General features: G+C 52.1%; 422 protein-coding genes, 2 pseudogenes, 3 riboswitches and 1 other annotated feature (2 of these 428 running past the window's edge). Of the genes and pseudogenes, 84 read left to right on the top strand and 340 right to left on the bottom strand.

Features of this window, described 5'->3' with window-relative positions; all coding sequences use genetic code 11:
• From NSQ73_RS10705 to NSQ73_RS10670, 8 genes are all read right to left on the bottom strand, one after another.
• Positions 1-1,181, bottom strand: partial view of a vWA domain-containing protein gene (locus tag NSQ73_RS10705; protein ID WP_340986373.1) — the 5' portion only. The gene continues 151 nt to the left of window position 1, outside the view; only the first 1,181 of its 1,332 coding nucleotides appear in the window; it begins with the start codon at positions 1,179-1,181; its stop codon lies beyond the left edge, outside the window.
• A gap of 197 nt (positions 1,182-1,378) precedes the next feature.
• Positions 1,379-1,993 (bottom strand): 50S ribosomal protein L25, encoded by a 615-nt coding sequence (locus tag NSQ73_RS10700; RefSeq protein WP_042138514.1) that lies wholly within the window; start codon positions 1,991-1,993, stop codon positions 1,379-1,381.
• Between the two features lie 293 nt (positions 1,994-2,286).
• Complete coding sequence (locus tag NSQ73_RS10695; protein WP_042138515.1) at positions 2,287-3,252, bottom strand: ABC transporter ATP-binding protein; 966 nt, start codon at positions 3,250-3,252, stop codon at positions 2,287-2,289.
• Positions 3,245-4,228 (bottom strand): ABC transporter ATP-binding protein, encoded by a 984-nt coding sequence (locus NSQ73_RS10690; protein WP_340790183.1) that lies wholly within the window; start codon positions 4,226-4,228, stop codon positions 3,245-3,247. The genes NSQ73_RS10695 and NSQ73_RS10690 overlap by 8 nt, the downstream gene beginning before the upstream one ends.
• 12 nt (positions 4,229-4,240) lie before the next feature.
• Positions 4,241-5,164: an oligopeptide ABC transporter permease gene (gene opp4C, locus NSQ73_RS10685; RefSeq protein ID WP_340986372.1), complete on the bottom strand. Its 924-nt coding sequence runs from the start codon at positions 5,162-5,164 to the stop codon at positions 4,241-4,243.
• A gap of 15 nt (positions 5,165-5,179) precedes the next feature.
• A complete protein-coding gene (locus NSQ73_RS10680) occupies positions 5,180-6,133 on the bottom strand; it encodes an ABC transporter permease (protein WP_042138520.1) in 954 nt (317 codons plus the stop codon).
• Positions 6,134-6,191: 58 nt separating this feature from the next.
• Complete coding sequence (locus NSQ73_RS10675; RefSeq protein WP_340986370.1) at positions 6,192-7,961, bottom strand: ABC transporter substrate-binding protein; 1,770 nt, start codon at positions 7,959-7,961, stop codon at positions 6,192-6,194.
• Between the two features lie 240 nt (positions 7,962-8,201).
• Entirely contained in the window at positions 8,202-9,104 is a 903-nt protein-coding gene (locus NSQ73_RS10670; RefSeq protein ID WP_340986369.1) for an ArsR/SmtB family transcription factor, read from the bottom strand.
• Between the two features lie 211 nt (positions 9,105-9,315).
• Between NSQ73_RS10670 and NSQ73_RS10665 the strand changes: the two genes are divergently transcribed.
• The 3 genes from NSQ73_RS10665 (at position 9,316) to NSQ73_RS10655 (ending at position 11,758) form a co-directional block, all read left to right on the top strand.
• On the top strand, positions 9,316-9,591 hold the full coding sequence (locus NSQ73_RS10665) for a GNAT family N-acetyltransferase (protein WP_039309214.1): 276 nt from the start codon (positions 9,316-9,318) through the stop codon (positions 9,589-9,591).
• A 12-nt stretch (positions 9,592-9,603) separates the two neighbouring features.
• Positions 9,604-10,455 carry a GNAT family N-acetyltransferase gene (locus NSQ73_RS10660; protein ID WP_340986368.1) on the top strand — a complete coding sequence of 284 codons (852 nt, stop codon included), beginning with the start codon at positions 9,604-9,606 and terminating at the stop codon, positions 10,453-10,455.
• A 232-nt stretch (positions 10,456-10,687) separates the two neighbouring features.
• Positions 10,688-11,758 carry an SDR family oxidoreductase gene (locus tag NSQ73_RS10655; RefSeq protein WP_340986367.1) on the top strand — a complete coding sequence of 357 codons (1,071 nt, stop codon included), beginning with the start codon at positions 10,688-10,690 and terminating at the stop codon, positions 11,756-11,758.
• A gap of 44 nt (positions 11,759-11,802) precedes the next feature.
• Here the strand turns inward: NSQ73_RS10655 and NSQ73_RS10650 are convergent, their stop codons facing one another.
• The 5 genes from NSQ73_RS10650 to NSQ73_RS10630 all read right to left on the bottom strand — a co-directional run bounded on the left by NSQ73_RS10650 (position 11,803) and on the right by NSQ73_RS10630 (position 15,156).
• On the bottom strand, positions 11,803-12,171 hold the full coding sequence (locus NSQ73_RS10650) for a winged helix-turn-helix transcriptional regulator (protein WP_076243320.1): 369 nt from the start codon (positions 12,169-12,171) through the stop codon (positions 11,803-11,805).
• Between the two features lie 78 nt (positions 12,172-12,249).
• Positions 12,250-12,996 carry a hypothetical protein gene (locus tag NSQ73_RS10645; RefSeq protein ID WP_340986366.1) on the bottom strand — a complete coding sequence of 249 codons (747 nt, stop codon included), beginning with the start codon at positions 12,994-12,996 and terminating at the stop codon, positions 12,250-12,252.
• Positions 12,997-13,031: 35 nt separating this feature from the next.
• Positions 13,032-13,484 (bottom strand): flavodoxin, encoded by a 453-nt coding sequence (locus tag NSQ73_RS10640; protein WP_039309205.1) that lies wholly within the window; start codon positions 13,482-13,484, stop codon positions 13,032-13,034.
• Between the two features lie 296 nt (positions 13,485-13,780).
• Positions 13,781-14,146, bottom strand: a complete 366-nt coding sequence (locus NSQ73_RS10635; protein WP_340986365.1) for a VOC family protein — start codon at positions 14,144-14,146, stop codon at positions 13,781-13,783.
• A gap of 110 nt (positions 14,147-14,256) precedes the next feature.
• The gene (locus NSQ73_RS10630; protein ID WP_340986364.1) at positions 14,257-15,156 is read right to left on the bottom strand and encodes a helix-turn-helix domain-containing protein; all 900 of its coding nucleotides are present in this window, start codon (positions 15,154-15,156) and stop codon (positions 14,257-14,259) included.
• A 380-nt stretch (positions 15,157-15,536) separates the two neighbouring features.
• Here NSQ73_RS10630 and NSQ73_RS10625 point away from each other — a divergent pair, with 380 nt between their 5' ends.
• Both NSQ73_RS10625 and NSQ73_RS10620 read left to right on the top strand, forming a co-directional pair.
• A complete protein-coding gene (locus tag NSQ73_RS10625; protein ID WP_039309196.1) occupies positions 15,537-16,400 on the top strand; it encodes a class I SAM-dependent methyltransferase in 864 nt (287 codons plus the stop codon).
• A 3-nt stretch (positions 16,401-16,403) separates the two neighbouring features.
• A complete protein-coding gene (locus NSQ73_RS10620) occupies positions 16,404-17,150 on the top strand; it encodes an RluA family pseudouridine synthase (RefSeq protein WP_340986363.1) in 747 nt (248 codons plus the stop codon).
• Positions 17,151-17,205: 55 nt separating this feature from the next.
• On the opposite strand, the gene NSQ73_RS10615 is transcribed toward NSQ73_RS10620, so the two are convergent.
• From NSQ73_RS10615 to NSQ73_RS10525, 19 genes are all read right to left on the bottom strand, one after another.
• Entirely contained in the window at positions 17,206-17,643 is a 438-nt protein-coding gene (locus tag NSQ73_RS10615; RefSeq protein ID WP_039309191.1) for a MarR family winged helix-turn-helix transcriptional regulator, read from the bottom strand.
• A gap of 542 nt (positions 17,644-18,185) precedes the next feature.
• Entirely contained in the window at positions 18,186-20,627 is a 2,442-nt protein-coding gene (gyrA, locus tag NSQ73_RS10610; RefSeq protein ID WP_171716626.1) for a DNA gyrase subunit A, read from the bottom strand.
• A gap of 591 nt (positions 20,628-21,218) precedes the next feature.
• Positions 21,219-23,201, bottom strand: coding sequence for a DNA topoisomerase IV subunit B (gene parE / locus NSQ73_RS10605; RefSeq protein WP_042138544.1), 1,983 nt, complete (start codon positions 23,199-23,201; stop codon positions 21,219-21,221).
• Positions 23,202-23,273: 72 nt separating this feature from the next.
• Positions 23,274-24,263, bottom strand: coding sequence for an ABC transporter permease (locus NSQ73_RS10600; RefSeq protein ID WP_039307732.1), 990 nt, complete (start codon positions 24,261-24,263; stop codon positions 23,274-23,276).
• The gene (locus NSQ73_RS10595; RefSeq protein ID WP_231575171.1) at positions 24,256-25,236 is read right to left on the bottom strand and encodes an ABC transporter ATP-binding protein; all 981 of its coding nucleotides are present in this window, start codon (positions 25,234-25,236) and stop codon (positions 24,256-24,258) included. The genes NSQ73_RS10600 and NSQ73_RS10595 overlap by 8 nt, the downstream gene beginning before the upstream one ends.
• 71 nt (positions 25,237-25,307) lie before the next feature.
• Positions 25,308-26,237: a GDSL-type esterase/lipase family protein gene (locus NSQ73_RS10590; RefSeq protein WP_340986362.1), complete on the bottom strand. Its 930-nt coding sequence runs from the start codon at positions 26,235-26,237 to the stop codon at positions 25,308-25,310.
• 594 nt (positions 26,238-26,831) lie between these two features.
• A complete protein-coding gene (locus NSQ73_RS10585; RefSeq protein ID WP_340986361.1) occupies positions 26,832-27,632 on the bottom strand; it encodes a CAP domain-containing protein in 801 nt (266 codons plus the stop codon).
• Positions 27,633-27,973: 341 nt separating this feature from the next.
• A complete protein-coding gene (locus NSQ73_RS10580; RefSeq protein ID WP_340986360.1) occupies positions 27,974-29,938 on the bottom strand; it encodes a WG repeat-containing protein in 1,965 nt (654 codons plus the stop codon).
• A gap of 592 nt (positions 29,939-30,530) precedes the next feature.
• The gene (locus NSQ73_RS10575; protein WP_340986359.1) at positions 30,531-31,088 is read right to left on the bottom strand and encodes a hypothetical protein; all 558 of its coding nucleotides are present in this window, start codon (positions 31,086-31,088) and stop codon (positions 30,531-30,533) included.
• A gap of 836 nt (positions 31,089-31,924) precedes the next feature.
• Positions 31,925-32,932 (bottom strand): galactose/methyl galactoside ABC transporter permease MglC, encoded by a 1,008-nt coding sequence (gene mglC / locus NSQ73_RS10570; RefSeq protein WP_039307739.1) that lies wholly within the window; start codon positions 32,930-32,932, stop codon positions 31,925-31,927.
• Between the two features lie 52 nt (positions 32,933-32,984).
• A complete protein-coding gene (locus NSQ73_RS10565) occupies positions 32,985-34,496 on the bottom strand; it encodes a sugar ABC transporter ATP-binding protein (protein ID WP_042138554.1) in 1,512 nt (503 codons plus the stop codon).
• Between the two features lie 151 nt (positions 34,497-34,647).
• Positions 34,648-35,730: a galactose ABC transporter substrate-binding protein gene (locus tag NSQ73_RS10560; protein ID WP_099052481.1), complete on the bottom strand. Its 1,083-nt coding sequence runs from the start codon at positions 35,728-35,730 to the stop codon at positions 34,648-34,650.
• Between the two features lie 146 nt (positions 35,731-35,876).
• Positions 35,877-36,899, bottom strand: a complete 1,023-nt coding sequence (locus NSQ73_RS10555) for a substrate-binding domain-containing protein (protein ID WP_076243328.1) — start codon at positions 36,897-36,899, stop codon at positions 35,877-35,879.
• Positions 36,896-38,722 carry a sensor histidine kinase gene (locus tag NSQ73_RS10550; protein WP_340986358.1) on the bottom strand — a complete coding sequence of 609 codons (1,827 nt, stop codon included), beginning with the start codon at positions 38,720-38,722 and terminating at the stop codon, positions 36,896-36,898. The genes NSQ73_RS10555 and NSQ73_RS10550 overlap by 4 nt, the downstream gene beginning before the upstream one ends.
• A 3-nt stretch (positions 38,723-38,725) precedes the next feature.
• Entirely contained in the window at positions 38,726-40,375 is a 1,650-nt protein-coding gene (locus tag NSQ73_RS10545) for a response regulator (protein WP_340986357.1), read from the bottom strand.
• Positions 40,376-41,010: 635 nt separating this feature from the next.
• Complete coding sequence (locus tag NSQ73_RS10540; protein ID WP_042138559.1) at positions 41,011-41,475, bottom strand: GNAT family N-acetyltransferase; 465 nt, start codon at positions 41,473-41,475, stop codon at positions 41,011-41,013.
• Complete coding sequence (gene purT, locus NSQ73_RS10535) at positions 41,465-42,655, bottom strand: formate-dependent phosphoribosylglycinamide formyltransferase (protein WP_340989249.1); 1,191 nt, start codon at positions 42,653-42,655, stop codon at positions 41,465-41,467. Before purT ends, NSQ73_RS10540 begins: the two co-directional genes overlap by 11 nt.
• A 148-nt stretch (positions 42,656-42,803) precedes the next feature.
• Complete coding sequence (locus NSQ73_RS10530; protein ID WP_340986356.1) at positions 42,804-44,834, bottom strand: dynamin family protein; 2,031 nt, start codon at positions 44,832-44,834, stop codon at positions 42,804-42,806.
• A complete protein-coding gene (locus NSQ73_RS10525) occupies positions 44,831-46,456 on the bottom strand; it encodes a dynamin family protein (protein WP_340986355.1) in 1,626 nt (541 codons plus the stop codon). Before NSQ73_RS10525 ends, NSQ73_RS10530 begins: the two co-directional genes overlap by 4 nt.
• Positions 46,457-46,825: 369 nt before the next feature.
• Between NSQ73_RS10525 and NSQ73_RS10520 the strand changes: the two genes are divergently transcribed.
• Positions 46,826-47,176, top strand: a complete 351-nt coding sequence (locus tag NSQ73_RS10520; RefSeq protein ID WP_039308867.1) for a PadR family transcriptional regulator — start codon at positions 46,826-46,828, stop codon at positions 47,174-47,176.
• Positions 47,166-47,723 (top strand): DUF2812 domain-containing protein, encoded by a 558-nt coding sequence (locus tag NSQ73_RS10515; RefSeq protein ID WP_340986354.1) that lies wholly within the window; start codon positions 47,166-47,168, stop codon positions 47,721-47,723. Before NSQ73_RS10520 ends, NSQ73_RS10515 begins: the two co-directional genes overlap by 11 nt.
• A gap of 146 nt (positions 47,724-47,869) precedes the next feature.
• Here the strand turns inward: NSQ73_RS10515 and NSQ73_RS10510 are convergent, their stop codons facing one another.
• The 9 genes from NSQ73_RS10510 to NSQ73_RS10470 all read right to left on the bottom strand — a co-directional run bounded on the left by NSQ73_RS10510 (position 47,870) and on the right by NSQ73_RS10470 (position 58,710).
• Complete coding sequence (locus NSQ73_RS10510) at positions 47,870-48,136, bottom strand: hypothetical protein (protein ID WP_039308864.1); 267 nt, start codon at positions 48,134-48,136, stop codon at positions 47,870-47,872.
• Positions 48,137-48,138: 2 nt separating this feature from the next.
• On the bottom strand, positions 48,139-48,849 hold the full coding sequence (nth, locus tag NSQ73_RS10505; protein ID WP_042138565.1) for an endonuclease III: 711 nt from the start codon (positions 48,847-48,849) through the stop codon (positions 48,139-48,141).
• Positions 48,850-49,064: 215 nt separating this feature from the next.
• Positions 49,065-51,875, bottom strand: coding sequence for an S-layer homology domain-containing protein (locus NSQ73_RS10500; protein ID WP_340986353.1), 2,811 nt, complete (start codon positions 51,873-51,875; stop codon positions 49,065-49,067).
• Between the two features lie 22 nt (positions 51,876-51,897).
• Positions 51,898-52,554: a GerMN domain-containing protein gene (locus tag NSQ73_RS10495; protein WP_340986352.1), complete on the bottom strand. Its 657-nt coding sequence runs from the start codon at positions 52,552-52,554 to the stop codon at positions 51,898-51,900.
• Between the two features lie 108 nt (positions 52,555-52,662).
• Entirely contained in the window at positions 52,663-54,105 is a 1,443-nt protein-coding gene (locus NSQ73_RS10490) for an N-acetylmuramoyl-L-alanine amidase family protein (protein ID WP_042138568.1), read from the bottom strand.
• Positions 54,106-54,268: 163 nt separating this feature from the next.
• On the bottom strand, positions 54,269-55,843 hold the full coding sequence (locus NSQ73_RS10485) for an N-acetylmuramoyl-L-alanine amidase (protein WP_340986351.1): 1,575 nt from the start codon (positions 55,841-55,843) through the stop codon (positions 54,269-54,271).
• Between the two features lie 217 nt (positions 55,844-56,060).
• A complete protein-coding gene (gene leuD, locus NSQ73_RS10480; RefSeq protein WP_340986350.1) occupies positions 56,061-56,663 on the bottom strand; it encodes a 3-isopropylmalate dehydratase small subunit in 603 nt (200 codons plus the stop codon).
• 30 nt (positions 56,664-56,693) lie between these two features.
• Complete coding sequence (gene leuC / locus NSQ73_RS10475) at positions 56,694-58,118, bottom strand: 3-isopropylmalate dehydratase large subunit (RefSeq protein ID WP_340986348.1); 1,425 nt, start codon at positions 58,116-58,118, stop codon at positions 56,694-56,696.
• Between the two features lie 199 nt (positions 58,119-58,317).
• Entirely contained in the window at positions 58,318-58,710 is a 393-nt protein-coding gene (locus tag NSQ73_RS10470) for a hypothetical protein (protein ID WP_340986347.1), read from the bottom strand.
• 242 nt (positions 58,711-58,952) lie between these two features.
• On the opposite strand from NSQ73_RS10470, the gene NSQ73_RS10465 reads away from it, so the two are divergent.
• On the top strand, positions 58,953-59,864 hold the full coding sequence (locus tag NSQ73_RS10465) for a LysR family transcriptional regulator (RefSeq protein WP_340986346.1): 912 nt from the start codon (positions 58,953-58,955) through the stop codon (positions 59,862-59,864).
• A gap of 83 nt (positions 59,865-59,947) precedes the next feature.
• Here the strand turns inward: NSQ73_RS10465 and NSQ73_RS10460 are convergent, their stop codons facing one another.
• Positions 59,948-60,145, bottom strand: a complete 198-nt coding sequence (locus NSQ73_RS10460) for a hypothetical protein (protein ID WP_340986345.1) — start codon at positions 60,143-60,145, stop codon at positions 59,948-59,950.
• A gap of 440 nt (positions 60,146-60,585) precedes the next feature.
• Here NSQ73_RS10460 and proB point away from each other — a divergent pair, with 440 nt between their 5' ends.
• Genes proB through proC form a run of 3 tightly spaced genes read left to right on the top strand, consistent with a single transcriptional unit; the run spans position 60,586 to position 63,885 of the window.
• Positions 60,586-61,689: a glutamate 5-kinase gene (proB, locus tag NSQ73_RS10455; protein WP_340986344.1), complete on the top strand. Its 1,104-nt coding sequence runs from the start codon at positions 60,586-60,588 to the stop codon at positions 61,687-61,689.
• A gap of 28 nt (positions 61,690-61,717) precedes the next feature.
• Positions 61,718-62,965 (top strand): glutamate-5-semialdehyde dehydrogenase, encoded by a 1,248-nt coding sequence (locus NSQ73_RS10450; RefSeq protein WP_340986343.1) that lies wholly within the window; start codon positions 61,718-61,720, stop codon positions 62,963-62,965.
• A 53-nt stretch (positions 62,966-63,018) separates the two neighbouring features.
• Positions 63,019-63,885: a pyrroline-5-carboxylate reductase gene (gene proC, locus NSQ73_RS10445; protein ID WP_042138578.1), complete on the top strand. Its 867-nt coding sequence runs from the start codon at positions 63,019-63,021 to the stop codon at positions 63,883-63,885.
• 103 nt (positions 63,886-63,988) lie between these two features.
• On the opposite strand, the gene NSQ73_RS10440 is transcribed toward proC, so the two are convergent.
• The 24 genes from NSQ73_RS10440 to NSQ73_RS10325 form a co-directional block, all read right to left on the bottom strand.
• Complete coding sequence (locus tag NSQ73_RS10440) at positions 63,989-64,789, bottom strand: aminoglycoside N(3)-acetyltransferase (RefSeq protein ID WP_340986342.1); 801 nt, start codon at positions 64,787-64,789, stop codon at positions 63,989-63,991.
• 144 nt (positions 64,790-64,933) lie between these two features.
• Entirely contained in the window at positions 64,934-65,701 is a 768-nt protein-coding gene (locus NSQ73_RS10435; RefSeq protein ID WP_340986341.1) for a DnaD domain-containing protein, read from the bottom strand.
• Between the two features lie 23 nt (positions 65,702-65,724).
• Positions 65,725-67,020: an asparagine--tRNA ligase gene (gene asnS / locus NSQ73_RS10430; RefSeq protein ID WP_042138584.1), complete on the bottom strand. Its 1,296-nt coding sequence runs from the start codon at positions 67,018-67,020 to the stop codon at positions 65,725-65,727.
• A gap of 21 nt (positions 67,021-67,041) precedes the next feature.
• Entirely contained in the window at positions 67,042-68,250 is a 1,209-nt protein-coding gene (locus tag NSQ73_RS10425) for an acetate/propionate family kinase (RefSeq protein ID WP_039308826.1), read from the bottom strand.
• Positions 68,247-69,119 (bottom strand): 3-hydroxyacyl-CoA dehydrogenase family protein, encoded by an 873-nt coding sequence (locus NSQ73_RS10420; RefSeq protein ID WP_171716652.1) that lies wholly within the window; start codon positions 69,117-69,119, stop codon positions 68,247-68,249. The genes NSQ73_RS10425 and NSQ73_RS10420 overlap by 4 nt, the downstream gene beginning before the upstream one ends.
• A gap of 132 nt (positions 69,120-69,251) precedes the next feature.
• A complete protein-coding gene (locus NSQ73_RS10415; RefSeq protein ID WP_340986340.1) occupies positions 69,252-70,754 on the bottom strand; it encodes an AAA family ATPase in 1,503 nt (500 codons plus the stop codon).
• Positions 70,747-71,289 carry a hypothetical protein gene (locus NSQ73_RS10410; protein ID WP_246354206.1) on the bottom strand — a complete coding sequence of 181 codons (543 nt, stop codon included), beginning with the start codon at positions 71,287-71,289 and terminating at the stop codon, positions 70,747-70,749. The genes NSQ73_RS10415 and NSQ73_RS10410 overlap by 8 nt, the downstream gene beginning before the upstream one ends.
• 577 nt (positions 71,290-71,866) lie before the next feature.
• Positions 71,867-72,634 carry an aminoglycoside adenylyltransferase domain-containing protein gene (locus NSQ73_RS10405; RefSeq protein WP_340986338.1) on the bottom strand — a complete coding sequence of 256 codons (768 nt, stop codon included), beginning with the start codon at positions 72,632-72,634 and terminating at the stop codon, positions 71,867-71,869.
• 311 nt (positions 72,635-72,945) lie between these two features.
• Positions 72,946-73,467 (bottom strand): cell wall elongation regulator TseB-like domain-containing protein, encoded by a 522-nt coding sequence (locus NSQ73_RS10400; RefSeq protein WP_246354207.1) that lies wholly within the window; start codon positions 73,465-73,467, stop codon positions 72,946-72,948.
• Between the two features lie 26 nt (positions 73,468-73,493).
• Complete coding sequence (locus tag NSQ73_RS10395) at positions 73,494-74,795, bottom strand: amidohydrolase (protein WP_340986337.1); 1,302 nt, start codon at positions 74,793-74,795, stop codon at positions 73,494-73,496.
• Complete coding sequence (locus NSQ73_RS10390; RefSeq protein WP_039308806.1) at positions 74,782-75,435, bottom strand: redox-sensing transcriptional repressor Rex; 654 nt, start codon at positions 75,433-75,435, stop codon at positions 74,782-74,784. The genes NSQ73_RS10395 and NSQ73_RS10390 overlap by 14 nt, the downstream gene beginning before the upstream one ends.
• A gap of 219 nt (positions 75,436-75,654) precedes the next feature.
• A complete protein-coding gene (dinG, locus tag NSQ73_RS10385) occupies positions 75,655-78,513 on the bottom strand; it encodes an ATP-dependent DNA helicase DinG (RefSeq protein WP_340986336.1) in 2,859 nt (952 codons plus the stop codon).
• A 117-nt stretch (positions 78,514-78,630) separates the two neighbouring features.
• Positions 78,631-79,272 (bottom strand): hypothetical protein, encoded by a 642-nt coding sequence (locus NSQ73_RS10380; protein WP_171716658.1) that lies wholly within the window; start codon positions 79,270-79,272, stop codon positions 78,631-78,633.
• A gap of 114 nt (positions 79,273-79,386) precedes the next feature.
• Positions 79,387-79,770, bottom strand: coding sequence for an aspartate 1-decarboxylase (gene panD, locus NSQ73_RS10375; RefSeq protein ID WP_039308797.1), 384 nt, complete (start codon positions 79,768-79,770; stop codon positions 79,387-79,389).
• The gene (gene panC / locus NSQ73_RS10370; RefSeq protein ID WP_340986335.1) at positions 79,763-80,653 is read right to left on the bottom strand and encodes a pantoate--beta-alanine ligase; all 891 of its coding nucleotides are present in this window, start codon (positions 80,651-80,653) and stop codon (positions 79,763-79,765) included. The genes panD and panC overlap by 8 nt, the downstream gene beginning before the upstream one ends.
• A 1-nt stretch (position 80,654) precedes the next feature.
• The gene (gene panB, locus NSQ73_RS10365; RefSeq protein ID WP_171716661.1) at positions 80,655-81,521 is read right to left on the bottom strand and encodes a 3-methyl-2-oxobutanoate hydroxymethyltransferase; all 867 of its coding nucleotides are present in this window, start codon (positions 81,519-81,521) and stop codon (positions 80,655-80,657) included.
• A gap of 319 nt (positions 81,522-81,840) precedes the next feature.
• Positions 81,841-82,641 carry a biotin--[acetyl-CoA-carboxylase] ligase gene (locus tag NSQ73_RS10360; RefSeq protein ID WP_076243336.1) on the bottom strand — a complete coding sequence of 267 codons (801 nt, stop codon included), beginning with the start codon at positions 82,639-82,641 and terminating at the stop codon, positions 81,841-81,843.
• Entirely contained in the window at positions 82,631-84,103 is a 1,473-nt protein-coding gene (locus NSQ73_RS10355; protein ID WP_340986334.1) for a CCA tRNA nucleotidyltransferase, read from the bottom strand. The genes NSQ73_RS10360 and NSQ73_RS10355 overlap by 11 nt, the downstream gene beginning before the upstream one ends.
• A gap of 10 nt (positions 84,104-84,113) precedes the next feature.
• Positions 84,114-85,271, bottom strand: coding sequence for an N-acetyl-alpha-D-glucosaminyl L-malate synthase BshA (gene bshA / locus NSQ73_RS10350; RefSeq protein ID WP_340986333.1), 1,158 nt, complete (start codon positions 85,269-85,271; stop codon positions 84,114-84,116).
• 92 nt (positions 85,272-85,363) lie between these two features.
• Positions 85,364-86,068, bottom strand: a complete 705-nt coding sequence (gene bshB1, locus NSQ73_RS10345; protein ID WP_042138603.1) for a bacillithiol biosynthesis deacetylase BshB1 — start codon at positions 86,066-86,068, stop codon at positions 85,364-85,366.
• Positions 86,068-86,490: a methylglyoxal synthase gene (mgsA, locus tag NSQ73_RS10340; RefSeq protein ID WP_039309895.1), complete on the bottom strand. Its 423-nt coding sequence runs from the start codon at positions 86,488-86,490 to the stop codon at positions 86,068-86,070. The genes bshB1 and mgsA overlap by 1 nt, the downstream gene beginning before the upstream one ends.
• 15 nt (positions 86,491-86,505) lie before the next feature.
• A complete protein-coding gene (gene dapB / locus NSQ73_RS10335; RefSeq protein ID WP_042138605.1) occupies positions 86,506-87,309 on the bottom strand; it encodes a 4-hydroxy-tetrahydrodipicolinate reductase in 804 nt (267 codons plus the stop codon).
• A gap of 33 nt (positions 87,310-87,342) precedes the next feature.
• The gene (locus NSQ73_RS10330) at positions 87,343-87,864 is read right to left on the bottom strand and encodes a tetratricopeptide repeat protein (RefSeq protein ID WP_042138606.1); all 522 of its coding nucleotides are present in this window, start codon (positions 87,862-87,864) and stop codon (positions 87,343-87,345) included.
• 59 nt (positions 87,865-87,923) lie between these two features.
• Positions 87,924-88,253 carry a nucleotide pyrophosphohydrolase gene (locus tag NSQ73_RS10325; protein WP_039309889.1) on the bottom strand — a complete coding sequence of 110 codons (330 nt, stop codon included), beginning with the start codon at positions 88,251-88,253 and terminating at the stop codon, positions 87,924-87,926.
• Positions 88,254-88,420: 167 nt separating this feature from the next.
• On the opposite strand from NSQ73_RS10325, the gene NSQ73_RS10320 reads away from it, so the two are divergent.
• Entirely contained in the window at positions 88,421-89,293 is an 873-nt protein-coding gene (locus tag NSQ73_RS10320; RefSeq protein ID WP_042138607.1) for a YitT family protein, read from the top strand.
• A gap of 398 nt (positions 89,294-89,691) precedes the next feature.
• On the opposite strand, the gene NSQ73_RS10315 is transcribed toward NSQ73_RS10320, so the two are convergent.
• From NSQ73_RS10315 to NSQ73_RS10055, 54 genes and pseudogenes are all read right to left on the bottom strand, one after another.
• Complete coding sequence (locus tag NSQ73_RS10315; protein WP_340986332.1) at positions 89,692-90,597, bottom strand: sporulation protein YpjB; 906 nt, start codon at positions 90,595-90,597, stop codon at positions 89,692-89,694.
• A gap of 55 nt (positions 90,598-90,652) precedes the next feature.
• The gene (locus tag NSQ73_RS10310; protein WP_340986331.1) at positions 90,653-91,300 is read right to left on the bottom strand and encodes a DUF1405 domain-containing protein; all 648 of its coding nucleotides are present in this window, start codon (positions 91,298-91,300) and stop codon (positions 90,653-90,655) included.
• Positions 91,301-91,489: 189 nt separating this feature from the next.
• Entirely contained in the window at positions 91,490-92,365 is an 876-nt protein-coding gene (locus NSQ73_RS10305; protein WP_042138609.1) for a menaquinol-cytochrome c reductase cytochrome b/c subunit, read from the bottom strand.
• A 98-nt stretch (positions 92,366-92,463) separates the two neighbouring features.
• A complete protein-coding gene (gene qcrB, locus NSQ73_RS10300) occupies positions 92,464-93,135 on the bottom strand; it encodes a menaquinol-cytochrome c reductase cytochrome b subunit (protein ID WP_020427667.1) in 672 nt (223 codons plus the stop codon).
• Between the two features lie 5 nt (positions 93,136-93,140).
• On the bottom strand, positions 93,141-93,695 hold the full coding sequence (locus NSQ73_RS10295) for a ubiquinol-cytochrome c reductase iron-sulfur subunit (RefSeq protein WP_039309880.1): 555 nt from the start codon (positions 93,693-93,695) through the stop codon (positions 93,141-93,143).
• A 221-nt stretch (positions 93,696-93,916) separates the two neighbouring features.
• Positions 93,917-94,342, bottom strand: a complete 426-nt coding sequence (locus NSQ73_RS10290; RefSeq protein WP_340986330.1) for a DUF2487 family protein — start codon at positions 94,340-94,342, stop codon at positions 93,917-93,919.
• Between the two features lie 80 nt (positions 94,343-94,422).
• Positions 94,423-94,602: an IDEAL domain-containing protein gene (locus tag NSQ73_RS10285; RefSeq protein ID WP_039309877.1), complete on the bottom strand. Its 180-nt coding sequence runs from the start codon at positions 94,600-94,602 to the stop codon at positions 94,423-94,425.
• An 18-nt stretch (positions 94,603-94,620) separates the two neighbouring features.
• Positions 94,621-95,127 (bottom strand): gamma carbonic anhydrase family protein, encoded by a 507-nt coding sequence (locus NSQ73_RS10280; protein ID WP_171716670.1) that lies wholly within the window; start codon positions 95,125-95,127, stop codon positions 94,621-94,623.
• A gap of 11 nt (positions 95,128-95,138) precedes the next feature.
• Positions 95,139-96,227 carry a hypothetical protein gene (locus NSQ73_RS10275; RefSeq protein WP_340986328.1) on the bottom strand — a complete coding sequence of 363 codons (1,089 nt, stop codon included), beginning with the start codon at positions 96,225-96,227 and terminating at the stop codon, positions 95,139-95,141.
• Positions 96,228-96,317: 90 nt separating this feature from the next.
• On the bottom strand, positions 96,318-96,905 hold the full coding sequence (locus tag NSQ73_RS10270) for a histidine phosphatase family protein (RefSeq protein ID WP_171716671.1): 588 nt from the start codon (positions 96,903-96,905) through the stop codon (positions 96,318-96,320).
• A 157-nt stretch (positions 96,906-97,062) separates the two neighbouring features.
• Positions 97,063-97,506, bottom strand: coding sequence for a hypothetical protein (locus tag NSQ73_RS10265; protein ID WP_052416585.1), 444 nt, complete (start codon positions 97,504-97,506; stop codon positions 97,063-97,065).
• Between the two features lie 51 nt (positions 97,507-97,557).
• A pseudogene (locus NSQ73_RS34945) lies at positions 97,558-97,653 on the bottom strand (anti-sigma factor family protein); the annotation flags it as partial.
• Positions 97,654-97,658: 5 nt separating this feature from the next.
• A complete protein-coding gene (locus NSQ73_RS10260) occupies positions 97,659-98,246 on the bottom strand; it encodes an RNA polymerase sigma factor (protein ID WP_039309865.1) in 588 nt (195 codons plus the stop codon).
• 982 nt (positions 98,247-99,228) lie between these two features.
• The gene (locus NSQ73_RS10255; RefSeq protein ID WP_039301851.1) at positions 99,229-100,323 is read right to left on the bottom strand and encodes a prephenate dehydrogenase; all 1,095 of its coding nucleotides are present in this window, start codon (positions 100,321-100,323) and stop codon (positions 99,229-99,231) included.
• 57 nt (positions 100,324-100,380) lie between these two features.
• A complete protein-coding gene (gene hisC, locus NSQ73_RS10250; RefSeq protein ID WP_039301848.1) occupies positions 100,381-101,478 on the bottom strand; it encodes a histidinol-phosphate transaminase in 1,098 nt (365 codons plus the stop codon).
• 56 nt (positions 101,479-101,534) lie between these two features.
• Complete coding sequence (gene trpA, locus NSQ73_RS10245; protein ID WP_039301845.1) at positions 101,535-102,356, bottom strand: tryptophan synthase subunit alpha; 822 nt, start codon at positions 102,354-102,356, stop codon at positions 101,535-101,537.
• Positions 102,356-103,552 carry a tryptophan synthase subunit beta gene (gene trpB / locus NSQ73_RS10240; RefSeq protein WP_039301842.1) on the bottom strand — a complete coding sequence of 399 codons (1,197 nt, stop codon included), beginning with the start codon at positions 103,550-103,552 and terminating at the stop codon, positions 102,356-102,358. Before trpB ends, trpA begins: the two co-directional genes overlap by 1 nt.
• On the bottom strand, positions 103,549-104,229 hold the full coding sequence (locus NSQ73_RS10235; RefSeq protein WP_042138617.1) for a phosphoribosylanthranilate isomerase: 681 nt from the start codon (positions 104,227-104,229) through the stop codon (positions 103,549-103,551). Before NSQ73_RS10235 ends, trpB begins: the two co-directional genes overlap by 4 nt.
• The gene (gene trpC / locus NSQ73_RS10230; RefSeq protein ID WP_340986327.1) at positions 104,222-105,052 is read right to left on the bottom strand and encodes an indole-3-glycerol phosphate synthase TrpC; all 831 of its coding nucleotides are present in this window, start codon (positions 105,050-105,052) and stop codon (positions 104,222-104,224) included. The genes NSQ73_RS10235 and trpC overlap by 8 nt, the downstream gene beginning before the upstream one ends.
• Entirely contained in the window at positions 105,042-106,082 is a 1,041-nt protein-coding gene (gene trpD, locus NSQ73_RS10225) for an anthranilate phosphoribosyltransferase (protein WP_340986326.1), read from the bottom strand. Before trpD ends, trpC begins: the two co-directional genes overlap by 11 nt.
• A gap of 133 nt (positions 106,083-106,215) precedes the next feature.
• On the bottom strand, positions 106,216-107,772 hold the full coding sequence (gene trpE, locus NSQ73_RS10220) for an anthranilate synthase component I (RefSeq protein WP_340986325.1): 1,557 nt from the start codon (positions 107,770-107,772) through the stop codon (positions 106,216-106,218).
• Positions 107,773-108,123: 351 nt separating this feature from the next.
• Complete coding sequence (gene aroH / locus NSQ73_RS10215) at positions 108,124-108,495, bottom strand: chorismate mutase (protein WP_042138621.1); 372 nt, start codon at positions 108,493-108,495, stop codon at positions 108,124-108,126.
• On the bottom strand, positions 108,489-109,592 hold the full coding sequence (gene aroB / locus NSQ73_RS10210; RefSeq protein ID WP_076243344.1) for a 3-dehydroquinate synthase: 1,104 nt from the start codon (positions 109,590-109,592) through the stop codon (positions 108,489-108,491). The genes aroH and aroB overlap by 7 nt, the downstream gene beginning before the upstream one ends.
• 1 nt (position 109,593) lies before the next feature.
• Positions 109,594-110,763 carry a chorismate synthase gene (aroC, locus tag NSQ73_RS10205; protein ID WP_039301829.1) on the bottom strand — a complete coding sequence of 390 codons (1,170 nt, stop codon included), beginning with the start codon at positions 110,761-110,763 and terminating at the stop codon, positions 109,594-109,596.
• Between the two features lie 186 nt (positions 110,764-110,949).
• The gene (locus NSQ73_RS10200) at positions 110,950-111,126 is read right to left on the bottom strand and encodes a hypothetical protein (protein ID WP_340986323.1); all 177 of its coding nucleotides are present in this window, start codon (positions 111,124-111,126) and stop codon (positions 110,950-110,952) included.
• Positions 111,127-111,233: 107 nt separating this feature from the next.
• On the bottom strand, positions 111,234-112,037 hold the full coding sequence (locus NSQ73_RS10195; protein ID WP_042237635.1) for a CheR family methyltransferase: 804 nt from the start codon (positions 112,035-112,037) through the stop codon (positions 111,234-111,236).
• Between the two features lie 27 nt (positions 112,038-112,064).
• Positions 112,065-112,508: a nucleoside-diphosphate kinase gene (ndk, locus tag NSQ73_RS10190; RefSeq protein WP_340986322.1), complete on the bottom strand. Its 444-nt coding sequence runs from the start codon at positions 112,506-112,508 to the stop codon at positions 112,065-112,067.
• Between the two features lie 137 nt (positions 112,509-112,645).
• Entirely contained in the window at positions 112,646-113,614 is a 969-nt protein-coding gene (locus NSQ73_RS10185) for a polyprenyl synthetase family protein (RefSeq protein WP_039301818.1), read from the bottom strand.
• Complete coding sequence (locus NSQ73_RS10180) at positions 113,611-114,471, bottom strand: menaquinone biosynthetic enzyme MqnA/MqnD family protein (RefSeq protein ID WP_340986321.1); 861 nt, start codon at positions 114,469-114,471, stop codon at positions 113,611-113,613. Before NSQ73_RS10180 ends, NSQ73_RS10185 begins: the two co-directional genes overlap by 4 nt.
• 3 nt (positions 114,472-114,474) lie before the next feature.
• Positions 114,475-115,077, bottom strand: a complete 603-nt coding sequence (locus tag NSQ73_RS10175; RefSeq protein WP_039301816.1) for a UbiX family flavin prenyltransferase — start codon at positions 115,075-115,077, stop codon at positions 114,475-114,477.
• Complete coding sequence (locus tag NSQ73_RS10170) at positions 115,074-115,949, bottom strand: UbiA-like polyprenyltransferase (RefSeq protein ID WP_039301813.1); 876 nt, start codon at positions 115,947-115,949, stop codon at positions 115,074-115,076. The genes NSQ73_RS10175 and NSQ73_RS10170 overlap by 4 nt, the downstream gene beginning before the upstream one ends.
• Positions 115,942-116,670 carry a demethylmenaquinone methyltransferase gene (locus NSQ73_RS10165; RefSeq protein WP_445669665.1) on the bottom strand — a complete coding sequence of 243 codons (729 nt, stop codon included), beginning with the start codon at positions 116,668-116,670 and terminating at the stop codon, positions 115,942-115,944. The genes NSQ73_RS10170 and NSQ73_RS10165 overlap by 8 nt, the downstream gene beginning before the upstream one ends.
• Before the next feature lie 27 nt (positions 116,671-116,697).
• Positions 116,698-117,567 (bottom strand): heptaprenyl diphosphate synthase component 1, encoded by an 870-nt coding sequence (locus tag NSQ73_RS10160; RefSeq protein WP_039301811.1) that lies wholly within the window; start codon positions 117,565-117,567, stop codon positions 116,698-116,700.
• Positions 117,568-117,680: 113 nt separating this feature from the next.
• Positions 117,681-118,220, bottom strand: coding sequence for a hypothetical protein (locus NSQ73_RS10155; protein ID WP_039301809.1), 540 nt, complete (start codon positions 118,218-118,220; stop codon positions 117,681-117,683).
• 107 nt (positions 118,221-118,327) lie between these two features.
• Positions 118,328-118,576, bottom strand: a complete 249-nt coding sequence (gene mtrB, locus NSQ73_RS10150) for a trp RNA-binding attenuation protein MtrB (protein WP_042138627.1) — start codon at positions 118,574-118,576, stop codon at positions 118,328-118,330.
• Positions 118,577-118,686: 110 nt separating this feature from the next.
• Positions 118,687-118,959, bottom strand: a complete 273-nt coding sequence (locus NSQ73_RS10145) for an HU family DNA-binding protein (protein WP_019909963.1) — start codon at positions 118,957-118,959, stop codon at positions 118,687-118,689.
• Between the two features lie 365 nt (positions 118,960-119,324).
• Positions 119,325-120,803, bottom strand: coding sequence for a stage IV sporulation protein A (gene spoIVA, locus NSQ73_RS10140; protein WP_039301803.1), 1,479 nt, complete (start codon positions 120,801-120,803; stop codon positions 119,325-119,327).
• Positions 120,804-121,558: 755 nt separating this feature from the next.
• Positions 121,559-122,311: a hypothetical protein gene (locus NSQ73_RS10135; RefSeq protein ID WP_340986319.1), complete on the bottom strand. Its 753-nt coding sequence runs from the start codon at positions 122,309-122,311 to the stop codon at positions 121,559-121,561.
• A 51-nt stretch (positions 122,312-122,362) separates the two neighbouring features.
• Complete coding sequence (locus NSQ73_RS10130) at positions 122,363-122,731, bottom strand: 2Fe-2S iron-sulfur cluster-binding protein (protein WP_340986318.1); 369 nt, start codon at positions 122,729-122,731, stop codon at positions 122,363-122,365.
• Positions 122,732-122,757: 26 nt separating this feature from the next.
• Positions 122,758-123,375, bottom strand: coding sequence for a hypothetical protein (locus NSQ73_RS10125; RefSeq protein ID WP_340986317.1), 618 nt, complete (start codon positions 123,373-123,375; stop codon positions 122,758-122,760).
• A gap of 80 nt (positions 123,376-123,455) precedes the next feature.
• Entirely contained in the window at positions 123,456-123,635 is a 180-nt protein-coding gene (locus tag NSQ73_RS10120) for a DUF2768 family protein (protein ID WP_039301791.1), read from the bottom strand.
• Between the two features lie 191 nt (positions 123,636-123,826).
• Positions 123,827-124,102, bottom strand: a complete 276-nt coding sequence (locus NSQ73_RS10115) for a stage VI sporulation protein F (RefSeq protein ID WP_039301788.1) — start codon at positions 124,100-124,102, stop codon at positions 123,827-123,829.
• 66 nt (positions 124,103-124,168) lie between these two features.
• Positions 124,169-125,209, bottom strand: a complete 1,041-nt coding sequence (locus NSQ73_RS10110; protein WP_039301785.1) for an NAD(P)H-dependent glycerol-3-phosphate dehydrogenase — start codon at positions 125,207-125,209, stop codon at positions 124,169-124,171.
• Positions 125,202-125,819 (bottom strand): glycerol-3-phosphate 1-O-acyltransferase PlsY, encoded by a 618-nt coding sequence (gene plsY, locus NSQ73_RS10105; protein WP_039301782.1) that lies wholly within the window; start codon positions 125,817-125,819, stop codon positions 125,202-125,204. The genes NSQ73_RS10110 and plsY overlap by 8 nt, the downstream gene beginning before the upstream one ends.
• A 12-nt stretch (positions 125,820-125,831) precedes the next feature.
• On the bottom strand, positions 125,832-127,157 hold the full coding sequence (gene der, locus NSQ73_RS10100) for a ribosome biogenesis GTPase Der (protein ID WP_042138631.1): 1,326 nt from the start codon (positions 127,155-127,157) through the stop codon (positions 125,832-125,834).
• Between the two features lie 173 nt (positions 127,158-127,330).
• Entirely contained in the window at positions 127,331-128,644 is a 1,314-nt protein-coding gene (rpsA, locus tag NSQ73_RS10095; RefSeq protein WP_081970066.1) for a 30S ribosomal protein S1, read from the bottom strand.
• 156 nt (positions 128,645-128,800) lie between these two features.
• On the bottom strand, positions 128,801-129,388 hold the full coding sequence (locus tag NSQ73_RS10090) for a lysophospholipid acyltransferase family protein (RefSeq protein WP_340986315.1): 588 nt from the start codon (positions 129,386-129,388) through the stop codon (positions 128,801-128,803).
• Positions 129,385-130,095 (bottom strand): (d)CMP kinase, encoded by a 711-nt coding sequence (cmk, locus tag NSQ73_RS10085; protein WP_042138633.1) that lies wholly within the window; start codon positions 130,093-130,095, stop codon positions 129,385-129,387. Before cmk ends, NSQ73_RS10090 begins: the two co-directional genes overlap by 4 nt.
• A 213-nt stretch (positions 130,096-130,308) precedes the next feature.
• Complete coding sequence (locus NSQ73_RS10080; RefSeq protein WP_171716691.1) at positions 130,309-130,962, bottom strand: flagellar brake protein; 654 nt, start codon at positions 130,960-130,962, stop codon at positions 130,309-130,311.
• A 186-nt stretch (positions 130,963-131,148) separates the two neighbouring features.
• Entirely contained in the window at positions 131,149-132,507 is a 1,359-nt protein-coding gene (gene ypeB, locus NSQ73_RS10075) for a germination protein YpeB (protein ID WP_340986314.1), read from the bottom strand.
• Positions 132,508-132,658: 151 nt separating this feature from the next.
• On the bottom strand, positions 132,659-132,805 hold the full coding sequence (locus NSQ73_RS10070) for a hypothetical protein (RefSeq protein WP_171716693.1): 147 nt from the start codon (positions 132,803-132,805) through the stop codon (positions 132,659-132,661).
• A 76-nt stretch (positions 132,806-132,881) separates the two neighbouring features.
• Positions 132,882-133,577 carry a glutamic-type intramembrane protease PrsW gene (gene prsW / locus NSQ73_RS10065; RefSeq protein ID WP_039301765.1) on the bottom strand — a complete coding sequence of 232 codons (696 nt, stop codon included), beginning with the start codon at positions 133,575-133,577 and terminating at the stop codon, positions 132,882-132,884.
• Between the two features lie 150 nt (positions 133,578-133,727).
• Positions 133,728-134,342 (bottom strand): genetic competence negative regulator, encoded by a 615-nt coding sequence (locus tag NSQ73_RS10060; protein WP_039301763.1) that lies wholly within the window; start codon positions 134,340-134,342, stop codon positions 133,728-133,730.
• 286 nt (positions 134,343-134,628) lie between these two features.
• A complete protein-coding gene (locus NSQ73_RS10055) occupies positions 134,629-135,000 on the bottom strand; it encodes a hypothetical protein (protein ID WP_039301760.1) in 372 nt (123 codons plus the stop codon).
• An 85-nt stretch (positions 135,001-135,085) separates the two neighbouring features.
• Here NSQ73_RS10055 and NSQ73_RS10050 point away from each other — a divergent pair, with 85 nt between their 5' ends.
• Positions 135,086-136,012, top strand: coding sequence for a polysaccharide deacetylase family protein (locus tag NSQ73_RS10050; RefSeq protein ID WP_340986313.1), 927 nt, complete (start codon positions 135,086-135,088; stop codon positions 136,010-136,012).
• 737 nt (positions 136,013-136,749) lie between these two features.
• Here the strand turns inward: NSQ73_RS10050 and NSQ73_RS10045 are convergent.
• The 3 genes from NSQ73_RS10045 to NSQ73_RS10035 are packed head-to-tail and all read right to left on the bottom strand — an operon-like array spanning position 136,750 to position 138,544.
• A complete protein-coding gene (locus tag NSQ73_RS10045; protein WP_039301757.1) occupies positions 136,750-137,580 on the bottom strand; it encodes a metallophosphoesterase in 831 nt (276 codons plus the stop codon).
• Positions 137,577-137,954 (bottom strand): hypothetical protein, encoded by a 378-nt coding sequence (locus tag NSQ73_RS10040; RefSeq protein WP_340986310.1) that lies wholly within the window; start codon positions 137,952-137,954, stop codon positions 137,577-137,579. Before NSQ73_RS10040 ends, NSQ73_RS10045 begins: the two co-directional genes overlap by 4 nt.
• Complete coding sequence (locus NSQ73_RS10035; protein ID WP_039301751.1) at positions 137,951-138,544, bottom strand: CPBP family intramembrane glutamic endopeptidase; 594 nt, start codon at positions 138,542-138,544, stop codon at positions 137,951-137,953. The genes NSQ73_RS10040 and NSQ73_RS10035 overlap by 4 nt, the downstream gene beginning before the upstream one ends.
• A gap of 65 nt (positions 138,545-138,609) precedes the next feature.
• Here NSQ73_RS10035 and NSQ73_RS10030 point away from each other — a divergent pair, with 65 nt between their 5' ends.
• Both NSQ73_RS10030 and serA read left to right on the top strand, forming a co-directional pair.
• Positions 138,610-139,515 (top strand): hypothetical protein, encoded by a 906-nt coding sequence (locus NSQ73_RS10030; protein WP_039301748.1) that lies wholly within the window; start codon positions 138,610-138,612, stop codon positions 139,513-139,515.
• 113 nt (positions 139,516-139,628) lie between these two features.
• Positions 139,629-139,855: a binding site (T-box leader), on the top strand.
• Positions 139,856-140,094: 239 nt separating this feature from the next.
• Positions 140,095-141,687: a phosphoglycerate dehydrogenase gene (gene serA / locus NSQ73_RS10025; protein WP_039301745.1), complete on the top strand. Its 1,593-nt coding sequence runs from the start codon at positions 140,095-140,097 to the stop codon at positions 141,685-141,687.
• A gap of 128 nt (positions 141,688-141,815) precedes the next feature.
• Here serA and NSQ73_RS10020 read toward each other — a convergent pair whose 3' ends face one another.
• Positions 141,816-142,661, bottom strand: coding sequence for an SDR family NAD(P)-dependent oxidoreductase (locus NSQ73_RS10020; RefSeq protein WP_340986309.1), 846 nt, complete (start codon positions 142,659-142,661; stop codon positions 141,816-141,818).
• Positions 142,662-142,877: 216 nt separating this feature from the next.
• Between NSQ73_RS10020 and NSQ73_RS10015 the strand changes: the two genes are divergently transcribed.
• From NSQ73_RS10015 to NSQ73_RS09990, 6 genes are all read left to right on the top strand, one after another.
• Positions 142,878-143,837, top strand: coding sequence for a helix-turn-helix transcriptional regulator (locus NSQ73_RS10015; protein ID WP_340986307.1), 960 nt, complete (start codon positions 142,878-142,880; stop codon positions 143,835-143,837).
• A 123-nt stretch (positions 143,838-143,960) separates the two neighbouring features.
• On the top strand, positions 143,961-145,211 hold the full coding sequence (locus NSQ73_RS10010) for a methyl-accepting chemotaxis protein (RefSeq protein WP_340986306.1): 1,251 nt from the start codon (positions 143,961-143,963) through the stop codon (positions 145,209-145,211).
• A gap of 504 nt (positions 145,212-145,715) precedes the next feature.
• A riboswitch (cyclic di-GMP riboswitch) is annotated at positions 145,716-145,812 on the top strand.
• A gap of 118 nt (positions 145,813-145,930) precedes the next feature.
• Positions 145,931-147,574, top strand: coding sequence for a thiamine pyrophosphate-binding protein (locus NSQ73_RS10005; RefSeq protein ID WP_083705451.1), 1,644 nt, complete (start codon positions 145,931-145,933; stop codon positions 147,572-147,574).
• Positions 147,575-147,625: 51 nt separating this feature from the next.
• Positions 147,626-147,988, top strand: coding sequence for a carboxymuconolactone decarboxylase family protein (locus NSQ73_RS10000; RefSeq protein ID WP_042141354.1), 363 nt, complete (start codon positions 147,626-147,628; stop codon positions 147,986-147,988).
• 200 nt (positions 147,989-148,188) lie between these two features.
• Complete coding sequence (locus NSQ73_RS09995) at positions 148,189-148,539, top strand: hypothetical protein (protein WP_042215586.1); 351 nt, start codon at positions 148,189-148,191, stop codon at positions 148,537-148,539.
• Positions 148,540-148,641: 102 nt separating this feature from the next.
• Positions 148,642-149,634 carry a 3-oxoacyl-[acyl-carrier-protein] synthase III C-terminal domain-containing protein gene (locus tag NSQ73_RS09990; RefSeq protein ID WP_340986303.1) on the top strand — a complete coding sequence of 331 codons (993 nt, stop codon included), beginning with the start codon at positions 148,642-148,644 and terminating at the stop codon, positions 149,632-149,634.
• Positions 149,635-149,830: 196 nt separating this feature from the next.
• Here NSQ73_RS09990 and glpK read toward each other — a convergent pair whose 3' ends face one another.
• The 21 genes from glpK to NSQ73_RS09885 all read right to left on the bottom strand — a co-directional run bounded on the left by glpK (position 149,831) and on the right by NSQ73_RS09885 (position 174,441).
• A complete protein-coding gene (gene glpK, locus NSQ73_RS09985; protein WP_340986301.1) occupies positions 149,831-151,324 on the bottom strand; it encodes a glycerol kinase GlpK in 1,494 nt (497 codons plus the stop codon).
• Positions 151,325-151,445: 121 nt separating this feature from the next.
• Positions 151,446-152,885, bottom strand: a complete 1,440-nt coding sequence (locus tag NSQ73_RS09980; protein WP_340986300.1) for a HAMP domain-containing sensor histidine kinase — start codon at positions 152,883-152,885, stop codon at positions 151,446-151,448.
• Positions 152,886-153,602 (bottom strand): response regulator transcription factor, encoded by a 717-nt coding sequence (locus tag NSQ73_RS09975; protein ID WP_039301726.1) that lies wholly within the window; start codon positions 153,600-153,602, stop codon positions 152,886-152,888.
• 76 nt (positions 153,603-153,678) lie between these two features.
• Positions 153,679-154,941: a cytochrome c biogenesis protein CcsA gene (gene ccsA / locus NSQ73_RS09970; protein ID WP_042138646.1), complete on the bottom strand. Its 1,263-nt coding sequence runs from the start codon at positions 154,939-154,941 to the stop codon at positions 153,679-153,681.
• Positions 154,938-156,626, bottom strand: coding sequence for a cytochrome c biogenesis protein ResB (resB, locus tag NSQ73_RS09965; protein ID WP_340986298.1), 1,689 nt, complete (start codon positions 156,624-156,626; stop codon positions 154,938-154,940). The genes ccsA and resB overlap by 4 nt, the downstream gene beginning before the upstream one ends.
• Positions 156,623-157,147, bottom strand: a complete 525-nt coding sequence (resA, locus tag NSQ73_RS09960) for a thiol-disulfide oxidoreductase ResA (protein ID WP_042138648.1) — start codon at positions 157,145-157,147, stop codon at positions 156,623-156,625. The genes resB and resA overlap by 4 nt, the downstream gene beginning before the upstream one ends.
• Before the next feature lie 112 nt (positions 157,148-157,259).
• The gene (locus NSQ73_RS09955) at positions 157,260-158,018 is read right to left on the bottom strand and encodes a pseudouridine synthase (RefSeq protein ID WP_039301714.1); all 759 of its coding nucleotides are present in this window, start codon (positions 158,016-158,018) and stop codon (positions 157,260-157,262) included.
• A 20-nt stretch (positions 158,019-158,038) separates the two neighbouring features.
• Positions 158,039-158,383, bottom strand: a complete 345-nt coding sequence (locus NSQ73_RS09950) for an N-acetylmuramoyl-L-alanine amidase (protein WP_039301711.1) — start codon at positions 158,381-158,383, stop codon at positions 158,039-158,041.
• A gap of 1,345 nt (positions 158,384-159,728) precedes the next feature.
• Positions 159,729-160,217: a spore maturation protein gene (locus NSQ73_RS09945; protein ID WP_042141358.1), complete on the bottom strand. Its 489-nt coding sequence runs from the start codon at positions 160,215-160,217 to the stop codon at positions 159,729-159,731.
• Positions 160,218-160,269: 52 nt separating this feature from the next.
• The gene (locus tag NSQ73_RS09940) at positions 160,270-160,941 is read right to left on the bottom strand and encodes a nucleoside recognition domain-containing protein (RefSeq protein ID WP_039301699.1); all 672 of its coding nucleotides are present in this window, start codon (positions 160,939-160,941) and stop codon (positions 160,270-160,272) included.
• A gap of 735 nt (positions 160,942-161,676) precedes the next feature.
• Positions 161,677-162,915: a D-alanyl-D-alanine carboxypeptidase family protein gene (locus NSQ73_RS09935; protein ID WP_340986295.1), complete on the bottom strand. Its 1,239-nt coding sequence runs from the start codon at positions 162,913-162,915 to the stop codon at positions 161,677-161,679.
• A 176-nt stretch (positions 162,916-163,091) separates the two neighbouring features.
• Positions 163,092-163,580 carry a GerW family sporulation protein gene (ytfJ, locus tag NSQ73_RS09930; protein WP_336102626.1) on the bottom strand — a complete coding sequence of 163 codons (489 nt, stop codon included), beginning with the start codon at positions 163,578-163,580 and terminating at the stop codon, positions 163,092-163,094.
• Positions 163,581-163,662: 82 nt separating this feature from the next.
• Positions 163,663-164,358: a DUF2953 domain-containing protein gene (locus tag NSQ73_RS09925; RefSeq protein ID WP_340986294.1), complete on the bottom strand. Its 696-nt coding sequence runs from the start codon at positions 164,356-164,358 to the stop codon at positions 163,663-163,665.
• Positions 164,359-164,540: 182 nt separating this feature from the next.
• Positions 164,541-165,143: an SMC-Scp complex subunit ScpB gene (scpB, locus tag NSQ73_RS09920; protein WP_039301691.1), complete on the bottom strand. Its 603-nt coding sequence runs from the start codon at positions 165,141-165,143 to the stop codon at positions 164,541-164,543.
• Positions 165,112-165,903, bottom strand: a complete 792-nt coding sequence (locus NSQ73_RS09915; protein WP_042138653.1) for a segregation and condensation protein A — start codon at positions 165,901-165,903, stop codon at positions 165,112-165,114. Before NSQ73_RS09915 ends, scpB begins: the two co-directional genes overlap by 32 nt.
• A 236-nt stretch (positions 165,904-166,139) precedes the next feature.
• Positions 166,140-166,607, bottom strand: coding sequence for a 6,7-dimethyl-8-ribityllumazine synthase (gene ribH / locus NSQ73_RS09910; RefSeq protein ID WP_036727378.1), 468 nt, complete (start codon positions 166,605-166,607; stop codon positions 166,140-166,142).
• Between the two features lie 42 nt (positions 166,608-166,649).
• Positions 166,650-167,903: a bifunctional 3,4-dihydroxy-2-butanone-4-phosphate synthase/GTP cyclohydrolase II gene (locus NSQ73_RS09905; protein ID WP_042237698.1), complete on the bottom strand. Its 1,254-nt coding sequence runs from the start codon at positions 167,901-167,903 to the stop codon at positions 166,650-166,652.
• A 60-nt stretch (positions 167,904-167,963) separates the two neighbouring features.
• The gene (gene ribE / locus NSQ73_RS09900; protein ID WP_171716710.1) at positions 167,964-168,632 is read right to left on the bottom strand and encodes a riboflavin synthase; all 669 of its coding nucleotides are present in this window, start codon (positions 168,630-168,632) and stop codon (positions 167,964-167,966) included.
• 125 nt (positions 168,633-168,757) lie between these two features.
• Positions 168,758-169,858 (bottom strand): bifunctional diaminohydroxyphosphoribosylaminopyrimidine deaminase/5-amino-6-(5-phosphoribosylamino)uracil reductase RibD, encoded by a 1,101-nt coding sequence (gene ribD, locus NSQ73_RS09895; protein ID WP_340986293.1) that lies wholly within the window; start codon positions 169,856-169,858, stop codon positions 168,758-168,760.
• 223 nt (positions 169,859-170,081) lie between these two features.
• Positions 170,082-170,254, bottom strand: a riboswitch (FMN riboswitch).
• Between the two features lie 106 nt (positions 170,255-170,360).
• The gene (gene mscL / locus NSQ73_RS09890; protein ID WP_042141359.1) at positions 170,361-170,762 is read right to left on the bottom strand and encodes a large conductance mechanosensitive channel protein MscL; all 402 of its coding nucleotides are present in this window, start codon (positions 170,760-170,762) and stop codon (positions 170,361-170,363) included.
• Between the two features lie 178 nt (positions 170,763-170,940).
• Positions 170,941-174,441 carry a collagen binding domain-containing protein gene (locus NSQ73_RS09885; RefSeq protein WP_340986292.1) on the bottom strand — a complete coding sequence of 1,167 codons (3,501 nt, stop codon included), beginning with the start codon at positions 174,439-174,441 and terminating at the stop codon, positions 170,941-170,943.
• 275 nt (positions 174,442-174,716) lie between these two features.
• On the opposite strand from NSQ73_RS09885, the gene NSQ73_RS09880 reads away from it, so the two are divergent.
• On the top strand, positions 174,717-175,478 hold the full coding sequence (locus NSQ73_RS09880; RefSeq protein ID WP_340944280.1) for a YwaF family protein: 762 nt from the start codon (positions 174,717-174,719) through the stop codon (positions 175,476-175,478).
• Positions 175,479-175,839: 361 nt separating this feature from the next.
• Here NSQ73_RS09880 and NSQ73_RS09875 read toward each other — a convergent pair whose 3' ends face one another.
• The 5 genes and pseudogenes from NSQ73_RS09875 to NSQ73_RS09855 form a co-directional block, all read right to left on the bottom strand.
• A complete protein-coding gene (locus NSQ73_RS09875) occupies positions 175,840-176,271 on the bottom strand; it encodes a peptidylprolyl isomerase (protein ID WP_039301672.1) in 432 nt (143 codons plus the stop codon).
• Between the two features lie 140 nt (positions 176,272-176,411).
• On the bottom strand, positions 176,412-177,746 hold the full coding sequence (gene lysA / locus NSQ73_RS09870) for a diaminopimelate decarboxylase (protein WP_042138658.1): 1,335 nt from the start codon (positions 177,744-177,746) through the stop codon (positions 176,412-176,414).
• A 193-nt stretch (positions 177,747-177,939) separates the two neighbouring features.
• A pseudogene (locus NSQ73_RS34940) lies at positions 177,940-179,550 on the bottom strand (spore germination protein); the annotation flags it as partial.
• 1,298 nt (positions 179,551-180,848) lie between these two features.
• A complete protein-coding gene (locus tag NSQ73_RS09860) occupies positions 180,849-181,274 on the bottom strand; it encodes a stage V sporulation protein AB (RefSeq protein WP_039301666.1) in 426 nt (141 codons plus the stop codon).
• 2 nt (positions 181,275-181,276) lie between these two features.
• Positions 181,277-181,936, bottom strand: a complete 660-nt coding sequence (locus tag NSQ73_RS09855) for a stage V sporulation protein AA (RefSeq protein WP_076243365.1) — start codon at positions 181,934-181,936, stop codon at positions 181,277-181,279.
• Positions 181,937-182,122: 186 nt separating this feature from the next.
• Between NSQ73_RS09855 and NSQ73_RS09850 the strand changes: the two genes are divergently transcribed.
• Complete coding sequence (locus NSQ73_RS09850) at positions 182,123-183,298, top strand: hypothetical protein (protein ID WP_340986289.1); 1,176 nt, start codon at positions 182,123-182,125, stop codon at positions 183,296-183,298.
• Positions 183,299-183,502: 204 nt separating this feature from the next.
• On the opposite strand, the gene NSQ73_RS09845 is transcribed toward NSQ73_RS09850, so the two are convergent.
• Positions 183,503-184,474 carry a DMT family transporter gene (locus NSQ73_RS09845; RefSeq protein WP_340989248.1) on the bottom strand — a complete coding sequence of 324 codons (972 nt, stop codon included), beginning with the start codon at positions 184,472-184,474 and terminating at the stop codon, positions 183,503-183,505.
• A 129-nt stretch (positions 184,475-184,603) separates the two neighbouring features.
• Positions 184,604-184,752: riboswitch (FMN riboswitch) on the bottom strand.
• Between the two features lie 227 nt (positions 184,753-184,979).
• Between NSQ73_RS09845 and NSQ73_RS09840 the strand changes: the two genes are divergently transcribed.
• Positions 184,980-186,158 carry a PstS family phosphate ABC transporter substrate-binding protein gene (locus NSQ73_RS09840; protein ID WP_340986288.1) on the top strand — a complete coding sequence of 393 codons (1,179 nt, stop codon included), beginning with the start codon at positions 184,980-184,982 and terminating at the stop codon, positions 186,156-186,158.
• A gap of 428 nt (positions 186,159-186,586) precedes the next feature.
• On the opposite strand, the gene NSQ73_RS09835 is transcribed toward NSQ73_RS09840, so the two are convergent.
• From NSQ73_RS09835 to NSQ73_RS09810, 6 genes are all read right to left on the bottom strand, one after another.
• Positions 186,587-188,065 carry a carboxylesterase/lipase family protein gene (locus tag NSQ73_RS09835; RefSeq protein WP_340986287.1) on the bottom strand — a complete coding sequence of 493 codons (1,479 nt, stop codon included), beginning with the start codon at positions 188,063-188,065 and terminating at the stop codon, positions 186,587-186,589.
• A 19-nt stretch (positions 188,066-188,084) separates the two neighbouring features.
• Complete coding sequence (locus NSQ73_RS09830) at positions 188,085-189,242, bottom strand: AI-2E family transporter (RefSeq protein ID WP_039301649.1); 1,158 nt, start codon at positions 189,240-189,242, stop codon at positions 188,085-188,087.
• Between the two features lie 115 nt (positions 189,243-189,357).
• Positions 189,358-189,513: a hypothetical protein gene (locus NSQ73_RS09825; protein ID WP_340986286.1), complete on the bottom strand. Its 156-nt coding sequence runs from the start codon at positions 189,511-189,513 to the stop codon at positions 189,358-189,360.
• 117 nt (positions 189,514-189,630) lie between these two features.
• Positions 189,631-190,362, bottom strand: coding sequence for an SDR family NAD(P)-dependent oxidoreductase (locus NSQ73_RS09820; RefSeq protein WP_340986285.1), 732 nt, complete (start codon positions 190,360-190,362; stop codon positions 189,631-189,633).
• Between the two features lie 44 nt (positions 190,363-190,406).
• Positions 190,407-191,216: a GNAT family N-acetyltransferase gene (locus tag NSQ73_RS09815; RefSeq protein WP_340986284.1), complete on the bottom strand. Its 810-nt coding sequence runs from the start codon at positions 191,214-191,216 to the stop codon at positions 190,407-190,409.
• 113 nt (positions 191,217-191,329) lie between these two features.
• A complete protein-coding gene (locus NSQ73_RS09810; RefSeq protein WP_039301636.1) occupies positions 191,330-191,689 on the bottom strand; it encodes a (2Fe-2S) ferredoxin domain-containing protein in 360 nt (119 codons plus the stop codon).
• A gap of 146 nt (positions 191,690-191,835) precedes the next feature.
• On the opposite strand from NSQ73_RS09810, the gene NSQ73_RS09805 reads away from it, so the two are divergent.
• The 3 genes from NSQ73_RS09805 to NSQ73_RS09795 all read left to right on the top strand — a co-directional run bounded on the left by NSQ73_RS09805 (position 191,836) and on the right by NSQ73_RS09795 (position 194,907).
• Positions 191,836-193,425 (top strand): helix-turn-helix domain-containing protein, encoded by a 1,590-nt coding sequence (locus tag NSQ73_RS09805; protein ID WP_340986283.1) that lies wholly within the window; start codon positions 191,836-191,838, stop codon positions 193,423-193,425.
• Between the two features lie 102 nt (positions 193,426-193,527).
• Positions 193,528-194,544, top strand: a complete 1,017-nt coding sequence (locus NSQ73_RS09800; protein ID WP_340986282.1) for an ABC transporter substrate-binding protein — start codon at positions 193,528-193,530, stop codon at positions 194,542-194,544.
• A 147-nt stretch (positions 194,545-194,691) separates the two neighbouring features.
• Positions 194,692-194,907 (top strand): hypothetical protein, encoded by a 216-nt coding sequence (locus NSQ73_RS09795; protein WP_076243372.1) that lies wholly within the window; start codon positions 194,692-194,694, stop codon positions 194,905-194,907.
• Between the two features lie 13 nt (positions 194,908-194,920).
• Here NSQ73_RS09795 and NSQ73_RS09790 read toward each other — a convergent pair whose 3' ends face one another.
• From NSQ73_RS09790 to NSQ73_RS09745, 10 genes are all read right to left on the bottom strand, one after another.
• Positions 194,921-196,018, bottom strand: coding sequence for a GerAB/ArcD/ProY family transporter (locus NSQ73_RS09790; RefSeq protein WP_340986280.1), 1,098 nt, complete (start codon positions 196,016-196,018; stop codon positions 194,921-194,923).
• A 35-nt stretch (positions 196,019-196,053) separates the two neighbouring features.
• The gene (locus NSQ73_RS09785) at positions 196,054-197,259 is read right to left on the bottom strand and encodes a Ger(x)C family spore germination protein (RefSeq protein WP_042138672.1); all 1,206 of its coding nucleotides are present in this window, start codon (positions 197,257-197,259) and stop codon (positions 196,054-196,056) included.
• On the bottom strand, positions 197,249-198,832 hold the full coding sequence (locus NSQ73_RS09780) for a spore germination protein (RefSeq protein ID WP_340986278.1): 1,584 nt from the start codon (positions 198,830-198,832) through the stop codon (positions 197,249-197,251). Before NSQ73_RS09780 ends, NSQ73_RS09785 begins: the two co-directional genes overlap by 11 nt.
• A gap of 167 nt (positions 198,833-198,999) precedes the next feature.
• Complete coding sequence (locus NSQ73_RS09775) at positions 199,000-200,040, bottom strand: NAD(P)/FAD-dependent oxidoreductase (protein WP_042138673.1); 1,041 nt, start codon at positions 200,038-200,040, stop codon at positions 199,000-199,002.
• Positions 200,041-200,067: 27 nt separating this feature from the next.
• Positions 200,068-201,102 carry a FecCD family ABC transporter permease gene (locus NSQ73_RS09770; protein ID WP_042138674.1) on the bottom strand — a complete coding sequence of 345 codons (1,035 nt, stop codon included), beginning with the start codon at positions 201,100-201,102 and terminating at the stop codon, positions 200,068-200,070.
• A 2-nt stretch (positions 201,103-201,104) separates the two neighbouring features.
• Positions 201,105-202,163, bottom strand: coding sequence for a FecCD family ABC transporter permease (locus NSQ73_RS09765; RefSeq protein WP_340986277.1), 1,059 nt, complete (start codon positions 202,161-202,163; stop codon positions 201,105-201,107).
• A 252-nt stretch (positions 202,164-202,415) separates the two neighbouring features.
• A complete protein-coding gene (locus NSQ73_RS09760) occupies positions 202,416-202,727 on the bottom strand; it encodes a hypothetical protein (RefSeq protein ID WP_039300260.1) in 312 nt (103 codons plus the stop codon).
• A 123-nt stretch (positions 202,728-202,850) separates the two neighbouring features.
• Positions 202,851-203,072 carry a hypothetical protein gene (locus NSQ73_RS09755; protein WP_039300264.1) on the bottom strand — a complete coding sequence of 74 codons (222 nt, stop codon included), beginning with the start codon at positions 203,070-203,072 and terminating at the stop codon, positions 202,851-202,853.
• A gap of 152 nt (positions 203,073-203,224) precedes the next feature.
• The gene (locus NSQ73_RS09750; protein ID WP_340986276.1) at positions 203,225-204,919 is read right to left on the bottom strand and encodes an oleate hydratase; all 1,695 of its coding nucleotides are present in this window, start codon (positions 204,917-204,919) and stop codon (positions 203,225-203,227) included.
• A 136-nt stretch (positions 204,920-205,055) separates the two neighbouring features.
• On the bottom strand, positions 205,056-205,670 hold the full coding sequence (locus NSQ73_RS09745; protein ID WP_340986275.1) for a TetR-like C-terminal domain-containing protein: 615 nt from the start codon (positions 205,668-205,670) through the stop codon (positions 205,056-205,058).
• Between the two features lie 153 nt (positions 205,671-205,823).
• Here NSQ73_RS09745 and NSQ73_RS09740 point away from each other — a divergent pair, with 153 nt between their 5' ends.
• Positions 205,824-206,759: an aldo/keto reductase gene (locus NSQ73_RS09740; protein WP_340986274.1), complete on the top strand. Its 936-nt coding sequence runs from the start codon at positions 205,824-205,826 to the stop codon at positions 206,757-206,759.
• Positions 206,760-206,771: 12 nt separating this feature from the next.
• Here the strand turns inward: NSQ73_RS09740 and NSQ73_RS09735 are convergent, their stop codons facing one another.
• Together NSQ73_RS09735 and NSQ73_RS09730 are read right to left on the bottom strand one after the other, a co-directional pair.
• On the bottom strand, positions 206,772-207,500 hold the full coding sequence (locus NSQ73_RS09735; RefSeq protein WP_340986273.1) for a metallophosphoesterase family protein: 729 nt from the start codon (positions 207,498-207,500) through the stop codon (positions 206,772-206,774).
• A 202-nt stretch (positions 207,501-207,702) separates the two neighbouring features.
• On the bottom strand, positions 207,703-209,283 hold the full coding sequence (locus tag NSQ73_RS09730; protein ID WP_336103074.1) for a sigma-70 family RNA polymerase sigma factor: 1,581 nt from the start codon (positions 209,281-209,283) through the stop codon (positions 207,703-207,705).
• 309 nt (positions 209,284-209,592) lie between these two features.
• Here NSQ73_RS09730 and NSQ73_RS09725 point away from each other — a divergent pair, with 309 nt between their 5' ends.
• Complete coding sequence (locus NSQ73_RS09725) at positions 209,593-211,770, top strand: YDG domain-containing protein (RefSeq protein ID WP_340986272.1); 2,178 nt, start codon at positions 209,593-209,595, stop codon at positions 211,768-211,770.
• A 331-nt stretch (positions 211,771-212,101) separates the two neighbouring features.
• Here the strand turns inward: NSQ73_RS09725 and NSQ73_RS09720 are convergent, their stop codons facing one another.
• The 18 genes from NSQ73_RS09720 to NSQ73_RS09635 all read right to left on the bottom strand — a co-directional run bounded on the left by NSQ73_RS09720 (position 212,102) and on the right by NSQ73_RS09635 (position 232,205).
• On the bottom strand, positions 212,102-212,653 hold the full coding sequence (locus NSQ73_RS09720) for an RNA 2'-phosphotransferase (RefSeq protein ID WP_340986271.1): 552 nt from the start codon (positions 212,651-212,653) through the stop codon (positions 212,102-212,104).
• A gap of 634 nt (positions 212,654-213,287) precedes the next feature.
• Positions 213,288-214,043: an RNA polymerase sporulation sigma factor SigF gene (gene sigF, locus NSQ73_RS09715; protein WP_039300284.1), complete on the bottom strand. Its 756-nt coding sequence runs from the start codon at positions 214,041-214,043 to the stop codon at positions 213,288-213,290.
• 11 nt (positions 214,044-214,054) lie between these two features.
• Positions 214,055-214,510, bottom strand: a complete 456-nt coding sequence (spoIIAB, locus tag NSQ73_RS09710) for an anti-sigma F factor (protein ID WP_039300287.1) — start codon at positions 214,508-214,510, stop codon at positions 214,055-214,057.
• Positions 214,507-214,860: an anti-sigma F factor antagonist gene (gene spoIIAA / locus NSQ73_RS09705; protein WP_036727462.1), complete on the bottom strand. Its 354-nt coding sequence runs from the start codon at positions 214,858-214,860 to the stop codon at positions 214,507-214,509. The genes spoIIAB and spoIIAA overlap by 4 nt, the downstream gene beginning before the upstream one ends.
• Positions 214,861-215,045: 185 nt before the next feature.
• Positions 215,046-216,278, bottom strand: coding sequence for a D-alanyl-D-alanine carboxypeptidase family protein (locus tag NSQ73_RS09700; RefSeq protein ID WP_144026039.1), 1,233 nt, complete (start codon positions 216,276-216,278; stop codon positions 215,046-215,048).
• 140 nt (positions 216,279-216,418) lie between these two features.
• Positions 216,419-216,844 (bottom strand): hypothetical protein, encoded by a 426-nt coding sequence (locus NSQ73_RS09695; protein WP_052770050.1) that lies wholly within the window; start codon positions 216,842-216,844, stop codon positions 216,419-216,421.
• 99 nt (positions 216,845-216,943) lie between these two features.
• The gene (locus NSQ73_RS09690) at positions 216,944-217,969 is read right to left on the bottom strand and encodes an acyltransferase family protein (protein ID WP_340944234.1); all 1,026 of its coding nucleotides are present in this window, start codon (positions 217,967-217,969) and stop codon (positions 216,944-216,946) included.
• A gap of 273 nt (positions 217,970-218,242) precedes the next feature.
• The gene (locus NSQ73_RS09685; protein WP_340986270.1) at positions 218,243-219,205 is read right to left on the bottom strand and encodes an ABC transporter ATP-binding protein; all 963 of its coding nucleotides are present in this window, start codon (positions 219,203-219,205) and stop codon (positions 218,243-218,245) included.
• Positions 219,202-220,179, bottom strand: a complete 978-nt coding sequence (locus tag NSQ73_RS09680) for an ABC transporter ATP-binding protein (RefSeq protein WP_042215690.1) — start codon at positions 220,177-220,179, stop codon at positions 219,202-219,204. Before NSQ73_RS09680 ends, NSQ73_RS09685 begins: the two co-directional genes overlap by 4 nt.
• Positions 220,180-220,393: 214 nt before the next feature.
• Positions 220,394-221,677 carry a M20 family metallopeptidase gene (locus NSQ73_RS09675; protein ID WP_039300304.1) on the bottom strand — a complete coding sequence of 428 codons (1,284 nt, stop codon included), beginning with the start codon at positions 221,675-221,677 and terminating at the stop codon, positions 220,394-220,396.
• A gap of 120 nt (positions 221,678-221,797) precedes the next feature.
• The gene (locus NSQ73_RS09670) at positions 221,798-223,402 is read right to left on the bottom strand and encodes an ABC transporter substrate-binding protein (RefSeq protein WP_340986269.1); all 1,605 of its coding nucleotides are present in this window, start codon (positions 223,400-223,402) and stop codon (positions 221,798-221,800) included.
• Positions 223,403-223,548: 146 nt separating this feature from the next.
• The gene (locus NSQ73_RS09665) at positions 223,549-224,448 is read right to left on the bottom strand and encodes an ABC transporter permease (RefSeq protein WP_039300310.1); all 900 of its coding nucleotides are present in this window, start codon (positions 224,446-224,448) and stop codon (positions 223,549-223,551) included.
• Positions 224,449-224,478: 30 nt separating this feature from the next.
• The gene (locus NSQ73_RS09660; protein WP_171716738.1) at positions 224,479-225,489 is read right to left on the bottom strand and encodes an ABC transporter permease; all 1,011 of its coding nucleotides are present in this window, start codon (positions 225,487-225,489) and stop codon (positions 224,479-224,481) included.
• 254 nt (positions 225,490-225,743) lie between these two features.
• On the bottom strand, positions 225,744-227,270 hold the full coding sequence (locus NSQ73_RS09655; RefSeq protein WP_340989247.1) for a PucR family transcriptional regulator: 1,527 nt from the start codon (positions 227,268-227,270) through the stop codon (positions 225,744-225,746).
• A 1,476-nt stretch (positions 227,271-228,746) separates the two neighbouring features.
• The gene (locus NSQ73_RS09650; protein WP_340986268.1) at positions 228,747-229,400 is read right to left on the bottom strand and encodes an aspartate/glutamate racemase family protein; all 654 of its coding nucleotides are present in this window, start codon (positions 229,398-229,400) and stop codon (positions 228,747-228,749) included.
• A gap of 111 nt (positions 229,401-229,511) precedes the next feature.
• Positions 229,512-230,456 (bottom strand): aminopeptidase, encoded by a 945-nt coding sequence (locus NSQ73_RS09645; protein WP_340986267.1) that lies wholly within the window; start codon positions 230,454-230,456, stop codon positions 229,512-229,514.
• Between the two features lie 16 nt (positions 230,457-230,472).
• Complete coding sequence (locus tag NSQ73_RS09640) at positions 230,473-231,144, bottom strand: AroM family protein (protein ID WP_171716741.1); 672 nt, start codon at positions 231,142-231,144, stop codon at positions 230,473-230,475.
• Positions 231,145-231,254: 110 nt separating this feature from the next.
• Positions 231,255-232,205, bottom strand: coding sequence for a DUF1177 domain-containing protein (locus NSQ73_RS09635; RefSeq protein WP_042138693.1), 951 nt, complete (start codon positions 232,203-232,205; stop codon positions 231,255-231,257).
• Between the two features lie 295 nt (positions 232,206-232,500).
• Between NSQ73_RS09635 and NSQ73_RS09630 the strand changes: the two genes are divergently transcribed.
• On the top strand, positions 232,501-233,547 hold the full coding sequence (locus NSQ73_RS09630; protein ID WP_340986266.1) for a serine hydrolase domain-containing protein: 1,047 nt from the start codon (positions 232,501-232,503) through the stop codon (positions 233,545-233,547).
• Between the two features lie 395 nt (positions 233,548-233,942).
• Here NSQ73_RS09630 and NSQ73_RS09625 read toward each other — a convergent pair whose 3' ends face one another.
• The 10 genes from NSQ73_RS09625 to NSQ73_RS09580 form a co-directional block, all read right to left on the bottom strand.
• A complete protein-coding gene (locus tag NSQ73_RS09625) occupies positions 233,943-235,274 on the bottom strand; it encodes a pyrimidine-nucleoside phosphorylase (RefSeq protein ID WP_171716743.1) in 1,332 nt (443 codons plus the stop codon).
• Positions 235,274-236,137 (bottom strand): purine-nucleoside phosphorylase, encoded by an 864-nt coding sequence (locus NSQ73_RS09620; RefSeq protein WP_340986264.1) that lies wholly within the window; start codon positions 236,135-236,137, stop codon positions 235,274-235,276. The genes NSQ73_RS09625 and NSQ73_RS09620 overlap by 1 nt, the downstream gene beginning before the upstream one ends.
• A 51-nt stretch (positions 236,138-236,188) precedes the next feature.
• Complete coding sequence (locus NSQ73_RS09615) at positions 236,189-237,013, bottom strand: purine-nucleoside phosphorylase (protein WP_076245560.1); 825 nt, start codon at positions 237,011-237,013, stop codon at positions 236,189-236,191.
• Positions 237,014-237,256: 243 nt separating this feature from the next.
• Positions 237,257-238,435 (bottom strand): phosphopentomutase, encoded by a 1,179-nt coding sequence (deoB, locus tag NSQ73_RS09610; protein WP_340986263.1) that lies wholly within the window; start codon positions 238,433-238,435, stop codon positions 237,257-237,259.
• 199 nt (positions 238,436-238,634) lie between these two features.
• Positions 238,635-239,528, bottom strand: coding sequence for a site-specific tyrosine recombinase XerD (gene xerD / locus NSQ73_RS09605; RefSeq protein WP_340986262.1), 894 nt, complete (start codon positions 239,526-239,528; stop codon positions 238,635-238,637).
• 145 nt (positions 239,529-239,673) lie between these two features.
• Positions 239,674-239,907, bottom strand: a complete 234-nt coding sequence (locus NSQ73_RS09600; protein ID WP_039300347.1) for a DUF4227 family protein — start codon at positions 239,905-239,907, stop codon at positions 239,674-239,676.
• 193 nt (positions 239,908-240,100) lie between these two features.
• Positions 240,101-240,568 (bottom strand): ferric iron uptake transcriptional regulator, encoded by a 468-nt coding sequence (gene fur / locus NSQ73_RS09595; protein WP_039300350.1) that lies wholly within the window; start codon positions 240,566-240,568, stop codon positions 240,101-240,103.
• Between the two features lie 195 nt (positions 240,569-240,763).
• Positions 240,764-241,399, bottom strand: coding sequence for a stage II sporulation protein M (gene spoIIM / locus NSQ73_RS09590; RefSeq protein ID WP_042138701.1), 636 nt, complete (start codon positions 241,397-241,399; stop codon positions 240,764-240,766).
• Positions 241,400-241,470: 71 nt separating this feature from the next.
• Entirely contained in the window at positions 241,471-242,667 is a 1,197-nt protein-coding gene (locus NSQ73_RS09585) for an endonuclease Q family protein (RefSeq protein ID WP_340986261.1), read from the bottom strand.
• Positions 242,658-243,230 (bottom strand): NUDIX hydrolase, encoded by a 573-nt coding sequence (locus tag NSQ73_RS09580; RefSeq protein ID WP_340986260.1) that lies wholly within the window; start codon positions 243,228-243,230, stop codon positions 242,658-242,660. Before NSQ73_RS09580 ends, NSQ73_RS09585 begins: the two co-directional genes overlap by 10 nt.
• Before the next feature lie 77 nt (positions 243,231-243,307).
• Between NSQ73_RS09580 and NSQ73_RS09575 the strand changes: the two genes are divergently transcribed.
• A complete protein-coding gene (locus NSQ73_RS09575) occupies positions 243,308-243,481 on the top strand; it encodes a hypothetical protein (protein ID WP_340986259.1) in 174 nt (57 codons plus the stop codon).
• 154 nt (positions 243,482-243,635) lie between these two features.
• Here NSQ73_RS09575 and NSQ73_RS09570 read toward each other — a convergent pair whose 3' ends face one another.
• Positions 243,636-244,763, bottom strand: a complete 1,128-nt coding sequence (locus tag NSQ73_RS09570; protein WP_340986257.1) for a M20/M25/M40 family metallo-hydrolase — start codon at positions 244,761-244,763, stop codon at positions 243,636-243,638.
• 97 nt (positions 244,764-244,860) lie between these two features.
• Between NSQ73_RS09570 and prli42 the strand changes: the two genes are divergently transcribed.
• Positions 244,861-244,962: a stressosome-associated protein Prli42 gene (gene prli42, locus NSQ73_RS09565; RefSeq protein WP_099052488.1), complete on the top strand. Its 102-nt coding sequence runs from the start codon at positions 244,861-244,863 to the stop codon at positions 244,960-244,962.
• 73 nt (positions 244,963-245,035) lie between these two features.
• Here prli42 and lipB read toward each other — a convergent pair whose 3' ends face one another.
• The 5 genes from lipB to lpdA form a co-directional block, all read right to left on the bottom strand.
• Entirely contained in the window at positions 245,036-245,737 is a 702-nt protein-coding gene (gene lipB / locus NSQ73_RS09560; protein ID WP_340989246.1) for a lipoyl(octanoyl) transferase LipB, read from the bottom strand.
• Positions 245,738-245,813: 76 nt separating this feature from the next.
• Positions 245,814-247,238: a dihydrolipoamide acetyltransferase family protein gene (locus NSQ73_RS09555; protein WP_340986256.1), complete on the bottom strand. Its 1,425-nt coding sequence runs from the start codon at positions 247,236-247,238 to the stop codon at positions 245,814-245,816.
• A gap of 380 nt (positions 247,239-247,618) precedes the next feature.
• Positions 247,619-248,605, bottom strand: a complete 987-nt coding sequence (locus NSQ73_RS09550; protein ID WP_039300367.1) for an alpha-ketoacid dehydrogenase subunit beta — start codon at positions 248,603-248,605, stop codon at positions 247,619-247,621.
• A 3-nt stretch (positions 248,606-248,608) separates the two neighbouring features.
• Positions 248,609-249,640 (bottom strand): thiamine pyrophosphate-dependent dehydrogenase E1 component subunit alpha, encoded by a 1,032-nt coding sequence (locus tag NSQ73_RS09545; RefSeq protein ID WP_039300370.1) that lies wholly within the window; start codon positions 249,638-249,640, stop codon positions 248,609-248,611.
• A gap of 269 nt (positions 249,641-249,909) precedes the next feature.
• Positions 249,910-251,331, bottom strand: coding sequence for a dihydrolipoyl dehydrogenase (gene lpdA / locus NSQ73_RS09540; protein ID WP_340986255.1), 1,422 nt, complete (start codon positions 251,329-251,331; stop codon positions 249,910-249,912).
• 167 nt (positions 251,332-251,498) lie between these two features.
• On the opposite strand from lpdA, the gene NSQ73_RS09535 reads away from it, so the two are divergent.
• Entirely contained in the window at positions 251,499-251,804 is a 306-nt protein-coding gene (locus NSQ73_RS09535) for a DUF2627 domain-containing protein (RefSeq protein ID WP_042138708.1), read from the top strand.
• Between the two features lie 538 nt (positions 251,805-252,342).
• Here NSQ73_RS09535 and NSQ73_RS09530 read toward each other — a convergent pair.
• The 3 genes from NSQ73_RS09530 to NSQ73_RS09520 are packed head-to-tail and all read right to left on the bottom strand — an operon-like array spanning position 252,343 to position 256,177.
• On the bottom strand, positions 252,343-254,190 hold the full coding sequence (locus tag NSQ73_RS09530) for an ABC transporter ATP-binding protein (protein WP_340986254.1): 1,848 nt from the start codon (positions 254,188-254,190) through the stop codon (positions 252,343-252,345).
• Positions 254,171-255,949, bottom strand: a complete 1,779-nt coding sequence (locus tag NSQ73_RS09525; protein ID WP_340986253.1) for an ABC transporter ATP-binding protein — start codon at positions 255,947-255,949, stop codon at positions 254,171-254,173. The genes NSQ73_RS09530 and NSQ73_RS09525 overlap by 20 nt, the downstream gene beginning before the upstream one ends.
• Before the next feature lie 18 nt (positions 255,950-255,967).
• Entirely contained in the window at positions 255,968-256,177 is a 210-nt protein-coding gene (locus NSQ73_RS09520; protein ID WP_340986252.1) for a hypothetical protein, read from the bottom strand.
• A 181-nt stretch (positions 256,178-256,358) separates the two neighbouring features.
• Here NSQ73_RS09520 and NSQ73_RS09515 point away from each other — a divergent pair, with 181 nt between their 5' ends.
• A complete protein-coding gene (locus NSQ73_RS09515; protein ID WP_340986251.1) occupies positions 256,359-256,928 on the top strand; it encodes a thymidine kinase in 570 nt (189 codons plus the stop codon).
• Positions 256,929-257,417: 489 nt separating this feature from the next.
• Here NSQ73_RS09515 and NSQ73_RS09510 read toward each other — a convergent pair whose 3' ends face one another.
• On the bottom strand, positions 257,418-257,936 hold the full coding sequence (locus NSQ73_RS09510) for a DinB family protein (RefSeq protein ID WP_340986250.1): 519 nt from the start codon (positions 257,934-257,936) through the stop codon (positions 257,418-257,420).
• 130 nt (positions 257,937-258,066) lie between these two features.
• Between NSQ73_RS09510 and NSQ73_RS09505 the strand changes: the two genes are divergently transcribed.
• From NSQ73_RS09505 to NSQ73_RS09480, 5 genes are all read left to right on the top strand, one after another.
• Positions 258,067-258,738: a hypothetical protein gene (locus NSQ73_RS09505; protein WP_042138714.1), complete on the top strand. Its 672-nt coding sequence runs from the start codon at positions 258,067-258,069 to the stop codon at positions 258,736-258,738.
• Positions 258,719-259,237, top strand: coding sequence for an accessory gene regulator ArgB-like protein (locus NSQ73_RS09500; RefSeq protein ID WP_197074261.1), 519 nt, complete (start codon positions 258,719-258,721; stop codon positions 259,235-259,237). Before NSQ73_RS09505 ends, NSQ73_RS09500 begins: the two co-directional genes overlap by 20 nt.
• A 143-nt stretch (positions 259,238-259,380) precedes the next feature.
• Positions 259,381-259,719 carry a LytTR family DNA-binding domain-containing protein gene (locus NSQ73_RS09490; RefSeq protein ID WP_042138715.1) on the top strand — a complete coding sequence of 113 codons (339 nt, stop codon included), beginning with the start codon at positions 259,381-259,383 and terminating at the stop codon, positions 259,717-259,719.
• 263 nt (positions 259,720-259,982) lie between these two features.
• The gene (gene sda, locus NSQ73_RS09485) at positions 259,983-260,162 is read left to right on the top strand and encodes a sporulation histidine kinase inhibitor Sda (protein WP_039300400.1); all 180 of its coding nucleotides are present in this window, start codon (positions 259,983-259,985) and stop codon (positions 260,160-260,162) included.
• 251 nt (positions 260,163-260,413) lie between these two features.
• The gene (locus tag NSQ73_RS09480) at positions 260,414-262,981 is read left to right on the top strand and encodes a bifunctional 2',3'-cyclic-nucleotide 2'-phosphodiesterase/3'-nucleotidase (RefSeq protein ID WP_445669664.1); all 2,568 of its coding nucleotides are present in this window, start codon (positions 260,414-260,416) and stop codon (positions 262,979-262,981) included.
• A 108-nt stretch (positions 262,982-263,089) separates the two neighbouring features.
• On the opposite strand, the gene NSQ73_RS09475 is transcribed toward NSQ73_RS09480, so the two are convergent.
• Both NSQ73_RS09475 and NSQ73_RS09470 read right to left on the bottom strand, forming a co-directional pair.
• Positions 263,090-263,398, bottom strand: a complete 309-nt coding sequence (locus tag NSQ73_RS09475) for a hypothetical protein (RefSeq protein WP_039300408.1) — start codon at positions 263,396-263,398, stop codon at positions 263,090-263,092.
• Between the two features lie 119 nt (positions 263,399-263,517).
• Positions 263,518-264,177, bottom strand: a complete 660-nt coding sequence (locus NSQ73_RS09470; protein WP_171716762.1) for a helix-turn-helix domain-containing protein — start codon at positions 264,175-264,177, stop codon at positions 263,518-263,520.
• Positions 264,178-264,446: 269 nt separating this feature from the next.
• Between NSQ73_RS09470 and NSQ73_RS09465 the strand changes: the two genes are divergently transcribed.
• Together NSQ73_RS09465 and NSQ73_RS09460 are read left to right on the top strand one after the other, a co-directional pair.
• Positions 264,447-264,818: a hypothetical protein gene (locus NSQ73_RS09465; RefSeq protein ID WP_171716763.1), complete on the top strand. Its 372-nt coding sequence runs from the start codon at positions 264,447-264,449 to the stop codon at positions 264,816-264,818.
• A 161-nt stretch (positions 264,819-264,979) separates the two neighbouring features.
• Positions 264,980-265,804, top strand: a complete 825-nt coding sequence (locus NSQ73_RS09460; protein WP_340986248.1) for a FlxA-like family protein — start codon at positions 264,980-264,982, stop codon at positions 265,802-265,804.
• Between the two features lie 162 nt (positions 265,805-265,966).
• Here NSQ73_RS09460 and spo0A read toward each other — a convergent pair whose 3' ends face one another.
• The 26 genes from spo0A to NSQ73_RS09330 form a co-directional block, all read right to left on the bottom strand.
• Complete coding sequence (spo0A, locus tag NSQ73_RS09455; protein ID WP_042138725.1) at positions 265,967-266,785, bottom strand: sporulation transcription factor Spo0A; 819 nt, start codon at positions 266,783-266,785, stop codon at positions 265,967-265,969.
• A gap of 171 nt (positions 266,786-266,956) precedes the next feature.
• Positions 266,957-268,066 carry a SpoIVB peptidase gene (spoIVB, locus tag NSQ73_RS09450; protein WP_256703938.1) on the bottom strand — a complete coding sequence of 370 codons (1,110 nt, stop codon included), beginning with the start codon at positions 268,064-268,066 and terminating at the stop codon, positions 266,957-266,959.
• 138 nt (positions 268,067-268,204) lie between these two features.
• Positions 268,205-269,932: a DNA repair protein RecN gene (gene recN, locus NSQ73_RS09445; RefSeq protein WP_171716766.1), complete on the bottom strand. Its 1,728-nt coding sequence runs from the start codon at positions 269,930-269,932 to the stop codon at positions 268,205-268,207.
• Positions 269,933-269,988: 56 nt separating this feature from the next.
• Positions 269,989-270,438, bottom strand: a complete 450-nt coding sequence (gene ahrC / locus NSQ73_RS09440; RefSeq protein ID WP_039300423.1) for a transcriptional regulator AhrC/ArgR — start codon at positions 270,436-270,438, stop codon at positions 269,989-269,991.
• 28 nt (positions 270,439-270,466) lie between these two features.
• Positions 270,467-270,937, bottom strand: coding sequence for a hypothetical protein (locus NSQ73_RS09435; protein WP_052421957.1), 471 nt, complete (start codon positions 270,935-270,937; stop codon positions 270,467-270,469).
• A 220-nt stretch (positions 270,938-271,157) separates the two neighbouring features.
• Positions 271,158-272,057 carry a TlyA family RNA methyltransferase gene (locus NSQ73_RS09430; RefSeq protein ID WP_340986247.1) on the bottom strand — a complete coding sequence of 300 codons (900 nt, stop codon included), beginning with the start codon at positions 272,055-272,057 and terminating at the stop codon, positions 271,158-271,160.
• Between the two features lie 41 nt (positions 272,058-272,098).
• Complete coding sequence (gene dxs, locus NSQ73_RS09425) at positions 272,099-274,012, bottom strand: 1-deoxy-D-xylulose-5-phosphate synthase (protein WP_340986246.1); 1,914 nt, start codon at positions 274,010-274,012, stop codon at positions 272,099-272,101.
• Positions 274,013-274,106: 94 nt separating this feature from the next.
• Positions 274,107-275,054 (bottom strand): polyprenyl synthetase family protein, encoded by a 948-nt coding sequence (locus NSQ73_RS09420; RefSeq protein ID WP_340986245.1) that lies wholly within the window; start codon positions 275,052-275,054, stop codon positions 274,107-274,109.
• Complete coding sequence (gene xseB / locus NSQ73_RS09415; RefSeq protein ID WP_039300434.1) at positions 275,041-275,298, bottom strand: exodeoxyribonuclease VII small subunit; 258 nt, start codon at positions 275,296-275,298, stop codon at positions 275,041-275,043. The genes NSQ73_RS09420 and xseB overlap by 14 nt, the downstream gene beginning before the upstream one ends.
• A gap of 4 nt (positions 275,299-275,302) precedes the next feature.
• On the bottom strand, positions 275,303-276,655 hold the full coding sequence (xseA, locus tag NSQ73_RS09410) for an exodeoxyribonuclease VII large subunit (protein ID WP_340986244.1): 1,353 nt from the start codon (positions 276,653-276,655) through the stop codon (positions 275,303-275,305).
• 9 nt (positions 276,656-276,664) lie between these two features.
• Positions 276,665-277,522: a bifunctional methylenetetrahydrofolate dehydrogenase/methenyltetrahydrofolate cyclohydrolase FolD gene (gene folD, locus NSQ73_RS09405; RefSeq protein WP_076245597.1), complete on the bottom strand. Its 858-nt coding sequence runs from the start codon at positions 277,520-277,522 to the stop codon at positions 276,665-276,667.
• Between the two features lie 31 nt (positions 277,523-277,553).
• Positions 277,554-278,003, bottom strand: coding sequence for a transcription antitermination factor NusB (nusB, locus tag NSQ73_RS09400; protein WP_042138733.1), 450 nt, complete (start codon positions 278,001-278,003; stop codon positions 277,554-277,556).
• A gap of 143 nt (positions 278,004-278,146) precedes the next feature.
• Complete coding sequence (locus NSQ73_RS09395) at positions 278,147-278,380, bottom strand: DUF2273 domain-containing protein (RefSeq protein ID WP_042138734.1); 234 nt, start codon at positions 278,378-278,380, stop codon at positions 278,147-278,149.
• Positions 278,381-278,395: 15 nt separating this feature from the next.
• Positions 278,396-278,935, bottom strand: coding sequence for an alkaline shock response membrane anchor protein AmaP (gene amaP / locus NSQ73_RS09390; RefSeq protein ID WP_039295507.1), 540 nt, complete (start codon positions 278,933-278,935; stop codon positions 278,396-278,398).
• 72 nt (positions 278,936-279,007) lie between these two features.
• Complete coding sequence (locus NSQ73_RS09385; protein ID WP_039295505.1) at positions 279,008-279,424, bottom strand: Asp23/Gls24 family envelope stress response protein; 417 nt, start codon at positions 279,422-279,424, stop codon at positions 279,008-279,010.
• A 119-nt stretch (positions 279,425-279,543) separates the two neighbouring features.
• Positions 279,544-280,887: an acetyl-CoA carboxylase biotin carboxylase subunit gene (accC, locus tag NSQ73_RS09380; RefSeq protein ID WP_039295502.1), complete on the bottom strand. Its 1,344-nt coding sequence runs from the start codon at positions 280,885-280,887 to the stop codon at positions 279,544-279,546.
• 56 nt (positions 280,888-280,943) lie between these two features.
• On the bottom strand, positions 280,944-281,453 hold the full coding sequence (accB, locus tag NSQ73_RS09375) for an acetyl-CoA carboxylase biotin carboxyl carrier protein (protein ID WP_340986243.1): 510 nt from the start codon (positions 281,451-281,453) through the stop codon (positions 280,944-280,946).
• Between the two features lie 271 nt (positions 281,454-281,724).
• Entirely contained in the window at positions 281,725-282,615 is an 891-nt protein-coding gene (locus tag NSQ73_RS09370) for a SpoIIIAH-like family protein (RefSeq protein ID WP_340986241.1), read from the bottom strand.
• 78 nt (positions 282,616-282,693) lie between these two features.
• Complete coding sequence (spoIIIAG, locus tag NSQ73_RS09365) at positions 282,694-283,332, bottom strand: stage III sporulation protein AG (RefSeq protein ID WP_039295496.1); 639 nt, start codon at positions 283,330-283,332, stop codon at positions 282,694-282,696.
• Between the two features lie 54 nt (positions 283,333-283,386).
• Entirely contained in the window at positions 283,387-284,190 is an 804-nt protein-coding gene (locus tag NSQ73_RS09360; RefSeq protein ID WP_340986240.1) for a stage III sporulation protein AF, read from the bottom strand.
• Positions 284,191-284,263: 73 nt separating this feature from the next.
• The gene (spoIIIAE, locus tag NSQ73_RS09355; protein ID WP_340986238.1) at positions 284,264-285,529 is read right to left on the bottom strand and encodes a stage III sporulation protein AE; all 1,266 of its coding nucleotides are present in this window, start codon (positions 285,527-285,529) and stop codon (positions 284,264-284,266) included.
• 46 nt (positions 285,530-285,575) lie between these two features.
• Positions 285,576-285,965, bottom strand: a complete 390-nt coding sequence (gene spoIIIAD / locus NSQ73_RS09350) for a stage III sporulation protein AD (protein WP_039295491.1) — start codon at positions 285,963-285,965, stop codon at positions 285,576-285,578.
• A gap of 9 nt (positions 285,966-285,974) precedes the next feature.
• The gene (spoIIIAC, locus tag NSQ73_RS09345; RefSeq protein ID WP_020426549.1) at positions 285,975-286,178 is read right to left on the bottom strand and encodes a stage III sporulation protein AC; all 204 of its coding nucleotides are present in this window, start codon (positions 286,176-286,178) and stop codon (positions 285,975-285,977) included.
• A 13-nt stretch (positions 286,179-286,191) separates the two neighbouring features.
• Entirely contained in the window at positions 286,192-286,710 is a 519-nt protein-coding gene (spoIIIAB, locus tag NSQ73_RS09340) for a stage III sporulation protein SpoIIIAB (protein ID WP_340986237.1), read from the bottom strand.
• Positions 286,703-287,704, bottom strand: a complete 1,002-nt coding sequence (spoIIIAA, locus tag NSQ73_RS09335; protein ID WP_042138737.1) for a stage III sporulation protein AA — start codon at positions 287,702-287,704, stop codon at positions 286,703-286,705. Before spoIIIAA ends, spoIIIAB begins: the two co-directional genes overlap by 8 nt.
• A gap of 82 nt (positions 287,705-287,786) precedes the next feature.
• Complete coding sequence (locus NSQ73_RS09330; protein WP_042138738.1) at positions 287,787-288,050, bottom strand: YqhV family protein; 264 nt, start codon at positions 288,048-288,050, stop codon at positions 287,787-287,789.
• A 341-nt stretch (positions 288,051-288,391) separates the two neighbouring features.
• On the opposite strand from NSQ73_RS09330, the gene NSQ73_RS09325 reads away from it, so the two are divergent.
• Positions 288,392-289,258: a YitT family protein gene (locus NSQ73_RS09325; protein ID WP_076245612.1), complete on the top strand. Its 867-nt coding sequence runs from the start codon at positions 288,392-288,394 to the stop codon at positions 289,256-289,258.
• 609 nt (positions 289,259-289,867) lie between these two features.
• Here the strand turns inward: NSQ73_RS09325 and NSQ73_RS09320 are convergent.
• The 4 genes from NSQ73_RS09320 to NSQ73_RS09305 all read right to left on the bottom strand — a co-directional run bounded on the left by NSQ73_RS09320 (position 289,868) and on the right by NSQ73_RS09305 (position 293,611).
• The gene (locus NSQ73_RS09320) at positions 289,868-291,121 is read right to left on the bottom strand and encodes an aspartate kinase (RefSeq protein ID WP_340986236.1); all 1,254 of its coding nucleotides are present in this window, start codon (positions 291,119-291,121) and stop codon (positions 289,868-289,870) included.
• Positions 291,122-291,370: 249 nt separating this feature from the next.
• Positions 291,371-291,928 (bottom strand): elongation factor P, encoded by a 558-nt coding sequence (efp, locus tag NSQ73_RS09315; protein WP_039295482.1) that lies wholly within the window; start codon positions 291,926-291,928, stop codon positions 291,371-291,373.
• Between the two features lie 45 nt (positions 291,929-291,973).
• Complete coding sequence (locus NSQ73_RS09310) at positions 291,974-293,044, bottom strand: M24 family metallopeptidase (RefSeq protein WP_042138741.1); 1,071 nt, start codon at positions 293,042-293,044, stop codon at positions 291,974-291,976.
• A gap of 75 nt (positions 293,045-293,119) precedes the next feature.
• Complete coding sequence (locus tag NSQ73_RS09305) at positions 293,120-293,611, bottom strand: YqhR family membrane protein (protein WP_340986235.1); 492 nt, start codon at positions 293,609-293,611, stop codon at positions 293,120-293,122.
• A 207-nt stretch (positions 293,612-293,818) separates the two neighbouring features.
• Here NSQ73_RS09305 and NSQ73_RS09300 point away from each other — a divergent pair, with 207 nt between their 5' ends.
• Entirely contained in the window at positions 293,819-294,772 is a 954-nt protein-coding gene (locus tag NSQ73_RS09300) for a DUF1385 domain-containing protein (protein WP_445669663.1), read from the top strand.
• A gap of 7 nt (positions 294,773-294,779) precedes the next feature.
• Positions 294,780-295,121: a hypothetical protein gene (locus NSQ73_RS09295; protein WP_039295475.1), complete on the top strand. Its 342-nt coding sequence runs from the start codon at positions 294,780-294,782 to the stop codon at positions 295,119-295,121.
• A 100-nt stretch (positions 295,122-295,221) separates the two neighbouring features.
• Here NSQ73_RS09295 and NSQ73_RS09290 read toward each other — a convergent pair whose 3' ends face one another.
• From NSQ73_RS09290 to mntR, 3 genes are all read right to left on the bottom strand, one after another.
• The gene (locus tag NSQ73_RS09290; protein WP_340986233.1) at positions 295,222-296,181 is read right to left on the bottom strand and encodes a patatin-like phospholipase family protein; all 960 of its coding nucleotides are present in this window, start codon (positions 296,179-296,181) and stop codon (positions 295,222-295,224) included.
• A 68-nt stretch (positions 296,182-296,249) separates the two neighbouring features.
• Positions 296,250-297,926: a family 10 glycosylhydrolase gene (locus tag NSQ73_RS09285; protein ID WP_340986232.1), complete on the bottom strand. Its 1,677-nt coding sequence runs from the start codon at positions 297,924-297,926 to the stop codon at positions 296,250-296,252.
• Positions 297,927-298,101: 175 nt separating this feature from the next.
• Positions 298,102-298,527, bottom strand: coding sequence for a transcriptional regulator MntR (mntR, locus tag NSQ73_RS09280; protein ID WP_039295471.1), 426 nt, complete (start codon positions 298,525-298,527; stop codon positions 298,102-298,104).
• Between the two features lie 192 nt (positions 298,528-298,719).
• Here mntR and splB point away from each other — a divergent pair, with 192 nt between their 5' ends.
• Positions 298,720-299,796: a spore photoproduct lyase gene (gene splB, locus NSQ73_RS09275; RefSeq protein ID WP_171716778.1), complete on the top strand. Its 1,077-nt coding sequence runs from the start codon at positions 298,720-298,722 to the stop codon at positions 299,794-299,796.
• Between the two features lie 9 nt (positions 299,797-299,805).
• On the opposite strand, the gene NSQ73_RS09270 is transcribed toward splB, so the two are convergent.
• From NSQ73_RS09270 to NSQ73_RS09135, 28 genes are all read right to left on the bottom strand, one after another.
• On the bottom strand, positions 299,806-300,519 hold the full coding sequence (locus NSQ73_RS09270) for a cytochrome c biogenesis protein CcdA (protein ID WP_171716779.1): 714 nt from the start codon (positions 300,517-300,519) through the stop codon (positions 299,806-299,808).
• A gap of 87 nt (positions 300,520-300,606) precedes the next feature.
• On the bottom strand, positions 300,607-301,410 hold the full coding sequence (locus tag NSQ73_RS09265) for a metal ABC transporter permease (RefSeq protein WP_042138749.1): 804 nt from the start codon (positions 301,408-301,410) through the stop codon (positions 300,607-300,609).
• Between the two features lie 39 nt (positions 301,411-301,449).
• Entirely contained in the window at positions 301,450-301,638 is a 189-nt protein-coding gene (locus tag NSQ73_RS09260; RefSeq protein ID WP_340986231.1) for a hypothetical protein, read from the bottom strand.
• Between the two features lie 573 nt (positions 301,639-302,211).
• Positions 302,212-302,961: a metal ABC transporter ATP-binding protein gene (locus tag NSQ73_RS09255; protein WP_042138751.1), complete on the bottom strand. Its 750-nt coding sequence runs from the start codon at positions 302,959-302,961 to the stop codon at positions 302,212-302,214.
• Between the two features lie 34 nt (positions 302,962-302,995).
• Positions 302,996-303,964 (bottom strand): metal ABC transporter solute-binding protein, Zn/Mn family, encoded by a 969-nt coding sequence (locus NSQ73_RS09250; RefSeq protein WP_340986230.1) that lies wholly within the window; start codon positions 303,962-303,964, stop codon positions 302,996-302,998.
• 224 nt (positions 303,965-304,188) lie between these two features.
• A complete protein-coding gene (metG, locus tag NSQ73_RS09245; RefSeq protein ID WP_340986229.1) occupies positions 304,189-306,222 on the bottom strand; it encodes a methionine--tRNA ligase in 2,034 nt (677 codons plus the stop codon).
• Between the two features lie 455 nt (positions 306,223-306,677).
• Entirely contained in the window at positions 306,678-306,941 is a 264-nt protein-coding gene (gene yidD / locus NSQ73_RS09240) for a membrane protein insertion efficiency factor YidD (RefSeq protein WP_340986228.1), read from the bottom strand.
• A 2-nt stretch (positions 306,942-306,943) separates the two neighbouring features.
• Entirely contained in the window at positions 306,944-307,405 is a 462-nt protein-coding gene (locus tag NSQ73_RS09235; RefSeq protein ID WP_340986227.1) for a Fur family transcriptional regulator, read from the bottom strand.
• Between the two features lie 232 nt (positions 307,406-307,637).
• Positions 307,638-309,950 (bottom strand): copper amine oxidase N-terminal domain-containing protein, encoded by a 2,313-nt coding sequence (locus NSQ73_RS09230; protein WP_340986226.1) that lies wholly within the window; start codon positions 309,948-309,950, stop codon positions 307,638-307,640.
• Between the two features lie 344 nt (positions 309,951-310,294).
• The gene (locus NSQ73_RS09225) at positions 310,295-311,086 is read right to left on the bottom strand and encodes a response regulator transcription factor (protein WP_076245640.1); all 792 of its coding nucleotides are present in this window, start codon (positions 311,084-311,086) and stop codon (positions 310,295-310,297) included.
• A complete protein-coding gene (locus NSQ73_RS09220; protein ID WP_340986225.1) occupies positions 311,064-312,917 on the bottom strand; it encodes a cache domain-containing sensor histidine kinase in 1,854 nt (617 codons plus the stop codon). Before NSQ73_RS09220 ends, NSQ73_RS09225 begins: the two co-directional genes overlap by 23 nt.
• 27 nt (positions 312,918-312,944) lie before the next feature.
• Positions 312,945-313,772 carry a carbohydrate ABC transporter permease gene (locus tag NSQ73_RS09215; protein ID WP_039295446.1) on the bottom strand — a complete coding sequence of 276 codons (828 nt, stop codon included), beginning with the start codon at positions 313,770-313,772 and terminating at the stop codon, positions 312,945-312,947.
• Positions 313,772-314,656, bottom strand: coding sequence for a carbohydrate ABC transporter permease (locus NSQ73_RS09210; RefSeq protein WP_039295444.1), 885 nt, complete (start codon positions 314,654-314,656; stop codon positions 313,772-313,774). The genes NSQ73_RS09215 and NSQ73_RS09210 overlap by 1 nt, the downstream gene beginning before the upstream one ends.
• 171 nt (positions 314,657-314,827) lie before the next feature.
• A complete protein-coding gene (locus NSQ73_RS09205) occupies positions 314,828-316,231 on the bottom strand; it encodes an ABC transporter substrate-binding protein (protein ID WP_042138759.1) in 1,404 nt (467 codons plus the stop codon).
• Positions 316,232-316,604: 373 nt separating this feature from the next.
• A complete protein-coding gene (gene pflA / locus NSQ73_RS09200; protein ID WP_039295441.1) occupies positions 316,605-317,342 on the bottom strand; it encodes a pyruvate formate-lyase-activating protein in 738 nt (245 codons plus the stop codon).
• 120 nt (positions 317,343-317,462) lie between these two features.
• A complete protein-coding gene (gene pflB, locus NSQ73_RS09195; protein WP_039295439.1) occupies positions 317,463-319,724 on the bottom strand; it encodes a formate C-acetyltransferase in 2,262 nt (753 codons plus the stop codon).
• A 259-nt stretch (positions 319,725-319,983) separates the two neighbouring features.
• Entirely contained in the window at positions 319,984-322,605 is a 2,622-nt protein-coding gene (gene adhE / locus NSQ73_RS09190) for a bifunctional acetaldehyde-CoA/alcohol dehydrogenase (RefSeq protein ID WP_340986224.1), read from the bottom strand.
• 443 nt (positions 322,606-323,048) lie between these two features.
• Positions 323,049-324,515, bottom strand: a complete 1,467-nt coding sequence (locus NSQ73_RS09185; protein WP_340986223.1) for an ABC transporter substrate-binding protein — start codon at positions 324,513-324,515, stop codon at positions 323,049-323,051.
• A 133-nt stretch (positions 324,516-324,648) separates the two neighbouring features.
• Entirely contained in the window at positions 324,649-325,521 is an 873-nt protein-coding gene (locus NSQ73_RS09180) for a carbohydrate ABC transporter permease (RefSeq protein ID WP_042138763.1), read from the bottom strand.
• Between the two features lies 1 nt (position 325,522).
• On the bottom strand, positions 325,523-326,446 hold the full coding sequence (locus tag NSQ73_RS09175) for a carbohydrate ABC transporter permease (RefSeq protein WP_340986221.1): 924 nt from the start codon (positions 326,444-326,446) through the stop codon (positions 325,523-325,525).
• Between the two features lie 116 nt (positions 326,447-326,562).
• Positions 326,563-327,891, bottom strand: a complete 1,329-nt coding sequence (locus tag NSQ73_RS09170) for a response regulator (protein WP_340986220.1) — start codon at positions 327,889-327,891, stop codon at positions 326,563-326,565.
• A gap of 13 nt (positions 327,892-327,904) precedes the next feature.
• On the bottom strand, positions 327,905-329,698 hold the full coding sequence (locus NSQ73_RS09165; protein WP_340986219.1) for a cache domain-containing sensor histidine kinase: 1,794 nt from the start codon (positions 329,696-329,698) through the stop codon (positions 327,905-327,907).
• A 163-nt stretch (positions 329,699-329,861) separates the two neighbouring features.
• On the bottom strand, positions 329,862-330,824 hold the full coding sequence (locus NSQ73_RS09160; protein WP_340986218.1) for an alpha/beta hydrolase: 963 nt from the start codon (positions 330,822-330,824) through the stop codon (positions 329,862-329,864).
• Positions 330,825-330,842: 18 nt separating this feature from the next.
• On the bottom strand, positions 330,843-331,352 hold the full coding sequence (locus tag NSQ73_RS09155) for a GNAT family N-acetyltransferase (protein ID WP_340986217.1): 510 nt from the start codon (positions 331,350-331,352) through the stop codon (positions 330,843-330,845).
• A 40-nt stretch (positions 331,353-331,392) separates the two neighbouring features.
• The gene (locus tag NSQ73_RS09150) at positions 331,393-332,193 is read right to left on the bottom strand and encodes an alpha/beta hydrolase (RefSeq protein ID WP_340989244.1); all 801 of its coding nucleotides are present in this window, start codon (positions 332,191-332,193) and stop codon (positions 331,393-331,395) included.
• A gap of 79 nt (positions 332,194-332,272) precedes the next feature.
• Positions 332,273-332,902 (bottom strand): beta-phosphoglucomutase, encoded by a 630-nt coding sequence (gene pgmB / locus NSQ73_RS09145; protein WP_340986216.1) that lies wholly within the window; start codon positions 332,900-332,902, stop codon positions 332,273-332,275.
• A 254-nt stretch (positions 332,903-333,156) separates the two neighbouring features.
• Positions 333,157-335,493, bottom strand: a complete 2,337-nt coding sequence (locus NSQ73_RS09140; protein WP_340986215.1) for a glycosyl hydrolase family 65 protein — start codon at positions 335,491-335,493, stop codon at positions 333,157-333,159.
• A complete protein-coding gene (locus NSQ73_RS09135; protein ID WP_340986214.1) occupies positions 335,493-337,796 on the bottom strand; it encodes a glycoside hydrolase family 65 protein in 2,304 nt (767 codons plus the stop codon). Before NSQ73_RS09135 ends, NSQ73_RS09140 begins: the two co-directional genes overlap by 1 nt.
• Positions 337,797-338,251: 455 nt before the next feature.
• Between NSQ73_RS09135 and NSQ73_RS09130 the strand changes: the two genes are divergently transcribed.
• Positions 338,252-338,971: a Crp/Fnr family transcriptional regulator gene (locus NSQ73_RS09130; RefSeq protein WP_216626496.1), complete on the top strand. Its 720-nt coding sequence runs from the start codon at positions 338,252-338,254 to the stop codon at positions 338,969-338,971.
• Between the two features lie 134 nt (positions 338,972-339,105).
• On the opposite strand, the gene NSQ73_RS09125 is transcribed toward NSQ73_RS09130, so the two are convergent.
• From NSQ73_RS09125 to ric, 6 genes are all read right to left on the bottom strand, one after another.
• Entirely contained in the window at positions 339,106-339,588 is a 483-nt protein-coding gene (locus NSQ73_RS09125; protein WP_340986213.1) for an NUDIX hydrolase, read from the bottom strand.
• A 103-nt stretch (positions 339,589-339,691) separates the two neighbouring features.
• Positions 339,692-340,510 carry a formate/nitrite transporter family protein gene (locus NSQ73_RS09120; RefSeq protein ID WP_039295420.1) on the bottom strand — a complete coding sequence of 273 codons (819 nt, stop codon included), beginning with the start codon at positions 340,508-340,510 and terminating at the stop codon, positions 339,692-339,694.
• Between the two features lie 24 nt (positions 340,511-340,534).
• The gene (gene nirD, locus NSQ73_RS09115; protein ID WP_042237941.1) at positions 340,535-340,876 is read right to left on the bottom strand and encodes a nitrite reductase small subunit NirD; all 342 of its coding nucleotides are present in this window, start codon (positions 340,874-340,876) and stop codon (positions 340,535-340,537) included.
• 24 nt (positions 340,877-340,900) lie between these two features.
• Positions 340,901-343,327 (bottom strand): nitrite reductase large subunit NirB, encoded by a 2,427-nt coding sequence (gene nirB, locus NSQ73_RS09110; protein WP_340986212.1) that lies wholly within the window; start codon positions 343,325-343,327, stop codon positions 340,901-340,903.
• A 203-nt stretch (positions 343,328-343,530) separates the two neighbouring features.
• Positions 343,531-344,232, bottom strand: coding sequence for a hypothetical protein (locus tag NSQ73_RS09105; protein ID WP_171716804.1), 702 nt, complete (start codon positions 344,230-344,232; stop codon positions 343,531-343,533).
• A 143-nt stretch (positions 344,233-344,375) separates the two neighbouring features.
• Complete coding sequence (gene ric, locus NSQ73_RS09100; protein ID WP_171716842.1) at positions 344,376-345,071, bottom strand: iron-sulfur cluster repair di-iron protein; 696 nt, start codon at positions 345,069-345,071, stop codon at positions 344,376-344,378.
• 233 nt (positions 345,072-345,304) lie between these two features.
• Between ric and NSQ73_RS09095 the strand changes: the two genes are divergently transcribed.
• Positions 345,305-345,520 (top strand): helix-turn-helix transcriptional regulator, encoded by a 216-nt coding sequence (locus NSQ73_RS09095; RefSeq protein WP_042237945.1) that lies wholly within the window; start codon positions 345,305-345,307, stop codon positions 345,518-345,520.
• Positions 345,507-345,950 carry a hypothetical protein gene (locus NSQ73_RS09090; RefSeq protein ID WP_340986211.1) on the top strand — a complete coding sequence of 148 codons (444 nt, stop codon included), beginning with the start codon at positions 345,507-345,509 and terminating at the stop codon, positions 345,948-345,950. Before NSQ73_RS09095 ends, NSQ73_RS09090 begins: the two co-directional genes overlap by 14 nt.
• Positions 345,951-346,109: 159 nt before the next feature.
• Here NSQ73_RS09090 and NSQ73_RS09085 read toward each other — a convergent pair whose 3' ends face one another.
• The 4 genes from NSQ73_RS09085 to NSQ73_RS09070 form a co-directional block, all read right to left on the bottom strand.
• A complete protein-coding gene (locus tag NSQ73_RS09085; protein ID WP_340986210.1) occupies positions 346,110-346,832 on the bottom strand; it encodes a hypothetical protein in 723 nt (240 codons plus the stop codon).
• Positions 346,833-347,184: 352 nt separating this feature from the next.
• Positions 347,185-347,502 (bottom strand): winged helix-turn-helix transcriptional regulator, encoded by a 318-nt coding sequence (locus NSQ73_RS09080; RefSeq protein WP_340986209.1) that lies wholly within the window; start codon positions 347,500-347,502, stop codon positions 347,185-347,187.
• A 126-nt stretch (positions 347,503-347,628) separates the two neighbouring features.
• Positions 347,629-347,958 (bottom strand): hypothetical protein, encoded by a 330-nt coding sequence (locus tag NSQ73_RS09075; RefSeq protein ID WP_042138776.1) that lies wholly within the window; start codon positions 347,956-347,958, stop codon positions 347,629-347,631.
• A gap of 32 nt (positions 347,959-347,990) precedes the next feature.
• Positions 347,991-348,926, bottom strand: coding sequence for a Gfo/Idh/MocA family protein (locus NSQ73_RS09070; RefSeq protein WP_340986208.1), 936 nt, complete (start codon positions 348,924-348,926; stop codon positions 347,991-347,993).
• A 147-nt stretch (positions 348,927-349,073) separates the two neighbouring features.
• Here NSQ73_RS09070 and NSQ73_RS09065 point away from each other — a divergent pair, with 147 nt between their 5' ends.
• Together NSQ73_RS09065 and msrA are read left to right on the top strand one after the other, a co-directional pair.
• Positions 349,074-349,682, top strand: coding sequence for a TVP38/TMEM64 family protein (locus NSQ73_RS09065; protein ID WP_340986207.1), 609 nt, complete (start codon positions 349,074-349,076; stop codon positions 349,680-349,682).
• Positions 349,683-349,773: 91 nt separating this feature from the next.
• Positions 349,774-350,760: a peptide-methionine (S)-S-oxide reductase MsrA gene (msrA, locus tag NSQ73_RS09060; RefSeq protein ID WP_340986206.1), complete on the top strand. Its 987-nt coding sequence runs from the start codon at positions 349,774-349,776 to the stop codon at positions 350,758-350,760.
• Positions 350,761-350,869: 109 nt separating this feature from the next.
• Here msrA and NSQ73_RS09055 read toward each other — a convergent pair whose 3' ends face one another.
• Both NSQ73_RS09055 and NSQ73_RS09050 read right to left on the bottom strand, forming a co-directional pair.
• On the bottom strand, positions 350,870-351,277 hold the full coding sequence (locus NSQ73_RS09055) for a GNAT family N-acetyltransferase (protein ID WP_340986205.1): 408 nt from the start codon (positions 351,275-351,277) through the stop codon (positions 350,870-350,872).
• A gap of 50 nt (positions 351,278-351,327) precedes the next feature.
• Positions 351,328-352,473: a DUF4349 domain-containing protein gene (locus tag NSQ73_RS09050; protein ID WP_340986203.1), complete on the bottom strand. Its 1,146-nt coding sequence runs from the start codon at positions 352,471-352,473 to the stop codon at positions 351,328-351,330.
• 372 nt (positions 352,474-352,845) lie between these two features.
• On the opposite strand from NSQ73_RS09050, the gene NSQ73_RS09045 reads away from it, so the two are divergent.
• Positions 352,846-352,998, top strand: a complete 153-nt coding sequence (locus tag NSQ73_RS09045; protein ID WP_076245672.1) for a DUF1540 domain-containing protein — start codon at positions 352,846-352,848, stop codon at positions 352,996-352,998.
• Positions 352,999-353,185: 187 nt separating this feature from the next.
• Here the strand turns inward: NSQ73_RS09045 and metE are convergent, their stop codons facing one another.
• The 5 genes from metE to NSQ73_RS09020 form a co-directional block, all read right to left on the bottom strand.
• Complete coding sequence (gene metE, locus NSQ73_RS09040) at positions 353,186-355,486, bottom strand: 5-methyltetrahydropteroyltriglutamate--homocysteine S-methyltransferase (RefSeq protein WP_340986202.1); 2,301 nt, start codon at positions 355,484-355,486, stop codon at positions 353,186-353,188.
• Positions 355,487-355,739: 253 nt separating this feature from the next.
• Positions 355,740-356,600 carry an undecaprenyl-diphosphate phosphatase gene (locus NSQ73_RS09035; RefSeq protein ID WP_340986201.1) on the bottom strand — a complete coding sequence of 287 codons (861 nt, stop codon included), beginning with the start codon at positions 356,598-356,600 and terminating at the stop codon, positions 355,740-355,742.
• 27 nt (positions 356,601-356,627) lie between these two features.
• Entirely contained in the window at positions 356,628-357,251 is a 624-nt protein-coding gene (locus NSQ73_RS09030) for a DedA family protein (RefSeq protein ID WP_039295402.1), read from the bottom strand.
• 15 nt (positions 357,252-357,266) lie between these two features.
• Positions 357,267-359,216, bottom strand: coding sequence for an ABC transporter permease (locus tag NSQ73_RS09025; protein ID WP_340986200.1), 1,950 nt, complete (start codon positions 359,214-359,216; stop codon positions 357,267-357,269).
• Positions 359,191-359,961: an ABC transporter ATP-binding protein gene (locus tag NSQ73_RS09020; RefSeq protein WP_171716814.1), complete on the bottom strand. Its 771-nt coding sequence runs from the start codon at positions 359,959-359,961 to the stop codon at positions 359,191-359,193. The genes NSQ73_RS09025 and NSQ73_RS09020 overlap by 26 nt, the downstream gene beginning before the upstream one ends.
• A 247-nt stretch (positions 359,962-360,208) precedes the next feature.
• On the opposite strand from NSQ73_RS09020, the gene NSQ73_RS09015 reads away from it, so the two are divergent.
• The 3 genes from NSQ73_RS09015 to NSQ73_RS09005 all read left to right on the top strand — a co-directional run bounded on the left by NSQ73_RS09015 (position 360,209) and on the right by NSQ73_RS09005 (position 362,180).
• Positions 360,209-361,246 (top strand): NADH:flavin oxidoreductase/NADH oxidase, encoded by a 1,038-nt coding sequence (locus NSQ73_RS09015; RefSeq protein WP_340986199.1) that lies wholly within the window; start codon positions 360,209-360,211, stop codon positions 361,244-361,246.
• A 95-nt stretch (positions 361,247-361,341) separates the two neighbouring features.
• Positions 361,342-361,776 (top strand): MarR family winged helix-turn-helix transcriptional regulator, encoded by a 435-nt coding sequence (locus NSQ73_RS09010; protein WP_340986198.1) that lies wholly within the window; start codon positions 361,342-361,344, stop codon positions 361,774-361,776.
• Between the two features lie 128 nt (positions 361,777-361,904).
• The gene (locus NSQ73_RS09005) at positions 361,905-362,180 is read left to right on the top strand and encodes a PQ-loop domain-containing transporter (RefSeq protein WP_039295394.1); all 276 of its coding nucleotides are present in this window, start codon (positions 361,905-361,907) and stop codon (positions 362,178-362,180) included.
• Between the two features lie 23 nt (positions 362,181-362,203).
• Here NSQ73_RS09005 and NSQ73_RS09000 read toward each other — a convergent pair whose 3' ends face one another.
• Positions 362,204-363,178, bottom strand: coding sequence for a sensor histidine kinase (locus NSQ73_RS09000; RefSeq protein WP_340986197.1), 975 nt, complete (start codon positions 363,176-363,178; stop codon positions 362,204-362,206).
• A 1-nt stretch (position 363,179) separates the two neighbouring features.
• Positions 363,180-363,878 carry a response regulator transcription factor gene (locus tag NSQ73_RS08995; protein WP_039295391.1) on the bottom strand — a complete coding sequence of 233 codons (699 nt, stop codon included), beginning with the start codon at positions 363,876-363,878 and terminating at the stop codon, positions 363,180-363,182.
• 171 nt (positions 363,879-364,049) lie between these two features.
• Here NSQ73_RS08995 and NSQ73_RS08990 point away from each other — a divergent pair, with 171 nt between their 5' ends.
• Complete coding sequence (locus NSQ73_RS08990; RefSeq protein ID WP_340986196.1) at positions 364,050-364,784, top strand: class I SAM-dependent methyltransferase; 735 nt, start codon at positions 364,050-364,052, stop codon at positions 364,782-364,784.
• 418 nt (positions 364,785-365,202) lie between these two features.
• A complete protein-coding gene (locus NSQ73_RS08985; protein ID WP_340986195.1) occupies positions 365,203-365,343 on the top strand; it encodes a hypothetical protein in 141 nt (46 codons plus the stop codon).
• Positions 365,344-365,379: 36 nt separating this feature from the next.
• On the opposite strand, the gene NSQ73_RS08980 is transcribed toward NSQ73_RS08985, so the two are convergent.
• The 7 genes from NSQ73_RS08980 to NSQ73_RS08950 all read right to left on the bottom strand — a co-directional run bounded on the left by NSQ73_RS08980 (position 365,380) and on the right by NSQ73_RS08950 (position 373,360).
• Positions 365,380-366,177: a TIGR00266 family protein gene (locus NSQ73_RS08980; protein ID WP_039295387.1), complete on the bottom strand. Its 798-nt coding sequence runs from the start codon at positions 366,175-366,177 to the stop codon at positions 365,380-365,382.
• Between the two features lie 432 nt (positions 366,178-366,609).
• A complete protein-coding gene (locus tag NSQ73_RS08975) occupies positions 366,610-367,296 on the bottom strand; it encodes a YitT family protein (protein ID WP_340986194.1) in 687 nt (228 codons plus the stop codon).
• A gap of 316 nt (positions 367,297-367,612) precedes the next feature.
• Positions 367,613-368,113 carry a Crp/Fnr family transcriptional regulator gene (locus NSQ73_RS08970; RefSeq protein ID WP_042138790.1) on the bottom strand — a complete coding sequence of 167 codons (501 nt, stop codon included), beginning with the start codon at positions 368,111-368,113 and terminating at the stop codon, positions 367,613-367,615.
• 214 nt (positions 368,114-368,327) lie between these two features.
• On the bottom strand, positions 368,328-369,449 hold the full coding sequence (gene tnpB / locus NSQ73_RS08965) for an IS200/IS605 family element RNA-guided endonuclease TnpB (RefSeq protein WP_340986193.1): 1,122 nt from the start codon (positions 369,447-369,449) through the stop codon (positions 368,328-368,330).
• 203 nt (positions 369,450-369,652) lie between these two features.
• Positions 369,653-371,602, bottom strand: coding sequence for a PTS fructose transporter subunit IIABC (locus NSQ73_RS08960; RefSeq protein WP_340986192.1), 1,950 nt, complete (start codon positions 371,600-371,602; stop codon positions 369,653-369,655).
• A gap of 44 nt (positions 371,603-371,646) precedes the next feature.
• The gene (gene pfkB, locus NSQ73_RS08955; RefSeq protein WP_340989241.1) at positions 371,647-372,558 is read right to left on the bottom strand and encodes a 1-phosphofructokinase; all 912 of its coding nucleotides are present in this window, start codon (positions 372,556-372,558) and stop codon (positions 371,647-371,649) included.
• Positions 372,559-372,598: 40 nt separating this feature from the next.
• Entirely contained in the window at positions 372,599-373,360 is a 762-nt protein-coding gene (locus NSQ73_RS08950) for a DeoR/GlpR family DNA-binding transcription regulator (protein ID WP_171716821.1), read from the bottom strand.
• Between the two features lie 400 nt (positions 373,361-373,760).
• Here NSQ73_RS08950 and NSQ73_RS08945 point away from each other — a divergent pair, with 400 nt between their 5' ends.
• On the top strand, positions 373,761-374,060 hold the full coding sequence (locus NSQ73_RS08945; RefSeq protein WP_171716573.1) for a hypothetical protein: 300 nt from the start codon (positions 373,761-373,763) through the stop codon (positions 374,058-374,060).
• 13 nt (positions 374,061-374,073) lie between these two features.
• On the opposite strand, the gene NSQ73_RS08940 is transcribed toward NSQ73_RS08945, so the two are convergent.
• The gene (locus NSQ73_RS08940) at positions 374,074-374,547 is read right to left on the bottom strand and encodes a general stress protein (protein WP_340986191.1); all 474 of its coding nucleotides are present in this window, start codon (positions 374,545-374,547) and stop codon (positions 374,074-374,076) included.
• Between the two features lie 210 nt (positions 374,548-374,757).
• Between NSQ73_RS08940 and NSQ73_RS08935 the strand changes: the two genes are divergently transcribed.
• Positions 374,758-375,897, top strand: coding sequence for an AI-2E family transporter (locus tag NSQ73_RS08935; RefSeq protein ID WP_076245694.1), 1,140 nt, complete (start codon positions 374,758-374,760; stop codon positions 375,895-375,897).
• 725 nt (positions 375,898-376,622) lie between these two features.
• On the opposite strand, the gene NSQ73_RS08930 is transcribed toward NSQ73_RS08935, so the two are convergent.
• From NSQ73_RS08930 to NSQ73_RS08915, 4 genes are all read right to left on the bottom strand, one after another.
• A complete protein-coding gene (locus tag NSQ73_RS08930; protein ID WP_039295375.1) occupies positions 376,623-377,027 on the bottom strand; it encodes a hypothetical protein in 405 nt (134 codons plus the stop codon).
• Between the two features lie 31 nt (positions 377,028-377,058).
• Positions 377,059-377,727 carry a uracil-DNA glycosylase gene (ung, locus tag NSQ73_RS08925; protein WP_039295373.1) on the bottom strand — a complete coding sequence of 223 codons (669 nt, stop codon included), beginning with the start codon at positions 377,725-377,727 and terminating at the stop codon, positions 377,059-377,061.
• A 70-nt stretch (positions 377,728-377,797) separates the two neighbouring features.
• Positions 377,798-378,463 (bottom strand): ribonuclease H, encoded by a 666-nt coding sequence (rnhA, locus tag NSQ73_RS08920; RefSeq protein WP_039295371.1) that lies wholly within the window; start codon positions 378,461-378,463, stop codon positions 377,798-377,800.
• A 157-nt stretch (positions 378,464-378,620) separates the two neighbouring features.
• On the bottom strand, positions 378,621-379,196 hold the full coding sequence (locus NSQ73_RS08915; protein ID WP_076245702.1) for a TetR/AcrR family transcriptional regulator: 576 nt from the start codon (positions 379,194-379,196) through the stop codon (positions 378,621-378,623).
• Positions 379,197-379,359: 163 nt separating this feature from the next.
• Here NSQ73_RS08915 and NSQ73_RS08910 point away from each other — a divergent pair, with 163 nt between their 5' ends.
• The 3 genes from NSQ73_RS08910 to NSQ73_RS08900 all read left to right on the top strand — a co-directional run bounded on the left by NSQ73_RS08910 (position 379,360) and on the right by NSQ73_RS08900 (position 382,355).
• Positions 379,360-379,920, top strand: coding sequence for a hypothetical protein (locus NSQ73_RS08910; RefSeq protein ID WP_042138799.1), 561 nt, complete (start codon positions 379,360-379,362; stop codon positions 379,918-379,920).
• 89 nt (positions 379,921-380,009) lie between these two features.
• Complete coding sequence (locus tag NSQ73_RS08905) at positions 380,010-381,368, top strand: metallophosphoesterase (RefSeq protein ID WP_340986190.1); 1,359 nt, start codon at positions 380,010-380,012, stop codon at positions 381,366-381,368.
• A gap of 84 nt (positions 381,369-381,452) precedes the next feature.
• Positions 381,453-382,355, top strand: a complete 903-nt coding sequence (locus NSQ73_RS08900) for a manganese catalase family protein (protein ID WP_340986189.1) — start codon at positions 381,453-381,455, stop codon at positions 382,353-382,355.
• Positions 382,356-382,536: 181 nt separating this feature from the next.
• Here NSQ73_RS08900 and NSQ73_RS08895 read toward each other — a convergent pair whose 3' ends face one another.
• The 4 genes from NSQ73_RS08895 to NSQ73_RS08880 all read right to left on the bottom strand — a co-directional run bounded on the left by NSQ73_RS08895 (position 382,537) and on the right by NSQ73_RS08880 (position 385,147).
• Complete coding sequence (locus NSQ73_RS08895; RefSeq protein ID WP_042138801.1) at positions 382,537-382,818, bottom strand: Dabb family protein; 282 nt, start codon at positions 382,816-382,818, stop codon at positions 382,537-382,539.
• Positions 382,815-383,942, bottom strand: a complete 1,128-nt coding sequence (locus tag NSQ73_RS08890; RefSeq protein ID WP_340986188.1) for a hypothetical protein — start codon at positions 383,940-383,942, stop codon at positions 382,815-382,817. Before NSQ73_RS08890 ends, NSQ73_RS08895 begins: the two co-directional genes overlap by 4 nt.
• A gap of 126 nt (positions 383,943-384,068) precedes the next feature.
• Positions 384,069-384,581 carry a GNAT family N-acetyltransferase gene (locus NSQ73_RS08885; protein WP_340986187.1) on the bottom strand — a complete coding sequence of 171 codons (513 nt, stop codon included), beginning with the start codon at positions 384,579-384,581 and terminating at the stop codon, positions 384,069-384,071.
• Positions 384,582-384,616: 35 nt separating this feature from the next.
• Positions 384,617-385,147 (bottom strand): hypothetical protein, encoded by a 531-nt coding sequence (locus tag NSQ73_RS08880; protein ID WP_340986186.1) that lies wholly within the window; start codon positions 385,145-385,147, stop codon positions 384,617-384,619.
• Between the two features lie 257 nt (positions 385,148-385,404).
• Here NSQ73_RS08880 and NSQ73_RS08875 point away from each other — a divergent pair, with 257 nt between their 5' ends.
• Entirely contained in the window at positions 385,405-385,632 is a 228-nt protein-coding gene (locus NSQ73_RS08875) for a hypothetical protein (protein WP_052421961.1), read from the top strand.
• Positions 385,633-385,790: 158 nt separating this feature from the next.
• Here NSQ73_RS08875 and NSQ73_RS08870 read toward each other — a convergent pair whose 3' ends face one another.
• On the bottom strand, positions 385,791-386,771 hold the full coding sequence (locus NSQ73_RS08870; protein WP_340986185.1) for a pectinesterase family protein: 981 nt from the start codon (positions 386,769-386,771) through the stop codon (positions 385,791-385,793).
• A gap of 186 nt (positions 386,772-386,957) precedes the next feature.
• On the opposite strand from NSQ73_RS08870, the gene NSQ73_RS08865 reads away from it, so the two are divergent.
• The 6 genes from NSQ73_RS08865 (at position 386,958) to NSQ73_RS08840 (ending at position 394,172) form a co-directional block, all read left to right on the top strand.
• Positions 386,958-387,953 carry a LacI family DNA-binding transcriptional regulator gene (locus NSQ73_RS08865; protein WP_340986184.1) on the top strand — a complete coding sequence of 332 codons (996 nt, stop codon included), beginning with the start codon at positions 386,958-386,960 and terminating at the stop codon, positions 387,951-387,953.
• A 177-nt stretch (positions 387,954-388,130) separates the two neighbouring features.
• Positions 388,131-389,543 carry a tagaturonate reductase gene (locus tag NSQ73_RS08860; RefSeq protein ID WP_340986183.1) on the top strand — a complete coding sequence of 471 codons (1,413 nt, stop codon included), beginning with the start codon at positions 388,131-388,133 and terminating at the stop codon, positions 389,541-389,543.
• A gap of 33 nt (positions 389,544-389,576) precedes the next feature.
• Complete coding sequence (locus NSQ73_RS08855) at positions 389,577-391,064, top strand: UxaA family hydrolase (RefSeq protein WP_042138808.1); 1,488 nt, start codon at positions 389,577-389,579, stop codon at positions 391,062-391,064.
• 36 nt (positions 391,065-391,100) lie between these two features.
• Positions 391,101-392,522 carry a glucuronate isomerase gene (gene uxaC / locus NSQ73_RS08850; protein ID WP_340986182.1) on the top strand — a complete coding sequence of 474 codons (1,422 nt, stop codon included), beginning with the start codon at positions 391,101-391,103 and terminating at the stop codon, positions 392,520-392,522.
• A gap of 16 nt (positions 392,523-392,538) precedes the next feature.
• A complete protein-coding gene (locus NSQ73_RS08845) occupies positions 392,539-393,225 on the top strand; it encodes a rhamnogalacturonan acetylesterase (protein WP_340986181.1) in 687 nt (228 codons plus the stop codon).
• A 104-nt stretch (positions 393,226-393,329) separates the two neighbouring features.
• The gene (locus tag NSQ73_RS08840; protein WP_340986180.1) at positions 393,330-394,172 is read left to right on the top strand and encodes a sugar phosphate isomerase/epimerase family protein; all 843 of its coding nucleotides are present in this window, start codon (positions 393,330-393,332) and stop codon (positions 394,170-394,172) included.
• 518 nt (positions 394,173-394,690) lie between these two features.
• On the opposite strand, the gene fucU is transcribed toward NSQ73_RS08840, so the two are convergent.
• From fucU to NSQ73_RS08820, 4 genes are read right to left on the bottom strand one after another with little or no spacing between them, the layout of a single operon-like run.
• Positions 394,691-395,131, bottom strand: coding sequence for an L-fucose mutarotase (gene fucU, locus NSQ73_RS08835; protein WP_340986179.1), 441 nt, complete (start codon positions 395,129-395,131; stop codon positions 394,691-394,693).
• Positions 395,132-395,173: 42 nt separating this feature from the next.
• On the bottom strand, positions 395,174-395,827 hold the full coding sequence (locus NSQ73_RS08830) for a class II aldolase/adducin family protein (protein WP_340986178.1): 654 nt from the start codon (positions 395,825-395,827) through the stop codon (positions 395,174-395,176).
• Positions 395,824-397,311 carry a rhamnulokinase gene (locus NSQ73_RS08825; protein ID WP_340986177.1) on the bottom strand — a complete coding sequence of 496 codons (1,488 nt, stop codon included), beginning with the start codon at positions 397,309-397,311 and terminating at the stop codon, positions 395,824-395,826. The genes NSQ73_RS08830 and NSQ73_RS08825 overlap by 4 nt, the downstream gene beginning before the upstream one ends.
• A 29-nt stretch (positions 397,312-397,340) precedes the next feature.
• Positions 397,341-399,107, bottom strand: a complete 1,767-nt coding sequence (locus NSQ73_RS08820; RefSeq protein ID WP_340986176.1) for an L-fucose isomerase — start codon at positions 399,105-399,107, stop codon at positions 397,341-397,343.
• 333 nt (positions 399,108-399,440) lie between these two features.
• On the opposite strand from NSQ73_RS08820, the gene NSQ73_RS08815 reads away from it, so the two are divergent.
• Entirely contained in the window at positions 399,441-400,211 is a 771-nt protein-coding gene (locus NSQ73_RS08815; RefSeq protein WP_039295325.1) for a DeoR/GlpR family DNA-binding transcription regulator, read from the top strand.
• A gap of 166 nt (positions 400,212-400,377) precedes the next feature.
• Here the strand turns inward: NSQ73_RS08815 and NSQ73_RS08810 are convergent, their stop codons facing one another.
• Positions 400,378-401,229 (bottom strand): MBL fold metallo-hydrolase, encoded by an 852-nt coding sequence (locus NSQ73_RS08810; protein WP_340986175.1) that lies wholly within the window; start codon positions 401,227-401,229, stop codon positions 400,378-400,380.
• Between the two features lie 302 nt (positions 401,230-401,531).
• Here NSQ73_RS08810 and NSQ73_RS08805 point away from each other — a divergent pair, with 302 nt between their 5' ends.
• On the top strand, positions 401,532-401,873 hold the full coding sequence (locus NSQ73_RS08805) for an antibiotic biosynthesis monooxygenase family protein (RefSeq protein WP_340986174.1): 342 nt from the start codon (positions 401,532-401,534) through the stop codon (positions 401,871-401,873).
• A gap of 554 nt (positions 401,874-402,427) precedes the next feature.
• Positions 402,428-404,365: an NAD(+) synthase gene (locus tag NSQ73_RS08800; RefSeq protein WP_340986173.1), complete on the top strand. Its 1,938-nt coding sequence runs from the start codon at positions 402,428-402,430 to the stop codon at positions 404,363-404,365.
• A 199-nt stretch (positions 404,366-404,564) separates the two neighbouring features.
• Here NSQ73_RS08800 and NSQ73_RS08795 read toward each other — a convergent pair whose 3' ends face one another.
• The 3 genes from NSQ73_RS08795 to NSQ73_RS08785 form a co-directional block, all read right to left on the bottom strand.
• Positions 404,565-404,993 (bottom strand): GreA/GreB family elongation factor, encoded by a 429-nt coding sequence (locus NSQ73_RS08795; RefSeq protein ID WP_171718175.1) that lies wholly within the window; start codon positions 404,991-404,993, stop codon positions 404,565-404,567.
• 168 nt (positions 404,994-405,161) lie between these two features.
• A complete protein-coding gene (locus tag NSQ73_RS08790) occupies positions 405,162-406,067 on the bottom strand; it encodes an SAM-dependent methyltransferase (RefSeq protein WP_340986172.1) in 906 nt (301 codons plus the stop codon).
• Positions 406,068-406,144: 77 nt separating this feature from the next.
• On the bottom strand, positions 406,145-406,546 hold the full coding sequence (locus NSQ73_RS08785) for an RrF2 family transcriptional regulator (protein ID WP_039295309.1): 402 nt from the start codon (positions 406,544-406,546) through the stop codon (positions 406,145-406,147).
• A 349-nt stretch (positions 406,547-406,895) separates the two neighbouring features.
• Between NSQ73_RS08785 and NSQ73_RS08780 the strand changes: the two genes are divergently transcribed.
• The gene (locus tag NSQ73_RS08780) at positions 406,896-408,275 is read left to right on the top strand and encodes a GntP family permease (RefSeq protein WP_039295304.1); all 1,380 of its coding nucleotides are present in this window, start codon (positions 406,896-406,898) and stop codon (positions 408,273-408,275) included.
• Positions 408,276-408,301: 26 nt separating this feature from the next.
• On the top strand, positions 408,302-409,087 hold the full coding sequence (locus NSQ73_RS08775; protein WP_171718173.1) for a 3-hydroxybutyrate dehydrogenase: 786 nt from the start codon (positions 408,302-408,304) through the stop codon (positions 409,085-409,087).
• A gap of 79 nt (positions 409,088-409,166) precedes the next feature.
• Here the strand turns inward: NSQ73_RS08775 and NSQ73_RS08770 are convergent, their stop codons facing one another.
• The gene (locus NSQ73_RS08770) at positions 409,167-409,523 is read right to left on the bottom strand and encodes a hypothetical protein (protein WP_340986171.1); all 357 of its coding nucleotides are present in this window, start codon (positions 409,521-409,523) and stop codon (positions 409,167-409,169) included.
• 337 nt (positions 409,524-409,860) lie between these two features.
• On the opposite strand from NSQ73_RS08770, the gene NSQ73_RS08765 reads away from it, so the two are divergent.
• From NSQ73_RS08765 to NSQ73_RS08755, 3 genes are read left to right on the top strand one after another with little or no spacing between them, the layout of a single operon-like run.
• Positions 409,861-410,256, top strand: a complete 396-nt coding sequence (locus NSQ73_RS08765) for a GntR family transcriptional regulator (RefSeq protein WP_042138822.1) — start codon at positions 409,861-409,863, stop codon at positions 410,254-410,256.
• 2 nt (positions 410,257-410,258) lie between these two features.
• Positions 410,259-411,344 (top strand): DUF5808 domain-containing protein, encoded by a 1,086-nt coding sequence (locus NSQ73_RS08760; RefSeq protein WP_340986170.1) that lies wholly within the window; start codon positions 410,259-410,261, stop codon positions 411,342-411,344.
• Between the two features lie 30 nt (positions 411,345-411,374).
• The gene (locus NSQ73_RS08755) at positions 411,375-413,552 is read left to right on the top strand and encodes a serine hydrolase domain-containing protein (RefSeq protein ID WP_340986169.1); all 2,178 of its coding nucleotides are present in this window, start codon (positions 411,375-411,377) and stop codon (positions 413,550-413,552) included.
• Positions 413,553-414,328: 776 nt separating this feature from the next.
• On the opposite strand, the gene NSQ73_RS08750 is transcribed toward NSQ73_RS08755, so the two are convergent.
• Genes NSQ73_RS08750 through atoD form a run of 3 tightly spaced genes read right to left on the bottom strand, consistent with a single transcriptional unit; the run spans position 414,329 to position 416,848 of the window.
• Entirely contained in the window at positions 414,329-415,519 is a 1,191-nt protein-coding gene (locus tag NSQ73_RS08750) for an acetyl-CoA C-acetyltransferase (protein WP_445669486.1), read from the bottom strand.
• The gene (locus NSQ73_RS08745; RefSeq protein WP_340986168.1) at positions 415,516-416,187 is read right to left on the bottom strand and encodes a 3-oxoacid CoA-transferase subunit B; all 672 of its coding nucleotides are present in this window, start codon (positions 416,185-416,187) and stop codon (positions 415,516-415,518) included. Before NSQ73_RS08745 ends, NSQ73_RS08750 begins: the two co-directional genes overlap by 4 nt.
• 1 nt (position 416,188) lies before the next feature.
• A complete protein-coding gene (gene atoD, locus NSQ73_RS08740; protein ID WP_340986167.1) occupies positions 416,189-416,848 on the bottom strand; it encodes an acetate CoA-transferase subunit alpha in 660 nt (219 codons plus the stop codon).
• Between the two features lie 158 nt (positions 416,849-417,006).
• Between atoD and NSQ73_RS08735 the strand changes: the two genes are divergently transcribed.
• Positions 417,007-417,888, top strand: coding sequence for a LysR family transcriptional regulator (locus tag NSQ73_RS08735; RefSeq protein ID WP_340989238.1), 882 nt, complete (start codon positions 417,007-417,009; stop codon positions 417,886-417,888).
• A gap of 548 nt (positions 417,889-418,436) precedes the next feature.
• Here NSQ73_RS08735 and NSQ73_RS08730 read toward each other — a convergent pair.
• On the bottom strand, positions 418,437-421,097 hold the full coding sequence (locus tag NSQ73_RS08730; protein WP_340986166.1) for a glycoside hydrolase family 78 protein: 2,661 nt from the start codon (positions 421,095-421,097) through the stop codon (positions 418,437-418,439).
• A 150-nt stretch (positions 421,098-421,247) separates the two neighbouring features.
• Here NSQ73_RS08730 and NSQ73_RS08725 point away from each other — a divergent pair, with 150 nt between their 5' ends.
• A complete protein-coding gene (locus NSQ73_RS08725) occupies positions 421,248-422,171 on the top strand; it encodes an AraC family transcriptional regulator (protein ID WP_340986165.1) in 924 nt (307 codons plus the stop codon).
• 105 nt (positions 422,172-422,276) lie between these two features.
• Positions 422,277-424,016 carry an ABC-F family ATP-binding cassette domain-containing protein gene (locus NSQ73_RS08720; RefSeq protein ID WP_340986164.1) on the top strand — a complete coding sequence of 580 codons (1,740 nt, stop codon included), beginning with the start codon at positions 422,277-422,279 and terminating at the stop codon, positions 424,014-424,016.
• A 114-nt stretch (positions 424,017-424,130) separates the two neighbouring features.
• On the opposite strand, the gene NSQ73_RS08715 is transcribed toward NSQ73_RS08720, so the two are convergent.
• The 14 genes from NSQ73_RS08715 to NSQ73_RS08650 form a co-directional block, all read right to left on the bottom strand.
• Positions 424,131-427,316 (bottom strand): alpha-mannosidase, encoded by a 3,186-nt coding sequence (locus tag NSQ73_RS08715; RefSeq protein WP_340989237.1) that lies wholly within the window; start codon positions 427,314-427,316, stop codon positions 424,131-424,133.
• Positions 427,317-427,426: 110 nt separating this feature from the next.
• Positions 427,427-428,464, bottom strand: a complete 1,038-nt coding sequence (locus NSQ73_RS08710; protein WP_039301346.1) for a LacI family DNA-binding transcriptional regulator — start codon at positions 428,462-428,464, stop codon at positions 427,427-427,429.
• 139 nt (positions 428,465-428,603) lie between these two features.
• A complete protein-coding gene (locus NSQ73_RS08705; protein WP_340986163.1) occupies positions 428,604-430,139 on the bottom strand; it encodes a response regulator in 1,536 nt (511 codons plus the stop codon).
• Entirely contained in the window at positions 430,117-431,871 is a 1,755-nt protein-coding gene (locus NSQ73_RS08700) for a sensor histidine kinase (RefSeq protein ID WP_340986162.1), read from the bottom strand. Before NSQ73_RS08700 ends, NSQ73_RS08705 begins: the two co-directional genes overlap by 23 nt.
• A gap of 80 nt (positions 431,872-431,951) precedes the next feature.
• Entirely contained in the window at positions 431,952-433,496 is a 1,545-nt protein-coding gene (locus NSQ73_RS08695) for an extracellular solute-binding protein (protein WP_340986161.1), read from the bottom strand.
• Positions 433,497-433,575: 79 nt separating this feature from the next.
• Positions 433,576-434,436: a carbohydrate ABC transporter permease gene (locus NSQ73_RS08690; RefSeq protein ID WP_340986160.1), complete on the bottom strand. Its 861-nt coding sequence runs from the start codon at positions 434,434-434,436 to the stop codon at positions 433,576-433,578.
• Positions 434,430-435,308: an ABC transporter permease gene (locus tag NSQ73_RS08685; protein ID WP_083442607.1), complete on the bottom strand. Its 879-nt coding sequence runs from the start codon at positions 435,306-435,308 to the stop codon at positions 434,430-434,432. The genes NSQ73_RS08690 and NSQ73_RS08685 overlap by 7 nt, the downstream gene beginning before the upstream one ends.
• A gap of 1,057 nt (positions 435,309-436,365) precedes the next feature.
• Positions 436,366-438,195, bottom strand: coding sequence for a glycoside hydrolase family 5 protein (locus tag NSQ73_RS08680; protein ID WP_340986159.1), 1,830 nt, complete (start codon positions 438,193-438,195; stop codon positions 436,366-436,368).
• 15 nt (positions 438,196-438,210) lie between these two features.
• Positions 438,211-439,083 carry a carbohydrate ABC transporter permease gene (locus NSQ73_RS08675; RefSeq protein WP_340986158.1) on the bottom strand — a complete coding sequence of 291 codons (873 nt, stop codon included), beginning with the start codon at positions 439,081-439,083 and terminating at the stop codon, positions 438,211-438,213.
• Positions 439,080-439,967, bottom strand: coding sequence for a carbohydrate ABC transporter permease (locus NSQ73_RS08670; RefSeq protein ID WP_039301333.1), 888 nt, complete (start codon positions 439,965-439,967; stop codon positions 439,080-439,082). Before NSQ73_RS08670 ends, NSQ73_RS08675 begins: the two co-directional genes overlap by 4 nt.
• Positions 439,968-439,999: 32 nt before the next feature.
• Complete coding sequence (locus NSQ73_RS08665) at positions 440,000-441,322, bottom strand: ABC transporter substrate-binding protein (RefSeq protein WP_076245772.1); 1,323 nt, start codon at positions 441,320-441,322, stop codon at positions 440,000-440,002.
• Between the two features lie 132 nt (positions 441,323-441,454).
• A complete protein-coding gene (locus NSQ73_RS08660) occupies positions 441,455-442,528 on the bottom strand; it encodes a response regulator transcription factor (RefSeq protein WP_340986156.1) in 1,074 nt (357 codons plus the stop codon).
• Positions 442,506-444,299: a sensor histidine kinase gene (locus NSQ73_RS08655; protein ID WP_340986154.1), complete on the bottom strand. Its 1,794-nt coding sequence runs from the start codon at positions 444,297-444,299 to the stop codon at positions 442,506-442,508. The genes NSQ73_RS08660 and NSQ73_RS08655 overlap by 23 nt, the downstream gene beginning before the upstream one ends.
• 215 nt (positions 444,300-444,514) lie before the next feature.
• The gene (locus NSQ73_RS08650; protein WP_171718155.1) at positions 444,515-445,027 is read right to left on the bottom strand and encodes a hypothetical protein; all 513 of its coding nucleotides are present in this window, start codon (positions 445,025-445,027) and stop codon (positions 444,515-444,517) included.
• A gap of 227 nt (positions 445,028-445,254) precedes the next feature.
• On the opposite strand from NSQ73_RS08650, the gene NSQ73_RS08645 reads away from it, so the two are divergent.
• The gene (locus NSQ73_RS08645; protein ID WP_340986153.1) at positions 445,255-446,727 is read left to right on the top strand and encodes an alpha/beta hydrolase family protein; all 1,473 of its coding nucleotides are present in this window, start codon (positions 445,255-445,257) and stop codon (positions 446,725-446,727) included.
• 672 nt (positions 446,728-447,399) lie between these two features.
• On the opposite strand, the gene NSQ73_RS08640 is transcribed toward NSQ73_RS08645, so the two are convergent.
• Genes NSQ73_RS08640 through NSQ73_RS08630 form a run of 3 tightly spaced genes read right to left on the bottom strand, consistent with a single transcriptional unit; the run spans position 447,400 to position 451,729 of the window.
• Positions 447,400-449,829, bottom strand: a complete 2,430-nt coding sequence (locus NSQ73_RS08640) for a glycoside hydrolase family 31 protein (protein ID WP_340986152.1) — start codon at positions 449,827-449,829, stop codon at positions 447,400-447,402.
• 36 nt (positions 449,830-449,865) lie between these two features.
• On the bottom strand, positions 449,866-450,789 hold the full coding sequence (locus tag NSQ73_RS08635) for a carbohydrate ABC transporter permease (protein WP_042138840.1): 924 nt from the start codon (positions 450,787-450,789) through the stop codon (positions 449,866-449,868).
• Positions 450,790-450,805: 16 nt separating this feature from the next.
• Entirely contained in the window at positions 450,806-451,729 is a 924-nt protein-coding gene (locus NSQ73_RS08630; RefSeq protein WP_042138841.1) for an ABC transporter permease, read from the bottom strand.
• A 262-nt stretch (positions 451,730-451,991) separates the two neighbouring features.
• Between NSQ73_RS08630 and NSQ73_RS08625 the strand changes: the two genes are divergently transcribed.
• Positions 451,992-452,462: a hypothetical protein gene (locus NSQ73_RS08625; RefSeq protein WP_340986151.1), complete on the top strand. Its 471-nt coding sequence runs from the start codon at positions 451,992-451,994 to the stop codon at positions 452,460-452,462.
• Here NSQ73_RS08625 and NSQ73_RS08620 read toward each other — a convergent pair.
• The 3 genes from NSQ73_RS08620 to NSQ73_RS08610 are packed head-to-tail and all read right to left on the bottom strand — an operon-like array spanning position 452,449 to position 456,033.
• On the bottom strand, positions 452,449-453,732 hold the full coding sequence (locus NSQ73_RS08620) for an alpha-amylase family glycosyl hydrolase (protein ID WP_340986150.1): 1,284 nt from the start codon (positions 453,730-453,732) through the stop codon (positions 452,449-452,451). The two genes, NSQ73_RS08625 and NSQ73_RS08620, sit on opposite strands and share 14 nt — an antisense overlap.
• Before the next feature lie 17 nt (positions 453,733-453,749).
• Positions 453,750-454,376: a LacI family DNA-binding transcriptional regulator gene (locus NSQ73_RS08615; protein WP_340986149.1), complete on the bottom strand. Its 627-nt coding sequence runs from the start codon at positions 454,374-454,376 to the stop codon at positions 453,750-453,752.
• A gap of 49 nt (positions 454,377-454,425) precedes the next feature.
• The gene (locus NSQ73_RS08610; RefSeq protein WP_340986148.1) at positions 454,426-456,033 is read right to left on the bottom strand and encodes an extracellular solute-binding protein; all 1,608 of its coding nucleotides are present in this window, start codon (positions 456,031-456,033) and stop codon (positions 454,426-454,428) included.
• A 318-nt stretch (positions 456,034-456,351) separates the two neighbouring features.
• Here NSQ73_RS08610 and NSQ73_RS08605 point away from each other — a divergent pair, with 318 nt between their 5' ends.
• From NSQ73_RS08605 to NSQ73_RS08595, 3 genes are all read left to right on the top strand, one after another.
• A complete protein-coding gene (locus NSQ73_RS08605) occupies positions 456,352-458,088 on the top strand; it encodes a sensor histidine kinase (protein WP_340986147.1) in 1,737 nt (578 codons plus the stop codon).
• Positions 458,088-459,698, top strand: a complete 1,611-nt coding sequence (locus NSQ73_RS08600) for a response regulator (RefSeq protein ID WP_340986146.1) — start codon at positions 458,088-458,090, stop codon at positions 459,696-459,698. The genes NSQ73_RS08605 and NSQ73_RS08600 overlap by 1 nt, the downstream gene beginning before the upstream one ends.
• Before the next feature lie 560 nt (positions 459,699-460,258).
• Entirely contained in the window at positions 460,259-461,275 is a 1,017-nt protein-coding gene (locus NSQ73_RS08595) for an ABC transporter substrate-binding protein (protein ID WP_340986145.1), read from the top strand.
• A gap of 97 nt (positions 461,276-461,372) precedes the next feature.
• Here NSQ73_RS08595 and NSQ73_RS08590 read toward each other — a convergent pair whose 3' ends face one another.
• Position 461,373, bottom strand: partial view of an ABC transporter permease subunit gene (locus tag NSQ73_RS08590; protein WP_340986144.1) — a 1-nt sliver only. 1,238 nt of this gene lie beyond the right edge of the window; only 1 of the gene's 1,239 nt is visible here; its start codon lies off the right edge, out of view — the gene reads right to left on this strand; only part of the stop codon is in view: it crosses the right edge, with 1 base visible at position 461,373.

Here is a 461,373-nt window from a genome sequence, read left to right as displayed (position 1 = left end):
TCGAGTTCACGCAGTACACCATAGTCTGCATTGCCGAGCCCGACAAATTGCCAGAAGATGTTATGCTTCGAGCTTTGGATCAGCAGCTTCGAGATCTTCGGTGTCTCATAAATCCCGCCGTCACTGAAGAATACAATGTAAGCAGGCAGAGCGCCCGGCTCTTCCTTCGTGTACTTCTTGATAATATCAGCCATAACCACCGGCTCATTATTACCGATGCCCAGCCCGCCGAACATCTTCGGCCCCGGGTATGTTCTCTTCACATAATCCTCGTACCCGTGCTCATCTACACTCGGCATCCGCTTGCTCTTGGTCGCGAAGAACCATACATCCAGCCTGCCGTCGTCATCCATGCTGGCTGCCACGGCCAGAATCCGCTCAAATGCCCGCTGAACAACGCCCCTCGAATACAGCCCGGACATGGAACCTGATGCATCGAACACAACGGCCACCCTTGCCTTCTCCTGCTCCAGATTCTTCTTGCGCAGCGAGATTCCGACCTTCTGCTTCAGCAGGTCAATCTTCGTTAAGTTCAGCGGGGGCCGGGAAGCCGTCTCCTGCGCCATACTTCCCTGGGTTCCGCTATATGTAGCAGCAGCTTCCGTGTGACCCTGCATCACTTCAGCCTCCGTCTTGCTGCTGTTCTCCGGCTCTTCGTCCTCCACCTCGACTCCGTGCGCTTCAGCCAGCGGCTTCAGACCGCCGTGAAACCCCCGGCCGACGGCTCTAAGCTTGAAGCCTTCGCCGTGACGGTATAACTCTGCCAGCACCAGCGAGGTCTCGGCATTGCTCTGATTTATTTCATACACCAGCTCCGTGTTGGCCGCAGCCGCACTGATTCTGCAGCCCCTGACATCAGCAAAAGTCCCCGGCCCGTCCAGCGTGGCAGCGAAAACGCATTTGGCAACCGCAGATTGCCGCAGCGCATGCAGGTCAATGGCAAACTCGCCGCTGTACTTGTCGATGGCATTGAACTCTACAATCCGCTTGGGATCGGCGGGCTGGTTGTAGAAGATGAAATAATCATCGGAAGTAACCTTGCCGTTCTCCCCGACCATGAAACAGCTGATATCCAGCTCCGCCGGTGAACTGCTGCAGGAAATCTTCACCGTCGCCTGCGGCGAGGCTTCATCCAGCTTGGCATTGGAGCCGGTGACCAGCTTAACGATATTCAGATTCATGAATGCACTCTCCCTTACTTTCACAATGTATAATAGATGATTGCAGGATTCCGCTATTTAGTAAAAAGGAGCAGACAACTCCCTGATGAGGATATGTCTGCTCCCGGTTGATCAAGCTTATGATCCGCATATCAGCCGGTCTAAACGGGCTGTGGTGCGGCTTGTCCAATGAACTGGACTATAAAATACATAATAAGTTACTCTTCTGTCTTGCCTTCGTCAGCTGCTTCTGCCGCTGCTGGTTCAGCAGCATCTGTATCAGCAGGCTCTTCAAGAACAAGCGGAGGTGAGATCCGCACGATCAGCGTATCTTCAGGGGTAAGGATCTCCCAGCCATCATGCTTCGGCAGATCGGAGACCAGCAATTGATCACCGATGTCGAGTCCGCTGATATCCACCTCGAAGGAAGCGGTCAGCTTGTCCGGCAAGGTACGGATATCCAGCTCATAGAGCTCTACCTGCTGGACGCCGCCGCTCTTGACACCGACAGGATCGCCGGTGAAGTGGAATGCAACCTTGGTGTCGAGTTCTGCCTTCATATCAATCTGCTGCAAATCTACATGGAGCAAAGAACGTGACAGCGGCTGGCGCTGTACTTCCTGAATGACCGCATTTTTGGAGCCTGAACCGGGGAATTCCACTTTCAGGATCGCCCGCGGGTTTTTGCCGAGAATCTCATTGAGTGTTTTGGCTTCTGCTGTAAAGGACTGGGTATCTGAACCTGCACCGTAGACGACGACCGGTACAAGGCCTTTGCTGCGCTGGGAAGAGGTAGAGCCGGATCTTTCTGTCAAGCGTACTGTGGTATTCATGATATTCCTCCTAAAGGTTTTTTAGCGGTGCATACTTTCAGGGGCAGCTTCTGATGCTGAACAAAGCTGGCCCTGCAAGCATCCGCCAAGTGGTGTCAGCATAGCTGCAAGTGATGGTTCTTCGTACAAAACTGGCTTATTGCTCAGGTAATAAAAAACAAGACCAATTAGATGTCTTAAGTCTAATCAGTCTCTTATTAACCATATTTGCCTGCTGTGGAATCAGTATAGCACTGGGAAGTAGGCAAGTCAAAATAGGTTGATATTCAATTTAAATCCATATTTAATATTTATTATACTAAATGACAGGCTACAAAATGTCCTGCGCCAGCGTCCCGGAACAGCGGAATCTCCGCCTTGCAGACCTCTACGGCAAAAGGGCAGCGCGTATGAAATTTGCAGCCTGAAGGCGGATTCGCCGGGCTTGGAATATCGCCTTTCAGCACGATCCGCTCCCGCTTCAGCCGGGGGACCGGCACGGGTACGGCAGACAGCAGCGCCTTCGTATAGGGATGCAGCGGATGCTGGAACAGCTCGTCCCTGGAGGCGGTCTCCACCATCGATCCCAGATACATCACGCCGATCCTGGAGCATAAATGCTCCACTACGCTAAGATCATGGGAAATGAACAGATAGGCAAGGCCTTTGCTCTGCTGCAGCTTGCTGAACAGATTGATAATCTGCGCCTGAATAGACACATCAAGCGCCGACACCGGCTCATCCGCAATAATCAGATCCGGGTTCAGGATCAGCGCCCGGGCAATGCCGATCCGCTGGCGCTGTCCGCCGGAGAATTCATGCGGGAAGCGGTCGATATGATAAGAAGATAAGCCGCAGGCCTCCATGGCCTCCAGCACCAGATCCCGCACCTCCCCCCTCGTGCATAATCCATGGTCCAGCAGCGCTTCGCCTATCGCATCGCCAACCCTCACTCTCGGATTAAGCGCACTGTAAGGGTCCTGGAAGATCAGCTGCATTTGCGGCCGGATCAGGCGCATGTCCGCAGCGGACAGGCTGTGGATATCCACTCCCTTGAACTTTACCTCACCGTCCGTTTTATCCGTCAGCCGCAGCACTGTCCGTCCCACCGTGCTTTTGCCGCTGCCGGATTCGCCGACAAGGCCGAAGGTCTCGCCTGGCTGAAGCGTAATGCTGATGTCGTCCACAGCCTTCACATGCCCCACTGTGCGGCCCAGCAGCCCTTGTTTTACCGGGAAGTACTTCTTCAGAGATTTAACTTCCAGCAGCGCTTCAGACATACACTTCCGCCTCCTCATACAGCCAGCAGGCTACCTTCTGCCCGCTTCCGGTTTCCTGCAGCTGCGGCTGGCGGGTGCGGCAGACGTCCATGCAATGTCCGCACCGGTCATGGAAGTAGCATGAAGGCTCAAGCGCAAGCGGACTGGGCACCTGGCCGGGAATGGAATAGAGCTCCTCCAGGCGCTGGCCCATGACGGGCTTGGACTTCAGCAGCCCCCGCGTATACGGATGCTTGGGATTCCGGAACAGCTCTACCACACCGCCCTCCTCAACGATCTGGCCGGAGTACATGACAATGACATAATCGGCCATCTCGGCCACTACGCCAAGATCATGGGTAATCAGCAGGATTGACATGCCCGAGTGCTCCTTGAACCCGCGCAGCAGATCAAGGATTTGCGCCTGAATCGTCACATCCAGCGCGGTCGTCGGCTCGTCCGCAATCAGCAGCTTGGGCCCGCAGGAGATTGCGATTGCAATCATAATCCGCTGCAGCATGCCTCCGCTCAGCTCGTGGGGATAGCTGCCCATAATCTGTTCCGGACGGGATATCCCCACCTGGGTGATCAGTTCAATGGCCCGGGCCCGGGCTTGCTTCTTGTTCATTCTGAGATGAACCAGGAGCGGCTCCATAATCTGCTCGCCAATTCTCATGACCGGATTCAGTGACGACATCGGCTCCTGAAAGATCATGGCGATCTCGTTGCCGCGGATGCTGCGCAGTGTATTTTTGTCGAGCCTTAGTAAATCTTCTCCCCGGAAATCAATGCTTCCCCCGGCAACCTTACCGCCCGGCTCCTCCACCAGCCCCATAATCGACATGGCGGTGACACTTTTGCCGCAGCCGGATTCACCGACAATGCAGACCGTCTCGCCTTCGCGGATACTGAAGCTTACCTCATCAACCGCGCTCACCTTTCCGTCCTCTGTGAAGAACACGGTGCTTAGACGGTCTATATTCATTAAAGGCTCCATCATTATGGCCACCTACCTCTTCTGTTTAGGATCAAGCACGTCTCTGAGGCCGTCACCAAAGATATTAATTGCGATAACCGTTGCAAAAATCGACAATCCCGGCGGAATCCACAGCCATGGGCGGTCCTGGAAATCGAGGATATTATTCGCCGCATCAATCATGTTGCCCCAGGTCGGCGTAGGCGGCATAACCCCCAGACCGAAGAAGCTGAGCACCGATTCACTGAGAATCGCTCCGCCGATATTCAGCGTTGCCATGACGATCAGCAGCGGAACAATATTCGGCAGCAGATGGCCAAAAAGCTTTCTGCGGTCGCGCAGACCCAGCACCACGGCGGCCTGCATGAATTCGCGTTCCCGCAGGCTGAGCATCTGTCCCCGTACCATCCGCGCCAGCCCCGGCCAGTTCACCATGCTCAGCATGAGCATGACGATGTACATCCGGTAATCCGTCGGAATCTTCCATTCCGAGAGCAGCGCACCGAAGATGAACAGCAGCGGAAGGCCGGGAATAGTCATCAGCAGATCGGCAATCCGCATAATGATCTGGTCCAGCAGACCGCCGTAATATCCGGCAACCGCACCGAGCAGCGCTCCCAGGAACACAGACAGCACCATTGAAGCCAGACCCACCGTAAGAGAGATACGCCCGGCTTGCATGACCCGGGTTAAGATATCCCGTCCCAGCGCGTCTGTCCCCAGCCAATGCTGCAGATTCGGGGCCTTGTTCATCATCGCCATATTGATTTTGTTATCCGTATACGGCGAGAAGAACGGTCCGATGAAACATAACACAAACATAAATAAGACCACCGCGAAGCCCGCCACCGCCAGCTTGTTGTGCAGAAGCCTCCGCAGGGATTGCCGGAACAGGGAAGATTTCCGCAGGTTGACCCTTGGGGCGGTTATTTCACTTACTCTGCTGTCAGCTGCCATAAGATCCTCCCCCTCCTATAACCGGACACGCGGATCAGCCACCCGGTACAGAATATCCGAGAGCAGTGTTCCGATTACGGTCAGAATAGCCAGAAACATCGTGAAGCCCATCAGCAGCGGGTAATCCCTAAGCCCGAAGGACTTCATATACAATTGGCCGATACCGGGCCAGTTAAAGATTTGCTCGATAATAATCGAACCCCCGAACAGCGCGGGCAGCTCGAAGCCGACCAGGGTAATGGCAGGCAGCAGGGCGTTGCGCAGTGCATGGGTGAACAGCACCTTCCGCTCCTTCAGCCCTTTGGCTCTGGCTGTGCGGATATAGTCCTGCTTGAGAACATCGATCATATTGCTGCGGAAATAACGGGTTAATGAGCCCAGACCCAGCAGCGTCATGACGATGACCGGCAGGGTCATATGATGCACCACTTCTTTGAAGTAGGCGAACCCGGTGGCATTGCTGCCCGTAGTCATCATTCCCCCCGGCGGCAGCCATTTCAGGTCAACGGCCAGAATCTTGATCAGGAACAGGCCGATGAAGAACGACGGGAGCGACATCGCCGCGAAGATCGCAATCATTACCAGCGTGTCGAACCAGGAGTATTGCTTGTAGGCAGAAATGACACCGATGATCACAGCGATCAGCCAGGTGAGGAACGTAGAGACAGCGGCCAGCAAAAAAGAATTCCAGATATAATCACCGAACAGCTGAAGCACCGGCTTCTGCTGGGCAAGTGAATATCCGAAATCCCCGTGAAAAGCATTGTTCATCCAAGTCCCGTAACGTTCCAGCACCGGCTTGTTCAGGCCGTAAATCTCCCGCAGCTCCGCTTTGCGCTCTGCAGTCAGCTTAATATTTCCGGTAATGAAATCACCCGGGGTAAGTGCATACAGGCAGAAGATCAGCAGCGATGCGGCAAACAGGATGATCAGCATATACAGCATTCTTTTGGTCAGATAAGTGCTCATGATCGGCTCCTTAGGATTCATCCCCTGCCCATGACGAAGGCAGGGGATGAACAATTCTTTATTTCAGAGTCCAGTTTGGCAGGCTGCCGGCAAGACCGATGAACGGGCTGACCGAAAGATTCTGGATGCGGCCGTTATAGGCATATACTGTTTTCTTGTAGTTGGTGAAAATAATCGGCAGTTCATCGTTGAACAGCTGATACAGCTCTTTATAGACTGCTTTGCGCTGTTCAATATCTGTAGTTGCCAGCGCTTTGTTGTACAGCTCCACGAATTTCGGATTCTCATAATCGGTGATTTCGCCGTCGAAGAACTGCATGAAGCCGTCCGCCGGATCAGTCAGCATACTGGTGGAGTAAGACACGAGATCATAATCCCCGCTCTCTGTCTTGGAGACCAGCGAGTTGAAGTCAGCGAAGATTTCCGGCTGGAAGTCGATGCCGAGCGCAGCGAAGTTCTCTTTGGCCACCGCGATGAAAATATCCGAGTTCTTGCTCTTGCTCGCCAGATAATGAATGCTCAGCGGCTTCCCGTCCTTCTCGCGGATACCGCCTGCCCCTACGGTCCAGCCTGCCTCATCCAGCAGCTTGTTCGCTTGGTCCGGATCATATTTATAAGGGTTGATCCCTTCTTCTGTATAGGACCAGGAGATCGGCGAAGCCGGAATGTTGGCCACAGCACCCGCGCCTTCAGCAGCATCTACATAGATGCTCTGCCGGTCCAGTCCATAGGCAATCGCCTGTCTGACCCGCTTATCCTTCAGCTGCTCATGCTTCAGGTTGACCTGCATGTAGCCGTAAGTGCTCGGGGTATAAGGAAGAATGTTTACATAACCCAGTTCCTTCAGCTTCCCGATATTTTCTTCCGTAGCCGGGAAGGACGCGTAGTCCACCTCACCCGTCTCAAGGAACTGCCAGGCATCGCCGGTCGTTGTTTTATAGATAAAGTGCTCTGTCTTCGGTTTGCCTTTGAAGTAGTTCTCATTGGCTACAAGACGGACCTCTTGTCCGGGAATGAATTTCTCCAGCTTATAAGGGCCGTCGCCCAGCGGCTTCTCATGCAGCTTCTTGATGTACTCCAGCTGGCCGAACTTATAGTCCTTGCCATAGTAAGCCTTCGACAGCACATTGGAGCCGAGAGTCACCAGCGCCGTAGCATTAGGCTGTTCCAGCGTAACCGATATTGTCTGCGGATCAATGACTTTAATGCCTTCTATAGTCTGGGCAGTTCCCGCTTTGTAGGCTTCGCCGCCCTTCACCTTCAGCGATGGAAGTGATGAGCCTCCGTCATAGGCTTTGTCGTACTGAATCGTCCAGGTGAACGCCACATCATCCGCAGTGAGCGGTGAGCCGTCGCTGAACTTCAGGTCTTTGTGCAGGTGGAACGTATATGTAAGCTGATCCGCCGATACCTCCCAGCTCTCGGCAAGCTCCGGGTTTGGCACACCCTTGTCATCTACCGTCACGAGAGACGCATAGAGCAGTGAAGATACATTGCCGTCATAGCCGCTCTCCTGGAAATAAGGGGTGAACGCCCCGCTCGGATCGGTAAGACCAACGATGATCGTATCGGTGCGCTTCTGGGCGACTGCGGGCAGCTTCGTAAGATCGGTTGCTGTAAAAGGCTCGCTGAGCGCACCGGCAGGTACAACCGCCGGGGATGCCGGTGCTTCCGTACCGCCAGCCGCTGCACCCGGATCAGCTGTTGCTGCCGTGTTTGCCGGGGTGTCCGTGGATGCTGCATCCGTGTTGCCGTTCTCCGAGCACGCGGACAGCAGCAGTGAACCGGCGATTAACAATGAGGATAATAAAAGCGTACTTTTTCTCATGACATCATCTCTTTTCTCTCCATTTTATAAATGCTAACAATTCCTACCCACTAAGTATGATTAAAGACCGATAGTTCACATTATAGAAAGTAAAAGTTGTTCTGTAAAGAGAGAACTTGAAATTAATTCTTCCCGAACAGAATAAAATTGGATGATCGCAGCAAAAAAGCCAAAATCTTCTCCATAACAGAAGTAGACTTTGGCTTTGGTGCGGTACAGGAATATTAGGCAACGCTATATTTACTTCAAATAAGCAAACAGCTGCTCATTCATCTGCTGAATGCCCTCAAGCCGCAGACTGTAAGAGGTGACGTTCTCCCCTTCGATATACGCATTCAGCAGACCGGCGCTCCGGAGACTGGAGATGTGATCATGGACAATGCCCTTGGACAGGCCGGCCTGTCTGGCAATTTCCGTGAACGATTTGCGTTCTCCGCCCAGTGACTTCAAGATCTTCAGCCGGCTCTTCTCGCCCAGACTGCGGAGCGTCCGGTGCATGGACGGCGAGATTTCCTCTTCAGCAATTTGAATTTTCCCGGCATAGTGACATATCGTCAGCGGACCAAAATTATAGATAATATTGATCGGCTGAAAGTGAAACTGCGGGATCAGCACAAGCCTGCGCAGACCGTCACCCGGCATGAAATAGAATCCGTTTGTAGTCTTATTCACAAAATCGGCTACCGGGCTGCCGGCCAGCGCCTGTCTCCGTTCCTCCGCATGCTGCTGCAGCTTCTTAATGATATCCGGACTACAGCTGCTGAAGTATTGCCGGTTCCACTCCGACAGCAGGAAGACCATGCGGCTGCGGTACTGCTCCATTTGTACCGGGAATACACTGACATAACCTGCGAGAGCCTCGTACATCTCTCCTACGGACAGGCCTTCCAGCCACTCCAGCACACGCTCCACGCTGTCTTTGTCCGGACACAGATAGATCAGCAGATTAAGCAGCTTCCAGTCATTGTCGAGATCTGTCTCCTCCAGTGCTTCCAGCAGTTCGGGACTTAAGCCGCGTGATACTTCTGCCGCCCAGGGTGTACCCAGATCTATCTTTTTACTACCCTTCTTGCATATAAACGTATGTATACTGCTGATTAATTCATATACCGGCTGAAAATGAACCTCAACCTCGTAATCCATGGCTATTCCTCCTGATGCAACTTCTATTCGTTACAGCGTTAGTGCCTTAATCTTAGGGCATCGGGAAGCCAATGTGCAAGTCATTCCGCTTTTACTGACCTTGTATGGAATACGCATGTTATATTGCTGGCATTCCTGCCATGCCTTTTCTCGCTTTTTGCCGGGCAGGGTAGTAAAATATAGGCAATACACCGGAATGGAGTGAAGAAACATGGAACAGATTGCTAAGGGAGAAGGACGTTTCTATATAGCTGGTGACGGTAAGGACCTTGCCGAGATTACATACAGAACGGAAGAGGCTACAGGTAACCTCGTGATTGATCATACCTATGTCTCCGAAGAGCTGCGCGGTCAGGGTGCCGGGGAGAAGCTTGTGCGGGCGGTCGTTGACCTGGCCCGGGAAGAGAAAGTTAAAATTGTGCCTGAGTGCCCGTATGCGGCCCATCAATTCGAGAAGCACACGGAGTACCGGGATCTGCTGACATAGGGGGAAGATAGATTGACTACGGCTGATACACTGAAAGAAATTGAAGAACTGCAGCAGCGCTGCGAGCAATACGAAGGCATCACACTCAAACTGAATTGGGACATGCTGCGGCTCCCGGCGGGAACAGGTGGAGTGGAATGGCTGGTGACCTATGAAGAGGAGCTGCTGGTCGGCTTCATCGGGTTATACAATATCGGCGGAGACATGGAAGTCTGCGGCATGGTACGGCCGGGATACCGCCGCCGGGGCATCTTCAGCTCGCTCTGGCAACGGGCGCAGACCCTCATCTCACGCAGTAAGATTAAGACTCTGCTGTTGAATACGCCCGCGGCCTCAGCCTCAGGTACTGCCTATCTGAAGACACTGCAGCTGGAATTCAGCCACGCGGAATTTCAGATGAAATGGGATGGCGCAGCCAAGAATCGGGGGGCCTCTGAAGCAAGTTCAGCCGCAGGTAACGTTATGTTACGGCCTGCACGTGCCGACGAGACTCCGGTATTAATCGCCTTCGACTGCGACGGATTCAACATGACGGAGGAAGACGCCGCCGAAACGTACACGCAGCTTGAGCTCGAAGGCTCCCAGGAGCATATCATTATTGAAATGAACGGACAGCCTGCCGGCAAAATGCGGCTGTGGTCCGAAGACAACGAGACCTGGATCTATGGTCTTACCGTAGACAAGAATCTGCGCGGCCTCGGCATCGGCCGGAGTGCCCTGATGCAGACTATTGAACGGGAACAGCGGAATTACAACGGTGTGAACCTTGAAGTTGCCTTGGATAATCCCAATGCGCTGAAGCTCTACGAGAGCTGCGGGTTCGTTATTCTGAACCAGCAGGATTACTACCGTGCTGCGCTCTGAACCTTAAGGCCAGCCTAGCCGGCCGGTTCAACAACAGATACTAATTGCAGTTAACAGACCATGAAGCATTCTTTCCTCCGGGCCGGATCAGCCCTCAGGCAAGGATGCTTTTTGTTGTTTTTTGATGTCCTTATGTTACCTCAAGGTACCTATATGACCTCAAAGTGCGTACTGTTCAGCACTCCTGAGGCAATACATAATGATGGCATACTATGGCGAAGGAGAGCTGCACATGAACCCTATGGATTCAGACTTACGTAAAACAGCACTTGTAATCGGCGCGAACGGCGTCATCTGGCGCAACCTGATCGATCATCTGGCTGTGCTTCCCGATTGGGATATCATCGGCGTGTCGCGCCGCGGAGGGCTGGACACCAGCCGTGTGCGTTATATAGCTGCGGATTTACTCGACCCGTCGGAGAGCCGGCGGAAGCTTGGCGGCCTGGCGGAGGTGACGCATATTTTCTATGCCGCTTATCAGGACCGGCCTACCTGGGCAGAGCTGGTCCCTCCTAATCTGGCTATGCTTGTTCACGCGGTTGAGGCGGTCGAACCTGCTGCGCAACAGCTCCGGCACATCAGCCTCATGCAGGGATATAAGGTATATGGCGCGCATCTTGGCCCGTTCAAAACACCGGCACGCGAAACCGACGCCAATCATATGCCGCCTGAATTCAATATTGCGCAGCAGGATTATCTGGAAGAGAAGCAGTCTGGAAAAAGATGGACCTGGTCGGCACTGCGGCCTTCCGTCGTCTGCGGATATGCTCTCGGCAATCCCATGAACCTGGCGATGGTAATCGCCATTTATGCCTCCATGTCGAAGGAGCTGGGAATTCCGCTGCGCTTCCCCGGCAAGCCGGGCGCCTATCACAGCCTGCTTGAGATGACAGATGCCGGTCTGCTGGCCAGAGCAACGGTGTGGGCAGCAACGGAACCGCGCTGTGCCAATCAGGCCTTCAATATTACCAACGGCGATCTGTTCCGCTGGAACGAGCTATGGCCCAAGATTGCCTCCAGCTTCGATCTGGACACGGCGCCCCCGCTCCCGATGTCCCTCTCAATGGCCATGCAGGACAAAGAGCCGCTCTGGAACCGGATGGTCGAGAAATACGGACTGGAGCCGAACAGCTATGCTAGTGTCTCCTCGTGGGCCTTCGGTGATTTCGTATTCTCCTGGGACTATGACTTCTTCGCCGACAGCACCAAATCCCGCCGCGCAGGGTTCCTTGAGTTTATGGATACGGAAGCCATGTTTATGGACATCTTCGCGGATCTCCGCCACCGACGGATCATTCCCTGATCCGCGCAGAACAGCCGGTCTCTGAAATTCAGAGACCGGCTGTTCTATTCTTCCTTCTGCGGTTGGGAGAGTACAACTGCCGTATCCCCGTACACCCTATAGACATGGGCATCGCCCCATCTGCACATCAGATGCAGAATCTCCTTGAGGCTCCAGCCGTAGTCGGTCAGCTCATACTCCACTCTGGGAGGCACCACATTATACGAGGTTCTTGTGATCACCCCGTCCGCTTCCAGCTCCCGCAATTGCTGCGTCAGCACCTTTTGTGTAATGAACGGCATCTGGCTGATGAACTCCCCGTTGCGCTTCTTCCCAAAGGTGAGCAAGAACAAAATGACCGGCTTCCACTTGCCCCCAATCACTTCGAGTGTTGCTTCCACTCCGGTGTTGTAGGTTCTAATTCCTTCAGACATAAGCCAAGGACACCTCCTGTGGCTTAACCATATCTTCTTTGAACGCCCCCTGCAAGGATTACGCTGAAGTTCTCCTGTCTACATCAGGCCGTATCCGCGAAGGATAGGCTCATCCCGGTCGTTCCTGCGGCTGCCATATTTCATGCAGCCTTCCGCATGCTCTTCCCGTTCCAGGAACACAGACAGCAGGCGCACATAGTCGAGCGACTCCTGAAGCGGGATACCTGCTCCGTCAAAGATATGCCGCCGTCCATCCAGAAGCGAATAGATTCCGATTGTCTCTGCCGGTTTCCCATAGGCCTGATGACAGAAGACGCTGGCCATATGCAGAAAGCCGGTGATGACATCTTCATTCCCGCTCACCATGAATTTCTGGATATTCAGACAACGCTCTTCCTGCCCCGAGCTCCAGGCGAGCTGAAAAATCATCGCCAGTTCAATTTCAAGCTCCGGCACAGGAACATGCCACTGTTCATACAGCATCACCGGAATCTCACCGGTGTGATTGCCGGCAACAATCCGCATCAGCTCATCGGCAACCGCTTGCTTGATATCCCAATAATGCATCAGGGAAGGAAAAGCATGACCCTTCGGCGGCCAGCGGCGCTCCAGCAGAAATTGCACAGGCGTCTCCCGGCGCACCTCAGGCTGCAGAGTGTAGAAGTCATTAAGCGTATGTCCGACCGCGTACTGGACCTGCTGTCTCCAGCGGGGAACTCCCGTGGCCGGAGCTCCGCTGCCGTTCATCTCCGCTCCGCCCAGCATGATATGCTCCATCCGGAAATCATTCAGCCGGCTGTAGCGGACAGTCCCTGCATCCTGCATCTTTCCTGCGAAGCATCCTGCCCCGGCGCCCATCCTTAAGAAACCGCCGCGCAGGTCTCAATGAACTGGCGTCCGAAGCTGCGGCAGGCGTCTTTCTCTGCTGCGTTCGGCCCGTACTCAATCTTCAGGCTGGCCTGTACGATCTCGGCACCGCGTTCCTTCAGCTTCTCTTCAATCTGATCAACCGCTCCGCAGTAGATTTCATAACCGGTATCTCCGCTTCCGAAGGCGGCAGCCTTGCAGGAGCTGAGGTCGAGCTCATCCATCTCTTCATAGAAGTCAAGGAATTCATCCGGCAGCTCGCCGTCCCCCCATGTATACGCACCCAGCAGCACAGCCTCGTAAGCCTTTATCTCATCCGCATTGCAGTCAGTGACCGATTTCAGTACGGCCTCTCCGCCTGCCTGGCGTATTCCTTCCACAATCAGTTCAGCGATTTCCTCCGTATTGCCTGTCAGGCTGGCATATGCCACTAGCACCTTAGCCATCACTCTGTCCTCCCAAGGTAAATATGAAATGTATTCTGTATAGTCCATCTCAAAAGGCAACCATGTTTTGCTAATCTCATTCTATTTGATAATGATTATCATTGTCAATATTTTAAAAGCTGGCCGCTCCGGGAAATTAGGCATACTTGTCCCCGATAACAGAAGCAGCGGCAATGCCGGACTTGAACTGCTGTCCGGCATTGCCGCTGATCTTTATCCATATTTTCAGATGAAATGCATAAAAGAATGCCTAACCTATTCTCCTTTGCCGTCCGAACAAATTTCGATAAAAGTGATTAATATCCGCCTTCCAGCAGGGTAATGCCGTTGCCGTCCGGATCACGGAAATTCATTTCTTTCCCGCCGTATTCCATCGTCACCGGAGGCTGACAATCCAGTCCTTTCCCCTTCAGCTGCTCATAAGTTTCGTCCAGGCTGCTGCAGGAGAATACCAGATTAACGACTCCTGTCGTGTGCTTGCCCCATTTGCTCTCGTTCCAGATAATCAGCCCCGGCTGGCTGCGGTCGAAACCAATCTTCGCGCCGTCATACTGTCCAAAGCCTTCAAAAGGAATCGGGACTCCCAGTACCTCGGAATAGAAGGCCGCGAGCGCCGCCGGGTCCTTGCTGTACAGATTGATGCCGTCAAAACTTGTAATCATAATTTAAATCTCCTTCCGCTCAGTAGCTCTAATATGATCCGGCTGTAGTTAGCCTGTCTGACCTCATTGTACTTCTGTCCTGCCAGGCCTGTATTGCAAAAAAACGACATTCAGCTCCGCGCATAGCTCAGCGCATCCAGCGGTGTTCTGCCGGCAAATTTCCGGAAATTGTTGATGAAATGGGACTGATGGCTGTAGCCGTAGGCAAAGACAATATCCTGCAGCCCGCCTCTGTGCAGCGGTGTCCGGTACAGCTCCAGCCAGACATTCTGGAAGCGGACAAGATCTGCCACTTTTTTGGGCGGAAGTCCGATATGCTGGCGGAACAGGCGTTCAAGCTGGCGGCTGCTGAAGCCTGAGCTAAGCTCAAGCTCCCTTACGCTCACCACCCCGCGGGACTTAAGCATCCTGTGGACAGCGTTCATCATCCCGTCACTGCTGCGGCCGGCAATCTCCAGCCTCCGCAGCAGGAATAATTCTGCGAGGGCAATGCGTTCAGACATCGTGCGCGTTCCCCGCAGCTTATCCCCCAGCTCCATACGGAACGAACGGAAGTATTGCTCCACCGGAACGTGGACATTCAGTACATCCTGCAGCTGCTCATCTGCAAACAGATGAACCGCCCAGAAATGAAAACGGATAGCGAAACGCTGTCTCCCCGCAGGCTGCCGGGCTTGTCCCGCCTCAAACGGGGTGTCATTTATGCCGCAAAATATTCCGTCAGCCTCCCCTGTACGCTCATCCCATTCCCATATGATATCCATACAACTGTCCGGTATGATCGTTTCCGTCCGCTTACTGAAAGTACTTTCACATTCACTTTCACTTATAACCGCTCCGTTATGCCCTTCTGCAATTTCAACGGATTGCGCTTCCTGCTGCTCACCCGGCGGCGGTACAGTCCCCCAGAAACAGCGGATGTACGGCTGCAGCAGCCTGCCGGGCAGATACTCGCCGCCCCCGGCCGGGTTCGCGGTGATCGGGTAATACAGCTCCGAGAGGTTGAACATAGCATCCGGCCTCACCTTCGTAATGCTTATATTACAGAGGACGGAATTAGCCGTTCATCTGCGCCTAAGCTCATATATTTTATAACCGACTGTAGTAACTTCATTTATGGGTCTAACTCCAGCACCACCCTCGCGTAATCTGATCATACACAATTAGTGCAAGATCTGCCAGCAGCACTACCGTCCAGATTACCCTGACATTTGCTTTTCGCCATTTTCATGGAACATTCTGCCGCCTAAGATTTTTTACAATATTATACATAGATGAACTCTTGGCTAAAATGAGAAATAGTCGCAGCTTTGCAACCTTTATGTTTGTAGCAGCGTGCTTATATGTTGTACAATAAAGGCTAAATGACTTTTTGAAGGATGGATTAATAATGTATATAGCAAGTGACTGGAAGGACTATGAAGTGATTGATACCGGAGGCGGAGAGAAGCTTGAACGCTGGGGCGATATTATGCTGCGCCGCCCGGACCCGCAGATCATCTGGCCGCTGGCCAGCGAGAGTGCCAAATGGCGTGATGTGCACGGACACTATCACCGCAGTTCCGCCGGGGGCGGACAATGGGAAATGAAGAAAAGCATTCCGGATGACTGGAAAATCAGCTACGGCAAGCTGAAGTTCCATCTCCGTCCAACGAACTTTAAGCACACGGGTCTCTTCCCTGAGCAGGCAGCCAACTGGCGCTGGATGATGGACAAGATCGCTGCGGCTAACCGCCCGATTTCCGTGCTTAACCTGTTCGCATATACCGGCGGAGCAACCGTTGCAGCGGCTAGTGCCGGAGCTTCCGTAGTACATGTCGATGCCGCTAAGGGCATGGTTCAGTGGGCCAAGGAGAATGTAGCCTTGTCCGGGCTTGCCGACAAGCCGGTCCGCTACATTACAGATGATGTGTTCAAGTTCGTGCAGCGTGAACAGCGCCGCGGCAGCAAATATGATGCAATTATTATGGACCCGCCTTCCTACGGAAGAGGCCCGGGCGGTGAAATGTGGAAGCTCGAAGCCAGTCTCTATCCGTTCCTGGAGAGCTGCATGGAGATTATGAGCGACCGGCCTTTGTTCATGCTGATTAACTCCTACACAACGGGCATTTCGCCTACCGTACTGCGCAATATGCTGTCAATGACCATGGGCAAGCGCTACGGCGGCAAGCTTACCTCCGGTGAGATCGGACTGCCGATTACATCCTCCGGCATGAATCTGCCTTGCGGAATTCTGGGCCGCTGGGAGGCGTAAGCCATGACTGCGCAGAACAACGGAACAACCGGGAAGTCCGGCGGCGGACAGTCCCGGTTCGAGATTTTATATGAGGACAACCATCTGCTCGGCATCGTGAAGCCTGTTAACATTCCGGTGCAGGAGGATGCTACAGGCGATGCGGATCTGCTGACCCTGCTGAAGGAAGATGTGAAGGAACGTTACGCCAAGCCGGGGAATGTCTTCATGGGCCTCGTTCACAGGCTGGACCGGCCTGTAGGCGGCGCGATGATCTTCGCCAAGACCTCGAAGGCAGCCTCACGGCTGTCTGAGAGCGTCCGCACCCACGCCTTCCACAAGGTGTACCTGACCGTCGTTCATGGCAAACCCCCTGCATCCCAGGGACGGCTGATTAATACGCTGCTGAAGGATGAGCGGAGCAACACGGTCAGTATTGTCCGCAAAGGAACACCGGGCGGCAAGGAAGCGATTCTCGATTATACGGTACTCGGCAGCGCTGAGGGCTACACCCTGCTCAAGATCGATCTGCTTACCGGACGCTCCCACCAGATCCGCGTACAGCTGAGCGGCATCGGCTGCCCGCTGTACGGAGATCAGAAGTATGGTGCCGCAGTGAACAGACCCGGACAGCAGATTGCGCTGTGGTCAGCACTGGTCGGGTTCCCGCATCCGGTGACCAAAGAGGAAGTTGAATTAATCTCCCTGCCTCCTCAGACCCATCCCTGGAATCTGTGGACCCCGCAGAACCAAAAGCAGGCTATCCGGTAACGGACAGCCTGCTTTTGTGTGTATGCATATATATGAGGTCAACACTGGACATCTATTAAGGAGTCGAACCTTCCGGAGCCGGAGCGGGAGCTACCGCCATCTTCCCCATCAGATAGAGCAGCAGCTGCTGGTTATGTGATGAAATGGGATCGAGCGCTTCGGCAAAAAAATCACTGCGGATCTTCAGTCCGCGCGAGGTCTCGTTCTTGCCTGTCTCGGTGATGCTCACCCAGACGATCCGCCTGTCGGAGGCATCTCGTTCACGGATAATGAGATTATGCTTCTCCATCCGGTCAAGCAGCATAGTTACAGCCGCCGGGCTGGTGGCCAGATGCGGAGCCAAATCAGAAGGTTTCATCGCGTCACGTTCCTGCAGCAATTCCAGTACGGTAAGCTGGGCATCGGTCAGTGTAGGGGCAAGCTTGCTATCCATATGTAGCTTATAGTCCTTTAATATCTTATGCCAGATTTTACTGAATTCAGTGGAGTGCACACTTATTCCTTCCTTTCCCTGCGGATCTCTATCCGGTATACCTAAACATTTTCGCGAAAAAAATTCCATTTCCTGCAAAAAAAAAATAAAATCACGGCCGCTAGTGAATTTGAGATATGTAGTTACAGATTTCTTCATGAACCCGCTGTTTGTGGTGGAGATGGAGTGACTGCTGGTTTAACGAAAACTCCGCACAAATCCTGCATGAAATACAACATTCCCCTTATGATTTCGGCCTTAAATCTAGAATTGTTGTATAAAAGGCAGCCTTCCCCATCTATAAAGAACCTTAGCGGGGGTTATTCTTGTATTTCATACAACAACCTATGCATACACTGGTATCCATGAATCAAAGTTGTAATACCTGCAACATTAGGCATTCTATACACTACTTGACGTGACTCGGAGCGAACCGTGTAATTCTCCGCTGCCTGACCATACTTGTAAATCCCGCTAATACAAATAAATGGCGTTCGGAGCTCTGTAGACCAGAGCAGCCGAACGCCGTTTGAATTATTTAATATTCTAAGCTTCTGCCCCGGCTATTTAACTGCGGGGTACAGGCTGATGATCTCATCCTTCTTCTCGACAGCAACCAGCTGCTTGCCGATGGAACGGCGCTCACCAAGCGGTGCCGATTCGGAGGAGAAGGCATGAACCGCACCGCTCTGGGTGATGGCGGTCAGCTCCAGCGGCTCCTTGCAGTAGAAGGCCCCCACAAGCCTGCTGCCATTCGGGCGAACCCGTTTGCCTTCTTTGAACTCGAATGTCGGCATCCCTTTGCCTCCGCGGCTCTGGGAAGGGTAATCCAGCAGCAGAGAGCGTTTGGCGTAGCCAATCTCGGTAACCGCAAGAATCTCCCCTTCGTCCTCACTGACCCAGAAGCTGGAGACGACCTCGTCGCCTTCTCGCAGCTGAATCCCTCTTACCCCTGTGGCCACACGGCCCATAGGGTTGACTTCACTCTCCCGGAAGCGGATGCTCATCCCTTCACGGGTCACAAGCACGATGTCCTTGTCTCCGCTGCTCAGCGCCACTGTAATGATCTCATCACCGTCAGCTACCTTACAGGCGGCAACGGCTCCGGAACGGCTTGTAGAGTACTCCTTGAGCTCTGTACGCTTCACCTGTCCCTTACGGGTGACAAAGACCAGACTTGCCAGCGGGTCCTCCAGGTTGCCGACCGGCAGCACACTGACAATGCCATCGCCCTTGGCGAGACCGATCACGTTCACGATCGCCGTACCAGGCTCCTTCCATTTGAATTCCGGTATCTGATGAACCGGAAGCAGGAAGTATTGGCCCTTGCGGGTGAACACAAGCAGGCTGTCCCGGGTATTCAGGTCCAGCAGCCTGACGATATGGTCGCCGTCCTTGACACCCGATGAGTGGCGCTCTCCGCCTGAACGGGTGAAGGATGGCATGCCTGTCCGCTTGATATAGCCACCCTCTGAAATGGCGACCAGCACATCCTCCGCATTCACGAGAACCTCCATGCTGACCTTCAATTCCTCCACTTCACCCTGAATCAGCGAACGGCGGTCGATCCCGTATTTATCACGGATCTCCAGCAGCTCTTTGCGGATGACGGCAACCAGCTTCTTGTCACTGTCCAGAATGCCCTGCAGGACAGCAATCTTGGCATGCATCTCATCAAGCTCCTTCTGGAGCGAATGAATCTCCAGATTGGTTAACCGGTACAGCTGCAAGGTAAGGATGGAATCGGCCTGGCGTTCGCTGAAGCCGAACATCCACACGAGATTATTCTGGGCATCCTGGCGGTTCTTCGACGCCTTGATTGCGGCGATCACTTCATCCAGAATGTTCAGAGCCTTAACCAGCCCTTCCAGAACATGGGCCCGATCCTCTGCCCGCTCCAGATCAAACTGGGTGCGGTGGGTAACCACTTCACGCTGATGGGCGATATAGGCTTCAAGGATCGACTTCAGGCCGAGCTGCTGAGGAGCCTTGTTAACGATGGCCACCATGTTGAAGTTGTAGGTGATCTGCAGATCGGTTTTTTTGAGCAGGTAGGCCAGAATACCATTCGCATCGGCTTCCTTCTTCAGCTCCACCACTATCCGCAGACCTTCACGGCCGCTCTCGTCGCGGACTTCGGCGATGCCTTCGATCTTCTTCTCCAGGCGGATATTCTCCATGGAGGTCACGAGCCGCGACTTCACAATCTGGAAGGGAACCTCGGTAATAACGATCTGCTGCTTGCCGCCGCGCAGGTTCTCAATCTCCGTCTTCGAGCGCAGATAGATGCGGCCTTTACCTGTACGGTACGCGTCCATAATGCCGTCGCCGCCCATAATCGTTCCGCCTGTAGGGAAGTCGGGACCTTTGATGAAGGTCATGATGTCCTCCAGCGCGATGTCCGGCTTCTGCATGACAGCGATACAGGCATCGATGACTTCACGCAGGTTATGCGGCGGAATTTCCGTAGCGAACCCGGCAGAGATCCCGCTTGTCCCGTTGACAAGCAGATTCGGATAACGGGATGGAACCACGACCGGCTCCTTTGCCGTATTATCGAAATTGTCCTTGAAAAGCACGGTGCGTTTCTCAATATCACGCATCATCTCCAAAGCGATTGGAGACAGGCGCGCTTCTGTATAACGCATTGCTGCTGCAGGGTCATCATCCATCGAACCCCAGTTGCCGTGTCCGTCGACAAGCACATGTCCCAACTTCCAGGGCTGAGCCATCCGGACCATCCCGTCGTAGATTGAGGAATCTCCATGGGGATGGTAGTTACCCATGACGTCACCGACTGTTTTGGCCGACTTGCGGTATGGCTTATCCGGCGTGTTGCCTGAGTCGTACATCGCATACAGAATCCGGCGCTGCACGGGCTTCAGCCCGTCGCGGACGTCCGGAATCGCCCGGTCCTGAATGATATATTTGGAATACCGGCCAAATCGGTCACCAACGACCTCTTCCAGAAAAGCCGGCAAAAATTGCTCTGATAAACTGCTCATTCACTTTTCACCTTCTGTTCCTCAATCTGTCCACGTTTGTAATGATTGATGATCTGACTGCTGCGCGCCTGAGATTGGGATTCCCTCAAAACGAAATCGTAATTTGGATAGAAGATATGAACATAACTGCGGTGAGTTTTGGACTTTCGGACGCTGTTGTCCCCCAGATTTCTTGATCCTTACCGCTTTTATATAAATTAAACTTGTAATTTTTCTATAGGGATTACCGTGACTCCAGAGAATGTTTGGCCCTCCGGCCGCTGTTGTCTGCAGATTTCTTGAATTTAACCCGCTGTTCGCGGTGGAAATCCGCAGACAAAGGCGGACGCTGACGCTCCTACAGTTCCAAAATTCTCCTCCGCCACTTTTCCCTTTTTAGTATATTTTCAAGTTCAATCTATATAGCGGTGAAAATCCGGAAACAAAGGCGGACGCTGCACTCCTATAGTTCCAAAATCCCCTCCGTCACTTTCCCCTCTATCAGTTTAACAATTCCTAGTTCGGCAATCCGCGAATATCCCATTCGCTGCGCTTAAAGCAATCATCAAAAAATTAAAAACAGCGGAAGTAATCGTCACTTCCCGCTAACCTCTACTCTACTATTTCTGTAAAGTCGACGTTCTCGACAATCCAGCGCTTACGCGGATCAACCTTGTCGCCCATTAGTGTTGAGACACGGCGTTCCGCCTTGGCGGCATCCTCGATCTGCACCTGCAGCAGCGTGCGCGAATCCGGATTCATCGTTGTTTCCCACAGCTGATCAGGATTCATCTCACCGAGTCCCTTGTACCGCTGCAGCTCGAAATTCTTGCCGAATTCCTTCAGGTAATTCTGCAGCTCCTCATCGCTCCAGGCGTAGCGGACTGTTTCCAGCTTACCCGATTTACGCGTCAGCTTATACAGCGGCGGCTGGGCAATGAAGACCTTGCCGGCATCGATCAGAGGCTTCATATAGCGGTAGAAGAAGGTCAGCAGCAGCACCTGAATATGCGCACCATCCGTATCGGCATCGGTCATAATGATAATTTTGGAATAATTGCTGTCTTCCACGGCAAAATCAGGACCAATGCCCGCACCAATCGCCGATATAATCGCCTTGTATTCATCGTTCTTCAAGATATCCAGAAGCTTGGCCTTCTCCGGGTTCATAGGCTTCCCCTTCAGAGGAAGAATGGCCTGAATCTTCGAATCACGGCCCTGCTTGGCTGAGCCTCCGGCGGAGTCACCTTCTACAATGAAGATTTCGGTACGCGTGACATCCTTGGACTGTGCAGGCGACAGCTTGCCGCCAAGATTCGAGCTCTCGCTGCGTTTCTTGCCGCTGCGGATTTCATCGCGGGCTTTGCGGGCCGCTTCGCGCGCCTTGGACGCCTGAATCGATTTCTTGAGCAGGCTCTGCGCGACCTGGGGATTCTCCTCGAGGAAGCGCGCCATTTTCTCCGAGACAATAAAGTCCACGGCACTGCGGGCAGAAGCACTACCCAGCTGATCCTTCGTCTGTCCGACAAATTCCACATCCGACATCTTAATGCTGATGACCGCCATCATTCCCTCACGGAGATCATTACCCTCAAGATTCTTATCCTTCTCCTTAAGCAGCTGCGTCCGCCGGGCGTAGTCATTCAGCACACGGGTATAAGCTGTCTTGAAGCCGGTCTCATGCGTCCCGCCGCTGCGCGTAGGAATCGAGTTGACGAAAGAAGCAATGGTCTCCGTGTACCCCGCATTGTATTGCAGCGCAATTTCCACTTCAATCTCATCCTTCTCGGAGCTGAAATGAACCACATCATGCAAGACATCCTTGCCCTCATTGAGGAACTGTACAAACTGGCTCGCGCCGCCCTCATAAAAGAACTCATCCTGCCGTCCGCTCCGCTCATCGCTGAGGTTGATCCGCAGGCCCGAGTTCAGGAAGGCGATCTCCTGCACCCGTTCCGCGAGTGTGTCGTAATTCAGTGAAATGCCAGTCGGGAAGACGCGAATATCCGGCTTGAAGGTGATCTTCGAACCGGTCTTATTCGTATTCCCCAGTACCTCAAGGCCAGTCACAGGCTCGCCGACATGTTCTTTCCCGCTTTTGTCGACCCAATATTCGAAGCGTTGCCGGTGGATCTTGCCTTCACGGTAAATCTCCACTTCCAGCCACTCGGACAAAGCATTGGTTACTGATGCCCCTACGCCATGCAGACCGCCCGATTTCTTGTAGCCGGAGCCTCCGAATTTACCACCCGCATGCAGAATGGTGAAAACAACCTGCGGAGTCGGCACTCCCGTCTTGTGCATTCCGGTCGGAATTCCCCGTCCGTTGTCAATTACGGTGACCGATCCGTCCTTGCGGAGTGTAATATCAATCTTCGAGCAAAACTTGGCCAAATGCTCATCTACGGCATTGTCCACTATTTCCCATACTAAATGGTGCAGTCCCGAGGAACTCGTACTGCCAATATACATGCCGGGCCGTTTGCGGACCGCAACCAGACCTTCGAGCACCTGAATGTCGTCAGCATCGTATCCAGTCCGGCCCACTTCGGCGTTCTTAGAGACTTTTGCAAACATATCGATCTGTTCGAGCATTCATGCTCCTCCTTCTTGTGTCTTACTATCTCTATAAAATGCAAACAAACGTTTTCGTTCACTTTGTACATTCTAATTCAAAATATCCCGTTTCGTAAAGACGGCGAATGAAATGATTACTGCAGCCAGTCCCCAAATCGCCAATACCGCCATCGAAAATGCCAGTGTCATGCCCTCAATCGGTGCGGGAGTACCTGCTAAATACCCGGTAAGCTCCATATTAACCATAAATAAATATTTGGCCGCAGTCCAGGCAGAAGCCATATTCGTCAGGATCGTGCCTGCAATCAGCGCCGCCATCATCACCACTATACTGGCTGCCGTACTGCGTACCAGAACCGACACCATGAAAGCCAGCAGAGCAACAACTACGCTGACGAACCAGATCAAACCGCCCTGCATCAGCAGGTATTTCCATTGCGGCACAGCGTGAACCGTGGTCATATCGACCGTATCCCCGCTCAGCTGGAAGCCTGTGAACACCGGAACATTGAATCCTTTGTATCCAAAGGCCAGCCCCGACACCAGATAGCTGATGATAAAAGCAGACAGGACGATTAAGGAGACAAACATCATGAGGGCCGTCATTTTACTGAACAGCACCTTCCAGCGTTTGACCGGACGCGTCAGCAGCATCTTGATCGTTCCTGTCGTTCTCTCCCCGGAGACCAGATCCGAGGCCACCGCCATAATCAGCAGCGGAATGAACAGGGACACGGAATTGTCCAGAAACTCACGGGTAAAGGTAACGCCGCTCGGCTCGTTCGGGTTCACATCGTGATCCAGATAATACTGCAGCTGCTGGACAAAAATCCGCCGGTACGACTTCCATTCTTCCGGAATCCGGTCGCTGCCGAGGGAGTTCTGATTATCGGTGATCTGCTGCTGGACCTCCAGCCTCCAGTCAGAGTTAAACTTATCCCGGCTGCGTTCCGCTATACGCATCTGTGCATAGGTAAACATAGGCACAAGCACAAGCAGAATGAGCAGGATGACATAAAACCGTTTCTTTTTTATGATTTTGAGGCACTCATTGCGGATGAGCGGCAGCAGGTTAGTCAATAGTTTCACCTTCCGTTAGCTTCAAGAATAGCTGTTCCAGTGTAGGGTTGATTTTATGCACAGCCCGGACCTCAACCTCTCTAGTAACCAGTACGGCGACAATTTCCGGGATTAAATCCTCCTCCATAACCGTGATCAGGGAATTCACTCCCATGCCTGCGATAATGGAGTCGTCCAGTGTTACCTCATCCAGCTCCAGCAGATGGATATCCGGCCGGCCGTTTAATAGTTCTCTAGCCCGATTCAGCGGCTCCAGCTCCCACAGGACGTATGGAGAATTGCGGGCAACCAGCTCGTCCACACCGCCTACGGCGAGTACCCGCCCTTTACTGATGATCGCCACACGGTCGCACAGCAGCTGAATCTCGCTCAGCAGATGGCTGGAGACGAACACGGCAAGCCCTTCATCCGCCAGCTTGCGGATGAATTCGCGCAGCTCCTTGATGCCCTTCGGGTCCAGACCGTTCGTCGGCTCATCCAGAATCAGCAGCCGTGGCCGGCCCAAAAGTGCCTGGGCAATGCCCAGCCGCTGGCGCATCCCCAGTGAATACGTGCTTACCTTGTCATGAATACGCTGATCCAGCCGTACAATATCCACTACCTCGGCAATTCTCGCCTTGTCCACACCGGGCTGCATGCGGGCGAAATGCTGCAGGTTCTCCCAGCCTGTCAGATACGTATACACCTCGGGATTTTCGACGATGGAGCCGACGTATTGCAATGCTTTTTCCGGGTCACGGTTCACATTGTAGCCGCAGACGGTAATTGTTCCTTCACTTGGCCGGATCAGGTCAACCAGCATGCGGATTGTTGTGGTTTTGCCGGCCCCATTGGGACCGAGGAAGCCGAAAATCTCGCCTTTCCGGACGTCAAACGTAACATCATCTATGATCCATTTGCGGCCGATTTTTTTGCGGACCCCTTGTACGGACAGGACTACCTCGCCGGAGGCTTCGTGCATTTGTTTAGCCATCTCTATACAACTCCTTGCTGCGGTCATTTCTGTTCAGAATGTTCTCTGCCCTGCTCCATTCCTGTCCCAGGTTAATGTACAGCCTGTACAATCCGCTCACTCATCCGCTGATAACCGTCCCCGTTCGGGTGGAAGTGGTCATTCGAGAGATACTTGTCCAGATGCCGGTTGAACAAATCGAAGGTCGGAACGAGCGTCATATTGCTGTGGGTGTTGATGATATCCATCGCTGCATTGTTCCAGGCGGTTACAGCCTGATTGCCCGGAACCAGCAGGTCCGCGATATCTCCGAAGGGATTATACAATCCCACGTAATAAATCTGTGCCTGCGGATTAATCCCGGCAATGGTGTCAAGAATACTGCCCAGCCGTTTGGATGCATCAGGCAGAGCTGCGAGCAGAGACTCGGGGGTCAATTCATCGGTGGAGGCTGTAGGCACGGGTGCTGAACCTTCTACCGTGTTATTCGCAGCGGATTCAGTCCCCAGCGGTGCTATTCCGTCCGCAGGATTCTCCGTATCTGCTGACGATGCTGCCTCTCCGCTGCTGCTGCCTGTCCCCAGAATATCCGAGCCGCGGAACAGGTCATTGCCGCCTATAGAGATCAGGATTACATTCGCCTGGCGCAGCGCGTACTGCACACCCTCCTCCTGAAGCTTGCTCTGCAGTCCGGCTGTGGTTAAGCCGTTAATGCCCATGTTGCCGAGCAGCTCCGCCTTGCCTCCGTCCGCTGATAACGCCTCCAGCGTACGCTTCACAAACCCCTGTCCGGAATTGTCGCCCGTCCCTTTGGCCAGGGAATCCCCCAGCGCCAGAATCTTCAATTCATCTGTTGCCGCGGCTGTCGGTGCAGCTGTTTCCTGCGGGAGAGAAGAGAGGAGTGTCTCCCCCTTGGGGTTGATAATATCGCTTACCGCATACACAAACCCTGTAATTAAAAGTAAAGTTGCCAGGATGGATACCAGGCTCACTGCCCTCCAGGTCCATTTGGAATCGTTCAATGCTATCCCTCCGTATGCCGATCTATTCTCCATTATTCCACATTTTACAAACTTCTTAACTATGTAGATAAACATAATTCTTCTTTGCTTAATTTGCAAATAAAGCGAGGGTTTTGGTGAAAGGCGCGGCTGCGGTGATTTTGGACTTCCGGCCGCTGTTTTCCCCAGATTTTTTGATCAGTACCGCTCTTCGCGGTGATAGTCTGGTGACAAAGGCGGTCGCTCCCGCTCCTACAGTTCCATAATCCCCTCCGCCGCTTCCACCTAAACGGTGTGGAGCAGCCAGGGCGGCACTATAGCGCTGCTCTAATCATGCGCAACCGCAAACCTACATAGTGCAAAACTGCGAAACTACAGTGCAGAACTTCGAAACTGCAAATTGATTTATCTTCGTCTGACAAAAACCTTCATTTCCCGATCCAGAACAAAAAAGAGAATGCCGGATTGAGGTACTGAGGGGCACCCACTCTTAGAAGCAAGTGGAAAAACAACAACTATTATTGGTGTTTCTCGTAGACTATCTTCATTTACTAAACCTCAAAAAAGCCCCCCGGCAATGCCGGAGGACGAGTGAAGCTTAAGAGCTGCGTTATATTATTTGCCGATGAATTCCTGAACCCAGTAATTATTGTCGAAGCCTACGCCGATGTAGTTGAAATTCGTGCTCAGAATGTTAGCCTTATGGCCCGGGCTGTTCATCCAGGCAGTCATAACTTCCTGCGGCGTTTTCTGGCCCATCGCGATATTCTCTCCGGCTGCCTGATAAGTAATGCCGAACGCGGACATCATATCAAAAGGCGATCCATAGGTTGGCGAAGTATGGGAGAAATAGTTGTTCGTACGCATATCAGTAGCCTTAGCCGCTGCCACTTTGTTCAGGCTGTCCAGTGCGGAGACAGGAGCCAGTCCTGCTGCTGCGCGTTCTTTGTTCACCAGGGCTACCACCTGCTGAATGTAGCTTGAAGCGCTGTCTGCGACAGCTGGAGCTGCAGTTGCTGCTGGGGTAGCTACCGGCTTAGCTGTGGCCACAGGGGCAGCCGTCGGTGATGGTGTAACAACAGGCTTAGCCGTTGCTACTGGCGCAGCTGTGGCTACTGGTCTAGCTGTCGCTACCGGTACTGCGGTAGCCACCGGCTTAGCTGTTGCTGCCGGAACTGTTGCTACAGGATTCTTATAAATAACGGTCTTGGATACGGTGAACGTATTCCCGTCAAATACAAATGACTTCGAATTGTACTGTGTGAAATATTCCATGAATTTTGCGAAATTCGTATCTGAAGCGGTTGCCGTAGTGGCTCCAGCTGCTGCGCTTGCCTGTAATGGAAGTGAAATGCTAAGTGCCATAACAGCGGCTACACTTCCACCTATCATTGCTCTTAAAGTCTTGCTTTTCATTCTGCCATCTCCTTATTCTTGTTGTAGAATTACCTGGCTGCCGAGAGTTGCGGACATCAATTGTTACAAAGTTGTAATTTGTTCCTCAGTCATTGTAACATAAAAAATCAGGCTGTGCGCTTCTAAATTATGACATTTTTCTTCACGGCTGAGGCTTGTCCGCTTCTGTTCAAAAAGTGGAAACGGCTTTGCCGTCCTGTAATAAGGACGGTACCGTTTCAACGAGATATAGAAGGATAATTCATAACGCGAAGCATATATATTCTTATATTTAAGAAACCGTCCTCTTCAGAACGGTCGCATGTTCTTACAGTTAATATCGGCATTCACCGGCCCCCCGCTTAATGAAAGGACTGCCAGAAATCCCCTTCTGTCGAGATCAGGCCCATAATTTCGGCATACGGAATCCGGAATGTAGGAAAGCCCGCAGCATACGGAGCAATTTCATAAGGGGCAAAATAGAGATACAGCGCTTCGCCATCCACATAAAAGGGCTGGTCAGCCGTAATGCCTTTGTACGTATCCGGAAAAACATAAGAATACTGCGGATCATTCGCAATCTGTTTTCCGACAATATCACTGAGTTTCTGCACATATTTGCTGCCAGGCTTAAACAGATCACTCAGCGTGTAAAATTTGCCGGTGCGCAAATTGATATGCTCATAAATCATAGTCGGCATTCCATGCGCCGCTCCAAACGGAAAGCGGTATCCGCTGAGCTCCAGTACCAGCAGGTTCTTGCGGAAGAAGGATACGGCAAAATCCCCCGTATAGCTAAAATCCTGCCCCGCTCCCCCAGTCCCCGCACCTTCTGCGAGTGAGAGACTGCGCAGCTTATCATTGACCGATTTGGATATCTCAGCGACAGCAATCCCTTCTACTACCGGATAGTAGACCAGATAATCCCTGTTCGGTTTATATTTCTTCTCCAGCACGGAGTACGGCGGTCTGAGCGGAATGACCCCATTTTGCCGCCATACCTGCTTGCCTCTGCGGTCATAGTAGGCAGTACGCTGGTCAACATCCGCACGGATCAGGTTGCCGCTGAAGGATAGAGATCCTGAGCCGGCAATGACCGGCGGCTGGGCAGCTTTTTTACCGCTTTTATCAATAAAATATGTGTCCTTGGCATCATACACCGACGCAAGCCCGTTCTGATAATTGTTCACCCCGAGCAGCGGATGGGTGCTGAGAATTCTGCCTGTAAGCGCATCGGCAATCACATAACGTGAACCCCGGTACGGCTGATCGGCATAAAGCGGAGTTCCCAGCGCAACCCGGTTCTCACCCAGCTGCTGGACTTCATAGTAAGTCGCCGGAATAATGGCTTTGCCCTGCTTGTCAATCAGACCGTATGCATTACCGTAATCCTCAGCTGTGTTGATCACCGCCCGTCCTTCCGAGAAAGGTAAGGCTGCCGTAAACTGCGGCTGGATGGCAATGCTGCCGTCTGTATGGAGGTAACCGTATTTCCCGTTCTCCGTAGCCTGAAAAGCAAGCAGACCTTCCCCCGGATACCCCACGAATGGATATTTATACGTATGCAGCACCGTTCCCTGGGGATCAATCAGCGCGTACTCCCCCTCAGCGACTTTGACCAGAGCCGTTCCATCATTGAAATCCCCCGCATCCAGATACACCGCTGGCAGCACCTCTTTGCCTTGGGCATCCAAATATCCGTAGTATGAGTTCCCCCCGGTTGTATTCTGCTTGGAGAACAGCGCGCGGCCTTCATGCAGCGAATTCAGATAGTCATACCGCGCGGACGTGACCTCTTTGCCTTTCTCATCAATAAAAGTATAGCCCTTGGCATCCGAAACCACAGCCCGCCCTTCGGCAAACGGAGCAATAAAGGAATATAGCGGTTTGACCTTCTCCCGCCCGGAGCTGTCAATGAGGCCGCTGTAATTCTTGCGCTGCACTACCGCCAGGCCATTCTCCTGGAAATCCTCCGCATAGTCGTATCTGGGCTCGATCACAGTCCGTCCGTCGTTATTAATGTAGCCCCACAGTGTTCCGTCTTTAAGCTTAAAAGGAGCCGGATGCAGCAGCTCTGCCCGCAGCCCGCTGGCATCTACCTCCGGAAGCACGATAAGCGCCTCCAGCGGCTTTTTGGAGTAGTCTACGCGGTATAATCCCGCCTCTGCCGGGATCGTCACGAACAGATCATCATCCGCACGGATGAAATCCTCCTCCTGCTGCGGAATAACCTCATTCCAGCCGATTCCGTCCCACCGCCATACCTCCGTCTGAATCAGACCATTGTCATTCTCTTTTCCCAGCTCGTTCAGCTTAATCCTCAGCATTCAGTCGCTCTCCCTTACAAAGGCATTTGCCTATAGAATATGAGAGTGAGGGGGAAAGGGTGTTTATGTGCCCAGAGCTGCCGATACGCCTGAGTATGAGCGTCAGCGTCAGCGTGGAATGCGTTAGGAGCGTGGAATGCGTTGAGAGCGTGGAATGCGTTAGGAGCGTGGAATGCGTTAGGAGCGTGGAATGCGTTAGGAGCGTGGAATGCGTTAGGAGCATGAGGGCTTAAAGCAAATTTAGGAAAGGTGCGGCCGTAACTGCGGTGAATGTTTGGACTTCCGGCCGCTGTTGTCTCCAGATTTCTTGATTTTAACCGCTATAACGCGGTGGAAATCCGGAGACAAAGGCGGACGCTCCCGCTCCTCCAGTTCAAACTTCCCCTCCGTTACTCTCCACCTTTTCTTCAGCAAAACCAAGGGCTTAGGCACAAACTACATCAAAGGCACAAACTGCAGCCCTAAGAGCAGCACAAAAACACCCTTTCAGAGGGTGTTAGCAGGATGTTCAAGGGCTGCTTCGCCTGCCCTATCACTGGTGAAATATGGTATAGTAGCTGCGCTTGCTGGCTGTTTCGTTGAAAATTTCCAACTAACTTTTATTTTGGTCCCTGATCCAGTTCCAAAATGCTTTGCCGCAATGCAAAGGAACAGAAATAGTATCGTCTGAAATAAATTGCCTCCGCTTTTCCAAAAAACAATTCTTAGTTTGCTTCTTCTGTATTTCATTCAAAAAATCTAAAGTCTGTTTTAATTGCATGTCATAAACATCGACATTTAGCTTCTCACATAATAATTTGCAAAGTCCAATTGTTTTCTCATAGGTTTCAATAGGATTGCTAACAGCAAATCTGATTGAAATCTCTTCGACCTGCTCCGCTAATTCACCACAGTTCATCTCTATTTCTATAATGCAATTACCATCATCAAGAGTGTAATAGCACCTAGTACTTTGGTAACGATGTAAATCTATGGGTGTATATGTGCCGACATTCGGAATGGAGGAAATAATTTCCGCGGTTTCAAGGAATGAATTGCCTACAACAAATCCGCCAACGATGTCTAATATATTATCCCCGTATTCATCTGGTGCCACAATCGCCTGATTTCTTTTATCAAACATCAGAAAATTATAAGATTCCTGACCCATGCGCTTCACCCTGTTCCACGATTTATCCTAAGTTAATGCCTAAATTTAAGATTTTTAAATGAGTAACCCGCTCGTTGTTATTAAAAATCTTGCACTAAATACAACATTCTCATCATTATACCGTCTCTAATCCACGATTGTTGTATAGAATGCAGCAATTCGCCTTCTCCAAGGTAAAATGCAAGAAAATTATTGTATTTCGTACAACAATCCGCCCGAACACTTATATATTTAAGCCTGCGAGTTGTACTACGTACAACATTTATACAACTGGTTACTTTTGGGGTTTGCTGCTCACTTAAGGGTGGAAATTTTGGGCATGGTTTTGGAGCAACGTTGCGACAAAATCAACAAGCCCCAAGCAAAAGGCGTTTGCGAAATACCGCAAACGCTTAATTTGCACCACCCCCACCTGGGTGAGATGATAGGAGTAACGAAGGTAAAGTTTGGAACTGGAGGAGCGGCAGCACCCGAAGAGTCCTTGCATTCAATCGAAATGTAAGATGAACTATGAACTGTTAAGCTGATAAAAAGGGAAAGTAACGGAGGGGATTTTGGAACTGTAGGAGCGATAGCGTCCGCCTGAAAGCTTTCCGAAGGAAAGCTCGCTTCGGAAGCATACGCTGGTTTGGATTTCTACCGCAGACAGTGGATCAAAATCAGGAAATCCAAACCTAACAGCGGCCGGAAGTCCAAAACTCACCGCAGTTACGGTTTTACCTTTTACCCAAGCCTGGCAGTTCATCTTACATAGAGCATTGAACGCGAAAACTCCGGGTGCATCCAGCACCCGGAAGTCCAAACATTCGCAGTTACGGCTAATCACCGAACCACAATTATTTCTTCGAAGAATATTTACGCATATCGAACGATACAGCGGCGATGATGATGAGGCCTTTGATGATCAGCTGGTAGTAAGGGCTGATGCCGATGAAGGTCAGACCGTAGTTGATCAGGGTGAAGATGATAACACCGACCAGAACACCTGGAACTGTACCGATACCGCCGGTAGTGGATACGCCGCCGACTACGCAAGCCGCGATGGCGTCAAGCTCGTACATGTTACCATAGTTGTTGGTAGCGCCGCCTGTTCTTGCAGCTTCAAGCACACCCGCCAGACCGTAAAGGGCACCAGCGATAGCGTAGATGTAGATCAGGTTCTTGGACACGTTGATACCGGAAACCTTGGCAGCCTGCATGTTGCCGCCGATAGCGTACATGTTTTTGCCCAGCTTAGTTTTGTTAAAGAGTACCCACACGACGGCCGCGACCGCCAGGGCTATGAGAACGATGTAAGGTATTGAATATTGGCCGCTGCCGATAAAGCCGGAGCCGATTTTGGTGAAGTCAGGACGCAGACCGCCGATAGGCTGCGATTGGTTAGGGTCCATATCGAAGTACAGGGAGTTCAAACCGTACACGATGAGCATGGTGCCCAGAGTTGCGATAAATGGCGGAACGTTAAGCTTGGAGACAATGACCCCGTTGATGAGACCGCAGAGCAGACCGGCAACAATGGCGATCAGGATCGGCAGCCATACTTGCACTTGCGGCAGATCAGGGAAGAAGCGGCGTGAGTAATCCGGTATCTGCAGCATCGAAGCGGAGATAACGGCTGTGAAACCAACCACGCGGCCTGCCGACAAGTCGGTACCGGCTGTGATGAGGATAAAGGCAACCCCAAGCGCGATGATAACGCGTGTAGACGACTGAATCAGTACGTCACGCAGGGTGTTGATGGACATGAAGCTTGGTTCATATATGATGATCCCCATAATCAGCAGTACCAGCACGATGTAAATTGCGTTTTGAGTCACAAAGGACTGAGCTTTTTTAACGTTCATTAGTAGTGATCCCCCTTAAAATTACGCGAGCATATTCTCCTATCCGTACTCCTTAATGCTGTGCAGCGAGACGCATAACTTCGGTTTCCGTAGCTTGCTCGCCTTCTAGTATTCCTGTAAGCCGTCCTTCCGACATGACCATTACGCGGTCAGACATCCCCAGCAGCTCAGGCATTTCCGAAGAAATCATGATAATGCTCTTCCCCTGCTTGGCCAGGTCGGCAATGATGGTATAGATTTCAAATTTGGCACCAACGTCAATTCCGCGTGTCGGCTCATCCAGCAGCAGGACTTCAGGCTCTGTAAGCAGCCATCTGGCCAGCAGCACCTTCTGCTGATTACCGCCGGAGAGATTCATAATCTGCGTTTTGGTGGTTGGTGTCTTGGTGCGCAGCTTCTCAATCATTTTATCGACTTCAGCTTTCTTCTTTCTGCCGTTCAGCAGGAAGTAAGGCGTCTTATAATGGTCAAGGTTGGCAATTGCGCCATTCTCATGAACGGACAGTACCGGGAAGATACCGGTTACACGGCGTTCCTCGGTTAACAGCGCCAGGCCATGTTTCTTGGCATCCTGCGGCGAATTGATCTTCACCTTTTTGCCTTCAATTGAGATGGAGCCGGATTTGATTGCACGAAGGCCAAACAATGCTTCAATAACTTCCGTTCTCTGCGCACCGACCAGACCGCCGACACCGAGAATTTCACCGCGTCTCAGCTCAAAGGATACATCCTTAAAGGATCTTGGCTCCGGTGAGGTCAAGCCTTCCACCTTCATATAGACTTCGCCTGGAACATTCGTGCGCTCAGGGAAGCGGTTAGTAAGGTCACGGCCGACCATTTTGGAGATAATCAGGTCCGTGGTAAGCTCGGCCGACGGCCAGGTACCGATCTTTTTGCCGTCACGCATGATGGTTACTTCATCGGAAATCTCCAGAATTTCTTCCATCTTGTGAGATATATAGATAATAGCTACGCCTCTTTTTTGCAGATCCCGGATAATCCGGAACAAATGCTCAACTTCTACGCTGGTTAAGGAAGAGGTTGGTTCATCCATGACAATGACGCGTGAATGAAAAGAGACAGCCTTCGCGATTTCAATGGATTGGACCTTGGATACGGACAGCTTGCCCACCAAAGTTTCGGGATTCAGATCGATATCCAGATCTTTAAATAAATTTTCCGTGTCCGTGAACATTTTTTTGTGGTCAATAAACTGAATCGGCCCGATGCCCTTGGTCGGAAAACGTCCTAGCCAGATGTTCTCCATGACACTGCGGAAAGGTACCGGGTGCAGCTCCTGGTGAATCATCGAAATTCCGTGCTTAAGTGCATCGTTGGAGTTAGAGATGGTGGCCTTTTGGCCATCCAGGAAGATCTCACCGGCATCCGGTGAATAGATCCCAAAGAGACATTTCATCAGTGTCGACTTGCCTGCACCGTTCTCGCCCATAAGTGCATGAACCGAACCCGGTCTAACCTTTATGCTGACTCCGTCCAGCGCCTTAACGCCGGGAAATTCTTTAGTAATGCCGTTCATTTCCAGCAAAAACTCAGCATTTGCCATGTTGTTACGCCCCCTACGCTTTTTTTCTTTTTCCATGAGAGGCACAGCGGTTCCATCCTGTTCCCTACCCGAAAGGAATTCCGGAGAGCGGGTGACCGCCCTCCGGGATTTTTGTTTATGAAGCTTATCTGTATCTGGAGCAATCTAACTATTATTGAGCGTCAGCTACGTTGTCTTTAGTGATCTTTTTGTAGGAGATCCATACGTATTGGTTGTCAGTGATGTCGAAGCCTACGTTTTCTTTGGTAGGTGTTTCGCCTTTAGCCAGCAGGGAAGCCAGGACGATTGCCGCTTTACCCTGGTTGTTGGCATCGTTCAGCACTGTACCGAGCATAGTTCCGTCTTGCAGCGCTTGAACCGCTGGAGCAGTTGCATCAACACCTACTACCGGCATGTATTTGTCGCCAGTGAAGTATCCTTGGGCTTTCAGAGCTTCGATTGCACCGAGTGCCATGTCATCGTTGTTGGCAAGAACGGCTTCAATCTTGTCGCCGTGGGAGCCGAGGAAGGCTGCCATTTTTTCCTGACCTTTTACGCGATCCCACATTGCAGTATCTTCAGCCAATTTCTCAACCTTGATGCCTGCATCTTCGATAGCCTGGATGGAGTAAGTGGTACGCAGCTCAGCATCCTGGTGTCCAGGTTCGCCTTTGAGCATAACGTACTGCAGCACGCCGTCGCCGTTCTTGTCAGCTTCAGGGTGAGCCTTCCAGTAGTCAACGATCAGCTGGCCGGACATCGTGCCGGACTCTTCAGCTTTGGCGCCTACATAGTAAACTTTATCCCATTTCTTCATATCTTCAGGAAGCGGTTCGCGGTTCAGGAAGACAACCGGAATGTCTGCTGTTTTTGCTTTGTCGATGATAACGCCTGCAGCTGTGCGGTCAACCGGGTTGATCAGCATGCCGTCATATTTTTTGGTGACGAACAAATCCACCTTATCATTTTGTGTAGGCTGGGAATTCTGGCTGTCTACGATATCTACAGTAGCGATGCCTTTGGCTGCAGTATCGATGGCGTTACGGACACCCGTCATGAAAGTATCATCAAATTTGTAGATCGCTACGCCAACCTTTGGAGTTTCAGCAGCGGAACCGGAGTTTGCAGTTGCAGCAGCGTTGCCTGTGTTAGCTTTGTTACCAGTGTCAGCAGCGTTGTTGTTGTTGCCGCCGCAGCCTGCGAGAGCAGCACCCAGCAATGCACTAGCAAGTAAAACGGAAGTGATTTTTTTCATAATCAATTGACCTCCTGAGGATATTTCTTTTTGTTATCCCGGTGTGTCCCGGGTACATCCTTATTATGCCCTACATGAAAACGGTTGCGAATATAAAATACTACTCATTTTCATGAAAATTCTAATGTTTAAAATCTGATTTTCTCCTATCTGACAAACGGGAACAGCAGCTTCTGGTTCTCGGGCCACAGCATATTCTCCAGATCGATCAGCTTGGTGCCTGTGTCCACCCGCTCCGGAATAGTCACACCTTCAAGCGCTTCTACGGCGTATTTCACGGCTAAATACCCGTTGCTGAAAGGGTTCTGGATCACGGTCGCCTGCACCGTGCCATCCTGCAGCGATTCCATCATGGAGGGGGAACTGTCAAACGCAACCATCTTTATGTTGTCCAATCTTAAGCTTTGTATGACTTTGGCTGCTCCCTGGGAAGCAATTTCATTCAACGTGGCAATCCCGCGCAGGTTAGGATGCTTCTCCAGCATCTCCCGGGTCAGGGTTTCGGCCTCCACCGTGCTTGATGAAGTGTAGGAAATCTGCACCACTTTGACATTCGGATAACGGGCTGCGTAATTGAGGAATCCTTTCTCGCGCTCATCCGCATCCCTGGCCCCGTAATCAATGCTGCCGCTGGAGTCCGGCGCAACATTCAAAGAGGAATTGGTGAAATTGATAATTCCAATCTCGCCATATCCCTGCAAAAGCTGGATCAGCCGCTCCGCAGACTTCTGTCCGGCTTCATAACCGTTCGAGCCCACATAGGCCTGTACTCTGGCCGATCCGACTTCCGCATCGACTGAGATCACCGGGATTTTGTAATATGCAGCCTGGTCTACGACCTGGGCCAGTCCCATATAGCTGCTGGCAGCGAGAATAATAACATCCGCTTTCTCCTTAATGGAGTCCTCCACCATCCCCACCTGCTCATCGATATCACTCTCCGAATCCGGCGCTTTGAACGTCAGCTTGACATTGAATTCCTTCGCTGCTGCTTCCGCACCCAGCTTCACTGTATTCCAGTAATCCCCCTTGTTCATCTTGACAATCAGGTGGATATTACGTGTCTTGCTCGTATTGATATAAGCAGGCGACGAATTAAAGCAGGAGGACACGGAGATCCAGAGCACCCCGCACAGCAGTAAGGTCAGCCAAAAACGTATGCTTCTCACCGGTTTGTCTCCTCCTTCTGCTCATCCATGTCTTCTCCGGCCAGCCGGGCCGGGAACACAATGGTTACGATAGTACCTTCTTCAATTTCACTCTGAAAGGTTAGTCCATATTCGCGGCCATAATATAACCTGATCCGTTCATGAACATTCCGTACGCCGACTCCTGAGCCGCTTCCGCTTTTGACGCCTCCGCTCAGAATCACGTTCATCGTTTCTACGGACATCCCGAGGCCGTTGTCACTGACCCTGATAATAATGAGCCCATCCTGAAGCTCAGCGCTGATCGAGATCAGCCCTTCATCCGGCATCATTTCGATCCCATGGTAGAGCGCATTCTCTACAATAGGCTGCAGGATCAGCTTAACCGTCTGGTACTGCAATACTTCATCCTGGGCCGTGATCTCATAACGGAACTTATTTTTGAAACGGAAGCTCTGAATCACCAGGTAATGGCGGATATGATCCAGCTCCTCCTGGATAGTAATAATATTCTTGCCCTTGCTCAGACTGATGCGGAAAAATTTCGAAAGCGACTGAATCATCGTGACGACCTCATCTGTTTTGCCGCGCTCTGCCAGCCGGATGACCGAGTTCAGTGTGTTGTATAGAAAATGAGGGTTGATCTGCGACTGCAGGACTTCAAGCTCGCCCTTGCGCTTCGTCTCCTGCTCATAGATGATCTGATCCATCAGCTGCCGGATACGCTGGAGCATCATATTGAAGCGTTTGGACAGCTGTTCCACCTCATAGGCGCCGCTGACATTGATCGGGGTATTGAGATCTCCCTCGCCCACCTGCTTGACCGTGCGCTCCAGCTTGCGGATCGGACTGGCAATCAGCCAGGACAGGAACACAGATACGGCAATCACACACACCAGGACAACTGCGAGGAACCAGGACAGAAATTGGTTCAGGTCGCGTTTGGTCGTGACAATCTCATCGTAGTAAGCGACCCCAACGATCTTCCAGCCGGTCTGGGTCAGGGTGCGCACGGTAATAAACCGCTTCTCTCCGGTGGACTCATCCAGATAGCTGCGGAAGGCATATTCCAGCACCGGCTCCACATTCTCATATTTGAGGCCGGCATAGATCAGCTGCTGCTGCGGATGGTAGACGATATTCCCCAGCGGATCGAGAATGTAAGCGTATCCTCTTTTACCGAGCTTCACTTGCCGGCTCAGCTCATCAATCGTCCTGAAATTGAAATCCAGCAGCAGGACACCGGTTTTCAGCTCGCCCTTCTCCCTGTACTGAATCATTTTGCTGATCGATACGACCCAGGTATACCGTCCCTTGAATAAATTCTGAATATGCGGGGCTGAGTAGGATATCTCCGAGGTCCGCTTGGCCGTGGTGAACCAGCTCTGGCTCTCCAGCTGAGTGTTCAGGCGCATACTTTGACCAGGCGTACCTACTACATATTTGCCCTGCGGTGTAAAAACAGCCATGGATACCAGGTCCTCACGGCTGCTCATCAGTGTGTCCATGCGTTCATAGAGCAGCGGAGAGTCAATGGATTGACTCGTGGTGATCTGCTTCTCCGCCGTCTCAAAAATGCTGCCCATCCCCTTAACATACAGCTCCAGATTATAATTCACCTGCTCGATAATCTGCTGCATGTTGAGATTCGCATTCTCCTCCGCCGTGTTGGCAAACTTGCCGTAGAGCATAATGCTGACGATCACTGCAACGGCTACCGTCACCGCTGTGAAGGTCAGGGTAATAATGAGCTGGATGCTCCGCAGCTTGGAAGACAGGCGGATTTTGCCTCTCTTGCGGGGCTGCGGGCGAAGCGGAAAGAAAGTACCCTTCGGCTTGGTCATGAGTTATCCTCCCCGCGAGCTGTTCTTATACTCTTTGGGTGACTGTCCGTATTTCTTGCGGAAGCAGAAGCTGAAATAATTCGGATCGGCAAAACCAATCCGCTCGGCGATTTCAAATGCCTTAAGCTCGGTCGAGCGCAGCATTTCCTTCGCCGCCTCCAGGCGGATCTGCAGCAGATAGCTGACAAAGGTCATCTTCATTTCTTTCTTGAAAATACTGCTGAAATAGCCTGTGCTGATATGCAGATGCTGGCATACCTTACCGATGGAAATGTCGGACTCTTCATAATGGGCCCGGATATAATCCTTGGCCTGGTCAATCAGCTGCTTATAGCTCGACTGCCGCTCGGAGGCGATGGTATCCATCAGCCGGCTGCACACCGTGATAATCCACTGCTTGGCTTCCCCCATATTATTGAACTTATTAAGCTCGGTCAGCGATGAAATGCCGGAGCCGATAAAGTCATTCGTTTCACTGCCGGATTCCTTGGCCACCCGCAGAATCGATGTAATGATTTCCAGAAGGAAAATCTGATAATCCTGTGTCGAGACCTGCGCCGTATCCAGGCCCCCGAACAGCTCGTCCACCACTTCCCGCAGCTCCTGGACTGTACCCAGCTTGATCGTGCGGATCAGCGACTGCTGGGTCAGCTCATCATAGGCTAACATCTGGCTGGATCTCGACTCCACATCCTCAATCCAGATCACGCGGTTGTTGCCGAGAATCAGCCGGTAATCCAGTGCCTGCAGTGCATCTCCGAAGGAATTGAACAGCATGGACGGCATCCGGCATACCGTTCCTGCACCAGCAGTCACTGTAAGCTTCAGGAAACGCTGTACATTCTGGCGGATTTCTTCAAGGATAGCGAAGGTTCTGCCTGTGATTTCGCTCTCATCGGTTTCCTGGCTGACAGAGAGCAGCACCACATCATCGCGGTGGATGAACACCTTGCCGAAGCTGTGCTTCTGGCAGATCTCCTCGGCAATGTTCAGCACGGCAAAGAGCTGCAGATTACGGTCACCGGTGTCACGCAGGGATACCGGCCCCGCCTCAGGCACGCCGGAGCTTCTGTCCGGGCGGATATAATCAATACTAATAACAGAGGATTGGAATAACTCCCCGCTCAGATTGATGCCGTATTCTGCGCTTTTCTCGGCAATTTCCGCGGAGCGCAGACGGCGCGACACCAGGGAGGACAGGAACTGCTCACGCAGCACCGGCAGGCTCTTGCGATAATGCTCGCTGAGCACGAATACATTTTCCTTCTCGGCAATCTCGGTCTCAATCGCTGCTCTAACCTTCATCAGGACATCAATCAGCTCCTGGGAAGAGAAAGGCTTAAGGATATATTCATCAATCTGCAGCTTAATCGCCTTCTGGGCATATTCGAATTCATCATAGCCGGTCAGAATGATTATCTTCGTGTTAGGGTGACGGCTGCGGATCCATTCCGCCAGCTGCAGTCCGTTCATGAACGGCATCTGGATATCGGTAACCACCACATCCGGCAGCAGCCGGTCTATCGCATCCGCGGCTTCACGGCCGTTCTCCGCCTGTTCCACCACTTCGAATCCGTATTTCTCCCAGTCGATCTGGGCGATAATTCCTTCTCTTACATCTTCCTCGTCTTCGGCGAGAATTAATTTATACATGCTTCATCCCTCTTCGGATATGGTTTGGAGTTTTACAGCATTATAATAGCTGATTCAGTAAGCTCAATCTATGTTTAAATAATGAAAGCTGTAGCAGCGGATCAAGTCAAATACGGGGAGCAATTCACTATATAGGCTGAATGCATTTATTGCAAGTAAATATTATGTACATACATAGTGCAAATCCATTACAGAATGAAATTCCCCGGACCGCCTGACGCCGCTACATTCCCTGAATCACACTCTTATAGGTGAGGTACGGTCCATCCCGCTTCATGATCAATAAGTGGAATTTGGACACTTAATTTCATCATATAATCTGTCATCACCATTGTAAGTGGAAAAACAACACTTAATCCCTTAATTCGAGCGCCAAATGACGAATGGTGGATGAATAAATGTATTTTTTCCAACTACTGTTCAAGAAACGTCTGTTTCGGCAAATTTAAATGCTCTTTTTCCACTAATTACTTGAGGAAACGGCTTTGTCACCATGAATCATGAATAAGGATGATACCGTTTCAGCAGGGAATAGATAGATATGTTATCGTGTGAGACTTATAAAGTCTGTATTCCGGCATAAAAAAAACCATCCCGCTTACGCCGGGATGGGGATGTTCGGTTACGTATAGGAATTATAGCAATGCTTTGTTAAAGCGGTAGCCTGCTGTCTTTTCGAATCCGATATGGCGGTAAAAAGCATGCGCCGGTGCACGTTCGACGCGGTTGCCGCTTCGCAGGAACAGCTGGCAGCAGCCTTGATGGCGTGCCCATTCTTCCGCTGCGGATACGAGTCTTTTGCCAAGGCCCTGTCCTCTAAGTTCCTCTGATACGATCAGCGCGGTAATTTCCGTAATACAATCTGCATGTTTGTAATAGGACTTCACCTGCCGGAGTCCGATCATTCCCACAACTTCGTTATTGAGTTCTGCGACCATTGTGCAGTGGAGCGGATCATGCTCCATGCCTTCCATTCTCTCTTTCATCACGCTAAGCGTCGTCGGATAGCCGAATTCCCGCAGAAGGGCTGTAACTCTCTCCAGATCATTCATGCCACATTTGCGAATTTGCAGTACCTGCTCCTGAGTACTACTGTTCATCCTCGTATACCTCCACTTTTAGCATAGACGCCGCCTGCTTGGCCGTCGTCCGCGCGATTTCCACATCTTCCGCTGAACTGAGTGTTACTGCCATCCGCCGTCCAGGGCGGATCTCCGGTTTGCCGAATACACGGACTTGCGTTCGGGCAAAGGTTAGTGCCTTATCTATCCCGGTTACCGCAAAAGCTTGTCCAGTTCCTTCGGCCTTCAGGGTAGCTGAAGCACCCGGTGTCAACAAACGTACCGATTCCAGCGGAAATCCAAGAATGGCTCTGACATGCAGAGCAAATTCCGACAAATCCTGCGTAATCATTGTAACCATACCTGTGTCATGCGGTCTGGGTGATACTTCGCTGAACAGTACCCCGTCCGTGGTCAGAAACAGCTCCACTCCAAAAATCCCATATCCGCCAAGCTCATCCGTAACGGCCCGGGCCATCGACTGTGCTTCGGCAAGCAGCGCTTCACTCATCTGATGCGGCTGCCAGGACTCCACATAATCGCCATCCTTCTGGATGTGGCCAATCGGCGGACAAAATACGGTTCCGCTAACCGAGCGGACGGTAAGTAATGTAATCTCACTCTCGAAAGTGACAAAAGCCTCTACAATGACGCGTGTACCTTTGGCACGTGCTCCTTCCAGAGCCGTATTCCAGCATTCTGCGGCATCCTCAGGTGTCCTGCAAATACTCTGTCCCTTGCCGGAAGAGCTCATAATCGGCTTGATCACACACGGTGTTCCAAGCTCACCTACGGCCTGGCGAAGTTCGTCCAGACTGTCAGCGAACCGGTATCCGGCGGTCGGCAGACCCAGCTCTTCAGCCGCTAGGCGGCGGATGCCTTCCCGGTCCATCGTCAGTCTAGCGCTACGTGCGGTCGGGACCACGAGGAAACCTTCTTCCTCCAGTTCCACCAGCGCTCCGGTAGCAATAGCTTCGATCTCGGGGACAATCAAATCCGGTTTCTCTGAACGGATCAATTGCTTCAGTGCCTCTGCATCCAGCATATCCAGTACATAAGAGCGGTGGGCTACACCCATCGCCGGTGCAGCTTCATAACGATCCACAGCTACGGTCTCTACGCCAAGGCGCTGAGCTTCGATAATGACTTCCTTACCCAGTTCACCGCTGCCGAGCAGCAGCAGCTTCTTGCTCCGGGCTGAAAAAGGAGCTCCCCACATTGTCGACTCCAACCTCTTTTCGCAAATTTGACTGCCGACTTCTCTATTTCTGTAAATTGTCGCAGTTTCATTGTAAATTTTCAGGCTTCTTTATTTTCATCCATCAACCAGCAGATTGCAAGCGTTCTTCGACATTTTCCTACAAACTTCACAGATGACTGTCCACCATATTGACGAAAGATTGCTCCATGAGCGATAATTCGCCGGCAATTTGGCCCCAGTGCTGCGCTGAATCACCCCCTTTCAGGAGTTCCGACATGGCCGCTTCCTGCTCGGCCAGACCTTCACGCAGCTGCTCTGCGGCAAGGGAAAGTGCCGCCGCTGCCGCACCGGTATAGAAAGACAGCAGCCGTTCTTCCTGGCTTACTGCCGCAGCAGCAATAGCTTCTTTGAACCAGTGCTCGGCAGCTGTACGGATGTCTGCCCGTCCAGGGCCTTCAAAGAAATGACGCGGTGATCTGAAGCGGCTCCAGAGTGCTGCCCAATCCAGCGGGGCAAGGGAGCAATCGAGCTTAGCCGGCGCAGGCCAGCGCTCGTCTGGATTCTCCAGAAGCTGAAGCTCCTGACCCGGGATGGAAAGCTCTGCGGCTGCAGCCGCAGCCGCCTGAGTTACCAGCCTGCGCCCTGCCGCCTCCAGCCGCAGGGTGGTCGCCCACAGTTCCTGCTCCAGTTCACGCAGGATACTGCGCTCCAGCTCCCGGCCGCAGGCGATGAAGATATCTTTCAGGTGACCGCCCTCTTCCCGGAGGATAGAGGGATGGAACGATTCCTGAAAGGAACGGCCGAAGGAGAAGGACAGGCGCTGCCGGACATGATAGAGAAGCTCCTCACCCTCGCGGCGCAGATCCCGGATGGGCCGCTCTTCCCGCTCAAGCTGTGCCAGCCGGAGGCCTGCGTCATCCCGGCGCTTCCGGAACCGCCGGAGCCCTTCTTCCCGCTGGTCCGCTGCCATAAGCGCCATATGCTGCCATTCCTCCGCGCGGAGCCGGACCGAGCTAAGGCTATCCCTCGCCGCCGCCAGTGACAGGCGCGGCAGCTCCTCACCCGCAAATTCAGACAGCGCTTCTTCAAAGCTATTGAATCCGGAAGCCTCGTAGGACTCCCGTACCCCGCGCGACTTGCCCTCCAGCGCGAGCAGACTGGACAAGGCATAGATCCGCGGGGAGGTCAGGCCGCCGGCACGCAGATTCTGCGTCACATGCTGCTTCACTTCTTCCAGCTCTGCCTCGTCTGAAGCGAGGTCGGACGCATTGATGATGAAGAACATTTTATCCAGGGCAAAGCTGTCCTTGATTCTTCCCAGCTGGGCCAGGAGACTGCGGTCGGCTTTGGAGAAGGCATGATTATAGTAGGTCACGAAGCAGATCGCATCCGCATTCTTCATGTAGCCAAAGGTTACACCGGTATGCCGGGCATGTAAGGAATCCGCTCCGGGGGTGTCAACCAATACGATGCCGCTCCGTGTCAGAGGGCTGTCATAATAAAGGTCAGTACTCTGCACGAAGCAGGCCCGTTTCTCATCGGCTACCAGGCTGCGGTATTCCTGCAGGCTGACCGTACGCTCTGTTCCGAGCAGCGGGCCGGATTCCTCCCAGCCCGCTGCCGCTGCGCGCAAGAACCCGGCATGCGGCAGCGAGGACGGATGAAGCCCGCTGGTCTGCAGGCGGGCCACCGTTGCAGTCCAGGTTGTGTGCTGCGGCGGTGCCAGCTGCAGCACACTGAAGGAATGGAGGATATCATCCCAGAAATCCTCCGCTGACTTCATGGTCACGGCCGCAGTCGCGTGGGCGAATCCGCCCTCCGGGGCCAGAATGCGGCCGACGGCAGCCGTGGCGGGATGCGGAGACACGGGCAGCACCTCTTCACCCAGCAGGGCGTTGGCGAAGGAGGATTTGCCAGCGCTGAACGCTCCGAACAGCGCCATCGTGAAGCGGCCGCCGGCGAGGTCCTCCGCCCGCGCCGCCAGGCTGCGCGCAGCCGAGGCCATGGCCGGCTCGCGGCGCAGCAGCCCGGCCGCAGCGTGCAGCGCCGCTGCGGCCTGCGTCAGCCGGCGGCGCCCGCCCGCCGGCTGTGCCGTACCCGCCGCCCACGTTGCGGCGGCGGGGTGTGAAGCCGCTGCGCTGCGCGGCGGCTTCACGGGGCTGGCGGCGCTAGGCGCGCCAGCCGTAAGGGCCCTCACCTCCGGCAGGACGCCGGGGGTGAGGGTACGGCGCGGCGGCAGCAGCGCCGCGAGTTCGTCCGCGCGGGCGGCAGCCGCGCGGTCCAGGGCGGCCAGCGCGGCGTGCGCGTGCGCCTGCCGCAGCAGGGCCGCTTCGCGGCGCGCGAGCTCCGCGCGCCGCTCGTCCAGCAGCGGCGGCAGCTGGGCCAGCAGCTGCTCGCCGAAGGCCAGGCCGCGCGGCGGAACTGTGCCTTGATCTCTGCCGCAAGCGCGCGGCAGAAATTAAGCAGCGCCTCGCCCGACGACCCGGTTCCCGGCTTGACCTGATCCGCCAGCCACTGCTGGCTCACCGCCGGGAACACCTGCTTCAGCAGCGGCTCTGCCCCTTCCTGCCACAGCCCTGCGCCTTCAGCCCAGTCACGCACAAGCTGGAGTATATGCCACTCCAGCTGGGCAGTGATCTCCCTCTGCTGAAGCCCGTGCCAGTGGAGAAGCCGCGTTGCCTGCTCCTTCTCCCGCTTCGCCGCGGTGAACAATAACCCGCGCCGAAAACCCGGGCTGCTGCTCTCGATATAGGCTCCAGCAGCATCCCTTACATCGGCTGGCATCAGATTGCTGTTGCCAAGCAGGGCATCCAGCTTACTCCGCAGCTCCAGCCGCATCTGCTCCGGCAGCTGCACGAGCAGCTCCTCAGCCTGCGAAATTGCCCGGATCTCTGCCTCCACTGCTTCCTTACCGGCACCCCCGGCCGCTTCCAGTAACTGAGAGCGCTCCTCCTGCTGCTCCTCGCGGTAAGCTGCAAGCACCGCAGCCGCCGTATGGTGCATGGAACGGGACAGACTGTAGCCGAGCAGTTCTCCGCGCTGCTCCAGCAGAGCTGCAATTACCGCGAGCAGATCATCCCATTGGTTCAGAGGATGATCCTTAACTTTGAGTGAAGTGAACAACAGACCAGCGGAATGAATTCCCCATTCACGGAAAGCGCTTTCTACTTGCTGCCGGTATTCCACTATGGAGATTTCCAGTTCTCTGTGCTTGTCGATCTGATTGATGATAAGGTACAGCGGCTTGCCCCAGTCGCTGAGACTTTTGGCAAACGCCAGATTATTCTCCGACTGCACATGGTTGTAATCCATGACGTAGAACACGGCATCAGCCAAATGCAGCGCCGAGTGGGTCGCTGCCTGATGCCCCTCATCGGTTGAATCCACCCCGGGAGTATCCATTAGAACGCCGTGCTTCCCCAGCAGCGGGACTTCCTCCCAGACCTCAATCGCTGAATATTCAGCGCCCTGGCGGCAGTACTCCTGCAGCCGGTCTGGTGTAGTCTCTATTGCCGGTGCAGAACTCCCAGGTGCCTCCGGCTCTGCATGAAGCACTACCCGCGGAGCCCCGCTGCGGATCGATACGATATTGGCGCTGGTCGGAACCGGACCTGAAGGCAGCACTGCTTTTCCGCATAGGCCATTGATCATACTAGATTTACCCGCGGAGAAATGTCCGCAGAAGGCAAGGGTCAGCTCCCCCGCCTGCTCTTTGAGCATCAGATCTGCTGCTATCTGCGCACTATTCTGTTCGCCCCAGCTCTCCAGCTGCTGCTTCAGCAGCATAAGCGTTGATGTACCGGATATTACTTCTCTCATCCTGCTCCGTTCTGCTCCCACGACAACCCCACTTTCTGCAATCTACAACATGTGCATCCAATTATATTTATAGAGAAGAATTTATAGGCTTCGGGCTTCCACTTATGAGAAGCTATAACATTAGTATGTTTATCTGATCAGCAAGAATAGAATAATTACATTTTATCATCAGATTGTCACAAATCAACTAGCCGCTTTTACAAAATCAGCTATAATCCTTCACGAAAAACAAGACTTCGCTGGACTAATCCCCCCCTTGACAGATGATTCCAGATTTATTACTATATCCATATCGGATATATCATAAGTGGATATAACCAAATTGGATATATAACTAAGGATCTTCTATTATCGGACAGGAGGTGTGTAATGACCAAGAATAACCCATTGCAAATGGAGCAATTATCCGACTCAGCTTATTATATTCTGCTCGCGTTGCTCACTCCGAAGCACGGTTATGCAATCATGAAGTACATCGAAGAGCTAACCGAAGGCGAGGTCAGGATGGGACCCGCTACACTCTATACACTAATTAAGAAACTGCAGAAATCCGGCTATATTCTATTGAACGAGGATGAGGATGAGCGGCGCAAGACCTATCAGATTACTTCAAGCGGAACGGCTCTGGTGGAGGCTGAGATTGAACGGAGACTGCGCATGTCGAGGCACGGGAACATAGCACAGCTAAATGCTAAGGAGGCGTTGACTCATGAAAACTAATAAGCAGACACGGTACATTCCGTCTAAAGGACTGGCTTTTGCCGAGCAGAATGAAATGAATAAATTAAGCAGGTTGTCGGAGAAAGGCTGGCTGCTGGAGCGGTTCTCCCTGTTTGGTTCTGGCTTCATTGTCCGCAGAGGTCCAGCGCATAAGCAAATTTATTGTCTGGACATCCAGCATGTGCCGCAGAAGGACGAGAATGAGTACCGTGAAATGTTCGCTGACAGCGGCTGGGGTTATGTGTGTTCCGCCGGGGATATGCATATCTTCGTTGCTGAACCAGGAACCGTTCCCATTCATACAGACCGCTCAACACTCTATGAGAAATACCGCAAAATCACCCGTACCAGCAAAATTTTCACTATTGTAGTCATGCTGCTGACGTTCATCACTTGTGTGCTGCTATATCTTTCCCGGCAGGTGTGGGACCATCAGCTGCTTCAAAACATCTCGCATGTTTCCCTGCTGCTGTGTGCCGTGTTCTTCCTGCCTTCCCTTATGGTTTACATTGCCTATTCTCTAAGGCTTAGAGCGTTCTCAGATTAGCCAACCACGCATATAACACCTCACACTCTAAGGCCTTATCTTCGATGATTACTCAGGAATTTGCCAGGCCCCCAAGCATATATATTCTTATCGTTTGACGCAAAGAGCCGGCCCAAGGGCCGGCTCTTTGTACATATGAATTGCTATTAAGCTGTTTCCAGGACTGGAAGCAGGATTTCGAACACTTTACCGTGCTGCAGAATGGTAAGGCCGCGGGCTTTGTCCTTCATAACAACCACTTCAGGCTTCACGGACATACGTTCCAGGTAGAACTCAGGCACATCGCCGGAATGGCTGATTGTGATGCCCTCTACTTCCTGCTCTTCATTTTCTTCCATAGGGCTGTCCACCACACGGTCAAAAATATCGGAGAACGCTTCAAAATTATCGGTGTATACAGAAATGCACTTCATCTCTATCCCATCCTCTTCTTCATCTCTAAATCTTTGTTTGATTTCGTATGAACCTTATCTTTCCTGATTACAGCGGTTTTCATACGTTTTTTGCCTTCCCGGCATACATCCAGCAGCGGGCAGACCTGACATTGCGGATTCTGCGACTTACAGTGATAACGCCCGAAAAAGATCAGCCGGTGGTGCGTTAACGTCCATTCGTCACGCGGCACCGCCTTCATCAGCTTTTTCTCCACTTCCAGCACCGAATCTTTCCAGCCCGCAAGCGCGAGCCGTTTGGCTACCCGTTCCACATGAGTATCCACGGCAATGGCCGGTACGCCGAAAGCGTTGGATATGACCACATTCGCAGTCTTGCGGCCGACACCCGGTAAGGTTACCAGCAAATCATGGGCCTGAGGCACTTCTCCGCCATACTGCTCAATCAGAATGGAGCAGAGGTTCTGAATATGCTTGGCCTTGTTGCGAAATAAGCCAATCCGCCGGATATCCCGCTCGAGCTCTTCAAGCGGCACTGAAATGTAGTCGATTGGAGCTTTGTACTTCTGAAACAGGTCCTCGGTCACCTTGTTCACCGTTGCGTCCGTACATTGGGCCGAGAGCAGCACCGCTATGGTTAGCTCAAAAGCGTTACTATGGTTCAGCTCACAATGCGCATCAGGGAACATGCCTCCGATGGTATCCAGGATGTGGCGGACTTCTGCAACTTTCATAGCGTCCCCTCCACGGAGTACTTACACCCGAAGTTGATCACTCGGGCATAACTTCTCTAAATAAAAAGAAATATAAGCAAAGAATACATTATATCGTATACTTCCATAGCGTTCAAGTGAACACAGCGCTGTCCTTATATTTCAAAAAAAACGTCTTGATTCAGGGCAAAAGCCTGAATCAAGACGGTGTTTCACACGGAAAATCACCAAAACGATTATTGTTTCACTATTTCCACGATCTTGTCGTTGTTGAAATACATTATAATATTATCATTTTCTTTGAGAGATTGCACGGGTAAAGTCGTGTCACCTTGATGAATATATGCGTTTGGCGCAAGCACAAACTTATAATTTTCATTCAGAGTAGCGCGTTTGGTCATGACTTCATTGGTCGCAGTCTCATAACGCGAGAAGGTACGGCTAAGCTGACTGAATACCGAAATTATGATTACCCCGCTGGCATCCTTACGCGCTAATACCCGGTCCGCTGTAGTAAGGCCGCTCAGATCAGTAGTGGTTACACCATCCCGGGTAATTCTCACCCCTGCGCTGGCGGTGAAATTCTGAGACACTCCGGAATAATCCTTCACGGTCAAGGTTTTTGCTGCAGCGTCCACTGCTGAGATTTGTCCGGAATACTGCTTAACCGACTGCAGCGATAATGCTGTAGTCCCGTCAAAGTTAATGTTCACATAATCGCCAGTCTTTATCTCACTAAGAGTAATTGTCTGGCCGGCTTCATTGCTAAGTGGAACGGCCGCTACGTAAATATCGCTGGTTCCACTGCCTGTTTTGACAGTGACTTTGTTGGTATTGGCATTCACTCCCGCAACCTCAAGCTGTGCAGATGAAGCTACCCGCAGGACCGAAATTACCTCTTGATTGCCGGTGAGTATTGCAGTTACTGGTACATTCACCGAAACATCTGCCATAGTCGCACCGGTTTTGCCAAATATATCTACGGCAAGCGGATATCCCATGGTCATCAGCTGGCCATTACTCATTTTGAAAACAATGGTCCTAGCCGAAGCATTAATCGCAGTCAGTGTACCGGAATATTTGGTTGATAGCTCAACAGACAGTGCCCGCTCATTAATGGCAGTCACATCTACTTTCCGGTTTTCGGCAAGTCTTGCACCCATACTGGTAATGGAAGTTGTCGGAACGCCATCATAAACCATTTTAGTACTTGTATCCAGCTTTATTACATGTGCTTTACCATCATTATCAGTGAAGGTAAGGAATTGTGTCTTCGCATTGAAATCAACCACCGTTGCTCCGGTAAACTGATTGATTTGCCGGCTGACCACCTCAATTTGGGTCACCTGATCACTGCTGTTAAGCGTAAGCTGAACATTGTCTCCGCCAGTTTTATCAGAGATAAGATCACCCATCACAGGATTAGCCACATTCGGAATTACAATTACCGGTTTGCTGGCCAGAAGTTTAACTTCACGGCTTCCATCCGTCTTTTGATAGACAATAGTAGAATTCGTCAGCTCATAGATAAAGCCTTTAACAGTACGCTCTACACCTGAAGTAACTTCCACAGAACGGATCACGTTATCCTTGATTGTGTAGGAGGCAGCAGCACCTGCCTTCAAATCAGCCGGTAGAAGAATGGAATTCTGGGAGCTGAATAGGGAAACTCCATCTTCCCACTTGAAGCTTTCCGTTGTTCCGTCTGTATTCTTGAAGGTAATGCTCTTGGAAGCTGCATCTACATTTTGAATCGTTCCGGTTGCAGTCTTATTGACTACCCCAGAGGTCACCTGAACCTTCACCACTTTATGTGAACCACTGTACGTTTCACGGGTCAATCTTATTTTGCTGCCCGCAGTAATTGATGAAGGCTGGATCACTGCCCCATTCACATCGGTGAATACAGTTTCGGCATCATAGTCATATTGATCGTAACCCAGAGCTGAATCCACCCAGACGATACCCGAAGAGATCTTGGTAAACGTCCCCTCCGCCTGATCAAGTTGTTGCGTAGGGTCAGTCAGTTCTACATATGCTGCGTTATAGGTTGCTCCGATAACAGTCACCTTGGTGTAGGGCTGTATCTCGTTCAGAGAGATGCGGGTCTCCGAGGTACTTGTGAAATACGCAGTGTTCGCATTCAGCGTGAAGTCCGTAGTGCTGCCGTTACTAAATAGTGTCAGCTTGCCGTCTTTCAGTGAACTTACCGTTCCTTTGAACGTATTATCGTAGTCAAGCGTGTTGTGTGCCTCAGCACGGCTGAAGAAGGTGGCTAGCTGGGCGCGGGTAACTGCTCCCTGCGGGTCGAAGCGGTTGCCGTCCAGTCCGTTGGCCAGGCCCAAATCAACTGCGGTGTTAATATAGCCGCGCTTATTCGCAGATACCTTGGAATCGTCGGCAAAACCGGTCGGTTCACCCGCTGCCGCTGCTGCAGATGCACTCTTACCCAGTGACCGGACCAGTAATTCTGCGACCCACTCGCGGCTGGCCTTGCGCTCTCCCCAGGAGGTCTTCAGGTTATCTGCAGCCATTTCTACCGTCTTATCCAGCAGTCCCTGCTGAAAAGCCAGCACAACATAAGGCTTGTAATAGTTAGTTACAATGAAATCAGCAGGAAGAACTACATCTGTGCTTGTGTTCACGTTACCCTGCAGCTTCATAAAGCGCAGCGCCATCAGAACAGCTTCTTGCTGGGTAACGGAGTCACCCGGACGGAATAAACCGTTATTCCCTACAACGATGCCTTGGCTTGCCAGCTTGTAGATATGTTTCTCGGCCCAGAAGGCTGTTTTGACATCACTGAATATCCCTGCAGCTGTTGCTGCTGACTGGGGAGTTACGGCAGCTGCCGGCGTTCCGGTTGATGTGGTTTCGGCAAAAGCCGCTCCCGTGCCGCCAAGCACCATAGTGCCGGCCAGAACGGCGGACACCGCTTTAGCAGAATAAGATTGAACCTTACGCTTTAATTTTTTGTGACCGGACAATTCGATATTCCCCTCTCTATGGCTCATCTGAATTTCTATGTTGCCTACTTCGTCAGCCATTGGCCTATTTCCTGCGCAATGCTTACAATCCGTTGTTCTCACGCGTTATTGGATGCACGAGATCCACATGCCCCATCAGGCTCTCCACTTGTTCTCCGTCTACCAGCACATCGATATTCTTCACTTCTTCAAACTGGAAGAAGGTCTGGGACAATGCGCTGATTGCCAGGGCCTCACCGCCTGCACCAAGCTGTGCCTCATCCGGCTTATGAATATCCAGGACAATCTGTCCATTCGTGAATTCCAGTGATTTCAGCTCGATTTTGCTCCACAGCGGAATCTGGTCGGCATTCTTGCTGCTCTGGAGAGCCTTAAAGGCCTCTGTATATTTGTCTTTGGCATCTGTGAAGCTGACAGAGACGTCGGCCGCCACCAGATCTGTCTGCTGCGGATCTGTATAATAGACCTTGATAGTCTGGCTCTGCTTCTCTGGCGCTGCCGGCTGTTCAGTAGCTACAGGAGCTTCCGTGGCTGCAGGCTCCGGCGTACTTGTAGCCTGAGGTGCACTAGTGCTATTAGCGCTGCTGTCGTTCCCTGCGTTTCCTTCAGCTCCGCTCGATACGGAGGATGAATCCTGTCCTGCTGCATCTGCCGGTGAGGCGGTTGGTTTGTCACCGCATCCCGAAATTACTGCGAGCAGTAATACTGCTATACCTGCATATGTCAATTTCTTGTTCATCACTAAATAACCCCCTCCATATGAATACGGGCAGGACAGGGCCGCAAAGTCCTTTGACCCCAATCTATGGCCGAAAGCCGACTTTGCGGCCCTGGCTGCCGCCCGCTGTTATTGAACCCCGAGATATTCCTTAATCCCGCTGACCATTGATGCAGCAACTTTGTTCTGAAGTGATTCCGTGAACAGAAGTGCCTCATCATTCTTGTTGCTGAGGTAGCCAACTTCAAGCAGTACCGCAGGCATCGTTGTCTCGCGTATAACGTGGAAGTTGCCGTAACGTACGCCCCGGTCACTAAGTCCGGTAGCCTGTACAAGATACTTGTGCATCACCTTTGCCAGAGCCTTGCTGGCTTCGCGCTGATAGTAGGTCTCCGTTCCGCTTGCTGCGGACGAGCCGCTGCTGTTGGCATGGACAGAGATGAATAAATCGGCTTTGAGGTTGTTGGCAATTGCCGCCCTGTCCTTCAGTTCAAGGAAGGTATCATCGCTGCGGGTCAGAACCACGTCAATTTTGTTCTCCTGCTTCAGCAGCTCCGCCGCCTTCAGAATAACAGCCAGATTGAAATTCTTCTCGTATTTACCGGTAACCCCAACGGCCCCGGAATCCTTGGCGCCATGCCCGGCATCGAGCACCACCAGTTTACGCCCGCTGTTGCCGGGCTGTGTAGAAGTATCTCCAGTGCTCTGCGCATTCAAGTCAATGACAATCAGCTTGGAGACATCGCCCGAAACTTCAACGCTATAATTTCTCGAGGTAGTAAGGTCAATTACAAAACGTACAGTGTACGGGGCGGTACTATACAGCGAGTAACGCACACCGGTTACATCCGGATAATCCGTAACCGTAAGCATACCGTTCAGGTTGGGATCCAGCTGTTGTCCTGTACCGAATACATCCGAGAAAGTGGCATTCGGCAGGTCAATTATAATCCGGTCCGGTCCGCTCACTTTGGAAACCTTCGGCTGGGTGTTGCCCTCAAGTGCAATGCTTAGCCTGTTCTCGTTGAAGCTGATTCCGTTAATCATGCTCAGGCCGCTTGCCGCATCATCCGGCGGTACTACAACGGTTCCCCCGTCTCCGTTACTTCCACCTGTTTCCGTGTTAGTATCCGGGATTTCCGGGGTAATAAGATCTACAATCTTCTTCGTATTGTCCCATTTGACTGTAAGGCCAAACTGCTCTCCGATGAATCTGATCGGCACGAGAGTTGTACCGTTCCGCAGAAGCGGTGACGTGGTCAAGACCACGGTCTTGCCGTCTACGGAGGCTGCAGTCTGATTCACGATCAGCTGCATAGTCTTACCTTGCTGTTCAATCGTAACGGTCTTGCTTGTCTGATTCCAGTCTACCTTGTATCCAAGGTTCTCAGCGATCATTCTTAGCGGCACCATAATGGAGTTGTTTACATTTTCCACCGGAACATCCTGCCCTGCGGTCAGTTCCTGTCCATCCAGGAAAATCTTGTTGGTAGCCGCAGCAGCTTGTCCATGCCCCGGCAGAATCACAACAAAGAACAACAGCAGCAACAGCATACAAGCAAATTTCTTCATTCTTCACCTCTAAGACTCTAGTATTCCGCCCCCAAACGAGCGTTCTTGGTGCTATCCTACTGACAACCTTCGACATAGTTTAGACGCCTGATGAACTTAAAAGTTGCGAATAAATACCATTAAAAATCAGGACTGTTCACACGCAGCTCCCTTTCCGCGTTACTTAAAGCCCAAGATATTCCTTAATTCCCGCCACAATTTCCCGTGCCAGATTATTCTGCATCTGCTCGCTGTACATAGCCGCTTCATTTCCCGGATTCGTCAGATAACCTGCCTCCAGCAGAACGGCTGGCATGCTTGTCTCTCTGGTGACATGCAGACTCTTCGATCTGACGCCGTTATCTTTGAACCCTGTACCGGCTACCAGATGCTTTTGCATGATTTGGGCAAGCGGAAGACTTTCGCTGCGGCTGTAATAGGTTTCACTGCCATTGACTTTGTCACGGTTCGGATACCCTACATCCAACGAATTCCCATGCAGTGAAACAAACAGCGTAGCCTTTGCGGCTTCAGCAATTCTTACACGGTCCTGCAGACCGAGAGTAACATCAGACGTTCGTGTGTATACAACATCTGCCCAGCCCTCTTGTGTCAGAATCGCTCCAACTTTGAGGATAACTGCAAGATTGAAGTCTTTTTCCGCTTTGCCTGTGAGACTGATTGCTCCCGGCTGTGTACCTCCATGACCTGCATCAAGGGCTACGATAGGCTTGCCGGTCAGTCCTGTATTCACCGGAGTTCCAGCTCCGCTATTCACCGTGTTGAGATCTACCGTCACCAGCCCTGTGCTGTCATCCGTACTCAGCTGGTAATTCTGGCTGCCTGCGGTTTGGATTACGAACCGGACCGTAGAAGGACTGGTGCTGAACAGTGCATAGCGTATTTCAGATACCAGCGGGTAGCCGCTTACGTCCAGCCTTCCCTGCGGACTGCCGCTGGCAGATACCCCCGGAAAGCTGCCGCTGAAATCAGAGGCAAACGCTGCTCCCTGAAAATCAACTACAATCCGGTCTGGTCCGGTAATCTTGGTCACCGTAGGCTTGGCACCTCCGGCAACCGCTACAATAAGACGGTTCTCGCTGAATACAGCCCCCTTCACTGTCGGGGACGTAACTGCAGGAGTCGGAGAGGCCGTAATACTGCCCTCGACCTCTTCAGTATTCTCTGTATTGGTCTGAGGCTGCTGTGTCGGAGCAGGGGATTGCACTGCCGCCACAGGGCCTGCAGAGGCTGCAGGTGCCACGGTAGCTGAAGGCAGCGGATCTGCAGATACAGGGGATTCAAGCGGAATTCCGCCGCTTAAGTAGACTGTCTTGTCGGAATTATCCCAGCCGACACTGAGTCCGAACTGTTCACTCACGAAACGGATAGGAACCAGTACAGTACCGCCATTCTGCTTGGGTGCGGCATTCAGCAGCAGACTTACGCCATCGGCTTCAGCCGTCTTGCTTCCTACTGCGAGCTGTACCGTCTTGCCGTCCTGCTGGACGGTTACTTTGCGGGTGGTCTGCTCCCAGAGCACTTCAAAACCAAGGTTCTCCACCACCACCCGGATCGGAATCATAACGCTTCCATTCACGTTCTCAAGGATGACCCCTTTGGGCAGCGCAAGTTCCTTACTGTCCATCACAATCCTTCCCTGGCTGCTTGCGGCAGCAGCAGCTTCATGGCCGGCGAATGACAGTAACAAGAGCGGCAGCAGCAGTAGGAATAACATCCGTTGTCCGGCTTTCTTCATCCTTTCCTCTCCCTTTTGTCAATTGATAGAACCATAGATAAGATTAAGACGACAGAAATCCCCAAAAGTTGCCTTCACAGGCAATGAATATATCGATTATAGCAAAAAAACTTCTATTTCCGACACCCGGAAATAGAAGTTTTGTGTAAAATTTGTAAAGTTTACGAATTTCTTCGCCAGATGTTCACTCTCTTCCCAGTAAGCATCCCGGCATTGCTTAGCCGAAAAGCTTGGCCGCATGACGTTCTTCGTACGCGGCAATCTCATCTGCGTGCTGAAGCGTCAGACCGATATCATCCAATCCCTGCAGCAGAAACTGGCGGCGGTGCTCATCCAGCTCAAACGTGATGGCAAGGCCATAATCGTCACTCAGCTTGTTGTTCTCAAGATCCACTGTAAGGGTGTAGCCTTCATGTTCAGCCGTGCGGCTGAACAGATCATCTACCTGGGTTTCGGAGAGCTTGATCGGCAGAATTCCGTTCTTGAAGCAGTTGTTATAGAAAATGTCGGCATAGGACGGGGCAATTACCACTCTGAACCCGTAATCCATGATGGCCCAAGGCGCATGCTCCCGGGAGGAACCGCAGCCGAAGTTCGCACGCGAGATCAGCACGGATGCTCCCTGATAGCGCGGCTTGTTCATCTCAAACGCTGCATTATCATTTCCTGCTTCATCAAAACGCCATTCGTAAAAAAGAAATTGTCCAAACCCGGTACGCTCGATCCGTTTCAGGAATTGCTTCGGAATGATTGCATCCGTATCTACATTAACCCGGTCTACCGGGGCTACGATACCTGTTAATTTCTTAAATTCTTCCATTTGCTGTGTCCTCCTGCTCTCTCAATTATTCTATGAGTTGACGGCTTCCGTCTTGTAATTCCAGTCGCGGACATCGGTGAACCGTCCTTTAATTGCAGCCGCAGCCGCCATGGCAGGAGAGACCAGATGCGTGCGTCCGCCGCGTCCCTGGCGTCCTTCAAAGTTACGGTTGGAGGTCGATGCGCAGCGTTGTCCAGGCTGCAGAACATCCGGATTCATGGCCAGGCACATACTGCAGCCTGCTTCACGCCATTCAAAACCGGCTTCAGTGAAGACCTTGTCCAGACCTTCCTTCTCAGCCTGCAGCTTAACGCGTCCGGAGCCCGGTACAACAATTGCCGTCACCTTATCGGATACCTTATGGCCTTTGGCTACTTGAGCCGCAGCCCGCAAATCCTCAATCCGGCCGTTGGTGCAGGAGCCGATAAAGACATAATCAATACCGATTTCAGAGATAGGCGTACCTGGCGCCAGATCCATATATTCAAGCGCTTTTTCAGCGGCTTTACGTTCGTTTTCAGTGGTGAAGTCTGCAGGATTCGGCACCCTTGAGTTGATGTCCGTACCCATTCCCGGGCTGGTACCCCAGGTAACCTGCGGAATCAGCGTTTCTACATCGAATTCTACGACAGTGTCATACTGTGCGCCTTCATCGCTTACAAGACCCTTCCAGATCTCTACAGCAGCGTCATAAGCTTCACCTTGCGGCACATATTGACGTCCTCGCAGATAGTTGAACGTAGTCTCGTCCGGTGCAATCAGGCCGGCTCTAGCTCCGCCTTCAATCGACATATTGCAGACTGTCATGCGTTCTTCCATCGACAGTTCACGGATTGCTTCGCCTGTATATTCGATAACATAACCAGTCGCAAAATCGGTACCGTATTTGGCGATGACGCCGAGAATCATATCCTTGGCGGTTACTCCCGGATTACGGTTACCCGTGAAGCGCACTTCCATCGTCTTAGCTTTGGATTGCTGCAGACACTGGGTTGCAAGCACATGTTCAACTTCGCTGGTGCCGATCCCGAAGGCAAGCGCACCGAACGCTCCGTGTGTGGAGGTGTGGCTGTCCCCGCAGACAATGGTCTTGCCGGGATGTGTCAGACCAATTTCCGGCCCCATAACGTGTACAACGCCCTGGTCAATATCATTGAGATCGAACAGTCTGACACCGAAATCACGGCAGTTCTGTGAAAGGGTATCTATCTGCTGCTTGGAGATCGGATCTGTAATATTGTAGCGGTCCTTGGTAGGCACGTTATGATCCATAGTCGCGAAAGTAAGTCCCGGACGGCGGACCGGACGGCCGCTCAAGCGCAATCCTTCAAAGGCCTGCGGAGAAGTAACCTCATGAACCAGATGCAGATCGATATAAATGATACTTGGCTTGTCTTCCTCTTGATGAATAACGTGATTATCCCAAATCTTTTCAAACATTGTCTTGTTGCCCATGAATTTCACCTCATATAGTAGAATCGTTCCATTTGGAAGAGAGCGTGGAGTCTCTCTTGAATGTTCTAAATATAACATCAGTACGTTTATAATTCCAAGATATGATTTCTATAGCACTTATAGGTTCAGCCTATGATCCACTCCTTGAGTAAACATAACCTAGCGCCGAGACCTTGCCCATGTAAGCTTCTGCTGTTCCTTATTGATACGTACCCGCAATGATTCCACGCTGAACGTCTATTTCCAGCTTAATCTCATTAAAAACATCTTCCAGTGTACTGCACGGAAGCAGTGTGTTCTGCCTGATATGACTGAGTACGACAGCCGTGCTCCGCTCGAAATTGTGATAATGTTCGCTTTTGACATTGATGAGCACCTGGCTGCAGAGAGCGGTTAATTGCAGGTAATCCGCCAGCACATGCTTCTGCATGTAGGCCTGATGAGGCTGTGGCTTAGACCAGAACCCGGTCTCCCCGTATAGATAGTCATGATTCTCATCCAATGGCTCGATGGCCGAATTATTATGAATGAAATACCCCAGCTGTTCTTCGAGCTCGTCAAATGATTGTATTAATCTTGCCAGAACGCCCATAATACACCCCCATTTATTCGAAGAACGTATGCCTAGAGCATGCATAAGGGCTCCTGAAGAATAATTTAAGTATATACTTATGTTCAAAATAAAGATATTTAATATGCAAATTATGTAAGATTATCAACCTGCTGAAGTACACCACTCTTTCCGCTGTCAAACATCCACCTATACTAAATCGGATATCTATAGGTTATACTTATAGACGGATTATCCATTCTTTATATTAAAGGAGCCTGTCCGTGGAACTCAGACAACTGCAATACACACTTCAGATCGCTGCAGAAAGAAACTTCTCACGTGCAGCAGACAAGCTGCATATCGCCCAGCCCTCACTGAGCCAGCAGCTCTCCAAACTGGAAAAAGAGCTGGGTGTTCTTCTCTTCCAGCGTAATACCAGCTCCGTTGAGCTGACCTATGCCGGGGAGAAATTCGTTGAGCAGGCCCAGGCGATCATTGATGCCGTGGAGCTGCTGCGCCAGGAAATGTCCGATATCTCCCAGCTGCGGACCGGACGGGTCGTGGTTGGCAGCATGCCGATCACCGGGGCGCATCTGCTGCCGCATGTACTGCCGGTATTCAAAAGCAAATATGCCGAGGTTGAAATCACTCTGCTGGAGGACTCCTCTATGAATCTGGAGAAGCTGACCGCCAGCGGCCAGACGGATCTAAGCCTGCTCTCCCTGCCGCTGGAGATTCCGACTCTGGCCTATGAGGTGCTTGGCGAGGAACGGATTGATCTGGCGGTCCCGCCTGAGCATCCGTTGGCAGCGCGTAGTGCTCTGGGTATCCGCACCTCACTGCATGAGCTTAAGAATGAACCGTTTATCGTGCTCAAAGAAGGTCAAGGCTTCCGTAAAATGACCGTTGAACTCTGCCGTGAAGCCGGTTTTGAGCCGCAGATTGTTTTTGAAAGCAATAATATGGAGACCGTTCAGTCGCTTGTAGCCACCGGGATGGGTGTAACGCTGGTGCCCCATTTCATCGCACGTGCTCCGCGGAGTGAATTCGTACCTGTCTACCTGCCTTTGGCTGATCCGGTTCCCAGCCGTACCCTGGTGGTCGCTTACCGGCGCGGACGCTACTTATCCCGGGCCGCCGAAGCTTTCATTGAAACCTTCAAAGCAACGGTTGCCGGACTGGCGGACGAATAAACAGCAGAAAAATGCAAATGCCCATCCGGCTCCTGTCTTGAAGCCGGATGGGCATTTGCTGTATTTTCCCGGAAAACAATTATTTATTTGCGCAAATTATGCTGCGTGATCAGACGGTTCTGATCATCCGGCAGACGGGCTGTACTCTCATCAACCGGTCCCTTAGTACGGGAATCTCCGGCTTTTTCCTCGACAAACTCTCTGATCGCCTTGTTTTGAATTTCGGCGGCTTCTTTGGCATTTTGATTCTGTTCCTGCTGGACTTTAGTGCTCTTACTCAAATCAATCCACCTCCTGGTAACAGATTATAAATACTTTACCCGTCCCCCTGAAGGTCAAACATTAAATTCGCTTCCCTCCATCCCAAAAAATTCGCCGGACGGCTCTTTGCAAACCCTGCTTTCCCATGGTATTCTAAATGACAAATAGTGAAACGTGCAGACGGGACCAGTAAGAATTGACTATGATTCGCGTGCAGAGAGTAAATTCCGGAAGGCTGGGAGAATTTACCGCGGATGTCCATTCCGAATCCTACCCCCGAGCGGCCTGCCCTGCAGGACGGATACTCCCGTTACGAGAATGAAGTCGGATGAACCCTCATCAATGAAGGTGGTACCGCGGAAGTTAACCAAGCTTTCGTCCTTTGCTAAGTCTAAGGATGGGGGCTTTTTGTCATTTTCGGGCTGACAGCGATTGAAATTTGAGAGGAAAGTGAAAGACAATGACGACAAGAATCGTGGTCAAAATCGGCAGCAGCTCACTGAGCGGCCCTGAGGGCGGATTGAACCGGTCTGCGGTCGCCTTCTTCGCCGCCGAGATTGCCGCACTCCGCAAGCAAGGCTGTGAAGTCCTGCTGGTTACCTCAGGAGCGGTGGCGGCAGGATTCCGTGCTATCGGCTACCCGTCCCGCCCCAAGCTGCTGCACGAGAAGCAGGCCGCAGCAGCGGTAGGACAGGTTATGCTCATGCAGGCTTACCAGGAGGCCTTTGCCCGGCACGGTATTCCTACCGCACAGATCCTTCTGACCCGCACGGACTTCTGCAGCCGCCGCGCCATGAACAACGCCATGATGACTGTGGAGGAGCTGCTCCGGCTGGGCGCTGTACCCGTGTTCAACGAGAATGACACTGTATCGGTGGACGAATTGAAATTCGGTGATAATGATACCCTGTCGGCGCTGGTCGCCAATCTTCTGAAGGCCTCGCGGCTACTGGTCCTGACGGATATGGACGGCGTCTACAGCGGGGACCCGCGTAAGCATCCGGATGCGGTCCGGTATCAGCATATAGAAGAGATTACACCGGAAATCTATGCTATCGCAGGCGGCGCAGGCTCAAGCGTAGGTACTGGCGGCATGCGTTCGAAGATCGATGCTGCCAAGATTGCCACACGGGGAGGCGTTCCTGTCTTTGTAGGCAGAGTTACCGAGCCTGGTGATCTTTCACGGGCAGCTGAAGGTACTGGCAAAGGCACATATTTTGCCACGACCCTCTCCTCCCTGCCTGTCAAGAAACAATGGCTTGGATTCATGTCCACCCCGCTGGGCTCCCTTTATGTTGACGACGGCGCGGTAGAAGCTTTGCTCCATGGAGGGCATAGCCTGCTGCCGGTCGGGGTCAGACGAATCGAGGGCAGCTTCCATTCCGGAGATGTTGTAGAAGTACTTGGCCCGGATGCCAAACTGCTTGGACGGGGCATCGTCAATTATGATGATACCCAGCTCCGCAGCATCCAGGGCCTTCCCAGCCGCGAAGTTGTCCCAAGGCTCGGTGAAGTGCACCGGCTCGAGGTTATCCACCGCGACGAATGGATTACACTGCGTTAAGCCAACAAAACTTTTAGGGGGAATCGTCATGAGTGAAGTGGTAAACAAAACGACGCTGGCCAAAGCGACCACAGGGGTACTCGCCAGCTTGACTACCGGCCAGAAGAATGAAGCTCTGCTTGTCATGGCCGCAGCCTTGCGCGCCGAAGCGGATTACCTTATTGCCGCCAACGCCGAGGACTTGGAGCGCGGGCGGCTAAACGGCACTCCGGAGTCTATGCTCGACCGGCTGGCACTGGATGCAGGCCGGATTGACAGCATAGCTGAGGGCTTGCAGCAAATTGCCGTGCTGCCTGATCCGATTGGTGACAATCTGGAAAACATCGAACGCCCGAACGGCCTGTTTATTGAGAAGGTCCGCGTTCCGCTTGGCGTTATCGGCATTATCTATGAAGCCCGTCCGAACGTAACCGTTGATGCTGCCGGCCTGTGTCTCAAAACCGGCAATGCCGTGGTCCTGCGCGGCGGCTCATCCGCCCTGTCCTCGAACCGTGCGATTGCAGAGGTTCTGCACCGCGCACTGGCGGGTACAGCAGTGCCGCCTGATGCCCTGCAGCTGATCGAAGATCCGGACCGTTCCTCTGTCGATGAAATGCTGAAGCTGAACGGCCTGCTGGATGTCATCATTCCGCGCGGCGGAAGCTCACTAATACAGAATGTGGTACTTAATGCCACTGTACCGGTAATTGAAACAGGTGCAGGCATATGCCATACTTATCTGGATGCAAGTGCCGAACCCGGTATGGCTCAGCGGATCAGTCTGAATGCGAAGGCGCAGCGGCCTTCTGTCTGCAACTCCATGGAGACTTTGCTTGTCCACCGTGATTTCGCAGCCAGTCATCTGCCGGCTTTGGCAGAGGCCTTCCGCGGTGTCCATGTGGAATTGCGCGGGTGTCCGGCTACAATCGCTCTTGTACCTTGGGCTCTGCCGGTTACTCCGCAGGATTTCGCCACGGAATACAATGACTATATTCTCAATGTCAAAATCGTGGACACTCTGGAAGCGGCTCTCGGGCATATCGCCGAGTTCAGTACCAAACATTCCGAGTGCATTGTGACAGAGGATGCCGATAATGCTGCCCGCTTCCTGCAGGAAGTGGATGCCGCCGCAGTTTATCATAATGCCTCCACCCGGTTCACTGACGGGTTCGAATTCGGCTTTGGTGCCGAAATCGGGATCAGCACCCAGAAGCTGCACGCCCGCGGCCCGATGGGGCTGCCTGCGCTGACTTCAAGTAAGTATATTATCCATGGCTCCGGCCAGATTAGGGGATAATCAAGTATCCATGCTTCATATGTTAACATAACTTTTTAGGGGGACTACCAGCCATGTGTCAGCAACCATCCATACCACTTATTAATCATAATATCGTTTTTTATGGCGCAGGCTCGATGGCTGAGGCAATTGTGCGCGGAATGATCGCCCGGAACGTAGTGGAATCCGGCAAAATCATCATGCTAAACCGCAGCAGCAGCGAACGTCTGGCCGAGCTGCGCAGCCGTTATGGCGTTCTGGGCTACAATGATCCCGAACAAAAAACAGATGCTCTGCGTACAGCACCTGTTATTGTGCTTGCGATGAAACCAAAGGATGCCGCAGAAGCATTACGTAATCTGGGTCCGCTGCTGTCGCCGGATCAACTCGTAATTTCCGTGATTGCCGGACTGACAATCCGTACTATGCAGGGTCTGCTGGGTACACAACAGCCTGTAGTCCGCTCGATGCCTAACACCTCCAGCTCCATCGGCCTGGGTGCAACCGGCATAGCTTTCTCCAAGGAGGTTGACGAACCGGGCCGCCGCACAGCCCTTAATATCTTCGAAGCTGTCGGGTTAACGGCCGTTATAGATGAGGAGCGGATGGAAACCTTAACAGGAATTTCCGGCAGCGGACCGGCTTATATCTACTACATGATGGAGGCCATGATTGCCGCCGGCATCCGCGGCGGACTGCCGGTTGAACAGAGCCGCGAGCTTACGGTTCAGACCGTGCTGGGAGCTGCCCGGATGGTGCAGCAGACGGGTGAAGAACCTGCCGCGCTCCGCAAGAAGGTCACCTCACCGAACGGCTCTACCCAAGCCGCGATTGAAGTGCTGGAACGCGGAGATTTCTTCGAAACGGTCATCGCTGCCGTTAACCGCTGTGCCGAACGTTCCCGTGAAATGGGATCGGCTTTGGAGAAAGAGCTGCAATAATTTCTTGGAATTTTTTCATATTACATTAACCCTGTCTCCACATATCAGCCCGCAGACCGCTTCCCCGAAGCAGCTGCGGGCTATTTGTTTGTCTGCCTTCCCCCTACCTATGCTGCTCCATCCAAACCGTTGCCCAATCCACCAATGACCTGAGTTCCATTAATCTTACCTCTGCATTTCCGGCCCGGTGAATCTGCAGATTCACCGCCTGCTCATACTCCTGCCCCAATGAGACAAAATCACTGTCATCCACTGCCTGTGTCGGGTAAGTTACCCGCTTGCGGACACCATTCACCAGAACAGCACTGCTCTCATTAACCATCTGCTTCCCCGTATAGTCAGCACGGGTCTCGGCCAGATGCAGCGATGTATTCTTGTCATAGCCTACGCCAATCAGAAGAATATGCCCGTTCAGCTGATACAATTTGTCCAGAGGTGAACCGGCGCCAAAGATATTGCTCAGATCATGGTCTTTCACCAGGTACTCCGCATGTTTGCCGAGCGCAGCAAAAGAACGGGCCGGATGATCCGATCTGATGGCTCCCGGCCATTTCCGGAACATTTCTGCCACTACTCCCATCCCGATCGCCGGAGTAACTTCCTTATCGTACGCAGGCCAGTGCTTACGAATGAGCGGCCACCACTCCGCAGGCTCCTCCCAGTGCACACCGGTCTGGGGATCGAGATTCTTCCAGGTCTGCGAAGGCATCATCAGGGTGCCGTTCACACCGACAAGCTCCAGCAGCGCACGAATTAACGTCTCCGCCCCGCCAATCACGAAACCCAGTCGGCTAAGGGATACATGTACTATCAAGCTCTGTCCTTCCTTGATCCCGCAAGCCCTTAATTGTTCCACCAGCTCTTCCTTCGTAAGAATCTGCCTAAGTTCTTTACGTTCGGTCATACGCACACTCCTTTTTTTGAACTCAATATATATATACAAAAAAGACAACCCCGCAGTAAGCTGCGGGGTTGTCTCCGGTGTATCCTGGAAAGCAGTGCCCTTGAATTCAATTCATTCTATGACAGGCATCGTAACGTTATAATATCATCTTCCGCCGCTGCGGAACTTCTGGGAATAGGCTTTGACATCCTGAGCGTTCTTCACCCGGTTGCGGGCCCATTCCAGCAGAATACGGTCAATATAGCGGAAATGAACTTTCCCGGCGAAGACTGATTCCTTCAGTGCAAGCAGAATCAGCTCTTCGGGATACCGGTCCTCATCGACCCAGCCGGAAATGGATTCACATTCCATCGGAGACAGCGGACGGCCGAATTCCTTCTCAAAAATACTGAACAGGCTGCGGCTCTCCTCGGTTTCCGTGCCTCCCGGTGCGGCCGGCCGGCCATAACCGCCCTCCGGAGCAGGTGATCCGGAATAATGGGCGGCAGCCCGGGAACCCGGCTCACTCTCAGCACGGCTGCGCTTCTCCTGCGAATGCTCTTGCGAGACTTCGGCCAGATAAGCACCGAGCTTGCCATACAGTCCGGAGAAGTTGTAGCGCTCATAATGGATATCGCGCAGCTCGTCGTTGTCTCCGTCGATGCTGATGAATCCTTCCTTCATGAGCTTCTGCAGCTCTCCGGCAATAACCGAGATACTGCGTCCGGTTACGGCCTGCAGCTCCTCAAGCGAAGGGAAATCAATTCCCTCCACTTGCCGGAACGAGAGCAGATGAATCAGCAGCATTGCCTCACTGCCAGTCAGATTCAGCTTCCGGTAATATTTCAAGAGTGCATAAGGAATGACGGCCATTCCGTTCTCCAGGCCGAAGGCTACGCCTTCGCCCCAGGTATTCCATCCTTTTCCGTCCATACTTAAGCCCCCTTTGCCCATCCTTACGGGTAAAGACGGTACAGCGTACGAGGGAAGGCAATCGTTTCACGCACATGGTCCAGACCGCAAATCCAGGCCACGGTACGCTCCAGCCCCAGACCGAAGCCGGAGTGAGGAACAGAACCGTAAGTGCGAAGATCCATGTACCATTTGTAGGTATCCATCGAAAGATTATGTTCCTTGAAACGGGCTTCCAGCAGCGCCGGATCGTCGATACGCTGTGATCCGCCGATAATCTCTCCATACCCTTCAGGAGCGATCATATCCGCGCACAGCACCACTTCCGGACGCTCAGGATGCGGCTTCATGTAGAAGGCTTTGAATGAAGCCGGATAGTGGGTAATGAAGACCGGCTTGTCGCTCATTTCGGCAATAGCCGTTTCATGAGGTGCACCGAAATCATCGCCCCAGGCGATTTCATAGCCTTTTTCATTCAGGAACTTGATTGCATCGTCGTAGGAAATACGCGGGAACGGTGCTTTGATGTTCTCCAGCTTCGAGACATCGCGGCCAACCGCCTCCAGCTCGGCACGGCAGTTCGTAAGTACGGACTGCACCACAAAGCTGATGAAATCTTCCTGCACACGCAAGCTTTCTTCATGATCCGTGAACGCCATTTCCGGTTCAATCATCCAGAACTCAATTAAGTGGCGGCGGGTTTTGGATTTCTCCGCACGGAAGGTAGGTCCGAAGGAATATACGCGCCCAAGAGCCATTGCTGCGGCTTCCATGTACAGCTGTCCGCTCTGGGTCAGGTACGCATCCTCTTCGAAATACTTCGTATGGAACAGGTTGGTCGTGCCTTCAGCTGACGTTGGAGTCAGAATTGGCGGGTCAACCTTCGTGAATCCACTCTCATTGAAGAATTGCTGAACCGCACGGATAATCTCCGCACGGATCACCATTACTGCCCGCTGCTTGGAAGAACGCAGCCAGAGATGACGGTGGTCCATCAGGAAGTCAACACCATGCTCCTTGGGCGTAATCGGATAATTCTCAGTAAGATGCAATACCTCTATACCTGTAACCGTCATTTCATAACCTGACTGGCTGCGGGGCTCTTCACGGATAATTCCGGTAACATAAAGCGAGCTTTCCTGGGTAAGGCTCTTGGCATCATCCCAGACCTGCTCAGGCACTTCCGATTTCACCACAACGCCCTGGATATAGCCTGTACCATCCCGAAGCTGCAGGAACTGAATTTTACCGCTGGAGCGCTTGTTGTTAACCCAACATCCGATAACAACACTCTCTCCAACATGCTCATTCACATTCTTGATTACACTCTTGTTAGCCATGCCTAAGATCTCTCCTCTAATTTAGCCGTTAATTCCTTGCACAATACTGTAAGTATCACGTGCAATGACAAGCTCTTCGTTTGTCGGAACCACAAGCACCTGAACCTTGGAACCAGCCGTAGAGATGCGGCGCGGATCGCCGGAGCGGACCTTATTAGCTTCTGCATCCAGTTCGATTCCGAGGAACGTAAGATTGTTCAGTACTTTTTCACGCAGCAGGGAAGCATTCTCGCCCACACCGGCAGTAAACACGATTACATCTACGCCGTTCATGGCAGCTGCGTAAGAACCGATGTATTTACGCAAACGGTACTCATACATTTCAAAAGCAAGCGTAGAATTAGCCTCGCCTTTCTCCGCACCGTCAATAATATCACGCATGTCACTGCTAACGCCAGAAATAGCCAGCAGTCCGCTGTGCTTGTTCAGCATGGAGTTCACTTCACCGACAGACAGCTCTTCCTTGTTCATCACATAAGGAACAATTGCCGGGTCAAGGTCACCGCTGCGTGTACCCATCATCAGGCCTTCCAGCGGAGTCATACCCATGGAAGTATCCACCGACACGCCGCCATCAACTGCAGTCACGCTGGCTCCGTTACCGATGTGGCAAGTGATAATCTTCAGTTCGCCCAGCGGACGGTCCAGATAATCTGCAGCAGCTTTGCTGACGAAATCATGGGAGGTACCATGCGCGCCGTAGCGGCGGACTTTGTATTTGTTGTACAGCACTCTCGGAATGGCATACATATAAGCCTTCTCAGGCATCGTCTGGTGGAAGGCAGTATCGAAAACAACTACCTGAGGCACACCTGGCATATTAATTTCAGTCGCTGTAATCCCCATCATAGCAGCCGGGTTATGCAGTGGCGCAAGGTCAAACAGCTGGCGGATCTTCGTCTTCGCATCTGCATCTACAAGTGCGGAAGCCTTGAAGAATTCTCCCCCGTGTACTACGCGGTGCCCAACGGCATTGATCTCGTCGGTGGAAGCAATTACGCCATGTTCCTTGTCAGTCAGACAAGCAAGCACTTTGCGGATTGCCGTGTTGTGTTCAAGAATTTCGCTTACTTCAGTTACTTCCTGTTTGCCGGTTGGCTTATGGTTCAGAATGGAGGAATCCATCCCGATACGTTCTACCAGACCTTTGGCCAGTACAGATTCGTCTGTCATATTATACAGCTGGTATTTCAATGAAGAACTGCCGGAGTTAATAACTAAGATATTCATACACGGTCACCATCCTTGTCATACTTGAAGAAGCCTTCGCCCGATTTCGCACCCAGTTGTCCTGCACGTACCATCTTCTTAAGAATCGTGGAAGGACGGTACTTGAGTTCGCCGTATTCACGGAACATGTTCTCAAGTGCAGCAAGAACGGAATCCAGACCGAAACGGTCTGCCATTTCAAGCGGTCCGTTCTGGAATTGGTAGCCAATGCGCATAGCGTCATCAATATCTTCAGGAGAAGCGACACCTTCCTGCAGCACATGCATAGCCTCGTTAATGAACAGGCAAATGAGGCGTGAGGTTACAAATCCCGGGGATTCATAGATCATTACGCCTTTTTTCTCAACGATCTCATCAACAAAGGTTTTGGTATCTTCAAAAGTGCTTTCGGAAGTTTTCAGTCCGCGCACGATTTCAACCAGATCAACCTTCGCTACAGGATGTATGAAGTGCATGCCGATTACGCGTTCCGGATACATTGTCGAGCTTGCAAGCTCAGTCAAGCTTAAAGTTGACGTGTTGCTGGCAAGGATAATGTGGCTCGGACACACCTGATCGAGCTGATTGAATACCTTCTGCTTCGCTTCCAGATCTTCAACGATGGTCTCAATTACCATATCGCAGGAGCTCAGTTCAGCAAAATGTGTCACTTTTTGGATACGGCTAAGAATCAGTTTCTTCTCCGCCTGGGTAATGGCCCATTTCTCCAGCTGTTTGTCGAGACTGGTCTCGATCATTTCGTAGGAGTAATTCAATCTGTCTGCAGTTTTCTCCACCAGCATTACATCCAGGCCCTTGGCTGCCAGCATTTCAGCAATCCCTTGTCCCATTGTGCCACCGCCGATGACACCGATCTTTTTAAAATTCATTTAAAAGTCTCCATCCTTTCAGGTATCTATACTTTTGTATTGTACCTTGTCTGTCGAAAAAAATATGTAGCCCGACATATAATGATATCTTAGCATGTCTGAAAAGTAAAAAAAAATAACCGGCATAAAGAATTATGCCGGTAAAAGGACACTGTCACGAAATTGACAACGAAATTGCTCTCCGGAGAGAACTTCTTCCTTCATTAAAATGTCAAGAGAGTAATCAAATACATTTCTTTGCTTATTGAGCAGGTCATTCGTGCGTACCATCAGCTCATCCAGTATTTTACTATTTTCTTTCATCAGCTCTTCAGTGGTTACCATTTGCAGATTCGCAATCCCAAGGGAGGTAAGTCCTGATTTCATCATTGTTTCGACAATATTCAGCGCCTGGTCAAAGTCTCCGCGTGAACCGGTACTGCGTCCGCCGTAATACATCTCTTCGGCAACTGCTCCGCCCAGGGCAATCATGATCTGATTCTCCAGATAATCCTTCGTGTACAGATACTGCTCGGTCTGCGGATTATGTCTTACATATCCGAGAGCTTGTCCGCGCGGAGTCAGGGTAACCTGGCTAACGCTTCCCGGACGCAGCAGTTCAGCCATAATAGCATGTCCCAGCTCATGAATCGCTACCCGCTGTTTCTCCTCATGATTCGTTTCCCGGTCGGTCTTCTCACCCATCATCACTTTGTCAATCGCCATCGACAGGTGGCGCTGCTCTACCTGGGTCAGTTTCTCACGCATCATGTAAATCGCTGCTTCGTTCATCACGCTTTCCAGCTGTGCACCCGAGAAGCCATAAGCTTCCTCGGCGATTTTATCCAAGCTTACCGTTTCATGCAGCGGTTTGTTCTTGGCATGCAGATCGAGAATCGATCTGCGGCCTTTCTTGTCCGGCATGTCCACCTGGATGTGGCGGTCGAACCGGCCCGGACGAAGCAGTGCGGAGTCCAGCATTTCCTTGCGGTTCGTTGCTGCTACCAGCAGAATGCGCGGGGCTTCATTGTTATAGATCCCGTCCATCTCGGTCAGCAGCTGATTAAGCGTCTGGTCGTATTCACGCTGCTGCCCGCCTTCACGCTTGCCGCCGATGACATCAATCTCATCAATAAATATAATGGCGCTTTGCTTATTTTCCTTAAGCGCACGGGTACGGGCATCCTTGAACAAATCACGGACACGCCCGGCACCGACTCCCACATACATTTCCACGAACTCACTGCCTGATGCCGCTACAAAAACTGAGTTGGTATAATGAGCCGCAGCCTTGGCCATCAGCGTCTTACCGGTTCCCGGAGGCCCTGTCAGCAGAATCCCCTTCAGCGGGCGAATCCCGAATTTGCTGATTTCTTCATGCCGGATCAGAAAGTCCAGTGCTTCCCGCAGTTCCTGCTTAGCGTTGTCCTGGCCGCCGATTTCTTCAAAAGTCAGCTTGGACGGCCCATTCTTCTTGCGTTTCTTATCTGCGCCTGCATTTACCGTCAGACCGCCGCGTGCGTGGGCAATAAACAGGAGGGCAGCGACCATGCCGAATGCAATAATGACAGGGAAAATGTTAATCCCGACAAAAACCATAAAAATCAGCATGACCGGAACAAATCCGGCCAGGACCTCTTTCCAATACTTAGGCATTGTTCCACACTCCCATCGTAGCCGCCGCACGCGGCAGAATGATGAACTTACTCTCCGTACCGTTGCTCAGACTCACATACACATTGTTGTCATCAATTTCCGTTGTTGCTATAACCCCGCTGTACTTGCTGTCTTGCGTCTTCAGACCATCCAGCTTGGCAGGAATTAATGTATACTTCCGGCTCTCCATCGCCTCTGCAACAGAGAACATGGCTTTATCCCAATATTCATCCAGCAAAGCGCTGGAGTTCTGTTCGACATCCAATTTGAGCGTGCGGCCGTTGATAGCTGAGCTGCCCTCTTTGGATACATACTGCACGAGTTCACGTAATTTCGTGCCCGGCTGCAAATCAAGTTTCAAAGTAACCTCATTGCGTTTAATACTAATATGGGAATCCTTCACTCCCTCATAGGATGATACAAGTTTTTGCAGCGGCTCCTGCACAGCGAACTGGCGGTACGAATACCAGCCCCCGAATAACAATGCAGCGGACAGCAGAGACGTTAGCAGTACAGGCATAAGACGCAGTTTCAAGAAACGTCCTCCTCTCAAAAATGACCAAACATAAGTCTATAATAATGACCAAACTAGCGTGTCTAGCGCCCTTCCGAGACTGACATGCTCTTAAGCATGTCCTGATACAAGTAGTAGTATATCACAGGTGTATATACGATTTTACATAAAAGTGTGAATATATTTAAAATTTTTGATACTAATTTCTGGATGTTTCAGCAGATTATCTTTCTTATCGGCAATAAATGTGTACAGAATTAGCTTTACCGGCAAGGATAACGAAAAAGAGCGCCCTGTAGGCATATAAATGTCTACGGCGCTCTCTTTTGTATGACAAGGACACAGGAAGTCGCATTAATTCCTCCAGGTCCAAAGCTGAAGCTGGTTTGCCTCTTTATTAAGGTCGATGCTTCAACATAATCTGCCTTTTGCTGATCTGCCGCTGTCGCGGACTCAGATTCCGTTGATTGTGCAGATCAGGCGGATTTGCGGGCCAAGCGGACTCAGGTTCCGTTAATTGACCGATTACATCCCAATTTGGGCTCAAATGAACAAGATAACGGAATCTCAGTCCGCTTTACTCATTGTTAGTTCGAATTTACACTTTAGCTTGGTGCTGTCTGATTTCGCCGGCCATATATTCTGCAAAATCAATTAATAACTCCGGGTCGTAACTGCTGTCACTCTCCACACCGCTATATTCTTCAAGGCAGTGCTTCAGCAGCCCGTGATAGCTGGACGGCAAATGCTGCAGCCCCCACTCCCCGCCTTCCTTTTTGGAAGACACAACTTCTTCCCGCACAAAATACAGCACACGGCACAAATTCAGTGTGTAGTACACTGGAGAATCTATGATTTGCTGAGCAGCATCTCCGATATCACCAAGGATAGAATCGAGGTAGTATTGGCGGTCTACCGGCAGAAACGCTTCGCGGATAGGCTCGCCGTACAGAATAAATCCCCGCTGATAGACTACGGCAAATTGAGCCGCAAGATCCCTGTCCTCATAACCGCCGCACAGATAATGCTCATCATTTCTGTACCGGTCCAGATGAAAGTCCGAGAAGTGAAACTCAAAGGGCGTCGGATGCACAAAGTTCTTCAAATATTTCTTCAATACAATAGTTAGCTCAACCCCGCGCCGGTTCGGCAGACTGTCGTGATAAGCTATCACTTTCTTGGCCAGTTTCCGGCTGACCTCTACAGGCAGCTTGTCGTGTACGACAATCAGCAGATCAATATCACTTCGATCCGGATGAAAACAGCCCATGGCCAGCGAACCGTGCAGATAAATTCCGGACAAATTTGCCCCCAGCTCCTCCTTGAACAACGTTACCGCCTGATCTAAATAGGCTAGAATTTCCAAAGTTATGATCCTCCTGAATATCAATTATGTATGAAGCAGATGCCGGGAATGAATACTTCCGATATGACATTCCGGTATGTATCATCGTATATACTGATTGATGCTATCCAGCTGTCATGCCATCGAAATGGATTCATCTATTCCTCCCCTATTATTAAGCCATAGCTCCAAGTAGGCCACAAGTCCAAGAATATTTAATGATTGTTCTCTCCCTTGAAGAACCTTTTAAATTACGGCTTATATTAATATAAAAAGCGGGAGAACAGTTCAACTGTCCCCCCGCTCCTGCTGTAGACCATTCTTGCTGCCGCTTACCGGTTGGGCAGGCTGTACCCTTCACCGATGGCACTGCCGTCTGTGAAGCGATAGAAGCTGTAATAGAACCTGCCGTCCTTTTTGTAGAACAGCTGCCAGGCATATTCTCCGTTATACACTCCCGGCAGCAGCCGCTTAATCGTAATACCCGGAAGCTGGGCAGCTATAATATCACGGATTTGCGCCTCAGAAGTCCCTTTGCTGAGCTCCTCTGCGTATAAATCGTTGTCGCCTCCGGCTGGCTGGCCGTCCTTGGTAAAGCGGACCCAAACCATCAGCTCGGTTCCTGCATCATTTTTTCCGGTAAGCACCCAGTAAATCGCATTTTCATCCCAGACGGATTTCTGTGCTTTGGATACCTCAGTTAAGCCGGCGCGCGCTCTGGCAATCTCTTTGGCTTCACTCCGCTCGTTCCACTGATCCTTCATAATGTAGGCATAAAACTGGCTTAGTCCGAACAGAAGGAGCAGAACCAGGGAAATCCCCAGCGGAAGCCATTTTCTCCTCTTCTTCAACATGCAGCTTCCTTTCCATATAACCTGTATTACCGTTTAAGCAGCCCCTCGAACGTTTCCTGCGCTTTGCGGCGGATGGCTTCTTCATCTAGTGTCAGACATTGTCTGTGCTTCACAATCTGTTTGCCGTTCACCCAGACATGCTCCACATCCTTGGCACTGGCTGAATATACCGCATGGGACAAAAGATCGGTATGCGGCAGCAAATGCGGCTGATCAATATCAATCGCAATGAAGTCGGCCTTCATCCCTGCTGCAAGCCGGCCTACCTGGTTCAGGAAAATAGACTGTGCACCATATTCGGTCGCCATCAGCAGCGCCTCTGGAGCCGGTACTGCTGTTGGATCACCGCTTACGCCTTTGTGAATCAACGCGGCCAGACGCATCTCTTCGAACATATCCAGGTTGTTGTTGCTTGCTGCACCGTCCGTACCCAGGGAGACCTTAACGCCTGCTCTGAGCAGCTCAGGAACACGGGCTACTCCGCTGGCCAGCTTCAGATTGCTGCCGGGATTGTGGGATACGCCAACATTGTGGCGGGCCAAAATCTCAATCTCTTCATCATTCAGATGAACACCGTGGGCGATCAGGGACGGCCGGGTGAACATTCCCAGCTTCTCCAGATGAGCGACCGGACGCAGGCCGTAATCGGCCACATTCTGCTCCACCTCATGACGCGTTTCGGACATATGCGTGTGCATCGGCAGATCAAGATCATGAGCCGCCTGGACAAACTTCATGAAGAACTCCGGAGGACAGGTGTAAGGCGCATGCGGCGAGAGCATTGCAGTAATTCTGCCGTCAGCCTTGCCATGCCAGTTCCGGGCAAAAGCAATCGCTTCCGCCAGTTTATGATTCTGCACCTCTTCAGGGCACAGGCCAATAACACCGCGCATAAGTACTGCACGGATGCCTGACTGCTCGGTAACCTCAGCAACCCGGTCCATATGGTCATACATATCGAGGAAGGTCGTAGTGCCGCCCTTCAGCATCTCAAGAACGGACAAAGAGGTTCCCCAGTACACATCATCACCGGTGAATTTCTCTTCCATCGGCCACATTTTTTCCTGCAGCCAAGCCTGCAGTACCATATCATCGCCGTAGCCGCGCAGCAGTGACATCGCCGCATGGCCGTGGGTGTTGACGAGACCCGGCATGAACAGCAGCCGGCTGCCGTCAATAACCTCGGCATCCTCTTCAATTACAGGCTTATCTTCACCTATGTAAGTAATCAGATCATTTTCGATGGTCATAAAACCGCTCAGCACCGGCTTATCACTGCCAGGTACCAGAAAACGGCCGTCTTTAATAATGGTTTTATTGCTGCTCATCTTCAGCTTCGTCCTTTCCGTCATGCAAATAATAAGCCAGACTCTGCAAATCCGTAGTGAAATCGGCGGCATGAATCCGGATATTGGCCGGAGTCTTAAGAATTACAGGGGCAAAATTCAGGATCGCCTCAATGCCCGAATCTACCAGAATGTCAGCAACGTTCTGTGCTTCACTGTCCGGAACTGTAATAATCCCGATGCGGATGCCCTGTGCACGGATGGTATCCCCCAACTCACTCATCGGCTGAACAGTCAGCGAGTTGATCTGCTGGCCTACCTTAGGCTCATAAGCATCAAATACAGCTGTAATCTTCATCGTATCCTTCAAGTAGGCATTGTAATTCGACAAGGCGTGGCCGAGATTACCTGCACCTACCAGAGCTACATTAATCTGCTGGTCCAGCTTCAGAATATGCCGGATCTTCTCAATCAGATAAGAGACATCATACCCAATGCCCTTTCTGCCGAAATCACCAAAATAAGCCAGGTCCTTGCGGATCTGGGCTGGGTTGAGATCGAGCTTCTGTCCCAGCTCCTGAGAAGAAACTGTTGAGATTTCACGTTTTTGGAGATCGTTCAGGAAACGCAGGTACACTGGGAGTCTGCGAACGACGGCCTCCGATATTTTATCCGATTTCATGTTTTCTCCTCCTTAAAGTTTTGATAGCATATGCTGCTTGATTCAACTTCGCAAAACTCGCTTCGTAAGCATTCACTTAGGTTTGATAGCATATGCTGCTTGATAAGCCGGTTATAGGAACCGTGCTCCGGGTACTACTGCCCGTTTGGGCAGCAGCAGTGGAGCACGGGACTTCAGAACAATAATTACTTATACATAATATCAACCGGAGACGGATTATTAAACCCCGCCTTCTTCAAGCCATTCTGCAATCCGCGGAACGATCTGATCCGTCAGCATATGCTCCATCTTGGGGCCGGGCAGCGAATACAGGAAATACTTCCCATAATAAGATTCGATTACCCTGGTATCATATACAATAACGATTCCGCGGTCCTGCGCGGTGCGGACCAGCCGCCCGAAGCCTTGCTTGAAGCGGATTACGGCCTGCGGGACGGACAGCTTCATGAACGGATTCTTCTTCTGTGCCTGGAGCAGCTCCGACTTCGCTTCAGCCAGCGGATGATTAGGCGGCTGGAACGGAAGTCTGACAATGGCCAGACAGGTCAAAGCTTCCCCGGGAATGTCTACACCTTCCCAGAAGCTGCTCGTACCCAGTAAGACAGACGCTGTACTGTCCTGGAACCGCCGGATCAGCTTGCTCCGGCTGCCGCCTTCTACGCCTTGTCCAAGCACCGCGATATCCTGCGAAGCCAGGGCCTCCTTCAGCGGATCATAGACCTGGCGCAGCATCTTGTAGGAGGTGAAGAGCACCAGCATCCGCCCGCGGGTAGCCACGGCAGTTTCTGCCAGAGAATGGACCAGTGTATCCACAAAGCGGGCATCCCCTATGCTTCCCTTGACACTCGGGAAATCACGGGGAATGACAAGCAGTGCCTGCTCACGGTATTTGAACGGCGACGGAAGCAGGGCTGTCATCAGACGGCCCTGCTCTGCAGCCTCACCAAGACCGAGATTATCTATCATGAACTGGAATGACTTATCCACAGACAAGGTGGCCGAGGTCAGGATGATACTCTTCTTCTTGTCGAAGAACAGCTCCCTGAGCTGGGTGCTCACATCCACCGGAACGGCATACATCTGCAGCGATTTGCCGCGGTAATTGCCGCTCCCCTCCAGCCAGTAGACGATATTCTCGTCATTCAGTCCCATAAAGAAACGGATCTGCTCCCGGATGGAGGCCAGGTCCTTGAACAACCCGCCGATATCCGTCACAAGACTGTCCGAAGAAGACTGGCTGTCGGTATCACGCATCTCACTAAGCATTTTATCACCCTTGCGGATGATATCGCTCAAGCTGAGGTGGAGTGTATTCTCCAGAGCGGCCAGCTCCTCCCACTCTTTGGGCTTCTTGCCCGGCTGCAGGCGTGCGACCAGCTGGCCGGCTTCACCGGCTCCGGCATCGCTGCGTTCAGGCAGCAAGCCGAAGAGCTTGTCGCTGAGCGTATCCCAGGACTCCTTGACGGTAAGCAGATCCGGATAGATCCGGTCGATAACACCGCTCCATTCCGAAGCCTGCTCACTGCCGGACGATTGCAGGGTCTGGCGCAGGGCAGGCAGCTGTCCGCTCCGGCTGTCCTTGTACAGACGGGTGAGTGTATGCGCCACGGTGAAGTATTTCATCTGCATTCCGAGATGTTTGCCGGCAATGTCCTCCAGATGATGCGCCTCATCAATGATGAGATGCTCGTAAGCCGGAAGCAGCTGATGCCCGGCCTTAACATCTGCGAATAACTTGGAGTGATTGGTCACCACCACATCAGAAATCCCGGCTTCATGCTTGGCCCGGTGATAATAACATTTCCGGAACCACGGGCATGAGCGCCCCAGACAAGAGTCGGTATCACTGGCTACGGTCTCCCAGAAATCACCGCCGCGCCCGCTTAAGTTCAGCTCTTCATCATCGCCGGTCTCCGTCTGGGTCAGCCAGACCATCATCTGTGCGGCCGTAAGCGCTTCTTCCCTGGGACTTGTGAAGTCCCTTTTATTAATTCTATGTTCAAACTTGCGGAGACACAAATAGTGACCTCTTCCCTTAAAGATCGCTGCCTTGAATGGGAAGGGCACAACACTCGTCAAAAGAGGGATGTCGCGCTCACGCAGCTGATCCTGAAGGTTGATCGTATGCGTGCTGACCATGACCTTCTGATTACTGCGGACACTGTGATAAATGGCCGGAAGCAGGTAGCCCAGCGATTTGCCGGTGCCGGTTCCTGCTTCAATCAGCAGATGCTTATCCTGATCAAGCGCCGTCATGACCTCCTGGATCATCAGTTCCTGGGCTTCACGGCTCTCATACTGCGGCAGGGTATCCTTCAGGCGCTTGGTTACCTCTTCCATATACTCCCCGAAGGTAATATTCTGCAGCGGGTTGTCAGATCCTTCCTCCCGCGGCGGAGGCAGCTCTGCCCAGTCGCCTACAGCAAGGGCCAGCTGACGGTAGAAGGTCAGGTCTCCTTCCGGCTGGAAGGTCTCCATTTCGCGCTCACGCAGCAGACCGTCGAAATACCAGGCCAGGTCACTGTCTTCATCGGCGAACAGCTCATTGAGCCGCTGGATGGTCAGGAGAGGCAGGCTGTCCAGCTCCTCCAGACATTTCAGCAGCACAAGAGCAGTTGCGAGGGCATCACTGTCCGCTTGATGGGGACGCTCATGCGTAAGGCCAAAATGGCTGCTCACGGACCCAAGCTGATAGGTAGTCAGCGAGGGAAAGCATATTTTGAGAAAATCGATAGTATCCAGAATCCGGCCCTGAAACGGCAAATAACCGCAGCGGTCCAGCGCATTCTGCAAGAAATGAAAATCAAACGCCACATTATGTCCAACCAGCACAACATCATCGAGCAGCGGCACCAGTTCCATCATCATCTCATCAAGTTCCGGCGCGTCCTGCACATCACTGTCTGTAATTCCGGTCAAGCCCGTAATAAAAGGAGGAATGGGTGCTCCGGGCTTGACATAGGAACCATACACCCGGGAGATGGACCTGTCTTCCTCTATAATGGCAAGGCCAACCTGGATGATCTCTCCCACAGATTGGGTTCCCGTAGTTTCAAAATCAAGCACGGCAAATTTCATTATAAGTTCTATTCCCTTTCACTTGAGACTCTTTATCAGCATAACAGAAGTTACGAAAAAAGGCGATGCACACCCCTGGTGAAGCAGGGCCACATCGCTTGAACGGATGAAAATTAATTATAAAAGCGAGACCAGCTGTTGTCCGAACTGAAGCTTCCCGCCCCGCTTGCGGCAAACCTCCAGATTAACATTCGGCTCAGGAAGAGCGGGATCATGCAGCAGAGAAAGACTGAACAGCTCACTTGCTTCATTAAAGCGTTCCTGAGAAGCTCTGATGCAGCCAAGCGCATTATAAATCATCGCCTTCAGCTTCGTTTCACGGATGAGGCCGAGCATATGATTCAGATGCCCCCATGCCGTCTCCCCTTCACCCTCCTGCAGATAAGCCATAGCCAGATACAGCCGGGCAGCCAGACTGTCCGGGTGCCGGGCAGTGACTTCCTTGAACTGTTCGATACATTTGCGGTACATAAGCAGCTTATAATACCCCTGTCCCCTGACAAAAGCATCCATAGCAAGCTCTGGCGCTTCCTCCTCAGGGATTTCCTGCTCCGGCTGCGGCTGAAAATCTGCCTGATCGCGGAACTGGCTAAGCTTCTCGGCAAAGGCCAGCCATTCATCCATTACATCATCGCTGATCCTGTGGAGCATATTATATTTGGATAAAAGGTCGTTGCGGCGGGCACCCTCCGCAGTAGGATAGTCAGCACTGATCTCCTGCAGCATCTTGTTCATCTCAGCAAATAAATGTTGAAACACCGGACATCCCACCCTTACTGATAATGAATTCAGCTTAAGCTTGCCTGACTTCATTTTTCACAAGTAGGGGTGTCTTCATCCCTGCCATTGATTACATGGCTCAAACAGCGGGATTTAGGCAATCGTCGCGTGAATCTCATGATCCGCCAGCTTCACCGGCTGATTGTCGGCATCTACAAATACAACAGTCGGCTTATGGTCCGCCAGTTCTTCGGATGACAGCATCGCGTAGGAAATGATGATAACGGTATCCCCCGGCTGCACGAGGCGTGCAGCTGCACCGTTCAGACAAATAACGCCGCTGCCGCGCGGGCCGGGGATCACGTAGGTTTCCAGCCTGGAGCCGTTATTGTTATCCACGATCTGCACCTTCTCGTTCTCCAGCAAATCCGCGGCTTCCATCAGATTCTCATCTATGGTAATGCTGCCGACATAATTCAAATTGGCTTCGGTGACGGTAGCACGGTGAATCTTGGATTTCATCATATGTCTAAACAAGAGCGTGAGCCTCCTTGGGAATAAATACATTATTGTCGATCAGGCGGGTTCTGCCGAATTTCACGGCAAGTGCCATAATGACCTCTCCGCCGGCTGCACTCAGCTTACTGCCGCCTTCCAGGCTCTCCAGATCCGGGAAAGTCAGGATTTCTGCGTAATCAATAACCGCAAGCGGGGATTCAGCAATAACTGAAACCAGCAGCCCCCGGGCCTCATCCACCGTTCTCACCTTGCCGTCCTCCAGTGCCTGGCGGACTTCGCGCAGGGAACGGGACAACACCAGTGCCTGTCTGCGCTCTTCAGCGCTCAGATAGACATTGCGTGAGCTGAGGGCCAGTCCGTCTTCTTCCCGCACGATCGGGCAAGCGATAATTTCAACATTCATATTCAGGTCCGCCACCATCCGGCGGAGAACAGCTACCTGCTGGGCATCCTTCAATCCGAAGAAGGCATAATCCGGCTGTACAATATTGAACAGCTTGCTGACCACCGTAGTCACTCCGTCAAAATGGCCCGGACGCGAAGCTCCGCAGAGCTGTGTTGTAAGGGAAGACACCGAAACTCCCGTGCGGATCGGCTGGGGATACATTTCCTCGACACCAGGGATAAACACAATATCCGCACCCTCGCGTTCAGCAAGCGCCAGATCACGCTGCTCATCGCGGGGATAGGAAGCGAAATCCTCATTAGGGCCAAACTGCAGCGGATTGACAAATATACTCATCACCACTGTGCCGCTCTTCTCACCTGCTGCGCGCAGCAGGCTGGCATGGCCTTCATGCAGATAACCCATGGTAGGTACAAAACCGACCGGCCCATGGCCGCCTTGACGCATATATTCCAGCGCTTCACGCATCTGTGCAATTGTTCTGATTACTCTCATCTTATTTCGCTCCTTTGCCGGCACCGCCGTATAGGGATTCCAGTACCGTTTCATCCGCGTTAAACACATGTTCCTCCGCCGGGAAGGAGCGGTCTTTCACTTCCCGCACATAGCTGCTGATGCCTTCACGGATCAGACTGCCGACATCGGCGTAGGTTTTGACAAACCGTTTCTCCCGGTAAGGGGAGGCATAGCGCAGCACATCATGGAACACCAGCACCTGACCGTCACAATAGCGGCCCGCGCCAATGCCGATGGTCGGAATACTGATTGCCTTGGAGATGGCTGCGGCCACTTCTTCCGTCACCAGCTCAAGCACGATGCCGAAGGCTCCGGCAGCTTCAAGCCCCTTCGCTTCATCGATCAGCCGCTGTGCATCCTTGGCATCCTTGCCCTGAATCCGGTAGCCGCCGATCATATTCACCGATTGCGGAGTCAAGCCGATATGTCCGAGAACAGGCACGCCGGCGGCAACTACAGCAGAGACCGCATTGCAGATTTCAAGGCCGCCTTCCATTTTGACTGCATGGGCCTGGCCTTCCTGCATCAGCCTGCGCACCCCGCGCAAGGTCTCATCCACACTTCCGTGATAGGTCATAAAAGGCATATCCGCGATGATAAATGTATTCTGTGCCCCGCGCTTCACCGAACGGGTATGGTAGACCATATCGTCTATGGTAACCGGCAGGGTGGTATCGTAACCAAGCACAACATTCCCGAGCGAGTCGCCTACCAGAATCAGGTCGACACCTGCCTCCTCGGCGAGCAGGGCTGAGGGATAGTCATACGCGGTCAGCATGCTCAGCGGCACACCTTCCGTTTTCATTTTTTTCATTTTGATAATATTCAGCGGATGTTTCTCTGCCATTAGCTCTCATTCCCCTTTTCCATAAAATACGCGTTACCGCGCAAACAAAAAAACCTTTTAGCATGGTCCGCTAAAAAGGTCCGAAGGGCAAAAAAGAGTCACTCGCGATCGTCCCTTCTGTCTCGGTCCTTACGGCTCAGAGCAGAATCCAACGTAACCGTTACATACAGTTATGAAGGTAAATCCGGTAAAACAACTCTATAAAAGTTCAGTTGCTTAAGTACAGCTCGCCATAGCGATGCCGCCTCTGAAGCTATTATAACAAAATCTGCAGACAATTACACCTAAAAATATGACATAAGGCGGCATGTCTTGACGCTCAGATCATTTCGATTTCCCCTGACAGCACGCTGGTAATCTCACCGGCGCTATTGCGCAGCCGCAGTCCTCCGTTGTCATCCAGACCTACTGCAGTGGCTTCGGTGCGGCCTAGCGGCGTGTTCACACACACCTGGCGGCCCAGCGTTACCGACATCGATTCCCAGAGCTCCCGAATAGGCCGGAAGCCCTGCTCTATGTATTGAAGATACAGATATTCGAGCTCAGCCAGCACCGCTTCCGCAAGCCCGGTACGGTCAACGGGAATGCCGCCCCCTTCAATCAGCAGGGAGGTTCCCACCTCCTGCAGTTCAGCCGGGTAATCTTCACGGGTCAGATTAACGGCAATGCCGATTCCGGCTATACAGTAATGAAGGCCGCCTTCCCTAAGGGAGGATTCAAGCAGAATGCCGCAAATTTTGCGTCCGCCGGCCAGCAGATCATTAGGCCACTTGATGCCGGCGGGAACACCGGTAACCTCACGGATCGCCGTGCAGACAGCTACACCTGCCAGCAGAGTCAGCTGCGGGGTCAGGGACAGCGGGAGATTCGGACGCAGCACCAGGCTCATCCAGATTCCCTTGCCGCGCGGGGAATGCCACTTGCGGCCCATTCTGCCCCGGCCGCCGGTCTGCTCCTCGGCCATAATCGCGGTGCCTTCAGGGGCACCGTTCTCGGCCAGCTTCTTGGCTTCCTCTTGTGTAGACGCCACCGAATCCATCCGTACGATTTCGCCAGGCCAGCTTGAAACGAAGTCCTCCCGCTTCATACGGCCGGACGGCAGCGTATCATCACTCTTCATCTCTATCCATCCTTTGTGCTTCCTGCAGCAATAATTGTTTGTCATTTGCAATGCCGCCGGCTGCGGCAGCCAGCAGCAGCTTGTTCAGCAGCACGCCAAGCCATGGCCCGGGCCGCTTCTGCAGCAATTCTGCCAGCTCGTTGCCCGTCACCGCCAGCTCCGCAAGACTGCGGAGCGGCATAGCTGCGGTCCAGAAGCGCAGGAGCCGGGCTTGGACCGTGGCGTAAACGGGCTGCTGCCCGGCGGCGGGGCTGAGGACTGGCGGCACAGTGGCGGCAGGACCGAGGGCAGGCGGCGCTGTGGCGGCAGGACCGAGGGCAGGCGGCACGGTGGCGGCAGGACGGAGGGCAGGCGGCGCTGTAGCCGCGCCCGCTGAACCCTGCGCCAGATCCGGCGCAGGGACAGGCCCCGCGGCGGCATCCTCCGCCGCCGCAAGCAGCGTCAGCCACCCTTCGGCGGCTGACTGGCCGTGGGCCAGCACGGCGGCGATCCACCGCCGCCGCAGGCCCTCCGTGGCGCCTGGAGCATCCGGCGCCACCGAAGACAGCGCCGCGTCCCAGGCTTCGCGGACGCGCAGTACGGCGACGACGCTGCTGCGCGTCGCCCCCGGGAACGTCCATGCCCGCAGGAGCTCATCCGCCGCAGCGGCGGACGATCCCAGGGCATGCAGCAGGAGCGCCCACCGCAGGCGGGCGTCCTGCAGGTTCCCCAGACCGGCTGTACGGGCGGCGGCTGCCGCCAGGTCATAGCCGGTCCAGGGGAACGGCGCCTTACCGCGCGGCAGCAGGCCGCTGCGCAGCAGGAGGGCCAGCCCGCGCTGCGGATGCGGGCCCTCTACGATGCGCTCGACCTCCGCGCGCACCCGCTCCACAGCAATATGCGCCAGCTTATCCCGCTGGCGCATCAGGCCGCGCCACGTATTCTTGGCGATGGCGAAATCCAGCACGGAGGCGAAGCGCACACAGCGCAGCATCCGCAGCGCATCCTCGCCGAAGCGTTCCTCCGCCTGGCCCACACAGCGGATACGGCGGAGCTGAAGATCCCGCTCACCGCCAAAGGGATCAATCAGCACACCATTAAGCCCGGAGCACATGGCGTTGATCGTGAAATCGCGGCGGCGGAGGTCCTCCTTCACATCGCTCACAAAAAAGACGTGCTCCGGACGGCGGTGATCGGCATAGCCGCTCTCCGTCCGGTACGTCGTAACTTCAAAGCTATAACCATTCTGCAGCACAGTAACCGTGCCATGAGCCAGCCCGGTAGGAACACAGCGCGGAAACAGGGCCATAACCTCCTCCGGCAGTGCAGAGGTGGTAATGTCCATGTCATGCACCGGTCTGCCCAGCAGTTCATCGCGCAGGCAGCCGCCCACGAAATAAGCTTCATGCCCTCCCGCCAGCAGACCGGTAATAACGGTGCCGGCGGCTTCCGCCATGCCGGATGATGCCATTGTCCATTCCATGCCTTACTCCTTACCCCCGGATAGGATCCAGTCCGAGTACCTTGCGTCCAAGCACGCGGTAATATATATCTTCGTATTGATTCGTAATCATATCTCTGCTGAAATCATGACAGGCCCGTTCCAGACAGGCGCGTCTGAAGCTCTCTGCCATCGCGTCGTCCGAGAGCAGCTGAACCGCATAATCAGCCATAGTCTGAGTATCGCCTACCGGCGCGAGGAATCCGGTTTTGCCATGCTGAATCAGCTCTGGAATCCCGCCGGTCTGGGACCCGATGGTCGGAACGCCGCAAGCCATCGCCTCCAGGGCAACGAGCCCGAAGCTCTCCTTCTCCGAAGGGAGCAGCAGCAGATCAGCCAGTGAAATCACCTGGGCAATTTCATCCTGCTTACCCAGAAACCGCACTTTGTCCTCCAGGCCCATCTCGCTGATTTTGGCCTGAATCTTCGGCAGATCAGGCCCTTCCCCCACCAGAAGCAGACGTGAAGGCAGATGTTCATTCACCTTCGCGAATACATCCACCACATCACTTACCCTTTTAACCGGACGGAAGTTGCTGATATGCATCAGGATTTTTTCATCCGGAGCAGCGTAGTCACCGCGCAGGTCCGTTACATCGCGTGGATAATACACCCGTTTGTCCACGAAATTATAGGTCAGATCAATTTCCCGTGTAATATCAAGCGCCTTACGTGTTTCCTTGATGAGATCCTGGGAGACGGCAGTCACCGCATCACTCTCATTAATGCCCAGTCGGATCAGATCCTTCAGGGATTCATCCTGGCCCAGTACAGTAATATCTGTGCCATGCAGGGTCGTAACCACTTTAATGTCGTTGCCAAGGATCTGCTTGGCCAGAAAAGCACAGACCGCATGCGGCACCGCATAATGGACGTGGAACAAGTCCAGCTTCTGCATCTTGGCTACCTGGGCCATCTTGGTCGCCAGTGCCAGATCATAAGGCGGATAACGGAACACATAATAATCGTTAACCTCTACCTCATGATAAAATATATTTTTTTGAAACGTTCCCAGCCGGAACGGGATGCTGTGTGTAATAAAGTGGACCTCGTGGCCCTTCTCGGCCAAAAGCTTGCCCAGTTCAGTCGCCACTACGCCCGAGCCGCCAAGAGACGGATAACAAGTGATGCCTATCTTCAGCCGGTCCATAGCTCCGCCCCTTCATTTTACATAAATCTATTACTTCAAGTAATGACATGAATTTATTATAGTTGTTTTTCGGGCTTTTTCAAATCTGCGCCTTATTTACCGGCAGCACCGAAGTAATCCACCGTATGCGGCACCTTGCCGGCGAACCCTTCTGCATAAGGAATGAGCCTCCGCTGTCCGAGCAGCATATCTCTCGAACGGACGCGCTCGATATACCCTTCTGTTAAAGGAGTCTTCACAGCATCCTCACCAGGGAGTATGCCAAATTGCGACCGGTAGCAGGATAACGCCTGCTCTTTGAGCGGATATTGTTCCGTTACATCGACAATCAGATCGGTACGGCCCAGATCGTTAATGAAATAGAAATATAATTGCGGTTCAGGGATAGAAGGCATGTCCGGCATATACTTACGCAGCTTGGCGTTAAATACGGCCTCTTCCACCAGCTTGCTGCACGCGATATGATCCGGGTGCCTGTCCTCCCAATAAGGGGCGAACACGATGGAAGGGGCATAGCGGCGGATTTCCGCAGTTACTGCCGCCAGATGGTGCTCTGTCATATAGAGCCCCCGGTCAGGAAGTCCCAGATTCGTACGTACCGCAGCCCCCAACATGTCTGCAGCCTGCTGAGCCTCAAGTTTGCGAAGCTCCACCGTTCCGTTCGAAGACATTTCCGCCTGTGTCAGATCACACATCCCCACTTTGAAGCCGGCAGCAGTGTGCTTGGCGATGGTTCCCGCCATGCCGATCTCCGCATCATCGGCATGAGCGCCGAATACCAGAATGTCGAGTTTCATTATTCATCTACACCCGGTTTGTATTTATGTACCAGCTCGCGCCAGCCGAAATCTCCGCGGTCGATTGCCTTTACCAGAATTTCAGCTGTGGCAATATTGGTAGCCACCGGGATTCCATATACATCACACAGACGGAGCAGTGCCGTGATATCCGGTTCATGCGGCTGTGCCATAAGCGGATCGCGCAGGAAAATAATCAAATCAAGCTCATCCGTTGCCACCATGGAGCCAATCTGCTGATCTCCGCCCAGCGGGCCGGACATATAGCGGTGAATGACGAGTTTGGTTGCTTCCATGATCCGTTGTCCTGTCGTTCCGGTGGAATATAATTGATGCCCTTCAAAAACATGCTCATAGGCGGTTACGAAATTCACCATCTCATCTTTTTTGCGGTCATGTGCGATAAATGCGATTTTTAACATGTTGCTCTCCCCCGTCTATTCTATAAAATGCTCAAATCCGTAAATCAAACCGGTATACCCCATCACCTTCTGGATTCCCATCTTGACTCCCGGCATATACCCGGCACGCTCGTATGAATCATGGCGGATCTTAAGCGACTGTCCAAACCCGCCGAACACCACTTCCTCCTGGGCAAAAACGCCGGGAAGACGTACGCTATGAATCCGGAACCCGTTGTAGTAACCGCCGCGCGATCCCTCAATAATCTCTTCTTCCCCAGGGTGTCCCTGGCGAAGCTCCTGCCGTGCCTCAGAGATCATCTCTGCCGTCTTAATGGCTGTTCCTGATGGCGCATCCAGCTTCTGGTCCCCATGATACTCGATTATCTCCAGGTGCGGGAAATATTTGGCAGCCTGGGCCGCGAATTTCATTAGAAGAATGGCTCCGATGGAGAAGTTCGGTGCAATGAGTCCGCCGATCTCCTGATCCTGGCATTGCTTGTCCAGCTCGGCGATCTGTTCAGGCGTAAATCCGGTAGTCCCGATCACCGGACGAACGCCATATTTGATGGCCAGGGCAGTATTGCTGTAGGCTGACTGCGGAATGGTAAAGTCCACCAGCACATCTGCAGCAGCTCCTGCAAGAGCTGCCTCCAGGTCCGAAGTAACCCGAACACCACTATCCTCAAGGCCAACCATCCGGCCGGCATCGCTGTCGCCCGCAGAGCGGTCGACAGCGGCTGCCAGCTCCAGTTCATCATCCTGCAGCACCAGCTTCACAACTTCTTTGCCCATTCTTCCTCCGGCTCCGGAGACAATAACCCTGATCTTGTCGCTCAAATTAATTCCTCCCCGCTTTCCCTGGCTCTGATATTATTGTATATATTTTTGCAGCGATTTCTGCAGATCCTTCATCAGCTGACGCAGACCGGTATCATCCGGGTGCAGCGACATCACTTCTTTCAGTACAGCTATCGCCTGCAGATGCTCGTTCATCCGGCTGTGTGCAATAGCCAGCCATACATAAGCATCCCCATATAAGGGGTCCAGCGATACCGCTTCTTTCAGCAAGGTAACCGGATGGTATGGATTCACCGGCACCGCCGCCTCATCCTCCAGCAGCCGTTTTGCTTCCTGTACGAGCTGCAGTGCCTGCAAATGCTGAAGGTGCAGATCATATTCCGGTTTGGAACCATCCAGTTTGCGTGCGGCTACAGCGTGTTCAAGCGCCTTCTCCAGCATTCCGCTGCGGGCATAGGTGATGGAGCAGCGGTACCTTACCTCAGCATCATCCGGACTTGCCGCAATGGCCGCTTCGAACAGAGTGATGGCCTCGGCGAAGTCACTGCGCAGAATAGAGCGGTATGCCGCTTTTACATAGTCGTTATGATTCATATCCTCACCATCCTCACGGCTAAATCCCGTTCGTTTGGTACAGCATATGTAGTAAAGGCCTAATCGGTGTTTTTGAGCGTCCAGCGCCCGGCATCGCGGGTATTGAACTTGTGCATAACCTTGTTATGGGCTTCAGTAAGGTCTATGCCCAGTGAATTGGCGAAACAAACGGTAATGAAGAGAATGTCGCCCAGCTCCAGCTCGATCGAGTTATCGGCTTCATCCGCTTTTTTCGGTTTCTCGCCAAACTGATGGTTTACCTCCCGGGCCAGCTCTCCGACTTCCTCGGACATCCGGGCCAGCATGGACAGCGGGCTGAAATAGCCTTCTTTAAACTGTGAGATATACTGATCAACCTCACGCTGAATGTCACTAAGACTTTTATCCATAAATTGTTGTTTCACCCCCCGTATGTTCTTGCCTTCTGTTTGCCCCTATGTTATCGTAAAGACGTTTTGAAGACAAATCTTTTTTGAAAGTCTTTGTGGATTTGCGGCTGTATCCGTGAGAATAACTACCTATAAACTGCCCATTAGAGGCATACGCGAGGGATTATATGAAATCGTCAATTAAATTCAGCACCATCAGCAAAACCATTGCCCCCATCATGCTGGGAGCTGCAATCTATGCCTTCGGACTTCTGTACTTCATTGTACCCAATCAGCTGATGGAAGGCGGAGTCACCGGGATTACCATCCTGCTCAACTACGCCTTTAGCATACCGATCTTTTTGACCACACTGCTGCTGAATCTCCCGCTCTTCCTGCTTGGCTGGAAGGTGCTGGGGGCGAATCAGATCGTCTACACAGGTGTTGGTATCGGCGCCCTGTCCTTTTTCCTCTGGCTGTTCGAACGAATGATTAATGCAGGCTGGATTGTAACGTTCAGTACAGAGCATGATTTTATTCTTGCTTCATTATATGCCGGGGTAACACTGGGGCTGGGGCTGGGGATCGTCTTCCGTTTCGGAGGCACCACCGGCGGGGTAGATATTGTAGCGCGGATTCTCGGACGCAAGTTCGGCTGGAGTATGGGACAGATTATTCTGGCAGTCGATGTGATCATTATTGGCGCTTCCCTGCTCTATATCCCCCGTGAAAAAATATTGTACACCCTGGTCGCCGTCTTCATTGCTTCACGTGTCATTGATTTCATTCAAGAGGGGGCTTATGCCGCCAAAGCGTTCACCATCATCAGTGATGATGCTCCGCAGATTGCCGAGCTGATTACCGCAGAGATGGAACGCGGCGTCACATTGATCCCGGCGATCGGAGCCTATTCCAAACAGGCCAAACACATGGTGTACTGCGTTGTTTCCAGACAGGAAATCCGCCGGCTCAGCCTGCTGGTCAAGTCTGTTGACCCTAAGGCCTTCGTCATTATCAGCGACGTTCATGATGTGCACGGTGAGGGCTTCCGGGAGACCTGATTAGCTGAGGGGAAGCTGTTAACATGAAATCCTGTACATAGTACAACATTCCCCTTATAATCTTGGCCATAATCCGAAATTGTTGTATAAAAGGCAACAATCCGCCTTCTCCAGGCGGATTAGCAGTGGAATTCTTGTATTCCATACAACAATCTTCCCGAATACACTGGTATATTGATATTCAAGTTGTAATATGTACAACATTTTTGTTTACACTGTGCAAACCTGAGGAATTCAGGTTCCGTCAGCAACATTGTACTTACTTCGTTAGTTACAGCTTCAAATGTACTCAAAAAGCTCCCTTCATCCGCCTCAGCGGGAAGGGAGCTTTTGTGAGTATTGAGGATTCATACACCTGAGGGGAAGAACACCAGCTTCAGCGAACGCCACCCTCCCGGCTATACAGCCTTCCAATCCCCGTTCTGGCCCCGGTACTTGCGGTAAGCGGCGTAGGCAAGCACGGTAAGGATGAACGCGCCTGCCAGCAGCCCCCAGGCCCCGTACTGCTGCGGGGCGAGCGGCAGCGACAAGGCCGGCTCATCGCGCTCTTTGCCGAACATGACCCGGGCTGCATCCTGCCCGTAAGACACAATCTCCAGCAGCCGGGCCCGTTCCACCGGCTGCGCGGAGGTGGCGATCCCCTGGGCATACGAGATCCAGGAATCAAACGTATTGACAGCCTCGGGCGGCCGGGAGATGATCACCGCAGGCCGGATATTATCGTACCGGCTCTGCAGTCTGGCCAGAGCGGCCTTCCAGCTCTTCAGATCATTAACGGCAGCGCCTTGCTCCATATTATTCAGATCCTCGCGGACCAGCTTGTAATACTGTAGCCACATAGGCTGTCGGGGGTGATTCAGACTGTTCGCGGCGAGCCGGAGCCTGGCTGCGGCAGCTTCCCGCCGCTGGGGAGAAGCCTCTACAGCAGCCACTGCAGACTTCATGTCCATAATCACTGTAGAGAGCGCATGGATTCCCTCTACCGATGTCAACCCTTCGAAGGAAGAAGAGATAAAAATCTGCGAGATTTCCTCACTCTCCTGCCTAGCCTTGACCACATCGCCTTCAAGCACATAAGCATATAGGGCTTCGGCTGCCTGCTCCAGCCGCTGCGCCCCGCTTCTGCCGGTGAGGGCAGCGGGATCACTGACGGTGAATCCCGTTGCCTCTATGTATGCTTCAGTTCCAGAATTGGCACCAGCCGCTGCTGCTTCCGCTCCGGCCAGAACCCTACCTCCATTCATGCCAGCCAGCAGCCAGCACAACACAATCCCTGACAGTATGAACCTTCTCCTGCGCGGCATGAGACATCCCTCCCACCTTAATGTATGGCGGAAGGACAAGAGTTAGAACAGCCTGTCAGTGCCTCTCAGCAGGTTTGCCCGGAAGTGCAGGACGCCTTGTCCTGCCGCCGAATAACCACGCGGCAGCTGTGCTGAACAAGGTAAGGCCCATGGTGAAATACTGTACGGCACTGACATCATCATCCAGCACTGATGGCAGCCACGGAAATACGCCTTCAGAATAATCCACCATATCATTCGCGAAAGTCCATAACAGCGCAACGGGCAGCATTCTGCGGAAGGAGAAGTAGCGGGCATAGATCAGTGCTTCAACCGCCATTCCGGTATGAGAAATCATCAGCATCCAGTCTTTCCAGTTGACCGCATCGCCCTGATAACCGCCGGCCACAATCATGCTGACCGCCCAGATGCCGTATTTCACCGATGTGACTACGGCCAGCGCCTCGATCAGTTGACGAACCAAGGTTCCCGTAAGCCCCTTCGGCGGGTAGAGCAGCAGCAATAATGCAATTGTAAAGAACAGGCTGGCCGTAGGACTGTCCGGAACAAAGGGCAAGAGCCAGACAGGATAATTCTCAGCCGTGAACGCCAGCTGATTGCCATACCACATGTATCCGTAAACCGTACCCAGAAGATTCACGATGAACAACAGCCAGATGATCCTTCTGTCCCTGAATAATCTGTCAAACCAATGAACCGGCATATAGACAACTTCCTCCCGACTGTAGCAGCTTCAATGCTAAAACAAGTAGATACGGCCCTGCTGTCCTTTATAGGACGGACTCCGTATCAGCGAGGAATATAAGGATAAAGTATACCGTAAAACATATACTTTCTTATATTCAAGCAAAAACCTGACCGCATGCACGATCAGGTTTGCGTTAATTTTATTTTACTGTTCGCTTTTTTGTTTGGCAAGCCAGCCGGCCAGATCATCAATATCCTGCTCGGACAGCCCTGCTCCCATAGCGGTCTCGTACATCGGAGGCATTTGTCCCTTGCCTTCTTTAATAATAGTAAGAATCGCTGCCTTATCATGCTTATCCCCGACCCCGCGCAGTGAAGGCGGCCCTCCGGTTCCCTTCATATCTACCGCATGGCAGGATACACAGCTGGCTTGCTTATAGAGTGCCATCGCCGGATCATCCTTGTCCACAATGGCAATGTCCTTCGTTTGGACGACAGTTGTGGTAGGCAAGCCAGCCGCCCTGTTCTCGGCCGCTTTCTCCTCACGCTGCACATCCTCCGGAATCTGTCCCGTCTCCGCCATTTCATGCTTGTATTCCGTCCAGGCGGTATTGGTCAGGTACACAATGGCCGCCAGGGACAGGAACATAAGTGAGGAAGCAATCGGTCTTCGGTAGAACCGGCGCTCACGGCCCGTATCCAGAAAAGGGGCCAGAAGCAGTGATCCAAACGCCACACCGGTCACGCCAAGCGTTCCCAGCACGATATAATCTCCCGATGCATAGGGCAGCTTGAGATACTGATAGAGAAACAGAAAGTACCAGTCCGGGATAGGAATTACCGTCGCTGTGGCATTCGCGGGAAATCCGAGCGGAGCCGGCTCCGATATCGTCAGAACCAGAATACCCACCAGCACCACTACGCCAACCATCCATTCCTTAAGCAGAAAGTTAGGTATAAAAGCTTCAGACTTGCCCGGATAGGCCGAATAGTCAGGCGGAGTAATGAACCCGTTGCCCCTGCGGACCCGGGAATCCCCTACGAATACCACCTTCTCTTTGGAGTCGTCTTTATGCGCCATGACCGTTCCTCCTAAAAGTTTTGTGAGCCTCTGCTTCTCGAACCGCTTCGTACAAACCCCGCTTCGGAAGCATACTCTTAAGTTTTGGTGAGCCTCAATTACAATGGGCCGGAAATTCCTTGTCTACGGATCATAATGAAGTGTCCGACCAGCAGTATAAGCAGGACCGCCGGGAGGAAGAATACATGGAGGGCGAAGAAGCGGGTCAGCGTCTCGGCGCCAACAATCGTACCGCCCTGCATCAGTTCCTTCAGCACCGGCCCCATAACCGGAACAGAGTTCGCGATCTCCAGGGTAACCTTGGTTGCGAAGTACGCCTTGTTATCCCAAGGGAGCAGGTAGCCGGTTAATCCCAACCCCAGCATAACGAAGAAGATCAGCATCCCGACGACCCAGTTCATCTCGCGCGGAGCTTTATAGGAGCCGGTGAAGAACACGCGCATCGTATGAAGAAACATCATGACAATGACCAGACTCGCTCCCCAGTGATGCATCCCCCGGACAATCTGGCCGAAGGCGACTTTGGTCTGAAGGTACTCCACACTGGCATAGGCATTTATGATATCGGGTACATAATACATCGTCAGAAACATGCCTGACAGAATCTGAATGACGGTTATGAAAAAAGTAAGTCCGCCGAAGCAATAGACAAAGGCTGAGAAGTGATGGGCAGGATTGACATGCTCGGGAACCTCGTGGTCGGCAACATCTCTCCAGATCGGCGTAATATCCAGACGTTCGTCAATCCAGTTATAGACATTTTTAAACATTGGATTCACGCCTCCTTCTTAGCTTCAGTATTTGGAACGATGTCGCCCAGATACACCCAGCCGCCGTCAATCTTGGTGGTGTACTGGTCGAGCGGCTTCGGGGCTACCGCCAGATTCTTGCCCAGTTTCGTATAACGCGCTCCGTGGCAAGGACAGTGGTATTCATCCGGGAAAGCCTTATCATTGTTCCAGCCTACCGTACAGCCAAGGTGCTTGCAGACCGGTGAAAGCGCATAAATTTGTCCGCTCTCATCTTTACGGATCCACGCCGTCAGCATTGCTGTACTGGCATACCATCCGTCCTGCTGCGGCAGTTCAAAGGTGAACTCCTGGGGCACATCGGTAATCTTGGACGTTTCCGCTACCTTGATAAAGTCTCCTTCGCCTTTTTTATGTAATATCGGGTCTACGGCAAAACGAATCATCGGCAGAATGGCTCCGGCTCCCATAAAAGCGGTGGCACCGCCTAGTGTATAGGCCAAAAACTGTCTACGCGATATATCCTTCCGTTGGGGCTGTTCTTGCGGAAGCGGTTCCTGTTCTTCATTAAGGCTGCTCATACTGTGTGTAACCCCCTTTTCAAAATTTGAGAAGGCACCTGCAGAGTCCGTTCAAAGACAATTCTGGTAATTAATTCGTTTTCAATGAAAAAAATCACATGACATATAAGTTCACCCTAATCATAGCTTAGGCTCCAAAACCCGTCAAGAATATTGTCTAAATTGTGACAGGCATTTGTGGCTGATTTCAGAATAATTGTTGATTTTTCGTCACATTTAACTCATTTTCCATTTAACCATAATCTCTGGATTTCATCCCGTATATGGGAGCTCACCGGAGTATCGGAATCCCTCTTCATTTCAGGCTGGCAAAGGAGTAAATCGCTTTCATAAACCTCTTCTGTTAAAAGCACTTCATTTGCGGATGACACGATAACATACTGGAAACCAATGGATTTGACTTTTTGGCAAAGGGCATTAAGTAAAGCTATACTTTCTGCTCCTGCATACTGTACCGCCGGATAAGTCACCACACGCCCTTGAAAAGGCTTCTCGACTAACTCGAGGAAATCACGCTGACGCTCCAGCGCTGCAATGGTCTCGGGAGGTGTCTCCGTCCCTTGAAGTCCTGTATACGGAATAACACAGGTATCATAGAACTGTCCATCCGCTTCCCAGGTCTTATGGTCAAAATCACTGAATTTCATCGGCTGGCCCCCTTCTTGCCGCTCATGCAGCATTTAGAATATCATAATTGTAAAAAAAGAAATGCGCCAGGCGCATTTCCCTATGCCAAACTTTTCAGTTCTTCAGTCAGATTCCGGAAAGCCGCCTCATCTCCGGCAGCCAGCGCCGTGTCAATCTTCCGGTACAAGATGTCGGTACGACGCTTTCTTAACGCTTCATCCCAAACCATTTCTGCAGCAAGCCCCAGCATCACTTCATAAGTAGCCTTCATTTTGTCCATTCGATACACCTCCGCTGTTTAAGAGTTTCCGTATTCCAATGCCTTCTTCACATAGCTTTCACTGGTGCGTGCCATCCTCAGCAGATCCTGTTCGGTCAACTCACGGATCACTTTGGCCGGGGTGCCTAAGGAGAGCGTGTACGGCGGAATGATTTTGTTTTCGGTTACAATGGAGCCGGCTCCTATTAAAGCATATTCACCAATCTCTGCTCCGTTCAATACAATTGCTCCCATTCCGATTAATGTGCCTTTGCCTATCCGGCAGCCGTGGATAATCGCGGAATGGCCAACCGATATATCATCACCCAGAATTAGCGGTACACCCTCAGCCACATGACCCACTGTACCATCTTGAATATTGCAGCGCTCTCCGATTATCACCGGAGCCAAATCTCCTCTAAGCACGGCATTGAACCAGATACTGGATTGTTTCCCCATCCTTACATCGCCAACGAGCTTAGCACCTTCCGCCACATAGACTGATTCATCAAGCTGCGGTATGTAACTCCCATAAGCAATCCGCATCTCTCTCCCCCTTACTTGAGCAGCAGCTTCGGTACGGCCGCTTCACTTCCCCAGGGCGTCATCATGACCACCGGTCCTTCGGCACCTTCTCCGAGTCTGATCATACCCAGATGCAGCATCATCCGCAGAATACGCTGTTCGAGTATGGCACCGGCATCATCATAATAGAACGGCTTAATCAGCCAGCCCAGCCCTTCGGATAACGAAGCCACTGTAACCCATCTGCCTGCACTAAGACTGATCCAATAGACTAGCGACGGCAGGTTTGGAATTGCGCCTTTATACAGTCTTAACCAAAAGGAGAATAACTGCATCAGCTTTTCCGATTTCCCTTCCTCCAGGAATTGTTCCCCTATGGCTGTGAGCTTCAGTCGGTAGCCCTCCTCCGAGATCCAGCGGCGGTGGCGGGCATAATCATACAGCAGGGCAAATCTCGGCGGATAATGCTCACAGGCCCTGCCGTAGCCGAATCTCCACCCGCCTTTGCCCAGCAGGGGCTCAGCAATTTGCAAGGCATTCATCACTCCCTGCTGATTGCGTTTATACAGCGCCCCCTCCTGGCCAAGTTCAGGCTCGTTATCCTTCACATAGCGCAGGAAGAGCAGCAGATCACCCGCCAGCAGATCGCCCTCGCCCCGGTACATTGCCGGTTCAGGACTGGGAGTAATCCCTTCCTTCAGGTGCTCCCCCATCCTGTCGCGGAAGCGGTTCTTCAGATCCAGCGGGACCTGAAACAGATACCTGCTCTGCTGCGATGCACCGGTAAAGAGCCAGCCGCCGTTTTTGAACCTACTGACCATATCGCGGTAGCTGCCGCTTTTACCGGAGGGTGTGTCAAAACATGCCTGCCTTGCGGCGGCAAGAAGATCTTCCAGACTGAAATGGCTGCGCTCATCAAATAGCAAAGTGTTCAGGAACCGCAGTTCCTCCGGGGTACATCCCCGGATATGAGACTCCATAAACTCACGGCTGCCCAAGGTAATTAGAATACTCTGAATCAAATCATGTTTGGAATTCCGTTTGCACTCACATTCATAGCGTCCCGCAATGGCGGTAAGCTGACCAATGTCTGCGTAAGTGAGCATATCCGCCAGATTCATCTTTTATCGCCTCACCGTTTTACTACCATTATGGGAAATATAGCCCTTTTTATTCCTTATTACGCAAAAAAAATAACCCGAAGGGTCGGGTTAACGCTGATTCTGCAAGATATGACGGGTACAGTTGTACAATAACGGATTCCATTCCTGCTCGTTTTTCTCCAAAATCGTCAGGGAGAGGTTGCCGAGCCGTTCCGAATACTTGTCTTTGTATAGCGCGGTATACAGCTGTGCAAGAAACCCTCCATGGGAGATGACCAGTACATTCTGATCCGGATAACGGGCTGAGAGATCCTCAAGAAAAGCAAGCCCGCGGACCTGAAGCGCCGCATCGCTCTCCTGCCCCAGTGTTAACTGATTCCAGTCCTTGCCCCATTTAGCTTCGCGGGCTGCAGCCGTCATGCCTTCTACCTGGCCATAAGCGCGCTCGCGGATACGATGATCCGGTTCCAGCAAAGGAATTCCCAGCTTGGCGGCAACGATCTTTCCTGTCTCAGCTGCGCGGGAAAGACTGCTCGTAATGCAGTAGTCCCAGTGGTAGGGCTCCTGCAGAAGCCGGTCACCCAGCATCTCAGCCTGCCTGCGGCCTTCATCGTTAAGCGGAATGTCACTTTGTCCCTGAATCTTACCTTCCGCGTTCCAATCCGTCAGCCCGTGGCGTATTAAGCCGATCAGCATTGCCTATCACCTTTCCCTTCCATTTATGTTTGCTTAATAATGTAACACGAATGAAAACAAATGTCTTCTTTTTTAACAAAATTACAGGTCTATTTCTCACTTGGAGCTTATATCCGGATACGAAAAAGCCCTCTTCACGATTTAAGTAAAGGGGCTTTCATTGTCTGCGGTAACGGTTCAGGCGTACCAGCAGGAATATAGACAACCCGACGCCAAGCGTCGACAACACCATCCAGTATTGCGGGTGGGAAGGGCCCATATTGGCTACAAGCGGTTCAATAATACCGCCTTCTGACTCGACCGGATAAGAAGATGACCAATCCAATGTCAGACCTGCCACACCTGTTTCTACAATCCCGCTCTGGGCCGCAGTAGTATTCGAGGGTGTTTTGAACATGGTGAAATATAAAAAGCTGGAGATAAACACTGCCAGAAAACAGGCAATCCATAGGCTCAGCCTGCGCCGGAAAACAGCAGAGCTGCCCGCAGATTTACCGTCCCCGGGCATAAGCCATGGACTTTCCAGATAGATCCGCTCCATAACCTTAAGGTTAATCGCTTCTGCGCGTTCATCACTGACTTCAAACCTTGAGTCCTGCATAAGCTCACTTGTCTCCTGCCACAACGCCCATTCGGCACTGCAATAGGAACAAGTCGCGATATGTTTCTCCAGTCTAATCCGTCTGGGATCCGTGGGGGGAGCGTCCCACAAGAGCGGAATGGAATCCTGCGCTTCCCTGCAATTCATTGGCCTTACACCCTCTCAGCCTGCTCATCGAATTCAGGCTCATAGAAATAGGATTCGAGCTGGAGCTTCACACTGCTCCTGGCGCGGAACAATAGTGATTTCACGGAGCTGACACTCTGATCCAGAATCACTGCAATTTCCTGATAATCCATCTGATCATATTCACGCAGAATGAGCGCAGAACGCTGCTTCTCCGGGAGATTGTTAATCGCTTCACGGACCAGATTCATCCGTTCTTTACGTAATGCCGCCTGTTCCGGGGCAACGTCAAGCGGTGCCACAGGAGTATAACCGCTCTCTTCAAGCGATACATTTCCGGCACGGTTCTTGCGCAGCTCACTTAGCACCGTATTACGGGCAATAGTGTACAGCCAAGTAGAAAAAGAGGCATCCACTTCACGGAACGAATGAAGACTCCGGAAAGCCTTGTAGAAGGTCTCAGAACAGAGGTCTTCGGCAATCAGCTCCATATGGGAATTCTTAAGCATATGATACACGAAAGCCAATATCTTCCGCTGGTACCGTCGCATCAATTCCGAGTATAATTCTGTATCTCCTTGCTTGATAAGCTGGATCAACTGGGAATCCGTCATGGTGAGTTCGGCCCTCCTCGCCCTTGCACGATTAATCCCGTCCGGTCCGTATCTACTTATACCGGTCAGGTAAGAAAAAGTTGCGGCATTGCTACAAAATTGTACGAATAAATGAAATACTTCCTATGTATATTCAACCAGCCGTTAATTAAGGCATACTGTATGTAAATACAGAAAGAAATTCGCATCTTTACAAATTTCTAATACTGTTCAGATAGGCATATGGCTCCCTATACTTGGAAGAAATCTATAAACATACTTAACCCAGTATAGCATACATTCTAACAGCATGACATTAATAGACTTTTAGATTCAGCGGGAAGTCGAATATTGAAAGCGGTATTATTTATGTTTGATAAAGGGGTTGACAGAATGTAACCGTATACATATAATAAAAGTACAGTATGGTTTCTCTCCACTCCTATCCAAACACTGCACGGTTCCAATACATTGTGAACTGTAACCGCTTATTATGTAAGCGGTCTTTTTTTTGTCCATTTTTACGAACAATTGGGTATTTTACAGGCTGATGGCTGCCCCTGTATTATTCTCCCTTAACCTAATCATCCGAAGCGCAGTCCGTGACGACACAGATAGGCTCCGCGAAATCTTCCGCTCTGCATCGTTGAACGTTGAGAGTTACCGCAACCTTCATAACCTGCCTGCAGTGAGGAGGACTGAGAATCCGTTATTTGTGTAAATTCGGCGAAATTGCCGGTTAATCAGACTCAGAATCGCTTAATTGACCTGGAATGCCCTCTTTCAGGTTCCATAGAACAAGATAACGGAATCTCAGTCGTTTCAGGATAATTGGATCTGGGGAGAGGCGGCTGGCCTGACAGTTTGATAGCAAGTGGAAGCGGCTACGCCGTCCTTTAAAGGACGGTGTGTTTCAGCGAGAAATAGATGGACTAGTAAGCATGCGCAGCAAATAAATTCTTACATTAAGAAAATAGCCGGGGCATCATGCCCCGGCTCTTCGCTATACATATACCGTATAATCATTCTGCTGCAATACAACCTTGGCCCGCTCCATATCATGCTCCTGGCGGAACGACAGGCGCATGATCCCGGGAACATCCTCCCGGCTCTCAATAATCTGCACGTTGCTAAGGTTGATGCCCTGGTCGCCAAGCTCTGTAGTGATGCGTCCGATAATCCCGGGATGATCGGGAACATCAATATGAAGGTCGAACAACGGGACAATCATTCCCTTCCGGCGCTCTGGCAGCTGGCTGCGGAATTCATTCGCCTCATGGAAGGCCGACTCGATCCCTGCACCATCCCCCTGCTCCAGCAGATGAATGAATGAAGAAACCTCGTCATTCCAGTCTTTGAGCAGACGCAGCATAACCGAGCGGTTATTCAGCAGGATATCGCGCCAGATGATCGGATCACTTGAGGCAATCCGCGTAATATCCCGGAAGCCGCCGGCCGCAAGTGTGCTGTACAAAGAGTCTGAATCATGGTAAGCATGAATCTGATTGACCAGCGCCACCGCAATTATATGCGGCAGGTGGCTGATCGCTCCGACAATCTCATCATGGCGCTCCGGGTCAAGCCGGACAATATGCGCTCTGGTATGTAGAAGCAAGGATTCCAGTGCATGATAAGCTTCCTCCGGAACTCCGGGCGGAGGCGTCAGCACGTAATAGGCATTCTCGAACAGCAAGGAGGAGGCTGCCTCTACACCCGAGCGTTCCGAGCCGGCCATCGGATGGCCGCCGATGAAATGCACACCGGGAAGGTCAAGGGAAACTGCGCAGGCGGCTATGCTGGCCTTGGTGCTGCCGACGTCGGTGATAATACAGCCCGGCTTCAGCGGCAGGCGGCTTAGCTGCTGAAGATAATCCTCTATCATGCCAACAGGCACACACAGAAAAATATAATCGGCGCCAAGCGCCGCTTCTTCAAGCGATAGGGTAGCCTCGTCGACTACACCTCTGCTGACATATTTGATTGCTGATTCAGGACGGTGGGCATGCCCTACTACGGTCAGGCCCTCCTTGCCTTTGAAGCAAAGGGCCAGTGAGCCGCCGATCAGACCGACACCGAAAATTGCTATTTTTGTCGTCATGTTCTTAGAACTACCTGCCTTCTGTGATATCGTCAATCCTGCTTCTTCTGATATAGGTTATGCGCGTACTCCCTGTTCTTCAAGCGCCTTCTCCAAAGCAGCGATGAAGGCCGTATTCTGCTCGGCAGAGCCGACAGTAACCCGGATGTAGGTCGGGTAGCGGTGGTGGCCTGCTCTCACGATAATACCTTGCCGCAGCAAGGCATCGAAGACCTCAAAGGCCGGCTTGCGCACATCCACCATGATGAAATTGCCGTGTGCCGGGAAGGACTCAAGGCCTAGGCGCTGGAATTCAACCTGCAGCTGGACAATACCCGCACTGTTAAGCGACCGGCACTGCTGGACATATTGCTGATCAGCCAATGCAGCCAGCGCCCCTACCTGGGCTAAGCGGGTGGTATTGAACGGTTCCCGCACTTTATTGATCAAGGAGATAATCTGCGGGCTGGCCACGCCGTAACCGATGCGGAGTGCTGCAAGACCGTAGATCTTGGAGAACGTGCGGAGTACAACGAGATTGGGGTAAGTATCCAGCAGCTTAATCCCGTCAGAGTAACTCAGATCGGTCACGTATTCGAAATATGCCTCATCCAGTATAACCATAACTCCGGCCGGTACTGCATCCAGGAAAGTAATCAGGGCATCCTCCGGCACAATGGTTCCGGTCGGATTGTTCGGATTGCAGATCCAGATTGCCTTGGTACGGTCCGTAATCTTCGCCAGCATGGCATCCAGATCATGGGTACCATTCTTCAAGGGCACTTCAATAGATACAGCACCCTCTATATCTGCGTTACTCTTATAGACGGAGAAGGTCTGGTCCGCCATTATGGTCTCGTCACCGGGCAGGAAAAAAGCACGTGCGATCAGAGCAATAATCTCGTCAGACCCGCAGCCAAAAATAATGTTGTCACTTGCTACTCCCAGATGCTCTGCCAATGCTGCAGTCAGCTCGGCAGCGGAACCGTCCGGGTATAAATACAGATTATCCAGTTCCGCTACAATAGCGGCTTTTGCGCTTGGTGCTGCCCCGTAAGGGTTCTCGTTGGATGCCAGCTTAATAACATCACTTAAGCCCAGCTCCTTCTTGACTTCTTCGATCGGTTTCCCCGGCTTGTAGACAGGGAGGTCGACGATATTAGGTTTCGGGTTCATGGCCCATCCTCGCTCTCTAGAAGTAATTGGCTAGTATCAGGTCAGTATGCAGACCGTTATGGTCTTAATTGTGCCACAAATTCACGAATTTGCAACAGTCCTGCACTTCTTGTCTCCGGCTGGGCCAGCAGAGGAATGACATCCTCTACCTTGCGGACAATGGCACTGCCGACGACTACACCATCGCAAATCTTCGCAAACCGGGACACCTGTTCTCCAGTGGAAATCCCGAATCCTACAGCGATCGGCAGGTCTGTAGAGCGGCGGACGGACTGAATGAAGTCATCCACCCCGGTATGAAAGGTAGAACGTTCTCCGGTTACACCAAGCGAAGATACGCAGTAAACGAACCCGCTGGCGCCGGAAACAATCCGTGCAATCCGCTCACTGGAAGTCGGGGCTACCAGCGGAATCAGATTCACTCCGGCTGCACGGCTGCGCTCACGCATGTCCTCCGACTCTTCAACAGGCAGATCGGGAATAATCAGCCCGCTGATTTCATGGGCATCCAGCTCAGCGAAGAAGGTATCCAGTCCCATCTGCATCACCGGATTATAGTAGGTGAACAAGATGAAGGGCAACTGGCTGCCGGCCTGACGTGCCTTAAGGGCTGTCTCCATGCAGGTGCGGAGATGAATGTTGCTGCGCAGGGCTCTGGAGGAAGCCCGCTGAATGACCGGACCGTCGGCTAACGGGTCGGAATAGGGAACTCCGAGCTCGAGAATGTCCGCACCGGCCGCCTCCAGCTCAGCGATAATATCCAGCGTAGTCTCAAGATCGGGATCGCCTACGGTAAGAAAAGGAATCAGGGCTGCCCGGCCCTCTGCCCGCAGCTTTTTGAAGGTCAAATCCATCCGGTTTGTAGTTTCGGTAGTCATTATTTCCCCGCCCCTTCCGTATAGGCCATGATCGATTCCACGTCTTTGTCGCCGCGTCCGGACAGGCAGATGACTACAATATCATCCTTGGTCAGTGTCTTGCCGAGCTTAACCACATGGGCAATCGCATGGGCAGATTCCAGGGCAGGGATGATGCCTTCCGTCTGACAGAGCAGCTTCAGCGCATCCAGCGCCTCGTCATCCGTAACCGGCACATACTGTGCGCGGTGAATATCCTTCAGATAGGAGTGTTCGGGTCCGACACCGGGATAATCCAGTCCGGCCGATATGGAATGCGCTTCAGTCACCTGTCCGTGCTCATCCTGCAGCAGGTAGCTGAGCGATCCCTGGAAGACGCCATGACTCCCCTTACTCATGGTTGCTGCATGGAACGGAGTATCAATTCCCTTGCCGGCAGCTTCAACACCAATCATGCCAACCTGCTCATCCTCCATAAAAGGATAGAACATGCCGATGGCATTACTGCCTCCGCCTACCGCGGCAACCAGCAGATCCGGCAAGCGTCCTTCAGCCTCCAGAATCTGGCGGCGGGTCTCATCCCCGATAATCCGCTGGAAATTACGGACCATCATTGGATAGGGATGCGGGCCTACCGCAGAACCAAGAATATAGAAGGTATCCTCAACGTTGCTCACCCAGTAGCGCAGTGCCTCATTACCGGCGTCCTTCAGGGTTCTTGACCCGGAGGTTACAGGAATTACCTCTGCACCAAGCAGCTTCATACGGAAGACGTTCAGTGCCTGGCGGCGGGTATCCTCTTCGCCCATGAATACCTTGCATTCCATACCGAGCAGGGCTGCAACTGTAGCGGTAGCCACGCCGTGCTGCCCGGCTCCCGTTTCGGCAATCACCTTGGTTTTACCCATCATTTTGGCCAGAATGCCTTGTCCGATAGCGTTGTTGATCTTGTGCGCACCTGTATGATTCAGGTCCTCACGCTTCAGATAGATCTTGGCTTCGCCCAGATGCTTGCTTAGCCGCTCCGCATAATACAGCGGGGTCTCGCGTCCGGAATACTGCTTAAGCAGGTAATCTATTTCCTCCTGAAAAGCCGGGTCTGCCGAGAATTTACGGTAGGCCTCCTCCAGCTCAATCAGTGCATTCATCAAGGTTTCAGGAACGAAGCGGCCTCCAAAAGAACCAAAACGTCCGTTCTTGTCCGGTACTTGTATCATGATTGCTTCACCCTTTCCACGAAAGCTGTCATTTTTGCGATATCCTTAAGGCCGTTACTCTCCACTCCGCTGGATACATCCACGCCATATGGAGCGTAGCCGTCCAGCAGCTCATTCACGTTGTCCGGATTCAGTCCTCCGGCTATAAATAAAGGCAGCGCATAGTCCGCAGCCGCTTGCTGGTAGAGCGGAATCTGTTCCCAGTCAAACGTACGTCCGGAGCCTCCGCTGCCCTGCGGATCATAGGTATCCAGGAGCAGCGCATCGATTGTGCCGGCGTAGCTCTCCAGGAGAGCACGAATGTCTATTCCTGCTTCAGGGTCATGGCCTGCTACAGAAAGTGCCTTCCATACTTGAATCTGCGGAAAAGCCTGCTTGACCCCGCTGCAGAACAGCGGGCTCTCTTGCCCATGCAGCTGCACGACGTCCAGCGGTACTGTTCTGAGCAGCTCTGTCAGCTCTGTAAGCTGCGGATCGACGAAGACTCCCGCAACGCGGGGTGCTGTCCCAGTCTCCCACTCCTTCAGCTCTGCAACAAGCTCGGCAGCAGCTTCAGCAGTCACTCTGCGGCGGCTCGGGGCAAATACCAATCCGATATAATCCAGAGGCAAACTCTTCATAGATTTTAGCACTTCAACGTCCTGAAGTCCACAGATTTTTACGAGTGTATCAGCCATGCAGCGCACGGTCCTTCCCTGCAGGAAGCGGTCCGAGCAGCTGATGGACAGCCTGCTCTACATCCGGCTGGCGCATCAGATATTCTCCTACCAGCACGCCGGTAGCCCGGGTCTTGCTTAAGAATGCGATGTCCTCCGGACCGGTAATCCCGCTCTCACTAATGACCGGCAGTCCCTCCGGAAGCAGTGCCGCAAGCTCGGCTGTGGCAGAAAGCGCGGTCTCAAAGGTCTTCAGATTCCGGTTGTTGATGCCAAGCAGCACGCCGGGATGAACAGCCTTGCCGGTGGCCAGCACCATTTCCAGTTCAGCACGGTCATGCACTTCAATCAGGATATCCAGGCCAAGCCCTGCAGCGGTATCGGTGAATGCGCTCAGCTGTTCAGATGTCAGAATAGCGGCAATGAGCAAAATAGCATCTGCTCCAAGCAGGCGCGCTTCGTAGATCTGCTTCTCATCAATGATGAAGTCTTTGCGCAGCAGAGGAAGCTCCACCGCTTCTCTTACCTGCTGCAGATACGATCCGCTGCCCTGAAAATATTCCCGGTCCGTAAGCACAGACAGGCAGTCCGCGCCTCCTGCTGCATAGCCTTTAGCAATCGCAACCGGATCAAAATCGGCACGGATCAGGCCTTTGGAAGGCGAAGCCTTCTTCACCTCGGCGATCAGCCCCATGTCCCGGTTCCGCCGCCCGGTCAGCGCAGCGCGGAACCCTCTCGTTGCAGGCAGAGCAGCGATAGCCCGTTCAGCCTCTTCCAATGAAAATGTCTCATTTAACGCCTCTACCTCTTTCACTTTGGTGGCAACAATCCGGTCAAGATACATAATCAAGCTCCTTCGTCATGGCTTTTAACTGTTCCAGCTTGCGCAGTGCTGCTCCTGAATCCACTACCTCTCTTGCCCGGTCTACGCCTTCCCGCAGTGTATCTGCAAGACCGGCAACATAGATGCATGCCCCTGCATTCGCTAATACGATATCACGGTATGGATTGATTTGTCCTTCCAGCACTGTAGTGATAATTGCCGCATTCTCGGCCGCATCACCTCCGAGCACATCCTCCAGCGGATGCTGGCTCAGCCCGAGCTCCTGCGGTGTAACCTCGTAGGTTGTGACCACACCATTTCTCAGCTCGGAGACCTGGGTCGGCGCCGAGATGCTGATTTCATCCAGACCGTCCAGACTGCTGACAATCATTGCCCGCTTGGAGCCCAGCTCGCCCAGTACTTTGGCCACAGTCACCGTTTTGTTGCGGTCATAGATGCCCATGAGCTGCCGGTCAGCTCCTGCCGGATTCGTCAGCGGGCCAAGCATATTGAATACAGTACGCACACCCAGCTCACGGCGGGGAGCAGCAGCATGCTTCATTGACGGATGGTAGATTTGTGCGAACAGGAAGCAGATCCCTATGCTGTCCAGACATTGCCGGGCCTGCTCCGCATTCAGATGAATATTGACGCCGAGAGCCTCCAGTACATCGGCGCTGCCCGCTCTGCCGGAAGCCGAACGGTTGCCGTGCTTCGCAACTCTTACAGAGGCGGCTGAGGAGATGATTGCCGAGGCGGTGGAGATATTAAATTTATGGATACCGGAGCCTCCGGTGCCGCAGGTATCGAGCAGCTGGCTACGTTCCGTAAGTACCGGAGTTCCGAAACCGCGCATCGCTTCCGCGAACCCGGTGATTTCCTCTACCGTTTCACCCTTGATACGCAGCGCCGTGAGCAGTGCACCGATCTGCGCGTGTGTTGCCGCCCCCTCCATAATGGTCCCCATTACCTCCCGTGCCTGGGTGCGGGTAAGATCCTTTCCTTCGATTAATCCGGCAATTCCTGATTGTATTAACTGGCTTGCTTCCATATTGATTCCCTCCTAAGAGTTTTGTAGGCGGACTTCCTGAATCAGCTTCTTACAAACCGGCTCCGGAAGCATACGCCAAAAATAGTATGGAGCATTCTCTGCTCGTCTTAGCTCATCTCTGCTTATCCCCCGCTCACGGGGTATATTCGTACATATAGTCCTGGTTGATAACCTGCTTCTCCTTCACCTCCGCGGGGAACATGGCTTCGGCCATCCGGATCGCCTTCAGCATGCCCTTGGCCTTGTTGAGAGTCTCTTCATATTCCTTCTCCGGAACCGAGTCCCAGACAATTCCCGCTCCAGCCTGCACATAAGCCCGGCCTTTGCGGAAAATAATTGTGCGAATGGTTATACAGGAATCCATATTCCCGGAGAAGCCGAGATAACCGATGGCGCCGGCATAAGCGCCGCGTGCTTCCTTTTCCAGTTCGGCAATGATCTCCATCGCCCGCAGCTTCGGTGCCCCCGATACAGTCCCTGCCGGGAGGCAGGAGAGAAAGGCATCGAAGAAATCTTTATCGTCGGCCAGCGTCCCGGACACGTTCGAGACGATATGCATCACATGCGAGTATTTCTCGATCTCCATGAACGAATCGCATTTCACCGTGCCGAACTTCGACACACGGCCCAGGTCATTACGGCCCAAATCCACGAGCATCAGATGCTCTGCACGTTCCTTCTCATCCTCCAGCAGTTCAGCGGCGAGCTGGCGGTCCTGCGCCTCGGTCTCTCCGCGCGGCCGGGTTCCGGCAATCGGGCGGGTCTCAACCCGTCCGCTGCTATCCACCTTAACCAGCGCTTCCGGTGAAGTGCCTACGATGATCTCTTCGTCCATTTTCAGATAATACATATAAGGTGAAGGGTTCAGCGTCCGCAGCATCCGGTACACATGCAGTGGAGACACCTCGGTTTCTATATGCAGCCGCTGGGACAGCACCACCTGGAAGATATCACCGGCGCGGATGTACTCTTTGGCCTGCTCCACGTTGCTGATGTATTGTTCCTTGGTCAGGTTGGAGTGAATCTCACCCAGCTCAATGTCCTGCGGGATGCTGCGGCGGTTGACGTTCTCCTTCGGTCCTTCCTTTTGCAGCTCTTCAGCCATGTTCTCCAGGCGGCGGCTTAGTTCCTCGTAACCTGCGCGAATCTCGGAATCGGTATCGCCATCCTTGATGTGCAGATTGCCTACCAGCAGAATCTGCTGCTTCACATGATCGAAGACGATGATGCGGTCACAGAACATGAAGCGGATATCATCCATATTCAGGTCATCCACGGCATGCGCGGACAGCTTCTCGTAATACTGCAGCAGATCATAGCCGAAGAATCCGATAGCACCGCCCGTAAACGGCGGCATCCCGTCCAGCTTGGGACTGCGGTAGGAGCGCAGCAGCGCCTTAAGCTCCTCGACAGGTTTGCCGGGCAGCTGTTTTTTTTCACCGCCCATTTCAACGTGGATCAGGCCTTTTTTGCCTGAAATCATCAGGAACGGATCACTGCCGATAAAGGAATAACGTGCCCATTGACTGCCGCCCTCTACACTCTCCAGCAGGAATGCACGATCCTGCTCGGCAAAACGCTGGAACAAGCGGATGGGTGTTTCCATATCAGCCAGCAGCCTCTTCACTACCGGGATCAGATTATACTTCCGCGACAGCGACACTACTTCTTCAATGCTCGGATTCGTCACTTGGCTAACCTCCTGGGATTCTATAGGTAATGTCCGAAATACAGAAAAACCTCTACCGGAGTAGAGGTTTGTGTTAGCAAGTATGTGAATAAGCGCCTGGGACCGGCAAAAACCAAATCGAGTACAGATCATCCCTCAGAGGATACACTTATAGCGTATGGGCAGCTGCTGCACAAACTCTATACGGGTATGCCAAAAAAGAATGCTGATAATCAATGGTCTGCTCTTCAAAAAAAGGTCCTGCACTCTGCTCAACTATACTCATCTAAACTAAACTATACTCTGCTTCACTCGGCTAACTACACTATACATGATGACGGCGGTTAATGACAACCCCGCATATGTAATTTATTACTTGCCCTGTGAGAGATCCGGACGAAGCCGCTGGGCTTCATTCAGATACACATGGCGGATGTCCCGCTGTGATTTATCCGTATTAACCTGAACCATCAGGCGGATGCACTGCGGCAGGCTGCCTTTGACCGGAATCTCCACCGAACACATCAGCGGCACCATTTCCCAGCCTTCAATCTCACGGATGGCACGCGCCGGAAAAGTGGCGTCCAGGTCTGCGGTCATCGTGATCCAGACACTGCAGATATCCTCGGCGATAACATCGTTGCGCTCAACAATTTCCCTCAGCAGCACAACAGTCTCGCGTAAAATTTCGGTTTCCTCATTCTTCGTTACGGTTGTTGCACCGCGTATCCCCCGGTTCACCATGGGCTTTCCTCCTTCTTGAGCTGGGCGATAACCCCGCGCACATCACTTGCCTGCACATCGCCCACAATACTGACAGCGCCGATGTCGTCCGGCACGATAAAGGTCATTCTGCCTTCCTTGAACTTCTTGTCATGCATCATGGCTTCCATCAGCTCATCCTCACCGTAGTCCGCCGGAAGTCTGACCGGCAGAGACAACGCGGTGAGCATAGATACCGTATCTTCATAGATCGCTCTGTCCCGGCCCAGCTTCGCGGCCAGCAGGGCTGATCCGGCCATTCCAATAGCAATAGCCTCACCATGAAGAAATACACCGTAGCCGCCTACTGCTTCAATAGCATGTCCAATGGTATGTCCCAGGTTCAGAATCGCACGCTGCCCCTGCTCCGTCTCATCATTGCAAACAACGTCAGCCTTGATCGCACAGCCGCGTTCCAGCGCGTACCCCAGAGCCTCCGGGTCCAGGGCAAGCAGCTCTCCGGCATGCTCACGGCACCAGTACGCGAACTCCTTGTCAAGGATCAGACCATGCTTCACAACCTCAGCCAGTCCCGAAGCAACCTGGCGTGGAGGAAGTGTAGCAAGGGTGTCCAGATCGTACAGCACCATGGACGGCTGGTAGAAGGCGCCAAGCATATTCTTGGCCAGCGGATGGTTGACCGCAACCTTGCCGCCTACACTGCTGTCGTGGGCGAGAATCGTGGTGGGAATCTGCATGAATCCGATTCCCCGCATATAAGAGGCGGCGACGAATCCGGCCAGATCCCCTACAACCCCCCCGCCAAGCGCCAGCACTGCAGAGCTGCGGTCCAGCCCGCCCTGAATGGCTGTCGTAATGACCTCTTCATAGACGGCCAGAGATTTGGAAGCTTCACCAGCCTGAATCACATGGCTGACCACCGTATATCCGCTGCCGCGCAGGGATGCCTCTACCTGATCCAGATAACGCGGAGCCACTTCACTGTCCGTGACAACCAGCAGCGGACTGCGCTGCGGGAAACCGGCTTCTATGCAGCGTTCACCAATATTCTGCAGCAGTCCGCTGCCGATATAAATAGGATAAGAGCGTTCGCCCAGAGCTACCGTAATGCTGCGCATCTTAATAGCTCTCCAGCTGCGCCAGGTAATTATTATAGTTAGCTTGGATCTCTTCCATTGAATCGCCGCCGAATTTATCCAGGAAAGCCTTGGCAATCTCCCAGGCCACCACATTCTCCAGTACAACACAGGCTGCCGGAACCGCACAGGCATCCGAACGCTCCACCTGGGCAGTGAATGGTTCTTTAGTATCGATATCCACACTTTGCAGCGGCTTGTACAGGGTCGGAATCGGCTTCATCACTCCACGGACCACCACCGGCATCCCGTTGGTCATACCGCCTTCAAATCCGCCCAGCCGGTTGCTCGCCCGGTAGTATCCCTGTGAGGCTTCATACATAATCTCGTCATGAACCTGAGAACCGCGCAGCTTGCCGGCCTCGAAGCCGATGCCGATCTCCACGCCTTTGAAGGCATTAATAGACATAACGGCTCCGGCAATGGCTCCGTCCAGCTTGCGGTCAGACTGCACATGACTGCCAAGGCCGACCGGCAGACCCTCGACAATACATTCCACAATCCCGCCGATGGAGTCGCCTTCTTCCTTGATCTTGTCTATGTAAGCCTCCATCTTCTGTTCCGTCTCTTTGTCGACGACTCTCACAGAGGACTCTTCGGTCTGCACGATCAGCTCATCTACCGTGAGCTGGTTGGCAGGTGCTTCGATTTCACCGATGCGGATCACTTGTCCGGCAATCTTCACCCCGAATGCCGCCAGCAGCTGGCGGGCTACTGCGCCTACTGCAACCCGGGCAGCCGTTTCACGGGCGCTGGAGCGCTCAAGTACATTGCGCAGATCCGTAAGGTTATACTTCAAGCCGCCGTTCAGGTCGGCATGTCCGGGACGCGGACGGTTGACCCGGCGCTTCTCCTCATCACTGCCTGGAATCGGCTCGATGTTCATAATGTTCTTCCAGTGCGTCCAGTCCTTGTTCTCCACCACCAGGGCTACAGGGGCACCCGTTGTGGAACCGTGGCGCACGCCGCCTACAATCTCGGCGGTATCCTTCTCAATCTGCATCCGGCGTCCGCGGCCGTAGCCCTTCTGTCTCCGGTGCAGCTGGAAATTAAGCTCTTCGAAATCAAGTGTCAAATTGCTGGGCAATCCCTCAATAATGGCTGTAAGCTGGGGGCCGTGCGTTTCCCCCGCTGTTAAATAGCGTAAACTCATGCTGCGTTCCCCCTTCACACTTTTAGACTGTAAACCGCTAAAATGTTAAATGTCTTTGCTTATTATAGTATAGGCCATCGGCTTTGACAAGAAAGTGCTCACCTTAAAGAGCCACTCTATTCCTAAACAAGAACAGCGCCGCTCCTGCTCTTTCGAGCAGAAACGGCGCTGCTGTGCATCCCCGCCCTAAGAGCCTGTCTCCAGCTGCCGGTCACCCGGTGCGGGAGGCAGGCTGCCGGCTCTGCCCTCCTCCGCTGCAAGCAGGCTCTGCAGCTGCAGCTCCTCAATCCCGAGAACCTGTCCGCATTCGCGGACTGTGAGGAAGCCGCGTCGATACGCGGCTATAACCTTGCTTTTGTCCATCTAATATAACGACCTTTCACTTGGCATACGTTTTCTACTCTTCAGTATCACTGAAAAGAAGTTAAAGTATACCTGGTGACAGGCCCTGCGGATAAAGCAGTAGCTGCCTACTTCTTGCGGTAGAAGAAGGTTTCTGTAGATTCGAAGCCATACTGCGCAGGCGTGAAAATCTGTTCCGTGCTGCCCACGAACAGATAGCCGCCGGGACGCAGGCTGGCCGAGAATTTGTGATACAGCTTATTCTTGGCTTCTTCTGTGAAATAGATCATTACATTCCGGCAGATGATCAGGTCGAAGCCTTCATCAAACTTATCGAGCAGCAGATTCTGCTTGCGGAAATCGATACTTTTCTTCAGCCCGTCACTGACCTTGAACACGGGTCCTTCCGGAGTGAAATACCGGTCAGCCACATCTTTAGGAACATCCTTTAAGGAACGCTCCAGATATAACCCCTGCTTCGCTTTGGCCAACGCCCCGTCATCAATATCCGTTGCCAGAATACCGGTCTGGGCCAGAATATTCTTGTCTGACAGGATCATCGCCAGTGTATACGGTTCTTCTCCGGTAGAGCAGGCGGCACTCCACAGCTTCAGTCTGCGGCCGGAACGCTGAAGATCAGGCAGAATAACATCCCTTAATACTTCCCAGCGGTTGGGATTACGCCAGAATTCGGAGACATTAATGGTCATCCGGTCGAGAAATTCATAGAATAAAGCCTTGTCCTTCATCATTGCTGCATAAAAATCACTAAAAGAATTGTAACCGTTCTTCATGCGGAGCGTCGTAAGACGCCGCTTCATCTGCGCTTCCTTGTACTGTGCGAGATCAATTCCGGTGCTCTGTTTGACATTATGAATAAATCCGGTGTAATCCGGGTCTGGGGTTAATGCGGGTTCTTCACGTTCTGCCATAAATATTCTCCTGTCTTCCGCCGGACCTTACATCCAGACTGAGATGTCTTTGTTATACTGGGCCAGTTCAGACGGAGCAAAGAAATTGGCAATTTCACGTGCTGCGCTTTCCGGCGAGTCTGATCCGTGGATCAAATTAAGCGGGGTGTGGCTGGCATAGTCACCGCGGATCGTTCCCGGCAATGCCTCGCTTACTTTGGTTTTGCCGATCAGCAGACGCGACAGCGCTACGACATCATCGCCTTCCCATACCATGGCAAACACAGGACCGGAGGTGATAAAGCCTACCAGTTCCGGGAAGAAATCTTTACCTTCATGCTCTGCGTAGTGCTTCTTGGCTTGTGCTTCTGTAATGGTAATCAGCTTCGCCGCAACCAGCTTGAATCCCTTATCCTCCAGGCGGGCGACAATACGCCCGATCAATCCGCGTTGTACACCGTCCGGTTTGATCATCAGATACGTTTGCTCCATAGAGTCACTCTCCATTTCCCCAATTCTTAATGAATGCTAGGTTTGTCTATACGGGATTGCATAATCAGGTTGTTCATTTTCTGATATTATCAGAAACCTCGTCATCTGTGAACGCTTAATCTGCGGAAGCTGCCAGATTAATAAGCGCGTCCTGTGACAAAAAAGGCGATGTCGCGCAGATTACGTTTGGTCCGGTTGCCCGGGAGCTGCTCCAGCGCCTCAAGCGCCTTGGCGATGTAGCGGGAAGCCAGCTCCTCCGCACGGGCAATTCCGTCCCCGGAAAGGATCAGGTCGATTGCACGGCCAACCCCGCCATTCCCCCCGCGGATCAGTTCCAGCTCTTCCATCAGTCCTTCGCGCAGCCGTGAGTCCTGCAGGCTATAAATCACCGGCAATGTAATGTTGCCCTGGCGCATATCGCTGCCCGGCGGTTTGCCGATTTGCTTCTCCGTTCCGGAAAGATCGAGCAGATCATCACGGATCTGAAACGCCATCCCCACGTTGTATCCGTAATTATAGAGCAGCCTTGCTGTCTCCGGCTCTGCTTCTGCAGCCAGGGCGCCGAGCTGACAGCTGACGGCTATCAGCAGTGCTGTCTTGCGGCGGATTCTCCGCAGGTAATGACGCACGCTCTGCCCGCTGTTGAAGAAATCACGAATCTGCTCCATCTCTCCGATCGACATCTCCACCATAGCTTTGGAGAGAATCTGATGAATCCGGGGATTCTTCAGCTCCGAAGTCATGACCAGTGCCTTGGCATAGATATAGTCGCCGGTATACATGGCGATCTTGTCGCCCCACTTCGCCTTGACGGTGGGCTCTCCACGCCGGAGTTCAGCATCGTCGATAACATCATCGTGGACAAGTGAAGCGCTATGTATCAGCTCCAGCGGAATCGCTACACGCTTCAGCTTGTCGAGGTCATACTGTCCGAATTTGCCGCCCATGAGGACAAATACCGGACGAAGGCGCTTGCCTCCCGCCTTGAGCAGGTGCAGCGAGGTTTCTGTCAGCAGGTCATCATCACCCTGGACACTGCGGTACAGTTCCTTTTCAATCTGATCCATATCTTTGTTCAGCAAGCCGAATATTTGCATTCGCTTCATTCTTTCACCCGTGTCAGCAGATTGTGGCTCCAAAGCTCCATCTTCACTTCCTGCGGCAGCAGGCCCATTTCATAGGCATAGCGGAAATAGAGGTTCAGACCTTCCTGCTGCCTTTCCCCAAAGTCGTAACATAAATTACGGAAGTAATCGTTCCAATAGGATGCCGTACCTCCGATGGTGCAGCGGGCTTCATGTGTAATTGGCGCCAGATCACGCAGGCCTCGTCTTTTGCTGACGGCAAAGGCTTCCGCTATCTCGGCAATCGCTTCCGGATTACGCAAAGCAGCCCTGCGGTTAACTGCCCAGACGGCAAAAGTCATGCTGAGTCCGGTCCATTCCTTCCATAGCTCACCCAGATCCGTTACGTAATATCCCTGATCCTGCCAGGATGCCCGGATGGCATGATCCCCGATCAGCAGACAGGCATCTGCCTGATCCATCATTTCGTTCAGATCAGGAGGGACACTGATGTATTCAGGGGTGGCACCTATAGCTTTGTCCATCAGAATTTTCAGCAGATTGACAGAAGTGGCCGATGTATTCGTTACGGCGATCCTGCCGCTGCCGATAGACTGCACCGGCATTCTTGAGAAGAGCAGGATCGATTTGACCGGCCCGTCAGCACTGACGGACAGATCCGGAAGCAGCAGAAGCCGGTCGCTGGCCGCTGCGTACGCGAAGGAGGATAATGCGCCTACATGTATGCTCCCGTCGGCCATGCCTTGATTGAGAATGGCGGGTACTTCACTCACCATCTCTGCCGGGAAGCTGAGAGAAGAAGGATGGAAATTATGAAATACCGGCCATGAGTTGGTGTAACTGATTTTACCGATAACGGTGTGCTCTGGATGTGTCATCCTTCATTCCCCCCATCTGCGAAATAAAGTATGTTCAATATTAAAGCTGTCCAGCACTTTGCCTACCATGAAATTAATCAGATCATCGACTGTTGCGGGTCCAAAATAAAACGCCGGCATCGCCGGGATAAGCTTGACTCCCATCCGGGACAGCTTCAGCATATTCTCCAGGTGAATCGCGTGCAGCGGTGTCTCCCGGGGAACAAGCACCAAGGGGCGCCCTTCCTTCAGCATGACATCTGCAGCCCGCGTCATCAGATTGTCAGAACTGCCCTGCGCTACAGCAGACAGTGTTCCCATCGAGCAAGGCATAATGATCATCCCTTCCGTCCGGAAGGAGCCGCTGGCAATCGAAGCACCAATATCAGCGATAGGGTGATACAGAAGAGAACCGGGATAGCTGCTGAACCGCCCGTCCAGAAACCCTTCCCGGTCTGAGGCCGTGAAGCCTAATTCTTCTTTGAATACGCGCCAGCCAGCATTGCTAACCACCAGATGTACCGTGTAACCGAGCGAGAGCAGGGTTTCTGTCAGCCGGATGCCGTAGATCCCTCCGCTCGCGCCGGTAATGCCAACCACGAAATTTTTAGGCTTAAGCTCGGTCATTTGTAGAACTGCACCACCAGGTCAATCAGAGTAAAGGAAAAGACTACAATACTAAGCACCCCGTTCATTGTGAAAAACGCCGTCTGCAGTTTACTGAGGTCGCTCGGGGATACTATATAATGCTCATAAAATAAAATAATGTAGGCAATCAGCATACCTGCCACATACCACCAGCTCAATTCGGTAATAAAGAGCAGCGATACAAATCCGATTCCCGTAAGCAGATGAAACACCTTGGCAATAAGAAGCGCACGGGCAACTCCGAAGCGGACAGGAATAGAGTAAAGACCTTCCTTAAGATCGAATTCCACATCCTGGCAGGAATAAATAATATCAAAACCCGCTGTCCAGAAGACGATAGTGAAATAGAATACCATGGAGGTCCAGTCTACAGTGCCCGTAACGGCAACCCAGCCTCCGAGCGGCGCAAGCGCGATCGTAAGACCGAGAATCAGGTGGCAAGCCCAGGTGAAGCGTTTCGTGAACGAATAGAACACCAGCAGGAAAACAGCAATCGGGAGCAGCTTCGCTGACAGCGGATTCAGCTTAAAAGCAGCCCAGAACAGCAAAAAGAACGAGAAGGCGATAAATAGCGATACTTCTCCAACCTTCAGCAGTCCTGCAGGAATCGCTCTCCCGGCTGTCCGGGGATTCTTCGCATCGCTGATCCGGTCGATCAGCCGGTTAAGCCCCATAGCCGCGCTGCGTGCACCGAACATGGCAATCACAACCCAGCCGATCTGGCTCCAGGAAGGCAGTTCACCAAACATTACGACCGATCCGAGCAAAGCGCCCATAAAAGCAAAGGGTAATGCAAAAACCGTATGTTCAAATTTAATCATTTGTAGAAAGATGCCGATTTTCTTAAACATTGCTGTTCTCCTTGAGCCCAATATGTAATGCCGCGATGCCGCCGGTCAAGGGGAAGGATTCCACTTTTTGCAAGCCGGTTTCACGGAAGATCACTGCCAGCTGCTCTCTGTCCGGGAACAGGGCGAGTGACTCGGGAAGCCACTTATATTGCTCATACCGCTTGGCAAAAAGCTTGCCGAGCAACGGAAGCACACGCTGGAAATAGAAAAAATAAATCCCCTTGAACGGCTGCTTCATCGGCTTCGAAAGCTCCAGGCATACCACCATACCGCCCGGCTTCACCACACGCTTCATTTCGTTCAGCACTTGAACGGGATCAGGCACATTGCGGAGTCCGAAGCCAATCGTCGCATAATCGAAGGAATTATCACCGAAGGGCAGCTCCATCGCATTGCCCTGAATCAGGGATATCCGGTCCTGGAGTCCGCGCCCCTCTACCTTGCGCTTGCCGACCTCCAGCATGCCTGCACTGAAATCCAGTCCCATGACACAGCCGGTCTCACTGGCCTCAGCCAGGGCGATGCTCCAGTCGCAGGTCCCGCAGCACAGATCCACTGCCGAATCCCCGCGCTTCATGTTCATCTTGCGCATTGTAAACTTGCGCCACGCTTTGTGGCGGCGGAAGCTTAAGATATCATTCATCAAATCGTATTTGCCGGCAATGCTCTCAAATACGGAATGTACGAATTGTTCTTTCGGCTTGATGCCTTGGTCACCCATAACGGAAGTTTTATCTACAGTCATCCTCTAACCCTCCACGGCAGCTTGTCCGGAAATTTTCATTTGCAGAAGAAGGCGGTCCAGCGCAGCACTCAGCTCACTGATCAGTTCCTCGTCCTTGATACTCTGCAGCAAGCCCTGAATGGACTCAAGCGATGCATGCAGCTTGTCTGTCAGCAGGGCATCACATTTGCTTCTTAGCTTAAGCTTCTTCCAGTCCCTGCTATCCAGCTCCTGCTGTCCCAGCAGCTGGCGCTCTTCTTCCGTCGCCGACTCCAGCACCTTCCAGTAGCAGTAGCCTTCCAGAGCACTTACTGGGTCTGCGCCGCGGCGCAGCTCCTGCGTTACGGTTTCGCACTGGCTGAACTCCACCAGCAGCTTCTCCCAGCTATCCCGGAGCGGCTCCTCAATCATCGGTGTAAAAGAAAGAAACAGCCTCATATTGAGCTGTACCGTGTGCTTCAAATATTGTTCGGCTGTGAAAAGCAGCCCTTTCATCTTGCCGTAAAGATTAGCCTTCATCACATTAAAATCAGCGATAGCCGTACTTAGAATACCCACCATCTCAATTTGTTCGTGTTTGGCGAGCAGGTGATAGAACCAGCTGCTGAAGTAATCGCCGGCCAGCACCTTAAGCTGGCGGGAACGCATCATATCACCGCCGGGCTCATCATGATAACGGTCGATGCTCTCATGTGTGTCCAGCCCGAGCTGCACAAGCCCGGTCACCAGAGTGAACAGCTCTCCACTCTGGAATCCGGCACTCCGGCCGTGACCCAGAAAAATATATAACAAATGACCCCGCCCGTCTGAGAACGGCGGCAATTCCGTATGCCGCTGAATCATGTCGTAGTCGGTGTAGGGTTTAGCCAGTTGCGGTATGCGGTACGGTTTCATTTCAGCCTCCGAAGCCATTGACGTTTGACTATATCTTTGTTCACAATCTTGTCTATTATATCACATGTTTTTTGGTCACGCACGGTCGTGCATTCTAGTTTCTTTTACCCACTTCAGGGATAAATGAACTGTTTTTTCCACAGCTCGCTTTCACTAATGCGGAAGCCGTTCTTCAGCGAATCGGGCAGCGGGGAATTGCCGGCATTCTGCAGCTCATCCTGCAGCCGGGGAGACCATTCCTCCCGGCGGATGTCACCAGCCAGCAGCAGGCGGCGGGTATCCAGCCATTTATCCTCAGCCACCACTCGGAGCAGCAGCTGATTGACATTACCGGTCTCCTGAAAGGCAAAAGCAATCGCCAGCGCCATGTTCTGATACAGCTCCTGCGGTTCATGGTCATTGCCGGTCACCTTAAGATCCAGAGTTAACACCTGGTCCTTCCAGCCTGCCTTGTCTATAACCAGGCTAAATGGGATCTCCCCGAGCCTATCTACCAGATTGTCATCACCCAGAACAGTGCTGTCCCGGCTTATAGTCTCCACCGTACCATAGGCGCCCTGGGGGACTGCCCCGAGACTGGCGAGCTGAGGCAGCAGCATGGTAGATGCCGCGGTCAGCAGCAAGACAGTTCCAATCAGCCAGCTACGGTTCATGACAAGCCCCCTTACTCAGAATTTCCGCTGCGCAGCAGGATTATACTGAACCGCAGACAGCCCTATATCTAGTTATATTTTGAAAAAAAGCAGGCTATGCCTGCTTCTCAGCTTTCACTCTCTAATTGTCCGTGTTTGCTCCAGATTTCAGCTTTGCCGCGGATTTTCATTGCTGAGGTATGATCTGTGAATTGGGCAATGAGGACTTCGCCTTTATCGAGCTTCTCCGTATGGTGAAAGCGGGTATCCAGGCCCCTTGTCAGTCCGATGACCTGAACTCCGTTCTCTTTGGCTTTGATTACGATATAATCGCTGCCTGATGGTGCAGGATTCACTTCATTGTGCTTCTCAGTCATTTGTGATCCTCCTTAAAGTATGGTAAGCCTAAGCTTCTAAAAAACAAATGCCGCCTTGGAGGGCGGCATAGTTGTTATTCAAAGACTATGGGATAGATATGTAGAAATCTCTATTTGATTCCGTCTTTCAGCGCTTTACCGGGTTTGAATGCCGGTACCTTGCTCGAAGGAATTTCGATTTCTTCACCAGTCTGCGGGTTACGGCCTTTACGTGCGGAACGTTCGCGCACTTCAAAGTTTCCGAATCCAACCAGCTGTACTTTATCTCCGCTTTGCAGTGCACCTGTGATAGCTTCGAAAACGGCATCTACCGCTTTAGTAGCATCTTTCTTGGGAAGTTCAGTTGCTTCTGTAACTACGTTGATCAAATCTGATTTGTTCATGTTTTCTCACCTCCCTGGGCAAATTTCCGGTATCATACACTGTTTCCGTTTCAACGCAAAATATACGTGATAATCCCGTTTATTACTGGATACTGGCGCCTCTCTTCTTGAAGCGCAACAAACTTATAGTAATACAGCCCACCCATAATTTCAAGGCGTTACTCAAAAAAGGAGCAGAAAGTAGCATGTTTCCACATGTTTTCGGAGTTTCGTGCAGTCTATTACTACCATTTATTCCGTAAAATCGGAGTCTTCCCTGGGAGATTCCCCCTTTTGCCCGCCGGTAGGCTATCCTCGAAATCTTAAAAATCAGCAGCAAAAAAGAGCGGAAATTCTTCCGCTCTTATCGCTAGGCCTGCTTACATTTAGAGAATTATGGCAATCAGTCCGCCTGAACCTTCGTTAATAATCCGGCCCAGCGTTTCCTGCAGCTTATAGCGGGCATTATCCGGCATCATGGCAATCTTGCCCTGGATGCCCTCACGGACGATGGAATGCAGGGAACGGCCGAAGATATCCGATTCCCAGATCTTGATCGGGTCATTCTCAAAGTCCTGCATCAGGTAACGCACCAGCTCTTCACTCTGCTTCTCTGTGCCGATAATCGGCGAGAATTCAGATTCGACATCGACCCGGATCATATGGATCGAAGGTGCTGTAGCCTTCAGCCGGACCCCGAAGCGGGAGCCCTGACGGATCAGCTCAGGCTCATCCAGAGCCATCTCAGCCAGGGATGGGGCTGCGATACCATAACCTGTAGTTTTGACCATCTCCAGAGCTTCCGAGAAGCGGTCATACTCACGTTTGGCATGGGAGAAGTCCTGCATCAGCTGGAGCAGATGGTCTTTGCCGCGGATCTCCACGCCGACCACCTCCATGAGAACCTGGTCATATAGCTCTTCAGGAGCGTATAGATCGATCTCCGCTACCCCCTGGCCCATGTTCATGCCGCTGAGGCCAGCCCTGTCGATGAAATCATATTCTGTAAACTGGGAGACGAGCCGGTCCACATCCCGCAGGCGGCGGATATCCTTCACCGTATCGCGGACAGAATTCTCATAGCTGCTGCGCAGCCAGTGATTCTCGCCCAGCACCATAACCCAGCTTGGCAGATTGACATTAACTTCATGTACCGGGAATTCATACAGCACTTCACGGAGTACCCCGGTCACATCATCTTCCGTCATATTGGCGGCGCTGAGTGTCATTACCGGAATATCATATTTGAGTGCGAGCTCGTTGCGCAGCTGCTGTGCTTCCTCACTGCGCGGCCGGGTGGAGTTGATTACAAGCACAAACGGCTTGCCAACCTCCTTCAGCTCAGCGATGACGCGCTCTTCGGAATCCACATACGAGTTCCGGGGAATTTCAGCAATCGTACCGTCGGTTGTCACTACCACACCGAGTGTGGAATGCTCCTGAATCACTTTGCGTGTGCCGATCTCAGCCGCTTCCTGGAACGGAATCGGTTCCTCAAACCACGGTGTTGAGATCATACGCGGACCATTTTCATCCTCGTAGCCTTTGGCACCTTCTACCGCATAACCCACACAATCGACCAGTCGGACATTGACTTCCAGACCCTCCGCCACCTTGATCTGCACCGCGTTATTCGGTACAAATTTGGGCTCAGTGGTCATAATTGTTTTGCCCGCCGCACTTTGCGGCAGTTCATCCACTGCTCTTACCCGGTCCGCTTCACTTGTGATGTTCGGAAGAACAATCGTTTCCATGAACCGTTTGATGAATGTCGATTTCCCCGTGCGAACCGCGCCGACGACGCCGAGATAAATGTCTCCGCCGGTACGCTCGGCAATGTCCTTGAAAATATCCACTTTTTCCAAAAGAGATCCCCTCCTCATATTACTCCGAAGAAAAAATGCCTGAAGAGCATCGACTTCGCGTTCCGCCGGCAAACTGACCCTTGCAGGACAACCACCGGACTAAGCTTTGCCCGCCCGAAGCCTAGCTACTGCCTGAGGCGGAACATGTTGCCCCGCGCTAAACTCCGAATGCTCGGACATGCATTTGGACTAGTATCATCATATGTATCCAGAACGGATTTATGACCCTCGTCCGTGCATTTTGCAGTTGAAATTTTGTATGCCCGCTCTAGCACGCCAATGCGTCACGACGCCCGGAAGTCTTCTCATCAATCCTATGAAGCCGGGTTTTCGCCTAGAACCACTATATCGTTTGACTCAGGTATTTTGTTTTGAGTGCACGCTCTAACTGTATTTTGTGCAACTAAAGCGGTCGATTAGCATGCCGCTAGAGCTTTAATTGTATTTTCTACATCTAAAAATCCCCATAACACGAAAAGAGGGCTTTCCGCTAATTTTAGTTGTACAGAATACAGTTAATCTGAAAAATCCGTTTTTTCACCGTCTTTTAACTGCACGAAATACAACTAAACGCCGTGTACTCCAAACTATTTACGCCTTGATCCACCAGGTTGCCGCTGCGGACTGCCAAAATAATCAGGAAATCCGTGGACAGCTGCCGGGGGAGCGAATCTAACAGCAGTGCTTACACTGAATAAATTCTGTACAAATACAAAAAAGCACCGGAATTATAATCCGGTGCTGATTTAAAGCTTCTATTCCAGCGGAGCCTGCGGAACCGGCTGGCCGTCAACCCACAAATAAGGCAATGACTTAACGGGTACGTAATACGACGCCTGTTCCAGCTCCAGACGCAAGTCACGGTCCGCCTCAGGCGCCCCGCCATTCTTATCTATAGCTGAGCTGATATCCGCACCGTAATCGGCATATACCGTACCATCCTTGTCCATAAGGAACTGCAGGGGCTGGCCGGAATACACACTGTTCAGCTTAATAGACGCTGTTCCCGCCTTCTTGGCATCAATTGCAGAGAGGCCCGGATACACTTCTTCTTCCGCCGGCAGTTCTCCACCATGTGCGGACTTGTAGAGGTTAACCTTGCGCTGGACATCGTTAACCTTCTGCACGGTCACCAGGTCCATCAGCTTCACCTGAGGATCACTTTCTTCGTCCAGAATCAGAAAATACGCGCTGCCGCCCTTCTCAAAAGCCGCTGCCGGTATTTCATCCAGGTACCCTGCCTGCTGCAGCTTATTCAGATCGACCACGAATTTCTCATATCTTGGCGTTGCTTCATCGCTGGTCTTAATCGGAAGCAGGCCCTCCTGCTCCTGATAGTCATCTACCGCTGCCTGCACCCGCTTCACACTCTCGCGGTACCCGTTGCCCGGCTGCCGCTGCTCAGAATCCCCGGGATACATGCAGCCGCCAAGTGACCATAGCAGCAGGGCAACCCAAGGCAGCAGGGCTGCTCTTCTTAGCGATTGCCGGCGTTTCACCTGATACATCGAGTTGATAAATACGCCCCCTTTCTCTGGTTATCTGCTAAGCCTTCCCAGTCACCATAAGTCCTCTGCTTCTCCACGGCGCGCAGCTTCCAGTCTGCGGCGTACTGCCGCCTTAAGCGGGTCCTCGGGAATATGCACGTTCACATCCTCCCAGACAACGGCCTGGCAGGCCAGACGGACGCCTTGATCCAGCAGGCTGCCCAGCTTGCGTCTCTCGGCCTCTGAAGGAGGTCTCAGTGCTGCTGACTCTCCGGGATCTACTGACACTTTGCACATCAGGCATCCGGCTTTACCGCCGCAGCGGGTGGGCAGAACGATTCCGGCTCTGTGTACAGCCTCAAGCAGCGATACTCCATGCGGCACGGAGACACGCCGGGTGTCGGGCAGGAAAGTAACATTTATTTTTTTATGAGGTGCCATGATGTTGTTCCTTCCTTGGTTTAATCTTAAATCTCTATGGATGTGGATATCTCCAGCAATGCCTCCAGCTTCGCCTGCAGGTGATCTTCCAGATGGTTCTCTTGAATAAGCTGATACAGCAGCGGGAGATGGGCGGCCTTATCCTGTTTGATCAGCCCCGCGATTGCCTGGCAGCGCGCGTCCCTGCCCCGCAGCAGATTAAATATCAGTTCATGAACCACCGGCATTAGACGCACAAGGCCAATCCCTTCGTAATTGCGTACCGGGGCATACTGTTGCAGCATGCCGGCATCCACTGAATATTGCCATTCGCCGCTGCCCATTCTGAACCCGCCCACCAGTTCAACCTTGGCCTCCCCCATGAAATAGAGAGCGCGCAGTGAATAACAGCTTCCGCTGAAATCCTCTTCCGGCGGACTGACTGCATACCGGAGCAGGGATTGATGAAGCTGCCAGGTATCCTTCAGGTCGCAATAGACATCAATATCTCGCGGCGGGACAGCCAGTTGGGCCCCGTGCAGCAGCAGCCCGCAGCTCCCTCCCAGAAGCCATACAGGGGACTTGCCCAGCCCGTAGAATTCTAATTCTTCTACTATGCTGCCCAGTGCTGTCTCTAGTGCATAGGGGATTCCTGAACCGGTCATAGATCAACACACGCTCCATTCCTGTAAAATCATCAATCGATTCTGTCAGAAATACGTCTGTCTGAGTGTATTGTAAATGCTTACATAATTGAAGCGGCTCCGCCTAATATCCCGATCAGCATAATCACAAATGCAAGTACGGATAGTACGCCTCTAAGCCAGCCCTTGGTCCTGCTGCGTGCAAATGTAATCAAAAAAACGGATAAACCCATAATCAGTACCGCAATCAGAGACAGCCACATTTTCGTCATCGGATCCATAGTCCATGCGCCCCCATTTCACTATACCCGGATTGCGACTATTATAGCGTGAAACCTTAGATTTTATAAGTCTTTATATTAAAAAAAGAGCAAAAACCTCGGAATCTGGCTAGATTCCCGGGTTTTTGCCCTACACAAGCAGACAAGCAATTCGCCAGCCCTGGAGGGTTGGCTCCTTTATGCATGATATGCTATTTTTTCAGCAGCATTTTCATTAAAGACTCCATCGAGCCGGAACCTGCGCCGCCTTTTTTAACGGCATTGATGATTTCCTGCACGGTAGCTTCACTGACTGGCACTTTGGCCATTGCTGACACCTGCTTAATTAACTGGCGGAGCTGGGCTTCATTCTGCGTGGTGCCCGGCTTGACCGTCCCGGCCAGCTTCTTGATGGCACCTTCCGTAATGTTCTTGCCCGCCTTCTTGTTAATGGCGTTCAAAGCATCCTTGGAAAAATCTCTGCTCACTATTCATCCCTCCTCCGTCAATCCCCAATACAACATATGAGGCTCTCCGGCAAAAGGTGAACGCGATCAGGAATGCCATTGCTCCCAGGTTTCCTGTGAAATGGCTTCCATCTCTGTCTTGCGGTCACGGCCCATCAAGGCTTCCACCGCATTACGCGGTGTTCTTCCCTTGAACAGCACATGATATATCTGGTCCGTAATCGGCATCTGCACGCCTAATTTAAGCGATATCGCATAAGCAGCTTCCGTTGTCCGGATACCTTCCACTACCATGCCCATGGACTCCAGCACCTCTGCCAGCGGCTTGCCCTGGCCCAGCATGGAACCGGCACGCCAGTTGCGGCTGTGCTGGCTGGTCGCCGTCACGACAAGGTCACCGAGTCCGGCAAGACCGGAGAAGGTCAGCGGGTTCGCCCCAAGCTCTACGCCAACACGGGAAATCTCGGCCAAGCCGCGGGTAAGAAGCGCTGCTTTGGCATTGTCCCCGAAGCCCAGCCCGTCCGATAGCCCTGCACCCAGCGCGATAATATTCTTCAGTGCGCCAGCCAGCTCTACACCGACCTGATCGCGGTTGGTATATACCCGGAAGTCATTGTTAATGAACAGTCCTTGCGCTGCAGCGGCACGGCTATCGTCAGGTGAAGCCACCACAACGGTAGTCGGACAGAGCCGTACTACTTCCTCCGCGTGACTCGGGCCGGAGAGGACGACGACCTGACTTTCATTGCAGCCGAGCTCTTCTGAGATCACTGTCGACATACGCTTCATACTCTCCGTCTCAAAGCCCTTCGTTGCATGAATACAGAGCATATCTTCCTTCCAGAAGGGCTTCAGGCTATGCGCAACCTGGCGCATTCCGGAAGAAGGCGCAACAATAACTACTGCCTTCGAACCGGAAACAGCCGTCTCCATGTCCGTAGTGGCAATAATGTTCGCAGGAAGAGTGATTCCCGGCAGAAAATGATGATTCGTATGGGCTTCATTAATCTCGGCAGCTTGTTCGGGCTTTCGCGTCCACAGATAAACCTCCGAGTGGTTAGCCGCCAGCACAGTGGCCAGCGCAGTTCCCCAACTGCCCGCGACCAGCACGGTTACTTTATCAGACAACGCGATTCGCCTCCTTAACTTTGGAGCCGATTTTGTTCTCCCGGCCCTGTGAAATCTTAAGTATATTGCTGCGGTGACGCCAGAACGCAAACAGAGCGATAATCAGGCTGCCCCACAGCTCAGGCGTTGTGAACCCGGTAAACAGCAGGAATACCGGTGTCAATGCCACGAAGATCAGAGAACCCAGCGACACATACCGGGTCAGAACGATTGCCAGAATAGCAATCAATCCCGCAATCAGTGCAGGCCAGAATACAAGCGTAGCCATTACGCCAATTGTCGTTGCAATACCTTTCCCTCCGCGAAAGTGAAAATAGAGCGGCCAATTATGCCCGATGATAGCAGCGATACCACAGCCCACTGCAATCCAGGTTCCCCAGCCGCCGGCCCATGTTCCAAGCCAGACTGCGGCAATTCCCTTCAGTACGTCCAGAAACAGCACCAGTATGGCCGGTCCCTTCCCCATCACACGCAGTGTATTGGTTGCCCCCGCATTGCCGCTTCCATATTGGCGGATGTCGATGCCTTTAAGCAGCCGGGCGAGCAATACACTGAAGCTGATAGAGCCAAGCAAATAGCTTACAACGATAACCAGAAGTTCAAACGCCACTACTCTTCTCCCCTAACCTTCGTTTTCGGATTTGCGCCGTGTAAAGAGACGGATCGGTGTGCCTTCGAAATTGAATGCCGCGCGCAGCTTATTCTCCAGATAACGCTCATAGGAGAAGTGCATCAGCGAAGGATCGTTGACGAATACCACAATTGTCGGCGGCTTCGTAGCAACCTGGGTTACATAATTGATGCGCAGACGGCGTCCTTTGTCTGTCGGCGGAGGATTGATCGCTACTGCATCGGATACCACATCGTTCACCAGATGCGTGGTAATCCGGAGTGCATGCTGCTGTGCGACATGCTGCACGACCGGCAGCAGCTTCTGCAGCCGCTGTTTGGTAAGCGCAGACAGGAACACCACTGGCGCATAGCTCATAAACAGGAAGTGATCACGGATATTGCGTTCGAAATTCTGCATTGTCTTGTCGTCTTTCTCAATGGCATCCCATTTGTTGACGACAAAGATAGAGGCTTTGCCCGCATCATGGGCATAACCGGCAATATGCTTGTCCTGATCGATAATGCCTTCTTCACCGTTGATTACGACCAGTACAACATCAGCACGCTCAATAGCCTTCATGGCTCTCATCACGCTGTATTTTTCCGTGTTTTCATAGACCTTGCCGCGTTTACGCATGCCCGCAGTATCAATGAGCACATAACGCTGGCCATCCCGTTCAAACGGTGTATCGATCGCGTCGCGTGTAGTACCCGCAACATCGCTGACAATTACGCGTTCTTCGCCAAGAATAGCATTCACCAGCGAGGATTTACCTACATTCGGACGGCCGATCAAAGCTACACGAATGACATCATCGTCATATTCCTCATCGGTTTTATCAGGCAGCCGTTCAACAACCGCATCCAGCAGATCTCCGATTCCGGTTCCGTGGCTTCCTGAAATCCCGATCGGGTCGCCAATTCCAAGGCTGTAAAATTCATAAATATCCTCGGTGCGCTTCATGTTATCCACTTTATTAATAGCCAGAACGATCGGCTTGCCGGAACGGAAAAGAATCTGCGCTACTTCTTCATCCGAACTCGTAAGTCCGCTCTTCGCCTCGCACATAAAGACGATGACATCCGCTTCTTCGATCGCCAGCTCCGCCTGAACGCGGATCGACTTCAGAATGGCGTCTTCACCGTCAATTTCAATCCCCCCGGTATCAATCACACTGAAGGATTTACCGTTCCAATCTGAAACTCCGTATATCCGGTCACGTGTAATCCCCGGTTTATCTTCTACGATGGCCAGTCTATCGCCGATCAGCCTGTTAAAAATCGTCGATTTACCGACGTTAGGCCTGCCAACGATGGCCACAACGGGTCTTGCCATATTCATTCCTCCTGTCTTCCTTACGTTACTCATCATAGCAAAAAACAATACAATTGGCTAACAGTCTTACAACTGTTCCGCCGCTCCATACTTGCCTGTAAAACACAATCGGCGAACCCTCTTATCGAGGGCTCGCCGATTACTTTACCCGTTATGATGAAATAACAAAGGGATTAGTTGTTACCCTTGAATTTGTCCAGCTTATCGCCGAAACGTTCAGCCAGTGTGAAGCTGAGGCCTTCATTGCTGAGCGATACGTTAGGATTGTTCAGCACTTCTTTTGGCGCTCTGTCTCTGCTGTTGCTGCGTTCAGGTCTAGCCGTAGGAGCCGGAGCTTCTTCGGTTTCCTTGATGCTGAGACTTACGCGCTTCTCGGATGGATTGAAGTCAAGCACTTTCACTTGTACTTCCTGTCCTTCTTTGAGCACTTCATGCGGAGTACCGATGTGCTTGTGGGAGATCTGGGAAATGTGCACAAGGCCTTCAACGCCTGGAAGCAGTTCAACGAACGCGCCGAAGTTTACAAGGCGTTTAACTTCGCCTGTAACTACATCGCCGATGTTGATCTGACCAGCTGCGGAATCCCAAGGACCCGGAGCAGCGGCTTTGATGCTGAGGCTGATTTTTCCTTTTTCAGGATCAACCTTAAGTACTTTTACGCGAACCTTATCACCTTCGGATACTACATCGGATGGCTTCTCCACGTGGTTCCAGGCGATCTCGGATACGTGAACCAGACCGTCAACGCCGCCAACATCCACAAATGCGCCGAATTGGGTCAGACGTTGTACAGTACCTTCGATGATTTGTCCTTCGGACAGCTCGGACATGATCTTCTGCTTGTTAGCTTCGAATTCTTCTTCCAGAACTTCTTTGGCGGAAAGAATAACCTTGCTGTTCTCACGGTCAAGTTCTTTCACTTTCACACGCAATGTGCGGCCTTTGTAGTCGCTGAAATCTTCAACGAAGTGACGCTCAACCATGGAAGCCGGAATGAATCCGCGCGCGCCAACGTCAGCCACGAGGCCGCCTTTGACAACGTCAGCCACAGTAACTTCGAACGATTCCTGGGAAGCGAAGTATTTCTCAAGATCTTCCCATGATTTTTCGCTGTCGATTGCACGTTTGGAAAGAACCAGGCTTTCCTTGTTGTCGTTGATGCTGACAACCTTGCATTCCACTTCTTGTCCGACTTCTACCGCTGCTGCGGCATTGTCCAGTTGTACGGAAGACAATTCGCGAATAGGAATGACGCCGTCGTATTTATATCCAATGCTTACATAAGCTTGGTTATCTTCGATTTTGACGATCGTTCCTTTCACGGTATCGCCTTTTTTCAAAGAAATGATTTCCAGGCCTTCTTGGCTTGTCACTTCTTCTTCGGTACCCGTAACAGCTTCTGCGGATTCCACAGCTTCTGTTGCTTCCACGGTTTCGTTGTTCTCAACGTTATCCGCAGCTTCTTGATTTTTGATTTCTTCAGACATGTGATTACCCTCCTCGATTCAAAACCCCATTTATTTAAACCCGCGTATAGCAGAGTTCAAAACAATCATCAATTGCACTTTGTACGTTAGTATGTTCCAAAAAATAGCGGTTATGCTATTAATCATCTGCGATTCGCAGATGCAGAGCGCCCGGGCTTAACGCGTACTGGGCTTGCCTGTTTGGATCATCTCTTGGATACGCCCCATAATAACATCGGTTACCGCTTCCAGAGATTCACTTCCTGCTCCTTCAAACGAACTGAGATCTATGGGAGCCCCGTAAACAACAGTCATCCGGCGAAAGGGCTTGTAAGATCCGATAATAGCCGCAGGTACAACGGCTGCGCCGCTGCGAAGGGCAAAACTTGCTGCGCCTTTCTTAGCTGCACCGGAGTCAGAGTTGCGCGTGCCTTCCGGAAAGATGCCCATAACATTTCCGCTGCGAAGCGTATTAAGGGCCGTTTTTATGGATTCTTTGCTTACGCCGCCACGTTTGACAGGAAAAGCTCCCAGTTGCTTAATGAGCCAGCCTAATACAGGAACAGTAAAGAGCTCCGCCTTGGCCATGTATTTCACCTGTCGTTTCAGCTTAATCCCAATCGTCATCGGATCGAGCAGGCTGATGTGATTTGCGCAGAGCAGGACTCCGCCCTCCTTTGGCACATTTTCTCTTCCCACAATCTTAAGCGGGAACAGTATGGCATAAATAAAGCGAAGCAATCCACAGCAAATTGCATAAATCATAGATGATTTCTCTCCCCGTCAACATAAGTTCTGCAGTGGGAGACGATGGCTTCCACGGCCTGACCGATATCCATATGGGTCGTATCCAGAAGAACAGCGTCTTCGGCACGGCGCAGCGGTGAAATCTCACGGCCCTCGTCAAGACGGTCCCGCGCTGCAATATCATGTTCAAGCTGCTGGAGAGTCACTGTTTCCGTATCCTTCAGTTCCTTGTAACGACGGAGAGCACGCTCCTCCACACTTGCCGTCATGAAAATCTTCACTTCGGCATCCGGCAGTACGGTTGTACCGATATCCCGGCCATCCATTACGACTCCCTTGCGGAGTGCCATCTGGCGCTGCAGCTGGCTGAGTCTGGATCTTACACCCTCGATCTTCGAATACTGCGACACTTGGCCGCTGACCTGAAGACTCCGGATATGCGGGGTCATGTCTTCCCCATTAATCAACACTTTCTGCACGTCTTTCTCCGGAAGAAGGTCAATATTCATGTCCTGGATCCTCTGATGCACCAGTTCATGCTCCTCCGCAGATATGCCTTCACGAATCATATACCAGGTGATTGCCCGGTACATCGCACCCGTGTCTACATAAATGTAAGACAGCTCCCGTGCTACCAATCGGGCTACAGTACTCTTGCCTGCCCCGGCAGGTCCGTCGATGGCGACGTTAATTCTGTCGTAAGTATGTGTCCCCTGCCTGTCCAACGGGGCATTCCTCCTCAAACACTCTTCCGCAGGAAATATGCCTATCGACATATCTCTCTAGGGACTTGCTGATATTATCAAGAAAAAAGCAGGCATTGCCTGCGACTTATAAAATTATACCACAGTTTATACCTCAGTGCAAAATGACTCGGAGGTTTTTGAGGAGAAAAAAGCTTATATTGATGCCTTTTGGGGAATCCCCGCACAGTCCTGTCACCGGTTACGGAAATCAAATTGGCGTTCAAAACAGTAACGGATTATTTTTTGGCGTTCCGAATCGGAAATGGACGAAAACTTCAGCATGACCAGATTACGTCCGGTTTCGAGCTTCTTGATCCGTACAATTTCGCCTTCGAAATTAACATGCTCCGTGCTGCCGTTACGGTACGCTACCAGCAGCCAGCAGCCTAGCTTATCTCCAACCTTCAAAGTAATTTTGGCATCGCTTAAGAATGAGGTCCCCCCACCGCCAATATCCTCAGTCCGCACCAGAAAGCGGCTGCCCAAGGAATCTTTAACAGCAAGCTCCAGCTCGGCATTCACGCGGAAAAAGCTGCGGCGCTGGATTTTGAAGATGGATTCCACAGCAGGCTTGCGGAGGCGCACCATCCGGATGACCTCTTCCTTGAAGCCAATTACATGGGTGTTGAAATAATTTTTAATGCCGCCTTCTGTAAGAAAATAAACAGACAGCTCATCTCCGACAAACAGTTTTTTCAGCCGCCCGTTACTCTCCTGCATGGGGATTTCTATCAGAAAGGTATCTTCCTCCATGTCAGCAATTCTTGCCCGGTATTCGACCTCTGACTCCGCTGCATCGCTGGAAGCAACCTGCAGGTATAAATATTCGTTGATTTTGGGATACAAACCTGTCACCGCCGCTTGAGTTAGTAATTAATGCTAACCCGATTATAGCATGGCCTTTCATGCCCGGTCAGAAATATTATTTGGGCTAAGTGGTTAAATACCGTTATACGGCCAGCAAAAAAGGCGCTTTCCGGTTTTGGAAAGCGCCTTTTCTTAAGGTTAAGCTTACTCTGCCTGAATCTCGGCTTATTTGTCCTGTGCTCCGGAAGAGGTACGGATCTGCTCTACAGATTCCTCATTCCCGTCTGCGGCATTCAGATAGATCCGGAACTGGGAGCCGTTGATTTTGCCTCCGAATTCATACGTCAGCAGTTCTTCAGCATCTTCATTCTCAATCCAGGCCAGCCTGTTATACAGCTCCTTAAACTCCGGGTTCAGCCTGGTTCTGACTTCGGCCAGGGACAGCTCCGGCTTTGGAATCACGCGCTTCTCCTTATGCTCATGCACATAATCACTGGCCTGGAATCCGGTGGCTTCCCCCGTATCCAGTCCGACCCGTACCGTCATCTTCTCCGGATAGATCAGAACACCGTCCTGGCTGGTAACAAAGGTTAAGTTGCCCAGGTTATCATACCTGTCTGCACTGACTGCGGTCATGCCGGGATAACCCTTCTTCCCCAGAAACTTACCCGCCTTCTCCACGGCCTGCTTCATGGACACCTTGGCCGGACCCACTTCACGGTTGTCATTGTAGGAGATCAGCAGTCCGCCTTCTGCCGTGAAATCCATGGTGACCGGCTCTTTGTGGTCTGCCGAGGTAATAGTTGCTGTGTAGGATGCCCATTCGGTCCCCTTACCGTTCTCCTGGATCTTCACTTTTGCATTCCCGCCCAACCCGGCAAATTTCAGCGCCTTGGCTTTGACTTGCTCTGCTGTGACGGGCTTGCCGCCCAGCTTCTTGACAGAACGCTTATCATATATACTTGCTACCGAAGGGCCATAGTCCAGCTCAGGATAGGCAGCAACCCGCTTGTCGACTGTTTTGAACCCGTCGATGATCGTGTTGTCTTCCGCTTCCTCCTCTGTAGCCAGTGCCGTTTCTACGTCCATCCAACGCAGCCTGTTACTGATGACTTTGTTCTGGACATCCTGCAGATCCTTGGAGATCTCTGCCGAATTCGCATAAAGTGTCTTCAAGTTAGCCATTTCACCTTCGGTCAGCGGTTTCTTGGTGAAATCCCGTACAGCTGCCTTATAGGAGAAATTGGAGATCTTCGAGAGGAATTCCTCTGTCTCACTGAACGGCAGCAGCGTAAGCGGCAGCTGGTTGATCTCGTTCTGCGCCTCGCTCGTAATCCGCCATACATTCACCAGACCCTTGCGGTGCATTCCATTGGAAGTGGTGTTGACCGCCAGCGTGTTACCCAGCTCTCCATGAAGCCGCTCCACATGGTAGGACAGATCATGGAACGCACGCTGATATTGGTTCTCCGCTTTAATCAGAATCGAATTCTTCTCCTGGTTCTCCTGATACCCCCAGACCAGTGCTCCAAGCAGCAAGAGTGCGGTCAGCGGGAACATTATGGCGCTTAATCTTTTGTACATAGGCCCGTCAAACTCCTTTCAGTAGCTTATTGCCGTTAGTTTGACAATAACTGAGAAGTCTTATGCACCCATGCGGAAACAGTTGCGCCGTTCTTTAAAGGACGGGGCGTTTCAGGGAGAAATAGAAATTCTTCTATTCTATTAACAGCAGTCAGGCGCGCTCTTCAATATCGAAGCCGCTGACACTGCTGCACAAGCATTGCTTGAAGCCGGTCTGAATGACTCCCTGCTCCTTGTTTCCTCTTAATATGTAGGTTTCGCCGCACTGTTTGCAGACAATCCGAACTTTTACACGCAAAAAAAGACACCCCTCTCCTCTCTGGAATTCCTTGCCTTACGGAACTGCCCTGTAGGATTAAGTGTGTCCATCTCTATTATAGGTTAACCTCTTCCTCCCGCTTCAAAAAACGAAACGGGGAGCGGCTGTTGGCCCGCGCCACCTTGCCCATCCCTCCGTACCATAAAACAGCCATCAGGGGCACGATGAACCAGATCCAATAATTAGCCGTAGTTGTCAGTATGAAATCATAAATCCCGTGCCAGAGCCATGGCAGCAGCAGGGAAATAAGCAGAATCCCTCTGGTCTTGACTCCTTTTGAAAACTTGGCCCTCCCCATATGATACCCCATAATCACGCCAAACATGGCATGGCCGGATACCGGGAGCAGCGCCCTCATGACCATTGAACCGATTGAAGCATTGCTGTACCAGGCATACATTACATTCTCTATCGTTGCGAAGCCGAGCGAAATCGCCACGGCGTATAGTATTCCATCATAGGGCTCGTCAAATTCGGTATGATTGTAAATCATATGGTACAGCACAAACCACTTCAGACCTTCCTCCACGCCGGAGGAGATCAGAAACGAATCTACATAAGGGCCGCCGTCCAGACCAAGCACAAGACCTCTCTGGATAATCATCACCGGCAGAACTATAATCAGGCCGAGCAGGAACACCTTCAGCACCATATGGAGCGGCTCCTGATCATACTTGTCTTTCAGATAGAAAAAAGTCAGCAGCGCAAGTCCCGGTGCCACTGCTGACGAAATGACCGATAACAAAAGCACCGAATAGCCTCCCCCGCGCCTAAAAACTAGTATCTTTCTGAATTTCAATCCAGGGCTGAACTACTGCCCGTCCTTAAATACGATCGTCTCCCGTCAGCAAAACCTCAGGGAAGGGCAGTTAAGCCGATGCTTCCTTGCCCTTCTCCGTCTTTATTCCTGGCGTTTAAAATGAGTGCATAAGGTCTCGATTGCATTCTCCGCCATCACTGTCTTGCCGTATTCAGCCAGAACAGCCTGAGTAACCGGAGATGAATCTCCAAACTCTGCAAGCACGCCTACAAGACCCGATAATGCCGCTTCTTCGAATTCCTTCGGATCAAAGTAGAGATACCATTTATCATTATAAGAATACAGCTGTCCTTGAGAAGTAATATTGCCGATGAGCACATGGGCCGCTTCAACCAGAACCTCAAAATCGCGGAATGCATACACAATGGAGTCGCTTTGTTCAAGAGTAACTTCCATCTCGTAAATCTCTTCAGGCAATTCATCTTCCCCGGGACCACCGTACGAATGGTGATCATATTTCCCCCGGGTCACAATAACGACCATGCCTTGCGCGGGCAATGCGAACACTTCCACGGCAAGCGGACCCGTAGCGTCAAAACCAAGTTCACTGTACGCCTGATCCATCATTTCCGTAAAGAGGTCGTGCACCTTGGGAACTTCCTGCCACATGTCTTCCTTCTGGATGCCCCGCTCGCTCAGGTCGTCAAAAGTGAGGAAAATCCGTATCTTATCTTGACTTAATCGCTCTATTCTCATGACAGGATCCTCCTTTTGCAAGCTCATTTAGTATTAATGTATGATGAGTCCCGAGTAATGAGCCAAAAATGGTTACTATGTATGTATGTTATCATTTTGACGCTACAAATGCACGTAAATAAATATAGAAAAGGCCCAATTAACTGCCCAATATCTGCAAAGCCCGGCTTCACCGCCTTTTCGTTGTATGCACATGCATGTATCCGAAACCTCTTCGCGGGCAGAAAAAAGAATCATTCTGGCGACTTTGGTGTCCCCAAAATGATTCTGCAGCGGCCTATTCCGGTTACAATCCCGGTATGGCTGTATGTGTATCCTTGAGAATCTGTTCTACTTCATGTTTCACATCGGGATTGCTGCGGATGAAGTCTTTGAGCATATTCAGGTTGGATTCTTTGGACTTCACCGGTGAATCCTCCTTCTTGTGTTCGCTGCTGCCGGAAGCATGGGAGCCGTTATCATGGCTGCTGCCCTCAGCGGTACTTCCGAAGCCGGTCATAGCCATTCCCATAATTTTGTCCTTGGCTTTCTCACCGGCACTTTCTGAAGAACCGCCCGTGTGAAGCAGTGAAGACATCATGGCGCTGCGTTTTTTGGACATAATCATACTGGCGGCCGCACCCATCAGCACTCCGCATAGAAATGACGAAGTATTCATATCTCTAACCTCCTTGTATGGTAAAATCATGCTTAGTGTTCGCGGAAAGATTCCGGCTCATACAGCCAAACAACAAGAAAGCGAGATGAAAAAAGTGGGTAAAGCAACAACACTGCTGCTCCTGGCTGCTTTTCTGCTGTCAGCTTGCAGCAACAACGACGTGAATACAGGCAACACCGCTGCGGGGAACGCATCACAGCCTCCGGCTACAGTACAGCCTGCCACTGACCAGCCTGCCTCTGCTCCGGCTCAGACGGACTCTCCTGCCGGTGAATCCCCCGCCGCGCAGACAACGCCTGCCGCAACAGCGGATGCGGCAGTTACAGCAACCGCTCAGCCAACCGGGGCAGCAGCTTCAGAGGAAATACCGCTGCTGTACCATATGAACAAAAACTACGACATCATCCCGAACGATGCCGCAACCAACAAAAAGGTCGTCCTGCTGACCTTCGATGACGGGCCCAAGGATGCGGAACTAATCAATCCGCTGATGGATACGCTGGACAAGCACAAGGCTAAAGCCATTTTCTTCGTCAACGGGTACCGGGTGAAGGAGCATCCTGAGCTGCTTGAGCTGATTCATAACCGCGGCGGCATTATCGGGAATCACAGCTGGGATCACATTGTGCTGAAGGATAAATCCGAGGCGGAAGTAAAGAAACAGATTGAAGATGTGCAGAATATTGTCAAGGAGGTCACCGGTGAGACTCCCGTGTTCTTCCGCCCGCCGCACGGTGCTGGCGGTGACGTCGGCAAAAAAATCGCCGCTGACAACGGACTGCTCTATATGACCTGGTCTGTCGGCTCGCTGGACTGGGAGATGAAGGAAAAGGACACGAATAAAACGGAAAAGCTGATCACAAATGTTACCAGCCAGCTGCATTCCGGCAGCAATATTCTGATGCATGAGCTCCCGTGGACCGTGGAAGCGCTGGATACACTGCTGACTACGCTTGAGGGCAAAGGCTACAGCTTTGTCGATCCGCGCAGCATTGAACTGAAAATGCGTTAAGTCTATCTGAAAACCGCAAAACAGCAAGAGGCTGTCTCATAAGTAGATTTTCAACTAAAGAAACAGCCCATATTTATTCAAAAGCCAGTAAAAAGACAGCAAGGCCGTGATTCTCCTGTTATTGGAGAATCACGGCCTTGCGTTTTTGATCCACCGTGGCTTGCTTTAGCATAGGATCGGCAAGCGAAAGCCAACCGACCCCAAGCGTCACTTTTTCCATGTGCGAAGCAGAACGCACCGGAAGCCCCAATTATACTTCAGTTGTCCAAATACACTACCACTCCCCCATTTCCTGCATACTTGGTGCAGCGTTGCCCCAAACAAAGGTGTAGCAATTGGCATTCGCCTCGCCAGAAACCGAAGCACGGCGTTATATACCGCTTTGAGGACATTCCTCATCCATCCGCTCAGAGCGGAAGCAATTAATTAAGCGTTCGAAAGTCGGGTCGCTGCCGAGCGGTTTCTTTTAATGTGTGTTTTTTAAGATTGAAGATTCGTTTTTCGCTTAAACAGTGGAGAGGACGGACTGATTGTGGAAAAGCGGTAGCGGTCGCCTTGGTCTCCGGATTTTCACCGCCAAGGGGAATGAAAAAAATCTGGAGAGCACAGCGATTGGAACAACGGTCCGTTCGCGGAGCGTCCAATCAAGTGCAAAACGTTGATCTTACTCAAAAAAAGGAGACTTCTCAGAAGCCATTACATGGCTTTTGAGGCAGTCTCTTAATTGTTTATAAGTGTTAATTCTGCCTGCAGCGGAGTGTAAGTACATGCATCTCGGCCGGGCTGCCCCAGCGCAGCGGTAAGTGCGCAGTACCGAAGCCACGGCTGATCAGCAGCTTCAGCGGGTGAGCGGCAGTCCCGTACCCGGGAATTTCGTACATGCCGGCATTATAGTGACGGTAGAATTCATCACCATGCCTGCTTCCGATAAAGGGAAGCACCACTTGTCCTCCATGTGTGTGTCCAGCCAATATCAGATCAGCGGGCACCTCCTGCTGCTGGGACAGCCACAGCGGATCATGCACCAGGATGATCCGCAGGAGCTCTGTATCTGCGGCAGCCACGGGCGGCAGTGCTGCATAAGCCTTCTTGCCGCCTTTTCTCGGGAAATCCATGCCGGTGAGTATTACCCTTGACCCGGACCGTTCAATAGTCACATTCTCATCCAGCAGCAGTCTGGCTCCGCTGCCGCGGATGATATTATCGACAAGCGAGATATTCGCCCGGTAATCATGATTGCCATGAACTGCGTAGACAGGCGCCAGAGATGCTGTAAGCGTCATATTATCCAGCAGGCGCTCCGCCGGACTGCCCTTTTCCGTCAGATCGCCGCCCAGGAAGACTGCATCCACCTTCCCGCGGAGCGGTGCCAGCATGGCAGCCGGAAGACGGCGGCGGTGAATATCGGTAATGAACAAAATACGGAAGCCGTCAAAAGCAGCCGGCAGTCTGTCCAGCACTATTTCCTCGGCAATAATGCGTTTTTTGAAGGCTGCGGCAACCATGACTATACCCGCAGTCCCCGCCGCTCCAGCACAAGCGCTCAAGAGAATCAGCAGCCACATCATTGCCATAGCTCATGCAGCGGAGGTGCTCCTTTTATTCCCCAGAACAATAGAAAAGCGAGCAGCATTACAAATATGACGATCAGCGAGTTAATAAACATTTTGCTGAAACGGATTCGTTCTGACGGATAACTCTGCGCCCGGGAGGGAGTTGCCTCTCCTTCCTGCTGCTCCACTTCACGCTTCGGTTTCCTGGAAGTCTGCTTCTCAGCATGTCGGACCTTTCTCGATAAAGTTCCTGGAGCAGGGACTGGAGCCTCCAGCTGTTCGGCAGCTGATTCGGAAGAACCATTTCCATTATTTTCTTTGACAGGAGACTGTCCTCCGCCCTTATACTGTTTCTGGCGGGACCTTACCCGGCTTAGTTCTTCGCTCATGATGCCCTCCTGTAACGAATCACCATTCCTGAGAACAAATCTATGAGGAAGTGGCACAGGATCGGTGCCCATAGACTGCCGGAATGGATATAGATGTAGCCGAGACCGTAGCTGCTGAGAAATACCCAGCCGGTTGGAATCCAGTGGCGCAGATAACGCACATGAATAACAGCGAAGAGAATGCTCGTCCAGTATGGCCCCAGTGAATGCTGTATGGCACCACGGAACAATAGCTCTTCGCATACTGCGACAATCGCCGCAATGACAATAATATGCCACAAAGGACGGTTGCCGAACAGCAGTTCATTAATCCCTCCGTCATCCATGCTGTCCTCAGGTACAATATGGGTCAGCAGGAAATCAACAACCAGCATAACAGCAGCAAGTCCAAGGCCCCAAAACACAAAATGTGCATTCTCCGGAAAATTTAATATGTGAATAGGATTTCTTTTCTGTAATAATATCCATATCAAACCGATAAATAGAGTAAGGCCCTGAGTAATATACAGATTAATTAACAGCAGCTTGTCCGTTAACTGCTGAGGATCAGCCTTTTTGATTTTGATTTCACCCAATTTGAATTTTTTCATCGTAACCTGCCTGTTCTTTAATATTTTTACATAAGATAATTTCCCTATACGAAGGAGCACTAATTATGAACAGCCGTACCTCCCGCACTCAAATGTTGTACACACTAGGTTTTATATTGTTTCTAATATCCGCATTCGCCTCATTTTTTACGGGAGTAAAGGTTGGAGCAGACAAAACGGAGGCCAAATATGCACAGCTGGCCGGGCATGAAGTTACGGAGGAATTCTCCGGCTCCTACCAGCAGCAGGATCTTGTTACGTTCTATCATAACGTATTTTTGCCCTATCGGGAATTCAAGCGCAACTGGAACGATCAGGTGGACAGCCTTGCACGCAGCACAGATGCACGGCAGAACGCGGCAACGTTGAAGAACCTCAGCATTCTGGCGGACAAGCAGTATGACAAGGTCACGCAGGATTCCCTCTTCACCAATTCGCCGCTGCTGTATGAGTCACAGCTTAACGTCCTTAAGAGCCTGACTCTCTTCTCACAGGCTTCAGGGAAGGTCACTGCCGGATCTTCAGGAGCCGAAGCCGCCAAGCTGTTGAGAAGTGATAATTTCACCGCCAGCGCTGTGAAATTCGGACTGACGGCCCAGAAGAACTTCTATGATTCTATGCTGAAGTGGGGGGCCAAGGCCAACTCTGCTATACCCGATGCATCCGGGGAACTGAAGACACTGACTTTCATTCAGTGGAAAAAGATGCCTTTGCTCCTCAAGAATGCTTCTATCGCAAACATAATGCTGAACCGCGGAATTTATGCCGGCTATGACCCGCAGGATATTACAGCCAAGATCGACGATATGATCTATTCCGGAACCGCCAGTTCCCTGAAGCTTGGGGATATCCAGTCGTCGGTCAGCCTGCTCATTTCTACCGGTGCTGTGCAGGAGCAGGACTTCATTAAATGGCGGGAGCAATATTACGGCAAGGAAACGATGCCTCAGCTCCCTTTCTTCTATGAGTAGGACCAGTTATTGCATCATAACGAAAAACAGGGCTCACTTCAAGGCGGCCCGCCGCAGAAGAAGCCTATTGACACACTTGGCATCACCATGTTACATTATGAAAAATTAATCAAGCAAAACCGATGATGGAACAAAGATTACTGATGTCTTCAGAGAGCCGGTGGATGGTGCAAACCGGTGGCAGACGGAAATCTTTAGCGCTCCTGAGATATTGTATTGAACCTTGAGTAGATACAATCGGATCACCTCCGTTACCAGTGTGGCCTATTCAGGCCAATGAGGCTGCTTCTTAACCGTTGCAGTGAATTAGGGTGGTACCACGAGAACTCTCGTCCCTTACTACGGCAGTAGTATGGGGTAGGGAGTTTTTTTTGTACCCGGATTCTCTAAATCTGCCTACCCGCCCATACGCTGCCTGAATCAGCACTTCTGCATGCCTTTTCTTTTATGCGACAACGCGTTGCCCCGTTGTTCCGACAAATTTCATTCTTTTGTATGAATCTGGTACTGCGGATTACCCCACCAGGGAATCCTTGGCATATATAATAGGCTTTCCAATTTGAAGGAGGACAAGAGACCATGTTTAAAGTATTAGTATCGGATCCGATCAGTGATTTGGGCATTCAGCAATTGATGGACGCAAGCGATGTGACTGTGGACAAAAAAACAGGACTTAGTGAAGACGAGCTTATTGCAATCATCGGCGAATACGACGGCTTACTCGTTCGCAGCCAGACAACCGTGACTGAGAAAATTATCGCAGCCGGTACTAATCTTAAAGTGATTGGCCGTGCCGGGGTCGGTGTGGACAATATTAAGCTGGAGGCAGCTACACAACGCGGTGTAGTGGTCATTAATGCTCCGGACGGAAATACGATTACCACCTGTGAGCATGCCTTTGCCATGATGATGGCTCTGGCCCGTCACATTCCTCAAGCCTATGCCAAGACCATTTCCGGCGTATGGGACAAAAAGACTTTCCTCGGCGTAGAGCTGCGCGGCAAAACGCTGGGTGTGCTCGGCATGGGACGGATCGGCAGCGAAGTGGCCAAACGGGCCAAGGCTTTTGGAATGGATATTCTGGCCTACGATCCCTTCCTGACTGCAGACCGTGCGGAGAAACTGGAAGTAAAGCTGGCTTCGGTAGATGACATCGTCCGGGGAGCAGACTTTATTACTGTTCACACACCGCTGACACCGGAAACCCGCCACATGATCTCCCGTCCGCAATTTGAAGTCATGAAAAAAGGAATGCGCATCATCAACTGTGCCCGCGGCGGTGTAATTGATGAGATGGCGCTGGTTGAAGCTATCGACAGCGGTATTGTTGCCGGTGCAGCCTTTGACGTCTTTGAGAAAGAGCCGCCGGAAGCGGATCACCCGTTCCTCTCGCATCCGAAGATTATCGTGACTCCGCATTTGGGTGCTTCGACCGTTGAAGCCCAGGAGAATGTTGCGATCGATGTATCGGAGCAAGTGCTGCATATTCTGCGCAACGAACCGTTCATTAACGCCGTGAACATCCCTCCGGTTGCTCCTAGTGTAATGAACAAGCTGCAGCCTTACTTCACCCTCGGCGAGAAGCTCGGCAGCTTTGTGACTCAAATTACAGATGGAGCGATCCGCGAAATTCATGTGGAATATGCCGGTGACCTCTCCGATGTCGATACACAGCCGCTGACCCGCTATATTGTCAAAGGCGTGCTCTCCCGCCATTTTGCCGGGGATGTTAACATCGTCAACTCCATGCACCTGGCAAAGACGCGTGATGTTAACGTAGTAGTGACCAAGGCTTCCAAGACCAAGGGCTTCACTAACCTTATTACTGTTACACTCAAGGCTGAGCATGACGAAGAACGCCTGGTTGCCGGAACCCTGCTGCAAGGCTATGGCGAACGGATTGTGCAGGTTAACAAGTTCCCGGTAGATATCGCTCCGGAAGGTCATCAGATCGTCATTTCCCATAACGATAAGCCGGGTATCATCGGACTCGTCGGTACACTGCTCGGCCAGAACGACGTCAACATCGCCTCCATGCAGGTTGGCCGTAAAATTGTCGGCGGAGCTGCGATTATGCTGCTGACTGCTGACAAGGCTGTTCCGCAGGATGTACTGGTCAAGCTCGCCGGATTGCCGGAGATCAATACTGCGGAAGAGATCACTCTTTTGTAGCTGAAGAACGCGGGCTTATATTCTTGGAATACCTGAGTTCAATATAAGCGCACCAAAAAACACTCTTGAGGAATGACGGCCCGTGCCGGCATTTCAAAAGAGTGTTTTTGCATTTTCCGGCTTACGGGTTATTCTGGAATGTTAAATACGGGGACCCGCCGCCCGTCTGTGTCTGTATACCCATATTTCTCCGCCAGACTCCCCACCTGCTGGGGTCTGCCTGTCAGCTGCATCACCCCAGGATCAGCAGCGAGCGCTGCGGCAGCCCGTCCGATGTACGCCGTAGACTCACTGGCCTGCAGCTCCTCTACCTCCTGCCAGTGCTCTTCATCCGTCTTCATGCTCTCCAGCACCAGTTCTGTACGCATCCAGCCAGGTGATAAGGGAATCACAGCGATCCCATCCGCAGCCAGTTCAAGGGACAATCCGTAGGCCATGCGAACAAGCGCATTTTTGGACAGATCATAATAGAAGTTCCCTACATATTTATACTGGTCCCAGAAGGTGGTATGAATGATCAGCTTCCCAGTGCCAGTGCCTTCTCTGCGCATCAGCGGAATAGCATAGTAGTTAGTCATGAGCTGCGCCCTGACTCCGGCATTAAACATATGGTCCCAATGAGCGGCCGGGAGCTCCCAGAAGGGCTTGTTCTCAATCGGAAGATTATTGCCTCCCCAGACATTATTGACCAGAATATCAAGCTTGCCCTGCTCCACGGCAATCTGCCGGATCACTGCTTCCGTCTCCGCGTCATTGGTGTGGTCGCAGCGGATATATGATCCTTCTCCGCCGAAGCTGTGAATCTCACGCAGTACACCGGCAAGTGTCCGTTCGCCCCCTTCAGCCATTGAACCTGCGTTTCTTCCCGTAAAATACACAAACGCACCTGCCCGGGCCAGCTCCAGGGCAATGCCTCTGCCCGCTCCCCTGCTCCCGCCTGTAACTAATGCAACTTTCCCTTGCAAATCTGTCATTATATCCGCTCCTCTCAGCTTTCATCAGATGATCATGAAGTTATCTAAAAGCTATCTTGCACCAACCGGCTCTCCTTATTAATATTAACTCTTATATATGACATCAACTGACATATATATATGATAAACTTAAAATATGTTCTGCTTAAGCGGAAACGGCTTTGCCGTTCTTGAATAATCGGGAAAAATTTCATTATAACCAGGAGGCCTTTATCCATGAGAGCAGACCGACTATTATCTATTATGCTGCTGCTGCAAAGCCGCGGTAAAATAAGCTCCCGCGAGCTGGCACAAACGCTGGAGGTTTCCGAACGGACCATCTTCCGGGATATGGAGTCACTGAGCATCTCCGGCATTCCCGTGCTGGCAGAACGCGGCCGTGAGGGAGGCTGGAGGCTGGCCGAGGGTTACCGGACCTCCCTGACAGGTATGAACCCCAAAGAGATTGGTGCGCTGCTGCTGCCTGCAGACCCGGCAATTCTGCAGGCGCTTGGGATTCAGGAGGAGTTCTCTTCCGCTGTCCGTAAGCTGCAGGCCGCTGGTGCAAGACAGCCCGCTGCCGCCTTCAGCCTTCTTAATGAGCGTATTCATATTGATGGCGCGGGCTGGCATCCGTCAGGCGAAACCTATCCCAGTCTAACTGCATTACAGGAGGCTATATGGGAAGACCGTAAAGTGAAAATCTGTTACATGCGCGGGGAGGAGAGATCAGAGCGGCTAATTTCACCCTTTGGACTCGTAGCCAAACGTGGTGTCTGGTACACCGTGGCCGAAACAGGCGGTGAAATGCGGACCTACCGGGTATCCAGAATAAGTAGTGCTGAAGTCACGGATGAATATTTTAGCAGACCTCAGGATTTCAATCTGGCACATTACTGGGAAGCTTCTACCATGGCATTCAAATCTGCATTGCCCCGCTACCCTGCCAAGCTGCTGGTGAAGGACAATATAATGAAGGTTCTCAAACAAGAACGTTATGTTTCCGTACTATTCCAGGAGCCTTCACCTTCACCCGGCTGGCACTCCGTCGAAGCCGAATTTAATACGCCGGAGTCTGCCTGCCGGATCATCTTATCCCTAAGCCCGGGCATTAGAGTTACCGCTCCGGCGGAGCTTGCAGACAATGTTGCGGCCACTCTGCGGGAAGGGGCTGCATTATATGAAGACAATGTGTAAACGTACTCTTTTGGAGCAGCCCGGGAAGAAGTTTTATGTCAGTTCTTACAATAGACCGATTACGCTTTAATCCCCTATAATATTACAATGCACAATATTTATTTCTAGGGGGAACTATAGTCTATGGACTGGATGAACAAGCTGCCTTTAAAACAAAGAATCGTTGCCGGATGTTACCTGGTTGCCGCTTTATTCGCTGTCCCTGTGTTAATTACGCTCATTGCAATGGGAAAGTTGATAATCGGTATTATTCTGATTGCGGTATTGGCTGCACTGACCTACCCGCTTGCGCGCTTCATTGAGAGAACGCTTACATCTTCATTTGAGGATATCTCCAATGTGACGCATACAATCGCCAAAGGCGACTTCACCAGCCGTGCAGACGAGAACGGATCAATGGGCGACATCAGCCGCTCCTTCAACACTATGATCGATAAATTGAAGAAGATCCTAACCGACGCTTCACAGCTTACCCGCCAGGTTATGGATGCCAGCCGGGGTATTGAGGACAAGAACCAGAACCTGAAGATTGTAATGGCACAGGTAGCCTCCTCTTCCAACGAACTTGCCCTGGGTGCGAATGAAATCTCGGTGGATATTGCCGATATGACGGAATCGATCAAAGATATCGAAACCAAAGTCTCCAATTATACGAACTCTACCAAGGAAATGAATAAACGCTCCGCCCATACACTGGAGCTGGTTGAAAAGGGACGTCAGTCCGTGGACACTCAAGCCGAAGGCATGCGGAAGAATATCCAGGCTACACAAAAAGTAGCAGATACGATCGAAGCGCTCTCACAGAATGCCCGCGGCATTACCATGATCACCAAGACCATCACGGAAATTGCCGAACAAACCAATCTTTTGTCGCTTAACGCCTCAATTGAAGCTGCACGTGCAGGTGAGCACGGACGCGGTTTCGCAGTTGTAGCACAGGAGGTCCGCAAGCTTGCCGAAGAATCAACCGCCTCCACCAAGGAAGTGTTCGGGCTGGTACGCAGCATCGAGGCCGATATCAAGCAGGCTATCGATAACATCGCTATTAATGAAGAGGTTGTTCAGGTGCAGAACGAGATGATAACGGAGACAGCACATATTTTCGCGCAGATCGTACATAGCGTGCAATACATAACCGAGCAGATCTCCTCCTTCTCCGCAGAGAGTGATCTGATGCTGGAGAGTGCGCTCAAGATCTCCGGGGCGATCGAGAATATCTCGGCCATTACCCAGGAGACGGCAGCAGGTACCGAGGAGGTATCTGCGGCGATGAACGAACAAATTCATGCCCTGCAGTCCGTAGCGGAAGAGACCGAGAAGATGACACAATCTGTCTTCCAGCTGCAAAAAACAATCCATATTTTCAAATTCTAGCAGCAGCCCCAAGAGACCATTTCCGCAGAGCAGTCTGCGGGAACGGTCTCTTTTTGGCATGGAAAAAGCAGATTGTAATGTAATATTCACAAAGTGTTAAAATAGTGCATAACCCTAAAATAACGTCTTTGCACTTCTTTACTGCTAATTCTTTATTACTAATAAACTAACATTATTTTAAATTTTAATCACCTATTTCTTAAGACCTATTTCTAGGTTCTCCCAGCCTATAATTCTAATACATCTGCATAGTTTCAGGAGGTTCCTACGATGTTATGAGGCTTATGACTTATGCAGATTAAATTCTGCTCTTTTTCTGCATTTGCATTATAAGACTTTGGTCTTCCAGACGCATCCATTTTCAAAAGTTTGAATATCTAATATTTCATCTCCTATTACATCTGAATATTCGCCAAATTTCGCGTTTTGCTGCAAACGGCTTATTGACAAAAGGCGAGCGAGGAATATATTGTAAAGGAAAATTATCCTTCGCTGTATTGATAACAACATATGAGGCAAAATTCACCGAAAGGGAATGACGCAAAGCCATGGATCTACAGTCTCACTTATCCGGTGAGATCATGACAGCCAGGTTGCTGAAAAACTATGAACGTCCGGGAATCCGCGTTCAGTTATGGTGATTCGTGCAACAGGCCTGTGCTCCTATTTCGAGTACAGGTTTTCTATTGCTAGCATACAATCAAAAAACAACTTGTGGGGTGGATGTTCTGAAGACAGTTGCAGATTATATGGCGGAAGCATTACGCGATCTTGGGGTAACACATTCTTTTGGTATTATTGGCAAGTCCATTTGTCCTATAGCTCTCAAACTTGTTGACTATGGCATTGAGTTTATTCCCGGCCGGCATGAGTCCAGCTCCGGCTTCGCAGCAGGCGGCTATGCACTGAAAACAGGCAGTCTCGGGGTTGCCTTCGGCACCTCCGGTCCAGGCGGAACGAACCTGCTAACCGCAGCAGCACACGCCAAAGCCAACAATCTCCCGGTGCTCTTCATTACCGGTCATCAGTCTATTAAAGAGCTGGGGATTCCCCAGTGTCAGGATTCCACATCCTATCTCGCCGATTTGGCGGACATGTTCAGACCAGCCACTCTTTTCAGTAAGCTGGTAGAACGCGGCGACCATTTCAGTACGATTTTCAATCATGCCCTGTCTATCGCCCTTGGTGACAAGAAAGGACCTGTTCATTTATGTATTCCGTTTGATGTTCAGACCGAGCGCCTTGAAGAATGCCGGATTGTCCTTCCGCAGCGGGAAAGGCTCGTCAGCTACGCCAACTACGAACGGGTCATTTCAGCGATCAATGCTTCCAGCAGGCCTCTGATCATTGCCGGTAAAGGGGTTAACCGCTCCGGTGCGCACAAGGAACTGGTACAGTTGGCCGAGACCTTCAACATACCTGTAGTGACCTCCCCCGGCGGTAAAGGAGCCATTGCTGCGGATCACCCGCTCTATCACGGTCCTGTGGGCGTTGGCGGATGTACGCACGGTGATGAGATGTTGAACAACAGTGATCTGTTTATCGTGCTTGGTTCGCGTCTGAGCGATATGACCATATGCAATCTTAAGAAGGAGAATCATCCGGATCAGCTGATCCAGTTTGATGTTGATCCAACCTTTGTCGGTAAAATATTGACTTCCGATACCATTTCCGTCGGCGGCGATTTGCGTGACAACCTGGAGCTGTATCTCGGCAAGATTGATCCGTCCACCATAACCAGACGTGAAATAGAGATCTCCAATCACTATACTGAAGAGCTGCCTGTGCTGTCCAAGCTCTCGCTGGCTTCGGTAATGAGCACGATGAGCGATTTGATACCATATAACAGCAGCGTGTTTGTTGATGACGGCAGCCACGGCTTCAATGCGGTCAAATGGTTCAACGTGAAGAAACCGGGGAGCTTTGTATTTGATGCCTATTTCGCCTGCATGGGGAATTCAATCGGCATGGCCATCGGTGCCAAGGCGGCTGCGCCGGAAGAGACGGTCTTCTGCATTACCGGTGACGGCTGTTTCATGATGCTCGGAACTGAAATTAACACAGCGGTTTGCAAGAATATTCCGGTTATTTTCATCGTTGTGAACAATATGCAGCTGGATATGGCCCTTAAGGGAATGGAAAAAACAACCGGACGTATCGATGGAACCATCTTTGAAGTCCCTATGGATGCAGTTAAGTTTGCTGAGTCCCTGGGAGCCACCGGCTTCCGCGCAGAGACGCAAGAGGAGTTTGCCTTTGCAATCAGCCAAGCAGTTGAACTTAACCGCGTAGCCGTTATTGAGCTGTTGACCGACCGTGACGAAATGCCTCCTACGGCCCACCGTACACTGGATCTCAACTAGGCTGTATGTTACAGATTCCCCAACTTACTATCAGGAGGCAAACAAGTGAATATGAACGTAGACAGCGGACTGGACCATTTCACCAATCTTTCCGGGGACTATGGTGCCAAAGCCCTAGCTCCTATTAAAGAGCATTTTCCTGAATTAGCCGAGTATATCATGGGCAATGCATACGGTGATATTTTTCAGCGGACGACCATCGGTTCAGACTGGAAAGAAATTGCTGTCATCTCTTCTTTGATCACCATGGGACAATTTGAACAGTTGGGTGTTCACTATGTAATGGCGCTCCGCGTGGGGATGACCGTTGATCAGATCAAAGGTATCCTGCTTCATCTGACACCTTGTATCGGCGCACCCAGAGTGATCTCGGCGTTCAATGTTCTGCTGGAGACGCTGGAAGATATTCGTTAATTAACAACATAATATTACATCATTCGACTTTTGTATTGCGTATTAAAGAAAGTTCTGGTTATAATGAAGGCAAAATATCCCAAAACCAAGTTCACTTTGTCGAATATAGTCGCAGGAACGTAGTTTTTCGGGATATCAACATGATGAATCATCAGGTCACTCTGAATAGTCATGCAATTAAAATTACGGGAGAGATGAACATGGGACAATTTATTTTGAAGACGGACACTGCGAAGAAAGTAATTAACATCGAGCTGGAAGGAACCTTCTCGAACGAGGACGGTCTTAAATCGATACAAGCCTATCAGCAGACCATCAATCCGATCAACCCGTCCGAATATGCACTGGATATCGATTGCCGCAAGCTGAATGTAACCGCTCCTGATGTTGTGCCGTTGCTCGAAGGCTGCTTCATTATGTTCAAGGCAGACGGCTTCCAAAAAGTGAGCCTTACCCTTGAGAATAACCCTATTCTCAAAATGCAGCTGGCACGTCTGGGCCGCAAAGCAGGACTCGAAAACCTGGAAATCACGTCTACGGTACAAGCTTAGGATAACTTATTTTTAAACCATTATTAGCGGTTTGAAACGCAAGATTCGCTCACGAAACTAAGTGTATGCTTACGGGCTACCCAAACTTTTAGGAGGTTTACTATGGCAGGGATTCGCATTAAGGACATTGATATCTATCATCCAAGCAAAAGCATCGGCAATGACTTCTTCATTCAGCACTTCGATGAGAAGGGAATTGATATCCGTGGCCTGCTGGCTGCTCTTGGCCGTGAAAACCGCTACAGTATCGACAGCAAGGATGAGAACTCCCTGACGATGGCTTTTGAAGCCGCAAGCAATGTACTGGACAAGACCGGCCTGACCGGCGCAGACATTGACCTGATCGCTTATGCAAGCCAGACTCCTGAATATATTTTCCCAACGAACTCATTGATGATTCACCGCCTGATTAATGGTGCATCGCATACGATCTGTATCGACAGTAATGCCAACTGTGCAGGAATGACCGCTTCGGTTGAACAGGTCAGCCGTCAAATGATGGCGAACCCGAGAATCCGCCGTGCGCTTGTCATCGGTTCTGACTACGTTGCCCCGCATGCGGACAAGAATGACCCGGTATATTACGCCAACTTCGGCGATGCAGCTGCCGCGCTCATTCTGGAGCGTGACGAGAATTCGGTAGGCTTCATTGATTCAATCTATCAGACCGATACCTGCGTGTACGGCAACTCGCTGTTCCCGGCGGAAGGTTTAGCCAATCTCGGACGTACGGGTGTGGCTGCCGGAGAATTCAATGTGAAGTTCATCCCGTTCGATGATTCCATCTGTGTGGATGCTGCTTCAGAATCAATTAACACCCTGCTCAGCAATAACGGAATCGCACCTGAATCCATCAAGGCCGCCTGCTTCTCGCAGTTGTCACTTCCGAATATCAAGGCCGTTGCCGGCAAAACCGGAATTGACGCTGATGCAGCCGTCTACATCGGGGATGAATTCGGCTACACCTCCACCAGCAGCCCGTTTATTGCCCTGCACAAAGCAGTGACTACCGGACAGCTGGAACGCGGAGACAAGGTCCTGTTCTGGACAGTAGGCGCCGGATGGCAGAATGTCGCTTTTGTAATGGAGTATTAGTCCTAGCTGTTGAACTTATAGTTTCTTGTTGATATCCAAACAGCCCGCAGCAGAATTCCTGCCAGCGGGCTGTTTCTTTATGTATACGTCAGGGCCCGACTCTCCCCAGGCAGAACCTGCAGCGTTCATCCTGCCTGAGGTGAATCTATCCGATTCATCCGGTAAGCGCAGTCTGCCATATCAGCAGCTGTTCTTGTTACCTCTGTCCTTCATGCTTCTCCCAGCCCATAGTCCGAGACACCGCGTCCTGCCAGGCATTGTAACGGCGTTCACGCTCTTCCGTCTCCATCTGCGGTGAGAATACCTTCTCGGCCTTATTGAAGCTCTCCAGCTGCTCCCGGGTCCATATGCCGGAGGTGAGTCCTGCCAGTAGCGCAGCGCCGAGCGCTGTGGTCTCCGCATACGTAGTACGGGTTACGTCTCTCCCAAGAATGTCCGCCTGGAACTGCATCAGCAGATTATTGCGCACGGCGCCTCCATCCACTCTCAGGCCACTGAGCGGCATGCCTGCGTCTTTTTCCATCGCCCCGATGACATCGCGGGATTGAAAGGCCAGCGACTCCAGCGTTGCGCGGACCAGATGTGCGGCGGTCGTTCCCCGGGTCAGTCCAAAAACGGCGCCTCTGGCATACATATCCCAGTAGGGTGCACCAAGGCCGGTAAAGGCCGGCACGACCACAACCCCCTCACTGTCCTCCACCTCACTCGCCTTCTCTTCCGAGTCCGCCGGAGCTACAATCAGCCCAAGGCCCTCCTGCAGCCATTGTACCGCTGCTCCAGCCACAAACACACTGCCCTCAAGGGCATAATAGAGTTCGTCTCCCATACCCCAGGCTACCGTGGTCAACAGGCCATGACTCGAAGTCACTGCCTCAGTGCCTGTGTTCATCAGAATGAAACAGCCGGTGCCGTAGGTGTTCTTGGCGCTGCCTGCCTCCAGGCAGGTATGACCGAACAATGCCGCCTGCTGGTCCCCAAGCACAGAACGGATGGGAATATCTGCACCGAACCACTGCTTGTCTGCAGCCCCGAAGTCCCCGCCTGACATCCTTACTTCAGGCAGAATAGAGGGCGGAATGCGCAGCGCCTCAATCAGGCCGTCATCCCATTTGCGCTCATGCAGATTGTAGAGCATGGTCCGTGAAGCATTGGTAACATCCGTAGCATGCACAGCGCCTCCTGTAAGCTTCCAGATCAGCCAGCTGTCAATGGTTCCGGCCAGCAGCTCTCCCCGGTCCGCCCGCTCTCTGGCCCCCGGCACATGGTCCAGAATCCAGGCCAGCTTCGTTGCCGAGAAATACGCATCGATGACAAGACCCGTCTTCTCAGCGATCTCTCCGGCCATTCCCTGCGCCTTAAGCACCTCACACTGCTCTGCAGTCCGGCGGTCCTGCCAGACGATCGCCGGATAGACCGGCGTTCCGGTAGCCTTGTCCCAGATCAGTGCAGTCTCGCGCTGATTGGTAATGCCGATGGCCGTAATACTATCAGCAGGGGCGGAGCTTGCCGCGATAGCGTCTCTGGCCGCAGCAAGCTGACTCTCCCAGATTTGCTCCGGATCATGCTCTACCCAGCCCGGCCGGGGAAAGGATTGTCTAATCTCATATTGCCCTTGCGCGATCATTCCCGCCTCCTCATCAAAGAGGATCGCGCGTGAACTGGTGGTACCTTGGTCCAAGGATAAGATCATTATGCACAGCCTCCTGCAAGCCTCAGCTTCTATGATATGTTCCACGTTGAACAAGATTAATGTGGTGGTTTCAACAAAAAGCACCTCTGCTGTCAGAGGCGCTGTCATGCATTGTCCGGATTTACTGTTTTTCGACAGGAAGCCGCAGGGTAAAAGCGGTGCCTTCTCCAAGCTTGCTGGAGGCGTGGATACTCCCATGATGCGACTCGACGATGTTCTTCACAATCGCTAGTCCCAGACCGGTTCCTCCCGATTCTCCCCTTACGCGTGCTTTGTCGGCTTTGTAAAAGCGCTCGAAGATATACGGCAGATCCTCAGGCGTAATGCCTACCCCTTGGTCCCGGATCTCAATCTCCAGAACCCTCCGGCCTTCCAGCACGGTGGAATCCGCCCGAATGGATATCATTTTATCGGCCGGAGTGTGGCGGAAGGCATTGTCGAGCAGATTGGTGAGCACCTGCTCCAGCTTATCTTCATCGGCAGCCTTAAGGAGCAATTCGGTATCCGGTTTCTTCAGCTCAAGAATGATATCCCGCTCCTTGGCTCTGACCGAGAACTTGCGGTACACCCGTTCCAGCAGTTCCCCAGCATCCACTTGCGCCTTCAGCATATCCGTATGCCCCGCTTCCATGCGGGCCAGATCGAGCAGATCCTTCACCAGCCGGCCCATACGGAGCGATTCATCGTGGATCACCTGGACCAGTTCGCTGCTCTCCTCCGGGGAGGAAGCCATTCCATCCAGCAGCGCCTCGCTGTAGCCTTGCATCATCGAGAGTGGTGTACGGATCTCATGCGAGACATTGGCGACGAAATCGCGGCGCATTTTCTCCAGCCGCACTTCCTCCGTCACATCGCGCAGCACCGCCACCGCACCGCGGAGATTATCTTCGGAGTATAAGGGTGCCATATGCACAGACCATACACCCTGCCGGACATGGATATTGGAGCGTTGATCGCCTCCTACGCTGAGTGTACTGAAGAACAGCGGCCGCAGCGGCGGAGGCACATCACGGGCAGGTCCAGCCTGCGGATACAGCCCGCCATCCTCTTCCTGCTCCCAGGTAAGGTCACTCCAGGTTTCCAGCAGCGTCTGGCCATGCGGATTGGTGAGGATAATCCGCCCCTCAATATCGAAGGTGATCACGGCATCGCTCATACTGCGCAAGACGCTGGACAAATGCCCTTTTTCATTATTCAGACTGCGTATATTCTCTTCCAGCTCTTCTGCCATGTGATTGAAGGATGTCGCCAATTGGCCGATCTCATCGCTGGTAACCAGCGTCAGTCTCGTCCCGTATTCGCCGCGGCGGATATCATTGGCTGCCTCAATCACCTGCTGCATCGGCTGGGTAATCTTCGTAAACAGGAATAAGGCAAAGAATGTCGTTAAGGAAAACCCGATCATACAGGTATACATAAATAAACGCTTGATCGCCCCGGAATTGGCGAAATTACTGTCGATGTAGGGTAACAGAAACAGCCCCAGCGTAATGAGCACGACAGCAACCAGACAGATGATCGTGATCCACAGCTTACCGACAAGACTTCTCCAGAAGTTCACTTATTTAGGCACCTCAAGCTTATAGCCGACTCCCCATACGGTAGTGATCATAGCCGCCGATTCCGGGGACACCTTATTCAGTTTCTCGCGAAGACGCTTGACATGGGTATCCACGGTACGCAGATCTCCGAAGAACTCGTAATTCCACACATCCTTGAGCAGTTCCTCACGAGAGAACACCTTATCCGGTGAGATCGCCAAATAATGCAGCAGCTCATATTCCTTAGGGGTCAGACTTACCTCCTGGCCGCCGGCGGTTACGCGGTGTGCATCATGCTCAATAATAAGAAACGGAAACACGATATTGTTGCTTGAATTGCTCTCTTTGGACAAAAAAGCAGTTGCGGAAGAACGGCGCATTATCGCCTTCACCCGGTATATCACTTCACGCGGGCTAAACGGCTTAACGACATAGTCATCTGCGCCCATTTCAAACCCTTGAACCCGGTTAATCTCTTCACCCTTGGCAGTAAGCATCAGGACCGGTGTAGATTTGACTCCTCTGAGTCTGGTCAGCACTTCAATCCCGTCGATGCCCGGCAGCATAACATCCAGCAATATCAGACCGTAGTCATTGGCTGTAGCTTTGCGCAGAGCAATTTCCCCATCTTCTGCCTCGTCAATTTCATAACCTTCTTTTTCAAGATACATTTTGAGCAGGCGGCGGATGCGTTCTTCATCATCCACCACCAGAATTCTATTCAAGTGCTCTGCCATTTACACAACAACCCCTTCATCAAATACAGTAGAACGTTACCCTAAAATCTTGTGCGTGCCAGAGAATATAGTCTACTCAGTCTGTCCCCGCATAAGAGTGAAGTCCGGCGATCACAAGATTAACGCCAACCAGGGTAAACATTACGATCAGAAAGCCGAGTACAGCGAGCCAAGCGGACTTGCGTCCCTGCCATCCGCGGGCCAGCCGCAAATGGAGATAAGCACTGTAGAACAACCAGGTGACGAGTGCCCACACTTCCTTAGGGTCCCATCCCCAGAACCTGCCCCAGGCCACTTGAGCCCATATCATTGCAAAAATCAAAGCCCCCAGTGTAAAGATCGGGAAACCGATGGCGATCGCCCTGTACGTTATTTCATCAAGGTCATTCTCATCAATTCCGTCGAGTACCGGATGAATCGCCTTACCCAGCGGTTTGCGGACAGCCAGGCGGAGAATTCCATATAGAATCAGCCCGGACAGCAGTGACCAGATAACGGTATTGAACTTGCGCCCGGCATTGACACCATTCATCCAGGATGGAGCTTCGAAGAGCGGTTCTTTTATGCCAAGAAACGACTGGAAGCTCTCAATTTCGCTATGGTAAGGTGCCACAATCGGCGGCATTTTATAACTCACTTTCTCTATTGTACTATCTCCCTGCCCGGGGCTGTCAATCGTAACGTTAGTGCGGACAAAAACAGATTCATAGCCGGCACCGCGGAAGGCAAATACAGATCCAAGAAAACCAATTATAACAATGATTGAGAACAGAGTAAATTCGACAAGTCTCTGCTGCTTGCGGTCACTGCGTTCCTTGCTGCTGAAATCGACCGTCCGCAGGAGATACATCAGCCCGGCGGCAAAGCCTACAGCGAAGAACGATTCCCCCAGTGCTGCCAGCGTAACATGAATGTTCAGGTAGATGGATTTCAGCGAGGGGATCAGCGGCTGTACTTCCTGCGGAAATACCGCTGCATACGCCATCACAATAATCGAGATCGGAACCGCGAAGACACCGAGAATAATTTTGCGGTAAATCGCGAAGATCACCGTAAATGCAACCATTACCATCATCGATAAAAAAGTCATGAACTCATACATGTTACTTACCGGAATATGACCCGATCCCATCCAGCGTGTAATGAAGTATGCCAGATGGCACAGCAGCCCGAGCGAGGAGGCGATAAAAGCAATTCTCCCCCAGCGTGCGGTATGCTCCTCCGGCTTCCTGCCGGACCATCTGCGCCCCATAATGGCGATGGTGAACAACATGAATGCTCCGCTGTATAAAAAGAATGCGGCAATAAAGACGTCACTGCTGAAATCGAGCAAGCTCATGCCAGGCCTCCTCCGTTGTCCAATGATTTTTCATCGACTGTCATGTCTATCTTCTGGAGAATAGAAACGATCTCGCGGCGGAAGCCGAACCAGTTCTTGTTCGTATGGCCTCCCAGCACCAGTTCCCCGCCGTCGACGGTCAACCAGATGCGTCTATGCTGCCAGTAGAAGCCGAGGATCAGCCCCAGCATGATAATACCCGCGCCAACCCAGACAAATGGCATTGCCCGGTCGACCCGCACATTGAGATAAGTGGTGGATTCCGAGAAGTCAACGTCACTCATGCTGCCGACCTCAAGCTCCAGAAACCGCCCGCTGCCGCCAAGCTTGTCGTTGATGGCTGACTGCTGGAATTGCTCCTTGTCAATCTGCTTCGGAAAATAGAAATACTGCTGCCCCCCCGCCGGAAGCTCTGGCCCTTTAATAAGGAAGAGGAATGCAGGGGCATTCGGATAAGGCGATTTGGACACCGGCTGGCCTTCATCGCTCAGTCCGAAATCCATATATTTCTCTTTCAGCTCCAGCGTATATGGACCTGCCTGGAAGCTGCGCTGCGGATTCTTCATATCCAGTTCAAACTTGCCGTAAATCTCGCCAGTGGACGAATTCGTCAGCCCGGGCTGCACAGAACGCAGCACAGGAGTCAGGTCATAATCAAACTGATACGCTTTCAATCCTTGGTAGCTGAGCGGTGAATTCACCTGAATGTCATGCCGGGCCACTTCCGTAAGCTGAGGCTCCTTAGACGGGTCCGTGCAATCGGCAGTACATTCATAGAGAACCGCCCGGGTCTCGTAGAGCTTGGGAAGCACCTTGATTCCGCGGAACTCCTCAGGCATCTCTTCTTCCGTGTAGAATTCTACGGTGAACTTCTCATTCTTAAGATAGAGGCTGGTGTCCGGTATTTTGACGGTCTCCCCTTGCGGAAAAGCTAGATGCTGGTCCATATTCAGCCCCGGAAGTCCTCTCGCCAGCACGGCGAGCAAAAAAATAATCAGGCCGATATGTATTACATAAGGTCCCCAGCGGCTGAAACGGTGTTTCTCGGCCAATAAAGCGCCGCCCTCCGTCCGGACGCGGTAACCTTTCTTCCTGAGCGGCTGGACGATGCGCGCCACCCACACCTCCGGCTCCTCTTCCACTTGCGTGACGAGCGTCAGCTTCTGACGGGTCAGAAACTGGCGGTGCTTGCGGATCTTTTGCCGGGTTAATGCCTTGTACAGCGGAAGCACACGGTCCAGGCTGCAGATGACCAGAGAAGCTCCGATCATTACGAGCAGCGTCACAAACCACCAGGATTCATAGGTATGCGAAAGGCCGAGTCTATAATATATATTCCCGGCTGTTCCGTACGTTTCTTGATAATATGTTGAAGCGTCAATATTCAGAAAAGTGCTCTCTTGCGGAAAAATGGTACCCAGCATAGCGCCCAGCAGTGTCAGCACAATCAGATAGATGGCGATTTTGACCGAGGAAAAAAAGTTCCAGACCCTGTCGATCACTCCGGGACCTACACGCTGTGAACGGCGCGCTACCCCATCGTAACGCATCTCCAGATTCTCGGAAGAGTTCCATTCCTTCTCATCCAGCGGCTTGCCGCAGGCTTCGCAGAGAACAGTGCCCACAGGATTCTGGTGACCGCATTCACACTTGGTATTGCTGATTAGCGGCAAGTGCTCCTTCATTCTCCCACCAGCTTCCCGATTTGCTCGTCAAGCGAGCTCAAATCCAGCTGGCCGATATGAATGCTGTCTACCTTGCCCTTCGTATTAATGAAGAAGGTGGTAGGCAGCGGGGAAACCCCGTAACTACGGACGGCATCACGCCCCGTATCCATCACAACCGGGAAATCAATATCCACGAGCTTCACGAAATTGTCCACTGTCATCTGATCCTCGCCTACATTAACGCCTACGACCACTACGCCCTGGTCTTTCCACTTCTCCCACTGTGCCTGAAGGGCAGGCATCTCCTTCACACAAGGGGCGCACCAGGAGCCCCAGAAGTTAAGCACAACCGACTTCCCTTTGTACTCCTCCAGCGTATGGGTCACGCCGTCCAGCCCAAGCAGTTCAAAGTCCGGCGCTCTCCCGCCTTCCGTGGGTTTGCCATCCCCTCCGAACACGGAGGAACCGATTGCATAACCCCCGAGCAGAAGGATTAGAAATAGTATCACGATTTGTATTGGCTTTCTGGCTTTGCCCATACGAGGGTGCCCCCTTCTGTGACGCAACTCATTACTTTAGTTGTTAGGTGTGAACATCCTATGAACATTATAACGAATATTGTCACAGTTTTAGGAGGGGGAATTGTGAACTTTATGTGTCTTTGCGTGTCGTATTCTCTCTTAGCGCCCCGGCCTTGGCTATTTGCTGCAGATGATTGATTTCATCCTTAGTCAAATGACGGTAGGAACCGCGTTTGAGATTTTGGAGCAGGATATCTCCGAACGAAATCCGTTTCAGGCGGATCACCGGATGGGCAATTGCCTCAAACATCCGCCGTACCTGACGGTTGCGGCCTTCATGAATGGTAATGCTGATGACCGTTTCTTTATTCGCTTCATCGACGTCTTTGTATTCAACTTCCGCCGGAGCCGTCATGCCGTCTTCCAGCTTAATTCCGGCCTTCAGCTTGTCCAGCGCCGTGCCGTGCGGCACACCCTTGACCGTCGCCAGATACGTCTTCGGCACATGATGCTTCGGATGCGTGAGCAGATTGGCAAACTCACCGTCATTCGTCAGCAGCAGCAGCCCCTCCGTATCATAATCCAGACGGCCTACAGGGTATACGCGCTCTGTAATGCCTTTCAGGTAATCGGTTACCACCTTGCGGCCCTTGTCATCGGATGCGCTTGTAATTACACCCTTGGGCTTGTTGAACATGATGTAGATTTTGTTCTCGCCCCGGATCAGTCTACCGGAGACCTTAATAATATCTGTTGCGGGGTCCACCTTCGTGCCAAGCGTAGTTACGAGTTCCCCGTTGACTTCCACTTTACCGGCCAAAATCATTTCTTCACATTTGCGTCTGGACGCAACACCTGCTTGCGCCAAAATTTTCTGTAATCTTTCCATTTTCGACTACTCACCTCAGGTTAATGATAACCATCGGAGGGATAAATCACAAGATCATTCCATGGAAAAAATGCTCCCGGACAAGTTTTGCTATGCGGTTCAACGAGTAATGGCGCAATTTGATAGCGCCCTGCCAGCTCCAAAATGAGTTTACCTGCCGCAAATAGCTGCTGCTGCCGTTCCGGTAAGCCGGGAAGCTCATCCGCCTCACCGTAGTTGCCCTCCAGGCAGATATGAATATGTTCGGGATCTGTCAGCAGCGGCGCAGCGTAGATCCCCCCTTCCAGCCCGACCCAGAAGTCAAACCCCTTGCCGTTAATGGACGGACAGCGGGAATGATGAAGAATAAAGCCTTTGTATTCCATCCCTTGCCCTCCTCCCTCCGTATTGCTGAAATAGCATATGAAGTGGGGAGGTGCGGGGTGATGACCGGTTGTTAAAATCTTTGGGGCTCGTGGCGTGGTGTGCTGGAGCAGACGCAGGACGCGAGGGCAGCGCGGGGAACGTGAGGGCAGACGCTAGACGCGAGGGCAACAGCGGGCGAGGGCTAATCGTAACTCCGGGGAATGTTTGGACTTCCGGCCGCTGTTAAAGTTGGATTTCCTTGATTCTACTGCCATACAGCAGTTGAAATCCAGCTTTAAAGGCGGTCGCTGACGCTCCTCCAGTTCCAAACTTCCTCTCCGTTACTCCGCCAGCGCCAAGCCACCCTGAACAGATTAAAACAAATAGTCCTCACCCCTGTGTGGTAGGTGAGGACTGTAGTGGCAAGCGGTGGCTGCGGTACCCGTACCATTATCTCGCAGTCTAAATCCTGCACGAAATACAACATTTCCTTCGAGATATCGGCATTAATCGAAGATTGTTGTATAAAAGGCATCATTTCCCCTCCTTTTTAGGAGAAAAACGAAAAAATTCTTGTACTACATACAACAATCCTCCCGCACAGCGGCTTTTCACCGGATGCGAGTTGTAATCCATACAACATTTTACATGTATCCGGTGGTCAGCGGTGGTTCGGGTGCTAATTGGAGTAGTCTTAAGTTGCAGGCAAGGATCAGGACGAGGCGGTCCAAATTCCACGCTGTCTCAAAAACATCTGTCCCGAAATGGAGCAGATACAGTAAAAGGGGTATGTAACAGGCCAATAGAAAAATAATAAGTTCCACTTTGCTACATGCTCCCTTTAACTTATCAATGTACAGCAGTGCCCATTCACTAAAATATCCTATCGTCCGGCTCTTCCAGCGGAACAGCTCGGTCTAATAAAAGTGCCGCACCGACAACAATCAGATTCATGAATGAAATGAACATGCTGTTTAAGCCAAGTCCGAAATCATCCAGACCATTACCGGTAATGTTAGCTGCGTAATTAAACATAATCAGATCATATATGTATAAGCATCCCATGAAGGCTGTATAAGCATCCCATGAAGGCAGCCAGAATCTTCCTTCGGGCAAAATGCGCTAAGAGTCCAGAGAACACGATGACCCCAAGCACTGCATTGTATTGCAGGACGCCACTTCCTGCGTGTTCCCGGCCTACATTCAGCACCAGGAAATCAATCAGGAGAAGCAGGATAACCCCCCACATAAAATCAGCAGTTTGCGAGCCAGATCTTTCCGGTCCTGCTCCCGCTTCCACTCTTCCCGTATAACGTCAGCCGCATGCCGGATCAAATGAACGAAAACAAATTCATCCCCCCTCTCTTACCCGAATACCAGCAGACAAACCGCAATAGCAGCGATAAAGCCGACGACATCCGAGAACAAGCCCACCTTAAGGGCATAACGGCCGTTGCGGATCCCTACAGCGCCGAAATAAACAGTCAGCACATATAAGGTTGTATCCGTGCTGCCCTGTATAGTAGAAGCAATCATGCCTATCAATGAGTCCGGGCCGTGGACCCGGATCAGATCTGTAGTATAGGCAAGTGATCCAGTGCCCGTCAGAGGGCGCAGGAGACCGAGCGGGAGCACTTCAGCAGGAATCCCAAGGCTTTGCACAAGAGGGCTTACAAAGCCCATCAGGAAGTCCAGCGCACCCGAAGCGCGGAAGACACTGATCGCCACCAGCATGCCGACCAGATGGGGGATAATCGCAATAGCTGTGCCGAATCCGTCTTTCGCACCCTCCACGAAAGATTCGTAGACCGGAACCTTGCGGGAGAAAGCATACAGCGGAATAAAGGTGACCATTACCGGAATTGCCCAGGCGGATATTAGACTGATTAACTGGAACACGGAAGGCTCACCCTTTCACTGAAGAATGCGGGAGCGTAGCACTCCCTTTCGCTGCAGCGGTGCCGGACCTTATCGCAGGCGGCGGTCCGGGCGGCCTGCGCAGCAGTGTCAGGCGGCGGCACAGCCTGTCCGCAGCAATGGCGGCAAGAGTAGCCACCGCCGTCGCCGCCAGCGTGGTGCCGACGATTGCCGCCGGGTCAGCCGATCCGTAATTCAGCCGGATCGCAATCAGGGTTGCCGGAATCAGCGTGATACTGGCAGTGTTCAGTGCAAGCAGGGTACACATGGCTGGCGTTGCAGTTTCCTTATCCGGGTTGAGTGTCTGCAGCTCCTGCATTGCCTTAATGCCCATGGGTGTAGCGGCATTTCCGAGTCCCAGCAGGTTAGCGCTCATATTGGAGAGGATGTAACCGATCGCTGGATGGCCTTTGGGCACATCAGGAAACAGAAACGATACTACCGGTCCCAATACTCTGGAGATCTTTTTCAGCAGGTCTGCATCCTCCGCAATCCGCATAATCCCCAGCCAGAACACCAGCACACTGATCAGCCCGAAGCTTACGGTGACCCCGCTTTTGGCACCGTCAAACACGGCAGCTGTGAATTCGTTCATCCGTCCGTTTACCGCCGCAAATACAAACCCGATCAGGATCATCCCCAGCCAGATACCATTTAACATGCTTATCCCCTCCTCCAGCTCTAATTCTTCTTACCCGCCTAGCCCTCTGCATGACCTACTTTGAAATGCTGATTAAAGTATATCTGTACAAATGCTACTGTCTGAGTATGACTTCTTACTTAACGATATATTTTGCGGATGTAGTAGTGGGATTTATGTTACTTATTCTCCGGATTTCAGCTGCTTTATGGTTTTTAGATGGTTTTTTGCTGCTTAATTCCACCCATACCCTAGTGATCTTCCAATTTAAATGAAATTAAGTGTTGTTTATCAAACTGCTACGTCTTCGAATATTCAGCTTTCCGCATTAACAGATGCCTTTTCTCCACCTAACGCCCCTCACGGCATGAGCAAGATACGATAAGAAGGTCTGACTACGGAGCTAGGTGAATGCTAGGTGAGCGCTACTTGAGTACTTGTTGAGTGCTTGTCGAGTGCTAAGTGAGCGCCAATTGAGCATTAGTTTAGCGTCAGCTTTAAAGTAGTGAAACTTATTGGTAAAATCGCTTGCGGAGGGTTTGCAGTGACCATACTACGGTATATGCTGGAGGCTTAATTGCACTTTGTACAACTAAAACGTCTGATTCTCAACCCACTATCCGTTTAGTTGTATTTCGTGCAATTAAACTGCCAGGTGTAGATGATTTCCAGCGATTCGGGCAAATTTAGTTGTACAGAATACAGTTAAAAGTTGTAAGCCTACCTTTTCGCTGTTTTTAATTGCACATTGTACAACTATCTCTGATCTTCACCGCTCTGGAACAAAGCACGCAGCGCACTGCCGAATGCCTGCAGCCAGTTGTCCGCCGGATAAGCCGTACCTCCTGCAGGACTGTATTTCTTCTGATAGGGTGATGTTTCCGGCGGCAGCTGGCTTGGCGTATACACCGGAACCCGGCCGATTTCCTTGCCGCCCAGCTGCATTATAATTACACCCTTCAGCCCGAAGCTGCTGGTGTTGGTGCTGGTCTTAGTGCCGGCACTGGCACGCGCCTCTGTTCCTGCGGTACTCTTCTCTTCGCTTAGTACCAGCTTGGTAACAAGCCTTGACTCTTCCCCTTGTCCGAGCGGATAGGCGAAATCCTTGCCGGTCACCAGGGTGTAGCCGCTGACGGTTTCTCCGCGTTCTACTAATGTCTTGAGCGGATAGTGGTTGAAGCCGAAATCCAGCAGCGCCGAATGGTCATTCCAGTCATTGCCGTCATTCAGCGTAACAGCGACAAGCTGCTGGCCGTTTCGGGTAGCGGAGCTGACCAGGCAGCGGAGTGCTTTTTTGGTATACCCCGTCTTCACACCGTCCGCCCCTTCGTAGAGGCGCAGCATTTTATTTTTATTGCTCCACTTGTAATCCCATTTCTCATACGGATTGTCCGCCGTCTTCTCTTTGGTAGCTACAATCTCCTTGAACACAGGGTTATGCATCGCGTAAGCAGTCAATACAGCCAGATCATTTGCGCTGGAGTAGTGTCCTTCGGCATCGAGCCCGTGCGGATTGGCAAAATGCGTATGGGTTAAGTTAAGCGCCTCCGCCTTGGCATTCATCAGATAGACGAAGCCCTGCTCTGAGCCTCCGACATGCTCGGCAATCGCGGTGGCCGCATCATTACCCGAACGCAGCATTAATCCGTACAGCATATCCTCCAGCGTCATTTCTTCGCCCTGCTTCAGATACAGCGAAGAACCTTCCTTGGCAAAAGCATTTTTGCCGACCTTGACCTTTGAGGTCAAGTCACCGTTCTCTATCGCTACAAGTGCTGTCATTATTTTGGTCAAGCTGGCAATCAGCATCGGCTCATCCCCGCGGCTGCTGTATAGAAGTCTTCCCGACTCCACATCAATCAGCGCCGCCGCTCTGGCATGAGTGGATAAGGAACTATTCTCAGCACGGATAGAAGACAGCGGCACCAGTGCAAGCAGCAGTAAACACAATATTAAGGAAATCAACGATTTTCGGGTTAATGTCTTCATGTTCATCCTCCGGCTTCTTATCAGGTCTAGGGCAGCGGTTCTTCCGTCTTGCCTGGTTGTACAAGTGTATGCGGTACGGGGGACTGGTATGTCCCATCCGCTTCTGTCCGTCAAAAAAGGGATATCACCTTTGAAAGGCGATACCCCTGCTTATTCTTATCCTGCCGCCTTCTGCCGGTGTGTTAATGTGCTGATGTATGCGTAGCCGGCTCGGTTTTCACTACGGTTTTGGTCACCGTAGCACCTGCTGCGTCTGCTCCCACCGGAATACCGTTCGGCTGGAACATATTCTGGATTTTATCGATCAGGTTAGGTGTGGCATCAATAATTTTCTCGAACAGATGGGTTTGATTGTCAAGCGGCACAATATGTACCCCATCCCTGCCCACTACCAGAAAAGCGATTGGCCGTATGGATACACCGCCCCCGCTACCGCCCCCGAAGGGAAGCATTTTGACTCCGGTTCCGCTGCCGTTTACACCCGGAGCATCGTCTTCCACCCGGAAGTCACTGCCGCCTGCGGCAAAACCGAACGCTACCTTACTGATCGGCAGAATAATACTGCCATCTGGTGTTTCTACTGGATCTCCGACAATGGTATTTACATCCACCATGCCTTTGATATTTTCCATAGCCGTCTGCATGAGACCTTGAATAGGATGATCTGACATTGTTTTTCTCCTCCTCGTGTGTATATAAGTGTACCTGCAGTCTTATCTTGCCCACTATGGAAGGGAGTATGTAGTCTTTTTATTACTGGGCCCGGCTGAGCAGTTTCTTCCATCTTCCAAGGCCGCCTTCCACCTTCGATACACGCCGCAATAATAACAGTCCCGCATAAAAAGCATAGCCTGCAGAAAGCTTGCCTGTGCAGACCGCTTCCGTTGAGAAACAGGGCTCGTCCCGGAACACCGGGGCAACGAACATCCGCGGATTCCGCTGCAGTCTGACGAAACGCGACATCCAGCCGATCATGGTCCATTTCATGCCCCATAAAGCGCCAGCCGCGGTTGCCGTATCTGCCGCATCGCCCAGCGAGAAATCCGTGGACCAGTCCAGCTTGGTAATCCGGACATGCGATAATGTGCCAACCAGCCATTTTTTGAGACCGCGGGTTGCCTTGAGTGCAGTACGGATGTTCTTTAACCATTCCGTCACGGATTCCCGGTCGATTTTTTCTTCTTTGTCGCTGTCCATTTTCACCGGGGCGATTCCGCTTTTTTCGAGCTTAACCTTAATGCCTTGTTCAAGGCTGTCAAAAACCAGCGCAGGCAGCTCATAATGGAATTTGACCAGCCCGTATACAGCTTTAATATCAAATTCAATACGGTCATCCTTTCCCAGCCTGCATAGACGGAAATGAAAATGAATCGATGAAGCCAGAACCAGCAGGCACAGCAGAATAACCAGCAGCAGCAGGGATAAGGGTATTACAAGCCATAACGTCACAATCGTAACCTCCAAGCAGCCTCAGGTAATGTGAATAGTGGAGCCTCTGGTTTAGTATGGCAAATCCTGCTGGATAAAATTCGGCATTTCAGCAAACATCTCCAAAAGATTCTGCGCCAAAAAAAATGCCGCTGTCCCGGCGGGGACAACGGCATTGCTGGAACAGCGCGTATCCGCTGCGTTTATTCTGTCTCTACCTCTTCAAAGGTCATCTGGCTGTCCAGCTTGCTGAACAGCAGCTGCGTCTCTTCTTCCAGGCCCTCTGAGGTGTCGAAGCTCGACGGCTCCGGAAGCTCCTTCAGGCTGGCCAGGCCAAAGCTGTCCAGGAAGGACTTGGTCGTTCCGTACAGGATCGGACGGCCAACTGCCTCTGCCCGGCCCACCTCATGAATCAGATCCTTATTCCCCAGCGTATGAATGGCCCGTTCGGACTTCACCCCGCGGATTTCTTCGATCTCCACTCTTGTAATAGGCTGGCGGTAAGCCACAATAGCAAGTGTCTCCAGCGCTGCCTGGGACAGGGATGATCTGGAAGGGGAATACGCCAGACGCTCGAAATATTGCGCATGCTCCGGCAGTGTCGCCAGACGGTAATTCCCGGCGATCTGCACTACCTGCAGGCCCCGGCCCTGCGAGCTGTAATCGTCTTTCAAATCCTCCAGCGCCCGTGTAGCCAGATCGGGCCGCTGTTCGGTAATCTCGGCAATCTGGCGTACAGATAAACCTTCATCCCCTGAGAGAAACAGCAGGCCTTCAATAATTGATTTCAGCGTGTTGTAGTCCACTGACTTCCTCTCCTCCTCTCCACTCCATCACAATATCGTCAAATAATTTCTCCTGGTAGCAGAAAATCGCCTTCATCTTCATCAGCTCCAGAATGGCCAGGAAGGTCACTACAATCTCATGCCGGGCCATCTCATCATGCAAAAGCGACGAAAAGCGCAGTCTGCCGCCCATCCCCTTACGCTGCAGTGCTTCCGATACATCACGAATCCGGTCTTTCACCGAAATCTCATCACGGGTAATCCGCTGATAAGAGGATCTCCGGGCCGCCTTGCTCAGCGCCTTACGGAACGCGGCAATCAAATCAGCGGTGTGCAGTCCCTTCAGCGTATTATCGGTCTGCGTAGGAACAAAGGGGCCCAGATCCTCGGGCTCCTTCGTGAAAATCAGGCTGCGCTCACTCTCCATATCCAGCAGCTGCACAGCAATACTCTTGAATTTGCGGTATTCAATCAGCCGCTGTACCAGCTCCGCCCGCGGATCATAACCGTCGTCCTCGTAATAATCGAAATCCTCGATTTCGATCACCGGCGGCTTCGGCAGCAGCAGCTTGCTCTTGATCGACAGGAGGGTAGCAGCCATAACCAGAAATTCGCTGGTGATATCCAGCTCAAGCTCCTGCATCCCCTGCAGGTATTCCATGTACTGCTCGGTGATCTCGCTGACCGGAATGTCCTGGATGTCGATTTCCGCTTTGTCAATCAAATGCAAGAGCAGATCGAGCGGACCTTCGAACGTCTCCAGCTTGTACAATACAGTCACGCGGTTTCCTCCAGCCCAAAAAAAGTAAAGTGCAGCGCCGCACGGACGCTACACAAGTAGAAAGATCCTTGAGACTGCGGCGAAATAAAGTACCGCTAATTTGATGACAAAACTCCCAAACCCATGGAGACTTGTCATCAAAAGCGGATACTAATTTCCTCGCAGCTCCTTATGTTCATGCTTTCTTCTCATACATATAAATAAGCACGACTTACGCTGATTCGTCAAGAGGGGTGTTATTTAAACAGCTTGTTCAGGTTCGCCATTTCGATCGCAGCAGTTGCCGCATCCCAGCCTTTATTGCCCGCTTTGGTTCCGGAACGCTCAATGGCCTGTTCGATATTCTCGGTCGTCACCACGCCGAAGATCGTCGGAACGCCTGTCTTGAGATTAATGGCTGCAACGCCCTTGGCAACTTCATTGCACACATAATCATAGTGTGTTGTAGATCCGCGAATAACCGTACCTAGTGTGATTACTGCATCATACTTGCCGCTTTCGGCCATTTTTTGCGCGATCAGAGGAATTTCGAATACTCCCGGTACCCAGGCAACATCCACTTCATCGTCAGCTACGCCATGGCGTTTGAAGGCATCGAGTGCTCCGGAGAGCAGCTTGCTTGTAATAAATTCGTTGAAACGTCCTACGACAACCCCGTATTTCAATCCTTCAGATACTAAATGTCCTTCAAAATAATTCGGCATTATGCTCATCAACCCTTCATGTATAAGTTAGTGATTCTATAATTAAATTTTGGAATCCTCGTTTTGTTCGATCTTGTCAAAAGTCAGCAGATGGCCAAGCTTGGCCTGCTTCGTATGAAGATACTTAGTGTTGTCCTTGTTCTCCGGCATCTGGATGGCTACACGCTCCACCACTTCAAGGCCATAGCCTTCCAGCCCTTTGATCTTGCGCGGATTGTTGGTCAGCAGTCTGATCTGGCGGACGCCCAGATCCTTGAGAATCTGTGCACCGATGCCGTAATCACGCAGATCCGCCGCGAAGCCCAGCTTCAGGTTGGCATCTACCGTATCCAGTCCTTCTTCCTGCAGCTTGTAAGCACGCAGCTTGTTGATCAGTCCAATCCCCCGGCCTTCCTGGCGCATATAGAGCAGCACCCCTCGGCCTGCTTCTTCAATCTGGCGCAGCGCCGCTTCAAACTGCGGGCCGCAGTCGCAGCGGTGGGAATGGAATACATCGCCGGTCAGACATTCGGAATGCACACGCACCAGCACCGGCTCATCACCGGAGATATCCCCTTTTACCAGAGCAACATGCTCTTTGTCATCCACTTCATTCGTGTAGGCAATCGTCTGGAAATCACCGAAATCAGTCGGCAGATTCACCGCAACCTCGCGCGTAACCAGATGCTCCTTCTCATTACGGTAGTGAATGAGGTCTTTAATGCTGATCAGCTTGAGATCATGTTTCTTCGCGATCTCAATCAGGTCAGGCAGGCGGGCCATCGTGCCGTCAACCTTCACCACTTCGCAGATGACGCTCGCCGGATAGGCGCCGCACATGCGGGCCAGATCTACAGCGGCTTCCGTATGGCCTGAACGCCGCAATACCCCGCCCTTCTTCGCGATCAGCGGGAACATGTGGCCCGGTCTGCGGAAGTCAGAAGGCTTCGCATTCGGGTCCAGCATCGCCTTGATGGTCATGGATCTTTCCCCGGCGGAAATACCGGTAGTCGTATCCTTGTGGTCAATCGATACGGTAAAAGCGGTGCCGTGGTTATCGGTATTCTGGGCCACCATCGGCTGCAGATCCAGTTCCTCTGCACGTTCCGCGGTAATCGGCACGCAGACCAGTCCGCGTCCCTCGGTAATCATGAAGTTAATAACTTCAGGGGTTGCCCGTTCGGCAAGGGCGATGAAGTCCCCTTCATTCTCGCGGTCCTCATCATCAACAACGATGATCACCTTCCCGCGCATCAAATCATAAATCGCATCCTCAATCGGGTCCAGGACGCTGTCCTTCTTGTCTTGCTCGCTCATGTTACTGTCCTCCTGATGGCTGTACGCTGCCTTACCGGCTGCCGTATGCCTAATCTTTAATTATACAAACCCGTTGGCCGCCAGAAAATCGTGGCTGATCTTCGAGCTCTTCTTATCTTCTTCATCGCCGGAACGTGAACCATAATGCAGCAGATGATCCACATACTTGCCCAGCACATCACATTCGATATTGATACTGTCACCCGGCCGTTTATGGGCCAGCACCGTTTCTCCAAGGGTGTGGGGAATGATAGAGACAGTGAACGTGGACGACTCTGTATCCACTACGGTGAGGCTGATGCCGTCAATCGTAATGGAGCCTTTGGGGATGATGTATTTAAACAGCGATTTGCGGTCCGGCGCGATTTCGAATACCACCGCATTCTGATCGCGCTTCACGCTGCGGATCTCGCCGGTTCCATCCACATGACCCTGAACAATATGCCCGCCGAACCGTCCGCCGGCTGCCATCGCGCGCTCCAGGTTCATTTTGCCCCCGGTCCGTAGGTTTTTGAGATTGCTGTTGCGGTAGGTCTGAGGCATCACATCAACCGTGAAATATTGGTCGCCTATGGATGTGGCTGTAAGGCAGACCCCATTGACGGAGACGCTGTCGCCAATCTTCAGATCCCCCATAATGAGGGAGGCGCCGATATTCAGCACCATCATCTCCCCTCCGCTGGTGACACTGCGGAGGATACCCACCTCTTCAATCAGGCCGGTGAACATACTATCCCTCCTTCATAACTATATAAGACGCACTTAAAATTTGAGCTTGAAGCATAGTCGTCACGGCGGTGAGCATTTGGACTTCCGCCGCTGCCCGCCACCCGATTTCTTGTTCTTATCCGTTGTTAGCGCGCCGGGGTACCGCTGATACAGACATTATCCCCGAGCACTTCCACTTCCAATCCTTCGAGCGTAATGGCATCCCGCATCAGTTCCACACCCGGAAAGTCGAAGGTACCTGCCGCAGCGGCGCCGCCTCCGACAATCTTCGGAGCGAAGAAGAGAACCACGCGGTCAACCAGTCCCTGCTCCAGCATCGCACCGTTCAGCGTACCGCCGCCTTCGAGCAGGATCGAACCAATCTCCATTCCGCCCAATGCTGTCATCGCGGCCTGCAGATCGACACGCGGTCCGCTGCCTGCGGCCACAACCTGAACACCCGCAGCGAGCAGTGATGCCTTCCGCGCCGGATCACCCGCTTCAGTAGTAACGACCACCGTAGGTGCCAGTCCGTCAGTGACAACGGCGCTCTCCAGAGGCAGCCTCAGTGTAGAGTCGATGATAATCCTGATTGGATTGAGCCCGGGCACATTCAGCCTGGTCGTCAGCGAAGGGTTATCGGCAATCACCGTATTCACCCCGACCATGATTCCCTGATGGCGATGGCGCAGGGTATGTACTAGCTCCCGGGATTCAGCATTTGATATCCATTTGCTGTCCCCTGTACGGGTGGCAATTTTGCCGTCCAAGGTGCTGGCGCTCTTCAGCGTAATGAAAGGCTGCTTCGTCAGAATGTACTTGATAAACTTCTCATTCAGCCGGATAGCGCGGCTCCGAAGCAGGCCTACCTCAACCTCAACGCCCTGCTCGCGCAGCATTTCAACCCCGCGCCCTGCAACCTGCGGATTAGGATCTTCACAGGCAACGACAACCCTTGCGACCCCTTCATCAATTAGGCGCTGGCTGCAGGGAGGCGTGATGCCATAATGGCTGCAGGGCTCCAGCGTAACATACGCTGTGCTTCCCTGTGCCTTGCCAGCAGCCATATTAAGCGCATGAACCTCGGCATGCCCGGTGCCGCGCTGCAGATGCGTGCCGATCCCGATCATGGCACCATCCTTCACAACAACACATCCGACCACGGGATTGATTCCGGTCTGTCCTTGAGCCCTTTCCGCCATGTCCAGCGCCAGAGACATATAAAACTCATCATTCATCTTATCCATGTGACTTCCCTCCAATCAGCCGGCTATATTCATAATGTGCACAGTTTAAACAGAAAAACCCGTCTCAATCTCCAGGAGGAGTTCAAGACGGGATATACGAGAGGTATCAGCAGCTCAAAAAATAGGTGCGTAAATAAACGCCGGACTTATGGCATTGTGAAAATTCGCACGTAATGTTCGAAAATACTGCAGCACGGCCGCCTATATAAGCACAGCACGTCAATCTCTCCTTCTTCCATCCAGACTATACTGTCGGTCCCGGAATTGCACCAGGTCCACCGTCCGTATCACCAGCATACGGATCGGGTAGCGGACTGAGCAGCAGAACTGGCCAGAAACAGCCAATCTAACAGCATCACCGCCGGTAGGGAATTACACCCTGCCCTGAAGGATTGATATATTCAGTTGAATAATAAGTTTTGCCTACAACAAAATTATCACTTACGTGCGGGAAATGCAAGTGTGTTTCGGAAATTTACTTTATTTATGTAACTTAGTTCCCTTAATTCCCTGACTCCCGCTGCTTGTCCGCTCTCAGCAAATCACGAATTTCGATCAGCAGCGCAACCTCCGGTGCCGGAGCAGGGGGCTCGACAACTTCGACTTTAACAGTTTCCTTGCGTCTGAATCTGCTGGTCAGCTTCACTACCAGAAAGATAGAGAATGAAATAATGAAGAAGTCCAGTACGGACTGTAAGAACAGGCCGTAATTCACGGCGGCTTCTCCGCTGCCCAGATGAAGCTCCTTCAGATTGGTATCTCCACTTATTAAGCCGATAAGCGGCATTATGATGTCACTAACCAAAGAAGTAACAATTTTGCCGAAAGCCGCCCCGATTACAACCGCCACTGCCAGATCAAGCACATTTCCCTTCATGGCGAAGCTTTTGAATTCCTTCCACATGGACATTGCTGCATCCCTCCGAAACTTTGAATTTTAGTAATTATAGCATTTCCGCCGCAGATGACCAATCTATTCTAAGCCTTTCTTAAGTCACGGCAAAAAGAGCAGGCAGCTATTTTCTGCCGCCTGCTCTTGGTGAAGGCTGATCCTATGATCAGCTGTCCTGTTTAATTACCGTTTATTCCTGATTCCGGTTCCGTCTGTACACCCGGTGTAATACGAACCCGATCAGGATCAAACCGAGTCCTGCCATATAGATCGGCAGCGGGCTGTTCTCTCCAGTCTGCGGCAGTGTCCCGCCGGAGTCTGTTGCCGTGACCGTCCCTTGCGGGATGTCTTCATCTTCAATATCAACACCGCCGAGCGGAATGTCCTCATCAACCGACACTTCCGGTGCCGGCGTGACTGGTGCAGGTGTAACCACGGCTACCGGCGCAGATGGCTGCGCTGTTGCAGGTAAGCCTGGACCTGCCGGGATTTCCAGATCATCGATAATGATCCCCGGAACCACCGTGCCCGCTGGTGTGGGTACCGGCGTAATATCAGGTGTGACTGGCGGTGCTGTAGGGTTAGGCGTCGCCTCCGGTCCATTCGTTGCCGTTGGAGCAGCCGTTGGCCCAGCTGTCTCTACAGGCGGTACCGTTGGAAGCGGTGTGGCTGTCGGCGCTTCTGTCGGCGCTATGGTGGCCGTCGGTATTGGCGTTGGTGTGGCTGTCGGCTGCTCCGCAGGAGTATTCGCTAAGGTCAGATTCACTGCTGCGGATGAACCGATAGTCACCGCATGCTCACTTGTATCCAACACATAACCTGCCGGTGCTGCAGTTTCAATCAGTACATAGCTGCCCAGCCAGATATTGTTGAATACTGCATTGCCCGCTGCATCCGTAGTCCGTGTATTCACAAGCACACGATCGCTGCCATTCAGGCGGTACAAGTCAAAGGTGGCACCGGCAAGTGCTTTGGTGCTGTCACCTGCATCAATTTTGTGGACATTCAGCGTTCCTCTGACCCCGCTGCCCGTTCCCGAGCCGCTGGATACGCCGACTATAATTTCTTTGCTGGTCTCCTTGGTGACCAGTACGACATTATTACCGCTGAAGTTAACGGTGTTGACCAGCTTATCCCCCGTATTCGCTACGATCAGTGATTGATATTCAAGCACATATGCGGAATGGATATCCTGGAGGAAGCTAAGCACAAATGTCTGCTTACCCTCTGCATCAGCACTGATATTCAAGGTGTAGTCCGTATCCTTTACAAGCTTAGGTCCGCTCTTCGTTACATCACCATTCACGGCTGTAACTGTCCGGTACAGATGGAACGTGTCCGGCAGCAGAATCTGATTGGTACTTGGCACATCTGTAATAACGGCATCCTTCACATGGGACTGTGTCCGGTTAATAGCGATCGTCCACTGCAGCTTATCACCGTTCTGAACGCCGTCTTTGAATACATATTCGTCGCCATGCGGAATATCCACCGAGGCCTTCAGAGCTTTGGAGACCTTCTTGGTGCCATCCAGCAGATTAGCTGTGTTAGCAACTGTGGTACCAATCAACTGCCCTGCAAGGCTTGTTTTGAATACAACATAGTAAGGCGAATTGATCGCATTGTCAAAATCCACCTGAAGCTCATTCCCGCTTCCGACAGTGTAGCTATAGGAGCTGGCGGCAAGTTCGGTGCCGAAGGTGTGAGCCCCTCCAGGAGCAATATTCATCCGGTACACTTTCAGTGAACCCGGCACCAGTGACTGTCCCGCGTTCAGTATGTCTGTTACCCGGGGATCAGCAATAGCCTTACTGTTGTAATTGACGCCCACTGTCCAGGTAATCTCTTTGGCAGACGCATCATATGCCCCGGATTTGAAGCCGTTGTTCTTCACCTCAGGACCCGGAATGAACTGCCCTCTGGCTTCTGTCCATTGGGCGTTATTCGCGCTGTCCTTCCAGTCAATCCGCGCTACGTTAATGAAATTATCTGTAGTACCTGTAAGCCAGTCATTACTGAATTCAGTCTGATAACTAATTGTGTATGTGCCGCTGATCGGTGAATTGAATTTCACCTTGAAGCCTTCGTTAGGCTGTGCCGGTGAACCGGCAATCAGTGTATACGCTGAAGCATTAAGCACGGTGCCGGCTTCATTGCGTACGACCAGTGAACCCGCGATAAACTTCTGGCCGCCGTACGGGAAACTATCCGTAACCACTACCTGGCTCATCGGATAATTATCGCCGTTCAGCGTAATCTTCCAATCCGTTACATGGGTGGCGTAGTTGACTCCTGACAAATTCTTATAAATGATGGCCGGCCGGATAAGCTGTGTAGCCTTATCGCTATAGGTACTGTCTGAGACAGTGTTGGTAATAGTGGTATCGCTGAATACGCGGTCTACTGCTTTGGTCTTATATTCGATCAGATATGCAGAGGTCACAGCATCTGCAAACTCCAGTTTGAATCCGGCGTTTGTGCCTTCAACAACCGGCGTTACTGTATAGTCTGCACCTGCGGTTAGAGCCGTCCCTTTCGTAGCTCCTCCTGCAGAATCCAGCGTCACCGGATAAATCCGCAGCGAGTCTGCAACCAGCTGCTGGGATTGATTGAATACATCTGTCAACACCGCATTCTCTGCAGAGATCGTGCGTTTATTGTAGTTGTATTCAATAGCCCAGGTGATGGTCTGCTTCCCCCACTCATAGCTGGCTGCCTTCTTCTTGATGCTTCCTCCGCGTTCAATAACGACTGTAGCCGAGCTGCTTACCGGATCACGTCCATCACCGGTGAAGGTAGCGGTATTCGTGAAGCTGGTCAGACTGTCGCTGACTACCTGTGTTGTATAGGCAATGCGGTACGCACCTGTGATTACAGGGTCTGTGAAGCGGAGAACAAGTTCACCGCCGGAAACGTCAGCGGTATATTGGCTGCTGTCTACAAGCTGGCCTTGAGTCACTGTACCGTCAAGCAGAACATTCAGCTGGTACACTGCAAGGGTTACCGTGCTGTCCAGCGACAATCCCGCAGGAACAGGGTCTGTCACCACCGCATTGCTGACCGGTTCCAGCTTCTTATTGACATCCACCGTCCAGAAGATATGATCAGCATTGAAGCCGCTGGACACACCTTTTTTCTCAATCGTCGAACCCACGGATGGCTTAAATGCCACGCTAATGGTCTGTATTCCGCCGTTTACGGGGAATAGAATCTGCTGAACCGTACTGCCGCTTATCACCTGTTTATCGAATTTGGTATTAATCCGCAGGGTTCCTTGTACGTTGTCATGACTCTCAATGTAGTCGTTGAAGGTCATGACTATGTGATGTGTCGACTGGCTCACTGTGAACGTCCCGACATCTCCATCGTCGGACACAAGACCGCCCTGGATATCATTGAACAGCTCGAATTGTTCAGGAAGCTGGAAGGTGAAGCTATCTCCCTGAGTATATCCGTGCCCGTTGGGAAGCGACCAGGTATAATCCAGCGTAACAGTAGAGTCCACATCATATACACTACCTGTTACGGTCTGTCCGTCCGGCCCATACACAGCCATTGATACACTGGTAATAATGTCTCTGTCCTGCTCGATTCCCTCCGCTTTAACCTGCTGGGTGAACCCCAGTCCGTAGGCATACTGCACAAACAGCATGATTATTACAATTGCCAGACTTGTTCTTTTTTTCACCATTTCCCAGAAGCCCCCGTTCTTAAGTTTGATATGAAACGAGCATGCAGAAAAGATGGCTGCCGAACGCACCGGTAAAAACACTCCGCCTGATGGGTCGTTATGTATACGGGCATATGCGTCCATCTTATGTAAATAAACCGATACTCCTGTCTTTTCTGTCTAGCCCGAACGATATATACTTATATCACCTAAGAGTAGATCTTTAGAATCAGTTATATTCAAATTATGAACTTTTATTTTCTTTTATTTATTTCTGGATTCAAGGAGAGAGCACAGTGAACCTTAATCTTTTTTGGGACCGCCATCGTAATCATGATTTCTCAATGTTCTCAACCCCGCATCTCATTGCCCTGTCTATCGTCGTCCTATGCTGTCTGCTGCTCTACTTATCACGTTTCGCCCTGCGTACACATTCCGGTCTGAGGCGCAGTGTCCGCCTGCTGCTGGCGCTGCTGCTGATCGCCTGCGAGGGCGGGCTGCATGTCTGGTATGTCTCCCAGGATATCTGGAGCCGCAGTTCCTCCCTGCCGCTTGAACTATGCGGTATTACCCTGCTCTTGTCGGTAATCATGCTTCTTACACGCAGCAGGCTGCTGTATTCTTTTCTCTACTTTGCCGGGATCGGCGGTGCATTCATCGCCCTGCTTACGCCTAATCTGGTCTACCCGTTTCCGCATTTCCGCTTCCTGCTGTTCTTCATTGCCCACGGGTCGATTATTCTGGCATCCCTGTACATGACCTGGATTGAAGGCTACAAGCCTGCCTGGCGCTCGCTGTTCTTCACCATGCTCTGCCTGAATGTTATCGCCGCATGTGTCTATGCCGCCGATATGCTGCTGGATTCCAACTATATGTTTCTGGCTCACAAGCCCAGCACGTTCTCCGTACTTGATTATTTCGGCCCTTATCCGTATTATCTGCTCGTCGAAGAGGCCTTTGCCTTTGTCATCTTCCTGCTGATGTTCCTGATCTTCTTCAAGCTGCCGGAGCTGTATGCCTCCCGGCGCGGCCGCAGAGGCTGGACCAGTATGAGGTAAAGACTAATATGGGCAAAAAAAGAGGCTGTCCCAAAAGCCATGATATGGCTGCTTGGGACAGCTCTTTATTTTGGAGTAGGATTAACGTGAGCACTTGGGTGGACGTTCCGTCCTCTCCGCTGTTTAAGCGGGAATTGTATCAATCTTTTAAAAATCAAAAAGAAACCTCTCTTTGACAAAATGGAAGTGCGACCATCCATTGTTAATCAAGGTGAAGTTTCTTTTGTACATTCAGTAGACCATGATGGACCCAGTCTGTGTACTTTCCGGGGTCTCTACAACATATAACTCTTTCATAAAAAAGAGGCTGCCCCTCAGAAGAAATTCTTCTTGTGAGACAGCCCTTTTGACGATGCTTGTATTATACTTCTACTACTTCAACGGTAGCCATTTTGTCGCGGCCTTTGAAAGCATCGACTTGGTCCATACCTTCAACCACTTTACCGAATACAGTGTGTACTCCGTCAAGGTGAGGCTGTGGAGCATAAGCGATGTAGAACTGGCTTCCGCCTGTGTTCTTACCCGCATGGGCCATAGCCAGGGAGCCGCGCTCATGCTTGTTCGGGTTAATTTCGCAGTTGATGGTATAACCAGGGCCGCCGGAGCCTGTTCCGTTAGGACAGCCGCCTTGAGCTACGAAACCTGGAATTACACGGTGGAACAACAGTCCGTTGTAGAATCCGTCTTTAGCCAGTTTCTCAAAGTTTGCTACAGTATTAGGCGCATCCTGTTCGAACAAGTCGATCAGCACGACACCGCCGTTTTCGAGTGTAATTTTCGCTTGCTTAGCCATATGTAAATGACCCCTTTCGAAATGACAAATATAGAACACTTTTATTAGTTTACTATGAAACGGGGCACAAAGCAAAGCAAGCGGGAACGATCCCCGCCTGCCCTGTTTGACTGCCCCGCTGCCTGCACAGCGGTTAAGGTTTATTTCGTAACGGTCTGTTTGGCAATACGTGCCGGCACAATATCATTAGCGACGATATCCTGATGCGATTCACGGCGGACCACCAGATCGCTCTGGCCGTTCTGTACGAAGACTACCGCCGGACGGCGGATACGGTTATAGTTGCTGGCCATGGAGTAATTGTAGGCGCCTGTGCAGGCAACAGCGAGCAGATCGCCGCTCTCAACCTTCGGCAGCTCTACATCCCAGATCAGCATATCCCCGCTCTCGCAGCATTTGCCGGCGATGGATACGGTCTCTTCGTTAGGCTCAGTCGCGCGGCTTGCGAGCACGGCTTCGTACTTGGATTCATACAGCGCCGGACGCGGATTGTCCGTCATTCCGCCGTCAACGGCAACATATTTGCGCACACCCGGAATTTCTTTGCTTGTTCCTACGGTGTACAAGGTCGTACCGGCATCGCCTACGATACTGCGGCCCGGCTCAACCCAGATCTGCGGCAGCCCATCGCCGATACCGGCGAAATGCGTCTTCACTGCATCCGTAATAGCTGCAACATACTCGGAAACCTGCAGTGGAGTATCTCCATCCACATAACGGATACCGAATCCGCCGCCAAGATTGACGACCGGGAAGCTGATGGCCAGCTCTTCCTTCACTTTGCGGGTGAACTCGGCGATCCGCTCAACTGCAAGCTGGAAGCCCTCTGTCTCAAAAATCTGCGAGCCGATATGGGAATGAACGCCAAGCAGGTTCAGATTGGCTTTGCCGTCTGCCTGTCTTACCGCTTCCTGCGCGGAGCCGTTGCCGATATCGAAGCCGAATTTGGAATCCGTCTGTCCGGTCGATGCGTAGGCATGGTGGGCATGCGCTTCTACGCCCGGAGTAACCCGGAGCAGAATATTAACCGTTACTTCCTTGCGGGCAGCAATCGCCTGCAGCAGGCTGAGTTCAACCAGGTTATCGACTACAAAGCAGCCGATGCCTGCATCGATCGCCATTTCAATCTCATCCGGAGTCTTGTTATTACCGTGGAAGTGAATGCGTTCTGCCGGGAAGCCGGCTTGCAGCGCGGTATACAGCTCACCATCGGAAACAACATCCAGCGAGAGTCCTTCCTCATCCGCCAACCGGCACATGGCCATCGTTGAGAAAGCCTTACTGGCGTAAGCAACCTGGAAACCGAGTCCGGAAGCTGTAAAAGCGTCCATGTACTCGCGGCAGCGGCGCCGGACCAATTGCTCGTCCACTATATATAGCGGGGTACCATACTCCGCTTTCAATTCTGTCACATCACATCCGCCGATTTCCAAATGCCCTGCATCGTTAATTCGGCTCGTCCCGTGTAAAAACATTGCGCAGTCCTCCAATTTCTGTGGAATATCTGTTCCACCCTGTCTAGTATATGTTACAGAACCCCGCAGCGTTCCTTAAAGTGTGGCCTCAGGAGAGGAATTCCACTTTATTGCGGGGCTGTTTAGTGTATTCAGTATAGCAGACAGAGGGAACTCCATAGAATGGACTAATTTGCAGTTGATTTGTATTTTCCTACGATTTGTGTTCCTTCTCCTGCTTAGGCGGCATCCGGGTATTATCCCGTGTTTTGTTGAAGGAAGGCCTTGTTTTGGAGCTGAGTACCGGCTGGCGCAGGAGGATTTCACCCATTGCTTTTGCATTAAACGGTATAAACGGCCACAAATACGAAGAATTGTAGGAACGGTGTGTAGTCAAGAGCACCACCAGCAGCGTTGTCCCGATCATGAAGCCGGGAATCTGGAATGCGGCCACCGCCAGCAGAAGCGCAAGCCTGACAATCCGGTTGGCCAGCCCCAGCTCATAGCTCGGCGTTGCGAACATCCCGATGGAGGCCACTGCCATGTAGAGCACCACCTCGTTGACAAAAAGACCGGTCTGCACGGCGATGTCACCTACCAGTATCGCAGCAATCAGACCCATCGCCGAGCCGAGCGGTGTCGGGGTATGGACGGCGGCCATCCGCAGAAGATCCACCCCTAATTCAACGATTAGGAATTGGGCGATAAGCGGGATTTTCGCCGTCTTTTGCGGACCGATAAATTCCAGCATCGGCGGTTTCAGCTCCGGATGAAGGACCAGCAGCATCCACAGCGGCAGCAGGAACATTGAGGCAAAGATCCCGATGAAGCGCACCCAGCGCAGATAGCTTCCCATAAAAGGCGTCTGGCGGTTCTCTTCCGCATGCTGGCAGAGATCAAAGAACGTCGTCGGCAGAACCATGACACTCGGCGAGGTATCCACGAAGACCACCACTCTGCCCTCCAGCAGATGGGAGGCCACAATATCCGGCCGCTCCGAGTACCGCACCAGCGGATACGGGTTCCATCCGCCGCCGACAATGGCCTCCTCGAGCTGTTTGTCAGCAAGGGGAATCCCGTCGATATCAACGCTTTTCAGCTTATCGGTAACGGCCTGCACCTGAGTCTTGTCGACGATATCGTCAATATAGGCTACGCAGACATCGGTCCGGGTCCGGCGTCCGATCTGATGCATCTCGTATTTCAGCCCCGGGTCGCGTATCCGTCTTCTGACCAGAGCCACGTTGCTCAGCAGCGTCTCTGTGAAGCCGTCGCGCGCTCCGCGGACGACCCGTTCAATCGAAGGCTCATCCGGGCTGCGCGAAGGATACGAACGGGTATCCATGATAATAACCTGGCTCTCGCCCTCGATGAAGAACACGCTCATGCCTGACAAGACCTTATTGATGCTCTCGCTGAGCAGCTCGCCCTTCTCTACCTGGACATGGGGAATATATTCGCTCATGAAGCTGGCGAACACATCGGTAGATATATTGTCCGGGGTCAGATAGGTGAGGCGCTTCAGAATCTCGTCAATAATGGTATCCTTGGCGAACCCGCTGATGCAGAGCAGCGCAACGCGCCGGCCCCCAAAGGACATTTCCCTGAAGACGATATCAAAGGATGAACCCAGGCCCATGACTTCGGTCAGCGTTTTTTTGGTATCCTCCAGGTTGGTCGATACCTTATCATTGCCTTGCCAGTACTTAATAGACTCCTCCAGAGAGTCAGAACGTTCATTGTCGCGTTTCTGCTGCTGCAGATCTTTGGGCTTGCCGGCGGAGTCCGCCCCTTGACTGGACTTGGCTTTCTTAGCCTTGCTGCCGGACTGATCCCCGGCCTTCTGAGGGGCTCCAGATTTGTCTGTGTCATTACTTGAGGAACCCCCGCTCTGTGCCTGCCTGGACGATCCCTCTTCACCCTTATCCGCTCCAGAAGCGTTCTGCTCATCTTCCTCAGGTTCTTCATCATCTCCGAATAATCTGGCAAAAAATCCTTTGTGGCTCTTCTCCGGTGTCTCCGCACCCAGTTCGTCTGATGTCTCCGTATCCTGTGACTGGCTGCCCGAAGCCGGAGCTGGCGGGTTGTCTTCGCCGGATGCTGAAGCTGCGCCTGCACCATCGTCTGCTGCGGGTCCCTCGGCTTCCTGCTTGTCCTCATCGCCGCCACTTGCTCCCTGGGCGGTAGTCTTCTCTGTATCCGGGCTGCCTTGATCAGGTTTGGCCGGGCCCTCCTGATCCGGTGTACCTGCTCCATCGGAAGCCTGTAAATCGTGGTCCCCGTAACCGGTTGCTCCGGAATCCACTCCGATATCCGCACCGGGATCCGCTCCGCTATCCTCACCAGATTCCGCTCCGTTTGCAGCTTTATCTCCTTGTCCAGCTGAGGCGGAATCTCCCTGCGGCTGGCCAAGCTCGTCCGCAGCTTCAGCATCCTGATTCTGTCCGTCACCGGAGTCTGCTCCGGCTCCCTGTCCCGGTCCGGCATCATCTCCAAACAAGCTGCTCAAAAATCCTTTGACGCCACCCCCGGACTCCTGGCTATCCGAATCGTCTCCGGCTGCGCTGCTGTCCTTCGGGGTGCTGCCGGAAGCTTCGTTATCTGCTGCACCTCCTGTTTCATGGCTGTCCGCCGCTGTGCTGCCTGCAGCCGCGCTATCCGCTGCGTCTCCGGCTTCACGGCCTTCCGCTGCCTTGCTACCGGCAGGCTCGGCCTCAGAGGGCCTGCCTTCTGCGCCCGGACCCGCATCCATGCCGGAACGGATTTCCGCACCGCCCTCTATCGGCCGGGTAACAGCTCCCAGCTCACCTGAAACCTCCGCCTCCTGCGGTTGTCCCCCGTCTGCATCAGCCTGATGTACAGCTTGTCCTTCTTGCTGCGGCTGGGCTCTATCAGCCCCATTCTTCTGTGCAGCCTGCGCATCACCCTGCGATTGACCTTTGTCAGCACCATCCCGCTGTGCAGCTAACCCTTCATCCTGCCGTTGGCCCCCGTCTGCAACACTTTGCTGTGCAGCCTGTCCTTCATGCTGCGGCGGCTTTTGCTGCTCCGGCTTGCCATGCTTTTTATCGTCTTCCACCTGATCACCGCTGTGAATATACCTAACCACCCCGTAGCCTCCTTTTACTGTCGGTATACAAACCAGTCGAACAATGAACCTGCCACTTTACCGCATACCATAGCCATCAGCAGCCCGAACAACATATGTGTCATATGCAGTCTTTTGGCCAGAATCGGCAGTACGTTTAGTACCTCCGTCAGCGCAGCGGCCAGCATACCGATGAATACTCCGTCGAACAGTCCGACCCCCAGCTCTATCAGCGGGCCTGCGGTTATTTTCCAGTTCCAGAAATCACTCATCGTGCCCAGCAGCGAACCCCCGACCATGGCCCCTTCATACCAGTGCACTTTATCGTAGGAGGAGGTCAGCTGCGCCAGCCGGGGTACCATATCAAGCACTATAAAAAGAGCGATTACCCCGCCGCCGACAGCAATTCCTCCGGCAATGCCGAGCAGCAGGTTAAGTCCGAGCGATATTTGTGCAGTCATGCTCACTCCCCCCTGCGTCCCGATGTATCATCTCCGCGGCGTTTCATTTTGCTGTATTCCTCGTTGACGACATAGTGGTCGATATTTTTCTGATACAGGAACATCTCCACTTCGAGCGGTGTCGGCTCCTCGTTCCATTTCTTTTTGAACAAATGGTTGAAAAAAATCACCATCCCCAGCCCGATGCCCAGCGAATAGGCGATCTGGAATACATACGGATGCTCATCCCTGCGGCCGGTCAGCATCTCGACAATCCGGATCTGCACCTCCTGCATGCTGACATCGGCATGGAAATTCATGATCGTCAGCGCCGAGCCGAAGAACAACAGCAGCCATACCAGCACAAACAAAGCTATGGAAGGTTTGTTTGCCGTTGCCGGGCCTTCAATCTGCACAATCGTCCGCCCTTCGCCAATCGGCTGGATATCCGCATGCGGAAGCAGCTCATGAATCCGGGGAATCACCGTCAGCAGATCAATCAGAATCAGATTGCCGTCACTTTGCTCCGGCTGCAGCAGCAGCAGTGAATACAGCGGCTCCCGCCACTCCGGCTCGGTGATCAGAAAAGCTACATCGCGCAGCATCACACCTTTGCCTTTGGGCACGGTTACCCGGTTTTTGAGCTGTATATAAATGGCGGGAGCCGGGTGAGGATTGTCCATTGGCGGTGCCTCCTAAGGTTGTAGTGTGAAGCAGCTGAAGATGCAAGAATAACGGTAGTATGGGAGAAAAGGTTTATTTTTACTCTTTAACCCTGTAATTCATATTTATTGAGCCGGGCATCCGAAACCTTTCGTTACTACGGCCGTCTATATTAACAGTTATTTACATAGAGGGGATGAAAGGTTATGAAAAGAGTGCTGCATCAATCATTACATCTGGCTATAAGCGCATCTATTTTACTGGCATTCGCTGCTCCGCTTACAGCACATGCCGCAGAAGAAATTAATTATTATGATTCGTATATCAGCAAAACCAGCGGCGTCCAGCTCTATTCGGCGGGCCAAGTGGACGGAAACCAGTTTGTCGATGCCGTCATTGCCAGACAACCGGACGGAACCTACGCCAAATGGCAGGAGCATTTTCATTATTTCCGGAATTATGGCGGTGATGACCTGAAGTTAACGGGAACTGATGATCCGGAGCAAAGTTATGTGTACGATACCCGGAGTCAATCCATTCTGCGCAAAACCGCTTATACTCTGTCTCCGGACGGGCTTTGGGGATATCTGGAGCGCTCACGTTACCTCTTGATGCCAAATTCTCCGATGGGCAGCGGGTATGTCGGCAAATACCATGACTATTATCTTAAAAACATGAAGACAGGTGCCGTCTCGGTATATTATTCCACTCAGAGATACTACAGCGCCTATTGGCTGAACCAGCACACGCTGCTGGAGAGCGGGTACAATGAAGCTGCTAAACAGAATGTGATCAGTACTTATGATCCGTCCACCGGGGAACGGCATGAACTGCTGAAGGGCAGCATGTACAACCGGAACCTTAGTAAGGGAATCATCTATTATGTAAAAAACGAGCCGCAGCGCCTGCCCTGGGTCTATGACCTGAAGAGCGGAACGTCACGGCTGATCACTGACTACAGCGAACTCGAAACACTGTTTCCCGCTTCCCCCTCCTCCAGACCGGAAACAGCGCTGCCGCAGGATACAGTGCTGAAAGACCTGCCGGTCATCGAGATTCCTGTCTCCATGACATACGAATACAGTGTCAGTCTGGACGGACAGAACGCCGATGTATCTACCGTATTCTCCAGGGAGGGACAAGACTGGATTCCGGTGAAGCCGCTCGCTGCCGCGCTCGGGTGGAGCATTGAATCTGAGGACCGGGGCCACTTAAACGATCCCTCTGCCGGTTACAGCTTTGAGATCACAAGCGCCAGCAAGAGTGTAAAGCTTACCCCTGCGAACAGCTTCAATTCCGGAAACAGGCTGTACATCTCACAGGCGCAGCTGAAGCAGCTGGGTTATAACACCATCGTAATAACCCCATACCTGCAGCAGTAATAACGGCAGCAGGACGAGCCCCTCTCCGGATGCCGGACAGGGGGAGCCGGCCAAACGGACTAAGTCCGGTTCACTCGCACATTTGAGTCATCAGCCCTACAAAAAACAAAGAGGATGTCCCGGGCCATTGCGGCTCGCGGGAACATCCTCTTTTGGTGATACCGTAACCCTGGGGTCGTCCCCTCAGGCTGCGGCTATCCGTTGTTAATTCTGTTTGATAAGCTCAGCCTGATGTCCCTGACGGCTCTGCTGGCTCGAAATAAAGAACAGCGCCGTCCAGATCAGCGCAAAGCCGATAATTTGCGGCAGAGTCACAAGCTGGTGATATACAATCCAGTTAATCAGAATCCCTGTCATCGGAAAGCTGAGTTCAGCCAGCGTGGCTACAGAAGCCTTAGTTGTGTTCAGGCCCTTGTAATAGAGCAGCATGCTGAGCAATCCGGGCAGCAGAGCCTGCAGCAGGAGATTAATGGCAACAGCGGCCGAACCGCTGATTCCGCCGGTAATCTGCCACGGAGCTCCCTCCATGCTGGTGATCACGAATAAAAGCGGCAAAGCCAGAATAAAGCGCAGGGAAGTTACCGTTTCATATTTCATGGAACCCAGCAGATAGCGGCCCATGACAGTCGACCCGCCCCATAATGCGGCGGCGCCCAGCGCCATTAGACTGCCTACACCCATGAAGCTGTTCACATGGCCGAATGGAATCGTCCAGCCAAAGGTAAGCAGGTAAGTGCCTAATAGTGCAACAATGATAAGCGGTGCGAAATTCTTAGGCAGGCGTTCTTTAAGGATAGCAGCGGCGAGACCAATGGCGAAGAGCGGCTGCAGCTTTTGCAGCAGCAATACAGCATTGAAATCTCCGCTGGACAATGCTTTGGTGAACAGGATTGTAGCTATGGCCGAACCTCCCCATGACACAACCAGCAGGGCCCCGGCTTGACGAAGGCGGATCCCCTTCAGTTCTGCGCGCTGGCGCCACATTACAGGTGCAGCAACCAGGAAGAGCACAACATGCTCCAGCAGGACAATCTGTGAAGAGGTCAGGGATTTCAGCAGGATAATACGGAACAGCGGGTCAACACCCCATAGGGCTGCCCCCAGAACTACCAGCCAGAATCCGCTGCGCAGCGGTGCGGTACGGACTCCTTGAGATGAAGCAGATACATTACTCATCATTCATTCTCCTTGTCGATACAAACCCTCGATAAGAGACCAAAAGCCCCCGCGTCACCTGTAAACAGGGCAAACACCGGGGGCCATTATCAATAAAGACATCAGGGAATACACCCGCTGCCTTTACCTTATGATCCTCTCCCATCCGGACTTTACCGTCGGCTCTGGATTGTCACCAGATCAGTCGCTTTCCCTAGTAAAAGAGTAACGAGTCGCGGGCTTAGCTCACTTGGAACATCACCGCCGGTCAGGAATTTCACCTTACCCCGAGAATCTTGTATTCTGTTATTTTTTTCACAATCTCAGGATAACTCCGTTTCATGAATTCGTCTAGCCTTTTTATGAAAATATACGCATTTTTTTCATCGTACGATCATTTTTATGAGAAAATGCATCATTTCGTAATTACACGAACTGCATAGTTTGGCAGAAACGGAGCCTTGTTATAGAATAAGATACGAATACACTTTTTATCCATATTATAGTAACCCTAACGGAGGACGCTGTGAAAAGATCATTTGAAACCAAGCTCTTATTCTCTATCCTTGCCTTGGCCGTCATCACAATCATAGGCTTCATTGCTTATATCATGGCTACATTTACCGTAGGTATGCTGTTCTATGCACCGCTCGTCCTCGCCGCTTCGGCCGGGCTTGCAGTATTCGCTGTAATCTCTATCTTTGAACTCTTCAGCAAACGGTTCCGCCTGACCGCGCTCGCGGCTTTTGCCGGAATCTGCCTGCTGAGCGTAGCAGGTCATGAGATCAGGCAGGCTTATGTGAACAGTCTTGCCGAAGTAAGGGAGCAGGAGGTCAATCTGTTCCAGTACGCACCTTTTGAAGTAAATACCAAAGCCGCCAGTCTGGATCAAAAGGCAGCCTATCATATTCAGGAACAAATGCCCCGGCTGGACGGCGCAACTGCGCTTTACCCGTTGTATTCCGCCTTTGCCCAAGCCGTGTATCCGCCTGATACGTATAATCACAGCATTTACGAGGTCGGTAATGATCTCGTGTTATGTACCACCACCACCGAAGCCTACAAACGGCTGATTAAAGGAGATGCGGATATCATCTTTGCTGCGGCCCCCTCTCTTGCCCAGACCAAGCAGGCGAAGCTGGCAGGCCGTGAGCTGAAGCTTACCCCTATAGGACGTGAAGCATTCGTCTTCTTTGTCAACAAGCGCAACCCGGTTAACGGACTGACCACTGAGCAAGTGAAGGATATCTACTCCGGCACACTGACGAATTGGAAGCAGGTCGGCGGCAAGAAGGCGTCCATCCGGGCGTTTCAACGGGACGAGAACAGCGGCAGCCAGACCATGCTTGAGAAAATCATGGAGGACCGGACGCTGATGAGCCCCCCGAAGGAGAATGTTGCAGACGTCATGAGCGGGATTATCAGCCTGACCGCCAGCTACCGCAATTACAATAATGCACTCGGCTTCAGCTTCCTGTTCTACGCCTCGGAGATGAACGCCAGCGATGAGATTAAGCTGCTGGAGATCGGGGGCGTACCTCCCGCCAAGGAGAGCATCCGCAGCGGGGCGTACCCCTTCGCAGCAGAGTTCTACGCGGTAACTGCGGGAAGCACCAACCCCAATATTGAGCCATTTCTGGAGTGGATTCTGTCCCCGGAGGGACAGGAGCTGGTCGAGAAGACGGGTTATACCCCGGTGAACTAACTTTTGCGGGCTGCACATTCCTTATTCGGTGGCTTGCGGTGAGACTCAACCTAAAAAGCAGCAGTCCTCTTGCCGGGGAACCAGACTCTCCGGTAAGGGCTGCTGCTCTTTTCATGATCAATAAAGTACTTATCTTTGCCGTAGTTGGGCCAATTCTGCGGAATGAGGGGCACTTCTGCTCCTCATTCCCTCTTCCCGCCCATTTTCGGCGAATTCAGGGGCACTTCTGCCCTTCATTCCCGTTTCTTGCCCACTTTCGGCGAATTCAGGGGCACTTCTGCCCCTCATTTCCGCTTCCTGCCCACTATCGGCGGATTCAGGGGCACTTCTGCTCCTCATTCCCTCTTCCCGCCCACTTGCGGCGAATTCAGGGGCACTCCTGCTCCTCATTCCGGTATGTCGCGTCTTCTTGAAATCAAGAGCCGCGTTCACCCTGCGTAATGCTCAAAAATCCGTCTGCGCTTCTCTCCGTCCGGATCGTTCACTACACGCGAGACCTGATCGAACAGCAGCGTAGCACGCTGCTCCGGTGTGTACTGCGGCCATGCGAGTTCCGGTGCAGACGGATCACCGTAGTGAGCAAAGGCGGTCCAGGCTCTCTGCATCGCTTCGGCCACACCTGCCATCTCAGGCGTAACTGTCAGGCCGTATTGCTTCAGCAGCGGCAGGTTGTTGAACACGTAGAGAATTTCCGCTCCGTGTATGGCCTTCTCCAGCAGCGGATGGCCGGTGACGGTCCAGTCGAACCGGTACATCCAGACCGGAGCGTGATCCAGCTGCTTCTCCGCGAACGAAATGGAGCTGGCCCAGAAGAACAGATCGGTCAGCACTTCAGCTTGCCCTTCCCAGGTTTTGCTGTAATCGGAGGTCAGCTCTGAGAGGTCTTCGATGCCCATCAGCAGCTCCAGCGACTTGAGTGAGCGGTCGAAGCTTTCGCCTGCCTGCCCTTCACGGAAGAACAGATTGCCTTCATGGAGATTCGTCCCGATCAGCAGCGGGATGCCGCTTGCCGCTCCTTCGCGTACCGCCTGCGCAGGTTCTACCGGCAAGGTCAGCGGCTCAATAACCGGCTGGAAATACATGCTCAGCGAATTCCCGGACAGCTTGTACGCCATCCGTCCGGCCGCTTCCATGATCTGCTGCGCGGGCAGTGTATGCAGCAGCTGCGTGTCACCGCCGGGCTGTAGACCGAGCTCTGCCAGGAAGGCTGCCGCAATCTGTTCCCCCTGCTGACCGCTCAGGCTCTGCCCCGCACCGCTCTCCATAATTGCACGCGAGAACAGCCCCTTGGCCGCCGGCATCGCCAGCAGCGCGGCAATACTCATGCTGCCTGCTGATTCCCCAAACACTGTAACATTCCCGGGATCACCGCCAAATGCGGCGATATTCTCCCGCACCCATTCCAGCGCGGCAATCTGGTCCAGCAGTCCAAGATTGGAGCCAAGCCCCGCGCCCAGCGGGGACAGATGCATGAATCCTAGCGGACCGAGCCGGTAATTCACCGTAACAAGCACAACCCGGCCGCTTGCCGCCATGTTGGCACCGTCAAACATCGGCTGGCTGCCGGCACCGGTAACAAAGGTGCCCCCATGAATCCAGACCATGACCGGCAGGGCATCCTCCTGCGCTGCTGCAGGTGACCAGACATTCAGGTACAGGCAATCTTCAGAGTACACCGGATTGCTGCCGCCAAAGCGCGTACCGCTGGTACTTACCGGCTGAAGGCTGACCGGGCCGAATTCCTTCGCCTCCCTTACAGCATTCCAGGGTTCCGGCGGCTGCGGTGCACGAAAGCGCAGCTCTCCGACAGGAGGGGCAGCAAACGGGATTCCGCGCCAGACATTCACTCCGCCGCTCTGTTCTCCCTGCACCTGCCCATAGGCTGTAGTCACTAATTGTCCTGTCATTACACTCATCCTTTTCGCTTTATTCCTCAGCTTTTTCTTCAATCACTTTATAGAGTCCGGAGCGGAAACGGAACCACTGGAAGATATGGGTAACCACTACTTTGAGTACGGCATAACCCGGTACCGCGAGAATGATGCCCAGTACCCCGAACATTTTACCGGCAAAAATAATTACAAAAATAATCGTGATCGGATGAATCTTCAGCGTTTTACCCATGATCTGCGGAGAGATAAACTTCCCTTCGATCAGCTGGACGGCAGTCCAGACAATCACCATCTTGAGCAGCATAAACGGCGAGGTTACCATGGCTACCACCAATGCAGGCGTAATCGCGATCGCTGGTCCCAGATAAGGGACTACCGCAGTACAAGCGGCAACGATAGCAAGTACCAGGGAATACTCCAGCCCGATGATCAGATAACCAATATAGAGCAATGCACCGATACAGCAGCTGACAATAATCTGCCCGCGGATGTAGGATGCCACCTGACTGTTCATTTCCTGCATGACCATCCGGGACTGCGGCTGCAGTGCAGTAGGAATGAACCGCATCAGGTAGTCGGGCAGTCTTTTGCCATCGCGCAGCAGATAGAACAGAATGAACGGCGTAGTCACCACTGCCAGGACAATCTCTGTCAAAGTGCCTACAAAGCTGCCTACGCCACTGGCGGCATTATTGATGAACGAGGTGCCCCAGGTAGTCACCTTGCCGGTGATATCACTGAGATCCGTACCCACACTTTCCTGAATCTTTCCGAAAAATTCACTGCCCGTCAGATGTAGGAATTCCTCCTGAATCTGCGCGCTGTATATCGGGAAATTGTCGATCAGCCCCATCAGCTGGGTACGGATAATCGGAATAACCATCAGCAGGATCAGTGTAATAATTCCGGCTATTACGAGGTACATCGTAACAATTCCGTAAGCGCGCTTCACCTTGCTTCTCCGCTCCAGGCGGTCAACCAGCGGATTCAGCAGGTAATAAGCAACTCCCGAGAGAAGCAGCGGCGCTGCCACTGTATGCAGAAGCACTGACAACGGTTTGAATATAAACGGAATCTTGGAGAATACGAGCACGGTAACACCAATCAGTAACGCAATTAAAAGCCCCACGACAAACTTGTTATTCAGAAAAAACTTTTTGAATTTATCCGGCCAGACCTGACGTCTATCCATATACTGCCGCCCCCCTGCTGCAACACTTACGATATAAGTGTGATTAATTGCACTTTGTATTAGCATAGTCAACACGGAGGCTGCAAGTCAAATTTTCTGCCCCGCCAAAAAAGCTCTAGTGCAGTGAAGACTGCAGGCCGACCAGCAGACATTCCACCAAAGCCAGGGAGTTCAGCGAAACCGTCTCAACATTGCTCTCAAAAGCTTCTACGCTATCCTCATCCGCATGATCTGAAATGGAGCGGATTACAACAAAGGGAATGCGGTTCACACTCTGTCAGGATCGCTGCAGGCAGGTCGTGATGCACCACCTGAGCCGACAGATAATATCCCTGCAATTCAGGCTGTCATCCAGCCCTCCCGCAGCTCCGGTAAGAAGGCCAGCGGCTCAGCGCAAATAACAGCCATTATTAATATCAAACGTCGCCCCGGTGTATGCTCTCGCTTTGCGGCTTAGCATAAACACCACCGTATCCGCAATATCCTCTGCCAGCAGCGGTTCCAGGATTAGTTGATGCTCCTGATATTCCTGCTGCCTCCAGGCCGGGATATGCCCCATCATCGGAGTGCTGGTCATCGTCGGGGCAACAGCATTCACCCGGATATGAGGGGCAAAGTTCATGGCGCAGCTTTTGGTCAAGCCGAGAACAGCTGCCTTGGTCAAGCCATACACAGCATCTGAGCTGCCTTCCTGACCGGAGACGGAGGCCATGTTGACGATGACGCCTGTCTGCTTCCTGTCCAACAGCAGGCGCCCGAAGCCCTGCGAGAAATAGACATATCCCTTGATATTGATATCCATTACCCTACTTATATCTTCGGGGGTATACTCCAGCAGACTGCGCCCCAGATATATGCCTGCATTATTGACCAGACCGTTAACCTCAGCATGTTCTTGCTGTATGTATGCGAAGAATTGCTCCACCTCGCTGTATTTGCTCACATCCACCCGGAAGGAGCAGAGCTTATCCGAACCCGCCTCGGCCTTCAGTTCCTCAAGCCCCCGGCCATCCAGATCACAGGCAATCACTTCAGCACCTTCCTGCAGACTAAGCATTACGATAGCCTTACCGATTCCCGAAGCGGCCCCGGTCACAATTATTTTCATTCCCTGCAGCATTCTTAGACACTCCCTCACCTGTATTCTCCACCGGAAGAACCGGCTTACTGAAACCGCAAATCAACAATACTGCCGGTCCGCTCAAAACCGATCGACTGATAGACCTTGTTGGAATCCGGGTTTGCAGCATCGGCATAGAGCATAGGAGTAATGCCCTTGCCCAGCAGCTCAGCACACAGCTCTGCTACAGCAGCACTGGCATAGCCCTGCTTACGGCAGTCCTGCGGAGTGAACACTTCATTAATCCGGGCATGTCTGGAGGACAGATGGGCCAGATTCGCCATGGACACGGGCCTATCCTGTACCATCCACAGGCGGAGCTTGCCCGATTCCGTAATATCTCTTGCGTAGCCGAGGAAATTCTCAGATGCATTCTCGGTGCCGAACGCATCCTTCACAAAGCCGGCCAAATAGTCTGCAATGACCGGGATATAGCCAGCATCTGCCTGCAGCAGCTTACCGCTGACATTAGCGGGCTTCTTCACCTGCGGGCAATGATAGGCTTCCATGATCATATGGTCATGATACAGCTTGCCTGTATTCTCACAATAAGCCTCTGCAAACAGCCTGCCTGTCTCCTTAGTCCCGTTAACCCCTGACAATCCGTGGCCCTTCAGCCGCTCCACAAGCTGGCGAACCAGGGCTCTGCGCTGATCTGCACCTACCTCCGGTGCAATCCATAACCAGGGGTTATGCCCCTCCGTGTGCGCAAAGATCAGATGATCCTCGGCTGTCTTGATCCGGAGCGATTCCGGGTTTCCGGTGATAAGGTGAAGGAGATTATATTCCACCTCTTCCTGTAAGAACGCTTCGCTGTGCAGCACACGGTCATCCGGCTCGAAATCCACAAACATCCCGCTTCCCCCTTACTCTATCTTTTCTATCCATCATAATCCTCCGTCTGACAAAAATAAACAATCCTCCACCGAAAATTTTCCAGTGGAGGACTGCATTGTTCTTTCATATTTTATTTCTTCTTTTTACCCTTTGCCCCTTTTTCAATTGCGGCTTTCAGTCCTTCATCATAAGTGTAGAGAACATTCTCTTCCAGCCGTTCACCCTTCAGCACCTTGCGTACCAGGCTTTTGGCTGATTTGGGGGTGATATCCCTGTACCATACGCCTTCCGGATATGAGATGACTACACACGCATCCGAACATCTTCCGTTGCAGCGGGTTACTGTAGTATGAATCAGGCTATCTGCCCCTTGCTTCCCGATTTCATCCTCTATCGCGTCAGCGACCTCTTCCCCCTTATGCTTCTTGCAGTCGCTTCCGTTACAGATCAGCAGATGGCTGACCGTCCCTTGCAGATTCCAGGTCGTCATGGAATTCCCGCCCCCTCTAGTACAACAATACCCTGTTTGTCTGTCTCCCTAAACTCTACTTACCAATCAGAGGATCGTCAATAGGGGGAAAGACTGTTATACTGTATTGAGAATGATTATCACCCAAGAAAAGAGTGACTCTGAACATGCATAAACCACCTACCGGCAGTTCATTGCCTTATCCTCATAGTTTTTATGTCCCGGTGCGGATTGCTGCACTGGACAAAGCCGCTTCTAACCGGGGAAATTCCAGCCCGCCCTTCTCTTCCCTGCTGATTATAGTTACCGGAGGCAGCGCAACGATGGAGTGGGATGGAGCGCTTACCCGTGTGTCCAGCGGCAGTACCTTGTGCTGTGACAGCTCCGCACACATCATCCTGCAGCACAGCCATAACCTGCAGGGGGTGTGGATCGAATATATCACACTCTCCGGCACCAGCCATCCTTCCAGCCCGCTGAACAACGGTGTACCGCTCCGCAGCTGTGCGCCCCGTATTTGCGCGGTGGCGTCGCGGCTGCTGGGCAGCTGGAGCCAGCCGGAAGAGCATCAGCCTTTTGCAGTGCAGCAGCTGTTCACAGAACTGCTCACTGAGCTGTATCACAGCGCTGCTGAGAATACGGAGCCGGTGCTTCATTGGCTGGACCGTGTATTGCAATATATAGAATCCCATTATAATGAGGACTTAACGAGAGGGCAGGCGGCAGAGCTTGCCGGAGTTACCCCGGAGCACTTCTCCCGCGCTTTCCGCAAATCCACCGGTCAGACCTTTAATGAATATGTAACACTGCTGCGCATCCGCAAAGCCCAGCAGCGCATTCTGACAGGAGCCCCGAATCTGAGCACGCTGGCACTTGAAGTCGGTTATGGTGAAGGCACCTATTTAAGCCGCAAGTTCAAACAGGTCGTGGGCCTTTCTCCTGCAGCCTATCACAGCAAGAATAAATCCGTTGTATCGCTGAACTTCAATCACACGGCCAGCCTGCAGGCGCTTGAGGTTGTTCCCCGGCTCGGAGTATATTCGGCTTGGATGGAGAGGCTGCAGCCTATTCCGTCCAAGCATAAGCTGCTAAATGAAGGAAGCAGCTCCACAGGTCTATATGAACGCTTGTCTTCTGCCCGGCCGGATGTGATTATCAGCTACTCCCTGCCTGACAAGAATAAGCAGCTGATGTCGTTAGCTCCGGTTATTGAAATCCCCTTTATGCAAATGGACTGGCGGGAACAATTCCGGCTGATTGCAGAGGTCACCGGCCGCAGACCACAGGCGGAAGCCTGGCTGAATGTCTATGACGAACAATGCCACGCGGCCAACCAACAGCTCAACCGCCGGATCGGTCCCCGGGGAACCGCAGTCGTCTGGGAGATTGGCAGGGACGCTGCATACTGCTTCAGCAGCAGCTATGGCCACGGATCTCAGATTCTGTATAATGATCTGGGCTTCCGGCCCCCAAGCAGCCTTGTAAGCGAGGGACTCCTCCGCCAAGGTTATCTGGAGGTTGCCTTCAGTGACGTCGCCGGCTACCCCGCGGATCATATATTTATTACCTGCAGCGCCGGAACGGCCGAGATGCGGGAGCCGCTCCGTTCCTTTCTTCATCGTGCAGTACAGCAGAATCAGGCGTCCGCTTCCGGCAGCAGAATCTATTTCCTGAATCAGCCTGCCATGTTCTACGGATTTGATCCGCTCTCTTCCGAAGCCCAGCTCAGGGTGCTCCTGCAGGCGCTGACATCATAAATTTACATAGCCGGACATCACATTCAGCCATAGTGTAAACAGGACAAAATCTGTAAAGTGTTATTGAGAATGATAATCGTTCTACATAAGGAGGCATACATCTTGAAAAAACCGTATTCAAGCCCTAATTCCCGGAAACAATGGATCATCTTCCCGTTGCTGCTGGCACTGACGCTTCTTGCCTCAGCTTGTGGAAACAACACATCCAATAATAGCACCGGTTCTGCTGCTGCTAATGCTACAGAAGCTCCTGCTTCGTCCCCGCAGCCGGAGACTCCTGCCGCAACCGCAGCTCCCGCCTTCAAAACAGTAACAACTGTAAATGGAGATATTGAAGTGCCGACAGCACCGCAGCGGATTGTTGCCGAAGAGTATCTGGGCAGCCTGATTGCTCTGAATACAATCCCCGTGGGTGCTCCCGGACTGACGCTGGAGAATATGTATTTCAAAGAATCACTTACCGGAGTCACCGATACCGGCACTTACGGAAAGATGTCACCGGAGAATATTATCGCCCTGAACCCGGACCTCATCATCTCCGGCAATGCCGACAGCTATGAAACACTGAGCCAGATTGCCCCTACCGTCATTGTGCCGTACGGTGATCTGAAGGATGCCCACGCGGAGCTGACTTATTTCGGCAAGCTGCTGGACAAAGAGCAGGAAGCTACAGACTGGCTGGCAGATTATGATAAGCGTATCGCCGCAGCCAAGGCCCGTGTGGATGCAGCGATTCCCGCTGAGGCCACCTTCAGCATCCTGGAGCATGCCGACAAGTCCACCTGGGTATATGGGGACAACTTCGGACGGGGCGGACAGCCGGTCTATCAGGCACTGGGACGGAAGCCGCCAACCGAAGTGGCTGCTGAAATAATGGAGAAGCAGTGGGCAGAATTATCCGCCGAGACACTGGGCAAATATGCTGGTGATTTTCTCGTTGTGACCGATAATACACAGACTGTAGAAGACTTCCAGGCAGATCCGATCTGGGGCAGCCTGCCTGCTGTCAAGAACGGACACATCTATGTATGGAAAGAAGAACGTTCCTGGTATTATGATCCGATCGCCGTTCTGGCACAGACAGAAGAGCTTGCGGACTGGCTGACTTCGGGGCAATAAATGAATGTTCCTGAAGCTGTCTGGGCAGCCTTAACCGGCTCCCGGCAGCTTTTTTTGCTGATTACTCCTTCCATAAATGGAGATAATACCTGTAGCCCGCCTGCCGGAACCGGCAAATCAGCTTGCGGAGCCTAAGGAGCATCGCCCATGAAAATTCTCGCTATTTATGTCCTGTTAGCCGTCATCACCTTGCTAATGCTCACACTGGTTGATGTCTTATCAGGAATCAGCGTGAGTGCATCGTTGCATTCTCTTTCGGTAATCTTTGCCACAACCACACTGCAGGAAACGATCTGTGTGGTGATCTTCCTGGCACTCCCTTTAATCCAGGTTGTCGCCGGCGCCCTCAAACGCAGCCGCTAATCTCCAGCGAAACTTAACGGTATAGGCCGAATCTGCGCCGGATACGGTGAACAAGAAACAGCAGAACAGGAATATACGCACAGAATACCGGCAGGATATTCTCCAGAAAAACCTTCCCTTCACTCATATGCACCGGATAATTCTCTGCACTGACGAAAGAGCTGAACAGCATGACCACCGCCGCCGGAATCACCAGTTTTTGGGAATCGCGGACCTTGAAGAGATCGGCAGTTATGGCCACAGCAGCATAGCAATAAACAGTCATCTTGAAGAACACCCCGATAATGAGTGTAAGCATAACAAGTGCATCCAGACGCTGGATGAAGTTGGCTACATTCACGAGTGTGATGGTGGTAAACATCGGAAAGGTTGTCCGGCTGTAGAGGTTCTCTCCGAGCACTCCCATCTCAATGGCATGGGTGAAGCTAAGCAGACAGGCGCTTAAGGTGATGGCCACGATGCCGGTTTTCTTAATCTTCCTTGATTTGTTAAAGTGCGGAAGTATAGTCGTGAAGCACACGACCTCCCCGAACGGAAAAATCCAAATGTTAGGGTAGGCAGAGCCCAGAGCCTCCCAGAGATCATTGATATGAATTGGAAACAGGTTCTTAAGCTCCACCAGTCCGGCAGCAATGACAATAAAAATACAAATCAATCCCATGACGATTATGATCCAGAAGAAAATCTCCGCCGTTCTGGCGAATACCTCGATTCCCTTACTCAGGATGTACATTACCGCAATAATCATGATGGAATCAATAATAAGAATCGGAGTTTTGTCGTATGAAGCTGAAATTAACAGATCCCCCGCTTCACGCAGATTTCTGGAGCCGTTATAGAGCAGCACCGGGAGAAACAGCAGGCCTACTACCCAGCCTATCCAGGGGCCGAGAATCTTACGGGCATAACCGCTGATGATCAGATCCGGGAACTGCTGATACAGATGTGTAAACACCAGATAAAGCAGAATGCCCCCTGGGAGCGCCATCAGGATGGAGAGCCAGACCGCATGCCCGCTCTCCAGGCCCACGGGTACAACCAGCGCCGTTCCAAGCTCAAACAGCACAATCAAGGCAAAAAGCTGACTGGGGCCGATCGCTTCTTTTCTCATAAACCTATTCACCTTATTTCTGCATTAAAAGCTGATTATTCGGGAGCAGGGTGATACGGCTTCAGGCTCATCCCGGTACTGCGGATGTACGCCTCCACATGGAGATCCAGCTTCCCTTGAGCGAAGATATGACCCCAATTCTTATCTAGTGAAGCCCAGCCTTGGGGATCGCTGCGCTTCAGTTCATTACCGAAGTTAAAAATATCGCTCTCCATCTGCTGTGCCATCTGCAAGGCCTGCTTCACTTCGTTACCGGTCTGCTTCTGCAGCTCCTGTTCAAGCTTCACAATTTCTTCCCTCTTGCTGAGGTCAACGAACCCATCCGTTTCATTCACAATTCCTTCTTCACTTATACTTACATGAAAGACCGGCAGGCCGTCCTGAATATCAATCTTCACCTTCGTTCTTGAATACACAATATTGACGGCAATTGACTCTTTCTTATCCGCAGAATCAATATTGATTATAGTTTCTTCTATCCGGTTAAGCAGCCACTCCGTACCCCGTGCTTCCGAATCCTTCATCCAGTAGATCAGTTTGCCCTCTCTAAAAGCACCAAGTCCATGCATAACAGTCCCAGCATGTGACACGGTTTGTTCCAGATTGGATTTCTTCATGCCTTCAGAAGCATTCCCTTGAATAGACACTCCATTAATCGTCAGATCCCCTTCGCCCGTTATGCCGTTAATAATATCAAATACGTCGATCGTCCGGTTCTCTCCCCATACTCTCGAGGTATTCTGCGTCTTTTTGACCAGTCCCAAAGAAGGCAGACTTTCTATTGCAGTTAATATCTTCAGAACAGATGCTGCATCGTTGTTGCGGGCAACAAGCACTGCCGAATTGAGTCTGAGCTCATGCGACCGCTCAAAGATGTCAAATACATCGTTAATTCCGCTCCGGGCCAGGGACTCTCCCAGGACAACAAGCTGGGTGTGGGCAAAAAAAAGCTGGCGCGTTGCCCGCTTGGAGGCCTTGCGCAAAGCACCGAAAATTGTACGGTCGGTAGCAGAAACAATCACAATGGAAGGCTCTCCCGCGCTTGCTCCAAAACCTGTAGCCGTTGAGGATGGATTGACCAGCTGAAATGTCACCTTGAATTCATTGGTTTCCGGTACCAGATCTATACCGATGCCGCTGACGATAGCCAGGTCATTTAATTCTCTGCTGTTCCAGCAGCCGCTCAGCATCAGCACAATGACTCCCATAGAAATCACGCGCATAACGCCTTTAATGTTCATAGGAGTTCCTCTTTGCAGTTTTTTTGCCGGGGGCTGTGGAGCTGTTGCCTTTGTTCAGCAGCCGTTTGCGGATCTTCATAAAAGTCAGAGGAGAGCGGAGAAAGGTGTCCTTCTGATTCTCCGGCACAAACGGACCCATAGGCGACATATACGGCACTCCAAGTGAACGCAGGCTGCACATATGTGCAATTAGCATGATGGTAAAGATGGCGATCCCATACAGCCCCATAAAGGCAGCGATGACCATAATGACAAACCGCAGCATCCGGATGGAGAGTGCCATATTGAAGGCCGGAGTGGCGAAGCTGGAGATACCTGTAAGCGACACAACAATAACCATGGCCGGAGAAACAATACCCGCTTGAACCGCTGCAGTCCCTAACACCAGACCTCCGATAATAGAAACCGTCTGACCGATCGGAGACGGCATACGTACACCTGCTTCGCGGATGATCTCAAAGGTAACCTCCATCATGACGGCTTCCACGAAAGCAGGGAAAGGTACCCCCTCCCGCTGCGAGGCCAAATTGATCAGCAGCGGTGTCGGAATCATCTCCTGGTGGAAGTTAAGCGCCGCCACAAAGATTGCAGGCCCATATAAAGAGATAAGCAGGCACAGGAACCGCAGCAGCCGGATCAGTGTTGAGATATCATAACGCTGATAGTAATCCTCCACGGTATGAAAGAACATAAAGAAGGTAGTCGGGGCAATCAGTACAAACGGTGTGCCGTCCACAAAGATGGCAATCCGTCCGTCCAGCAGGTTTCCCGCCACACTATCCGGCCGTTCCGTATTATAGAGTGTCGGAAATGGAGAATACTTGTTATCTTCAATAATCTGCTCAATGTAGCCTGATTCCAGAATTGAATCCACCTTGATCTCCTGAAGCTTTTTTTTGAATACCTTGATCGTCTCTTCATCTGCAATCCCATGGATATACATTATGGTGATATCGGTGTGGGTCACATCGCCAAGCTTCATCGTTTCGGTCCAGAGATCGGGATTCTTGATGATTTTGCGGACCAGGGCGATATTGGTACTAATGGTCTCCGTGAAGCTTTCTTTCGAGCCGCGGATCGCCACTTGAGTTGAAGCCTCGGATACCGCTCTAACCTCGCCGCCGCAGGTGCTCCCGCTCACCGCTTCACCGAGTCCGTCAACCAGAATAATCGTGTCCCCCGACAGCAGCGCTTCAAGCAATCCATTGATATCTTGAACCAGCTTCTCTTTGCCGATGCTTAGCGCATTGTCTTTAATATAGGAATACACTTCGGCTGTTGTTGCTGCTAGTAGTACATCGTCATTCAAAGATTCGAAGGACATCACATGGGAAATGAAATGGTCAACCATTTCTCTGTCCGTAATACCAATCATATATACCGCAGCTACCCGGGCCGTCCGATTAATGAGTTCATAAGTACGTATGATAAGATCCGGGCTGTTCCCCAGCCTGGCTTTAATTTGAGTAATATTCTCTTCCAGATCAGGAGAGATAGGCGGATTGTGGGGTTTCCCGCCAGCGCTGTCCACTGTTTGTGCGGCTTGGCCGGATTTTTTGGTTGTCTTATCCATAAACAGCACCTCCTGCACTTACTATTCGCCCGCTATCCTTTTTTTATGCAGCTTATGGAATGTGTGAGGAACGCGGGGCTAAGCTGCGCCAGAGCAAAGCTTACTCAAAAAAAGGCTGCTCCCCGCACGGAATCTCCCGTGTAAGGAACAGCCTATATGTGTTTAGACTAGTGATCATCCACTACGCCAAGCGCCTTGTTCTTCTCCTTAAACCGGTCGTTATGCGAGGAGACATAAGCCACCTTATCCGCTTCAGGGTCCATGTACAGCTTCGCGCTGTTGAGGGCAAGCACCGCATCCGTGAACGTTCCGGCAATCAGTCTTACCTTACTGTCATAATCTACGAAATCTCCCGCAGCAAAGATACCCGGCAGATTCGTTTCGAGCTTGCCGCTGACCTTGGCCCACCATTCCCCCATGTCCAGTCCCCAATCCTTCAACGGACCGAAATCACTCTTGAGGCCGTGGTTGACAATAACGGCATCCACTTCAAGCTGCTCACTTTCACCGGATTCGATATGGCTGATCGTAACCTGGTCAATCTGCTCGCCATTGCTGCTGTGCAGCTGGTTAACCGCATAGGGTACACGTACATTCACAGAGGAATCTTTCATGCGGACGATATTCTTCTCATGGCCGCCGAACCGCTCCCGGCGGTGCACGATGGTCACACTGGCGGCAATCCCCTCCAGTTCATTCGCCCAATCTACGGCGGAGTCTCCGCCGCCCGAGATCAGAACCCGCTTGCCGCGGAAGGGCTCCAGCTCCTGCACCGTATAATGCAGGTTCGTCACTTCATAGCGGTCTGCGCCTTCAATCTCCAGTTTCGCCATCTGCAGAATACCGTAACCGATGGTGAGAATAACGGTCCGCGTCCAGTGCTGCTCACCGGTCGCCGAGGTCAGGATATAAGTCCCGTCCTCCTGGCGCGCCTGATGCACAATCTGCTGCCCGAACACAATGGTCGGATCGAAGGTCCGCGCCTGCTCTGCCAGCTGGTCTATTAACTTACGGCAAAGCGTCGGTGTAACACCTCCGACATCCCAGATCATTTTCTCGGGATAGATCAGCATCCGTCCGCCCAGCTCTTCCTTCGCTTCAATCAGCTTCGTCTTCAAATCTCTCATTCCGCTATAAAAAGCCGTATACATACCTGCGGGGCCACCGCCAATTATCGTTACATCATATAATTCCATGGATTCGTTCATTTGTTTCCCTCCAGCTTCTAGGTGTATTTAAGATTTGGTCCGGGCCAGCAAATACAGAAAGTAAGGAGCGCCGATAACGGCAACAACGATACCGGTAGGTATCTCAGACGGCTGCAGAATCCGGCGGCCGATCGTATCGGCAGTGATGACGAGCAGCGCGCCGAGCAGCGCTGAAGCGGGAAGCATCAGCTGATGCTTCGGTCCCACGAGCCTTCTGGCCAGATGCGGGCCGACCAGTCCGACGAAGCCAATCCCGCCGCTTACCGCTACGCTTGAAGCGGCAAGTCCGACCGCCGCTGCCAACAGGCGGAACTGCTCCCTGGTGACATGGGCACCCAGACCGGTAGCCGTCTGCTCGCCCAGATTAAGCACATTCATGACCCTTGCCTTATAGATGACGTAGGGCAGGAGGATCACAATCCAGGGAAGCAGGGACAATACAAATTTCCAGCTGGTGCCCCAGATGCTGCCCGCAAGCCACGTGGCTACGAATTGATATTTGTCCGGATCGAGGCGAAGCGTCAGCACAATCATCGCTGCACTCATCCCTGCCGCAACTGCGACACCGGTGAGCAGCAGACGGATCGGCGCAATTCCCTGATGCCGCTTATAGGCCAGGCTGTAGATCAGTGCGGCAGTAAATGCCGCCCCGACAAACGCAACTACCGGCAGCAGGTAGACAGGTGCCGCAGAGGTCGTCGGATAGAAGGACACCATCAGCATGACCATCAGTCCGGCTCCGGCATTAATGCCGAGGATCCCCGGGTCGGCCAAGTCATTGCGGAAGACCCCCTGCATCACCGCTCCGGAAACTGCCAGTGCAGCTCCAATCAGGATGGAAATTACAATACGCGGCAAGCGGAATTGGAACAGAATCAATTCCTGCTTGTCCGTCCCCTTGCCGAACAGCGTATTCAGCAGCTCAAGCGGAGTTAAACGTATGTATCCTGTATTCACACTTATAATGAACATGATAATAATCAGTACAGCCAGCACACTAAGTACAGTCAGACCATGCTTACGCCTTGTTTCTTCGAAGGAAACCACTCTGGTTCTCTGCATCTTTACAGCTCCCTTCTTTCTTTGCGGGCCAGGTACAGGAAGAATGGAACCCCGATCAGCGCTATAATTGCTCCTACTGGCGTTTCATGCGGCGGGTTGATCATCCGGGCAGTCAGATCCGCCCCTACCACGAGCAATGCACCCAGCACGGCGGAGCAGGGAATAATCCATCTGTAATCCACACCTACAAGATAACGTGTCAGATGGGGAATAATCAGCCCGACAAACCCTACCGCTCCTACTACAGCCACCGAAGCGCCAGCCAGAACCAGGACGACTAAGGCCCCGGCCAATTTGACCAGACCGGTCCGCTGTCCCAGTCCTCTGGCGATATCTTCCCCCAGACTGAGCATCGTAATGGAACGGGACAGGATAATCGCCCCGATGAGTGCCGCAATCACCCAGGGATACATGACCTGAAGCTGGAACCATTTCGTTCCGGCCAAGCCGCCTGCATACCAGAAGGCGAGGTCTTGTCCGATTTTGAAATACAGCGCCACGCCTTCACTGAGTGCCGAGAGCAACGCACTGAAGGCGGCTCCGGCCAGTACCAGCCGGGCCGGGGTAAGTCCGCCTTTGGCCAGTGAACCGATGCCATAGACGATACCGGCGCCGGCTCCGGCCCCGATGAAGGAATATAGAATAAGATACATAAACGATAAATTCGGAAAAAAAGCAAAGCAGATGGCCAGCGCAAAACCCGCCCCCGAGTTAATGCCCATTAGTCCAGAATCCGCAAGCGGATTGCGGGTCATTCCCTGCATGATCGCTCCCGCCACTGCGAAGCTGGCTCCGACCATCACGCCGCCGAGAACCCGCGGAAGCCTGAGCTCGCGGATAATCTGATGCTCTGTAATATCCGGATTGAAGTGAAAAACTGCTGTCCACACGACAGAAAGCTTAATATCTGCTGCCCCAAACGATACTGAAACAGCGATGCCCAGCGCCAGCGCAATCAAACCGCCAATAAGGATCAGCGTTGCCGCCCAAGGGCGCGAACGTAGTTTGAGCGGTTCTGCTCTCTGATCAAGCCCATTCCTGGACACTGCCTGTTGATTCATGACTGTCACCCGTTTTCTATGAAATTGATTCTCATTATCATTGTAATATTGTAAATGAATTTGTCACTGTTTGGCAATGGACAAATATAAACCTGTACATAGAAAGTCTCTAATCATCCATTTCGCGCAGAATATCCGGTATGAAAAAAGACAACCTGTATCCCGATTACATCCCGCAGGGGATGTATCTGGAGAGTCAGGTTGCCTTGTTCCATTGCTGCTGAATAGGCGGAAATGTCCGGGGCTTTCGCACTATACATTCTGAAGCGTACCGCCGAATAGTCTGCGGATATATCCCTGCAGCTTGCCGATATGCGGCACGAAGGTGCTTTTGTCATACACATAATTAGACTGGCTGACCAGCTGTGAATAGATCAGAAACAGAATAGCTGCGAGCTCGCGGTCAATCTGCTTCTCATGCTCAATCAGCAGATACGTTTCATCCAGCGCCTCGTATAACTGAAGCAGGGCAGCTTCATTAATGATTTTGCGGCGCAGCGGTACAATAATATCCGTGGCAATAGCGTCAATCCGCAGAATTAAGGCTGCCAGTCTCTCGTTCACGCGGTTCCCCTCCTGCTGTGACTGAATGGTTAAAGCGCTTGCTTAATACCATCCTATGTCAGCCGGACCTTGAGCATGCCTTGAGCGGCCGGAACACATGCTGCTTATGCTATGTAATTCTTCTTACCTTGTGTATTCCTCATACTCATCTTTCTGGTTATGCCTCGAATACATGTACTCATCGTTCTTCAGCTTGTACATCTGCCCCATCCCGCCAAATATGAACAGCAGTACTACAAGCAGTGTGTAGGCATAAGTGAATTGATTGAAGTAGAAGCAAAGCACAACTGCCGCTATAATCAGCAGCAGCAGTCCGAGGCCTATACGGCTTAAGATTTTTCTCATCAGGGGTTCCTCCGCAGAAATTTTAGTCTTACTGTACCATGTTCTGCGGGAGGAATATGTCGAAAGCTGGCACTATACAAACAGAGGATGTCCCGGGCAGCCGCTTCCCGGCTCCGGTACATCCCCTGATATATGTTATACTTCTTAACCTTTTATAGTAATTTGGAGATCACCGTTCCGGCCAGCAGCTGTCCGAGCGTCTTATCCAGCGGCAGCGGCTTGTTGCCGAGGCAGGTTCTGAGTGCGGTCAGCAGCACCCGGACATCATATTTACTCGGATGGACAGGGATCACCTCTTTTTCCAGCGCCAAAAGATTGTACACTGCCATCATCGCGGAGCGGACCGAATATTCCACGGTAAAGACACAGTCGTCCGGAACTTCGGCAAACTGGCCAAGGAAGGCCAGATTGGTGCTGCCCTGCGGAACCACCTGCGGGCGGTCTCCTGCGACACGCGGCATGAACTGTGAAGTAATATAAGGCATCATACAAGGAATAACATTGGTCGTATGCTCCAGAATCTCCGGAATGCGGTTCTTCAGACCGATATGGTACATCAGCTCCTCCAGAAGCTCGCGTCCGCTGCAGTCACTCATTTTCTTCTTGATATAATCGCCTTCGGCATCCGGGAATAATCCGTAGGCCCAGAGCACCTTCACATTCTCCGGCTGGTTAATGAAATGCGGCTGCTTCGGTGCGGTCCAGGACATCATCCAGCTGGAGTCTTTGATGGTCACAACGCCGCCCATACCGGGAGCATCCCCGGTCAGCTCAAGCAGATACGGGAATACAATATCGTCATCGGTAAAGGTCATCGTAAACGACAGCCACTTGGACTTGTCGATGTCCCCGCAGAACACTTCCGGGTGGCCGAAATCCGGAGATTTCGCGGCAAGCTTCTCCCAGAGGCTCCAGCAGCCGCGCTCCGTAACAGAGCGGTTCAGAACCGCCGGATGGTCCAGATCGCCCAGGGTCGAGTTCTCTGTCATCGAGCCATTGGTGACCATAACCAGATCTCCGCGTGCTGTTGAGAGGGTCTTTGGCTCTCCGTTCACGAGCAGCTGGATAGCGGTTACTGTTTTCTCTCCGCCTGTGAAATCAAGCTCCAGATCTGTTACCTGATGGCCTTTGTCAAAACTGACCCCCTGGCTTTCCAGCCATTTCATCAGAGGAAGAATCAGTGAATCGAACTGGTTATATTCGGTATGCAGGATTCCCTTCAGCTGGTTCATCCCGGAGATCAGGTGCATAAAGCGCTCCATGTAACGCTTCACTTCAACTACACTATGCCAATTCTCGAAGGCGAACATCGAGCGCCAGAAATACCAGAAATTCGTCTCCAGGAAGGTCGGGTCAAAAAACTGCTCAATCGTCACCGCTCCGAGTCTTTCTTCGGTCGCCAGGGTCAGCTTGCCCAATTGCAGCGCATGCGCAGTGGAGAGTCCCAGCGTTGAGAAATCGGCGGGCTGCCCTTCCTTTTCTACCAGACGGCAGTGGGATTCGATCGGTTCTGCCAGATTCAGCTCACGGAATTCATCCAGCACCGTCCGGTCCGGATTGGTTAATGAGGGAATGAAGCCGAACAGCTCCATGAAGCATTCAAAGTGCTCTTCGATCTCGCGTCCGCCGCGGGCGCTGTAGCCGTCCTTCGCATTCCCCGCCCCGTCCATCGAGCCTCCATAGACCGCTGATTGCTCAAGGATATGAATATTCCGTCCCGGCATATGGCCGTCACGGATCAGGAAAGCGGCTGCCGACAACGAGCCGATCCCCCCTCCTACGAGATAAGCCTTACGTGAAGCGATGCCTTCCTGTACCAGCGGATGAATTCTTTGATATGTACCCATTATGTCCTCTTCCTTCCATGATCAGGGGATAAGTGCCTGCTAACTGCCTTCACTATACCCACCGTGAACATTGAATTCTATGGACAGCTTGGCGCAACTGTACAGGGATTACACATCTGCCGCAGATTGTGTCATTTCACTGGGCCGGATGGGCGGCGGCAGCCTGATAGTGTTCCAGGCCCCGGGCGATGCTTCCTTCCATAATCCGGGCTACCTTCTCCACCATTTCGGCCGGGTCGGTATTTGCCCCTGCTTTGAGCCAATGGATCACCTGTTCCAGGATAGCCAGTGTGTAGAAATCGGCAATGTCCTGTCTAGCCTGGCTTCTCCCCTGTACCGGAATCTGCTCTTGTCCTTCACGGGCCCGCTCCTGCCCGTCCAGTTCTTCCACCACCCTAATCATGACGCCATAAATAACTCCGTACAGAAACTGCTCCAGATGCTCGCGTCCAAGCGAATGAAAGGTGTTCAGACAGATGGTTTTGTTGCTCACGGTGTACCGCAGGACACTTAGGAATCCCTGCTTCCAGCCGGCACAGCAGCGGTAGGGTTCCAGATCTTCAATTACCTCTGACCTGTAGACCCAGCCGAGCAGCTCGTAGATATCCTGAAAATGATTATAAAACGTATGCCGGGTCACGCCGCAATCCGCTGTAAGCTGCTGGATCGTAATCTTGTTCAGCGGCCTTGCGAGCATGAGTTTTTTGAGTGACCGGGCTAAAGCGTTCTTGGTTAAAAGTGAATTGGACATTACTTCCCCCCTTACTGCAGTAGAAACTTAACCTGATTTCTGGATTTACTGCATTGCTTAATAGGCTTCAAGGTTCTACAATACGGTGTATATGTTCCAATTATAACCAATTAAGAGCAGGTTTTCATAATAACCTTACGGGAGTGGATAGGATTGAATACAAGAAGGTACGGCAATACGGGAAAGACTGTGTCGGAGGTTGGCTTCGGTGCCTGGCAGCTGGGGAATAAGAAGGATTGGGAGGCTATGGAGGATCGTGCAGCGGTCTCTCTGGTGCATGAAGCGCTGGAGCGCGGGATGAATTTCTTCGATACCGCCCCGGGTTACGGGCACGGTGCCAGTGAAACCCTGCTCGGGACCGCCTTATCCGGCAGACGCTCCAGCGCTGTGATCAACACCAAATTCGGCCACGGGGCGGATGGCAGCACCTGCTTTGATGCGGACCACATCCGTGCCTCCGTCGAAGGCAGCTTACAGCGTCTGCAGACGGATTATGTGGATTCCGTACTGATTCATAATCCGCCTTTTGAGCTGCTGGACGGGAAATACGGCCACTACCACGAACTGGACAAGCTAAAAGCCGAAGGAAAGATTCTCTCTTACGGGGTTTCGGTCGATTCCGTGCCGGAAATGCTGGAGGTCATCCGCCATACGGATGTCGGCGTTATGGAGGTGATGTTCAATATCTTTTACCAGGAAACGGCGGAAGCTTTCGAACTGGCCCGTGAGAAAAACATAGCGATCATCGTCAAGGTCCCTCTGGACTCCGGCTGGCTCTCCGGCAAATATGACACCAGCAGCACCTTCGAAGGGGTAAGAAGCCGCTGGTCGCCGGAAGTGATCGCGAAACGCGCCGCCCTGGTGGAGCGCATCCGGTTCATAACGGACGAAGAGACGACCATGACAATGGCTGCCCTGCGCTTCATCCTTGCCCACCCGGAGGTCACCACCGTGATTCCCGGAGTACGCAGCAGCGCACAGCTGGCCGAGAATATATCCGCAAGCCGCGAGGGGATGCCGGCGGAGCATGTGGTGAGGCTCAAGGAGCTGTGGGACAAGGAGATCCGGGATCAGCAGCTGGGCTGGTAATCGGGGCTGCAGTTATTCCTTTTCGCCAAGCCGGACTGAGTAGGTCTTATACCCGTCTTCATTAATCTCCAGACAGTTCAGCTGCTCTCCATATACACAGCCGCCGTCAATGCCAATCTTGTCTCCATGCGGGCTGAACCAGATTCCTGCCCCGTCCTGCAAATCTACCGTGGAGGTATGTCCGAATACAACCGTCTTCGCGGTAGAGGTTACCGGATGATTATAGAACGGCTCGCGGATCCAGATGAAATCATACTCCCGCTGGCTTGTCCAGTCGGCAAGGGAAGGATCTATTCCTGCGTGGACGAATAAATGCGTGTCCGTTTCATAATAGAAAGGCAGCGTACCCAGGAAATCCAGATGCTCCTGATACTCGCGGCGCATATATTCCTTCATTTCCGCATAATCCTTCCAGCCTGAATCCGGGCGCAGCAGGACCGAATCGCGGCCTCCGCAATAACTCAGCAGGGTATGAAATCCCCCATTGGTAATCCAGTGTGTATCGCGCTTGTCATCTTCACCCGCCAGCGCATCACACGCCATCTGATCATGATTGCCCCGCAGCACGACAACACCGTGCTCTTCCGCAAGACGTTTCACCTGCTCAACCACTGCCCTGCTGTCCGGCCCCCGGTCCACATAATCACCAAGCAGAATTAACTGGTCTTCGGAGGGGATATAGTTGGCTCTGCGGAGCAGCAGGTTGAATTCCTCCACGCATCCATGAATGTCACTAATCACTAAAGTTCTGATACTCGTTCCCTCCTCCTCTTCTTAAGATACCTTACACTCAGAATATTAATTATACTTACAAAAATGGATTTCCGCACGGACCGGCTGCTGAAAACAGGTTGTAAGCGGTTACCAATACAGCGGCCTGCAGAAAAAAGAGGCTATCCCGTTCAGCCGGGAAACCTCTTCATCCAATACTATTCGCTCTGTGTTACGTTCTGACCTGCACCGGTAATTCAGCAGCGCTGTCCCAGCGCCAAGGCACCTCATGTCCCTGCAGATGCAGCCCGCCGTACCATTCATCTACACCTTGCATGCTCACTCTATCCGCTGTTCCGGCCAATACCCGCTCCCCCAGCTCTGACAGAATAACTGTACGCTTCAGGAATTCCGGTACTTCTCTGTAATCTGTAATTTCTGCCGTACCCTCAATAATAAGGAGAGGATGCTCTCCAGCCGTCAGCGTGCGAAGAACCTTCCAGTATTCCACATCTCCCATTCCCAGCCGGTGCAGTGCATCTGTAACTTGACGGAACAGCTTCAGAGGCGTATCTGCCCCGCCAGCCGCAGCCTCAAGCGTTGTCTGTTCGACAATACCAAGACCGTTATAAACGGAAGGCAGACGCGAGAGATGAAGCTTGAAGGCGTCATAGGCAAAAGAAAACGCGGATTTGGACAGCTCGGGCTTACTCTCCTCCAGGAGCTGTGCCAGCTGCCGGGGATCTGGAGATGCATATGCCTGCCATAGCCTGCTCCCAAGCTGCAGCTCCTCCGTGCCGATATTCTGCCAGGTTCCGGACAAGGTCTGAAGCTGTTCTGCCGTAAGCTGGCCCAGGCCATGGAACAGCTCAATTCCGGGAAATCCCCCGATGCAGAGCAGACTCAGCTTCGTGCTGCCCAGCTTCCGGTTGCTGAACCAGTGCAGCAGGTAGGCCAGCATACTCTGGTCGAACAGATCATGCTCAAACCACAGGACCACTTCATCATAACGGTGGAATCCGCTGAGCATGCGTTCCTGCTCCTCACAGCCCTTCATATATTCTTCTGCCGGAATTCCCAGTGTGGCCTGAAGAACCTCTGCCCGCAGCTGCCGTTTCTCCTGTGCCGCCGGATCCATGAATATCGGACCCGCCGTGTAGATTTCTCTCCATACCAGCACATCCCCTTGGACAATCCCCTGCTTCAGCTTATCTCCAACGAAATCACCGTTCACAATATGCAGCATACGCTGTCCTCCCTCTTGTAACAGATTAAATGCGGCCGCAAGATCTGCCACAGGAAAAGCCCCCTTCAGCTTGCGTCTGCCGTCATACAGCCTTTTCTTCAGCGTTCCGGCCGGAATGCCCAAATAAACGGAAATCTCCTGAAGCGAATAGCCATAGAAGTAGAACAGCTGCAGCGGTAACCGCAGCCTGGCGGACAATTCTGCCACCGAGCTATGCAGCACCTGTGTCCATTCTCTGCGTTCGGCAATTTCCTCAACACCCGGAGAAGACACGGCGACATGCTCTGCTGCCTCTAGAGGCAGCAGTGTTTGGCGCCTGCGCCGCAGCAGCCGGTGGCACTGCCTGACCACAATGGTTCTGAACCAGCCCGGAAACGCCGCCGGCTCCTGCAGACTCCCAAGGTTCATATACGCCTCGATGAGGGCCTCCTGTACCGCGTCTTCCGCCAGCTGAACATCTCCCAGCATATTGTAAGATACTACGTAAGCCATCCCCCGGACATGCTCTGTCAGCTGCCTGAAAGCTCCGGCGTCCCCCTTCTGTGCTTCTTCAATCCACTGCAGCATACGCCTGCGAACCTCATTTCTGTATTTTCATCTGTTCTAAGGATAAGTGCCATTCCGCGCGGAAAAGGTTACAAAATATTGTTCATGATCCGGGTTAGCCTATCTATGCTACACGAATATATTTTATTGACCAGTGTCAGGTTTATATTTCGATAAATTAAATTTATACAAATTAATTTTATTCTAATTAATTTTTAACAATGTGTGATACTATTATTTCATTTAGCAAATCTTGGAGGCCGGGAGGATATTCAAGCGATAACACTCGCCTATTCATCGGAGACAATACAAATTTCAGGAGGCATAACATTGACCCCTAAACCCGGCAGGCTTCTTCTCTCCACACTAATGATAGTTACCGCACTTTATTCTTCTTCGGCTGGAACAGCTTTTGGCGCGGCAGTACCTTCATTAACAGGCATCACAGGCCACTGGGCTCAGAACGAAGTGACGGACTGGGTTGAAAAAGGGTTCATTCAGGGATACACCGACGGCAGCTTCAAGCCGGATAACAGTCTGAAAAGAACCGAATTCATGGCGCTGATTAATCGAGCGTTTGGCTTCACTGAAACGGTGGCTGTCTCTTATACGGATCTGTCTTCAAGCAACTGGGCCTACGCTGAGGTTGCCAAAGCAGTCAAAGCAGGATATATCACCGGGTATTCAGATGGCACCATCGGTACAGGCAAGACCATCAGCAGACAGGAAGCCGCAGTGATCATCAACCGGTTATTGAAGCTGGATGCAGCCCGGACCAGCGCTCTTTTCAGCGATTCCAAGGATATTGCCGCCTGGGCTCTCGGCTCGGTTAATGCAGTAGCCTCTGCAGGAATCATGAAAGGGTATTCCGAAGATAACAGCTTCAAGCCCGGCAGGGATATTACACGCGCGGAAGCAGTAGTGTCCTTAACACGGACCAAGGCCATTGAGGCTGCTCCGGCCAATACACCGGATAATACCGGCACGGTCACCCCTTCGGCAACTGCCTCACCGGCAGCCAGTCCAACCGCTTCACCGACTGCTACACCTTCACCTGTCCGGAACCCCGATATTCCTTCTGTTCCAACGGCCACACCTGAACCTGTCTCCACACCTACAGCAGCGCCAGAACCGGAAGCTACAGCAACACCAGAACCTACAGCGACTCCGGCTGCGACTCCCGATCCGGCAGATACGACAGCCCCGATCCTAACAGGTGTAACTCTTGGAGCGGTTACTGTAGGAGAGAATGTATACGGGACAAGTAACGAAGCGGGTTATTTGTATCTGGTTCCTTCCTCTGTAGCAGTGACCCCTGCGGGTCTGGAAGATTCCGTCCAAGCTGCGCACGGGACAAAGCTGGCGGTAAGCGCCTCTGTCTACTCCCCGCTGAACACGCAGGGTCTGCCTGCAGATCATTATGTTGTGTATGCTGTAGATGGCGCCGGCAATATTTCGGTTCCTTCGAGCCTTATTGAGGTTAAAGCCATTGAGTTGACCCTGGATGCTCCGGCCTCACTGACGGAATCCAAAACCTATGATGGCACCGCCACAGCAGCAGTAACAGCAAGTCCGCTGATCGGCGTGCTGGGCGGTGATGTAGTGGAAGTGCATGCCTCCGCTTCTTACAGCAGCGCGGCGCTTGGGGTTAACAAGACTATAACTGTTGTCTATACCATAAGCGGAGCCCAGGCAGCCAGCTATATTGCTCCAGCCCCATACACCGTCCATACGGGAATTATCTCGCTGAATCAATTGACTCTCGGTGCCCCGGAACTGACATTGGCGAAGTTCAAGGACGGAACAACCACAGCAGCTGTGACCCCTGGTCAGCTCATTGGAGTAATCCCCGGGGAAGATGTCAGTGTGATCGCTGTTGCCAATTATGATACCTCTGCAGTAGGTACGAACAAAACCATAACTGTAGTCTATACACTCAGCGGACCAGATGCCGGAAATTATATTGCACCTGCGAACTACGTCGTGAACACAGGTGAAATTGACCGGGATCAGATCACACGCTCCAGAGTCTATGATGGAACTACTGCGGCGGTAGTGGTTGCTGGTGCTGTGACCGGAATCGAACCTGGTGATATCGTCACAGTAGAAGGTATTGGTGAATACAGCGATGTCAACGTGGGTACGAATAAAATCATAACTATTTCGTACATTTTGACAGGTCCAGACGCTGGCAATTATCTCCCGCCTGTTAGCTACACCATAAGCACGGGGATTATCACCGCCTTGCAGTTAGACATTACCCCGCCAGCCATCACGGAGTCCAAGCTCTATGACGGAACGCTATCAGCGCAAGTCACTCCAGGCACTCTGATTGGAGTCCTTCCGGGAGATGATGTAACGGTCAGCGCAACGGCTGCCTATAGCGACGCTACTGTGGGCAGCGGCAAAATCATCACCGTAGTCTACACTCTATCTGGGGACGATGCCGCGAACTATTTTGCACCAGAGAATTATATGATTTCCACAGGTGTGATTGTAGCGCCTTAGGCAGAGATATTATGAACACTTGTTAAAAGATAAAAGCGTCCCGCGAGCCGTGAACAGGCTGGTTGGGGCGCTTTTTGATGTTGGGAGTAGTAAATCGCTTGCCCGATGGTTTGCAGTGACCCAATTACGGTATATGCCTGGGAGTTGGGAGTATGGTATATGCTTACTTAATTGCACTCTGTACAACTAAATTGTCTGATTTACAACCGATTCTTCGTTTAGTTGTATTTCGTACAATTAAACTGCCTGTGTAGATTGCTTATCACCTATTCGGGCAGATTTAGTTGTACAGATTACAGTTATTTGATGCAAGTATCCCTTTTCGCTGTTTTTAATTGTACATTCTACAACTATCGATGAATTCAGGCGGAATGTAGTCCGCTAACCAGATATTATGATTGCCGTGATAAAACTTGATTCCTTCGTTAGCTGCCTTCCCGGCGTCGATTGTTAAGATCACAGGATTGGAATCTTTCCGGCCTCCAACCAGCTTTGCTGTTTCGGTATCCACCGAGAAATGAACATACTGTCTCTTCATTGGTTTAAGCCCATCCGCCAGAATCGTCTCCACCCATTGCCTGGCTGTCCCATGGTACAGAACGGGGGGTGGGGTTTCATTCTGCTTAATTATCTTTTGAGGCACAGAGTGACCATATAGCGCCCTTATCCTGCCCTCCACAATCTCATGCCGCTGTTTAGCCGATACCTCTATCATCTTAGCCAGATCATCTGCAGTTACTGAATTCCATTGTTGCTCAAGGTGCAATGCATTTAATAGCTGCTCCATCTCTACAAAGCCCTCGTCATCTAATTCCAGTTCATACTCCCAAGGCGCGTGACGCAGTGCATATGAAACCTCTTTGCTGAGCTTCGAATAATCCATATCAAACCTCCTTACCAAAACGCCTCATAGGCGTCAAAGTAACATATATGATTATGAGTTTATCATATGTAACGCTGCCAACATAATAATACGCATGGCCATATGTGATCCTTCATCCGGCGAGGAGGACTGAAATTCCGCTATTTCAGCTAATCAGGCAGATTTGCGGAGCACGCGGACTCAGAATCCGTTATGTCTGCTGTAAGCAAGTAGCTCTAGCCAACATTTTGGGCGGTGGAGGCAGAAGTTAGCTGATATTGATGACGGGGGCGGCTTAATAGAGAGATGGCTGTGACATCAGCGGAACAGGGACAGTTACATTAGCCGTGGCAGTGACTGTTGTGGCAGCCGTGACATCAGCGGCGAGAATGACTGGCGGTGGCGGTGGAGCAAAGGCGAACGTAGCGGTGGTGGTGCTACAATGGCAACATAAGCGGCGGCGGTTCCTTTGTCTTGGTCAGTCCTGTCCGCAGCAAAAAGCCGCCCCTCCCGAGGCGGCCGTCCTGCACCCGTCACTGTACATCCTCATACCTGATTCATGCTCAACTGTACTGCCAGTCCGGCCATCCTGGCGGTTAACGCCAACGGCGGGACTGTTTGACTGCTGCATCGCTGCTGAACCCTTGATTCCGGCCTACTGCGCGATCTGCTCGCGGATGTTCGCGAGAATCTTCTTCTCCAGCCTCGACACCTGAACCTGCGAAATGCCGAGGCGGCTGGCGACTTCGGACTGGGTCTGGTCGCGGTAGTAGCGCAGGTAGACAATCAGGCGCTCGCGCTCGGTTAAGGCGCCGATGGCCTCATTCAAGGCAAGCTTGTCGAACCAGCGCTCCTGCGACTCGTCGGCGATCTGGTCGATCAGAGTGATCGGATCGCCGTCGTTCTCGAAGACCGTCTCATGGATCGAAGTCGGCGGCTTGTTGGCTTCCTGGGCGAAGACGATTTCTTCGGGCGTCACGCCCAGCGCCTCCGCCACTTCGCCGATGGTCGGCAGGCGGTCGAGCGTTTTGGACATTTCATCCTTCATCTTACGCACCTTATTGGCCATTTCCTTGAGTGAACGGCTGACCTTGAGTGTGCCGTCATCGCGGAGGAACCGCTGGATCTCGCCGATAATCATCGGCACCGCATAGGTGGAGAACTTGACCTCATAGCTGAGGTCGAATTTATCAACGGACTTCAGAAGTCCGATACAGCCGATCTGGAATAAATCATCCGGTTCATATCCACGGTTCATAAACCGCTGCACCACCGACCAGACGAGGCGGATATTGCAATTGACCAGCGTGTCGCGGGCCGTATTATCCCCGGCTTGACTGAGCGCGATTAGACGTTTGACCTCCGCATCGTCCAAATAGGTCGGCGGAGCTTTTTTTGACTCTGCATCCATGGCTCCAACCCCTAATTGTATAAAGCTTTTTTCGAGACGATGGTTTTCTTCATTGAAATGGATGTGCCGCGTCCCGGTTCACTGGTAACTTCGAATTCATCCATGAAATTCTCCATAATGGTAAAACCCATGCCCGACCGCTCCAGCTCCGGCTTGGAGGTATACAGCGGCTGCTGGGCCAGCTCCAAATCCTCAATGCCTCTACCCTGATCTTCAATCGTCAAATGCACAGTCTCAACATCAATGGAAGCGGAGATGCTGACCACTCCGGCAGGATCACTGTCGTACCCGTGGATAATGCAGTTGGTGACCGCCTCCGACACAACCGTCTTCAGGTCATTCAGCTCCTCCATGGTCGGATCGAGCCTGGAGACAAAAGCCGCCACTACCACACGTGCGAATGATTCATTCTCCGACAGTGCGGCAAACTGGACGCTCATGAAGTTACGAGCTTCACTATTTGTCATAACGCAACCTCCAAATCCGAGAGTGCAGCGCTCTCGTCGTCATATAGGGGCATGATCTTGAACAGGCCCGACATTTCCAGCAGGCGCTTCACGGGTGCGGTGGCATCGCAGACTGCCATCTTGCCGCCCTTGCTGCGGATCAGCTTGTACCTTCCCAGAATGACTCCGAGGCCTGAGCTATCCATGAACTGCAGCTCTTTCAGGCTGAGAATCAGATGCTCTACCTGGCCCCGCATAATCGCTTCATCCATATCCATACGTACATAATCGGCTGCGTGATGATCCAGTTCGCCAGACAAACGGACGATCAGTACACCCCGGTGATGCTCCATCTCCACATGAGAATTCATCCTTGCCACTCTCCTCTTCGTTGCTTGGACAACCGCCCTGTACTACTTTCTTTCCCCTACAAGGACAAGGTTTTCTACACCGCAATTGAGGATTCCTGCCTCACGACAAAACTAGAAGAAAACCCCTAAGAACTTACATAAAGCATGGGACTAATCTACAAAATACAAGAAATTAATCGCTAGCTCTAATCAATCGTAAAAAGCGACCCCGTTGTACGCTTGAACAGCTTCCACCAGCCTGCCTTGGCTACAGCTTCGCCTGCTTTCAGCTCATATTCCTTCAGCACGTCAGTCCCCTGGTATACGACCAGCTTGCCGACAGTCTGATCTGCGGCCACAGGAGCCTTCAAGTGTTCTTCCAGCACCAGCTCATGCCGGATACCCTCCTGGGTAATTCCTTTTTTGAGTAATACACTGTAAGTTTCCTTCGCCGTCAGCGGCAGCTCTCTCTTCACGCCCTTCTCAATCTTCACTGTGCCGATGGGGTCCCCCGCCTTGTGAATCGTATGCAGCTTATATTGGGAAAAGAGGTAATCGAACATCGCCGACACTTCGCTGTTGCGTGTTTTGGTGTTCGGCTCACCCAGTACAACCGCGACAGCGCGCAGTCCGTCTCTGGCCGCGGTTGCGGACAGGCAGAACTTCGCTTCAGCCGTATACCCCGTCTTCAGGCCGTCAGCGCCTGTATAGAAACGCACCAGCTTGTTCGTATTGACCAGCCAGAACGGCTTGGCCGAATCCTTGCGCAGGTAATCCTGATAGGAGCCGGTGTACTTAATAATCCGCTCATGCTTCAGCAACTCCTGGCTGATTACGGCGATGTCATGCGCGGATGAATAATGATTCGCAGCCGGCAGTCCATTGCAGTTGGCAAAGTGGGTATCTTTCAGGCCCAAGGCTTCAGCTTTCTGGTTCATCAGATCGACAAAAGCGCTCTCCGAGCCGGCGATTTTCTCCGCCATAGCTACAGAAGCGTCATTGCCGGAAGCCATCGCGATGCCCTTCAGCATTTCATCCACCGTCATTTCCTCACCCGGCTCCAGAAAAATCTGTGAACCGCCCATCGATGCAGCATACTCACTGGTCCGAACTTTGTCGGTCAGCTGCAGCCTGCCTTCATCCAGCGCCTCCACGGTCAGCAGCATGGTCATTATTTTGGTAATACTGGCCGGCGGCAGCTTGTCATGGCTGTTCTTCTCGTAGATGATCGTGCCTGTACTGGCATCCATGAGAATGGCAGAGCGCGCCCCCGGTGCGAGGTCAGCGGCCGCAGTACTTCCGGTATTGCCGGTATTGGCAGTACCTTTGGCTTTTTCTTCGGCAAAAGCGCCGGAAGCCCCTCCCAGAACCGAAACAGCGATGCACAGCGCAAGCGTTACATAACGAATTTTTCTCACAATGGTTCCCCTCCTGAACATTAACCTTCATTTCACAGGTACTGTGTTCCAGTTTCGTCAAAAAGGCAGGAAATTATTCCATTTTAGGTACAAAAAAAGAAGCTTCCCCCGGTATCCTCGCAGATACTTGAGAGAAGCGCCTCTTAATTGTCTATGAATCGTTAGCCTCCGATGGCCATTGCGCTGAAAATAACAGGTCCAACCACAACAGCCGTAGAGTTGGCATCCTGATTCTCAACAATCAGCTGATAGTTCTGGACACCAGCCGGGACGTTAATATCTACCATATGCAGCGAGATAATGCCGTCATCATTGAAGAAATCCTCGTACTCTGCCCGTGCATAAAAGATTTCGAAGCCTGCACGCCAGATGCGCACCAGGATATTCGGGGTATCCAGCGTAACATTTACGCCGATCGTTGCTTTGAGCTCTACTTTGTTCGGGAAATGGGCCGGAACTGCGGGATCAATATATACCGACGTTCCGGCAATCTGCACACCGGCCGGAGAGATGGGGACCGGAATGGCGACCCCGTTCGTAATCGGCGTAACTACGGATGCATTATAGTCCAAAAGCGTTTTGACCATGCTGTATCACTCCTTTTCATGTTCTATTAAAGTATATGAACATTATGAAAAAGAGCTTGTGCACTTCTATTAATACCATTGCCTATTTATCCGGCAGATTCACCCGTTACTAGAGACAGATGCTGCCTTGCCTGTCCGCTTAGCCGGAGGAACGCCTGCTTTTCCCAGATAGAATCTCGATAATACCGGGTAGCGCACAGCCCACTTGGCGGCAAGCAGCGGCACAATGACCCCAATCAAAGTGAAGGGTACCAGCCCGTAATCCGCACCAAGCAGATATTTAAGGCTGTAATTCAAAGGCAGATGCAAATACATAATGGTAATGGTATTCCGTCCAAGGCTGCCCATCCAGCCCAGCGGAAGCAGTCTTGCAAGCTGGTAGACCGCCGCGCAGATCGTCAAAGAAATCAGCAGCGGAACCGCCAGATCCAGCAGCAGCGACTCATACTCTTTGTATTTCATATTCAGACTGTAATGAATGACGCCAGTCCGTTCCAGCAGCAGCACAAGTGCAGACAAAGGCAGCAGTACCAGCAAGGCCGAATAGCGGCTGATTAGCGCAGGTATGGCTTGTTTGCCATAGAACCCGATCGCATAATACGTAACAGCAAGCAGTGCAACATCGATGTTCCAGGGAAGATTGAAGTTCTTAAGCGCGGTCAGGGAGATCAAATGGGAGACCAGGTAGGCGGAGGTGATCAGAAGAAATTGGGTTCGGCGGGAATATCTGACGATGTATCCAAAGAGCAATTGCGTAAACAGCAGGCAGGTGATGAACCAGAACACCCCGTAAGGACCGGTCAGCGACAGCCCCCCGTAGAGCAGCCTCGCTATATTTTCGGCAAACCCTCTAATATTGAAGCTGAACAGCAGCAGTACCCCTGCAATCAGGAGGCCGTAGGCAAAATAGGGAGTCATCAGCCCCTTGGTCCGTCTCGCAGCCCAGCCCCGATAACGCCCGGGATCGACCGGTTTAAACACCAGCCCGCTAAGCAGGAAGAACAACGGCATCCGGAACCAGGACAGATAATGATTCGCTGCCGCATCACCGGAATGGCCCATGACTACAAAAATAATACTGAAGCCCTTGGCCGCATCAATCCATAATTCACGTCTTTTTTCCACTTTTCCCTTCCATCTCCTCCCATTTCAGTTGTTATTTAATTATAATTATAGGTTGGTTCATGATTTATTTCAATTTTAAATGAAGAATTTCAGTGATATTTCTGAAAAGAACAGCACTTAACAACGGATGAACAACGCATAAAATAAGGCGCTGCTCCTAGATAACACCCGAATCTGTTTCGGCTTGCAATACTAGGGCTAAAGTCTGACACACACCCGCGCACAGCAAGGGCCACCCGCTGCCGGATGGCCCTTGACTTTACTTTATATGCATTAATACAAATGGCACGAGACCTGATGGCCCGAGTCCAGCTCACGCAGGTCCGGAGCCTCACTCTTGCAGCGGTCCATGGCGTAAGGACAACGCGGATGGAAGGCGCAGCCGCTCGGGGGTGTCTCCGGATTCGGAACGTCACCGGTCAGGACAATCCGCTGCTTCTTCACTCCCGGACTCGGCACCGGGACTGCCGACATCAGCGCCTGCGTATACGGATGCAGCGCCTTCGCGAACAGTGACTTGGTCGGTGCCAGCTCAACGATCCGTCCGAGGTACATCACTGCCACACGGTCACTGATAAATTTCACAACGGACAGGTCATGGGAAATGAACATATAGGTAAGGCCGTATTGCTCCTGCAGATCCTGCATCAGATTCAGCACCTGGGCCTGGATGGAGACATCCAGTGCAGATACCGGCTCGTCACAGACAATGAACTTCGGATTCAGTGCAAGCGCCCGGGCAATCCCGATCCGCTGCCGCTGGCCGCCGGAGAATTCATGGGGAAAGCGGTGGGCTTGATAGGGGGACAAGCCCACCACCTCCATCAGCTGCTCTACCCGGCTTTTGAGCTCACTGGCCGGAGCGGACTCGTGTGTACGGAGCGGCTCCTCCAGTATACGCTGGACGGTCCAGCGCGGGTCGAGTGAAGCATAAGGGTCCTGGAACACCATTTGCATATCGGTACGGAACCTGCGCAGCTGTTCGGTATTCAGAGCGCGCACATCGGTGCCGTTAAACATAATCTCGCCTTCCGTCGGCTCAATCAGCCGCAGGATTGCCCGGCCGGTGGTCGATTTGCCGCAGCCGGATTCACCGACCACCGCAAGCGTCTCCCCCTGCCGGACGGATAACGTAATGCCGTCTACTGCTTTTACAGCGCCGACCTGCTTGGAGAAGAAGCCTTTGCGGATCGGATAATGCTTCTTCAGGTTGCGGACTTCAAGGATTGTGCTCATATGACTCCCTCCTGCTGCAGGATACAGCGGCATGTGTGGCCCGGCTGCACCTCAAGCAGCTCCGGAAGCTTCTCGCTACATCGCTCTACAGCCACCGGACAGCGCGGTGCGAACCGGCACCCGGACGGCAGATTAGCCGGATTCGGCACCTGGCCCGGGATGGAGCTCAGCCGGTCCTCATCACCCGCAAGCTGAGGCAGAGAAGCCAGCAGCCCCCGGGTATACGGATGCAGCGGATTGCTGTACAAGGTAGCAACATCCGTCTCCTCCACGATCTGCCCGGCATACATAATGACGACCCGGTCACACATCTCAGCGACTACGCCGAGATCATGCGTGATCATCAGAATGGACATGCCCTCCTTCTCCTGCAGCTCGCGCATCAGATCAAGAATCTGTGCCTGGATGGTTACGTCCAGTGCCGTTGTAGGCTCATCGGCGATCAGCAGCTGGGGATTGCAGACCATCGCCATTGCGATCATCACCCGCTGGCGCATGCCTCCGGAGAGCTGATGGGCATACTGCTGCGCGATCTTTTCCGGCCGGGGAATCCCAACCTTGCGCAGCATCTCTACCGCCCGCTCCGCCGCTTCCTTCTTGCTCAGCTTCAGATGGTAGCGCGCAGATTCTGAAATCTGGCGGCCGATCTTAAATACCGGATTCAGCGAGGTCATCGGCTCCTGAAAAATCATCGCAATCCGGTTGCCCCGGATGCCCCGCACCTCCTTCATCGACATCTCCAGCATATCCTTGCCTTCAAACCTGATGTGGCCGGAGGCGATCCGGCTAATCCGCTTGGGCAGAAGCTGCATAATTGACAGTGAAGTGATGCTTTTGCCGCAGCCGGATTCGCCGACAATCCCCAGTGTCTCCCCTTTGCGCACTGACAGACTGATGCCGTCCACCGCGCGGATCGTGCCTGCCGCTGTCTGAAATTCGGTGCATAGCCCTGATACTTCCAGCAGTTCTGTCATGATTGCCCCTCCTCTAACTTAAGATTTGAACTTGAAGCATAGTCGTCACTGCGGTGAACATTTGGACTTCCGGCCGCTGTTGTCCCCAGATTTCTTTATCCAATCCGCTGTTCGCGGTGGAAATCCGGTGACAAAGGCGGTCGCTATCGCTCCTACAGTTCCAAATTTCCCCTCCGTTTCTTTTCGCTTTTCGTTGATCTCTTTAGTGTGTAAATCAGTTCTCTGTATCTTCCACGCCCAGATATTTAAGTGCCGTCAGGGCATATACTTTCGCGCATTGAATGATCTGCCAGACCGGTGCCTTCTCGTTAAAGTTATGAATCGTTGACAGCTCGGCCGGGCCGTATTGCAGTACAGGAATGTTATGCGTCCGGAAATGGCGGGCATCACTGGATGCCCATTGCAGCACCCCGTAAGCTTCTTCTCCGCTGACTTCACAGATGCTCTCTACCAGATCGCTAACCACCGGCTCCTCATTCGAGGTCCAGTTGGCATTGCCCTGGAAGCCGAAGCCCTTCACCTCAGACTCAATGCCTGCCTCCAGCAGCAGGGAACGAGCACGGTCAAGCACATCGCGGTAGTCTACGCCGAACGGTACACGGGAATCGACCTGGATCGTGCAGCGGTCCGCCACCACGTTAACCTTGGTTCCGCCCTGGATCGTTCCGATATTCACCGTCACATGATCGAATACCTGATAGGCGATCGAGCCGTCCTGTTCGCGCTCCTTCACATAATCCTGCGAGATGCGGATAATCTCCTTCACTTCATCGGGAATATCGACTTTGATATCCCACAGACGCTGCAGGGCCTCGATGCCCTTGGCCGCTTTGACAATCGCGCTGTCGCCGACGACCGGCGACAGGCTGCCGTGGCCCGGCGTGCCTTCGACGGTGAATTCGAACCAGCAGCTGCCCTTTTGCCCGATCGTCGGGTTCAGCGGGCCTGACGGCTCGGCGATAACTGCTGCCGTTCCGCTGATCAAGCCGCGTTCCAGCACCCAAGGCACACCCAGATGGCCGCCGGTTTCTTCATCCGGCACGATCAGGAGGGACAGGTCGCCTTTGAGCGGAACGCCTAGCTTCGACAGCAGCGCTGTCACATAGATCAGCCCGGCCAGGCCTGCCTTCATATCGGAAGCCCCTCTGCCCAGCAGATAGCCGTCAACGATATCGCCGCAGAACGGATCGAAATCCCAGCGCGTGCGGTCTCCGGCAGGCACGACATCCGTATGTCCGCAGAAGATCAGGTTTTTGCCGGACGGCTGTTCAGCCCCTGTACCCAGTGTAGATACCAGATTCAGCATCGTATCGGTTGCCGGATGGATACTTGTATCAATGCCGGCCTGCTTCAAATAATCAATGATAAAAGCGCTGATCTCGCGCGAATCTCCCGGCGGATTCTCCGAGGGGAAGCGGATGAGCTGTGAGCACAGCTCCAGCAGCTGATCCTGCTCTGCATCAATCGCCTCCAGCACTTTGCTTTTCCAGTCAGTCATGGTTGAAGTTCTCCTTTGCATTCCCCGCTGCCTTCCCTGCGGCTGGCGTGGGGCTTTATGAATTTGATAAAAAGAGGGACAAAGCCAATGGCCCGTCCGCTCTCTTTTAGCCAAACCTGCTTATTCTGTAATCGATAGCGGATAGAAACGGATAACTTCATCCGGATAGAAGGCGTAGCCGCTGATCTTGTTGCTCATGCCGACAATACGGTTGTACTCGTACAGATAAGCCCAAGGCGCTTCGGTCGTAATGATTTCCTGTGCCTGCTCATAGAGTGCCGTCCGTTTTGCAGTGTCTGTCTCCAAGTTCGCCTCATCCCACAGCTTGTCTACTTCAGCATTCGAATAGTTGATGTAGTTGGAAGAGCCTTTGCCGTACAGCAGGAAGCCGAGGTGATAGCCTGGATCATTGACGAATGATGTCCATTTGGAGATGTAAGAGGTGAGATTATTGGTCTTCTGCTGCTCCAGGAACTGGGCGCGGGCCAGCTTGTTGATGTTCATGGTTACACCGATTTTGGCCAGCTCCGCCTGAATCAGGACCGCATCATCCTCCCAGTCATCGAACCCGGAACCAAGCGTGAAGTCAAAGGTGAATCCGTCCGGATAGCCGGCCTCTGTCAGCAGCTCTTTAGCTTTATCCAGGTTGTGCTCGTATACGTAGCCTGCATCGGTGAAGCCCGGCGTGTTGCTCGCCACAGAGCTCTTCATCTGCTTGGCCTGGCCGTACATTACCCCGCTCAGCAGCTCATCATAAGGAATCGCATAGTTGATCGCCTGACGGACTTTTACATTGTCAAAAGGTTTCACCTTGTTGTTCATTGCGAAGAACAGAATCCGGTTGCTCGCATTGGAGGCGACGGTCAGATCTGTGTTGCTCTGCAGGGAGGCAACATCCTTCGGAGGAATCTCAATCGCCATATCTACATCACCCTTATCCAGCAGCAGTACGCGGTTAGAGGCTTCTTTGGTGAATTTCAGGGTTACTTTGCTGAGGTTAGGCGCACCCTCCCAGTAGCTCTCATTAGCGGTGAAGACAGCTTCGGTCGCCGGGTCCCACTTCTCAAGCGTGAACGGGCCGGAACCGGCAGCATTCGTTTTGAGGTAGTCTGCGCCCTGCGCTTCTACAGTCTTTTGGTCCACGATAGAGAAGGTGTACATAGCAAGAATCTGCAGGAAATTATGATTGGCATTAGTCAGTGTAACTTCAACGGTGGAAGCGTCTTTGACCGCAACGGACTTGATATTCGCCATTCCATAGAGGAAGCTGCCGGAGCTTGATTTAGCCACACGGTCAAAAGAGTACGCAACCGACTCGGCATCCACCGGATTGCCGCTCTGGAAGCTCACGCCGGATTTCAGCTTGAAGGTGTACACCGTGTTGTCGGCGTTCACTTCCCAGCTCTCTGCCAGCATGGGCTGAATGTCTTCGGTGTTGGCGATGCTTGCGCCATTTTCGGTTTTGATGCCGTAGGTGACCAGCTGATCATAAGCGGCAAGCACGAGTGTATCGGAGGTCAGATCGTTAGCTTCTGCAGGGTCGAGCGTAGTGCCGCCCTCGGAATAAGCAACCGTCAGATTTGACTTGGCAGCAGGAGCAGCCGTCCCTGTAGTTCCTGAAGCTGCTGTAGTAGCAGCAGGTGTCTGCGGATTGGCGCTGCTGGCGCATCCGGCAAGCATGACTGAAAAAGCGACGAGTGTGGACAATAGTTTAACTCTTTTCATCAGTAGTTCCTCCCTTTTCTATATCCTGCCTGCACTGGTAATACTGGTGCTGCTTGTGATCATCCTGCCGCAACCGCTCCGGCAAGCTGTGATCTATATTTACCGGGATACTGCGGAGCTTCGGGGGAGTGATCCCCCGCTCCGCCTTATTTACCCGAGCGCAACCGCGGATCAAGAACGTCCCGGAAACCGTCTCCGAGCAGGTTAAAGCCTAAGATGGAAGTGGCAATGGACAACCCTGGAAAAGTAACCAGCCACCATTGCCCGGAAATGATGTATTCCCGGCCTTCTGAAATCATCGCTCCCCATTCGGCAATCGGGGGTCTGACGCCAAGTCCGAGAAAGCTGAGACTGGATGCGGTCAGGATCGCGAAGCCCATCCCGAGCGTAGCCTGAACCATCAAGGGAGCCAGGGCGTTCGGCAGGATGTGGCGGTACAGGATGACTGTATTCTTCACGCCGATCGCCCGGCTTGCTTCTATATACTCCTTCTCGCGGAGCGATACGGTCTGCCCGAACATCAGCCGGGCAAATTCCGGGATGCCGACAATCCCGACGGCGATCATCGCACTGCTGAGACCTGCACCAATCGAAGCGGCAATCGCCATTGACAGGACCAGTGACGGGAAGGACAATAGTACATCCATCAGCCGCATGATGATGGTGCCGGTACGGCCGCCATAGTAAGCGGCAATTCCTCCGAGCGGCACACCGATGACAAAGGAAATCGAGACGGCGATCAGGCCGGTCCAGATACTGATCCGCGCACCGTACAGTACCCGGCTGAGGATATCACGCCCGAAGTTGTCGGTTCCGAACCAGTGGCTGCCCGAAGGTGCCTGGAGTTTGTTCGCCATATCCGTTACATAAGGATCATGCGGTGCAAGCCAGGGTGCAATAATGGCTACCACGGTCCAGATCAGAATAAAGGTTAACCCCAGGGCAGCCAGACGGTTATGCAGCAGCAGGGACAACAACGTTTTGGGTTTTGCCGCCGCAGCGGGTTTGGCCGGACTGCCCTGTGCTGAATGTGCTGCAGTGCTCACAAGCAATCTCCTCCTCTCACACAAGCTGTTCTATTCATAGCGGATTCTCGGGTCAATGAAGCCATAGATCAGGTCTACCGCCAGGTTAATTCCGCAGTAGAGCACGGCGCTGACCAGAGTAAAGGCTTGAATCGGCGCATAATCCGCAGCCAGAATGGAGTCAGTGACATAGCCGCCGATTCCCGGCCAGGAGAAGATCGTTTCCGTAATGACCGCTCCGCCCATCAAAAAGCCGAATTGCAGACCGAGAACGGTCAAGGTTGGTATTAGTGCATTGACGAGCGCATGCTTGTAGATGACGGCTGATTCCCGCAGCCCTTTGGCCCGGGCGGTGCGGACGAAGTCCTGATCCACGACCTCCAGCATGCTGGAACGGGTCATCCGGGCGATGATCGCCATCGTGCCGGTACTGAGGCAGATAGCCGGGAGCAGCAGATGCGAGAGGCTGCTTTTGAGTGCAGCGGTATCGCCTGAGAGGATGCTGTCCAGAACATACAGCCCGGTGATATGCACCGGCGGATTCAAGTCTCCGCTGATCCGTCCCATCGGTGCCGGAGCCCAGCCGAGGATGGAATAAAAGACGTAAATGAACATCAGGCCCAGCCAGAAGATCGGCACGCATGCACCTATCAGCGAGAACACCCGTGAAATGTGATCCAGAAACGATTCTTTGCGGGTAGCTGCGACAATCCCGACGGGAATGGCCACCAGGACCGCGATCAGAATGCTGGCCAGGGTCAGCTCAATGGTGGCCGGGAACCGCGAAGCTAAATCGCTGGCTACCGTATGTCCGGTGTGATACGCGTAGCCGATATTGCCTTGCAGCAATTGGCCGATGTAAGTGAAGAACTGGATATACAGCGGCTTGTCGAGCCCCATATCCTGACGGATCTTGTCCACAATCTCCTCCGGAGCCTGCTCTCCGGCCAGCATGATCGCCGGGTCACCCGGCAGCACTCTTGAGAGAATGAAGGTGATGACGATAATACCTAGCAAGGCTGGAATCATCTGCACAAGTCTTTTTAATGTGTAAGCAAACAATGAATCAACCCCCTTACGGCTTCTGTGCCATCCATGCTGTGACATTCTTGTTGACGGAAACGCGCTTCCCATGTCAGGTACTGTGCGGTTTCTTTGTCCTCTTTAGTAGTTGTGCTAATTCTACATAGAATTTGACCACCACTCTACGTCCCGTTCAGCTAAAAAAAAGCACAACCGTTTGTCGATTGTGCACTATCAACACCTCTATATGTAACCTTTCCTAACATGCAATTCCATAAAAGTTCCAGTCCCGCCTATTTTTCCTGCAGGTAGTAGTAAATCAGGCACAAATGGCAGACGAACTGCTCGCGCGGATCGTTCAAATCGAAGCCGGTAATATCGCGGATTCGCTCCAGCCGGTATTTGACCGAGTTGCGATGAATGTACAGGCTGTTCGCCGTCTCAATCAGGCTGCCCCGGCACTCCAGATAATGATAGAACGTCAGCATCATATTACTGTCATGCTCCTGGTCGTATTGCAGCAGCTTGCCCAGCTTACGCCCGAACAGCCGCTCGAAGCCCGGACCGCCAAGGCCCTCCAGCAAGTGGTATACCTCCATCTCTTCATAGCGGGTGACACCGCCTGTACCTTGTCCGAGCCTTCTGGAGATAGACAAGGCTTTGCGCGCTTCGTTGTAGCTGGTGTGGATGTCCCACAGGTATTCCGAGGTGCCAATTCCGCTTCTGTAGCTGCTGAGGCCTTCACTTTTGTCCTTCAGCCAGCCCTCCAGCGTCTTCTCCCAGGGCTCCTGTGCATCTCCCCCCGGCGTGAATTTACGGCCCTCCTGCGTGGGCAGGAACAGCACAGCCCGGCTGGAACGGTACTCTACGTGAGGGGTAACTCCGCGTTTCTTCGCTTCCCGCTCCAGCAGCCGGTTCACCGTTTCCTCACTCGGCGCTGTCTCCCCTTCGATTACAGCAACCTCCCACTTATGCTCTGGATTCATCCCGAGCTGGCGTGCCCGCCGCTCCACTTCATGCCGCGAAGGCAGTGGCGGAGTCAGCAGCTCATCAATGAAGTTGCCGCGCAGCCGGAACTCGGTATCCTCGGCAACCTTGCGGCGCATCAGCTCCAGGGCAAAGACAAGCCGGGCCTGCTCGATGCCCACTTCCTCCATATCGTCCAGCTGCTCCTTGTCCACCAGCAGTCTGGCGACGGTCCGCCGGTCCACGTGAATATTCCAGTTCAGCGGCGACTCTCTCTGTGACCAGTCGAAATCAGCCGGCGAAGACACAATAGTCTTCCGGTCGGTGTCAACAAGGGCAACCGGCGCTTTCAGAAAATCAGCGACATTATCGCTGACCGCCTGAATGCCGCTGTTCTCCAGCACCATTGTTGTCAGCGTGCGGTAGACCTCCTCCGCACGGCGCAGCAGCATCGCCTGGCGTCCGAGCAGCAGCTCCATCACCGGCTGGGTGATATCCGTATACGGAATCTCCGGCGGGATCTCCACAATCGGCAGACCGCAGGCATTGCTGGCCTCGATCGCCCCTTGGGGGATTTCCTTCAGGAAGCGGGCCGGCTTAATCGCCAGCGCCGCTGCACCCAGATTGTCGAGCGTATAGATCAGCTCCGTCAGCAGTGAAGGATCATGGCGGATGGAATACGCCGTAGTCAGCAGCATGACGCCTTCACTGATCCAGCCCTTCAGATCCGGAACCTCCATAATATCTACGAACCGGACCACCCGGTCCAGCCCCTGCTGGCCGCTAATAACCTTCGCTTTCCCAAGAACAGAGAGCTCCATCAGCTCCCTTAGAGTAATTCCTCGTGTATTCAACATTCTGCCTCCCTCTACTGTCTTCAGTATTTCATGATTTTTCCTGAAATATGCCACCCGTATGCACCCGTAGCCACTCGTATGCCACCAGCTTACATTCGCATTCCCGATAGTTTATCAGACATTCCCGCCCAGCCACAGGAAAAATATATAAAATTGAAGATATTTTTTCGGATTTATACGAAGGTGTGGGAGGGAAAGCACTGGTTAACAAGGTGATCCGATGACTGTGAATAGGACGCGAGTAGTACGCAAGTAATATGCAAATAAGACACAAGTAGGACGCAACATATCCTATTGAACAAAGTAACTTATCTGACGGCTACGCCCGCCTCTATGAGGGGTACGCGTGAAGCTGGTGAGAAATGGCCGCTATTAGACGGGTGGGGCATTAGTGCTACTCGTTCCGTGCTGGAGGCCACTTCTGGTGAAATGAGAGGGAGGTATACCTTGATTTGGTGCTGCTGGCGATATCAGAGGGATTCGTACCTTTGATTTGGTGCTAACGGGCTCCTTCGGACGAAACCAAGAGCACTTTTGCCCCTCATTTCCACTTCTAGCCTCCTTAGGCTGAAATCAAGGGCACTTTTGCCCCTCATTTCCACTTCTAGCCTCCTCAGGCTGAAATCAAGGGCACTTTTGCCCCTCATTTCCACGTCTAGCCTCCTTCGGCTGAAATCAAGGGCACTTTTACCCCTCATTTCCACTTCTTTCCATCGGGGCGGAACAGAGGGATTTATACCTTTAATTTGGTGCTGTGACCCACTTTCGATGGAATTAGAGGGATTTATACCTTTAATTTGGTGCTGTGAGCCACTTTCGATGGATTTAGAGGGATTTATACCTTTAATTTGGTGATGTGAGCCACTTTCAGCGGATTTAGAGGGATTTATACCTTTAATTTGGACTCTGGTGCTGTGAGCCACTTAAAATGTTTGCTACTATACTTTCTGTCTAGTGCCCGAATGTCCATTTCAGTATGTACTTAAAAATCTGCGCACTCTCCTGCTTCTCATCTCTTCACCTTTCCACTCACCTCCACCTCCATACTCTTCATTGCCCACTATCCATACTCAATTTTCATTTTCCAATTCTCAATTTCCACTTCTCATTCCCTCCTTTCTCATTCCCTCACTTTCTCATTTCCTACTTCCTCACCTTCTCACTCCCTCACTTCCGTACTGCCTTACTTCCTCACTCCTTACTCACTTACTCACTTACTCACTTACTCACTTACTCACTTACTCACTTACTCACTTACTCACTTACTCACTTACTCACTTACTCCCTTACTCCCTCACTGCCTTACTCCCCACTCCCCACTCCCCGCAGCAGCTCAGAAACACCCTGCTATAGCAGCCAGCCAAATCAGCTACACAAAAAAACGTTCCCCGGACCTACATCCGGAAGAACGCTTAACTATATTTCCTGAATTACTATACTTCGTACTTCCAAGAGCAGATTTGCACTGCGCAATCAGCGCCGCACCCCCCCAGGGAAGGAAGCCGCCGCAGCAACCGCAGCGCCAAGCGCAAGGATCGGATCAAACGCACGGATGCCGAGCTGTTGTTCCAGTTCCGCCGCCAGCCCGATGGTGGCAAACCCGGTGCAGGCGAGGACTATGGCCTCCGCACCGCGCTCCACCAGCCGGGCTGCTCCGGCAAGTGCGCCTGCCCGTCCGGCAGGCGTACCCAAATCAAGTGTGGTCGTTACCCCATCTGGCCGGTCCATGCCGAGGTAAGCATCGCCGAGAATGCTGCGGATCAGCGGCGGCACTTCGGTCAGAATCGTCAGCACGCCGATCTTATCGCTGTATGCCAGCGACATATGGGCTGCACACGAGCCTGCGCCCAGAACCGGTACGTTCACTGCCATCCTTGCCTCCAGCAGCGCCGGATCTGCGGCACAGCTGATGCCGATGGCCGTACAGCCCTGCTGCTCCAGTTCCCGGGCCAGGCTGATAATCTTCGGCACTGACTCCGCTTCGGTCTCGTCATTGTATACGCCCTGAGGCTGATCCGGAATGCAGCGGCTGATTACCGGCAGGCCATACCGGTGTTCAATCAATTCTCCGTGCAAATGAATTGCAGACTCCTCTTGCAGTGTAATTACACGTATAATTCCAAGCATCCTTATCTCCCCCTGGTCAGCCATTGTTGGGCGTTCTGAATATCCTCACCATATACTTTTGCTTCATCCCGTACCGCGATAACCCTGACAACAACACAGCATCCGCGCAGCCTAGAGCAGTTCTCCTGCACGCATAATCAGCTTATCATCAATATATACTTCCGGCTTCATAACTACAGCATCAATATGAACGCCAGCCGCTACAACCCCGCCGAACGTATTATTGCTGCCAAAAGCGACATGGATGGTCCTGTAGACCTTCTCATCCTCCAGCACCACACCTGTAATTCTGGCCTTGTTGTTTGTACCAATGCCGAACTCGCCCAGGAGCCTGCCGTCACCGGCACCTAGCATATCCAGAAGCCTGTCACCGCTCTCGCCTTCTGCACTAATTAATCGGCCCTGCTCCACTGTCAGCACCATCGGGCTGTTCAGCGCGCCAATACCTGCAATCGAACCGTCCACCTTAATCTGGCCGGTGGCTGTACCTTCCATCGGCGCAATATAAGCCTCGCCCGAAGGAAGGTTACCCGATTCGCCCGGATTCAGATATAATCCGGTGCTCAGCACGCCATCCCGGCCCTCAATCGAAAAGCTCAGACTCAGACCATCCTTCTCCACACGAACCTGGCTTCCCTCAGACAGCAGCGCAGCTACCTGCTCCGTTAATGTCTTCACCTGCGCATAGTCCGCAGTGATCGCGCCATGGCTGAACATGTCATCTGTCATGCCCGGCATGGTCGCCACCCGCGTTCCCGCTGCGGCTGCCTGCTTGCGCGCCGCCGTATGTGTCATCGAATGTGTCGTAATGCATACTGCTACATCCGCTTTGGCCATAGCTTCGGCAATCGGAGCCGGCGGCTCCTCGCCGGATTTGCTCCTTGCCTGCATAATCAATAGCATCGATTCCGCCCCGAGCCGCTTCCCTGCTTCATAGACGGATTCGGCAAGCTCCCGCTTATCGTCATCGGCCACTACAGCCAGCAATTCACCGCTGCCAAGCCCCAGACAGTCCTTAAGGACATTCATGCTGATCAATATTCGTTGCTCACTCATTATACTTTCCTCCCGGTTACACCATTTCTGCTACCAGCTTGCCCATGAGGGCATTGGACAGCACGGCAGGCACTCCTGCGGAGGCCGCCCACTGTCTATGCTGCTCCACATATCCCATGCAGTCAAGCACAATCACATCCGCCAGGTCCCTCAGACGCTCAGCAGCCGCTCGGAAATCCGCTTCCGTACCGGTATACGGAGAAGCAGCTGCAAACGGCAGCCTCGCTCCGGCTCCCGCGAATTTCTCATTCATGCTCTCTTCCTGCTCGGGCAGGGGACCTATAAGCCCCAGCCTGCGTCCGTCAAGCATCGCCATTACGACCGGAGGGATAATCCGGTCCGGTTCAATCAGATGGGCCTTGGCCGTATGAAGTCCCGGAAAAACACCGGTACAGGCCAGCAGAATCGTCTCAATTCCAGCAGCTTCCATAGCATCAACCTTCCCCTGCAGAACTGACTTTATCCGTTCACGGGAGATCACCGCAGCTGATCCGTCCGCCATACGGGTTGTAAGCACATACTCCCCAGGACCAGGACTATAGAATTCGCGTACCTGATCAGCAGTGAACCCGTCAAGCACCCCGGACTGAACCAGTCCGGCCTTACCTTCCAGATACTTCTCAATAATCGGCGCAACATCGTTCCTGGGAGCTTGTCCGATCGTGATTAACCCTATATTTTTACTCATCTTACTCCCTCCCGCTTCTCCATACGGATTGAAATCATGGCAACTCATGCCTGTATACATTGAGCAGGCGCTGAACCTTGCTCAGCGCCTGCCATTATTCCGTTCTATTCCTAGTGAGAGGTTACAGCCGGTTTACCCAGCGTCTGCAGCACTTTCATCGAACCGTACAGCTCGGTAATCTGTGCGAATTCAGCTTCGTTGTAGAAGGAGCATATGCCTTGAGTGAACTCTTTGGCTGTCTCAATGGCAAAACGCACCGCCTGGGCGATATCAATCTCATGGCTTGCCCCTGTACCGCAGCCGGGCACCATGGACTGGGCAGTAATCGCCAACCCTACAACGGGAGCCGAAGTCGCTACTGCGGGCTGCAGGATGGAATTGATATGATATAGTCCGTTACCGTAAGGAGTAATGTCCTGCGTAGTTACCGGAAAAGTTACCGGATACTGTCCTGTCGTCATTTCCTTGATCCGCAGCAGATCCTCACTGACCCGCAGAATGTACCCTTCTTTGACCGTAGGTGAGATTGCAATGCCTTTGTGATTCACCACACGGTTGCCCTTAGTCGTATCAATAGAAATAATCGCTTCCATCTCCGGCAATACCTCATGCTCATTCATCTGCAGGATATCCACCGGGGAATCCATGAAATCAACGGGTTCATGCGGCAGTGTCGGAGCATCCGGGCAAATATGAGTCGTAACCAGGACGTCACCCTGCAGCACATCCCCTTTGGTTTGCATGTTTGCCAGCTTCAGTGCCGCAGCGATTGCCGCCACCGCTCCGTCTGCATCAGAGACAATGCCGATCCGGCTGGGGCGCGCCCCTATGCCGCCAAGTCTGCCGACAATTCCGAAGGTTGGCGCGCTTCCGCCTCCAAGCTTGCCTTGACTGCCCGGAATGGTGATTTTGACGAATTCCGTACTGCCCTTTTCACCTTCCACTTTCTGAACCTCAACCTTAACCGCAGGATATGCTGCGAATAACTGCCTGACCTGCTCACCATTAACATAAGCGCTGTCCAGTGCGTTCAAAACTGTAATCGTCTGATGAAGTGCCATTATAATTCCTCCCCGGATGCATGCTCATGATTGTGATGTTTGAATTCATACTATCTTAAAATTCGAAACGTCCACAATGTACCGCCCTGCCAAAACTAAGTTGTTTTTCTTGTCCTTTGCACATAAACCTTACGCGCAAGGTACACTCTTCGGCCTTTCAGCAGCATCCGGCATCCATTAAACCCCTAAATTCCCCGCTCCATATCATACAGAAATATAAATAAAGGTTAATTATTCCATATTGGCGAATTACAAGAAGGTTACACATCATCAAGTTATGGAAGAGGGTTACTACATGAAGCAGGAACAGACTGAGCATCAAAAAGAGCTCCAACATATCATCGATCAGGAGGTTCTGCTGTCCGGATTTTCGGGGACGGTACTGGTTACGCAACACGATCAGACCCTCGCAGCGGCTGCTTGCGGACAAGCCAACGTAGCGGAGGAACGGATCAATCAGCTTAACACCCGCTTCGGGATTGCTTCCGGCAGCAAACTGTTCACAGCAGTAGCCATCTGCCAGCTGGCCGAGCAGGGGAAGCTTTCTTTTGACGGCAAGGTGCTGGAGGTCTTACATGAGCAGAAGTTCCCCTTGTTCAGCCCCGAGATCACGGTTCATCAGCTGCTGACGCATAGCTCGGGCATTCCGGATTATTTCGATGAGGAGGTTATGGACGACTTCGCAGCACTGTGGAAGGACATACCGATGTATACGCTCAGGCGACCGGGTGATTTCTTGCCACTATTTGCAGCCCTGCCGATGAAATTCACTCCCGGCGCTCGTTTCCACTATAATAATGCGGGTTATATCATGCTTGGCCTGATTGTCGAAGCGGTCAGCGGAATGAATTTCACGGATTATGTGGAGCAGCATATTTTCCAGCCTTGCGGGATGAAGGATTCCGGTTACTTCGCCATGGATACCCTGCCGGCCAATACAGCTCTCGGTTATATCGACAGTGAGACCGGAGAGAATATCAGCAACATCTACTCCATTCCGGTAGTGGGCGGCGGCGACGGAGGTGCTTTTGTCACGGCAGCTGATATGCAGAAGCTGTGGACATGCCTGCTCGGGCACAAGCTGCTGCAGCCAGAGACAACTGCCCTGCTGCTCACACCGCATATTCATGAGGATGAGGATACTTACTATGGCTATGGAGTATGGATTACGATCCGAAACGGCGGAGTGTTAAAATACCATCTCATGGGCTCCGATCCCGGGGTCTCCTTTCGCTCAGCAGTCTATCCGGCAAGCGGCGTAACCTTCACCGCTCTCTGCAACCGCAGTAGGGGGGCTTACCGGATGATGCAGGTGGCTGAGAAGAACCTGCTGCTGGATTAGCTGCGCGCTCAAGCAGGAGCCCCGTTCTTCCACGGGCTACGGGCTACGGGTTACGGGTTACGGGTTACGGGTTACGGGTTACGGGTTACGGGTTACGGGTTACGGGTTACGGGTTACGGGTTACGGGTTACGGAATAAGTGAATTCCGTACACTTATTTCCATCGTGTGGACCGCATACCAAAAAATAAATGGATAAACGTCACCTAAATTTGCTGATTCCGCCGCCAAGTCGGTGAATCGGAAACTAAAACCCAAATATCAGCGATTCAAGGATAATTAAATGCCCTTTTTCCACTTGTCTTACGGGGGCGGTCCTGAACAATCCAAAAAAGCCGTACAATCAGCTAATTGCTGATGTACGGCTTTTGGATTGTTTGAGTAACCGGAATCCGCTTTAGTACCGAGTTACGCCATCCTTAGTCACCAGTGCAAATACCAGCGGCTGCGGCGGAACCGGCTGCGCGGAGATGCGGTAAGCTTCCAGCACCTTGGCTTCGGCTTCCTGCACTTTGCTCTCGCTGGCATCATTCACATGCAGCACAGCAAGCGTATCGCCTGCGGCTACGGCATCGCCGACCTTAATCGCCAGCTGAATGCCAACGGCCAAATCGATGACGGATTCCTTCGTTTCGCGTCCGGCGCCGAGTAGCATCGCCGCTACGCCGATCTCTTCGGCCTGAATGCTCTCCACATACCCTGCGGTCGCAGCTTTCACTTCGATGAACTTGCGCGCTGTCGGCAAAGTATCCGGCGACTCAATCTGCGTGGCATCGCCGCCTTGGGCAGACACCATCTGCTTGAACTTGTCCAGCGCACTGCCGTCATTGATGTGGGACAGCAGAATGGAGCGCGCTTCTTGTTCGTCCTTCGCCTTGCCGCCGAGCACCAGCATCTGGCTGCCCAGAATGAGGCAGACCTCCTGCAAATCCTTCGGCCCGTGGCCGTTCAGGGTCTCAATGCCTTCTTTGATCTCCAGCGCATTGCCGATACCGAAGCCCAGCGGCTGGTCCATGTCGCTGATCACAGCGACCGTGTTGCGGCCAAGATGTGTGCCTATATCCACCATCGCCTGTGCGAGTGCAATGGAATCATCCAGCGTCTTCATGAATGCGCCGCTGCCGGTCTTCACATCAAGCACGATAGCATCCGCACCTGCGGCGATCTTCTTGCTCATTACGGAGCTGGCAATCAGCGGAATAGATTCAACGGTTGCAGTCACGTCACGCAGTGCGTACAATTTCTTGTCCGCAGGCGTAATGTTGCCGGACTGGCCGATGACAGCTGCGCCGATCTCCCCTACCTGGGTGAAAAAGCGCTCCCGGTCCATCTCCACGGAGAATCCGGTGATCGACTCCAGCTTGTCGAGCGTACCGCCGGTGTGGCCGAGGCCGCGTCCGGACATTTTGGCCACCGGAACTCCAGCTGCAGCTACAAGCGGGGCCAAGACAACGGTAGTCTTATCGCCCACTCCGCCGGTAGAATGCTTGTCCACCTTGATGCCGGCAATCGGACTGAGATCCACCTGGTCACCGGACATCGCCATTTCCAGGGTCAGATCGCCGGTTTCCCGTGCGTTCATTCCCCGGAAATAGACAGCCATCGCCCAGGCGGAAATCTGGTAATCAGGAATTTCACCTTTGCTGTAGCCTTGAATCAGAAAAGCTATTTCTTCACGGCTGAGCTCGCCGCCGTCTCGTTTTTTCTGGATAAGGTCAACTGCACGCATTATACCTGTACCTCACGGACAAAGGAGCGCACAAGGCCGATAAATTTCGGTTTGGTCAGGTTAGCTACTTTTACCACCTGCTCATGGGTTAGCGGCTCCAGCTCGTCCCCGATCGCCATATCGGTGATACAGGTAATGCCGAGCACACGCAGCTTGCTGTGGCTGGCTACGATCACTTCGGGCACAGTGGACATTCCAACGGCATCGCCGCCGAGATAGGCCAGCATTTTGAGTTCAGCCGGAGTTTCATAGGTAGGGCCGCTGATGCCGGCATATACGCCTTCCTGCAGCACTAGCGCTTCACCGTCGGCACCCTTAACTTCACCGGCCAGCTTCTTCGCCAGCGCGATATATTCAGGGTCATACGCACGGGACATATCCGGGAAACGTACACCCAGCTCCGGATCATTCGGTCCGATCAGCGGGTTGTCGCCGGTCATGTTCAGGTGGTCGGTAATCAGCATGAGGTCACCGGCTTTGAACGCTCTGTTCATTCCGCCGCCTGCATTGGTAATCACGAGTATGCCTACGCCAAGCTTAGCCATTACGTATACCGGCAGCACCACTTTGCGCATTTCATAACCTTCATAGTAGTGGAAACGGCCCTGCATGATCATAACATCCTTACCTTCCAGCTTACCGATCACGAACCGTCCGGCATGACCTTCTACCGTGGAACGCGGGAAATGCGGAATTTCTTCATAAGGCAGATATACCGCATCTTCGATCTGATCGCCCAGATCCCCGAGGCCGGAGCCCAGAATAAGTCCGATAGCCGGTGTGTAAGAACCGAATTTGGATTGAATATATTCAGCAGCTTCTTTTACCTGAGTGCCGTATGGGACTGTTGATGGTGTTGTCATAGGTTGATCCTCCCGGATATGAATTGTCTTGTAAATACCTTGAAGCAGGAACTACATCTTCGGAATAAAAGCCAGCACCAGCTTCAGGAATTGCTCGCGCACACGTTCCGCTGTCTCCATCACTTCTGCATGGTTCAGCGGCTGTTCCAGAATTCCGGCAGCCATGTTGGTGATGCAGGAAATACCAAGCACTTCAATACCGGCATGACGGGCCACAATCGTCTCAGATACTGTGGACATCCCTACTGCATCTGCCCCTTGGCGGCGCAGCATAACGATCTCAGCAGGAGTCTCGTAGTTGGGTCCGAGCAGGCCGGCGTATACGCCTTCCTTGAACTCGAAGTTCAGCGCTGCTGCAGCTTCTTTGGCGGCTGCGATCAGGCGGGGGCTGTAAGCCGAAGACATATCCGGGAAACGTACGCCCAGCGCATTATCATTCGGTCCGGTCAGCGGATTGCGGCCTGTCAGGTTCAGGTGGTCAGTAATCAGCATCAGATCACCCGGTGTGAAATCGGTGTTGACCCCGCCGGCAGCGTTAGTTACCAGCAGGCTGGTTACGCCCAGCTCTTTCATTACGCGCACCGGGAATGCCGTAGTTTCTGGTCCGTACCCTTCGTACATGTGGAAGCGGCCTTTCATCATGACCACGCGGCGGCCTTCGATCATGCCGATCAGCAGTTCACCTTCATGTCCTTCAACAGTGGATACAGGGAAATGGGGAATTTCATTATAAGGAATGACTACTTCATCTGTGATGAGATCGGCCAGAACACCGAGGCCGGAGCCGAGGATCAACCCGATCTCGGGGGCAACGGTACATTTGTCTTTGATATATACTGCTGCTTCTTGAATATTGCTTTGGGTAACTGCGGTCATGGTTGGTTCCTCCTTGAGGTGGGTGGGATGAACTTTAGTCATCGACGTAAAGCTGGGCCGTCACTACGGTGATATTTGGACTTCCGGCCGCTGTTGTCTACAGATTTCTTCAATTTTGACCCGCTTAGCGGTTGAAATCCGTAGACAAAGGCGGTCGCTATCGCTCCTACAGTTCCAAATTTCCCCTTCGATTCTTCTCGCTTTTAGTTATATCCTTCAGTTCATCTTGATTTATTATTTATATTAAATTAATTCAGACAAAAAGCTCGTCCCGTACTGCGGTGCCTTCGCTCCGAAATTATCTGCGATGGTAGCAGCAACGTCAGAGAAGGTCTGGCGGATGCCCAGGCTGCCCGGAGTCTTGAATCGTGGGCTGTAGATCAGGAGCGGCACATATTCACGGGTATGATCCGTTCCGGCATGGATCGGGTCATTGCCGTGGTCAGCCGAGATGATCAGCAGATCATCTTCTTCCAGGGTGGAGAGCAGCTCAGGCAGCGCCTGATCGAATACCTCCAGCGCCCGGCCGTAGCCTTCCGGATCACGGCGGTGGCCGTACAGGGAGTCGAAGTCTACGAGATTAGTGAACAGGAATCCGTTGAACGGCTTGCGCAGCTCATCAATGGTAATTTGGATACCATGCTCATTGCTCTTCGTAGGGTACGTAGCCGTAACCCCTTCGCCGGTGAAGATATCATTGATTTTACCTACCGCAATCACGTCTTTGCCGATATCCTCCAGAGCGTTCATAACGGTCGGCTCCGGCGGCTTCACCGCGTAGTCATGACGGTTCGGGGTACGCACGAAATTCCCCGGTTCGCCGATATAAGGACGGGCGATGACACGCCCTACGGAGAATTCGGGAGCCATCGTCAGCTCGCGGGCGATCCGGCAGGCGCTGTACAGCTCTTCCAGAGGAATGATATCTTCATGCGCGGCAAGCTGGAATACGCTGTCTGCCGAAGTATACACAATCCATGCGCCGGTCTTCATCTGCTCTTCGCCGTATTCTACGAGAATCTCCGTGCCGGAAGCCGGTTTGTTGCCAATCACCTTACGTCCGGTTGCCGCTTCGAACTTCTCAATCAGCTCTGCGGGGAATCCGTCAAAATAAGTATTAAATGGAACCTCAATCTTCAGGCCCATCAGCTCCCAGTGGCCGGTCATCGTATCCTTGCCTACTGAAACCTCCTGCATTTTGCCGTAATAGCCTGTCGGGGCAGCTACCGGTTCAAGCGGCGGCAGCGGAGCAATATTCGCCAGTCCCAGCTGCTGCAGATTAGGAAGCTTAAGACCCGGAACCCGCTCCAGAATATGGCCCAGCGTATGGGAGCCTGTATCTCCAAAATTAGCGGCATCCGGCGCTTCACCGATACCTACACTATCCAGAACAATAAATCCGATGCGTTTAAATGAGGACATTGCCGTCTTCACTCCTTCGTAGTTTGCATAATCGTAAGGTCTGCTCAAAACAGGAAGAAACTCCGGGAGAACCTCTCCCGGGAGCTATCCTTTCAGTATGATTCCATCATAACTTTCTTACTCACAAAAAGCATCTTTTCGGGCCAATCCATCCCATCACCCGTTCTATCCACGGTTACACCATACCTCTGAATACAGGCTACCTCGCCCGGGGATGGTGATTCTCATAGACTTCCTTCATATTCTTGCGGGCGATTCCGCTATAAATCTGAGTGGTCGAAATATCGGAATGGCCCAGCATCTGCTGCACAGAGCGCAGGTCTGCCCCGCCTTCCAGCAGATGAGCGGCGAAGGAATGCCGCAGGGTATGCGGTGTGATGTCCTGCTGGATGTCGGCTTCACGCGCATGTTTCTTGATTATTTTCCAAAAGCCCTGACGGGTCAGCCTCCCGCCCAGACTGTTCAGGAACAGCGCCGGTTCCTCCAGGTTCACCCGGAGCAGCTTGTCCCGCATCCCGGAGACATAACGGGCCACACAGTCCGCAGCAATCGTACCAATCGGCACCACTCTTTCCTTGCCGGAGGCCCCGCTGCAGCGTGCGAACTTCAGCCCGGTGTTCACGTCCTCCACATTCAGCGAGATTAGCTCCGTAACACGGATACCCGTAGCATAGAGCAGCTCAAGCATCGCCTTATCGCGCATCCCCTGGGCAGAAGATTCATCAGGGACGGCCAGCAGGCGTTCAATTTCTTCAATACTAAGAATCATCGGCGGTTTCTTGCTCGGTTTAATCGTTTCCATATCCAGTGTCGGGTCTTGCCCGATCAGCCGTTCTTTCAGCAAAAAATGAAAATAGGCGCGCAGCGATACCGTATTCCGGTTGACTGTTGCCGTTGCCTTGCCCGCTCCGCGCAGAGCGCCGAGGTAGAGCATAATATGTGATCTTCTGATTTCTTCCATCGCAGCCGTGCCGCGCTCTTCGGTAAACTCCAGAAACTGCGAAATATCCCGTCCATAGGATTCCAGCGTACTAGGAGACAATCCTTTGTCCCCGGACAAATACTGCATAAACGGCTGCAAGTGTGACTTCATCTATTCACGCTCCTGTCATACTCAGGCTGCTTCATGCCGCTCTGCAGCGGTTGGGGTCCGGCAGCAGTCAGAACGCGGGGCGTCCCTTACATGCTCTAGATTCATTCGACAGGCTTCTAGCTTTTTCCTGCAACCGGCGGAGCGCTCACTCCCCGTACCAATAGTAGAACCGCAGGCGCTGACCTGCACTCAGCCCTTCATCGCTTTGCTTCACATCATGAAATGCCCGGATGGCTGTGCCCTCCGGAATATCATAGTTCTGAGCGGGGCTGATCCAGGCACTGACCCAGCTTAGGACATAATACAGCACACAGCTGATCGCAACGAGCAAGGTCATGAAATACAGCCGGCGTACGGTTTTGGGAATGGAGACAATCATCTTAGGCAACCTCCTAAAAGTAATGTAAGCTTCCGCTACAATATTCCACTTCGCAGAACTCGTCCTTCACTTTATGCGCCGGAGGGTGGTGTTATGTATTTAAATCATTTAAAAAGCCCCCTCCGGCCATTCAGCCGGGGAGAGCTTGTGCGGTAATTCCTCATCTGTATAAGAGTTCATGCTCTATATAAGCTTATTCGGGAGTATTGCCGTCTGTAGGATTCTTATCCTTGCAGCGGTGGCAAATTCCGTGAAAATCAAGTCTATGATCAAGCACCGTAAAATTATAATCCTTCTCAAGACGCTCTTCCAGCGGACCCAGCCAATCCTCACGAATCTCATCCATGGTTCCGCATTGTACACAAATCAGATGATGATGATGATGTTTCGCTGTATCCGTCCGCAGATCATAACGGGCAACACCGTCTCCGAAATTAATCTTCTCCACGACATGAAGCTCGCTGAGCAGTTCCAGGGTACGATATACGGTGGCGAGACCGATCTCCGGAGCCTTTTCTTTCACCAGCATGAATACATCTTCAGCGCTTAAATGATCATCCTCGTTCTCCAGGAGAACTCTTAAGGTCGCTTCCCGTTGAGGTGTAAGCTTGTATCCTTGGGATTGTAGTTGTTGCTTAATCTTGTCTATCCGGGCTTCCATTGTCTGCCTCCCCCTTGGAAAATTACCGCACCGGGCTTCAAGCCACTTCTTCCATTATAGGGGGAGTTACTTTGAGAAGTCAAACGCTTTTAGCTAACGCGGAGGCGGGACCCCAACGTTCAAGGTAGTGCCGGAATGGAAATTCATTCCACCGCATGTTCTCAGGACAGCTGCTGCTTCCTGAAGATTCCACGCTCATCCGGCTGACACCAGCATCGGCGTCACCCATCTCATCATCACCGGGGTCACCCAAGCCTCAAATCCGGAGATTCCCATAACCAGCAGGGCCATGCCGAGTGACAGCAGGGTGTACATTACGAAAGGCCGGGTCACCTTGGTACGCCGCTGTTGTCCCAGCACCCGGCTGCGGATCATCAGCAGGGAGAAGGCGATCGCTGCCGCGCTGCATACAAGCAATACCGGAATCAGCACCAGATTATGCGGGGCTACAGAAACCAGGGCAAACAGCATGCCATGCCAGGAATACTGGCTGACGAGACAGCCGACGGTGAAGCCGATCAGCACGCCTTTGAGGAAATCCAGAATCAGAATCCCCGGAAGTCCGATAACCGACAAGCCGAGTATCCAGATCAGTCCGACCCATTTCAGATTGAATGCGGCAATCCCCCAATATGAATCCTGCGCGGCAGGCAGTCCCTGCTGATCGACGGTCATGAAGAAATTGCCCAGATAATCCCCCAGCTCCTGCTGCTGATCCAGCGTTAACGCACTGACAATGAGCGCTCCAAATACGACCCCGACCAGGAATAATACCGCGACAAAAATATAAAGAGGCGTCTGTTCCTTCATCATCAGCCTTAAACTGCGCATCAGGACATTCTCCTTTCCGGTCACATGTTACACCATATGAAGGAATGTCCCGCTCTATGACTTGTCCTTGGTTACTTCCCCTTAATGACCTTGCCGTACGTCCCTCCGCCTCCTGAAGAGAGCGCAAGCCTGCCGGTACGGGCCAGTACGATCAGCTCTGCAAGCTCTTGTCCGGCAACAGCCGCAAGTTCGGCTTCACCCGCCTTGTGCAGTATATTCATCTCTGTGCCAAACGCCTGCAGCAGGTCATTCAGCTTGCGCTTGCCAAGTCCCGGAATAAACTCCAGAGGCACCTGGTAATGGTAGGGCGGACGGTACGCCGGAACCAGCGGCTGCTCACGGTCAGCAATATCGAGAATACGGTCCAGCACCCCTTTCACCAGCTTCGGACTGCCGCAATACGGACAGCGCTCTGAAGTTGCATACGCCTCATCGATAATGCTGCCGCAGCCGCCGCAATATGTGCGGTGGTATTTCCCCAGCCGGGGGTTCAGCCCGAAGTTGGCACTGATCCGGCGTCCCTCCGAGCGTTCCAGCGCCAGCTTCAGCTCATGGAAAGAGGGCTGCTGCATCTCAATCACATTATACTCACGGCCGATTTTGCCCAGGGAATGAGCGTCAGAATTGGTCAGGAAGCTGTACGGGTCAAGCTCTGAAATATATCCGGCCATTTCCGAATCCGCACTGAGTCCAAGCTCTACTGCCGCAATGCGTTCCAGGTCAAATAAGTCAGCCATGCGCTCCGCTGCACAGCCGTATAGCCCTTTGTGCGGAGTGAAAATATGTGCCGGAATCAGCAATCCTCCCCGTCCGGTAATCTCGTCCTGCAGCACCCGGGAGGGTGCATACAGGCGCTGGGAGCTTAGATTCACATTCCGCATATGGGCGCTCATCCAGCTGCTGAACTCTTCCATGGTCCCAAGGTCCGGCATGAAGGCCAGGACATGGCACTCTTTTCGCCCGGGCTCACGGATCTCAATCTCGGTTCCCAGGATGATGGTAGTCCCCCTGTAGGCAATACCTCCGCCTTCCGCCATCGTCATCTCGCCGGAATCCAGCGCCGCATGAATATCCCGCAGCACCCCCGGGGAGTGGCTGTCGATGATGCCGATCAGACCGATCCCCTTGCGCTCTGCCGCCTCTTTGGCAATCCCGGCGAAGGTGAGCTCGCGGCTGCCGCTGATTTTGACCGCCTGTCCCTCCGAAGTCCGCCCGATATGCACATGCAGGTCGCAGTAAACGCTCTGCAGCGTAGACTCTAGTGCCATTGTCCAGTCAGCGTATACAGATGCCAGGCGTAGACAGCCATCATGGTCTTGGCATCCGCAATACGTCCATCCGCGATATACTGGTACGCTTCCTCCAGCGTCAGCTCGGAAACCTCCAGGAATTCATCCTCATCCAGCGCCATCTCACCCGGCTGGGCATCTTCGGTCACATAGAGGTGAATGATCTCGTCGGCGAAGCCGGGAGAGGTATAGAAGGACTTCAGCAGCTTCAGCCCGCCGCTGTGAAATCCGGTCTCCTCCTGAAGCTCACGGCCCGCAGCCGCCAGCGGATCCTCGCCTTTGTCCAGCTTGCCAGCCGGTATCTCCACCTCAGTCCGGTGCATCGGCTGACGGTACTGCTCCACTACAAGCATTTTACCGTTATTCAGTGCCAGCACAGCTACGGCCCCCGGATGCTTCACGACCTCACGGGTTGCTGTATTGCCGTCAGGCAGCTTCACCGTGTCCACCTGCAGCGAAATAATGTTGCCAGTAAAGATCGGCTTCGTCGACAATGTTTCTTCATCCAATGCGGGGTTGCGGTCGATTTCATCGTTTTTCATAGATTTGTGGTCTCCTTTGGCATGGTTATGCATAGGGTGTATTATAGCAAACTTAAAAGGAAAGAAGGAATGCAGGCATGAATGATTGTCTTGTCCGAGCAAGCTCATCCGCAGTTATAATGGTAGGTAAACCGGAGCAGATCAAGGCTGTAATGGCCGGATGGATGAAGCAGTACGGGCGTGATATGCCCCTCTCCTACATCCTGCTGCTCCAGGCGGAAACGCGGATCACAGCTTCCAAGGCAGGATAATGCCGCTTCGTTCTTCCGGATATCCGTGAGGAAGATTAGCTTCACCGAGTAACAAGAAGGAGCTGTCTCCCGGTGAATTCCGGAACAGCTCCTTTTTGTTACATTTAAGCGCAGCCGGCCCCATGATCGGCAGGCATCAGCGCAGTTTTTGAAATCAGCCTTTTTGGCTCTCGGCCACAATAGCTACAACCAGGCTGGCTACTTTGACAATATCTTCGGCTTTGATCCGTTCCTTCGTTGTGTGGATATCCTCATAGCCGACAGCCAGATTCACAGTAGGAACCTTCAGGCCGTTGAACACATTGGCATCACTGCCGCCACCGGAAGCGAACAGCCGGGTAGTCAGTCCAAGTGAAGTAATCGCGCGGTCTGCCAGCTGTACCACCGGATCATGCTCATTAAAGCTGAACGCCGGATAAATGATTTCACTGCGGAATTCACTCTGTGCGCCATTGTCACGTGCGGTTGTCTCCAAGGCTTCACGCATAGAGGCAATCTGCAGTTCTACCTTTTCCTGCACAATACTCCGGGCTTCCGCATCCAGCTGCACATGGTCGCAGACCACATTGGTCGGGCCGCCGCCGGCAAATTTGCCGATATTCGCTGTCGTTTCATTATCGATCCGTCCAAGCTTCATCGCCGAAATCGCTTTGCTCGCCACTTGAATCGCACTGATTCCATCCTCCGGATTAACTCCGGCATGAGCGGATTTGCCGAAGATCTGCATCGTTACCCGCGCCTGTGTCGGCGCAGCAATGGCAATTGCTCCTACTTCACCATTGGAATCAAGCGCGAAGCCCAGATCGGCATCCAGATGCGCCGGGTCCATTGCGCGTGCGCCCATCAGCCCGGACTCTTCGCCTGCCGTAATGACAAACTGGATTTGCCCGTGCGGAAGCTTCTGCTCCTGAATCACCCGGATCGCTTCGAACAATGCAGCAAGTCCCGCTTTGTCATCTGCTCCGAGAATCGTACTGCCGTCGCTGGTAATCCAGCCGTCTGCCCCAAGGGAAGGCTTGATATTCTGCCCTGGAACCACTGTATCCATATGGCAGGTGAACAGCAGCTTAGGCGCGCTTACGCCACTGTCCGCAGGCCAGGTCACGAACAGATTGCCCGCTCCATGTCCCGTTTTCTCCTGGGAATTATCTTCAACTGCTGTCAGTCCCAGAGTGCCGAATTTTTCCTTAAGTACATCGGCAATCCGCCGTTCATTTCTGGTCTCACTATCAATACGGACAAGCTCCATGAATTCATTGATCAACCGGTCTTGTGATATCACTTGGACTTCCCTCTCTTTCGCGGATACGTTACAATGGTTGTACTGCGTTCATTTACGCCTACGTTCATAACTTAAACTAATCTCAAAGGAGTCACACATGCAACAGAAAAAATGGTTCCGCATCATTATCTACATTATGCTGATCGCTATGATCGCCTCTACGGTGCTCTTTGTCATCGAGCCGTTTATGGCCGGTTAGTCACGTTTAGTACTTGAATAACAGCGTCCGGGTTCTCCGGGAGCTGTTTGACGTTGCCCGGATTCAGCATTCCTTATTCTGCAGCACTTACAGCCCCGGCAACCGCTTCATACGGAAACTGCTGCAGGAAATAAGGCACCAGCTCGGAAGCAACACTCTCCAGGCCAAAGGAGCGCCCGGTGCATTCCTCAAGTGAAGTGACCCCGTACTCGGCAATGCCGCAGGGTATGATTCCCGAGAATCCGCTTTGGCTGATTCCGGCTGAGATGTTGAACGCGAAGCCGTGGCTGGTAATGAAACCTCTGCGGAATTTACTCTTGTTGAATTTGACGCCGATCGCACAAATTTTCTCATCACCGACCCATACGCCCGTATATCCCTGCTTGCGGGTTCCTGATATCCCGTGTGAAGCGAGATAGGCAATAATAACGGCCTCCAGCCTGCGCAGATATCCGTGCAGATCGACCTTGCCGTCTTCGCCAAGCTTCAGGAGAGGGTAACCGACAAGCTGGCCCGGTCCGTGATATGTAATATCTCCTCCGCGGTCGATTTCAAACAGCGCAATCCCTTGTTTCCCAAGCTGTTCCACGCTAAGGAGCAGATGCTCCGGATGATTCTGTGAACCGATGGTATAGGTAGGCGGATGCTGCAGAAGGATCAGCCGCTCGGAAGCGGTGCCTGCGTCAATCCCCTGCACGACTTCCTTTTGCAGCTCCCAGGCCGCGCCGTATTCCATCAGCGGGAGATAGGAAACTTCCAGTTTGCTTAAGTTCAGGTTGTCCATGGTCATAAGGTCCCCTTTGCTTCATATTCTCCCCGTCACAGGGTTCCGCATCTGCCTTGTTAAAACATTAGTACAGCTTGGTGTCCGGCGTATAACCTTCCACATTATCCTTCACGCGCTGCAGGAAACGTCCGCTGATGACTCCATCCAGAATCCGGTGATCCAGCGACAGGCAGATATTGGCCATCGAGCGGACGGCGATCATATCATTGATGACCACTGGTTTTTTCACGATAGATTCAAAGGTTAGAATCGCCGCCTGCGGATAGTTAATGATCGGGTAGGACAGAATCGAGCCGAACGAGCCGGTGTTGTTAACCGTGAACGTGCCGCCCTGCATATCTTCCAGCCGCAGCTTGCCTTCACGGGTCTTCAGCGCCAGTTCGTCGATCTCGCGGGCCAGGCCGGCTACGTTCTTCTGGTCGGCTTTTTTGATGACCGGTGTCATTACAGAGTCCTCTGTGCCTACAGCGAGCGAGATGTTGATATCGCGTTTGACAATGATTTTGTCAACGGCCCAGACGGAGTTCATGATCGGATAATCTTTGATTGCACTGACAACCGCCTTCATCAAAAAGGCCAGATAGGTCAGATTAATGCCCTCTTTGCGCTTGAACTCATCCTTCAGCTTGTTGCGCAGCACGACAAGATTGGTCACATCGACCTCAATCATCGTCCAGGCATGCGGAATCTCCGAGACGCTCTGGCGCATACGGGTAGCGATCGTATTACGGATCGGCGTAACGTCGATCAGGTATTCCGAGCTGCTGCCCCGCCCGCCTTCCACTTCGATCGTCGGAATCTTCGGCGACTCGCTTAAGTGCAGGCCGGAGTGACGCAAATGCTGAAGCTCTCCGCGCACTTCTTCCTGAATAGGCTGGAATACAGGCTGCTGCGGCGCTTCAGGAGCAGCAGCGGGTGCCGGAGCTGCTGGCTGAGCCGCAGCTGCACCGCTCTCCAGGAACGCGAGCACATCCTTGCGTGTGATGCGTCCGCCCAGGCCGGTGCCCGGCACGGCCGCAAGGTTGATGCCGTGCTCGGCGGCCAGCGTCTGCACAGCCGGAGAGTAACGGGAACGCATCGGAGCATCCGCGTCAAAAGCCGCAGCCGGCACAGACGGACGGACGGAGGCGTGGGCAGGCTGCGGCGCGGCGCCGGGTGCCGCCGGGGCTGCGGTCTTGGCAGGTCCCGCAGAGGCAGCTGCCGGGGCCGCTGCGGATGCCGCAGGGGCAGCTGCACCGGCTACTGCGATGCGGGCGATGATCTCGCCGACGCTGACCGTCTGGCCTTCTTCGGCGAGCAGCTCCACCAGCGTACCGTCTACGGTAGCCGGAAGCTCAGCATTTACCTTATCGGTAATCAGCTCACAGATCGGCTCATATTGCTCGATCGTATCGCCCGGCTGCTTCAGCCATTTTCCGATCGTCGCCGATACCAGCGATTCTGCCAGCTGCGGCATGATTACATCCGTCAGCTTTGTATTGTCAGACATAATGTCACTCCTTAAAGTTTTGTAAGCACATACTTCCTGAGTTAGCTTCGACAAAACTGGCTTCGAAAGCATACGCTTATGTTTTGTAAGCACAAGCTCCCTGAAGCAGCTTCGTACAAAACTGGCTTCGGAAGCATGTAGCCACGAAATCCTGCCCAGAATACAACATTTCACCACTTAAATCGGCCAAAAATCAGAAAAGTTGTACAAAAGTCAGCATTTCTCTTTATCCAAGCGGATACGCGTGCAAATTGTGTATTTCATACAGCAATCCTGCCCAACCCACCGCTAATTTCGAATCTAAGCTGCAATAGTTGCAACATTCATGCCCAATGTACATACAGGCTGAGCTTAAAGATCTCACCTGTTGTTCACATATATCAGTACTGCGCCAAACGCAGCATCTCCGCCTTTAATTTGTCCTTGCTCAGCATGAAGAACTTCTCCATCGGCGGGGAGATTGGCATCGCCGGCACATCAGGTCCGCACAGGCGGAAGATTGGCGCATCCAGATCAAACAGGCAGTGTTCAGCGATAATTGCTGCCACTTCGCCGCCAATGCCTCCGGTCTTGTTGTCCTCGTGGACAATCAACACCTTGCCGGTCTGGCGGACAGCGGCAATAATCGCCTCGCGGTCCAGCGGCTGCAGGGTGCGCAGATCCAGAATATGCGCGGTAATGCCCTGCTCGCGCTCCAGCTCTTCCGCTGCCTGCATCGCAAAATGCAGCGGCAGGCTATACCCGATCACCGTAATATCGCTGCCTTCACGCAGCAGATTCGCTTCACCGATCGGCACAATGTAGTCGCCCTCCGGCACATCTTCCTTGATCAGCTTGTAGCATTTCTTGTTCTCGAAGAACAGCACCGGATCAGGGTCACGGACAGCAGCTTTCAGCAGTCCCTTGGCATCGGCTGCCGAATAAGGAGCTACAATCTTCAGTCCCGGAGTACCGAAGAAGATCGATTCCGGACACTGAGAGTGGTACAATCCGCCGAAGATCCCGCCGCCGATAGGCGCGCGGATTACCACCGGACAGTTCCAGTCGTTATTGGAACGGTAGCGGATTTTGGCCGCCTCGCTGATAATCTGGTTCGTTGCCGGCAGCATGAAATCCGAGTACTGCATTTCGGCGATTGGCTTCATGCCGTACATCGCCGCGCCGATCGCCACGCCGGCAATCGCTGACTCCGCAAGCGGTGTATCAAGCACGCGCTCTGCGCCGAACTGCTCCTGCAGTCCTTTGGTGGTCGTGAATACGCCGCCCTTCACGCCGACATCCTCACCCAGCACGAACACCGAATCATCGCGCTCCATCTCTTCCTTCATTGCCAGCCGGATTGCATCGATATATTCCATCATCGCCATGGCTTATGCTCCTCCCTTAAGGCCGGATTCATCGTACACATGCAGCAGCGTATCTTCCGGTTTCGGGAACGGTGCATTTTCGGCGTAGGTTATGGCCTCTTTCAATTCAAGATTATATTCGGCAACCAGATCACGCTCCTGCTCGTCACTCCACAGACCCAGTCCGGTCAGGTACGTGCGGAACGCGGCGATGCCGTCCTTTTTCCAATTCTCGTCAACCTCTTCCTTGGTCCGGTAAGCCAGATCATTATCCGAGGTGGAATGCGGCGACAGGCGGTACATCATCGCTTCAATCAGGGTGGGTCCTTCTCCGGCGAGCGCACGCTCCCGCGCCTCTTTGACCACACGGTAGACCTCAAGCGGATCATTGCCGTCCACCCGTACACCCGGGAAGCCATAGCCGAGGGCGCGGTCACTGACCTTGCCTCCAAGCTGCTTGTGGGCCGGAATGGAGATCGCATACTGGTTGTTCTGGCAGAAGATGATGACCGGCAGCTTATTCACACCGGCGAAGTTACACGCTTCATGAAAATCACCCTGGTTACTGGAGCCTTCACCGAACGTGACAAAGGAAACAAACTTTTTCTTCTGCATCTTGGCCGCCAGCGCGAAGCCTACAGCATGCGGAACCTGGGTCGTAACCGGACTTGATCCCGTTACGATACGCAGGCGTTTGCTTCCGAAGTGGCCCGGCATTTGCCGGCCGCCGCTATTCGGATCTTCCGCCTTGGCGAATACGGACAGCATCAGCTCACGCGTGGTCATTCCTACCGTCAGCACGAACGCATAATCACGGTAATACGGGAGGAAATAATCATTCTCCCGGTCCAGCGCAAAAGCCGCCGCGACCTGCGCCGCTTCCTGTCCGATGCCGGACACATGGAAGTTGATCTTGCCTGCGCGCTGAAGCAGCAGACTGCGCTCATCGTATTTGCGCCCGAGCTGCATGAATCTGTACATATCGATAACCTGGCCGTCGCTGAGTCCAAGCTGTTTATGTCGGTTAACGGTTTCTACAGTACCTTGGGATTCCATATAAGAGGTACCTCCTAAAAGTTTTGTAAGCATAGCTTCCTGAATTCGGCTCGTACAACCCGGCTCCGGAAGCGTTCGCTAACTTTGTTAAGCATGACTTAACAAAGTATATGCCCTGATCTTAAAACCAGGTACTAATTTCATTCTAAGTTCATTATAATCCCTTTCCATACAAAAAGAAAAGCCAAGAAATGCCGCTATGGAGCTGTTTAGGCGCATCAAGCGCCCTCAGCTCCGTCCGGCATTCACTTTAGCCCCTTCATCGTATCCTAGAATCCGATTGCTCTTCCATCCACCGCCAGCATCGCTTCCCCGATGATCTCCGAAAGTGTCGGATGGGCATGGACCGCCTCGCCAACCTCCCAGGGTGTTGCATCCAGAATCTGTGCCAATGCCGCTTCACCGATCAGGTCCGTCACATGCGGGCCAATCATCTGCACGCCGAGGATATCCCCGCTCTTCGAGTCGGCGACCACTTTTACGAAGCCGTCCTTCATGCCGTAGACAATCGCTTTGCCGATAGCCGAGAACGGGAATTTGCCGGTTACAGTCTCATGTCCCAGCGCCTTCGCTTCCTTCTCGGTATAACCGACACTTGCCACTTCCGGCCGCGTATAGACACAGCGGGGAACAAGATGGGCTTCATACGGATGGAGCGTTTCGCCCGCCAGGTGATTCACGGCACGGATGCCTTCATGGCTGGCCGCATGTGCCAGCTGCAGTCCGCCGATGCAGTCGCCAATAGCGTAGATATGCGGTTCCCCCGTCTGCATGCTGGCATTCACTCCGATGACACCTTTGTCGAAGCGGATATCTGTATTTTCCAGGCCGATATTCTCGATATTCGCTACGCGCCCTACGGATACCAGCAGCTTCTCCGCCGACAGGCTCTGGCTCTGCTCACCCTTGCGGGCTTCAATTGTAATTCCGGATTCCGATATACTACAGGTCTCTGCATCCACGGTAGTACCGGTCAACACTTTGACTCCGCGTTTCTTGAGCAGACGCAGCAGTTCTCGGGCCACTTCTTCGTCTTCCTGCGGCAGCAGCTGGCCGGCGGCCTCAACTATAGTTACCTGCACACCGAAATCAGCCAGCATCGAAGCCCATTCCACGCCGATAACCCCGCCGCCCACAATAATAATCGAAGCCGGAAGCTCTTCGAGCGTCAGCGCTTCTTCACTGCTCAGAATCACCTTGCCGTCAGGCTTCAGGCCAGGCAGTACACGCGGACGTGATCCGGTAGCAATGATGAGATTGGTGGAGACTACAGTCTCCATCTCGCCATCCTCCAGCTCCACGGCAACTGCACCGCTTCGCGGAGAGAAGATAGACGGGCCGATGATCCGGCCTTTGCCTTTGAGAATCTGAATTTTATTCTTGCGCATCAAATATTGCACACCCTGATGGAGCTGCTCCACTACCGCTTCCTTGCGCAGCTGCACTTTGGGAAACACCAGCTCTACACCAGTTGTCGCTATACCGTAGCTTTCGCTCTCCTTGATTTCAGCAAATACCTCGGCACTGCGCAGCAGTGATTTGCTGGGAATGCAGCCGCGGTGCAGGCAGGTTCCGCCCAGCTTGTCCATTTCGATGACGACGACGGATTTGCCGAGCTGCGCGGCGCGGATCGCCGCCACATAACCGCCGGTACCTCCACCAAGTATCGCCACGTCACAGGTAATTGTCATGATATGTATCCTCCAGTCATTCCTCTAAAGTTCAGTTTAACCTATTATATTGTACTCTCTTTTGATTCTATTACAAAACTTATAAACGTCATGTATCCATGGACTTTTGCCAATTGAAGCGTTATCATAGGGGTGAATTCAAACGGCTGCGAAGAGGAGGGACGATTATGAAACTGCTCATTTCACGCTTCATTGCCATCCTTATCCTGGTGATCCCCGGCCTTCTGGCCATGAAGGGCTTCCTGATGATGAAAGATGATATTTTCAACTTTATCTCCATGCATGGCGACGAGTCCGTCACTCCGGATTTCGCCTGGCTGCATTTTGGCGGAGGATTACTGCTGTTCCTGGCCGGAATGAGCTTCCTCGGCGGCTGGATACTAACCCGGGACCGCAAGAAGAACTACGTAGGACCACGGTTCAGAGAGAAACAGAAAGCGCAGCAGCCCCCGTCCACCAATGCCACACCCTAACAATAATCAATAACACTAATAAGCAGGGTATGTCCCAAGCCAGGATTGAAATGGCTGCAGAGGCATCCCCTTTTGTCGTTCGAATGTTCTGAAACCAACTGCAATGTAACTTGAGCCGGAGAAAATCTCGTCCGCACCCGGAATACGACAACCTCTTATACTTGATTCGTTTGGGACCTCGGAAGCACTGTCTATTAGGCCGCTGCAGACAAAAATGTTGTATGTTTTGCAACTTTGACACCCAGATAGCCAGGTGTTCAGATAGATTGTTGTAAGAAATACAACAATAATCCGGCTAAGCCGCTTAAATAAGGTGAAATCCTGCATTTTCTACAACAATTTTGGTTTTAGGCTGGTAGGAAGAGGGAAATGTTGTATTTTGTGCAGGATTTCATTAAAGTTGCCCGATCTCTGTCCACGGAAAGCGGATATAGTCGGGACATTCGTGCGGCCACAGCAACAGCAGCAGCCCGGAAGTCCATCCTGCACCGCCTATTTCAGCAAAGCATCTTCCCTATCCCATCCTTGCCGGCAGCACTTACTGCGCAGCAGCCCCCTTGCTCCCCTGTACCAGTTCGCTATAGAGACCGCCCTGCCGCAATAGCTCCTCATGGGAACCCTGCTGAATCAGCCGTCCGCCTTGGAGCACCAGTATGCGGTCAGCAGCCCGGATCGTGCCCAGCCTGTGGGCAATCACAAAGCTCGTCCGCCCTTTCATCAGCGCCTGAAGGCCTTCCTGAATCTTAATCTCGGTCACTGTATCAATACTGCTCGTAGCTTCATCCAGCACCAGCATAGACGGATTCGCGAGAATTGCCCGGGCAATAGCTAGCAGCTGCTTCTGCCCCTGACTGATGCCGCTGCCGTCTACGGACAGCATCCGGTCATAGCCCCCTTGCAGCCTCATAATGAAGGCATGGGCATTGGCAAGCTTCGCGGCTTCCTCCACCTCTTCATCGGATGCATCCAGTCTGCCGTAACGGATATTGTCGCGGATCGTTCCTTTGAACAGGAAAGAATCCTGCAATACGAAGGCCATGTGGCTGCGCAGACTTTCCCGGGTAATCGTGGAGAGCTCTCTTCCGTCCAGCGTTATACTTCCTTTACTCGGATCGTAGAAGCGGGACAGCAGGCCGATTAGGGTGGTTTTGCCGGCTCCTGTAGGTCCAACCAGCGCAATCATCTCTCCGGGCTTAGCTTCAAAAGAAATATCCTGCAGCGTATCTGCGCCTCCATCATAGGAGAAGGATACGCCCGAGAACTTCACCGCGCCCTCCACATGCTGCAGCTTTACCGCTGCCCCCTCATCCCTGGCTTCTGTTTCTTCATCAAGTACTTCGAATACCCGCTCCGCTCCGGCAATTGCCGACAGAAGCGTGTTCCACTGGTTCGCCAGATCATTCAGCGGGCGTGTGAATTGACGTGCATATTCGGCAAAAGCAATAATTATCCCTACTGTTACGAGTCCGCGGATGGCGAGCAGCCCCCCGACTCCGGCAACGATTGCAAAGCTTAGGTTGTTCAGACCATTCATTAGCTTGGGAATGAAACCGGATATCGCCTGCGCCCAGTACCCTGACAGCATAATCTGTGTATTGCGCTCCCTGAAGCCGGTAATGACCCGCTCCTCCTGCGAGAACGCTTTGATAATCCGCTGCCCGGACAACGTTTCTTCTATAAATCCGTTCAGTTCCCCCATATTGCGCTGCCGTTCCTTGAACAGCGGGCCGGTCCGCCGGGTAATCCAGCGCATGCCCAGCATCATCAGCGGCACAACGATGAAGGTCAGCAGTGTCAGCAAGGGACTGAGCCACAGCATTACCCCCACCGTGCCCACCAGCGTCAGGATACTGGAGAAAATCTGAATCGCCGAGCTGTTCAGCGTCGAGCTGATATTCTCAATATCATTGGTTAGCCGGCTCATAATCTCCCCCTGCTGCCTGCGGTTGAAGAAGGAGATCGGCAGACGGTGCAGATGAGAGAACAGATCCGTACGCATCCGGTATACGGTCTCCTGGGCAATCTCGATCATCCAGATATTCTGCAGCCAGGAGATCAGAGAATTAAGCAGATAAACAAGCGCCAGTGTGACCAGAAAAATCACCCAGGTTCTGCCCCCGTCCCCTTCAAGATAATGGTCCACCGCCCGGCTGATCAGGTAAGGTCCAAGCAGGGACAGTCCTGAGCTGAGCAGGACCATAAACAGTACCAATAACAGCTTAGCCCTGCGCTCCGCAAGGTAACTCCATATCCGTCCAAGCGTACCGGACCAGTTCTTGGCTTTGGCCTTCGGTTTCCGGGCGCCCATTGCCCCGAAGACCTTCCCTTCTCCCAGTCCGACCTCCAGCTTCGGATGGCGGAACGGCTCAATGAGTGCTTTGAACATGCTGCGCCTCCCCTGTCTGTGACTGATAGATTTTGCGGTACAGCGGGGACGCATCCATCAGTTCTGTATGCGTCCCCTGGGCAATCAGCCGTCCTTCGTCCAACAACAGAATCAGATCGGCCGACACAGTGGAACTGATCTTCTGGGTGATAAGGAACGTTGTGCAGGACATCGTCTTCAGCTCCGCCAGTAAAAGCCCCTCCGTCACCGCATCAAGCGCACTGGTGCTGTCATCGAGAATCAGAATCGCCGGTTTGCGTACCAGTGCCCGCGCGATGGTCAGACGCTGCTTCTGTCCGCCGGACAGATTGACTCCGCGTTGCCCAAGCCGGGTATCGTACCCCTCCGGCAGTCCTGCAACAGTCTCATGAATCTGTGCCGCTGCGGCTGCCTGCTCAATGTCCTCCTGACCCGCCTGCCCGTTACCCCAGGCAATATTTTCTCGGATCGAGCCGGTGAACAGCAGTACCTCCTGCGGTACATAACCAATCGATCCCCGCAGTGCCTGTATGCCAATTTCCGTATGCTTCATCCCGTCAATCCTGATGACACCGCTGCCACACTCATACAGACGGGGGATCAATGTTACCAGAGAGGATTTACCTGAGCCCGTTGCACCCATAATCGCCACACGTTCTCCAGGCTGCACCGTGAAGGAAATGTCCTCCAGCACTTTAATCTCACTGCCGGGATAACTGAAGCCGACCTGCTGGAACTCGACCTTCCCCTTAATGGCTGGCACCTCATTCTGATTCAGAGGACCCTTTTGCGCTGGCCCCATCCCGTTCAGGGGAGCCATTCCCAATTCCCCCGGACCTTCACTGGCCGACATCACTTCATCAATGCGCACGGAAGAAGCTCTGGCGCGCGAGAAGCTTACCATGATCCAAGACAGCGCAGACAGTGCACCCATGGTGCGCAGGGAGTAATTAATGACTGCAACGGTCTGGCCGAGCGTCGCATCACCTGTGGATATCTCAATCCGGCCAAACCATAAGACAGCCAGAATTCCAGCATTCACGATGATCATAATGAACGGTGTCGAGGTCTCCGTGAGCCGCAGCGCGGATACAGTCGATTGCATCAGCTTCCCGCTGAACGTGGCAAACCGGCCAATCTCATGACCCATGCGCACAAATACACGAATCAGACGGATACCGGTAAGGTTCTCCTGAATGACACCATTAACATCATCCAGCCGGTTCTGCACATTGCGGAACAGAACAGAGGCTCTCCGCATCAGCCATAAGAGGAAAATCACCAAAAACGGCAGCGTCACCGTCAGCAGCAGCCCCAGCTTGACATGTACCACGAGCGCCATAATTACGCTGCCCACCACTACCAACGGGATACGGGTCATGAACCGCAGACCCATGAATATCGTATCCTGCAGCTGAGACACATCACCCGTAAGCCTTGTAATCAGCGACGAGGTAGGGAACCGGCTGAAGATTTCATAAGAGAAGGATTGCACCTTCTCATACAGCTTGTCCCGCAGGTCGAACGCGAACCCCTGGCTGGCATGCGAGGCAAAAAAGGAGCTGAGCACTCCGGCAAGAAACGCCACTGCAGCGCTTCCCACAAGCACACCGCCCCACAGCCAGACTACTGCTGTATCTTTTTCCCGGATACCTTCATCAATGATTTTGGAGATCAGCAATGGCTGCGACAGCTCTACTGCCAGTTCGATCAGCATCATTACCAGTGCGGCAATGGCTGCGACACGGTATTTTTTAAGATAAGAGAAGGTTAGCTTCATCGGTTATACCCCATTTATTTATTCGTAGAGCGCATCCCGCAGACGGGTAGACATCGCTGAGCCTTGTCCCGATTTCAGGATGACCCGGCGCAATGCTTTATTGCTGCGGTTAAGCTCCGTCATTTCTGCCAGCATTTCGACCAGTAAATCCTCCGACTCAGGGCTTAGTTCCCCCTTCTCCTGAAGTAGGTTCAGCCGTTCCTTGTATTGCTCCAATTTCTCTGTCACCTGACAAACTTCCTTTCTGTTCGCAAGATTCTCCTGCTGAAGACATAATTGCGTTCATTATATCACATCCCCGCTGGAGCAATCTTTTCACTGGCTACCCCGGCCCCGAATATGATACTCTAATAAGGTCGCATTTTTCGGATACTATTAACCAAGCTGAACAGCGAAAGGATAGATGGACGTGGCACAGTTATTTTTCAAGTATGGGGCAATGAATAGCGGCAAATCCATTGAAATTCTCAAGGTTGCACATAATTACGAGGAGCAGGGCAAGTCGGTACTCCTCTTCACTCCATCCCTTGACGACCGGGACGAAGTCGGTTACATCTCTTCCCGGATCGGACTGCGCAAGCAGGCCATCCCTATCGATGAGAATACGGATATCTTCAGCATTGTCAGCAGCAATCTGCCGAAACCCCACTGTGTGCTGATAGATGAGTGCCAGTTCCTGACTAAGGACTGCATTCTCCAGCTCGTGCGCATTGTCGATGAGCTCGGCATTCCGGTCATGGCCTTCGGCCTCAAAAATGATTTCCAGAACAATCTGTTCGAAGGCAGCAAATACATGCTGATCTACGCCGACAAGATTGAGGAAATGAAGACCATCTGCTGGTTCTGCGCCCGGAAAGCCACCATGGCACTGCGGGTCGAAGACGGCAAGCCTGTATACAGCGGCAAACAGATTCAGATTGGCGGCAATGAAGCCTATTACCCGGTCTGCCGCAAATGCCACAAGAATCCTCCATTGTAAAAAAGAATATATAAAAGGCTCAAAAGATTTTCACTGAAGGCATGGTCGTCATTACAGTGAATATTTGGACTTCCGGCCGCTGTTGTCTCCTGATTTCTATTATTTAATCCGCTGCTACGGTTGAAATCCGGAGACAAAGGCGATCGCTATCGCTCCTACAGTTCCAAAATCCCCTTCCAATCCTATTTAGCCTTTTGTTATTTCCTTTAATCACTTTATAGATAGAAAACACCAAAACGCATTCCAGCCATTGATAGGCTAAAATGCGTTTTTAGTGTTTTATTCTAATGAATAGCCTTCAGTGCTCTGTGCTCATCTTCCTTACGGACATACAGATCATGCTGAACCGTAGCCTTTCCTCCATAATTAGCACGCTGGGTATCCCTGGTCAAAAGTGGTATAAACTAATGTGCGTTCCCGCGGAACGAAGAAATGCCAGATGCCTTTTAGCAAGCTCATAAGCGCTCCTCTCCAGCCAATTACAGCATTTTAGTTCAAGTAACGTTCATGAAGGACCCGCAGATGATGCAGCTCATGTCCGATAATCAGACAGGCCTGCGCCCGAACCGACATGGCTATACCCCCGAAGCTCCCCTTGCGTGTATAGGAATCCTCCGGCAGACTATCCAGCAGCGTCAGGGTGGACTCCCGGACGATCCGGTAATGCGTGATCATCTCCTGTAGCGAGAAGCGGTCGAATCCGCCAGCAGCAGCGTAATCATTCTCTTCATAGCCGGGCAGCGGCGCCTGCTCTCCTCTGGCAAAACAAAGCAGACGGTAGGACATAATCCGGTCGTTATCCGTTAGATGCCCTATCATTTCTTTGATGCTCCACTTCCCTGGTGCATACCGGTATGCGCCTTGCTCCTCAGTAAGTCCGCCAAACAGAGCCAATACTTGCTGCGTCTGCTCTCTTAGAATGACCCTCAAATCTCCTTCTGGCGGCACCAAAGTAATATATCTGGACTGGAATTCGGTGTATTCTCCCTGCTCTGGACGCTTCTGCATGGTAAAACTCCTCTCAAAATACATTTTTTAAGAAATATTTGCCGGAAAGTGTCAAAACCTGTTGTTGCATTTTATCCTATTATGTATAATATCACCAAGATTAGCTACTTTGGTATTTGGGAGTGTAGGCATGCTGGATTTTGTGCTCTTTATAATCCTATCCGTATTAGAAAGCTCTGCATTGTTCTATCTTGGATTCAAATTGTTCAAGATTGATCTTTATTCTAAAGAGATTATCTTTGCGGGTATTATTATGGCGTTTTTTTCTTATGTCCTCCGCTACGATTACCAACTTGCAGAACTAGATGTTCTAGTACAATACACTCTTATCATTTGCTTTTTATGGTTACTTTTTCGCATTCATATTTTTTATGCATTTATAATGACAGCGATTGCTTACCAATCCTATTTGTTAATACAGTCTCTTCTATATTTAATCATTGATTATACAGGGATATACGGACTTAACTATCCAACGATTTCTACAGGAATCTATATATTACAAATCCTGACCGCAACAACTACTATTATCATTGCTAATTACGTGGGTAAAAGAAGAAAAGGATTTGACTTTATTCCGGATAAACCTGATGAAAAAATCACTATCGGAAAACGCGAGAAAATTATGTTTATTCTAACAATTCCTTCGATTATTTTTGCAATGCTAATGCTATTTTTTGCAGAACATCTATTCAGATTTTTCTTTATTATACCTTTAATCTATGCTCTACTTTTATTTGGATACCTGTATCAATCAGACAAAAAAAATCGGGGTGATGATTTTGAACAGTTTGGCTCTTAAAATTTCACTCGCCATAAAGAAAACTAACCCTGAAGAAACAGTATCAGTTGAAGTTATGCAATATGCTTTAAGTATTATTTTGAATACACTCTTGACCTTCATCGTTTCACTGTCTATTGGATTAATATTGAACAATCTCAAAGAAACCCTGATATTCTATATAAGCCTTTCATTACTTCGTGTTTTTTCAGGAGGAGTTCACCTAAAATCCGCAACAGCATGTAATATTGTGACGATCTTAATTTGCTCCATGACCCCTTATTTATTTCAGCTTACAGATACCATCCTTTGGTTCGTTACAGCTATTTCTTTAATTCTAGTGCTTCTATTTGCACCAAATCCAGATAAAAATACCCAAATCCCAGTGAAATGGTACCCTTCACTAAAATTAATTTCAGTTATAATGGTTTGTTTAAATTTTTTTATTGCATCCTCTGTCATCGGACTGGCATTTTTAGTCCAGTCAGTTACAATAATTCCTTGGAAAAGGAGGTGCTAATCATGAAAAGACAGGTCGCAAAACATGCTTCTTCTGCCCTTAACGTATCTGCCCGCTTTTTTGCAGCTGTTATGAAGCTAGGATTCCACAGTCCAGAAGCTCCACAAGAATTACGTAAGTAATCGAACAAGGATGGGGACAACATGCGTGTTCTACTAAACGACGGCTCTTCCCGGGATATTCAGGAAGAAGAAATATTGTATTTCTCTAACTATAAGAATACAATATTCGTCCATACGAAAGAAGGCGAATTCGTTCTCCCCACCACCCTTTCCGATCTGTTGTCTGCATACAAGGATAACGGATTCGAACGTCTGGACCGTAGTAATGTAGTCAGTCTCAGCAATATAGAAAACTATGATATAGAACGTAAGGTCGTTCTATTTAATCAAGGAGAACAATTCGCTCATGTTTCGGAGTCCAACGAATCCCGGATCAAGAAGTATTTGAATGCTCGCCAATCTAATGTCTCTGAGTCCTAGTTAGCGCTCGTGATTCAGAATAATAATCCCGGAACCTTACAGGTTCCGGGATTATTTATATTGCAAGCCAGAAAGGTAGATATGAAGACCCCGAACCAAAGCCAATCATTATCCCATATTACCCATCTTTTGTAAAGAAGAATTCAGAGGGCGAATGACAGCAGACGGATTAGCTTCCAAATGGTACCATTTTGATAGATTCGTAATGTTTTAAAACAATTCACTTATTTGTTAGCACTCTCAACTACAGATGGAGGAATCTAATGGAATATTATTTTCATCCTTCTCCGCGCCCCTCATCACTTGAGCTATTGTCTGACGAACAATTAATTAACATCTATGAATTGGCGCTGGAAGCTAAAGCTTCAGCTGATTTTATCGAAATCATCAGAAATGTCCTCTCTGGCCGAAATCTGTTAGGCTCAGATCATTATGATGCCTAATCCCTATTTTCAAGCCCTCCTATAAAACCATTCTGCTTATTGGTATATTGACCCGGCCTGCCGGGCAATATACTTTTTTGTCATTTTAAGATAATCAAATTTTAGTTTTTAATTTCAATTTCAATATCTTTCCTATATAATATTCTTTGTGTTTGTTACCTAACTTGACAATAGAAGGGATGAAAGATTGCATGAGGCATAATTTCCAGCACTTATTGCACAAAACTGTTCTATCTTCACTCGTAATTTCTATGACTGTATTGCCATTCAGTGGAATGTTCGCGGCAGCTGCGCCGGCTGACTCCACAATGAAGCTGCGCATCATGGAGACTACAGACATCCACACCAACCTGCTCCCGTATGACTATTATAAGAGCGCTACGTCTCTGACCGTCGGACTGGCCCGCACAGCTAGTCTTGTGAAAGCAGCCCGCCAAGAGATTGGCAATACGCTGCTGGTAGACAACGGCGACCTGATCCAGGGTACACCTCTGGGCACATACAAAGCACTGGTGAACCCGATTAAGGGCACCGAGATTCATCCTGTGTACAAAGCAATGAACCTGATGGGGTACGATGTAGCCACCTTCGGCAATCATGAATTCAACTATGGTCTGGATTACCTGGATCAGGCGATCAAAGGCGCCAATTTCCCTTATATTAACGCCAATGTATATGTAGATGACAAAGACAGCAATCCGGACAACGATGTTAACAAATACAGCCCTTATCAGATCATTACCAAATCCTATAAGGATGAAGCCGGCAATGTGCAGACGCTGAAGATTGGTGTACTCGGCCTTGTCACTCCGCAGATTACCGAATGGGACAAGAGCAATCTGGAAGGCAAAGTCATTACCAAGGATATCGTAGCTACAGCTGAGAAATTCATTCCACAGATGCGCGCAGCCGGTGCAGATCTGATTATCGCCATGACCCATTCCGGGTTTAACGGCAGTGCCGAAGCTTACGTGAAGGCAGAGGATGCTATTTTCCCGCTGAGTAAGGTTGCCGGTATTGATGCGATCACCTTCTCTCATACGCATAAAGTATTCCCTGCTGCAGATGAGAAGTCACTGGATGTCCTCTTCAAGGATGCCTCCGGCAAAGTATTGCCTGGTGTCGACAATGCCAAAGGAACCATCAACGGTGTCCCTGCAGTACAGGCCGGCTACGGCGGCAGTAATCTGGGCCTCATCGATCTGACACTTGAAAAAACAGATGGCAAATGGAAGGTAGCTTCATCGCAATCCTCCACCAAAGCCATCTATGATGCTGTTGCCAAAAAATCTACGGTAGATGTGGATCAGGCCATTGTGGATGCCGTGCAGGCCGATCATGAAGCAACAATTGCCTATGCGAACAGTCCAATTGGCACAACGACCGCACCGATCTACAGCTACTTCGGACTGGTTCAGGATGATCCATCCGTACAGATCGTTACCACTGCACAGAAGCAGTATGTAGAAAATTACATCAAAGCTAATCTTCCGCAATATGCAGGTATCCCGGTTCTGTCCGTCGGTGCTCCATTTAAAGCCGGACGTAACGGCCCCGAAGAATATACTGATATTGCTCAGGGACCACTGGCCATTAAGAGCGCAGGCGACCTGTACCTGTACGACAATACGCTGAAGGCGATTCTCGTGAAGGGGTCTGTGGTCAAGGAATGGTTGGAAATGTCTGCGGGCAAATTCAATCAGATTAACCCGTCCGCAACAGAAGCACAGGAGCTGCTTAATTCCTCTTTCGCCGTCTATAACTTCGACGTAATTGATGGTGTAACTTATCAGGTCGATGTTACCAAACCAGCCAAGTACAAACCGGATGGTACCGTGAATGACGCCTCCTCCAGCCGGATTATCAATCTGCAGTATAACGGCAAAGCGATTGATCCGAATCAGGATTTCATCATGGCAACCAATAACTACCGCGCAAGCGGCGGCGGTAACTTCCCTGGTGTCAAAGGCAGCAAATACATCATCGACTCACCGGATGAGAACCGCCAGATCCTGATGGATTATATCACGGCCAGCAAAACCATTAATCCGTCCGCCGACAACAACTGGTCGATTGCACCAATTTCCGGGAATGTGAAGGTCACCTTCACCTCATCTCCCAAAGCAGAAGCCTATGCCAAAACAACGGACAACATTGCCTATACAGGTCAAGTGGATGAGAAGGGCTTTGGTGTCTTCACACTGGACGTAAGCAAGGCTGTAACGCCATCTCTGCCCGCTGCTGATCCGGTTACGGAACAGCCTGCCGTTGCAGCATTCAAGGATGTTCCCGTGTCACACTGGGCGGCTGGTTACATCAATAGCCTCGCTGCGGATAAGATCATTTCCGGCAAAACAAGCGATACTTTTGATCCGAACGGTCTGGTAACCCGCGCCGAATTCGCCAGCTTGCTGACCAAAGCCTTGAAGCTGCAAGTCAATGTATCTCCAGTCTTCAAAGATGTACCTGCATCCGCCTGGTATGCAGGTGCCGTTGCAGCAGCTCATGAGAACAAGCTGGTAAGCGGTGTAACCGCCAATACCTTCGCACCTAATGCGTCCATCACCCGTGAACAGATGGCGGTTATGGTGAAGCAGGGGCTGGATCTCCGTGCCGGTAAAATCTTGACTGCCTCCGCAGCAGTCAGCTTCAGCGATTCGGCTTCCATCAGCGCTTGGGCAACATCCGCTGTAGCCGTTGCTGTCGATAAGAAGATTATCGCCGGACGCACAGACGGCAGCTTCGCCCCTAAGGCTACTGCCACCCGCGCTGAAGCCGCCAAAGTAATCTCCAGCCTGCTGTCTGCTTCTGTAGAGTAACCCTCAGCTACGAGGGCTGAAAGGCTATCCTGACCAGCATACACAGACGCAAAAAAGCCATCCTCCACATAAGTGCGGGGATGGCTTTTTATGATGGTACGCAAGGATCTACTCGATGAATTCTGTTTTGAAGACATTCTCCAGCTTGCCGCCGAGTCTCTTCTTCAGCGGAACCTTGATATCGCGGCCCAGCTCTTTGAAGAACGTATCCACATCGCATTTCACATTCTGCGCCAGGGCAATGATCGTACCGTCGCCTACGATATTCTGGTTCACTTCAAGAGGCACATCCACTTCAATATCGTATTTCTTAGTAAGTGTTTTGATGTATCTTGCAAAGATCTCCAACAGCTCATCGTTATTGAAATTCTCGATTGCAGCTTTACCTTTGCTGGTAAACTTCATATTGATTCTCATGATTCGTATCCCCTTTTCTGTCTAACCATTTGTAGTTGTTTATGGATCAAGATGAATAGATGGCTGCAAGAAAGGGCAACATTATTCATTTTTGACAACAAGCTGAGCCAGGCCCTTCTTCACTTATACACGCCCTTGATCTGCTGAACTTTGAACTGGGTGAATTCCTTCAATGACTGGATAACCTGGTCCTGCTCTTCTTCCTTCAGCTCATAGATGCATTCGCGCAGCCATTCTCCGAACAAATAGGCCTGACGCCCTTTGCGGGGCTGTTTGCGGAGGCTGTCCAGACTTCCCACGAATTTATCGTTCAGGACATCGGTCAGGTTATATTTCTCGATCTTCTCTATTACCATTCCTGCCCCATATTCCGTTTCATAAACGATAACTTCGTCAGAATCAAACGAAACATATGACGTTTCTTTGTCTTCCTTAGCCCGGAACTCCTTCAGCTTGTTAAACGCCGTTTCATAGATGTAATCCTGGGACTGATTATGCTGCGGCAGCTTGTAGCCCTGCTTGAGAGTCTTAATGTATTCAATGTCAGGCATGTAGTCCGCCAAATGATACATCCGGTTCTTAAGATCCCCCCCGAGCGCCTCAATGATCTTGTCCAGGTTATCTTTAAGCGGAATACTCTCTCCCCGTTCAATCTTGCTAAGCTGTGAATAGCTGATGCCGCTCTTCTCTTCAAGCCCTCGTAAGGTCAAACCTCGAGCTTTGCGGAAGTGCCGGATGAAATTCCCCAGCTCATCGGGATAGTTATCGAAATCGTTCATAGGAGCCACCTCTACCTATATCATAACACAAGATAACAATTTGTGTTTCATTATAACAATTGTTTGTGTAAATTCTTTAGGCAGAATCAATAAAAACTCCATTATTAGCACTCAGAGCAGCTAAGCTTAAGGCTAAATCCGCTCTAAATGGAGGTAATTCCCATAACTGTGAACTGATCTGTTTTGATTTCCTTATTCTCTCAAATACCCCGCATTATTATCCGATAAAGACTAATGTAAAAATCAAAATCACTACTGGGGGAATTATCATGTCTTACACCATGGAAGTAAATGTAGCGAAAAATCAGGTGATTGTTAGAGCCTATGGCCTCACCGAAGGTGACGTGCCTGCATACATAGCTGATTTCGAGAGTGCTCTGAAGAAACTGAAACCGGGATTCACCGGCGTAACGGATGTAACGGGTTCCCCGACTGTACTGTCTCCGGAAGTTGCAGCTTTGCTTGCTCCGACGGGCGACCTGGCAATTGCCGCAGGTGTCGGCGGCTGGGTCTACGTTGCAGATTCCCCGGTATGGAAAATGCAGATGAAGCGCTTGTTCGGCAAATTCGCTGTTCACTACCCGACCTATGAAGAAGCAGATGCTTACCTGAACGGCTTGTCTAACCAGTCGATCCACTAAAAAAACAGACAAAAGGTGATCCCGGACCAGAAATGGCTTGGAATCACCTTTTTTTATATGCGGATTAATCACGGAAAAGAACCCGAAAGCTTATTTCAGCGCTCAGAATTTCCGATATAGATTCTATATGGTATTTAATCCTTTCCTTGGGAGGAATTCTCTTGTCATCCATCTCTTCAACCTCTTCACAGAGTTCTATGCCTGTTTCCGCCACAAGCCACCAATTGAAACCTGATTCCAGGGACAAGGAAATTCAAAGTCTGATCAAACAAAAGTCCAACCTGAATGAACAGATTGAAGCCGTCAGATCCAATGAGAACCTGGATAAGAAGCTGAAGCAGGAACGCGTACAGGCCCTCAAAGCATCTATTCAGGAAGTTGATGCGCAGATCGCACAGATCAAAGCCGAGCAAATGCAGGAAAAAATGGAGAGCAGCAAGCCTAAACAGACTGAAGCCAAAAAAGCTGAGCAAGACACCTTCACGGATATTAGTGTTGAATCGATGCATGCGCTCATCAAAAACAGCACGACATATGACCGGATGGGTAAGCTTGTGAATCTCAGTAAGCAGCTGGAAGGCGAGATCAAGCCCATCCAGAGTGAGATTAAGATGGAAAGAGACCGGTTAGCCAACAACCCTACGAACGACATAGGCCGGCCGTTAATGCTTGAGAATGCGGAGCGTATTATTTTCCAGGCTAAACGGGAGGAAATTCTCGATATGAAATCCACCATCCGCGGGATCGACAGCAAGATTGGAGATTTAGTCTCTGAGCTGAAGGACAATAGCAAAGCGGCGGCAAAAGAGAGTAATACTCCTAGCTCGCTCTCCCGCACTGAGGATAAAGAAGAAACAGATGAGACCAATAAGTCCTCCAAAATTGGAGATAAAAGCAGCACTGCCGAAGCGGCTGGTACAGGAAGAGCGTCAGACCCGGTAACCGGCTCGGCCCCAGCTTCAGCGTCGTTGGATATTTTGCTGTAGCCTGGAAGCTAAGAAACAGCGAACCTGATGAACAACAAAAACACCCCTTCTTGGAATTAATACATCCAAAAAGGAGTGTTTTTTTATTTTATAAGCATAGATTATTGGCTCTGAAATTCGGTCAAACATCTTAACCCTTCACGTATCTTGATCCTTACCCCTTCAAGACACCTTATGCTCAATGCGCAGCTTGTCGGCTACCATGGCAATAAATTCCGAGTTAGTTGGCTTGGATTTGGAGATATTAATCGTATAGCCGAACAGATGGCTGATGCTGTCAATGTTGCCGCGGGTCCAGGCGACTTCGATCGCATGGCGGATGGCGCGCTCCACGCGTGAAGGCGTTGTCTTGAATTTCTCGGCAATGGCAGGGTAGAGCGTCTTGGTGATGGCACCCAGAATCTCGATATTGTTGTAGACCATGGTGATGGCTTCACGCAGGTACTGATAACCTTTAATATGCGCAGGTACGCCGATTTCATGAATGATCGATGTAATATTGGCATCCAGATTCTTTCCTTTGGACAAAGGTACCACATTACTGGAAGATCTGGAACTCGAATAGCCGGACATGCTGGCAGAAGTGCTCATGCTGCCTTGGGCGCCCACAAGCTGACGCACACGGTTCGCCAGAACCTCCATATCGAACGGCTTCAAAATATAATAAGATGCTCCTAGCTGAACAGCTCTTTGGGTGATGTTCTCCTGGCCGAAAGCGGTCAGCATGATGATCTTCGGCTGCGGGTTCAGATCCATATCGCGCAGGCGTTCCAGAACGCCAAGGCCGTCCAGATGCGGCATGATGATATCAAGAATAAGGACATCGGGTACTTTGCGTGCTCCGCTCAGCATTTGAAGCACTTCTTCACCATTATAGGCAATGCCTGTCACGGTCATATCTTCCTGTTCGGTAATGTACTCGGCAAGCAAGTTAGTGAACTCCCTGTTATCATCGGCCAACAACACTTCAATATTCTGCACTGGCTGCTTCCTCCTTATTATCTTCTCTCCCTTAAGTTTTCGACATGAAGATTGAATATCCTTCTGTCGAAAATTATTTTTCTTTATTTTTTTTCGGTGTTGATTTATAATTAAATATTTTGTTTCACGATTCGAGGTTTATCGCTGGCCTTCGACAAAAAAATCTTAAGGCTAAACCGCCTTAAGATTGTAGGGAAGCAAATTCTCTTGTTGCACCACACCGGAGTCACGAAGCATCCATTCGATGAAGCAGCCGTAACCCGACTTGGGATCATTGACGAATACGTGGGTAACTGCACCGATCAGCCGGCCATTCTGGACAATCGGGCTGCCGCTCATCCCCTGAACAATCCCGCCGGTCTTATCAATCAGACGGGAATCGGTGATGCGCAGGACCATGCCTTTGGTCGCCGGAGTCTGCTGGCGGGCCACATGAATGATCTCCACATTGAAACGCTCCACCTGCTGACCATCGACTACTGTAAGAATCTGTGCCGGGCCTTCCTTCACTTCAGCGCTCATTGCAACGGGTATCGGTTCCTGGTACAGGCTGTGCTCCGGATTGCGGGTCATTTTGCCGAAAATTCCGAAATCCGTATTGCTCTCCACATTACCGAGAACCTGGCTTTCCTTCAGAAAATGAGCCCGTTTCTCCCCAGGATCGCCATCCTGGCTTTTGGAAATGGAGGTGACACTGGACTGCACGATATGGCCGCTGCCGACAACAATCGGTGTGCCGGTGTTCATGTCGGTAATGACATGCCCCAGAGCACCGTATACGCCTTGTTTCGGAGCATAGAAAGTCAGGGTACCCACACCTGCTGCGGAATCGCGGATGTAGAGCCCCAGTCTCCATACCTTGTCATTGCGGTCATACGCGGGTTTTAGCTGAGCTTTGTGCTCTTTGCCGCTGCGTTTGTACACAATACTTAAGGAATCATTGCTTTTGCCGGCACGTTCCACAAGCTTTGCTACCTTGGATACCTCGTCCAGCTTGACCCCATTAATAGAGGTCATCAGATCACCAGGCATCAGTCCGCTGTTCTCGCCGGGTGAAATCTTGGACTGCTCCGATACTTCAATCAGATGATGGCCCACAACCAGAACCCCTGCTGACTTCACTTTCACGCCAATCGTCTGACCTCCCGGGATGACTCTAAGCTCATTGTCATTCCCCTGAACCGCTTTATGCGGCTGATGTTCCAGCGGTGCTGCAAAGCTCTGTTGAGGTCCCGTTATGCCTGATAAGCTGAGAAAGAAGGCAAATAAAAGGCCGGGCATTAACTTCCTGAGGTTCGGCTTCAATGGCTGTCACGCTCCCTTTTGCTTCTTTCGCTTGACGAAAAAGGTGGTCGCCAATTGCGTACCTATAAGATAACCTTGCCCCCAGGCTTTTATTACTGTCAATCATTGTCCCGCTTACCCAGCAGCAGCTTTGCTGGCCTCAGCCAAACCGAGCATTTCCTGTGCGTGATGCAATGTTTTTTCGGTAATTTCCACACCACCCAGCATACGGGCCAGCTCCAGCACCCGGCCTTCCGCCGAGAGGGAGTCCACTTCGGTCATCGTGCGTCCGTCTTCGACTTTTTTGACAATCAGATATTGATGATCTGCCATACAGGCCACCTGCGGCAAGTGAGTAATGGAGAACACCTGACAGGTGGAGGACAGCTTGTATAATTTATCCGCAATGGATTGTGCCGCGCGCCCGCTGACACCGGTATCCACTTCATCGAAAATCAGGACAGGAATGGCGTCATGCCGGGCAAAAATGCTCTTCATCGCCAGCATGATGCGGGACAGCTCACCGCCGGAGGCGATTTTGCCCAGCGGCCGCAGCGGCTCGCCCGGGTTCGGGGAGATCATGAACTCTGCGCTGTCGATCCCCTGCCGGGTCAGACGGTAACGCCGGTCCTGATACTCAATACCGCGCGGGTCTTCGAGCGTATCCATTTTGACTTGAAGCGAAGTCCGCTCCATCTGCAGATCCTTCAGCTCACCTTCCACTTGGGAAGCGAGATCCGTAGCACACTGGCGACGTGCCGTGCTGAGCGCTCCGGCGGCTTTCATTAAAGTGCCGAGCAGGCCATCGCGTTTGGCCGTCAATTTCTCAATGTATTCGTCCTTATTCTCCAGAAGATCGGTCTCCCGGTGAATCTGCTCATAATACTCCAGAATCTGCTCTACACTGTCTCCGTATTTGCGCCGCAGTCCTGTAATCAGATCCAGACGGTTCTCAATTTCCTCCAGCCGCGCCGGATTGAATTCGATATCTTCGCGGTAGTCACGCAACTGGAAGGCCGCATCCTCCAGCTGGTAATACGACGACTGCAGCTGCTCGAACACAGCCCTCAGGCCCTTCTCGTCATAACGGATCGCATCCTCCAGCTTGGAGATGACACTCCCGATGGATTCCAGCCCTTGCCTGTCATACAGCAGCTCGTATGCGCCGGATACTGAATCCATCATTTTCTCACTGTGGGATAGTTTGACCCTTTCTTCGTTAAGTAATTCATCTTCTCCAGGTTTTAGTCCCGCAGCAGAAATTTCCTCCAGCTGAAAACGGTACAAATCAAGCATTTGATACGCTTTTTGACTGGATTCCTGAAGTTCCCGGAGTTCTTTTTCCACTTTGGCGAAGGCTGTATATTTCTCCTGATAGTCAGCTTTGAGCGGGCCAATCACAGCTTCGCCGTAAGTATCCAGCAGCCCCAGATGACGTTCAGCCTTCAGCAGGTTCTGATGCTCATGCTGCCCGTGGATATTCACCAGCTGTTCACCGATTTCCCGCAGCATGCTGAGATTGACCATCTGGCCGTTCACCCGTGAAGTGCTTTTGCCTTGAGAAGTAATCTCCCGGCGGATCACCAGATGCTCTTCGCGTTCTGCTCCAATGCCAAGCCGTTCCAGCGTATCCCAGACGGGATGGGTTCCCGGCAAGCTGAAAAGCGCTTCCATTTCTGCCTTTTCACACCCATACCGGATAGAGTCCGCAGAACCGCGGCCCCCGGCAATGAGTGCAAGCGCATCGATAATAATCGATTTCCCTGCCCCCGTCTCCCCTGTAAGAACATGAAAGCCGGGATAAAAATGCACATCCACCGCCTCAACGACGGCAAGATTGCGGATTGATAACGTGTCTAACACGAATACAGCACCTCCGAAAAGATGATCGCTTATTTAAGTGTAAAAGGGTGATGAAGTTACGAGATGTAGCCCATAATTTGTGCAATAACGCCTTTGCTGTCCTCAGGCTGGCGGCAGATAATCAGAATAGTGTCATCGCCCGAGATGGTGCCCATAATTTGCGGCCAGTCAATATTATCAATCAGTGCAGCCACAGAATTGGCTGTTCCCGGAAGACATTTCATAACCACAAGGTTGGCGGAGAAATCGATCTGCACAAAATTATCCACCAGCACCCGCTTAAGCTTCTGGGTCGGATTATAGCGCTGGTCGGTCGGCAGGGAGTACTTGTAGCGCCCGTCATCCATAGGCACCTTAATCAGCAGCAGTTCCTTGATATCACGGGATACTGTAGCCTGGGTAACCTGAAATCCGGATTCACGCAGAGCCTCCACCAGATCATCCTGGGTCTCGATCTCCCTCTGCGTAATAATTTCTCTTATTTTGATGTGCCTGTGTCCCTTCATTGTTGCCTCCCGTATTTATAAGTTGATCTCAATTGGATTCACCATCGTCTTTGCCTAACTTAATCACATGAATTGCTGAATTCACCGTATCCACGTACAGCACACCGCTGCAATCCGGATAAATTAGCAGATAAGGAAGCAGAGTGTCGCGAAGTCCGCTGCCGGTGAACTCAAGCCCTTTGCGCGGCCGGGACAGAATAACCAGATAGAAATGCTCCTCATCTTTGCTGGCCACATAATCAATGAACAGCCTGCTGTACATCGGTGCCCCGTTCACTTGAAAGGACAAAGGAATCTTCAGCTTGCCGCCAATGACCTCGTAACCGGCATCCTCTAATAATCCGATGGACGGATGAGGCTGAATAATGGTATTGATCGGCACCCGGTCCTTCATGAACGATCTTGGGGAACCTTGGAGCCAGATGTAGATCCGGTAAACGATAAAGATTGCCGCCGCCAGTCCTATGAGTGCTACAACGGCCTTGTCAGAGCTCGCCACTCCCATCACCTCGGTGAATCTATTCGCGTGAAGGCAGGCGAAATCCTGCTTGAGGGAAACAACAGAGCCTGATCCGGCAGCAAAAAGTTGAAGCTGTCTGCAGATGAAGCGTTGCCTGCTTAAGTTCATTAATTATAACGTATAACACCGCTTGAAGCATGTATATTGCAGGCAGAAAACGGCAGATGATTTAATTCTTTATTTTTGCAGCAAAAGAAACTCATCGTTTAGATGAGTTTCCATTGTTCGTAGCGCTAAAGGTTGCATTCGCTTCCTTGATTACGGATTCGGCAAGCGCGGCGAAAGGATTCGGCTGTGCTTCAGCCGGGAAAATCTGCTGTTCGTGCTGTTCGTTCGTAGAGTTATCTACTGCTTCAGGCAGCAGCTTCCAGTGAGCCAGGAATTCAATATTGCCTTCCCCTCCGGTAATTGGAGAGAAGGTCAGCCCTTCCAGCTTATAGCCCAGCCCGGCCGCCATAGACAGCACATTAACAAGCACCTCTTTGTGAACGGCGGATTCGCGGACTACACCGGATTTGCCCACCTTTTCCCGTCCAGCCTCGAACTGCGGCTTGATCAGCGCAGCGATATCGGCCGGGCGGTTCAGGAGCGCCATCAGCGGCGGCAGAATAATCTTCAGTGAAATAAAGGACACATCAATACTGGCAAAATCAGGTACCGGCCCCTTCAGGTCAGGCGGGGTCATGTAGCGGAAGTTGGTCTGCTCCATTACGGTTACCCGCTCGTCGTTGCGCAGGCTCCAGTCCAGCTGGTTATGGCCGACATCAATAGCATACACATGTGCTGCCCCGTTCTGGAGTGCACAATCGGTGAAGCCTCCTGTAGAGGAGCCGATATCCAGCATATTCCTCCCGTTCAGGTCAATGCCGAACTGCCGCAGTGCCTTCTCCAGCTTCAGGCCGCCCCGGCTGACGTAGGGATGCACAGCTCCTTTGACTCTTAAGACAGAGCTGCGCAGCACCTTCATTCCCGGCTTCTCAATCCGTTCTTCATTCGCCAGCACAAGACCCGCCATGATTGCTGCCTTGGCCTTCTCACGGCTGTCGTAGAAGCCTTGCTCTACTAACAGTACATCTATACGTTCTTTAGGGTGTTCCATGTTCATCTCCTGGTCACTTGGGTCCGGCTTCCACCCTGTACTCAGGAATTGGAAGTCGACTTGTAAGTATAAGTGCTCAACGCCTTCATCGCCTTGATCCGCGTACACAAGGCTTCAACGGTGAGGCCGGTTTCCTGGCGCTGCTCCTTGATCGAACCATGCTCAACGAAGATATCCGGCACGCCCATCAAGTGAACTCGTGCATCATAAATCTCATGTTCCGCATAGAATTCGAGCACTGCGCTGCCTAGGCTGCCTGCCTGGCTGGCTTCTTCAAGCACAACCATGCTGGTTCCGGCATGAGCCAGTTCAAGCAGCATGGTATTATCCAGCGGCTTCAGGAACCGGGCGTTCACTACGCTAACCTGAATGCCTTCACGCTTGAGCAGCTCAGCTGCCTCCTCGGCTAGCTGAACCATCGGGCCGCAGGCCAGCACTGCGTAATCATCCCCGGGACGCAGACGCTCCCAGGAGCCGATAGGCAGACAATGCAGTTCGGCATCTACAGCCGCCCCGGTGCCTTCAATCCGCGGATAACGGTAAGCAATAGGTCCGTCATTGTATTCCAGTGCCGTCTTCATCATATGGCGCAGCTCATTCTCATCCTTAGGCATCATAAGCACTATATTCGGGATGTGCCGCATGAAAGCTATATCATATACCCCTTGATGGGTCTCCCCGTCCGCACCGACAAAACCGGCACGGTCGATGGCAAACATTACATTGGCATTATGTCTGCAGATATCATGGACAATCTGGTCATAGGCACGCTGCATAAAAGTGGAGTAGACGGCATAGACCGGCTTCATCCCCTCCATGGCCAGAGCGGCGCACAGCGTGGCTGCATGCTGCTCAGCAATACCGACATCGATCATCCGGTCCGGGAATTCCTTGGCGAACGGGAACAGGCCCGAGCCGCCCGGCATTGCCGGTGTGACCGCAATCAGTCTTGAATCCTGCCGGCCCAGCTCAATCAGCGTCTCCCCGAATACTTCGGTATACATCGGGTGGCTGACAGCCTTCACAGCCTTAAGGGACTGGCCGGATTCAATTTTGTAGGGTGAGATCGCATGTGATTTATAGAAGTCCGTTTCGGCCGGCTTGTAGCCTTTCCCCTTCGTCGTCAGCACATGTACCAGCACAGGACCAGACACATTATCTGCCTGATGGAAGGTGTCGATCATTTTCTCCAGATCATGACCATCCACGGGTCCCAGATACGTGAATCCGAGCTCTTCGAACAGAACACCGGGAACGAGCATGTTCTTCAGGCCGTCCTTCACATTCTGCGCCGTCTTGGCCAGCCGCCCGCCTATCGCCGGGATTTTCTTGAGCAGGCCCTCCACTTCATCCTTCGCACGCAGATAATGGCGGTCCGAGCGGATTTTGCTCAAATAATTATGCATGGCTCCTACATTCGGTGCAATAGACATCTCATTGTCATTGAGGATAACCATCAGCTTGCGGCGTTCATGTCCAATATGGTTCAGCGCCTCAAAGGCCATCCCCCCGGTAAGCGCACCGTCGCCGATCACAGCGATGACCCTATTGTCCTCGCCCTTCAAATCCCGGGCCATGGCCATACCCATTGCGGCAGACAAAGAGGTACTGCTGTGTCCGGCTTCCCAGACATCATGCTCGCTCTCCGAACGCTTCACAAAGCCGCATAAGCCGCCCTGCTTGCGCAGTGTATCAAACCGGTCCTGGCGGCCAGTCAGTATCTTGTGTACATACGCCTGATGACCGACGTCATATATCATCTTGTCCCGGGGACTGTCATAGCAGTAATGCAGGGCCAGCGTGAGCTCCACTACCCCCAGGTTGGATCCGAGATGCCCTCCGGTTACTGTAAGTTTGTCTATTAAAAACCGGCGGATTTCTTCCGCAAGGGCTGCCAGCTCCTCGACTGACAAAGATTTAAGTTGCTGAGGATCATTTATTTGTGGAAGCAGCACGAGTATTCCCCGCTTTCCTAGATGTTGTAAAATATAAACCCCATTATAACACAAACGAAACGGCTGTCGAAACACAGCCGTTTCCGAAATGTACCTAATGATCGCGTGACATCAAATAATCTGCAATTTCAAGCAGCCGTGTATGATCCTGAAATCCGCCCTCAAGGACCGCGCTGTGCGCTTCAGCGGTCAGCCGCTTCACCTCTTCACGCGAGGCTTCCAGGCCGATGAAGTAGGGATAGGTCACCTTTTGCTGCTTGATATCACTGCCGGTTTTTTTGCCCAGCTTGCTCTCATCGCCGACCAGATCAAGGATATCATCCTGAATCTGAAAAGCCAGGCCAATCTGCGTACCGAACTGGCGCAGCGCCCCCAGCTGACGCTCATCCGCACCGGCGATTCTGCCTCCCGCCAGCAGCGAGAAGATCATCAGATCGCCTGTCTTATGAAGATGGATATACTGAAGCTGATGCAGGTCGGTTAAGCCCTGCTCGCCTTCCATATCGGCAACCTGCCCGCCGACCATTCCGCGCGGACCGGCCATTTCAGCCAGATCCTCAACAATGGACAGCACATTCTCTGCCGGAACGCCAAATTTACGCGAAGCTTGTACCACACTATAGAATGCATGCGTCAGCAGGGCATCTCCGGCCAGAATCGCCGCAGCTTCCCCGAAGACCTTGTGGTTCGTGAGCTTGCCGCGCCGGTAGTCGTCATTATCCATGGCCGGCAGATCATCATGAATCAATGAATAGGTATGCACCATTTCAATCGCTGCCGCTACGGGCAGCGCAGCCTCACGGCTGCCGCCAAGCGCTTCACAGGCGGCGATGACCAGCAGCGGGCGCAGGCGTTTGCCTCCGGCCTGCAGCGAGTAATCCATCGCCTCCCTGAGCACCTGAGGCACAGTCCACTGCGCAGGCAGGGTTGCCGTCAGTGCATCAGCGACCCAGTGGCCCACCTCTGCAATGTACTGCTCAAGCGGTGCGCGCCCGTGTGCTTCCGCTTCACTGCTGCCCGGTTCCAGCTCAGAACGACTCATCGCCATCGCCTTCCAGCCGGGCTCCGAATGGCTTCTTGCGCAGCTCGCCATCCTCTACCGTAATCATCTCGATCTTGCGCTCTACCTGCTCCAGCTTGCTACCGCAGAGCTGCGACAGTTTCATTCCCTGCTGGAATAAATCAATCGCCTTCTCCAGGGGAACGTCGCCATGCTCAAGCTCGCGTACGATTCCCTCCAGGCGCTCCATGGCTCCCTCAAAATCCAGTTCCGCTTCCTTTGCCATCGTCTTAAACATCCTCCTTCATTCCCCATACCTGGCAGTTTAGCTGTCCGTCATTAAGCTTTATGTTCACCTTATCGCCTACTTCAACTTCCTTCAGCGATTTGATTAAATGCTCTTCGTTCTCGTCGTACACGAGGCTGTAGCCCCGTGACATCACCTTGAGCGGGCTGAGCGCATCCAGATGGCGCAGCTCAGCCACATAGCGCGCGCGCTTATCCTGGAAGCGTGCCTGCATGGCCCCCGTCAGCTCACGGGTAAGGCTATCCGTGCGCCGGCGGGCAGCGCTGATGCTGTCCCGCGGATGGAAACGCTGCAGGCTCTGATGCAGCAGCGCGCTGCGCCCCTGCGCGCGGCTGTGCCTTGCCTCGGCTGCGCGGACCAGGGCCGCGCGCAGCATGTCCAGCCGCTGCGCGTGCTGGGCCAGCTGCCGGCGCGGGCCGGCCAGCGCCAGCGAGCGCTGCAGCGCCGCGAGGCGCTCGCCGCTGCGCTGTGAGCGGCGCAGCAGCCCTTGGCGCAGCCGCTGCTGGGCGGTGCGCAGCTGCCCGGCGAGCTCGGCTGCGCTCGGCACGGCAAGCTCCGCTGCCGCCGTAGGGGTTGCCGCACGGAGATCGGCGGCGAAGTCGGCGATCGTGAAGTCGGTCTCGTGGCCGACGGCCGAGATGACCGGAATTCTGGAGGCCGCAATCGCGCGGGCGACGGCCTCTTCATTGAAGGCCCAGAGCTCCTCCAGGGAGCCGCCGCCGCGCCCTACAATCAGCACATCAGCCTCGCCCATGGCGTTCAGGTTCTCGATGGCCTTCACAATGGAAGGGCCGGCGCCTTTACCCTGTACAAGCACAGGATAGAGCACCACCGCCACCTGCGGATAACGGCGCTGCAGGGTGATGATAATATCCCGCACTGCCGCTCCTGTCGGCGAGGTAACTACACCGATCACGCGTGGGAACCGCGGCAGCGGACGCTTGCGCGCCGCTGCGAACAGCCCCTCCTGCTCCAGCTTGCTCTTCAGCTGTTCGTAAGCCAGATACAGGCTGCCGATTCCGTCCGGCTGCATGTGGGTGGCGTAGAATTGATACTGCCCGTCCCGTTCATAGACCGTCACGTTGCCTCTGGCAATGACCTTGGTCCCTTCCTTCGGTACAAAAGGCAGCCGCGAGTTATGTGAAGCAAACATGATCGCCTTGATCCGGCTGCTCTCATCCTTCAGCGTGAAATACATATGCCCGCTTCCGTGGTGGGTGAAATTCGATATTTCACCGCGGATCCATACATCGGAGAGCACCGCATCCGAATCCAGCTTCATGCGGATATACTTGTTAAGTTCCTTAATGGAGTAGACCTGCCGCTCTGCCGCCATAAGCTTAGCCTACTTCAGGCCGTGGCGGCGTTTGGCCGCGATCAGCGTGTTGCTCATCAGCATCGTGATCGTCATCGGCCCTACTCCGCCCGGCACAGGCGTAATAAACCCGGCGACTTCACGGGCACTCTCGTAATCGACATCACCGGCAAGCTTGCCGGTATCCAGGCGGTTCATTCCGACATCGATGACAACTGCACCCGGCTTCACGAAGGAAGCATCGATGAAGTTAGCCCGGCCGATGGCAACTACCAGAATATCCGCCTGGCGGCTGAGTTCAGCCATATTCGCGGTGCGTGAATGACACATGGTAACCGTGGCATTCTCACGCTGCAGCAGCAGGGACACCGGCTTGCCGACAATATTGCTGCGGCCGATAACCACAGCATGCTTGCCGGAAATATCAGTGCCTGTCCGTTTGATCAATTCGATGACTCCCGCAGGAGTACAAGGGAGCAGACTGTCATCACCGATGACCAGGTTCCCTACATTGACCGGATGGAACCCGTCAACATCCTTCTCCACGGAAATGGCATTAATGACTGCCTTCTCTTCAATATGCTTCGGAAGCGGCAATTGCACGAGAATGCCGTCAATATCATCACGGCCGTTCAGATCAGCCACCAGAGCGAGCAGATCCTCCTGGCTCGTTGCCGCATCCAGCCGGTGAACCTCGGAATGGAAGCCCAGCTCAATACATGATTTTTCCTTGTTACGCACATAGACCTGAGAAGCCGGATCTTCACCGACTAGAACGACAGCAAGACCGGGCTTAACGCCACGTTCCGTAAGCTCTGCAACCTCCCGGGCAATGCTGATCCGAATTTCGTCCGATACCTGTTTACCGCTGATAATCGCTGCTGTCATGTAAGTCTCTCCCCTTTTGTCTATTTAACGATTACAGATCCGCTCTAAGCGTATCTACATCCTGAATCATCTTGCCAAGTACGCCGTTTACGAATTTACCGGAATCATCGGTGCCGAAATGCTTGGCCAGATCAATTGCCTCATTGACAGCTACCTTAGCCGGTACATCACTGGCAAAGATCATCTCGAACGTGGCCAGACGCAGAATCTGACGGTCAACACGGGACAGGCGGCTCATCTGCCAGCCTTTGAGGTAATGCTCCAGCATTTCGTCGATGGCCATTTTGTGCTCCCAGACGCCATTTACATGGGCGATCACATAAGCCTTCAGCTCGGTCTCGTCAGTGATGACGCGTTCGGTTTCGTTCTCATCGGCAGCTTCCTCAATCAGCATTTCTACAGCCTCAGTAACTTCCACATCATTCATTTCCATCTGATACAGGCTCTGGACAATAATTTCTCTCGCTAAACGTCTTTTCATTTGTTCCTCCTACAGTCTTAACTAGCATACTTTGTATTTGAATTTCTTAAATCTTCTTACCAAAAAACCGCGCAGCCGTTCTTCCGCAGGTCAGCAACTCAAAGTAACGGGTTCCAGGCTTCCGGGAGAAAGACTATCGCGGTTCATTTGAAGGGACGCCAGCGTCCGGACAGCCGGCTCACGAGCTCCTGCCACTGAAACAGGGGAGCCTGTGCGGTATCCTTTCTTTTGCCAAGCGTATATCCGATGAACACTACCAGTGCAAAGAACAGCATATCCCAAAAACCGCTAATCAGATAAATCAGACCGAGAACGACCCCGAAGGTAACTCCGGCAATTCTACCCCCGTGACTTTCCCATACTTCTCTCCAAGACATAAGGGAAACTCACCTCTATTCCACTCGACTTTTGAAGCTTGGTGACTGTGTGAGGTTAGCAATATATACAGATACATCCGCTACCGGAATTCCGGTTGTTTCCTGCACGAAATCATGCACCTGGCGCTGCACCTCCGTAGTAAGCAGAGGCAGGGAATGCTCGCCGTCCACAACTGCCCGGATCATAATTTCAAGTCCGGCCTGCGAGACGCGGATGCGCGACTTCAGATCACGGATGCCCTTCACTTTGCCTGCAGCCTTGAGGCTGAGGTTCTCGATGGTTTCCATGGAGATCTGAATGTCCCCATACTCTGTACGCTGATCCACGGACGGCAGGGAAGCACGGTCGCGGCGCAGGGAGATGTAGAAGAAACGGATGCTCAGCAGGAAAAGAATAACCGCAGCTGTAATCGCAGCGATATAGGCCCCCGGCCCGTCAGGAATCTCAAACGTGTCCGGAATGGCGCCGCTCAAGAGGAGGATGGCAATTACAGATAGTATTCCGATACTTAAGCTGTAAAGGAACAGCAGAAGCCTGTCCAGAATTTTGGCCACGAGTCACATAACCTCCTTAAATTAAGGTAAACCCTCGACCTACGTCGGGGGTTTATGGAAAACACAAGGCCCTTACTTCACGCGGATAACCGCGTCTGTATCTTCGCTTTTGTCAACACTTGTGGCGTTTCTGAACTGCACATCATGGATATGCACATTCACTTCTACAACCGTCAGGCCGGTCATGGTTTCGATGGAACGCTTAACGTTGCGCTGAATTTCAGCAGCCACTTCAGGAAGACGGTTGCCGTATTCAATGATTACGGATACATCCACTGCAGCTTCGCGTTGTCCAACTTCAACCTTAACGCCCTTAGACAAGTTCTTGCGTCCGAGAAGCTCCACGATTCCTCCGGCGAAACCGCCGCTCATTCCGGCCACGCCTTTAACCTCTACGGTTGCCAAACCTGCGATAACCTCGATCACTTCAGGAGCAATCTGGATCTCACCAATTTCCGTACGTTCGTATTCTGTCGGCAATGTACTCATTTTGGACTTCACACCTTTCCGGTAAAAAAGTTATTCGGGCATTTCAAGCAGGCAGCACGTCTCTTATTAAACATACTATATCATTTGACGAACTTTATGACAAACAATGAGAAGTCGTCCTAAATTTCATACTCTTCCAGGAATTTGATATCGAAATTCCCGTCCAAAAATACCGGATGCTCCAGCAATCTCTGATGGAAAGGTATGGTTGTATGTATGCCTTCCACAGCGAATTCGGATAAAGCCCGTTTCATCTTGGCAATGGCTTCATAGCGCGTCGGCGCCCAGACGATCAGCTTGGCGATCATCGAGTCATAAAAAGGTGAAATGGTGTAGCCCGGATAAGCCGCGCTGTCCACCCGCACTCCAAGTCCGCCCGGCGGCAGATAGAAGCCGATTTTACCCGGAGACGGCATGAAATTACGTTCAGGGTCCTCGGCGTTAATGCGGCATTCGATTGACCAGCCGTTGATTACAATATCCTCCTGGGTGAAGGACAAGGGGTTGCCTTCCGCCACAGAGATCATTTCCTTGATCAGATCCACGCCGGTGACCATCTCCGTTACCGGATGCTCTACCTGGATACGCGTGTTCATCTCCATGAAGTAGAACTGTCCGTCCGGCCCCAGCAGGAATTCCAGGGTACCCGCTCCCGAGTAATTTACCGCCTGCGCAGCCCGTACAGCCGCTTGACCCATTGCATCACGGACCTCCGGGGTAAGCACGGAGCAAGGCGCTTCTTCAATCAGCTTCTGGCGGCGGCGCTGCACGGAGCAGTCCCGTTCACCCAGATGGACTACATTGCCATGATTATCGGCGATAATCTGAATCTCCACATGCTTCATGCCGGTCAGGAATTTCTCAAGATACACACCAGCGTTGCCAAAAGCCTTCTGCGCTTCCTGCTGGGCAGCTGTAATCTGCTTCACCAGTGATGCTTCGTCCTCGGCAATGCGGATGCCTTTGCCTCCGCCGCCTGCTGTAGCCTTGACGATGATCGGATAACCAATATCACGGCCCAGCATAACCGCTTCCTCTATGTCGCCGACAAGCCCGTCAGAGCCCGGAATAATCGGAACTCCGGCCAGCTTCATGGTTTCTTTGGCTACAGCCTTGTCACCCATCCGTGTGATCGCATCCGGAGAAGGGCCTATAAATGTAATATTGCAGGATTCACAAATCTCCGCGAAATCCGCATTCTCGGCCAGGAAGCCATAGCCGGGATGTATGGCATCACAGTCGGTGAGCGTGGCTACGCTCATAATATTTGTAAAATTCAGATAGCTGTCCTTGGCGGGCATCGGACCAATACAGTACGCTTCATCGGCCAGACGGACATGCAGTGAATCCCGGTCCGGCTCCGAATAGACTGCTACGGTGGAAATGCCCAGTTCACGGCAGGCCCTGATAATGCGGACCGCGATTTCGCCGCGGTTGGCAATCAACACTTTTTGAATGTTCATGCTTTTCCTCCCAAAGTTTAGCGAAGCTTGCAGGCTCCTCATGATTCTCGCGGCAATTATTCCGCTCTCACCAGAAACAGCGGCTGGCCGTATTCCACTAACTGGCCGTTCTCGGCCAGGACGGAGACGATTTCGCCTTTCACTTCCGCTTCCAGCTCATTCATCAGCTTCATGGCTTCAATGATGCAGACCGTTGATTTCTCATGAACCCGGTCTCCCACACTTACAAAGGACGGTGTTTCCGGAGAAGCAGCACTATAGAAGGTCCCTACCATCGGAGAGACGATTTTATGTAATGCGCCTTCAGCGGAGGATGCTTGCTGCTGCGTTACAGCAGGAACTTCACTGACAACCGGAGGAGCAGCATGCTGCGGACTTTGCGGCTGCGGTGCTGGCGTAAAGGGGTAGGCATAAGGAGTCGCCTGGATTGCTGTTCCATCAGCTTCAGGGCGATCCGGTTTGCGGATAGCCAGCTTCATACCTTCGCTTTCAATCTCCAGCTCATGTACGGAAGAGGTCTGGTCCAGCAATTTAATTAATTCCTTAATCTCGCTTAACTTGAACATTGGGTAGTTCACTCCTTCAGCTTTCTCTCGAAGCCATTTTGGACGCAGATAAGCAGGGTACGATATTCCGTTCTTCCCGGGTAACCTGTGATTCGGTCTGCTTGCGGTTCTTTAGAATCGCTTTCAGGATAACCGCTGCCTGCGTATTCTTCTTATATTTCAAGATAACTTTATGTATTATATCACAAACGCTAGAAATGGAAAGAGCCCGGGACGTGCCCGGGCTCTTTCGGCATTTTATTCTATTTTCTTTCATTTAATTCAGGAGGCCTTACTGTTCCGATACGTATTGGACTTTAATCTTGTCCTGGGACACACTCAGTTCTTTCATTACAAGGTCAACGATGCCCACGGCCTGCTTCACATCCAGCTTATCGCTGAGCACTACGATTGTGTACGCATCTCCGGCTTCCTCTTTCACAATAGCTTCACCGTATTTCTGCTGAAGCTGCTCTTCAATTCCGGTGATTTTGGATTCTTTTTCCTCCAGCTTGCTGAGTTGTTCCTGGGCAACCGCGTTCTCCGCAGGTGTCTTATCCATGTCATTAATCAGGGCCAGCAGATCATTGTGGTCCTTAAGATTCTGCTGCTCGCGTTCATACAGGTAATTCGTGAACATGCTGCTAGCCGATACGCTCTGGGAAGCTACTTCATCCAGAATAGCCGCATCATCCTTGGCCGGAGTCTTCTCTGTGGAAGCTGCTGCTGATTTGTCGGCACTTGCAGCCGGTTTGTCTGTCTTGTCCGCTGTATTTGCTGCGGCCGTATCCTTGTCAGCGCTGGAGCTGTTAGCTGCTGCGCTGCTGTCATCTGTTACTGCTGCGGATGTGCTGTCATCCGTCACGGCAGCGGCTGCGGTCTTGTCTGCAGCATCTTTGCCGGCATCCTCAGTTACAGCAGCAGTTTTGCTGTCTTCTGTCTGGGCTCCCGCATCGGCAGTAACGGAATCATCAGTTGTTACTTCGTTGATCACGAGCCCGCTGTCAAGCGTAGTAGCGGTCCCGCCACCCGTCCCGTCCTTCACGGTGTCCACCTGAATGCTGCCCGCGGTTTCTTTGGGAATGGAGGCTCCTGTGTCTTCCGTGAACAGGTAATAAGCCGAGAGCACCACCATTAAACTGAGCATCGAAACCAGCCAAATCGTTTGTCTTTTGCCCTTCATTTGTGATTCCTCCTAAAAGTTTTATTGAATATGCCTTTACGAATTCGCTTGCGTATGTCTGGCTTGTAAGCTGAACGCCTATTCCTGCTTGCGCGGAACGACGGAGATCCGGTAGCTCGGCACGTTCAGCCCTTTCTCGACAGCCTGCTCGATCAGGTTACGCACCACTTTATTCTCTGCCCCTTTGGCGACAACCAGCACACCGCGCACCTGGGGTTTGATCCGTTTGGTGATAATCGGGGTTTCGTCGCCGGACTGGCTGTAGGTTACGATTTCGCCGTCCCTGGTGTATTGTGTAGTATGGCGTTTACCGCCGCTGGCATCGGTTTCCTCACTCTGCGCCTGCGAATCATTCATATTGCGCTGCACGACTATTTCCTCTGTGGAATCCACGGTGACCATAATGTCAACTGTGCCGACCCCGACGATTTTCTCCAGAATCTCCTTCGTCCGGTTCTCCATCGCCAGCTCAATGCTGTCAAAAGAATTGGGTTGCACCGCCTCCTGCTGCAGGACCGCCTGAGAGGTCTCGCTTACGGGCGGTTCACGTCCCGTATTCTCGCTGTCCAGCTTCTTCACATTCACGAAGGAGTTGAACAGCATGATAGCAACGCCCAGCAAGCCAATAATGATCAGCCAGCGGAAAGTATGACTCCTCTTCGGATTGCCGCTTCCGCCGCCGGCCCACTGCTCCAGCTTTTTCAGCCAATTGGCCATTGATTTCCCTCCTTCTGTATATGGCATTCTGCCTTGTGTTCCCTGGTCTCTGTCTTATGATTTCACGGCGCTGGTGCCGCCGCTCAGCACATGTATCGAATCCGGGTCCAGGTTCCAGTTCTGCTCGAGCAGCCTTTTGACCGATTCGGCCTCTATAACCGCTGCCGCCTGTTCCTCCTGCGTCCCGTTTCCTGCGGCTGAAGGCTGCGAAACACCCGTTGCGGCTCCAGAACCTTCACTTGCCGCCCCGTCCTTGTTCAGGCTGACCTGGACCGGTTCTATAGGGGTAATCCGTATCGGTTCGGGTGCCGGGCCTGCTGCAGGCTGTGAGCCCTCTGCTGAACCCGGTATGCCGCTTGCAGCAACCGCTCCCGCCACTGGCATATCTACTGTGACCGAAGAGATCACCGGCACTTCTTCGCCCAGAGGCGCACTCGGATTCGGCCCCATGCCCAGCGTTACCGTAACATTCACCCCGCGGATGCCGGTGCTGCCGGCAATCTGATCGCGCATCTGCCCTGCTATTTCTTCGGCGGCAAGCTTCAGGCTCTGATCACGCGCCCCCTCTGCCAGCATCCGCCCGTCCGCCAGAATCTTCTCCAGCGAGTCCGCGCCGTCTCCTGTACCAGAGAGCAGCCCGCCGCTCCGCTCCTGCTGCTCCATGGCCAGACTAAGCTCCTTGCTGGCGTCCCCCTTAAGCATGGAGACGATCGGACTAAGCATCGTCAGCAGAACCAGCAGACTGAGCACCAGCCTGGCATAGCGTTCCATGGATTTGCTGGGCAGCAGCATCTCGACAAACGCGGCCATCAGCACCACCAGAATCAGTTCATGGAGCCATCCGCTGAGCCAGCTCATGGCGCACCTCCTGAAAGTTTGTTTACACAACCTGCCTCATATCTCATACAAACGGACCCGGATGATATCCGCCTCACCGCATCATTACGGTGACATTGCCGGCAGTCAGCATGATGGTGACGGCCAGGAAGAACATCAGCGATACGGCAGCCAGCGCGGCGAACACGTAGATCATGCTTTTGCCGATCGTCTGCAGGCAGGTCACAATCGGCGTTTCACCCAGCGGCTGCATAACAGCCGCGGCTACGTTGTAGATCAGGGCCAGCACCAGGATTTTGATCGCCGGGAAGGCACAGAGGAAGAGGATGATAATGACCCCCGAGAGCCCGATGGCGTTCTTCACCAGCAGTGATGCCGAAATTACGGTATCCGTGGCATCTGCGAACATTTTGCCGATAACCGGCACGAAATTGCCTGTGATATATTTGGCGGCGCGGATGGTTACACCATCAGTGACCGAGCTGGTGATTCCTCTGACCGAGATTACCCCGAGAAAGACGGTAAGCAGTACTCCGAGCAATCCGGCCCCGATATTGCGCAGCAGGTTGGCCAGCTGGGTCAGCTTATATTTCTCCGACATCGCACTCACCAGATGCAGCACCGCCGAGAAGAACAGCAGCGGGAACACTATGGTGTGAATCATCGTGCCCACCGTATGGATCATGAACACGATCAGCGGATGGGTCACCGACACCGTTACGATATTGCCCATCGAAGCCAGCAGTGCGAACAGCAGCGGAATCATCGCCATCATGAAGTCGATCATCCGGTCAATGGCATCCTTGGCGTAGCCGATGGAGATGTTGAAGCTGTTCACGGCAATGACCAGTACCACCATGTAACAGAGCATATAAGCGATTTTACTGACGGATTTCCGTTCAAAAGCGGTCTGCAGCGTCTCCAGAATCATACTCAGCACACTGATCATCACAATCGTAACCAGCAGCTTGCCGTTGTAGAGCACCTCATGCCACATGAAGCGGGTCAGGCCGGACAATACGCTTTTGAAGCTTAATCCGTCTTCTCCGGGCAGCAGCATATCCATCAGCGAGGGTGTTTTGCCTTCCGGGAAGAAGCCCCCGTAATCCTTCATCAGCTGATCCCAGTACGTCTCCACCCCGTCTGTCGGAAGGCTCTCGACCTGCCCCTTCACCCACTGGTCTACAGGGGATGAGGACCCTCCGCTGCCTCCCGTTTGCGCTTGCGTCTGTGTCTGTGTCTGCGCTTGAGAAGCCGGAGCTGCATAAGCGGTTCCTGCACACAGCAGAAGCAGCAGACAGGGGAGCAGAACGAGCAGCCTGCACCCTTTTGGCGGACGAAAAATACTGCGCTCCTGCACACCCTCACCCCGCTTTCCTGTGGCCTTCCGCTACTCCGTCTGAATCTCAGGCAGGCAGCAGCTTCATCACCGTTTCTATAATGATGCTTATAATCGGTACGGCCAGCACCATGATCAGCACCTTGCCGGCCAGCTCGATTTTGGAAGCGATCGATTCCTGTCCGGCATCCCGCACGATCTGTGCCCCGAACTCCGCGATATACGAAATGCCGATGATTTTAAACACGGTTTTGATGTAGATCATTTCCATCCCGGAGGATTCTGCCACCCGCTCCAGCGTGCCGAGAATCGTTCCGATCTTGCCGATCAGGAACAGAAAAATCAGTATGCCTGCCGCAGTAGTCAGCAGAAAAGCGAACATCGGCTTTTGTTCCTTCAGGACAAGGATGAGGACGGTCGACAGAATTCCTATTCCCACTACTTGAATGATTTCCATAACCCCAGCCTATTGAAAAAGAAAGATCGTTTTGATTTCCTGAAGCAGTCCGTCCAGCATGCGGATGACCATGAACAACACGATGATAAAACCAACAATTGTTACCCAGTGGGCTATGTCCTCTTTGCCCATCTGCTTAAGCACCGTGTGGATCATGGCGATAATGATGCCGATGCCGGCAATCTGAAAGATCGCGTTGACTTCAATATTCATTCCTGGCACCTCGCTAAAAGATCAAAATGACGATCAATGCTCCAAGCAGCAGACCCAGGCTTTTGCTCACTTTTTCATATTTGCCCTGATCTTCTCTGGCCGCTGTCTCTTCCTGCTTCAATTGCTGTAAAGCCAGTGCAATATGCGTGCTCTGATTCGATCTGTCACTGGTTCCGAGTGTGCAGCTGAGCTGCCGGAAAATTTCCTTCTCTGTTCCTTTAAGGGAAGCGCTGCTCCAGTGAATCTCCATGGACCGCTGCACGGCTTCCTCGGCGCTGCAGTTATGCGGCGGGCTCATCTCTTCCGCTGCGGTGAGGAAGAATGCTCTCAGCGGCTCCTTGCTCTGAATCCCGATCCGGCGCAGCGCCTCCGGCAGCGGGGTATAGCCGTACTGGATCTCCGTCTCCAGCCGCTGCAGCGCTGCGATCAGGCCTCTGATATGCCGGGGCCTGTCAGCATACTGGGCAGCCCGCTTGAAGCCGGCCAGCGTGCCCGCAAGCACGATGAGCACTGCCCCGAGCAGCTTAAGCATGCCGGTCACCGCCTATCCGCTCTTCCGGAGAGATCAGCAGCAGCCCGCGCTTCTGGGCGTCCAGGATGCGGAAGGACAGACCTGACTCCGAACGGTGCAGGATTACATACCGCTCGAACATCCGGTGCTCCAGCAGACCGCCAAGGCCGGGCCGGCGGGCCAGCTCGGACACTTCCTTGCCATGTGCGGAAGCGACTACCGAGATGCCGGCGTGCAGCGCCTCGGTTACTGCATCCGCATCCTCCAGGCGGCCGATCTCATCGGCGATCAGCACGTCGGGCGACAGCGAGCGGATCATCATCATCATGCCTTCCGCTTTGGGACAGCCGTCCAGGATGTCCGTGCGCGGGCCGACATCGAAGGCGGGGATCCCGCGGCGGCTGCCGGCAATCTCCGAGCGTTCATCGACGATGCCGACCTTGAGACCAGGGCGGCTGCCCTCGCGTCCGCCCTGCCCTCCGGCCGAGATCTGCCTGGCGAGGTCGCGCAGCAGCGTGGTCTTGCCATGCTGCGGCGGCGAGAGGATCAGCGTATGCATAATCCGCTGCCGTCCCCGGTCCAGCAGATAAGGCAGCACGCCGTCTGCCAGCCCGTGCACTTCGCGGGCAATCCGCACATTGAAGCCAGTAATATCGCGGAGATGCTCAACCCCCCCGCCGCTTAAGACCGTCCGGCCGGATAAGCCGATACGGTGCCCGCCGGGAATCGTGATGAAGCCCTTGCGCAGCTCCTCTTCCATCGTATACAGCGAATGATTGCTGATCAGGTCCAGCAGCCGGTGCGTATCCTCCCGGTCCGGCTTGTAGGCTTCAACGGGAAGCTGTGTCAGACTGCCGTCCACGCCGACAAAATGATATTTGCCGGAGTAATTAATCTCTAGCGGCCGTCCTTCACGGACGCGCACTTCCTCCACCTTGTCCAGGAGCGCAGCGGGGAGGCCGCCGAGCAGCGCTCTTACTTTTTCGGGAAACAATAGAAGCCAATCATTAGCCATACAAAGTACCCCCAAGTTGTCCTCTACTTAATAGCTTTATTCCATATTTATGCTTGTACTTGTACTTTATGACTATCATCTATCATTTCTTCAGAATGCCGATTAAGAGAAAGGCCACGCCGCAGCCGATCCAGCCGAGCTTGCCCCAGGACAGCTGCTGGGCCATCCCCGTCAGGCCGACCGCTGTGGTCAGAATCAGGATTGTCGGCCCGACCAGCGCCAGCCCGGAATTAACTGCAAGCGCCTTATCCACCTGGTTCAGCCTCAGCATAATCAGTGCAGCAGCAATCTCCACACTGCCTGACAGCAGCCGAAGTCCCGCCATCCAGCTCACATACTTGTCCAAACTGTTCAACTCCCTTGTACAAATCTATGGATACCAAAGAATCCGCTGCGCAATAAACAAGCTGTTATCCATGGATATGCAGAAGCTGTCCACTTTAGACAAGAAGAAATGCAGGAAGCTAGCAGAGATTTAAGCAGGTGTGAAAGAAATCATAGTGCTCTCCTCTATAAAAAAATATCATCGGTATGATAAAATTAATTTTGCGCGTGCAAAAAAATGGAGCTATGGAAAATAGAAGGGCAGGCTGCTGGAGAAACTAAGCCTTCCTAACTGCTTCTGGAATGGGTCCGAGCGCCGCAGAAATGTAGATAAAGACATCGGAAAAAGAGGGGATCACAGTCATGCAAGTTCGTAATTTCGTAGTACCGCTCGTATCGGGAACAGTAGCCAGACAGGTAAAAGAAGTAGCCGTTATCATTTTTTCAGCCTTTCTGGTAGCGGGCGGGCTCCGGCTGTTCCTGATTCCGCATCAGCTGCTCAGCGGCGGCGTGGCCGGGACGGCATCCATTATTGGCTACTTAACGAATCCGAAGTATATCTCGCTGTATTATTTCGCCATCAACCTGCCAATCCTGATCTGGGGTTTCGTAGCCGTGGGGAAGAAATACATCTGCTATAGCATGCTGTCGGTTATCTCCACGACCTGGTTCCTGAATATCATCCCTGTGGTGAAGCTTACCAAGGACCCGATTCTGGCCAGTATCTTCGGCGGTGTGATCATTGCCGGCGGTGTCGGCTTCTCGCTGCGTGCGGGGGGATCTTCCGGCGGATTCGATATTCTGGGCTCCATTATTACCCGCAAGCGGGACATTCCCATGGGAACCGTGCTGTTCGTGATGGACGGTCTGGTCATCCTAAGCCTGGGCTTCTTCAAAAGCTGGGATTCGGCGCTGTACGCGATGCTCTGTATTTTCGTCAAAAGCCGTGTAGTTGACATGATCCACATCCGCCACGTCAAGCTGACCTGCTTCATTGTCACGAAGGAGCGCGAGAAAATGCTGAACCGCCTGACCTGTCTGCCGCACGGCGTCACCGTCGTGAATGCGGAGGGCGGGTACAGTCATGAAGGCAATACGATGCTGATGACGGTAACTACCCGCTACGAGCTGGCTGACCTGCGCAAGACCATTCTTGAGACAGATCCGAAATCCTTCGTCAACGTGCTGGAGACTGTGGAGATTATGGGCCGGTTCAGACGGTTGAGTTAAACGAGGATAGTTGTATAATGTGCAATTAAAACCAGCGAAAAGGGATGCGAACATCTTATAACTGTATTCCGTACAACTAAATTTGCCCAAATGGGCGGGAATCAAGGTACAAAGTCAGTTTAATTGTATGAAATACAACTATATGGATAATCGCTAGTAAATCAGACGATTTAGTTGTACAAAGTACAATTAAGCATATCGCCTATACCGTTGCTAGCCACATTTACTATGCAAAAAGAGTGCTGCTCTCCGCTCGCGCGGGGAACAGCACTCTTTTTGACTAATGATGGTTAGTTACTAAGATGTGTCTTTGTGTCTTTGTGTCTTTGTGTTATACATTATTCGCTTTACATTGACGATGGCGCATTGTATTCGGTTTTTCGCATACATTTAGCCCATCTACCCTATCGTTGGCACAATGTATTCGGTTTTTCGCATACATTCGGCTCATCTACCCTATCGATGGCACAATGTATTCGGTTTTTCGCTCAAGCCCCAAATCAGTTTAGGGCTCACCTGCCACCAGACGCCAAACAGGGATGCTCTCCAGCCTTCCAGCCAAAGAAAAATCCCTGATGTTGTCATGCTGTAGAATTACAATTCAGAAGCTTACCGGCGGTCCTGCGGGCCTCCGACGAAGGCCTGCTCCGCGGTGTCGAGATTATAAGCGGTATGCAGCGCCTGAATAATCTGCTGCAGATTGCCGGATTCAATGACGCAGGAAACCTTAATCTCAGAGGTGCTGACCATCTTGATGCTCACACCTTCGTTCGAGATCACCTCGAACATTTGGGCCGCAACCCCCGGATGGCTGACCATGCCGGCGCCGACAATGGACACCTTGACCAGATTATCCTCGGAAGTCACTTCACGGTATGGCAGCACACTGTGCAGTCCTTCAATGACCTGTTTGGCCTTCTCCAGATCGCTAAGGGCTACGGTAAAGGAGAAGTCTGCAGTCTGGTTCTGCACGCCGCTCTGTACGATGATATCGACGTCCACACCCTCTTCGGCCAGCTTGCCGAAGACCTGGGCGAGTACACCCGGAACATCCGGAACTCCCAGAATACTAATCCGGGCCACATTCTTGTCATACGCGATGCCGCTAACTACTACACCCTGCTCCATACTTGCTTCCTCCTTCACAACAGTTCCTTCATTATGGTTAAAGCTCGATCTGACGACCAGCTTCACTTGATATCGTTTGGCATATTCCACTGCACGCGGATGCAGCACGGCTGCACCGAGATTAGCCAGCTCCAGCATCTCGTCATACGAGATTTCCTTCAGCTTCCGCGCTGTCTTCACAATACGCGGGTCTGTGGAATAGATGCCGTCTACATCGGTATAGATTTCGCAGACATCCGCTTTGATCGCAGCAGCCAGCGCAACCGCCGTTGTATCCGAACCTCCGCGGCCCAGCGTGGTAATCTCACCGTCCAGTGTCATCCCCTGGAACCCGGCAACGATAACAATCTGCTCACGCTCCAGCGACTCCAGAACACGGCGTGGAACGATTTCACTAATCCGCGCACGGCCATGGGTCTCATCGGTTCGGAACCCGGCCTGCCAGCCTGTATAGGATACAGCATTCCGCCCGATTCCATGAAGAGCGATGGACAGAAGCGCTACAGAGATCTGTTCCCCCGTAGTCATCAGCATATCCATTTCCCGTGCGGGAGGCTGCCCGTTCAGCTGTTTTGCCTGATCGATCAGTTCATCTGTTGTATCCCCCATAGCGGACACAACCACAACGCAGCGATGTCCCTCATCCTGCTTATCTGCGATGCGCTTGGCGACACGCTTCATACGTTCAATATCGCCGACGGAGCTGCCTCCGAATTTCATGACATAAAGTGACAAAGTCCCATTCACTCCCTATTTCGCTGTAAGTAGTAGCTTTTATTTGGTTTTCGCTTTAACACAGTATAATACGAAAATCATAACATGCGTTAATGGTTTCACAAAAAAAGCGCCCAAATTTCCGAACATAGCCATTCCTCTATGCCTGGCACGGCAAATTATATTCAGCTGAAGCTGTACAAAAAACCTCCGCCGCATACTGCGGGGAGGCCGTCTTGAATAACGTTGAACCCGGAGCTAAGCCAGCTCCTACGCGCGGGAGATGTATTTACCTTCACGGGTATCGATCAGGAGAACATCGCCTTCATTAATGAACAATGGAACCTGTACAGTATGTCCGGTTTCCAGAACAGCCGCTTTAGTTGCACCTTGAGCCGTGTTGCCTTTAACGCCCGGTTCTGTTTCAGTAACCTTCAGTTCAACACTTGTAGGCAGGTTGATCCCGAGGATTTCACCCTGGTAGCTGACGATATTTACCGTCATATTCTCTCTCAGGAAGTTAAGCTCCCACTCCAGCTGCTTCTCAGTCAACTCGAACTGGTCATATGTTTCGTTGTCCATGAATACATGCTCAGAACCGCTGGCATACAGGTACTGTACACCACGATTCTCGATGATCGCGCGGCCGATTGTTTCGCCTGCACGGAATGTGCGCTCAACGGTATTGCCGTTACGCAGGTTCTTCAGCTTGGAGCGGACGAATGCCGCGCCTTTACCCGGCTTCACGTGCTGGAAATCAATGACGGTGAAGATATCCCCTTCTACTTCTACGGTCAAGCCTGTCTTGAAATCATTAACTGAAATCACTAAAAATCCCTCCTGGAATCGATGAATTAACTGAATAAGTTTGTCTTACAGTACCGTGTATTCCTTAGACGAATGTGTCAGCAGCGCGATGCCGCTTTCGGTAATGACAATATCATCTTCAATCCGCACGCCGCCGAGGCCGGAGAGATAAATTCCCGGTTCAACGGTAACAACCATGCCCGGCTCCATAATTTCATCGGCAAGCTTGGACAGACGCGGAGATTCATGAACCTCCATGCCCAGGCCATGGCCTGTGCTGTGGCCGAAATACTCCCCGTATCCGTAACGGGTGATAATATCACGGGCCAGGGCATCGCATTCGCGGCCGGTCATGCCCGGCTTGATATGTGCCAGCGTATGCAGCTGCGCTTCAAGCACAATATCATAGATTTCCTTCAGCTTGGGATCTGGCGATCCCAGAGCAATCGTACGTGTTACATCGGAGCAGTATCCGTCCAGCAGAGCGCCGAAATCGAAGGTTACGAATTCATTGTTCTGGATGATCTTGCTGCTGGCTACGCCATGCGGCATGGCCGAGCGTTCGCCGGAAGCAACGATCGTATCGAATGAAGACGAGGTTGCACCATGGGTACGCATGTAGAATTCCATTTCCAGATCGACATCACGTTCAGTCATGCCTGGTTTGATCACATTCAGGATATGACTGAACGTGGCGTCGGCCAGATCGGCCGCCCGCTGCATGACAGCCAGCTCTTCTTCGTCCTTGAACATGCGCAGATTCTCCACGGCTTTGGATACCGGCACCATAACAGCCGGCTGCAGAGCCGCCGCATAGGCAGTGTACGCGCTGAAGCTTACATCATCCTGCTCGAATCCAACCCGGACTTGTCCGCCCTGCGGCAGCAGCTCGCGTACGGTGTCAATGAATTTCGAAGCATGCTGAACAACCTTCAGGCCGTTTACCTGTTCCGAGGCCTGTGTCATATACCTGAAGTCAGTCAGCAGATAACTGTCATCACCGGTAACCAGCACATAACCGGAGGAGCCGGTGAATCCGCTCAAATAGCGGCGGTTATATCCGCTGGTAATTAACATCGCATCCAGTCCCTGTTCCTGCAAAACCTTACGCAGCTTGGAGACGCGCTTGTTGCTCATTTTCATTCTCCTCTCGAAATAGCCACATTGTATTTTAACATAGTGGCATGCCACCTGAGAAGTTTTTTCGGACGCTTAGGCCAGCTTTGTCTGCTGCTCCCGTTTCCGCTCATCGGTGTACTCAATCGCCGCCGTATACCCGATGAATAATCCCCAGAGTAAAAAGAGGCAAAATTCACTGATTACAGAGTTCCAGGGCAGTCTGAAGGGCGGCTGCATCAGGAACTGCCAGGAGCCGGCAAGGAACAGGGCCGACCACCAGAGCACACCGTAAATCATACCCGGCCACGGCCCCTTCAGCTTGCGGAAGATAAGCACATAGATCAGGGAAACGATCACCGAGAAGAAGATAAAGGATAAATATCCGAGCAGATGCCCGGCTGGCGACACCAAAAATTCATGTTTAAAGAAGGGCTCCGCCAAAAATCCCGGAATCACCTTGGTGAAATGCAGGACATACATCAGCCAGCGGGCTCCTCCCCAGATAATGCCGGCGAAAAAGCCCAGTTCAATGGCAAAATAAAACGGATTCGTATGGACTGACTTTTGCTTGTTAGAAGAACTCATAGAGCAGCCTCACTTTCAATATAGGGTTAATCCGGTTTCCACTCCGCTCTCTATAGACTAGTATGTACAGCAAACGGCAATCCAACTAGTAATGTGCTTAAAAATTAGTTACAATGTATTATATAAATCACATTAAAATACGGGAAGGTGAATTGGTTGTCCCAGGAAACTCCCAGTTACGGCGGCCAAGCCGTCATTGAAGGCGTCATGTTCGGCGGCAAGCATATCAACGTAACAGCCGTAAGAAGGAAGAATCAGGAAATCACATTTTTGGAGGTGCCGAAGAGCGATAAGAGCTGGGTTCTTAAACTGCGCAAGATTCCGCTGCTTCGCGGCATTGTCAGTATTATAGATTCCAGCGCCAAAGGCTCGAAGCACCTGAACTATTCAGCGGAATCCTATGCCGAGGATGAGACAGAGCCTGAAGAGCTTGCCAAGCAGAAAGAGAAAGATAAAGACAAGAAGACAGATGAAGGCTGGAGCCTCGGTATGATTTTCGGCGTAGCTGTCATGGGTATTCTTTCTTTCCTTTTCGGCAAGGTTATTTTTACACTGGTGCCGGTATTCGTAGAAGATTTTTTATTCAAGAATGCATTTGATAACTATATTCTGCACAACCTTGTTGAAGGCGGCATTAAGCTGATTCTCCTGCTCGTTTATCTGTTTGCGATTTCACAGACTCCGGTGATCAAACGGCTGTTCCAGTATCACGGTGCCGAGCATAAGGTAATCAGTGCTTTTGAAGCCGGCGAAGAACTGACTGTTAAGAATGTACAGAAATACAGCCGTCTGCATTACCGCTGCGGAAGCAGCTTCATGATGCTGACCATTATCCTCGGTGTGATTATCTACTCTGTTGTCCCATGGGATAATCTTATGGAACGGGTACTGCAGCGGATTATTCTCCTGCCGGTAGTCATCGGGATTTCCTTTGAGGTGCTGAAGGGCACCAATGCCGTGAGAGATATACCCGGGCTGAAGTATCTGGGGTATCCGGGTCTGTGGCTGCAGCTGCTAACGACCAAAGAACCTAAAGACGATATGGTTGAGGTGTCCATCGCCTCGTTCAACCGGATGCGGGAGCTGGATGCCGCAATTGAAGCAAGAGGATATTCGGAGGCAAGTGTGTCAGGCGGCATTTTGGATCCTGCGAAAGGATGATTAGCCCATGATCAGACATGCTTTGATTTTTTGGATTTCAATAGCTCTCGCAGCATGGGGGCTGGTAACGGAATTTATGATACGCGGCCTTGCTGCCCTATCTATCTTTATTCTTCCGCTAGTCCTGCTGGCGCTGCTGTATTATGCGTACAAGATCGTTCCCGGCAGAACAAACGGCGGTCCCGGCCGGCCGCGCACCAAAGTCAAGCCTTCGGCCAAGACGATGTCCAAGGTTGCGGGTATCCGCAAAACCCAGGCCGCCTCACCCGGCAAGCGTAAAACCTATCCATTCCAGGTGATTGAAGGCAGCAAAGGTAAGAACGACGACCAGCTTCCCAAATATCATTGAACTCCCGGCTATCCGCTAAGATTCAAGCAACAAAAGGCATCTCCGCATTGTCGTTACGACATGCGGGATGCCTTTTTTGGTTATAATTCAGATCCGGCGCTTATGCCGGGTGAATATAAGGACGGGTACTAAGCGGCGGCCGCCAATTTTTGAAAAAATCCTCTCCTGCCGTCAGCCCCGCAGTATAGATCGCCTCACTCTGTTCCGGTGAGATATGAAACTGGGTGGTGGAAATGCCCAGCGTGGGAATTTTGACAGTGCGTACGAATTTATCCGTCTCGATATAACGTTCATCATGGGCAGAGAGCATCGTTCCTACCATAGCCTGAAGCATGCTGAACGGCCCGGTAATGCGGTGAGGCTGCGGCTGTGTCTTACCGATCAACTGGTAGCCTACCGTGGGCGTACGGCGCTCTGGGGACTGGAAGCCATCCTTCTTCTCATCAAACAGCCACAGCGGAAAATTGCTCAGCATCCCCCCGTCCACCATATACACAAACTGCTCGGCAAAAGACTTTCTCCGGGCTGCCTCTCCGTTCAGCCGCAGCATCACCGGATCGAAGAAGTAGGGAATGCTGCAGCTCATCCGCACTGCCTTGGCGACTTCAAAGGAGTCTGGTGAAATCCCATAGAGCTCCAGATCATCCGGCAAGACGACAATCCTCCCGTTAGTAATATCTGAAGCGATAACTGTCAGCCTGCCGCGCGGCAGATCGCTGAACGTAACCACACCCTTCTCCAGCAGAATGCCGCGGATCCAGGATTCCAGAGCCTGGCCCGAGTACAGGCCTTTTTTGATCAGCACACGGATTGCCGGTCCTATTACAGCGGTGTTATATAGTGCTCCGCGCTTGAGAAAGGATGTGAAGGGCGTCTCCCTGATGATCCGGCTCAACGCCTCCCCGTTATAACCGGCGGCCAGCAGCGAAGCAATAATGGAGCCTGAAGAGGTTCCGGCTACTCTCCTGAAGGTCCGGCCCGCCCGCTCCGTTGCCTCCACCGCACCTGCGAGCGCAATCCCCTTCACGCCTCCGCCTTCAAAAACTGCGTTAATCTCCATACATAAGAATCCCCCGTTCCATAGATCTTATTGCTTATCTATGAGCACGGGGGACTATTCATGACTGACTATGACTTGAAATAAAAGCTGAGCAGGCTGGCCAGGCCAAATGGATCACGGACCACAATATCATTGGCCCGGAACAGGATACTACCGGAAACCTCATCGTATTTCTCGTTATATTTCAGCTGGTTGATAATCTGATCGCCGCTCTGCCATTCCGCGGTTTGTTTGGTATCCCCTACTTTGTAGGAGGCCAGGCCGATATACAGCTTGACGCCCGTGCCTGTGACCTCGTTCACCCACCAGTCGACCAGTTTGTCATAACGGGCGGCGCTGAAAGAGAGACTCCAGTATATCTGCGGAGCCACATAGTCGACCCAGCCGCTCTTAATCCATGTGCGTACATCCGCATACATGTCATCATACGCAGACACGCCTGCCGTTGTATCTGAGCCGGTGCTGTCCGCCTTTTTATTGCGCCATACCCCAAAGGGGCTGACGCCAAACGAAACTGCCGGCTTCACCGCATGAATCTCTGCCCCCAGCTGCCGGATGAACTGATTGATATTATCCCGGCGCCAGTCTCCCTTAGTGGCAATTGCCTGAGAGTTGTAGGTCTTGAATGCCGTATCATCGGTAAAGGTTACGTTGGAAGGATAGAAATAATCATCCAGATGCACACCGTCAATGTCATACCCTCTGACCACTTCCATTACGGTGTCAATGATATGCTGCCGCGCTTCCGGAATACCCGGATTTATGTACAGCTTACTGTCAGCTTTGACGATCCACTCTGGATGCAGCTTGGCAACATGATTGGCGGCAAGTCCTGTAGTGGAGGCATCGGTAGTTGCCCGGAACGGATTGAACCAGGCATGCAGCTGCATGCCGCGTGAATGGGCGCTGCTGACCATATACTGGAGCGGATCATAGCCGGGCTCCTTCCCTTGGGTACCGCTAAGCACCTTGGACCAGGGGACCAGCTGTGAGGAATACAGGGCATCTGCGGCGGGTCTGACCTGCACGAATACACTATTGAAACCGGCAGCCTGCAGCTTGTCCAGCATGCTGTCGAACTCTTTCTTCTGCTTGTCCGCATTACCGGCCGAAGCCGTTGACGGCCAGTCCAGATTAAATACGGTGGACACCCACGCGCCCTTCATCGCCTTTCCGGTCTTAGCCCCGGGAATGGAGGGTACGGTTGGCGTTGGCACGGTCGGTGCCGGCACTACAGGCGTGGGTACGGTTGGTGTAGGCACGGTCGGAACAGACGGTGTCGAAGGTGTAGACGGCCCGCCAATCTCTACATTTGAGTATAAAGCAATATGCTTAGCAGCCTGATTCCAGACTACCTGCAGCCCGAGCTGCTCGCTGACAAAACGCAGCGGCACCATTACTCTGCCCTGTGTAATCTGCACAGAGGTATCCAGAGGGACTGAAGCACCGTTAACGATAGCACTTTTGCTTCCGCTAGTCAGCTTCAGCACATTATTCCCCTTGCTGATTGTAGCCGTCTTACTGGCCTGATCCCAGACCACACCGGCACCTAGTCCTTTACTGACTACCCCGACAGGGACCATAGTAACATTGGTCCGCGTAATATAAGGCGGAACATCCGTGCTTAAGCTCTCTCCATCCAGTTCAATGGTAATCTGCACCGAAGCAGCGCGTACACCTGTTGTCCACACAGGCAGACATAGCATAACCACCAGCAACCCTAATATCCATTTACGGTAATTCATAATTCCTCCCAAATGTTGTAGTGATATAACAAAGAAACGGCCTTCTCGTCCTTGAATCAGGGAGAAGGCCGTTTCTTTAGTAAACGGAGTCCTTCCTTAGGTGAAAAAGGAACGGTATCCGTTTTGACGTAATAAAACTGGAAAGGTTGCGCTAATCAAACAAAAACAGCCAAAATTATGAATCACTGACCATTTCATGGTGAATATCGTATAAGGTCTGCAGACGCGCTTCATCCCGGCGGAAGTACTCCACTAGTGTCTCGATCCGGGTGATAGAATCCCAGCTCAAATGATGCTCAATGCCTTCAACATCCTTATAAATATGTTCTTGCTGAACTCCAATAAGCCCGAGGAATTCCTCCAGCAGCTGATGGCGGTCCACAAGACGTTTTCCCACTTTTTTTCCTTTGCTTGTTAGGACAAGCCCACGATATTTCTCATAGATGAGATATTCGTCCTTATCCAGTTTTTGGATCATCTTGGTCACAGAGGAGGGGTGTACTTCCAGTCCCTCGGCAATATCCGAGACCCGCGCATAACCCTTCTCATCGATGAGCTTGTATATGCGCTCCAAATAATCCTCCATGCTGGGTGTTGGCATTAACTTTACCTCTTTTCTATATTGAGCGTGGCGATGGGGCCGGGCCTTGCTCTAACAATGATACATGTTTCTGCCGCTCCTTGGCAAGTCCTACAGGTCTCCCGCTTCTCCGCTTAGCGATGTTTACCATGATTTCATTCACCCGCTTAACGGCACAATAACGGTATCCTCATCTATAAGGAGCGTGAATTCATGAACGTAGTTACCCCTGAACGCCCTCCTGCCAAAAGACCGCGGAAGCCGACGGGTCTCTTCATTCCGGAGCTGGTTTTTTTCGAACCGGATGCCTTGAATTATCCCAAAGGGGAGCGGATTATGGAGTGGGTCAAGGCCCGCAACATTCCCTTCCGTATGACCACTTCGCATAACCGGATCACCAATCTGCCCGGCGAAACCGAAGTGGAGCAATACAAAATCGCTAAAAGAACACTTGTCGTCGGTCTCCGCAAAACGCTGACTTTTGACCAGTCCAAGCCGTCTGCCGATTATGCGATTCCGATTGCCACCGGCTGTATGGGCCACTGCCATTATTGTTACCTTCAGACTACATTGGGTTCCAAGCCTTACATCCGTGTATATGTAAACACTGGAGACATCATCGATGCGGCCAAAAAATATATCGGCGAGCGTGCCCCTGAGATTACCACCTTCGAAGCTGCCTGTACCTCGGACCCGCTGGGGCTGGAGCATATCACCGGTTCGCTTACGGAGCTAATTGAATTCATGGCCGAAGAGCCGCTCGGGCGGCTGCGCTTCGTGACGAAGTATCAGCATGTTGAGCCCTTGCTTGGACTGAAGCATAACGGCCATACCCGCGTACGCTTCAGCGTGAACGCTGATTATGTAATTAAGAATTTTGAGCCGGCCACCTCCCGGTTCGAGGAGCGGATTGAGGCTGCCGGTCAGATTGCCCGTGCCGGTTATCCGCTTGGCTTCATCATCGCTCCGATCATCTGGCATGACGGCTGGGAAGAAGGCTATGCCGAGCTGCTGGAGAAGCTGGCCCGTACGCTGCCGCCGGGAATTGGCAAGGGTCTTACTTTTGAAATGATCCAGCACAGGTTCACCAAGACGGCCAAAACCGTGATCGAGAAACGTTATCCGAAATCCAAGCTGGAGATGGATATCGAGAAGCGCAAGAAGAAATGGGGCAAATGGGGCCAGAACAAATATGTCTACCCTGATGAACAGCAAACCGCCCTGCGCGAATTCATCACAGAGCGGATTTTTGAACATTTTCCGGAAGCGGCTATTGATTATTTCACTTAACATTTAGACTTAGAAAATCAGCCACTCCGGCGTAACCCCCTGCAGCCAGATCGTTATCCGGAACATCTGGTCGGTGAACAGCAGAATGCCCATGAACACCATCAGTGTGCCGCCAAGCTTCATCAGCAGATTGGAATATTTCAGGATCTTCCGCGCGCCGCCCAGGAAAAAAGCAAGTCCGAAGAACGGCAGCGCAAACCCGATGCTGTAAGCCGTAATTAACGTAAACCAGGTTCCCGGATCACTGGCAGAAAGGGCAATAATCGCCGTCAAAATGGGGCCGATGCACGGTGACCAGCCCGCTGAGAAGCCGATGCCGAAGATAAACGAGCCCAGATATCCCGCAGGCTTCCATTTCAGCTCCAGCTTGCGCTCCCGGAGCAGAAACTGCGGCTGAAAAATACCGAGCAGGAACAGCCCCATTACAATAATCAGAATAGCCGACAACTGGCGGATCAGATCCCGCTGGCCGTTGAAGAATTCACCAAACAGTCCGGCCCCGAAACCAAGGGTATAGAACACAGCCGAGAAGCCCAATATAAAGGCCAGCGTATGCGAGAGGGTCCGGAAACGGACCTCTTTGCTGTTTCCCCCACTCTTCAGCTCCTGCACCGACAATCCGGTAATATAAGATAGATAGGACGGGTAGAGCGGCAGACAGCAAGGCGATATGAACGACGCCACTCCGGCGGCAAAAGCGATTCCTGCATTCAGGTTGGACACTGGCGCATCTCTCCTTCCCTACTCGGGTTCAGTTCACGAAGGCAGTATTCAAGCATATGTAGTTTAGGCCGCTGGATGCTTCAGCCTTTAGGCTGGCAGGCCTTTTTTGCCGATCAGTGTTAGTGTCAGCAGTGCAATCAGGAGCAGAACAATGGTGGCTCCGGGAGCCAGATTCCACACACCGGCAATGACAAGTCCGCCGACTACGGCGATCTCAGCGATAATCACGGACAGGATGACTGAAGACTTGAAGCTTCGGGACAGCAGCAAACTGATCGCCACAGGAATGGTCAGGAGTGCAGATACCAATAGCGAGCCGACAATTTTGATCGCCGTACTGATTACCAGCGCGGTCAACACGGTTATCAGCATATTAAGCAGCTTCACAGGCAGTCCGCTGACACTGGCTGCATCCTCCTCAAAGCTGAGCAGGAAGAACTCTTTGAAGAACAGCGAAACTACAACCACAACCGCAATGGTAACGATACCTACTACAATCAGATCGGTGTTATTCAGCGTGTAAATGCTGCCGAACAGGTAACTCATCACATCCGCATTATAGCCTTTGCCCAGGGTGAAAAAAAGCGAAGCCAGCGCCACCCCGCCCGACATGATGATGGCAATGGAGAGTTCGGCGTAGCTTTTGTACGCCTTGCGCAGCTTCTCAATCGCAAACGAGGCCACTACGGCAAAGATCAGCCCCGCTCCAAGCGGGTAGAAGCCCGTCAGGAAGCCAAGCGCCACCCCGGCGATGGTCACATGGGCCAGCGTGTCTCCGATCATCGACAGGCGCCGCAGCACCAGGAACACGCCTATCAGCGGCGCGGTAATCCCAATCATCAGGCCGCCGGCCAGCGCCCGCTGGAAAAAGTCACTAAATAGAATTTCCAAGATATTTTTCTCCTTTTATGATCAAACCTTTTCGAGACTTTAGATCAAAACCTTTAGATCAAAACCTTTTAGATCAAAACCTTTTAGATCAAAACCTTTTAGATCAAAACCTTTTAGATTAAAACCTTTAAGATCAAAACTTTTAGATCCAAACCTTTTCGACCCAAACCTTTTCGATCCCAAACCTTTCGATCCCAAACCTTTCGATCCCAAACCTTTCGATCCCACCCAAACCCTCCCTTCCAAGGGAGGGCCCCAAGGGCTCTGCCCTCTGGACACCCGTTTAAGTGCAATTGGCGTGGGACGTCGGACTTTCGCTGCTTAGGGACGTTGAGGTAGGACCGCTTTGCCTCCTTGCGGGATACGCTTAACTTTATGCAGGATCTATCTACATTTTAAGATCAAGTACAAAAGATCAAGTGCAAAAGAATCAAGTGCAAAAGAATCAAGTGCAAAAGATAAGATCGATAGGCCGTCCGATGTTGTACAATGGACGACCCAGGAGACAACTAAGAGCAGGGCAGAAGAGCCTTGTCCGTTGGAATCAAGCCGTTTAAATGTACTTTATACAACTATTTGTCTTATTTAGAACCAGATCAGGAAAATAAGTGTATTTCATACAATTATAAAGAGGGGTAAGCGGATTATCGCCTGTTTTCCGCAAATATAAGTGTACAAACTACAGTTATAGCTTAAATCCGCGCCTACAATCTAAAAATAACTGTACGAAATACAGCTATCTTTAGGATGCATGAGAAGCTAATTTGCAGAATGTCTGAAACACATCTGCGCTCCCTTTATTCAAGAGAGTGTATGCTGCAGGTTATCGACAACGCAGTCCTGAACATCATGAGAATGGCGGCAATAGAAATTGATCTTGCCGTTCTTCTGCACAGGCTCGTTGCCGAGATAATTCTTAATCATGTCAATGTCATGCGACACCATCAGGAAGGTCATGTGGTGATGGGCATGCATATGCATGATCAGGTCGAAGAATCCGGCCTGCGTCTCGGCATCAATACCGACCGTAGGCTCATCGAGGATCAGCAGATCCGGATGGTTGATCAGGGCGCGGGCCAGAAAAACCCGCTGCTGCTGGCCGCCGGATAGCTGGCCGACTCTTTTCTCCGCGATATCCTGAATCCGCATCACTTCAAGCGCATCCTCACACTGGCGGTGCTGGGCTTTGGACACGCGACGGATCAGATTCTTGTTATTGTACAGGCCTGACAATACCACTTCACGCACGGTAGCCGGGAACAGCGGATTGAAGGCATTCTTCTGCGGAACATAACCGATCCGTTCCCAGTCCTTGAACTTCCGGACCGGCTGCCCGAATAATTTGATCTCCCCGCTGGTAGCAGGCAGCAGACCGACAATCATCTTGAGCAGCGTAGTCTTGCCGGCACCGTTGGAACCGATGATGCCCAGGAAATCGCGTTCTTTCACTGTATAATCCAGATTGGAGATTACCTTCTGTTCCCCATAGGAGAAGGACAAATCCTGTATTTCGATCATATGCTGATGGCAGTCCAGGGATACCGGTTGCATGTGAAGTACCACCTTTCAACTTATACTTTCCTTATTATTGTAAAGCCAGAATGAGATTTTGCAAATTTTTCTCCATTAGTGTGAAATAGTTGTCGCCATTCTTCTCCTGGGCTTCAGTCAGACCCTCTACCGGATTCAGCACCATCGTGGACACGCCGGTTTCACCAGCCAGTGTCTTAGCCAACTTGTCGGATACTAGTTCTTCGAAGAAAATGTATCGGATGCCCTCTTCTTTGACCAATGCCGCCAGATCGAGCAGATCCTGTCCCCTTGGTTCGGCATCCGGTGACAGCCCCATAATAGCGTGCTGTGACAGACCGTAATCACGCGCCAGATATGAGAAGGCCTGATGAGAGACTACGATCTCTTTATTCGGCAGCTTGCCCAGTTCCTCGGTAAACTTGCTGTCGAGCGCACTCAAGCGTTCAACCAGCTTCTGGTACCGTTCTTCATAACCTGCGGAATGCCCAGGATCAACGGACTGCAGGCTTTCCTTGATGTTCTTCGCCATCACGAGCGCCGACTTCGGACTTACCCAGGTGTGCGGGTCCGTGTGCAGGCTATCGCTGTGTTCTGCTCCTTCATCCTCATGGCCATGATCATGACCGTCTTCCTCGTTGGTCATAATCAGATCAACCCCTTGGCTGACTTCTACAGCCTTGGCTTCACTGTCACTGTCGAGGCTTTTGAGGAAATTGGGCACCCAGCCCTCCAGTCCTGCTCCGTTATACAGGAACAGTTGTGCCTTCGAGGTATTAATGATATCCTGGCTGCGCGGCGTCCAGTCATGCGGCTCTACCCCCACCGGAAGCAGATTGATCGCGTTGATATCTTCCCCGCCGATTTCACTGGCAAATTCATATATAGGATAAAAAGTAGTGATGACATTCACTTTTCCCTCGACGATACTTCCGCTGCTCTTAGGACCGCATGCGGCAAGCATCATTAGCAGCAGTATGGTAACAACGAGTAAAAGCCCCTTATGCAAGCTTCTATATAACATTTCTCTATCGACCCCTTAAATCGTAAAATTTACTATGAGAATTATAATAGTAATCGTTACGATAAGTCAACTCTGATCTTACAGCCAGCCTCCCGGTACTTAGACTGAAGCCGCTTATGCTTAAGCAGCACCTAATAACGAATATTCTCTATTTACACTAAAACAATCCCCGCTGCATTAAAGCACACGGGGATCGTTCAGATCATTCAACTATGCAGCTTGGCTTATTTCACAATGGCACCGTTCGGCATGCTGTCCGGCACGGTGGCGATCGTCAGCTGGTCACCCTTGGAGGCTGCCAGGATCATCCCCTGCGACAGCTCGCCGCGCAGCTTCACCGGCTTCAGGTTCACGATGCAGATCACCTTGCGTCCCACCAGCTCTTCCGGTGTGTAGAACTTGGCAATGCCCGATACGACCTGGCGCTGCTCGTATCCAAGATCGAGCTGCAGCTTCAGCAGCTTGTCCGCCTTCTTCACCGGCTCGCAGGCGATGACCTGGGCTACGCGCAGCTCTGCTTTGGCGAAATCGTCGATGCCGATTTCTTCCTTATGCTCCTCTTCCTCCGGATCGGCAGCTGCCGCATCCGGCGTCACAGCAGCCCCTGCAGGCGCAGCTTCCGCAGCTGCTTCTGCAGGCTTACCGGCTCCCATCGCTTCGGCGATGTACGCCACTTCCTGCGCCACGTCCAGGCGCGGGAAGATCGGGTCGCCCTTGGCCAGCTTGGTTCCCGCTGGAATCAGGCCGAATGATTTGCCGCTCTCCCAGGTGGTCAGCTCGCCCGGCTGAATGCCCAGCTGCTCCCAGATCTTCGCCGGAGCCCCGGTCAGGAACGGCTGCAGCAGGATGGACGCAGTGCGCAGTCCCTCTACCAGATGTCTCATCACCGAAGCCAGCTCGCCGGTTCTGCTCTCATCCTTAGCCAGCACCCATGGCTGGGTTTCGTCGATATATTTGTTCGTCCGGCTGATCAGAGCGCCAATCGCGGTCAGGGCTACGGAGAATTCCATTTTCTCCATCGCTTCTTCTACTTTGACATAGGTGCTCTGCACTACCGATTCCAGTTCCCCGTCAAATGCCGTCACCTGGCCTGCATAAGCAGGAAGCTCACCAGCGAAATATTTCTCTACCATCGCCCCGGTCCGGTTCAGCAGATTGCCCAGGTCGTTGGCCAGATCATAGTTGATGCGGTCCACGAAGCTCTCCGGTGTGAAGGTTCCATCCGAACCGAAAGGAACTTCGCGCAGCAGATAATAACGCAGGGCATCCAGACCATAGCGGTCGATTAAAGTAACCGGATCAACGACATTGCCTTTGGATTTGGACATTTTGCCGTCCTTCATTAGCAGCCAGCCGTGCGCGAACACCTTCTTCGGCAGCGGTTCACCGAGCGCCATCAGAATGATCGGCCAGTAGATCGTGTGGAAACGGACAATCTCCTTACCGACAATGTGCACATCCGCAGGCCAGAACTTATCATACAGGCTGCGGTCTTCCGAGCCATAGCCGAGAGCCGTAATGTAGTTGGTAAGTGCATCAATCCATACGTACACTACATGCTTCTCATCACCTTTTACCTTAACGCCCCAGTCAAAGGTCGTACGGGATACGGCCAGATCCTCAAGGCCCGGCTTGATAAAGTTGTTAATCATCTCATTCTTGCGCGATTCCGGCAGGATGAATTCCGGATTCTCTTCGTAGAACTGCAGCAGGCGGTCGGCATACTTGCTCATGCGGAAGAAGTAGCTTTCTTCCTTGACCAGTTCAACCGGATGTCCGCTGTCCGGACTTTTGCCGCCGGTAATATTGCCGTTTGCATCCCGTTCAATGTCCACTAGCTGTGTCTCGGTGTAGAAGGTCTCATCCGAAATACAGTACCAGCCTTCGTATTCCCCTTTGTAGATGTCGCCCTGCTTCAGCAGGCGGTCAAAAATATCCGCCACCACTTTCTTGTGACGCTCCTCGGTGGTACGGATGAAATCATCATTGGAGATATCCAGCTTGCGCCACAGATCCTTAATACCTACGACAATTCCGTCAACGAACTCCTGAGGGGTCTTACCGGCCTTGCCAGCCTTCTCTTCGATCTTCTGCCCATGCTCATCCGTTCCAGTCAGATAACGGACCTCATAGCCACGCAGACGCTTGTAGCGGGCCATCGCATCACCGGCCACCGTTGAATACGCATGTCCGATATGCAGCTTATCGCTCGGATAATAGATCGGTGTAGTTAAATAAAAGGTTTTGTTCTCACTCATTACATTGTCATCCCTTCGTTATACCTTCTCATATCAAGTGGAAGCGGCTTTGCCGTCCTTTTATAAGGACGGTACCGTTTCAGCGAGAAATAGAAGGAAAAGTCATCTTGCGCAGCAAATACATTCTTATATTTTGACACAAAAAACTCCCGCCCCTATATGGGGCGAGAGTAAACTCACGCGATACCACCCAAAGTTCCCCGGCTCCTCACAGAGCACAGGCTTCGCCAGTCCCTTGCGGAACTGTCCATTAACGCTGGAACACGCCGTTATCTTACGCAAGCCGCAACTACAAGGCTCCCGCTCGAACACAGTTCCTCCCGGACCATATTCAATCTGGCATCCCATACCGGCTTCCAGCAGCCCCGGCTCTCTGTAATGGTTGTCCACATTTACTCATCCGTTCCTCGGAATATTGCTTATTATTCAAAATATACCCATCACAGCGGCTCATGTCAAGTCGTATGAACAGGCTCATCTCCTGGTGATTGCTCTTTGCGCGGCGGCACCGGGTCCAGCCCTCCCGGATGAAAGGGATGGCAGCGGGCGATCCGCCTTGCAGCCAGCCATGAGCCCTTCAGCGGTCCATGGACCTCAATAGCTTCAAGCGCATAGGCTGAACAAGTCGGATAGAACCGGCAGGTTGCCGGCTTAAGCGGCGATATGAACCTGCGGTAGACCCGGATTGGAGCCTGGACCGTTCTTCTTAAGGTAGCCATATTCAGCGGCCTTCTTTGCTGTGAGCAGCTACGGCGGACTCTTCTTCGCGGCCCTGTTCACAGTCCTTGCAGTAACCGAACACCTCAAATTTATGCTTGACCACCCGGAATTGATCCGGTGTATCTGTTAAATTCATCGGACAGAAATGAATCGGGTAAGTCTTCATACACTGAAGACAAATCATATGATGATGGTGGTGGTCCTGACTGCAGCTTGCTTTGAATTTGACACCGTCTTCAAAGACAATCTGCTCCAGCACACCAAGCTCCTCCATGACACGCAGGTTGCGGTAGACCGTATCGAAGCTGAGTCCGCTGTATTTGCGGCCCATATGCTCATATACATCCTTCGCAGACAAATACCCCGTATTCTCGCCGAATAACCTGGCAAGCGTTTTGCGCTGATCGGTGATTCGCAGTCCCTGCCCCGACATGGCTTCCAGTATTTGTTCTGTCGACAGCATTCGCTCATCTCCCATAACATAGGTCGTTTGTATTGCACTCTCTTTATAATGCCCCAAAAGTACTGCCCCGTCAATGAAGTGTGCCTGTCCTGCAGCCTGCTCCACATTCCTGCGGGTGCATAGCGCAAAATAACACTGCAAAGCAGAAGCTTATATTCCATGATTTCACACTAAAAAAAACGGCAGCCGTCCCCTCAGGAACGCTGCCGTTTGCTTTGCATTGAAGTTATATTTATTTTTTGGCCGGAAGTGGAGTAAACACAAAGTTTACAGGCAGATTGCTGCCGGAAGCTACGGAGAAGGTAATATCGACCGGACCTTCATATTCGCCGGTACGGAAGACTACTGCATTCATGTCCGAGCTGGACAAGCTTCCCTTGTTCGGCAGATTCACAATCGTTCCGTTCACCAGTAACGAACCCAGATAATTACCTCCACGCGGGTTGAAGGTGATCAGTGTGTTTGCTGCCACACGGTCCAGAACGATTTTGTACAGTACACCGAAGTTCCCGGAATTAGAAGCCTCTGTTCCAGTCATCGGATCAATACCAATCAGATTGAGGTCATTTTTATTATCCCCCAGGATCAGCTTGGATTGTGTTGTGCCTACTACATCAGTCACGTTGATGATGCGTGTTGAATCCGGATACGTTCCCCGGTTATGCACGCCGTCGCGGTCAAGAATTGGCAGTGTCGGCAGCACAGCTACCGGATCTTTAGTCTGCTCAACCATTACCACATTATATAGAATAGGATAATCACTAATCAGATCGGCGCTGAGTGAGAGCACCTCTTTCGGTTTCATGGCAATCTTGTTCAGATCCGTCAGGATCGGTACACTTTGGCCCGGCTGCAGGACGATTTGGGATGCACTTGAACCTGTAATCATGGAATTGTAGTATTTCTGAATCGAAATTCTGCCTGTATATTCCGGAGAAGTTACCGGACCGGCAATACCTGAGTATTCGGTCGAAATCGTCGCCGGATATATGCCGTTGTTCGTGGCGATCACATACAGCTTCTGTCGTGTAGTCATATTGTTCATATGGTGTACCAGGAAACGTGTCTTCCCTACGGAAGTCTCGCGGTACAGCACACCCTCTGTATTAACCGTTTCAGGGCTGTTACTGCGGATCAGCGTATAACTGTCAGATGAAAGATTGTACGGCAGGTTAGGAAGTCCCGGGATCAATCCGCCGTCAAACGTCAGAACATCCCCTGGAATAGTGAACAGCTTCGCTACTTCATCCTGGGTATACAGTTGTTCGCTTGTAATGTTAATGGTCTTCTCAAAAGTGCTGCTAAGACCATGCTTATCAGTTACTGTCAGCTGGATGGACGTAGGACCGGGGTTGAAATAGGCCAGGCCACGGTTGCTCCAGGTGGTCGTTAATTCTTCATACTCGGGGTCATAGCTGGTATCTGTCAGAATTACCGGCTCACCCATTTTGTATTCATCTTTATCAGTCGTGAACTGGGCCACAGGCGGCTGATTTGGCTGCAGCACCTGGATCGTTACAGAGTAAGGATCACTCCACAAATTATTCGCATCACGTACAGAATAAGTTACGGTATAGAATCCCGGCTGATCGTACATATCCAGTTTGTTGCCGCCCCATTGTTCTTCAGCCATCGGCGTACCATTCGGTGAAGAATACGAAGTAACATAATTCACAGTCGTTTGACCTGCATAAATCTCAGTTGGTTGGACTGTAAAGGATGCTGTCGGCTTCGTGTTCAGCGTAAGAATGACACGCTTCTGCACATTGTCCACCGTATAAGGAATATTCAGCGCATACGTAATGGAGGTTAAAGGAACCATGAAGGTGCCCTTGAACTGGTAGGCCGGGCCTTTCATAGTATTCTTGGCGCCATTTACCGTATAGATCTTACTGTCGGTCTTGAAGCGCATAATACTGGTGCCTTTAGTAACGATAACTTCCTTGGTTTTGTAGTCGTAGGTATAGCTTACTCCGACCATTTCTACCATTGCACGGATCGATACATACGAGACCCCGTTCTTGACAGCCATCGGCTGGTTGGCAGTATACGGTGTACCGTTTCTGTACATTTTGTTGCTGTTCATCATCAGGATGAGCTGGCCCCCGCCAGTGGCGGAAGTGGTCAGACCTGAAGTTGTTGTCGGCTGCAACACTTGAGTACTGCCAGGAAGCGGAGTTGCCGTTGGAATAGCAGCATCTGTTGGCACAACACCATCAACAGGAGCCTGGGTTACTGCCGGAAGTGGTGTTGGTGTTGCTGCCGGCACTACCGGAACTGCTGTCGCTGCAGGAACTGCTGTTGCTGCTGGGATCGGTGTTGGTGTTGGCGTAACTGTACCTGCAGGCGCCTCAGTGACTAATGGAGGCAATGGATCTGTAGCCGAGGGCTCCTCCTGTGTTACAACCGTCTGCGTGGTATTCACCGCTGCGGCAACATTGCCTGTGATACTTTGTGTGCTGGCAGGAATTGCAAAGGCCGGAACCGCTGCTGCGGTTTGTGAAACGGCCAATACTGCCACTAAGATCATTTTTTTCAAATTCATTGTACGACTCCTTCTGCTCCCAATTGTAGTGTATAAGGCGTTATCTTTCTTTCTTCACCTTATATTCCCCGCAAAAACGCAACCGCCCTCTACAGGACGGCAGAATTATTTGCCACGTTCATTTTACAAAACATAGTATTAGACGCAGGCAACTCCGAAAAGTTTCATTCACTGTAAAGAAAAATCAAAGATTATCCATTTATTTCCATTAGAAATCCATTTTCACAAAAAAAGATCATCCCCATCCCGGGACAATCTTGGTGTACGCCGCCAGAACAAGCAGCATTGAATTCAGTTATTGTACCAGACAGGATATAATCTCCGGCTTCCCTTTACCCTTACCCTTAGCGGGCTTCGGCAGCCTTGTGTTTATCGCGGTACTCCTTAGGGGACATCCCCGTCTGTTTCTGGAATACCTTGGTGAAATAACGCCGCTCCTGGTAACCCACTCCCGAGCTGATCGCAGTAATGCTTTTGTCGCTGCTGGCCAGCATGAATTTGGCGGCTTCAATCCTCTGCAACGTTACATACTCCACGAAGGTCATCGCGAAGCGGTTCTTGAAGAGCAGGCAGAAATAGCTGCTGCTGATGCCGATCCGGTTCGCCACCTCTTCAATGCCCAGGTCATAGCTCAGCCGCTCGGTAATATAATTCGCCGCCTGGCTCATCAATTGATCCGGTGTTTTTTTGGCGGAATCCTCGGGTACAGGCATCTCCTGAAACAAGGGAATACTGTTATACAGTTTATCCTTATACTGTTTGCTGCGGATCCGAGCTCCGATCTCCCGCACCTTGTTGCCAAGCTCCTCATAATGTATCGGCTTGCAGATATATTCCTTCACACCAAGGCGGATGGCCTCGCGCGCATAATCAAACTCCTGGTAGCCGCTTAGCAGCAGCACCTCACTCTCCAGCCCCATCTCACGCAGCTTGCCGATGAATGTAAGTCCGTCCATCACCGGCATACGGATGTCACACAGCACCAGATCGGGCGTCTCCTCTTCAGCGATACGCAGAGCTTCCATTCCGCTGCGGGCCATCCCCGTAACCTCCATCCCCATGTCATGCCAAGGCAGCACTTTGTTGAGATTGTTCAGGATAGGCGCCTCATCGTCAACCAATAATACCTTTAGCATAATGATCTTCCCCCTGCCCGTATTTAGGTATGACGCACTGGATAATTGTTCCTTCACCAGGACTCGCACAGATGAAAATCCCATATCTGCCTCCGTATTCTATACGGATTCGGTCAGCTACACTGCGAACGCCAAGCCCCCTCCGTTCCAGATGAATTCCGTGTTGCGGTTTGCCTTCAGGCTTCTGCTCCGCCGGATCATTAACCATATACTGAAACATGGACAGCTGGGACGGAGTCATGCCGATCCCGTTATCCTGAATCCGCAGAATCAGATTTCCCCGTTCTTCCCAGACCTTAACGCTTACCAGACCTTTGTAGCTGATCCCTTCAAAACCATGCTGAATGCTGTTCTCGACCAGCGGCTGCAGCGTAAGCTTCAGAATCCCGCAGCCCAGCAGCTCCTCCGGGACCTCAAGCTCGTAATCGAACAAATCCTCGAACCGGAATTTCTGAATATCCAGATAGTTGCGCAGATGCTTAACCTCTTCTTCCAGCGTTATTTCATCCCTGTCCTGGATACTGATCCGCAGAATACTGGCCAGCCTGTAGACCATCTCACTGACCTTGCGCCCTTCATTCTGCACAGCCAGCACATTGATGGATTCCAGCGTATTGAACAGAAAATGCGGTTTGATCTGCGCCTGCAGCACGCGCATTTCCGCCTGATTTTTGCGCCGCTGCTCTTCATTGACCCTGTTAAATAATAAATTGATTTTGTCCATGAGGTCATTGAAGCCTCTGGCGAGCAGCGTCATTTCGTCACTGCCCTTCTCCTCGACCCGGGTTGTCAGGTCTCCATCCTCCACCCGGCGCATGAAGCGGACGATCACAGCAATCCCGCCTGTAATCCGGTTCATGAAGAACAGATTGAAGATCACTGCACCGAGCAGGCACAGAAACATAACCACCACAAACCAGCGGGCAAACACAGTTACTTCACGGGACAGCGAGCCCCAGGAGGTCACAGAAACCAGGCTCCAGGGATAGCCCTTCAGGTGGTAGACTGACAGAATGCTCTTTTCGCCGTCAAACTGGGTTCTGTAGCTCTGGAAGCCCGGCTTAAAGGTAATATCCTTCGTAGTAAAGGCGCGGAAATCCTGTCCGTCCAGCTGCCTGTCCGGGTCAAGCAGGATCATCCCGTCATCGTTGACCAGCATAAAGGATACCTTCTGGCTGCTGTCCCCGATCTTGAGGTTGCGGAATATGGATTCGAACTCCCAATTCTTGATCTGGACTACCAGAATGCCGATGTTCTGAAAAAAGCTAAGCTCCTTAATCAGCCGGATCTGCGTAAATACAGCCTCCGTTCCCGTCAGTTCGGGATACTCATGCGGTGCCAGCCATTTCGGAACCCCGTTGAGCTTCATAACCTCCTGGTAGAGATCGCTACCTTTGAACTTGTCATAGGGGAGAGTGCGGAAATTTTCTTTGGTGAAGACCGATACGATCTCCGAGCTGCCTTTTCCATTAAAATTATAGAGAAAGGCATAGCTGATCGACGGATGATTATAGAGCAGACTACGGAAATTGCGCTGGCTGGCGTTCAGGCTGAGCTGCTCGGCATCGGTCAAATCCTGTTTGGAGGGATCATCCGCGCTAAGTGCCATATGAAAGACCGAGGTGGCAATTCCGTTGTCTGTCACATTGTCCATATCCTTAAACACATTCGAAATGCTGTAACTGATCGCCTTAAGTGAATATTCGGACTGCTGGCTGTACTTCTTCTCTATCGAATTATAAGTAACGAAGAACATAATCATGCCAAGAATGAATAAGGGAATGATAATCAGGCCCAGAAATGCCGTAAATAATTTGTAGCGCAAATTCATCGGCCCATGCTCCTGACATGAATAGGGTTATCCTTTTACACTGCCTGCCGTTACGCCTTCAATAATCTTCTCCTGCAAAATAGCATAAATGACGATGACCGGGACCACGCTGTAGACAATACCCGCCGACATTTGCGCGTAGTTCATCTGGTATTGATCACGGAATTGAACCATGCCCACCGGAAGCGTGCGCAGCTCGTCATTAGAGAGGAAATAGTTAGCCAACAGAAACTCGTTCCAATTTCCCAGGAAATTAACAATGAAGACTGTAACCATGGCTGGAACTGTCAAAGGTACAATAATTCTAGCAAAGATACCCGGAGCCTTCAAGCCATCCATGACCGCCGCTTCTTCAATTTCACTGGGAAGTGAGCGCATGAATGCTGCCAGGATAATAATCGTGAATGGAATTGCATTGGCGATATAAGGAATTATCAGTGCCCAGTGTGTATTGAGAATATGAAGCTTGCGGACAATCGTGTAAATAGGCAGCATCAGTGCATTGTTCGGAATCAGCATGCCGATCAGGACCAGCGAGAACAGAATCTTGTTCCATTTTCCCTGGCGCATCCGCGTAACCGCGAAGGCAAACATAGAAGCCAACAGAATGGATACCACCGATGACAGGATCGAAATATATAAGCTGTTAAAAAAGTATGTGCTGATCTTGGCGTTCACCCATGCTTCAACGTAGTTCGAGAATTCGAAGGTCTTCGGAATCCCGAACGGATTCAGGGCGATCGCATTGTTATCCTTCTTCACCGAGGAGAACAGGACAAAGAGAAACGGAAAGAGTACAACGATCAGGTATCCGAGCAGGGCAACGTGAGGTAAGCTTTTCTTGAGGCGCGGCATCAGTATTCAATCCTTTCATTACGACGGGCAAACAGCAGCTGATAGAGAGCTGTAACCACAAGCGTGAACATAAAGATCAGAACTGCAATGGTATTGCCGTACCCATATTTGAAATTGGTGATCGCATATTTAATCATATAGGTGGCCATAACCTCAGTTGATCCTGCCGGGCCGCCTTTGGTCATAACAATGACGATATCTGCGGCCTTCATCGCTCCGGCAATAGAGAGCATGATTACTACCGAGATAATGGGAACAATCAGCGGCAAAGTGATGCGTGTAGCGCGCTGGAAGCCCGTAGCGCCGTCGATGGCCGCAGCCTCATCCAATTCACCGGGGATGGAGAGAATGGCCGCCAGCACCATTACAATGTAGAATCCGGTCCATTGCCAAGCATTCGTAATCAGAATCGACAGCATGGCGAACCGCTCATCCGACAGCCAGTAGACAGGCTCAATGCCGACAAGGCCGAGCACTTTGTTGAACAAGCCGATATTCGGCTCATAAATGAAGCCCCACAGAATACCGATAACTGCAGTAGACATAATGGATGGCATGAATACTGCTGTCTTGTAAAGGCCCTTCAGCTTCTTCACATTAGCGATTAATAAGGAGAAGAAGACAATCAGCGGCACCTGAATGCATACGGAGAACAGAATGAACCAGCCGTTATTTTTAACAGACACCCAGAAGCGTTCATCTCCCAGGGCTTTTTTGAAGTTATCCAGTCCGGCGTATTTCACGGTATCTGATACACCGTTCCAGCTGGTGAAGCTATAGTAGAGTGAACTGAAAATGGGGTAAATGAAGAACATAATGAACAGAACCAGTGCCGGAATAACGAACAGAATGAACACCAGAGGATTTCTTAGTGCCTTATTCATGACTACCTCCAAGTTGCTTAGACATCTCACATTTTAAAACAACCCCACAAAGTGGGGCTTTGGCTTCGAAGCTTACTCAGGTACTTTGCGGGGACCCCGAAGCATATAAAGTCTTGTCTTTTAAAAATGTACCCTGGAGCAAGCACCAGGGTACATTCAATTTACCGCCTCTTATTCTACTGCTGCGTTGGCTTCTTCCTGAATCTTCTGCAGGGCATCGCCCATCTTCTCAGGAGTGGTCTGTCCGCCAATCAGGCTTTGAATCTGGATATTACTGATCTCAGTAGTCACATCTGCCTGCACCAGAGAGTCAAATGCCGGGAAGGAGGACTGGGAGCTGTTGAGTACTGCTACAATCTCACTCATCAGATCATCGGTGATATTCTCAGTCAGTACCGCCTGATCAATCTTCATAGCCGGCAGCACGCCATCTTCCACCAGACCGCGCAGCTGCATTTCTTCATTGAACATATTCTTAATGAATGATTTCACTGCTGCGAGTTGACGTTCATCTTCACCTGCAGAAGCCGAGAAGCCATAGCCGTTGTTCACATCACGCATGAGTGCCGTCTGATCCCCCACTCCGCCGTCTACCGCCGGAATATTGAAGAATCCGACTTTACCGATCAGACCTTCACCGGATTGTCCGGCTTTGAATACAGAGGACTTCCATGTGCCGTCATACATCAGGATCGCTTCACCGCTGGTGAACTGGGTTGTATATTCAGCATACTCGAAGCCGAGCTCGCCTTTCTTGAAGTAGCCTTTGTCTACCCATTCCTTGTATTTCGCAAAGCCTTTGACTACATTAGGATCATTCCACTTAGCTTCGCCCGTAGCGAACTTCGCTGTAACATCCGGTCCGGCATAACGTGACCAGAGATGGTTGGCGAGCATAAGTGGTACCCAGCCAGCCTTGGAAGCACCGGCAAGCGGCACTTTGCCGTCAGCCTTGATATCAGCCAGCTGCTGTTCCAGCTCAGCGAAGGTGGCTGGAGCCTTCCAGCCCTTGCTGTCATAGTATTCTTTATTGTAGAAGAACCCTTCACCTGAGCCGCCGATTGGCAGGCCGTAGATTTTACCTTCATAAGTAAATGGATCCAGGTTGGAGAATTTGTCTTTAATGCCTAACTCATCGAGAATCGGCGTCAGATCAAGCAGCTTACCTTCTTTGGCGTAGATCTTGGAATCCGGACTGCCGAACAGGTCGAAGATCTCCGGCGGATTCCCGGCTGCCATTTCCCCGCGCAGCTTCTCTTTACGGTTTACATCCGAATCAACTCCATCGAGCTTGAAGGTCAACCCCGGTACTTCTTCCTGTACCTTGCCGACTACATCCTCCAGGATCGCCAGACGTTTCTGTTTATCTGCACCTACCTGAGTATGACGGACCGTCATTTCAAAAGGTTCAGCACTAACCGGTTCTTCGGTTGCAGCAGCATTGGTTGCAGCGGCCTCATTCGTTGCAGCCGGTTCTTCCGTTGCAGCAGCATTATTATTGTTGCCTCCACAACCTGTCAGCAGCGCTGAGGTAACGAACATCAGGGACAACAGCATAGTTAAGCTTTTTCTCATTACGGGTGACCCTCCCTATTTAATGGTTTCCCTTACAACTCTTATTATAGAAAACCCTGATTGTAATCGTAAGGTTAAGATTCATCTACAATAGGGATAAAATACTCTAATGTAAGCGAATCCAGTTGTGTTTTGTGACATAAATGAGTTACATTTCATTACACAATAACTTTCAAAAAGGCAATTCACTATATTTTCACGTCAGAATACTTATACATCAAAACTGCAAATATCATCAATTCCACATGTTACTATGTATATGAACTCAAGATAATAATTTATATTCATTAAGCGGATTCACTTCACCGTACATCAAAAAAAGCGAAACTCCTCAGACTGGAAGCTCCGCTTTCGTTATATATTGTGTATGAATTTATACCAGAGCAGACTGTTTACGGCCCTCTTCAATCAGCCGGTATGCACGCTGCACTTCTTCTTCGTCCGGTGACTCCACCCCTTCAAGCTCGTAGGGACGGCCAAGCTCTTTCCATTTATAAATGCCCATTACATGATAAGGCAGGATTTCGAACTTCTCTACTCCATTGAGTGTGCCAATGAACCGGCCGAGATTCTGCAGATCCTCTTCCTTATTATGAATGCCGGGAACGTATACGTGGCGGATCCACATTTTACGGTTATTATCTGACAACCAGCGGGCAAGCTTTAAGGTACGGTCGTTGGATTTGCCAGTCAGCTTAATATGAGCTTCATCATCGATATGTTTCAGATCCAGCAGTACAAGATCGGTAACATCCAGCAAGTCGCTGATTTTCGAACCATCATTATAGCCGTTAGTATCAAGCGTAGTATGCAAATTCCAGCGTTTCTTCACTTCGGTGAACAGCTGTTTGACGAAATGCGCCTGCAGCGTGGGTTCCCCGCCGGATACGGTAAGTCCGCCGCCGGAAGTTTTATAATAATTCAGGTAAGGTTCAATTTCCGCCAGCACTTCTTCAACGGTCATTTCCTTGCCTTCATTCAATCCCCAGGTATCCGGGTTGTGGCAATACTGACACTTAAGTAGGCAGCCCTGCATAAAAAGCACGAAGCGGATACCCGGGCCATCCACCGTTCCAAAAGTTTCTAAGGAGTGGATATGTCCTTTAAGCATGAGATGTCATCCTTTCAAAAAGCTTAAAATTTTAATTACTTTTAAACAAGAGTGTACCGCCCTCTTGCAAGGGCGGCAGCTCTTTGATTTATTTTAATTCTTGATCTGTAAGAACAAATCTTACATGGAATCGTGGAACGTACGGTTGATAACATCCAACTGTTGTTCGCGGGTCAGCTTGATGAAGTTAACTGCATAGCCGGATACGCGAATGGTCAATTGTGGGTAGTTCTCAGGGTGATCCATTGCATCAATCAGCTGCTCACGGTTAAATACGTTAACGTTCAAGTGCTGAGCATTGTTGTGGAAGTATCCGTCCATCATGAATACCAGGTTGGACTTACGGGATTCTTCGTCTTTACCCAGAGCCTTAGGAACGATTGAGAATGTGTTGGAGATACCATCCTGTGCATCAGAGTAAGGCAGTTTAGCAACAGAGTTCAGGGAAGCAAGTGCACCCTTCTTGTCGCGTCCGTGCATTGGGTTAGCACCAGGTGCGAACGGTTCGCCTTTTTTACGTCCATCAGGAGTAGTACCAGTCTTCTTACCATATACAACGTTCGAAGTGATAGTCAATACCGATTGAGTCGGTACAGCATCACGGTAAGTTTTGTTTTTACGGATCATGCTCATGAAGGTTTCAACCAGTTCAACCGCGATGTTGTCAACAGCGTCGTCGTTGTTACCGTAGCAAGGGAATTCACCTTCAGTTTCGAAGTCGATAGCAATACCTTCTTCGTTGCGGATCGGTTTAACCTTAGCGTATTTAATTGCGCTCAGGGAGTCGGCAGCAACGGACAGACCGGCAATACCGCAAGCCATAGTACGCAGAATGTCGCGGTCATGCAGCGCCATTTCGATACGTTCATAAGAATATTTGTCATGCATGTAGTGAATGATGTTCAGCGTGTTGACATAAGTCTTAGCCAGCCATTCCATCATTGGTTTGAAGCGTTTCATTACTTCGTCGTAATCAAGGTATTCGGAAGTGATCGCCGGATATTCAGGACCTACCTGAGCGCCGGATTTTTCATCCTTACCGCCGTTGATTGCATACAACAGGGCTTTTGCCAGGTTGGCACGGGCACCGAAGAACTGCATTTGTTTACCGATACGCATTGGGGATACGCAGCAGGCAATCGCGTAATCTTCACCCCAGTATGGACGCATTACATCATCGTTCTCATATTGGATTGCACTGGTTTCAATGGAAACCTTAGCACAATATTTTTTGAAGCCTTCAGGCAGCTTTTCGGACCACAGTACGGTCAGGTTCGGCTCTGGTGCAGGACCCAGGTTGTACAGGGTATGCAGGAAACGGAAGCTGTTCTTGGTTACGCGTGTTGTTCCGTCTTCAGCCATACCACCGATGGATTCAGTTACCCAAGTAGGGTCGCCGGAGAACAGATCATTATAGTCAGGCGTACGCAGGAATTTCACGATACGCAGTTTCATTACGAAATGGTCAACGATTTCTTGTGCTTGCTCTTCAGTAAGAGTACCTTCTTCGAAATCACGTTGTACATAGATATCAAGGAAAGAGGATACGCGTCCGAGGGACATTGCCGCACCGTTTTGCTCTTTAACTGCAGCCAGATAACCGAAGTATACCCATTGAGTAGCTTCTTTGAAGTTATTAGCTGGTTTCGAAATATCAAGACCATGAGCAGCAGCCATTTGTTTCAGTTCGCCCAGAGCACGCATTTGCTCGGACAGCTCTTCACGCAGACGAATTACTTCTTCTGTCATGGAATCTACTTCAAGCTCAGTCAATTGTTGCTTCTTGTCTTTAATCAGGAAATCAATACCATACAGAGCAATACGGCGATAGTCGCCGATGATACGTCCGCGGCCATAAGCATCAGGAAGACCTGTAATTACGCCGGATTTACGCACAGCTCTCATGTCTGGTGTATATGCATCAAATACGCCTTGGTTATGCGTTTTGCGGATGTTCGTGAACATGTCAACGATATTTTGCGGAAGCTCGAAGCCATAAGCTTTAGTGGCGTCGATCATCATTTTGATACCGCCGAACGGTTGAATGGAACGTCTGAAAGGAGCATCAGTCTGAACGCCGACAATTTGTTCCTTGTCCTTGTCGATGTAGCCTGGATTGTGGGAAGTGATCGTGGAGACAGTATCGAGGGATACATCCCATACGCCGCCTCTTTCTCTTTCTTCCTTGCTAAGCTGGGAGATAATCTTCCACAGTTCAGTGGTGTTGCTGGTAGGACCTACCAGGAATTCTTCATTTCCTTCATAAGGCTTGATGTTCTTGGCAATAAAGTTATTAACGTCAACTTTCTTAGCCCATGTACCCTTAGTAAAACTTCTCCAACCCGACTTAACCTCTTGTACTTCTCTTTCAATCACCGACATGCTAAATCCCTCCATTTATATTTAGTATATTTGTAGAGATCGCGGGCTTGAAGGTTAATCCCGTGTCTCGTGATCCCATAGCTATTGGTTGTTATAAAATTCACAATCGCGGCTTCATAACTGGGATCTTTGTTTATATAAACATTTTAGTTTATTTTCTGAAAAAGGACTGTGACAAATATCACTCTTTCGGTGATATTTGTCACTTCCATCCAGTTCCATATTAACCTAACCTTATTCTTTTCCAGACAATCTTAAATTAGTTATCGAATCTTCCGTAGAATGCGTTGCGGTAAACATCGGCAAGCTCAGTTACCAGCGGCAGCTTAGGGTTGGCAGTTGTACATTGGTCTTCAAATGCACGGTCGGCCAGGTAATCTACACGGGATTCGAAATCCTTAGGATCGAAGCCGAGAGCCGAGAAGGATTCTTCGATGCCGAGTTTTTTGTTCATGTCGCGGATTGCATTGATCAGGCTGGTTACGCCTTCTTCGGTAGTGCGTGCAGGCAATCCTAGAATGCGGGCGATCTCAGCATACCGTTCGTCAGCTACAAAGTGCGAATATTTAGGGAACGCAGCGAACTTCGTTGGTTTCTTAGCATTGTAACGGATAACGTGCGGCATCAGGATAGCATTGGTACGACCGTGAGCCGTGTGGTATTGACCGCCCCATTTGTGCGCCAAGCTGTGGTTGATACCCAGGAATGCATTAGCAAATGCCATACCGGCAAGTGTCGAAGCGTTGTGCATTTTTTCGCGGGCAACCTTGTCAGCTTGCAATGCGGATTTTTCCAGGTACTGGAACACCAGCTGAATAGCCTTGATAGCCAGACCATCGGAATAATCACTGGCCATTACAGATACATAAGCTTCGATCGCATGTGTCAATACGTCCATACCTGTATCGGCAACAGCTGTTTTAGGCAAGCTATATACAAATTCAGGATCGATAATTGCCACGTCTGGAGTCAGCTCATAATCAGCCAGCGGGTACTTAGTATTATTACCCGTAGTCTTGTCTGTGATAACTGCGAACGATGTTACTTCGGAACCAGTACCGGAAGTTGTTGGAATCGCAACGAATTTAGCTTTGTTACCGAGCTTAGGGAATTTGTATACCCGTTTGCGGATATCCATGAACTTCTGTTTCAGACCGTTGAAGTCTGCATCCGGGTGTTCATAGAACAACCACATTCCTTTGGCAGCATCCATAGGGGAACCGCCGCCGAGTGCGATGATGCAGTCCGGCTGGAATCTGTTCATCATGGCTGTACCTTTTTCTACAGTAGTTGTCGATGGATCCGGTTCAACTTCCGAGAACACTTCAATCGCTACTGGAGTCTGGCGTTGACGCAGGTAATGCTCAACTCTCTCAACATATCCAAGCTTAACCATCATTGGGTCAGTGATGATCGCAACCCGTGTGATGTCAGGCATTTTAGCCAGGTACTGAGTGGATCCCTTTTCGAAGTAAATCTTGTCAGGCACTTTAAACCATTGCATATTCACGGTACGACGGTTCACCCTTTTCACGTTGATCAGATTGATTGCAGTCACGTTTTGCGATACAGAGTTGCGTCCATAAGATCCGCAGCCCAGTGTCAGGGAAGGGATATTAGTATTGTAGAGATCGCCGATTGCGCCGTGTGTAGATGGCGAGTTGACGAGAATACGTCCGGTTTGCAGACGGTTGGAGAACTTCATGATTACTTCTTCGTTGTTCGAGTGGATAGCCGAGCTGTGGCCCATGCCGCCAAATTCAACGATTTCAGCTGCGCGTTCGATACCCTGGTCTGCGTTCTTCACTTTGTAGCAAGCCAGAACCGGGCTCAGCTTCTCAGCGGACAACGGATATTTAGTACCTACGCCTTCAAGTTCAGCTACCAGGATCTTCGTGCCGGCAGGAACCTGAATTCCGCACATTTCAGCGATCTTCACAGCGGATTGGCCGACGATAGCCGGGTTAACCGCACATTTTTCTACATTCATTGCGCCGCTTGTCAGCTTGGCAGCTTCTTCTTTGTTTACAAAGTAGCAGCCGTTCGCAATCATCTTCTTCTTCACTTGGTCAAAAATAGCTTCTTCAATGATAACCGCTTGCTCGGAAGCACAGATCATACCATTATCAAATGTTTTGGAAAGGATAATGTCTGTCACTGCCTGATCAATGTCAGCACTCTTCTCAATGAAAGCAGGAACGTTACCAGGACCTACGCCGAGTGCCGGTTTGCCGCAGCTGTAAGCCGCTTTAACCATTGCCGATCCGCCGGTTGCCAGAATCAGTGCAACGTCAGGATTGTTCATCAGTGCGTTTGTTTTGTCCATGGTCGGAAGTTCGATCCATTGGATGAAGTTCTCAGGAGCGCCAGCCTTCACACCTGCATCATGTAGAATTTTGGCGGCTGCCGCACTACACTCTTGCGCTGAAGGGTGGAATCCGAATATAATAGGGTTACGTGTCTTAGCGGAAATCAAAGCTTTAAACATCGTGGTGGATGTTGGGTTGGTTACCGGTGTGATACCCATAATGATTCCGACAGGCTCAGCAATCTTCTGGAAGCTGTCATAAACGTTATCCTCAATAACGCCTACTGTCTTGTCGTACTTAATTCCGTGCCAGATATATTCAGTTGAGAAGATGTTCTTCGTAATTTTGTCTTCATAGACACCGCGTCCTGTTTCTTCAACGGCCAGCTTAGCCAGGTACATATGTTTGTCGAGTCCGGCCAACGCCATTGCATGAACGATTGTGTTAGTTTGCTCTTGATCCAGTCCCATGAACGCTTCATGAGCTTTCTTTGCTTTATCCACCAAAGTCTGAATATATTCTTCAGCGGTGGTTTGTTTCACTTGGGCGGCGACTTCGTTTTTAACTGCCATCTCCCTCGTCCTCCTGTCAATTTTTAGGTTGTTTTTCTCTACACATTTATCTTATCATATCCTTTTCACCTTGTATAGTGAAATCTTTCACAAAGTATAAAGTTTTTTTTGATTTGTTTTCAAAGCGCTTTCATTCGATCATATTCTAGATTATTTTCCATTTGTTGTGTGATAAATCATTTATATTTGTCCGATTTGCGAACGCCCACCCTCTAGCCTCCCCTGCTTTTCTTGAATCCAGCTCTTCAGCCTTGTTTTTCCCCCAGAATAATGGTGCTATCTGATGTTCTTCCTAATCTTCGTCAACTCTACTCTCCTGCCGCATTCTCTTACATAGAAGTATAAATATAAATCAGAGCAAGCAAAAAGGCAGGAGACCGGGTCTCCTGCCTTAGCGTTATAAATCCTCTATCAAGCATCGTAACCACTCATTCAGCAAGTGACTATTCCACTTTGATAGTATCGAAGAATTTCTCTTGTACAGTTTTGGCTGCAGCGTCGAGCTGGGCCTTGGAATCTGTACCATCCTTGGAGAATAGCTCCTGGATTACATTGGACATGGTTGCGTAATAATCCTGAGTATTGTATTGTGCTTCAGGCTTACCATCCAGCAGCGCCATGATTTCAGGGCTGTATTGATAAACGATGTCGTACTTGTCATAGACAGCTTTGGTCTTCTTGCCGAAGTCGGAATCAGCAGCATAGTAATCAAGGAGCGGCGGGATGTAGTATTTGCCGTCCGTTTTGCGCTGGCTGATAATCGCGTCAAGAGCTTCAAGGCCTTTGTCAGAGAAGTAATCGAAAGTAATATAGCGGAAGGCCATTTCCTGCTCGTCTTTGCTGGCGTTCGGATTGATAACCAGATAGTCACCGCCGAGTACGCCGGTATGCTTGCCGCCTTTTTCAGCAGCTGGCATCGGGTAAGTAAGTACATCTTCAGGCTTGAGTCCGCCCTGGTTGAGCGCCTGCTCGATAACACCGTCAGATCCGGCCATTACCATAGCAGTACGTCCCTGCTGGAACGCGCCTACAGCATCGCCCCAGCCAAGCGCCCAGTCCTGAGGAACAGCTTTGGCTTCCCATCTTAGCTTCTTATAGAAATCCAGCGCCTTCACACCGGCATCCGAATTGAATGTAGCCACAACCTTGCCGCCTTCGATCTTCTGGATTTCACCGCCTGCTTCGAACAGGAAGTTGGTCCAGTTCCAGCCTGCTTCGTTGCCTTTACCCATTGGAGCAATACCGGAGATCCCCTTCTTGGTATCCGCTACACCTTTGGCGGTATTCAGCATATCATCCCAGGTCCAGTCCATTGGAGGGACGGCTACACCTTTTTCATCCAGCATCTTTTTATTAATCATCGTTGTAGTGACATAACCCTTTTGCGTTACGCCATACACTTTGCCGTCAATAATGAACTGGTTCTGCAAGACAGGGTTAATCTGATCCTTGAATTCATAGTTGTTCCACAGATCCGTAACATCAGCGACCCAGCCCTTCTCGACCAGGAATTTCGCTTCAGTTGCATAGGTGTTGAAGAAGGTAGGAGCTTCATTCGCCGCCATCTTCACACCGATTTCGCTTACATTGTACTGCCAGTCATCCTTGACAATCTCTACATTCGGATAGACCTCCTGGAACCGCTTGATCTTGTCATCCTCCTGTGCTCTTACCTCGGTAAGGTCAGGGGTAGGATAGTGAATTTTGATCGTTACTTTTCTCTGGGTGATATCATCTACCGGTGCCTCTGTCGGAGTAGCGGTCTCCTCTGCTGCATTAGTAGCTGCTGGTGCAGGTGTCGCCTCTCCTCCATTTGCCGCCGGTTTGTTCCCGTTATTATTGCCGCCGCAAGCGGACAATAACGATCCCGTCACCAGGAGACATGCTAATACGCTGGAAAATTTACGCATTGAAACTCCCCTTTTCAATTCATAATTAGCTTACAAATTCATCATAAAAGAGAAACCGTTTACAAACGAGGTGTATTTATATTCCTTTCATGTGCAGGTTTACGATCCGTATCCTTCTGCAGCATAATTCTGATCACCCTTTGACAGCCGACAGGGAAACGCCGCGCATAATGAACTTCTGGAAAACAAGGAAGACCAGAATAGGCGGCAAAGAAACAAGGAACAGAATGGCAAATTTGATGTTAGTATTCAGTGCTTTTACATTAATAACGTATTTATAGATCGCTGTAGCGAGCGTGTACTTCTCCTCACTGTGCATGACAAGCGACGGCCAGAACCAGTCGTTCCAGGCTGTGGAGAAGATAAAGATCGCCAGTGTTGCAAAAATCGGAATGGACAGCGGAACAGCAATGGTGAAGAAGCTTCTCGGCTCCGAGGCCCCGTCAATCCGTGCGGCTTCAAGAATCTCCGGATGAATCCCGTCGAAGAAGTTCTTAAGCAGCAGGAAGAAGAAGGTATTCGCCCCAGCCGGCAGCCAGAAAGCTGCATACTGGTTCAGCAGCCCGAGTTCCTTGAGATTGACAAAGTTCGGGATCATATAGCTCGTGGCCGGAATAAACAGCGTCATCAGGAAGAAGAAGTAGAAGGCCTTGCGGTAAGGCACATTCATCCGCGAGATGCTGAAGGACGCCAGGCCCAGTACAACCAGGGTAGCTACCATGTTCCCAACAAAGATGTACAGCGTGTTCCGCAGGAACATCGGCAGATTGATATAATCCAGCGCATCCTTAAGGTTGCTGAAATGCCACTCCTGCGGGAAAAAATGCGGCGGAAATGAGTTAACCTCCACGTTGGACTTAAGTCCGTTGAACATGGTCATCAATATGGGATACAGCATGCTGAAAATCATTAAAAGAATGAAAAACACCATGATTCCGTATACGATTTTGTTGCCGGTCTTCTTAAGATCATGTTCGGAGAGAATCCCTCTGTCTGCGCTCTTCATCCTAGTCGTCCTCCTTGTTAAGCTTGAACTGTAAGATGCCCAAACCGCCCAGAACAACAAACATCAGCATTCCCAGCGCAGTCGCCGTACCATAATCCAGTCTTGTAAAAGCATATTTCACAATGAGCAGCGCATAGGTCAGCGTAGCATTGTTCGGTCCTCCGTCAAGCAGGGCCATCTGCGACTGGTACCCTTGAGAGGTAGCAATGATCTGCAGAATCAGCATGAGCAGAATCAGATTGCGCAGCGACGGCAGCGTAATATGGCGGATGCGGGCCCAGACTCCGGCTCCATCAATCTCAGCGGCTTCATACCAGTCCCGGGGAATACTGAGCACCGCAGCGAGATAGATCAGCATCCCCGAGCCGAACTGCTGCCAGGTCTCCATGAAGACAAGCGAGATCATCGACCACCTGGTATCCGTCAGGAAAGCGATCTGATCTGCCCCCGTGCTGCCAATCAGGGCATTAATCGGTCCGACAGGATCATACAGCCATCTCCATAGTCCGTACAAGACAACCGCAGGCATTACATAAGGCAAATACGCCGCTACACGTACGAATCCGCCGAATTTCCTCAGCTCGGAGATCGCAATTGCAAAAGCAATCGGCACCCAGAAGCCGATCACAAGGCAGAGCAGCATGTAATACAGGGTGTTCTTTACAGCGATCAGCACATCCGGGTCCGTAAGTGCTCTGGCATAATTGTCCATGCCTACGAATGTATTTCCTTTGACGAAATCGACCGTGTAGAAGCTGTACAGGAATCCTTTGAAGATAGGCACCCACATAAACATAATAAAGATGATGATCGCGGGGACGAGGAACATAAAGCCCCAAAAATTCTTTTTCCAGCGGTTCTGTTTGTACGGCTTGCTCTCGAACTCCGCTGGCAGGTGATCATGTAACGCAGCAGACTGGTTCATTCTGGCTCCCTCATTCCTTTCGTCTTTCAGCACTTTCGCAAAGTGCTTCCTACCTTAATTGTAGAAAATGAGGGGGAGGCTGAACATGTCTATATCTATGGCAATCGTAAGCGTTCTTACTTCTTCAGTTCACTGGGGCTGATTCCGTAGTATTTTTTGAAAATCTTGCTGAAATGCTCCGGCGACTCATACCCCACCCGCTCGGCAATCTCATACCGGCGAAGATCGGTATTCAGAATCATCTCCCGGCTGTCCTCCATCCGCAGCTTGATGACATATTCCCACAGGTTATGGCCTGTATTTTTCTTGAACAGGTAACTCAGATAGTTGGGGCTGACATGGTTCTTCTTGGCAACCTCATGGATCGTTAAGCCCTTCTGGGCGTAATTCCCGTCAATATACTCCTTGGCCTTCTGCACAATCAGATTGCTGTGCGTATGCAGCTCCTCGGGTGACGGATCAGCGGCATAGTTGTTCCAGTTGAAATCTCCATAGTAGAACACATAGTGGTCGGCATGCTCTTTGTTCCATAGAATGGCCTTCGAGGCCTGGCGGTTCAGCACATCCATGAAGCTAATCCCCTTCAGAATCTGGCTGATGCCGATTACAGCATTCAGATGCAGATAGCGGTGGATATTGAAATGCAGACTGCGCCCGAGCACATCAAGCCGTCCTACCTGGCCGGTTGCCGATTCCTCGTAGCTCCTCTCATCCCACTGGATAATCACTGTAATCTCCTGGTCCGGTGAATAAAAGGCTGTAGAGTTCCACTCCTGATCGAGCAGCTCCTTGGCAATATTCAGGGCGGCATAACGCAGCAGACTGCGGTCACGGGATGTATATTTCTGCTCACGCCGTTCTTCCGGCAAGGGGAGCTTGATTTTGATGACGGCAAAAAACGGTCCCTGCAGCTTCAGCTCATCCAGCTTACGCAGCTCCTCCTCCCTCCCCAGCACTGAAGCGGTTTCGGCAAGCAGCGTATTCAGCAGTTCGCTATACTCCGGGAGAGGCTCCTCCAGGCGGAAGCTTTCACTGATCCCGTCCATGTAGGTGGCCAGCTCCGGTGACGGCTTATCCATCTTAAGGACTACACTGCGCACCGAATCAAGGAATTGCTCACTGTTCAGCGGCTTGATCAGATAATCCTTAGCTCCCAGCCGGACGGCCATCTGGGCATACTGAAAGGTCTCATGCGCAGAGATGACGATCGTCTGCACCCAGGGTTTGGCCATTTTGGCATGCTGCATCAGCTCGATGCCGCTCATCGCTCCCATCTGAATATCCGTAACGAGCAGATCAATCTCTTCCATCCGGATACAATCCAGTGCCTCAAATCCGCTGTTCGCGGTATAAATATGGTCAATATCAAGGCCTGAAGCGGCCAGCAGACTGCTTAGCCCTTTACAAATAAGCGGCTCATCATCAACAACCAGTATATTGAACACCTTGATCTCTCCTCTACTCTATAGTCTCTGATTTCGGAAGCGTCACTGTCACCACGGTTCCTCCGCCGGTACGCGGTCCGTAGCTGATCCCGTAATCCGGGCCGAAATGCAGATGCACACGCTGATTGATATTGCGTATACCATATCCGCTGGCCGGGTTGGGGCTTTCATCATTCAGTACAAGGTCAATCGCCTTATAATCGACCTGCTTATAGCCGTTATCCTCAATGGTAATCAGAATTCTGTCATTCTGCAGAACGGAGGTGATGATGATTTCGCCGTCCTCATCCATATTTTTGACACCGTGAATAATGGCATTTTCGATTAACGGCTGCAGGGTGATCTTGGGAATCAGATTGCTTTTGGTTTCAGGGGCAATATTCCAGATGACGGCGAACACATAGTCATACCGGTGCTGCTGCAGCTTGATATAGGCACTGGCATGCTCCAGCTCCTCCTCAAGCGTGATCAGCTCTCTCCCCCGGCTTAAGCTGATCTTCATCAGCTTGGATAATTCCTTGATCATTTCCGCGGATTCCACATTGCCCTCCAGCGAGCTTTTCCAATAAATACTCTCCAGGGTGTTGTACAGTAAATGCGGATTGATCTGCTGGTAGAGCAGCTGCAGCTGGGCTTCCTTCTGCTTGATCTCCATCTGGTATTTGTACATAATCAGGCTGTTGAGCCTGCGGGCCATATCATAGGTGGAAGCGATCAGCACACTGACCTCATCATTGCTGCCTCTCCGGGGAGTCTCGGGAACGCGGTTGCCAGGCTCATACTTGCGCACAAAAAAAGCCAGCTTCTGCAAAGGAGTCATCAGCGAACGCCAGAAGTAGGTGATAATGATCAGACCAAACAGCGCGTAAGCAACGGTTATGTATTGAATGACACGTTTCATTTCGTTCTGCTGCTGCAGCAGCGCCTTGACCGGAACCTTATACACCAGCTTCTGCTCGAAGGCGTGATTGTTGTTGACTACATATATGAAGTCATCCGTGATGATATCCTCGGTCCCCTCCGGGTCACCGGCTTCAGAACCCTCAGGCAGCGCGATAACTTCCCCCGTTGAATTCGTAGTAGAGGCAAGCACACGGTTATTCATGTCGGTCAAATAAATTTCTCCATCCGGCAGGGAGATGGATTTCAGCGACTCTCCGATCTTCGATTCCATCTTGGTCACCACCAGCACGCCGATTGTGCCTGCACCTCTATAGATATTATTAACTGCCCTGACATAAGTGAGGGTCTTCAGATCCTCGGCCTGCGGGCTCAGCTTCTCGGTGAACATCAGATACCCGTGGCCTTTCTGCTGCACCACCTGCTCGAACCAATAAGGCATTTCACCCTTGGAGAAAAAATAAACCCCCGCCTTCTTCACCTGCGGGAAATTGGGAGCGAAAAAGTAATAGTTATCCGGGTCATACACATACAGCGAGTAATAGATCCCGTCGCCCCGCTCGGCTCCCTGGGAGTAGCTGCCCAGCAGTTTTTCAATAGTTTCGTACCGTTCAACGCGTTCAAGCACGGGATCATCCCCGCTCATATTCAGCTGCTGCAGGATCGGATTCTGGATGACGGTCGTCGTTATTTTGTTAACCGTATCAATATCTCTGTTAATAATGGCGAAATTCTGCTTGTTCAGCTCCACATAGGCATTGGTCACATGGCGCTTAAGAATCTCTTCCGCCTTATAGTTGCCGTAGCTGTTCAGAATCAGGATGGGCGAGATCATAATCAGGAACAGCAGAATCAGCTGCTGCTTGACGTTCAGCTTCACGATGGGTTTAATAAGCATCGACAACATCTGGATACACCTCCAGTTTCAATAATATAACAAACCTACAAACGCTTACATAGGTTTATTTCAAAGTTCTTTATGTTCATTTGTATGGAGTTTCAACATTATTATATTTAAACAAAAACCAGCCATAACACGAAGCTACCGTGTCAGACTGGTTTTATCACAATCATTCTCTATCGGGTTCGTTCTCTATCGTTCTCAAAAAAGCAAGCACAGCAACAATCATCTGCTCCAGCCCCCGTTGTTCAATCGGAAAATGACCGGCGCCTTCTAAACTTACATATTCTTTTCTGCTTTTGAGATTATCATAAAACGGTTTACTGAAGCGGTAAGGAGTCATAGGGTCTAATTGAGGATGAACGAGCAATACCGGGCAAACCTCAAAGTTCTCAGGTTTAATCACCGGTTTCATATTCAAGAACGTTCTTAGTAAGCGTAAGGGAATAGATGTGCCTGCCGCAAGAGGATCCTTCATAATGAGTCTGGTCAGCTCAGCATTGTTCGTAATCCATTTCATCCGGGATACTTTATTCACAGAGATCTGCAAGGAGTCTAATAGGGAAGGGAATTGATTCATACACCATCCCCCTAACCGGCTAATGAGCTTGTTAGGAGCTAACTGATCACGAACTTTTGAATCACTCGTATCCACAAATGTTGTTGCAATTAACCCTTTGACCCGTTTACTTTGTACAGCCGTGTGATAAGCTAACATGCCTCCAATACTGGAGCCCAGCAGAATGATAGGCTTGCCGTCCCGTTCCAGCTCCTGTTCGATCAATTCATTAAGGATGTCAATCCAGAGCTGATAATCCAATGATTCCGCTGAATCGGTATAGCTTAGACCATAAGGCGGCAGATCCGGCGACACTACTTCATAACCGTAGGTTTGCAGCATTCGTGCATAAGGTGCGAGCAACCTGCCGTTACCGCCAGCTCCATGAATGAAAATAATTTTTAATTGTGCATCAGGAACAGGCATACGATCCAGGTGAATATGAGCATTATTCCAGGTCATCCACTCTTCGGTGGGTAAGTGGTTTTCATTGATCTGCATGTCATCAGGGAAAAACTTTTGATATTGCTTCCAATAGGTCACCGACTGATTATAGAAAGAATCCTTGTTCATAAATATGCCGTTTCTCTCTCAGGGGACCGGAATTTCTTTTTCCATAATATAATCATCCATGACGAATCCATTCCCGATATCCGCCATTTGTTCCCTCAGGGTCCGAAAGCCTTTTCTCTTATAGACTGCAATACTGGATTCATTATCACGATTGACCGTTAGCCAAATATGAGTCAGGTTTCTGTCTTGGCACAGCTTCTCCAGGAAGGCCAACGCCTGGCTGGCATAGCTGCGCCCCCTGTACTCCTTGCCTATATAAAACTTGCTCAAGAAGAGCTTTCCTTCCTCTTGTCTGGCCGACATATACCCGGCCGTGGAGCCTTCACCGTTATGGATTAAGTAATATTCATAACCCTGATGATGGATCTGATCCGTAATCGCCGGAACCGATTGGAACTTTCCAAGCATATAATCGATTTGCTCGGCGGTAATAATGGAGACATAGTATTCGCGCCATATTTCCGCCGCCAATCGGGCAACCTCAGCGGTTTCTTCCGCTGTATGCACATGTGAAAATCTAAGCTTCATTATATGTACCTCCTTTAGGCGCGGACATAGAAGCAGACGCTCACGCTTTGGTATAACCGTTCAATTCCAGCCAGGATGCACAGGCATCGGTCCACGTCCGTGTATGCGGCTCATCGGCTCCTAAACCAATCCCGTGTATCCCATGTGAATAAATGTGAAGATCGAACGGAACACGGTGACGGCTCAGCCCTGCGGCGAACAGCAGGCTGTTCTCTACGGGAACGGAAGCGTCATCCGAGGTATGCCAGAGGAACGTTGGCGGAGTCTCTGCGCTCACCTGGAACTCACTGCTAAGCCGCAGCGGCAATTGCTCATCCGGGCTTGCTCCCAGCAGGTTCTCCTTCGAGCCCTGATGCGTTACCCCTTCGGTCATGGAAATGACCGGGTAGCATAGAATCAGCCGGTCCGGCCGGCTGGACAGCCGTTCGAGCGGCTCCGGGTGATCCGCATTCCCGAGATCATACAGCACACCGGCTGCAGAAGCGAGATGTCCACCGGCGGAGAAGCCCAGAATGGCCAGCCGGTCCGGATCAATTCCGAATTCATCCGCCCGGAAGCGGATCGTGCGAAGCGCTCTTTGCGCATCCTGCAGCGCACTCGGGTATTTATAGGGTGCAACACGGTAGCGCAGCACAAACGCTGAAATTCCGAGTGTATTCAACCATTCTGCAACCGGCCCTCCCTCGTGATCGGCACGCATCGCATAGCCGCCTCCCGGACAAATCACAACAGCGGCATTCTGCTTGCCTTCAACTAAATAAGGTGTAATCGCGGGCCGGTCCTCATCACTGGTTCCCAGCGCTCCAGGCGCACCCTCAGGCCATAGCAATAACGTTTCCATCATCATCCCTCAAGCTTTCCTTCTATAATAGAATAGGTAGTAGAGGAAATAAGTTCCTCTAGGCAATTCTATCAAGGTCTTACAGTTCATGCAATCCGGATACTACCAGATCTGCCTCCTTCAGCACTTCCCGTTTCCCGATGCCAACGACCTGCATTCCCGCAGCTTTCCCGGCGGCTACACCAGCCTCGGCATCCTCGAATACCACGCAGTCCTGCGGCTGCAGGCCCAGTTCCCGGCAAGCAGTCTGAAACACTTCCGGGTCCGGCTTTGCCCGGGACACCTTATTGCCGTCAACAACGGCATCGAACAGCCCTGCAATATTCAGCTTATCCAGTATAAATACGGCATTCTTACTGGCTGAACCGAGGGCAACCCCTACACCGCGCATTCTAAGACCGCTGAGGTATGCCTTGACACCAGGCAGCAGCTCCGCTTCATCCAGTCCGGAGATGTATTCCACGTAAAGGCGGTTTTTCTTATCTGCCATGACAAGCTTCTGCGCTTCACTGAATTCCAGCCCGCCAATCTCCAGCAGGATATCCAGTGATCTCATCCGGCTTACACCCTTGAGCCGTTCATTATGCTCTTCCGTGAACTGGAATCCAAGCTCTTCTGCCAGTGAGCGCCACGCAAGATAATGATATTTGGCCGTATCTACAATTACACCGTCCAGATCAAAAATCGCACCTTTCATTTGCTCCAGCATCTGTTATATGTCCTCCTTATTGCTTCTTGTTTGCTTGATTATTTTGTAGAGAAGGTCAGGTAAATTATCTAATTCCTGCCCAGCATACAACATTCCCCTCATGAAATCGGCCATTTTTACAAGATTGTTGTATGAAAGGCAGCATTTACCCTCCACCAAGCGACTTAACGGGATAATTCTTGTATTTCATACAACAATCGGCCTGAACGGGCAGTTATTATGTTTTCAAGTTGCAGTACGTACAATATCTAATTCTAATGTTGCCGAATTGTCGTGACTCCGGAGTCCGCATTCTCCACAGCAGCCCCTCCCACTCTACCTTGAGTCCGCAGCCGCAGCTGCATACCCGGACGGCACAGCTCCGGTTCGCCGCCGAAGCCGGCGAATGCTACAGCTTCGCTGTTATCCGGCGCTGCGATAACGGTGATCTCTTCCCGGCTGATCTGCAGCCGGAAGCTGCTTCCGCGCAGCACAACCGGCAGCTCCACAGCGTTCCACTCCTTAGGCAGCGCCGGATTCATCACAGCGGTCACGCCATCAAACTGCAGACCTGCGAAGCCGAGCACCGCTGCCATCCATGCGCCGCCGTTCGCAGCCGGATGGGTTCCGCCGATATAAAGATCGCCGACATACTGCTTCGATTCTCCGGTGAGATCTACAGTGGCAGTGCGCATAAAGTACGGATATCCCCAGTCAGGCAAGCCGATATCGGCAGCGACAAGTGCGTAGATGCACGGACTAAGGCTGGAACCATGCTCGGTTCGCGGCTCATAGAATTCCCAGTTTGCCTGCTTCACTTCCTTACTGAATTTTCCCTTGAACAGGTTCAGCATCAGCACGATATCAGCCTGCTTCAATATTCTTGTGGAGGTGGCCAGCCCGTTGCCTCCACCCCAGTATTCATGTTTGTTGATCACCCGTGATTTCAGCTCAGCCAGCGCAACCTCTTCCAGCTTCAGATAGCGGTCGAACTGTTCAATAACCAGGGTGTCCGGGTCCGGCTGCGGAACATAGAAATGCTCCAGCATATCTGTGAACTCAGCCAGGAACGGCCCCTCAGCAAACTGCCCTGCCAGCTCCGCATACACAGCCGGATATTTGTCCTGCAGCAGACCCGCTGTCCGCAGTGCAATTTCCAGTGTCTCCTGCACCAGAGCATTGGTGAACGCATTATTGTTGACCCGCTCATGATATTCATCCGGTCCGGTAACATCCAGAATCTCATAACGTTTCTTCACCGGATTATAATAAGCATACGAGTACAAGAAGCGCGCACATTCCCAGATGACCTCAGCGCCGCCATCGGCAAGCATACTGTCATCTCCGGTAAACTGGATATACTGCCAGATCCCGTGCACAACATCTGCGCTGATATGCACCTGCTTATCCCGGAAATAGGTCCGCATCGGCCGTCCGGTAAATACATCATTCACATTGAACAGCGTGCAGGCATCATCTCCCGAATCCTGGCTCTCCCAAGCATAAAAAGCACCCAGATACCCATACTCAGCAGCCTTACGGCGGGCACCGTCCAGTGTATGGATACGGTACATCATCAGATTGCGGGCAATACTAGGATCACTATGCAGGAAGAACGGCAGCATGAACATTTCCGTATCCCAGAACACAGCCCCTTTATAGACTTGGCCGGATAGTCCGCGTGCAGGAATGGATACTTTCTCAGACAACGTTGGCGCAATAATCAGCAGCTGATAAATGCTGTACCGGAGAGCGAACTGCGCATCATCATCTCCTTCGATCACCACATCGCTGCTTAACCACCGCTCTTCCCATTTCCGGCAATGGGCTGCCAGCAGTTCTGCATAACCTGCCGCAGCCGCAGCCCTGACTGTTCGTACCGCCTGTACAGCAGGTTCCCCCTCCATGTCCAGCCCGGTGAACACGGCCACATATTTGTACCATACATAGGTCTCTCCAGCCTTGGCGTCAAAAGAAACCGACCGAAGCGCTGCCTCCCCATGGATACGCTGCTCCGCAAACGCGAAATCCGCATGCTCAGCAACCGCGACCGGCAGCTGTAATTCACCCGTAACAGCCGTTGCCAGGAGCACGCCTTCCTTCAGCTGATTCCGCTGCTCAAACAGATGGGGGCCGTTGATATCCCAGACCTCACCGTCAATCCCTGTTTCAATCTCTATCCGGCAATCTATCGTACTATGAATTGTCCATTTACCGGCCAGCACATGCAGCTGATCCATGCTGACGAACCGCTCAGCTGTGAGCGTCACCTGCCCGCCGTCCCGGATACTGAACACCGTCTCCCGCCGGTGGACTGCTGCGCGGAGTTCCAGGCTCTGTAGATGAGCCTGCGGCTCCGTCTCCAGAACGCTAAGCACTTTCCCGTCACAGCTGACCACAGTGAACATACCGTTCGGGGCATTCACCGGCTCGCGCCATTTGTCTCCCGCTTTGTCGTATACCCCGGCCAAGGTAACCGCCGTGAGCTGCTCCTTGCCGAACTCCTCGAGCACACCCCGGAAGCCCATATACCCGTTACCGGTCATATATTTATTCCCGTTGGTCGTAATTCTGCCAGGTTCGAAGCTGCGTTCGCTTACGGTCCAGTTCATTATGCCATCATCCCTTCACCGAGCGGAAGCTTCGTGCCTGCAGCATCCACTAGAACCGTCTGACCATAAATAGTAACCTCAGTGCTTCCACCCTCTATGGCTCTGAAGCTGACCGAATCTTTGTTCACAATAATTCCGAGCAGCACGCCCTCATACCTCACCTGGAAGCTATAGGAGGTCCAGCGCTGCGGCAGTGTAGGCTGGAAGGACAGACGGGCACCATCAGAACGCATGCCGCCGAAGCCGTACACAATGTTCATCCAGGCTGCTGCAATCGAAGTTGTATGCAATCCTTCTCTGGTATTGCGGTTGTAGTTATCCAGATCCAGCCGGGTAGCGAACTCGAAGAAATGATAAGCTTCCTCATGTTTGCCGACTTCACTGGCCAGAATGGAATGAATGGACGGCGAGAGTGAGGATTCATGGATACATCTGGATTCGTAGTATTCATAATTCGCAAGCTTGGCTTCTCTGGAGAACTGTCCGTTATATAAGAACATGAACATCAGCACATCCGGCTGCTTGATCATGTCATAGCGGTACAGGCGGTCATACGACCAATTCGAGTAGAGCGGGAATTCGGACACCGGAATCGAGTGAATATCGATATGAGGCATATCAAAAAATCCGTCATGCTCCTCATACACCCCGCTCTCCGTATCCAGCGGAATCTTCATATGCTCGCGTTTGTTGTCCCAATCGGCCAATTCCTCTTCATGGAGCACCGTTTTGGCAACAACGGCTGCATATGCTTCAGGCGTCTTCACCTTCATCCCGGCAATGGTTTCGAGCGTGAATTCAAATAATTTCTTAGCCATCAGATTGATATAGCAGTTATTGTTGACCATCAGCTGAAATTCGTCAGGTCCCATGACGCCGAAATAACCGTATTCCCCGCTGCGCTGACCCCACTGGCCGCGGGTCGCATAGAAGCGGCTGATCTGAATCAGCATCTCGGCGCCTTTGCTGTAGAGGAATTCCCGGTCACCTGTATTCTTCACATAATGCCAGATGCCGTAGGAAACGGCAGTTCCCACATGCAGCTGAAGGTTAGAATGCTGCCACAGATCACAGCTCTCAGTCCCGTCAATCGTGGCAATGGGATAAAAAGCGCCTTCGCAATCCACATCCTTCCCGCGCTGCATGGCTTCCGGCAGTGTCTTATAGCGGAACTCCAGCAGGCTGCGGGCCGCCTTCGGATTATTGAACATATAGAACGGCAGGCAGTACGATTCCGTATCCCAGAAGGCCAGACCGCGGTATGCTTCACCCGTAAGCCCTTTGGCACCGATGTTATAGCCCGGATGATCTCCATGATAGGTCTGATACAGCTGGAAAATGCAGAACCGGATGCCCTGCTGGTTCTCGGGATCTCCTTCAATAGTGATATCGCTGGTTGCCCAGATACCGCTCCAGTAAGACGCTTGGTCAGCAAACACCTGCTGCTCTTCCAGCCCGCTTACCCCTGCTGCAAGCTCCATACCTTCAGCCCAGAGGCTATCCGCCGTACGGGAAGCTTTGTTGTCCGCTACATTCACGACGAGCTTGGTGAAGGAAGCCGGTTCTCCTTGAGACAGTTCAAGCGAGAATTTCCGTCCGATGAACCGGTCACGCTCGACAAGCTCTGTATTTAAAGGCTGGGAGGACTGAAGCATAAACCCGGAGAACAGCTTGTTCCCGGTTGTCAGCGTACTTCCAAGAATAGCTGTAACCGCTCCTTCGTCTCCGCTGCGCAGCTGCTTCCACATGCTCTGGCCGTGTTCTTCGTGGATCATGTTGAAATCAAGACCTATACAGATATCTACACTCCCCGTGAAGTTAAGCGGCTCAAAGGTGATCTGCTGCAGACCCAGATGAGACAATGTCATACTTACCAGGCGCGTGAAGCTGATCTGCAGCTGTTTGCCGTCCGGCAGATGCCAGATGAATTCCCTCCGGTATGTCCCGGTACGGAAATCCAGTCTGCGGGAGTAATTCGTAACCTTGCTATGGGCCAGATCGAGCTGTGAGCCATTAACGGATATCCGGGTATACAGCCAGTCCACCGCATTTACCATATAACGGAGTGTCCGGATAATGCCCTTGTAATGGTTGCCGACATCCATCTGCTCGTTTAGCCCATTCAAGTAGCTGCCAGGCAGCGAATCTCCGCTGTACCCTTCTTCGGCATACCCCCGCACGCCCATATACTCATTGCCCAGCGAAAAAATGGATTCCGAGGTCCGGTTACGCTCCGGATCAAAGCCCTCTTCTATAATCGCCCACGGATCGACCTTCAGATATTTGTCCGCCACTTTTGCCATATTTGATTTCTCCTTCTCTAGGGGAATGTTCCGCCCTTCCCGCAGTTGTCCACGGAGGTACGGACGTTCAGTTCCAGAGTATCTCTAAGCACCTTCAGGACCAAGGTCTGCTTATAACGGAGTTATGTGCATTTTTACGGAAATGGGGAAATCCTGCAGTGTGGGGTATAATATTTTAGACAATTCAGTGCTTTTTCCCGCAAAAACAAAAAAAGCCGCAAGCTCCCAGGATCTTTCCAGATTAGGAGGCAGCTGCTATAATATCCTGTAATACAGGTTATGGACCCGCTTTTGGCGCGAAAACATATCATATCTCACACAAATGAAGTGAAAATTATCACAATGTAAAAAATTCGACACTTTTTCGCGAAAATTTTTACCCATAAAGAGGAATTTACATGTATAATTAATTTAAAATTTACTGAAAAACTGAGGGAATAAAGGGGATGTCGATTATGATAAAGGAACATTATAATGTTATCGAAGCCCGCGGCAATACAAACTGTTTCTCCGAACAGAACTTTAACCGGCTATTGGTCACAATGAAGGAGCGCATGGTCCCTGAAGGCTCTCACCTATTCTGGGAAGGCGACTATTCGGATAAATTGTTTTATATCAAACGTGGACGTGTGAAACTAACCAAATCAACTGACGAAGGCAAGGAACTAATCCTGTATATGTATCAGGCCGGTGACATGGTTGGTCAGGCAGACCCCTTCTTCAGCACGAAGCATAGCTTCACTGCCGAAGTAATTGAAGAAAGTGAAGTCGGCGTCATCGAGCAGAAGGATCTAGAGATTCTGATCTGCCAGCACTGTGATTTCGCGATTGACTTCATGAAATGGATGGGGATTCATCACCGTCTCACGCAGACGAAATTCCGCGACCTGATGATGTACGGCAAACCGGGTGCACTCTGCTCTACGCTGATCCGTCTAGGCAACACCTATGGAGAGAAGACCGGCGACAGCATTCTGATCAATAAAAAAATTACGCATACAGATCTGTCCAACATGATTGGCGCTACCCGCGAAAGTGTTAACCGTATGCTGAGCGATCTGCGTAAAAAAGACGCTGTAGAGTATGAGAACGGCATGATTGTCATCAAGGATCTGTCGATGCTTCAGGACATCTGCCACTGTGAATTATGCCCTAATGAAATTTGCCGAATTTAATTCCTAATAATAATACCCTCTATTCACCTCAATGAAACATATATGACCCAATAAATTAATAGAGTGGTCGAAGGCGCCCTGTCCGGCGTCTTTTTTTCTTGTCTGCTGAAGAGATTCCCGCGCTGCCAGCAATTCTACAAGGTCTTTATTTCCCAAGAATCATAGTATTCCGTCCCCATAGTCAGCTCATCACCGCTAAGCCACTTCGCTGCCAGTACAGCTGCCGGTGAAGCCGAATCCAGCGTGATCCAGGCTAATTCCACCCATTCCATTCCGCTCGAATCCTGTTCTGCAAAGGCTGAAATAGCTGCTGGCTCCTGCTCCCCGTCCAATTCAACCTGGTACAACGCTGCCAGATGATGCATATGCGTGAAGTCTTCCTCCTGATAACGGACAAAAAAATCGAATATGCCCAGGTTTCGTTCTGCCTTGACTGCAAATCCGGTCTCTTCCATGAATTCTCTGACCAGGCCGTCAAGCAGTGATTCGTTCTCTTCGAGTCTACCGCCAGGCAGATCGTATCTTCCGGTGTATGGCCCTCTTCCCTTATGAATTACCAGCAGCTTGCCGTCACGCTGGCAAATTCCATATACGCCAAAATGGTTAAAGCTCTTCATGACTGTCCACTCCCTGATTCGAGTCCTAAACAGCTTACCACAGATAGATGCTCCTTTCAGTGACAAAAAAGCCCCGCAGTAATTAAACTGCGGGGCTTCTAAATTAACTTATTTTCTTAGTCTGCATGGCAGTTGATACTTTACGGGGACTACGCACAGGTGAGATCAGCCAGTATGCCATGCCGACGAATACACCGCCGCCGATGATATTGCCTAGCGTAACCGGAATCATGTTATGCAGCCAGCCGGCAATGCTCACGGTCTCGGGATGATTCGGCAACAGTACTGCCACGCTGAGCAGCGTCATGTTCGCTACACTGTGTTCGTAGCCGCTTGCGATGAAGGCGAACAGGCACCACCAGATCAGCACCAGCTTCGCCGCTTCACTCTTGGCGCGGGAGGACATCCACAGCGCCAGGCAGACCAGCCAGTTACAGAGAATACCGCGGAAGAACAGCTCCGAGAACGGCAGGCTCATCTTCTTGGCTGCTGCCGCGAAGATCAGATGCTCGGCAGGCGCCGCCTTAAAGAGACCCGATCCCTGAATCAGCAGGGCAAGAACCACTGCACCGGCTACATTGCCGAGGAATACCAGGACCCAGTTCTTCACGGTATCCCAGACCGTAGTTCTCCCGGCAAGCGTGCTTACCGTGAAGAACATATTATTTCCTGTGAACAGCTCCGAGCCAGCGAATACAACCAGGGTCAAGGCAATCCCGAAGGATGCGCCCATAATCAGCGGCTGGAACGGTGACTTGATCGCTGCCAGCGGAGCCCCCAGCGAGAAGATCAGAATAATACCAATACCTACATAAGCTCCTGCCAGGAGTGCCGCCAAGAAATATTTGGGCAGGCTCTCATTCATCTTGTCGCGTTTGCCTACGGCTGTCTCAACGATATTCTCTACGCTCTGCGTAAACATATCTACACCTGCTCTTCTTTTAATTTATAGCCTTGCCACTGCCGCAGGCAGACTAACCTTGACGACTCCGTCCTCCACAACAACCGGATGGACTACTGCCTGACCGCGGTCCGGAGCCTGAACTTCTCCGGTCCGCAGATCGATTTTCCAGTCATGAAGCGGGTCATACAGATAATAGCCGGATACAATCCCCTCAGCGAGCGGACCGCCCTTCGGGTGGGGACTGTGGTTCTCCACGGCATAGAAAGCGCCATCCGATGTGCGGAATATAGCTAACTCCACCTCTCCTGCATTTACTACCCGGCCAATCTGCAGCATGAAATCGTCTGCGGCTCCTACTGCATACTCACGATTACTGAGTTCCATAATTTTCTCTCCCTCTCCCTCAGGCTAGACCCGTGTCTGTTCGAACAGTGCTGTGCGGGTACCGTTGTCATCCAGCATCTTTTTCCATGGATCGCTGACTTGTGCCAGGGCGAAGTCAATCCGTGCAGCGAGTTCTTTCCGGTTGTCATCACTGCCCAGAATAACGGTCTGGATATGCTCAAGGCCCATACGTTCTACCCATTCTGAAGTTCTCTCCAGGTAATTGCCGGTTTCACGGTAATACTGCATTACGGCGGAGCAGACCTCGACCAGCTCTTCATCGGTTCTTACCTTGCAGAAGGCATCAGCGATCCGTGGCTTAATGCCGCCGTTTCCGCCGATAAATACTTCCCAGCCGCCGTCATTGCCGACAATGCCGATATCCTTCGTGCAGGATTCTGCACAGTTACGCGGACAGCCGTTAACCGCCATTTTGAACTTGGCCGGCATATCCAGGCGCTCATACTTGCGCTCAAGCATAGCGCCCATGCCCATGGAATCCTGTGTGCCAAAACGGCAGAACTGCGAACCTACACAGGTCTTCACAGTGCGCAGGGATTTCGCATAGCCATAGCCGGACGGCATATCCAGCTCCTCCCACACCTTCGGTACATCCTCTTTTTTGATACCGATCAGATCCAGACGTTGCCCGCCGGTCACCTTCACAACCTTCACATCATATTTCAGGGAAACATCGGCAATCCGTTTCAAATCCTCGGGAGTGGTAACCCCTCCGTACATCCGCGGAATAACCGTATAAGTTCCATCCTTCTGAATATTAGCGCTCATCCGTTCATTAACGAAGCGCGATTCCTTCTCGTCCTCATGGGTGTCCGGATAGATCATACCCAGATAATAGTTCACAGCAGGACGGCATTTAGAACAGCCTTCCGGCTGCTTCCAGTCCAGCACATGCATAACTTCTTTGGTGGTTTTGAGCCCTTTAGCCGTAATTTCGGCTACAATCTCATCCCGGCTAAGCGGGGTGCAGCTGCAGATCCCCTGCTTGGCGCTTTGCTGGAAGCTGTCCCCTAATACGAACTGCAGAATCTGCTCAACAACTGGCTTACAGCCGCCGCAGGAACGGGTAGCTCCGGTGCAGGCTTTGATTTCATCCACTGTAGTGAAGCCATTCTCCGTAACGGCATCAACAATCGCCTTTTTGGTAACCCCGTTGCAGCCGCAGACAATCTCTTCATCGGCCATTGCTTCAACGGATAGACCTTTCTTGGCTCCGCCTCCGCCGCAGCAGCCTGTGCCCATGACCTCTCCATAGATCTCATCGGTCATTTCTGTTCCCTGCTTCACCAGCTTCTGCAGGCTCGCTGATTCCGTTACATCACCGAACAGAACCGCACCGACAATAATATTGTTTTTGAGCAAAATCTTCTTATAGGTTCTCTTCCACTCATCCTTGGCGGATATGACGGTATGCTCCGCTGTTTCGGTGAACTCTCCGGCCGAGAAAACATCAACACCGGAAATCTTGAGCTTCGTCGCGACAACCGAACCTTCGTATCCCGGAGTCTGCACACCAGACAAATGCTTAGCCAGTACCATCCCCTGCTCGAAAAGCGGCGCTACCAGACCATAGCAGGTCCCCCGGTGCTCCGTACATTCACCGACAGAATACACGTTAGCCATGGAGGTCTGCAGATAGTCATTGACGACAATCCCGCGGTTAACCTCGATGCCGCTATCCTTGGCAAGCTGAACATTAGGTTTAATTCCGACTGCCATTACCACAAATTCTGCGGGCAACTCACTGCCGTCACTGAAGCGCAGCCCGGTAACCCGCTCTTCTCCAGTCAATTCGACCGTCTGCTTGCCCATGGCGAATTTCACACCTTGACGCGCAAGCTCCGCCTGCAGCATGGAAGATGCCGTACGGTCCAGCTGCCGTTCCATCAGATCCTCAAGCAGATGCACAACGGTAACGTCCATCCCCAGATTCACGAGGCCTTTGGCTGCTTCAAGACCAAGCAGACCGCCGCCGATAACAGCTGCCGTGCGGTACTGCTCCGCTGCGGCCAGCATGGCATCGCAATCTGCGATATCACGGAAGCCGACTACCCCGTCCTTTGTACTGCCCGGAACAGGTAATATGAACGAATTAGAACCCGTAGCAATGATAACCTTGTCGTAATGAACCGCCTGTCCGTTATCTGTAATCACCTGCCGGGTTTGTTCATCAATCCGGGTAACAGTCGTTCCAGTATGGAGGGTAATATTGTTATCCGCATACCACTGACGGTCATTCAGGATAATATCTTCAATGGTTTTACTGCCTTCGAGAACATAGGACAGCATAATCCGGTTGTAATTGGGATGCGGCTCACTGCCGAAGATCGTGATATCATAAGCGCCGCCCAGCTTTAAAATCTGTTCAATAGTGCCTACACCCGCCATGCCATTGCCAATCAGCACTAACTTTTCTCTGTTCGCTGTCACTGGTAGGACCCTCCTTCAAAACTCATATTCCTTCACAAACTTGCTTTATAGTGAAATTATACTGCCCAAAATTCCCCGGCATTTGTGATTCCAGTCACATTAAATGTGAAACATTTCACATAAAGTATTAGACACACAAAAAGGACCTCCGCGCTCTCGGCACAGAAATCCTTGTATCCGCTAAACGGATTCCGTTATCGTAATTACTTCAGAACCAGTGATATCTCCAGCTTGTCCTGCGGTCTGAGCTTCATATCCACACCGTTGCCCAGCAGCGCTTTGTCATTAACCTTCAGTTTCCATTCCTCACTGCTGAGTGGTGTGTAATCCATTACGGTGAGAACTGTCTTGTTATTTTCTGCCAGCTTAATCATCCCGCTGTTCTTCATAAGTCCCTTCACTGACAAATCTTCCGTAAAGGACAGCACATGCGAATGCGTCAGCTCAGGCTGTTCGCTCCCGCCGTTCACCGTAAGGATAACCGGTTGAAATAACGCTCCGGCTGCGGACGGCTTCGCCGAGAAGACAATAGCCGCTCCAGCCTCAATTGTACTGTTCCAGTCCGTAAGTTTCTTGCTGTTCACTTGTACTTCCCACATCATATCCTGACTAAGCGCAACCCTATTGACCTCAAGAATACTATAGCCGTCTGCAGCAAAAGTAACGATCCCGCTCTTTCTCAGCAGTTCTATGATGGAATTACCTTCTATATAAGCTTCGTTAAGCAGTCTGCCGGAGGTTCCGGCCATTTCACGTTCACCCACCAGAATTGAAAAAGATAGTCCTGTGCTTCCGCTTCCGGCGCTGCCGCCGGTGTTCCCCGGTCCCAGAACCGAGCTGCAGCCGCTGGCTGTAATTATAAAAACAAGGCACAGCAGTAAGCGCCCCATCCATTTCGTGGACATTCCACGGCACCGCCTTCTTATGTAATATCCCTGACTCTTTAAGGATACCGCATAGAAGACCTGTTCTCAAATTATTTCTGTTCTGAACCTTACGTTCTATATAACAAAAAAGTCCCCGGAGGGACTTTCCGTAGTACTACATTTTATTGATAACGCAGGAACAGGTTATTGTTCTCCAGATGCACATGCTCGAAGGTCATACCTTCCAGCTCCTCAAGGCGTGCATAGGTCAGGCGGTAAGTCGTGCAGGCATGCGCAGGCGGTGTGTAATCATTGGTTACCCGGCGGAGCTCGCGGAGGATCTCACCGGCACCATCGTGCTCGGCTTCCAGATTATGCAGCAGGCCGCGCAGCTCCGATAGGCCTTCTTCAGTCGGGTTCTGTGTGTAGGCGAGCATTTTAGGGAATTCGCTCTCTTCTTCCTTCGCCGTATGCTGAAGCAGATCTTCGCGCAAAAGATTAAACAGGCGGTGCATCTCGCCCAGATGCGGAGAATCCTCGCCATGCACGCGGAAGACTTTGGTTACATTCTGGCTGATTAGCGGAAGCTCTTCACGCAGGTAGCGGTGATGCTTGTTCACGATATAATTCACCAGCTCTTCAGAGGAGGCCTCGTTCCAGGCTGTATCCTCTTCCAGTACCGGATGCTCTTCCTGCAGCTTGTTCAGATCCTGAATCATCGCTTCCGGATCAAGCCCTTTCTCGGCAGCAGCTTCAGCCAGCGGCTTCGCGCCTCCACAGCAGAAATCAATGCGCTTAGCCTTGAAATAATCCGCAGACTTAGGGAACTGCAGGACGATGTCTCTGACCATTGCTTCAGAGGTGAAACCTGATTGAATTGTTATATCGTTTAATTGATTGGACGCCATTGTGGCCCCTCCTCATGTTATGGGTATAGGTTTTTAGTTGCTGATCACCTTTACACCTTAACACCGGCAGGAAGTCGGACTAGTGATTGTACGCACTGGATATATAAAATTTTATTGAACGGAATGATTACAAAAAAATCCACCATGTATAATATAGTAGACATAATGTTAAATATATATTACAATCTACATGAGGTGAGGGAATGGGAAAAAATCTGAGGCTTAAGGCCTCAAGAGCGGCAAAAGACATGTCGCAGAAGCAGCTGGCGGATGCTGTGGGAGTCACCAGACAGACGATTATTGCGATTGAGAACGGTGACTACAATCCCACAATCAGGTTATGTATTGATATTTGCCTAACACTGGGTAAGACGCTGGATCAACTTTTTTGGGAGGGAACTGAACATGAGCAAAGCTAACCTGGACGAAAGACAACTGTTAAAGCGGAACAAAGCGGGGAATCAGTCATTTATGTTACTGGCCTTCCTGCTGTTGGCGGATATGGGCCTGCATAATTACGGAATACAGTGGCTCAAGTATCCATTGAGTAATTATGTTATTTTTATGATTGGTGTCGGCTCCTATCTGGTACGTCTGATCTGGAACGGTTCCTATATAGGACCTGGACGGGAGGGCCTGACAGCTAATAGCAGAAGCGCAGCCGTTATCCTTCTATCAATTCTGATTGCAGTATGCATCATTATTGCCGCGCGCATGAGTCCATCCCCGATAATACCAGACGGTAGTGCAAGCGGAAACGCAATTCTGATCATATCTGCAGCAGTTGGAGTGGTGATCTTAAGTTTGGTTTATTGGATCAGAAGAAGGAATAACCGGGATGAGGCGTAAAAAGTACCTGGCGGATTCCTAATTATACTCAATCATTCCCAAAGTGCTGCCGCATCAAGGAGCTCAACAAATTATTCAGCAGCACTTTCCTTCTTGTTTTTCTTCTAAAATCATTCTCAAAGCCACCTTTTAACTCTTCAATGTATGGCATAATATGATTTATTGAACAGTCGCCTGCATATATGTCCGCTTGCCTTGCGCATCCTTCAAATAGGGTCCAAGACCGGCAAACCGCGAATGATCCACATACACTCCAGTCATCCACCTGCCTTCGGTCAGACCTCCATTCCACTGCAGCACCAGATCCGGGGCAGAGATCCATTCCTGATAAACTCTGATATTCTTATCCTTATATTCTTTGGCTTGTTTATTCATTTCCATTAACGGGGTCTGTGTCATATAGGTAGGTACGAAATATACAGAAATAAGCTCCAAATCATCTTCGCTAAGAAAAGCTTCTTCACCTAAGTAAGGCTGGAGCAGCAGCGTATTCTCATACATCGACCAGATTACCGCCTGCAGCACCATACTCTGACTAATGCCGTTATGAAAGGTGAAGCGGCGCGGCGGGCAGGAGGTATCGCTATCCGCAGCTGTCACAGGCTCCAGACAATGCCGTTCACAACCGATGCATTTCCAGCCGGAGGGGCTTTGAATCCACTTCTGAAACACACTGCCGCTATCATTGTCCCCTTTGTATAGAGAGGATATGATTTCATAAGGCACGCCAATCCAGGCATCCCATAATGAAGCGGGAAGATGGCTATGAAGCATATACAACACCTTGTCATAAATAAGCTGCACTCTAATTGACGCAGTCTCCAGTTCAGCGACATCCTTTTTTCCATAGGCTATTTCGCGGGAAAACAAGGTGATGGTCATGATCCTCGCCTCCTAAAAGTTTTGTGAGCGTTACTTCATAAGAGTCCACTACGGCAAAACTTGCATCGAAAGCATACTTTTGGTTTTGTGAGCCTAAACACCCCTGAATCAGCATCGTTCAAAACTTGCCTCGAAAGCATCGTCTTAGTTTACTTGCCTTAACTTCGGCTTATCCACATTCTCCTTAGGCTTTTCCCAGTTTTGTCAACGCTTCCACACATCCGTAACTTTAGTTTGTTCTATTATATTACACAGGTTTGGACACAGTGCAAGTTTTATTTAGCAGAACCGAAGCAAAAACCCCTTAAACCGGAGACCGGTAAGGGGCTGTCATTAGGAATATGAAACGTAACTACTCAACCCAGCTCTCGGCCCAGAACTGAATTTGCTGCATAACCGGCTCAAGTGCCCGGCCTTTGGTGGTTAATTCATACTCAATGCGCACCGGGGTTTCCGGATATACATGACGTACCAGAATGCCTTCACATTCCAGATCCTTCATACGCTCGGACAGCATCTTGTCGCTCATAGTCGGAATCAGTCCGGAAATATCCTTGAACCGCTTAGGGCCGCTCATCAATGTCTGAATAATAAGTCCATTCCAACGTTTGCCTAAAAAAGAAAAGGCCGTCTCGAATCTCGGGCACATCGTCAGTTGATGTTCTTCCATTGTTTTTCACCTCTCACTTGTGAAGCTTACTATTAGTTAGTATATATAATTTTACCACATTTATTCTGTAATGAACATCGTTTACCAAAAAAAAGTTCATTAACCATAACTATTATATCTTCGTTGTCAATCCCTTGTGTCTGCTTTCTGCTCCCGCTGATGAATCGCTTCAGTTACCACGTAAGCGAGGTCATCATTGCTATACAGCGACAGTACACCAAGTACGGTGTCATCGGAGATAAAACCGGCCTCTTCCTCGGATACAGTCAGTGCCAGCGCATTGCTCAGCGCCTGATTGCCCTCCTGCTGCGGATATGCCTGTAAATACAGTGCGTGCGGGTCCAGCTTGTTATTCACGCACCACTGGGCAAAAACAAGAATCATCATTTCCTCATCCCGTTTGTAGCTTTCGATAATTCTCTCTTCCATTGACTTGCCGTAATCCTGATCTTCCATGTTGTTCTCCTCTCTGCTGCTAATCTGAAAATTCAACGGCTGAGCTTCGCTGCCAGCTCATGGCTCGGCAATACGGCTGAAGCGGAAATGCCGCATTGCTCCGGGGTCGCGATATTACTCAGGTAATGGCTGACGGCTCCGCTGAAGCCTCTGCGCTCCAGTATAGTGTCCCAGCTGCCGAAATTCTGCGTGCGCGGCAGGGAACCCTGCTCATATAATGTCGCCCGTTCCATATCCGTCACTTCGACTGATCTGCCATTTCCGTGCAGCTCCAGCTTCTCCAGATCAGCACCGGCATCGCGCACCATACTGTATATTCCGGTTGCTCCGCTCTTCCAGTCCAGCTGCCCCAATGACTGCAGCAATCTGTCTTCTGTATCTGTCTTCAGGCTGCTGTGAAGCAATTCATAATCGCCGCCGCACAGCCATAGCAGCAGATCCAGCATATGGATCAGATCATCATGAATAGTCTCATGGCTTGTACCCTGCTGCAGCTTCGTCCGGTGCTTGATTGCGCTGCATTGGCTAATGCCTCCGGCTTTCAGCAGCCAGGACTTGGCCGCCATATACATCGGAGCATAGCGGCGGTTGAAGCCAACCCCCAGCAGCAGTCCCTTGTTCTCTGCGAGCTCGGCCATCCGCCGGGATTCTTCCAGATCATAAGACAGCGGCTTGTCCACATATACGGAGACCCCATGCTCCAGGCAACGGATTACAAGTTCATAATGTGTAGGTGTTGGACTATGCACGAATACAGCATCTATGTCCCAGGATAACAGCTCATTCAGGTCAGTTGTCCCTTTCTGAAGACGATAGGTTTGAACTGCCCGCTGCACCGTCGCAGAGGAATGGCTGAGTACCCCTACAATTTCCGCCTGATCATGACGGGAGAGCAGCGGCAAATAGACTTTACGGGCAATATCGCCGATGCCGATTAATGCCACTCTTTTGCGTACAGGTATATTCATTGAGGTATCTCCCTTAAATATTGGGGATTTCTATCCCTTATAGGTGTATTATACCGTGACAAGCGGCGGCGACAATGATCTTTGCTTCAATAATCACTTTTTTTTCAGTATGATGAAATGTATGGAGTGAAGAAAGGGCATAGTAAAATGAGAAAATGGCTGACGGTAATTCTGTATGTTTCGTGCATAATCCTCGCGTTTATCTACAGGTATGAGATTCTGGCCTGGCTCAAAGAGGACCATAACCTGCTTCTGTCCATGCTTGCAGCCACTGTTCTGGCCTTGTTTCCGGTAATCCCCTACAAGCTGATCATCGGTCTGTTCGGATACGCCTATGGAAGCCTGGCGGGAGCGTTAATATGCTGGACCGCAACCACATTGGCTGCAGCAATCGTGTATGGTCTGGTTAAATATATGTTCCAGAGCAAATCCATGACTTATCTGAACTCAATTTCAGCGCTGGATAAATTCACCGGGGCCGTGCAGCGGCGTCCGTTTGCCTCTGTAGTCCTCGCCCGGCTGGCGCCTGTGATTCCGCAAATGGCCGTGAATATCTACGCCGGTGCTGCCGGACTGCCCTTCTGGAGTTATCTTGCAGCAACCGGCCTAGGTAAAATCCCGGGGATCACCCTGTACGCCTTCCTCGGCGGCCAAATGTTCCAGCATCCGCGCAATGCTGCCATTGCCGTGATTCTCTACATCGCCGTGCTTGCAGCTGCCGGATTCTCCATGCGGCCGCGGTCCGCTAAAATCTGAGCGGGACCCGTCAAGCTGGCAGAGCGCAGCTATTTGATTTATAATTAAATTGTGATCTATTTAATTGCATTCTATAGATGGAGGGATATTAATGAGTGAAGTTCAATCTGATTCTATAAACATCAAGACGGAAAAAGCTACGTTCGCCGGAGGATGCTTCTGGTGCATGGTATCCCCGTTTGAAGAACTTCCCGGTATTGTCGAGGTAATCTCCGGCTATACAGGCGGTCATACTGTTAATCCGACTTACGAGGAAGTCTGCTCAGAAACGACCGGACATGTCGAAGCTGTGCAGATTACGTTTAATCCGGATATTTTCCCATATACCAAGCTGCTTGAGCTGTTCTGGCAGCAGATTGACCCTACCGATGCCGGAGGGCAATTCCATGACCGCGGCACCTCTTACGGAACAGCGATTTTCACCCATTCGGAAGAACAGCGTCAGCAGGCTGAGGCATCTAAGGCAGCACTGCAAGCCAGCGGACGTTTCTCTGCTCCTATTGTGACTCCGATTCTTCCGGCCAAGCCTTTCTATCCGGCCGAAGAATACCACCAGGGATATCACCACAAGAATCCCGGCCATTACAAGCGTTACCGCAAGGGCTCCGGGCGGGAAGCTTTTATCGAAGCCCACTGGACTCACAAGGAGGACAAAAAAAGCCTGAAGGAGCGCCTGACTCCGCTGCAGTATGAAGTTACGCAGAACAGCGCTACCGAATCCCCCTTCCGCAACGAATTCTGGGATCATCACGGGGATGGAATCTATGTGGATATTGTTTCCGGCGAGCCCCTGTTCAGTTCACAGGATAAATTTGATTCCGACTGCGGCTGGCCGAGCTTCATGCGTCCGATCCGCGATTATGCAGTCAAGGAGAAAACTGACCTCAGCCATCTGATGATTCGCACCGAAGTGCGCAGCAAAACAGCCGATTCCCATCTCGGCCATGTCTTTAATGATGGTCCCGGGGCAAATGGGCTGCGCTATTGCATCAATTCGGCGGCTTTACGTTTTGTTCCCAAAGAAGATTTGGAGAAGGAAGGCTACGGCGAGTACCGCGTTCTTTTCCAGCATGCTTGACGCAGGTCGATAACGGCCGCCTCAACCATCCATAAGTCATCGCTACAGCAGAAAGCCTCCAGACCGGTAATAACAGGTTTGGAGGCTTTTTACATGAGTGTTATAGCCCTTATAAAAACAAACTCATCCCCGGTGCCCCGGCAGGCCGTTCCAGAAATCCGAACTGACTGTAGAAGCCCGATTTCCCCTGGGCGGATGACAACTGAATCCAGCGGATTCCCCGGCTGCGGCAATGACTGATCAGCTGATCCATAACTGCGCGTCCCAGCCCCTGCTTCTGATAAGCCGGAAGCACAATCATATCGCACACATAACACTGGATTACACCATCGGAAACGATCCGGCCGGTAGCCACCAGGAGGTCATCCTCATACACCGTGAGAATATGCCAGCTATTCTTCAGCGCCATGTGCATATGTTCCTTCGTCCAGAGCCTATCTGCATTCCAGCCGGTGGAATGATATAAGCTGTAATACTCATCCATGTCCGGAATATCTGTGCGGTAAGTAAAGCCCACTCCGCTTCCCCCTTAATCACTTCAAACTCTGAACCTGACCATTCAGCTGCTTATTTATTATCTTTCTCAGTATCACTCTCTATTTCAGCTGGTGCGATAGGCGCCTCAACGTCACGGTCCAGCAGTTCCCGGTTCTGTTCACGGTTGCCCTGGCGTATCTGTTCGAAGTGCTCCCGCTCCCGACGCTTAAAGATTCTGCGGAACCAGATCACAACCGCCACAACCACTGCAGCCACGATCAGCACCGGAAGTGCAGCCGCCAGCACAACTACAAGCCACTGGAACATTACAGATAATGCCTTCATGCTGCCCTGCAGCGCCTCCGAAGCGCGTTCACCCAGCGGTCCTTGTTTTTTCACTTGCGTGACGGCGATGCTCTCCTCTGTCTGGTAAAGGCGAAGCTCCACGGTCGAGAAGGATACGTTCTGGTCAATATAACGCATTCTGCCCTTGATCTGTTCGATTTGCTCCTGGATTGCACCCAGCTGGTTGGCAAACTGCACGAGATCTGCCGGTTTGGTCGCTTTTTTCATGAAATCGATATATTGCGTCTCCATCATCTGCTTAGCCTTGAGGCGTGACTCCAGATCCACGTACTCTTCCGAGACATCCTGCCCCTGAATACTTCTCTGCAGCTTCTCATGTTTGACCTTCTCCAGATTGTTCAGAAAAGAAGAGAAGCCCGACGCCGGTACCTTGAGGATGAAGGTTCCGCCCTGTTCATATTCAGACATATTCTCTGAAAATTCAATAATGTAACCGCCTGCCAGTGTAATCATATTCCGTACTTCGGTCTGTGCCGCCCCGTAATCGGCTACCTCCATGTTGAGGTTAGCCTTATAGATCAGCTTTTTGTTCAGCCCTGCCACCACATCGGTTCCCGTGAACCCGGCTGAAGCGTCTGCCGCCTGCTCTGCCCCCGGATTAGGGACCGCAGGATTCGCGCCGCCGCCTTGCACCGTATTCTGATCATTCACAGCCACCGCGGTGGTGGAGTTGAAATTTTCGGTCATTTCCTTCGCTGCCGGCACACTGGCAGCTGAGCCGTCTTCCACTGCCGCCGCGGACTCAGCGGTCATCGCATTATCCGCTGTATCTGCCGCCGAATTGGCATTGTTATTGCCTGCCCCGCAACCTGCCAGAACCACTGCCAACACAATTAAACACAACAAAGAATGCAGACCCCATTTTCGCATGTTCATTCCTCCAAAAGTGTAATGGCGAAAGGCCGTTATATCTATAGATCTCTTCCGCGCTTATACCCTTTGACGTTCCAAAAGCTGGAAGGTTGCAGACAATTAGGAGGATAGCAGCCTTTTTTTGTGTTTTTTCCCATATCGGTAAAAATGCCAAACAGGACCACTCAGCAGCTGAATGATCCCGTTTGCGTAATAGCTCTTTATTTGTTACAATTATAGTGTCTGTAAAAGACAAAAAACACCAAATACCCTCCATTCTCAAGGAATAAGGGTAAGGTGCTGTTCGGACAAGCTCCACCTTGCCGGACAGATCTATTCAATTGCTAACTGATTTATGATGCCAACTACTATAAGAGGAGGTGAACCCTCATGGCAAAAGACGTATTGTGTGCAGTTAACTCCTGTACTTACTGGGCTGAAGAAAACAAATGCAACGCTGAGTCCATCTTCGTTGCTTACCACAGCTCCAAAGAACCTACTCATTCTGAAGAAACAGATTGCAAAACCTTTGAAAGCAAATAAGGTCTGAAGAATATCGAAGGGACCCTCCACGGTTCCTTCTTTTCTTTTTTCATTTTATCAAGAATGATAATTATTATCAAGTGTTTCTTGCAAAAAAAATGAAAATAAATCACTATAACCAGAGTGGATTACCCTGGATATAGTGATTTATTTATGTCAGGCAGCTACCACAGATTAGCAGAAAAGTTTACCGGCTGACTGCCCCGCTCTTCTCCCGTACAAGGACCGCCGCCTTCACCATATTACGCAGTGCGGCTGTGGTCTCTTCCCATCCGCGAGTCTTCAATCCGCAGTCCGGATTAATCCAGAACTGCTGCACATCCAGAGCGCGGAGCGCCCGCTCGATAGCTGAAGTCATCTCCTCTACAACTGGAACCCGCGGACTGTGGATATCATACACTCCGAGTCCGATGCCCTTGTCATATTCCTGCTCCTCGAAGCTGACGATCAGCTCCCCGTGGCTGCGGGAGGTCTCAATCGAGATGACATCGGCATCCATTGCCGAGATCGAACCGATCATGTCGTTGAATTCGCTGTAGCACATATGCGTATGCACCTGAGTCGTATCCTTGACATGATTCGTCGCGATCCGGAACGATTTCACAGCCCAGTTCAGGTAATGCTCGTGATCTCTCGCCTTCAGCGGCAAGCCTTCGCGGATGGCCGGTTCATCGACCTGGATCATCTCAATACCCGCCTCCTCCAGTGCTGTCACCTCATGGCGCAGCGCAAGAGCAATTTGACCTGCTACCGCTTCCCTGCTGAGATCATCACGGACAAAGGACCAGTTCAAGATCGTCACCGGACCTGTCAGCATCCCCTTGACCGGGAGCTTCGTCAGCGACTGGGCATACAGGCTTTCTTTGACCGTCATTGGCTGGATAAAAGCAACATCGGCATAGATAACGGGCGGCTTCACGCAGCGTGAGCCATACGATTGAACCCAGCCGCCCCCGGTGAAGAGATAACCGGCCAGCTTCTCTCCGAAGAATTCGACCATATCCGTCCGCTCGAACTCACCATGTACCAGCACATCCAGCCCTAGCTCCTCCTGAAGGGAGATGGCCTCAGCGATTTGACGCTTGATGAACCCGTCATAACGCTCCTGGGTCCATACCCCCTTGCGCCACTTCAGCCGGGCCTGGCGGACCTCAGCCGTCTGCGGGAAGCTGCCGATGGTGGTTGTCGGCAGCAGCGGCAGACGCCACTTCTCCTGCTGAACCTTCACCCGCTCTGCAAATGGAAGACTGCGGTTGTCCGGCAGCTTCTCCAACGAGCGTACCTGCTCAGCTACATCCTCACGCCCGCGTTCCGGAAGGGCGCGGAATACAGCAAGCACCTCACGGTTTGCGGCCAGCTCCGCTGCATAACGTTCAATCCCCCCGCCTGCAGCTGCCGCAATAAGAACCAGCTCATTAAGCTTCTCATTGGCGAAGGCTAATGCATTCTTGACCGCTGATTTCAGTTTGTCTTCCCCTTCGACTGTAACCGGCACATGCAGCAGGCTCGAGGCGGGCTGAAGAATCAGCTGCTCTTGTGGCACATATTTCTGCAGTTCAGCAACCAGCTCCAGCTTGGCATCTATATCTGAACGCCAGATATTGCGTCCGTCGATAATTCCGGCTGCCAGAGTCTTATCCTGCGGCCAGCCCAGGCGGGCAATGGACTCCAGGTTCTTGCCTCCGTCATGGACGAAATCCAGGCCCAGGCCTTGCACTGGCAATTCCAGCAAGGCCTCCAGCGGCTCGGCAGCTTCGAAATAGGTCTGCACAATAACATTAAGGCCCGGTACTGAAGCGGCGATCTCCCCGTAGATAGTCTTAAGCAATACGATGTCATCTGCCGTTAAGCCCGTTACAATTGCCGGCTCATCGATCTGTACCCAGGCCACGCCTTCCTGCTGCAGCTCCTGCAGCAGCTGCACGTATACCGGCAGGAAGCGGGCAGCAACTACGGCTACTTCGGCAGCCGGGAATCCCTTGGACAGCTTGAGGAAGGTATAGAGCCCCACTATAACAGGCTTGCCTTCTATACCCGCCCGTTCTTTGGCGAACCGGTAGGCAGCAAGCGGCTTATTCTCTGTCAGGACAGGTGTCAGGCTGCCAATCTCAGGCACGATGTAATGATAGTTCGTATTGAACCATTTGGTCATCTCGCAGGCTGTAGCCCCTGCATTGCCGCGGGCCATGGCAAAGTACAGGTCGAGCGGAATATCTCCGCCTTCATAGCCATAACGCGGCGGCACGATGCCGAACATTGCAGCAGTATCCAGCACATGATCATAGAAGGTGAAGTCGCCCACCGGAATCAGCTCTATGCCCGCCTGCTGCTGGGTCTGCAAATGCTGGAGCTGAATTTCTTCCATCTGTGAGCGGAAATTCTGCTCATCTATTTTCCCGGCCCAGTAAGCCTCCAATGTCTTTTTCCATTCGCGGTTCTTGCCGATTCTCGGATAGCCGAGGCTGCTTGTCTTAATTCCTTTGCTCATTTATGTCCGCTCCTCTTGGGTTAAGTTAGGTGCTGCATCCTTAATCTGCTGCCATCTTACTTCACATTTTCTGCGGTCCGCAACAGATTCCGGGGAGTTTGGCTATACAGATTCCTTATAACAAAAGCAAATTCCCCCACAAAGCGGGGCTATAGCTTCGAGGATCACTCATGTGCTTTGCCGGGACCCCGAACATAGTAAAGCCGCACTCTCCATTGAAGGAGGTGCGGCTGTGGCAACCGTGCTGACGGACTCAGAACCAGACCAGATAGACCACACCGGCGAGAATAATCCGGTAGATGGCGAAGGGCAGCAGCTTGATTCTGTTAATCAGCTTCAGGAAGAAACGCATGGACAACAGCGCGAACAGGAAGGCGCTGATAAAGCCGGCGATGAAGAACGGCAGGGCATCCAGCGTGAAGTACTGCCAATTCTTCAGCAGCGAAATCAGGCTCGCTCCGGCCATAATCGGCACAGCCATAATGAAGGTGAAATCGGCAGCCGCGCGGTGGCTCATCCCCAGCAGCACGCCGCCGGAAATCGTCGAGCCGGACCGTGAGAACCCCGGCCACAGGGAGACACACTGGATCAGTCCGACCGATAGCGCCTGCCTATATGTAATCTGGTCAACACTCTCTGTTTTGATGGTTTTGGGTGCAAACCGGTCGGCGCAGATCATAAATATGGCCCCAACGACCAGTCCGATCAATACTGTAGAAGTGGAAAATAAATGCTCATCAATGTAATCCTCGAACAGAAAACCGAAGATTCCGGCGGGAATCAGACCTACGATTACCTGGGCTAACTTCAGACGGCCTTCAGCAGGCGCCTGCGGCTGCCCCTCTGGCACCACCGCCAGTTCCTTGCGGCTGAATTTCTTCAGCCCGAGCAGATCGATGAACCGGTTACGGAAAATGATCACTACAGCAAGGATGGAGCCCAGCTGAATAACAACCTTGAACGTGTTCGCCGTATATTTTCCCAGAAATTCCTGCGACTTAAGCCACATATCATCCACGATGATCATATGACCGGTTGAGGATACCGGAGCAAATTCAGTCAGTCCTTCTACAATTCCCAGTATGATTGCTTTGACAATGGTCAGCAGCTCCATGGTTATCCTCCTTTGTTTGTTGAAAAATTATCCCCGGACCTTGCCGGCATTCAGTCTTTTACGGTAATACAGGAATCCGAGCAACAAAAGTCCTGCAGCAATGATGGCATATACTACACTGGAATAGGTGCCGATAATACCGGCAATATCCTCCCACGACTCTCCAAGCGCGGCCCCCAGCAGCACCAGCAGCACATTCCAGCCTAATGTTCCGATCGTTGTAAACAGCATGAACACGCCGAATTTCATCCCGGACATCCCTGCGGGAATGGAGATCAGACTGCGTACGAGCGGAATCATCCGGCAGAAAAGCACGGTCCAGTAGCCGTATTTGTCAAACCAGGCGTCCGCCTTGCGGATATCCTTCCCGCTGATCCGCAGCAGGCCGCCCCAGCGGTCTACGATCCGCTCCAGTCTGTCCACATCCAGCATCCGTCCGATCCAGTACAGAATCACTGCACCCAGCAGTGAACCGGCGGTTGAAGCGATCAGCACTCCGGGAATCGTCATGTCAGTCGTAGTGGTCATGAATCCGCCGAAGGGGAGAATGACCTCTGAGGGAATGGGCGGAAAAACATTCTCCAGCGCCAGCATCAGAAAGATGCCGAAGTATCCGAACTGCTCCATAAAATCCGTAATCCATGTTTGCATATGCGGGCCTCCTGTTTAGAGCAGATTTTTCTTGAGATTGCGTAAATAACGGCTGCGGATGAAGAAGAAATAGATTCCCTGGGCTGCCAGATATCCGGCCAGCACTGCCCCTGTCTCGGCCGCAATCGACAGATAGAACAGGCGCTGCAGGGCAATGAAAGCAAAGACGCTGTGCAATATGGCCAGCAGCACCGGAACGAAGAACATTAGGGCCAGCTGCTGGGTGACGCTGCGGTCCAGCTCCTGATCGGTGAAGCCCATTTTGGACAACGCAGAATACTGGAAACGGTCATGCTCCAGATCCATGTACAGCCGGAAATACAGGAAGCTTCCTGCCGCGATGAAGAAGACGGTCCCCACCAGGAGGGAAGCAAACAGCATCGTACTGTACAGCGTCCGCTGAATCTCAAACAGTGTTCCGCTGACCACGACAGCGTAATTTGCCTTCTGCTCATAGGCGACCTTGCCGCCGTCCGCAAGACTTGAAGCAATGCCTACCGTCTGGGGGAAATCCTCCATGTAAAAGCCGTAGTACATGTCCTGCTGGACCGGAACTATGGTGTTATAGAGACTGTCGCTAACCACCAGGCCGCTGAAATCTCCTCCGCCCCGCCCGTCCAGCTCCGGCAGCAGATATTCGGCAACCGGCACATACTGTGTGTAGCCAATTTCCCGGATATCTGTTCCCTGCTCCAGTGTATAAGTGGCTTTGACACGCTCACTGATCAGGCTGCGGTCCCGCTGTGAGCCGATCATCACCAGACCGTCGTGTCCTTCAAGCGGAGGTTCAGAGGAATCGAAGCCGGCATATTGGAGAGCCAGCCTGTAGTCGCTGTAAGCCATGAGCGGCAACCGTTCGGTATGGTCCGGTCCGCTCTGCGAGGCCACATCGGCATATTTCACCGGGATCGACAAGGTATCATACGCTAGTCCCAACTGCTTCAGCTCTGACTCGATGCCGTCCAAATCCTGCCTTGCCGTTGAACTGGCCGCTCCGCCTTTGGCGACGTAGCCTACGGCTGCGGGATAATCCAGCTTCAGCTCCCGGGACAGGGTATGGATCGAGGCGAAAACACCCACCGAAGTGAAGGATACCGCCGAGACAATGGTCACCATGAAGAACATCCGCCCGTTATCCTTCCAGCGGTACGATAAACCCGAGAAGGTGATAATCCTCATCCGCTGCCAATAGAAGCGCCGGAATCTTCTCAGCTGTTCCACCACGTATAGACTCAGCTGTGTATAGAACAGGTAGGTACCCACAACCGTGATAGCCACTACCGGGAACATCATTACCTCCACCGTGGTGGCTGTAGTCAGCACTGCCAGCACATAACCGCCCAGCAGCAGCAGAGCGGCGAGCAGCGCCTGCCAGCGGTGAATGCGCGGCTTCGCATCTCCTCTGCGTCCGCCTTGGAACATTCCCCGCGGCGTCTCATTGCCGATAAAAAAGAAGGTGCACAGCGAGATCAGGACGAACAGCAGCACAAAGCTGATAATAGTCAGCACGGGTGCCTGCCAGCTTAGATGGAAATCCAGCGGGGGAATGCCGAGAAAGGCGGAGCCGATCATCAGGAACAGCTTGCCGAGCAGCATCCCGAGCAGTGTGCCGGTGAAGATCGCCGAGCCGCCGATCAGCATATTTTCCAGAAACACCATCTTGTTGAGCTGCTGCTTGGTCATGCCATGCATCAGCAGGATACCGAACTCCAGCTTGCGGGACTGCAGGAAGGAGCCGACAGATACCAGGACAAACAGCGAGCAGAAAACATAGATGATCCCTTCCGCCATCATCATTGTCTTAGCCGCAGTATCCAGAATAAGAGCTCCTGAAATTACCGGATGAAAGATAAACAATGCGCACAGGAAGAAAATCATTACCGAAAAGGCACTGCTGACGAAGTAGGCGGCATACTTGCGCTTGCTCCGGGTTACATTCCTATAGGCGAATTGCCGAAAGGTCATGGCCGGCTCCTCCCAGCAGTGACAGCATGTCGATGATATTCTGGAAGAAGGCGGCTCTGCTGCTGCCCCTGTACATCTCGCTGTAGAAGCGGCCGTCTTTGATAAAAATCACCCGGTGGCAAAAGCTCGCTGCCACCGCGTCATGCGTAACCATCAGCACTGTCGCTCCCTCGGCTTCATTCACTTCAGCCAGCAGCCCCATGACTTCTTCCGACGCCTTGGAATCCAGGCTGCCGGTGGGTTCATCCGCCAGAATCAGCGAAGGGCGGTGGATCATCGCCCGGGCAATCGCTACACGCTGCATCTGGCCGCCGGAGATTTCATAGGTGCGTTTGTGCAGCAGCCCGGCAATGTCCAGCCTGGAGGCCACTTCCGCCAGCCGCTTTTCCATTTCCGCAACGGAACTCCCGCTTAAAGTCAGCGGCAATACTACATTCTCTTCTACCGTGAGCGTGTCCAGTAGATTGAAATGCTGGAATACAAAACCCAGCTCCTTGCGGCGGAACAGCGCCTTCTCTTTACGGCCCAGCAGGTTAGGGTCCCGGCCGCTGATCATTACCTGGCCTGAGGTGGGTTCATCAATCGTCGCGATGACATTGAGCAGCGTGGTTTTGCCGCTGCCGGACGGGCCCATAATTCCGACGAATTCCCCCTTCTCTACGGCGAACCGGATATGGTTCAGCGCGTGAATGGATACCTTGCCTTCATATATTTTGGATAAATTGTGTACGTCTAATAGGGGCAAGGGCTACCGCTCCTCTTTCACCTGGATTGCTTACATTATACAAACTGTAAACTAATGCTGCTATTTCTGAAACTTACAGCTACCTTACAGTATTGTAAGCACAGTTGTAGTTGACAGTTGACAGTGCAGAGATAAGGCCTTATATTTAAATGCATGAGCATGCATGTATTTTTGTGGAGAGCCGATTTGTTACCTAATCCCCCTGCCGCATGCCAATTCCAAGTTAAACGAAGGAGCGCGACGAATAATGAAGGATCTGTTCACCCCCTATGAGATTAAGAGCCTGAAGCTGAAGAACCGGGTAGTTATGCCGCCCATGTGCCAGTATTCGGTCACCAATAAAGATGGAATCGCTACAGATTGGCATTATAACCATTATGTGAGCCGTGCAGTCGGCGGTGCCGGACTGATTATTGTAGAGATGGCTGATGTTGAACCGGATGGCCGTATCACCGACTATGATCTGGGACTCTGGTCCGATGAACAGATCCCTGCTCTGGCTCGTATCGTAGAGGCAAGTCATGTCCACGGCGCCAAAGTAGGTATTCAGGTTGCCCATGCCGGACGCAAGGCCGAGGATGCCGTGCTTCCTGTCTCTTCTTCCGCTATTCCTTTTGACGATAAGTCCACTACTCCGCATGCCTTGACTACGGAAGAAGTGAAAGCTATGGTAGGCAAATTCAAGCTGGGTGTGCAGCGGGCTGTCCAGGCCGGCTTCGATGTCATTGAGCTGCATGGTGCCCACGGCTATCTGATTCACCAGTTCCACTCACCGCTGTCCAACCAGAGAACGGATGAGTACGGACAGGACCGGACGCTGTTCGGCCGGGAAGTGATTGCTGCCGCGAAGAGCGTAATGCCTGAGGGTATGCCGCTGATCATGCGCATTTCCGCGCAGGAATACGTTGAGGGCGGCTACGGGCTTACCGAGAGCCTGGAAATCAGCAGAGCTTATAAGGAAGCCGGAGCGGATATCTTCCACATCAGTGCAGGCGGTGAAGGCCCGATAGCAGCAGCCGGCAGACCGGGCACCCATGCTGCCTATCAGGTGCCGCTGGCCAGAGCTATCAAGCAGGAGCTGAATGTGCCGGTGATCGCCGTCGGCCGGCTGGATGAAGCGGTACTCGCCAATGCGGTCATCGGCAATGAAGAGGCTGATCTCGTAGCGGTTGGACGGGGTATGCTGAGAAATCCTTACTGGACGCTGGAAGCTGGTGTAGTGCTCGGCAAAGATGCTGGCGTTCCCAAGCAGTATGAGTTAGGGTTTCCCCGCGCCGCCAAATAATTGAGCATTCCCTGCGGTGTCCTTCTCTTCTTCCAGATGATATACTAAAGTGAAATTTATATTCATGAATGGCATGCACCGGGAGGATTGAAGACATGAAGAACACCCCTGCAAATGACCTGATAACCAGCTGGTTGTCACTCTCTCATATACAAATGAATGTTGCCGCTGCACTTGAATCAAAGCTGGTGGAGAACTATCAGTTATCGCTCAAGGAGTTCTACGTACTGCTGTTTCTGTCCGAGGCACCCGAGAAGAAGCTGAAGCTCCAGCAGCTTGAGTCCATGGTCGGGCTGAGCCAGAGCGCCGTATCCCGGCTGGTCAGCCGGTTCGAAGCCAAAGGCTGCGGCGCGCTGGAGCGCAAGGTCTGTGATGATGACCGCAGAAGCATCTATACCTCTTTGACTGACATCGGTCAGAATAAGGTCGACCGGGCGCAGGTGACCGTTAATGAAGTGCTGCAGGAAGCCTTTCCTGTAGACGATATACAGCAACTGCTGGAACAGCTTGTGCAGCTGAAACAGCAATAGACCCGGGCAGAGCGCCTGCCGGGTGAACCCGCCGTCCCTTACAGGGGCGGCGGGTTTTTGATATGCACCGAACCTCATCCGCCCATTGAGCATACAACGTACTAAACGAAGAATAGCGGGGTGTACGCATGTTGTTCACGGTTATGCAGCTGATTGGCGGTATTATTCTCTCTGTAGGCTGGATTCCACAAATTCTGCAAATCATCAAGACCCGGTCTGTCGCAGACCTTAGCCTGAAGTCCTACCTGCTGATGCTGCTGGGCATCGCCCTTATGGAAGCCTATGCGGTTAACCTGGCCGCTCAGGGGGTCGGGCTTGCTTTTCTGATTACCAATACCCTGTCGCTGGCGGTCGTATCAACGGTCGTCCTCCTGATTATCCGCTACCGGGCCGGCAGCAGGTAGAGCCGAACCGCCTCCCGCTTGTATCAAAATATAATCCGCACTGCCGTCCCCTTGCCCACCTCCGAGGTAATCTCCACCTCATGCTCCAGCTTGCCGCAGATCTGCTTCACCAGATACAGCCCCATGCCGGTGGATTCCTGAAAGCTGCGCCCGTTGACGCCGGTAAAATAAGGATCGAATACCCGCGGCAGGTCACCCGGAGGGATGCCCACGCCTTCATCGCGCACCTCCAGCACAGCCCTGCCCTGCTCCTCTAAATACCCGTGGAAATGCACAAACTTCCCCTCCTCCACTGTATAGCGCAGGGCATTGGTTATCAGCTGGGTTATGACGAAGGACAGCCATTTCTCGTCCGAGGTAATCGAAATCCCGCTCTCCACAGAAATCACCGGAAACACCCGCTTACGGATGAACAGCCGTTTCTGTTCCGAGGTCACGCTCCGCACCACGGCCGAGAGCTCCAGCCGCTCGACATAGAAATCATGTTCAAAGGTATCCAGCCGGGCGGTGTAGAGCACCGTTTCCAGCCCTTTCTTCAGCCGGTCCAGCTCATCGCCGATGGCCGTGAACGGAGGTCCGTCTTTATCCTGTATCATCAGATGAATCACCGAAAGCGGCGTCTTCATGCCATGTACCCACTGGTTGATGAAGTGAATATGCTCCTCCAGCTTGTGGCGGTAGTTGTGCAGGTCGTTCTGGTACAGACGGAACTGCTGGGCCAGCAGCATACGCAGACTCCCGGCCAAAGGTGTATTCTGCGCCGGCCCGCCGGATTCCTCGAGCGATACCGGCACCGTCATAAGCCGCTCATAGAATGTACGGTTTGTGAGATACCTGTAGGCAAGATAACCCAGCAGCAGAATTGTACTGAGCAGCGCCGCGTACAGGCTCACCGTCACTCCGCTTCCCCCGTCCAGCCGGTAGACCAGCGTGATCATCATAAGCTGGGCCAGATAGACGATGATCAAAGGCGATTGTTCCCGTATGAACAGCTTCATGTTACCCCTCCTCCCAATTCCCGGTGAGCCTGTACCCTTGACCGCGCACCGTCTGCAGTCCCTCCATAATATCCAGCGCAGCCAGCTTCTTGCGTACCCGGGTTACATAGACGTTCAGCGTGTTGTCATCCACAAAAGCTTCGGTATCCCAAATCTTCTCCAGCAGCCGGTCACGCGTAACGAGGGTACCGGATTTCTGCATCAGCTCATCGAGAATCTTGGCCTCGGTGTGGCTCAGGTCGATTCTGGCCCCGCCCCGCGTCAGGATCAGCCGTTCTACATCCAGCATCAGTCCCGAGACGGTGAGGCTGCGTTCCGTGCCGCCCCCGGCATAGGAGCCATAAGCGCGGCGCAGGTGGCTTTTGATTTTGGCCATCGCAATCTCGTAATCAAAGGGTTTCGTAATATAATCATCCGCGCCATTCTCCAGCGCCATGACCTGATCCATCTTCCCGTCGCGTGCGGAGATGAACAGAATGGGACAGGTTGAGACCGCACGGATCTGGCGGCACCAATAATATCCGTCGAATTTGGGCAGGTTCACATCCAGCAGCACCAGCTGCGGGGCGAACGCCTCGAACTCGGTCCGTACCGCTTCAAAATCATGCACCGCCCGTGTTTCGTATCCAAACTTATGTAAGTAGTCCTGGAGCAGGGTTACCAGTCCCTTGTCATCCTCAATGATAAATATTTTGAACATCATAGCCCTCCGGTTGCCGCCTTAGGTAGTCTAAGGGGTTTGCCCCATAATATATACAGTACCTGCGTTCCAGTCAAATCTGCGGTATACTTTCCGGGAAGCGGTGAATGCCAGTGCAATTCCTGTTTCGAAAAAACAACGGGCTTAACGACCGTTACGGAGGTACACCGTATGAAGCAAAACAAATATGATGAGGCCAGCTTTTTTGAAAATTACAGCCGGATGCCGCGCTCCACAGGCGGACTTGAGTCCGCCGGAGAATGGGGGACTTTCCGCACGCTGCTGCCTGACCTGCAGGGTCAGCGGGTACTGGATCTGGGCTGCGGCTTCGGCTGGCACTGCCGGTATGCCCGTGAGCAAGGGGCCGTATCTGTAGTGGGCATCGATCTTTCTGCGAATATGCTGGAGCGGGCCAGGGCAATGACCCGCGATCCGAAGATTGAATACCTCCAGCTGGCAATTGAAGATGCCGCTTTCGGTGCGGATGAATTCGATACGGTCATCAGTTCACTTGCCATTCACTATGTAGAGGATTTCGCCAGCCTCTGCCGCCAGGTCTACTATTGCCTGAAGCCTGGCGGAGCCTTCGTGTTCTCGGTCGAGCATCCCATCTTCACCGCGCTCGCCGCGCAGGATTGGCATTACGGTACTGAAGGCGGGAAGCAGCATTGGCCTGTTGACAATTATCATCTCGAAGGACCGAGGCAAGCCAATTTCCTTGATCATGCAGTCACGAAGTACCACCGTAATGTTGCTACCTACATTAATACGCTGATCGGTTCCGGCTTCACCCTGACCCGGATCTCCGAGCTGCAGCCGACTGCGGATATGCTGGAGAAGAACGCAGCCTGGCTGGAGGAAACCCGGCGCCCGATGTTCCTGCTGCTGTCTGCGGTGAAGAATTAGCCGGTATAGCGTTTGAGAAACAAAATTGCTTCGAGGGCGAGGCAGGGTGGAGCTTTGAGGGTGAGACAGGATGGAGCCTCGAGGGCGCGGCCGGGTGGAGCTTCGAGGGCGAGTCGGAGCTTAGTATGCGCGCATTTGCTCCTTAGGAGGCCGGTGGGTTCTTCATAACTCACTCATCAGCTTGTGGGGAGGACTGAGATTCCGTTATTTGTGCAAATCGGGTGATTTCACAGGGCAAGCGGACTCAGATTCCGTTATGGGTCAGGTTATCCCTCCTTTTGAGCTGAAATGAACAGGATAACGGAATCTCAGTCCGTTTCAGCTGCAAAAGAAGGTCTTTCCGGGAAATAGGGGCCTCTCAGTCCGCTTCCCTCCGCAGACCAAACAGCCGCCTGCCGGGAATCCGGTGTGGCGGCTGTTGCACTTACCAGGGAATCCCGTGAAGCTGCGGCTGCATTCCGGGGAATCCGGCGAGGCGGCTGTTGCACTTACCGGGGAATCCCGTGAAGCACCTGCTGCAGTCCGCGGAACCCTGCGAGGCGGCAAATTGTTACGGTAGAATTTGGATTGCCGGCTTATTTCATCGCCGCTCCATTTACTTGCCGTCCAGCAGATTGCCCAACCCGCCGAGGATGCTGCCCTCTTCCTTGCGCCCGGAAGGTCCGGCGGCCGACAGAATACGGTCAGCCATCCGGCTGAACGGCAGCGACTGCACCCACACCTTGCCCGGTCCGCGCAGGGTGGCGAAGAACAGGCCTTCGCCGCCGAAGAGCGCAGTCTTCACACCTTTGACCATCTCGATATTATAATCGACAGAGGATGTCATGGCGACGAGACAGCCGGTGTCGAGCTTGATGGTCTCTCCAGGCTGCAGCGTCCGCTCCAGCACATGACCTCCGGAGTGAACGAAGGAGAGTCCGTCTCCTTCGAGCTTTTGCATGATGAAGCCTTCACCGCCGAAGAAGCCCGCCCCCAGCCTGCGCTGGAATTCAATGCCGATCGACACGCCTTTGGCTGCGCAGAGGAAGGAATCCTTCTGGCAGATGATTTTGCCGCCGTATTGCTGAAGATCCAGCGGAATAATCTTGCCCGGGTACGGAGCGGCAAAGGTTACGCTCTTGCGTCCATATGCCCCGCTGTGCGTGAAAACGGTCATGAACAGGCTTTCCCCGGTCAGCAGCCGTTTGCCTGCACCCTTCAGCATGCCCATCAGTCCGCCTCCGCCCCGCGAGTTGCCGCTGCCGTCACCAAAGATCGTCTCCATCGTAATCTCCGGGTCCATCATCATGAAGCTGCCCGCTTCGGCGATCACGCTCTCCCCCGGGTCAAGCTGCACCTCCACACACTGAATTTCCTCACCCATAATCGCATAGTCAATTTCGTGAGCACTCATTCCCTTACATCCTCCCTCTACATTCTGAGCATAGTGTAACCTCGGGCCTTGCAGTTTGGAATGAAATATATACGCGCGCTCACACCTCACGGTTTCAGTATCCGGGGACACCCGGGAGGTGAATGTGCGAAATGTGGCGCAAACGAAGAAGTACACATTTTACCGAAAACAAATTAACAGTGGATGATATGCAAAAATGTTGCAGATATTACAACTTCGATTCGCTAATGCCGGGGTGTGCGGAAGGATTGTTGTATGAAATACAAGAATCCTCTCGGTAATCGGCTTGGAGGGGGCAGAATGCTGCATTTCATACAACAATTTCCGGCTACGGTCGAACGGGCGGAATGTTGTATTCTGTGCAGGATTTCTCAAAAAAAAAGACCAGCTGGACTAAAGTCCGCTGACCTTTCATCATCCCCGTATAGGGGTTCACATTGCATTGTTCACATTCACCGTGCCATCCTGAGTCTTGGCTAGTGGAGATGGAATCTTCGGAGCCTTGACCAGCTTCGGTCTGCCCAGAGAGGTTGTAAAAGTAATCACATATCCGGCCACAACTACAGCCATCACTGTGTACAGGGTCTCTCTTAACGGCATATAGAAGAGGGACAATGCCAGAACAATTACATCCATCAGGATAAATACGGTTCCTACCTTAATTCCTTTCCATTCACTGATCAGCAGCGACAGAATATCGTCCCCGCCGCTCGCCCCGCCGCCTCGCAGGACCATACCTGCTCCTAGACCTGTCAGTACACCTGACAACAATGCCGCAAGCGGCAAGTTATCCTGCAGATCAATAACCCATCCGGAATAGCGTTCCATCAGTCCGTAGAATACCGTGAAGGCTGCTACAGAGATGAAGGTGTTTACCACGAACGATTTTCCTTTGAATATGATTGCGATTAAGAGTACTGGAATGTCTAAAATCAGGATCGATAGTGATGGTGAAATCCCCAGCACATATTTGCCGAGCAGCGACAGCCCTACGAACCCGCCCTCAGTCAAATGGTTCTGATAATTGATGTGATAATACGTAAATGCAAGCAATAGTGTTCCGGACAAAATAACGGCTAATCGGAGCGGCATACTCATGCCACTGTCTTGTTTCCTCATACTCGGTCTCCCCTTATCGTAAATGGCGGCTAGACGTCCCACCAGCCTCTACGAGGGGTTAAACCGGAGGTGTTGCTCCTTCGCATACAATACTCCCTTCCCTCATAGAGGCGGCCATCGTCAATTAACAACGGTACTCGCACATTCTACAGGGAAGCTAAGTATAAGACAGATCATAACGTTTCCAAATCGTCCTTTGGGGAATCGTCCTTCGGGGACACATGGTATCCTGATCCTTTCTTTAGTTTGATATGTTCTGAATAGATTATACCACGCGGAAGGGGCAGTCTAAACAGTTTCCATTAAAAATAAGCAATCAGCCCTGATTCCGCAGCAAACGGTTGACAGTTTCCCGGCGTACACCTATTAATTGCCCGATCTCTTCCTGTGTCAGCAGATCTGTCAGCTGTGCGCCATGAGAGTATTCGTTCAGCCAGCGGGTCAGCAGCGCCATGCGTTCCCCGGGCGTTCCGACTGTAAGATGGTCGAGCCGTGTCTGCATGAACCGCACCTTCTCCTGGAGCAGAAGCGCGATCTCCATCACCTTCTCAGGGTCCTCCCGCAGCTCCCGGTACCATTCCGCAGCGGGAATGAGCTCGACCTCACTTTTCATCATCGCCACCGCTGTTCCATGCGCCTCCTTCGGCGAAATGAGGGAATGATGGGGAACTGTCTCACCCGGATACAGCAGGTTGAACAGCACCATGTTCCCGTTCTCATGCAGTCTTGTCACCTTGAACAGTCCGCTTTTCACCCGGTACAGGTTCTGGCCGCCGTCACCCTGACGGAACAAGACTTCCCCTTTGTGCAGAATCATTTCGCATTCTCCTTTGCCTTCTCTTTATATATATTTTTAATTATACCGAAATACGACATTGAATTCTCCCCCACTTAGCTAACGCTTGAAGTGGCGGATTCTTGCGAACAGAAGAGTACCCTCTTCTTATGGAGCAAGCGATCCCTGCGTTCCCGCAGTTTTACATTTTTGACGCAAGTGAAATGTTGAATTCTATCGTTTGGTTAGGTGGCGGTTAAACCGCTACTTGTTCAATATTGTGAGCGGCGTTTTCGTCACGGTCATGGATCGTCCCGCAGGCTGTACATGTCCATTCCCGAACGGACAGGTTCTTCACCTCGGGGTGGATCGTGCCACACACATGGCAACGCTGACTGGTCGGCTCAAACGTGTCGGCGATCCGAAGATTTCGTCCATACCATTTCGCTTTATACGTCAGCTGTCGCACCCACTCGCCCCAAGACGCATCAGCAATGGATTTTGAAAGCTTGGGGTTCTGAATCATATTCGCCACACGCAGATGTTCGATACTAATCGTTTGGTTTTCACGAATCAGTCTCGTGGTCAGCTTGTGGAGGAAGTCATTTCGTTTATTGGCAATGCGTTCGTGAATACGAGCGATATGCTGCCTTGCTTTCTTCCAGTTGGAGCCGCCCGGAGTACGCCGAGCCATCCGCCGCTGCCAAAGCGCCAGCTTTTTCTCGTATTGACGGTAAAAGCGAGGATTGGCGATATGTTCCCCGTTTGAGCATACTGCATATTCTTTCAAGCCTAAGTCGATGCCAATAGGTGTATCCACTTGGGGCAGAGGGTTCTTTTGAACTTCGCAAACGAGCGAAACGAAAAATTTCCCGCTGGCGTTTTTACGAACGGTAGCGGACAATATCCGGCCTTCCAGCTTCCGGGAGTTTGCAAAACGTATCCAGCCGAGTTTTGGGAGCTTCAAGCGACTGCCCTCCATGGCGATATTCCCGTTGGTGAATTTGGTCGTGTAACTTTGAATCGGATGCTTTCGGCTCTTGAAGCGTGGCGCTTGATTTTGCTTCTTGAAAAAACGATCAAAGCTATCCGCCACATGACGGGCAGCCGACTGCAAAGCGATGCTATCGACTTCTTTCAGCCAGTCGTATTGTGCTTTTAAACCGGGGAGTTGTGTTGCACAAGCGTGATAAGACAAGCCTTTTCCCGTTTCCACATACCTTTGATTCCAAGCTTCCAAGAAGTAATTGAACACAAAACGGCAGCAGCCAAACATTCGACGAATGAGTTGCTTTTGCTCTGTATTGGGGTAGATCCGATATTTATAGGCTTGATGAACCAGGGGTTTCGAAGAAACCTCCTGCGCAGACACGAGCATGTGCAACACCTCCTTTTAGTGATCTCATTCATATTATAGCACATATGTTCGTCTTGAAATCGAAAACTGCTGATTCATCCCCACCCTATCGAGGGTGGAGTATTCTCAGCTTTTTTAGATAAAATGGAGCGTGCAAACAAAGAAACCGTATGAATGCAGAATGTTGCTCTGCTTCCATACGGTTCAGGACAGGAATGATTACGTTACTTCAATGCGAGCGGCTTCTTCCAGAGACCCAGCATCAGTCCGGAAATAACGGAGCCGATCAGTACAGCCAGCAGGAACAGCAGCGCGCTGCTGGATAAGAAGGCTACGAACACGCCTCCATGCGGCGCAGGAACATTGATATTCCACAGCTGGGTCAGTCCGCCGGCTACAGCTGAACCCACGATACAGGAAGTAAGCACACGCAGCGGATCTGCTGCAGCAAACGGAATGGCACCTTCGGTGATGAACGACAAGCCCAGCACGTAGTTGGTTAATCCGGATTTGCGTTCCGTCTCTGTAAATTTATTCTTAAAGAACGTAGTGGCCAGCGCGATCGCCAGCGGAGGCACCATCCCTCCGGCCATAACAGCGGCCATCATCAAGCCGTTCGTGTTGCCGCTTGAGGTGAACACACCGATAGCAAAGGTGTATGCTGCTTTATTGAACGGACCGCCCATATCGATGGCCATCATACCGCCAAGCACCAATCCCAGCAGTACTTTATTGCCTGTACCCAGATGGTTAAGCGCATCGATCATACCTTCATTGATCCAGCTGAATACCGGATTGAACAGATAGAACATAACTGCGCCGGTAATAAGCAAGCTTAATACCGGATACAGGAGAATCGGTTTCAGACCGTCAAGGGTACGCGGCAGGCCAGAGAAGGCTTTGCGGAGCATAACAACCACATAACCGGCCAGGAAACCGGCAGCCAGGCCGCCCAGGAAACCCGCATTGGCATTCAGGGCCATGATCCCGCCGACCATACCAGGCATCAGTGCCGGGCGGTCGCCGATGCTAAGTGCGATAAATCCGGCCAGGATTGGAATCAGGAAGTGGAACGCCCCGTCTCCGCCGCCGATCGTCTGCAGCAGCTTCACCAGCGGATTATCGACACTGGCTACCTGTTCAATCAGGAACGAGATCGCCAGCAGAATCCCGCCGCCTACTACGAACGGCAGCATGTGGGAGATGCCGTTCATCAGGTCTTTATAAATCTTGCTTCCGATTGTACCGGACTTCGCCGATTCGGCACCATCCTCATTACGGCCGGAGCTGCGGTAGATTGGCGCATTGCCTTGGACCGCGATGCGGATTAATTCCTCTGACTTGCGGATTCCATCGCTTACCGGACGCTGAAGTACAGGCTTGCCGTTGAAGCGGTCCATCTCCACGTTCTTGTCTGCAGCGATAATAACTCCGCTCGCCCGGGCAATCTCATCCGCAGTCAGCACATTCTGCGCACCTTCAGAACCATTCGTTTCTACACGGATGTTAACTCCCATCTCTTTGGCTTTCTTCTTCAGGGCATCTTCAGCCATGAAGGTATGGGCAATTCCCGTAGGACATGCTGTCACAGCCACAACAAAGCTCTGCGAATCCGGGTTCCCGGTGATCATCCGTGCAGGTTCAGCCTGCGGCGCCGCTGTCTTCCGGGCTTCTTGCTCCGCAGCTGCCTTAGCTTCCGCTTCCGCCTGAGCTTCGGCCTCAGCTTGCTTGGCATCGAACAAGCGCGTTACCTCAGCAGGAGTCTTGGCACTCATGAGCTGTTCGATGAATTCGCTTTCAATGAGCAGCCTTGATAACGCAGCTAGTGTGCGCAGGTGCATATTTCCAGCTCCGTCCGGCGCAGCGATCATGAAGAACAAATGAGCCGGCGCTTCATCCAGGGAAGCAAAATCGAGTCCGGCGCTGCTCTTGGCAAACACAACCGTCGCTTCCTTCACAGCTTTGGTCTTGGCATGAGGCATGGCGATGCCCCCGCCGATTCCGGTGCTGGACTGGGCTTCACGGTCCAGTATTTTTTCTTTGAACAGCTTCACGTCATTAATGCGTCCACTGGCCGCAAGGCTGGCAATCAGTTCGTCGATCGCCGCTTCCTTCGTTGTAGCCTGCAGCTCCATAATCATAGTTTCCTGTATCATTAAATCTGTAATTTTCATTAATCTCAACTCCCCGTTTTACTTAAAATCTTTTATTATCTCGTTTACAGCTGGGAAATTACAACGAGCGGCCGAAGCTGTTCTATCTTCTGTCTGTCTGCCAGATCGTCCGAGAATGCCGTTGCGCTTCCTGAGGCGACGCCGGCACGGAATGCCTCCAGCACATCTCCGGTCAGCGACAAGGTCCCCACAAACCCGGCGATCATGGAATCTCCAGCACCTACTGAATTCTTCACCTGCCCCGCAGGAGCAGCCGCATGGTAGACACCTTGCTCCGAAATAAACAATGCGCCTTCACCGGCCATCGATACCAGCACATGCCTGGCCCCCGCTTCCAGCAGCTTACGCCCGTAGGTGATAATCTCCGCCCTGGTGCTGATCTGAGCGCCGAACAGCTCTGCCAGCTCATGGTGATTCGGTTTGACAAGCAGCGGTCCCAAGGGCAACGCGTCTTTCAGCGCCTGTCCCGTTGTGTCAATTACAAACTCTGCCCCCTTCTGTTTGCATACTGCGATCAGCCTGCTATAGAAATCTCCGCCAAGTGACGGTGGAGTACTTCCCGACAGAATAACAACATCCCCCTGCTTCAGGGCATCCAGCTTGTGCAGCAGAGAAGCGGTCTCGGGCTGCGAAATCTCCGGTCCGGCTCCGTTAATTTCCGTCTCTTCCCCGGCTTTCAGCTTGATATTGATCCGGGTATCATCCGCTATATGAACGAAATCACTTGCAATCATCTCCTGGCGCAGCCACTGTTCAATATATCCGCCCGTAAAACCGCCAAGGAATCCGGTTGCCGTATTCTCGACCCCCAGCTGCTTCAGTACGCGGGATACATTGATTCCTTTCCCTCCGGGCAGCTTCATATCCCGTTTCATCCGGTTTAACCCGCCTAGTGTAAACTCTTCAACCTCCACGATATAATCGACGGAAGGATTAAGTGTCACTGTATAAATCATCATTTATCCCTCATTTATAATGTTTGTCTTCTTAACACACTCACACCAATGTATAATCAACGTCCATCTTCTCCAGCTCCCGGCGGAAGTTATCCGGCGTATCCGTATCAAGAATGCAGTGATCCATCTCCTGCAGATCCGCCACTTTACAAAAGGAGATTTGCCCGATCTTGCTATGGTCTGCGAGCAGAATGGTCTGCTTTGCGACAGCAATCATTTTACGCTTGGTTGCAGCCTCCAGCATATTCGGAGTCGTGATGCCCTCACGTATATCCAGCCCGTTGGTTCCAAGGAAGGCTTTATCTACCCGAACCATATCCAGTGAGCGTTCTGTCATCGGTCCGACAAAAGCCATCGTGTCCGGCCGCAGCATTCCGCCTGTAATCGAAACTTCGATATGGCGGCAATCCTTCAGCTCATTAAGCGCCATAATCGAGTTGGTGATGACCTTGAGATTACGGAATGATTTCAGCGCCCGGGCAATATGCAGCGTAGTCGTTCCGCCATCCAGAAGAATAGCATCGCCTTCCTCAATCATCTCCACGGCCTTGCGGGCAATCCGCAGCTTCTCATCAAGGAACCGGTCTTCCTTATCCGGAACAGCCGCTTCAAAGTTCACACTCTGCAGGGATACCGCCCCGCCATGCGTACGTTTCAGCAGCCGTGCTTCCTCAAGCTCCTTGAGATCGCGGCGGACCGTTGATTCTGAGACGGACAGCTCCTGGCTCAGCTCCTGAACAGATGCTCTTGTATGGTTCTCAATAAACTGCAGAATACTCAGCTTCCGTTCTTCTTCAAACATGCGCTTCACTCCTCGGACTTGCAGCACGTGCTGCCGGATTCCTTTTATACACAATCGTCTATTTGTGTTCGGGCTTATTGTTAATTGAATTTGAATAAAAGCTCATTTGTGACTGATATTGATCATTTCTGCTCATTTATGATTGTAACAGCGTTTTCATAAACTGTAAAGTGCTTTTTTATCCGCTTATTTTTCACGAAAAAAGCTTATAATATCCCTTATACAGTGGCTTTTTCCGTTATCCGCTGATCGAATGGTTGCATGGATGCTCATCTCTGCTCATTTCATCCTGATAGGGTCAAATAGCGGCAGCAGCAAATAACCACCCGAACGCCTATTTCACAAACGCGGTCAGCAACATATTTTATATTACATATGGGGAAAAGCGGGTGAACAGGAGATGGCCTATAACAATAATAATTATGGATCCGGCTATACAGGCGGTAACAACAATAACACTAGCGGAGGTGCGGGCAAATCCTCCCCTGCAGAAGCTGAAGAACTCAGTGCCGAAGACTATGCAATCATTGCCGCAGGTTTTGGGGCATTAGGTGAAATCTTTGCTTTTCTCTCCCTGGTCAAAGCCAAACAGGTCACCAAAGAAACCGGAGGACAGGCAGGCTTTGAAGTGGACCCTATTCTATTCGTACAATCACGAAAAAAAAAAGCAGCCAGACGAAAATCCCGCCGGCCGCGTTGATATATTCTTTTGCTTATGAAATCTTCAAAGGCAGAACCTGATGCTTGGCGAATATAGAGTCCACCTTCTCGCGCTGCTCCTCCTCATCAAGAAAGACAATGACTATAATATGCTCCTGCTCGGCATGTCTGGCATAAGCCTCCGCATCCTCCTGCGGAATGCCAATACCGATCAGACTTACTGTAAGACCATCCGTTTCAATATCGGCTCCAGCCAGTTTGCGTGCAGCCGGACCCGCAGCCACAGCAGTATCGGCCAGCATATCGAGTCCCACCCCTAACCCGCGGGCTGTACCGAACAAGCCCTCATTGCCTTCCCCGCTCTGCGTAGCACCAATTCCGGTATCGTGGCTGATGATCTCCAGCGTATTTTTCTGCTTCGTGACTGCAGATATATTCTTCGATTTGATTCCATTCTCTTTCAATTCCCCAATCGCCAGTGCAGCATCGCTCCGATGTCCAAAAATCCCGAGCACCAATGTAGGCATCCCACATCCCTCCTGTTATTGCGATATTACCACTCTGCCTGCAGCTTGAACCTGACGGGAAGTCTCGGCGATAGTGAATCATTCTCTCCTAATTCGGTTATAAAGATAGAATCAGGCAAATGATATACAGCAGTCTTTTAAAATAAGATAGAACGCTGCTGCTCCTGATGCGTATACATAAACATAATTCAAGAGATTGGGGGGGCTGCTGTGCTTCAAAGCAAATATTTCCGGACATGCCTGGCCATTATCGCCTTTTTGACGATACTGTATCTGGGTTCCAAAGTTATTTTCCTATTTACGCCGCTCGTATCCATCTTTAATCTGCTGCTTGTGCCAATGATGCTGTCGGGCTTCATGTATTATCTGCTCCGCCCGCTCGTCAACTTCCTGGAGACCAAAAAACTTGGACGTGCACTCTCGATTCTCCTAATCTATCTCGTCTTCATCGGTTTGTTCGTACTGTTCTGGGTGCTGGTCTGGCCGACCCTGCGTGAGCAAATACAGAATTTCATCGACAATACGCCGTATTTGGTAGAGGGGCTGCAGAATCAGTTCAACAAAATCCAGAATGATCCGTCCTTCTCACGTTTCTTCAAAGGCGATACCGATTTAACAACAAGGCTTACAGAGTACGTGAATAGCGCTATCACTTGGGTGACTAATTCCATGTCCAACCTGATCGGTGTCATCTCCAGCATTGTAGTAGTCATTGCTACATTGCCGATTATTCTCTATTACATGCTGAAGGATGGATATAAGCTGTCACCGATTCTTCAAGGCCTGATTCCAAGAAAGTACCGCAAGGAAGGCCAGGATATGCTGAAGGATATCGACAGTGCGCTAAGCGGCTTCATTGTTACGCGCGTCCTGCTGAATGTGGTGCTGGGCATCATGCTCTACATCGGATTTCTGTTTATCGGCCTGCCGTATTCACTACTGCTAGCCGTTATTTCCATTCCGCTTAACTTCATTCCTTATGTCGGCTCATTGCTGGCAGCGATTCCGGTGATTATCGTAGGATTCATTGAATCCCCTTCAATGGCACTCTGGTCTCTGATCATCATCGTCGTTGCCCAGCAGATTCAGGACAATGTGCTGTCACCGATTATCTATGGTAAATCCCTGGATGTACATCCGCTGACAACCGTTGTGCTTGTCCTGATAGGCGGCGACTTCTTCGGCATTATCGGTGTGCTCATTGCGCTGCCTGTATATATGATTCTCAAAATCCTCTTCCTGCGGATTTATGAAATCATTATCGCTGAGCGTGAGGATGATCCGGGCGGTCCCGGGCCTATAGCACCGGCAGGGATTGAGGTTGAGATTGTTAAGGAAGAGCAGTTGTAGTTCAGTTGTAGTTCAGTTGTAGTTCAGTTGTAGTTGAGTTAAACCTGCTTTGAGCGTTAAATTTCAAGACTGAATTCGCCCAAAGGGCGCGTCCGGCTGGAGCCGATGGGGCCTGTGCAAGCTAATACAAGCTCATACAGGCCATGAAGCTTATAAGGCAAGCACACATCGCTCCACTCAGACTATCGCTGGGGTAGCATCCGGTAGAATCAAGAGCACTAATGCCCTTCATTTGCTCATTTGTGGCGCATCCGGTGGAATCAAGAGCACTAATGCCCTTCATTTGCTCATTTGGTCCGCATCCGGTGGAATCAAGAGCACTAATGCTCCTCATTTGCTCATTTGGTCCGCATCCGGTGGAATCAAGAGCACTAATGCTCCTCATTTGCTCATTTGGTCCGCATGCGGCGGGATCAGAGGGATTTATCCCTTTAATTTCCCCATTCCGCCCACTTTCGGCGGGATCAGAGGGATTTATCCCTTAAATTTTCCCGTTCCGCTCACTTTCGGCGGGATTAAAGGGATTTCTAAACTAAGAATTAATTCATCCTCCAGACAGATCTGCCCTAATTCCAAAGAATCTTATCCATAACTATTACGCAGATCTTATCCACAACAGTCAAACATCATATTATCCAAATAACAAAAACAAAAAAACGGGCAAATCTCTAAATAAGAGGTTTGCCCGTTTTGCTGTACCTTCCGAAGCCTTCCGTTCCGCTATCTCAGCCCCGCAGAGAGCGCACCACAAAAATGTGATTGCCCTTCAGCAGGTTCTGCCCGTCGCGGAGCGTAACTGAACCCTTGGTGTGCGCTACGATGGTCGTATTGAGGGCAACCAGCTGATCGCCTTTCCAGATGGTGACCGCCGACTTGAAATATACCGCGTTGTCAAACTGCTGGCGTTCCCTCATCACGTACCCGACGGAATGGAGGACCGGGGGCAATGCCCTCTCCTTGGGAGCCAATGCCTTGATGAACACAATGTCACGAAAAGGGACGGCAATCTCCTGATGTCCGATTACGGCTACTGAAGCTGCAGGGTCCCATCTGCGCAGCACGCCTTTCATGATCGTATATGGCTCTTCTCCGCAGTACATAATGACCGGTCTGCCTACCCAATGCTTCATGGCTCCACCCCCTTCGCTGTGTCCGTGCTACTTATACATTCGGTATGGACCAATCGATTCCTGTAAGCCCGTGCGACTCCAGATAGGAGTTAGCCTGTGAGAACGGATGGCTGCCGAGAAATCCGCGGTGGGCCGAGAACGGACTTGGATGCGGAGACTGAATAACCTTATGTCTGCTGCGGTCAATCGAAGCCCCTTTGAGCTGGGCATGACTGCCCCACAGGATGAACACCATCGGTTCTGTCCGTTCATTCAGCTTCTCCATGATGGCATCTGTAAATGTCTCCCAGCCCAGGCCTTTATGCGAGTTCGGCTGGCCTTCACGTACGGTCAGCACTGCGTTAAGCATCAGCACCCCTTCTTCTGCCCAGTGGAGCAGAGAACCATGGTTCGGTACAGGTACGCCCAGATCATTATGCAGCTCGGTATAAATATTGCGCAGTGACGGAGGAATCCGCACTCCCGGCTCGACCGAGAAACTCAGGCCATGAGCCTGTCCCGCCCCATGATAGGGGTCCTGACCCAGAATGACCACCCGGGTCTTGCTGTAAGGCGTCAGCTTCAGCGCTGAGAACAGCTTGTCTTTTGGCGGATAGACTGTATATTGCTTATATTCACGTGCCAGCGCATAACGCAGCTCTTCAAAATAGGGCTTATGCGTTTCTTCCTGCAGAACCTCATCCCAATCATTGCCGAACATCCCGTTCTCCTCCTGCTTGCTTCCCTGTAGTATTCATTCATTACCTGTTATTAACCAGATCCCGCAAAATTTATTTGCGCCCGTAATCTGCTTTGATCTCGCCCCATACCTTAGTCTGCCATTTCAGCACCTTATTCTCATATGTATGGCTGCGCAGCCAGCTCTCCGCCCGGTCAATCAGCGTCCAGATTTCCTCTGTGGAAGCATCCCGGGGCAGGGTAGTAGCGACCTTCTTCTGCTTCACCCACTTCATCGCATTCACGGAGTCGGTATAGACCGTACGGCTGCTGCCTTCCTTCTTAAGCAGAGCCAGCGCATGGACAATCGCCAGAAATTCCCCGAGGTTATTCGTACCCTTACTGATTGGACCGCAGGAAAAAATAATGTCACCGGTCTGCGTGTCTACGCCTTTGTATTCTACCGGTCCGGGATTGCCGCGGGTGCCGACATCTACAGAGATGCTGTCATAATCAATCTCCTCCGACGTTTCTACCGAGGCACTGCGGCTCCAGCTGTTTGCCGTTTTACTCTTGGCGCCTGCGCCGGATGAGGACGCACCTGTTCCCCAGTTGCCTTTCCAGCCCGCCTTATAAGCCGTATCCGCTGCCGCTCTGCTCTCATAAGACTTATATTTCGCTCCGGTATAATGATCGGTCTGCGCCTGGCATTCTGCCCAAGTGCTGTACACTCCCGGCTGCTTGCCTTCCCACACTACATAGTATTTCTGCTTAGCCATGAATACAGCTCCTTCCTGCACGCCTCATGAATCATCAAAATCATATTGTAATCCAAACCGCGGCGATATTGAAGTGCAAATAAGCCCAGCGCCTGCTGTGAGCCGAAATATAAATTGGATAATTCCCAGCAGGCGCGTTCATACTATTAAGGCCGCATTATTCCAGTACAGCAAGCGTAGTGTTGACGATAGTCTGGAGCTTGTCAATATCCCGGGTGGCTTTGACCATGACCCGCAGCCCGACGAGGGCATTGTGCAGATAAGCAGCAAGCGCAGAGGCCTCATGCCGGCCGGAGATCTCTCCGCTAGCCTGTCCGTGCCGGATCAGCCGTTCGATGAGATGTTCGGTATTCAGAAAAGCATCATTCGCTTTGGTTGCTGCTTCCGGATCATGATTGGACAGCTCCACTGCGGTATTCACCAGCAGGCAGCCCTTGGGCTCGTCTTCACTCCTGTGGATCGTTGCTTCGAACAGCAGGGTGATTGCAGCTTTGGCAGAGGAAATGCCTTCGATACGGCCCTCCATCCGGGAGGCGTTGATGGCTGCGAACCGCTCCAGTGCTTTTATATATAAAGTATGCTTGTCTCCAAATGTGTCATACATGCTTCTCTTGTGAATCCCCATGCCGGTTACAAGATCCTGCATCGAGGTTTTCTCATAGCCCTGCTGCCAGAAGATATTCATCGCCTTTAATAGTACGTCATCAATGTCGAATTCTTTGCTTCTCGCCATCATCATGCTCCTTTCTGGGTCAATTTTACCATTTATAGAACGATCGGTAAATATTATTATGCTATTGTGAATTAAATCACATTAATTCCGCACTAATCATTCTATATTAATTTTAAAGGAAAAACAAATCTGCAGCAACACACACCCCAAGGAGGTTATTTACATGAGAAAGCTCGCAGCAATAGCAGCCGTATTCACTCTGACCCTGCTCGTCGGATGCGGCAACTCGGCAAACAACAATGCGGCAAATACAAACACGTCCGCAAATAACGGCAATACGGCCACGGCCACCGAAGCACCGGATGCTGTAACATCGGTCTCCGTCGTTGATAATAATGAAGCCTTCAAGAAGGCGATCAGCAAAGACGGCCACTGGATCGCCGCAGTCCTGAACGACCTGACCTTCACGGAAGAGCTTGTGGTAGACGGACAGTTCATCAATAAGGAAGAGCCGGCCCGCAAAATCGCGCTCTATACCCAGGATGCAGATCACAACATCACCAATTCCTTCACACTTACCGCTCCAAAAATGACAATCCGCAGTGAAAATGCCCGTATTCAGGGCGGCACCTTTGTCGGGGATGTCTACGTAGAAGCTGACGGCTTCGCCGTTGTGAATGCTACCATTGAAGGCAATGTCTACTTCTCGGATGCCAAATACCAGGCTACCTACACGGCCGCTGACCAAGGTAAGGTAACCGGTGTGACTGAAGTCAAGAAATAAGTTATTCTGTACAGGAGGTGTTCCCTTCAGGGCAATCTTGCCGGGGACACCTTTTTGCGGTTTTTACCAGGAAAAGAGGTGCAGAACCCATGTTATCCGTCCGTAAGTCCGTCATACTCTCCCTATTGCTGCTGCTCACATCATCCTGCAGCGGGCAAGAAGAGAAACATCCACCGCAATACCGTATACAGTCCGGCCATGATCTTAGTATTCTTACGACTACCGACACACACTATTTATCGCAAAGCCTGAGGGATCTCGGGCCTGCCTTCAATCAGTTTCTGGCTGCCGGGGATGGTAAACAGCTGGGATACAGCAACGAAATGATGGAAGCCCTCGGATACGACATTGGCATCCGCAAGCCCGATGCCGTCATCATTAGCGGAGATCTCAGCAACAACGGTGAAGAAGCCAGCCATAAGGACCTGGCCAAACATCTGAAGACCATTGAACAGGAGACCGGGACCCGGGTATATGTGATACCCGGCAATCACGATATCCAGAATCCCTGGGCCCGTAAATTTAAGGGTAAGCGCCAATATTCTGCAGATTCCGTTACCGCCAAACAGTTCCGCAAGATCTATGGCAGCTTCGGTTATGATGAAGCGCTGCTGGAGGATAAGGACTCGCTGAGCTATCTGGCTGCCCCGTCAGATGATCTTTGGCTGCTCATGCTCGATACTGCACAATACAAAAATAATCAGGATCTGGGAAATCCACAATTGGAGGGCAAGGTGAGCGCTTCGACACTGAAATGGATTGATGCGTGTGGTGAAATGGCTGCGGCACAAGGTGCGCAGATCGTAGCGGTCATGCACCACAGCCTGCTGGATCACAGTGACTTCATCCAGGAGGGCTTCACTGTCGATGATAACGGGCAGGTAATTGAAGCCCTGCTGCGCAATAATATCCATACCACACTCAGCGGCCACATCCATATTCAGGATATAAGTGAATATCAAAAGGACGGCAACAGCATCTTTGACATCGCAGACAGTGCATTATCGGTATTCCCGCATCAATACGGCATCTTAAACTATTCAGCCGCCAATCAGACCCTGGATTACAATACGGCTAAATTAGGGATGGAGCTGTGGGCCGCAGCATCGGGCAGCACAGATCAGAATCTGCTACAGTTCAACACTTACAGCGAAGCGAATTTCCGCAAGCGCTCCGCGACCCGCAGTTATTCCCGTCTGACCGCGGACTCAGCGTATGCTAATTACACGGATGCCGAGCTGAACGCGATGGCGGATGTGGTCGGCCGGCTGAATGAGATTTATTTTGCAGGGACCGCCAGTACTGACAATGCGGCTGTAATCAACACGGAAGGCTACCGCCTCTGGCAGAAGGCCCCCGCCAGCGGGACTAGAAGTTATGTCCTGGGAATGGCTGCACGGGAAACGAAGAACAATCATGAGCTGCATGTACAGCTTCCGGTCCGTTGATGTTTGAGCATGAAGGATTGCGTTTAATTTAGGGCTGTACAGCAATATCAAGACTGCTGAAGCGCTAAGGAGGATGACAAGCCAATGTTCAAACGCATGGATGAAATTATGATTGAAATCCCGGACGTCGAGAAACCAGATCCGAATGCTGCTGCGGCTGTACAGGAACTGCTTGGCGGTAAATTTGGTGAGATGTCAACACTCAACAACTATCTGTATCAGTCCTTTAACTTCCGTTCCAAGGAGAAGCTGAAGCCCTTTTACGATCTGGTTATGAGCATTACTGCAGAGGAGTTAGGCCATGTCGAACTCGTCTCTCATGCTGTTAACAAATGTCTTAGAGGTTCCACGGATTATAAGAAGCCGGACTCTACTCCACTGGATGCTGTAAAAGATGCCCGGCTGTCCTATCACTTCCTGGCGGGAGCCCAGGGTGCCATGCCGTTCGATTCAATGGGCAACCCGTGGACAGGAGCCAATGTGTTCAACAGCGGCAACCTGGTAGAAGATTTGCTGCATAACTTCTTCCTCGAATGTGGCGCAAGAACACACAAGATGAAGGTCTATGAAATGACCGACCATCCGGCTGCACGTGCTGTTGTCGGTTTCCTTCTTGTCCGTGGAGGCGTTCATGTGGTCGCCTATGCCAAGGCATTGGAGATTGCCACAGGCGTCAATGTAACCAAGCTTGTGCCGATCCCTTCCCTTGACAACAAATCGTTCAATGAAGCCAGAAAGTATGAAGAAAAAGGCGTGCATACGAAGCTGTACACCTGGAGCGATAAGGATTTCAGCTCCATTGACCAGATCTGGAAGGGCACCCATCCAGAGGACGGGCTTCCGCTAGAAGTTATTCAGGGCGTGCCTAAAGGCGTTCCGATTCCTGAGGCCCCTGAATCCAAGGAGGAATTCGCACCGGGGATCTCTGCTGAGGAATTCAAAGAGATTGCCAAACGGCTCAAGATGGCCGGTAATATCAAGGATTAGCGGCTAGGGTCTGCGCATAAATAATGCGGCGGACACAGCTGGCTGAAATAAAGAAGCGGATGTTCCGAAAGCCCTGAGAGGGCTGCCTGGACATCCGCTTTGTTGTGCAGCTTGGTGCAGGAGGTGTTGCGGATAATCCGCATATACCTCAAAATTCGCTGAATCTCTGACATTTAGGGAATCAGGATTCGTAACAAAAGGAAGCTGCCGATTGCAGCACACCTGTAATGTATTCCGAAACCCTGACATGCACCGGATGAACCAGATAGGCTTCCAGATCCGCCATGCTCTCATATTGCACAATCAGCATCAGATCGTAAGCGCCGCTGCGGACATCCACCTCCACCTTCAGTTCATGGATATGCGCGATTTGACCACGCATGCCCAGAAGCACTTCACGGGCTTCAGCAATGCGCTCCGGGCTGCCATCCTTCAGCTTGATTAACAGATTGTTCGTAATCATTGAACCGTTCCCCTTTCATTCTGAGGTTCGAGAAGCAGTGTTGTGCTTGCCGCTTCGCGGCCATTTACCAGCAGCGTCACGGTATGTTGTCCGGGATAATGCCTTCGGGTGGTCAGGTCGGCCCAGCGGTGCGTCCGTACACCAGCCAGTCTGGAACCGCCGGGGATGGTTTTGTCTGACAACAGAAAGAGCTTGCGGGAGGTCTTTCCTCCTGCCTTCACGAAGTCTATCCCGTATTCAATGCGGATACGTACCGGTTCACCTTCCCGGATGGTGAGGGCATACTGCAGTTCGCAGTGGTCACCGATCCGCAGCTCAGCCGGTTCTGCCGCGAGGACAGCCGCGGTGACCAGCGGCGCACCGCTCTCTTCAGGAGCATAACCGAACAGCTCCATAATCTCAGGGTCCGCCTTACGGATCAGCGACCGGCAGCCATGCCGCACAATCCAGTCCGTATTCACATTGTTGCCTTTCCAGCGGCGGGCTGTCTCAATGACGACGGCCGGATGATCCTTCGCGATATCGTTCAGATTGTTGGCGACACTCTTGCGTACATAGAGCGACGGGTCCGCCTTCAGCTTCTCCAGCAGCGGCAGCACCGGGGACGGATCGCGCTTGAACACCGGCAGCGCCTGGCCCCATGGGAGACGGGGCCGGCTGCCTTCGCTGGCCAGACGCCGCACATGCTCATCCGGATGCTCTGCCCAGGCCTGCATCTGAATCATCATCCTCTGCGGGTCCCGCAGCATGAACGGCCTGACGGCGAACTCTGCCGAGGATTTCGGCGTGAACCGTTCCAGCGCCGCCATGGACAACTCCCAGTGCTCCTCCCTGCCGCCAAACACCTCGACGAAATCAGGGAAGATCAGATAGGGAAATCCGACACAGTCTTTATCGATGGCGTACAAAATATCTAATGCTTCTTCATAACGTGATGGGAGGAATGCCCCCAGTGTCTCCGTGATCCGCCGCATCCGCGCCTTAAGCTCCAGTTCCTCCCAAGGCTCTTTCATCGCCGCAGCGGTGAAGTCCTCCGCATCAAACGAACCGTATACGGCATGGATCTTAGTGCCGAGGCTGCGCAGGAATTCCTTGTTGTACATTGCTTTTAATGGTTCCGCCATCCTATGATTCCTCCTGCTGATTGTGTTCAGATCACTTGTCAGAACAGCGTAACATAACAAACTGGACAGCCTTATGTCACGTTAAGTTCGGTAATGTATTGTGTGAGGCTGATTGGTCTTCAAGTATCAAAAGAATGCCGCCGGATAGATCAGCTCGCCCTTCACCTTCTCCAGCGCCCCTTCCTGCAGCCCGTATACTTGAAACACCTCATCCGGTACAGTGAATTGCGTCAGCGCAAGGCCATAGGCGCGCGCGGGCGTGAAGCCGAATTGGGGATAATAGCCTGGGTGCCCGATCAGCAGAATTATTTCATAACCCAGCTGCCTGCTGCGATTTGTGCCTTCGCGGATCAGTGCTGCGCCAATTCCCTGACGCTGCATCTGCGGATCGACTGCGATGGGGGCAAGTACGATTACTTCTTGTGAATGATTCCCGTCCAATACCTTGGCACGGCTTAATAAAATATGCCCAACTACAGCGCCATCCTGCTCGGCAACAATGGACAGCTCCGGCACGAACTCCTCCGAAGCTCTGATCCGCTCAATCAGCCTGGATTCATCCTCACGGTTCCCAAACGCCTTGACATTCAGTTCAAATACTTGACTATAATCCTGCGCTGTCTCGGTTCTTATCTGCAACTGAGTTTCCCCTTCCATAATAACGGTTATGCCGGTCAGTTAATCAGGCGCTCCACTTCTTCAATGCTTTTCTTCGCCCGGCTGTTCAGCGCCCGTTTGTCCTTGAGTCCGAGCTGCTGCAGCTCATGGCCGGGGTCAGTCACCAGCGGCTGTGTTACCACACTTTCAAGCAGTTGCACAGCGACCCGGCAGGCGCTGAACAGCAGCTCGCGGTTAATCACCATTTTGTGGGCGCGGATGATTTCTACCAGAGCTTCGGCATACATCAGTCTGACTATACTGTCTGCGCTCATCAGGTTGCGGGAGGCGAAAGAAGCTGTCTTGTCCACAATGGCCGGGTTCTGATAGTTCTTGGACAAAGCTTCAAGTCCGGCAACGGCCTCCCAGTCCCTGATCGACAGGCGCCCGCACTCTTCCGCTATCATCTCTTGAAACCATTGAAGCTCCATTTCCCGGACAATGCCATATTGTTTGTACTGCTTCAGGGCACCTTCACGGTGCATTTGGGCCGGGCTGCCCAGATACCGGATGAATATCTCCCGTGCTTGCCGCGTTTCTGCTTCCATACCGCCCTCCACCTTATTTCCTAAATTTATTGTTCACCATAACCAGTACCGCCAGCGTAGTATAAACCGTCTTTCTCCCAACACTCACGAGGGAACAGCCACCTTCATCCTTCGTCCGGCCTTCAAGCACAATCCGGGGAAAATTTTCAACTGTTTCAGAAAGGAAATCCTATTTTCAAAATCCGCTGTCTGTCGTAGAATAGTGTTTAAGATTCTGCACCGTTATATTTATACTACACATGGAAGGGGCTGGGATTATGCCGCAGACACTTGTCCAAAATGCTGATTTCTGGGTTGCCGCTTTATCGCAGACCTTCGTGTCCGCGTTGCAGCTTGACCCCGATGGAATGTACTCCCAGGTTGGAGTCGGAATTGTAGAGAAATTCTCCGAGGAATATGTGCGGCTCAAAAGATTCGACGGCACTGTCTCGCATTACGCCCGCGATATTACCAAATTCCAGCACAATCAAGCCTCACGCCGCTAACAGGCCTATGCTGTACTTTCCCCTTTGGGCCGGAGTTTTCCTGCTTGGGGAAGTGAATTTCAAAAAAGGCGTATACATGACCTGCTCATGTATACGCCTTTTGCCTGATAACAGGCCGCAGAATTGCCTTCTGAAGCAGTCAACTTATTCCTGCTGCTTCAGCGCTTAGAGGGCTCCACGCCTTCCATTGTCCAGAAATCCGTCCCGGTAAAAAAACGCTCTTTGCCTGCCGCCGCTTCCTTCTCTTCAGGAATAAATGCCCAGGCTGCACGCTTGGAACGCACCGGATCATCACCGGCTATGCCGTATTCCCGGTAAATGGCCGTCTGCATATTCCCGGGATTCCCCCAGGGGTCCCACCCGGAGGGATGAATATGCCCGCCCAGCCGGCAGTTCACAATATCCGTTCTGGCGTATCCGCGCCACGGGCGTCCCAGATAGACACCACTAACCCCCGGGTCCGACGTAAAATAACACTCGTTGAACAGATAGCCATACTCCTGATGCTGCGGCGTGGATGCCGCTGTGATGTAACCCGGCCCGTCGTTATAATGACGCAGACTGCGGATCTCACAATGCTCGAAATAAGCTGCTGCTCCGCCAAAAATAAAATCAATCGTTCCTTCGATATAACAATTCGTGTACAGCTGGCGGCAAACGGCGTGCTGCTCCTTAAGCGGAACGCCTCCAAAGGCCTTCCCATCTTTGGTATACGGCGGCAACGGTCCGGTGAATAGTGTATCCTGATGGCCCCTGAAGCTGCAGCTACGGAATAGGGTCTCATCACAATGGGCCGACACCGCTACAGCCTGCCCAATGTCATTTCCTTGCCCTGCTGTGTTCGCAATAATCAGGTTCTCAAGCATCAGCCTCCGGCCGCCGAGGAACAGTGTCGGTGTAGCAAAGGTACCCAGCTCTTCTCCTGACTCGTCCAGCTCCTTGGCATGTCTGTTCATGGTGATTACCACTTCCCCGATGCCCACTATATTAAGATTGGACCGGTATATTCTTACCGCCTCTTGATACACACCTGACATAATATACAGGGTCACCGGCTTCTCCAGCGGATCCCGTTCAAGTTCATCCACCGCTGCCTGGATACTCTGGTAATCGCAAAATTCCCGCTTGCCCACCAGCATAGCTTCGTCCTCCTTAAGAAATAAGTTCTGTTCAAACCGGCATACCATGACACGTAAATTATACCGCCGGCCGCAGTATTGTTCCAGATAAAATTTTAACGTGTGCATTTCAATAAAGTCTTGACTTGACGCGGCTGTAGCACTAAACTGAAATCGTTAACAATTCTATTTTCCCGGAGAGATGTCATGATTACCATCAAAGATATTGCACGCGTCGCCGGCGTCTCCCACACGACTGTATCCAGAGCGCTGAACGGCAGCCCGCTGATCAAGAAAGTCACCCGGGATAAGATTGAGCGAATCGCCGCGGAAATGAATTATGTGCCGAATTACAGCGCCAAGAGTCTGGTTACGAAGAGATCGTTCACCATCGGGCTGTTCTTCTCAAGCATTGAGCAGGGTACTTCAGCCAGCTTCCTGGTTGATGCTATCAAAGGCATTACGCATATCCTGGATGAGAACTACAATCTGACCGTTAACGGAATAGACGGTGTCCATAACTTCAGCAATATTCAGCCCCAGCGTTTCGACGGCATTCTGGTCATGAGCCAGAGCGATGAGGATAATGCCTTCATCTATCATGTGAAGAAGATGGGCATACCGCTTGTGGTGCTGAACCGCCAGCTGGAGGACCCGGGCATTATGAATGTGGTAGCCAATGACCGCGAAGGCGTGAAGGAAGCGATTGATTACGCTGTGCTTCAAGGGCACCGGAAGCTGGCTATTATTGAAGGGAAGCCCGGCTTCAAATCGTCCAGCGAACGCAAGCAAGGGTTCATGGACAGCCTGATTGCAGGCCGTCTGGCGCTGAATCCCGATTATTTCGCTTCAGGGGATTACAGCATCGAGAGCGGCTATGCGGCGATGACGGCGCTGCTCAGCCTTGAGGATCAGCCTACGGCTGTATTTTGCTCCAACGATGATATGGCCATTGGCGCGATGAACGCCTGTTATGCCCATAAGGTAGATGTGCCGGGACAGATATCACTGATCGGATTCGACGACATTATGTTCGCCCGCTATACGAATCCTGCCCTGACCACCGTCCGCAAGCCCATTGCAGAGATCAGTGAACTCGGTATGAAAATGCTGATTCAGCTGCTGATCCAGCCCGAAACAGAGCCGCAGCAGCTATTCGTCAAGACCGGCCTCATGGTACGCGATACTGTCGCCAATATCTGAGCGCAGGGTTCTGCCGCAGTGAATTAACGGCATATGCCGGGTTATCCGGCTTGCCCGCTTTGTATTTTCAGCAGACACGAATAACGTCTACAATGACGTCATTTCCGGGTTTGCTCAAAATAAAATGTTAACGTGTGCATTTATGACATTATATTTTAAAAGGAGATCATGACCATTATGACAAACCGTTTATCCAGAAGCACTCACCCGGAGTTAACCCTGCATCCCGAGCGGATGATCCAATTCGGTGAAGGCAATTTCATGCGCGCCTTCGTGGACTGGCAGCTGCAGCAGATGAACAACCAAGGCCTGTTCAACGGAAGCGCGGTGCTGGTACAGCCGATTGAACAGGGGCTCGGCGGATTCATGGCCGCCCAGGATAATCTCTACACCGTGCTGCTGAACGGCATTATGGATAACCAGACAGTCAACTCTCGGGAAATCATCTCTTCGGTCAGCCGCGTTATTAACCCTTATAGCGATTACGGGAATTACCTTGCGCTCGCTGAGAATGATGAGTTGGAATTCATCACCTCCAACACGACGGAAGCCGGTATTGCCTATCTACCGGGCGACCGTGCAGACGGAACGCCGCCGAAGAGCTTCCCGGGCAAGCTGACTGCGCTGCTCCACCGCCGTTTCGAGCTGGGCAAAAAAGGCTTCGTCATCATCCCCTGCGAGCTGATCGACCGCAACGGCGAGAAATTGCAGGAGATTGTGCAGCAATACGCCGCTGACTGGAATCTGGGCGGGGAATTCCTGCAATGGCTGAAGGAGGAGAATACCTTCTGCTGCAGTCTGGTTGACCGGATCGTTCCGGGTTATCCGCGCGATAAGGCCGCTGAGCTGGAAGCCGAGCTGGGGTATCTGGACAATGTGATGGTTACGGCTGAGCCATTCCTGTTCTGGGTCATTGAAGGACCGGAATCACTTACTGAACGGCTGCCGCTGGCCAAGGCCGGACTGAACGTTGTGGTCACCCCTGATATGACTCCATACCGCGAGCGCAAGGTTCATCTGCTGAACGGGCCGCATACGGCTATGGTTCCTCTGGGGCTGCTGGCGGGTCTGGAAACCGTTGAGGATGTTATGAATGACGAAACGTTCTCCCGCTTCGTGAAGCAGCTGATCGAAGACGAACTGATTCCTATGCTCGATCTGCCTGCGGAAGAGCTGCTGTCCTATGCCGGTGCCGTCCAGGAGCGGTTCAGAAATCCGTTCATCCGCCATGAGCTGACCTCCATCTCGCTGAACAGCATCTCCAAATTCAAAACCCGGCTGCTCCCGGTGCTCCTCCGCTATCAGCAGGAACGCGGCAAGCTTCCGGAGCGCATTACGCTCGCCTTCGCCGCACTCCTGCTCAGCTACCGGGGAGACCGTGTGCCGCTGCAGGACAGTCCGGAAATCCTGGAGATTTTCACACAGGCATGGAGTGATCCGGCAAGCTTCGCAGGCACCATTCTCAGCAACACCAGCCTGTGGGGACAGGATTTGTCCTTGCTGCCTGGACTTACAGCTGAAATTAACGCCCATCTGCAGCAGCTGGAGAAGCAGGATTCCCGCGCCGCTCTGCAGCAGCTTGTCGGCTAAAGCAATAACTAACAAAACTTAGGAGGGTCCAACATGAAGCACTTAATGAAAATGAACCCCAGAGATACAGTAGCTGTAGCCCTGCGGCCGATATCGGCCGGGGAGCAGCTCACCATAGACAGCTTGACGCTTCAGGCAGCACAGGATATTCCGCAGGGCCACAAGATTGCCCTGACTGATTTCCAGACTGATGAGGTTATCACCAAATACGGTTATCCTATCGGCCATGCCATCGCTCCGATTGCCGCTGGGGACTGGATTCATACGCATAATATCAAGACCAATCTGTCCGGCGAAGAGGAATATGAGTATGTGCCGGATGTTCACCAGGTTACCTACCCCCGGCGTGATCTGACCTTCCAGGGATACCGCCGGAGTAACGGCAAGGTCGGCATCCGTAATGATCTGTTCATTATCCCGACCGTGGGCTGTGTGAACGGGATTGCCGAGCAAATGCTGCAGGAGTTCAAGGCTGAGCATCCCGATCTTGGCGGCTTCGATAACTTCACGGTACTGAAGCATCCTTACGGCTGCTCGCAGCTCGGCGATGATCACCGCATGACCCGCAGCATTCTGCTCGACGCGGTGAATCATCCGAATGCCGGCGGGGTGCTCGTGTTCGGGCTCGGCTGCGAGAACAATATAGTCGCCGAATTCCGCAGCATGCTGGGCGATTATGACGAGTCGCGGGTGAAATTCCTGGTTGCCCAGGAGGTGGGCAATGAGGTAGAAGCCGGCCTTGAGCTGCTGGAGCAGCTGTATGAAGCTGCGAAGAACGATGTCCGTGAGCCGGTTCCGCTCAGTGAGCTGAACATCGGCCTGAAATGCGGCGGCTCCGACGGGTTCTCCGGGATCACAGCCAATCCGCTGCTGGGCGCGTTCTCCGACTTCATCATCTCCCAGGGCGGAACCTCGGTGCTGACGGAAGTGCCGGAAATGTTCGGTGCGGAGAAGATGCTGATGGCGCGTGCAGAAAGCCATGAGGTCTATGAAGAGATCGTGTCGCTGATCAATAACTTCAAGCAGTATTTCCTCTCGTACGGCGAACCTGTATACGAGAATCCTTCTCCAGGCAACAAAGCCGGCGGCATCAGCACCCTGGAGGACAAATCGCTGGGCTGCACCCAGAAGGCCGGAACCTCGCCGGTGGTCGATGTGCTGCAATATGGCGTGAAGCTGCGCAAAAAAGGGCTGAGCCTCCTGCAGGCTCCCGGCAACGATCTGGTTGCCGCCTCCGCTCTCGCTGCTTCGGATTGCCAGCTGGTGCTGTTCACTACCGGACGCGGAACGCCGTTCGGCAGCTTCGTACCTACGGTGAAGGTGGCCACCAACAACGATCTTTTTGCCAAAAAAGGCCACTGGATGGACTTCAACGCCGGTCCTCTGCTGGAAACACCGATGGCCGATGTGCTGGAGGAATTCATCACTTATATCATTGATGTCGCCAGCGGCCAAAAAACACGGAACGAGCAGAATGAAGTGCGCGAGCTGGCTATTTTCAAAACCGGCGTTACGCTATAAACCCTATCCAAATTCATATAAAGGGAGATCTTATCCATGTTTCTTAATGAAGATTTCATGTTATCCGGCGATACCGCACGCCAGCTCTTTCATCAGCATGCCAAAGCAATGCCGATTGTCGATTACCATTGCCATCTGGACCCGCGCGAAATCTATGAAGATAAACCGTTCGAGAACCTCACGGCAGCCTGGCTTTATGGAGATCATTACAAATGGCGGCTGATGCGCGCGAACGGTGTGCCGGAATCGCATATTACCGGGGACGCCTCCGATTATGATAAATTTCTGGCCTGGGCCCGGACACTCCCGAAAGCCATCGGCAACCCGCTGTACAGCTGGACCCATCTCGAGCTTCGCCGCTTCTTCGGCGTTAATGAGCTGCTGAACGAAGCTTCTGCACCGGCCATCTGGGAGAAGGTCAACCGCAAGCTGGCTGAACCGGCGTTTACCCGCCGCGGTCTGATCCGCAATTCAAACGTCAAGGTAATCTGTACTACGGATGATCCGGCAGACTCGCTGGAATACCACAAGCTGCTCAGAGACTCTGAGACCACGTTCCAGGTGTTCCCGACCTTCCGTCCCGACAAGGCACTGAACATCGATGCCGAAGGCTTCAGCGCCTGGATCGGTAAGCTGGAGGAAGCCGCCGGCCAGCCGGTTAAGACTTATGCAGCCTTGCTTGAGGCACTGAGCAACCGTGTGGACTTCTTCCATGAGAATGGCTGCCGCCTGTCGGACCATGCCCTTGATGTGCTGCGTTACGAAGCCGGTGAACCGGAAGCTGCCCAGGCGGTCTTCGCCAAAAGACTGCAGGGTGCTTCCCTGTCACCGCAGGAAATCACCCTCTACCGTACTGAGCTGCTGACTGCACTGATCGGCTTCTACCAGGCCAAAGACTGGACCATGCAGCTTCATCTGCATGCCTACCGCAACAACAACACGCCGATGTTCCGGAAGCTAGGGCCGGATACCGGATACGACGGCATTAACGACCTGCCGCTGACCACACCGCTGTCGCAGCTGCTTGACCGTGCCGAGAGCGGCAGCGGGCTGCCGAAGACCATCCTGTACTCGCTGAATCCCGGCGACTACCCTGCCCTGCTGGCCTTGCTGGGCTGCTACCAGAAGGATACTGCCGGCAAGCTCCAGCTCGGCTCCGGCTGGTGGTACAACGATACGCGCAGCGGTATGCGCCAGCAGCTGACCCTGCTGGCTGACAACAGCCTGCTCGGTAACTTCGTCGGCATGCTGACCGATTCACGCAGCTTCCTCTCCTATACCCGGCATGAATATTTCCGCCGGGTGCTCTGTGAGCTGATCGGTGAACTGGTGGAACGCGGTGAGGCACCGGATGACATAGACTTACTGGGCGCAATGGTAGAGGATATCTCCTACAATAATGCAGCAGGCTATTTCGGCTTCCAGACCTCCGGCAGCTCGGTGGAGGTTACCGCCTGATGAAGGAGTGCTGAAGATGCCGACTATCTATATTGCCGGAGACTCTACCGCAGCCCGGAAGGCGGCCTCCGAATCACCGATGACCGGATGGGGAGAATTTCTGCACGGGCATATGGGACCGGAGGTGCGGATTGAGAACTGGGCAGTGAACGGACGGAGCACACGCTCCTTCCTGGCTGAGGGCAGGCTTGCGGAGATCGAGCAGGACTTCCAGGCTGGAGACTTCCTGCTGATCCAGTTCGGTCATAATGACCAGAAGATTGAAGATCCGGCGCGTTATACGGATCCGGATACCGAATACCGCCAGAATCTTAAGGTATTCATCGATTCCGCCCGCAGCCGCGGCGGGTTCCCGCTGCTGCTGACCTCTGTGAGCCGCCGCCGCTTCACTGCGGAAGGTGAACCTGATCCTGAGGCCGTGGGGCCATACCCGCAGGCCATGCGCGAAGTTGCGGCAGAGACCGGAACACCGCTGCTCGATATCTTCGCCTCCTCCCAGCAGCTCTACCGCTCGCTGGGAATCGAAGGCTCACAACAGCTGTTCATGCATCTGCCTCCGGGAAGCCATCCCAACTACCCGGACGGGATCACGGATGACACCCATTTCTCGCAGGCTGGCGCGCAGCGGATCGCCTCGCTGGTAGCAGAAGCGATGGAACAGTCTGCGGGACTCTCGGTACTGCAGACTTATTTGCGGGTGTAGTGCGTTAAGCCGCTTCATTGAATTCCTGGAATAGGCCGCCTTGTGCCCTTGCGGACACAGGCGGCCTTATTTGCGGGAAATTGCAGAGCAAAGGAGTAGAACATATGACCGTTCCGTTTCACCTAGGCGTCCGCGCCCATGATTTCAACCCGTGTCCTTTGCCGCAGCTGATTGAGAAGCTGGGAGAACACAGCTTCTCCTCTATTCAGTTCGCGCTGCATAAGTCCTTTCCGGAGAGTGCGCCTACACTCGGCGCACTCAGTCCGGGAACGGCTGCCTATTATGGCGAAGCCTTCAGGCAGGCCGGCATCCGGATTGCTGTGCTCGGCTGCTATGTAAACATCATCGATCCTGATCCCGCCCGGCGCGCACAGGCATTGAACGATTTCAGCACCCATCTGCGGCTGGCCCGTGATTTCGAGGCGAGTCTGGTAGGTACCGAAACAGGCAGTGTGGGAAAGGGATATACGCCGGATAATTTCACGGAGGAAGCTTTTGAACAAGTTGCGGCTTCTGTCAAAGCAATGGTTGCGGAAGCAGAGCGTTTCGGGGTAACGGTCGGCATCGAGGCAGGGATTAACCACCCGCTTCACACGGCTCAGCTGACCAGACGGCTGCTGGACGAAGTGGCCTCCAGTAATCTGCAGATTATATTCGATGCCGCCAATCTGATGACGCCGGATAACTACCTGCAGCAGGAGAGTATTGTTGCGGAGGCCCTTGAGCTGCTGGGTGACCGGATCGCGGTGCTGCATCTGAAGGATTTCACGGTCAGGGACGGGCGGATTGAGATCGTCCCTGCAGGACAGGGACTGCTGAACTTCGCTCCGCTGCTCCATTACATGAAATATAAGCGTCCGCATATTCAGGGCCTGCTGGAGAGCACTCCCGAAGAGCATATGAACGGCAGTGCAGAGCTGCTGCGGCGGATGTATAACGAAATATAAACAAGTGCCCCGGCCATATGGCGTACGGGGCACTTGTTCATGTTCGACCCGGTTTAGGAGCCGGTTCAATACTAGAAATGAGCAATTTATAGTAACCGGTCGTTCGCTCCGGTCCTAAGTGTATTTTATACAACTAAAGTGATCAATTTTTGCACTGCGAGGGTTTTAATTGCACTTTGTACAGTTAAAAACCCCCATATTTCGCAAAAGTAGACTTACCACTGTCTTTAATTGTACGGAATACAGTTAAACTGACAACCCGGTTTTTTGCCGTCTTTTTAACTGCACGAAATACAATTAAATCTATTCACTTCACACTAGTTACTCTCAAGATATTTGCAAACCCAGGGTCAGTGGATCCAAATTACACAACATATAACATTTCATGTGATGTTTCTACATTTGAGCAACTGATATAGCAACAAGACCGCCTTCCAATGCCGGGCGGTCTTATCTTTTAAATTTAAACAGAAGGATTATCCTTTATCCTGCGATATTACGCAGACTTGAACCTGTTGTTATACCCCGGCATCCGGCGGGATTACGCCTTTGGTGAGAATAATATTCCCGTACAGCGCCTCTTCCCCGGTGATCACGATCGCATAACTCCGCTTCGAGCGGTTGTAGAATTCATAACGCTCCTCATACTCCACCTGTGCCGCACTGTCATGTTTGGCCAGGATCTCCTTATACGTCTCCCATATCACCGGAACGGTAGGATCACCCTCCACCACAGCCATGAATGCCGCCTGTGCGGGTACATAATGATCCAGCGGAAGCAGCTCCAGGATCGCGTCCAGCAGCCGGGGAATACCAATGCCGTCCGCCCGGAGCACTCTGGAATGCAGCCCGTGGCCCGGATAATTGGCATCCGCCAGAACCAGTTCATCCCCATGGCCCATTTCCATCAGGGTACGGACCAGCTCGGGGGAGAGGAGCTTGGGTATTTTTTTGAGCATGACTTCTGTCCTCCTTCAATCCTGTGTCAAAGCCGTAGCAGTTTACATGCCGTAGAACGATCTCAAAGCTACCAGTTCCTCGATCCGGTGATGAGGCAGCTCACGTTCCCCACCGATCATCCGGGTCAGGAAGGTTAGCTTCGCCGTATATTCCAGCCGCTCCATATTCATATAAGCAGCCATGACATCCTTGCCCCAGGTCAATGCACCATGGCTCTCCAGCAGAACCGCCGTCTTCTTGCCGAGAAAGGGGATCAGCGAATCGGGAATCTCCTCGGTTGAAGGCGTTCCGTATACCGCCAGTGGAATATCCCCCATGGCAATCACCGACTCCGGCATCATCATCTTGTCGAGCGCTTCACCCTTGATGGCAAAAGCGGTAGCATACGGCGGATGCGCATGCACTACGCCGCCCATCTCCGGCAGCTCATTGTAAATCTTCAGATGCATCTTCACTTCCGTGGATGGCCGGTAGCCCTCCGCAGCTTCAAGGATATCTCCCTGCAGATTCACTTTGACCAGCATATGCGGCTGCAGATAGCCTTTGCTGACTCCTGTTGGTGAGGTGATTACCTCTGTAGCCGACAAGCGTGCCGAGATGTTGCCGTCATTGGCGGCAATAAAGTCCTTATTAAACAGATTGCGGCCGATATCACAGATAAGCCGCCGCAATTCCTCTTCCTTCGTATTCATCATTGTCCTCCTTGATCGCTATGGATAATTGATAAAGCCGGCTGATACCTGACAGGGGCACTGGAACGGGCTACAATTGTTCTGGCTTTGGATGCTTCAATCGCTCCCAGTGCCGTCAATTGCACCAATACGTTGCCAATTGCACTCGCCTCTACTGGTCCGGCAATGATTTCTTTGCCTGTGGCATCCGCTGTAAGCTGGCATAGCAGCTTGTTCTGGATACCTCCGCCGACCATATGAATGCAACTGATCGGGCTGCCTGTAAGTGTCTCCAGTTCACGGATCGTGCTGGCGTAAGACTGGGCCAGACTCTCCAGAATGGTACGGATGATCTCCGCCCGGCTCTGCGGTACAGGCTGGCCTGTGCGGATACAATACGATTCAATCCGCAGCGGCATATCCCCCGGGGTGCTGAAGAGGGGATCGTTCGGGTCCAGAACGGCTATGCGCGCTGTCGACCGGTCCAGCCCCTCAGCCAGCTCTGCCGCCTCCTGATGGCTGAGCGGTTCTCCCGCTTCTGCCCAGCCGCGCTGGGTCTCCTGCAGCAGCCACAGGCCGGTGATATTCTTCAGCAGGCGGTTAGTGCCGCCGAAGCAGCTCTCATTGGTGAAGCCGTAGGCGTCGGCCTCGGCGCTAAGTACGGGCTCCTCAGTCTCCAGGCCGACCAGCGACCAGGTTCCGCAGCTGATGAAGGCGGCGGAACCCTCTCCGCCGTTCGAGCCTCCAAGCCCGTAAGGGATGGAAGCAACAGCGGAAGCAGTGTCATGCGAAGCCCCGGCAATGATCTTGAGCGGGCCGAAACCAAGCTCTTCCTGCAGGCCTGGCCGAAGCTCGCCGATTACAGTGCCCGCCGGCACCAGCCGGGGAATCAGCTCCACCGGCAGCTCCAGCCTGCGCAGCACTTCGCTTGCCGGAGCAGACGAATCCGGATTCAGCAGGCCGCTGGTGCTCCAGATGGTCTGCTCGGCGACCGCCGTGCCGCTGAACATATAATTGAACAGGTCAGGCATCATCAGCAGCAGACTGGCCTTTTGTGTAAGCTCAGGATTAGCCTGCAAATCGGCAAATAATTGATACACTGTATTAATCGTACTGGACTGGTTGCCCGTCAGCCTGAACTGCTCTTCAGGAGGCAGGGCAGCCTCCAACGCCAAAGCAATACCCTCCATCCGCTGGTCCCGGTAGTGATGCGGGGAGTACAGCAGCTCCCCCTCAGCATCCAGGAAGCCATAGTCGACTCCCCAGGTATCGACACTCAAAGACTGCAATGGGCCGCGGGACTTCACGGCCTCCAGAATCCCCTGCTTCATCTCATGAAACAGCTGCTGGACATCCCAGTACAACTGCTCGTCAGCCTCTACGGGCCCGTTAGGGAAGCGGCGGATTTCTTCCACCTCCACCTTCCCTCCAGCATACGTTCCCAGCATGACCCTGCCGGAGCTGGCACCCAGATCGATGGCCAGCAGCTTGATTATCTCTTCGCCCATGTTCTCCGCACCCGCTTCACTTTGAAGATTTAGTAGAGCGGCCCAAAGTTACGGCAGGCTCTGTAGTCAGCACTTTCCAGATCCTCTGTGCCGAATAGCGACCAGACACGCGGCCGGAAAATACGCGATTCCTCCACGTTATGCATACTGACCGGAATCCGCAGGATCGAGGCCAGTGTAATCAGATCGGCTCCAATATGCCCGTAGCTGATCGCACCGTGGTTGGCGCCCCAATTGTTCATCACATCATAGACAGACTGGAACGAGCCCTTGCCTGTCAGCTTAGGTGCGAACCAGGTTGTCGGCCAGGTAGGGTCCGTTCTCTGATCCAGCGTATCATGCACTTCTCCCGGCAGCTCCACCGTGAAGCCTTCCACCAGCTGGAGCACAGGCCCCAGGCCCTTAACCAGATTCAGCCGGGCCATGGTGACCGGCATTCCGCCCTTGGTCAGGTAATCTGTCGAGAAGCCGCCCCCGCGGAAATATTCCTGCGAGGCCGGGCGGAACTGGGTCTGTGCGAGACAGGCAGCCGCTTCCTCATCCGTGATGTCCCAGAACGGCTTGATCGCCGGCTTGCCGTCAATGCTCTGCTCACCGGTTCCGTCCAGTGCCGCTGAACCGGAGTTAATCAGATGCAGCAGACCGCCTGCCGCCGCCCCCTCCAGCTCGTATCCGGTCACACGCTTCACTGCAGCCGGACTCCAGAAGGTGCGGACATCGGCAAAAATCTGCGCCGTATTCGTCAGCAGATAATTGAACAGCATCGTGACCCCGTTCAGGCTGTCATTCTCGGTCGCGACAATATAAGGTGCCCGTCTGCCGTTCCAGTCGAACGAGGAGTTAAGAATCGTCTCCATGAAATCACCGTTCGGGAAATGGTCCGTCCATTGACGCTGGCCCTGGAAGCCGCCCAGCAGAGCGTTGTGGCCGTTTGCTTCTTCCTCGAAGCCAAGCTTCGCAAGCTCCGGATTGCCGATCATCAGATCGCGGGCGATCAGCGCCATTTTGACACAGGTCTCCCATTGCTCTTCCTTAACCTCTTCGCTGAGCTGCAGATGCTGCGGGTTATTGTCCGCTCCCACCCGGCAGTTGTCCTTAACCCAGGCCAGTGCCCGCCCCAATTCCTCAGGATCATAGATCTCTTCCTCGAATCTCCGGACATATTCAGACATATCGATATACTCATTGCGCATGCCGAGGTACTCCTGGAAGAACTGCTCGTTGACGATGGAGCCGGCGATCCCCATGGATACGGAGCCCATCGACAGATAAGACTTCCCTTTCATCAGCGCAGCCGCAAGTGCCGACTTCGCGAACTGGAGCAGCTTGGCCTGTACATCCGCCGGGATCTCTTCGCTGCTGGATTCCTGAACATCTTCGCCGTAGATGCCGAAGGCCGGAATGCCTTTTTGCGCATAAGCAGACAGCACTGCCGCCAGATACACCGCCCCGGGGCGTTCCGTTCCGTTAAATCCCCATACCGCATGCGGAATCGAAGCATCCATATCCATCGTTTCTGATCCGTAACACCAGCAAGGTGTGACCGTAATTGATACGCCTACACCCGCACCTGCGAACTTCTGCGCTGCCGCCGCAGCTTCCTTCACACCGCCAATGGTAGAATCAGCAATAATACACTCCACCTGCGAACCGTCCGGATAAAATAAATTCTCCTGCAAAAATGCCGCCACACGCTGTGCCATCCCCATAGTCTGGGCCTCAAGCGATTCACGCACCCCGCGTCTTCTGCCGTCAATCGTAGGCCGTATACCAATCTTCGGATAATTTGCTGTCACTGCCGTTCCTCCCCGGAATCAATGATGGATAAAATAATTTCATTGGAGCTGTACACTCCGATTAGTAAGCGCTATCAAATATAGCCTGCTACTGTCTGGAAGCTATGGGCATTCTCCGCCGACTAATCCTTTTCTTCTCCATCATAGATTTCAAAACCCATAAAGTCAACAATATTCCACACTTTTTATTTGATTTTTATGTGGTATTGTGTGATATAATTCAAATATAGTGTGGGATCATGCTCATTTTAATAGTTTAAGTTTTGGAGAAATATGTAGTAAACTAGTTGATATACTATGGCTAGAACTATTTAATCAAGGGTGGGCAACGCGATGAAGGCTTTTGAACGGCGGGATCTGGTAATCAACGAGCTATACAGGCATAAGAAGGTTCACGTAGCGGACCTGGCGCAGAAATTCGGTGTATCGGAGGAGACCATCCGGCGTGATCTCGACCGGCTGGATAAAGAGGGCATTGCCAAGAAGAATTACGGCGGAGCCATTCTGAACGCCCATACCAACGAGGACCCCTCCTACTCCCACAGGCATCAGGTCAATATTGAAGCGAAGCGGATGATTGCCGCATGTCTGCTGGAGCTGATCAGTGACGGGGACAGTGTGATGACTGATACCAGCACAACGGCTTTTGAAGGCTTGCGGAGAATCGTGGAGGACAAAAAAAATCTGACAATCATCACCAATTCCCTGGCGGTATTGTCAGAGTTCCAGCATTCCGGACAGAAGCTCATTTCTACGGGAGGCATCCTGGGTCCGGAGACCAGCTCTTTTGTAGGGCCGACTGCGTCGCAGACGATCCTGAAATATAATGTGGATGTGGCCATCTTCAGCTGTAAGGCGCTCTCCATGACCGGGGGACTCAGCGATTCGAACGAAGCGGAGACCGAGCTAAAGGTGCTGATGCAGCAGCAGGCGAACAAAGTTGTCCTCCTGGCCGACCATTCCAAGTTCGACCGGATCGCCTTCATCCGGCTGTTCAGCTTCGACAAGGTCGATTATATCGTCACCGATCAGCGGCCGTCCGAAGAATGGATTGATTTCTTAAGCAAATATCAGGTGTCTCTGCTCTATCCTGCGCTGCAGTAGCGCAAACTCTGCACCGGAAGGAGGTGAACCACAGAATGGGGATGATCCAGATTGCTGCAACCTCCGCTCCGCTGTGGTTTCCGCTGGTTCTCGCCGCCGTCGGCGTGTGTCTGATTTCGCTTTTGTGGATGGTATTCAAGAAATTCGGCTGATCTTTTGAATGCGCTTACTTGGAGTCTGGAGTGCTGTTCTTAAAAGCCTGCGCCGACACATATACGAACCGTTCGGCTCTGGCCATCATATGAAATTTCTGCTCCGGGAAGTGGCGGTACAGATGATCGACGAAATACCCGGGATTCTCGGCGTTACCGGCGTACAGATCATAATGCAGCGGAACGACGGTCTCAAAACCGCTGGTCGCCGCAAACTCCGCCGCTTCCCGGTAGTTCATATTGCCGACAATATTGCGGCTTCCCCGGTAGTAGTCACGGCCGTTAATCGGCAGCAGCGCCAGATCAATCTTCCGGCTGCCGACTTCCTCAATCAGCTCAGGGAACAGAACCGTATCTCCGGCATGATACAGCGTGACCCCGTTCAGCTGCAGGATGTAGCCGACATACTTGGGGTTGCCCTGTTCATCGCGCTCCAGCTCTTCATGCGCCGCAGCAACCGGGAACACCTGCAGGCCGGGTGCGGGTTCTGCTGCATTAGCAGGCAATGCTGCGGTTAGGCGCTCCTTCTGTATTCCGAGTCCCTGCAACCGTTCCAGACAGACTGCCGGAGCTATAAACCGGGCTGCGGGATTGAGCTCTGCAAGCATCGGCAATGCCCGCTCATCCAGATGATCCGAGTGGTCATGGGTGATCAGGCATACCTGCATGTTCGTAATCTCCGCAGGCGGAATCGGCGGCGGGAACGTCCGGTCCGGGTCAGGAGAGACATAAGGATCAATATAAACGGTCACCTCTGCCCCTTTGATAATCACACTGGCTTGTCCCAGAAACCAGACGGCCAGACAGCCATAGGGCACCTCGGTCGCCCGGACTTCCTCGATCAATTCTTTTCCTGTTAACGGCATATACATGCCCTCCCTTCTTCTCGGCAAAATTCTAACCCAAAACCAGCGTGCACGCAAACGCAGCGAGCAGGCCCGTGGGTTCAATCGCGGATTTTGCTCCTCCGCCCTTTGTTTTACCGCTGCACAATCCCTTCTCCGCCATCCCGCTTCTGTGGACCGGAGCGTGCTTCATGAAGCTCTGACAGGCCGGTTCGTCCGCCAGGCTATACATCCCGATCATAGATGCACTACTATAGATAAAGAATTAGATAATAAAATAGATAAATGAAATAGCAACATTCCAATCAAATGGAGGGAAAGTCATGAGTGAAATTGCCAACACACCAGAGCCCCCTTATTATGCCGTGATTTTCACATCTGAACGGACAGACGGGGATAACCAATATGCGGAGATGGCCGAGGAAATGGACAAACTCGCAGCCGCCCAGCCTGGATTTCTTGGAGTAGAGAGCGCCAGAGATGGTTTAGGGATTACTGTCTCTTATTGGGATTCTCTCGAGGCTATCCAGCAATGGAAGCATAACGAACGGCACTTGGTCGCACAAAGCAAAGGTATCTCAGATTGGTATCTCACTTATAAAACAAGAGTGTGTAAGGTTGAACGGGATTACGGATTCGAGAAGGGGAGCCCCATGGTCCGTTAGTCCACCCCAAAAATTAATGGTTAGGTACCGGCAGAATCCCGCATTGAAATTAGCAGCTGCTTAAATGGTGATTATTGGTCATACCCACTCTGGCTCTGCATCATTAGTAGCAATTGGAGAAACGTATCTTGATTTGGATGTTTTGAAGCGTCAGAGGTAATTAGTTGGAAAAACGTCATTTAATTTCGAGCGTTCCCCCTACTCCAGACTATTTCCGGTAAAGTAAGTGCTGTTTATCCAACTGCTGCCCGGCAAATGCGCCTCCGTTCATGATCAAGTGGAGAAAATCCAATTATTGCCTGCCGCCAACGCTACCACACTCACTCCTGCCAACTGCCAATGCTGTTACCCTTTTCTTCAGGTGCTTCTTCGAAGTTATCCTTATTTGCAGGATTTACGGGAATGTTATGAATTCCTAATCCACGAAAAAAGCGCGTCCCCTTCGGTTGCCGCACCCTGCTGCAAATCCCCGCTTGTTACCGATGCCAATTCATGGGTACAATATTTAGATAGTGTACTTCTACTAAAGGACAGGTAAAGGACAGGTGAAATGCATGCTGAATCACGGATTCGCGCGGGTCGCTGCCGCTTCCCCCGAGCTCAGGGTGGCCGACTGCGTATTCAATTCCGGACAAATTATTGAAGTGATAAATAAAGCCGCGGCACAGGAGGTGGAGTACCTGGTACTCCCGGAGCTGTGCATCACGGGGTACACCTGTGCGGATCTGTTCCTGCAGCCCAGGCTGCTTGACGCCGCCACGGAGGCACTGCTCCGGATCACTGCCGCAACGGCAGAACATAAGATGATCGTCATTGCCGGCCTGCCCATTTCCATCAAGAGCCGGCTGTTCAACTGCGCTGCCGTCATCCAGCAGGGTCAAATTCTCGGAATTGTCGTGAAGACCTGCATTCCCGGTTATAGCGAATTCTACGAACCGCGCTGGTTCGCCGGTGCGGAAGAACTGGAAGTGTCCGAGCTGCGGATCGGCGGAGCCGTTGTACCGATCGGCAATGATCTCATCTTTGCCTGCGAGAGCAATGGCAATGTATCCTTCGGCGTGGAGATCTGTGAGGATCTCTGGGTGCCGGTGCCGCCAAGCAGCCTGCTGGCCCAAGCAGGGGCAACGTTGCTGTTCAACCCGTCTGCCAGCAATGAGCTGGTCGGCAAAGCCGATTACCGCCGCCAGCTGGTGGGCAGCCAGTCCGCTTCCTGCGTAGCCGGGTATGTCTATGCCGGCTGCAATACCGGCGAATCCACCACGGATGTTGTCTTCGGCGGGCACTCGCTGATCGCGGAGAACGGCCAGCTGCTGGCCGAGTCTGAGCGCTTCACCCATGAGAGCCGGATGATCACCGCCGACATCGACCTGCCGCGGCTTCAATATTCCCGCACCGTGATGGGTACCTTCCGGGCCGGCAAGGGCGGCCGCAATTTCCGCGAGCTGCTCTACGTTTCACCCGTCCGTGAGAACAGCCAGCGTGAACTGAAGCGGACAGTGGGTGTCAATCCGTTTGTCCCGGGTAATCCACTGCAGCGTGACGAACGCTGCCAGGAAATCCTCTCGATTCAGACCTCCGGCCTGATGAAGCGCATCCGCCACATCGGCACCAAGCAGGCCGTAATCGGCATCTCCGGCGGCCTCGACTCTACGCTTGCGCTGCTGGTCGCAGTGCGGGCGATGGAGCTGCTCGGCCGTCCGGCCAGCGATGTGCTTGCCGTCACGATGCCGGGCTTCGGCACAACAAACCGGACCTACGACAATGCGGTCGGGCTGATCAAAGCGCTCGGCGCCTCGCTGCAGGTCGTTGATATCAAGGCCGCCTGTCTCCAGCACTTCGAGGACATCGGCCATGACAAAGATGTGCATGACCTGACTTATGAGAACGTCCAAGCCCGGGAACGCACACAGATTCTGATGGACCTCGCTAATAAGAACGGCGGCATCGTCATCGGTACCGGCGACTTATCCGAGCTGGCGCTTGGATGGTGCACCTATAACGGCGACCATATGTCGATGTACAGCGTGAATTCGGGCATTCCGAAGACGCTGATCCAGTATGTCGTCGCCTGGTATGCGGATCATGAAGCCGATGAAACAGTCAACAAGTTCCTGTACAGCATCATCGAGACCGGAATCAGTCCGGAGCTGCTGCCGCCTTCCGCTACCGGAGAGATCGTTCAGCTCACAGAGAACATCCTGGGACCTTACATCGTGCATGATTTCTTCCTCTATTACATGCTGCGTACAGGGGCTTCGCCCGGCAAAATGCTCTACCTCGCCCAGCACGCCTTCGGTGAGGCTTACCCCAAAGAGCAGCTCGTTGCCTGGCTGAAGGTATTCGTTACACGCTTCTTCACCCAGCAGTTCAAGCGCTCCTGCCTGCCGGACGGACCAAAGGTCGGTACGGTCAGCCTCTCGCCGCGCGGCGACTGGCGTATGCCGAGTGATGCATCCGCTGCACTCTGGCTCCAGGAAATCGAAGAATTGTAATCGCCGCCTGGGCGCTCGTGAGGACGCTCCGCGAACAGACCGTTGTTCCAATCGCTGTGCTCTCCGCTGTTTAAGCGGGAATCGTATCTTCAATCTTAAAACAGAGCAGCGATCCTCGCGTTATTGGAGGATCGCTGCTCTGCTGATTTTCGCCTTTTTTTATTAACCGCCCTAGTCAGTTACTGCACTTCCTGCCCGTTCAATCATACACATTATCCAGAATCAGCACTTCATCACTGCCAAACGGGGTTTGGATCGTGACGGTATCGCCGGGACGCGCCAGAATAAGCCCCCTGCCCATCGGAGACCAGAGGGAGATGCAGAATTCATCCAGCTCAGCTTCGCCCGGAATTACAATTCTGTAGGCATCCTTCAGCGTTTCCTGCCCGATCCGCAGTGATACCCGCGACCCGACCAGAACAGTGGATTGCTCCAGCGCTTCATCCCCGCCGGACAGAATCTGCTCCACCGCCTCCTGATACCTCCTGATCATGGACTGAATCTCCGCCCGCTCGGCGGGCGACTCCCATGTGCCCCGGTCCAGAATAACGAATTTATGCTCATCGAGATAGACCAGCTGCTGCACCAGCTCCTGGCGCAGGGAAATCGTTATGAGACTATGGCTCATAGTAGATTTCACCCACTTTCTTCATCAGGTCATGCTCGAAAATACGCTTGCTCAAACTCATAGCCCTCAGTCCTCCCGGATAATAAAATAGATCCCGCGTGGGGATCTACTCTCTATGATAGCATCTTTCTATGGAAAGACAATGTCATGTATCTATGCTGTTATGATTTACTCCTTGGCTGCAGCTGCTCTGCTGTACATATTGAGATCCTGCAGCTTGATCAGCACCTTGCCGAACCGTCCGCCTTGGCGGATCACTACCTTTTGATCAGGATAAGCAGTATGCAAATAATCCGTAACAACCTTCAGGGTACCCTCTTTCCCGTCCAAATGATGCATAGGCAGCATCTCTATTACTTCAGCAAGCGCTGCATCTACGGATAGCTCCTTGCTTTTCGTCTCGCGGGTCACAATCGATTCGTAGGAATATCCCTTCAAATACAGTAGCTGCATCAGGTAGGCCATATCCGAAGATTCCGCATGCACCGCCCGGCCCGTCAGCAGAGGCAGCACTTCATTCATGAGGCTATGCTCCTGAACCCCCGCCGATGTACTGATATAGCAGTATTGCCGGGCACAGCTAATAACCTTCTCCGCACTCTCCCAGTCAAATACCGCCGGACACATGGATACAAACACAAGATCGAAGGCGTTCAGCCAGCCTTTGGCCGCAATATCGATATCCTCAAAGGCTTCGCGTACCAGCTCCACTTGACCGGGGGCGTAGCCTGCGGTGTTGTGCAGAAACAGTTCAGACAGCGGAATATTAGGCTCTACTGCCGTTACCTTGGCCCCTCTCTCGATAAAAGGTACGGTGAAGCCGCCCGAAGCCGCGCCCACATCAAGGACAGTCAGTCCTTTGAAATCTACTCCCTGGCCCTCCATCCAGCTGATAATCCGCTCACTTCTGTCTCTTCCCGCACTACTGAATACCTCTTCATTGAACACCTTCGCCTTATGATCAAAGCTGTGATGCGGGTCCATCCCCATCGCTTTGAACTTGTTGGCCATTGCCTTGGGATCCTCCTTCCAGGCCTTCTCCCATACTGCTGCATTAAATAATCCGTTGTTCATCTCTAACCCATCCTCTCTTATTTCGCAGACTTAACAGACTTATAATATCTATGAAATTCTCGAAAAAATAACGGAGCTCAATGGCTCTCCGTTAATTTTCCGGCAAGCTCGGACATCATTTTATTGCGCAAATACTCCTCCATCTGCCCTTCGGCCTTCACCATCTCCTGCTGGATGAGACACTCGCTGGAATGATTAAGTGTGCAGTCAAACAGCGAAGCCGTACCTTCGATCGCATGGATAATATCCAGGAACGAGATCTCTTCCTTCCTGCGTCTCAGCCGATACCCGCCATTCGCGCCGGATGCGGATTCCACCAGCCCCGCCTTCACCAGCTTGGTCAGGATTTTGGACAAATACGTCGGGGATACATTCTGCCGTTCGGCAAGCTGCTGCACTCCTACCGGCTTATCCGGAGCGTACGCCACCAGGAACAGCATCGTGTGCAGCGCGTAGTTCGTTGCTTTTGAGTATTTCATGTCTTGTTCCACCTTAAGTATGGACTTTTTTTCTAATCAAAGACTTTATTTATCTATAATATATTTTATACAGCCAAAAAGCAAGTGCAGAAATGATTTCCTGTCTGAAGCGATGTGGGAGAAATAGTCCCGGCCTATCCATAAAATTTTTTCATGGATTGCATGCACCGCTTGAATTTTACGCCTGCTGAATGCTGTTGTACACTTTGAATGTAAGCGTTACCATCATAACAAATGACCTGCGCGCACAAGGTTGGAAGGGACGAAAGCATATTCGAGGTTTTCTGGAACAGAGCTATGGTTCCGTTTAAGCAAAAAGTAGGTTACACATTTAATTAGGGGGGTTCTCATGGTTATTCAGGTTTTAGCCATCGTTCTGGCGCTTGGCCTGCTGATGTTCTTCGCTTACCGGGGGTTTCCGGTTATTGTTTTTGCACCTATATTCACACTGCTTGCGGTAGTTATCTCAGGGGTCGCCCTGATGCCGAGTTACACCGAAGTATACATGCTGAATGCGGCAAACTACGTAAAGAACTTCTTCCCGATCTTCCTGCTAGGCGCTATCTTCGGTAAAATGATGGAGCTTAGCGGCGCTGCCTCGTCCATCGCCCAGACGATTGTCAAAGCGCTCGGCTCAAAGAGAGCCATGCTTGCCGTTGTACTCGCCTGCTCCGTACTGACTTATGGCGGCGTATCGCTCTTTGTCGTAGCCTTCGCGGTCTATCCGTTCGCTGTAGCGATCTTCCGTGAAGCCGATATCCCGAAACGGCTCATTCCCGGCACCATCGCACTTGGAGCGTTCACCTATACGATGGATGCCCTGCCGGGTACGCCGCAGATTCAGAACATCATCCCGACCACTTACTTCGGTACAGATGCCTATGCTGCTCCGCTCGTCGGTATTGCCGGCGCGCTGATCGTCTTCATCGGCGGCCTGTGGTGGCTGGAACGCCGCCGCAAGCAGGCAGCTGCTAACGGGGAAGGCTATGGCACCGGCCATAAGAACGAACCGGAAGTGCTGGAGAACGCCAAATATCCAAACATCTGGATCTCCGTTCTGCCGCTTCTGCTGGTGCTCGTATTCAACTTCCTGCTCAGCCGGACGTCCATGTCAGTAACCAACTGGTACAGCAGCGAGCTGCTGGAAACCTTCAATATCGCCAATGTCAAAACCGTATCCTCAAGCTGGGCCTTGATTATTGCCCTCTGCATCGGGGTTATCGCTGCCGGATGTATCAATATCCGCCAGGTCAAAGGCAAAATGGCCGCTGGCCTGACCGCCGCAGCTATGGGCTCCCTGCTGGCCATTTTCAATACAGCATCTGAAGTTGGCTTCGGTAACGTCGTCAAAACACTTCCAGGCTTCAAATCCATCCAGGAATGGATTATGAATATCAGCGATCATCCGCTAATTTCCGAAGCATTGTCCGTCAACATTCTCGCCGGAGTAACTGGCTCCGCTTCAGGCGGTTTATCGATCGCCCTGGAGGTCATGGGCAAATCGTACCTGTCTATGGCCCAGACGCTGGGGATCAGCCCGGAAATGCTGCACCGCATCGCTTCCATGGCATCCGGCGGTATGGATACGCTTCCACACAACGGTGCCGTCATCACTTTGCTGGCGATTACCGGACTTACGCATAAGCAATCCTATAAGGATATCTTTGCCATCACCTGCCTGAAGACAATTGCCGTATTCACCCTTGCCATCGTTCTATCCATCTTCTAATTCATCCCCATGGAGGTTATGCAGAAATGAGCAGATTTTTGGAAAATAGAGTAGCATTCGTCACCGGCGCTGCCAGCGGCATCGGTCTGGAGATTGCCCGCAAGTTCGCCCATGAAGGCGCCAAGGTAGTCATTTCCGATGTACGTGAGGAGTTGGCCGTCAACGCCGCCGAAGAATTGCAAGCCCAGGGCTATGAAGCCTATGGCCTCAGATGCGATGTTACCCAGGAGGTGGAATACAGCGCGGCGATTGCCAAAGCTAAAGAAGTCTACGGAAGACTGGATATTCTGGTGAACAACGCAGGGTTGCAGCATGTGTCGCCGATTGAGGATTTCCCCGTGGAGAAATTCGAGTTCATGCTGAAGGTGATGTTGACCGGCGCTTTTATCGGCATCAAGCATGCCTTCCCGATTATGAAGGAGCAAGGCTACGGCCGCATTATCAACATGGCCTCCATTAACGGAGTCATCGGCTTTGCCGGCAAAGCCGCTTACAACAGCGCCAAACACGGCCTGATCGGGCTGACCAAGGTCGCCGCACTGGAAGGCGCTGCCCACGGCATTACAGTGAATGCCCTCTGCCCGGGTTATGTGGACACCCCACTGGTACGCGGACAAATGGAGGATCTGGCCCGAACCCGGAACGTGCCGCTGGAGAGCGTGCTGGAGGAGGTCATCTATCCGCTCGTCCCGCAGAAACGCCTGCTGGCCGTTGAAGAAATCGCCGACTACGCCATGCTGATCGCCAGCGAGCGCCTCGGGGGCGTCACCGGTTCTACCCTGCTGATCGATGGCGGGTATACTGCGCAGTAAGCCAGATTATTCAGTCCTCATACAAAGTTAAGCAGCGGTCCTCCCGTTAACTGGGGGACCGCTGTTTTGCTGTTTTGTGTTATAGCTGCTCAAGCTCCTTAGAGACTTGTTCAAATCTGTTTATACCTTGGACTATTTCCATATAAAAGAAAAATACATAATTATTCAAATATCGAAGCTGAAGCATGGAGATTTGCTTTCTTTTAATTTCAGCTTTGATGTTTATTAAAATCTTTGTAATGTAATCAAAATGACCGTAAAAAAAATCAGGAGATTCTTGTATTAATGGATTAATGGACATGTAATACTGATCAAAATAGTCACGTAATACAGTAATTCTGTTCTCAAAAAAAAGTGTCAGCAGTTCAATGTATTCAATCGTATTGTTGTCTAAGTCAATTGCTGCTTCCAGAGCTTGCTGCTCTATTTCATACATAGTTTCGATTCTTCTTACCAGGATCCTTAACAGGCGCCTGTTTAGCATCACCCAGTGAACGTCATACGAGACGTATTCGAATATCGGTTGGTAGAATCTCAACTCTCTTTTTAATTCATCAAATTTTTTTCTTCTCCTTTTGGCTTTAAAGAAGATAAACACCCCCTTTAAGAGATAATTCTATTACCTTATATATCCATATGCATCAGCATTAATCACAAGGTAGTGGAACAATTTTCTGCTGAATCTTGCACCACTTTCAATATATATGTTATATATGTAATATAACAAACAAAATGTATTTTGAATACAGAAATAACCATAAGGAGGGATATTCGTGTTCATAGAGCTCGATCTGCAATCGGACACCCCGCTGTACACGCAGCTGGCCGATCAATTGACCGAAGGGATCGCGTCAGGCGAGCTGAAGCCGGGCGATCCGCTTCCGTCGATCCGGAGACTGGCTGAGGACCTCGGGATCAATCTCCATACCGTCAACAAAGCCTACAATTTGCTTAAGCAGGAAGGCTTGCTTCAAGTGCACCGGAAGACGGGCGTTATTGTTCAGCCGGACGGGATGCCCGGTGTGACGGAAGCGTTCGAGGCAAAACTCCGGAGGCAGCTGCGCTCTCTTGCGGCAGCGGCTGCGGTACGTGGCATGGCGGAAGAGGTATTCGCGCAGGAGAGCAAATCGGTATACCGGGATATAATTACGAACCGTGGAGGGGAATAACGGTGACACAAGAACAGATGATTATTATATCCAGCAGCTATTTGATGATTGCTCTGATGCTCAGCTTACAGGTCTATACCGGCTTGCGGACCGTTCTATTCGGCATTGTGCTGCCGGAGGAGGCCCTGAAGGACCCGTCCGTCCGCGCCATCCGCCGGAATTACGCTTTGCTAACCAGCATTTTTGCGGCCTTAATCGGGGGTGCCTGCTTGTTCTGGCTGCGCCATCAACCGGCGCAGGGTCTCCTGATTTTGACGTCATCTTTCTTGCTTTTAATGATTGCTTCATCCTTCGCAGCCCGGCTAAGCCGGATATCCGCGCAACACTTGAAGGCAGCCAGAGGCTGGAAAGCTGCAGTGCAGACGAAGCGCGCAGCCAGCCTCACGGCTGGCCGGACGCATAGCCCGGTGCTGAGCTCCTGGTGGTACTGTGCAAATGCCGGCGTTATCGCGCTATGCATCTCCTTTGCTATTGCCAGGTGGGATAGAATTCCGCAAGTACTGCATCTCGGAATTTATAGCTTTTACAAAACCGGATGGACAGTGTTCTCTTTGAACATCATGCAAGCACTGAATATTACCGTGTTCGTCTGCTACAACCTGCTGATCAACCGTGCCAGAACATCGCTGGATCCCCAGAACCGGGAAGGTTCGCTGCAGAAACAGTTGAAGCACAAGAGAATCCATTCGCTTCTGGCTTGGAGCGCGTCGCTCCTGATGGTTATATTCTACGGGGTGACGCAAGCCATAACATTGTACGGCTGGAAGGGAAATCTGCTCTTCCTCTCCGGCATGTCGCTCTGTACAGCACTCTTAGTCGCACTGTTCGGCGTCATCCTGTATATGCGAATCAAGGGTATTGATCAGCTGAGGGACGTTCCGTCGCTGGAGGAAAAGCACTGGAAGTGGCTTGGCCGCCTCTACGTGAATCCTGAAGATCCGGCGTTGATCGTTCCGAACACCCGTGGTTTCGGCTGGACGATCAATTGGGCCAATTCGCGCAGCAAGATCATAATCTCTGCCATCCTAGCCGTTCTGGTGATCGAATTTATAATTTGCTATCCTATCTTCAATAAATATCTTCAATAAATAAAGAAATCCTGGAGAGGGAGAGTTCAAATGATAAGAAATCGGTGGAGAACCGCAGCTGTACTATTCTTGTGTCTGCTTCTCCTACTAACCGCCTGCAATGACAACACACCAGTGGCTGAAATGCAGAACGTAGCAGAAGCACTGAATACGGCTGAGGTAACCCTGTCAAGTGCTGCTCCGCAAGCCGTGTCAACGGCGGAAGCGGACTCGCCTCCACAGCAAGCTGAACCCACTTACGAAATTACCCGGCAAGCCGCACAGGAGAAAGCAGAACTTCTCACAACTACATATGCCACGAACAGCGTGCAATACGCCCTTATCGATCATGGCAGCATCACCGTATCTGGCCAATCCGGCAAGAATGATGAGCAGGGCCTGAACCCGCTCACGAAAGACACGATGTACGGGATCGCCTCGATAAGTAAGATGTTTACCACGGTTGCCGTTATGCAGCTGGCCGAACAAGGGAAAATCGGTCTCGACACGCCGGTCATCCGGTATATCACGGAGTTTACGATGACGGATGAACGCTACAAGCAGATTACGCCGCGCATGCTGCTGAATCATTCCTCCGGGCTGAACGGATCGTCGAACGTGAACGCTGATTTATTCGAAGACAACGATACTTATGCCCACGACACACTGCTGAAGCAACTGTCCGGTCAGACCTTGAAGGCGGACCCGGGCGCTTATTCGGTGTACTGCAATGACGGATTTACACTGGCCGAGATTCTGGTCGAGCGGGTCAGCGGCATGGACTTCACCTCTTATGTCCACCGGTATATTACGGAACCCCTGAGTATGATGAATACGCTGACGCCGCTCGATTCACCGGACAGGGCAAAGATGGCGGGACTCTATTATCCTGCATATCCCGGACAACTTCCGGACCAGACGGTCAACGCGATCGGAATGGGCGGCATTTATTCCACAGCGGAAGATTTGGCCCGGTTCTCGCAACTTTTCACGGGAGAAGCGGAAGAAGTATTGGCCGGCAAATCGGCTGCGCTCATGGCACAAGACGAGTATAAGACGCCACTCTGGCCTGACGATGCGGACAACTCCATCGGATACGGTCTCGGCTGGGACAGTGTCGATCTGTATCCCTTCAGTGAATACGGAATAAAGGCGCTGACCAAAGGCGGGGAAATCACTCTCTATAAAGCGTCGCTCGTTGTGCTTCCCGGACAGGACATAGCGGCAGCTGTTGTCTCTTCCGGCGGGAGCGGCATGTACAATCAGCTCATGGCGAACGAAATTCTGCTGCAGGCATTGAAGGAAAAAGGTACAATTACTGAATTTAAGCCTGAGAAGTCATACGGTGCGCCGGTACAAGCTGACATCCCGGAGTCCATGCTGCAGTATTCGGGAATCTATGGCGCGACTGGTACAATGATGAATATCAAAATATCCGCAGGCGGCGTCTTGTCCATTACTTCGGAACAGCCCTCCAATAATCCGAAACAGATCTTCAACTATTCAAGGGACGGCATGTTTCATAGTTCGGATGGAAATGCGATGGTCAGCTTCGTGAAAGAGGAGAACGGCCGCACTTACTTATGGATTCGTCAATACGTTTCGGTGCCGGGTCTTGGGCAGACCGCATCGTCAGAGTACACTTCCGAGAAGCTCCAGCCCCAAGAGCTTCCGGCAGAAACCAGGGAAGCATGGATGAAGCGCGACGGCAAGAAGTATTATCTGCTGAATGCGAAGTATACGTCGCTCGGTTATCTCGTATTGCCTCCCACCGAATTGAATGTGTCGGAGCAATTGCCGGGGTACGTGCTCGATAAGCGAATAACCGGTCCGGATTCAGCCGTCTCCGAATTGCAAATTCCGGGAAACAGCGGGCGGGATCTCTCCGGTCTTACGTTCTTTACACAAGATGGCGTTGAGTACTTGAATCTTGCCGGATTCATCTTAGTGAACGAGGACGCCTTGAAGCCTACTAATTTCGCTAAGAAGTCAACCGTAACGATTCCGCCGAGCGGACACGCCAGGTGGTATACGATAAGCGACAAAGACGGGGGCAAGAACATCAAGGTGAGTATGCCCTCGAAAGCCTCCTTCGCCGTTTATGATGCCAAGGGAACATGCATCTATTTCAGTGTCATCGGAGGCAAGGATCAGATCACGCTGCCTGCGGGAGGATCGATTGTGTTCGCAGGGGATGCCGGCACGAAGTTTGAGGTTTCAGTGCAATAACATCGTATCGGGTAGTTCTTCATCATTACTCTGGAGGCCCGGCACCGCGGATGCGTCTTGATGTTACGTGTGCCCGGCCGTAAAGTCAATATAAACAAGGCTCCAGTTACTAGAGTTTGTCATTACTAGAACTTCCATGGTCAAGCCCCTTAAAGCCTGTACCGTGCTAGCTCTGATTTGACGTAGTTATGCTAAGAAAACGATATCGTGCCGCAATCTTCATAACTTGTCCGTCACCGAAGAGGACTGAGAATCCGTTATTTGAGTAAATTCGGCGAAATTGCCGGTTAATCGGACCACAGAATCGCTTATATAACCCGAAATGCCGTCTTTCGGGTTAAGATGAATAAGATAACGGAATCTCAGTCCGCTTCATCTTATATTACAGGTTATTTTAGGAAATAGAGGAATCTCAGTCCGCTTCAGGAGAAATGGATCCAGGGAGGAGAAGCTGGCCTGACAGTTTGCTATCAAGTGGAAACGGCTACGCCGTCGTCTTATAAAGGACGGTGCGTTCAGCGAGAAATAGAAGGATAAGTTATCATACGAAGCATATAAATTCAGGCGTAATATTCAAAAAAAGCAAAGCCCCGGATATAGGAGCTTTGCCTGCAACAATATTGTTCCCTATTTCACAAACCTTCTGATCATCCTGCTAAGGATGCGCGCCTTCGCGGATGTCTGCAGCTTATATCCGCTCTACCCTTGCTCTATCCTTGCTCTATCTTCGATCTATCTTTGCTCTATCTTCGATCTATCTTTGCTCTATCTTCGCTCTATATCCGCTCGATAATCGTCGTGACGCCATGCCCGCCGCCGATGCACAGCGTGGCAAGTCCGGTGCGTGCGCCGCGCTGCTTCAGTGCATGTACCAGTGTTACGAGAATTCTAGCGCCGCTCGCACCGATGGGATGGCCCAGGGCGATGGCCCCGCCGTTCACATTGACCTTCTCCTCCGGGAAGTCCAGGACCTGGCCTACTGCCAGCATCTGGGCGGCAAACGCCTCGTTAGCCTCGATAAGATCGATGTCGCTGATCGTCAGGCCGCCCCGCTGCAGCGCCTTCTTCGTTGCCGGTACCGGCCCCATCCCCATGATGGAAGGATCCACACCGCCGGACGCGTAAGATAGAATGCGCGCAAGCGGCTTCAGCCCCAGCGCCGCAGCTCTCTCCGCCGACATGATGACCAGCGCCGCAGCGCCGTCGTTAATGCCCGAGGCATTCCCGGCGGTTACACTGCCGTCCTGCTTAAAGGCCGGACGCAGGCCTGCAAGCTTCTCGGCCGTTGTTCCTTTCCGCGGAAACTCATCGGTATCGAAGATGATGGCATCGCCTTTTCGCTGCGGAATGACTACAGGTACGATTTCTTCCTTGAAATGGCCTGCTTCAATGGCGCGCACGGCCTTCTCCTGGCTGGACGCCGCCAGGGCATCTTGCGTTTCGCGGCTGATCCCGAATTGTTCGGAGACATTCTCAGCCGTAATCCCCATGTGGTATTGGTTGAACGCGCAGGTCAAGCCGTCACTTACCATCGTATCGATCAGTGTGCCGTTACCCATGCGGTAGCCGTAACGGGCCTGATCCAGCACATAAGGCGCCTTCGACATATTTTCCATCCCGCCGGCTACAATAATCTCACTGTCTCCCGCCATAATACTCTGTGCAGCCAGGTGAACCGCCTTCATGCCCGAACCGCAGACCTTATTGATGGTCAGGCTGGAGGCCTCCACTGGAATGCCCGCTTTCATTGCCGCCTGACGCGCCGGATTCTGGCCCAGCCCGCCCTGAAGCACATTGCCCATAATGACTTCATCGACCTGCTCCGGAGCAACACCTGCCCGCTGCAGCGCCTCCTTGATGACCAGCGCCCCCAGATCTACAGCGGCAATTCCGGCCAGACTTCCGCCAAAGGTGCCGAGTGCCGTCCGTACCGCACTGACAATGACAATTTCTTGGGCTGTAATCATAACAACACCTCATCCGAAGGGATATTCCGCATGGGAGACAGATCCGCAGAAACCGTAAACGCTGCATCTGTTTTATTTGTAACCGTTTCCAATTCAACGCCTGGAGCCAGCTCTTCCAGCACCAGCCCCTGCGGGGTGAAACGGAATACCGCCAGCTCCGTGATAATCAACGATACAGCGCCGCGCGCGGTTAGGGGCAAGGTGCAGTCGCTTACGATTTTGGAAGCACCGTTCTTGGAGGTATGCTCCATAGCGACAATAACTTTTTTTGCACCCGTGACCAGATCCATGGCGCCGCCCATGCCGGGCACCATTTTGCCGGGAACCATCCAGTTGGCCAGATTGCCGTGCGCGTCTACCTCCAGCCCGCCAAGAATGGTAACATCCACATGTCCGCCGCGGATGAGCGCAAAGGAAGTGGCACTGTCGAAGAAGGAACCCCCGGGCAGAATGTTAGCCGGCTTGCCTCCTGCATTGACCAGATCGGGAATGATCGTATCCTGCACCGGTCCAAGTCCGATATAGCCGTTCTCGGATTGCAGAATAATGTTGATGCCTGCCGGCAGATAATTCGGGATCAGCGTCGGCAGCCCGATGCCCAGATTGACTACGTCCCCGTCATGCAGTTCAACTGCCGCCCGGCGTGCAATCAGCTCTTTCGTATCCATGTTATTCACTCTCCTTATAGCAGATGATTTTATCGACCAGGACACCCGGCGTAACCACAATATTCGGGTCAAGCTCCCCGGTCTCCACAATTTCATCCACTTGAACAATTACAAGATCGGCGGCCAGCGCCATCAGCGGATTGAAATTGCGCGCCGAATTGCGGTACACCAGATTGCCCGACTTATCCGCTTTGTGTGCTTTCAGCAGGGCAACATCAGCCCGCAGCGGCAGCTCCACCAGAAATTCCCTGCCCTCAATGGTCAGCGTCTGCTTGTTGTCGGCGACCATCGTCCCCGTTCCTGTCGGCGTCAGAATGCCGCCGAGCCCTGCACCGCCAGCCCGCACCCGCTCGGCAAGCGTACCCTGTGGCACCAGCTCCACCGCCAGCTCCCCGGCGAGCATCTGTCTGCCCGTCTCCGGGTTGGTGCCGATATGCGAAGCGATCACCTTCTTCAGCCGCCTGCCCAAGACCAGCGGGCCTACTCCTGTATCGACCAGAGCCGTGTCGCTGGAGATCAGCGTAATGTCTTTGATATCCCGGTCCATCAGAATGCCTACCAGTGCATCAGGTGCTCCGGTTCCCATGAAACCGCCAACCATAATGGTCATACCGTCATGCACAAGTTCGCCTATTTCTTCAAGCGTCGTTACTTTCGCCACACCGAACCCCTCCTGTTTTTTTGCTGCAGCCCATTGACAAATGTGATGCGGATGTCTTTATGTATACAGTGTACAACGCGCTTTTTTAGGGGTAAAATTCAGACATCGCATGCAAACCATGAAAATATATCATAGATTGGAGGCGCTTACTTTTGGATGTGCGGAACCTGAAATACGTGCTGGAAGTGGCCAATTTGCACAACATCACCAAGGCGGCGGAGAAGCTTCACCTGACCCAGCCCACCCTCAGCAAGATGGTTAAGAGCCTGGAGGACGAGCTTGGCGTCATCCTGTTTGACCGTTCGGGCAAATATGTCAGGCTGACCGATGCCGGCATGGCGGCGATGGAGCAGATCAGGCTGATTATTGCCGCAGTGGACAATCTGCATATGACGCTGGACGACATCAGCAACCTTAAGACCGGTACGATCAAGATTGGCCTTCCTCCGGTGATCAGCTCCGTTTTTGTCCCCAAAGTCGTGACTCCATTCCAAAAAAAATATCCCAACATCTCCTTCGAGCTCATTGAACAGGGCTCGAAAAATGTTGAGAATATGGTGCTGGAGGGCAGTATTGATCTGGGCGCCGTCCTGCTTCCCGTCCGGGAGGGCAGCTTCGGAATCAAGCCTTTTGTCCGTGAGAATCTGGCAATTGTTGTCCATAAGTCACATCCGCTGGCGGCACGCGAAGAGGCTGCCTTAACCGATCTCCGGGAAGAGCCGCTGATCCTGTTCGCCAAGGGGTTTGCCATGCGGCAGCATATTATCGAAGCTTGCATCAGCGCAGGGTTTGAAGCCAATATCGCTTATGAAAGCGCTCAATGGGATCTGCTGGTCGAGCTGGTGTCGGCCAATCTGGGCATCGCTTTTCTGCCTGAGCCGCTCTGTGAGAAGGTATCCAACCAGAATGTGCGCATTCTGCCGCTGCGGAATCCGTCCATTCCGTGGAACGTTGTGCTGATCTGGAACAAGGAGCGTTACATCAGTAAATGCATGCGGGAGTTCATCCGTTTCCTGGAGGATCATTCCCTGGTTGTATAGCGCAATGTGCCTATATAGCTTGATAGCTTGAACTGGTAATCCTTCGGATTAGTCCCGGGCTCCCCGTTTGGACAGCTGGCTGGGCCAGGATTCGCGCCGTCTAAGCTATAACTGTATTTTGTACAACTAAAGCGGGCGATTATTGCGCTGCGAGGGTTTTAATTGCACTTTCTACACTTAAAAATCCACATATTTCGTAAAAGGGGACTCACCGCTTTTTTAGTTGTACAGAATACAGTTAACCCGGAAAATCCGGAATCTCGCCGTCTTTTAACTGCAGAAAATACAATTAAATGCTATGCACTTCACGCTAGTTACTCTCCAATGGATTTGCAAACGCAGAGTTCTATGGAGTAGGTTATTCCCGAAGTTCAATCTATATAGCTGCATAAGAACAAATTCGTCCTAAGGGCGAATCAAACCACATACCAGAAGTTGAATTATCCAACCAAATTCCAATGAAATTTATCCACAACAGACGAATTTCATAATTTCCTAATCAACAAAAAGCAGAGCCCCGTCATTCCACAGGAACTCTGCTATACCGCTTACTTTCGTAAGGCATATCCGAATCTGTATTCACCGGAGCCGAGCGTAATCTTCACCGACTGCTCCAGCTGCTCGGCAGAATGAATACCGCGGACCGCCTGAAGCTCCTGCCCGTTCTCCAGCACACCCGCCAGCACAGCGTCCGGGAGCAGCACAGTAGCCGAGGTATTTGGCGGAACTACGGTCACCAGCTCTATTTTGCCGGAATCAATCGTCCACTCGGAGCGGATCTCCCCATACATAGATTCCAGCCCGGCGGCAGCCGAAGTCAGTCCGCCTCCCGGATGCGGCTGAATCAGAAACTGCTTATAGCCCGGATACTCTTCCACCTGCTCTATGCCGGCAACACAGCGGTACAGAAAATCGCCAATCGCCCCATACGCATAATGATTGAACGAATTCATATCCTTGCTCCAGAAGCTGCCGTCCTCCTTAATCCCGTCCCAATGCTCCCAGATGGTCGTCGCCCCCCGGGTAACCTGATACAGCCAGGAAGGGTAATCGGTCTGCAGCAGCAGCTTGTAGGCAGCATCATAATGCCCCGCTCCAGCCAACACCAGATTCAGATAAGGCGTGCCGACGAAGCCTGTGGTGAGATGATATTTGCTCTCTTCCAGCAGCTCTATAAGCTTGGCAACCGTGCGTTCTTCCGCCTTACCCTCCACCAGACCGAACATCAGCGCCAGCACACAGGCTGTCTGTGTAGCTACACTTATCCGTCCGGCAGGCGTGATGAATTCCCGGTTAAAAGCTTGTTTGATCCGCGCATGCAGCTGTGAATAGTACTGCTCATCTTCTGTTCTGCCCAGCACTGCCGCAGTCTTACCCATAAGCTCTACAGAATAGGCATAGAAGGCAGTCGCGATATAGTCCCTGTCCGTAGCGCCGATGTAGCTGTCCGGCTTGGCATCCAGGCCCAGCCAGTCTCCGAAATGAAAGCCGGTATTCCACAGGAATTCATCCGTCCCCTGCCGGCGGATATACTCCACCCAGCCCTGCATGCTGCTGTACTGCTGCTCCAGAATCCGCTTGTCGCCATAACACTGATAAATCGTCCACGGACAGATAACAGCCGCATCGCCCCAGGCCGCGGAAGAATGGGAATTCTCATCCAGCACATGGGGAATTACGAACGGGACACCGCCGTTATCCAGCTGATCGGCCGCCAGATCCTTGAGCCATTTGCTGAAAAAGGGGGCCACATTCATCAGATACGCCGACGTACGGATGAACATCTGCGCATCCCCGGTCCAGCCGAGCCGTTCATCGCGCTGCGGGCAGTCTGTCGGCACATCGACGAAATTGCCTTTTTGCCCCCAGAGAATGTTATGCTGCAGCTGATTCAGCAGCGGATTTGAACAGGTAAAGCTGCCGGTCGGCTCCATATCCGAATGCAGGACAACACCTGCGAAATCCTGCAGATTGAGGTCCTCCGGGAAGCCGGTCAGCTGCACATACCGGAAGCCCTGGAAGGTGAAACGCGGCTGGAAGCTCTCCCGGCCTCCGCCTTTGGCAATATAAGTAACTGTCTGTTTGGCTGCCCGCAGGTTGTCTGTGTACACATTACCTTCCTGATCCAGCACCTCGAAATGCCGCAGCTGAAATTCATGTCCTGCCTGCCCTTCCACCGTGAAGCGCATCCAGCCGACCATATTCTGGCCCATATCCAGCACGGTCTCCCCGGCCGGAGTGCGCATGATTGCTATAGGTATCAGTTCCTCTACAGCCTTCACTGGAACATTCTCCTGGGCCAGCAGAATATCCTTGGTGTACGGAAGGATCTCCGCAGGCGTCCATGACTGGTCATCGTACTCCGCCCTGCTGAAACCGGTCTGCTCCAGACGGGCATCATAGGTTTCGCCGTGATAGATCTCCGACATCAACAGCGGTCCGGGCGATACCATCCACTCATGATCCGTCCGGATGATCTGCTCCACCCCGTCCGCATAGATGAGATGAATCTGCATCAGCAGGGCCGTGCGGTCGCCGAACACATGCTTTTTGTTATCCCAGGCCAGGTTTCCTTTGTACCAGCCGTTCCCCAGCCAGGCGCCAACCGCATTGTCCCCCACTGCCAGCTGCCTTGTGATGTCATAGGTCTGGAACTGCAGGCGGGTGCTGTAGCTGGTCCAGCCGGGGGTCAAATAATCCTCGCCGACTCTTGTACCGTTCAGCTCCACTTCATAGAGACCGAGACTGGTCACATACATTCTGGCCCGGGTGACCTGCCGGTCTACATGGAAGCTCCGCCGCAGCAGCGGAGCCTGCTCTGCCTGGACATCCAGGCAAGCCAGCGGCGCTGTAATCCACTCTGCCTCCCAATCCTCCGGCGAGAGCAGGCCCGTCTCCCACCAGGCGGTATCCGACCACTCTGTAGGCCGGTTCTGCTGATCCCATACTCTGATCCGGTAATAATAGCGCTGCTTAGGCTGCAGCTGCAGCTCCTTCAGCTCAATATGCAGGGATTGTCCGGACTCCACTCTGCCCGAATCCCATACCGTGCTTCCGAAGTCCTGATCCATTGCTGCCTGAAGCTGATACGCCTGCTGCATGACATCCCGCTCATCCGCATCCAGCTGCCAGCTGATTCTTGGATAACGGACATCCAGCCCCAGCGGATTGTCTTTGTACTCCACACGTAATTTATGAACAGCTATCATTTCATTACACCCCGTCTTTTCTGGGATTGCCCCTATAAATATGAAACGCTTTCTATTACAATTATAGAATTCCGCAGCCTTTAAATGACCTGCAATATGGACATTTCACCGGGGTAAAAAGGACATTCTGTTGTTTAGAGGAGTGAACTGATGCATTCGGCCAATCATACGCTAAAAGGAGAGTATTTCTTCCAGAACAATCTCCAGTTATATGTGAACCGCGCTACCGAGAACTATGATCTTCCGCTTCACTCCCATGATTTCATAGAGCTGACCTTCGTTGCCGAAGGCAAAGGCTTCCATTATATCGGGCAGCAGGCTCAGCAGACCGGCAAGGGCCAGCTGTACTATATTCCCGTAGGAGTCTCCCATGTCTTCCGTCCGTCTTCACCCAGCCCGCTCCGTGAGCCGCTCGTGGTGTACAATTGTTTGTTTAAGCCGGAGCTGCTGGACAACCTTGCCGCTCTGATCCCTGACCCGCCGATTGCCTCCTACCTGGAGCAGATCCGCAATCATCAGCTGCCCGCATTCTCCGTGACGGATCTGAACGGCTCCATCGAGAGCCTATTTCTGGCGCTTCACCGGGAGGTTCATCTTCCGCAGACCGGCGCGGGCAGCTATTTGCTGACCTTGTTCATTCAACTGCTGATAAGTATCTACCGGCTCAGGCATGACGAGGTCCAGTTTCCGCTGAACAAGCAGACGCAATTCCTGCAGATTCTGAATTATGTCAACCAGGAGTACGCGCAGGAAATCACCCTGAAGCGTCTGTCACGCAGCTTTGACTGGAGTGAAAGGCATCTTCAGCGGCTGTTCAAGGCGAATACCGGGCAGACCTTCCATCATTACCTGCAGAATGTCCGGATTCAGAAAAGCTGCCTGCTGCTGGTTCAGCAGCCCAAGGCGCCCGTTCAGCTCATTGCGGAGCAGGTCGGCTACCATGACCCGAAGACCTTCAATCTGGTGTTCAAGCGGATTATCGGCACCACTCCGGGGAGCTACCGGCAGGCGTCCGGGAGGAAGCATCTGAAGGGGCCGGAGCCGGGAGAAACAACTTTAACGCAGAATGATTGATGTTATTTGTAAATAGTGTTAGGCTATCAACGGTAAACTCAACATCTGTGCTCTTCAATACATCCTAAAATAGTCACAAATTTAGTTAGAAAGAAAGGTAACACTATGATAAAAGCAGAACACTTATCCTTCTCATTCCCGCAAAAAGAACTATATAAAGATATTTCCTTTACGCTTGAAGAGGCACAGCATTGTGCTTTCATTGGAACAAGCGGCAGCGGGAAAAGTACACTGACCGATATTCTGATGGACCCGGAAAGATATCTGTTTGAGGGCAGGTTAGAGATAGATCCCGCTTGCAGCATCGGGTATGTAAGCCAGTTCTCCCAACCGGAGAAAACTAAAGAAACAACCGTTTTTGAATATATCGGCGAAGAATTTATTAAGGTACAAAATGAAATAAATTCTATTTTGGCTGAAATGGAAACCTCCTCGGATATGGATTCGCTGCTGGAAAGGTATCAGTTAGCGTTGGACGCCTTCGATGCTATGGACGGGAATGATTACGAAAGCAATATTAATAAGAAGCTAAATCTGGCAAACCTCATGAAGCTAAAGGATGTCAGGGTATCTGACCTGAGCGGCGGGGAATTCAAGCTCATTCAAGTAATGAAGGAAATGCTCAGCCGTCCGGACTTCATGATTATGGACGAGCCCGATGTATTTTTAGATTTTGACAACCTAAATTCGCTTAAGAATCTTATTAATGCCCACAAAGGCATACTGCTGGTGGTTACGCACAACCGCTATCTGCTCAATCATTGCTTCAACAAAATCCTGCACCTTGAAAACAAGGAGATCCAGGAGTTTGACGGGCGGTATATTGATTACAACTTCTCCTTGCTGCAAACCAAAATTGAGCTGCAGGAGCTCGCCATCGCTGAAGAGGAAGAAATTGCGAGAAACGAGAGCATCGTCAATAACCTTAGAGCAATCGCAACTTATAATTCAGAGGCCTCCAGAGGGAGAGCGCTAAAAGCCAGAGTTAAATTTCAGGAAAGACTGGAAGCGCGCAGAATTAAAGCTCCATTCGTAGAGATTAAGCAGCCGGATATCCGTTTCGGGTTCGATCATGAGCTGGAAGACACGACTGTTATAACTGTTAATAACTATAGCGTTTCCTTTGATGAGCTGCTGTTAGAAAATGTTAACTTTGAGATCAAACCTACGGATAAAGTAGCCCTTATCGGTGCAAACGGTACCGGGAAAACGACATTACTCCGGGAGATATATAGGAATAATCATGATGCAATTGAAGTAAATCCGGATGCTAAAGTGACTTATTTATCTCAGCTTCAAGGTGAAATGCTGAAGGATTCTAATACTATACTGGAGGAATTCATCGATGCCGGGTTCGCAACGTATGATGAGATTAGATCGCATCTTTCAAGCTACGGCTTTGAGGGAGAAATCCTTAATCAGAAGATAGAATCTTTATCCGGCGGCGAAAAAAATATGCTTCAATTGGCTAAAGTTTCGGCCAGTAAAGCGAACGTGCTGCTGCTTGATGAACCGACAAGCCATTTGGACACCTATACACAAATCGCACTGGAGAACGCAATCCAGAACTATAAGGGTTCGATTCTAATGATATCTCATGATTTCTATTCCGTGGTAAACGGGATGGATTATGTTCTGATCATTGACGGCAAGACGATTAGAAAAATGACGATCAAGAAATTCAAAAAGATGATCTATGCAAGGCATTTCGATAAGGACTATCTGGAACTGGAACAAAATAAAAAAGCAGTGGAAACGAAAATCGAGCTGGCTTTGAAAGCTGCTAATTTTGAACTTGCACAAGGTTTGATGGATGAGCTGGAAGAGCTGATTAAGCAGCTGTAAATCAACATGTCTGTACTTTAGGCAATAGCCTCAAGAATAAAGCAAATGATCCCCAAAGTCCGGGGATCATTTGCTTTTGCTTTATACACTAACCGCATTCTGCCTAGTGTTCGCTCAGGCAAAGACAATATGCAGCGTATGAATCTCATATGGTTTGAAATCAAGGCGGATAGCCGGTCCGTCCACCGCTGCCACCTCCAGCGGACGCTCCATCAGATCGCGCAGCTGCCAGGAGACGGCGGAGTAATCGCTGCCAATATTCGCCGTGCTGCGTGTTCCCGTATACTCATGCAGTCTGACGATACATCCGCTGCCATCCTCGGCCAGCTTGACGGCATCGACGGCAATGTTCGGGGCATCACAGGTAATCAGCGACTTGCCGTTACCGGCGGCATAACCCCCTTCGGCAGCGAGGAGCGGATTATTCAGCGCCCACGCTTCCTGCACGGTGCCTGCCGCAGCCCAATCCCCTTTATGCGGAAGCAAGGCATACGTGAAGCGGTGCTCGCCCTGGTCAGCCAGCCGGTCCGGGCTGGTTGCCGATTTGATCAGCGACAGCCTCATCGTGTGATCCTTGATGTCGTATCCGTATTTGCAGTCGTTCAGCAGGCTGACGCCATAGCCCCGCTCCGACAGGTCAGCCCACTGGTGGCCGACACTCTCGAACCGGGCATAATCCCAGCTTGTATTCCAATGGGTCGGCCGCTTCACGTTGCCGAACTGGATATCATAGGTAGCTTCTGTAGCCCGGACGGCAACAGGGAATGCCGCCTTCATCAGCTGATGCTGTTCATGCCAGTCCACCAGGGTCTCGAAGTCAATCCTTGCACTTCCGGCATATACCTTAACCTTCTGGGTGATCGAGGAATCCATGTACTTCCAGGTGAACTTCAACACTGCCTGCAGCGGGCCGCATTCGGTCAGCTCTACAGAGCGCAGATCGCTTACTACCCGCATTTTCTCCTGGTAATACAGATCGATATCCCAGGCGTCGAACATCTTCGGCTTATCCTCAAAGACCTGTAGCAGATTGCCGCATTCGCCCGCTGCCAGCACCTCGTGCGCTTCCTTGCGGTCATAGATCCGGCTCAGCTGTCCGGCTGCATTCCACTCCAGAATATAATAAGGTGTTGTTAGTGTTGAATCCTGCCAGGTAAAAGGAACGGACGGTTCCGGATTCTCTCCGGAAGCGGCGGGTTGTGCAGCGCGGATCACTACACTCCCCATCGCCGGAACAGCTTCTACCCCGACCAGCCACTGACTGCCGGAGCGCTGGGCGGCCAGCGGGTTGCCGGCGGCATCCGTCCAGACGGCAATCTCTGCGCTGTGAGGAACGGCTGCCAGACGGGGACCTCCAAAGAGGGAGCTGTTGAACAGCGTGTACTCCTTGTGTGACGCGGTATCCGCCGGGTCTTCCTCACCCGCTGATGCAGCATCAGGGCTCTTCAGTTTGACAAGTCCATCCGCCGCAGCATCAAGGGCAGCCCGGCCCAGCTGCTCTGCTTCGGCATATTCCAGCCGTGAATCCTGATAGACCTCATGAATGGAGGAGCCGGGGATAATATCATGGAACTGGTTACGCAGAATAATCTGCCAGCCTGCCAGGAGCGATTCTGCAGGATATTGTGCATATCCGCCTGTCTCCGCAGCAAGGAGCATCTGCAGCCATTCCGCCTCGCGGTACAGAAGCTCCAGCTTGCGGTTCATTCTTTTGTTATAAGCCTGGCTGGTGTAAGTCCCGCGGTGAAACTCCAGATACAGCTCCCCGTCCCAGGTATGCACATATTGATCGGTGCCTTCTATCGTTTCATGCAGCCGCTCGAAATAGTCATCCGCACGGCCCGGCTTCACTTGCGGCAGCCCCGGCATGGTATCCAGCCTCCGGCGCATCTCCAGCATCTCGCGGTTCACACCGCCGCCGCCGTCGCCATACCCGTAGGAGAGCAGCAGCTCACGGTTCAGGTTCTTGTCGCGGTACTGGTCCCAGATCCCCTGCACAGAGAAAGGCTCAATAAGGCCGTTATACGTATAGTACCAGGCACTGGAATCAGGAGCCTCGGGTGTGGTGATGAAGTGGGTCAGTACCTCGCTGCCATCAATGCCCCTCCACTGGAACGTATCATGCGGCATGCGGTTATATTGGCTCCAGCTGATCTTGGTCGTCATGAAGGTGTCAATGCCCGACTTGCGCAGAATCTGCGGCAGCGCCCAGCTGTAGCCGAACACATCCGGCAGCCATAGGTACTTGCAGTCTACGCCAAATTCCTCGCGGAAAAATTTTGTCCCGTACAGAATCTGGCGCACCAGCGACTCGCCGCTGGTCAGATTGCAGTCCGCTTCCAGCCACATTGCACCTCCGGCTTCCCAGCGGCCTTCCTCCACCCGCTGCTTAATTTCGCTATAAATCTCCGGATAATCCTGCTTGATGTAGGCATAGAGCTGCGGCTGGGTCTGCAGGAAGATGTACTCCGGGAACTGCTTCATCAGCCGAAGCACTGTGGAGAAGGAGCGGGCCGCTTTCTCCCGGGTATGGGTAAGCCGCCATAACCAGGCCACATCAATATGGGTATGGCCGATCGCGGTTACCGTAACCGGATGCTGCTGCTCCAGCAGGGCCAGGGCCTCGAGCAGGCTCTCCTCAGCCTCCTGGACTGAAGCATAGAAATCTGCGCTGCCGAGCCTTGACCAGTCCAGCTTGTTAAACGAGCGGTTCAATGCCATCAGCAATTCATGCTTCTCGATCTGGCTGTCGGCAAGCTGCTTGAAAGTATCCAGTGCCGCCCGGCCTGTATAATAGAGGTTGTCGGTTGATTCATCCAGATAAGCCAGCTCAGCCTGCTTGATCCGGTGTTCCTGAGCAATCAGCTGGCCGTCTCCGTTCAGGCCTGACCATAAGCGGAAGGTGAAGTCCAGCTCCCTGCCAGCGGCATCCTCAAGAAACACCTCCTGGTGATTGGAATCCACGCCCTGATACGGCTTGCCGTCCAGAAACAGCAGGGATTCGAAGCCGCTGTTGTTCCCTCCGCCTGTCCGGCCGAAATCGAATATACCTACAATACGTTTCCCCTGCCAAGCAGCTGGCACTGTGATCTTTCTGTGGAGCCACAAATATACATCACTGCCGGTCCAGTAATCCCCTATACGAAGCTTCTTGTCTCCTTCCGGGGCGGATGGATAGACACCATTGTCACCCTCCTGATCCTCTGTAACCAGCCATTCATCAAGCGTAATAACCTCACGGTACCGGTAACCCTCCAGCTCCTTCAACCGCAGTGCAAGCTTCTCTTCAGTCCAGAACATTCCCATTCCGATTTTCCTCCCTTTTGTATAACACGTGTTATCAAATGGGCAGAAAGACGGTCCATCCGTGTAAGGATGGTACCGTTCCCTGCTAATTAGGATAAGCGCAGTTACGCGCTTTCTCCTGCCCGTAATACTGCTGGAAGCCAGATTTTGTCCGCCTGTCCTGCTTCGTTCCCGCCGTTCATCTGCGTAAGTAAGCAGCGTACCGCCTCTTCTCCCATACTCACATAAGGGATTTCTACGCAGCTTAGAGACGGCAGGCTAAGACGGTGACCCTGAATCGTATTATCTGCCGCCATGATCCGCACATCTTCACCGATACGCAGGCCAAGCTTGTGAGCCGCCCGGTACAGATCGGGAATTGCGCTTGACCAGTTGACCAGCAGCGGCGCATGCTGCGGCCCGCTATCCGCCAGCCTCTGCAGGCACGCTGTCCAGTCGCCATGGTGTTCCTCCAGCCGGATCACGATTGGCTCCATCCCATGTGCGCTGCACCAGCCGGTATAGGCATCGCGGCGGTTCCGCTCCGCCCAGTTATCCGCGCTATGCTCATGGTATACCTCGGCATAGACCGGGCCGGGCTGCTGCGGTGTACCCTCCCGCAGCAAATAATTCAGCGCCGTCTCCACACTGCCCGAATAATCGGCCAGCACGGAAAACACACCGGGCACTTCTGCGTACCCTTCCACAGAAACATAGGGGATTCCGGCATTCCCTATGCGGGAAGCCCACTCCTCATCGTGGTAGCTGGTATGATCCAGCGTCACAATCCCATCGATCTTCCGCCGGTGATATAGCTCCAGCAGCTCGGTCCTGCCGTTGGCGTTCCCCTTATGGCGCGGAGAGCAGAGCAGAATATGATACCCGCTGAGCTCACACTCCCGCTGCATGCCTTCCAGCAGCCGGGTGAACAGCGGATGACGCGTATCACCGAAAGCGGCAAGCGTCATGCTTCTTCCCGTCTTCATGCTGCGCGCTCCGGCGTCCACATGGTAATTCAGCTCGCGGATGGCTTCCAGCACGGCTTCGCGCGTCTCCGCTCCAACCCCGATGCCGGGAGTATCATTCAGCACCGCAGATACCACACTGCGGGACACGCCTGCCCGCTTGGCTACGTCAAAGCTGGTCACTCTTTTTTTGCCCATATATCAGCACCTCACCGAGAGTATAACACGTGTTATAAAAAGTTGTACAGCGCTTTCTTTCATTTTTATATCTGGTTAAACAGGGGAAGCCTTTGGCAATATACTCTGCCGCGTGGCCTCCGCTTAGAGCGCTTGGAATCTAAACTGGCCTCTCCGAAGGCGGGTTCGCCGTCTCCGCCTCCCTTCTGTCCCTGCGGTAGGCCCCGGGGGTTTGTCCGGACCATTTCTTGAACGTTTTGATAAAATAATTATCGTTCGGGAACCCGACGCTGCGGCCGATTTCATTAACGGTTAAGTCTGTCTCGCGGAGTAAGCGCCGGGCTTTCTTCACGCGCACATGCTGCAGGTAGTTGATGAGCGTCTCCCCTGTCTTCAGGCGGAAAAGCCCGCTGAGATAATGCTCCTCCATGGCGACATAACGGGCGACCGCCCGCAGAGTGATGTTCTCGGCAAAACGGCTGTGGATGTATTCCAGCACACGGTTGATTTCGGGATGATTGGTTATTATCCCCTCCGCTGCGGCCATGCGCACCTGCATTTCATCCGCGGCCGCCAAAAAGCAAGCGAGCAGCTCCCGGTGGGTAGCCACTTCGCGCAGTTGCTGAACAGGCCCGGACGGAGGCTGATTGCCGATTTCGGCAAAGGTCCGCACCAGGCGTTCCGCCTTCTCCATCACCAGGTAGAAGGGCAGCCGGCTTGCCCGCAGCGTTTCCCACATCGCGCAGGCCGTACGCTGCATATCCGCGCTCCGCCGCTGGGCAAAGGCCAGAACAATCTCCTTCTCCATGACCCATATAGGCGGAAGCTTCGGCTCTCCGGCCGCCTCGGGCCCGGCGGCAGATGTAGAGGCGGACTCTGCTCCGCTGCCGTCTGCCGGAGCTTCGCCCTTAATTTCGTACCAGAGGTCGTTTAGCTGCTGGTAGAGCCGGGTCCACTCCGCATGGATGAGACCGGGCGGAACCGGACCGCCGCAGGCCACGGCCTGAACGGGCATGCCCGCCGTAAGGTTACCGGGCAGCCTAAGGCTGCCGTCAGACCAGAAGAAGCAGGTCGTACAGCCGTCTGCCGTAAAAGAACCGGTCCAGACCTCCTCCATCCAGGTGTCTGGCGGACAGGCTTCCAGGACGGCTGCCAGCAGCGGCCGGGCGGTCCCGATGCAGGAGACCATGAGCAGCCGCCGGTAGGATGCCGGAGGCGCAGGCGGCGCTGTCTCCTGCCCCGCCTTCACCGCCTCCCAGACGAGGCCATAATAACGGTTGAATTCCTGTCCCAGCAGCGCATGCCGCTGCCTGCGCGAGGCTGACAATTCTTCGCCGATCTTAAGCAGCAGCTCCTGCAGCTCCGGGATGCTCAGCGACAGCTTGAGCACATATCCGCTGGCTCCGAGCTCCAGCGCTTTGCGGGCATATTCGAACTCGCCCATGCAGGTCAGCATGACAAACCGGCTGTCCAGCCCGGCCTGGCGCGTCTGCCGCAGCAATTCCAGGCCATCCATGCGGGGCATAAGAATGTCGGCAATGACAAGATCGGGTCTCAGCTGATGCATCAGCTGCAAGGCCTCCTCACCGTCGGAAGCTTCCCCTGCCACACTGAAGCCATAAGCTTCCCAGTCCACCAGTTTAAGCAGCTTGCGCCGGACAAACGGCTCGTCTTCAACCAGAAGAATTTTCCACATGCTCTGCACCTCCGGATTGGAAAGGATTTGCAATCAATAACGGGATGGTGATGCGTGCCATTGTCCCCTTCTCCCCCTCCAGAAGAACGAGACTGCCATCTTCCCGGAACAGCAGCTGCAGGCGCTGGCGGATGTTGGCGATTCCGATGCTCTTGCGCGAGCGGAGCTCCGGGTGTTCCCCGGCGCGGGCAAGGCCGACACCGTTGTCCTCCAGCTCCAGAATCAGCGAGCGTCCCGATCTCCTTGCCCGGACTGAGACCCGGGCATCCTCCTGCAGCGTGGAGAAGCCGTGTTTGAAGGCATTCTCCATCAGCGGCTGCAGCGCCAGCTTCGGAACAAGAGCATAGGCCAGCCCTTCCTCCACATCCAGAGTGACCCTTACTTTGCCTTCATAGCGGATATTCTGGATATATACATACGCCTGCAACAGATCCAGCTCATTCTGCAAGGGAATCAGCTCTACATCCGAGTACAGGCTTGTTTCCAGCAATTTGCCCAAAGAAATCGATATTTCCGCGATATCATCCTCTTCCTTTTCATAGGCGATCCATTTGATCGTGTTCAGCGTGTTCAGCAGGAAATGCGGATTCATCTGGGCGGTCAGCATCTGGTAATGCAGCGCTTCCTTCTGCCGTTCCTCCAGCTTCAGCTTCTGCAGCAATCCGCCGATATCCGTCATCATCGTATTGAACGTGGCCGCCAGATCCCTCATCTCTCCATGGAAAAAGGATTCTTCCACCCGTGTATTCAATTCCCCCTGTGCGGATAACGCCATCTTGCGCCGGAGCAGCGCGATGGGCCGGGACATGGCACCGGCGATGAGGAAGGTAAGCAGGAGGAAGCCGCCGGACAACAGCAGGGAGAAATTGAAATTCTGCTCCCGCAGTTCCTTCATATTCCCAAGATAAGTATTCAGCGGCATGGACGCGGCCAGATACCAATCCAGATTGTAGAGCGGGCTGATCGTCAGAATTGACGAGCTCTCATAATCAACCCGCTGCATAGGTTCCTCTCTTTCCGGAACGCGGATCATTTCTTGGATGGCCGTGCGGTCCACCGCCCGGAAGTAATCGGAGGAATTGAGCAGTTGGCCTCCCTGGTCCATCAATACATAATGCTGCTGGAGCAGCAGATCCCGCGACGCTTCGGCAAGCCAGCCGTCATAATAAAAATTAATCCGCAGATAACCGAACGGCTGCTGCCGGTTATCGAGCAATACAGCATACATGGACAAATCCTTGCCGGTCACCCAGCGGAAGGAGTCTCCCTCAGCACCGAGTCCGGCAAACCCGCTCTCCGAGACAAAATTGGCATGCTCCTGCCCGGTCTGCACAAGCCCGTCGGTGTGGTACAGCGTGCCGGACCGGTCGGCCAGGGTGACGGTAATCTGGGCGGGCAGCTCCAGCGATGCCGGACGGGCGGTGCTTTGCAGGAATACCGCTTTCTCCGCAGGATTGAGTTGTCCCGGATACAGCAATACGGAGCGGGTATAAGGGTCCCGCTCCAGGTACACATAATAGAGGAAAGCTTTATTGATCTCGTTGTTCAAGGCGTCGTTAACCACGTTGAGCTGCTCGATTGCCTTTTCCTGAAACTCGCGGGACACGGTCCGTTCCATCATCCGGTAATTATAGATTTGCAGCAGGAAAAAGGGCAGCAGGAGGAAGATCACAACAGCGGCAAACAAGCGGTTTCTGAACTTTTGTGGCCATATGCGTTTCCAGCCTCCCATCGTCTTCCCTCCCGGTTATCGTTACCGTAAATTCATGCTACAGTATATCACAACTGCCGGCCTCCGCAGGGTTATCCTGCTCATTCCGCATAACCCAGCTCCTGCAGCTGTTTCATTGCGCTGTCCTGGAAGAGCTGGTACTTGAAGGTCGTGTTCAGCTTCTCCAGGAAGCTGTCGTATTGCTCCAGCTTGTTTTTGCCGTATTGGAATTTGAGCATTTCCTCGTTCTTGAAGCGGTCGGCATCAGCTGCGTTGTAGTTCTGAGGGAAGACAACAAACCCGTTGTAGGTATCCAGCACTTCAACCTGTTCGCTAGCCTGAATATAGTCAATCTGTTTGGCAAATTTGGTGCTCAGATATTCCGCTTCCGGCCGGCCGGCCAGCTGGTAGACCCAGGTGAATGCCGCCTCTGCGGACCGGTCCGTAATCACCGGCTTACCGTTTTCTTTGGTGAAATGTACACCTTCCTGGCCAAACTGAACAAGCTCGGAGCCTTCACCGGAGGCTGTATAATTGATAAGGTCAAAAATGCGGTTCAGTTTGGTTTCGTCTTGGGCGGCCTGGCGTGAAATGGCTACGATGCCGGATACGCTGGATTTATCCATGGCGGCAAGGATATTCGCTTTGGGTCCCTGCAGCTTGTTCAGCATCAGGAATTCCGCGTCCGGATTGGCGCCCTTCCATTTCTCCACTTCATTGTCCTTCATAATCTGCGTCCAGTCACTGATGATAATGCCTGCCTTGCCCTGGAACGCTTTGTCTTTGGCGTTGTCGCCCTTGTTGCTGGCAATCTCCGGATCGACCACGCCGGAATTCAGAACCTTCTGGGTATAAGCCAGCGCTTCCTTCATTTCCGGCTCGAACATGCCATTGACCATCTTCCCGTCCTTGATATACAGCGCGTCGGCGACGCCATGCTGCAGGTTGATCAAATGGACCAGAGTGCCGAGGCTGCCTGTGATGCCGAAAGTATCTTTCTTGTTATTCCCGTCCGGGTCCTGTTCGGTAAACGCTTTCGCAACTTCAAATACTTCATCCAGGGTCTCTGGAACCGGCAGCTGCAGCTTATCCAGCCAATCCTTGCGCAGCCAGAATAAATTCCAGTTACTCTGGGGATTAAGCGATATGGCGTAATGCTTGCCGTTAACCTCCACCCGGCTGTACACATTGTCTCCGATGGCATCCGCTGCGGGCTTCAATTTCTCCTTATACGGCTCCAGATCAAGCAGAATGTTCTTCTTGACATATTCCTGGAACTCATTCCGTCCATTGAAGAGGATCACATCGGGCAAGTCGCTGCCCGCCGCCCGGATATTCAGCTTCTGAATGAATTCATCCGCAGAAGAGGTCAGCGTCATTTTCAGATCAATATTGAGCTTCTCATCCAGCGTCTTCTTCACGAAGTTATCTTGTTCCTTGGGCATCTGGGTGGTGGTGTTCCAGCCGACCCGCATGACCTCGATAGCTACCTTCTCCGCCCGGGCGTCCGCCGGAGCGTCTGTAGATGAACCCGGCCCCTCCGTAGCGGAGGAATCTGACTGCGGGCTTCCTCCGCAGGCGGCCAGCAACAGCCCCGCTGTTAATACACAGGCCAGTACAGCAGGAATACGCTTCTTGTGTTTCATAGTGATGCTCCCCTTTCGTATACCAAATGTTGTATTGAGTCGGCGCTGCCAGCGTTTGAACAGCGCCGGGAACAATCCGTTAACCCTTCACGGCACCGATCAGCATGCCCTTGGTCAGATGCTTCTGCACGAAGGGATAGACTACGATGACCGGCAGGCTTGCCGCCACTACCGAAGCCATCTGCAAGGTCGTTGTCGGCAGTACAACGTCCGCATTATATTCCATTTGCTCAGAGGATAACAACAGACCGCGGATGATGACCTGAAGCGGATTCAAGCCGGGGTCAGTAATATAGTATACGGCGCTGAAGAAGGTATTCCAGCTGCCTACGACACAGAACAAGCCGATGGTCATCAGTACCGGAATGGAGAGCGGCAGGGCCAGCCGCAGCAGCACTGTAAATTCGCCCGCACCGTCGATCCGTCCCGATTCGAACAGTTCTTCGGGCAGGCTTTCGAAGAACGTTTTGACCACAAGCACATTCCAGGTAGACATCGCCCCGGGGATAATCATCGCCCAGACCGTGTTAAGCAGGCCGGTTCCTTTTACGACCAGGTAGGTCGGGATCAAACCGCCGCCGAACATCATGGTGAACACGATCAGGAAGATGAAGAAGCTGCGGCCCACCAGATGCTTACGGCTCAAGGTATAGGCCATGAGCACTGTCAGGACCAGATTGATCAGTGTGTTCATTACCGTAACGAAGCTGGTCACGAGGAAGGCGCGGGGAATAGCATCCATTCCAAACAGCGCCTTATAGGCCTCAAAGGTAATCCGGCGGGGAATCAGTACGAAACCGCCGTTGCGCAGCACTTCGCTGTAGGGTGTAATGGATACGGCGAACACATACAGCAGGGGAAAGACGGAAATCACGGCCAACAATATCAGCAGGATATTAATGAAATAATCGAAATAGCGTTCGTTTCCGTGGCTTACCATAGATTGCCCCCCCATCTCCGGGCCAGCTTATTAGACAGGAAGATAAGCACAAGTCCAATCAAGGATTTGAACAATCCGACCGCTGTCGCCAGGCTGAAATTCAGTTGCTCCAAGCCTACCCGGAATACCCAGGTATCAATAATATCTGCCACCGGCATTACCTGGAGATTGTACATAATGTAAATCTGCTCGAAACCGGCATCCAGTGCGGAGCCGACCTTCAGCACCAGCAGCAGGATAATCACGGAACGTATGCCGGGCAGTGTCACATGCCAGATCCGGCGAAGCCTTCCCGCGCCGTCGATGCGGGCTGCTTCATACAGAGTAGCATCAATGCTGGACATGGCTGCCAGATAAATGATAGCCCCCCAGCCAAGATCCTTCCAGACATCGGTTCCCACCAGCACACTGCGGAAATACGCTGTCGAGGTCAGAAACGGAATGCCGTTCCCGCCCGCTTCCACCACCCAGCGGTTGACGAGGCCTGAGGTTTCGGACAGAAAGGCAATTGCAATGCCGTAGATAATGACATAGGACAGAAAATGGGGCATATAGCTCAGCGTTTGTACGATCCGGTTCAGCCAAAGGCTGCGGCCTTCATGAATGAGCAGAGCCACGCCGATGGCAGGAATCGTTCCCCAGATTGTTTTGTACAGACTGATCAGGAATGTGTTCGTGAGCAATTGACTGAAATAAGGCGATTCGAAAAAAAACTGAAAATGCTTGTACCAGGGGTCTGCCCACGGACTGCGCACAATTCCGCTCAAAATGTCATAATCTTTGAAGGCAATCAGCACTCCGTACATGGGTATATACTTGTAAATAATGTAGTAGGCCACACCGGGAAGCAGCATGAGATACAGGGTGCGCATACTCCATATGCGCTTCCACACCTTAGCTCTGTATGCGCTCTTCGGCGTTGCGGCAGTGTTCAGGGGAGCCGGGAAATGCGCCACAAGGAATTCACCTCTTTGCATTGATATCGCTTACAAGATAAGAATAACAAGGGAACCGCGGCGCAGCCATGAACGGATTTAAGGGATTGATAGAACAATATTACTATTCGGATTGAGCCGGTCTGTCGGGAACATGAAACAGCAATAACCTGCATTACAGTTTCAATTCCAATCTATCTGGGCCGCACTATAGACAACAACCCGACAAGTTACCGAATGATCGCTGTAGGACTGGCGGAATACGTCAATTCCATGCGCGTGATTCGTTGCCGGCTGAATGGAGACACTCTAGAAGTACTGAAGACAAAATTGTTGTACGTTTTACAACTTTGATTCACGGATAGCTCGGTGTTCGGGAGGATTGTTGTATAAAATACAAGAATATTCCGGCTAAGCCGTCTGAAACAGGAAAAATGTTGCATTTGATACAACAATATTGGATTTGAATCGATATTAGGCGGAAAATGTTGTATTTTGTGCAATATTTCACAAAAAGTCACCCGCTCCTGCCACGGAAAGCGGATGAATGAGGAAATTCCTGAGGTAACAAAGGTAACTAAGTAACAAAGTATTATTGCATACAAAAAGGCCCGTAAACTGCGGAAACGCAATTTACGAGCCTTATCACATTAGCTGAATGATCCTGTTAGCGCAGGCGGGCATGCTTGCCTGCATTCCCATACTTTACTTGTACTGTACCTTCGCTGTACCTTCGCTGTACCTCTATTTTACCTGCACTCTAACTATATTCTATTCTTACATTACCTCTACCCTACCATTTACTCTACTTTTACTGCACCCTCGCCGTACCTTCACTGTATCCATACTGTACCTTCTTTGTACCTTTGCTGTACATCTACTGTACCTTTACTCTACCTTTACTGCACTCTCATTGTACCTTTACCGTACCCTCACTGTTCCTTCGCTGCATCCTTACTGTACCTTCATGTTGTACCTTTACAGTACCTTTGCACTACCGCAAATCCAGCCACTCCAGGGATGCCGCACCAGCCGCAGCACTGACTGTCAGCTCATGTGCTCCAGCTTCCAGCGGCTGACCACTCTGAATCCGCACCGTCTGCCAGTCCTGCCCGGAGTCCGAGGCATTACCGTGAATCCGGCAGATCTCCTGACCGTCCAGCTTCACCAGCAGCTCACTGTCCGGCCCGCTCATTAGGACCCGCAGCTCCAGAGCCAGCGAATCCTGCCTATCCTCCGAGCCCTGCGTGACCTGCGACTCCTCCAAGACCCGCGTGTCCTGAGACTCCTGCGTGTCCCCCTGTTCCTCCAAGCTCTGCAACTCCGGCGCATCCTCCGAGTCCCGTGACTCCTGCCGCTCCCGCAAGCCCTCCTTGTCCCCCGGGCTCAGCCGCTCCGAATCCCGGTCCGCAACCGTAAATTCATACGCCGCCCAGTCGCCCTCGGCCAAGCTGACACACAGCCTCTCCTCAGGCAGCCAGGCCTGTCCGCGGCCGTGCTGGAAATTGGGTACCGTCCGGTCTCCCTCCACGAAGCGGAAGTCCATTCCGTCCTCCTCCCGGAAGCCGATGCCTGCCGCAGCCTGCCTGCCGGGAGCTCTCCCGAAGCTCAGACCGCTCCCCTTGTAGCCATAAAAAATAGCAGGAATCCGCACCGGCAGCCGCCGGAACAGCGAGCGGACCACCTCTGAATGGTACACACAATAGTCCAGACTCAGATTGTGCAGATATTCGTCCAGAATCGCCTGTGCCTCCACACGCTTTGGCTTCGTGCCTCCTTCCAGATAGCTGACCAGCTTATGCCAGTCTTGCGGAAGAACGATGGAACAGGGGGAATTATCGGTGTCGAGCTTTTTCCAGGTCCAGAAGTTCCAGGAGATCCCGTGATCCTCAAACAACTGGAAAGCACCGGCGTACCAGTCCTTATTGTTCTCCCCGCCCTCGCCCATGAACAGCGGCACATTCAGCCGCTCTCTTGCGTCCAGATACTTCTGAATGCTCTCCGTATCGGGGTTGTTCCAGTACTTGTGAAACTGCAGCATTACATTATCATCCGGCAGCTTATTATCCGGCAATCCCTCGAAGATCGACCAGTCCGTCGCCCAGTGCACTCCCTCCAGAATTATCATATGCCGGGCATCAACCTCCCGGATAGCCGCGATAATCTCGCGGTACAGCGGCATCACCTGGTCGTTGTACTCAGAGAACCAGTCCGGCAGCGGCTCATTCAGCAGGTCATAGCCCGCAACGATCCACTCGTCTTTGTACCGCCCGGCGAGCATCCGCCAGATGGCGATGGTCTGCTGCTTGTTGCGTTCATCCGTGAACAGCTCCGGCAGATCCTGCGCAGAGTCATCGATATTCGTTCCGGTCTGGCCGCCGGGAGCTCCGTGAAGATCCAGTATGACGTAGATCCTGTGCTCCCGGCACCAGCCGATAATCTGATCCAGCCGCACCAGGTGCTCCTCATGCCAGCCGGACACTCCCTCTTCTTCCCGCAGGATATAGCGGGCATTAATCGGAATCCGGACCGAGTTGAATCCTTCTTCGGCAATCCGCGCAATATCCGCTTCGGCCACATAGCGGTCATAATAGGTCTCCCAGAACGCCTCCGCCCCGTCAGCACCAATAAGCGCTGTAATCATCGCTTCGATCCGGCGCGGACGGTCTCCCTGTTCCGGGAAACGCCACATGTACCCTTCAGGCAGCAGCCAACTTCCAAGCCCTACACCGCGCAGCAGCAGCTCGCGCCCTTCCCCGTTTCTTAAGCGGTGTCCATCTGCATAGAGAAACCCGCTTACTTCATGATGGTCCGGGTGAATCATTTGTATTTCCTCCCTTTACCCTTTGACGGCGCCTTCGGCAATGCCATTCAGAATGTATTTTTGCAACAGCAGATATAGAATTACAACGGGCAGCATGGTCAGCACCAGCGAAGACAGAATCGCCGACCAGTCATTATTGCCATATTGCCCGAACAGCATGTTGGTGGACAGCAGCAGCGTATATTGATCGGCATCCGTGAGCATGAGCAGCGGCAGCAGAAAGTCATTCCACATCCACAGCAGGTTGAGAATCGCCACAGTTGTCGTAATCGGCAGCAGAAGCGGAAAAATAATCGTAGTGAATAGCCTGACCTCCCCGCAGCCGTCGATCACCGCAGCCTCATCCAGATCCCGGGGGACCGATTTGACGAATCCGTGGTACAGGAAGATGGCCATCGACACGCCAAGCCCGATATAGATCAGGCCGAGTCCGACCGTTGTGCCCTGCACCGCCAGCTTCATCGAGATCCGGTTCAGCGAGATCATAATCGAATGGAACGGAATCAGCATCGACAGGACGAACAGGTTGAACAGGAACGTGCTCAGTCTGCCGGGGGTTCTGGACAGCTTATAGCCGGCCATGGACGAGAATAGAATAATGCCGACTAGGCCGGTAGCTGCGACCACCACGGTATTGCCGAGACTGCGTAGGAAATTGGTTTTCTCAAAAGCATCACTATAGTTGCCGAATTCCAGCCTACTCGGAATGGCCAGAATATTATTCATCATGTCCCCTTCCGTCTTCAGAGAGTTGAGCACCCCCATGTAGATCGGAAAGAGCGTAATTACGGCACCTGCCAGCAGGAAAAGAAAGACGATAAACGAAGACAATCTGCGCCGCCCCGCAATACCGGACTTAGATGTTGAATTCAACCGGACGGTACTCATGCCTCCACCTCTCTTCGTTTCATGATGCTCAGCTGTATCAGCGTGATCACCAGGACCACCAGGAACAGGATCATCGCCTTGGCACTGGCGTAGCCGTAACGGCCGCTCATCTTGAACGCTTCCTCAAAAATATTCAGCGCCAGCACCTGCGTCGCCCTCCCCGGCCCGCCTCCGGTGAGCGCGAACACGGCATCAAAGGCCTTGAACGAGCTGTTCAGCGTCACGAAGATACCGATCGTTACAGCCGGATAGACCATAGGCAGTGTAATGCTGCGGAAGGTCTGCCAGCTATTCGCGCCATCAATTGCAGCTGCTTCTTTGAGCGCATCCGGCACCCCTTGCAGCGCCGCAATATAGATCACCATCAGGTAACCTACGCCGCCCCACAAGGAGACAATGACAATCGCCAGAAAGGAGTATTTCGGGTCGCCGATCCACGACTGGTCCAGAAAAGCCAGGCCCGCATGCTCAGCGATATAAGGCAGTGCTTTGGTGAAAATAAACAGCCACATGAAGCCGCCGATAATCATGCTGATCATGTTGGGCATGAAGAAGATCGTCCGGAACCAGGCCTTGCTGCGGCGGCGTGATTCGATCAGCACCGCCAGCAGCACCGCCAGCACATTCTGCAGCACGACCATAAACACTACAAATTTCAGGGTAAACCAGACTGAATCGATGAAAAAAGCATCATCCGTCAGCGCTTCGATGTAATTGGCGAATCCCACCAGATGGTAGGCGGGATTCAATCCGTTCCAGTCCGTGAAGCTGTACCATGCCCCGCCGAAGGCGGGAGCAAGCATGAATACGGCGTAGAACAGCAGGGCGGGAAACACGAAGGCCAGCAGAATGAGCGACTGTTTGCTTTTACTGCTTCCACTCATCTCTATCACTCCTATGCTGTTTCTGGGTTTCCTTAGTTGCCTGCTTTTACCGCATTAGCCCAGGTCTTGTCGAGCGTCTTAATGAACTCCTCCTGGGTTACCCCCTTGGTGTAATAGCTCTGCAGCAGTTTGGCCGTCTCATCGGTTACGCCATTCGGAAGCGACAGATCCAGATAAGCCTTGCCTTCGGAGACATAGGAGCTGGCTTCGGTCACCCACGGATAGGTATTGTAGGTGTGCTGCTTCGCGACCGGATTAAATTTCAGCTCCTCGAACAGCGCCGAAGAATCCTGGTCATCCAGCACATAATTCACCAGATCCAGTGCCACATCCTTATTTTTGCTGTTAGGGGATACCGCCAGGGAGGTCGAGGTCGCCAGATTGATCTGCGTAGCCGCAGGATCGTTGCTGACAGGCAGCGGAGCCACACCAAATTCCATATCAGGATTGGCTTTGAGTATAGACTCAGCCTGCCACGGTCCCTGTACCCACATCGCCGCTTTGCCATTAGCAAAATCCGTGGACCCTGCCGCACTGCCCACCTCAAACGGTTTATCCGTGCCGTTAGCCATAATCAGATCAATAATGTTAAAGACATCCTTCACATCGGCATAGGAGGCTTCGCCTTTGTTCATCTTCTCCACCCAGTCCGGATGCTCGGAGGATACGATGCCTCCAAGAGACAGCGCCATCATCAGCTGCGGAATCCACGATTCCTGGAAGCTCAGCTCGAACGGCTTAATCCCGGCTGCGTTCAGCTTGTCAATCGCTGCCTGCATGTCATCCAGTGTCTGCGGCGGCTGAATGCCGAGCTCGCTGAAGATTTGCTTGTTGTACAGATAACCCCAGGACAGGCTCTCCAGCGGCAAAGCTACAACTTTATCATCATAGGTAACGGTCTGCCGGACACTGTCATACAGCTTCGGTACGAAGTCCTGATCCGACAGATCGCTTAGATAGCCGGCCTTGTAATACCGGGGCACATCCGCAATCGCATGGAGGGTGAATACATCCGGCGCATCATTTGAGGCCATCCGGGTCTCCAGAATCTGCTTGGCCTGATCCGGGTTCGGCATCTCCAGCTTGACGGTGACATCAATATTTTTCTCCGCCAGCTCCTTGGCCTTGAATTGCTCGAAATACTTATCGAATTGATCCTTAAAACGCGGGAAGCTCATGAATACCTTCAGCTCCACTTTTTGGGCCGGGCCTTCAGTCGCAGCTGCTGCCGCACTTTCCGCCGGCTTGCTGCTTGCGCTCTCACTTGGCGTATTTCCATTTGAACCGGAGCTGCACCCCGATACAATCCCCAGAACAAGCATCAGTGTCATTGCTGTATTAAGCGCTTTCTTCATTTCTGTTACCCCCTTCTGTTATGTCTGCCTCTTTAGTCTAGGGGATATAAGGGGCAGCGTCTTTTGAGGATATTAACATCGGGAGTTGCATTATATTGATACGCTTTCATTTTTATTTATCATCCGCAAAATTCACTTCTCGCTCCGCAGCTCTCCGGGGGTAATGCCGTAGTGCTTCTTGAAGACACGGTAAAAGTATGCCAGATCCTCGTACCCGCAGAGTCCGGCAGCCTCCTTGATCGGCATGGCACGCCCTGCGATCAGCTCTCTGGCCCGCTCCATTCTCAGCCGGGTAATGCGGTCGAGTACCGTGTCTCCCGTTGCCGCCTTGAAAGCGCGGCTGAGATGCTCCTTCGTCACCAGGAAATGTGCGGCGATGCCCTCTAGCGACACCTGCTCCAGGTAATGATTCCGGATATAGTCCTCAACCTCCGCCAGATCAAGCTTAACGCGGTTCTTGCGCTGCTCCAGAAGCGTGTTGATCAGCTCTGTGAAGTGATCCCCGAGCCCCGTTACCATAGCCTGAACCGACGGCCATGGCTTATCGGGCCTATCGGGCATATCCGGCGCATCCGCTGCCGTCACTCCCCCGTTTGTCTTCGCGGCTTCACCGGCTAGCAGAAGCAGGTCACGGGCAGTCCGCTCGATCATCGCTTCCAGCTGATGCTGCGGCACCGAGCGTTCCAGCTCCCGCCCCAGCTTCTCCAGCTCTTCTCTTGCCGCCGGCTTGTTCAGCGCCAGCAGCTGATCATAGATCCGCTGGCGGTAGGCGAGATAACGCTCCATCAGCGGCTGATCCATGAGCATCAGCGCTGATCCGGTTAAGCGCTGCCGTTCCCGCTCCTTCGCGCACTCTGAGAGCACGTTATTCAGCTCTGCCCGGTCCACCGGCTTCAGCAGATATTCAACCGCCTTCGAGCGGATCGCCTGCTTCAGGTAGACGAAGTCATCATATCCGCTCATCACAATAATCTGCACCTCCGGGTACTGATGCTTCAGCCTTTCCAGCAGCTCTACCCCGTCCAGTCCGGGCATCCGCATATCGGTAATTACAAGCCCCGGATGAAGCTTCTCCACCAGCTCGAGTCCTTCGATTCCGTCCTCCGCTTCGCCGATCACCTGCATTCTGTGTTCTTCCCAGGCGCCGAGCGACTTCACGATCTGTCTGGACCAGGGCTCATCGTCAATAATCAGAACCTTCAGCATTCCGCTCTCCCCCCTCTGCGGCCGCAGGCCACTGGATCACAACCAGTGTTCCCGCCCCGGCCTTGCTGTATATACGCATTCCATATTTCTCTCCAAATTGCAGCACCAGCCGCGAATGGACGTTGTGCAGGCCGATGCCCTTTCTCCGCCGGGGAAGCTCTCCCGCCCTGGGATCGGCCAGCATCGTGACATTCCCCCGGAGTGCCGCACGGATCTCCTCCAGCCGCTCCGGTGTCATGCCGACACCTTCGTCCTTAACCATGAATACGGTGCGGCTGCCGACGGTCCGGATCCGGATCAGCAGCCTCCAGTGCCCGCGCTGCGGCTGCAGCCCGTGCTCAAAAGCGTTCTCCACCAGCGGCTGCAGCGTGAAGCGCGGCAGCAGGCTGGCCCGGGAGAACTCATCCGCCTCAATCACCACGCTGCAGCGTCCCAGGAAGCGGTTCTCCTGAATAAACACATAATTGCGCACATGCTTAAGCTCTTCCTCCAGCTTCACCAGCCCGCCTTCATTGCTGATCGAATAACGCAGCAGGTCGCCAATTACCCGGGTGATGTTATAGATATCATCGGCATTCCTCGACAAAGCCATCCCCCCGATCAGCTGGAGCGTATTGTTCAGGAAATGCGGATTGATCTGGGCCTGAAGAGCGAGGAGCTGGGCATTCTTGACCTCGATCTCCTGGCGGTATTCCACCTCAATCAGCTCCCGGATCCGCTCCATCATCGAGTTGTATCCGCGCTCCAGCAGCCCGATCTCATCACGGCTCTGCACCGAGTGCTGTTCGAAGTTGCTGACATGCGCCTTGCGCATCGACACCGCCAGACTGACAATCGGGCGGGTAATGCGCAGCGAGAACAGGATAGACAGCAGAATGGAGGCAATCATGAACAAGCCTCCGGTCAGAAAACCGGCAGCAATCGTAGGCCGTGCGCTCTTGGCGACGGTGGACAAGGGAATGGCTTTCACAACGGTAAGCTGGCCGTCGGCCACTTTTTTCATGAAGAAGAAATAGCCGTCCTCCTGCCGGAATTCCAGTTCATGCTCAGAGACGGCAAGGCTCTGCAGCCGCCTGCCGATATCACCGGAGCTCTCGGAAATGCTCGAGCCGGAGAGCAGCTCTCCCTCATCATTCAGCAGGAAGACCGAGCTCTCGTCTTCGGACTGGAGAATATGGCTGACCTCCTCCCATACCTCCCGGTTGATCCGCACGCCGATGCCTCCGAGCAGCCGGTGATCCTCGAACCGGTTAATGCCGTGGTAGGCATAGATGCCGCTGCCGTTCTGCTTGAAATACATATTGACCGGCCCGTAGGACAGCCGGCTCCAGGGGCCCTCACCGATATCCAGCGGGGAAACGCTTCCACTATTCACGAAGTCAACGGAGATGGCTTTTAATTGGTCATGCATGTACAGTGTCAGCTCGTCTACCTTCCGGGAGTTCGTATAGAACTGCGAGGTTATGGCTTCGCGGATATTGTTCAGCGAACGGTACTGGACACTAATGTCCGGGCTGTCCGTACCCGTTAGCCCCGCCATAAGCTGCGGGTTAATCTGCAGGGTATAGAACAGGGTATCCAGCTGTTCAATCAGCTCATCCAGATACTGGTCCGCCCACTGCATCCGGGAGTTATTCGCATTGATCATTTCCTTCTCCACAGACTGCCGCGTATTGTACGTGGCAATGGTGGTAACAGTGAGCACCGGCAATGTGGTCAGGCAAATCATGATGACCAGGAGCCGGACCCGGAGACTTGTCCGCTTCATCATAGGCTGATTCCTTTCTGCGAAGCTGGATTGCTTTTACCGTCAAAATATAGCATGCCGGATCAGGCCAGACAATACGGTGCTGAGAATATCGCAGGTTGGCTGTTCTATCTGTTCTTAGGTCCATGCACGCCAAACAGGATGCGCCGCAGCCATGATTCATTCCATTCACGGCTGTATGGGACATCCTGCTGCTGTTACTTTGTACGTGCTCCTGCTTATTTCTGCAGCTCCAGATCCTTTTGCTTCAGCAGGTCAGCGTATTCCGCTTTGTACTGTTCCAGCTTCAGCTTCAAGTCAGCGCTGTCCGGACTCGCTTTCAGCAGGCTGCTGGTGGCCAGAATATTATTGACAGCAGTATCAATTTTAGTGTCGATGACTTCAATTTTGCTCTTGGTCACGGTTAAGGCGGGATCAGGCGTTACAATCGGCACAGGACCCACAATGGTATTTTTATCGCTTGAGGAAGAATCCGCACCCGTTTTCTCCTCCAGGCTGATCGTTTTGCCCTCTACAGAAACCTTGAACCCGGCTAATTCACCGATTGCGCGGACGGGCGCATAGCTTTTGCCGTCAATTACGATGGCCGGATCGGCCAGCTTCTTGCCATACACCTTCACGGTATACTCCGCCTGAATTGCCTTTCCCACCAGTGTTGCCGAAGCGCCAAGCGCCTGCGCACCCACCATCAGTATCGCCCCGGCAATGAATCCGGCAGCAATCTTTTTCATAAGAAATTCACTCCCCGTCAAAGACTATGACTACTATTCTATCATTTTACAGCGGCCTGTGCCGCCCTTTGGCGCTGATTTCGTGGGATGTGCCTCGCCGAAGGAACCTTTTAACCCAAATTTAAACCCGGCAGATACCTGAGTTTAACCTTCAGTCTGTACACTTTAGAGAGGCTGAAGGTACGCAGCATTAGGTCTCACTGTGAATATAAATATAGGAGGTACATATGAGAGTATTGGAGATTATTTTGACCGTGTCAGCATTATTATTAATGTTCAGCTTCGTGTCAGGCAAGTTGTTTCTCAAGGTAAAATTGGTATTATCTGCTATTAGCATTACATTGTGCGCGGCACAGATTTGGATCGAAGGGTACCGCTGGCAAATGGCGGGTGTGTATGTAATCGTGCTGCTTGGCATGATCCTCCGCATGGCAGGCATAATCAGAGGCCGCTCGCAGAAGCTGTTATCCACTGGCCAAAAAACCGGGGAATCTGCATTCCGCTCGCTGAAACGCTGCTGTGCAGTTGCAGGTACTGCAGCAGGTATACTTATGGTGATCGGCTCGGCAGTACTGTCTTCCACGATTCCGGTTGTGAAGTTCCCCGCTCCGGCAGGACCATATGCCGTTGGCATCCAGACTCTACATCTCACCGACAGCAGCCGGCCGGAACCTCAGACACCTGACCCCGGGGATTCGCGGGAGCTGATGGTTTATGTATGGTATCCGGCAGCGGCAAAGAAGGATCGCCAGACCGCACCTTTGCTGCCTGGTGATAGACCAAGCAACCGGAAGCTGATGTCCGCTTTTGCCGGATCATTGGGCATCCCATCATTCTCCCTGGATTATTGGCAGTACATTCATACGAATGCTTATCCTAATGTGGACTGGCTGCGCTCAGAAGGACCTTATCCGCTGATCCTGATCAATCATGGTAACGGCACCTCCAGCCTGCTGCATACCACACTTGCAGAGAACCTGGCATCGAACGGTTATATTGTAGCGGCCGTAGATCATACCTACAATACAGCGGCTACTTTATTTCCAGACGGCACAGTTACCGGGTTCAGCGAGTCTTTAAGCAGTGATCATTTCATAGCAACAGGAACGCAGCTGGGCAACGAATGGAACGACGATAACCGCTTTGTCCTCAGCCAATTGGAGCAGCAATTCGCAGATTACATAGATACTGATCTCATTGGGATAGCAGGACACTCCTTCGGTGGAGCGGCTGCGTACGAGGCGATGTTCTCCATTCCTGAGCTTAAAGCGGGAATTGATCTGGATGGAAGTTTGTATACCCTCAAAGGTCCGTCCCTGGGTAAACCGTTTTTGTTCATAGAGTCGGAGGATTACTATAACCGGAAGAAGCAGATTGCAGATCCGGATATCGATGCCGAGGAAAAAATAATGAATAACGTCAGGCTAAGCGGGGGCGGCAAGCTCTATATCAAAGGCACAGCACACTTCAACTTTACAGATCTGCAGCTCTATTCAAGCCTGCTGAAGTACACCGGAATGACGGGCGGCATTGACGGCGGGCGAAGCAACGAAATTGTGAATCAGCTTGTGCTGGATTTCTTCAACAGCCATTTGAAGGGAATCCATGAGGATGGAGAGGATGCCGGGACGGATGCCGGGACGGATGCCGGGACGGATGCCGGGACGGATGCCGGGTATGTGGAGGTGGTTAGGCCTTAATCTCCTTGGAATACATATCGCTAGCTTGGCTGTTTACTTCTGGTTTACTTTCGGTCTTATGACTTGCTTCTGGCTTGCTTATGACTTGCTTAGGTCTTTCACCTGTTCCTTGCGGACTGTACCGCGCTTATTTTCAGTCCTGGGCACGATTCGCCGGGCCAACGGACTCCAGCGCGCTTATTGCCTCGCCACGGAACCGATTTCAGGTGAATCCTGGCAAATAGCTGCATCTGAGTCCGTTAGCACGGAAAAACGATGCTTTTCGAGGAAATAGGGTCTCCTCAGTCCGTAACAGGTGCACCTTGCGACAAGGCCGCTAATATATGCTAGAAACTGTTAGAATTTCCGTATCCACCCTATCAGAATCTAATTCTCCATCCTGAATCCTCTACCTGCCCGGCTTCAAAAAGTCCCCCTGCGAATTCCCCGTTTATGCAGACGGGTAATTCGCAGGGGGACAACACTGAACGCTCCATGCTTAATGTTCATGTTCATACTCATACTCATACTCATACTCATACTTATGTTCATGCTGAATGCTTATGCTCAATACTCATGCTCATGTTCATGCTCATGTTCATGCTCACGCTCATGTTCATTCCTCATGTTCCATGCTTCACCTTTCGCGCTTCACATTATACTCCGCGCTTCGCATCCGGAGACGCAGCCCGCCTACAGCCGGGCCGTCACAATCTCACATATCGCCCCATACAGCGCCGGCTCCAGCTCCAGCGAGGCCAGCGCGGCAAGTGCCGCCGCAGGACCTGCGTTCTCCTTCACCAGCCGGTAGATTTGCTCCTTATGATCGAACCGGATCTGCGCATGGTTTAGCAGCGCAAATACCTCTTCCTCCACCCGGTTCACCGCAACCCGCGCCGTAGTGAGCGTTACCGTCAGCTCCTCAGTCACCTCCAGCTCCGGCACAGTCACGGTCAAGGTATGCGAAGCCTCATTATACTTGGTTTCGGCCGCAACCGCTGCTCCTCCTCCAGCCTGGACTGTCACCTCCGTCTCTGCACAGCCCATGAAGACCAGCTTCCAGCTCCGCCGCTCCGGCACCACCGCAATATTACCCTGCGCAGGCTGGATGGTAAAGACCGCCGACTGTCCGGCTTGTCCCCATGCCAGGGCCATCCCGGTAACACACCAGTTCCCGTCCAGGTCTTCCGCAGTGTCACCTGCGTCCTCCCAGAGCTGGAACTGGCCGTCCGCTCCGGCGACCACCCGTACCTCCAGCTGCTGCGGATTGTCTACCGCTGATGTATACCCGCTCAGATCAGCCATCGGCACGATGGCCCCCGCCTTCGCCAGCACCGGAATCTGCTCCAGCGTGCGGTACAAGGACAGCCTTCTGCCGCCGTCATAGACTCTTCCGCTGAAGAAGTCGGTCCATAGCCCTTCCGGCAGCCAGGCCTTGAACTCCGCCACGCCTGTCTTGGAATGTACAGGCTGGGTAATCGGACATGCGATCAGCTCGGTGCCGAAATAATACTGATTCGGCACCCCATAAGCTTCCCGCTGCTCCGCGTGATGGTAATACATCGGCTGTACCAGCGGAAGTCCTTCCCGGCTGGCATAACGGTTCATCGTATACAGATAAGGCAGCAGACGGTGCCGCAGACGCAGGGAATCCTTCATAGCCTCCCCGGCAATTCGATTAAACCGCCATGGCTCTTTGCTGTTGAACGGACTGGCTGAGCTGTGCAGCCGCAGCAGCGGGGAGAATACGCCGAACTGCACCCAGCGCAGTGCCAGCTCATCATCCAGATACCCGCCCATATGGCCGCCGATATCATGACTCCACCAGCCATACCCGCTATTCGACGCTGTTGCCGTAAAATACGGCTGGAAGTCCAGCGACTCCCAGGTGATGATCGTGTCGCCGGAGAACCCTACCGGATAACGGTGGCTGCCAAGACCTGCATAACGCGAGAAGGTAAGCCGCCTCTTCCCCCGCCGCCCGCTGTCCAGATAATGATAGTGGTTCAGCATCCACAGCGGATCAAGACCCGGAACCTTAGTCATCCCGCCCTGCTGCCAGTCGATCCACCAGAAGTCTACACCCTCTTCCTCCAGGGGATGATGCAGGAACTTGAAATAGGCCTGCAGGAACTGCGGATCGGTAATATCAAACTCCACTGCCTCCCCTTGCTCCGGGTCCATGCCCAGCTCCGCCGCAATTGCCAGATACGGCTCCTCGAAGGCCCGTACCCCGTCAGCGGGATGGACATTCAGTGTTACGCGCAATCCCCTGCCATGCAGCCAGGTCAGAAACCGCTGCGGGTCCGGGAACAACTCACGGTTCCAGGTGTAGCCGGTCCAGCCGCTGCCGTACTTCGGATCAATATCGACCAGATGCCAGTCCATGTCCATTACAGCCACCGAGAACGGAACCCGCTCCTGTCCGAAGCGTTCGATCAGCGACATGTATTCTTCCTCTGAATACCGGTAATACCGGCTCCACCAGTTGCCCAGCGCATAGCGGGGCAGCAGCGGAGTGCTGCCGCACAGCCGGTAGAAATCCTTCAGGCACTTCAGGTATTCATGGCCATAGCCGAACAAATACAAATCAAGCCCGTCCTGCTCCCGCTGCTGCACCGTGCCGTCTGCCTCCAGGAGCAGAGAACGGCTGTCATCAATCACCGTATACCCGGCAAGCGACAGCAGTCCCGGCTCCAGCGGAATGGCACCGTCAGCATTATCCAGTGTGCGCGCGGTACCGCCGAGATCCTGCACCTCATCTCCATAGTGCCAGGCGCTCAGCAAATGTCCGGATTCATTCCTCACCTTCACACTCAGCCCATGCCGGGAGAATGGCGCTTTGTCATAAGTAAGCTGCAGGCGGTCCGTCATAATTTCAAGCCTGTTCCCGAGATCGGTCACCCGGAAGTCAGGAACCGGGAACTTACGGTTCATCACCATCTGGGTCGCCCGGTCTTCGAAGCCTCCCTTAGGACTGTATTCCATCCGGATCAGCGCCGGAGTAAGCACCGTGAACCGGTAGCATTCGCCCTGAATGACTGCCCCTGCACTTGCGGCTGGTTCAGATGCGAATCGTAAGTGCTCCGGAAGCGGCAGCAGCTCTTGAGTTGTTGTATTCATCGATAAACCTCATTTCTGCGTAGATAAGCAATCTGTCTATTCCTTCACGGCACCGATCATGACGCCTTGATTGAAATACTTCTGAACGAACGGATATACACACATGATGGGAACGGTAGCAATGATAATAACGGAATAGCGCATCATATTAGCCAGACGCAGCGCAATCTGTGCCGCTTCACCACTGCCGATGCCCGACTGCATCTGATTCGTGATCAGAATGTTACGGAGAATCAGCTGCAGCGGATACATATTCGGATTCTTCAGATAGATCAGGGCATTGAAATAAGAATTCCAATATCCGACGGCAATCCATAAGCCGAGCACGGCAATAATCGCTTTGGACAGCGGCAGCACCACCTGCAGGAAATAACGCAGATTCCCGCAGCCGTCAATTTGCGCCGCTTCCCACAGATCTCCGGGAAGGCTCGTCTGGAAGAAGGTCCGGGCTACGATAATGTTGTAGACGCCAACCGAGAACGGCAGCACCATAACCAGGAAGGTATCATACATGTGGAAGTCCCGGATCGTCAGGAAGGTCGGGATCAGCCCTCCGTTGAAGAACATGGTGAAGATGAAGAACAGCGAGAGGATTTTGCGTCCCGCCAGATCTTTTCTGGACAGCGCGTAGGCTGCCGATATATTCACAACCAGACCGATGGCCGTCCCCACCACCGTGTAGAGGATGGTATTCCGGTAGCCGATCCAGATGTTTTTATGCCGCAGCAGCTCCTGATAACCGTCAAGCGTGAACCCCCTCGGGAACAACCAGACCTTGCCGCCCGCCACCGCAGACGGATCACTGAATGAAGCAATAACGATGAAATACAGCGGATAGATCAGGATGATCAGAAACAGGATGGCGATAACATACATAATAATTTCCATTACTGAATCCGAGGACCGGTTATTTTTGATTTTGCCAGTTCTCTTGCTGGCTGCAGGCTCTAGTACTCCCATTGTGCTGCTCCCCCTTCTACCACAGGCTGTTTTCACTAAGTTTTTTGGAAAGCTGGTTCACCATGATCAGCAGAATAAAGTTGATGACCGTATTGAACAGGTTGATGGCCGACGAGAAGCTGTATTGGCTGCTGAGCAGACCGATTTTGTAGACATAGGTAGACAGAATCTCACTGGAGGTGATATTCAGATCATTCTGCATCAGATAGACCTTCTCAAATCCTACGCCCAGCAGACCGCCCACCCGCAGAATCAGCAGCGTGATTGCCGTCGGCATCAGCATCGGGATATCGATATAACGGACTTTATTCCAGCGGCTGGCCCCATCCACCGTAGCAGCTTCGTACAGGCTCGGATCGACCGACGAGAGCGCGGCAATGAAAATAATGCTGTCCCAGCCGACATGCTGCCACACATCCGACCAGACATACACACTGCTGAATAGCGAGGTCGAGCCCATCAGATCGGGAGCCTCCCCGCCGAACAGGCTGTACAGATTACCGACCAGCCCGGTGCTTGGCGAGAGCAGAATCATCATCAGGCCCACCATTACGACTGTGGAGATGAAATGCGGCATATACGACACGGTCTGGAAAAAACGTCTGAACCGGTTCGGCCGCATCTGATTGACCATTAGCGCAAGTACAATCGGGATCGGGAAGGTGATCAGGCTGTACACGCTGATAATCAGCGTATTCTTAATCGTGTTCGAGAATTGATAGGAATTGAAGAACTTGTCAAAATACTTGAATCCCGCCCACGGACTGCCGTCAATTCCCAGCGCCGGGCTGTAATTCTTGAAGGCGATGAGCACCCCGTACATCGGTTTGTATGCGAACAATAACGTAAGCACAACTGCGGGAAGCAGCAATAGATACAGTCCCCAGTTTCGTTTGATCTGTCCGATGGCTGCTGCCGGACTGGACTGACCGGATTTCATTGTGACCCCTCCTAAAAGTTTGAGTTTGTTAGCATAAGCTTCATGATCGACTTCGGCAAAACCCGCTCCGGTAGCATACGCTTATCTATATTTTCATTCAGTATACCTGCCCCCCGCCGCGCCAGCCGGACCTCCTACCAGCGTAAACCGGACTTTCGTTGTCCGCAGGAGAGAGCTTCGCGCGGTCCGTTACCCGGGAGACAATAAACCGGACGGTATGCAGACCTCCGCTAACGTTATCCGGACTTTTGGGGCAGAAACCATGTTTCGGATAATTGCCGGAGTACGAAATCACCCGGAAGGCAAATCCGGCAGCTACCACGAATTAGGCTTAACCCATCCAGCGTTCCCGGCGGGATTAAAGGGATTTATCCCTTTATTTCCCTCTTTCCGCCCACTTCTGGCGGATTTAAAAGGATTTATCCCTTTATTTCCCTCTTCCCGCCTACTTCTGGTGGGATTAAAGGGCTTTATCCCTTTATTTCCCTCTTTCCGCCTACTTCTGGCGGGATTAAAGGGATTTATCCCTTTATTTTCTTCTTTCCGCCCACTTCCGGCGCATTTAAAGGGACTTATCCCTTTGTTTCCCTCTTCCCGCCCACTTCCGGCGGGAGCAAAGGGACTTTCCCTTGCCAACAAAAATACCGCCCTGCAACAGACATCGGTGCGGGACGGCATTTTATCAAAGGGCAGCCTGAAGCTTGCTCCTACTGCTTATTTCATGCTTCGATGATCACCGGCCGGCCGCTGCAGTGCAATCTGCCCTCTGCCACGGTTACCACGCTGCCGTCAATCAGATTAACATACGCTCCATCCGGAAGCTCCAGATCCACATCTCCCTGCCTGCCTCTCAGGCTGAACACACCGGCCAGCTTCTGCTCACCCCAGGTATGGATACCGGTGACCATTCCGTCCTCTTCTTGCGCACTCAGCTGACAGACACCATGGGCCATAATTGCTTTGTGCTTAATGGGGTACAGCGCCTTAAACAGCCAGGACAGGTCCTTGCCCGTATTCCAATTAACGGTATTCTTGTCGAACAGATCGGGACAGACCTCATTCTCCGTCTCCTGCCCGCCGTAGATCAGCGGCATTCCCTTCTGGAAATACATGAACGCTGTCCAGTTGATCAGCTCATTCTCCTCCGGGAACAGTGCCTTGGCCCGCGGCCGGTCATGGTTCTCCAGAAACCGCAGCTTCACATAATTGCCCGGATAGATATACTCCTGCGCATTGATCTTCTCTATATAGCTGCCAAGCGTAACGCTGCCGTTCAGATAGCCCGTGAAATACGGGTACACATCATAGTCATAGCAGGCATCAAACGCCTGGAGCACCTCGCTGTCGGACAGGCTGACCATGCCCCGGGAACGCAGATGCATCGTGAAGTCCGGTTCGATGGATTCGGCGAGCCACAGACAGCCGGGATTGACCGCAGCCACTTCTTCCCTGGCGCGCAGCCAGAAGTCCAGCGGCAGCAACGGAGCCACATCACAGCGGAAGCCGTCTACCATGCCCGCCCACATTGTCAGCGATTCGATCTGATAATCCCACAGCTCCTGATTGTTATAGTCCAGATCCACAATGTCGCCCCAGTCACCAACACGGTTACCAAGCTTGCCTTCCGGAGTTCTGTAGAAGAATTCTGGATGGTGCGCTGCCAGCCAGGAATCGGGCGAGGTATGGTTATAGACCACATCAATGATGCATTTCATCCCGAGCCTGTGAATGGCCTCCGTCAGACTCCGGAAATCCGCCAGAGTGCCAAGCTCCGGATTAATCTCCCGGTAATCCTGATTGGCATAAGGGCTGCCGAGCCCGCCCTTGCGGGCAGCAAGGCCAATCGGATGCACCGGCAGCAGCCAGATGATATCCACACCAAGCTCCTTGATGCGCTCCAGGTCCTTCTCTACCGCCTTGAAGGTTCCTTCTCCACTGTGATTGCGCACATATATGGAATAGACCACTTGGTTCCGCAGGGTTACTTCCGTTAATTTAGCCATACTTACACTCCTATTGGTTACACGATTCTGCTTACCTTGAGATGCTCCGGAAGCCTGATCTTCCCGGTTAATGCCCGGACAGCAAGAGTTCCCAGCTCATATCCCGCCCTGACCAGATGCTGCGCAGCCTCAAAATCAGCCATATTCTGCTGCGTACCCGCACTTATGATGCCTTCATCACCGCCGCAGCGGCCTGCCAGGACAAAAGGGTATCCGCTGCCCTGCAAATACCCCATCACAGCCTCTTCCCTGCTGGATGGCAGCAGAATGACTCCGTCTGCGCGGTGTCCCTTCAAGAGACCGGATACAGCCTTCAGTTCCTCCTGCTCATCCGCACCTGAACAGATGATCGTGTCATATCCTAAGCGGCCCGCCTCCGCTATAATTCCGCGTATAGTCTCCATGAACATCAGGCCTAAGATGGCCTGCTCTGAAGGTCCCGGCAGCAGAATGCAGAAGCAGCGGGCTGACTTCGACACCAGGCTCTTCGCGATGATATTCGGCGTATACCCCAGCTCCTCCATCACCTGCTTCACCTTGCGGGAGACTTCCTCCCTGACCACGGGCCGGCCGGACAGCACCCGGGAGACCGTGGAGATGGAGACTCCCGCTCTCCGGGCGACTTTTTTCATCGTAACCGTCATTGTAGAAGCCTCCTTCCGCGGATCAGTGGAATCTTTAGAGCTATGTTCTTTATTTCACGCTGTTGTAACGTCCGTATGCATCCGTGCGGATCTTCACCAGCTTATCCAGACCCATATCGTTCAGCTTCTTCACATAAGCATCCCAGTTCCCGTCGATATCCCCTTTGCTGATAAACTGTGCACGCATGGTGTTCACATACGTATCAATATCCGTGGTCAACGTCGGAAGCTCTTCGAACTCCTCGGAGGTGTACATTACGTTAGGGAACGGTGTCGTTACATATTCACTGCCCAGCTTGTCGAGCTCCAGCTTAAGACCGTCACCCGCTTCCGGGTTAAGCACGATCTTCTGTTCGAAGGACGGGCTTACATATTTCGGTCCGAAGTCCCGCAGGGACTGATCCCAGTACCAGGCATCTGCGCTGGTTCCGCTTGGAGGGTCCATCAGCGTATAGGTGTCGTTATCATTCTTCTGGATAACCGTTCCAATCGCACCCCAGAAGTTCTGGATGCTCGCTTCGTTCGTGTAGAACTGGTCCGCCCAGCGTGCGGCAATCTCCGGTGTTTTGCAGGAAGAAGTGATCAGCAGCTCGTTGCGGTTCAGGCTCATCCCGATCGGATTGCCGATGGTGTAGCGGTTACCATCCGGTCCGGCAACCGGCGGAATCGTTACATACTGGTCACTCCATTTGCCGAATACGGCATCCGGTGTCCACTGGTAGGTGAAGCCGACGATCGGCGCATCCGGATTCTGGAACTTGGCCGAGATCATCGTAGCGTCCTGGGTGAACAGCTCTTTGTCGAGCAGACCTTCGGAATACAGCTTATTCTCCCATTTCATGCCTTCCTTGTACTCCTCCGTTATCGGGTAATACACAGCCTTGCCGTCTTTAACCAGCATGTTGTTGGTATTCAGATCGGCGATTCCAAACGGACTGATCATATCATTGCTTACTTCGATATACGGAATTTCATCCGCTTTGCCGTTTCCGTTCGGGTCCTGCTCCTTGAAGGCTTTGAGCACAGTGTAGAGCTCGTCAATCGTCTCCGGAACCTTCAGGTCCAGCTTGTCGAGCCAGGTTTTGTTGATGACCGGCTGGCGTGAGCTCTTCGGACGCGAAGGCAGGCGGGTCGGCATGGAATAGATTTTACCGTCCGGGAAGGTGCTGATCTTCTTCATATCCGGTGTTTCTTCCATCGCCGCCTTGAGATTAGGCATGTACTGATCAATATAATCATCCAGCGGACGGAAATAGCTGAGATTGTTCACAATATCGGAGTCGGTGAAGGTCTGATCGCCCAGCACGACATCCGGCAAGGTGCCGCTGGCCAGCAGAATGGATTTCTGCTCTGCCCAGTCGTTGGAGGACATGACCTGCCAGTCGATTTTGACATTGGTATTCTTCTCGAGATCAATCAGCCATTGGTTCTTGGTGAAGGTATCCCCCATGCTGCCCCAGCGTACCGTCAGTACCTTAAGCGTTACCGGCTCCTTGACGATCGGCAGGCCTTCTTTATTGAAGCTGTCCGTGTCTACAGCCGCCGTGTTATTCTCCTTGTTGCCGCCGCCGCATCCGGCCAGTCCGACAAGCATCGCTGCCGCCATTAGTGAGATAGCCCACTTCTTGGCCACTGGTTTCCTGTTCTGTTTAACCATTCATAATCCCCCGTTTCGGTGTATTAGATCCTTTTGACATCCCTAATGATACCTTCTTACTTCTCCGCATTCCGGACAATAACGCCCTGTTATTCGGACCTATGCATCCGCTTACATTATTTAGGGAAGCCAGCCCCCGGTTTCAGGCAGTTTTCATGACGCTATTCAGACTTTTACTTGCTGTATCCGGACTTTGGGGTGAAAAGCCGGGATTTCCCCATGTTTTTTTGATCCCGGGGTTTTATAATGACTGTGTTACCTACTCGCAAGTAGTACGTCCGGAAACGGACATGCAGGAAAGGACTTCACCAGACAACTATGGCCAAAAAACCGGCAAGAAACAAACCCTACCCGATACGCCATTATGTAAAAGTCACGATTCTGATCTCATTTATTGTGCTTATTCTGGATCTTGTCATCAGCGTTGCTTCCATTTCCATCGTCAAGCAGCAGTCCACCCGGTATTTGCAGGATACCGCCGATTTGTATATCAACCGGATTAATCATGATTTTGCCTACATTAATCATTATATGGGCTGGACGCTCGCGAACGATGAGAGCCTGAATATGATGAATGCCCACGACAAGACCAGCAAGGAGTTCATTAATTCAAACGAGGATCTGCATAAAAGGTTCACGGAGCTGCAGAAGAATTACGGTCAGGAATATAACTTCTTCTACTATCTACAAAACCAGTCCTTCTTCCTGAATTGCGCCCCCATCAGCATCGATTATACCGTCTACCGGGAGCTGAAGAAGCAGATTATTTCTTTTATCGATGATAAAGAGGTGTATGAGAAGTTCTATTCCCGCTGGACCCCTATACTCGTGAACGGTAAATATTACATTATCAACATTGTTCCGTACCACAACCGTTATTTCATCGGGATGATCTCGGCCGATAATCTCATTACCCCGCTCCGCCAGATTAATCTGGGCGCGAACGGCTACGCTTCACTTGTTGATGAGAACGGGACAGACCTATCCACCCTGGTTACGAACAGCGGCAAGCCTCTGCAGGAAGAGACGGGCATCCGGAACCTGTTCCAGTCCCGTACCATCATTAAGAGCGAATTCTCAGGTACGGCTTTCAGCGCCAAGATGGTGATCAAATTCGGGGCTTTTGAGAAAATAATGATCGCCCAGCTGCTCATCATGCTGCTCTTCTTCATGGTCACCTCTACGCTCTGCGCCGTAATGCTGTTCTTCAACCGCAGGGTGCTCGGACCGATCCAGAGCTTCTCGGAGAGTCTGACGCACCTTAATGAAGACGGCCAGCCTGCCGGGTTCAAAAACAGCAAAATCATCGAGCTGGAAGAGGCTAGCGCGCAGTTCAAGGATTTGGTCGAACAGATACGCAATTACAAAATCGCCATGTACGAGCAGGAACTGGAGAAGCAAAATATCCAGCTGGACTTCATGAAGCAGCAGATCAAGCCGCATTTCTTCCTGAACTGCCTGACCAGCATCTACAGCATGGCGCAGATTCAAATGTACGAGGAGATTGAGCAGATGGCGATGTCCACCTCGAAATATTTCAGATATATTTTTCAAGGCAGCGAGGACTTTGTCCTGCTTGCGGATGAGATTGAGCATGTACGGATCTACCTCGATATCCAGAAAAGCCGCTACCGCGACGCCTTCATCTATCAGATTGAACAGGAGGCGCAGACCACGGACATGAAGATTCCTCCGCTGGTGCTGCAGACCTTTATCGAGAATTCTGTCAAATACGCGATCTCCAGAGCTAACGAGATGCAGATCCGGCTTACGGTGAAACGCCGCAGAGTAGAGGATGAAGAAATGACCGTGATCCAGATTTCCGACACCGGTCCCGGATTCCCCGCAGAGGTGCTGGATAAGCTTGTGCAGGGTAAGCCGCTGGACCAGTCCAAAGGCAACCAGATCGGCATTATGAATACGCTTAAACGGCTGGAATACTTATATTTAAGCAGAGCAACCGTCAGCTTTTCCAATCCCGCAGAAGGCGGCGCATGCATCACCCTTTGCCTCCCGGATCTGCCGGAACTCTCAACAGGAACGGAGCAACTCTAATGAATATTTTGCTGGTTGATGATGACTACTATGTAATTGCCGCGCTGCAGAAGAGAATTGACTGGACTCTTCTTCAGATCGAAACCGTATTCACCGCGAATAATGTCTCGCAGGCCCAGGCCATCCTGGAGAACCATTCCGTGCAGATTCTCATCTCCGATATCGAAATGCCGCAGGGGAGCGGGCTGGAGCTGCTGGCCTGGATCAGAGAACGGCAATACAGGATCCAGACGATCCTGCTGACCAACTATGCCGATTTCAACTATGCGCAGAAGGCGATTGAGCTGCAGAGCTTCGAGTATTTCCTGAAGCCGATCGAATTCGACAAGCTGATGCTGATTATCCAGAAAGCGATTGCCCGTGCCAGAGAGCAGCAGCATAACGAGAAAGCCATTCAGGAGGGGCATTTCTGGCAAAAGAATCAGGCGAAAATTCTTGAGCACTTCTGGCGCAAGCTGGTCAATGACAGCACGGCCTTCCCCATCCGGACCTCTGCTATCTTCCATGCCATGGAGGAGCAGAATCTGAGCTATCAGATGAATGAGATCATCCAGCCTGTGCTCTTCAATCTCTTCCCCCATAACGGCAGCATGGGCAAGGAAGAGAAATACCTGTTTGATTTCGCGCTGCTGAATGTGCTGTATGAGCTGTTGGGGAGCCCGCTTTTCTCGATCGAGAGCATTCTTGAATATAAGGAATCGAACTGGATCGCCATTCTGAAATGGAACAGGGCACCTGAGCTTCACCTGCTGGAAGAGCTGTGCAGTTCGTTTATCCAAAAAGCCAATCCGTATTTGAAATGTGACGCCTGCTGCACCATCGGCTTAGCCGGTGAACTTGGCGAGGTCGGCAATATCTTTAAAGCTGCGCTGACGATGGACGAGGAGATCACCCGCAGCCGGAATCATACCTTCCTGGTAGAGACCTATCTGCAGCATAGCAAAACCGCCTATCTTCCGCCGGATCTGACGCAGCTGGAAGAGCTGCTCAGCCAGAACAACCTTTCCGCCTTTCTGGCCGAGGTGACCGGATACCTGCGGGGGATGCTCCGGGGCCGGGCGCTGGACACCTCTGTCCTCAGCCTGTTCCGGCTTGATATCGTACAGCTCGTCTACTCCTTCCTCAAAATGAAGGGCATACAGGTTCACAAATTATACACCGGCAAAACCCATGACCAGCTGCTGCTGCACTCACTGGCATCCATTGAGGATATGGAGGAATACCTGAACTATCTGGTCAGCACGGCGATGAAATACCGCGACTTCACCTCGCAGCCCCAGTCGATAGCCGAAGAGATCAAGCAATACATCCATACCCATTACGGCGATGATCTGACCCGGGGCGATCTGGCGGAGATCGTCTACCTGAATCCGGATTATCTAGCCCGGCTGTTCAAGAAGGAGACCGGCATCTCCTTAGGCAGCTATGTCATTCAGGTCCGTATCGCCGCCGCCAAGCATCTGCTCGAAACGACCCACCATTCCGTCTATACCATTGCGAACAAGGTAGGCTACACTAACTACTCCTACTTCTCCAAGCTGTTCAAGCAGGAGGTCGGCCTGCCGCCAAATGAATATAAGAAGGATCAGCATTCTCAACCGGTGCAGTAGCTATATGATATTATTCATCTATATAGATTGAACTTGTATTTTTTCTATAGGGATTACCGTGACTCCAGAGAATATTTGGCCCTCCGGCCGCTGTTGTCTGCAGATTTCTTGAATTTAACCCGCTGTTCGCGGTGGAAATCCGCAGACAAAGGCGGACGCTGACGCTCCTACAGTTCCAAAATTCTCCTCCGCCACTTTTCCCTTTTTAGTATATTTTCAAGTTCAATCTATATAGTTAAAGCTAAATGATCTCTATCAAAAATCATCCCCTTCATCTTCCAAATGATGTAGGGGATTTTATTTATATTGATTTTGATCGAGCTGTTGCTTAGAAGAGTTTCTTTGAGGATTGACAACCTTGCTGTTCCTCTCTATTATAATAAAATATAATCTAGTGATAATGATTATCATATTCATTTAGGTGTAAGGACAATTTCACAGTTGAGGACCGGCTGCTCTTACCTCCAACCTTTCCCCCTGCCTCTGCGGACCATTCAACTCCGTTGTAAATAGCGGGAGGGGCTAGTTACATAACAAACAATCATAAAGGAGCGTCATCCATGCTAAGCACAAAAAAGATATTTTTTCCTTTAACCCTTCTGCTCCTCACGTTGATTCTGTCCTCCTGCGGACAATCGAACAACAGTAATAACGCAGCTCCGGCTTCTGCGGCTGCAACGGCAGCTGCTACCGAAGCACCGGCTGCAACTCCGGCGGCAACAGAGCCCGCTGCAGCTACAACACGGCTGTACACGGATTATAAAAAGAGAGAGGTTGAAATCCCGGCCGATCCGCAAAATATTGTATATGTCGGCAGCAATCCCGGCGACCTGCTGGCGCTTGGAGTGAAGCCTATAGGAGCCTCGCTTAGTGTCATCGGGACGCAGGTTGCCTACCCTGATCTGCTCGAAGGCATTGAAGATATCGGGTATCCGTTCTCTCCAGAGAAGATTCTGGCCTTATCTCCGGACCTGATCATCTTTGACGACTGGGATGAGACCGGGATTGAAGCGCTAAGTCAGATCGCACCGACCGTAGTGGTTGGTCTTGACGGCACCTTCCCCACGGAAGAACGCGTGCGCCAGTTAGCTGAATTGTTCGGACGTACTGCAGAGGCGGATACCTGGTTCGATGCTTACAAGGCGAAGGTTGCTGCTGTGAAGGAACAGCTGAACATAACAGAAGGCGAAACCGCTACCTCCCTGCTTGTCCTGGGCTCTGACCTGTATATCATGGGCAACAAAGGCCTGAACGAAACGCTGTACGGACAACTCGGATTCAAACCGACAGAAGGTGTCCAGAAGCTGATTGATGCCGACGAACGGTTCGCGAACATCTCCGACGAGGTGCTGACGCAGTATATCGGCACACACATGTTCATTCTGACCGACAACAGCAGCGAAACCGTAGCGAGACAGACGGCACTTACAGATAGCGGCTTATGGAAAGCTATTCCTGCCGTCAAAGAAGGCCGTGTCTACACCTTCGACAGCAAGTACAACTTCGACGACCCGATTACGCTGGACAGGCTGCTGGATGAGATCACTGATATCTTCAGCCGTACGTCCGCCAAATAAAAGAATGGGGCTATCCTGTCAGCCGTGCAATGGCTGCTTGGATAGCCCCTATTTTTTAACAATACTCCATAAACCCGCAGCTCAAACCAGCTTACTTT

The organism is Paenibacillus sp. FSL R10-2736, from assembly GCF_038000245.1.
Classification (GTDB): domain Bacteria; phylum Bacillota; class Bacilli; order Paenibacillales; family Paenibacillaceae; genus Paenibacillus_AQ; species Paenibacillus_AQ phytohabitans.
Note: the sequence above shows the minus strand (reverse complement) of the source record. Positions and strands in the feature narration are given on the sequence as shown.

Excerpts from the sequence above, each read along its gene's own strand:
- NSQ73_RS10700 (WP_042138514.1), bottom strand. The coding sequence starts at position 1,993 with ATGAATACCACAGTACGCTTGACAGAAAGATCCGGCTCTACCTCTTCC.
- NSQ73_RS10695 (WP_042138515.1), bottom strand. The coding sequence starts at position 3,252 with ATGTCTGAAGCGCTGCTGGAAGTTAAATCTCTGAAGAAGTACTTCCCG.
- NSQ73_RS10690 (WP_340790183.1), bottom strand. The coding sequence starts at position 4,228 with ATGGAGCCTTTAATGAATATAGACCGTCTAAGCACCGTGTTCTTCACA.
- opp4C (WP_340986372.1), bottom strand. The coding sequence starts at position 5,164 with ATGGCAGCTGACAGCAGAGTAAGTGAAATAACCGCCCCAAGGGTCAAC.
- NSQ73_RS10680 (WP_042138520.1), bottom strand. The coding sequence starts at position 6,133 with ATGAGCACTTATCTGACCAAAAGAATGCTGTATATGCTGATCATCCTG.
- NSQ73_RS10675 (WP_340986370.1), bottom strand. The coding sequence starts at position 7,961 with ATGAGAAAAAGTACGCTTTTATTATCCTCATTGTTAATCGCCGGTTCA.
- NSQ73_RS10670 (WP_340986369.1), bottom strand. The coding sequence starts at position 9,104 with ATGGATTACGAGGTTGAGGTTCATTTTCAGCCGGTATATGAATTAATC.
- NSQ73_RS10665 (WP_039309214.1), top strand. The coding sequence starts at position 9,316 with ATGGAACAGATTGCTAAGGGAGAAGGACGTTTCTATATAGCTGGTGAC.
- NSQ73_RS10655 (WP_340986367.1), top strand. The coding sequence starts at position 10,688 with ATGAACCCTATGGATTCAGACTTACGTAAAACAGCACTTGTAATCGGC.
- NSQ73_RS10650 (WP_076243320.1), bottom strand. The coding sequence starts at position 12,171 with ATGTCTGAAGGAATTAGAACCTACAACACCGGAGTGGAAGCAACACTC.
- NSQ73_RS10645 (WP_340986366.1), bottom strand. The coding sequence starts at position 12,996 with ATGCAGGATGCAGGGACTGTCCGCTACAGCCGGCTGAATGATTTCCGG.
- NSQ73_RS10640 (WP_039309205.1), bottom strand. The coding sequence starts at position 13,484 with ATGGCTAAGGTGCTAGTGGCATATGCCAGCCTGACAGGCAATACGGAG.
- NSQ73_RS10635 (WP_340986365.1), bottom strand. The coding sequence starts at position 14,146 with ATGATTACAAGTTTTGACGGCATCAATCTGTACAGCAAGGACCCGGCG.
- NSQ73_RS10630 (WP_340986364.1), bottom strand. The coding sequence starts at position 15,156 with ATGTTCAACCTCTCGGAGCTGTATTACCCGATCACCGCGAACCCGGCC.
- NSQ73_RS10625 (WP_039309196.1), top strand. The coding sequence starts at position 15,537 with ATGTATATAGCAAGTGACTGGAAGGACTATGAAGTGATTGATACCGGA.
- NSQ73_RS10620 (WP_340986363.1), top strand. The coding sequence starts at position 16,404 with ATGACTGCGCAGAACAACGGAACAACCGGGAAGTCCGGCGGCGGACAG.
- gyrA (WP_171716626.1), bottom strand. The coding sequence starts at position 20,627 with ATGAGCAGTTTATCAGAGCAATTTTTGCCGGCTTTTCTGGAAGAGGTC.
- parE (WP_042138544.1), bottom strand. The coding sequence starts at position 23,201 with ATGCTCGAACAGATCGATATGTTTGCAAAAGTCTCTAAGAACGCCGAA.
- NSQ73_RS10595 (WP_231575171.1), bottom strand. The coding sequence starts at position 25,236 with ATGGCTAAACAAATGCACGAAGCCTCCGGCGAGGTAGTCCTGTCCGTA.
- NSQ73_RS10585 (WP_340986361.1), bottom strand. The coding sequence starts at position 27,632 with ATGAAAAGCAAGACTTTAAGAGCAATGATAGGTGGAAGTGTAGCCGCT.
- NSQ73_RS10580 (WP_340986360.1), bottom strand. The coding sequence starts at position 29,938 with ATGCTGAGGATTAAGCTGAACGAGCTGGGAAAAGAGAATGACAATGGT.
- NSQ73_RS10575 (WP_340986359.1), bottom strand. The coding sequence starts at position 31,088 with ATGGGTCAGGAATCTTATAATTTTCTGATGTTTGATAAAAGAAATCAG.
- mglC (WP_039307739.1), bottom strand. The coding sequence starts at position 32,932 with ATGAACGTTAAAAAAGCTCAGTCCTTTGTGACTCAAAACGCAATTTAC.
- NSQ73_RS10565 (WP_042138554.1), bottom strand. The coding sequence starts at position 34,496 with ATGGCAAATGCTGAGTTTTTGCTGGAAATGAACGGCATTACTAAAGAA.
- NSQ73_RS10560 (WP_099052481.1), bottom strand. The coding sequence starts at position 35,730 with ATGAAAAAAATCACTTCCGTTTTACTTGCTAGTGCATTGCTGGGTGCT.
- NSQ73_RS10550 (WP_340986358.1), bottom strand. The coding sequence starts at position 38,722 with ATGACCAAGCCGAAGGGTACTTTCTTTCCGCTTCGCCCGCAGCCCCGC.
- NSQ73_RS10545 (WP_340986357.1), bottom strand. The coding sequence starts at position 40,375 with ATGTATAAATTAATTCTCGCCGAAGACGAGGAAGATGTAAGAGAAGGA.
- NSQ73_RS10540 (WP_042138559.1), bottom strand. The coding sequence starts at position 41,475 with ATGAACAGTAGTACTCAGGAGCAGGTACTGCAAATTCGCAAATGTGGC.
- purT (WP_340989249.1), bottom strand. The coding sequence starts at position 42,655 with ATGTGGGGAGCTCCTTTTTCAGCCCGGAGCAAGAAGCTGCTGCTGCTC.
- NSQ73_RS10525 (WP_340986355.1), bottom strand. The coding sequence starts at position 46,456 with ATGAGAGAAGTAATATCCGGTACATCAACGCTTATGCTGCTGAAGCAG.
- NSQ73_RS10520 (WP_039308867.1), top strand. The coding sequence starts at position 46,826 with ATGACCAAGAATAACCCATTGCAAATGGAGCAATTATCCGACTCAGCT.
- NSQ73_RS10515 (WP_340986354.1), top strand. The coding sequence starts at position 47,166 with ATGAAAACTAATAAGCAGACACGGTACATTCCGTCTAAAGGACTGGCT.
- NSQ73_RS10510 (WP_039308864.1), bottom strand. The coding sequence starts at position 48,136 with ATGAAGTGCATTTCTGTATACACCGATAATTTTGAAGCGTTCTCCGAT.
- nth (WP_042138565.1), bottom strand. The coding sequence starts at position 48,849 with ATGAAAGTTGCAGAAGTCCGCCACATCCTGGATACCATCGGAGGCATG.
- NSQ73_RS10500 (WP_340986353.1), bottom strand. The coding sequence starts at position 51,875 with ATGGCTGACGAAGTAGGCAACATAGAAATTCAGATGAGCCATAGAGAG.
- NSQ73_RS10495 (WP_340986352.1), bottom strand. The coding sequence starts at position 52,554 with ATGAACAAGAAATTGACATATGCAGGTATAGCAGTATTACTGCTCGCA.
- NSQ73_RS10490 (WP_042138568.1), bottom strand. The coding sequence starts at position 54,105 with ATGAAGAAATTTGCTTGTATGCTGTTGCTGCTGTTGTTCTTTGTTGTG.
- NSQ73_RS10485 (WP_340986351.1), bottom strand. The coding sequence starts at position 55,843 with ATGAAGAAAGCCGGACAACGGATGTTATTCCTACTGCTGCTGCCGCTC.
- leuD (WP_340986350.1), bottom strand. The coding sequence starts at position 56,663 with ATGGAAGAATTTAAGAAATTAACAGGTATCGTAGCCCCGGTAGACCGG.
- leuC (WP_340986348.1), bottom strand. The coding sequence starts at position 58,118 with ATGGGCAACAAGACAATGTTTGAAAAGATTTGGGATAATCACGTTATT.
- NSQ73_RS10470 (WP_340986347.1), bottom strand. The coding sequence starts at position 58,710 with ATGGGCGTTCTGGCAAGATTAATACAATCATTTGACGAGCTCGAAGAA.
- proB (WP_340986344.1), top strand. The coding sequence starts at position 60,586 with ATGACGACAAGAATCGTGGTCAAAATCGGCAGCAGCTCACTGAGCGGC.
- NSQ73_RS10450 (WP_340986343.1), top strand. The coding sequence starts at position 61,718 with ATGAGTGAAGTGGTAAACAAAACGACGCTGGCCAAAGCGACCACAGGG.
- proC (WP_042138578.1), top strand. The coding sequence starts at position 63,019 with ATGTGTCAGCAACCATCCATACCACTTATTAATCATAATATCGTTTTT.
- NSQ73_RS10440 (WP_340986342.1), bottom strand. The coding sequence starts at position 64,789 with ATGACCGAACGTAAAGAACTTAGGCAGATTCTTACGAAGGAAGAGCTG.
- NSQ73_RS10435 (WP_340986341.1), bottom strand. The coding sequence starts at position 65,701 with ATGGACGGAAAAGGATGGAATACCTGGGGCGAAGGCGTAGCCTTCGGC.
- asnS (WP_042138584.1), bottom strand. The coding sequence starts at position 67,020 with ATGGCTAACAAGAGTGTAATCAAGAATGTGAATGAGCATGTTGGAGAG.
- NSQ73_RS10425 (WP_039308826.1), bottom strand. The coding sequence starts at position 68,250 with ATGAATATCTTAGTTATTAACTCCGGCAGTTCTTCATTGAAATACCAG.
- NSQ73_RS10420 (WP_171716652.1), bottom strand. The coding sequence starts at position 69,119 with ATGAATTTTAAAAAGATCGGTGTCATCGGCGGTGGCACAATGGGACAA.
- NSQ73_RS10415 (WP_340986340.1), bottom strand. The coding sequence starts at position 70,754 with ATGCCTAAGTATTGGAAAGAGGTCCTGGCCGGATTTGTTCCGGTCATG.
- NSQ73_RS10400 (WP_246354207.1), bottom strand. The coding sequence starts at position 73,467 with ATGTTGAAGAAGAGGAGAAAATGGCTTCCGCTGGGGATTTCCCTGGTT.
- NSQ73_RS10395 (WP_340986337.1), bottom strand. The coding sequence starts at position 74,795 with ATGAGCAGCAATAAAACCATTATTAAAGACGGCCGTTTTCTGGTACCT.
- NSQ73_RS10390 (WP_039308806.1), bottom strand. The coding sequence starts at position 75,435 with ATGAAATCGGATAAAATATCGGAGGCCGTCGTTCGCAGACTCCCAGTG.
- dinG (WP_340986336.1), bottom strand. The coding sequence starts at position 78,513 with ATGAAATTTGCCGTGCTTGATTTTGAAACTACGGGAACCCAATCTGTG.
- panC (WP_340986335.1), bottom strand. The coding sequence starts at position 80,653 with ATGAGAGTAATCAGAACAATTGCACAGATGCGTGAAGCGCTGGAATAT.
- panB (WP_171716661.1), bottom strand. The coding sequence starts at position 81,521 with ATGGCAGAGAAACATCCGCTGAATATTATCAAAATGAAAAAAATGAAA.
- NSQ73_RS10360 (WP_076243336.1), bottom strand. The coding sequence starts at position 82,641 with ATGAAGAGTGATGATACGCTGCCGTCCGGCCGTATGAAGCGGGAGGAC.
- NSQ73_RS10355 (WP_340986334.1), bottom strand. The coding sequence starts at position 84,103 with ATGGAATGGACAATGGCATCATCCGGCATGGCGGAAGCCGCCGGCACC.
- bshA (WP_340986333.1), bottom strand. The coding sequence starts at position 85,271 with ATGGACCGGCTGAAGATAGGCATCACTTGTTATCCGTCTCTTGGCGGC.
- bshB1 (WP_042138603.1), bottom strand. The coding sequence starts at position 86,068 with ATGAAACTCGACATTCTGGTATTCGGCGCTCATGCCGATGATGCGGAG.
- mgsA (WP_039309895.1), bottom strand. The coding sequence starts at position 86,490 with ATGTTAAAAATCGCATTTATCGCACATGACCGCAAAAAAGATGAGATG.
- NSQ73_RS10330 (WP_042138606.1), bottom strand. The coding sequence starts at position 87,864 with ATGAATCATAACGACTATGTAAAAGCGGCATACCGCTCTATTCTGCGC.
- NSQ73_RS10325 (WP_039309889.1), bottom strand. The coding sequence starts at position 88,253 with ATGGATAAAAGTCTTAGTGACATTCAGCGTGAGGTTGATCAGTATATC.
- NSQ73_RS10320 (WP_042138607.1), top strand. The coding sequence starts at position 88,421 with ATGAAATCGTCAATTAAATTCAGCACCATCAGCAAAACCATTGCCCCC.
- NSQ73_RS10315 (WP_340986332.1), bottom strand. The coding sequence starts at position 90,597 with ATGCCGCGCAGGAGAAGGTTCATACTGTCAGGGATTGTGTTGTGCTGG.
- NSQ73_RS10310 (WP_340986331.1), bottom strand. The coding sequence starts at position 91,300 with ATGCCGGTTCATTGGTTTGACAGATTATTCAGGGACAGAAGGATCATC.
- NSQ73_RS10305 (WP_042138609.1), bottom strand. The coding sequence starts at position 92,365 with ATGGCGCATAAAGACGACTCCAAAGAGAAGGTGGTATTCGTAGGGGAT.
- qcrB (WP_020427667.1), bottom strand. The coding sequence starts at position 93,135 with ATGTTTAAAAATGTCTATAACTGGATTGACGAACGTCTGGATATTACG.
- NSQ73_RS10295 (WP_039309880.1), bottom strand. The coding sequence starts at position 93,695 with ATGAGCAGCCTTAATGAAGAACAGGAACCGCTTCCGCAAGAACAGCCC.
- NSQ73_RS10290 (WP_340986330.1), bottom strand. The coding sequence starts at position 94,342 with ATGAAATTCAGTGATTTTGACCATAAGACCTGGGAAGCGGATGGACAG.
- NSQ73_RS10285 (WP_039309877.1), bottom strand. The coding sequence starts at position 94,602 with ATGGACAAAATGAAGGCTACTTATGAAGTGATGCTGGGGCTTGCTGCA.
- NSQ73_RS10280 (WP_171716670.1), bottom strand. The coding sequence starts at position 95,127 with ATGCGGATTGCTTATGGGAGTTACATACCGCAGCTTGATGAATCAGTC.
- NSQ73_RS10275 (WP_340986328.1), bottom strand. The coding sequence starts at position 96,227 with ATGAATCTGGCGGATATGCTCACTTACGCAGACATTGGTCAGCTTACC.
- NSQ73_RS10270 (WP_171716671.1), bottom strand. The coding sequence starts at position 96,905 with ATGCTGATCGGCTTAATACGCCACGGGCTGACGGATTGGAACGCGGAA.
- NSQ73_RS10265 (WP_052416585.1), bottom strand. The coding sequence starts at position 97,506 with ATGCAGGACTCAAGGTTTGAAGTCAGTGATGAACGCGCAGAAGCGATT.
- NSQ73_RS10260 (WP_039309865.1), bottom strand. The coding sequence starts at position 98,246 with ATGACGGATTCCCAGTTGATCCAGCTTATCAAGCAAGGAGATACAGAA.
- NSQ73_RS10255 (WP_039301851.1), bottom strand. The coding sequence starts at position 100,323 with ATGACGACAAAAATAGCAATTTTCGGTGTCGGTCTGATCGGCGGCTCA.
- hisC (WP_039301848.1), bottom strand. The coding sequence starts at position 101,478 with ATGAACCCGAAACCTAATATCGTCGACCTCCCTGTCTACAAGCCGGGG.
- trpA (WP_039301845.1), bottom strand. The coding sequence starts at position 102,356 with ATGACTACCGAAACTACAAACCGGATGGATTTGACCTTCAAAAAGCTG.
- trpB (WP_039301842.1), bottom strand. The coding sequence starts at position 103,552 with ATGATACAAGTACCGGACAAGAACGGACGTTTTGGTTCTTTTGGAGGC.
- NSQ73_RS10235 (WP_042138617.1), bottom strand. The coding sequence starts at position 104,229 with ATGGCTGATACACTCGTAAAAATCTGTGGACTTCAGGACGTTGAAGTG.
- trpC (WP_340986327.1), bottom strand. The coding sequence starts at position 105,052 with ATGTATCTTGACCGGATTGTTGCCACCAAAGTGAAAGAGGTAGAGGCG.
- trpD (WP_340986326.1), bottom strand. The coding sequence starts at position 106,082 with ATGGAAGCAAGCCAGTTAATACAATCAGGAATTGCCGGATTAATCGAA.
- aroH (WP_042138621.1), bottom strand. The coding sequence starts at position 108,495 with ATGGTGAACCGGGGGATACGCGGTGCAACAACCGTAACGAAGAATGAG.
- aroB (WP_076243344.1), bottom strand. The coding sequence starts at position 109,592 with ATGCGCAGCATTACGGTAGCTCTGGGCGAACGCTCTTATCCTATTTAT.
- aroC (WP_039301829.1), bottom strand. The coding sequence starts at position 110,763 with ATGAGTTTACGCTATTTAACAGCGGGGGAAACGCACGGCCCCCAGCTT.
- NSQ73_RS10200 (WP_340986323.1), bottom strand. The coding sequence starts at position 111,126 with ATGGACAAAAGCAAGGTTATAGCCGCGTATCGACGCGGCTTCCTCACA.
- NSQ73_RS10195 (WP_042237635.1), bottom strand. The coding sequence starts at position 112,037 with ATGGCAGAACGTGAAGAACCCGCATTAACCCCAGACCCGGATTACACC.
- ndk (WP_340986322.1), bottom strand. The coding sequence starts at position 112,508 with ATGGAGCAAACGTATCTGATGATCAAACCGGACGGTGTACAACGCGGA.
- NSQ73_RS10185 (WP_039301818.1), bottom strand. The coding sequence starts at position 113,614 with ATGAAGCGAATGCAAATATTCGGCTTGCTGAACAAAGATATGGATCAG.
- NSQ73_RS10180 (WP_340986321.1), bottom strand. The coding sequence starts at position 114,471 with ATGACACATCCAGAGCACACCGTTATCGGTAAAATCAGTTACACCAAC.
- NSQ73_RS10175 (WP_039301816.1), bottom strand. The coding sequence starts at position 115,077 with ATGACCGAGCTTAAGCCTAAAAATTTCGTGGTTGGCATTACCGGCGCG.
- NSQ73_RS10170 (WP_039301813.1), bottom strand. The coding sequence starts at position 115,949 with ATGTTTAAGAAAATCGGCATCTTTCTACAAATGATTAAATTTGAACAT.
- NSQ73_RS10165 (WP_445669665.1), bottom strand. The coding sequence starts at position 116,670 with ATGGGTGACCAAGGCATCAAGCCGAAAGAACAATTCGTACATTCCGTA.
- NSQ73_RS10160 (WP_039301811.1), bottom strand. The coding sequence starts at position 117,567 with ATGAAACCGTACCGCATACCGCAACTGGCTAAACCCTACACCGACTAC.
- NSQ73_RS10155 (WP_039301809.1), bottom strand. The coding sequence starts at position 118,220 with ATGAACCGTAGCTGGCTGATTGGAACTGTCTTGCTGCTGACCGCGGCA.
- mtrB (WP_042138627.1), bottom strand. The coding sequence starts at position 118,576 with ATGACTGAGAAGCACAATGAAGTGAATCCTGCACCATCAGGCAGCGAT.
- NSQ73_RS10145 (WP_019909963.1), bottom strand. The coding sequence starts at position 118,959 with ATGAACAAATCAGATTTGATCAACGTAGTTACAGAAGCAACTGAACTT.
- NSQ73_RS10135 (WP_340986319.1), bottom strand. The coding sequence starts at position 122,311 with ATGTATCAGGTGAAACGCCGGCAATCGCTAAGAAGAGCAGCCCTGCTG.
- NSQ73_RS10130 (WP_340986318.1), bottom strand. The coding sequence starts at position 122,731 with ATGGCACCTCATAAAAAAATAAATGTTACTTTCCTGCCCGACACCCGG.
- NSQ73_RS10125 (WP_340986317.1), bottom strand. The coding sequence starts at position 123,375 with ATGACCGGTTCAGGAATCCCCTATGCACTAGAGACAGCACTGGGCAGC.
- NSQ73_RS10120 (WP_039301791.1), bottom strand. The coding sequence starts at position 123,635 with ATGGATCCGATGACGAAAATGTGGCTGTCTCTGATTGCGGTACTGATT.
- der (WP_042138631.1), bottom strand. The coding sequence starts at position 127,157 with ATGGCAAGACCCGTTGTGGCCATCGTTGGCAGGCCTAACGTCGGTAAA.
- rpsA (WP_081970066.1), bottom strand. The coding sequence starts at position 128,644 with ATGTCTGAAGAAATCAAAAATCAAGAAGCTGCGGATAACGTTGAGAAC.
- NSQ73_RS10090 (WP_340986315.1), bottom strand. The coding sequence starts at position 129,388 with ATGATTTATGCAATTTGCTGTGGATTGCTTCGCTTTATTTATGCCATA.
- ypeB (WP_340986314.1), bottom strand. The coding sequence starts at position 132,507 with ATGTACAAAAGATTAAGCGCCATAATGTTCCCGCTGACCGCACTCTTG.
- NSQ73_RS10060 (WP_039301763.1), bottom strand. The coding sequence starts at position 134,342 with ATGAGAATAGAGCGATTAAGTCAAGATAAGATACGGATTTTCCTCACT.
- NSQ73_RS10055 (WP_039301760.1), bottom strand. The coding sequence starts at position 135,000 with ATGAATACTTCGTCATTTCTATGCGGAGTGCTGATGGGTGCGGCCGCC.
- NSQ73_RS10050 (WP_340986313.1), top strand. The coding sequence starts at position 135,086 with ATGAAAAAAGTGGGTAAAGCAACAACACTGCTGCTCCTGGCTGCTTTT.
- NSQ73_RS10045 (WP_039301757.1), bottom strand. The coding sequence starts at position 137,580 with ATGATGTGGCTGCTGATTCTCTTGAGCGCTTGTGCTGGAGCGGCGGGG.
- NSQ73_RS10040 (WP_340986310.1), bottom strand. The coding sequence starts at position 137,954 with ATGAGCGAAGAACTAAGCCGGGTAAGGTCCCGCCAGAAACAGTATAAG.
- NSQ73_RS10035 (WP_039301751.1), bottom strand. The coding sequence starts at position 138,544 with ATGAAAAAATTCAAATTGGGTGAAATCAAAATCAAAAAGGCTGATCCT.
- NSQ73_RS10030 (WP_039301748.1), top strand. The coding sequence starts at position 138,610 with ATGAACAGCCGTACCTCCCGCACTCAAATGTTGTACACACTAGGTTTT.
- serA (WP_039301745.1), top strand. The coding sequence starts at position 140,095 with ATGTTTAAAGTATTAGTATCGGATCCGATCAGTGATTTGGGCATTCAG.
- NSQ73_RS10020 (WP_340986309.1), bottom strand. The coding sequence starts at position 142,661 with ATGACAGATTTGCAAGGGAAAGTTGCATTAGTTACAGGCGGGAGCAGG.
- NSQ73_RS10015 (WP_340986307.1), top strand. The coding sequence starts at position 142,878 with ATGAGAGCAGACCGACTATTATCTATTATGCTGCTGCTGCAAAGCCGC.
- NSQ73_RS10010 (WP_340986306.1), top strand. The coding sequence starts at position 143,961 with ATGGACTGGATGAACAAGCTGCCTTTAAAACAAAGAATCGTTGCCGGA.
- NSQ73_RS10000 (WP_042141354.1), top strand. The coding sequence starts at position 147,626 with ATGAACGTAGACAGCGGACTGGACCATTTCACCAATCTTTCCGGGGAC.
- NSQ73_RS09995 (WP_042215586.1), top strand. The coding sequence starts at position 148,189 with ATGGGACAATTTATTTTGAAGACGGACACTGCGAAGAAAGTAATTAAC.
- NSQ73_RS09990 (WP_340986303.1), top strand. The coding sequence starts at position 148,642 with ATGGCAGGGATTCGCATTAAGGACATTGATATCTATCATCCAAGCAAA.
- glpK (WP_340986301.1), bottom strand. The coding sequence starts at position 151,324 with ATGATCTTATCCTTGGACCAAGGTACCACCAGTTCACGCGCGATCCTC.
- NSQ73_RS09975 (WP_039301726.1), bottom strand. The coding sequence starts at position 153,602 with ATGGCAGAGCACTTGAATAGAATTCTGGTGGTGGATGATGAAGAACGC.
- ccsA (WP_042138646.1), bottom strand. The coding sequence starts at position 154,941 with ATGAGCTTGCTCGATTTCAGCAGTGACGTCTTTATTGCCGCATTCTTT.
- resB (WP_340986298.1), bottom strand. The coding sequence starts at position 156,626 with ATGAAGGAGCACTTGCCGCTAATCAGCAATACCAAGTGTGAATGCGGT.
- resA (WP_042138648.1), bottom strand. The coding sequence starts at position 157,147 with ATGGGCAAAGCCAGAAAGCCAATACAAATCGTGATACTATTTCTAATC.
- NSQ73_RS09955 (WP_039301714.1), bottom strand. The coding sequence starts at position 158,018 with ATGGAAAGATTACAGAAAATTTTGGCGCAAGCAGGTGTTGCGTCCAGA.
- NSQ73_RS09950 (WP_039301711.1), bottom strand. The coding sequence starts at position 158,383 with ATGGAATACAAAGGCTTTATTCTTCATCATTCCCGCTGTCCGTCCATT.
- NSQ73_RS09945 (WP_042141358.1), bottom strand. The coding sequence starts at position 160,217 with ATGGTCACCTTTATTCCGCTGTATGCTTTCTCCCGCAAGGTTCCGGTC.
- NSQ73_RS09940 (WP_039301699.1), bottom strand. The coding sequence starts at position 160,941 with ATGTTAAATGGTATCTGGCTGGGGATGATCCTGATCGGGTTTGTATTT.
- NSQ73_RS09935 (WP_340986295.1), bottom strand. The coding sequence starts at position 162,915 with ATGAACATGAAGACATTAACCCGAAAATCGTTGATTTCCTTAATATTG.
- ytfJ (WP_336102626.1), bottom strand. The coding sequence starts at position 163,580 with ATGTCAGATCATCCTATTCAAGGTCTCATGCAGACGGCTATGGAAAAT.
- ribH (WP_036727378.1), bottom strand. The coding sequence starts at position 166,607 with ATGCCGAATTATTTTGAAGGACATTTAGTATCTGAAGGATTGAAATAC.
- NSQ73_RS09905 (WP_042237698.1), bottom strand. The coding sequence starts at position 167,903 with ATGAGCGAGCAAGACAAGAAGGACAGCGTCCTGGACCCGATTGAGGAT.
- ribE (WP_171716710.1), bottom strand. The coding sequence starts at position 168,632 with ATGTTCACCGGCCTGATTGAAGAGGTGGGTATCCTCCGCAGTGTCACC.
- ribD (WP_340986293.1), bottom strand. The coding sequence starts at position 169,858 with ATGGATAAGATGAATGATGAGTTTTATATGTCTCTGGCGCTGGACATG.
- mscL (WP_042141359.1), bottom strand. The coding sequence starts at position 170,762 with ATGTGGAAGGAATTCAAAAGCTTCGCCATGAAGGGAAATGTGCTTGAT.
- NSQ73_RS09885 (WP_340986292.1), bottom strand. The coding sequence starts at position 174,441 with ATGGTGAAAAAAAGAACAAGTCTGGCAATTGTAATAATCATGCTGTTT.
- NSQ73_RS09875 (WP_039301672.1), bottom strand. The coding sequence starts at position 176,271 with ATGGCTAAGCAAGCGAAAATTACACTCGAAAACGGCGGTGTCGTGCTG.
- lysA (WP_042138658.1), bottom strand. The coding sequence starts at position 177,746 with ATGTTTTTACACGGGACGAGCCGAATTAACGATGCAGGGCATTTGGAA.
- NSQ73_RS09860 (WP_039301666.1), bottom strand. The coding sequence starts at position 181,274 with ATGACTGCACAAATATCGCTCGGACTTAACCTGCTGCTCGGCATTGCC.
- NSQ73_RS09855 (WP_076243365.1), bottom strand. The coding sequence starts at position 181,936 with ATGGACAATCCTCACCCGGCTCCCGCCATTTATATACAGCTCAAAAAC.
- NSQ73_RS09850 (WP_340986289.1), top strand. The coding sequence starts at position 182,123 with ATGAAAAGAGTGCTGCATCAATCATTACATCTGGCTATAAGCGCATCT.
- NSQ73_RS09845 (WP_340989248.1), bottom strand. The coding sequence starts at position 184,474 with ATGAGTAATGTATCTGCTTCATCTCAAGGAGTCCGTACCGCACCGCTG.
- NSQ73_RS09835 (WP_340986287.1), bottom strand. The coding sequence starts at position 188,065 with ATGACAGGACAATTAGTGACTACAGCCTATGGGCAGGTGCAGGGAGAA.
- NSQ73_RS09830 (WP_039301649.1), bottom strand. The coding sequence starts at position 189,242 with ATGGATAGACGTCAGGTCTGGCCGGATAAATTCAAAAAGTTTTTTCTG.
- NSQ73_RS09820 (WP_340986285.1), bottom strand. The coding sequence starts at position 190,362 with ATGCTGCAGGGAATGAAAATAATTGTGACCGGGGCCGCTTCGGGAATC.
- NSQ73_RS09815 (WP_340986284.1), bottom strand. The coding sequence starts at position 191,216 with ATGTTTGTGGATTTCGAGCCGGATGACCGTGTGCTGCACAGCGAAGCG.
- NSQ73_RS09810 (WP_039301636.1), bottom strand. The coding sequence starts at position 191,689 with ATGACGACCTGGAATCTGCAAGGGACGGTCAGCCATCTGCTGATCTGT.
- NSQ73_RS09805 (WP_340986283.1), top strand. The coding sequence starts at position 191,836 with ATGCATAAACCACCTACCGGCAGTTCATTGCCTTATCCTCATAGTTTT.
- NSQ73_RS09795 (WP_076243372.1), top strand. The coding sequence starts at position 194,692 with ATGAAAATTCTCGCTATTTATGTCCTGTTAGCCGTCATCACCTTGCTA.
- NSQ73_RS09790 (WP_340986280.1), bottom strand. The coding sequence starts at position 196,018 with ATGAGAAAAGAAGCGATCGGCCCCAGTCAGCTTTTTGCCTTGATTGTG.
- NSQ73_RS09785 (WP_042138672.1), bottom strand. The coding sequence starts at position 197,259 with ATGAACATTAAAGGCGTTATGCGCGTGATTTCTATGGGAGTCATTGTG.
- NSQ73_RS09780 (WP_340986278.1), bottom strand. The coding sequence starts at position 198,832 with ATGGATAAGACAACCAAAAAATCCGGCCAAGCCGCACAAACAGTGGAC.
- NSQ73_RS09775 (WP_042138673.1), bottom strand. The coding sequence starts at position 200,040 with ATGAACGAATCCATGGAATTATATGATGTAACGATAATTGGCGGTGGC.
- NSQ73_RS09770 (WP_042138674.1), bottom strand. The coding sequence starts at position 201,102 with ATGCAGAGAACCAGAGTGGTTTCCTTCGAAGAAACAAGGCGTAAGCAT.
- NSQ73_RS09765 (WP_340986277.1), bottom strand. The coding sequence starts at position 202,163 with ATGAATCAACAGGCAGTGTCCAGGAATGGGCTTGATCAGAGAGCAGAA.
- NSQ73_RS09755 (WP_039300264.1), bottom strand. The coding sequence starts at position 203,072 with ATGAGAAAAATCTTAAGCCGTATAGGCCTCGGACTGCTGCTGCTGATT.
- NSQ73_RS09750 (WP_340986276.1), bottom strand. The coding sequence starts at position 204,919 with ATGGGTACATATCAAAGAATTCATCCGCTGGTACAGGAAGGCATCGCT.
- NSQ73_RS09745 (WP_340986275.1), bottom strand. The coding sequence starts at position 205,670 with ATGTCCAATTCACTTTTAACCAAGAACGCTTTAGCCCGGTCACTCAAA.
- NSQ73_RS09730 (WP_336103074.1), bottom strand. The coding sequence starts at position 209,283 with ATGCTGCAGTGGATTGAAGAAGCACAGAAGGGGGACGCCGGAGCTTTC.
- NSQ73_RS09720 (WP_340986271.1), bottom strand. The coding sequence starts at position 212,653 with ATGGATTATTCGAAGCTCAGCAAAGAGGTTTCATATGCACTGCGTCAC.
- sigF (WP_039300284.1), bottom strand. The coding sequence starts at position 214,043 with ATGGATGCAGAGTCAAAAAAAGCTCCGCCGACCTATTTGGACGATGCG.
- spoIIAB (WP_039300287.1), bottom strand. The coding sequence starts at position 214,510 with ATGACAAATAGTGAAGCTCGTAACTTCATGAGCGTCCAGTTTGCCGCA.
- spoIIAA (WP_036727462.1), bottom strand. The coding sequence starts at position 214,860 with ATGAATTCTCATGTGGAGATGGAGCATCACCGGGGTGTACTGATCGTC.
- NSQ73_RS09700 (WP_144026039.1), bottom strand. The coding sequence starts at position 216,278 with ATGTTCAGGAGGGGAACCATTGTGAGAAAAATTCGTTATGTAACGCTT.
- NSQ73_RS09695 (WP_052770050.1), bottom strand. The coding sequence starts at position 216,844 with ATGGTCAAAACGCTTTTGGACTATAATGCATCCGTAGTTACGCCGATT.
- NSQ73_RS09685 (WP_340986270.1), bottom strand. The coding sequence starts at position 219,205 with ATGAGCACAATCCTTGAAGTCCGCAACCTGAAGAAGCATTATCCGATC.
- NSQ73_RS09680 (WP_042215690.1), bottom strand. The coding sequence starts at position 220,179 with ATGACAGAACTGCTGGAAGTATCAGGGCTATGCACCGAATTTCAGACA.
- NSQ73_RS09675 (WP_039300304.1), bottom strand. The coding sequence starts at position 221,677 with ATGACTGACTGGAAAAGCAAAGTGCTGGAGGCGATTGATGCAGAGCAG.
- NSQ73_RS09670 (WP_340986269.1), bottom strand. The coding sequence starts at position 223,402 with ATGAAAAGAGTTAAACTATTGTCCACACTCGTCGCTTTTTCAGTCATG.
- NSQ73_RS09650 (WP_340986268.1), bottom strand. The coding sequence starts at position 229,400 with ATGCTTGGAATTATACGTGTAATTACACTGCAAGAGGAGTCTGCAATT.
- NSQ73_RS09645 (WP_340986267.1), bottom strand. The coding sequence starts at position 230,456 with ATGAGTGAGCAACGAATATTGATCAGCATGAATGTCCTTAAGGACTGT.
- NSQ73_RS09640 (WP_171716741.1), bottom strand. The coding sequence starts at position 231,144 with ATGAGTAAAAATATAGGGTTAATCACGATCGGACAAGCTCCCAGGAAC.
- NSQ73_RS09635 (WP_042138693.1), bottom strand. The coding sequence starts at position 232,205 with ATGGCACTTCATCAGACGATTACAGTTTTGAACGCACTGGACAGCGCT.
- NSQ73_RS09630 (WP_340986266.1), top strand. The coding sequence starts at position 232,501 with ATGAAGCAGGAACAGACTGAGCATCAAAAAGAGCTCCAACATATCATC.
- NSQ73_RS09625 (WP_171716743.1), bottom strand. The coding sequence starts at position 235,274 with ATGCGTGCAGTTGACCTTATCCAGAAAAAACGAGACGGCGGCGAGCTC.
- NSQ73_RS09620 (WP_340986264.1), bottom strand. The coding sequence starts at position 236,137 with ATGACAACACCATCAACAGTCCCATACGGCACTCAGGTAAAAGAAGCT.
- NSQ73_RS09615 (WP_076245560.1), bottom strand. The coding sequence starts at position 237,013 with ATGACCGCAGTTACCCAAAGCAATATTCAAGAAGCAGCAGTATATATC.
- deoB (WP_340986263.1), bottom strand. The coding sequence starts at position 238,435 with ATGTCCTCATTTAAACGCATCGGATTTATTGTTCTGGATAGTGTAGGT.
- xerD (WP_340986262.1), bottom strand. The coding sequence starts at position 239,528 with ATGAAGTCACACTTGCAGCCGTTTATGCAGTATTTGTCCGGGGACAAA.
- NSQ73_RS09600 (WP_039300347.1), bottom strand. The coding sequence starts at position 239,907 with ATGATTGTCTCCATTCCCAAAACCGTACGCCGGCTGTATTTCATGACC.
- fur (WP_039300350.1), bottom strand. The coding sequence starts at position 240,568 with ATGGAAGCCCGGATAGACAAGATTAAGCAACAACTACAATCCCAAGGA.
- spoIIM (WP_042138701.1), bottom strand. The coding sequence starts at position 241,399 with ATGCGCAGTTTAAGGCTGATGATGAAGGAACAGACGCCTCTTTATATT.
- NSQ73_RS09585 (WP_340986261.1), bottom strand. The coding sequence starts at position 242,667 with ATGGCACTAGAGTCTACGCTGCAGAGCGTTTACTGCGACCTGCATGTG.
- NSQ73_RS09580 (WP_340986260.1), bottom strand. The coding sequence starts at position 243,230 with ATGAAAAACGATGAAATCGACCGCAACCCCGCATTGGATGAAGAAACA.
- NSQ73_RS09575 (WP_340986259.1), top strand. The coding sequence starts at position 243,308 with ATGAATGATTGTCTTGTCCGAGCAAGCTCATCCGCAGTTATAATGGTA.
- prli42 (WP_099052488.1), top strand. The coding sequence starts at position 244,861 with ATGCAACAGAAAAAATGGTTCCGCATCATTATCTACATTATGCTGATC.
- NSQ73_RS09555 (WP_340986256.1), bottom strand. The coding sequence starts at position 247,238 with ATGTCTGACAATACAAAGCTGACGGATGTAATCATGCCGCAGCTGGCA.
- NSQ73_RS09550 (WP_039300367.1), bottom strand. The coding sequence starts at position 248,605 with ATGGCGATGATGGAATATATCGATGCAATCCGGCTGGCAATGAAGGAA.
- NSQ73_RS09545 (WP_039300370.1), bottom strand. The coding sequence starts at position 249,640 with ATGGAATCCCAAGGTACTGTAGAAACCGTTAACCGACATAAACAGCTT.
- lpdA (WP_340986255.1), bottom strand. The coding sequence starts at position 251,331 with ATGACAATTACCTGTGACGTGGCGATACTTGGTGGAGGTACCGGCGGT.
- NSQ73_RS09535 (WP_042138708.1), top strand. The coding sequence starts at position 251,499 with ATGAAACTGCTCATTTCACGCTTCATTGCCATCCTTATCCTGGTGATC.
- NSQ73_RS09530 (WP_340986254.1), bottom strand. The coding sequence starts at position 254,190 with ATGTTCAAAGCACTCATTGAGCCGTTCCGCCATCCGAAGCTGGAGGTC.
- NSQ73_RS09525 (WP_340986253.1), bottom strand. The coding sequence starts at position 255,949 with ATGAAGCTAACCTTCTCTTATCTTAAAAAATACCGTGTCGCAGCCATT.
- NSQ73_RS09510 (WP_340986250.1), bottom strand. The coding sequence starts at position 257,936 with ATGCAGAAGCGTCCAGAGCAGGGAGAATACACCGAATTCCAGTCCAGA.
- NSQ73_RS09505 (WP_042138714.1), top strand. The coding sequence starts at position 258,067 with ATGCTGGATTTTGTGCTCTTTATAATCCTATCCGTATTAGAAAGCTCT.
- NSQ73_RS09490 (WP_042138715.1), top strand. The coding sequence starts at position 259,381 with ATGCGTGTTCTACTAAACGACGGCTCTTCCCGGGATATTCAGGAAGAA.
- sda (WP_039300400.1), top strand. The coding sequence starts at position 259,983 with ATGGAATATTATTTTCATCCTTCTCCGCGCCCCTCATCACTTGAGCTA.
- NSQ73_RS09480 (WP_445669664.1), top strand. The coding sequence starts at position 260,414 with ATGACTGTATTGCCATTCAGTGGAATGTTCGCGGCAGCTGCGCCGGCT.
- NSQ73_RS09475 (WP_039300408.1), bottom strand. The coding sequence starts at position 263,398 with ATGAGAATCAATATGAAGTTTACCAGCAAAGGTAAAGCTGCAATCGAG.
- NSQ73_RS09470 (WP_171716762.1), bottom strand. The coding sequence starts at position 264,177 with ATGAACGATTTCGATAACTATCCCGATGAGCTGGGGAATTTCATCCGG.
- NSQ73_RS09465 (WP_171716763.1), top strand. The coding sequence starts at position 264,447 with ATGTCTTACACCATGGAAGTAAATGTAGCGAAAAATCAGGTGATTGTT.
- spoIVB (WP_256703938.1), bottom strand. The coding sequence starts at position 268,066 with ATGCCCGGCCTTTTATTTGCCTTCTTTCTCAGCTTATCAGGCATAACG.
- ahrC (WP_039300423.1), bottom strand. The coding sequence starts at position 270,438 with ATGAAGGGACACAGGCACATCAAAATAAGAGAAATTATTACGCAGAGG.
- NSQ73_RS09430 (WP_340986247.1), bottom strand. The coding sequence starts at position 272,057 with ATGGAACACCCTAAAGAACGTATAGATGTACTGTTAGTAGAGCAAGGC.
- NSQ73_RS09420 (WP_340986245.1), bottom strand. The coding sequence starts at position 275,054 with ATGAGTCGTTCTGAGCTGGAACCGGGCAGCAGTGAAGCGGAAGCACAC.
- xseB (WP_039300434.1), bottom strand. The coding sequence starts at position 275,298 with ATGGCAAAGGAAGCGGAACTGGATTTTGAGGGAGCCATGGAGCGCCTG.
- xseA (WP_340986244.1), bottom strand. The coding sequence starts at position 276,655 with ATGGCGGCAGAGCGGCAGGTCTACTCCATTAAGGAACTTAACAAGTAT.
- folD (WP_076245597.1), bottom strand. The coding sequence starts at position 277,522 with ATGACAGCAGCGATTATCAGCGGTAAACAGGTATCGGACGAAATTCGG.
- nusB (WP_042138733.1), bottom strand. The coding sequence starts at position 278,003 with ATGAAAAGACGTTTAGCGAGAGAAATTATTGTCCAGAGCCTGTATCAG.
- NSQ73_RS09395 (WP_042138734.1), bottom strand. The coding sequence starts at position 278,380 with ATGTCTTGGAGAGAAGTATGGGAAAGTCACGGGGGTAGAATTGCCGGA.
- NSQ73_RS09385 (WP_039295505.1), bottom strand. The coding sequence starts at position 279,424 with ATGAGTACATTGCCGACAGAATACGAACGTACGGAAATTGGTGAGATC.
- accC (WP_039295502.1), bottom strand. The coding sequence starts at position 280,887 with ATGAACATTCAAAAAGTGTTGATTGCCAACCGCGGCGAAATCGCGGTC.
- accB (WP_340986243.1), bottom strand. The coding sequence starts at position 281,453 with ATGTTCAAGTTAAGCGAGATTAAGGAATTAATTAAATTGCTGGACCAG.
- NSQ73_RS09370 (WP_340986241.1), bottom strand. The coding sequence starts at position 282,615 with ATGAAGGGCAAAAGACAAACGATTTGGCTGGTTTCGATGCTCAGTTTA.
- spoIIIAG (WP_039295496.1), bottom strand. The coding sequence starts at position 283,332 with ATGGCCAATTGGCTGAAAAAGCTGGAGCAGTGGGCCGGCGGCGGAAGC.
- NSQ73_RS09360 (WP_340986240.1), bottom strand. The coding sequence starts at position 284,190 with ATGAGCTGGCTCAGCGGATGGCTCCATGAACTGATTCTGGTGGTGCTG.
- spoIIIAD (WP_039295491.1), bottom strand. The coding sequence starts at position 285,965 with ATGGAAATCATTCAAGTAGTGGGAATAGGAATTCTGTCGACCGTCCTC.
- spoIIIAC (WP_020426549.1), bottom strand. The coding sequence starts at position 286,178 with ATGAATATTGAAGTCAACGCGATCTTTCAGATTGCCGGCATCGGCATC.
- spoIIIAB (WP_340986237.1), bottom strand. The coding sequence starts at position 286,710 with ATGCTTAAGCTGCTCGGGGCAGTGCTCATCGTGCTTGCGGGCACGCTG.
- spoIIIAA (WP_042138737.1), bottom strand. The coding sequence starts at position 287,704 with ATGGCTAATGATTGGCTTCTATTGTTTCCCGAAAAAGTAAGAGCGCTG.
- NSQ73_RS09325 (WP_076245612.1), top strand. The coding sequence starts at position 288,392 with ATGCAAGTTCGTAATTTCGTAGTACCGCTCGTATCGGGAACAGTAGCC.
- NSQ73_RS09310 (WP_042138741.1), bottom strand. The coding sequence starts at position 293,044 with ATGAGCAACAAGCGCGTCTCCAAGCTGCGTAAGGTTTTGCAGGAACAG.
- NSQ73_RS09305 (WP_340986235.1), bottom strand. The coding sequence starts at position 293,611 with ATGAGTTCTTCTAACAAGCAAAAGTCAGTCCATACGAATCCGTTTTAT.
- NSQ73_RS09300 (WP_445669663.1), top strand. The coding sequence starts at position 293,819 with ATGTTCGGCGGCAAGCATATCAACGTAACAGCCGTAAGAAGGAAGAAT.
- NSQ73_RS09295 (WP_039295475.1), top strand. The coding sequence starts at position 294,780 with ATGATCAGACATGCTTTGATTTTTTGGATTTCAATAGCTCTCGCAGCA.
- NSQ73_RS09290 (WP_340986233.1), bottom strand. The coding sequence starts at position 296,181 with ATGGAGATTAACGCAGTTTTTGAAGGCGGAGGCGTGAAGGGGATTGCG.
- NSQ73_RS09285 (WP_340986232.1), bottom strand. The coding sequence starts at position 297,926 with ATGAATTACCGTAAATGGATATTAGGGTTGCTGGTGGTTATGCTATGT.
- mntR (WP_039295471.1), bottom strand. The coding sequence starts at position 298,527 with ATGCCAACACCCAGCATGGAGGATTATTTGGAGCGCATATACAAGCTC.
- splB (WP_171716778.1), top strand. The coding sequence starts at position 298,720 with ATGAACGTAGTTACCCCTGAACGCCCTCCTGCCAAAAGACCGCGGAAG.
- NSQ73_RS09255 (WP_042138751.1), bottom strand. The coding sequence starts at position 302,961 with ATGCAACCGGTATCCCTGGACTGCCATCAGCATATGATCGAAATACAG.
- NSQ73_RS09250 (WP_340986230.1), bottom strand. The coding sequence starts at position 303,964 with ATGTTATATAGAAGCTTGCATAAGGGGCTTTTACTCGTTGTTACCATA.
- metG (WP_340986229.1), bottom strand. The coding sequence starts at position 306,222 with ATGAGTGAGAACAAAACCTTTTATTTAACTACACCGATCTATTATCCG.
- yidD (WP_340986228.1), bottom strand. The coding sequence starts at position 306,941 with ATGGCTACCTTAAGAAGAACGGTCCAGGCTCCAATCCGGGTCTACCGC.
- NSQ73_RS09235 (WP_340986227.1), bottom strand. The coding sequence starts at position 307,405 with ATGCTGTCGACAGAACAAATACTGGAAGCCATGTCGGGGCAGGGACTG.
- NSQ73_RS09230 (WP_340986226.1), bottom strand. The coding sequence starts at position 309,950 with ATGAATTTGAAAAAAATGATCTTAGTGGCAGTATTGGCCGTTTCACAA.
- NSQ73_RS09225 (WP_076245640.1), bottom strand. The coding sequence starts at position 311,086 with ATGCTAAAGGTATTATTGGTTGACGATGAGGCGCCTATCCTGAACAAT.
- NSQ73_RS09220 (WP_340986225.1), bottom strand. The coding sequence starts at position 312,917 with ATGAATTTGCGCTACAAATTATTTACGGCATTTCTGGGCCTGATTATC.
- NSQ73_RS09215 (WP_039295446.1), bottom strand. The coding sequence starts at position 313,772 with ATGCCGCGCCTCAAGAAAAGCTTACCTCACGTTGCCCTGCTCGGATAC.
- NSQ73_RS09210 (WP_039295444.1), bottom strand. The coding sequence starts at position 314,656 with ATGAATAAGGCACTAAGAAATCCTCTGGTGTTCATTCTGTTCGTTATT.
- NSQ73_RS09205 (WP_042138759.1), bottom strand. The coding sequence starts at position 316,231 with ATGAGAAAAAGCTTAACTATGCTGTTGTCCCTGATGTTCGTTACCTCA.
- pflA (WP_039295441.1), bottom strand. The coding sequence starts at position 317,342 with ATGCTTAAAGGACATATCCACTCCTTAGAAACTTTTGGAACGGTGGAT.
- pflB (WP_039295439.1), bottom strand. The coding sequence starts at position 319,724 with ATGTCGGTGATTGAAAGAGAAGTACAAGAGGTTAAGTCGGGTTGGAGA.
- adhE (WP_340986224.1), bottom strand. The coding sequence starts at position 322,605 with ATGGCAGTTAAAAACGAAGTCGCCGCCCAAGTGAAACAAACCACCGCT.
- NSQ73_RS09185 (WP_340986223.1), bottom strand. The coding sequence starts at position 324,515 with ATGCGTAAATTTTCCAGCGTATTAGCATGTCTCCTGGTGACGGGATCG.
- NSQ73_RS09180 (WP_042138763.1), bottom strand. The coding sequence starts at position 325,521 with ATGAAGAGCGCAGACAGAGGGATTCTCTCCGAACATGATCTTAAGAAG.
- NSQ73_RS09175 (WP_340986221.1), bottom strand. The coding sequence starts at position 326,446 with ATGAACCAGTCTGCTGCGTTACATGATCACCTGCCAGCGGAGTTCGAG.
- NSQ73_RS09165 (WP_340986219.1), bottom strand. The coding sequence starts at position 329,698 with ATGTTGTCGATGCTTATTAAACCCATCGTGAAGCTGAACGTCAAGCAG.
- NSQ73_RS09160 (WP_340986218.1), bottom strand. The coding sequence starts at position 330,824 with ATGAACAAGGATTCTTTCTATAATCAGTCGGTGACCTATTGGAAGCAA.
- NSQ73_RS09155 (WP_340986217.1), bottom strand. The coding sequence starts at position 331,352 with ATGAAGCTTAGATTTTCACATGTGCATACAGCGGAAGAAACCGCTGAG.
- NSQ73_RS09150 (WP_340989244.1), bottom strand. The coding sequence starts at position 332,193 with ATGGAAACGTTATTGCTATGGCCTGAGGGTGCGCCTGGAGCGCTGGGA.
- pgmB (WP_340986216.1), bottom strand. The coding sequence starts at position 332,902 with ATGCTGGAGCAAATGAAAGGTGCGATTTTTGATCTGGACGGTGTAATT.
- NSQ73_RS09140 (WP_340986215.1), bottom strand. The coding sequence starts at position 335,493 with ATGAACTGGACCGTAAGCGAACGCAGCTTCGAACCTGGCAGAATTACG.
- NSQ73_RS09135 (WP_340986214.1), bottom strand. The coding sequence starts at position 337,796 with ATGGCAAAAGTGGCGGACAAATATCTGAAGGTCGATCCGTGGGCGATT.
- NSQ73_RS09130 (WP_216626496.1), top strand. The coding sequence starts at position 338,252 with ATGATAAAGGAACATTATAATGTTATCGAAGCCCGCGGCAATACAAAC.
- NSQ73_RS09125 (WP_340986213.1), bottom strand. The coding sequence starts at position 339,588 with ATGAAGAGCTTTAACCATTTTGGCGTATATGGAATTTGCCAGCGTGAC.
- NSQ73_RS09120 (WP_039295420.1), bottom strand. The coding sequence starts at position 340,510 with ATGTTTACGCAGAGCGTAGAGAATATCGTTGAGACAGCCGTAGGCAAA.
- nirD (WP_042237941.1), bottom strand. The coding sequence starts at position 340,876 with ATGGAACTCAGTAATCGTGAGTATGCAGTAGGAGCCGCAGACGATTTC.
- NSQ73_RS09105 (WP_171716804.1), bottom strand. The coding sequence starts at position 344,232 with ATGTCCACGAAATGGATGGGGCGCTTACTGCTGTGCCTTGTTTTTATA.
- NSQ73_RS09095 (WP_042237945.1), top strand. The coding sequence starts at position 345,305 with ATGGGAAAAAATCTGAGGCTTAAGGCCTCAAGAGCGGCAAAAGACATG.
- NSQ73_RS09090 (WP_340986211.1), top strand. The coding sequence starts at position 345,507 with ATGAGCAAAGCTAACCTGGACGAAAGACAACTGTTAAAGCGGAACAAA.
- NSQ73_RS09085 (WP_340986210.1), bottom strand. The coding sequence starts at position 346,832 with ATGACCATCACCTTGTTTTCCCGCGAAATAGCCTATGGAAAAAAGGAT.
- NSQ73_RS09080 (WP_340986209.1), bottom strand. The coding sequence starts at position 347,502 with ATGGAAGAACATCAACTGACGATGTGCCCGAGATTCGAGACGGCCTTT.
- NSQ73_RS09075 (WP_042138776.1), bottom strand. The coding sequence starts at position 347,958 with ATGGAAGATCAGGATTACGGCAAGTCAATGGAAGAGAGAATTATCGAA.
- NSQ73_RS09070 (WP_340986208.1), bottom strand. The coding sequence starts at position 348,926 with ATGAATATACCTGTACGCAAAAGAGTGGCATTAATCGGCATCGGCGAT.
- NSQ73_RS09065 (WP_340986207.1), top strand. The coding sequence starts at position 349,074 with ATGAGAAAATGGCTGACGGTAATTCTGTATGTTTCGTGCATAATCCTC.
- msrA (WP_340986206.1), top strand. The coding sequence starts at position 349,774 with ATGAGTGAAGTTCAATCTGATTCTATAAACATCAAGACGGAAAAAGCT.
- NSQ73_RS09050 (WP_340986203.1), bottom strand. The coding sequence starts at position 352,473 with ATGCGAAAATGGGGTCTGCATTCTTTGTTGTGTTTAATTGTGTTGGCA.
- NSQ73_RS09045 (WP_076245672.1), top strand. The coding sequence starts at position 352,846 with ATGGCAAAAGACGTATTGTGTGCAGTTAACTCCTGTACTTACTGGGCT.
- metE (WP_340986202.1), bottom strand. The coding sequence starts at position 355,486 with ATGAGCAAAGGAATTAAGACAAGCAGCCTCGGCTATCCGAGAATCGGC.
- NSQ73_RS09035 (WP_340986201.1), bottom strand. The coding sequence starts at position 356,600 with ATGGAGCTGCTGACCATTGTCAAAGCAATCATACTGGGAATTGTAGAA.
- NSQ73_RS09030 (WP_039295402.1), bottom strand. The coding sequence starts at position 357,251 with ATGCAAACATGGATTACGGATTTTATGGAGCAGTTCGGATACTTCGGC.
- NSQ73_RS09025 (WP_340986200.1), bottom strand. The coding sequence starts at position 359,216 with ATGACCTTTCGGCAATTCGCCTATAGGAATGTAACCCGGAGCAAGCGC.
- NSQ73_RS09015 (WP_340986199.1), top strand. The coding sequence starts at position 360,209 with ATGAAGGATCTGTTCACCCCCTATGAGATTAAGAGCCTGAAGCTGAAG.
- NSQ73_RS09010 (WP_340986198.1), top strand. The coding sequence starts at position 361,342 with ATGAAGAACACCCCTGCAAATGACCTGATAACCAGCTGGTTGTCACTC.
- NSQ73_RS09005 (WP_039295394.1), top strand. The coding sequence starts at position 361,905 with ATGTTGTTCACGGTTATGCAGCTGATTGGCGGTATTATTCTCTCTGTA.
- NSQ73_RS09000 (WP_340986197.1), bottom strand. The coding sequence starts at position 363,178 with ATGAAGCTGTTCATACGGGAACAATCGCCTTTGATCATCGTCTATCTG.
- NSQ73_RS08995 (WP_039295391.1), bottom strand. The coding sequence starts at position 363,878 with ATGTTCAAAATATTTATCATTGAGGATGACAAGGGACTGGTAACCCTG.
- NSQ73_RS08990 (WP_340986196.1), top strand. The coding sequence starts at position 364,050 with ATGAAGCAAAACAAATATGATGAGGCCAGCTTTTTTGAAAATTACAGC.
- NSQ73_RS08980 (WP_039295387.1), bottom strand. The coding sequence starts at position 366,177 with ATGAGTGCTCACGAAATTGACTATGCGATTATGGGTGAGGAAATTCAG.
- NSQ73_RS08975 (WP_340986194.1), bottom strand. The coding sequence starts at position 367,296 with ATGAGGAAACAAGACAGTGGCATGAGTATGCCGCTCCGATTAGCCGTT.
- NSQ73_RS08970 (WP_042138790.1), bottom strand. The coding sequence starts at position 368,113 with ATGATTCTGCACAAAGGGGAAGTCTTGTTCCGTCAGGGTGACGGCGGC.
- tnpB (WP_340986193.1), bottom strand. The coding sequence starts at position 369,449 with ATGCTCGTGTCTGCGCAGGAGGTTTCTTCGAAACCCCTGGTTCATCAA.
- NSQ73_RS08960 (WP_340986192.1), bottom strand. The coding sequence starts at position 371,602 with ATGAAAATTACAGATTTAATGATACAGGAAACTATGATTATGGAGCTG.
- pfkB (WP_340989241.1), bottom strand. The coding sequence starts at position 372,558 with ATGATTTATACAGTGACACTTAATCCTTCCGTCGATTATATCGTGGAG.
- NSQ73_RS08950 (WP_171716821.1), bottom strand. The coding sequence starts at position 373,360 with ATGTTTGAAGAAGAACGGAAGCTGAGTATTCTGCAGTTTATTGAGAAC.
- NSQ73_RS08945 (WP_171716573.1), top strand. The coding sequence starts at position 373,761 with ATGGCCTATAACAATAATAATTATGGATCCGGCTATACAGGCGGTAAC.
- NSQ73_RS08940 (WP_340986191.1), bottom strand. The coding sequence starts at position 374,547 with ATGCCTACATTGGTGCTCGGGATTTTTGGACATCGGAGCGATGCTGCA.
- NSQ73_RS08930 (WP_039295375.1), bottom strand. The coding sequence starts at position 377,027 with ATGAAGCATTGGGTAGGCAGACCGGTCATTATGTACTGCGGAGAAGAG.
- ung (WP_039295373.1), bottom strand. The coding sequence starts at position 377,727 with ATGTTCGGCAATGATTGGGATGAGGTTCTGCAGGAAGAAACGCATAAG.
- rnhA (WP_039295371.1), bottom strand. The coding sequence starts at position 378,463 with ATGGCTAAGCAGAAATACTATGTAGTGTGGGAAGGCAAGCAGCCGGGA.
- NSQ73_RS08915 (WP_076245702.1), bottom strand. The coding sequence starts at position 379,196 with ATGGCGAGAAGCAAAGAATTCGACATTGATGACGTACTATTAAAGGCG.
- NSQ73_RS08910 (WP_042138799.1), top strand. The coding sequence starts at position 379,360 with ATGAGAAAGCTCGCAGCAATAGCAGCCGTATTCACTCTGACCCTGCTC.
- NSQ73_RS08905 (WP_340986190.1), top strand. The coding sequence starts at position 380,010 with ATGTTATCCGTCCGTAAGTCCGTCATACTCTCCCTATTGCTGCTGCTC.
- NSQ73_RS08900 (WP_340986189.1), top strand. The coding sequence starts at position 381,453 with ATGTTCAAACGCATGGATGAAATTATGATTGAAATCCCGGACGTCGAG.
- NSQ73_RS08895 (WP_042138801.1), bottom strand. The coding sequence starts at position 382,818 with ATGATTACGAACAATCTGTTAATCAAGCTGAAGGATGGCAGCCCGGAG.
- NSQ73_RS08890 (WP_340986188.1), bottom strand. The coding sequence starts at position 383,942 with ATGGCGGAACCATTAAAAGCAATGTACAACAAGGAATTCCTGCGCAGC.
- NSQ73_RS08880 (WP_340986186.1), bottom strand. The coding sequence starts at position 385,147 with ATGGAAGCAGAAACGCGGCAAGCACGGGAGATATTCATCCGGTATCTG.
- NSQ73_RS08875 (WP_052421961.1), top strand. The coding sequence starts at position 385,405 with ATGCCGCAGACACTTGTCCAAAATGCTGATTTCTGGGTTGCCGCTTTA.
- NSQ73_RS08870 (WP_340986185.1), bottom strand. The coding sequence starts at position 386,771 with ATGCTGGTGGGCAAGCGGGAATTTTGCGATTACCAGAGTATCCAGGCA.
- NSQ73_RS08865 (WP_340986184.1), top strand. The coding sequence starts at position 386,958 with ATGATTACCATCAAAGATATTGCACGCGTCGCCGGCGTCTCCCACACG.
- NSQ73_RS08860 (WP_340986183.1), top strand. The coding sequence starts at position 388,131 with ATGACAAACCGTTTATCCAGAAGCACTCACCCGGAGTTAACCCTGCAT.
- NSQ73_RS08855 (WP_042138808.1), top strand. The coding sequence starts at position 389,577 with ATGAAGCACTTAATGAAAATGAACCCCAGAGATACAGTAGCTGTAGCC.
- uxaC (WP_340986182.1), top strand. The coding sequence starts at position 391,101 with ATGTTTCTTAATGAAGATTTCATGTTATCCGGCGATACCGCACGCCAG.
- NSQ73_RS08845 (WP_340986181.1), top strand. The coding sequence starts at position 392,539 with ATGCCGACTATCTATATTGCCGGAGACTCTACCGCAGCCCGGAAGGCG.
- NSQ73_RS08840 (WP_340986180.1), top strand. The coding sequence starts at position 393,330 with ATGACCGTTCCGTTTCACCTAGGCGTCCGCGCCCATGATTTCAACCCG.
- fucU (WP_340986179.1), bottom strand. The coding sequence starts at position 395,131 with ATGCTCAAAAAAATACCCAAGCTCCTCTCCCCCGAGCTGGTCCGTACC.
- NSQ73_RS08830 (WP_340986178.1), bottom strand. The coding sequence starts at position 395,827 with ATGATGAATACGAAGGAAGAGGAATTGCGGCGGCTTATCTGTGATATC.
- NSQ73_RS08825 (WP_340986177.1), bottom strand. The coding sequence starts at position 397,311 with ATGGGCGAAGAGATAATCAAGCTGCTGGCCATCGATCTGGGTGCCAGC.
- NSQ73_RS08815 (WP_039295325.1), top strand. The coding sequence starts at position 399,441 with ATGAAGGCTTTTGAACGGCGGGATCTGGTAATCAACGAGCTATACAGG.
- NSQ73_RS08810 (WP_340986175.1), bottom strand. The coding sequence starts at position 401,229 with ATGCCGTTAACAGGAAAAGAATTGATCGAGGAAGTCCGGGCGACCGAG.
- NSQ73_RS08805 (WP_340986174.1), top strand. The coding sequence starts at position 401,532 with ATGAGTGAAATTGCCAACACACCAGAGCCCCCTTATTATGCCGTGATT.
- NSQ73_RS08800 (WP_340986173.1), top strand. The coding sequence starts at position 402,428 with ATGCTGAATCACGGATTCGCGCGGGTCGCTGCCGCTTCCCCCGAGCTC.
- NSQ73_RS08795 (WP_171718175.1), bottom strand. The coding sequence starts at position 404,993 with ATGAGCCATAGTCTCATAACGATTTCCCTGCGCCAGGAGCTGGTGCAG.
- NSQ73_RS08790 (WP_340986172.1), bottom strand. The coding sequence starts at position 406,067 with ATGAACAACGGATTATTTAATGCAGCAGTATGGGAGAAGGCCTGGAAG.
- NSQ73_RS08785 (WP_039295309.1), bottom strand. The coding sequence starts at position 406,546 with ATGAAATACTCAAAAGCAACGAACTACGCGCTGCACACGATGCTGTTC.
- NSQ73_RS08780 (WP_039295304.1), top strand. The coding sequence starts at position 406,896 with ATGGTTATTCAGGTTTTAGCCATCGTTCTGGCGCTTGGCCTGCTGATG.
- NSQ73_RS08775 (WP_171718173.1), top strand. The coding sequence starts at position 408,302 with ATGAGCAGATTTTTGGAAAATAGAGTAGCATTCGTCACCGGCGCTGCC.
- NSQ73_RS08770 (WP_340986171.1), bottom strand. The coding sequence starts at position 409,523 with ATGTATGAAATAGAGCAGCAAGCTCTGGAAGCAGCAATTGACTTAGAC.
- NSQ73_RS08755 (WP_340986169.1), top strand. The coding sequence starts at position 411,375 with ATGATAAGAAATCGGTGGAGAACCGCAGCTGTACTATTCTTGTGTCTG.
- NSQ73_RS08750 (WP_445669486.1), bottom strand. The coding sequence starts at position 415,519 with ATGATTACAGCCCAAGAAATTGTCATTGTCAGTGCGGTACGGACGGCA.
- NSQ73_RS08745 (WP_340986168.1), bottom strand. The coding sequence starts at position 416,187 with ATGGATACGAAAGAGCTGATTGCACGCCGGGCGGCAGTTGAACTGCAT.
- NSQ73_RS08730 (WP_340986166.1), bottom strand. The coding sequence starts at position 421,097 with ATGATAGCTGTTCATAAATTACGTGTGGAGTACAAAGACAATCCGCTG.
- NSQ73_RS08725 (WP_340986165.1), top strand. The coding sequence starts at position 421,248 with ATGCATTCGGCCAATCATACGCTAAAAGGAGAGTATTTCTTCCAGAAC.
- NSQ73_RS08720 (WP_340986164.1), top strand. The coding sequence starts at position 422,277 with ATGATAAAAGCAGAACACTTATCCTTCTCATTCCCGCAAAAAGAACTA.
- NSQ73_RS08715 (WP_340989237.1), bottom strand. The coding sequence starts at position 427,316 with ATGTTCTGGACTGAAGAGAAGCTTGCACTGCGGTTGAAGGAGCTGGAG.
- NSQ73_RS08710 (WP_039301346.1), bottom strand. The coding sequence starts at position 428,464 with ATGGGCAAAAAAAGAGTGACCAGCTTTGACGTAGCCAAGCGGGCAGGC.
- NSQ73_RS08705 (WP_340986163.1), bottom strand. The coding sequence starts at position 430,139 with ATGTGGAAAATTCTTCTGGTTGAAGACGAGCCGTTTGTCCGGCGCAAG.
- NSQ73_RS08700 (WP_340986162.1), bottom strand. The coding sequence starts at position 431,871 with ATGGGAGGCTGGAAACGCATATGGCCACAAAAGTTCAGAAACCGCTTG.
- NSQ73_RS08695 (WP_340986161.1), bottom strand. The coding sequence starts at position 433,496 with ATGAAACACAAGAAGCGTATTCCTGCTGTACTGGCCTGTGTATTAACA.
- NSQ73_RS08690 (WP_340986160.1), bottom strand. The coding sequence starts at position 434,436 with ATGGTAAGCCACGGAAACGAACGCTATTTCGATTATTTCATTAATATC.
- NSQ73_RS08685 (WP_083442607.1), bottom strand. The coding sequence starts at position 435,308 with ATGCGCACCCTGTATCTCATGCTGCTTCCCGGTGTGGCCTACTACATT.
- NSQ73_RS08680 (WP_340986159.1), bottom strand. The coding sequence starts at position 438,195 with ATGATTCACCCGGACCATCATGAAGTAAGCGGGTTTCTCTATGCAGAT.
- NSQ73_RS08675 (WP_340986158.1), bottom strand. The coding sequence starts at position 439,083 with ATGAGTACCGTCCGGTTGAATTCAACATCTAAGTCCGGTATTGCGGGG.
- NSQ73_RS08670 (WP_039301333.1), bottom strand. The coding sequence starts at position 439,967 with ATGAGTGGAAGCAGTAAAAGCAAACAGTCGCTCATTCTGCTGGCCTTC.
- NSQ73_RS08665 (WP_076245772.1), bottom strand. The coding sequence starts at position 441,322 with ATGAAGAAAGCGCTTAATACAGCAATGACACTGATGCTTGTTCTGGGG.
- NSQ73_RS08660 (WP_340986156.1), bottom strand. The coding sequence starts at position 442,528 with ATGCTGAAGGTTCTGATTATTGACGATGAGCCCTGGTCCAGACAGATC.
- NSQ73_RS08655 (WP_340986154.1), bottom strand. The coding sequence starts at position 444,299 with ATGATGAAGCGGACAAGTCTCCGGGTCCGGCTCCTGGTCATCATGATT.
- NSQ73_RS08650 (WP_171718155.1), bottom strand. The coding sequence starts at position 445,027 with ATGAAAAAGATTGCTGCCGGATTCATTGCCGGGGCGATACTGATGGTG.
- NSQ73_RS08645 (WP_340986153.1), top strand. The coding sequence starts at position 445,255 with ATGAGAGTATTGGAGATTATTTTGACCGTGTCAGCATTATTATTAATG.
- NSQ73_RS08640 (WP_340986152.1), bottom strand. The coding sequence starts at position 449,829 with ATGAATACAACAACTCAAGAGCTGCTGCCGCTTCCGGAGCACTTACGA.
- NSQ73_RS08635 (WP_042138840.1), bottom strand. The coding sequence starts at position 450,789 with ATGGGAGTACTAGAGCCTGCAGCCAGCAAGAGAACTGGCAAAATCAAA.
- NSQ73_RS08630 (WP_042138841.1), bottom strand. The coding sequence starts at position 451,729 with ATGAAATCCGGTCAGTCCAGTCCGGCAGCAGCCATCGGACAGATCAAA.
- NSQ73_RS08625 (WP_340986151.1), top strand. The coding sequence starts at position 451,992 with ATGTTTCGGATAATTGCCGGAGTACGAAATCACCCGGAAGGCAAATCC.
- NSQ73_RS08620 (WP_340986150.1), bottom strand. The coding sequence starts at position 453,732 with ATGGCTAAATTAACGGAAGTAACCCTGCGGAACCAAGTGGTCTATTCC.
- NSQ73_RS08615 (WP_340986149.1), bottom strand. The coding sequence starts at position 454,376 with ATGACGGTTACGATGAAAAAAGTCGCCCGGAGAGCGGGAGTCTCCATC.
- NSQ73_RS08610 (WP_340986148.1), bottom strand. The coding sequence starts at position 456,033 with ATGGTTAAACAGAACAGGAAACCAGTGGCCAAGAAGTGGGCTATCTCA.
- NSQ73_RS08605 (WP_340986147.1), top strand. The coding sequence starts at position 456,352 with ATGGCCAAAAAACCGGCAAGAAACAAACCCTACCCGATACGCCATTAT.
- NSQ73_RS08600 (WP_340986146.1), top strand. The coding sequence starts at position 458,088 with ATGAATATTTTGCTGGTTGATGATGACTACTATGTAATTGCCGCGCTG.
- NSQ73_RS08595 (WP_340986145.1), top strand. The coding sequence starts at position 460,259 with ATGCTAAGCACAAAAAAGATATTTTTTCCTTTAACCCTTCTGCTCCTC.